Annotated in this window: 380 protein-coding genes, 9 tRNA genes, 2 rRNA genes, 2 other RNA genes, 7 pseudogenes and 1 riboswitch (1 of these 401 only partly in view); of the genes and pseudogenes, 171 read left to right on the plus strand and 229 right to left on the minus strand. The window is 41.4% G+C overall.

Translation table 11 applies throughout. The features are described 5' to 3' along the window. On the minus strand, positions 1–652 hold the 5' portion of the coding sequence (xseA, locus tag F909_RS10375; RefSeq protein WP_005150591.1) for an exodeoxyribonuclease VII large subunit. Its footprint begins 626 nt before the window's first position; 652 of the gene's 1278 nt are visible here — the first part of the coding sequence; the start codon lies at positions 650–652; its stop codon lies beyond the left edge, outside the window. 154 nt (positions 653–806) lie between these two features. Beyond that, on the minus strand, positions 807–2165 hold the full coding sequence (locus F909_RS10370; RefSeq protein WP_081401912.1) for an amino acid permease: 1359 nt from the start codon (positions 2163–2165) through the stop codon (positions 807–809). A gap of 78 nt (positions 2166–2243) precedes the next feature. On the opposite strand from F909_RS10370, the pseudogene F909_RS0120280 reads away from it, so the two are divergent. Then, positions 2244–3835 (plus strand): annotated as a pseudogene (locus tag F909_RS0120280) (DUF637 domain-containing protein); the annotation flags it as partial. Between the two features lie 356 nt (positions 3836–4191). Then, on the plus strand, positions 4192–4623 hold the full coding sequence (locus tag F909_RS10365; RefSeq protein WP_005150601.1) for a hypothetical protein: 432 nt from the start codon (positions 4192–4194) through the stop codon (positions 4621–4623). A 257-nt stretch (positions 4624–4880) separates the two neighbouring features. Here F909_RS10365 and F909_RS21150 read toward each other — a convergent pair whose 3' ends face one another. Continuing rightward, positions 4881–5057 carry a hypothetical protein gene (locus F909_RS21150; protein WP_005150603.1) on the minus strand — a complete coding sequence of 59 codons (177 nt, stop codon included), beginning with the start codon at positions 5055–5057 and terminating at the stop codon, positions 4881–4883. On the opposite strand from F909_RS21150, the gene F909_RS21415 reads away from it, so the two are divergent. The 6 genes from F909_RS21415 (at position 5042) to F909_RS10340 (ending at position 9344) form a co-directional block, all read left to right on the plus strand. Beyond that, a complete protein-coding gene (locus tag F909_RS21415; RefSeq protein ID WP_212749615.1) occupies positions 5042–5230 on the plus strand; it encodes a hypothetical protein in 189 nt (62 codons plus the stop codon). The two genes, F909_RS21150 and F909_RS21415, sit on opposite strands and share 16 nt — an antisense overlap. A gap of 245 nt (positions 5231–5475) precedes the next feature. After that, the gene (locus tag F909_RS10360; protein WP_032877956.1) at positions 5476–6135 is read left to right on the plus strand and encodes an amino acid ABC transporter permease; all 660 of its coding nucleotides are present in this window, start codon (positions 5476–5478) and stop codon (positions 6133–6135) included. Next, entirely contained in the window at positions 6125–6796 is a 672-nt protein-coding gene (locus F909_RS10355; RefSeq protein ID WP_005150607.1) for an amino acid ABC transporter permease, read from the plus strand. Before F909_RS10360 ends, F909_RS10355 begins: the two co-directional genes overlap by 11 nt. Continuing rightward, the gene (locus F909_RS10350; RefSeq protein ID WP_005150609.1) at positions 6793–7524 is read left to right on the plus strand and encodes an amino acid ABC transporter ATP-binding protein; all 732 of its coding nucleotides are present in this window, start codon (positions 6793–6795) and stop codon (positions 7522–7524) included. Before F909_RS10355 ends, F909_RS10350 begins: the two co-directional genes overlap by 4 nt. An 18-nt stretch (positions 7525–7542) precedes the next feature. Beyond that, the gene (locus F909_RS10345; RefSeq protein WP_005150613.1) at positions 7543–8445 is read left to right on the plus strand and encodes a transporter substrate-binding domain-containing protein; all 903 of its coding nucleotides are present in this window, start codon (positions 7543–7545) and stop codon (positions 8443–8445) included. Positions 8446–8477: 32 nt separating this feature from the next. After that, positions 8478–9344: a cysteine ABC transporter substrate-binding protein gene (locus F909_RS10340; RefSeq protein WP_005150615.1), complete on the plus strand. Its 867-nt coding sequence runs from the start codon at positions 8478–8480 to the stop codon at positions 9342–9344. Positions 9345–9460: 116 nt separating this feature from the next. On the opposite strand, the gene F909_RS10335 is transcribed toward F909_RS10340, so the two are convergent. Then, positions 9461–10240, minus strand: a complete 780-nt coding sequence (locus tag F909_RS10335) for a TorF family putative porin (RefSeq protein ID WP_005150616.1) — start codon at positions 10238–10240, stop codon at positions 9461–9463. 118 nt (positions 10241–10358) lie between these two features. Further along, positions 10359–10817: a winged helix-turn-helix transcriptional regulator gene (locus F909_RS10330; protein WP_005150618.1), complete on the minus strand. Its 459-nt coding sequence runs from the start codon at positions 10815–10817 to the stop codon at positions 10359–10361. A gap of 96 nt (positions 10818–10913) precedes the next feature. On the opposite strand from F909_RS10330, the gene F909_RS10325 reads away from it, so the two are divergent. After that, positions 10914–12164, plus strand: coding sequence for an MFS transporter (locus tag F909_RS10325; protein ID WP_005150619.1), 1251 nt, complete (start codon positions 10914–10916; stop codon positions 12162–12164). A gap of 60 nt (positions 12165–12224) precedes the next feature. On the opposite strand, the gene F909_RS10320 is transcribed toward F909_RS10325, so the two are convergent. From F909_RS10320 to F909_RS10305, 4 genes are all read right to left on the minus strand, one after another. After that, positions 12225–13106 carry a copper resistance D family protein gene (locus F909_RS10320; protein ID WP_005150622.1) on the minus strand — a complete coding sequence of 294 codons (882 nt, stop codon included), beginning with the start codon at positions 13104–13106 and terminating at the stop codon, positions 12225–12227. A gap of 75 nt (positions 13107–13181) precedes the next feature. Next, complete coding sequence (locus tag F909_RS10315) at positions 13182–13553, minus strand: copper resistance CopC family protein (protein WP_005150623.1); 372 nt, start codon at positions 13551–13553, stop codon at positions 13182–13184. 125 nt (positions 13554–13678) lie between these two features. Further along, complete coding sequence (locus tag F909_RS10310; protein WP_005150624.1) at positions 13679–14860, minus strand: TCR/Tet family MFS transporter; 1182 nt, start codon at positions 14858–14860, stop codon at positions 13679–13681. Positions 14861–15183: 323 nt separating this feature from the next. After that, entirely contained in the window at positions 15184–16407 is a 1224-nt protein-coding gene (locus F909_RS10305) for an MFS transporter (protein ID WP_005150631.1), read from the minus strand. Positions 16408–16557: 150 nt separating this feature from the next. Between F909_RS10305 and F909_RS10300 the strand changes: the two genes are divergently transcribed. After that, a complete protein-coding gene (locus F909_RS10300) occupies positions 16558–17334 on the plus strand; it encodes an AraC family transcriptional regulator (RefSeq protein ID WP_005150635.1) in 777 nt (258 codons plus the stop codon). A gap of 90 nt (positions 17335–17424) precedes the next feature. After that, the gene (locus F909_RS10295; RefSeq protein ID WP_005150637.1) at positions 17425–18570 is read left to right on the plus strand and encodes a winged helix-turn-helix domain-containing protein; all 1146 of its coding nucleotides are present in this window, start codon (positions 17425–17427) and stop codon (positions 18568–18570) included. A gap of 55 nt (positions 18571–18625) precedes the next feature. On the opposite strand, the gene F909_RS10290 is transcribed toward F909_RS10295, so the two are convergent. Further along, positions 18626–22093: an indolepyruvate ferredoxin oxidoreductase family protein gene (locus F909_RS10290; protein ID WP_005150640.1), complete on the minus strand. Its 3468-nt coding sequence runs from the start codon at positions 22091–22093 to the stop codon at positions 18626–18628. A gap of 203 nt (positions 22094–22296) precedes the next feature. On the opposite strand from F909_RS10290, the gene F909_RS10285 reads away from it, so the two are divergent. Then, on the plus strand, positions 22297–23235 hold the full coding sequence (locus F909_RS10285) for a LysR family transcriptional regulator (RefSeq protein ID WP_032877958.1): 939 nt from the start codon (positions 22297–22299) through the stop codon (positions 23233–23235). A 221-nt stretch (positions 23236–23456) separates the two neighbouring features. Here the strand turns inward: F909_RS10285 and F909_RS10280 are convergent, their stop codons facing one another. The 5 genes from F909_RS10280 to F909_RS10260 are packed head-to-tail and all read right to left on the minus strand — an operon-like array spanning position 23457 to position 29970. Next, a complete protein-coding gene (locus F909_RS10280; RefSeq protein WP_005150644.1) occupies positions 23457–24359 on the minus strand; it encodes a hydroxymethylglutaryl-CoA lyase in 903 nt (300 codons plus the stop codon). Continuing rightward, positions 24356–26347 carry an acetyl/propionyl/methylcrotonyl-CoA carboxylase subunit alpha gene (locus F909_RS10275; RefSeq protein WP_005150654.1) on the minus strand — a complete coding sequence of 664 codons (1992 nt, stop codon included), beginning with the start codon at positions 26345–26347 and terminating at the stop codon, positions 24356–24358. Before F909_RS10275 ends, F909_RS10280 begins: the two co-directional genes overlap by 4 nt. An 11-nt stretch (positions 26348–26358) precedes the next feature. Continuing rightward, complete coding sequence (locus tag F909_RS10270; protein WP_005150656.1) at positions 26359–27162, minus strand: enoyl-CoA hydratase/isomerase family protein; 804 nt, start codon at positions 27160–27162, stop codon at positions 26359–26361. A 9-nt stretch (positions 27163–27171) separates the two neighbouring features. Beyond that, a complete protein-coding gene (locus F909_RS10265; protein WP_005150658.1) occupies positions 27172–28773 on the minus strand; it encodes a carboxyl transferase domain-containing protein in 1602 nt (533 codons plus the stop codon). Positions 28774–28797: 24 nt separating this feature from the next. After that, complete coding sequence (locus F909_RS10260) at positions 28798–29970, minus strand: isovaleryl-CoA dehydrogenase (protein ID WP_005150659.1); 1173 nt, start codon at positions 29968–29970, stop codon at positions 28798–28800. A gap of 148 nt (positions 29971–30118) precedes the next feature. On the opposite strand from F909_RS10260, the gene F909_RS10255 reads away from it, so the two are divergent. The 6 genes and pseudogenes from F909_RS10255 (at position 30119) to F909_RS10235 (ending at position 36695) form a co-directional block, all read left to right on the plus strand. After that, positions 30119–30736, plus strand: a complete 618-nt coding sequence (locus F909_RS10255) for a TetR/AcrR family transcriptional regulator (protein ID WP_005150661.1) — start codon at positions 30119–30121, stop codon at positions 30734–30736. A gap of 112 nt (positions 30737–30848) precedes the next feature. Next, entirely contained in the window at positions 30849–32543 is a 1695-nt protein-coding gene (locus F909_RS10250) for an AMP-binding protein (RefSeq protein ID WP_005150663.1), read from the plus strand. A gap of 170 nt (positions 32544–32713) precedes the next feature. Beyond that, positions 32714–32940 (plus strand): annotated as a pseudogene (locus F909_RS21545) (biotin synthase); the annotation flags it as partial. Positions 32941–32964: 24 nt separating this feature from the next. Beyond that, a complete protein-coding gene (locus F909_RS10245; RefSeq protein WP_005150665.1) occupies positions 32965–33705 on the plus strand; it encodes a class I SAM-dependent methyltransferase in 741 nt (246 codons plus the stop codon). Positions 33706–33956: 251 nt separating this feature from the next. Beyond that, positions 33957–35243 (plus strand): DcaP family trimeric outer membrane transporter, encoded by a 1287-nt coding sequence (locus F909_RS10240; protein WP_005150667.1) that lies wholly within the window; start codon positions 33957–33959, stop codon positions 35241–35243. An 84-nt stretch (positions 35244–35327) separates the two neighbouring features. After that, positions 35328–36695, plus strand: a complete 1368-nt coding sequence (locus F909_RS10235; RefSeq protein WP_005150669.1) for an MFS transporter — start codon at positions 35328–35330, stop codon at positions 36693–36695. 40 nt (positions 36696–36735) lie between these two features. On the opposite strand, the gene F909_RS10230 is transcribed toward F909_RS10235, so the two are convergent. Further along, positions 36736–37683: a LysR family transcriptional regulator gene (locus F909_RS10230; RefSeq protein ID WP_005150674.1), complete on the minus strand. Its 948-nt coding sequence runs from the start codon at positions 37681–37683 to the stop codon at positions 36736–36738. 96 nt (positions 37684–37779) lie between these two features. Between F909_RS10230 and F909_RS10225 the strand changes: the two genes are divergently transcribed. The 4 genes and pseudogenes from F909_RS10225 to F909_RS10210 form a co-directional block, all read left to right on the plus strand. Then, positions 37780–39162, plus strand: a complete 1383-nt coding sequence (locus tag F909_RS10225) for an omega-aminotransferase AptA (protein WP_171067288.1) — start codon at positions 37780–37782, stop codon at positions 39160–39162. A 59-nt stretch (positions 39163–39221) separates the two neighbouring features. Next, positions 39222–40787 carry a CoA-acylating methylmalonate-semialdehyde dehydrogenase gene (locus F909_RS10220; RefSeq protein ID WP_005150678.1) on the plus strand — a complete coding sequence of 522 codons (1566 nt, stop codon included), beginning with the start codon at positions 39222–39224 and terminating at the stop codon, positions 40785–40787. Between the two features lie 97 nt (positions 40788–40884). Continuing rightward, on the plus strand, positions 40885–42276 hold the full coding sequence (locus tag F909_RS10215; protein WP_005150679.1) for an amino acid permease: 1392 nt from the start codon (positions 40885–40887) through the stop codon (positions 42274–42276). Positions 42277–42386: 110 nt separating this feature from the next. Continuing rightward, positions 42387–42623: pseudogene (locus F909_RS10210) on the plus strand (Lrp/AsnC ligand binding domain-containing protein); the annotation flags it as partial. Between the two features lie 70 nt (positions 42624–42693). Here the strand turns inward: F909_RS10210 and F909_RS10205 are convergent. Next, entirely contained in the window at positions 42694–44202 is a 1509-nt protein-coding gene (locus F909_RS10205; RefSeq protein ID WP_005150685.1) for a MocR-like pyridoxine biosynthesis transcription factor PdxR, read from the minus strand. 163 nt (positions 44203–44365) lie between these two features. Between F909_RS10205 and F909_RS10200 the strand changes: the two genes are divergently transcribed. From F909_RS10200 to F909_RS10180, 5 genes are all read left to right on the plus strand, one after another. Continuing rightward, complete coding sequence (locus F909_RS10200; RefSeq protein WP_005150687.1) at positions 44366–45676, plus strand: 4-aminobutyrate--2-oxoglutarate transaminase; 1311 nt, start codon at positions 44366–44368, stop codon at positions 45674–45676. Beyond that, the gene (locus tag F909_RS10195; protein ID WP_005150688.1) at positions 45673–47121 is read left to right on the plus strand and encodes an NAD-dependent succinate-semialdehyde dehydrogenase; all 1449 of its coding nucleotides are present in this window, start codon (positions 45673–45675) and stop codon (positions 47119–47121) included. Before F909_RS10200 ends, F909_RS10195 begins: the two co-directional genes overlap by 4 nt. Before the next feature lie 581 nt (positions 47122–47702). Continuing rightward, positions 47703–47975, plus strand: a complete 273-nt coding sequence (locus F909_RS10190; RefSeq protein WP_005150689.1) for a hypothetical protein — start codon at positions 47703–47705, stop codon at positions 47973–47975. Between the two features lie 243 nt (positions 47976–48218). Beyond that, on the plus strand, positions 48219–48674 hold the full coding sequence (locus F909_RS10185) for an SRPBCC family protein (protein WP_005150690.1): 456 nt from the start codon (positions 48219–48221) through the stop codon (positions 48672–48674). Positions 48675–48786: 112 nt separating this feature from the next. Continuing rightward, on the plus strand, positions 48787–49596 hold the full coding sequence (locus F909_RS10180) for an SDR family NAD(P)-dependent oxidoreductase (protein ID WP_005150692.1): 810 nt from the start codon (positions 48787–48789) through the stop codon (positions 49594–49596). A gap of 55 nt (positions 49597–49651) precedes the next feature. Here the strand turns inward: F909_RS10180 and F909_RS10175 are convergent, their stop codons facing one another. Continuing rightward, a complete protein-coding gene (locus tag F909_RS10175) occupies positions 49652–50464 on the minus strand; it encodes an IclR family transcriptional regulator (protein WP_005150696.1) in 813 nt (270 codons plus the stop codon). Between the two features lie 267 nt (positions 50465–50731). Between F909_RS10175 and F909_RS10170 the strand changes: the two genes are divergently transcribed. From F909_RS10170 to F909_RS10105, 14 genes are all read left to right on the plus strand, one after another. Then, on the plus strand, positions 50732–51037 hold the full coding sequence (locus F909_RS10170; RefSeq protein WP_005150698.1) for a non-heme iron oxygenase ferredoxin subunit: 306 nt from the start codon (positions 50732–50734) through the stop codon (positions 51035–51037). Positions 51038–51062: 25 nt separating this feature from the next. After that, the gene (locus F909_RS10165) at positions 51063–51362 is read left to right on the plus strand and encodes a recombinase-like helix-turn-helix domain-containing protein (protein WP_005150701.1); all 300 of its coding nucleotides are present in this window, start codon (positions 51063–51065) and stop codon (positions 51360–51362) included. Between the two features lie 17 nt (positions 51363–51379). Continuing rightward, entirely contained in the window at positions 51380–52447 is a 1068-nt protein-coding gene (locus F909_RS10160; RefSeq protein ID WP_005150703.1) for an aromatic ring-hydroxylating oxygenase subunit alpha, read from the plus strand. Further along, the gene (locus tag F909_RS10155; RefSeq protein ID WP_005150705.1) at positions 52440–53204 is read left to right on the plus strand and encodes an SDR family oxidoreductase; all 765 of its coding nucleotides are present in this window, start codon (positions 52440–52442) and stop codon (positions 53202–53204) included. The genes F909_RS10160 and F909_RS10155 overlap by 8 nt, the downstream gene beginning before the upstream one ends. 11 nt (positions 53205–53215) lie before the next feature. After that, positions 53216–54148, plus strand: coding sequence for a VOC family protein (locus tag F909_RS10150; RefSeq protein WP_005150707.1), 933 nt, complete (start codon positions 53216–53218; stop codon positions 54146–54148). 27 nt (positions 54149–54175) lie between these two features. Then, entirely contained in the window at positions 54176–55387 is a 1212-nt protein-coding gene (locus F909_RS10145; RefSeq protein WP_005150709.1) for an NAD(P)/FAD-dependent oxidoreductase, read from the plus strand. A 40-nt stretch (positions 55388–55427) separates the two neighbouring features. Then, positions 55428–56651, plus strand: a complete 1224-nt coding sequence (locus F909_RS10140) for an MFS transporter (RefSeq protein ID WP_005150710.1) — start codon at positions 55428–55430, stop codon at positions 56649–56651. A gap of 33 nt (positions 56652–56684) precedes the next feature. Next, positions 56685–57206 carry a cupin domain-containing protein gene (locus F909_RS10135; RefSeq protein ID WP_004652930.1) on the plus strand — a complete coding sequence of 174 codons (522 nt, stop codon included), beginning with the start codon at positions 56685–56687 and terminating at the stop codon, positions 57204–57206. A gap of 33 nt (positions 57207–57239) precedes the next feature. Further along, complete coding sequence (locus F909_RS10130) at positions 57240–58055, plus strand: alpha/beta fold hydrolase (protein ID WP_005150711.1); 816 nt, start codon at positions 57240–57242, stop codon at positions 58053–58055. 22 nt (positions 58056–58077) lie between these two features. After that, positions 58078–58872 carry an SDR family oxidoreductase gene (locus tag F909_RS10125; RefSeq protein WP_005150726.1) on the plus strand — a complete coding sequence of 265 codons (795 nt, stop codon included), beginning with the start codon at positions 58078–58080 and terminating at the stop codon, positions 58870–58872. Between the two features lie 9 nt (positions 58873–58881). After that, entirely contained in the window at positions 58882–59673 is a 792-nt protein-coding gene (locus F909_RS10120; RefSeq protein WP_005150729.1) for an aspartate dehydrogenase, read from the plus strand. 12 nt (positions 59674–59685) lie between these two features. Beyond that, complete coding sequence (locus F909_RS10115; protein ID WP_005150732.1) at positions 59686–61152, plus strand: aldehyde dehydrogenase; 1467 nt, start codon at positions 59686–59688, stop codon at positions 61150–61152. Between the two features lie 38 nt (positions 61153–61190). Then, on the plus strand, positions 61191–62831 hold the full coding sequence (locus tag F909_RS10110) for a thiamine pyrophosphate-binding protein (protein WP_005150739.1): 1641 nt from the start codon (positions 61191–61193) through the stop codon (positions 62829–62831). A 147-nt stretch (positions 62832–62978) separates the two neighbouring features. Next, positions 62979–64172: a hypothetical protein gene (locus F909_RS10105; protein WP_005150741.1), complete on the plus strand. Its 1194-nt coding sequence runs from the start codon at positions 62979–62981 to the stop codon at positions 64170–64172. A 70-nt stretch (positions 64173–64242) separates the two neighbouring features. Here the strand turns inward: F909_RS10105 and F909_RS10100 are convergent, their stop codons facing one another. The 4 genes from F909_RS10100 to F909_RS10085 form a co-directional block, all read right to left on the minus strand. Next, positions 64243–65238 (minus strand): AraC family transcriptional regulator, encoded by a 996-nt coding sequence (locus F909_RS10100; protein ID WP_005150744.1) that lies wholly within the window; start codon positions 65236–65238, stop codon positions 64243–64245. A 456-nt stretch (positions 65239–65694) separates the two neighbouring features. Next, complete coding sequence (locus F909_RS10095) at positions 65695–66624, minus strand: metal-dependent hydrolase (RefSeq protein ID WP_005150763.1); 930 nt, start codon at positions 66622–66624, stop codon at positions 65695–65697. Positions 66625–66635: 11 nt separating this feature from the next. Next, positions 66636–67478 carry an alpha/beta fold hydrolase gene (locus tag F909_RS10090; RefSeq protein ID WP_005150765.1) on the minus strand — a complete coding sequence of 281 codons (843 nt, stop codon included), beginning with the start codon at positions 67476–67478 and terminating at the stop codon, positions 66636–66638. Between the two features lie 195 nt (positions 67479–67673). Then, positions 67674–68531 (minus strand): LysR family transcriptional regulator, encoded by an 858-nt coding sequence (locus F909_RS10085; protein WP_005150767.1) that lies wholly within the window; start codon positions 68529–68531, stop codon positions 67674–67676. A gap of 159 nt (positions 68532–68690) precedes the next feature. Here F909_RS10085 and F909_RS10080 point away from each other — a divergent pair, with 159 nt between their 5' ends. The 4 genes from F909_RS10080 (at position 68691) to F909_RS10065 (ending at position 72529) form a co-directional block, all read left to right on the plus strand. Continuing rightward, a complete protein-coding gene (locus F909_RS10080) occupies positions 68691–69377 on the plus strand; it encodes an ankyrin repeat domain-containing protein (RefSeq protein ID WP_005150769.1) in 687 nt (228 codons plus the stop codon). Position 69378: 1 nt separating this feature from the next. Further along, on the plus strand, positions 69379–69840 hold the full coding sequence (locus F909_RS10075; RefSeq protein ID WP_005150770.1) for a nucleoside deaminase: 462 nt from the start codon (positions 69379–69381) through the stop codon (positions 69838–69840). Positions 69841–69864: 24 nt separating this feature from the next. Next, the gene (locus F909_RS10070; RefSeq protein ID WP_005150773.1) at positions 69865–71043 is read left to right on the plus strand and encodes a cyanate transporter; all 1179 of its coding nucleotides are present in this window, start codon (positions 69865–69867) and stop codon (positions 71041–71043) included. Between the two features lie 301 nt (positions 71044–71344). Then, positions 71345–72529, plus strand: coding sequence for a hypothetical protein (locus F909_RS10065; RefSeq protein WP_005150774.1), 1185 nt, complete (start codon positions 71345–71347; stop codon positions 72527–72529). 51 nt (positions 72530–72580) lie between these two features. On the opposite strand, the gene F909_RS10060 is transcribed toward F909_RS10065, so the two are convergent. After that, the gene (locus F909_RS10060; RefSeq protein ID WP_005150775.1) at positions 72581–73414 is read right to left on the minus strand and encodes a DMT family transporter; all 834 of its coding nucleotides are present in this window, start codon (positions 73412–73414) and stop codon (positions 72581–72583) included. Between the two features lie 75 nt (positions 73415–73489). Then, positions 73490–74470, minus strand: coding sequence for a LysR family transcriptional regulator (locus F909_RS10055; RefSeq protein WP_005150776.1), 981 nt, complete (start codon positions 74468–74470; stop codon positions 73490–73492). Positions 74471–74570: 100 nt separating this feature from the next. Here F909_RS10055 and F909_RS10050 point away from each other — a divergent pair, with 100 nt between their 5' ends. The 6 genes from F909_RS10050 to cntB all read left to right on the plus strand — a co-directional run bounded on the left by F909_RS10050 (position 74571) and on the right by cntB (position 82094). Beyond that, positions 74571–75683, plus strand: a complete 1113-nt coding sequence (locus tag F909_RS10050; protein ID WP_005150778.1) for a tartrate dehydrogenase — start codon at positions 74571–74573, stop codon at positions 75681–75683. A 39-nt stretch (positions 75684–75722) separates the two neighbouring features. Then, the gene (locus tag F909_RS10045; RefSeq protein ID WP_171067302.1) at positions 75723–77378 is read left to right on the plus strand and encodes a BCCT family transporter; all 1656 of its coding nucleotides are present in this window, start codon (positions 75723–75725) and stop codon (positions 77376–77378) included. Further along, on the plus strand, positions 77375–78328 hold the full coding sequence (locus F909_RS10040; protein ID WP_005150782.1) for an alpha/beta hydrolase: 954 nt from the start codon (positions 77375–77377) through the stop codon (positions 78326–78328). The genes F909_RS10045 and F909_RS10040 overlap by 4 nt, the downstream gene beginning before the upstream one ends. A gap of 63 nt (positions 78329–78391) precedes the next feature. After that, entirely contained in the window at positions 78392–79507 is a 1116-nt protein-coding gene (gene cntA / locus F909_RS10035; RefSeq protein ID WP_005150788.1) for a carnitine monooxygenase subunit alpha, read from the plus strand. Positions 79508–79580: 73 nt separating this feature from the next. Beyond that, positions 79581–81032: an NAD-dependent succinate-semialdehyde dehydrogenase gene (locus F909_RS10030; RefSeq protein WP_005150790.1), complete on the plus strand. Its 1452-nt coding sequence runs from the start codon at positions 79581–79583 to the stop codon at positions 81030–81032. A 105-nt stretch (positions 81033–81137) separates the two neighbouring features. Further along, positions 81138–82094: a carnitine monooxygenase, reductase subunit CntB gene (gene cntB / locus F909_RS10025; protein WP_005150792.1), complete on the plus strand. Its 957-nt coding sequence runs from the start codon at positions 81138–81140 to the stop codon at positions 82092–82094. Between the two features lie 76 nt (positions 82095–82170). Here cntB and F909_RS10020 read toward each other — a convergent pair whose 3' ends face one another. From F909_RS10020 to pcaU, 3 genes are all read right to left on the minus strand, one after another. Next, positions 82171–83772 carry a bifunctional aspartate transaminase/aspartate 4-decarboxylase gene (locus F909_RS10020; protein ID WP_005150793.1) on the minus strand — a complete coding sequence of 534 codons (1602 nt, stop codon included), beginning with the start codon at positions 83770–83772 and terminating at the stop codon, positions 82171–82173. Positions 83773–83826: 54 nt separating this feature from the next. Continuing rightward, positions 83827–85512: an aspartate-alanine antiporter gene (gene aspT, locus F909_RS10015; protein WP_005150797.1), complete on the minus strand. Its 1686-nt coding sequence runs from the start codon at positions 85510–85512 to the stop codon at positions 83827–83829. 560 nt (positions 85513–86072) lie between these two features. Beyond that, positions 86073–86897 (minus strand): IclR family transcriptional regulator PcaU, encoded by an 825-nt coding sequence (gene pcaU / locus F909_RS10010; RefSeq protein WP_005150798.1) that lies wholly within the window; start codon positions 86895–86897, stop codon positions 86073–86075. A 250-nt stretch (positions 86898–87147) separates the two neighbouring features. On the opposite strand from pcaU, the gene F909_RS10005 reads away from it, so the two are divergent. From F909_RS10005 to F909_RS09975, 7 genes are all read left to right on the plus strand, one after another. After that, on the plus strand, positions 87148–87831 hold the full coding sequence (locus F909_RS10005) for a 3-oxoacid CoA-transferase subunit A (RefSeq protein WP_005150799.1): 684 nt from the start codon (positions 87148–87150) through the stop codon (positions 87829–87831). A 2-nt stretch (positions 87832–87833) separates the two neighbouring features. Continuing rightward, entirely contained in the window at positions 87834–88487 is a 654-nt protein-coding gene (locus tag F909_RS10000) for a 3-oxoacid CoA-transferase subunit B (RefSeq protein WP_005150802.1), read from the plus strand. Between the two features lie 115 nt (positions 88488–88602). Further along, positions 88603–89817, plus strand: a complete 1215-nt coding sequence (gene pcaF / locus F909_RS09995; protein ID WP_005150803.1) for a 3-oxoadipyl-CoA thiolase — start codon at positions 88603–88605, stop codon at positions 89815–89817. A 10-nt stretch (positions 89818–89827) separates the two neighbouring features. Next, positions 89828–90610 (plus strand): 3-oxoadipate enol-lactonase, encoded by a 783-nt coding sequence (gene pcaD, locus F909_RS09990; protein ID WP_005150805.1) that lies wholly within the window; start codon positions 89828–89830, stop codon positions 90608–90610. A gap of 182 nt (positions 90611–90792) precedes the next feature. After that, the gene (locus tag F909_RS09985; protein ID WP_005150806.1) at positions 90793–92202 is read left to right on the plus strand and encodes an MFS transporter; all 1410 of its coding nucleotides are present in this window, start codon (positions 90793–90795) and stop codon (positions 92200–92202) included. A 238-nt stretch (positions 92203–92440) separates the two neighbouring features. Continuing rightward, positions 92441–94630, plus strand: coding sequence for a TonB-dependent receptor (locus F909_RS09980; protein WP_005150807.1), 2190 nt, complete (start codon positions 92441–92443; stop codon positions 94628–94630). Between the two features lie 305 nt (positions 94631–94935). Then, positions 94936–97383 (plus strand): penicillin acylase family protein, encoded by a 2448-nt coding sequence (locus F909_RS09975; RefSeq protein WP_032877961.1) that lies wholly within the window; start codon positions 94936–94938, stop codon positions 97381–97383. Between the two features lie 82 nt (positions 97384–97465). Here F909_RS09975 and F909_RS09970 read toward each other — a convergent pair whose 3' ends face one another. From F909_RS09970 to F909_RS09915, 12 genes are all read right to left on the minus strand, one after another. Continuing rightward, positions 97466–98401 (minus strand): SphA family protein, encoded by a 936-nt coding sequence (locus F909_RS09970; protein ID WP_005150810.1) that lies wholly within the window; start codon positions 98399–98401, stop codon positions 97466–97468. A gap of 87 nt (positions 98402–98488) precedes the next feature. Then, a complete protein-coding gene (locus F909_RS09965; RefSeq protein WP_005150811.1) occupies positions 98489–99976 on the minus strand; it encodes an aldehyde dehydrogenase family protein in 1488 nt (495 codons plus the stop codon). A gap of 39 nt (positions 99977–100015) precedes the next feature. Next, positions 100016–101620 carry a GMC family oxidoreductase gene (locus F909_RS09960; protein WP_005150812.1) on the minus strand — a complete coding sequence of 535 codons (1605 nt, stop codon included), beginning with the start codon at positions 101618–101620 and terminating at the stop codon, positions 100016–100018. Positions 101621–101746: 126 nt separating this feature from the next. Next, a complete protein-coding gene (feaR, locus tag F909_RS09955) occupies positions 101747–102655 on the minus strand; it encodes a transcriptional regulator FeaR (RefSeq protein ID WP_005150813.1) in 909 nt (302 codons plus the stop codon). A gap of 185 nt (positions 102656–102840) precedes the next feature. After that, positions 102841–103800: a p-hydroxyphenylacetate 3-hydroxylase reductase component gene (locus tag F909_RS09950; RefSeq protein ID WP_171067303.1), complete on the minus strand. Its 960-nt coding sequence runs from the start codon at positions 103798–103800 to the stop codon at positions 102841–102843. Between the two features lie 66 nt (positions 103801–103866). Further along, the gene (locus F909_RS09945) at positions 103867–104820 is read right to left on the minus strand and encodes a PDR/VanB family oxidoreductase (RefSeq protein WP_005150822.1); all 954 of its coding nucleotides are present in this window, start codon (positions 104818–104820) and stop codon (positions 103867–103869) included. Positions 104821–104853: 33 nt separating this feature from the next. After that, positions 104854–105591, minus strand: a complete 738-nt coding sequence (locus tag F909_RS09940; protein WP_005150823.1) for an SDR family NAD(P)-dependent oxidoreductase — start codon at positions 105589–105591, stop codon at positions 104854–104856. A gap of 10 nt (positions 105592–105601) precedes the next feature. Then, positions 105602–106087 carry an aromatic-ring-hydroxylating dioxygenase subunit beta gene (locus F909_RS09935; protein WP_005150824.1) on the minus strand — a complete coding sequence of 162 codons (486 nt, stop codon included), beginning with the start codon at positions 106085–106087 and terminating at the stop codon, positions 105602–105604. A 10-nt stretch (positions 106088–106097) separates the two neighbouring features. After that, the gene (locus tag F909_RS09930) at positions 106098–107375 is read right to left on the minus strand and encodes an aromatic ring-hydroxylating oxygenase subunit alpha (protein ID WP_005150825.1); all 1278 of its coding nucleotides are present in this window, start codon (positions 107373–107375) and stop codon (positions 106098–106100) included. Positions 107376–107406: 31 nt separating this feature from the next. Then, positions 107407–107934: a nuclear transport factor 2 family protein gene (locus F909_RS09925; RefSeq protein WP_005150826.1), complete on the minus strand. Its 528-nt coding sequence runs from the start codon at positions 107932–107934 to the stop codon at positions 107407–107409. A 46-nt stretch (positions 107935–107980) separates the two neighbouring features. After that, positions 107981–109147: an acyl-CoA dehydrogenase family protein gene (locus F909_RS09920; RefSeq protein ID WP_005150827.1), complete on the minus strand. Its 1167-nt coding sequence runs from the start codon at positions 109145–109147 to the stop codon at positions 107981–107983. A gap of 18 nt (positions 109148–109165) precedes the next feature. After that, positions 109166–110278 carry an amidase gene (locus F909_RS09915; RefSeq protein ID WP_005150828.1) on the minus strand — a complete coding sequence of 371 codons (1113 nt, stop codon included), beginning with the start codon at positions 110276–110278 and terminating at the stop codon, positions 109166–109168. A gap of 147 nt (positions 110279–110425) precedes the next feature. On the opposite strand from F909_RS09915, the gene F909_RS09910 reads away from it, so the two are divergent. Next, positions 110426–110893, plus strand: coding sequence for a MarR family winged helix-turn-helix transcriptional regulator (locus F909_RS09910; protein WP_005150829.1), 468 nt, complete (start codon positions 110426–110428; stop codon positions 110891–110893). A 59-nt stretch (positions 110894–110952) separates the two neighbouring features. Here F909_RS09910 and F909_RS09905 read toward each other — a convergent pair whose 3' ends face one another. The 4 genes from F909_RS09905 to F909_RS09890 form a co-directional block, all read right to left on the minus strand. Beyond that, positions 110953–111942 carry a 3-hydroxybutyryl-CoA dehydrogenase gene (locus tag F909_RS09905; protein WP_005150831.1) on the minus strand — a complete coding sequence of 330 codons (990 nt, stop codon included), beginning with the start codon at positions 111940–111942 and terminating at the stop codon, positions 110953–110955. 1 nt (position 111943) lies between these two features. Next, on the minus strand, positions 111944–113050 hold the full coding sequence (locus F909_RS09900) for an NAD/NADP-dependent octopine/nopaline dehydrogenase family protein (protein ID WP_005150833.1): 1107 nt from the start codon (positions 113048–113050) through the stop codon (positions 111944–111946). Between the two features lie 83 nt (positions 113051–113133). Further along, on the minus strand, positions 113134–114144 hold the full coding sequence (locus tag F909_RS09895) for an AraC family transcriptional regulator (RefSeq protein ID WP_005150835.1): 1011 nt from the start codon (positions 114142–114144) through the stop codon (positions 113134–113136). A 92-nt stretch (positions 114145–114236) separates the two neighbouring features. Continuing rightward, complete coding sequence (locus tag F909_RS09890; RefSeq protein ID WP_005150837.1) at positions 114237–115580, minus strand: spinster family MFS transporter; 1344 nt, start codon at positions 115578–115580, stop codon at positions 114237–114239. A gap of 390 nt (positions 115581–115970) precedes the next feature. On the opposite strand from F909_RS09890, the gene F909_RS09885 reads away from it, so the two are divergent. Then, positions 115971–116363: a hypothetical protein gene (locus tag F909_RS09885; protein ID WP_005150840.1), complete on the plus strand. Its 393-nt coding sequence runs from the start codon at positions 115971–115973 to the stop codon at positions 116361–116363. A gap of 373 nt (positions 116364–116736) precedes the next feature. Beyond that, positions 116737–117096, plus strand: coding sequence for a hypothetical protein (locus F909_RS09880; protein WP_005150841.1), 360 nt, complete (start codon positions 116737–116739; stop codon positions 117094–117096). A 401-nt stretch (positions 117097–117497) separates the two neighbouring features. On the opposite strand, the gene F909_RS09875 is transcribed toward F909_RS09880, so the two are convergent. Further along, positions 117498–118844, minus strand: coding sequence for a PQQ-dependent sugar dehydrogenase (locus F909_RS09875; RefSeq protein ID WP_005150842.1), 1347 nt, complete (start codon positions 118842–118844; stop codon positions 117498–117500). 174 nt (positions 118845–119018) lie between these two features. Here F909_RS09875 and F909_RS0120290 point away from each other — a divergent pair, with 174 nt between their 5' ends. Next, positions 119019–119543: a GNAT family N-acetyltransferase gene (locus tag F909_RS0120290; protein ID WP_032877893.1), complete on the plus strand. Its 525-nt coding sequence runs from the start codon at positions 119019–119021 to the stop codon at positions 119541–119543. Positions 119544–119595: 52 nt separating this feature from the next. Here the strand turns inward: F909_RS0120290 and F909_RS09870 are convergent, their stop codons facing one another. Continuing rightward, positions 119596–120627 (minus strand): LysR family transcriptional regulator, encoded by a 1032-nt coding sequence (locus tag F909_RS09870; protein WP_005150845.1) that lies wholly within the window; start codon positions 120625–120627, stop codon positions 119596–119598. A 195-nt stretch (positions 120628–120822) separates the two neighbouring features. On the opposite strand from F909_RS09870, the gene F909_RS09865 reads away from it, so the two are divergent. Genes F909_RS09865 through F909_RS09855 form a run of 3 tightly spaced genes read left to right on the plus strand, consistent with a single transcriptional unit; the run spans position 120823 to position 126714 of the window. After that, entirely contained in the window at positions 120823–122046 is a 1224-nt protein-coding gene (locus F909_RS09865) for an efflux RND transporter periplasmic adaptor subunit (RefSeq protein ID WP_005150846.1), read from the plus strand. A gap of 5 nt (positions 122047–122051) precedes the next feature. Further along, entirely contained in the window at positions 122052–125231 is a 3180-nt protein-coding gene (gene adeG / locus F909_RS09860) for a multidrug efflux RND transporter permease subunit AdeG (RefSeq protein ID WP_005150848.1), read from the plus strand. A gap of 10 nt (positions 125232–125241) precedes the next feature. Next, positions 125242–126714 carry an efflux transporter outer membrane subunit gene (locus F909_RS09855; protein ID WP_005150849.1) on the plus strand — a complete coding sequence of 491 codons (1473 nt, stop codon included), beginning with the start codon at positions 125242–125244 and terminating at the stop codon, positions 126712–126714. Positions 126715–126789: 75 nt separating this feature from the next. On the opposite strand, the gene F909_RS09850 is transcribed toward F909_RS09855, so the two are convergent. After that, a complete protein-coding gene (locus F909_RS09850) occupies positions 126790–127767 on the minus strand; it encodes a hypothetical protein (protein ID WP_005150850.1) in 978 nt (325 codons plus the stop codon). Between the two features lie 75 nt (positions 127768–127842). Continuing rightward, positions 127843–127998 (minus strand): annotated as a pseudogene (locus F909_RS21550) (GAD-like protein); the annotation flags it as partial. 65 nt (positions 127999–128063) lie between these two features. On the opposite strand from F909_RS21550, the gene F909_RS09840 reads away from it, so the two are divergent. Beyond that, a protein-coding gene (locus tag F909_RS09840; protein ID WP_085940844.1) for an IS3-like element ISAba22 family transposase occupies positions 128064–129229 on the plus strand; the annotation gives its coding sequence in 2 pieces (ribosomal slippage) (positions 128064–128322 and positions 128322–129229; 1167 coding nt in all). Between the two features lie 29 nt (positions 129230–129258). On the opposite strand, the gene F909_RS09835 is transcribed toward F909_RS09840, so the two are convergent. From F909_RS09835 to F909_RS09795, 9 genes are all read right to left on the minus strand, one after another. Beyond that, positions 129259–129888, minus strand: coding sequence for a GAD-like domain-containing protein (locus F909_RS09835; protein WP_005150851.1), 630 nt, complete (start codon positions 129886–129888; stop codon positions 129259–129261). 217 nt (positions 129889–130105) lie between these two features. Next, entirely contained in the window at positions 130106–131173 is a 1068-nt protein-coding gene (locus F909_RS09830) for a PoNe immunity protein domain-containing protein (protein ID WP_005150852.1), read from the minus strand. Positions 131174–131176: 3 nt separating this feature from the next. Further along, on the minus strand, positions 131177–132643 hold the full coding sequence (locus tag F909_RS09825; protein ID WP_005150853.1) for a hypothetical protein: 1467 nt from the start codon (positions 132641–132643) through the stop codon (positions 131177–131179). Then, positions 132640–135708: a type VI secretion system Vgr family protein gene (locus F909_RS09820; protein ID WP_005150856.1), complete on the minus strand. Its 3069-nt coding sequence runs from the start codon at positions 135706–135708 to the stop codon at positions 132640–132642. Before F909_RS09820 ends, F909_RS09825 begins: the two co-directional genes overlap by 4 nt. 365 nt (positions 135709–136073) lie before the next feature. Next, positions 136074–138314: a TonB-dependent siderophore receptor gene (locus F909_RS09815; RefSeq protein WP_005150857.1), complete on the minus strand. Its 2241-nt coding sequence runs from the start codon at positions 138312–138314 to the stop codon at positions 136074–136076. A gap of 285 nt (positions 138315–138599) precedes the next feature. Continuing rightward, a complete protein-coding gene (soxR, locus tag F909_RS09810) occupies positions 138600–139076 on the minus strand; it encodes a redox-sensitive transcriptional activator SoxR (protein ID WP_005150858.1) in 477 nt (158 codons plus the stop codon). 438 nt (positions 139077–139514) lie between these two features. Then, positions 139515–140444 (minus strand): alpha/beta hydrolase, encoded by a 930-nt coding sequence (locus F909_RS09805; RefSeq protein WP_005150867.1) that lies wholly within the window; start codon positions 140442–140444, stop codon positions 139515–139517. 36 nt (positions 140445–140480) lie between these two features. Then, positions 140481–141968: a flavin-containing monooxygenase gene (locus tag F909_RS09800; protein WP_005150873.1), complete on the minus strand. Its 1488-nt coding sequence runs from the start codon at positions 141966–141968 to the stop codon at positions 140481–140483. A gap of 12 nt (positions 141969–141980) precedes the next feature. Next, positions 141981–142820: an SDR family oxidoreductase gene (locus F909_RS09795; RefSeq protein WP_005150874.1), complete on the minus strand. Its 840-nt coding sequence runs from the start codon at positions 142818–142820 to the stop codon at positions 141981–141983. Between the two features lie 127 nt (positions 142821–142947). Here F909_RS09795 and F909_RS09790 point away from each other — a divergent pair, with 127 nt between their 5' ends. Continuing rightward, entirely contained in the window at positions 142948–143574 is a 627-nt protein-coding gene (locus F909_RS09790; RefSeq protein ID WP_005150875.1) for a TetR/AcrR family transcriptional regulator, read from the plus strand. Positions 143575–143593: 19 nt separating this feature from the next. On the opposite strand, the pseudogene F909_RS0120295 reads toward F909_RS09790, so the two are convergent. The 3 genes and pseudogenes from F909_RS0120295 to F909_RS09780 all read right to left on the minus strand — a co-directional run. Next, positions 143594–144130, minus strand: a pseudogene (locus tag F909_RS0120295) (metal-dependent hydrolase); the annotation flags it as partial. A gap of 49 nt (positions 144131–144179) precedes the next feature. Beyond that, positions 144180–145061: a dihydrodipicolinate synthase family protein gene (locus tag F909_RS09785; protein ID WP_005150877.1), complete on the minus strand. Its 882-nt coding sequence runs from the start codon at positions 145059–145061 to the stop codon at positions 144180–144182. Positions 145062–145066: 5 nt separating this feature from the next. Further along, on the minus strand, positions 145067–145846 hold the full coding sequence (locus F909_RS09780; protein WP_005150878.1) for an aldolase: 780 nt from the start codon (positions 145844–145846) through the stop codon (positions 145067–145069). A gap of 38 nt (positions 145847–145884) precedes the next feature. On the opposite strand from F909_RS09780, the gene F909_RS09775 reads away from it, so the two are divergent. Next, positions 145885–147390, plus strand: a complete 1506-nt coding sequence (locus tag F909_RS09775) for a MocR-like pyridoxine biosynthesis transcription factor PdxR (protein ID WP_005150880.1) — start codon at positions 145885–145887, stop codon at positions 147388–147390. Positions 147391–147402: 12 nt separating this feature from the next. Here the strand turns inward: F909_RS09775 and F909_RS09770 are convergent, their stop codons facing one another. The 4 genes from F909_RS09770 to F909_RS09755 form a co-directional block, all read right to left on the minus strand. After that, positions 147403–148092, minus strand: coding sequence for a Rossmann-fold NAD(P)-binding domain-containing protein (locus tag F909_RS09770; RefSeq protein WP_005150882.1), 690 nt, complete (start codon positions 148090–148092; stop codon positions 147403–147405). Position 148093: 1 nt separating this feature from the next. Then, positions 148094–148861 (minus strand): SDR family NAD(P)-dependent oxidoreductase, encoded by a 768-nt coding sequence (locus F909_RS09765; protein WP_005150884.1) that lies wholly within the window; start codon positions 148859–148861, stop codon positions 148094–148096. Then, positions 148858–149538, minus strand: coding sequence for a glutathione S-transferase family protein (locus F909_RS09760; protein ID WP_005150886.1), 681 nt, complete (start codon positions 149536–149538; stop codon positions 148858–148860). The genes F909_RS09765 and F909_RS09760 overlap by 4 nt, the downstream gene beginning before the upstream one ends. Before the next feature lie 141 nt (positions 149539–149679). Further along, the gene (locus F909_RS09755) at positions 149680–150546 is read right to left on the minus strand and encodes a metal-dependent hydrolase (RefSeq protein ID WP_005150887.1); all 867 of its coding nucleotides are present in this window, start codon (positions 150544–150546) and stop codon (positions 149680–149682) included. A gap of 163 nt (positions 150547–150709) precedes the next feature. Between F909_RS09755 and F909_RS09750 the strand changes: the two genes are divergently transcribed. Then, complete coding sequence (locus tag F909_RS09750) at positions 150710–151174, plus strand: winged helix-turn-helix transcriptional regulator (protein WP_005150888.1); 465 nt, start codon at positions 150710–150712, stop codon at positions 151172–151174. Positions 151175–151374: 200 nt separating this feature from the next. Here the strand turns inward: F909_RS09750 and F909_RS09745 are convergent. The 9 genes from F909_RS09745 to F909_RS09700 all read right to left on the minus strand — a co-directional run bounded on the left by F909_RS09745 (position 151375) and on the right by F909_RS09700 (position 167409). Next, a protein-coding gene (locus tag F909_RS09745) for an IS3-like element ISAba22 family transposase (protein WP_085940844.1) occupies positions 151375–152540 on the minus strand; the annotation gives its coding sequence in 2 pieces (ribosomal slippage) (positions 151375–152282 and positions 152282–152540; 1167 coding nt in all). Positions 152541–152603: 63 nt separating this feature from the next. Beyond that, the gene (locus F909_RS09735) at positions 152604–158063 is read right to left on the minus strand and encodes a calcium-binding protein (RefSeq protein WP_005150890.1); all 5460 of its coding nucleotides are present in this window, start codon (positions 158061–158063) and stop codon (positions 152604–152606) included. 54 nt (positions 158064–158117) lie between these two features. Further along, positions 158118–159283, minus strand: a protein-coding gene (locus tag F909_RS09730; protein ID WP_085940844.1) for an IS3-like element ISAba22 family transposase whose coding sequence is annotated in 2 segments (ribosomal slippage) — positions 158118–159025 and positions 159025–159283 — 1167 coding nt in all. Because the reading frame shifts where the segments join, the coding sequence is not laid out codon by codon here. A 53-nt stretch (positions 159284–159336) separates the two neighbouring features. Next, positions 159337–160311 (minus strand): hypothetical protein, encoded by a 975-nt coding sequence (locus F909_RS09720; RefSeq protein WP_005150894.1) that lies wholly within the window; start codon positions 160309–160311, stop codon positions 159337–159339. A gap of 280 nt (positions 160312–160591) precedes the next feature. Continuing rightward, positions 160592–161728, minus strand: coding sequence for a tyrosine-type recombinase/integrase (locus F909_RS09715; protein WP_032877966.1), 1137 nt, complete (start codon positions 161726–161728; stop codon positions 160592–160594). Positions 161729–161909: 181 nt separating this feature from the next. Further along, positions 161910–162268: a transfer-messenger RNA gene (gene ssrA / locus F909_RS20845) on the minus strand. A gap of 156 nt (positions 162269–162424) precedes the next feature. Beyond that, positions 162425–164419, minus strand: coding sequence for a gamma-glutamyltransferase (gene ggt, locus F909_RS09710; RefSeq protein WP_005150897.1), 1995 nt, complete (start codon positions 164417–164419; stop codon positions 162425–162427). A 308-nt stretch (positions 164420–164727) separates the two neighbouring features. Continuing rightward, a complete protein-coding gene (locus tag F909_RS09705; RefSeq protein ID WP_005150902.1) occupies positions 164728–166254 on the minus strand; it encodes a DHA2 family efflux MFS transporter permease subunit in 1527 nt (508 codons plus the stop codon). Positions 166255–166260: 6 nt separating this feature from the next. Further along, complete coding sequence (locus tag F909_RS09700) at positions 166261–167409, minus strand: HlyD family efflux transporter periplasmic adaptor subunit (protein ID WP_005150904.1); 1149 nt, start codon at positions 167407–167409, stop codon at positions 166261–166263. A gap of 471 nt (positions 167410–167880) precedes the next feature. Here F909_RS09700 and F909_RS09695 point away from each other — a divergent pair, with 471 nt between their 5' ends. After that, on the plus strand, positions 167881–168876 hold the full coding sequence (locus F909_RS09695) for an AraC family transcriptional regulator (RefSeq protein ID WP_032877968.1): 996 nt from the start codon (positions 167881–167883) through the stop codon (positions 168874–168876). 51 nt (positions 168877–168927) lie between these two features. Here the strand turns inward: F909_RS09695 and F909_RS09690 are convergent, their stop codons facing one another. From F909_RS09690 to F909_RS09670, 5 genes are all read right to left on the minus strand, one after another. Further along, positions 168928–170262, minus strand: coding sequence for an MFS transporter (locus F909_RS09690; RefSeq protein WP_005150909.1), 1335 nt, complete (start codon positions 170260–170262; stop codon positions 168928–168930). 135 nt (positions 170263–170397) lie between these two features. After that, positions 170398–171435: an anthranilate 1,2-dioxygenase electron transfer component AntC gene (gene antC, locus F909_RS09685; protein ID WP_171067305.1), complete on the minus strand. Its 1038-nt coding sequence runs from the start codon at positions 171433–171435 to the stop codon at positions 170398–170400. A gap of 6 nt (positions 171436–171441) precedes the next feature. Further along, positions 171442–171933 carry an anthranilate 1,2-dioxygenase small subunit gene (gene antB, locus F909_RS09680; protein WP_005150914.1) on the minus strand — a complete coding sequence of 164 codons (492 nt, stop codon included), beginning with the start codon at positions 171931–171933 and terminating at the stop codon, positions 171442–171444. Positions 171934–171936: 3 nt separating this feature from the next. Next, positions 171937–173352, minus strand: coding sequence for an anthranilate 1,2-dioxygenase large subunit (gene antA, locus F909_RS09675; protein ID WP_005150915.1), 1416 nt, complete (start codon positions 173350–173352; stop codon positions 171937–171939). Positions 173353–173609: 257 nt separating this feature from the next. Continuing rightward, a complete protein-coding gene (locus tag F909_RS09670) occupies positions 173610–174107 on the minus strand; it encodes a thioesterase family protein (RefSeq protein ID WP_004805214.1) in 498 nt (165 codons plus the stop codon). Between the two features lie 170 nt (positions 174108–174277). On the opposite strand from F909_RS09670, the gene hemB reads away from it, so the two are divergent. Together hemB and thiO are read left to right on the plus strand one after the other, a co-directional pair. Beyond that, positions 174278–175291, plus strand: coding sequence for a porphobilinogen synthase (hemB, locus tag F909_RS09665; protein WP_005150918.1), 1014 nt, complete (start codon positions 174278–174280; stop codon positions 175289–175291). Between the two features lie 58 nt (positions 175292–175349). Then, positions 175350–176471 carry a glycine oxidase ThiO gene (thiO, locus tag F909_RS09660; protein ID WP_005150925.1) on the plus strand — a complete coding sequence of 374 codons (1122 nt, stop codon included), beginning with the start codon at positions 175350–175352 and terminating at the stop codon, positions 176469–176471. Here thiO and F909_RS09655 read toward each other — a convergent pair. The 3 genes from F909_RS09655 to F909_RS09645 form a co-directional block, all read right to left on the minus strand. Continuing rightward, positions 176457–177362 (minus strand): TIGR01777 family oxidoreductase, encoded by a 906-nt coding sequence (locus F909_RS09655; protein WP_032877970.1) that lies wholly within the window; start codon positions 177360–177362, stop codon positions 176457–176459. The two genes, thiO and F909_RS09655, sit on opposite strands and share 15 nt — an antisense overlap. Before the next feature lie 84 nt (positions 177363–177446). Then, entirely contained in the window at positions 177447–177893 is a 447-nt protein-coding gene (locus tag F909_RS09650) for an ABZJ_00895 family protein (RefSeq protein WP_005150930.1), read from the minus strand. A gap of 286 nt (positions 177894–178179) precedes the next feature. Next, on the minus strand, positions 178180–178632 hold the full coding sequence (locus F909_RS09645; RefSeq protein WP_005150932.1) for a GNAT family N-acetyltransferase: 453 nt from the start codon (positions 178630–178632) through the stop codon (positions 178180–178182). Between the two features lie 157 nt (positions 178633–178789). Between F909_RS09645 and F909_RS09640 the strand changes: the two genes are divergently transcribed. Continuing rightward, positions 178790–179167 carry a VOC family protein gene (locus F909_RS09640; RefSeq protein WP_005150935.1) on the plus strand — a complete coding sequence of 126 codons (378 nt, stop codon included), beginning with the start codon at positions 178790–178792 and terminating at the stop codon, positions 179165–179167. 30 nt (positions 179168–179197) lie between these two features. On the opposite strand, the gene F909_RS09635 is transcribed toward F909_RS09640, so the two are convergent. Further along, positions 179198–179980 carry a crotonase/enoyl-CoA hydratase family protein gene (locus tag F909_RS09635; RefSeq protein WP_005150937.1) on the minus strand — a complete coding sequence of 261 codons (783 nt, stop codon included), beginning with the start codon at positions 179978–179980 and terminating at the stop codon, positions 179198–179200. Positions 179981–180143: 163 nt separating this feature from the next. Between F909_RS09635 and F909_RS09630 the strand changes: the two genes are divergently transcribed. The 4 genes from F909_RS09630 to F909_RS09615 all read left to right on the plus strand — a co-directional run bounded on the left by F909_RS09630 (position 180144) and on the right by F909_RS09615 (position 186038). Beyond that, positions 180144–181394: an exonuclease SbcCD subunit D gene (locus tag F909_RS09630; protein ID WP_005150939.1), complete on the plus strand. Its 1251-nt coding sequence runs from the start codon at positions 180144–180146 to the stop codon at positions 181392–181394. A gap of 9 nt (positions 181395–181403) precedes the next feature. Further along, positions 181404–185000, plus strand: a complete 3597-nt coding sequence (locus F909_RS09625; RefSeq protein WP_005150940.1) for an AAA family ATPase — start codon at positions 181404–181406, stop codon at positions 184998–185000. A 28-nt stretch (positions 185001–185028) separates the two neighbouring features. Next, positions 185029–185301, plus strand: a complete 273-nt coding sequence (locus F909_RS09620; RefSeq protein ID WP_005150943.1) for a hypothetical protein — start codon at positions 185029–185031, stop codon at positions 185299–185301. A 71-nt stretch (positions 185302–185372) separates the two neighbouring features. Continuing rightward, entirely contained in the window at positions 185373–186038 is a 666-nt protein-coding gene (locus F909_RS09615; RefSeq protein ID WP_005150945.1) for an HAD family hydrolase, read from the plus strand. 36 nt (positions 186039–186074) lie between these two features. Here the strand turns inward: F909_RS09615 and F909_RS09610 are convergent, their stop codons facing one another. Further along, positions 186075–186767 carry a YggS family pyridoxal phosphate-dependent enzyme gene (locus tag F909_RS09610; protein ID WP_005150947.1) on the minus strand — a complete coding sequence of 231 codons (693 nt, stop codon included), beginning with the start codon at positions 186765–186767 and terminating at the stop codon, positions 186075–186077. Positions 186768–186892: 125 nt separating this feature from the next. Here F909_RS09610 and F909_RS09605 point away from each other — a divergent pair, with 125 nt between their 5' ends. Further along, the gene (locus F909_RS09605; RefSeq protein WP_004770978.1) at positions 186893–187930 is read left to right on the plus strand and encodes a type IV pilus twitching motility protein PilT; all 1038 of its coding nucleotides are present in this window, start codon (positions 186893–186895) and stop codon (positions 187928–187930) included. A 24-nt stretch (positions 187931–187954) separates the two neighbouring features. After that, entirely contained in the window at positions 187955–189073 is a 1119-nt protein-coding gene (locus F909_RS09600) for a PilT/PilU family type 4a pilus ATPase (RefSeq protein ID WP_005150953.1), read from the plus strand. A 96-nt stretch (positions 189074–189169) separates the two neighbouring features. Here F909_RS09600 and fur read toward each other — a convergent pair whose 3' ends face one another. Beyond that, positions 189170–189607, minus strand: coding sequence for a ferric iron uptake transcriptional regulator (gene fur / locus F909_RS09595; protein WP_005150955.1), 438 nt, complete (start codon positions 189605–189607; stop codon positions 189170–189172). Between the two features lie 111 nt (positions 189608–189718). Here fur and F909_RS09590 point away from each other — a divergent pair, with 111 nt between their 5' ends. Then, positions 189719–190117, plus strand: a complete 399-nt coding sequence (locus F909_RS09590) for an outer membrane protein assembly factor BamE (RefSeq protein ID WP_004805189.1) — start codon at positions 189719–189721, stop codon at positions 190115–190117. 62 nt (positions 190118–190179) lie between these two features. Here the strand turns inward: F909_RS09590 and F909_RS09585 are convergent, their stop codons facing one another. The 10 genes from F909_RS09585 to F909_RS09540 form a co-directional block, all read right to left on the minus strand. Then, positions 190180–190494: an RnfH family protein gene (locus F909_RS09585; protein ID WP_005150958.1), complete on the minus strand. Its 315-nt coding sequence runs from the start codon at positions 190492–190494 to the stop codon at positions 190180–190182. Beyond that, positions 190494–191576: an SLC5/6 family protein gene (locus F909_RS09580; RefSeq protein WP_005150959.1), complete on the minus strand. Its 1083-nt coding sequence runs from the start codon at positions 191574–191576 to the stop codon at positions 190494–190496. The genes F909_RS09585 and F909_RS09580 overlap by 1 nt, the downstream gene beginning before the upstream one ends. Positions 191577–191821: 245 nt before the next feature. Next, positions 191822–192277 (minus strand): bacteriohemerythrin, encoded by a 456-nt coding sequence (locus F909_RS09575; protein ID WP_005150962.1) that lies wholly within the window; start codon positions 192275–192277, stop codon positions 191822–191824. A gap of 282 nt (positions 192278–192559) precedes the next feature. Beyond that, on the minus strand, positions 192560–193408 hold the full coding sequence (locus F909_RS09570) for a class II glutamine amidotransferase (protein WP_032877901.1): 849 nt from the start codon (positions 193406–193408) through the stop codon (positions 192560–192562). A 99-nt stretch (positions 193409–193507) separates the two neighbouring features. Then, positions 193508–194284 carry a GNAT family N-acetyltransferase gene (locus tag F909_RS09565; RefSeq protein ID WP_005150965.1) on the minus strand — a complete coding sequence of 259 codons (777 nt, stop codon included), beginning with the start codon at positions 194282–194284 and terminating at the stop codon, positions 193508–193510. Between the two features lie 122 nt (positions 194285–194406). Continuing rightward, on the minus strand, positions 194407–195306 hold the full coding sequence (gene argB, locus F909_RS09560; RefSeq protein WP_005150967.1) for an acetylglutamate kinase: 900 nt from the start codon (positions 195304–195306) through the stop codon (positions 194407–194409). Between the two features lie 16 nt (positions 195307–195322). Further along, a complete protein-coding gene (locus F909_RS09555) occupies positions 195323–196744 on the minus strand; it encodes a phosphomannomutase/phosphoglucomutase (protein ID WP_005150969.1) in 1422 nt (473 codons plus the stop codon). 194 nt (positions 196745–196938) lie between these two features. Then, the gene (gene dut / locus F909_RS09550; RefSeq protein ID WP_005150972.1) at positions 196939–197391 is read right to left on the minus strand and encodes a dUTP diphosphatase; all 453 of its coding nucleotides are present in this window, start codon (positions 197389–197391) and stop codon (positions 196939–196941) included. 22 nt (positions 197392–197413) lie between these two features. Beyond that, positions 197414–199453, minus strand: a complete 2040-nt coding sequence (locus F909_RS09545) for a UvrD-helicase domain-containing protein (RefSeq protein WP_005150974.1) — start codon at positions 199451–199453, stop codon at positions 197414–197416. Between the two features lie 197 nt (positions 199454–199650). Beyond that, positions 199651–200304, minus strand: coding sequence for a YiaD family glycine zipper/OmpA-like lipoprotein (locus F909_RS09540; RefSeq protein WP_005150975.1), 654 nt, complete (start codon positions 200302–200304; stop codon positions 199651–199653). A 389-nt stretch (positions 200305–200693) separates the two neighbouring features. Here F909_RS09540 and F909_RS09535 point away from each other — a divergent pair, with 389 nt between their 5' ends. The 6 genes from F909_RS09535 (at position 200694) to F909_RS09510 (ending at position 205101) form a co-directional block, all read left to right on the plus strand. Continuing rightward, a complete protein-coding gene (locus F909_RS09535) occupies positions 200694–201608 on the plus strand; it encodes an acyltransferase (RefSeq protein WP_005150976.1) in 915 nt (304 codons plus the stop codon). Between the two features lie 27 nt (positions 201609–201635). Further along, complete coding sequence (locus F909_RS09530) at positions 201636–202694, plus strand: hypothetical protein (protein ID WP_005150977.1); 1059 nt, start codon at positions 201636–201638, stop codon at positions 202692–202694. A gap of 116 nt (positions 202695–202810) precedes the next feature. After that, positions 202811–203530 carry a septum site-determining protein MinC gene (minC, locus tag F909_RS09525; protein WP_005150978.1) on the plus strand — a complete coding sequence of 240 codons (720 nt, stop codon included), beginning with the start codon at positions 202811–202813 and terminating at the stop codon, positions 203528–203530. A gap of 73 nt (positions 203531–203603) precedes the next feature. Next, complete coding sequence (minD, locus tag F909_RS09520; RefSeq protein WP_004805162.1) at positions 203604–204416, plus strand: septum site-determining protein MinD; 813 nt, start codon at positions 203604–203606, stop codon at positions 204414–204416. Between the two features lie 2 nt (positions 204417–204418). Continuing rightward, positions 204419–204691: a cell division topological specificity factor MinE gene (gene minE / locus F909_RS09515; protein WP_004655180.1), complete on the plus strand. Its 273-nt coding sequence runs from the start codon at positions 204419–204421 to the stop codon at positions 204689–204691. Between the two features lie 122 nt (positions 204692–204813). Next, on the plus strand, positions 204814–205101 hold the full coding sequence (locus tag F909_RS09510; RefSeq protein ID WP_005150979.1) for a PA4642 family protein: 288 nt from the start codon (positions 204814–204816) through the stop codon (positions 205099–205101). 76 nt (positions 205102–205177) lie between these two features. Here the strand turns inward: F909_RS09510 and F909_RS09505 are convergent, their stop codons facing one another. Beyond that, entirely contained in the window at positions 205178–208261 is a 3084-nt protein-coding gene (locus F909_RS09505) for a DNA translocase FtsK (protein WP_005150980.1), read from the minus strand. Between the two features lie 252 nt (positions 208262–208513). Between F909_RS09505 and trxB the strand changes: the two genes are divergently transcribed. The 4 genes from trxB (at position 208514) to F909_RS09485 (ending at position 212801) form a co-directional block, all read left to right on the plus strand. Continuing rightward, positions 208514–209464, plus strand: a complete 951-nt coding sequence (gene trxB / locus F909_RS09500; protein ID WP_005150981.1) for a thioredoxin-disulfide reductase — start codon at positions 208514–208516, stop codon at positions 209462–209464. A 118-nt stretch (positions 209465–209582) separates the two neighbouring features. Next, positions 209583–211139 (plus strand): methyltransferase regulatory domain-containing protein, encoded by a 1557-nt coding sequence (locus tag F909_RS09495; protein WP_005150982.1) that lies wholly within the window; start codon positions 209583–209585, stop codon positions 211137–211139. A gap of 86 nt (positions 211140–211225) precedes the next feature. Further along, positions 211226–211957 (plus strand): leucyl/phenylalanyl-tRNA--protein transferase, encoded by a 732-nt coding sequence (aat, locus tag F909_RS09490; RefSeq protein WP_005150983.1) that lies wholly within the window; start codon positions 211226–211228, stop codon positions 211955–211957. A gap of 28 nt (positions 211958–211985) precedes the next feature. Beyond that, on the plus strand, positions 211986–212801 hold the full coding sequence (locus F909_RS09485; protein ID WP_005150985.1) for an arginyltransferase: 816 nt from the start codon (positions 211986–211988) through the stop codon (positions 212799–212801). On the opposite strand, the gene rimI is transcribed toward F909_RS09485, so the two are convergent. The 8 genes from rimI to F909_RS09445 all read right to left on the minus strand — a co-directional run bounded on the left by rimI (position 212787) and on the right by F909_RS09445 (position 221628). Then, positions 212787–213248: a ribosomal protein S18-alanine N-acetyltransferase gene (rimI, locus tag F909_RS09480; protein WP_212749612.1), complete on the minus strand. Its 462-nt coding sequence runs from the start codon at positions 213246–213248 to the stop codon at positions 212787–212789. The two genes, F909_RS09485 and rimI, sit on opposite strands and share 15 nt — an antisense overlap. Positions 213249–213340: 92 nt before the next feature. After that, positions 213341–214225 carry a metal-dependent hydrolase gene (locus tag F909_RS09475; protein ID WP_005150989.1) on the minus strand — a complete coding sequence of 295 codons (885 nt, stop codon included), beginning with the start codon at positions 214223–214225 and terminating at the stop codon, positions 213341–213343. A gap of 216 nt (positions 214226–214441) precedes the next feature. Further along, on the minus strand, positions 214442–215323 hold the full coding sequence (locus F909_RS09470) for a metal-dependent hydrolase (protein ID WP_005150990.1): 882 nt from the start codon (positions 215321–215323) through the stop codon (positions 214442–214444). Between the two features lie 198 nt (positions 215324–215521). Next, positions 215522–216712, minus strand: a complete 1191-nt coding sequence (gene tuf / locus F909_RS09465; RefSeq protein WP_004802222.1) for an elongation factor Tu — start codon at positions 216710–216712, stop codon at positions 215522–215524. A gap of 92 nt (positions 216713–216804) precedes the next feature. Next, complete coding sequence (fusA, locus tag F909_RS09460) at positions 216805–218943, minus strand: elongation factor G (protein ID WP_005150993.1); 2139 nt, start codon at positions 218941–218943, stop codon at positions 216805–216807. A gap of 177 nt (positions 218944–219120) precedes the next feature. Then, on the minus strand, positions 219121–219591 hold the full coding sequence (rpsG, locus tag F909_RS09455; protein ID WP_003653285.1) for a 30S ribosomal protein S7: 471 nt from the start codon (positions 219589–219591) through the stop codon (positions 219121–219123). A 159-nt stretch (positions 219592–219750) separates the two neighbouring features. Next, positions 219751–220125: a 30S ribosomal protein S12 gene (gene rpsL / locus F909_RS09450; protein WP_004648013.1), complete on the minus strand. Its 375-nt coding sequence runs from the start codon at positions 220123–220125 to the stop codon at positions 219751–219753. A 159-nt stretch (positions 220126–220284) separates the two neighbouring features. Beyond that, the gene (locus tag F909_RS09445; RefSeq protein WP_005150995.1) at positions 220285–221628 is read right to left on the minus strand and encodes an EcsC family protein; all 1344 of its coding nucleotides are present in this window, start codon (positions 221626–221628) and stop codon (positions 220285–220287) included. Between the two features lie 291 nt (positions 221629–221919). Between F909_RS09445 and F909_RS09440 the strand changes: the two genes are divergently transcribed. The 3 genes from F909_RS09440 to F909_RS09430 all read left to right on the plus strand — a co-directional run bounded on the left by F909_RS09440 (position 221920) and on the right by F909_RS09430 (position 224209). Further along, positions 221920–223149: a beta-ketoacyl-ACP synthase II gene (locus F909_RS09440; RefSeq protein ID WP_005150997.1), complete on the plus strand. Its 1230-nt coding sequence runs from the start codon at positions 221920–221922 to the stop codon at positions 223147–223149. Positions 223150–223170: 21 nt separating this feature from the next. After that, positions 223171–223623, plus strand: coding sequence for a protoporphyrinogen oxidase HemJ (hemJ, locus tag F909_RS09435; RefSeq protein ID WP_005150999.1), 453 nt, complete (start codon positions 223171–223173; stop codon positions 223621–223623). A 61-nt stretch (positions 223624–223684) separates the two neighbouring features. Then, complete coding sequence (locus F909_RS09430; protein ID WP_005151002.1) at positions 223685–224209, plus strand: hypothetical protein; 525 nt, start codon at positions 223685–223687, stop codon at positions 224207–224209. 57 nt (positions 224210–224266) lie between these two features. Here the strand turns inward: F909_RS09430 and F909_RS21265 are convergent, their stop codons facing one another. Then, positions 224267–224428 carry a hypothetical protein gene (locus F909_RS21265; protein WP_005151004.1) on the minus strand — a complete coding sequence of 54 codons (162 nt, stop codon included), beginning with the start codon at positions 224426–224428 and terminating at the stop codon, positions 224267–224269. A gap of 722 nt (positions 224429–225150) precedes the next feature. Between F909_RS21265 and F909_RS09425 the strand changes: the two genes are divergently transcribed. Together F909_RS09425 and F909_RS09420 are read left to right on the plus strand one after the other, a co-directional pair. Then, on the plus strand, positions 225151–226776 hold the full coding sequence (locus F909_RS09425; RefSeq protein ID WP_005151006.1) for an NAD+ synthase: 1626 nt from the start codon (positions 225151–225153) through the stop codon (positions 226774–226776). Continuing rightward, positions 226769–227800 (plus strand): hypothetical protein, encoded by a 1032-nt coding sequence (locus F909_RS09420; protein ID WP_005151008.1) that lies wholly within the window; start codon positions 226769–226771, stop codon positions 227798–227800. The genes F909_RS09425 and F909_RS09420 overlap by 8 nt, the downstream gene beginning before the upstream one ends. A gap of 112 nt (positions 227801–227912) precedes the next feature. Here the strand turns inward: F909_RS09420 and F909_RS09415 are convergent. The 5 genes from F909_RS09415 to coaD all read right to left on the minus strand — a co-directional run bounded on the left by F909_RS09415 (position 227913) and on the right by coaD (position 229562). After that, positions 227913–227989 (minus strand) — tRNA-Met (locus F909_RS09415). 261 nt (positions 227990–228250) lie between these two features. Beyond that, a tRNA-Met gene (locus tag F909_RS09410) sits at positions 228251–228327 on the minus strand. A gap of 61 nt (positions 228328–228388) precedes the next feature. Further along, positions 228389–228779, minus strand: an RNA gene (gene rnpB / locus F909_RS20530) — RNase P RNA component class A. 26 nt (positions 228780–228805) lie between these two features. Beyond that, positions 228806–229069, minus strand: a complete 264-nt coding sequence (locus F909_RS09405) for a YfhL family 4Fe-4S dicluster ferredoxin (RefSeq protein ID WP_005151009.1) — start codon at positions 229067–229069, stop codon at positions 228806–228808. Between the two features lies 1 nt (position 229070). Next, positions 229071–229562, minus strand: a complete 492-nt coding sequence (gene coaD / locus F909_RS09400) for a pantetheine-phosphate adenylyltransferase (protein WP_004805114.1) — start codon at positions 229560–229562, stop codon at positions 229071–229073. 129 nt (positions 229563–229691) lie between these two features. Here coaD and smpB point away from each other — a divergent pair, with 129 nt between their 5' ends. Then, complete coding sequence (gene smpB, locus F909_RS09395) at positions 229692–230168, plus strand: SsrA-binding protein SmpB (RefSeq protein ID WP_005151010.1); 477 nt, start codon at positions 229692–229694, stop codon at positions 230166–230168. A 39-nt stretch (positions 230169–230207) separates the two neighbouring features. Here smpB and F909_RS09390 read toward each other — a convergent pair whose 3' ends face one another. The 3 genes from F909_RS09390 to rluD form a co-directional block, all read right to left on the minus strand. Continuing rightward, entirely contained in the window at positions 230208–230780 is a 573-nt protein-coding gene (locus F909_RS09390; protein ID WP_005151011.1) for a flavodoxin family protein, read from the minus strand. Positions 230781–230863: 83 nt separating this feature from the next. After that, positions 230864–231604, minus strand: a complete 741-nt coding sequence (pgeF, locus tag F909_RS09385; RefSeq protein ID WP_005151012.1) for a peptidoglycan editing factor PgeF — start codon at positions 231602–231604, stop codon at positions 230864–230866. Between the two features lie 133 nt (positions 231605–231737). Further along, positions 231738–232787 (minus strand): 23S rRNA pseudouridine(1911/1915/1917) synthase RluD, encoded by a 1050-nt coding sequence (gene rluD / locus F909_RS09380; RefSeq protein WP_032877972.1) that lies wholly within the window; start codon positions 232785–232787, stop codon positions 231738–231740. 71 nt (positions 232788–232858) lie between these two features. On the opposite strand from rluD, the gene F909_RS09375 reads away from it, so the two are divergent. After that, entirely contained in the window at positions 232859–233950 is a 1092-nt protein-coding gene (locus tag F909_RS09375) for an outer membrane protein assembly factor BamD (protein ID WP_005151015.1), read from the plus strand. Positions 233951–234078: 128 nt separating this feature from the next. After that, a complete protein-coding gene (locus F909_RS09370; protein WP_005151017.1) occupies positions 234079–235965 on the plus strand; it encodes a DNA primase in 1887 nt (628 codons plus the stop codon). A 3-nt stretch (positions 235966–235968) separates the two neighbouring features. Here the strand turns inward: F909_RS09370 and hemA are convergent, their stop codons facing one another. Then, the gene (gene hemA, locus F909_RS09365) at positions 235969–237252 is read right to left on the minus strand and encodes a glutamyl-tRNA reductase (RefSeq protein ID WP_005151020.1); all 1284 of its coding nucleotides are present in this window, start codon (positions 237250–237252) and stop codon (positions 235969–235971) included. 79 nt (positions 237253–237331) lie between these two features. Between hemA and F909_RS09360 the strand changes: the two genes are divergently transcribed. The 11 genes from F909_RS09360 (at position 237332) to F909_RS09310 (ending at position 245334) form a co-directional block, all read left to right on the plus strand. After that, the gene (locus F909_RS09360) at positions 237332–239050 is read left to right on the plus strand and encodes a tetratricopeptide repeat protein (RefSeq protein WP_005151021.1); all 1719 of its coding nucleotides are present in this window, start codon (positions 237332–237334) and stop codon (positions 239048–239050) included. 6 nt (positions 239051–239056) lie between these two features. Continuing rightward, positions 239057–239638, plus strand: a complete 582-nt coding sequence (gene lolB, locus F909_RS09355; RefSeq protein ID WP_005151023.1) for a lipoprotein insertase outer membrane protein LolB — start codon at positions 239057–239059, stop codon at positions 239636–239638. A gap of 14 nt (positions 239639–239652) precedes the next feature. Next, positions 239653–240486 carry a 4-(cytidine 5'-diphospho)-2-C-methyl-D-erythritol kinase gene (ispE, locus tag F909_RS09350; protein ID WP_005151025.1) on the plus strand — a complete coding sequence of 278 codons (834 nt, stop codon included), beginning with the start codon at positions 239653–239655 and terminating at the stop codon, positions 240484–240486. Continuing rightward, positions 240485–240559 (plus strand) — tRNA-Gln (locus tag F909_RS09345). The genes ispE and F909_RS09345 overlap by 2 nt, the downstream gene beginning before the upstream one ends. Positions 240560–240588: 29 nt before the next feature. Next, positions 240589–240663 (plus strand) — tRNA-Gln (locus F909_RS09340). 85 nt (positions 240664–240748) lie between these two features. Next, a tRNA-Gln gene (locus F909_RS09335) sits at positions 240749–240823 on the plus strand. A 37-nt stretch (positions 240824–240860) separates the two neighbouring features. Next, the gene (locus F909_RS09330) at positions 240861–241814 is read left to right on the plus strand and encodes a ribose-phosphate pyrophosphokinase (RefSeq protein ID WP_005151027.1); all 954 of its coding nucleotides are present in this window, start codon (positions 240861–240863) and stop codon (positions 241812–241814) included. A 99-nt stretch (positions 241815–241913) separates the two neighbouring features. Further along, a complete protein-coding gene (rplY, locus tag F909_RS09325) occupies positions 241914–242210 on the plus strand; it encodes a 50S ribosomal protein L25 (RefSeq protein ID WP_004663523.1) in 297 nt (98 codons plus the stop codon). A gap of 19 nt (positions 242211–242229) precedes the next feature. After that, on the plus strand, positions 242230–242811 hold the full coding sequence (gene pth, locus F909_RS09320) for an aminoacyl-tRNA hydrolase (RefSeq protein WP_005151029.1): 582 nt from the start codon (positions 242230–242232) through the stop codon (positions 242809–242811). A 144-nt stretch (positions 242812–242955) separates the two neighbouring features. Then, positions 242956–243336, plus strand: a complete 381-nt coding sequence (gene panD, locus F909_RS09315) for an aspartate 1-decarboxylase (protein ID WP_004655255.1) — start codon at positions 242956–242958, stop codon at positions 243334–243336. 207 nt (positions 243337–243543) lie between these two features. Beyond that, positions 243544–245334 (plus strand): patatin-like phospholipase family protein, encoded by a 1791-nt coding sequence (locus tag F909_RS09310; RefSeq protein ID WP_005151031.1) that lies wholly within the window; start codon positions 243544–243546, stop codon positions 245332–245334. 10 nt (positions 245335–245344) lie between these two features. Here F909_RS09310 and F909_RS09305 read toward each other — a convergent pair whose 3' ends face one another. Both F909_RS09305 and F909_RS09300 read right to left on the minus strand, forming a co-directional pair. Further along, positions 245345–246526 (minus strand): hypothetical protein, encoded by a 1182-nt coding sequence (locus tag F909_RS09305; RefSeq protein WP_005151033.1) that lies wholly within the window; start codon positions 246524–246526, stop codon positions 245345–245347. 14 nt (positions 246527–246540) lie between these two features. Further along, positions 246541–246753, minus strand: coding sequence for a hypothetical protein (locus F909_RS09300; RefSeq protein WP_005151034.1), 213 nt, complete (start codon positions 246751–246753; stop codon positions 246541–246543). A 187-nt stretch (positions 246754–246940) separates the two neighbouring features. Next, a riboswitch (FMN riboswitch) is annotated at positions 246941–247097 on the plus strand. A 95-nt stretch (positions 247098–247192) separates the two neighbouring features. On the opposite strand from F909_RS09300, the gene ribB reads away from it, so the two are divergent. Next, a complete protein-coding gene (ribB, locus tag F909_RS09295) occupies positions 247193–247852 on the plus strand; it encodes a 3,4-dihydroxy-2-butanone-4-phosphate synthase (protein WP_005151036.1) in 660 nt (219 codons plus the stop codon). A 50-nt stretch (positions 247853–247902) separates the two neighbouring features. Here ribB and F909_RS09290 read toward each other — a convergent pair whose 3' ends face one another. After that, positions 247903–248577: an HAD-IA family hydrolase gene (locus tag F909_RS09290; RefSeq protein WP_005151038.1), complete on the minus strand. Its 675-nt coding sequence runs from the start codon at positions 248575–248577 to the stop codon at positions 247903–247905. Positions 248578–248670: 93 nt separating this feature from the next. On the opposite strand from F909_RS09290, the gene F909_RS09285 reads away from it, so the two are divergent. After that, positions 248671–249438: a hydroxymethylpyrimidine/phosphomethylpyrimidine kinase gene (locus F909_RS09285; protein ID WP_005151040.1), complete on the plus strand. Its 768-nt coding sequence runs from the start codon at positions 248671–248673 to the stop codon at positions 249436–249438. Between the two features lie 78 nt (positions 249439–249516). Here F909_RS09285 and lysM read toward each other — a convergent pair whose 3' ends face one another. The 6 genes from lysM to F909_RS09255 all read right to left on the minus strand — a co-directional run bounded on the left by lysM (position 249517) and on the right by F909_RS09255 (position 253255). After that, positions 249517–249990, minus strand: coding sequence for a peptidoglycan-binding protein LysM (gene lysM, locus F909_RS09280; protein WP_005151042.1), 474 nt, complete (start codon positions 249988–249990; stop codon positions 249517–249519). 206 nt (positions 249991–250196) lie between these two features. After that, positions 250197–250433 carry an acyl carrier protein gene (acpP, locus tag F909_RS09275; RefSeq protein WP_004655272.1) on the minus strand — a complete coding sequence of 79 codons (237 nt, stop codon included), beginning with the start codon at positions 250431–250433 and terminating at the stop codon, positions 250197–250199. Between the two features lie 86 nt (positions 250434–250519). Beyond that, a complete protein-coding gene (gene fabG / locus F909_RS09270; RefSeq protein WP_005151045.1) occupies positions 250520–251254 on the minus strand; it encodes a 3-oxoacyl-ACP reductase FabG in 735 nt (244 codons plus the stop codon). Next, the gene (fabD, locus tag F909_RS09265) at positions 251251–252237 is read right to left on the minus strand and encodes an ACP S-malonyltransferase (protein ID WP_005151047.1); all 987 of its coding nucleotides are present in this window, start codon (positions 252235–252237) and stop codon (positions 251251–251253) included. The genes fabG and fabD overlap by 4 nt, the downstream gene beginning before the upstream one ends. 197 nt (positions 252238–252434) lie before the next feature. Further along, entirely contained in the window at positions 252435–252620 is a 186-nt protein-coding gene (rpmF, locus tag F909_RS09260) for a 50S ribosomal protein L32 (protein WP_005151049.1), read from the minus strand. Positions 252621–252694: 74 nt separating this feature from the next. Then, positions 252695–253255: a YceD family protein gene (locus F909_RS09255; RefSeq protein WP_005151051.1), complete on the minus strand. Its 561-nt coding sequence runs from the start codon at positions 253253–253255 to the stop codon at positions 252695–252697. A gap of 96 nt (positions 253256–253351) precedes the next feature. On the opposite strand from F909_RS09255, the gene F909_RS09250 reads away from it, so the two are divergent. After that, positions 253352–254014 (plus strand): elongation factor P hydroxylase, encoded by a 663-nt coding sequence (locus F909_RS09250; protein ID WP_005151053.1) that lies wholly within the window; start codon positions 253352–253354, stop codon positions 254012–254014. An 88-nt stretch (positions 254015–254102) separates the two neighbouring features. Continuing rightward, the gene (locus F909_RS09245; RefSeq protein WP_005151055.1) at positions 254103–254720 is read left to right on the plus strand and encodes an L-threonylcarbamoyladenylate synthase; all 618 of its coding nucleotides are present in this window, start codon (positions 254103–254105) and stop codon (positions 254718–254720) included. 17 nt (positions 254721–254737) lie between these two features. Here F909_RS09245 and F909_RS09240 read toward each other — a convergent pair whose 3' ends face one another. Together F909_RS09240 and F909_RS09235 are read right to left on the minus strand one after the other, a co-directional pair. After that, a complete protein-coding gene (locus F909_RS09240; protein ID WP_005151057.1) occupies positions 254738–255199 on the minus strand; it encodes a hypothetical protein in 462 nt (153 codons plus the stop codon). Between the two features lie 65 nt (positions 255200–255264). After that, on the minus strand, positions 255265–255978 hold the full coding sequence (locus F909_RS09235) for a GNAT family N-acetyltransferase (protein ID WP_005151059.1): 714 nt from the start codon (positions 255976–255978) through the stop codon (positions 255265–255267). A gap of 246 nt (positions 255979–256224) precedes the next feature. On the opposite strand from F909_RS09235, the gene F909_RS09230 reads away from it, so the two are divergent. Genes F909_RS09230 through rluB form a run of 3 tightly spaced genes read left to right on the plus strand, consistent with a single transcriptional unit; the run spans position 256225 to position 258608 of the window. After that, positions 256225–257022: a segregation and condensation protein A gene (locus F909_RS09230; RefSeq protein ID WP_005151062.1), complete on the plus strand. Its 798-nt coding sequence runs from the start codon at positions 256225–256227 to the stop codon at positions 257020–257022. Then, positions 257019–257618 carry an SMC-Scp complex subunit ScpB gene (gene scpB / locus F909_RS09225; RefSeq protein WP_005151063.1) on the plus strand — a complete coding sequence of 200 codons (600 nt, stop codon included), beginning with the start codon at positions 257019–257021 and terminating at the stop codon, positions 257616–257618. The genes F909_RS09230 and scpB overlap by 4 nt, the downstream gene beginning before the upstream one ends. A gap of 42 nt (positions 257619–257660) precedes the next feature. Further along, entirely contained in the window at positions 257661–258608 is a 948-nt protein-coding gene (gene rluB / locus F909_RS09220; protein ID WP_005151069.1) for a 23S rRNA pseudouridine(2605) synthase RluB, read from the plus strand. A gap of 57 nt (positions 258609–258665) precedes the next feature. Here the strand turns inward: rluB and F909_RS09215 are convergent, their stop codons facing one another. From F909_RS09215 to F909_RS09190, 6 genes are read right to left on the minus strand one after another with little or no spacing between them, the layout of a single operon-like run. Further along, positions 258666–260399: an ABC transporter ATP-binding protein gene (locus F909_RS09215; RefSeq protein WP_005151074.1), complete on the minus strand. Its 1734-nt coding sequence runs from the start codon at positions 260397–260399 to the stop codon at positions 258666–258668. Between the two features lie 13 nt (positions 260400–260412). Continuing rightward, entirely contained in the window at positions 260413–261555 is a 1143-nt protein-coding gene (locus tag F909_RS09210) for an ABC transporter permease (protein ID WP_005151076.1), read from the minus strand. Between the two features lie 10 nt (positions 261556–261565). Continuing rightward, the gene (locus F909_RS09205) at positions 261566–262504 is read right to left on the minus strand and encodes an ABC transporter permease (protein WP_005151078.1); all 939 of its coding nucleotides are present in this window, start codon (positions 262502–262504) and stop codon (positions 261566–261568) included. Between the two features lie 12 nt (positions 262505–262516). Next, positions 262517–264538 (minus strand): M3 family metallopeptidase, encoded by a 2022-nt coding sequence (locus tag F909_RS09200; protein ID WP_005151080.1) that lies wholly within the window; start codon positions 264536–264538, stop codon positions 262517–262519. A gap of 26 nt (positions 264539–264564) precedes the next feature. Next, positions 264565–266379, minus strand: coding sequence for an ABC transporter substrate-binding protein (locus F909_RS09195; protein WP_032877974.1), 1815 nt, complete (start codon positions 266377–266379; stop codon positions 264565–264567). 14 nt (positions 266380–266393) lie between these two features. Continuing rightward, on the minus strand, positions 266394–268178 hold the full coding sequence (locus F909_RS09190; protein ID WP_005151085.1) for an ABC transporter substrate-binding protein: 1785 nt from the start codon (positions 268176–268178) through the stop codon (positions 266394–266396). Positions 268179–268835: 657 nt separating this feature from the next. Between F909_RS09190 and F909_RS09185 the strand changes: the two genes are divergently transcribed. The 5 genes from F909_RS09185 to F909_RS09165 all read left to right on the plus strand — a co-directional run bounded on the left by F909_RS09185 (position 268836) and on the right by F909_RS09165 (position 274214). Beyond that, a complete protein-coding gene (locus tag F909_RS09185; protein WP_005151090.1) occupies positions 268836–271559 on the plus strand; it encodes a TonB-dependent receptor in 2724 nt (907 codons plus the stop codon). Between the two features lie 153 nt (positions 271560–271712). Further along, positions 271713–272420 carry a TonB family protein gene (locus F909_RS09180; RefSeq protein ID WP_005151093.1) on the plus strand — a complete coding sequence of 236 codons (708 nt, stop codon included), beginning with the start codon at positions 271713–271715 and terminating at the stop codon, positions 272418–272420. Positions 272421–272460: 40 nt separating this feature from the next. Then, positions 272461–273339, plus strand: coding sequence for a MotA/TolQ/ExbB proton channel family protein (locus F909_RS09175; protein ID WP_005151094.1), 879 nt, complete (start codon positions 272461–272463; stop codon positions 273337–273339). 11 nt (positions 273340–273350) lie between these two features. Further along, positions 273351–273779 (plus strand): ExbD/TolR family protein, encoded by a 429-nt coding sequence (locus F909_RS09170; RefSeq protein WP_005151095.1) that lies wholly within the window; start codon positions 273351–273353, stop codon positions 273777–273779. Between the two features lie 15 nt (positions 273780–273794). Continuing rightward, positions 273795–274214 (plus strand): ExbD/TolR family protein, encoded by a 420-nt coding sequence (locus F909_RS09165; RefSeq protein WP_005151098.1) that lies wholly within the window; start codon positions 273795–273797, stop codon positions 274212–274214. A gap of 75 nt (positions 274215–274289) precedes the next feature. Here F909_RS09165 and F909_RS09160 read toward each other — a convergent pair whose 3' ends face one another. The 7 genes from F909_RS09160 to F909_RS09130 form a co-directional block, all read right to left on the minus strand. Next, positions 274290–274955: a hypothetical protein gene (locus F909_RS09160; protein ID WP_005151100.1), complete on the minus strand. Its 666-nt coding sequence runs from the start codon at positions 274953–274955 to the stop codon at positions 274290–274292. Between the two features lie 234 nt (positions 274956–275189). Continuing rightward, entirely contained in the window at positions 275190–275831 is a 642-nt protein-coding gene (bioD, locus tag F909_RS09155) for a dethiobiotin synthase (protein ID WP_005151103.1), read from the minus strand. After that, positions 275828–276580: a malonyl-ACP O-methyltransferase BioC gene (bioC, locus tag F909_RS09150; RefSeq protein ID WP_005151104.1), complete on the minus strand. Its 753-nt coding sequence runs from the start codon at positions 276578–276580 to the stop codon at positions 275828–275830. The genes bioD and bioC overlap by 4 nt, the downstream gene beginning before the upstream one ends. Further along, positions 276577–277731: an 8-amino-7-oxononanoate synthase gene (locus tag F909_RS09145; RefSeq protein WP_005151105.1), complete on the minus strand. Its 1155-nt coding sequence runs from the start codon at positions 277729–277731 to the stop codon at positions 276577–276579. The genes bioC and F909_RS09145 overlap by 4 nt, the downstream gene beginning before the upstream one ends. Next, positions 277718–279013: an adenosylmethionine--8-amino-7-oxononanoate transaminase gene (gene bioA / locus F909_RS09140; protein ID WP_005151106.1), complete on the minus strand. Its 1296-nt coding sequence runs from the start codon at positions 279011–279013 to the stop codon at positions 277718–277720. Before bioA ends, F909_RS09145 begins: the two co-directional genes overlap by 14 nt. Before the next feature lie 327 nt (positions 279014–279340). Continuing rightward, positions 279341–280063, minus strand: a complete 723-nt coding sequence (locus tag F909_RS09135; RefSeq protein WP_005151107.1) for an alpha/beta hydrolase family protein — start codon at positions 280061–280063, stop codon at positions 279341–279343. 16 nt (positions 280064–280079) lie between these two features. After that, entirely contained in the window at positions 280080–280436 is a 357-nt protein-coding gene (locus tag F909_RS09130; RefSeq protein WP_005151108.1) for a DUF6176 family protein, read from the minus strand. A 134-nt stretch (positions 280437–280570) separates the two neighbouring features. Between F909_RS09130 and F909_RS09125 the strand changes: the two genes are divergently transcribed. Beyond that, complete coding sequence (locus tag F909_RS09125; protein ID WP_005151109.1) at positions 280571–281146, plus strand: peroxiredoxin; 576 nt, start codon at positions 280571–280573, stop codon at positions 281144–281146. A gap of 82 nt (positions 281147–281228) precedes the next feature. Here the strand turns inward: F909_RS09125 and F909_RS09120 are convergent, their stop codons facing one another. Next, a complete protein-coding gene (locus tag F909_RS09120; protein ID WP_005151112.1) occupies positions 281229–282188 on the minus strand; it encodes a LysR family transcriptional regulator in 960 nt (319 codons plus the stop codon). A gap of 248 nt (positions 282189–282436) precedes the next feature. On the opposite strand from F909_RS09120, the gene benA reads away from it, so the two are divergent. The 7 genes from benA (at position 282437) to F909_RS09085 (ending at position 290567) form a co-directional block, all read left to right on the plus strand. Further along, the gene (benA, locus tag F909_RS09115; RefSeq protein ID WP_005151114.1) at positions 282437–283819 is read left to right on the plus strand and encodes a benzoate 1,2-dioxygenase large subunit; all 1383 of its coding nucleotides are present in this window, start codon (positions 282437–282439) and stop codon (positions 283817–283819) included. Beyond that, positions 283816–284316 carry a benzoate 1,2-dioxygenase small subunit gene (gene benB / locus F909_RS09110; RefSeq protein WP_005151115.1) on the plus strand — a complete coding sequence of 167 codons (501 nt, stop codon included), beginning with the start codon at positions 283816–283818 and terminating at the stop codon, positions 284314–284316. The genes benA and benB overlap by 4 nt, the downstream gene beginning before the upstream one ends. A gap of 72 nt (positions 284317–284388) precedes the next feature. Next, a complete protein-coding gene (benC, locus tag F909_RS09105) occupies positions 284389–285405 on the plus strand; it encodes a benzoate 1,2-dioxygenase electron transfer component BenC (protein WP_005151117.1) in 1017 nt (338 codons plus the stop codon). Positions 285406–285425: 20 nt separating this feature from the next. Beyond that, on the plus strand, positions 285426–286211 hold the full coding sequence (gene benD / locus F909_RS09100; protein ID WP_005151119.1) for a benzoate diol dehydrogenase BenD: 786 nt from the start codon (positions 285426–285428) through the stop codon (positions 286209–286211). A gap of 44 nt (positions 286212–286255) precedes the next feature. Then, the gene (benE, locus tag F909_RS09095; RefSeq protein WP_005151121.1) at positions 286256–287461 is read left to right on the plus strand and encodes a benzoate/H(+) symporter BenE; all 1206 of its coding nucleotides are present in this window, start codon (positions 286256–286258) and stop codon (positions 287459–287461) included. 433 nt (positions 287462–287894) lie between these two features. Beyond that, positions 287895–289253, plus strand: a complete 1359-nt coding sequence (locus F909_RS09090; protein ID WP_005151122.1) for an aromatic acid/H+ symport family MFS transporter — start codon at positions 287895–287897, stop codon at positions 289251–289253. A 102-nt stretch (positions 289254–289355) separates the two neighbouring features. Beyond that, positions 289356–290567 (plus strand): OprD family outer membrane porin, encoded by a 1212-nt coding sequence (locus F909_RS09085; protein ID WP_085940853.1) that lies wholly within the window; start codon positions 289356–289358, stop codon positions 290565–290567. 98 nt (positions 290568–290665) lie between these two features. Here F909_RS09085 and ftn read toward each other — a convergent pair whose 3' ends face one another. After that, positions 290666–291130, minus strand: coding sequence for a heteropolymeric bacterioferritin subunit Ftn (ftn, locus tag F909_RS09080; RefSeq protein ID WP_005151125.1), 465 nt, complete (start codon positions 291128–291130; stop codon positions 290666–290668). A 353-nt stretch (positions 291131–291483) separates the two neighbouring features. On the opposite strand from ftn, the gene F909_RS09075 reads away from it, so the two are divergent. Further along, entirely contained in the window at positions 291484–292539 is a 1056-nt protein-coding gene (locus F909_RS09075; RefSeq protein ID WP_005151127.1) for an SDR family oxidoreductase, read from the plus strand. A 70-nt stretch (positions 292540–292609) separates the two neighbouring features. On the opposite strand, the gene ligA is transcribed toward F909_RS09075, so the two are convergent. The 4 genes from ligA to F909_RS09055 form a co-directional block, all read right to left on the minus strand. Beyond that, positions 292610–294637, minus strand: coding sequence for an NAD-dependent DNA ligase LigA (gene ligA / locus F909_RS09070; protein ID WP_005151129.1), 2028 nt, complete (start codon positions 294635–294637; stop codon positions 292610–292612). Positions 294638–295065: 428 nt separating this feature from the next. Then, on the minus strand, positions 295066–296058 hold the full coding sequence (locus tag F909_RS09065; RefSeq protein WP_005151130.1) for a cell division protein ZipA C-terminal FtsZ-binding domain-containing protein: 993 nt from the start codon (positions 296056–296058) through the stop codon (positions 295066–295068). Position 296059: 1 nt separating this feature from the next. Beyond that, on the minus strand, positions 296060–299509 hold the full coding sequence (gene smc / locus F909_RS09060; protein ID WP_005151132.1) for a chromosome segregation protein SMC: 3450 nt from the start codon (positions 299507–299509) through the stop codon (positions 296060–296062). 10 nt (positions 299510–299519) lie between these two features. Beyond that, complete coding sequence (locus F909_RS09055; RefSeq protein WP_005151133.1) at positions 299520–300215, minus strand: GntR family transcriptional regulator; 696 nt, start codon at positions 300213–300215, stop codon at positions 299520–299522. Positions 300216–300566: 351 nt separating this feature from the next. Between F909_RS09055 and F909_RS09050 the strand changes: the two genes are divergently transcribed. After that, positions 300567–301532 (plus strand): hypothetical protein, encoded by a 966-nt coding sequence (locus tag F909_RS09050; protein ID WP_005151136.1) that lies wholly within the window; start codon positions 300567–300569, stop codon positions 301530–301532. Positions 301533–301546: 14 nt separating this feature from the next. After that, on the plus strand, positions 301547–302089 hold the full coding sequence (locus tag F909_RS09045; protein ID WP_005151138.1) for a GTP-binding protein: 543 nt from the start codon (positions 301547–301549) through the stop codon (positions 302087–302089). Positions 302090–302095: 6 nt separating this feature from the next. On the opposite strand, the gene F909_RS09040 is transcribed toward F909_RS09045, so the two are convergent. Continuing rightward, positions 302096–302896: a sulfite exporter TauE/SafE family protein gene (locus F909_RS09040; protein ID WP_005151140.1), complete on the minus strand. Its 801-nt coding sequence runs from the start codon at positions 302894–302896 to the stop codon at positions 302096–302098. Between the two features lie 6 nt (positions 302897–302902). Here F909_RS09040 and F909_RS09035 point away from each other — a divergent pair, with 6 nt between their 5' ends. Both F909_RS09035 and F909_RS09030 read left to right on the plus strand, forming a co-directional pair. Beyond that, complete coding sequence (locus tag F909_RS09035; protein ID WP_005151141.1) at positions 302903–303679, plus strand: biotin--[acetyl-CoA-carboxylase] ligase; 777 nt, start codon at positions 302903–302905, stop codon at positions 303677–303679. 15 nt (positions 303680–303694) lie between these two features. Beyond that, the gene (locus F909_RS09030; protein ID WP_005151144.1) at positions 303695–304438 is read left to right on the plus strand and encodes a pantothenate kinase; all 744 of its coding nucleotides are present in this window, start codon (positions 303695–303697) and stop codon (positions 304436–304438) included. Here the strand turns inward: F909_RS09030 and F909_RS09025 are convergent. Further along, positions 304408–304995: an RBBP9/YdeN family alpha/beta hydrolase gene (locus tag F909_RS09025; protein ID WP_005151145.1), complete on the minus strand. Its 588-nt coding sequence runs from the start codon at positions 304993–304995 to the stop codon at positions 304408–304410. The genes F909_RS09030 and F909_RS09025 overlap by 31 nt on opposite strands. A gap of 160 nt (positions 304996–305155) precedes the next feature. Then, positions 305156–306568 carry a signal recognition particle protein gene (ffh, locus tag F909_RS09020; RefSeq protein WP_005151147.1) on the minus strand — a complete coding sequence of 471 codons (1413 nt, stop codon included), beginning with the start codon at positions 306566–306568 and terminating at the stop codon, positions 305156–305158. A 147-nt stretch (positions 306569–306715) separates the two neighbouring features. On the opposite strand from ffh, the gene F909_RS09015 reads away from it, so the two are divergent. Then, positions 306716–307525: a cytochrome C assembly family protein gene (locus tag F909_RS09015; RefSeq protein WP_005151149.1), complete on the plus strand. Its 810-nt coding sequence runs from the start codon at positions 306716–306718 to the stop codon at positions 307523–307525. A gap of 80 nt (positions 307526–307605) precedes the next feature. Next, positions 307606–308535, plus strand: coding sequence for a tRNA dihydrouridine synthase (locus tag F909_RS09010; RefSeq protein ID WP_005151151.1), 930 nt, complete (start codon positions 307606–307608; stop codon positions 308533–308535). 81 nt (positions 308536–308616) lie between these two features. Here the strand turns inward: F909_RS09010 and F909_RS09005 are convergent, their stop codons facing one another. From F909_RS09005 to F909_RS08980, 6 genes and pseudogenes are all read right to left on the minus strand, one after another. Next, positions 308617–309636, minus strand: a complete 1020-nt coding sequence (locus tag F909_RS09005) for a DUF6160 family protein (RefSeq protein ID WP_005151154.1) — start codon at positions 309634–309636, stop codon at positions 308617–308619. A 122-nt stretch (positions 309637–309758) separates the two neighbouring features. Then, positions 309759–312182: a DUF6160 family protein gene (locus tag F909_RS09000; protein WP_005151156.1), complete on the minus strand. Its 2424-nt coding sequence runs from the start codon at positions 312180–312182 to the stop codon at positions 309759–309761. A 30-nt stretch (positions 312183–312212) separates the two neighbouring features. Continuing rightward, positions 312213–312965: a hypothetical protein gene (locus F909_RS08995; RefSeq protein ID WP_005151157.1), complete on the minus strand. Its 753-nt coding sequence runs from the start codon at positions 312963–312965 to the stop codon at positions 312213–312215. Next, positions 312962–314545: a hypothetical protein gene (locus F909_RS08990; RefSeq protein ID WP_005151159.1), complete on the minus strand. Its 1584-nt coding sequence runs from the start codon at positions 314543–314545 to the stop codon at positions 312962–312964. Before F909_RS08990 ends, F909_RS08995 begins: the two co-directional genes overlap by 4 nt. Positions 314546–314764: 219 nt before the next feature. Beyond that, entirely contained in the window at positions 314765–316060 is a 1296-nt protein-coding gene (locus F909_RS08985) for a hypothetical protein (protein WP_228129398.1), read from the minus strand. A gap of 320 nt (positions 316061–316380) precedes the next feature. Further along, positions 316381–316842, minus strand: a pseudogene (locus F909_RS08980) (hypothetical protein); the annotation flags it as partial. 64 nt (positions 316843–316906) lie between these two features. On the opposite strand from F909_RS08980, the gene F909_RS08970 reads away from it, so the two are divergent. Next, a protein-coding gene (locus F909_RS08970) for an IS3-like element ISAba22 family transposase (RefSeq protein WP_085940844.1) occupies positions 316907–318072 on the plus strand; the annotation gives its coding sequence in 2 pieces (ribosomal slippage) (positions 316907–317165 and positions 317165–318072; 1167 coding nt in all). Between the two features lie 85 nt (positions 318073–318157). Here the strand turns inward: F909_RS08970 and F909_RS08965 are convergent. The 3 genes and pseudogenes from F909_RS08965 to F909_RS08955 all read right to left on the minus strand — a co-directional run. After that, a pseudogene (locus F909_RS08965) lies at positions 318158–318835 on the minus strand (hypothetical protein); the annotation flags it as partial. A gap of 263 nt (positions 318836–319098) precedes the next feature. After that, on the minus strand, positions 319099–319668 hold the full coding sequence (gene dcd, locus F909_RS08960; RefSeq protein ID WP_003653416.1) for a dCTP deaminase: 570 nt from the start codon (positions 319666–319668) through the stop codon (positions 319099–319101). Positions 319669–319774: 106 nt separating this feature from the next. After that, a complete protein-coding gene (locus F909_RS08955; protein WP_005151170.1) occupies positions 319775–320368 on the minus strand; it encodes a LysE family translocator in 594 nt (197 codons plus the stop codon). Between the two features lie 316 nt (positions 320369–320684). On the opposite strand from F909_RS08955, the gene F909_RS08950 reads away from it, so the two are divergent. Then, positions 320685–321242, plus strand: a complete 558-nt coding sequence (locus tag F909_RS08950; RefSeq protein WP_032877912.1) for a DUF2062 domain-containing protein — start codon at positions 320685–320687, stop codon at positions 321240–321242. A gap of 24 nt (positions 321243–321266) precedes the next feature. On the opposite strand, the gene F909_RS08945 is transcribed toward F909_RS08950, so the two are convergent. The 4 genes from F909_RS08945 to F909_RS08930 form a co-directional block, all read right to left on the minus strand. Further along, positions 321267–322145: a 5'-methylthioadenosine/S-adenosylhomocysteine nucleosidase gene (locus tag F909_RS08945; RefSeq protein WP_005151175.1), complete on the minus strand. Its 879-nt coding sequence runs from the start codon at positions 322143–322145 to the stop codon at positions 321267–321269. A gap of 146 nt (positions 322146–322291) precedes the next feature. Beyond that, on the minus strand, positions 322292–323521 hold the full coding sequence (gene apbC / locus F909_RS08940) for an iron-sulfur cluster carrier protein ApbC (RefSeq protein WP_005151177.1): 1230 nt from the start codon (positions 323519–323521) through the stop codon (positions 322292–322294). 156 nt (positions 323522–323677) lie between these two features. Next, positions 323678–324127 carry a hypothetical protein gene (locus F909_RS08935; RefSeq protein ID WP_005151183.1) on the minus strand — a complete coding sequence of 150 codons (450 nt, stop codon included), beginning with the start codon at positions 324125–324127 and terminating at the stop codon, positions 323678–323680. A 186-nt stretch (positions 324128–324313) separates the two neighbouring features. Then, entirely contained in the window at positions 324314–324853 is a 540-nt protein-coding gene (locus F909_RS08930) for a GNAT family N-acetyltransferase (protein ID WP_005151184.1), read from the minus strand. 109 nt (positions 324854–324962) lie between these two features. On the opposite strand from F909_RS08930, the gene F909_RS08925 reads away from it, so the two are divergent. Continuing rightward, entirely contained in the window at positions 324963–325460 is a 498-nt protein-coding gene (locus F909_RS08925; RefSeq protein WP_005151185.1) for a hypothetical protein, read from the plus strand. Between the two features lie 25 nt (positions 325461–325485). On the opposite strand, the gene F909_RS08920 is transcribed toward F909_RS08925, so the two are convergent. After that, positions 325486–325953: a hypothetical protein gene (locus F909_RS08920; RefSeq protein WP_005151186.1), complete on the minus strand. Its 468-nt coding sequence runs from the start codon at positions 325951–325953 to the stop codon at positions 325486–325488. Between the two features lie 202 nt (positions 325954–326155). Here F909_RS08920 and metG point away from each other — a divergent pair, with 202 nt between their 5' ends. The 3 genes from metG (at position 326156) to F909_RS08905 (ending at position 329876) form a co-directional block, all read left to right on the plus strand. Beyond that, the gene (gene metG, locus F909_RS08915; RefSeq protein WP_005151187.1) at positions 326156–328204 is read left to right on the plus strand and encodes a methionine--tRNA ligase; all 2049 of its coding nucleotides are present in this window, start codon (positions 326156–326158) and stop codon (positions 328202–328204) included. Positions 328205–328291: 87 nt separating this feature from the next. Continuing rightward, complete coding sequence (locus F909_RS08910) at positions 328292–328720, plus strand: hypothetical protein (RefSeq protein ID WP_005151190.1); 429 nt, start codon at positions 328292–328294, stop codon at positions 328718–328720. Between the two features lie 178 nt (positions 328721–328898). Next, positions 328899–329876, plus strand: coding sequence for an MBL fold metallo-hydrolase (locus F909_RS08905; RefSeq protein WP_005151191.1), 978 nt, complete (start codon positions 328899–328901; stop codon positions 329874–329876). A 61-nt stretch (positions 329877–329937) separates the two neighbouring features. Here the strand turns inward: F909_RS08905 and F909_RS08900 are convergent, their stop codons facing one another. From F909_RS08900 to F909_RS08890, 3 genes are all read right to left on the minus strand, one after another. Further along, positions 329938–330564, minus strand: a complete 627-nt coding sequence (locus F909_RS08900; protein ID WP_212749614.1) for a LysE family translocator — start codon at positions 330562–330564, stop codon at positions 329938–329940. Positions 330565–330707: 143 nt separating this feature from the next. Further along, on the minus strand, positions 330708–331469 hold the full coding sequence (locus F909_RS08895; RefSeq protein WP_005151195.1) for a class I SAM-dependent methyltransferase: 762 nt from the start codon (positions 331467–331469) through the stop codon (positions 330708–330710). 96 nt (positions 331470–331565) lie between these two features. Continuing rightward, complete coding sequence (locus tag F909_RS08890; protein ID WP_005151196.1) at positions 331566–332246, minus strand: DUF1345 domain-containing protein; 681 nt, start codon at positions 332244–332246, stop codon at positions 331566–331568. Positions 332247–332431: 185 nt separating this feature from the next. Between F909_RS08890 and F909_RS08885 the strand changes: the two genes are divergently transcribed. The 5 genes from F909_RS08885 (at position 332432) to F909_RS08865 (ending at position 338021) form a co-directional block, all read left to right on the plus strand. Beyond that, positions 332432–332980 carry a TetR/AcrR family transcriptional regulator gene (locus F909_RS08885; RefSeq protein ID WP_005151198.1) on the plus strand — a complete coding sequence of 183 codons (549 nt, stop codon included), beginning with the start codon at positions 332432–332434 and terminating at the stop codon, positions 332978–332980. Positions 332981–332993: 13 nt separating this feature from the next. Beyond that, positions 332994–334640, plus strand: a complete 1647-nt coding sequence (locus F909_RS08880; protein WP_005151200.1) for an MFS transporter — start codon at positions 332994–332996, stop codon at positions 334638–334640. 122 nt (positions 334641–334762) lie between these two features. Then, positions 334763–335830 (plus strand): HlyD family secretion protein, encoded by a 1068-nt coding sequence (locus tag F909_RS08875; protein WP_228129400.1) that lies wholly within the window; start codon positions 334763–334765, stop codon positions 335828–335830. 66 nt (positions 335831–335896) lie between these two features. Continuing rightward, positions 335897–336769 carry a 1-aminocyclopropane-1-carboxylate deaminase/D-cysteine desulfhydrase gene (locus tag F909_RS08870; RefSeq protein ID WP_005151206.1) on the plus strand — a complete coding sequence of 291 codons (873 nt, stop codon included), beginning with the start codon at positions 335897–335899 and terminating at the stop codon, positions 336767–336769. Between the two features lie 55 nt (positions 336770–336824). Next, positions 336825–338021, plus strand: coding sequence for a BaiN/RdsA family NAD(P)/FAD-dependent oxidoreductase (locus F909_RS08865; protein ID WP_005151208.1), 1197 nt, complete (start codon positions 336825–336827; stop codon positions 338019–338021). Positions 338022–338077: 56 nt separating this feature from the next. On the opposite strand, the gene F909_RS08860 is transcribed toward F909_RS08865, so the two are convergent. The 3 genes from F909_RS08860 to F909_RS08850 form a co-directional block, all read right to left on the minus strand. Beyond that, on the minus strand, positions 338078–338257 hold the full coding sequence (locus F909_RS08860; protein ID WP_005151217.1) for a hypothetical protein: 180 nt from the start codon (positions 338255–338257) through the stop codon (positions 338078–338080). 211 nt (positions 338258–338468) lie between these two features. Next, the gene (locus F909_RS08855) at positions 338469–340064 is read right to left on the minus strand and encodes a mechanosensitive ion channel (protein ID WP_005151219.1); all 1596 of its coding nucleotides are present in this window, start codon (positions 340062–340064) and stop codon (positions 338469–338471) included. Between the two features lie 229 nt (positions 340065–340293). Further along, positions 340294–340494: a hypothetical protein gene (locus tag F909_RS08850; protein WP_005151222.1), complete on the minus strand. Its 201-nt coding sequence runs from the start codon at positions 340492–340494 to the stop codon at positions 340294–340296. 204 nt (positions 340495–340698) lie between these two features. On the opposite strand from F909_RS08850, the gene F909_RS08845 reads away from it, so the two are divergent. Further along, a complete protein-coding gene (locus F909_RS08845) occupies positions 340699–341121 on the plus strand; it encodes a hypothetical protein (RefSeq protein ID WP_005151225.1) in 423 nt (140 codons plus the stop codon). 55 nt (positions 341122–341176) lie between these two features. Here the strand turns inward: F909_RS08845 and F909_RS08840 are convergent, their stop codons facing one another. Continuing rightward, entirely contained in the window at positions 341177–341938 is a 762-nt protein-coding gene (locus F909_RS08840) for a ferredoxin--NADP reductase (RefSeq protein WP_005151228.1), read from the minus strand. Between the two features lie 84 nt (positions 341939–342022). On the opposite strand from F909_RS08840, the gene gigC reads away from it, so the two are divergent. Continuing rightward, positions 342023–342907, plus strand: coding sequence for a LysR family transcriptional regulator GigC (gene gigC, locus F909_RS08835; RefSeq protein ID WP_005151231.1), 885 nt, complete (start codon positions 342023–342025; stop codon positions 342905–342907). A gap of 55 nt (positions 342908–342962) precedes the next feature. On the opposite strand, the gene F909_RS08830 is transcribed toward gigC, so the two are convergent. The 16 genes from F909_RS08830 to ndhC form a co-directional block, all read right to left on the minus strand. After that, a complete protein-coding gene (locus F909_RS08830; protein WP_005151233.1) occupies positions 342963–345023 on the minus strand; it encodes a TonB-dependent receptor in 2061 nt (686 codons plus the stop codon). A gap of 350 nt (positions 345024–345373) precedes the next feature. After that, a complete protein-coding gene (locus F909_RS08825) occupies positions 345374–345664 on the minus strand; it encodes a cold shock domain-containing protein (protein ID WP_004804787.1) in 291 nt (96 codons plus the stop codon). Between the two features lie 123 nt (positions 345665–345787). Beyond that, a complete protein-coding gene (gene upp, locus F909_RS08820) occupies positions 345788–346423 on the minus strand; it encodes a uracil phosphoribosyltransferase (RefSeq protein ID WP_017402053.1) in 636 nt (211 codons plus the stop codon). 106 nt (positions 346424–346529) lie between these two features. Then, positions 346530–348026, minus strand: coding sequence for an NADH-quinone oxidoreductase subunit NuoN (nuoN, locus tag F909_RS08815; RefSeq protein ID WP_005151235.1), 1497 nt, complete (start codon positions 348024–348026; stop codon positions 346530–346532). 3 nt (positions 348027–348029) lie between these two features. Beyond that, complete coding sequence (gene nuoM / locus F909_RS08810) at positions 348030–349628, minus strand: NADH-quinone oxidoreductase subunit M (protein ID WP_005151238.1); 1599 nt, start codon at positions 349626–349628, stop codon at positions 348030–348032. Position 349629: 1 nt separating this feature from the next. Beyond that, positions 349630–351525 (minus strand): NADH-quinone oxidoreductase subunit L, encoded by a 1896-nt coding sequence (gene nuoL, locus F909_RS08805; RefSeq protein WP_005151239.1) that lies wholly within the window; start codon positions 351523–351525, stop codon positions 349630–349632. Beyond that, positions 351522–351830 (minus strand): NADH-quinone oxidoreductase subunit NuoK, encoded by a 309-nt coding sequence (gene nuoK / locus F909_RS08800; RefSeq protein WP_004638057.1) that lies wholly within the window; start codon positions 351828–351830, stop codon positions 351522–351524. Before nuoK ends, nuoL begins: the two co-directional genes overlap by 4 nt. After that, a complete protein-coding gene (gene nuoJ, locus F909_RS08795; protein ID WP_171061079.1) occupies positions 351830–352348 on the minus strand; it encodes an NADH-quinone oxidoreductase subunit J in 519 nt (172 codons plus the stop codon). The genes nuoK and nuoJ overlap by 1 nt, the downstream gene beginning before the upstream one ends. Next, positions 352348–352890, minus strand: a complete 543-nt coding sequence (nuoI, locus tag F909_RS08790) for an NADH-quinone oxidoreductase subunit NuoI (RefSeq protein WP_004655439.1) — start codon at positions 352888–352890, stop codon at positions 352348–352350. Before nuoI ends, nuoJ begins: the two co-directional genes overlap by 1 nt. Before the next feature lie 18 nt (positions 352891–352908). Then, positions 352909–353925 carry an NADH-quinone oxidoreductase subunit NuoH gene (gene nuoH / locus F909_RS08785; protein WP_005151242.1) on the minus strand — a complete coding sequence of 339 codons (1017 nt, stop codon included), beginning with the start codon at positions 353923–353925 and terminating at the stop codon, positions 352909–352911. A 3-nt stretch (positions 353926–353928) separates the two neighbouring features. Beyond that, positions 353929–356613, minus strand: coding sequence for an NADH-quinone oxidoreductase subunit NuoG (nuoG, locus tag F909_RS08780; protein ID WP_005151244.1), 2685 nt, complete (start codon positions 356611–356613; stop codon positions 353929–353931). Between the two features lie 11 nt (positions 356614–356624). After that, a complete protein-coding gene (gene nuoF, locus F909_RS08775; protein ID WP_005151246.1) occupies positions 356625–357950 on the minus strand; it encodes an NADH-quinone oxidoreductase subunit NuoF in 1326 nt (441 codons plus the stop codon). After that, the gene (gene nuoE, locus F909_RS08770; protein WP_005151248.1) at positions 357947–358456 is read right to left on the minus strand and encodes an NADH-quinone oxidoreductase subunit NuoE; all 510 of its coding nucleotides are present in this window, start codon (positions 358454–358456) and stop codon (positions 357947–357949) included. Before nuoE ends, nuoF begins: the two co-directional genes overlap by 4 nt. Before the next feature lie 12 nt (positions 358457–358468). After that, positions 358469–360256: an NADH-quinone oxidoreductase subunit C/D gene (gene nuoC, locus F909_RS08765; RefSeq protein ID WP_004804769.1), complete on the minus strand. Its 1788-nt coding sequence runs from the start codon at positions 360254–360256 to the stop codon at positions 358469–358471. An 88-nt stretch (positions 360257–360344) separates the two neighbouring features. Further along, positions 360345–361022 carry a NuoB/complex I 20 kDa subunit family protein gene (locus F909_RS08760; RefSeq protein WP_004655450.1) on the minus strand — a complete coding sequence of 226 codons (678 nt, stop codon included), beginning with the start codon at positions 361020–361022 and terminating at the stop codon, positions 360345–360347. Between the two features lie 6 nt (positions 361023–361028). Next, positions 361029–361580 carry an NADH-quinone oxidoreductase subunit A gene (gene ndhC, locus F909_RS08755; protein WP_005151251.1) on the minus strand — a complete coding sequence of 184 codons (552 nt, stop codon included), beginning with the start codon at positions 361578–361580 and terminating at the stop codon, positions 361029–361031. Between the two features lie 397 nt (positions 361581–361977). Here ndhC and F909_RS08750 point away from each other — a divergent pair, with 397 nt between their 5' ends. The 4 genes from F909_RS08750 to F909_RS08735 all read left to right on the plus strand — a co-directional run bounded on the left by F909_RS08750 (position 361978) and on the right by F909_RS08735 (position 365718). After that, positions 361978–363396, plus strand: coding sequence for a GGDEF domain-containing protein (locus tag F909_RS08750; RefSeq protein WP_005151253.1), 1419 nt, complete (start codon positions 361978–361980; stop codon positions 363394–363396). Positions 363397–363488: 92 nt separating this feature from the next. Next, a complete protein-coding gene (locus tag F909_RS08745) occupies positions 363489–363845 on the plus strand; it encodes a hypothetical protein (protein WP_005151255.1) in 357 nt (118 codons plus the stop codon). Between the two features lie 162 nt (positions 363846–364007). Further along, complete coding sequence (locus F909_RS08740) at positions 364008–364997, plus strand: hypothetical protein (RefSeq protein WP_005151257.1); 990 nt, start codon at positions 364008–364010, stop codon at positions 364995–364997. A 19-nt stretch (positions 364998–365016) separates the two neighbouring features. Continuing rightward, on the plus strand, positions 365017–365718 hold the full coding sequence (locus F909_RS08735; RefSeq protein ID WP_005151259.1) for a glutathione S-transferase family protein: 702 nt from the start codon (positions 365017–365019) through the stop codon (positions 365716–365718). A gap of 94 nt (positions 365719–365812) precedes the next feature. On the opposite strand, the gene bfmS is transcribed toward F909_RS08735, so the two are convergent. Further along, the gene (gene bfmS, locus F909_RS08730; protein WP_005151261.1) at positions 365813–367453 is read right to left on the minus strand and encodes a sensor histidine kinase BfmS; all 1641 of its coding nucleotides are present in this window, start codon (positions 367451–367453) and stop codon (positions 365813–365815) included. 106 nt (positions 367454–367559) lie between these two features. Beyond that, entirely contained in the window at positions 367560–368276 is a 717-nt protein-coding gene (gene bfmR, locus F909_RS08725; RefSeq protein ID WP_004655457.1) for a response regulator transcription factor BfmR, read from the minus strand. Positions 368277–368820: 544 nt separating this feature from the next. On the opposite strand from bfmR, the gene F909_RS08720 reads away from it, so the two are divergent. From F909_RS08720 to F909_RS08715, 3 genes are all read left to right on the plus strand, one after another. Further along, a complete protein-coding gene (locus F909_RS08720; protein WP_005151264.1) occupies positions 368821–371658 on the plus strand; it encodes a ribonucleoside-diphosphate reductase subunit alpha in 2838 nt (945 codons plus the stop codon). Between the two features lie 79 nt (positions 371659–371737). Continuing rightward, a complete protein-coding gene (locus F909_RS20855; RefSeq protein WP_004804753.1) occupies positions 371738–371869 on the plus strand; it encodes a hypothetical protein in 132 nt (43 codons plus the stop codon). Positions 371870–372012: 143 nt separating this feature from the next. Further along, a complete protein-coding gene (locus tag F909_RS08715; RefSeq protein WP_005151266.1) occupies positions 372013–373296 on the plus strand; it encodes a ribonucleotide-diphosphate reductase subunit beta in 1284 nt (427 codons plus the stop codon). A 72-nt stretch (positions 373297–373368) separates the two neighbouring features. Here F909_RS08715 and F909_RS21555 read toward each other — a convergent pair whose 3' ends face one another. The 5 genes from F909_RS21555 to F909_RS08695 form a co-directional block, all read right to left on the minus strand. Then, positions 373369–373638, minus strand: a complete 270-nt coding sequence (locus tag F909_RS21555; protein WP_005151268.1) for a hypothetical protein — start codon at positions 373636–373638, stop codon at positions 373369–373371. An 89-nt stretch (positions 373639–373727) separates the two neighbouring features. Then, positions 373728–374282: a TetR/AcrR family transcriptional regulator gene (locus tag F909_RS08710; protein ID WP_005151270.1), complete on the minus strand. Its 555-nt coding sequence runs from the start codon at positions 374280–374282 to the stop codon at positions 373728–373730. 608 nt (positions 374283–374890) lie between these two features. Then, entirely contained in the window at positions 374891–375382 is a 492-nt protein-coding gene (locus F909_RS08705) for a flavin reductase (RefSeq protein WP_005151271.1), read from the minus strand. An 87-nt stretch (positions 375383–375469) separates the two neighbouring features. Further along, a complete protein-coding gene (locus tag F909_RS08700) occupies positions 375470–376495 on the minus strand; it encodes a methionine synthase (RefSeq protein WP_032877919.1) in 1026 nt (341 codons plus the stop codon). A gap of 27 nt (positions 376496–376522) precedes the next feature. Continuing rightward, a complete protein-coding gene (locus tag F909_RS08695; protein ID WP_005151284.1) occupies positions 376523–377536 on the minus strand; it encodes a DUF1852 domain-containing protein in 1014 nt (337 codons plus the stop codon). Positions 377537–378153: 617 nt separating this feature from the next. On the opposite strand from F909_RS08695, the gene mqo reads away from it, so the two are divergent. The 3 genes from mqo to F909_RS08680 all read left to right on the plus strand — a co-directional run bounded on the left by mqo (position 378154) and on the right by F909_RS08680 (position 381613). Beyond that, a complete protein-coding gene (gene mqo, locus F909_RS08690; protein ID WP_005151285.1) occupies positions 378154–379794 on the plus strand; it encodes a malate dehydrogenase (quinone) in 1641 nt (546 codons plus the stop codon). Between the two features lie 79 nt (positions 379795–379873). Further along, entirely contained in the window at positions 379874–381115 is a 1242-nt protein-coding gene (locus F909_RS08685) for an MFS transporter (RefSeq protein ID WP_005151286.1), read from the plus strand. A 42-nt stretch (positions 381116–381157) separates the two neighbouring features. Further along, complete coding sequence (locus F909_RS08680) at positions 381158–381613, plus strand: hypothetical protein (RefSeq protein WP_005151287.1); 456 nt, start codon at positions 381158–381160, stop codon at positions 381611–381613. Between the two features lie 52 nt (positions 381614–381665). Here F909_RS08680 and F909_RS08675 read toward each other — a convergent pair whose 3' ends face one another. After that, a complete protein-coding gene (locus F909_RS08675) occupies positions 381666–383726 on the minus strand; it encodes a choline transporter (RefSeq protein WP_005151288.1) in 2061 nt (686 codons plus the stop codon). 116 nt (positions 383727–383842) lie between these two features. Next, complete coding sequence (locus tag F909_RS08670) at positions 383843–385453, minus strand: BCCT family transporter (RefSeq protein WP_005151289.1); 1611 nt, start codon at positions 385451–385453, stop codon at positions 383843–383845. A gap of 265 nt (positions 385454–385718) precedes the next feature. Between F909_RS08670 and betI the strand changes: the two genes are divergently transcribed. From betI to F909_RS08650, 4 genes are all read left to right on the plus strand, one after another. Further along, complete coding sequence (gene betI / locus F909_RS08665; protein WP_005151290.1) at positions 385719–386345, plus strand: transcriptional regulator BetI; 627 nt, start codon at positions 385719–385721, stop codon at positions 386343–386345. After that, entirely contained in the window at positions 386338–387810 is a 1473-nt protein-coding gene (betB, locus tag F909_RS08660; protein WP_005151291.1) for a betaine-aldehyde dehydrogenase, read from the plus strand. The genes betI and betB overlap by 8 nt, the downstream gene beginning before the upstream one ends. A gap of 90 nt (positions 387811–387900) precedes the next feature. Beyond that, the gene (gene betA, locus F909_RS08655; RefSeq protein WP_005151292.1) at positions 387901–389595 is read left to right on the plus strand and encodes a choline dehydrogenase; all 1695 of its coding nucleotides are present in this window, start codon (positions 387901–387903) and stop codon (positions 389593–389595) included. A gap of 66 nt (positions 389596–389661) precedes the next feature. Next, positions 389662–390441 (plus strand): TorF family putative porin, encoded by a 780-nt coding sequence (locus F909_RS08650; RefSeq protein ID WP_005151296.1) that lies wholly within the window; start codon positions 389662–389664, stop codon positions 390439–390441. A 73-nt stretch (positions 390442–390514) separates the two neighbouring features. Here F909_RS08650 and F909_RS08645 read toward each other — a convergent pair whose 3' ends face one another. Further along, positions 390515–391690, minus strand: a complete 1176-nt coding sequence (locus F909_RS08645; protein WP_005151298.1) for a zinc-binding dehydrogenase — start codon at positions 391688–391690, stop codon at positions 390515–390517. Between the two features lie 359 nt (positions 391691–392049). Between F909_RS08645 and F909_RS08640 the strand changes: the two genes are divergently transcribed. The 3 genes from F909_RS08640 to F909_RS08630 all read left to right on the plus strand — a co-directional run bounded on the left by F909_RS08640 (position 392050) and on the right by F909_RS08630 (position 395384). Beyond that, on the plus strand, positions 392050–392928 hold the full coding sequence (locus F909_RS08640; RefSeq protein WP_005151299.1) for a phosphoribosyltransferase family protein: 879 nt from the start codon (positions 392050–392052) through the stop codon (positions 392926–392928). A 24-nt stretch (positions 392929–392952) separates the two neighbouring features. After that, positions 392953–394440 (plus strand): nicotinate phosphoribosyltransferase, encoded by a 1488-nt coding sequence (locus F909_RS08635; protein ID WP_005151300.1) that lies wholly within the window; start codon positions 392953–392955, stop codon positions 394438–394440. 188 nt (positions 394441–394628) lie between these two features. Then, positions 394629–395384: an ADPR responsive transcriptional repressor NtrR gene (locus F909_RS08630; RefSeq protein WP_005151302.1), complete on the plus strand. Its 756-nt coding sequence runs from the start codon at positions 394629–394631 to the stop codon at positions 395382–395384. Positions 395385–395408: 24 nt separating this feature from the next. Here F909_RS08630 and F909_RS08625 read toward each other — a convergent pair whose 3' ends face one another. From F909_RS08625 to rpe, 15 genes are all read right to left on the minus strand, one after another. Then, entirely contained in the window at positions 395409–397013 is a 1605-nt protein-coding gene (locus tag F909_RS08625) for a GMC family oxidoreductase (protein WP_005151303.1), read from the minus strand. Between the two features lie 447 nt (positions 397014–397460). Continuing rightward, positions 397461–397537 (minus strand) — tRNA-Pro (locus tag F909_RS08620). A 4-nt stretch (positions 397538–397541) separates the two neighbouring features. Continuing rightward, positions 397542–397617, minus strand: a tRNA-His gene (locus F909_RS08615). Between the two features lie 35 nt (positions 397618–397652). Next, positions 397653–397729, minus strand: a tRNA-Arg gene (locus F909_RS08610). A 68-nt stretch (positions 397730–397797) separates the two neighbouring features. Next, positions 397798–397874: transfer RNA gene (locus F909_RS08605), tRNA-Pro, on the minus strand. A 133-nt stretch (positions 397875–398007) separates the two neighbouring features. Next, the gene (gene nadA, locus F909_RS08600; protein WP_005151304.1) at positions 398008–399072 is read right to left on the minus strand and encodes a quinolinate synthase NadA; all 1065 of its coding nucleotides are present in this window, start codon (positions 399070–399072) and stop codon (positions 398008–398010) included. A 143-nt stretch (positions 399073–399215) separates the two neighbouring features. Further along, complete coding sequence (argJ, locus tag F909_RS08595; RefSeq protein WP_005151305.1) at positions 399216–400436, minus strand: bifunctional glutamate N-acetyltransferase/amino-acid acetyltransferase ArgJ; 1221 nt, start codon at positions 400434–400436, stop codon at positions 399216–399218. A 343-nt stretch (positions 400437–400779) separates the two neighbouring features. Then, on the minus strand, positions 400780–401268 hold the full coding sequence (locus F909_RS08590; protein WP_005151306.1) for a methylated-DNA--[protein]-cysteine S-methyltransferase: 489 nt from the start codon (positions 401266–401268) through the stop codon (positions 400780–400782). 17 nt (positions 401269–401285) lie between these two features. Continuing rightward, a complete protein-coding gene (locus F909_RS08585) occupies positions 401286–401603 on the minus strand; it encodes a DMT family transporter (RefSeq protein WP_005151308.1) in 318 nt (105 codons plus the stop codon). Between the two features lie 167 nt (positions 401604–401770). Next, complete coding sequence (locus F909_RS08580; RefSeq protein WP_005151310.1) at positions 401771–402316, minus strand: hypothetical protein; 546 nt, start codon at positions 402314–402316, stop codon at positions 401771–401773. 1 nt (position 402317) lies between these two features. Continuing rightward, positions 402318–402818, minus strand: a complete 501-nt coding sequence (locus F909_RS08575; protein ID WP_005151312.1) for a hypothetical protein — start codon at positions 402816–402818, stop codon at positions 402318–402320. An 82-nt stretch (positions 402819–402900) separates the two neighbouring features. Continuing rightward, entirely contained in the window at positions 402901–403797 is an 897-nt protein-coding gene (locus F909_RS08570) for a copper resistance protein B (RefSeq protein WP_005151315.1), read from the minus strand. After that, positions 403784–405724: a multicopper oxidase domain-containing protein gene (locus tag F909_RS08565; protein ID WP_005151317.1), complete on the minus strand. Its 1941-nt coding sequence runs from the start codon at positions 405722–405724 to the stop codon at positions 403784–403786. The genes F909_RS08570 and F909_RS08565 overlap by 14 nt, the downstream gene beginning before the upstream one ends. 75 nt (positions 405725–405799) lie before the next feature. Beyond that, on the minus strand, positions 405800–406219 hold the full coding sequence (locus F909_RS08560; protein ID WP_005151319.1) for a hypothetical protein: 420 nt from the start codon (positions 406217–406219) through the stop codon (positions 405800–405802). A 369-nt stretch (positions 406220–406588) separates the two neighbouring features. Beyond that, positions 406589–407275: a ribulose-phosphate 3-epimerase gene (rpe, locus tag F909_RS08555; protein ID WP_005151321.1), complete on the minus strand. Its 687-nt coding sequence runs from the start codon at positions 407273–407275 to the stop codon at positions 406589–406591. Positions 407276–407455: 180 nt separating this feature from the next. Between rpe and F909_RS08550 the strand changes: the two genes are divergently transcribed. After that, positions 407456–407734, plus strand: coding sequence for a DUF2218 domain-containing protein (locus F909_RS08550; RefSeq protein WP_005151323.1), 279 nt, complete (start codon positions 407456–407458; stop codon positions 407732–407734). Positions 407735–407759: 25 nt separating this feature from the next. Here F909_RS08550 and fghA read toward each other — a convergent pair whose 3' ends face one another. The 7 genes from fghA to F909_RS08515 form a co-directional block, all read right to left on the minus strand. After that, positions 407760–408605, minus strand: a complete 846-nt coding sequence (gene fghA / locus F909_RS08545; protein ID WP_005151325.1) for an S-formylglutathione hydrolase — start codon at positions 408603–408605, stop codon at positions 407760–407762. Further along, complete coding sequence (locus tag F909_RS08540; RefSeq protein ID WP_005151327.1) at positions 408574–410019, minus strand: C13 family peptidase; 1446 nt, start codon at positions 410017–410019, stop codon at positions 408574–408576. The genes fghA and F909_RS08540 overlap by 32 nt, the downstream gene beginning before the upstream one ends. A gap of 203 nt (positions 410020–410222) precedes the next feature. Continuing rightward, positions 410223–411032, minus strand: coding sequence for a class I SAM-dependent methyltransferase (locus F909_RS08535; protein WP_005151328.1), 810 nt, complete (start codon positions 411030–411032; stop codon positions 410223–410225). Then, on the minus strand, positions 411032–411853 hold the full coding sequence (locus F909_RS08530) for an undecaprenyl-diphosphate phosphatase (RefSeq protein ID WP_005151329.1): 822 nt from the start codon (positions 411851–411853) through the stop codon (positions 411032–411034). Before F909_RS08530 ends, F909_RS08535 begins: the two co-directional genes overlap by 1 nt. Before the next feature lie 8 nt (positions 411854–411861). Further along, positions 411862–412545 (minus strand): tRNA (adenosine(37)-N6)-threonylcarbamoyltransferase complex dimerization subunit type 1 TsaB, encoded by a 684-nt coding sequence (gene tsaB, locus F909_RS08525; RefSeq protein WP_005151330.1) that lies wholly within the window; start codon positions 412543–412545, stop codon positions 411862–411864. A gap of 131 nt (positions 412546–412676) precedes the next feature. After that, complete coding sequence (locus tag F909_RS08520; RefSeq protein ID WP_171067312.1) at positions 412677–413204, minus strand: gamma carbonic anhydrase family protein; 528 nt, start codon at positions 413202–413204, stop codon at positions 412677–412679. 23 nt (positions 413205–413227) lie between these two features. Then, a complete protein-coding gene (locus F909_RS08515; protein ID WP_171067290.1) occupies positions 413228–413842 on the minus strand; it encodes a CoA pyrophosphatase in 615 nt (204 codons plus the stop codon). A gap of 122 nt (positions 413843–413964) precedes the next feature. Between F909_RS08515 and F909_RS08510 the strand changes: the two genes are divergently transcribed. After that, complete coding sequence (locus tag F909_RS08510; protein ID WP_005151342.1) at positions 413965–414513, plus strand: NUDIX hydrolase; 549 nt, start codon at positions 413965–413967, stop codon at positions 414511–414513. A 40-nt stretch (positions 414514–414553) separates the two neighbouring features. Here the strand turns inward: F909_RS08510 and F909_RS08505 are convergent, their stop codons facing one another. The 6 genes from F909_RS08505 to F909_RS08480 all read right to left on the minus strand — a co-directional run bounded on the left by F909_RS08505 (position 414554) and on the right by F909_RS08480 (position 422938). Continuing rightward, positions 414554–416512 carry a putative pilus system protein FilF gene (locus tag F909_RS08505; RefSeq protein WP_005151345.1) on the minus strand — a complete coding sequence of 653 codons (1959 nt, stop codon included), beginning with the start codon at positions 416510–416512 and terminating at the stop codon, positions 414554–414556. 23 nt (positions 416513–416535) lie between these two features. Continuing rightward, positions 416536–417819, minus strand: coding sequence for a putative pilus assembly protein FilE (gene filE / locus F909_RS08500; protein ID WP_005151347.1), 1284 nt, complete (start codon positions 417817–417819; stop codon positions 416536–416538). Further along, positions 417819–419483, minus strand: a complete 1665-nt coding sequence (locus F909_RS08495; RefSeq protein WP_171067313.1) for a putative pilus system OmpP1/FadL family transporter FilD — start codon at positions 419481–419483, stop codon at positions 417819–417821. Before F909_RS08495 ends, filE begins: the two co-directional genes overlap by 1 nt. Positions 419484–419498: 15 nt before the next feature. Further along, positions 419499–420644, minus strand: coding sequence for a putative pilus system protein FilC (locus F909_RS08490; RefSeq protein ID WP_005151351.1), 1146 nt, complete (start codon positions 420642–420644; stop codon positions 419499–419501). 45 nt (positions 420645–420689) lie between these two features. Further along, on the minus strand, positions 420690–421523 hold the full coding sequence (locus F909_RS08485) for a putative pilus system C39 family peptidase FilB (RefSeq protein WP_005151353.1): 834 nt from the start codon (positions 421521–421523) through the stop codon (positions 420690–420692). Positions 421524–421933: 410 nt separating this feature from the next. Then, positions 421934–422938 carry a putative pilus system protein FilA gene (locus F909_RS08480; RefSeq protein ID WP_005151354.1) on the minus strand — a complete coding sequence of 335 codons (1005 nt, stop codon included), beginning with the start codon at positions 422936–422938 and terminating at the stop codon, positions 421934–421936. A gap of 508 nt (positions 422939–423446) precedes the next feature. On the opposite strand from F909_RS08480, the gene F909_RS08475 reads away from it, so the two are divergent. Beyond that, on the plus strand, positions 423447–424796 hold the full coding sequence (locus tag F909_RS08475) for an anthranilate synthase component I family protein (RefSeq protein ID WP_005151356.1): 1350 nt from the start codon (positions 423447–423449) through the stop codon (positions 424794–424796). 14 nt (positions 424797–424810) lie between these two features. On the opposite strand, the gene hisC is transcribed toward F909_RS08475, so the two are convergent. Both hisC and hisD read right to left on the minus strand, forming a co-directional pair. Next, positions 424811–425896 carry a histidinol-phosphate transaminase gene (gene hisC, locus F909_RS08470; RefSeq protein ID WP_005151366.1) on the minus strand — a complete coding sequence of 362 codons (1086 nt, stop codon included), beginning with the start codon at positions 425894–425896 and terminating at the stop codon, positions 424811–424813. A 61-nt stretch (positions 425897–425957) separates the two neighbouring features. Further along, the gene (gene hisD, locus F909_RS08465) at positions 425958–427247 is read right to left on the minus strand and encodes a histidinol dehydrogenase (protein ID WP_005151370.1); all 1290 of its coding nucleotides are present in this window, start codon (positions 427245–427247) and stop codon (positions 425958–425960) included. 257 nt (positions 427248–427504) lie between these two features. Between hisD and F909_RS08460 the strand changes: the two genes are divergently transcribed. Both F909_RS08460 and F909_RS08455 read left to right on the plus strand, forming a co-directional pair. Next, complete coding sequence (locus F909_RS08460; protein WP_005151372.1) at positions 427505–427936, plus strand: carboxymuconolactone decarboxylase family protein; 432 nt, start codon at positions 427505–427507, stop codon at positions 427934–427936. A 5-nt stretch (positions 427937–427941) separates the two neighbouring features. Then, on the plus strand, positions 427942–428814 hold the full coding sequence (locus F909_RS08455) for a sigma-70 family RNA polymerase sigma factor (protein WP_005151373.1): 873 nt from the start codon (positions 427942–427944) through the stop codon (positions 428812–428814). A 45-nt stretch (positions 428815–428859) separates the two neighbouring features. On the opposite strand, the gene hisG is transcribed toward F909_RS08455, so the two are convergent. From hisG to F909_RS08420, 7 genes are all read right to left on the minus strand, one after another. After that, the gene (gene hisG, locus F909_RS08450; RefSeq protein WP_005151374.1) at positions 428860–429549 is read right to left on the minus strand and encodes an ATP phosphoribosyltransferase; all 690 of its coding nucleotides are present in this window, start codon (positions 429547–429549) and stop codon (positions 428860–428862) included. After that, positions 429546–430805: a UDP-N-acetylglucosamine 1-carboxyvinyltransferase gene (murA, locus tag F909_RS08445; protein WP_005151376.1), complete on the minus strand. Its 1260-nt coding sequence runs from the start codon at positions 430803–430805 to the stop codon at positions 429546–429548. Before murA ends, hisG begins: the two co-directional genes overlap by 4 nt. Positions 430806–430811: 6 nt before the next feature. Then, entirely contained in the window at positions 430812–431063 is a 252-nt protein-coding gene (ibaG, locus tag F909_RS08440) for a BolA family iron metabolism protein IbaG (protein WP_005151378.1), read from the minus strand. Positions 431064–431200: 137 nt separating this feature from the next. Then, on the minus strand, positions 431201–431542 hold the full coding sequence (gene hpf, locus F909_RS08435) for a ribosome hibernation-promoting factor, HPF/YfiA family (protein WP_004655596.1): 342 nt from the start codon (positions 431540–431542) through the stop codon (positions 431201–431203). A gap of 172 nt (positions 431543–431714) precedes the next feature. Continuing rightward, positions 431715–433163, minus strand: a complete 1449-nt coding sequence (locus tag F909_RS08430) for an RNA polymerase factor sigma-54 (protein WP_005151380.1) — start codon at positions 433161–433163, stop codon at positions 431715–431717. A 293-nt stretch (positions 433164–433456) separates the two neighbouring features. Beyond that, positions 433457–433571, minus strand: a 5S ribosomal RNA gene (gene rrf / locus F909_RS08425). Between the two features lie 205 nt (positions 433572–433776). After that, positions 433777–436669 (minus strand): 23S ribosomal RNA (locus F909_RS08420). Positions 436670–436922: the final 253 nt, after the last annotated feature.

Consider the following 436922-nt stretch of genomic DNA (forward strand, 5'->3'; position numbering starts at 1 on the left):
CGGGTGGAGTGGCATAGTCTGCTGCCCATTGACGTAGCCCTATGCTTAGAGATTCCATAATGCTGTGTGCAGCTGTATTTCCCTGAAAAGTCGCGTTGTGATAGACAAAATGACAGACACCTGCTTGATGTAATGCATCGGCATCTTTCTTAAAGTCACCTAATCCAGCCGCATTTTCAGGCGCAATCACCAACACATGCTCAATATCAAAAGGTGTGGGCAGGGCTTTGTTCAGTGGAAGCAAACTCTCATTGCTGAGTCGTGCAAGGATCTGCTGATAGCGTTTAGCAATATCACCGAGGGTAAAACTAGAATCGATATCTTCAATATTGACAGAGAAGCCATATTGAGGATCGAAGCGGGCCTTAATTTTAATCAGTACATTTAAGTCTTTGGACAGTTCAATTCCACTTTCACGTTCAAATTTGAACACGATTTTTGCGGCAGAGAATTTCCAGATCGTGGCTTTACAGCTCGCAATGACTTTGTCTGTGTCTTGTTCTTTTTCAGCCAGTTCAAGGTAGTAATGCCCACCTTTGATACTCAGATTTCGAATCTCGGCTTTCACCCAAACAGGTTCGTCAAAGCTCAGGCGAATAATTTCCTGTACCGTTGCTAGATAATCGCTGAGAGAGAGTTGCGGTTCAGACATTAGATCAGACGATGAATAGGATAGGGCTATAGTAGCAAATGGATTAACCTGATAACAAATAAGGCCTATATTGTTTTTATTTATTTTTGTTGAGCGATAACGCATCTACAGTTTATTTTTACAGATTGCTGTAGATGCGTGTTGTAGGCAGATATTAGAGAGATTTATTCCATTTCAAAAATTTAAATAATCCGAACATAAACATGATCCAGACCGGAATTAAAATCACGGATTCCCTAAAGCCTTGCGTCCACATGATGTATAAGATCATCACGATAAACGCCAAAACCAGATAATTGCTATATGGTGAAAATAAGGCAGGGAATTTGACCATTGTACCTTGTTGTTGAACGGCACGTTTAAATTTTAAATGGGTAAAGCTAATAATCGCCCAGTTTAAAACCAAAGCAGCAACGGCCATATACATCAAATGACTTAAGGCTTGTTCTGGTACAAAATAATTCAGTAACACACAGCCAAAAATTAAAATCGAAGAAAAGATCACCGCAGGCATCGGTACACCTTGCTGACTGACTTTTGCAAAAACTTTTGGGGCATTGCCTTGTACTGCTAACCCGTACAACATACGACTATTGGCATACATACCGCTGTTATACACAGACAGTGCCGCCGTTAGAATAATAAAATTGAGTAAATGTGCAGCCCAATCAATCCCGAGTTGGCGAAAAATCATCACAAATGGGCTTTTATCCAGACCTCCCAAATCCAGTTGGTTCCATGGAATGAGTGACATGATGATTGCAAGCGAAGCCACGTAGAAAATCAAAATCCGAAAGATCACCTGATTAATGGCTTGCGGAATGCTTTTCTCAGGATTTTCTGCCTCAGCAGCCGTCATACCGATTAATTCAATGCCGCCAAAAGCAAACATTAAAAAGGCAAGCATATAAAATAGGCCTGAGAAACCATGCGGAAAAAATCCGCCGTGTTGCCAAAGGTTTGCGAAGCTAGCTGTTGATTCTGTACCTGCTGTGAGCAAAAGATACAAACCAAATAAAATCATTGAAATGACAGCAACAACTTTAATGATGGCCAACCAGAATTCTGATTCACCATAAAACTTCACATTACCTAGATTTAAGCAGGTCACAACAATGAAGAAAAATAAAGTCGAGATCCACGCAGGAATATGTGGCCACCAATAATGGATATATTTGGCAATCGCTGTCAGCTCAGTCATTGCCACCAAAATATAAACCACCCAATAATTCCAGCCTGATAAAAAGCCAGCAAATCTGCCCCAATATTTTTGTGAAAAATAACTAAAAGAGCCTGCAACAGGTTCTTCTACGATCATTTCACCCATTTGTCGCATGATCAGAAATGCGATCAGACCAACGATGGCATAGCCCAAAATAATCGAAGGGCCAGCAGACTGGATTACTTGAGCAGAACCTAAAAATAGTCCAGTACCCACCGCACCGCCCATGGCGATCAAATGGATATGTCGATTTTTAAGCCCACGTTTTAATTGGGGAGAGGAAGTACTCAAAATAAGATGCGCTGAACAAAAAAGAAGTGATTGTAATGGATTGTGAGTGGGGCGACTAGTTTGAAAGCGAGAATATGGGCCTATTGGGGGCTTAAATATAATGATACGAAAACCAATAATAGCTATAAAGAGTTAACTCAAGTTCCTGTAAAAGCGAAAGCTGACTACATTAATGCTCGTGCTGACTATGACATGCTCATTCAAGGTGCAGAGTTTAATTATTTAAAAGGGGCATCCATTCAAGCAGGAGGGACCATTACGCTTATCCCTGCAACTACATTGGTTGAAACAACTTCAAGTAAGACCAGCAACAGTGTTGTTTGGCAATCCTTGCAAGACAAAGGTTCAATTACAGAGACAGCAAAGTTACCAAGTTTTAATGGACCAGTTGCACCAACGTTTATTGCGAAAGGTGGACTAACTGTTCAGGTGCCTGTTGTTTCTGGTCAGAATAATGATGTGCGCGCAGAAGTGATCAAGCTGTCTAATCAACCTGGTAATGAATATCTAAAAGGTCTTATTGCCCGAAAAGATGTGAATTGGGAAGCGGTAAAACTTGCACAAGAGAACTGGGATTATAAACAGCAAGGATTGACAGGAGCTGGTGCTGCGATCATTGCAATTATTGTGGTAGCTGCGCTGGGGCTGGGGCTACAGCAGTAGGAGCGTTAGGTGGTACAGCATCAACTTTGGGTGGTTCAGCTGTTGCAATGACTCAGGCGGCAATTACGACTTTAGCAACACAAGCGAGTGTCAGCCTGATTAATAATGGTGGGGATATTACTAAGACTTTAAATGAGCTAGGTAGTAATGAATCAGTAAGAGGTTTAGCGACAAGTATTGTAACAGCAGGTTTATTGAGTCTAGTAGGTACAGCCTTAAATCTAAAGCCTGATAGTACGTATTTTCCTGATCGTTTAATGAATAATTTTACAAGTTCTATTGGCTCAACTTTAGTACAGACAGCGATTAATGGTGGAAACTTACAGGATAATCTCGAAAAAGCATTATTGGCGGGACTGGCAGGTGTATTACAAGGTGAATTAGCGAGTCAAATTGGTAATAATTTAGATAAAGTTGATCCTAATACATTTGAATATGTTCTTCATAAAGTTGCTCATGCTGCTGCTGGGTGTGCAGCAGCAGCTGCAACTAAAGCGAGTTGTGAGGCTGGAGCAATAGGTGCGGGTGTTGGTGAAATCGTTGCAGAGCTTATGATCCCCGCAGGAAAAACAGCACTTGATTTAACGGATGCTGAAAGAACACGTATTAAAGATACGAGTAAGATTATTGCTGGAGCGACTGCAGCATTTGCGGGTTATGATGTAAATACGGCAGCAAATAGTGCAAATGTAGCTGTTGAAAACAATGCATTGGGTAAAGTAGTCACAACAGCGGGGAAGGCAGCGTATAAAGTTGCTAGAAAAATATCAGATATGCCAGCAGCAGCAAGAGCTAATTTGAAACCTTCTGAAATTGCGGAAATGTTAAGGAAAGAAGGGGTCCAAGGTGTAATTGATATTGGTGATAATCTCATTACATTAGTTAGTCCTACTTCTACGTTAGGCGATAGAGCATTTGCCTTAATTGATCTAGCAATTGGAGTTGATTTAAAAGCAGGGAAAAATGTTGATGTTTTGAAAGTTGATCGGAAAATTATTGAGAAAAATGTGCAAGGAGTGCCAAATTTAGGTGGAGCTAAAGGTCTCGTTGGTGTTGATTTTGAATTATATTTAAAGAATTTATATGGTGGTAAAGGTTCCTTTAAACTAGGTGGGCGTGAGTTCGATGGTGCTTTGGGGAATAGGTGGTATGAGGCGAAATCAGGAAATTATTGGAATGATGTTATTGGGAAAGAAGATGGTTTAGTTAAATTCAGATCTGATATGGGATCAAGGTTAGCCATTGCCAAAGCTAATAATGCAACTTATGAGTTACATTCAAATACGCCAATTCCTCAGAATATAAAAGATTGGTTAACACAGAAAGGTATAAAATTTTATGAACATTAATGGAGGTTTTTAATATGTCTGTATCTTCAGGTTTATACATTAAAATAGTCGGTGTGGGCTATAATCCAATAAGAGTTTTAGAAATTTTTCATAAAGCTGGTTGGAATTTTGATGATCATGGATTAAAGGCTTATTTACCTGTACATGATAATGGTAATTTTGATTGGTTTTTTGATAGTATTTCAGTAGAAGAGCTTTTTCTTATTCTTAATGAAAAAAACTCATTGAAAGAGTTGATAGGCGTTGTATTAACCTGGGAAGATTCAAATATTGGTGGTGAATTTTTACTGGATTCTGAGGGGAAGGTAACTGTAAGTTTGAGTATTAATCGATGTATGTTGTCGAGTGGAATAACTGATGTAAATTGGTATTTAGAAAAGATTATTCCATTCATTCAGTTTGATAATTTGAAAGTTGAAAATATTAAGTTTGAAGAGCAATTTTAGATTGGTGTGTGACCTTAATTAATATTTATCATATGAAAGTCGTGGATTTATATTTTACTGAAATATTAAGAATTTGTATTGAATAAAATTGAGGACATGATACGAAAAGCTGAGATGTTCTAAAAAATATGGTATGAGTTATTATATCTCACCGGATATACCAAAACTTCTACCTTAAGTGGTAGAAGTTTTGTTTTAGTACCATTTATTTTTTATGCACCACAAAACGCAGCCCAATCAGCCATCAACCCTTTACGTTATTCAAAATAAGCTCCGCGTAAGTATGCAGCTTCGACTTCATCAGGTAATTTATGGGCAAGAACACGCTCACAGACTTCTCTAGGGTAATTGGTTTTATCAGCTGACCAATCACGGAAAGTAGATATAAAGCCATGTGTTGTAATCACCCGATTTTGTTTTGGATCAATTAACATATTCACCAGAAGAACAACTTGTCTTACTTAAAGAAGAGTGGGTTAGTAAAGCAGAAATGGATAAAGAAAATAGCTACCTAGGGTGGTACTTTTTAATATTTTGTCCTTATTCATTAGCTCATAAAATATATGATGAAAATGGCAATTTTTTAAAATGGTGTCATGCCGAATGAATTTTATAATTTTATTGAATTTTCTTGTTTAAATATGATTTTTTATTTAAGAATGACGGCATTTAATCTAAAACATCATCACTTTTTTATTTTAATAATTCAGTTAAAACCCATCATCTAAATTTCAGCAAAGCTTAGCAAATAATAATATTTTATGTGAATTTTCAACCACATTAGACTCATCCAAAGATAAATAACAACAACGTATTTATCAAAAGAATCAATTTTTTATTCGGATGTTTTCTTTGGATTGGCTGTATATACACAGTGTGCTGCCGCAGTTCTATGCGGCCACGCTTATGACCTTAAAAATCTCCAGTATTGGTATCGTACTCTCTATTCTGCTTGGACTCATCTGTAGTGTGATCAGTACCTATCAGGTTCGCATACTCAATAAAATCGTCAAAATCTATATTGAGGTTTCCCGCAATACCCCCTTGCTCATTCAGCTCTTTTTTCTTTACTACGGTTTACCCAAGATCGGGATCAAACTGGATGGTTTTACCTGTGGTGTGATTGGTCTGACTTTTCTCGGCGGCAGCTATATGGCAGAAGCTTTCCGTGCAGGTTTGCAGTCCGTTGCCCAAGGGCAGATTGATTCGGCCCGAAGTGTAGGACTCAACGCCGTGCAAGTCTTTCAATATGTGGTCTTTCCTCAAGCGTTATCACTGTCTATTCCTGCGATTGGCGCAAACTGCTTATTTTTGATTAAAGAGAGTTCGGTCTTGAGTGCAATAGCAGTAGTGGAGTTGTTGTTTGTCACTAAAGACCTGATTGGGATGGACTACAAAACTACAGAAGCTTTATTTCTATTAATCGTGGCTTATCTGATGATCTTGTTACCCGTTTCAGCACTGACCAGTTATCTGGAATATCGCAGTCGGAAGGTGAGCCATGGAACTTGAGTATTTATTTCAACCGAGCCATGTCGAACGTTTGTTATATGGCTTGTTGCAAACCATTGAAATTGCTTTTCTTTCGGTGTTTCTATCTGCCATTTTGGGGACGATTTTTGGGGTGATCATGACCTCAAAAAATATTCTGATTAAAATTCTATGCCGCTTCTATCTGGAAACTATTCGGATTGTGCCCATCCTGGTCCTATTGTTTGTTTTCTATTTTGGCTTGGCGACGTGGTTTAACTGGCAGTTGTCATCGTTTTGGGTCTGTATTTTTGTATTTACCTTATGGGGAACTGCAGAAATGGGTGATCTGGTTCGTGCCTCAATTACTTCGATCGATCAGCATCAACGAGATTCTGCTTATGCGGTTGGTTTAAATCATGTGCAGGCTTTGATTTACGTGATTTTTCCACAAAGCTTGAAACGCGTCACCCCGGGCGCACTGAATCTGTTTACCCGTATGATTAAAACCAGTTCTTTAGCCGTACTGATCGGGATGGTGGAAGTCGTTAAAGTGGGGCAGCAGATTATTGAAAATTCATTATTGACTGTGCCGAGCGCATCATTATGGATTTACGGTTTCATCTTTATTCTTTATTTCCTGATTTGTTATCCATTATCGCTTTTAGCAGCGCATTTAGAAAAAGTGTGGGAGAACGCATGACTTTGTTATCGATACAGCATTTACACAAGTTTTATAAACAAAGTCATATTTTGCATGGCGTTGATCTGGATGTGCAACAAGGTGAAGTGGTGGTGATTTTAGGGCCATCGGGTTGTGGCAAAAGTACCTTGTTGCGCTGTATTAATGGGTTGGAACCAATTCAGGAGGGTGAGATTCACCTGAAAGATGTGGGGGTATTGGGGCAGGACTTGCCGTGGGATAACGTGCGCCAACAGGTCGGGATGGTGTTCCAGAACTATGAGTTATTCAAGCATATGAATGTGATTGATAACATTTTGCTTGGTCCTCTAAAAGCACAAAAACGGCAGCGTGTAGAAGTGGAACAATTGGCAGATCAGTTATTACAGCGGGTGGGATTGCTTGATCGTAAATATGATTATCCCTCCAATTTATCGGGTGGGCAAAAGCAGCGAATTGCGATTGTCCGCGCATTGGTCATGAAACCGAAAGTGATTTTACTGGATGAAATTACCGCAGCCTTAGATCCTGAAATGGTACGGGAAGTGCTGGATGTGGTGCTGAAATTGGCACAGGAAGGCATGACCATGTTGATTGTTACCCATGAAATGGGTTTTGCACGAAAAGTAGCAGACCGCATTATTTTTATGGATAAGGGCAAAATCATTGAGCAAAGCTCACCTGAAGTATTTTTCCAGCATCCACAAACAGAACGGGCGAAGACCTTTCTAAATATTTTAAATTATTAAAAGCAAAAAGAGGACTTTATGCGATTGAATTTAGCAGCTGGGCAACATCACTCTCCTTCAAAGACAAAAATGTTTGCTTTGGGCATCACTTGTGTACTGATGGCAGGTGTATTGACGGGTTGTAATCAGCCAACTTCATCAGAGGCCAAAAGCGCAGGACAGGATACATCGTTGGAACAGATTCGGAAAAATGGTGTCCTACGCGTAGGTGTATTTGCGGACAATCCACCTTTTGGTTATGTCGATAGTGCAGGTAAAAATCAAGGCTTTGATGTGGCCTTGGCAAAGCGTGTAACTCAAGACTTACTGGGTGATGAAAATAAAATCCAGTTTGTGATTGCGGAAGCTGCCAATCGGGTTGAGTTTTTAAAGTCAGATAAAGTTGATGTGGTTTTTGCCAGCTTTTCTGTGACGCCAGAACGGCAACAGGTGGTTGATTTTTCCGAGCCTTATTTAAAAGCATCCTTAGGTATCGTCTCACCAAAAGCCAAAGCCATTACCGATGTTAAAAGTCTCGAAGGCAAGACTTTAATTGTGAATAAGGGCTCAAGCTCGGAGATCTATTTTAGTAAAAACTATCCCAAAATTAATTTATTGAAATTTGGACAAAATACCGATGCTTTCAATGCGCTGATTGATGGTCGGGGTGATGCCATTTCCCAAGACAGTACTTATGCACTGGCATGGGCAGCCAAGAATCCGAATTATGTGGCAGGTATTCCTCAAATTGGTAATCAAGATTTTATTGCAGCAGGTGTGAAGAAGGGCAATACCCAATTACTGCATTGGCTCAATAATGAAATCAAACAGCTCAGAGCGACGGGTGAAGTTCAGAATATTTATGACCAGACCTTGAAGCCGATTTATGGTGAAAAAGTGAACCCCAATATCTTTTTAGATGTTGATAGCACGAAGCAATAACAGATTTTTAAAACATGAAAAAAGGTGAACTTATGCAAACAATAACATTTTCAAATATTCAAAAATTACTGCTGGCTTCTGTATTTAGTTTAGGGCTGACGGCTTGTAATAAAAATCCACAGTCGACTGAAAAGGCCGCAGATACTTCAGCGCAGGTTTCCAGTATTGAACAGATCAAGAAAAATGGTGTGGTTCGTATTGGTGTATTTAGTGATAAGCCGCCGTTTGGTTATCTGGTTGCACAAGGTAAAAATCAGGGCTTTGATGTTGAAATTGCAAAACATGTGGCCAAAGATTTATTGGGTGATGAAAATAAAGTTCAGTTTGTTCTGACCGAAGCTGCCAATCGAGTCGAATATCTGAAAGCCAATAAAGTCGATATTATTTTTGCCAATTTCACAGTAACGCCTGAACGTGAACAAGTGGTGGATTTTGCCAAACCTTACTTAAAAGTTGCCTTAGGTGTGGTGTCGCCTAAAGACAAGCCGATTACCGATATTGCCCAATTAAAGGGTCAAACGCTATTGGTGAATAAGGGCACTACAGCGGACTCTTTCTTTAGTAAGCAACATCCTGAAATTAAGCTGCAAAAATATGAGCAAAACACGGAAACTTTTGATGCTTTAAAAGATGGTCGAGGTGTAGCTTTGGCACATGACAATCTTTTAGTCTTAGCTTGGGCGAAAGAAAATCCAAATTACACTGTCGGCATTACCAATTTGGGTGAGCAAGATTTAATTGCACCTGCTGTTCAGAAAGGTAATAAGGAGTTGCTGGATTGGTTAAATCAAGATTTAGAAAAATTGGCCAAAGAAGGGGTTATCCATCAAGCCTATGAAAAAACCTTAAAACCTGTTTATGGTGATGGTATTCCTGCCAAAGACTTAATCATTGAATAATCATTTTCAATTGATCTAACAGCCAAGCAAGGTTAAATCTAGCTTGGCTTTTTTTATGACTAGCATTCATATTTGTTTATGTTTGCCTAATACAGCTTATATAAAAAATTGTTATTTTAAAAAGACTTGCTCAGTGTAAAGACCGCAGCAGTTTTCACCCCTTTCTTGGATGTATCAGTAAACCCATGGGTATCAAGATTCGTTCCAATTGCTGCCAGTTCTGCATTCAAGTTCATCGGTTTGTAATTATAATTCGCTGCAATTTTCCAGTCGATAAAGTGATCTTCAGCATTTCCTCCATACATTGCTTGGCTTGCTTTGGAATAGCCTAAGCTTGCAATAGCACCAAAGTGGGTATGGGCTATTGGCGTGGTATATAAAAGATTAAAATACCAATTCTTGACGTCTTCACCAATGCTTTGGCGCGTTGCTTTTCCGCCATATTGTGGGGTATAACTAATACTTGGGCTAAAGCTATCACTATCGCTCAAAGCATTGTTTATGATCATTTTTAGATAGTATTCATTGTAATTTAAATTGCTTTTCCCTACATAATTATAACGAAGAATGCCAAGGTCAATTGTCGGTTGAAATTTCCCTAAAATAATTGGAGTTGCGTAGCCAAAAGAAGGATCGAGTTCCAAGTGTGCTTCATCACCGAAATCGACGTTTGAAGCAAATGATGCTAGATAAAATCCAGAAGAGTGGTTTAAAAGAAAATTTCCTTGAAAAGTAGCATCATTCTTGGTCTGAGTTTGTCCACGCCAACGATATTCGCTGGCGAGTGATACATTTCCAGAAAGATTGAAATTCGAAGTAGATGGCTGATCTGATGCAAAAGCATAATTTGAAGATAAAACTGTCGCTAAAATCAATATCCGATAAAAACCTTTCATAACATCCTCAGTATATGAGTTAAATTTGATGAGATGTATATTAGGTTTTAATTTATTGATAAATAATAAAATTACCGTAAATTATGCGTAAAGAAAGCATAAATTTTTAAGGTCTATTTTATGGGTCTTGCGGGCTCACTTTTAAGACCTCTGTGGTCAAGCTATTTAAGACTTTTCCATCATCGGACATTAGTGCCATTATTGGCACAGGTTGCTTTGTGGCTTTTTCAATCAAAACCGAATGTGGTTCATTTTTTTCAAATAGAAACTGTTCGCCCCATTGGCGTAGTGCAACCACAATCGGGAATAGTTTTTCTCCTTGATTTGTCAAAATGTACTCTTGATAGGCTGTCCCATCAGACGCGGCCCGTGTTTCTAAAATCTCGGCAGCAATTAATTTATGCAGTCTGTCCGAAAGAATGTTGCGGGCGACATTCAGGTTTCGTTGTAAGTCACCAAAGCGATGGATGCCGTCCATGATATCTCGCACAATCAGCAGTGACCAACGATCACCAATCACATCGACACAACGTGCAACAGGGCAAAACTCTGTAGTTGAAATTTTATTGTTTAGCATCGCATTCTCAGTAGATTTGGATTGATCTAGTTGCATTTTAAAACTAGATGGTTTAGGGTTCAACTAGTTTTATTTTGAAACTAGTTTGGGTGCGCTATGAATAGTCGCTGTACATCGGCATTATCTAAAAAAGAAAATCATCTTTTCATACAACCACCAAAATTGCCCACCAGCTTGATTTGGCTGTTTGCAATCGCGAGTGGTTTAAGTGTTGCCAATGTTTATTATGCACAGCCTTTGCTGGACGCAATTGCTCAGGATTTGACAATTCGCTATGCCACGGTTGGGAGTGTGATTTTGGTGACCCAAATCGGGTGTGCTGTTGCTTTATTATTATTGGTGCCGTTGGGTGATCGGATGGATCGCCGTCGGCTTATGCAATTACAGCTCTTGGCACTTGTTGCTGCGTTGATTACTGTCAGTATTACAAAAACTGCATTTGGCTTATTTGCTGCGATGTTTGCGGTGGGTATGTTAGGGACAGCCATGACACAGGGATTAATTGCTTATGCTGCTAGTATTGCTGAACCTCATGAGCGAGGCTATGTGGTGGGTACAGCACAAAGTGGCGTATTTATTGGGTTATTATTGGCTCGCGTCTTTGCTGGAGCAATCAGCGATCTTGCGGGTTGGCGTAGTGTCTATTTTTGTGCAGCACTGCTGATGTTGATGATTGCCTTGCCACTTTGGAAATCTCTGCCGATGGTCGCCAATACAAATCAACAGCTGAGTTATCCGCGTTTGATTTTGTCCATGCTGACCTTGGTTTCCAAAAATAAATTATTACAGATACGGGGAATATTGGCACTGTTGATGTTTGCGGTATTCAATATTTTTTGGAGTGCATTGGCTCTATTACTTAGTTCGCCTCCATATCACTATTCACATACTGCAATTGGTGCATTGGGCTTGGTTGGAGTATTGGGTGCCTTGATGGCAAGCAAAGCAGGGCAATGGGCAGATCAAGGTTTTGCGCAAAGAACCAGTTGCTTTGCATTGTTGCTGATATTGTTGTCTTGGATCGCTTTCGCTCAAATTGAGTATTCAATTGCGGCATTGATCTTGGGGATATTATTACTCGATTTAGGAGGGCAAGCCTTACACGTCACCAATCAAAGCATGATTTTGCAAACACAACAGGATAATCAAAGCCGTTTAGTCGGGCTGTATATGCTGTTTTATGCCGCAGGTAGTGGTCTAGGTGCAATCAGTACAACCATGACCTACGCCAAAGCAGGATGGCTAGGTGTATGTTTGTTAGGCGGCTGCATGAGTATGATTGCCTTATCCTTTTGGTGGATGACACGAAATGTTCAACATGACATCAAGCTGATTCATGGCAATTGAGTGAATTTGCGTTTAAGTCCAATTGCCATGAAATCTATTCAACGATGTATCAATGTGATTTTATTCAATCCCGATGACGGTGGTAATGTAGGCAGTTGTGAGTAAGATCATCAAACCAAGGGACATTTCAAATAAAATGGCATAGCTTAATTGCTGTGCAAATTTTGGCTCTTGAAGGCGAGGGGTAAAATACCATTTGTTAAATGCGGCCAACAGTAAAATACTCACAACAAATAAAAGCTTAATGATAAAACCAGCCCCATAAGGTGTATTGATTAAAGCATTAAAATCTTTAAATAAAAGTACAGCAACACTGGCACCACATAGGATTAAAATTGCAACTACAAACGCCGCGATACGTCCGAATAAATGCATGCGCTCTTTTAACGCGAAGCCATTTATTGCCCGACTGGTTTTCCAGAGCGGGTATAAGGCGCCCATCCATAAAGACATGACCAGTACATGGATGGATAATAAAAATTGGGCGAACAAGGATAAATTAGTGACATGACCCAGCTGAGAAAAGCTATAGACAATCAGCAGTACGGGAAGTGTAAAGATTATCTTTTCAAACGCATTGGTTGCGGTATTTTTTTGATTCAGTTTGAAGATCAGCAATGCGAGTATCATTGCAAAACTGAGGATACGAATCAGATGGGCATGTCCAGTCGCAGTGTTGATCAGAATATTGATGTAGTTCCAATCAAACATACCGAGCAAGCCTGTATTGGCAAAGCTTCCAATTAAAAACAAGAATCCTAAGGTACTTGAGATCAAACCCAGAGCTGCGCCAATGCTCATGTAATTGACAATATTTGCTTTGATTTCAGCATAGCGCCCGAGCAGGAAATAGCTGAATGCGCCACCAACCACAAAAGCAATACTCAGATAGAGGCCAATTTTTGTTATCCACGTTGCGAATATCCAATATTCAGACATCATTATTTATTCCTAGGAATGAATAAGTTACCAATGTGGTATTGGTAACTTATTCAGGCTGCTGCAATTTTATCTGGATTATTTGAGTGTGAAGCTATATTCACCATTCATGTTGTGCCCATCTTTGCCCATCGTGCCCCAAAGCACGGTATATTTGCCTTTTTTTAGGCTTGGCAGGGCAACATCAAATGATTTCTTCAAATCATGGCTGACTTTATAATTAAGCGGCAGTTCTTTGCGTTGTTCATCAACAACTTTAATATTCATCAACATCACTTCTTCACCAAAATTAAGGGTTAAGTTTTTAGGTTGCGTTGAGACAATGGTATTTGCAGCAGGTGTTGCACTGATCAGGGTGACATGGGCAAATGCACTGTTGGTGGCAGCAACCAATGTCGCACCCAGCAAAATATTTCGTAGCGCGGTTGTTCTGTTTGAAAATAAACGCATTTTTTATCCTCTTCTGATGCATGAATATGAGGTAATGACTCATTGAGAGCCATCACTTTTCATCTCCGATTATGAAATATGCAGAGCTACATCTACGCGACATGAAAATTACTTTTCTGTCATTTTTAGGTTGAAAGACTTGGTTTCATGCTACAAAGAACGATGGGTAGCGACAGGATGTAAATGAGGACGACACTCAGCCAAATCGCACCGGGCCATGCAGATTGAAACTGAAAATACAGGCTTGAGAACAATAAGGGCGCAAACATCGAAGCCAGACTGATGGTTGAAGCAATGATGCCTTGAAACTGGCCTTGCTGTTCAGGTGAAACTTTTTGTGAGGCCAAGGCCTGTAAAGATGGCGTTCCAATACTGCCTAAAGCAAAAATTGGCATTATTGCAAAAATAACCCAGCCCTGTTGGGCAAAAGCCATGATGGATAAGGCAATACAAGAGCAAGCGATTCCGATCAAAACCGTGTTTCGATCTCCAAATCGTTTGGATGCATGTTGAGGGATAAAGGCTTGTACCAACATTTGGCATAAACCAAAAGTAGCTAAAGATAGTCCCACCCCAAAACCATTCCATTGAAAAGTAGCATGTCCCCACAGAGCCCAACACACCGCATAAGCTTCACCAGTCGCACTAAAAATAAAGAAAGTAGCGATAAGCGGAAATACGCCAGATATGGATCGAAGCGAGCTAAATACTTTGAATGGATTGAGTGAAGTCGCTGAATCTTTTGGAGGAATCGAGGCTTTTGACTCTGGTAATGCCAAATAGGCAACAACAAAGTTCAGTCCTGCAAGTAGTGCTGCAATGATAAATGGCAATCTCAGCCAATATTCACCTAATATACCTCCAAGTATCGGGCCAATGATAAAGCCTGCGCCAAACACGGCACTCATCAAACCGAAGTATTTTGCTCGTTGATCTGGTTTTGAAATATCCACCAGATAAGCAGAAGCAACTGACATATTGGCACTGGTCATTCCAGCGATGACACGTCCAATCAATAACAGGAGCAGACTATGTGAATAGGCTAAAAATAAGTAGTTAAGTGTTGAACCCGCTAAAGAGAGTAGCAGGATGGGGCGGCGTCCAAATTTGTCGCTTAAGGTCCCAAGGAGAGGTGAAAAGATAAATTGCATGGCCGCATAAAGACTACTCAATATCCCAATGTACATGGCGATATGAGTACTATGGGTAATGTCTTGCAGCAGTGAAGGTAAGATTGGAAAAATAAGACCAATGCCGATTGCATCCAAAGCAATGGTCGAAAAAATAATAAATAAAGGTCGATTCATAAAGCATCCTATCGAAATAGCAGGCACAGAAATACTGTGAAAACCTGTTAACGATGCCTGATAACAACTCAAGCCCTGATGAACGCTGACCGAACCTTTGAAAGATAAGGATATGTGTCGATGCGATATTTTTCTTTCACTAGAAAATGTATCTACATCAATTTTTCGCGGTTTTTTTATCGTAACAATGAAAACGAATGAACTTATTCCGTTCTATCGTCTGTTGAAAATTTTAGCATTAAAAATAAGCAAGAAACAATATGGCCTCAAGTGAAAGCAGATGTGCCATGTCATTCAACATCACACATCTAAGCAGAGCGTCATTATTTTTTGGTATTCGGCAACAACGCTGTCATAAAACCTAACAGAGGTAAGAAAGAGCAGAGTTTATAGACCCAGACAATGCCCTGTGTATCAGCCAAATGGCCTAAACCTGCTGCACCAATTCCACCAATCCCGAACATCAGTCCAAACATTAAGCCTGCAACCATACCAACTCGACCTGGAACAGCCTCTTGGGCATAAACCACAAGCGCAGAGAAGGCTGAAGACATGACTAAACCAATAATAATGACCAGAATAGCTGTCCCCATTAATCCCACATAAGGCAGCATCAGGGCAAATGGAGCAATACCCAAGAAGGATACCCAAACCACGGCTTTACGCCCAATACGATCACCGACTGGGCCTCCTGCAAAAGTACCCAATGCCACAGCGCCTAAAAACATGAATAGGTATAACTGTGATGTCTGGATTGAAACATCAAAGCGTTCAATGAGATAGAAGGTAAAGTAATTGGTAATGGCAGCGATATAGATAAATTTAGCAAATAGCAAAATACAGATGACAGCCATTGCTTGAATCACCTGTTTACGCGTCAAAGTTGAAATGGCGCGTTGACTAGCGAGACGATGTGTAGGTGCTTGTTTAACCAGCCATTTGGTTACGCGTAATAAAACGAAAATAGCCAAAGCAGCAACTAGAACAAATAAGCCAATTGCACCTTGTCCGTTGGGGATAATCACGGCTGCGGCAACTAAGGGGCCCAGTGCTGAACCTGTATTTCCACCCACCTGAAACATGGATTGCGCCGTACCAAAACGTCCACCCGATGCAGTACGAGCAATACGTGACGCTTCAGGATGAAAAGTGGATGAACCTATACCAATCAGTGCTGCTGCAAAAAGTAAGCTGTGATAACTTCCTGCAATCGCCATTAACCCAATGCCGATCAGTGTGGCGAACATACCCACAGGTAATAAATATGGCTTTGGATGTTTGTCGGTATAGAGTCCAATCCACGGTTGTAATAATGACGCGGTAATTTGATACACCAACGCAATCCAGCCAATTTGGGCAAAGCTTAGAGAAAACTCTGCTTTGAGCATGGGATAGCTTGCAGTCACGACCGCCTGAATAGAGTCATTTAACAAATGAGCAAAGGCGACTGCACCGACCACACGTAACACGAATTTTTGCGGTTGATCTTGAGGTGGAAATTGCTCTTGTGGAAAGGTGTTCTCGAGAGTCCCTGTATTCGTTGCCATACATGCTCCAACGGGTTGTATCAGCTTAAATTGTGATATTGAAGAAGGTTTGTTTTTCAGCGTTTTTATCCTAAACTGAACTGAAAGCGGCCCACAATCATATTTGGGACATATAATGTCGAGTTCAGGCCATTTTGAGAGACAAAGGCAATGCGTAATATTCAGGTCAATGATTTTGAGGATGTGGCCCGTAATGTGATGGCAACAGGCAATGATTACGAAGATGGTCAAATTCTGGCAAGCCATCGTCATGCCAGAGGGCAATGTTTGTATGCGATAACAGGAGTATTAACGGTAACCACCAATACAGGCAGTTGGGTGGTACCACCGAAACGTGCGTTATGGATTCCAGCAGGGATTGATCATGAAGTGCATATGGGCGGTATTACCAAAACCCGTAGTGCCTATATTCTTCCAGAAATCGCGCGCAAAGCAGGTTTGGCTTGTTATTGTGCGGTTATCAACGTCTCGCCGTTATTGCATGAATTACTCTCGACAGCGGTTGATCTGCCTGTCGAATATGAATTGGGTGGACGCGATGATTATTTGATGCAATTGATTATTGCCGAAATCGCTTTGATGCCTGAATTACCATTGAATGCACCTTTACCACAAGAGCCACGCTTGGCTGCATTATGTTTGCAATTATTAAAAGCACCGACTTTAGACCATGATTTAGATCAGATTGCTGATCAGGTTGGGATGAGCCGTCGCAATTTTACCCGAATTTTTCGGCTACAGACCGGCATGAGTTTTAGTCATTGGCGGCAACAGGCCTGTCTACTGAATGCATTGACCAGAATGGAATTAGGACAGCCGATTACCCGTGTGGCGATGGAGCTTGGGTATAGCAGTAGTAGTGCATTTACTGCTGCCTTTAAACGTTCTTTAGGTGTGGCACCACGTTTTTATTTACAAGGAAAATGATTCGGTGAATGTGATAATGTGAGATGAAATCAATTCACTCACTTCACGACCATTTGCATGGTTTGAGAACATAAGATCAACGATAAATTTATGCTGTCATTATTAAAAGGTTTGGCCTTGTCCCATCAAGGTCTGGAAAAAAATAACACATTTGGTGAAGGATTATCTGGAACCCTGAACGCGATTGAGCATCTGGGTTATGTACAAATAGATACCATTTCCGTGGTTGAGCGTGCGCATCATCATGTTTTGTGGAGTCGGGTGCCAGATTATCAGTTGAGCCATTTAAATCAGTTAGTGAAAGATCAGCTAATTTTCGAGCATTGGGCCCACGCAGCCTCTTATCTGCCGATGCGGGATTATCGTTATGCCATGCCCTTGATGAATGCGATACGAAATGGTGAAAGTCGCTATTTCAAAAGTGATCCACGTTTGATGAAGGAAATTCTGGCTCAGGTTAAAGCAGAAGGTCAAATTCAACTGAGAAATATGCAGAAGGAGAAGCGGGAAGGTCCCGCAGGTTGGTGGAATGCAGGTCCAAGTCGTAAGGCACTTGAGCAGTTATTTATGCAAGGTGACTTGATGATCTGTGAGCGTAATGGCATGGAGAAAGTCTTTGATCTGACTGAACGCTGTTTGCCACAAGGGATTGATCTCAGCACACCGACATTGCATGAATATGCGCATTATTTATTGAACATGAACATACGCGCACACGGTGTATTTACATGGAAGCAGTTATTGCATTTAAAAGGAAAAGCGTTACGTGAGGTGATGCGTACCATATTGGATGAACATATCGATGCAGGGTTAGTAAAGTTCCTGAAACTCGAAAATGGACAAACGATTTATGCAGCCAGTGCGGTCTTGCAACATGAACCCGTTATTCAGGCAAAACTCAAAATATTGTCTCCTTTCGATAATCTGGTGATTCATCGAGAGCGCCTGAGTAGCTTATTTGACTTTGATTACCGTATTGAATGTTATGTGCCAGCTGCGAAAAGACAATATGGTTATTTTTGCTTACCCTTGTTGTATGCAGATCGGTTTGTTGGCCGTATTGATTGTAAAGTGCATCGTCGCGAAAAAAGATTAGAGGTAATTCGTCTGCATTTAGAAGATCCGAAGATGCAGGATCGAGAGGCTTTTATTAAAGCATTAGAAATAGAATTACAACATTTTGCTGTGTTTAATCAGTGTGCAAGTGTTGATTTAGGGAAGAATAGCTTAAGCTGAGAAATCGGGCATGATCTTGAAAATATTAATCATGCCCAATCATGAGCTATTTACTTTAGGCTTTGTTATTTAGCTGAGTCGATAGCTCATCCCAACGTTGATTTGCGCTTTGCATCGCTTGCATTTTGATATGACCAAAGCCACGTACTTCCGCAGGAAGCTCGGCAATTTGTGTAGCCACTGTCAAATTGTACTGTTGTGGTGCTGCAATAAGTTCTTTTACAAATCCAATGTAGCGATCACGCCATGCGTGCTCATGTCGGCGTTCTTGTTGACGTGCAAATGGATCAAGAAAAGTTTCACGCAGCCATTGTAAGCGGGCAAGTAGCATCATCGGGAAACGCATCCAGTAACCAAAAATACGTTTGCGGACATTAGTGCCAAGTGTCGGTGGGGCAAGATGGTAGGATAAACGTACACCACGACCAAATTGCGACTCAATGGATTTCTTAAAGCTTGCACCTGTTAGTAGACGTGCCACTTCATACTCATCTTTATATGCCATCACACGATAAAGTTGTATTGCTATGGTTTTTGCCAATGCTTCAGGCAGTAATTTAGCAACCTGTTCTAACAACATACGATATTGATTGGCATAGGCTTCATTCCAATAGTCTTGCAAGCGTGAAGTCCGATCATGAATCAGTTCAGCTAGTGTCTGTGGTGCATTGGTTTTTGGCAAGCTGTCGAGTAGATGGGTGATTAGGCTCGAATCACTAGCAAGGTGGCATCCAATACGGAAAGCTTCCAGATTCTTTTCAACTGCTGTGCCATTGAGTTGAATCGCTTTTTCAATACTTTCACGCAGTAATGGAATTTGACCTGATTGCCATGCCATCCCAAGCAAGAGCTGATTGGCAAAAATGGCATCACCTAAGACTTGTGTGGCAATCCTTGCAGCAGGTAAGGAGACCAGTTTTCCTTGCTTGACATGACCACGAAGACGATTGATCAAGTCCGTAACTGGGGCAAACCAGTCACGCTTATTGATAAAGTCAGATGTAGGGGCACTATCTTCATTGACGAGTACCATCGCATCTTGTTTTAAGCGTGATAGCGCTGCATGACTGCCTGCCACAATTGCATCAGCACCAATCAATAGGTCACATTGATGTTCAGGAATTTTGGTAGAGGAAATTTGGCTATCGTCAGTCGCAACTTGAATATAGGAATAAACCGTACCGCCTTTTTGTGCTAATCCTGCCATATCCATGACACGGGTCGCTTTTCCTTCTAGATGAGCTGCCATACCCAGTAAAGCCCCGACAGTGACCACACCCGTTCCACCCACACCGCCGACCATAATTCGGCTTGGTATATCGCCAAGTTGTGGAATTATTGGTCGTTCAGGCCAACCCGTAGCAAAACCTTCAAACTTGGCTGGACGTTTCATATCCCGTGTATGCACAGTGACAAAGCTTGGGCAGAAACCTTCTACACAGGTGAAATCTTTATTACAACTGCTTTGGTTAATTTGACGCTTGGTGCCCAATGTCGTTTCTAAGGGTTCAATCGACAGACAATTTGATTTTTTTGAACAATCGCCACAACCTTCACAGATATCGCTGTTGATATACAAACGTTCAGCAGGATCTGGATACATATCGCGTTTACGACGGCGACGCTTTTCGCTGGCACAGGTTTGAACATAAATTAAAGCGGTAACACCTGAAATATCACGCAATTCACGTTGCACGGTGTCTAAATCATTTCTATGGCGGATTTCTACATTCGGTGCAAGATGCTCTTCAGCATGAATCAATTCAGGTTCATCGGTCACAATGACCTGTTTTTTAATCCCTTCTGCATCAAGCTGACGGGTTAGTTGCGCCACACTCAAATGTCCATCCACATGCTGACCACCTGTCATGGCAACTGCATCGTTGTACAGAATTTTATAGGTGATATTGATATTGGCTGCGATGGCTTGTCGAATTGCGAGATAACCTGAATGGAAGTAGGTTCCGTCACCGAGATTGGCAAAAATATGTTTTTCATTGGTAAAGTGCGATGCACCCGCCCAACTCACACCTTCACCGCCCATTTGCGAGAAAGTTTCGGTGCCGCGATCCAGTGATACCGCAATATAGTGGCAACCGATGCCGCCGAGAGCGCGGCTGCCTTCTGGCACCACGGTGGAGGTATTATGCGGACAACCACTACAGAAATAAGGTTTGCGGTCTGCCAGATCCAGCACACGGCGTGATTCTTGTTCTGCTTTTTGCAGTAAATCGATGCGATTTTGAATTTGTTGTCTTAAATTCTCTGGTAAATCGAGTTGCAAAAAACGTACAGCCAGCATTTTGGCAATCGGTTCGGGTTGGAACTCATAATGACCAATCAGCGGTGCTTCCTCGATGGAGGTACTCCATTCACCTTTACCATGAGTGGCTTTGCCGATGACATGTGGACGTTGCTCATCAGGTAGGGAATACAGTTCATCCTTGATTTGTGATTCAAGAATAGGGCGTTTCTCTTCAACCACAATCAGCTCTTTTAATCCTTCGGCAAATTCACGAATACCTTGAGGTTCTAAAGGCCAGATCAAGCCAACTTGGTAAACACGTAGCCCAAGCTGTTGCGCCGTTTCATTCTCAATGCCTAAAATGCGTAAAGCTTCAATGGTATCGAGATAGCCTTTACCGCTGGCAACAATCCCGATGCGGGCATGTTCACATGGCCAAGTGGTCTGATTGAGTTGATTGGCGCGCGCATAGGCCAATACCGCAGGTAATCGGTATTGATACAGGCGTTGTTCTTGTTGGATACCATGATCAGGCCAACGGATGTGTAAACCATCGGTAGGTAAATCAACTTCGGGCAAAACAGGCGTGACACGATCTAGATCAACATTGACTGAAGCCGAGGTTTCAACAATTTCACTGACCAGTTTCATTGAGGTCCAAACACCAGCAAAACGTGACATGGCAACCGCATGTACACCAAGATCTAGGATGTGCTGCACCGAAGTGGGATAGAAAATTGGAATACCACAACCCATCATCACATGTTCGGACTGATGTGGAACAGTCGAAGATTTACAGGAATGGTCATCACCAAATAAAGCGACCACACCGCCATGTTCAGCAGTTCCGGCAAGATTGGCATGACGCAATACATCGCCTGAACGATCTACACCAGGACCTTTACCATACCACCATGCAGTGACACCATCATATTTTCCCTGACCTGCAAGGTTCGCTTGCTGCGTGCCCCAAATGGCTGTTGCCGCGAGGTCTTCATTAATACCGGGTTGAAACACGACATTGTGATCTTTAAGTATCCCTCCAATTTGCCAAAGGAAATTATCATAGTTACCCACAGGCGAACCACGATAGCCTGATATAAAACCAGCGGTATGATACCCATTCAACTCATCACGGCGTGTTTGTGCTAGAGGTAACCGAACCAGTGCCTGAATACCACTCATATAGGCTGAACCGTCATCACTGATATATTTGTCGTCCAGTGATACATCCTTAGTAGCGATCATTTTTGGAGTAACTTTTGTCGCTATATTCATTTATGTCTCCTTAGAATTGTGTGTAGTTTTGACTACTTTCTTTTTTCAACATCCGGTTGAATATTTGGAGTAAGTACATATCGATAAAAAGATTGAGTGGCTGCATGACTAAAAAAAAGCTGCTCAATGTATGTACATATTTGTCATTGTGGTTGATCCAGACTGGTGCAACAATGCGTAATTTAGAAAAAGATATTTACGTTATGCGCAAAAATCTTGATGGTGGACTCTTGCATGCAATGAATGCCTTCCTGAAAGTGATTGATAGCGGGAGCTTCACAGCTGCCGCTGAGCAGATGGAACTGACAACAGCGCAAGTTTCACGATTAATTAGCGAATTAGAAGGGCGGTTAGGTACAAAACTACTACAACGCTCGACCCGACAGCATGCCTTGACCGAAATTGGTGCAAACTATGCCGAACAGTGTCGTCAGGTGCTGGCAATGGTAGAGGAATCCGAAGCACAAGCCACGGGTATGGCTGCCAGACCGCAGGGGCGGTTGAGGGTGTTGAGTATGGCCAGTTTTGGCCATCATTATCTGGCACCGATGATGGCGGAATTTTGTCAAACCTATCCTGAGCTTACGGTTGAATACCGAACCTCGCAAAATGTACCTGACCTTTTAGGTAAAGGCATTGATGTGAGTCTCTATTTGACTGAATCTCTGGCGGATTCGAGATTTGTGGCCCGTCGCATTGGTACGATTTTTTCGGTGTTATGTGCTTCACCTGCTTATCTGGAAAAGCATGGCGAACCTCAATCGCTGGATGATTTGCAGAAGCATGCCTGTTTACGCTTGGTCAATCCATCCATTACTCCGCAATGGCATCTGACCAGTGAAAATAGCTGTTCGTATCAGATTGATATCAATGGCCCACTCATTGCCGATACGCCTGAGTTGTTATTGGATGTAGTTCAACAAGATATGGGTATTGCCTTATTGCCAACTTTTTCATCGATTGATGCAATCCGCACAGGGCGATTACGCCGTATTTTACCAGCGTGGCGTTCTCCTGATATCGGGGTGTATACCTTATTGCCTTCAAGGGATTTTGTGGATGTAAAAACGCGGACATGGCTGGAGTGGGTCGAGCAACATATTTCTCCGAAAATACAGCAAGATACGGATTATTTTCTATAAATTGTTTGAGGAGTGGTAGAAAAAGAATAATAAGGATTAAAATTAAAAAAATGCTTCTTTAGAAAGAAGCATTTCATACCGATATAAATAATAGATTTAAAAAAATTACATGAAGGATTTAGTCCCAATTCTTGAGCAGAATGAGAGAAAGTTGAGCTCTGATCAAGCTTAATTGATTAAGCATGTTGCCTGACAGTAAGAGAATACAAATCTATATATGGCTAAGCGCATTTCGTTTGCCAATAGGCATTGGCATAATTCGACAAGCTTTTTCGGTTGAGTACATCACTAATATTTTGGCTGGCTTGCATCAGTTTTTCTAGGTCGATGCCAGTTTCAAAGCCCATATGTGATAGCAAATAGAACAGATCTTCGGTGGCGACATTGCCTGAAGCACCTTTGGCATAAGGGCATCCACCCAAACCAGCCAGCGAAGAATCAAACACACGGATGCCTTGTTGTAAAGATTGATGAATATTGGCAATCGCCATGCCATAAGTATTATGAAAATGTCCTGCCAAAACCTTACTGTCGAGTTCAGCCAGACAAGCTTGCCAGACTTTTGCGACACGATCTGGTGTGGCGGTGCCAATGGTTTCACCTAAAGACACTTCATAGCAGCCCATGTTATAGAGTCGTTTAACAACTTTTACGACTTGCTCCGGTGCGATTGCACCTTCATAAGGACAATCGACAATACAAGAGACATAACCACGTACACGGATATTATGTGCTTTGGCTGCACTCATCACATCGGTAAATTTCTCAAAACTCTCATCAATCGAACAATTAATATTTTTACGGGTAAAGCTTTCAGAAGCTGCGGTAAACACCGCAACCTCTTTGCATCCTAAAGCTTGCGCCGTTTCAAAACCTTTGATGTTTGGCGTGAGCAGACTAAATTGAACATCGCTTGTTTGTGGTAATTGCTTAAATAGCTCGTCACTCTGCGCCATTTGCGGTACCCATTTTGCCGAAACACAGGAACCGACTTCAATTGATTTCAAACCAGCATCAATCAAATTGTGAATAAAGTTTAAGCGTTGTTCAACAGTTAAAGCCTGCTTTTCATTTTGCAGGCCGTCTCTAGGACCGACCTCCACGATTTTGACAAAATCACTCATGCAATTTCCTCCTGAGCAGGCTGAAATTCCACAAGTTCATCGCCAGCTTTGACCTGATCACCGACTTGGAAATAGGAGTCTACAATCATGCCGTCTTTAGGGGCACGAATGGTATATTCCATTTTCATGGCTTCAAGCGTCATTAAAATATCGTCTTTCTTCACGCTATGATTGGTGCTCACCAGCACTTGCGTGACCACACCCGGCATTGGTGCTTTTAGGTGGCCTTCATCGGCTTGGTGATCTGTCTGATTAAAGTCTCGGCGAATATAAGCAAACTTGTAGCTTTGTCCATTTTGGAACAAGGTAATGCCTTGCTGACTTTGGTTAAAAGATAACTTTTGCTGAGTCTCCCCAATTTGAACAGAGGCAGTATGTGTATCAAGCAATTGGCCCGAAATCAGGTAGCTTTGTCCGTTATATTCTGCGGTGAAGCCTTGTTCATTTGAGGCAAATTTAATTTTAATGCTCTGATCTAAATAGTTCAGTTTAATACTGTGCTGATAGGCAATATTTAAACGCCATAGGGGTTGAGCCTGCCAAAGCTGTTTTTGGCTTGAGCGATTGTTATTAAGTTTACTGAGAAATTCAGTAAATGCCGCTGCCACCACAAGTTCAGGTTTGATCTCTTCAGGACTAAACAAGAAGTTTTGTTCACGTTGAATTAGGTTGGTATCAAGCTTGGCTTGTTTAAACGATTGACTGCGTACAATTTTTTCAAGAAAAGCGATGTTATTACCTAAGCCATCTACATGGAATTGGCTTAACGCGTGTTGCATTTGAATAAGTGCAGCTTCACGGTTTTTACCCCATACGATCAGTTTAGCAATCATTGGGTCGTAATAGGTCGTGATTTCATCGCCTTCAACGATACCACTGTCGACACGGACGAATTGGTTTTGAGCTGGGTAATGCAAATAGTCAATTTTGCCAATGGCAGGTAAAAAGCCTTTTTCTGGTTCTTCAGCGTAGATCCGTGCTTCTAGCGCATGTCCGTGAATCTGCAATTGGTTTTGTAGTTTAGGCAAAGGTTCGCCATAAGCGACGCGAAGTTGCCATTCAACCAAGTCTTCACCGGTAATCATCTCAGTAACAGGGTGCTCGACTTGTAGACGAGTATTCATTTCCATGAAATACGCAGTTCCGTCTTGCTCCACAATAAACTCAACCGTACCTGCGCCAACATAATTTACCGCACGGGCGGCATCGATTGCCGCTTGGCGCATAGCATCGAGTTTTTCGCTTGGCATTTGTGGCGCAGGGGCTTCTTCTAGCACTTTTTGGTGGCGGCGTTGTACAGAACAATCACGTTCAAACAAATGTACGTAGTTGCCATGTGTATCACCAAACACTTGCACTTCAATATGACGTGGTTGAATCACATAGCGTTCAATCAGTACATCATCATTACCAAAGCTCGATTTGGCTTCACGTTTACATGAGGCTAAGGCATGCAGGAAATCCTCACTGCGCTCAACCAGACTCATACCTTTACCACCACCGCCAGCACTGGCTTTAATTAAAACAGGATAGCCAATTGCATCGGCTTGCTGTTTTAAAAACTCAGCATCTTGATTGGTTCCGTGATAACCCGGTGTTAAAGGAACACCTGCTTTTTCCATTAACGCTTTCGAGGTCGCTTTCAAGCCCATCGCCAAAATGGCATCCACTGGTGGACCAATAAAGCAAATATTGTGTTGTTGGCAAGCGAGTGCAAACTGGTCATTTTCTGAAAGGAAGCCGTAACCTGGATGCACCGCTTGGCTGCCTGTATCAATGGCAGCTTGAATAATACGGTCAACCTGTAAATAACTTTGCGTTGCAGGGGACTGACCAATATAAATCGCTTCATCTGCAAGTTTGACATGTTGTGCATTTGCATCGGCATCGGAGTAAACGGCAACCGTTGCAATCCCTAATTTTTTAGCGGTACGAATCACGCGGCACGCAATCTCGCCACGGTTCGCAATTAAAATCTTTTCAAACATAATGATCGTCCTTAATTGTTGTTATTCGAGTCAGAAACCCAGACAGGCTGTTGTTTATTTAAAAAGGCATTTAGTCCTTCTTTGGCTTCGCGGCCCTGACGAACTTGAGCAATGTGTTGTGCCGTCTGTTGCAGCAAGTCATTGCTCTGGGGATGGTTGCTCACCATTTGAATCAGTTGTTTGGATGCCGCTTGAGCCTGTGGGCCGCCAAGTAACAAGGCATCAATAATTTCTTGAACTTTTTTATCTAAGTCTTCAGCATCTGCCACTTCATGCGCCAAGCCAATTTGTTTAGCTTCACGCGCAGAAATCCGTTCTGCAGTTAAGAAGTAACGTGAAGCTTGTCGTGCTCCAATCGCACCAATCACATAGGGACTGATGGTTGAAGGGGCAAGACCTAAACGAACCTCAGAGGTTGCAAATTTAGCATCGGTACTGGCAATGCAAATATCACAGGCCGATGCCAAACCCATGCCACCGCCAAAGGCAATGCCATGCACACGAGCAAGCGTCGGTTGCTTTAAGGTCGCGAGTGCATTTAGCATCTGTGCAAGTTTTAAAGCATCGGCTTGATTTTCTGCTGACGAAGCTTGACCTGCCTGTTTCATCCAGTTCAGATCAGCACCTGCCGAGAAGCTTTTGCCTCGTCCAGCCAAAACCACCACACGGATATCATCACGCGTATTTAAGCTGTTAAAGCAAGTATGTAATTCTTCAATCACCGTGGTATTAAAGGCATTGTGCAGTTCTGGGCGATTCAGCCAAACATATGCCACTTGGTCGTGTTGTTCCAGTTGTAAAAATTGATAGTTCATAGACACCTCTTACATGCGGAACACGCCAAATTTGGTTGGTTGAATTGGTGCATTGAGCGCCGCAGCAAGGCTCAGACCAAGCACATGACGGGTTTGAGCAGGGTCAATGACACCGTCATCCCAAAGACGGGAAGAGGCATAATATGGATGACCTTGATGTTCATATTGTTCACGAATCGGTTGTTTAAATTGATCTTCTTCCTGTGCCGACCACTGTGCACCTTTTTGCTCAATCTGATCACGTTTTAAAGTTGAGAGTACACTGGCAGCTTGTTCACCACCCATCACCGAAATACGAGAGTTTGGCCATGTCCATAAAAAGCGTGGCGAGTAAGCGCGGCCACACATACCATAGTTACCTGCACCAAATGAACCACCAATAATCAGGGTCAGTTTTGGTACATTGGCTGTGGCAACCGCCATCACCAATTTGGCACCATTTTTTGCAATACCTTCATTTTCATATTGACGACCCACCATAAAGCCAGTGATATTTTGAATAAACAACAATGGAATATTGCGTTGGGTACATAGCTCAATAAAATGTGCACCTTTTTGTGCAGACTCGGAAAAGAGAATCCCGTTATTGGCAATGATGCCGACGGGCATACCATAAAGCGAAGCAAAACCAGTAATGAGGGTCGAGCCAAAGCGAGCTTTAAACTCATCAAAGCGTGAACCATCGACAATACGCGCAATGACTTCACGCACATCGAAAGGTTTACGTGCATCACTCGGGACAACGCCATAAAGTTCCGATGCATCAAATAGCGGCTCATCTATTTGCTTATTTAATTCGGTTGGTTTTTTATTCAGATTGGCAACGATATTACGTGCAATCGCTAACGCATGTTCATCATTTTCAGCTAAATGATCCGCAACCCCTGATAGACGGGTATGAACATCACCCCCCCCTAAATCTTCACTGGTCACCACTTCGCCAGTGGCTGCTTTTACCAATGGAGGACCGCCGAGAAAAATCGTACCTTGATTACGTACAATAATGGTTTCATCAGACATGGCTGGGACATAGGCACCGCCAGCGGTACAACTACCCATCACCACCGCAATTTGGGCAATGCCTTGGCTCGACATCCGCGCCTGATTATAGAAAATACGCCCGAAATGATCACGATCAGGGAAGACTTCATCTTGCATCGGTAAAAAAGCACCCCCTGAATCCACCAGATAAATACACGGCAAATGGTTTTGCTCGGCAATTTCCTGCGCACGTAAATGCTTTTTCACTGTAAGTGGATAATAGGTGCCACCTTTGACGGTTGCATCATTGGCGACGATCATGCAGGTCACACCATTGACTTGTCCAATACCCGCAATTACACCTGCAGCAGGAATATCATCTTGATAAACTTTATAAGCAGCCAATTGACCAATTTCTAAAAAAGCTGTGCCGACATCAATCAGTTGATCAATACGATCGCGTGGTAAAAGTTTGCCTCGAGCCAAATGTTTTTGGCGCGCATTTTCGCCACCACCGAGTGCTACTTTTTGTGCCACTTGTTTCAGATCGTTGACCAATGTTTGCATGGCGTGTTGATTGGTTTTGAAGTCTTCACTTCGCACATTAATTTTGCTGTGTAATTGGTTCATACGCTGCATCCTGATTTATGGTTATTATTTGGTTTCATTAAACAGTTCGCGGCCAATCAGCATGCGGCGAATTTCTGAAGTTCCTGCACCAATTTCATAAAGTTTGGCATCACGCCATAAGCGACCTGCCGAAAATTCATTGATATAACCATTACCACCGAGGGTTTGAATGGTTTCACCTGCCATCCATGTGGCTTTTTCTGCTGCATATAAAATGGCACTGGCTGCATCTTTACGTAAGCTACGGTCGTGGTCGGCTTTGTCACAGGCTGCGCCAACCGCATAGACCAATGCTTTACAAGCGAGCCAAGTGGAATACATATCCGCCAGTTTGCCTTGCATCAATTGGAATTCACCCAAGGCCTGACCGAATTGTTCACGTTCATGTAAGTAGGGAATCACGACATCTAAACAGGCATCCATAATACCCAGAGGGCCTGCACTTAAGACCGCGCGTTCATAGTCCAGACCACTCATCAGTACTTTAGCGCCGTTGCCAACACCACCGAGTACGTTTTCAGCAGGTACTTCGACATTGTCAAAAAATAGCGGATAAGTGTTGGAACCACGCATACCGAGCTTGTCTAAATGTTTGCCGTGACTAAAGCCTGGCATACCTTTTTCAATCAGGAAGGCCGTCATGCCTTTGGCACCTGCATGTGGATCAGTCTTGGCATAAACCACCAATACATCCGCATCACCACCGTTGGTGATCCACATTTTTGAACCATTGAGAACAAAATGATCGCCTTTTTGTTCAGCACGCAGTTTCATGCTGACTACATCCGATCCTGCATTCGGTTCAGACATCGCCAAAGCGCCAACAAAGTCGCCTGAAATCAGCTTGGGTAAATACTTCTGTTTCTGTTGTTCGCTACCGTTGCGGTTAATCTGATTAATACACAAATTGGAATGCGCACCGTAAGAAAGACCAATAGAAGCGGATGCACGCGAAATTTCCTGCAACACAAGGATATGTGCCAAGTAGCCGAGATTGGTGCCGCCATATTCTTCAGAAACAGTTAAGCCCATGAGTCCCATGTCTCCAAATTTCTTCCAGAGATGGGCTGGGAATTTATTGTCTTGATCAACTTGCTGAGCAATTGGTGCAATTTCTTTAGCACAAAATGCAGCAACTGAATCTTGTAGAGCAATTAACGTTTCATCCAGACCAAAATTCAAGCTACGTAGGTTCATTGTGTTGTCATCCCATTGGTTATATTTGTTGTTCCATTAAGCGTTGTTGTATGTGCTTATGAACTACCTTACAATGAATTTTTAAAAAAGTGAATAGAGATTCATAAAATGATTTACAATTCACTTTATTTGTTGGAGAATAAAATTTATGAGCTATAAACGATCAACTTTAATGCAGGAGCGGATGGAGCAAAATCGTAAATCGATTTTGAGTTCAGCCAGAAAATTAATTTCAGAGGGGGGATTCAAAGACGCACAGATACAAACCATTGCTGAGCAAGCAGGGGTCTCAAGTGGTCTGGTTTATCGCTATTTTGACAATAAGAGTCAGGTACTGATTGAAGTTTTGTCTGAAGCCATCAATACCGAGTTGTTGGTGATTGATGCCATCACAGAAAGTGATCTGACCGCACAACAGAAATTGCATAAAGCAGTTGCGACCTTTGTCAAACGGGCACTCAATAGTCCTCAGCTGGCATATTCACTCATGTTTGAACCGGTGGATTCAACCGTTGAACATGAGCGTTTTCGGGTAAAGCAGTTGATTAAACAAAGTATTAAAAAAATCCTTGCAGATGGAAATGCAAGTGGTGAGTTTGTTCTGGATGACTTAAATACAACAGCCATGTGTGTGGTCGGGGCAATGACCTATGTGGTGGTTGAACCTTTAGATCCAGCTCAAAATACCAAGTTTGATCAGACGCACAAAGACTATTTTTCCAAACAGATTGCTGACTTTTGTGTGGATGCAGTACAGAAAAAGTAGGGCAGACAGAATGGTTTAACATCACAACAACAGGCAGTTTGAAGAGTAGTTGCAGTAACAACAATTAGATCAGGTAAGAACAGAATTAAAAAGAATCAAGGAGAATGATTCAATGCAACACGTACGGTTAAGCTATGCCTCTGGAACCAGCTCGCAGCCCCTGTTGGGGATGACGATTGGAGATAAATTTGATCAGGCCTGCCAACTCTATGCAGAGCAAGAGGCCATTGTCAGTTCGCATCAGAACCGACGCCTCAGTTATAAAGAACTACAACATGAGGTGAATGCTTTTGCCTGTAGTTTGCTCCAGCTCGGTTTGAAAAAAGGGGACCGATTGGCGATCTGGTCGCCCAACTGTGTGGAATGGACGGTGACCCAATTTGCTGCGTTCAAAGCGGGTATTATTTTGGTGAATCTGAATACCGCCTATAAAAGTCATGAACTGGAATATGTACTCAATAAAGTCTCCTGCAAAGGCTTGATCATCGCCTCACAGTTCAAGACCACCGATTATCAAGAATTATTGAGCAAGATTGCACCTGAGCTGACATCTAGCTCCGATAAAGTGCTCCATTCAGCCCGTTTACCACATTTAAAATATGTGATCAAAATTGATGAGCAGCAACATACAGGTATATATCGTTTTGTTGATTTACTTGAGACTCCAAATCAATCTCAGCTCGATGAGTTGCAGCGCTTAGCCAAGCAGTTGCAGTTTGATGAGACCATCAATATTCAATTTACCTCAGGAACGACTGGCAATCCGAAAGGAACCATGTTGACGCACCATAATATTCTGAATAATGGTTATTTTGTTGGAGAAGGTATTGGTTTAAGCCCACAGGATCGAGTCTGTATCTCGGTGCCTTTATTCCATTGTTTTGGCATGGTGATGGGTAATCTAGCCTGTATCACACACGGTGCAACCATGGTTTATCCTGCTTCGGTGTTTAATCCATTAGAAACCTTAAAAACTATTGAACAGGAAAAATGTACGGCGGCCTATGGCGTGCCAACGATGTTTATTGCCATTTTGGAACATGAGCAATTCACTGAATTTGATTTGAGCCGTTTGCGTACTGGCATTATGGCAGGCAGTCCATGTCCAAGAGAAATTATGCAGCGTGTGATTGACCGTATGCATATGTCGGAAATTACCATCTGTTATGGTATGACTGAAACTTCCCCTGTCAGCGTACAAAGCTATATCGATGATTCAATTGATAAACGGGTCAGTACTGTAGGACATGTTCATCCCCATTTAGAAGTTAAAATTGTTGATTTAGAAGGTGAAATCGTTCCGCAAGGCGTACTCGGTGAGCTCTGTGTCCGAGGTTATTCGGTCATGGCAGGGTATTGGGATGAGCCTGAAAAAACCAAAGAAGTCATCGATGCAGCGGGTTGGATGCATACTGGTGATATTGCTGAAATGGACAGTGAAGGCTTTGTCAAAATCAAAGGCCGCATTAAAGATGTGGTGATTCGCGGGGGTGAAAACCTGTTTCCAAAAGAAATCGAAGACTTTTTATATACCCATCCAGATGTTTGCGATGTGCAGGTCATTGGTTTGCCTGACATGCGCTATGGTGAAGAGCTCTGTGCCTGCATCATTTTGCACGAGCATCATCAAAGCAATGAAGACAGTATCCGTCGTTTCTGCAAAGAGCATATTTCACATAATAAAGTGCCACGTTACGTTAAATTTTTTGATGAGTTCCCGATGACGGCATCAGGCAAAGCACAAAAATTTAAATTGCAGGAAATCATGCGGGTGGAGCTGAATTTGACTGCTGAAATTTTTGATTAAAATGGTGTTCCTCCTTTGTGTACATAGACAATGGAGGAAAATTTGATGCTGCGGGTTTTATTTAAACACATGATGTCAGGATCAAAAAATGAAGATCAGAAAGGATTGGTCATGTACTGAAATACAGGCTTTATGTGAGCTGTCTTTGTTGGATTTACGCTTTTAGGCACAACAGTTACATTCGACTCTCGGCTGAGCGTGAAGCATTAACGGATTCCGATCAAGCCTTGGCATTTATGGCAGCTGCTAATTCTTTTTTTCTGGTGAAAATTTATTAATTACTGCCAATATGGGTGAAAGTCATGATCAAGCCTGATTTCAAAAACTAAGCTTACAAATAGAAGCGAGCAAACCTTCTGTTAGCCAGTTATCAGTCGATGCGATGCTGACCGTTTAAGACTTTTAACCAAGAGAGGGTCAAATGGCCAAAGATTTTAACAGTCAGAAAGTGGTGGAACGCTATGATGATCATATCCGCCGACTGATTCCAGGTTATGAGCTGATGCATCAACAAGTCGATGCTCTTTTACAGTCGGCTCTAAGTTCTAATGCACAGATTTTAATTGTCGGTTGTGGCACAGGCTATGAACTTGAATATTTATTGAATAGGCATCCGACTTGGACTTTTACGGCTGTTGATCCTTCTTTGGGTATGTTGCAGAAAGCACAAGCACTGATTCAGGCACTGGGTCAGTCAGATCGGGTGCAATTTGTTCATGGTGAAACAGCTTCATTAACTCAGCAACAAAGTTTTGATGCAGCACTGTCGATCTTGGTTGCGCATTTTGTTCCACACGAGCTGAAATCAGATTTTTTTGCTGAGATTTCAAAGCGCTTAAAAGCCGAAGGACTTCTAATCACTTACGATTTAATGACAGTTGAAGGCCCTCTACAATTTCAAGCATTGCCACTGCTATGTCAAAGCAATGGTTTAAGTTTAGAACAGAGCCAAGCCATGATGGAGCGTTTGGGACAAGACTTTTTTACACTCTCTTTTGACGCTTATCAGCAACTTCTTTGCGGCACGGGGTTTAGACAGGTGCATTGTTTTAGCCAAGTTTTAACCTATCAGGGACTGATTGCCCAGAAAAAACAGGACGATATCTTGATCTCGGAACATTCTGGCAAGGCTGTTATCACTCAACAAGGAATTCAACATTAGAACAGCAACTTAATTTTTAGCTTTTAACTGAAGTTTTTAACAGTGGCTGCAATTGCCGCTGCTAGGCTCTGCTGTTTTTAAAAAAAGTGGCTATTTATTGAAATAGGAGGTGAAAATTAGATAAATCAATAGGTTGAAGTTTTAAGAATAAAAAATGTGATGTGGTACTTCTGTACGACAAAGGATAAAACACAAACGAAGAATGATCTTAAAACGGGTTTTAAGGTCAGTTGAAAAGGAAATTGATTTCAATGCAAAATTTTATTTTAACGGTACAAAAAAGCATTTTGGCTATTGCAGTGTTAAGCGCGATGTCCTCTGCTTATTCAGGGACTGAAAGTGCTGAAATTGCCCAGCTCCGACAGGAGGTTCAAGAGTTGCGAGTGATGCTGCAACAGTATGTAAAACAGCCTGTTCCGACCCAGTCGATGGCTCCAGTCACCGTTGCTGCTACGCCGCAAGTGGCTGAAACACAGGCGCCAAAACTAAATATCAGCAAAGGCGGGGCTGAAGTCAATTTATATGGTTATATCCGTGCTGATGCTTCTTATCAGGCCAAAGGAGCATCAACCATGTATAACAATATCAGTGGCGTACCACTGGAACATACTGCCGAGGAAGCTCAACAAAAAGATCGTTTGCATTCAACGGTCAATGTCACCCGTTTAGGTTTGAATTTTAAAACGCCGACCGCCGCAGGTGATGTCGGTGGCAAGTTGGAAATGGATTTTTTTGGTGGCAGCACACGTGATCAATTCCGTATTCGCCATGCTTATTTAACTTTTGATAAATGGTTGATTGGTCAGACGTGGTCAACTTTTATTGCCCCTGAATATTATCCAGAAACGATTGATGCAGGGACTTATGTCGGTGGTGCATTACAACGCTCTCCGTTGGTTCGTTATAGCGACAATCTATCAGCCAATACCAGTTTTGCTGTAGCGATAGAGGATCCAAAATATAACGCAACTTCTGACCCTGATAATGAAATGCGTTTGCCTGCTTTGGTAGGGCGATTGAATCATAAATTTGAGAATGGTTCCTTAGTGTCTGGCCGAACCTTTATGGCTGAGAAAAAAACCAGTAATGACGAAGAATGGGCATGGGGTGTGGGGCTAGGAGGCAAATACCATTTAACGCCAAAAACCTTCTTAAAAGCGGATTATTACCACGTCAAAGGCGATGGTCGTTTTCTGTTATGGACCAATAACAGTTATGTGATTGATGACAAAAATCATATTCAGAGCAATGAATTCGATACCATTTCAGCAGGTTTAACTCATCAATTTACTTCACAGCTTCGTTCAACCTTGGGTTATGGCTATATGAAAGCCAAGGATGACAGCACCTTTGCCAAAATCCAGAAAACCAACCTGACTCAAAATAAAGAACTTTGGCAAGGTTGGATCAATGCCATGTATAACCCGTATAAACCAATCACTTTGGGGGTGGAATACGTCTATGGCGAGCGTGAAACTTTTGAGGGGCGTAAAGGAATTGATAACCGCTTCAATATGATGGCGAGTTACGATTTTTAATCAAGGCCTTGAATAATCTGTTTTTTCTTTAGGGTGCAGTATGTCGTTTTAAACAAGAATTTATCTCATAGAGGAGATGATTAAATGGCAACATCGACGTTGAATGTTAATGCAATTATTGACCAAGCAAAATTTACCCCTTTTCACTGGAGCATTCTGCTTTGGTGCTTACTCATTATTATTTTTGACGGTTATGATCTGGTCATTTACGGTGTGGTTTTACCCGTATTGATGCAGGAGTGGTCACTCACAGCAGTACAGGCGGGTATGCTGGCCAGTACGGCCTTATGTGGCATGATGTTTGGTGCAATGCTATTCGGGGCTTTGGCAGATAAAATTGGTCGCAAAAATGTAATCTTGATTTGTGTGACTTTCTTTAGTGGTTTTACCTTTTGGGGCGCATTTGCATCCACTCCGTTTGAGTTTGGGATGTTACGCTTTTTAGCCGGTTTGGGGATAGGGGGCGTCATGCCAAACCTAGTGGCTTTAACCACTGAATATGCACCAAAGCGGATGCGCAGTACTTTGGTCGGGAGTATGTTTAGCGGTTATGCCATTGGCGGAATTATTTCAGCGCTGTTAGGAAGCTATCTGGTAGAAAGCCAAGGCTGGCAAATCATGTTTTTGATTGCTGGTATTCCATTATTACTATTACCGATTTTATGGAAATTTTTGCCTGAGTCACTGACCTTTTTAGTAAAAAGTGGCAAGACTGAACAAGCCTATGCCATTATCCAAAAAATCGCACCAGATCAGGCATTAAGTACTGATACACGCTTATGTTTGAATAAGGATAATCTGGGCACAGGCAGTTCAGCAAAAGCCTTATTTCAGCATGGCCGTGCTTTAAGTACCTTGATGTTTTGGCTATTATTCTTTATGTGTTTGCTGATGGTTTATGCATTGAGTAGTTGGTTGCCAAAACTGATGCTGGCAGCAGGTTATTCATTGGGTAAAAGTATCCTATTCCTGTTGGCGTTGAATGTCGGTGCCATGATCGGGGCAATCTTAGGTGGAATACTCTCTGATAGATTCCATTTAAAACCAGTCATTTTAACCATGTTTGTGGCAGGGGTATTTGCACTGGTTGGACTTGGCTATAACTCTCCAGCCTATATTTTATATGGCTTGGTAACGATTGCAGGGGCTGCAACCATTGGGACTTCAATTCTGCTGTATAGTTATGTAGCACAATATTATCCCTTAAGCGTACGCTCGACAGGGATCGGCTGTGCTTCTGCGGTTGGGCGGATTGGCGCTATCGTCGGGCCGATTCTAACAGGCATGTTACTGACTTTAGGTTTACCGCATAAGCTGAACTTTGTGATGATCGTTATACCATCCATCATTGCAATTTTTGCTGTACTGATGTTGAAACAGCATGAATCCGATAGCGGCAGTAAAAGTGCAGTGAATGCAGCATCGAATATTGCTGAGACTGGTGAAGCATAGTCGTCATTCTTATTTATACAAGAAAGTCGATGGGCTCAGTTCATCGACTTTGTATTCCTTTGCTTGGCGAAGTCAACGGCATGATTCTGGTTTTTAAAATGTTCATAAAGGTTTTTAGAATCATATTGTAGTTTTTGCCTTTATGGGTGATCAGGCAGATCGGAGTACTGTAATGCATCACATCCTGTAAAATGGGTTGCATAAAACCATCTTCCACCCATTTCCTCGCATAATGATCGGGTAAAAAACCAAGAAATTTTCCTGTTAAGATCAGAAAGGCAATACCTTCACGGTCAGTTGCGGTGGCTGAACAGTCTAGTAACTGGTGTAATTGGGTTGCTTCAGCAGTAATCGCATAGTTAGGCAAAACAGCCTGCCAGTTTTTTAAATCCGCTGTATTGATTTCACCTAAATGTTGAAATAGAGGATGGTTTTTGCCGCAATAAAGAAAAGATTTTTCATGATATAAATCAAAATAATCCAGTCCAGATAGAGGCGTAACCAAAGGAATCGCACCTGCATGTAAGCGATTGTCTAAAACACGACATTCAATATCAGACAAGGTGCTCATGCTGATATTAATCATAACTTCTTTGTTTTCTTCGGCCAATACAGCAAGGGTATTGGTAATATAGGCACTGGGCATAGTCACCAAATTGTTGATAATCCCAATATTAAACTCACCTTTGAGCTGATTGTGCATTTGATTGATTTTGGCACGGAAGTCTTCAATCGAAGCGCTAAGCACTTCGATATATTCCAGAATTTCCCGCCCCTCATCTGTCAAAGCAAAGCCTGCTCGCCCTCGTTGGCACAGTCGGATACCAAGCCGATTTTCCAGATCACTCATATGCAGACTAATCGCAGAGCGACTAATGCCAAGGATACTTTCAGCAGAGCTAAAGCTGTGGCAATCACATACCGTTTTAAATATTTTGAGAAGTTTTATATCAAAATCAGTCACTTGATTTAATTTTTTCGGTTTCATTTAGTTTTGCTTTTTTATATCTAAACTCAAGACAATTTGAATTTATCAAAACTATATCGCTCTGTACACTCCAAGCATAACCCCAAAACAAGAAGAGTGATTATGTTTGATATCGATACCTCAAATGACCGAGATGAGGCAATGGAAGCGAGTCCGTCAGATATTCAAATGAGCTTAAATTATCAAGCGCATTGGATGCCATTTTCTGCCAATCGTAATTTTCACAAAGACCCACGCATCATCGTAGCTGCAAAAGGAGCGCACTTAGTTGATACTGCTGGGCGTGAGATTTATGACTCTTTGTCAGGTTTATGGACCTGTGGAGCAGGGCATACCTTGTCTGAAATTCAAAAAGCAGTCAGTTCACAATTGGCAAAACTGGATTATTCACCCGCATTTCAGTTTGGACATCCTTTGGTTTTTCAGTTGGCTGAAAAAATTGTGCAGCACATGCCAGAAAAACTACAGCATGTTTTCTTTACGGATTCGGGTTCTGAGTCAGCAGATACTGCCGTTAAAATGGCACGAGCTTATTGGCGTATTAAAGGCCAACCGAGTAAAACCAAGCTGATTGGACGCGCTCGCGGCTATCATGGCGTCAACGTAGCAGGCACAAGCCTAGGCGGGATTGGTGGTAATCGTAAAATGTTCGGTCAATTGATGGATGTTGATCATTTACCGCATACCTTGCAACCGCATCTAAGCTTTACCAAAGGCTGTGCCGAAACGGGAGGCATTGAGCTGGCCGATGAAATGCTCAAACTGATTGAGTTACATGATGCATCGAATATTGCCGCTGTGATTGTTGAGCCTGTTTCAGGCTCAGCAGGGTGTATTGTGCCACCCACAGGTTATTTAAAACGCTTGAGAGAAATTTGCGATCAACATAATATTCTGCTGATTTTTGACGAAGTGATTACTGGCTTTGGCCGTATGGGCACATGGACAGCGGCTGAATATTTCGATGTAACGCCTGATCTGCTGACCTTCGCCAAACAAATTACCAATGGTGCCATTCCATTAGGCGGCGTTGTTGCAAGCCACGAAATCTATGATGCCTTTATGCAACAAGACTTGCCTGAACATGCGGTTGAATTTACCCATGGTTATACCTATTCAGGGCACCCCGTTGCCTGCGCGGCCGCTTTAGCCACTTTAGATGTACTGGAAAAACAGAACTTGATTACTCAATCTGCGGCCTTAGCGCCAAGTTTTGAAAAGCTGCTGCATGAGTTAAAAGGTACACCAAATGTGATTGATATTCGCAATTGTGGCTTGATTGGTGCCTTACAACTGGCACCACGAGATGGCGATGCCACCATTCGTGGATTTGAAATTGGTATGACGTTGTGGAAAGCAGGTTTCTATGTACGCTTTGGCGGAGACACTATTCAGTTTGGCCCAATGTTTAATAGTACTGAAGCTCAATTATCACGGTTGATGAATGCTGTGGGTGAGACCCTATATCAAGTGAAATAAGTTTTAGCTGTAACACAGTTCGAAGTACATGGAAAATAATACAGAGAGAAGGAATACAAATGAATAATTTAGAACATTTCAATCAAGATCAGTTCAGCAATCCAGATTCAGGTCAAACATCATCAGTAACTCAAATGGCTAGGCATTTCATTCAAGGTGCTTTGGTCACGACGTCCGATAGAAAACAAGCGGTCTATAATCCTGCAACCGGTGAAATTAGCAAACAAGTTGCCCTAGCAGATATGCAATTGGTCAATCAGGTGGTAAAGATTGCAGAGCAGGCGTTCCCTGCATGGCGTGATACGCCTGTGATTAAACGTGCACGGGTAATGTTTAAGTTTAAACAATTACTGGAAGAAAATGCTGAGAAGCTGTGTGAGCTGATCGGACAGGAACACGGCAAGATTTGTCACGATGCCCAAGGTGAATTACAGCGTGGCATTGAAAATGTGGAATATGCCTGTGGTGCACCAGAGTTTTTAAAGGGTGAATATTCAAAAAATGTTGGACCAGATATTGATTCTTGGAGTGAATTTCAGCCTTTAGGGGTAGTTGCAGGAATTACACCTTTTAATTTCCCAGCGATGGTGCCGTTGTGGATGTTCCCGATGGCAATTGTTTGCGGTAATTGCTTTATTTTAAAACCATCTGAAAAGGCCCCTTCAGCCGCATTATATCTAGCTGAATTGCTTCAGCAGGCAGGATTACCTGATGGCGTATTCAACGTGGTGAACGGCGACAAAGAAGCGGTAGATGCTTTATTACATCATCCAAAGATTCAAGCGATTAGTTTTGTCGGTTCAACGCCGATTGCCGAATATATCTATCGTACGGCGACTTCGACTGGGAAACGCTGTCAGGCGCTGGGGGGTGCAAAAAATCACGCCATTATCATGCCTGATGCTGATATTGATAATGTAGTGACCTCATTACTGGGTGCCGCCTTTGGTTCATCGGGTGAACGTTGTATGGCGTTATCTGTTGCCGTCGCTATTGGTGATGAAGTTGCCGATGTAGTGATCGCAAAGCTCAAGCAAGAAATGCAGCAATTGAAGTTTGGACATTATGCTGATGCCAGTAACGACTTTGGCCCGCTCATTACGCAAGCACATAAAGATAAAGTACAAGCTTATATTCAAAGTGCAGAGCAACAAGGTGCTAAAATTGTGGTCGATGGCCGTGATGCCAAACCTGTTGGTTATGAAAACGGTTTTTTTGTTGGGCCGACTTTGATTGATCAAATTTCACCAGAAATGACCAGTTATCAGCAAGAAATTTTTGGACCTGTATTACAAGTGATTCGTGTTGAAACCATGCAAGAAGCTATGCAACTGATCAATGAGCATGAATATGGTAATGGTACCTGTATTTATACCCGTGATGGTGAAGCAGCACGTTATTTTAGCAACAATATTCAAGTGGGAATGGTCGGTATAAATGTGCCGCTGCCAGTTCCTGTTGCTTATCACAGTTTTGGTGGCTGGAAACGTTCATTATTCGGTGATTTATATGCCTACGGTCCAGATGGGGTACGTTTTTATACGCGCCGTAAAACGATTACACAACGTTGGCCATCGGCACAAATTCGTGAGGCAAAACAATTTGCCATGCCAACTTTAAATTAATTTGCACTTAGGGAAAACAACCAGTTTTCCTTTTTTATTTTTGTAGGACTTGAAAAATGTAATTAACGGTTTGATACGTATTTTTAAGGAATAAAATATGAATAGTGATAAAACAACAAAATTAGGTGAAGGACTTTCCAACCGCCATATCACGATGATCAGTATTGGTGGAGTTATTGGTGCAGGTTTATTTGTCGGTTCATCTGCTGCAATTGCCAAAGCAGGGCCCGCTGCGGTATTGGCTTATATCATTACCAGTATTCTGGTTTTTCTGGTCATGCGTATGCTTGGTGAAATGGCCGTTGCACAACCAGATACAGGTTCATTTTCCACCTATGCACGTAAAGCAATTGGCCCTTGGGCTGGTTTTAGTATTGGATGGTTATATTGGTGGTTTTGGGTTTTAGTCATCCCAATCGAAGCGATTGCGGGTGCTGAAATTCTACATGCCTGGTTTCCACAGGTTTCCAGTGCAATTTATGCTTTCGCATTTATTATTCTGCTGAGTTTGGCGAATTTCTTTAGCACCAAAAGTTTTGGTGAGTTTGAATTCTGGTTTGCTTTAATCAAAGTGATTGCAATTATTGTATTTATTTTGATTGGTTTAACAGCAGTTTTTGGATTTTGGCCTCTAGCCAAAGATGTTCGTGGTGTTGGTCATCTATTTTCAAATGGTGGCTTTATGCCACATGGGATGGGTGGGGTTTTATCAGCCATCTTAATTTCTGCATTTTCATTCTTTGGGATTGAAATTTTGTCGATTGCGGCAGCAGAATCTAAAAATCCAGAAGAAAAGATTAAACGAGCCACCAATTTGGTGCTTTATCGTATTATTTTATTCTTTGTGGTGTCTATTTTTCTTGCCGTTGCCTTGGTCGATTGGCGTTCGCCAGACTTACAGAAATTAGGGACATTTCAGTATGTGTTGGTCAGTCTCAATGTTCCACAAACCAAGCTGATTATGGATACCGTGGTATTTATTGCTGTTGCAAGTTGTATGAATGCAGCTGTATATACCTCTTCCCGAATGTTGTTTGCATTGGGTGCACGTCATGAAGCACCCAAACTCGTTACTAAAATTAATGGAGCAGGTGTACCCACGATTGCTGTATTTGCATCGACTTTTGTTGGTGTCATCTGCTGCGCTGTCAATTATCTGTTTCCAGGTCAAGTCTTTGGTTTCTTGCTCTCAACCACGGGTTCAATTGCACTATTGGTTTATCTGGTGATCGCATTTTCTCAGTTACGATTAAGAAGCAAGTTAGAAAAAGAGGGGGCAACTGTTCCTTTTAAAATGTGGCTATTTCCTTGGCTGACATGGTTTGTGATTATCGTGATTATGAGCGTGTTGGGATATATGTTCTTATCACCGCAATATAGTCATGAAACAACATTGTCCTTGAGTGTAACCATAGGTGTCGTGATCTGCGGTCTGATTGTGACGCGTAAGCAGAAAAGTAATAGGCCAGTCGCAGTACCTGTAGACTAATTCAAATTTAAAAAAGCATCAGGTCTTTGTTTAAATGCTGAGGCCTGATTTTTTATAAAAGAAATATGAGCAACTTGCACAAGCGGTCATAACAATCGTAATACCAATAATCTGAAGATTGTTCAGTGGTTATGGATCGGGCAAAGCAGTATTTAGCGGCAGTCGATGAAATTCAACAATGCTATTTCGTTAATGGCGGTGTTTCTTTTATCATTGTGATTTCCAGTAACTTATCGAATTTTGAAACTTTGGTGAGAAGGCATTTGGCAGAGAATAATGACGTTAATATCTATCGACCCTTAATCATTTTAGATCGCGTCAAAGTCAGTTTGGATTGCTGCTTTTAAATTGGATGATTGGTTAGGCTTGACTTGGTTTAGTTGCTATCGTTCCTTAACCAAGCCCGATTTTGTGTGATCAACGGCTCTCTGGAAAAAGTTCAATGCCATTTTCGATTAAACATTGACGCAAGATACTAAAAGCAAACGTCATATCCTGTTCCTGAACACAGGCAAATCCAAGCAATAAACCGGGTTGAATTGGCGTATCTGTACCAGAGTAATATTGAGAGAGTGGACGAACATTGACGCCACGAGAAAGTGCCAGTGCTGAGACTTCAATATCATTGGCATGTTCTGGTAACTTCAGCACTAAATGCAAGCCAGCATCATGATTAAATTCGTGTAAAAATACATCACCCAGATAGCGGTGAATCAATTCAATCAAGAACTTACGTCGTTTGCTGTAGAGCAAACGCATTCGTCTGATATGTGCTGCATAGTGTCCTTCACGAATGAATTCGGCCAAGGCCCGTTGAGTCAATAGATGACCACCACGATATAGCTCAGCCGAAATGGTGCGTAGAGGTTGTACCAATTGTTTGGGCACAACCATATAACCAATACGTAAGGCGGGATAAATCGTTTTACTAAAAGTACCAATATAGATCACGGGTGGATTGTCTTCCAATCCCTGTAAAGATGGATAGGGCTGACCCGAAAAACGGAATTCACTATCGTAATCATCTTCAATGATCCAACTGTTATGTTTTTTAGCCAGATCAAGCAATTTCCTACGTCTAGGTAAACTAAGGTGCGAACCCAAAGGATACTGATGTGAGGGGGTGACAAAAATCAGACGGGGGGGAGTTGACGGTTGCTCTTCAGGTATAATTCCTTCCACATCAACTTGCATAGGAATAATATTTAAGCCATTGATACGCAGAATATTCTTGGCACCCCAATAGCCGGGGTTTTCAATCCAGACATGATCATCTAAATCACACAAAGCACGCGATACTAGATCAACCGCCTGATGGATGCCTTCAGTAATAATGATCTGGTCAGTTTCACAATTGACTGAGCGGGCAATCCGCAGATAGTCCGCCAGTGCCTGACGTAATTCAGTACATCCTCCAGCATTGCTATAAATTAAATTAACAATTTCAGGCTGGCGGCTTAGACGGGACTTAATTCGATTAAATTCAGTATGCGGAAATTCTGTGACATCAGGTGCACCAGGCACAAAAGCTCCCCATTGATAAGGGGAGGCTGCTGCATGTTGAAGTAAATTTGTGCCACGTTTGGAGAGTGTGCCATTTGGATCGATTTTAGTTGTTGCAGGATGAATGGGGGCTGTACCAACTTGAGTATAGCTTTCAGGCAGGTTTTCTGAAACCCAAGTGCCTCGACCTGTATGTGCCTGAATATAACCTTCAGCCCGTAACTGTTCATAGGCATTGAGTATGGTATTACGTGAAACATGTAGCTCATTGGCCAAATCACGGGAAGCAGGCAGACGAGTATTGGGTGCAAGAATCCCTTCTAAAATGGCATCTCTTAAACAGTGAAAAACCCGAGCAGGTAAGGTTCCTTCACTGATCTGTTGTAAGTGCTGTAACAGGTAGTCGCCCAACAAGGTACGCAATTGGCTCTCTCCTTTAGTCCTAAAATGGCTCTCGTCTATTCCCTACAAAAGGTACACATTAGGTACCTATAGCGCATTTTAACGTTGTTTCAGCAAGTTTCTTTTTCGATGAAGCCGTTTAAATGCCCCAAAAGATTATTGTTTAGTCGTGTAGAGGTAAAAAATGGATGCAAAGCATATTGCAATAAATGCTCGTAAACAGCAAGCAACACCACGTGGTGTTGGAGTCATGTGCCAATGGTATGCTGAACGCGCGAGCAATGCGACTTTATGGGATATGGAAGGCGATGAATATATCGATTTTGCGGGTGGAATTGCCGTTTTAAATACAGGACATTGTCATCCGAAAGTGATTGCTGCTGTAGCTGAGCAATTGAATAAATTTACGCATACGGCTTACCAGATTGTACCTTATGAAAGTTATGTAGCACTGGCTGAGCGTATCAATGTACGAGCACCTATTGAGGGTCCTGCAAAAACAGCATTTTTTACCACGGGTGCAGAAGCGGTTGAAAATGCAGTGAAAATTGCACGTGCTGCGACAGGTCGTCACGGTATTATTACATTTGGCGGCGGTTTTCATGGTCGTACTTTTATGACCATGGCCATGACGGGGAAAACAGCACCCTATAAACGTGACTTTGGTGTGATGACGGCAGGGGTATTTCATGCACGTTATCCTGTTGCTTCTAAAGGTATTACGGTTAAAGATGCCTTGATTAGTTTAGAAGAAATTTTTAGTGAGGATATTGCAGCACATGATGTCGCAGCCATCGTGCTCGAACCTGTACAAGGTGAAGGTGGTTTTAATGTCGCACCTGTAGAATTCATGCAGCAATTACGCAAGATTTGTGATGAACACGGTATTCTGTTAATTGCCGATGAGGTCCAAACGGGTTTTGCACGAACGGGTCAATTGTTTGCTATGCAGCATTATCCCGTCAAAGCTGATTTGATTACGATGGCAAAAAGCTTAGGTGGCGGTTTTCCACTGTCGGGTGTTGTCGGTCGTGCCGAAGTGATGGATGCACCAAACCCAGGTGGTTTAGGTGGTACTTATGCAGGCAATCCACTGGCGATTGCAGCAGCCCATGCCGTGATTGACGTGATTGAAGATGAACAACTATGTCAGCGTGCCAATACTTTAGGCGCAGAATTAGTGGCTATGCTCACAGCAGCCCAGAAACATGCCAAAGATATCATTGATATTCGTGCTTTGGGTTCGATGGTTGCGGTTGAGTTTGGTGATCATGCAACGGGTCAACCGAAACCAGAAGTGGCTAAAGCCATTCAGCAATATGCAATGGAGCAGGGCTTATTGCTTTTAACCTGCGGTAAGCATGGCAATGTGATTCGTTTCTTGTATCCATTGACCATTCCTGAAGTTCAGTTCAATCAAGCATTGGTGATTATTCAAGATGGTATTGCTGCACAACAACCTGCATCGCAAAAGCGTGCTGGAGCTGAAGCATGATTGATTTTGGCTTACAGGCTTTATTAAAGCATCCAGATATTCGCTTTGATGCAGCTTCGACAGAAAAGCACTTTGTCGTTGATGATGCTGCTACAGGGCAGGCTTTGGCTTGGGTTAAAATATCAGATCAAGCTGATGTGGAAGCCGCTATTGCTCGTTCAGCCATTGCACAAGCACAATGGCAGCAGCAAACGGCTTTGGTCCGCGCTGACATTCTATTGGCTTGGTATCAGTTGATTTTACAACATCGTGAAGCTTTGGCGCAGATTCTGACGGCAGAGCAAGGCAAATCGTTAGCCGAAGCACGTGGCGAAATTGGTTATGCTGCTTCATTTATTCGCTGGTTTGCGGAACAGGCGCGCCGTGTTGATGGTTCTGTGTTAACCCCAGTTCAATCTCAACAGCGTTTGATTGTACTTAAGCAAGCGATTGGGGTGACCGCAGCAATTACCCCGTGGAATTTTCCAGCAGCCATGATCACCCGAAAAATTGCACCGGCTTTGGCTGTTGGCTGTTCGATGTTGGTTAAACCCGCAGAACAAACGCCATTAACTGCGTATGCGTTAGCCGTTCTTGCTGAGCAAGCGGGTTTACCTACGGATTTATTTATCCTGATTAGTGGTGATGCGGTAGCAGTCGGACAAACCCTGTGTGAAAGTGATACGGTACGTAAACTCAGTTTTACAGGCTCAACCGATGTTGGTCGTATCTTAATGAAACAATGTGCGCCAACTATTAAAAAACTTTCACTAGAACTGGGCGGCAATGCACCTGTCATTATTTTTGATGATGCGGATGTCGAGCGTGCAGTGCAAGGCATTATGGTTAGCAAGTTCCGTAACAGTGGACAGACTTGCGTTTGTGCCAACCGTATTTATGTTCAAGCGGGGATTTATGAGGCGATTTGTGAACGCTTGAAAGTTTCGGTTGAACAGCAACTTCGTGTTGGTGACGGGCGGGAAGATGGTACGACCCAAGGCCCGTTAATTGACCAAGACGCAGTCGAAAAAGTGCAATTACATATTGCCGATGCATGTAGTAAAGGAGCTTCAATTGTTGTCGGTGGTCAACCACATGCATTGGGTAAAACCTTCTTTGAACCGACTATCTTAAGAGACGTAACACAGGAGATGAAGGTTGCTAAGGAAGAAACCTTTGGCCCATTGGCTCCTTTATTCCGTTTCAATGAAGAAGCTGAGGCTATAGCAATGGCCAATGATACCGAGTTCGGCTTAGCCAGTTATATCTTCACCAAAGATGTAGCACGTCAATGGCGTGTAGGTGAAGCCCTGCAATATGGGATGGTTGGTGTGAACACTGGACTGATTTCAAATGAAGTTGCGCCTTTTGGTGGAATTAAACAATCAGGTCTAGGCCGTGAAGGCTCTCAATTCGGCATTGAGGAATATCTCGAACTGAAATATATGTGCGTTGATATTTCATAAATAACAGAAGTTAAAGACCTAAATGTGCAGAATCTGCGCTTTAGGTCTTTTTTATGATTAAAATCGATACGCTGTGAATAAGAATAGAAGTGTTGTAATTTTTTTCTATTCTATAATTAATACAATTTAAGTGAATTAAATAATTTTTTAACTTCATATCTATATTCGTTATTATTTAAATTTTTCAAAAAAATAGCTCGTATTTGAGCTAATATTTTGATTTTTACTTATAATAAAATCCGTGGGTGAAATATTTCTCTGCTACATAATAGTTTATTTTTTTTGCTGAGAAAGATATTTTAATCGTTTTACGATAAGTATAGATATATTCTAAATTTAAGACATAAAATTAATCTCTATACTTTTATTATCTGATTATAGTTTTATTTGTGGGAGAGTTGTTGTTTGTTTGGGATTTTGTCCCAATCTGTTTTTGTTTTATGTCTCATATGTGTTTATATTTTTTAATGCTTTCTTGTGTGCAGAAAAAAGATCTTGGTGTTAATTTTTAGTGTTTTTAATGTTGGTTCATCTTTCTTTATTTTTAATATGATGACTCTTTTATCTTTTGAGATTTGATAGTGAAGAAATGGATTTGCAAGAATTGTGGTTTGTACAAAAAGATTATTCCAAGTCATATTAAATCAGGTCGAAAAGTTTTTTTTATACAAAATGTCGATAATATAAACAAGACAATAAAGAAAGGTGCTGTTGTTAGCCGAAATAAAGATCTGCTTATTGTGCTGAGTGGTAGTATTTTATATATGGTTAAAGATATTGATGTTTACCCCGAAGATGCACCTGTGTATTTTGTATACAATATGTTTGGTGCATGCGAGTGTACAACCAAGTAAGGCCATACTTTTTATATTTTATAGGTTGAAAATGGCACGCAAAGTCAAAAAATTAAGCAAAGTGTCAAGTTATATCAGGCAAGGGCTTTATACTTAAAAAATTAAATAGTTCCAAAATTTAGATGTAAAAATCCATGGTTAAACTTGAATTGATAAGTTTTATCCAATACTAAGGGGGCATTACATCAATTTCATGGTTAAAGAAACCGTGTATGGAGCATGTTTTGAAAAGGAATAGATCCGATGCCTAGATGTGTAGTCATGAAGCAAACTTTTAATGCACCTATCGACTTTATTTTTCTACTTTTTTCTAAACACCGAACATTCAATACAGTGTTGTGGCCGCTGCAATCCGTAGTGATAAAAACTTCTAACGATGCTCATAATACTGATGGGATCGGTTCAATTCGAAAAATGGGAATAGGTCCTTTAAAACCGATCCAAGAAGAAATTACCCAAAGCATGTCAAATCAATTGATTGAATATAAAATGTTAAAAAATAGTCTGTTTTCTTATCATTTAGGCCGATTGGAATTTGAGCAGGTTGGTGAATGTACAAATTTAACCTATAGCATTTGGTTGGATAGCAAGATTCCTTTCGTTACAAACATTGCACTTATACAGCTTAAGTCTTCGGCTACATATGTTTTGAAAAAAATTGCAACTCAAATGAATCAATTTAAGATTAAAGCGCTATAACTTTTTACGACATGGCATTTTAACAAAAAAAATGGACAAAAATTAATCTGAAATTACTGCTATTCGATATTCTGCATCAGAATTTCAGCAATATTGTATTTAAGGACACATCATGAATTTAAGCAAAAAGACGATCATTATTACGGGTGCTTCAAGTGGAATTGGCGCAGAGGCAGCGATTCAACTTGCTCAAGCAGGAGCAACGGTTTGTCTTATTGCGCGTCGTGCTGATGAATTACAAAAGATTCAGGCTACGATTCAAGCTCAAGCGGGGCAAGTCTCTATTTATCCAGCAGATATCACTGATGCTGAGCAGCTCAAAGCATGTTTAGATAAAATATTGTCTGAACATCAAAAGATTGATGTGTTAGTGAATAATGCAGCTCGCTCTATTAGACGTCCAATCTTGGAATCGCTTGATCGCTTACATGATTATGAACGCACCATGCAGATCAATTATTTTGCAGCAGTGAATATGACACTGCATTTATTACCTCATTTTCTAGCCAATGCTTCGGGTCATATCGTTAATATTTCAACCATGTCAACGCAAGTTCCCATTCCTTTATTTTCAGCCTATCTGGCCAGTAAATCGGCACTTGAGTCTTTTTCTCGTTCACTTTCGATGGAACTCAAAGGCAAAGGAATTGATGTCAGTATTGTTTATTTTCCAATGGTCAGAACACCAATGTCATCTAAAACGGCTATTTATAAACATATGAAAATGCTAGATACACCTGCCGCAGCGGGGTGGATTGTAAAAGCCATAGAAGAAAAATCTTATCGTGTCAGCAGCAAAACGGGCCTTGTTGCAAATGCCTTATTAAATACAGCACCGACATGGATGATGAATCTGTCCCGACCGCTTTTTCAGTTAATGGATAAGCGCTTAAAAAGTAAATTGAAGACAGATCAATTGTGATGATTGAAGTATGAAAATTTGAAAAAAGCAGCTAAAGCTGCTTTTTTCTTATCCTTTAATAGATAAATTTAGAAATCTTATCTGCACTCTGAATCACTGTATCGGCAATTTCATTTCTAAAATAATGTTCATTATAGCTGCCTAAAGGACAACTGACTGAGAGTACCGCCGCCATTTTATGAGTGGATTGTTTAAAAATCGGTGCAGCACAAGCCGCCATATCGTGATTGTAATGTCCCCAACTGACCATAGAACGTTGAGTTTTGACAAAACTGAGGCGTTGTAACAACTCCTTTAGATTTTTTGGTGTGAGTTCTGAGAATGTATCCCATTGATTAAAGTTTTTATAACGATCACGAATTTCCGTTTCGCTGAGATCTGCCAACATCATTTGCCCAATCACGGTGGCATGTGCAGGCCAGCGAGTGCCTAACCCAATGTTGCTAGTAAAGGTGCCATTGGATTGAATGTTATTAATAAATACAATATGTGTGCCTTCCAAAATGGATAAATGCACAGCCAGCTGTGTTTGATCACGCAGTTCTTTCATCAATGGTGTGGCTAAATCTAATAAGGATTGTCTAGATAGACTATTAAAGCCAAGCTCCATAACTTTTGAATCTAGTGCATAGGTTTTTTGCGATGCCTTTCTTAGAAAACCACAAGATTCCAAGGTATAGATCAGTCGAAATGCACTGGAACGGTTTACATCTAAAATCTCGGCAATTTCTGTGATGGTCATTTCTTGGGTTTGTTGATTAAAAGCTTGCAAAATTGCTAAGCCACGCACTAAGCCAGGGACTAAATAGCGATCATCATTTTTTGTGAGTTCAGATTCTTGAGAGTCTGTTTCAATACTTGAATTCATCAGTTTAATTTTCCTACAAAAAAACGCAAATCATAAAAATTTAATTTTCTTAGGATTCTATTCTAACGGTAAAGCATAACTAAAAGATAGTTTTATATATGAAACATAATTTTCTAAACAAAACGTAAAATAATGTGTAATAAATATCAAATTAATGATTTTTAAAGATTTATATTATTTGACATAAAAAACAGCATAGGAGTATTCTTAATTAAAGTTTGTTATATCAAATAATGTTTTATATATAAAACAAATGAGGATGCAAGGATGAGTTGGATCTCAGTTTGTCAGCAAGACGACATTACCGAAGACGAGCCGAAAGCCATTGAAGTCGACGGTAAGAAAATTGGCGTATTTTTCATCGATGACAATTACTATGCCATCGAGAATGTTTGCCCACATGCCTTTGCCTTGTTAACAGAAGGCTTTATCGAAGATCAAACAGTGGAATGCCCATTGCATGAGGCGATCTTTGATATCCAGACAGGTGAATTGAAGAGTGGACCAGGATGCCGTGATTTGTGCACTTATCCTGTACGTGTTGAAGGGCAGGACGTTCAAATTCAACTATAAGTTTTATTTTAAAGGATGGAATCTCATGAAAACTTTTAATGAGAAGCTAGCGAACTGGATTGATGCCACGCCAGCGACCGAAGCAGGGATTAACAATATTCAAATACCGGGACAGGCAGAGTTACTGGTTTGGCAAACACGTTATAAAGAGCCAACGGTCTATGAACAGGATTTTGTTCAACATCTCATCAAAGCCTTTTCTACAGGCGTCACTGAACTCACTGATTTAGTCCAGTCTTTAAACCAGCAAGGTTTTCGCTGTGAATCTGGTGAGCTTTGGACTTCTGAAAAGTTTTCGGAAGAAATGCAACGTTTAGGTTATTAATTCAAGGAAGAATAGTGATGAACGCAGCAGTATCAGTTACTCCAAGTGTAGAAGAGTATTTAGATTTAGGTTTACGTGATCAGTGGCATCCTGTGTTAGCAAGCTGGGAAGTGGCTGCAAATCCAGTCGGTATTACCCGTTTAGGTGAAAATATCGTGGTTTGGCGTGATGCCGAAGGTCAGGTTCATGCTTTGGAAGATCGCTGTCCGCATCGTGGCGCCCGTCTTTCTTTAGGCAGGAATCTGGGCAATCGTGTGGCTTGCTGGTATCACGGTGTTGAAGTTCGCCATGATGGTGTGGTGGAAGATGTGCCTGCGGTACATGATTGTCCAATGAAAGGTACCTCATGTGTGAAAAGCTATCCTGTGATCGAACAGCATGGTGCAATTTTCATGTGGTTCGGTATTGATGCCAATGAAGCACCTAAGCCGCTAGATTTTCCTGAACAACTGGCAAGTGAAGAATGGAGTTCATTCTTGTGTCAGGCGGACTGGAAAGTAAATCATCAGTATGCGATTGATAATGTGATGGACCCGATGCATGGGAGTTATTTGCATTGCACGTCACACTCAATGGCAGAGGGCGACCGTACTGCGGAAATGAAACACCGTTCAACGCCAAATGGTTTTGTTTTTGAGAAAGAAGGCCAAATTGGGGTGAATTTTGACTGGGTTGAATATGCCAATACCGGTGCAAGCTGGTTACGCCTCTCAATTCCGTATCGCAAAGACTTTGGCCCAGGCGGCGAGTTTTGGATTGTGGGTTATGCAACGCCAATTGATGCCAACAATACCCGTGTATTTTTCTGGCGCTGTCGTAAAGTCAGTGGCTGGCAACGTAATGTCTGGCGTTTCCTTTACCGTAATCATTTAGAAAAATTGCATTGGGATGTATTGGAGCAGGATCGCATTATTTTAGAGAATCTTGCACCGAATGCACGTCAACACGAATTCCTTTATCAACATGATGTTGGTCTCTCTCGTTTACGCCGTTTAATGAAAAAAGAAGCGGAAAAACAGTTAAAGAAAATTGCCGCATTGCATAGCTCAAATCGTATTGGAATGCAGGAAGAAGTTCATGGTTAATGTCGCATTGTTACAGGACAAAAAAGTCCTTGTCACAGGTGCGGCAAGAGGCTTGGGTCGAGACTTTGCACAGGCGATTGCGGAAGCAGGCGCTCAAGTGGTCATGGCTGATATCTTGACTGATCTGGTACAAGAAGAAGCCGTCGCTTTGCAAGCACAAGGTTTAAAGGTTGATGCAGTGAGCATTGACTTGGCAAATGTCGATTCGATCCAGCAAGCAGTTCAGCAAGTAGCTGAGCGCATGGACGGAATGGATGGATTGGTGAATTGTGCCGCCCTTGCAACCAATGTTGGCGGTAAAAGCATGATGGATTATGACGCAGATCTTTGGGATCGGGTCATGAACATTAATGTGAAAGGCACTTGGTTAGTGACCAAGGCTGCGGTGCCTTATCTCAAACAGTCCAGTGCAGGCAAGATCATTAATGTGGCTTCGGATACCGCGTTGTGGGGTGCTCCCAACCTCATGGCCTATGTCGCCAGCAAAGGTGCCTTGACTGCAATGACACGTTCCATGGCCAGAGAACTTGGGCCATTCAATATCTGTATCAATACGCTTTCACCAGGATTGACTTTGGTTGAAGCAACCGCCTATGTGCCGCAAGAACGTCATGATTTATATGTGAATGGTCGTGCGATTCAACGTCAGCAATTACCGCAGGATTTGAACGGAACAGCCCTTTATTTGCTATCAGATTTGTCCTCGTTTGTGACAGGACAGAATATTCCAGTAAATGGCGGTTTTGTCTTTAATTAAGGAGTCATCTCATGATTACAGGGATTGAGATTTTAAAGTTTGGCGTTGAGGACAGAGCTGCTTCAAATAAATTTTTGGCAGATTTCGGTCTCAAGCAAAGTCAGTCAGATATTGAAGGGACGGATCATTACCAGACACAAAATGGCAGCAAGATTTACTTATTTGATTGTGATGATCATCGTTTACCAAAAGCCATTGAGTCAGGTTCAACTTTACGTGAAGTGACATGGGGGCTAGATGATGCGGCACAGGATTTGGCAAATTTAGCACTTCGCTTAAATGATATAGACGGTTATCAAGCCAGTGCGGATATGGTGCAGTGTACAGATCCGAATGGCATGACGATTCGCTTTCAGAAAAGCTTTACCCAAGATCTACCTGCATTAAAAACAGAAGGCATTAACCAGTACGGCAATGTACAACGTGTCAATGCAGCAAGTCCTGTCTATGACAAAGGACAACCTGTTGCGATTGGTCATGTGGTGTTTTTCACGCCTGATTTAGTAAAGACGGAACAGTTCTATATTGAAAAACTCGGTTTCTTCTTGTCGGATGCTTATCGCAATCGTGGTGCATTCTTACGCTGTCGTGGTAAAGGTTTCCACCATGACCTGTTCTTGCTTTCAGTGCCCAATAAACCTGCTGGACTCAATCACGTGGCATTCGTGGTCCGTGATATTCATGAGGTGATTGGTGGTGGGTTGCACATGAACCGTTCTGATTGGTCGACTTTCATTGGTCCGGGACGTCATCCGATTTCCTCAGCTTACTTCTGGTATGTCAATTCACCGCTCGGTGGCGCATTCGAGTATTACACCAATGATGACTACCTGACCGAAGAATGGCAACCACGCATCGAAGAACATCGTCTGGAACTCTTTACAGAATGGGCGATTGAAGGCGGTCTGGATGATCATACCCGTCGTCAGGTTAAACCTGCATAAGTACAGATCAGGCAGGGAGAACAAGCTATGGAAAGAATCGTAATTGTGGGTGCAGGACAAGCCGCGGGTTGGGCAGTCAGTACTTTGCGCCAGAATGGATATTCAGGTGAAATTCATGTGGTCTCAAATGAAGACCGTGTGTTTTACGAACGCCCACCATTGTCAAAACAGGTACTTTCAAAAGAAGCCACTTATGAAAGCTTGCATCTGTTTTCTCCAGAGCAGGTGCAGGACTTTAACATTCAGTGGCATAAGCCAGCGCTTGCTACGCAGGTGGATCGCCAGCAGAAGCAGGTGGTTCTGGAAAGTGGTCAGGTTTTACCGTATGACAAATTGCTGATTGCTACAGGTAGTCGTGCGCGTGTTCCTGTTAATACATGGCAGTTTATTCCCAATGTGGTGACTTTACGTAATGTTCAGGATTGTGAGCGTTTAGCCGAAATCTTGCAGCATTCACAAAAGTTAGCCGTGATTGGTGGTGGCTGGATTGGTTTGGAAATTGCAGCGACCGCACGTAAACAAGGCAAAGAGGTTCATATTTTTGAATATGGCGATCGTCTGTGTGCACGTAGTGTTAGCCCTGATGTCTCTGAGTTCCTGAAAAACATGCATGAGCAGCAGGGTACCCAGATTCATTTAGACAGTAAAAATCTGCATTTGATTGAAGCGGGACAGCAAAAAGTTGAAGTGGTGAATCATCCAAATGTAAGTGAACTGTTTGATTGTGTGGTTGTGGGGGCAGGTGCAGATATTGCCAAAGAGCTTGGTGTCAATGCGGGCTTGGACGTGAAAGATGGCATTGTGGTGAATTGTTTTGGGCAAACCTCTGACCAAGATATTTATGCCGCAGGTGATGTTGCGATTCATCCGGGGCTTGGGTATTGCATCCAGTCATGGGCCAATGCACAGAATCAGGCGATTGCCGCAGCAAAGTCAATGTTAGGCATTGAAACCGAATATAGCGATATTCCATGGTTATGGTCAGATCAGTATCACTTCAATATTCAGATTTTAGGTACGTATCAACCTGAAAAAACAGGGCAGATTGTGGTTCGAAAAAGCGCAGATGATCAATGCAGTTATTTATATCTGGATGAGCAAAACCGTTTACTCAACATGATCGCAATCAATGATTCAAAACTGGTCAAGCTGGCAAAGCGTTGGATGCAGTCCAATACCGAGTTAGACCCAAAATTATTAGCAGACCCTGAATTTAATGTCATGAAATTAAAACCATAAACATTAGATCCGGTTCATGACTCAATCGAAGGAATGAAGTATGAGTAATGAAGAGAAAAGTGGATTAAAGCATTGGGTTCCTGCTTTTGTCCTGATGGTATGTGTCGTTCTGGCATTTTTCGACAAAATCAGTATTGCGGTCTTGTTTGCTGACCCGCACTTCCAAGGTGCGATGGGGATTGCTCAAGATAAGGCAAAACTCGGATGGCTCATGACCAGCTTCTTGTTGGCTTATGGCTTCTCCTCTGTCTTTTTGAGTTTCCTCGGCGATATTTTTAATCCGAAGAAAATGCTGTTCTGGAGCGTCGCATCGTGGGGCATTTTAATGTTCTGTATGGGATTTACCACCAACTATACCGGTATGTTGATCCTACGCGTTTTGCTCGGTTTGGCTGAGGGACCTTTATTTGCACTAGCTTACGCCATCGTGAAGCAAACTTATACCGATCGCCAGCAAGCACGTGCTTCGACCATGTTCTTATTAGGAACACCGATTGGTGCATTCTTGGGTTTTCCAATTACTGCTGCGGTCTTAGCAAAGCATGATTGGCACACCACATTCTTTGTAATGGCAGGTTTGACCGTAATTGCATTGCTTGCGATTGCTTTTGGCTTGCGTAATTTACAACTCAAGAAAACCATTGAACTGGAATCGACCAGCAAACGTCTGAATTTCAAAGGTCATATTCATAACACCAAAGTGCTATTACAGAATCGTGCGTTCTGGCTGGTGTGTATTTTCAATATTGCATTGATGACTTATCTCTGGGGCTTAAATAGCTGGGTGCCTTCTTATCTGATTCAGGACAAGGGCTTTAATCTCAAAGAGTTTGGTTTTTATTCAAGCCTTCCATTTATTGCCATGCTGATTGGTGAAGTGATGGGTGCTTTCCTTTCTGACAAGTTAGGCCGCCGTACTGTTCAGGTTTTCAGTGGCCTGTTGGTGGCAGGCATCTTTATGTATGTCATGGTCATTATGACTGATCCGATTCTCGTGATCGCAGCAATGTCTTTAAGCGCAATGGCTTGGGGCTTTGGTGTCGCAGCAGTATTCGCGTTACTTGCTCGTGTAACAACTGCCGATGTTGGTGCAACTGCGGGTGGGATTTTCAACGGAATGGGTAATTTTGCTAGCGCAATTGCACCTGTTCTGATCGGTTACATCGTGATGCAAACACACAGTTTTAATTTAGGAATTACCTTCCTGGCAGCCGTCGCTGTGATCGGATCGTTCTTCTTAGTTCCTTTATTGAAACGTTATTAATCAAACTATTGAACAAAACCTAGGAGTTAAAACATGACTACTCAACAATTCGAATCATGGACACAACCTGAAGGTACAAATTTACAAGATTGGTTGAATACGCGTATCGCACGCTTTGAAACACGTAAATATGATTTTGATGCCTTGAAGTTCCAAGCGGACTACGACCCGAAATATCGCCGTGCACAAATGCGTTATATGGGTACTGGTGCAACAGGTGTGGTCAATGATGGCAATACCGTTCCAGCTGAAAACTTTACCTTTTCAACCATGGTTTTACCTGCGCAATGTGAAGGGCCCTTGCATATTCATCACGATGTTGAAGAAGTATTTTTCATGTTGCGTGGCGAAATTGACCTGTTCATTGAACATAACGGGGAAAAATTTGAGACCCGACTGAAAGAACGTGACCTGATTTCAATTCCACCGGGTATTTATCGCGGTCTGTTCAATCCGGGTCAGGAAGATGCCTTGATGTGTGTGATGTTGGGTGCGGGTAAACCCACCATTCCGAACTACCCACCTGAGCATCCATTGTCTCAAATCAAACGTTAATCCGATTGATCTTATAAACGTTGAAGGAATGACATGATGACCCTGATTGAGCGTTTAACTCACTATCCAGTCAAAACCGTTGCCGTAAATGGTGCTATGCAAGCTTATCGTGAAGCAGGCCAAGGCCAGCCGCTGATTTTGCTGCATGGGATTAGCTCGGGTTCAGCTTCTTGGATCAATCAGCTGGAGACACTCAGTCAGCATTTTCATGTCATTGCCTGGGATGCACCAGGCTATGGCTTATCGGATGGTTTAAACACAGATCAACCGAATGCAGCCGATTATGCGGAGCGAATATTGGGTTTGATGGATGCATTGAACATTCCAAAAGCCGTTGTAATTGGACATTCATTGGGTGCATTACAGGCTAGTGCTTTTGCCCATCTTTATCCTGAACGGGTACAGACTTTAGTGATTGCCAATGCGGCACAAGGCTATCAACGTTCCGATGAAGAAACCAAAGCACAGGTCTATCAAAAACGCCCGAATATGCTAAAAACCTTGGGCAATGCAGGCATGGCTGCCAGCCGTGGACTGCATTTGATTTATAAACAAGACCCTCAGGCACTGGCTTTGGTCAGTGAGGTGATGGGGCAACTGACATTAGATGGTTTTACCCGAGCATCTTATTTGCTGGCGTATGACGAAATTCGAAATTATTTAACCAAACTTAGCGTTCCTTGTGTGGTGATTGCGGGAGACAAGGATGGAATTACGCCTGCACAGGCAATCAAGGAACTTGCAGTAGAAATGCAATTGAGCCGATGTCATCTCATTACAGATGCAGGTCATCTGAGTTATGTCGATCAACCTGAACAGTTTAACGACATTGTTTTATCGGCACATTAAGACTTAAACGAGAGATATGGATATGAGCTTCCAAGTTGAAGGAAAAGTAGCAGTTGTAACGGGTGGCTCGTCAGGCATTGGTTTGGCTGTAGTCGAAATTTTAGTTGCAGAAGGTGCCAAGGTGGCGTGGTGCGGTCGAGATGAGCAGCGTTTGGCGGCATCAAAACTATATATTTTAGAAAAATATCCGCATGCCAACATCTTCACCAGTATTTGCAATGTCTTGGATAAAGAAGATGTAAAACGCTTTGCACAACAGGTCAATCAGAATCTGGGCAATGTTGACATGTTGATCAATAACGCAGGTCAGGGACGTGTCTCTAATTTTGAAAATACCCAAGACGAAGATTGGATGAAAGAAATTGAACTGAAGTATTTCAGTGTATTACATCCAGTACGTGCTTTCTTAAATGATTTAAAACATTCGGCATACGGGTCGATTACCAATGTGAATTCTTTGCTGGCACTTCAACCTGAACCGCACATGATTGCAACGTCATCTGCGCGTGCCGCATTGCTGAATCTGACCCATTCACTGGCGCATGAATTTACCCAGTACGGTGTTCGTGTCAATTCTATTCTTTTGGGCATGGTGGAATCCGCACAGTGGAAACGCCGTTTTGAAACCCGTTCTGATCCAAATGCAACATGGGAACAGTGGACAGGCAACATTGCCAAAAACCGTGGTATTCCAATGCAACGTTTAGGCAAGCCAGAAGAGCCAGCCCGTGCCTTGGTGTTCTTGGCATCACCTTTAGCATCGTATACCACAGGTTCCACACTCGATGTCTCTGGTGGATTTAACAAACATTTATAAGGTGTTCACATGAAACAGTTGATGATGATTGGTTTTGGAGCGATGGCGGCAGAAGTGTATGCCCACATGCCACAAGACCTGCAACTTAAATGGATTGTGGTCCCTGCACGCAGTATCGAAAAAGTACAGGCGCAGGTTGCTGCCGATGTACAGGTCATTTCTTCAATCGATCAATGTCAGGGGACACCTGATTATGTGATTGAAGTGGCAGGACAGGCTGCGGTGAAAGAACACGCGCAAAAAGTATTGGAAAAAGGCTGGACCATTGGCCTGATTTCAGTGGGTACTTTGGCAGATAACGAATTTTTAATTCAACTGAAAACAACCGCTGAACAACATGATGCGCACCTACATTTATTGGCAGGTGCCATTGCTGGGATCGATGGTATTTCTGCGGCCAAAGAAGGTGGTTTGGAAAAGGTCACCTATAAGGGCTGTAAAAGTCCGAAAAGCTGGCGCGGTAGCTATGCGGAACAATTGGTAGACCTCGATCAGGTTAGCGAAGCAACGGTTTTTTTCCGTGGTACAGCCAGAGAAGCAGCCTTGAGGTTTCCAGCCAATGCCAATGTGGCCGCCACGATTGCACTGGCAGGGCTGGGCATGGATGACACCATGGTTGAGCTAACGGTTGATCCGAGCATTAACAAAAACAAGCACACCATCGTGGCAGAAGGGGTATTCGGTGAAATGACCATTGAATTAGTGGGTGTACCGTTGGCGAGTAATCCAAAAACCTCAACCTTAGCCGCACTCAGTGTGATTCGCGCTTGCCGCAATAGTGTTGAAGCAATTCAGATTTAAAAGGATTTGATCATGGTAAAGGAAATTTATATCGCAGGTGAATGGCGATTAGGTAAAGGAGCTACGATTCAAAGTGTATTTCCAGCAGATCAATCGGTGAATGCTGAAATTTCAACGGCGAGTTTAGAGGATGTCAATGAAGCCATCGAAAAGGCAGATGCGGCTTGGCGTAAAGCCGAGTGGCGCAACAGCATGCCGCATGAACGTGCCCGCATTTTATATAAAGTGGCTGACATTATTGAAGCGCGTGTCGATGAGCTTTCAAAGTTGCAGACCCGTGATAATGGTAAACCGTTGGCTGAAACCCGTGCCTTGACCCTAAGTGCGGCAGCAACAGCACGTTATGTAGCAGCAGCCTGCGAAACCTTGAATGATGAGCTGACCACGCAACGTGCCGCAGATTTTATGACCATGAGTGTACATGAACCTGTGGGCGTGGTCGCTGCAATTACCCCATGGAATTCACCCATTGCCAGTGAAGTACAGAAATTGGCACCAGCGCTTGCGGGCGGTAATGCAGTGATTCTAAAACCAGCAGAAGTGACTTCTTTGATTGCGTTGGAACTGGCAAAAATCTTTGAAGAAGCGGGTTTACCGAAAGGTTTGCTCAGTGTATTGGTCGGACGCGGTTCTGTGATTGGTGATGCAATTGTAAAGCATCCTTTGGTGCGTAAGATTTCATTTACCGGTGGGACCACTACGGGTCGTCATCTGGCACATTTAGCAGCCGATAAACTAATCACAACCTCTTTAGAGTTGGGTGGAAAATCGCCAACGATTGTATTGCCAGATGCCGATATTGAACTGGCAGCCAAAGGTGTAGCTTACGGTATTTTCAGTTCAGCTGGACAAGCTTGTATTGCGGGTTCGCGTCTGTTTGTACACATCAGTATCTATGATCAATTCCTCAGTCGTCTGGTTGAAATCACCAAAGGCTTGCGCGTTGGGCATCCTGAAACCGCAGGTGTACATCTCGGCTCTTTGATTAACCCGAAGCATTTGGCTTCTGTCGATGACTATGTACAGCTCGCGAAACAAGAAGGTGGACAAGTCCTTGTGGGTGGTCATGCCTTAACCGAAGGTGAATTTGCCAAAGGTAGCTATTACTTACCAACCATTATCACTGGTTTAAGCAATTCAGCACAAACCTGTCAGGAAGAGATTTTTGGCCCTGTGCTGGTGGTGATGAAATATGACGATCAACAAGATTTGCTTGCACAAGCCAATGACAGTTGTTTTGGCCTTGCCGCAGGCATCTGGACTGAAAACTATCGTAAGGCATGGCAAATTGCCCGTGCTTTAGAAGTCGGGACGGTCTGGATTAATACCTATAAGAAATTCTCGATTTCTGCGCCATTTGGTGGCTTTAAAGAAAGTGGTATCGGGCGTGAAAAAGGTCGTTTAGGCATTTTGTCTTACATGCAACAAAAAAGCATCTATATGGGATTAAGCGAGCAGCCAAATCCTTGGGCGAATTAATACATTCATGGAATGAACAGTTTTTGAGGAATATACCAATGACAGAACGTGTAAATGTTGGCGAAGCCATCGCCCGTGTTTTAGAAGCACACCAAGTAGACAGTATTTATGGGGTGATCTCGATCCATAACTTGCCGATTGCCGATGCAGTTGGTCGCCGTGAAAAAATCCGTTTTGTGGCAGCTCGAGGTGAAGCAGGCGCGGTCACGATGGCAGATGGTCACTCCCGTTTTAAAGGGCTCGGTGTGGCGCTCACCAGTACGGGCGCGGGTGCAGGTAATGCAGTCGGTTCACTGATTGAAGCAATGAATGCAGGCAGTCCAGTATTGCATTTAACAGGGCAAGTTGAACGTGAATATCTGGATCGTGATGCCAGCTTTATTCATGAAACCAAAGATCAGCTGACTTTCTTAGGTGCATCAAGCAAAGCTGCTTTCCGTATCACTAGTCCTGACAATGCAGTGGGCGTGATTCGTGAAGCGATTCGTGTAGCCACGACAGTACCGATGGGGCCAGTGAGTGTTGAGTTACCGATTGATGTACAAGCAGCAGAAATTGATTTACCGCTAAACTTAGGCCCAGTAAAAGCCCTTGAATTGCCACAGGCTGAACAGGTCGAAGTCGACTTAATCGTTGAAGAACTGAAAAAAGCCAAACGCCCAGTGTTCTGGATCGGTGGTGGTACCTTGAATAGCGTTGCGGAAGTTAAAGCGATTGCTGATCTCGGGATTCCTGTGGTGTCATCAACACATGCGCGTGGCGTATTGGCCGATGATCACCCGCGTAGCCTAGGCGCATTCCATAACTCGGCTGGGGTTGAACAGTTACTTAAAGATGCTGATTTATTGGTAGTGGTGGGTTCACGTTTACGTAGTAATGAAACCAAAACCTATTCAGTGCAATTCCCTGACAATACTATCCAGATTGATGCCAATCCTGTCGCGCAGCAGCGTAATTACAAAGTTCGTAACTTCATTTGTGGCGATGCCAAAGATGTGTTGCAACGGGTATTGACGGGCTTGCAAGGTATTTCAAAAGTCGATGCAGATTATGATGCAGCAGTGGTGAAGGCAAAACAGGCGGCAATCGATGCGCTACGTACTCAGTTAGATCAGTACGCTTTAATCTGTGATCACTTACGTGCTGCATTACCGCAAGATGGCATTTTTGTACGTGACATCACCATGTCAGGCAGTACTTGGGGCAGTCGTTTATTCCCAGTGCAAGCACCGAATCAGAACATTCACTCTTTAGCTGGGGCAATTGGTCTAGGTCTGGCAACGGCAATTGGTGCGTCGATTGCCAATCCTGATAAAAAAGTCATTGGTTTGGTTGGTGATGGTGGCTTGATGTTAGGGATTGGCGAAATCGCAACCATGGCGCAAGAAAATACCAATATGGTACTGATGATTATGAATGATGGTGGTTATGGCGTGATGCGCGGTATCCAGAAAAATTACTTCGGTGGTCGTCAGTATTTCAATGAATTGCATACCCCAGACTATAAAGTTCTAGGTGAAGCCATGGGTGTGAAGAGCTGGAAAGTGAGTAGTGCGGATGAATTCAAAACCGTGATTCAGGAAGCGGTTGAATTCAAAGGCCCAAGCGTGATTGAACTGGATATGAATTCAATTGGACCATTGAACTTTGCAGGTCCTCCACAGAAAAAATTGTACTAATCCCACTGAGCATTGGCAGTCCGTGCTGATGTGAATTACGCTTTGCAGGTAAAATTTTTTGCCTGCAAATCGATAAAAACTATGTTTTATAGGTAAAACAAAAACAAGACCAACAGGATCGTTGGGACGAAAGCAAAGGAAGTAGATATGAAAAAGACATCAATGGTCGCGATGCTTGCTGCATTTTATTTGGGTATGACATCCCATGCTTTTGCGCAAAGCTCAGCCCTCGAATGGAAAAGTGAAGACGGTACGGATTCAGTACAAGTTGGCGGTGTGGTACGACTCAATCAGCGTTATGAAAATTGGGAAGGGCCGAATGGTGGATTCGGTAAGCTGTATTTCGATATTTTTCGGGTGGATTTAAAGGGCAAATTTGATGATGCCTATTTCAATGCCAGTTATTTATTTCAAGATCAAGAGAAACGTTCGATTGAGAAAGCCTATGTTGGCTATAATCTCAATGAAAATAATAGTATAGAAGCTGGTTTTGTCTATAAGCCATTCACCATTTATCCTTATCCGCAAAATGGCTGGACTTATCATATTCCTTTTTTCTTGGGCTATGGCAATAACATTGCACCCGGTTTGAACTGGAATTTTCACAACAAGGACTGGGATGTAAAATTCGGCTATTATCCGCAAATGTTGGATACTAGCCTACGTTACTCGCCTGAAAGTGCCACTTATGATGATCTTTCAGAAAATGCTTTTCCAACCCAAAAAGCCTATCAAAATGAAAAGCGCCATCAATTTAACACCCGTATTGTCCGTAAGTTAGAAACTGAGTTTGGCAAGCAAGAATTTGGTGTATCAGGTGCAATCGCGCAATTGCATAATACAACCACTGATAAAAATGGTCAGTATTATGCGGTCGGTTTACATACCGATAATAATTACAAACGCTTTAATTTACAAAGCTCTGTGATTCATTATCAATATGATGCCAAAAATCCGGATGGAGTTAATAACGACATGACTTTGATGGGTAACAATGGTTTTACCCCTGCATATTTCATTGCTTCGGAAGCTACCGTAGCCAGTTTAAATTTGGCTTATACCTTACCTGTGCAGGATATGGGTAAACTCAAAGCCATTCGTTTCTATAATGACTATAGTTACATGGACAAGAAACGTGATGATTGGTCAGCTTCACAAATGAATACCACAGGGATGATGTTTATTGCTTCGCCATTTATGGTCTGGGCAGATTACACTTGGGGTAAAAACGCTAATATTATTGGAGGGGCATCGAATGCAACGGGGTTTACCTCAACGGTGTCTCCATATAGCGATCAATGGTTATACCGCATCAATTTAAATATTGGATTTAGTTTTTAAATGTCCGACTAGTACTTTTTCGAAGGAGTGAGTCATGTCTATGATTCGCTCTTTTTGTTTTGAGAGATTTTTAGCTGAGATGACTTTTTCGATATTCTGATGGTGTCAGCTTTTCCCACTGTTTGAAGGCGCGGCTAAATGCACTTTGTTCGGCATAACCCAGTAACAGCGCAATTTCAGTCAGTGACAGCTCTGATTTGATTAAATAGCTTTTTGCCAATTCTAAACGAATACTTTTTACGAGATCACTATACTGCAGGTTATAACCACTCAACTTGCGATAAAAACTTCTTAAAGAGAGATGCATCTGTTTGGCAATATTCTCCGCAGAGGGTTCACCAATCTTGAGCATATTGACGATCATTAGCTGTAAATCTTTTAAAAAAGTATCAGGATTTGGAATGCTCTTGAGTAATGCCTCAGCTTGTTGATCCAACAGTTTTTTAAGATGTGGATCACTACTTGGGATAGGTAAATGCAGGATTTCTAGCGGGAGCCATAATTTTAAAACATCAGCATCAAAACTGACCGGGCAGCCATAGATCTGTGGGTAGGGTGTGGTATCGGCAGGGGCGACAGCAGAGAACTCAATCTTTAAAGGACGAATATCTGGTCGGTGTAAAATCTTTCGGATGGTACTCAATACTCCTGAAAGCAGTACTTCATTTGAAAGCTGAGAATTTTTATGCACGACAGGTGTCCAACACATACAAAAACGATCTTCTTTCTGCACAATCGAAAATGAAGCAGAGTTTTGCAAAAGGGGTTGGAAATTCTTAAAACAATTCAAAAAGCTGAGCAGATTGGGGCTAGATAATGCCAAGTAACCTAAAATATGAATATGGTGAGGTTCCGATAGTTCACCAATATAATGTCCCAAAACAGGTGTCGGGTGTTGATGGTAGATTTCTTCAAGCAGATTCCACCATTTATGTAATGGTACTCTTGGTTGATTGGCATACTGTTGCATAAGTTCATTGAGTTGACTATTCGAAATATTTTGTTGCTGTAGATATTTGTCGATGAGTTCTAACAGAACGGATGGAATACTTGGAATTTCAGTCATAATTGCTCTGCTCGTTTTGAAGTCAAATCCTTTCACCCAATTATAGATAAATCATCGCAGGTATAACGTTGTTGATTTACCATTTTATCTTAGCCGATCCATTTCAAAGTTTTTATATCATCAAGGGACAGAATCATGAGCTTTGATTTTAAAATCTCTCATTAATAATCAATAAAATAAGACATAATTTAAGCGTAGTTCATTCATTTGCCTTTGGTTATTTCACGGTGGTATTCAAGGTCAAGTCTTTAGCGCTGAATCTTATTATTTTCGACAGATAAGTCTTTCAATTCATTTAAAAAGAGTTAGGAGATTCTACTGATAGGTGTATACCTTTCTCAAGTAGTTGATATTGGAAAGACTTTATATTGATATAAGGTCTTTTTTTATATTTTTAGTCGAAATAATAGGCACTGAATCAGTGCCTAAAAAGAGGAAAGTTTCTAATTTAAAGGATTAGCAGGCATGAAGTTTGGTCAGGGCTTTCACAGCAGGAGAATGGTTTAATACCTGTAGTGCTTTGTTGGTATCTCCCTCATAATAAGGGTGATAGCTCAGTTTAACCCAGTGTCTTAAGCTAGAAATCATCGCGAAAAAACTCGGCACTTGTTTACTGCGCGCATTTTCAATCGCTGTGTATCTTAATGCCCGAATCAGTCCGTAGTTTTTATAAGGATCTGCACGCTCGTCTTGTTGCGCCAGTTTTTTAAAGCAGTGAAAAATGGCGAAAGTGAATAGAGGAGCAACAGCCAACATAATCGTTTGGCGTTGCAGGTAGGCAAAGGCTTTGTTATTTTCGCCGCATAAATGCATATATAAATCGAAAGCCACACTGCGATGTTCAACTTCTTCAGCTAAATGCCATGTCATTAAGTCAGACATCATTTCATCAGCAGTTTTATTTTGCCATGGTTGATCATCGAGACACCATGTTCCTAGCATCGTCGTAAAATGTTCAACTGCAGCGGCAATACCTACGCGAATTGTGAGCCAACGATATTCTAAGGGGCTGGATAGGGTTAAGCCAAAAGGTGCTGTATTGATTTGCTTAAAGATGTTGTCTAAAGATGCAAGAAATCCATCAATATCATAGTCATAATGACGTAAATATTCTTGGGCAACCTTGTGTGCAGAGGCATGATGCGCCTCCTGATACACAAAGCCTTTCACATCGGCGCGAAGCTTTTCATCTTTGACATAGGGAAGTGCTTCATTAAACGAGCGACACATCCATAATTCACCTACGGGCAAAATTAAATGAACGGCATTAATTAAATGAGTGGCAAAAGGGTTGTCATAGATCCAATGTTCAGGCGTATTGCTAAAATCGAATTGAACGCGACGTTGGTGCAGATAATGATTTTCTAGTCGTTGTTGGGGATGCATAACACTTCTCCTTAGTTCACGGCATTCATAAAATAATGACTGAGTTGTTCAGCATTTTGGGCAGGAATCCAATGCGTTGCATTCATATGCACTTCTTGGTATTGGCCCGTAAAAAACTGTTTATTCAGTTCTGCGCTTTTCTTGCCAATGGCGATATCTTTATTTCCCCAAATAAATAGGGTGGGTACTTTTACTTTTTTAAAGCTGGAGCGAATAGGTGCCAAAGGCATACTCCGATACCAGTTAATGGCTGTGCCAATACGGTTTTCCTGAATGAAATGTTGGTTGAAGTCACTGATTTGCTCAGCACTCATGCCTGAATTTTTTAACAACAAATGACGGAGCGATTTCGCTCGCTTAAATAACAATTCAGGAATAAAAGGCAGTTGGAAAAATCCGATATAGTAAGAGCTCAAGATTTGTGTGCTGCTGAGCATCGATTTTAAAAATGCACCTGTATGCGGAACAGAAACGAGAGTGAGGTGCTTCACTAATTCTGGATATTGCAATGACAATTTACAGGCAACGATCGAACCCCAGTCATGACCAATCACATAAACGGGCTGTCCTAATAAATCGATGAAGGCTTTGACATCTGCAACCAGCGCATCAATTGAATATTGAAAACGTCCTTTTGGAGAAGCAGTCAAGCTATAGCCACGTTGTTCAATTGCAAAGGTGCGAAAGCTGTGCTGATTAAGGATTTTACTGGTGGCTTGCCAGCTTTGTGCTGTTTCAGGAAAACCATGTAAAAGAATAACGGGTTTTCCATCGATTGGACCCGAATCAATCACGTTGAATAACAAATCATTGCGACGATATTCGGTATATCTCATCGGTGTGTCATATGTCATGTTTATCTACTTATGAAATAAGCCTATTTCATTGAATCTTAATCAGCAGATACAGAGATGTCTTGACAGTGGATAAGGGGATTTAACTTCTTGTGCCATGCGAGGTGCTTTTGGCACATCCAGCATGTTGCTTGGCATTTAAAGATAGTTATGCACTGTTTAATTTGTATGGGTTTGAGCGCTTACCCATTTTAGTTAATCAACTTTTGATCGATCAAAACGTAGTTGAAGTACTCTAGTCATACGTTGCAGTAATTTTGAGATGAGGCCATCTTTGTCCCATGCATAGATTGAAACAGTCATGTGATGTGCCTTACCTAAAGCACGGTATTCACGCACCCGATGACCTTTTGTTGTTGCGACAGGCAATAGGGATAAACCTAAACCCGTTTCTACACCAACCAGTACACTCGCCAAGCTATTGCTGGTAAAAGCGATATACCAATGTTTGCGTTCACGCTCAATACGTTCAAACATTTCCTCACGGTAGAGTCCGCCTTGAGGGAAGGTCACCAATGGCATCGGATCCGTCCATTCTTTGCTGTGATCAATACTTTCAAACCATGCGATTTGTTCTGGAAATGTTGCATGATGATCGGAACTTGCAGCCATTTCTTTAACCACAACAATATCAAACTGTCCGCTGCGATAGCGCTCCATCAGATCACGGCTTAGTCCAGCTGTCACATCTAGTCGAATTGTACGATGTTCCTTGCTAAATGTACTCAATGCCAAAGCCATGTCGGTATTCATAATATCTTCTGGCAAGCCGATTCGAATTGGGATGGTACCTGCCGGATCACCAAGAATATTTTGGGCCTCTTGTTGTAAGGCTAAAATCCGCCGTGCGTAACTAATTAAATATTCACCTGAGCTTGTCAGTTGTAAGGGGCGTGCATTTCGATCAATCAATTGTTTACCCACAGACTCTTCCAATCTGGCGAGTTGTTGACTGACTGTAGATTGAGTCATGTGCAAGCGTTCAGCAGCTAAGGTAAAGCTGCCTGCTTCAAAAATAGTAACGAAGGCTCGAAGTAAGCGCGGATCAAACATATAGATCAGCCATTGAATACAATTATGTTAAGTGGTTTGAATTATCTAGCTATTCAATATCTTAATACATTTGATTAAATAATTTAATTTTTAAATATCAATAAATCTAATTATCCTAGGCACAATTATTCATTCAGGTGAATCCTTGGAGGTGCTTGGATGCACAAGTCATTGATGTCCGCGGTATTTACGCTTGCAGTGACAGCATGTAGTCACGCAACTTCAGGAGACCCTATTCAAGAAGATGCGTTACATATTGCGGCTGCCCGAAACGACGTGGCGCAAATTGAACGATTACTCTCACATCAGATTCAGATTGATGCCCGTGATGCATCTGGTGCAACAGCCTTAATGGTCGCAACGCGTGCAAACAATGTCTATGCTGCGCAATTCCTGATAGATGCGGGTGCAGATGTGAATGCCAAAGACCAGATTCAAGATAGCCCTTATCTTTATGCAGGGGCGCGTGGGTATTTAAAAATATTGAGTATGACCCTGACGCATGGTGCAGATCTGAAAAGTACCAATCGTTATGGAGGAACGGCACTGATTCCTGCGGCTGAACGTGGGCATGTAGATACCGTACGTACGCTAATTGCTGCTGGTGTAGATGTGGATCACATCAATAATTTAGGTTGGACTGCGTTATTGGAAGCCATCATATTAGGGAATGGCAGCAAACCTTATCAACAAATTGTTGATTTACTGATCAAAGCGGGTGCTGATGTCAATATTGCAGATGGTGATGGCATAACGCCACTTGAGCATGCACATGCTCGTGGCTATATATCTATTGAGAAAGCCTTGTTAGATGCTGGTGCGAAAAAAAAATTTAAGGAGTATTAAGGTGGCAGAAACAACAGATTTTCTACGTCAAGCAATTGAATTGGCTTATCAAAACTGTGAACAAGGCGGCCGTCCTTTTGCTGCCGTGGTGGTAAAAGAGGGAAAAGTGATTGCCACAGGCGTCAATGAAATTTTAAAAAGCAATGACCCAACAGCACATGCCGAGTTATTGGCAATACGTGCTGCAAGTCAATATTTAGGTACAGCCAATCTTGACGGTTGTACTGTGTTTGCAAGTGGACATCCTTGTCCAATGTGTATGGCAGCGATGCGTTTAGCTGGAATTCAGGCTGTGAGCTATGCACATTCCAATGAAGATGGTGCACCATTCGGTTTATCAACAGCAGCGATCTATGCTGACCTTGCTCAACCCTTTGCAGAACAATCAATGAATATTCGTTATGTTCCTGTCCGAATAGAAGAAAAACCAGATTTATATGCTTACTGGAAATCGATGACCTGAACAGTGTGATGGGAAAAGATGAACATGCAAAATAACCGAATGCTTTTGGTGGCAACAGTGGCATTGGTCGGCTTGAACCTTCGGCCATTTATGACCAGCATTGGGCCTGTGGCAAATCAGATTCGAACAACAACTGGACTGAGCTTACAAGGTATTGCACTTTTAACGCTTGTGCCGATGTTGCTGATGGGACTGATCGCGTTTGTGGGCCCCTTCATACTCAATGCGATTGGTGAGCGTCGAGCTATTCTTAGTGCTTTGGGAATGATTTTCTTAGGCTGTGGATTGCGTTTCATTGTACCCAATGGATGGACTTTAATATTCACCGCCGCCATCATTGGTTTTGGCGTGGCAGTGGTGCAAGCGATTTTCCCAAGTTTGATCAAAAGAGAGTTTAGGAATCATCTCAGTCCAATGATGGGAGTCTATTCAGCGATGTTGATGGGTGGTGGGGCGCTCGGTGCTGTGATTGCGCCTGTTGTTTCAAATAACAGTGGTAGCTGGAAAATAGGCTTATCCATTTTTGCTGTTCCAGCATTATTTGCCATCGTCTTTGCATCTTGTTTTTTGAAGAGAGTGCCGCATCAATCAAGAAAAATCCCCGCTGTAATGATGCTGTTAAAACAACCACGAACCTGGCTGCTCATTTTTTGTTTTGGATTAATTAATGGGGGCTATAGTTCGATTGTTGCGTGGCTTGCACCCGCATACCAAGCGCAGGGTTGGACTGCTACCGCCAGTGGAAATTTGATGGCTGTGTTAACGCTCAGTCAAGCGGGGGCGGCATTATTGTTACCTTATTTGTCGCGTAGAAACAAAGATCGTCGAGTGTGGGTTGGATTAACGCTTATCTTGCAACTGATTGGCTTTGCAGGATTGGCTTTCATGTCTGATACCTTGCCGTATGTATGGGCAATAACCGTCGGTATGGGCTTGGGTGGCTGTTTTGCTTTATTGATGATTGTGGTGCTAGATCATTTATCTGATCCAGCACATGCAGGACAGCTTTCTGCCTTAATGCAAGGTGGCGGTTTTCTGCTTGCAGCCATCGCACCTTGGTTAGTGGCTGTATTGCATGACATGACTGGAACGTATGCAGCCGGCTGGATTTGGCACTTGAGTATGGTATTGATCGTGGCAATACTCATGACTCGGCTTGATCCAATCCATTATGCAAAAGTAATACGGATTTCCAAGCACTGAGACATGTTCCAATTCCACAGCGGATTGGAAAGGAATAAACAGGGCTTGATTGTTATTTATCGGATTGCTGAATATCTATAGCTTTTTTTATCGTTCTTATTCTTTTTAACTTTAATTTAAAATTTCATCTATCTCGATGTTATTTCAAAAGTTAAAAAAGGAAAATAGATATTACTTACTTATTAAGCTTTAATCGATCAGCATTAAACACATTCCGTAAAGACCGACTTTATAGTTTAGCCGTTGTTTGTCACCTTGAATTTCTTCATTTTCTTATGAGGTTAAACAAGGACGTACAACAATGAAAAAAGCACTGCTTCTCTTAGGTTCGATGGGTATTTTGGCAAATACGCCAATTTTAGCTGCTGATTTAAGTATCGGTGACCCGAAAACACAATCGGGTGAACTGAAACTCACAGGCGCAATCCGTACCCGTTATATTCATAAAGATTATATTGTTGAGGCCAATCAAGGTTCCAAGAATGATGACTGGCGACTCGCGGATATCAAGGCGGTATTGAGTTATGAAAATCCGAATTGGATTGCCTCAATGGATGTGCGTTGCTACCAATATGACCGCTTATGTGATGCTTTATTCCTAAAAGATGCTTGGGCAGGCTATAAAATCTCAGATCAGCAACGCGTGACAGTCGGTTTGCAATCGGTTGATTTTGGCTTTGGGCGACTGTGGGGCAATAGCTATTATGAAACTTTGCTCAATACCGTTGGACTGGAAGATATTCAAAACCTTGGGGTGAAGTACCAGTTTAAGGACAATCTGTACAATTTCATTCTCGGTTTTTATCCAACCGATGGCGGAAATTACAAAGGTACATCCAAGGATTCCAGTCGTTATAGCGGTAACTTTGTTCGAGCCGATGATTTGACCCAAGGTACTGATATTGATGAAAAGAACATGTGGGTGACGCGCTTATCCAGAAAGTTCGATATCGATCAATCGCAGAATTTGTCGACTGAAATTGGTGGCTCTTACTGGTATTCAGAATTGGAAAATAATCGAACCAATCGAAATGGACATCGTAGTACCTGGAGTGTTTTTAGCACGACCAATTATCAGGCATGGCAATGGTTGTTCTTGGCAGGTGAGCAGGACGTTAAAAATGCAGATGATCTTTTACCGAAAAGTTCGACGATTGGGGCATTTGATTATCCCTATCAGGTGGCCAACAAAGGTAAATATATGGCCAATGAAATTAACTACACCTTTGCCAAGCCTTTCCATCAGTTAGAAAATATTAAACCTTATGTGTCTTATAGCCGCTTTTATAAAGATGAATCAGGCTATCAAGATTCAGATCGCTTAATCGCAGGTCTATATTTTAACTATAAAAAAATAGGCATACAGGGCGAATATATCTGGAGTCGCAATGACCCGATGACAGGCAGTGGTGCAGATGGCCTTGCACAAGGTGACAGCAATCAATGGAATAAATTGTTCTATTTATCGCTGGGTTATTACTTCTAAATTCAGCGTTGAAAATGAGCCAGTCTGTTTAGGATAGACTGGCTTTTTCGTTTAGACAGTTCTTAAGATCAGTGCCCCGATTAAAATAATACATGAGGAGATAATCCGTATCGCATTGATGCACTCTTTTAGAATAAAGATCGAGATCAGCGTGGCAAATAAAATTGAGGTTTCACGTAGCGCGGCAACAATCGCAACAGGTGCAAGCGTCATCGCCCAAAGTGCCAAGCCATAAGAGAAAAATGAACCAATTCCACCAATTAAGCCTAAATGCCAATTATGTCGAAAATACTCACCCATCTGATGATATTGTATTTTCAGCGCGAAGATAAAAAAGATCAGACCTGAGAGTACAAAACTCCATAGAATATAGGCAATTGTTGATCCTGCAAGGCGAACGCCATGACCATCCAGCAAAGTATAACCTGCAATCAGCACTGCATTCAGTAGGGCCAGACCAATGCCTTTACGTCCCGTTTGGGGAGCAGCTAGAATCATGGATAAAATGCCGACGGAAATGGTGATAATGCCAATCCACGCATTAAACTCCAGTTGTTCATGCAGCAAAAACGTACCGAATACTGCCACAATCAGTGGTGCTGTGCCACGCATTAAGGGATAGGTCAGGCCCATATCGGCAATACGATAAATTTTGGCCACCAGTCCAAAATAAAGAATCTGGATAACAGTTGAAGCCAGAATATAAGGCCAGCTATCGCGATGCGGCATTGGAAAGAAAGGCAATAATAGCGCTGCTAAAACTGCTGCGGATGCCGTAACCAATACGGTGGTTAAAAACTTATTTGTACCCGCTTTTACAATAGCATTCCATGTGGCGTGACATGTCGCTGCAAGTAAAATAAGGCCAAATATTGCCGTGCTCATAAGCTGCCTGTTATTTCATGATCTCGTTAATGTGCATGATGTAGTTGAAAAAAGAAAGCAGGCAGCTTAGTGCGATTATAGAAATACTTTTTCAGTATTGGGATTGATTGGTTCAATCGGTTGAATCAGTGCACCACGCGTTAAATTCTGAATATGCTGTAAACGGTTGATCAGTTCATTCTGAATAAACAGGATACAGGTCTGTAATTTTGATGAACTTTTTAAGCGCGAAGGATACACCGCCCAGACATCGGCATCTTGCCAGTATTCAGGCAAGATATGCTGCAACTCACCGCTAATCAGTTCATCGGCGACGTCCCAGATGGAACGTAAGATAATGCCATGTCCTTCAATTGCCAGTTGATGAATAATCTCGCCATTATTGGAAATGAAACGCGGTGTCACATGTACGGACATATCTTCTGAAATATGACGTAATTTCCACAACACTGAGGACTGATCGCGTTCACTGATGGTCAGGCAATCGTGGTTACGTAAATCCTCAAGATTTTCAGGCATGCCATGTTTTAGCAAATAACTGGGTGCTGCACAAAAAATCCGAAAATTTGAAACCAGTTTTTTGGCAATCATATTCGGTGCAATGTCATTACCAATCCGAATATCCAGATCAATGCTGTGCTGAATCAGATCTTTGGTGTTGTCGATAGTATCGAATTGGATCTCAAGTTTTGGATACATGGTCAACAGTTTGGACAGAATAGGCGCGACATGTTTACGGCCGAAACCAAAGCTGCTGACGATGTCGAGATGACCCGTTGGCGTGCTTAACGGGTTATTGACCAGTTCACTGATTTCATCGAATTCATCCAGAATATTCGAGACCCGATCTAGAATCAGTTTGCCATCTTCGGTCAAACTGACATGACGAGTGCTGCGATGGAATAGTTTGCAGTTCAGGTTGGTTTCTAAAATGTTGATGCGTTTACTGATAAATGCAGGTGAAGCACCTAGCTCCTCAGCTGAATCGACAAAACTCTTGCGTTTGGCGACTGTGCAAAAAACCTTTAAATCCGATAGGTTAGGTAGATTATTCACGATCCGTGTCCATTGGGGTGATAGTTTTCTTATTGATCATTGTTGCTGAAAACAGCATGTTTACAGCTAAGGATATTAACCAAAGGTGTAAGGGAGCGTTATGGCAAAAAAGTATAAAGTTGCCACGATTGCGGGTGATGGGATTGGTTTAGAAGTTCTACCAGAAGGCATCAAGGTTGTAAAGGCAGCAGCAGACAAATATGGTATTCAACTTCAAATGGATAGCTTTGATTGGGCCAGCTGTGATTATTACCTTGAACACAGCAAAATGATGCCAGATAACTGGTTTGAAGTCTTACAGGAATATGATGCAATCTTCTTTGGTGCAGTGGGTTGGCCTGAAAAGGTACCTGATCACATTTCACTGTGGGGATCGTTGCTCCAGTTCCGCCGTCGTTTTGATCAGTATGTGAATTTACGTCCTGTTCGGTTAATGCCTGGGGTGAAATGTCCATTGGCTGGCAAGCAACCTGGTGATATCGATTTTTATGTGGTTCGTGAAAACAGTGAAGGTGAGTACTCTGCGATTGGTGGAAAAGCATTCGAAGGCACAGATCGTGAGTTTGTCTTGCAGGAAGCAGTTTTTACCCGTCATGGTGTCGATCGCATTTTAAAATATGCGTTTGAATTTGCTGATCAGCGTGAGGCTAAAAAAATCACGGCTGCAACCAAATCTAACGGCATTGCGGTGAGTATGCCGTACTGGGACGAACGTGTTGATGAAATGGCAAAACATTATCCACAAATCAAGGCAGATAAACAGCATGTCGATATTTTAGCGGCACGTTTTGTATTACAACCCGAGCGTTTTGATGTGGTGGTGGCATCGAATTTATTTGGTGACATTTTGTCGGATTTAGGACCTGCATGTACGGGCACGATTGGATTGGCGGCTTCGGCAAACTTAAACCCCGAACGTAAGTTTCCATCATTGTTTGAACCTGTACATGGTTCCGCACCAGATATTTACGGACAACAAATTGCCAATCCGATTGCTGCAATTTGGTCGGGTGCGATGATGCTAGATTTTTTGGCAGACGGTGATGAACAGGTGATTCAAGCGGGGCAGGAAATTATGCAGGCGATTGAGCATGTTTTGGTTCATGGTCCAAAAACACCTGATGTGGGTGGAACTGCAAAAACCTACGAGGTGGGTGATGCGATTGCATCCTGCGTGACTGAGCAAAAAATGGATTTATTCGCGATGGAGTAAATACCCCTTAGGGAATAGTCACTATCCAAGATGGATTGAATAGATATGGATAATCAAATTACAAAACCTTATACAGATAAGACGCTTGCGATCACCAGTCTTGCCGTTGTATTTACATCGGTGGCTGGGCTGGCAATCTACTCCTCTGAATCAATACAACTGGCTGCAAAATGGATGCAGTGGACCACGTCAGTGTTTACCACGCCAGTTCTGTTATTTGCTTTTTTATCAATTATTTTTACCTTTGGTTTGGCCTTCAGTAAATACGGAAAAATCAAGCTTGGTGAGGGGAAGCCCCAATACAGCACCATGTCATGGATTTTCATGTTCATTTTATCGGGGATTGGATCTTCCACCTTGTACTGGGGCTTTTTGGACTGGGCTTATTATTACCAAACCCCAGGTTTAAATTTAGTACCAGAGTCGGCAGATGCACTGAAATACAGTGTGGCTTATTCGTTCTTTCACTCGGGTTTGAGTGCATGGTCGATCTATGCCTTGGCATCGATTTCATTGTGCTACAGCTATCATGTCAGAAAGAATAAAGGCTTGAGTTTGGCATCCGTGATTGAAGCAGTGACAGGCTTTAAAGCAACAGGTCCAGTTGGACGTGTGGTCGATCTGATGTTTTTGTTGTGTATGTTTGGTGCCTTGACCATTTCACTGGTTTTGACTGCTGTCACCTTTACCAACATTCTGTCGCAACTAACCGGTATTCCAAATACCTTCATGACCAAAGTAATCATCATTCTAGCGGTATCCATCTTATTCGCACTGAGCTCTTATGTAGGGATGGATAAAGGCATGCAGCGTTTAAGCCATATGGTGTGCTTGGGTGTGGTGCTGTTTGCGATCTACGTGCTGTGCTTTGGCCCAACCCAGTTCATTATGAATAATTCATTGATGAGTTTTGGCCTGATGGCGACCAACTTTGTGGATATGAGCCTGTTTACCGACCCGATGGGTGATGGAAAATTCACCCGTGAATGGACTGTATTCTATTGGTTATGGTGGATTTCATATGCACCAGGTGTCGCGTTATTCGTAACACGTGTCTCAAAAGGCCGCACCATTAAAGAAGTGATTCTTGCCATGGTCATCGGCGGTAGCGTTGGTTTATGGTTCATCTTCGGTGTGTTTGAGAACTACAGTGTCTATAGCTTTATTCACGGTATGGTCAATGTTCCGCAAATATTGAGCCAGCAAGGTGGTGAAGTGGCGATTAGTCAACTGTTGGGGTTGTTGCCTGCAGGCAAGCTGATGATGTGGTTATTCCTTGGCATCATGGTGATTTTCCTTGCAGCACATATGGATGCAGTAGGCTATGCCGTTTCTGCAACCTGTACCCGCGGTCTGCGTGAAGGACAGGATCCATCACCGAATGCACGTTTATTCTGGTGTGTGATGTTAACACTGGTTCCGATTGCGATGATTTTCTCGAAGGCGCCGTTAGACACCATGAAAACTGCGACGATTGTGACTGCCTTGCCGTTTATTGTGATTATTCTGGTGCAGACTTATGGTTTGGTGAAGTGGTTGATTGAGGATTATTCCAAAGTGCCATCGCATTTGATCGAGCAGAGTAGCTTTAGTGAGCTGGAAGCCCTTGAGCATACTGATTCAAATCGACAGATGCAGATTGATATTGCGGCAACACCACGTGCACATAAAAGCAGTCAAAAGGAATTGTTATGACACAGCAACCGAACACGCGCTATGAGTTAAGCGAAGAAATGCAAAGTCTGGTGTATTGGAGCAGCATTTATTCAGCAGCGGATAACGATATTGATTCAATTCGTGCAGCCTATGATGCCATGTGTCTGCATTATACCTTGCCACGTGATGGTACGGTCAATATTGAAGATAAAACTGTTGCGCATGCCACTCATCCCGTCAATGTTCGGCTGTATTCACCACTGGGCGCGGCACCTGAAGCGGGTTGGCCTTGTATTCTGTTTATCCATGGTGGCGGCTGGATGTTAGGTAATCTGGATTCACATGAGTTTATCACCCGCTATTTATGTCGTGATCTGAATGTTGCGGTCCTGAGTGTCGATTATCGTTTGGTACCAGAACATCATTTTCCAGCTGCTTATAACGATTGTGAAACGGTTTATCAGTGGCTACGCGGGCATGGCGCAGATTGGAACATTAACCCGGCGCAGATTGTGTTAGCAGGCGACAGTGCAGGCGGCAATTTAGCCGCGGCACTGGCGGTTCAGTTGCAGCATACAGGGAGTCAGGCCTGTGGTTTGGCTTTGATCTATCCATGTTTGTGGAGCAGTTTTGATACAGCGTCTTGCCTGCAGCATGCCCATGCGCCGTTACTGACGCTAGAAGAAATGCATTATTACCTGAAACAATATGCACCGAATGAAAGTGACTGGAAAGATACACGTTTAGCACCACTGAATGCACAGGATTTTTCTGCCATGCCGCGCAGTTTTGTTGCGGTTGCTGAATACGATCCACTGAGTGACGACGGGCGTATTTTCGTGGACAAGTTAAAACAAGCCAATATTGCTGCCGAGTTTTATCTCGGCAAAGGATTACTGCATGGCAGTTTACGTTTAGTGCGGGACTGTCCTGTGGTACAGGATTTATATCAGCACATACTGAGTTCGTTAAAGCAAATGTTCAAGTGATTTGAACATCGCCAATTTTGATAAAACGGTCGTTAGGACAAAAGAGTTTAATGGAGTAAAACCATGAATGCAGTTGAAAAATTACCAGAAGATTTCTGTTCAAACCCAGATGTGGCATGGACATTCCCCAAAGTGTTTTACACATCTTCTCAGGTGTTTGAACGTGAAAAAGAAGAAATTTTTGCGAAAAGCTGGATTTGCGTGGCACATGGCAGTGAAGTTGCACAAGCCAATGACTATATTACCCGTAAAGTGATTGGTGAAAATATCATCGTGATTCGTGGCAAAGACAGCGTATTGCGTGCATTTTATAATGTCTGCCCGCATCGTGGTCATGAGTTGTTAAGTGGCAGCGGCAAAGCCAAGAATGTGATTACCTGTCCGTATCATGCATGGACCTTTAAGCTAGATGGTAGTTTGGCGTTGGCGCGTAACTGTGATCATGTCGAGTCTTTCGACAAGCAAAACTCCAGCATGGTGCCGTTAAAAGTTGAAGAATACGGTGGTTTTGTCTTTATCAATATGGATGAAAATGCCACTTGTGTTGAAGATCAATTGCCTGAATTTGCACAGAAACTGAATGAAGCCTGTGCAGTAATCAAAGACTTGAAACTGGCGGCACGTTTTGTAACGGAAACACCTGCAAACTGGAAAGTGATCGTGGATAACTATTTAGAATGTTATCACTGTGGCCCAGCGCACCCTGGTTTTGCCGATTCGGTACAGGTTGATAAATACTGGCACACCACGCATCAAAACTGGACGCTGCAATATGGTTATGCACGTTCTTCAGAAAAGTCATTCAAGCTTGATCCATCAGTCAAAGATCCGACTTTTAGCGGTTTCTGGACGTGGCCTTGCACCATGTTTAACGTGCCACCAGGTGCAAACTTCATGACCGTGATCTATGAGTTTCCGATGGATGCGGAAACCACTTTGCAACACTACGATATTTTCTTTACCAATGAAGAGTTGACTCAAGATCAGAAAGATTTGATTGAATGGTACCGCAATGTCTTCCGTCCTGAAGACCTTGAACTGGTTGAAAGTGTACAACGTGGCTTGAAATCACGGGGTTATCGCGGTCAGGGCCGTATCATGACCGATAAGCAACGTTCAGGCATCAGTGAGCATGGTATCGCGTATTTCCAGAATCTTGTTGCGCAGTACCACAAGTAATTTTGTCTCAGGCTCATTCAAGGGTACGGTGAAAATAAGACCGTACCTTGCTTTCAATCGATAGGATCATGACATGTCAAGTTTGCAAGGAAGTCAATTATTTCAACAACGCGGATTGATTAATGGCCAATGGGTCAATGCGCAAAGCAAGGCAACCCTTCCTGTGACCAATCCAGCGACGGGTGAAGAAATCGGTCTGATTCCGAATATGGGTGCTGCGGAAGCCACTGAAGCGGTTGAAGTGGCTTATCAGGCTTTAGCAGCGTGGAAAGGATTAACGGCACAAAAACGTGCCGACCTGTTATTGGCTTGGCATCAACTGGTTTTGAGTCATGCTGATCAACTGGCACGGATCATGACCATTGAGCAGGGTAAACCTTTAGCCGAAGCTTTGGGTGAAGTGAAATATGCAGCTTCATTTATTCAATGGTTTGCGGAAGAGGGTAAACGCGTTTATGGCGATGTGATTCCAACCACCAATAGCCAGCAGCGTTTTATTGTCACCAAAGAACCTGTCGGCGTGGTTGCTGCGATTACGCCGTGGAATTTCCCGATCGCGATGATTACCCGCAAAGCTGCGCCTGCTTTGGCTGCGGGCTGTACCATCGTGATTAAACCTGCCAATGAAACCCCATATTGTGCACTTGCGATTGCTAAACTGGCTGAAATGGCAGGTATTCCAGCAGGTGTCATTAATGTGGTGACAGGCAAATCGCAAGAAATTGGTTCGGTATTTACCAGCCATGAAAAAGTCAAAAAACTGACTTTTACTGGTTCTACACCTGTCGGACGTTTATTGATGCAGCAATGTTCAGATACCATCAAAAAACTGGCACTTGAACTGGGTGGCAACGCACCACTCATCATCTTTGATGATGCCGATCTGGATAAAGCGGTTCAAGGCGCGATCTTTGCCAAGTTCCGTAATGCAGGGCAAACCTGTGTCTGTGCCAATCGAATTTATGTCCATGACAAGATTTATCAGGCATTTACCGAGAAGTTTGTACAAGAAGTACAGAAATTCAAAATTGGTAATGGTTTGGAACAGAATGTACAGATTGGCCCGTTAATCAATGAAAAGGCCGTGCTTAAAGCCCGACAGTTAATTGATGATGCCTGTGGCAAAGGTGCCCATGTGGCGTGCGGTGGTAAACAACATGCACTTGGACAAACCTTCTTTCAACCCACTGTTTTAACCGATGTTTCGCGTGACATGAACATTGTTCAGGAAGAAATTTTTGGTCCTGTAGCACCTTTGATTCGCTTCACTGATGAGGCTGATGTGGTCGCGCAAGCCAATGATACGATTTTTGGTTTAGCGGCCTACGTCTATAGCGAAAACATTTCACGCATCTGGCGTGTTGCTGAACAGCTGGAATATGGCATGGTCGGGATGAATTCAACCGCTATTTCCAATGAAGTCGTGCCATTTGGTGGTGTTAAGCAATCAGGTGTTGGCCGTGAAGGTTCAAAATACGGTTTAGAAGAGTTTATGACCATTAAATATATGTGTTTGGGATTATAGGAACAATGCCTGTTAGGACGATCAGAATTGACGGTTCAACAAGCAATATGCAGTTAAAATTAGAAAATGCTTAGATGAGCAGCATGCGGTAAAGAGGATTTAGACATGGCTAGTCATTATGAAATGTTCCCATCAGTGGTCACTCGTGTAGAGCAACTGACCCCACTGATTAAACGGTTCACATTTAAACGTCAGGATGGACAAAATTTCCCTCAATTTAATGGTGGCAGTCATATCATTGTCAAAATGAATGACCAACTGTCGAATGCCTATTCACTGATGAGCTGTGCTCAAGATCTTTCGATTTACCAAGTCTGTGTACGTAAGGATATCGAAGGTAAGGGTGGCTCTGTCTATATGCATGATCAGTGCAATGAAGGCTGTGAAATTCTGATTTCTGAACCAAAGAATTTATTTCCGTTGGCGGAAGAAGGTGAGAAACATATTTTAATTGCGGGGGGAATTGGTATTACCCCGTTTGTACCACAAATGGATGAGCTGGCAGCGCGTGGTGCAAACTTTGAATTGCATTATGCATACCGTTCGCCAGAACATGCTGCGTTGTTAGAAGAACTCAAGCAAAAGCATGGTGAACATATTGTTAGCTATGTTGATTCAGATGGAAAATGTCTTGATCTGGATCAATTGATTGGGTCTCAACCCAAAGGGACGCATGTCTATGTGTGTGGGCCTAAACCGATGATTGATGCAGTGATTGATCGTTGTAATTACTATCGCTACCGCGATGAATATATCCATTGGGAGCAATTTGCGTCTACCGTACCAGAAGAGGGTGAAGCATTTACGGTGATATTGGCAAAATCCAATCAGCAAGTCGAAGTGCAAGGCAATCAAACGATTTTACAAGCGATTGAACTCCTCAATCTTGATGTGGAATGCTTATGTCGTGAAGGAGTCTGTGGCACGTGTGAAACCATGATTCTAGAAGGGGAAGCCGAACATTTTGATCAATATCTGAGTGATGATGAAAAAGCCTCACAGCAGTCGATGATGATCTGTGTATCTCGTGCTAAGGGTAAAAAGCTGATACTCGATCTTTAAATGTTCAGTTATGATTTTAAAACCATGAAAAAGCAGCCGAAGCTGCTTTTTTAATTATGGAAAATTTAATTCAGATTTATTTCTTAGTTTTCTTGGTTTTTAAATACTCTTGATAGGCTTCTTCGGCAAAACGTCTTAATGAATCTCCAATGGCCGCATATTGGTATTCATTTAGGTTTGCTAATGATGCACGGGCAGAAGGATGTTGCACACCAAAACCAGAACCTGGTAAGAGCACTACACCTGTTTCATCGGCTACACGGAATAGAAGTTCGGTTGGATTCTTGTTTTTCATCACCCAGTTGGCAAAATCATCTCCGTACAATGTTCGAGAGGTATTTTCCAAATTAACCAATGTATAGTAATCGACAGAGTTCGGATCAGAAGGGACTTCGACCCCTAATTGACGGTACAGTGCCGCATCACGCTCACGTACCACGGATTTGACCGCCTTCTTATAGTTCTGCTGAGAATCCATCATATTGAACAGCGCAAACAGTACCATTTGCACTTGCTGCGGTGTAGAAAGGCCTGCGGTATGATTCAGTGCAACATTACGACTATCCGCGACCAGACGGTCAATGAATTTAATTTTGGCTGGGTCGGTGGTTAAAGAAGAATAACGTTCTTCAAGTTCCTTCTTGTCTTTTTTCGATAATGCAGCCAACTTTTGATCAAGAATATTATTATTCGAAAGGGCGATAACTCCCAGTCTCCAACCCGTTGCTCCAAAATATTTCGAGAATGAATACACCAAAATGGTATTGTCTGGGCAGATCGCAAACAGTGATTTGAAATTGTCTGCGAAAGTACCGTAAACATCATCGGTTAAGATAATCAGGTCAGGTCGTTTTTTAACGATATTAGCCAAGATCGCCAAGCCTTCATCACTTAGTTTTACTGAAGGGGGGTTACTTGGATTGACAAGGAAGAAGGCTTTAATTGATGGATCTTCAAGTTTCCGCAATTCAGATTCAGGATACTGCCAACCGAGTTTTGGATCTGCTTCAATCAAAACTTCTTCGAGCTGATAGTCATTCAGTTTCGGGATTTCTAAATAGGGCGTGAAAATTGGGCTACCAATTGCAATTCGATCGCCATTGGCAATAATTTTATTTTCTTTTAATGAATTAAAAATATAGGCCATTGCCGCTGTGCCACCTTCGACAGCAAATAAGTCCAAGCCTTCCTTAGGCATGCCTTGTACGCCCATTTCACGAAGAATGTATTCTTTGATAATTGATTCGCTAATACGTAGCATTCGATCTGGAACAGGGTAGTTACAGCCTAAAATCCCTTCAACCATTTCCAGTAAAAATGCATCGGGATCTAAACCAAGCTGATCTCTCACATAGGAAATGGCTTTACCGAGGAATACTACACCTGGTTTATCCCGATTGTGCATAATGAAATTATCGAAGCGAGATTGCAGACCGACAGGGCGAGGAAAACCGCCCAGACCTTCTGGCATATACGAAAAAGAAAATTCTGACTCTGTGGTAGAAAACAGCCCCAATTGGAAGAATGCTCGACGCGGAACCGTGGCTAAAAAGTTCGGATTCCCACGTCCTGCATTGAGCATCAGCCTGTCTGTTTTACTTTGGGCAAGCTCGATTAAGTTGTCTTTTAGTTCGAATGGGCTAAGTTTTGAGTATTTTGAATAATCAACGTTCCCCATGGGAAGTCTCCTTAATTATAGTTGAAGCAATAAGCGATTGAATACACATTGTCTTTAGGCAAGGCCAACGATCAGTGGGCCAAGCAAGGTCAAGAATACGTTTGCCAGTGCATAAGTAATGGCGAAAGGAACGGTCGGAATCGAATTTCCTGCTTTATCTAAGATGGCACCAAAAGCAGGGTTGGCACTGCGTGAGCCTGATAGCGCACCGGCCATCACTGCAACGTTGTCATAACGGAGCACATAACGTGCAAAAAGCATGGAAAGAATCAGAGGAACTAAGGTCACCACAACCCCGATCATAAATAGGGACAGACCGCTGTCTTTAATGGTTTGAATCGCCTGTAGACCAGATTGTAAGCCAACCGCAGCGACGAATCCTGCAAGACCGAGATCTTTCAGCAGTTGCGATGCTGCTAAAGGCATATTGCCATGGACTTGATTACGACTACGCAACCAACCAAATAAAAGACCTGAGAGTAGGGCACCACCGCCAGCACCCAGAGTCAATGGAACATCACCTAAACGGATGACAAAAAGACCAATCAGCAAACCGACTACAAGGCCTGCACCGTGGAATATCCAGTCGGTTTTTAAGCTTTCTGGTAGTGCTGCACCTGCTTCTTTGACTAAACGATCAAGATCGCTTTTAGTCCCATAGACGGTAATGACATCGCCTTGTTGCAGCACGGTATCATCACTCAAACTTTGGGCTTCATCATTCCGTTTAATCCCCAGTACGTAAATCCCATGTTTTAGATAGGCAGGGGTATTGGTTTTGATATCGCCTAAACTACGATTGATATATTTGGAATTTCTTAGGATCACATCTGTGGTATCCATAATCATTTCCATGCCTTGTGAGGACTGTAACTCAGTACCAATTTGGTCTGAAACAGCGACGACACTGGCACGACGTCCAACGATTAATATCACATCATCTGTTTCTAAAGTCAGTTCTGGTGACACATCAATTAATTGATCTTTACGCTTGATTCGCTCGATGGTAATGCTGGCTTCTCGAGCTTCTAATTCCGCAACCGTTTGTCGATTGGCTTGTTTAACTCTATAAATTCGACCAACAATTTCGGGCATGGCAAGTTCTTGCCCTGGGGCTAATTCAAAAGCACCTTTAAGACGTTCAGACTGTGCTTTTAAAGCATCATCGTGAATTTCTTTACCCATAAACTTAGGCAAAATATTCACACAGACAATAATGGCACCCAATGAACCGAAAATATAAGTCACGGCATAACCGATTGCGACATTGGCTTGAAGTTTTTGAATCTCAGTCAAAGGGAGGTCGAGTCGGGAAATCGCATCCCCAGCCGTACCAATAATTGCAGATTGAGTCATACCACCGGCAGCCAATCCAGCCGCCAAGCCTTTATCGAGGTGGAAAAGTTTGGCCATGACTAAAACGGTAATTAAACCACTGACGGCCATAAAGATGGCTAACAGGATTTCTTTTATCGATTGAGGACCAAGTGATTTAAAGAATTGGGGACCACTTTCAAAACCAACCGCATAAATGAATAATGCAAACAAAATGGCTTTGACCCCATTGTCGACGGGCACACCGATAAGACTTAGCACTACTGCAACAAGGAGGGAACCTGCCACACCGCCAAACTGAAATTTTCCGAATTGAAATTGACCGATCCAGAAACCGATTGCCAATGAGAGGAACAATAAGATTTCTGGGCTATGTTTTAATTCGCCTTGTAACCATTCAATCATTTTTCGATCTCACTTTTATTATTCGATCTATCTTTAGGTTTGAAATTTATTTATTTTTCATGTGTTTTTTAAAATACTATGCTTCTGTAGCGAATACAAATGAGTTGTATTTTAAGAACTTGTTTTTTATAAAATATTTATTTATCAACAGGTTGTTTTTAAATCTAATTGGATAGATAAACAGCAAACGTGAAATTTAAGCTGTTTATTACAATATGTTATTTTTCTATACAAAAAATAACACTTTAGCCTATCTCTTATATTTTGTGAGATAAATATCAGATTTAATCAATAGTGTTAAATTTTCATTGAGTCTAGGCCTTTTTATAGAAAAAGTATTGAATTTAAAATGTTGTGGCACTTAATTTTTGAATTTAATATTTTGCTTACATCAATGTGTATTGAAAAATTGAAACTTCTATTGGCGGGTAAAAATATAATGAATTTTCACTAAATTAATGTTCATTTAAGCAAAGGCGATTAATTTAAAGATACGGACATAAGCCGTAGCAGCAATACACCTTTTGCCACATTTCCAGATGTGGCTTTTTTTTGTCCGATTAAATCACTTGACGTAAGTCACGAGCCGTTTCTTGTAGTAAAGGTAAAATATGGGCAATTAAATAATCCTGAGTGGTGCGCATGGTCGGAGACACGATATTTAAGGCAGCAACGACGGTTGCATTGGAATCGTATATAGGCACAGCTACAGCATGTACTCCCAGTTCGTGTTCTTCACAGGAATAGCACCAGTCTTGTTCTTTGATTTCATGTAGTAACTCTAAAAATAGATCACTTTCGGTATGGGTATATTTAGTTAGACGTTTTAACGGATATTTTTCTAACCATCGTTTTTGCTGTTCAGGCGTTAAGTGTGCAAGTAAAATCTTTCCAGCAGAAGTTGCATGAGCAGGGAGTCTATTGCCTAGATGTAAGCCATAAGGATTGACCCGATCGGTTTGTTGGTGAGCCGCACTACGGGCAATGGTAATCGCTTCATAACCATCTAAAACCATCACGGAGTAAATCAACGAGGTTTGATTGGTTAAAAGATTTAATAAGGGCTGACATATTTTAGGAAGTGTAGATCCATCAAGATAAGCACCCGAAAACTTAAGAATCTTGGGCGATAGATAATAATAATGTCCATCAAAATCTAAATAGCCTAAGTATTCCAAAGTGAGTAAGTGGCGTCGAGCAGCAGCACGAGTCATACCCGTTTTTTCTGCAGCAGTACTCATATTTAAGCGATGCCGTTCGGGGCCGAAGCATTCCAAAATTGCCAAGCCTTTTGCGATTCCCGCAATAAAGTCTTCATGCCGAATTATTTTTTTGTTTTCATTATGGTGAATCAAACGTGGATTCTTTTCCTGTTCATTTTCCATGATTTAGACATCCTTGCTAAAACGATTTCTTTAATAAAAACATTCTAAGCGAAAGATGACTATTTTACTTGGATAATGTTCGATGATCGAACATAAAAAATAATAATCGAACAAAATGCGTTTCTAAGCCTAGAAGTGAAAGCAGAATTTATCAAGAATGAATAGAAGAAATCCGAACAAAGCACTCGACTTAATTTCATCGGTTTTCAGGATGAAAATACGAGTGATGCATCGTACAGGAAGTAGTCAGATGATTGATAAAAGCACGCTCTCACTAACCGAGGCGCTATCACAAATCAAAGATGGAGCAACCATCATGATTGGTGGTTTCGGCACTGCAGGACAACCCGCTGAACTGATAGATGGATTGATCGAACTTGGTATCAAAGATTTGGTCATCGTCAATAACAATGCTGGCAATGGGGATTATGGATTGGCCAAACTGCTTAAAACAGGTGCGGTTCGCAAGATTATCTGTTCTTTCCCACGTCAATCAGACTCTTGGGTCTTCGATGAACTCTATCATGCCGGTAAGATTGAACTGGAACTGGTGCCACAAGGCAATCTGGCTTGTCGTATTCAAGCTGCGGGTATGGGCTTAGGCGCAGTCTTCACTCCAACTGGCTTTGGTACTTTACTGGCAGAAGGCAAGGAAACCCGTCATATTGATGGCAAAGACTATGTACTTGAATATCCGATCAAAGCTGACTTTGCTCTAATCAAAGCGCACAAGGGCGATCGTTGGGGCAATCTGGTCTATAACAAATCTGCACGTAACTTTGGTCCGATCATGGCCATGGCTGCCGATGTCACTATTGCCCAGGTCTCTGAACTGGCTGAACTCGGTCAGCTTGATCCTGAACACATCATTACCCCAGGGATTTTTGTCCAGCATGTGGTCGCTGTTGAGGCGACGACTGGCGCAGGAGCATAAACATGAGCTATCAAAAATTAAGCCGTGACCAGATTGCTGAACGTGTCGCACAAGATATTCCCGATGGTGCTTATGTCAACCTCGGCATTGGCCTTCCCACCAAGATTTCAAACTATCTTCCAGCAGACAAAGATGTATTCCTACATTCTGAAAATGGCTTACTGGCATTCGGACCACCACCTGCCGAAGGTGAAGAAGACCCTGAACTGATCAATGCAGGCAAAGAATACGTCACCATGCTGACGGGTGGCAGCTTTTTCCATCATGGCGATTCCTTTGCCATGATGCGCGGCGGACATCTGGATATTGCGGTACTCGGTGCTTTTCAGGTGGCAGCCAATGGTGATCTAGCCAACTGGCATACTGGTGCAGCGGATGCGATTCCTGCGGTGGGTGGTGCAATGGATCTGGCGGTGGGTGCCAAGAAAGTATTTATCACCACCGATCACACCACCAAGCAAGGTGAACCTAAGATTGTTGAAGCGCTTTCATATCCAGCAACAGGCTTGAAATGTGTTGATCGGATTTATACCGATCTGTGTGTGATTGACGTGACTACAGAAGGTCTAAAAGTGATTGAGAAAGTGGATGGTCTGAGCTTTGAGGAGTTACAGGCGTTGACAGGTGCTCAGTTGATTGATGCGACTCAAGCTTAAGGATTGAAATCCCCCTGAATCCCTCTTTGTTAAGGGGGACTTCATCTAAACAATAGAGAGAAGTCTCCCTCCTTTTTAAAGGAGGGATTAAGGGAGGATGAAAAGGAAAAAACACATGAAAAACGCTTATATCATTGATGCCATCCGTACCCCATTTGGTCGTTATGCTGGCGGTCTTGCACCAGTACGTCCAGATGATTTGGGAGCTATTCCCATTCAGGCCTTAATGCAACGTAACCCAAGTGTCGATTGGCAACAAGTCGATGATGTTATCTATGGCTGTGCCAATCAGGCAGGTGAAGACAATCGTAATGTCGGACGTATGTCAGCCTTATTGGCAGGTTTGCCTTATCAGGTGCCAGCAACCACAGTAAACCGTTTATGTGGTTCATCCCTAGATGCGATTGCCATGGCTGCCCGTGCCATTAAAGCCAACGAAGCTGACCTGATTATTGCAGGTGGTGTGGAAAGCATGAGCCGTGCCCCTTACGTGATGGGCAAATCGGACAGTGCCTTTGGCCGTAGTCAAAAGATTGAAGACACCACCATGGGCTGGCGTTTTATCAATCCAAAACTCAAAGCAATGTATGGCGTGGACAGCATGCCGCAAACCGCAGAAAACGTGGCGGAACAATTCAATATCAACCGTGCTGATCAAGATCAGTTTGCTTTAACCAGCCAACAACGTACTGCCACTGCACAAGCCAAAGGCTTCTTCTCTAACGAAATCGTGCCTGTGACGATTCCACAGCGTAAGGGCGATGCCATTGTGGTGGATAGTGATGAGCATCCACGTGCATCAACCACGTTAGAAGCTTTAACCAAACTCAAAGGCGTGGTCAAAGCCGAAGGTACAGTCACCGCAGGCAATGCGTCTGGGATTAATGATGGTGCAGCAGCGTTGTTGATAGCGTCGGACCAAGCAGTGGAAAAATATCAACTCAAACCGCGTGCCAAAATTATTGCAGCAACCACAGTTGGGGTTGAACCAAGGATTATGGGTTTTGCGCCTGCACCTGCGATCAAGAAATTACTTAAGCAAGCCAATCTCTCTTTAGCGCAGATGGATGTGATTGAGTTAAACGAAGCCTTTGCGGCACAAGCCCTAGCTGTGACCCGTGATTTAGGTTTGAGCGACGACGATGCACGAATTAACCCGAATGGTGGTGCAATTGCTTTGGGTCATCCACTCGGTGCATCAGGGGCACGTCTGGTGACCACCGCTTTAAACCAGCTTGAACAGATCAAAGGTGAATATGCCTTGTGTTCGATGTGTATTGGTGTCGGTCAGGGGATTGCTCTGATTATTCAACGTGTTGATCAAAATTAAGGAATAGCGAATGTTAGTTTTTCAATCTGGCGATGCACAGATCAATTATCAAACTTTTGGTGATTCCTCATCCCCTGCTCTGGTATTTTCCAACTCCTTAGGGACCAACTATGGAATGTGGCAAAAGCAGTTCAATTATTTTAAACAACATTTTTATGTAATTTGTTATGACACTCGTGGTCATGGTTCATCATCAACCCCAACAGGTCCTTATACGCTCAAACAACTGGGTGAAGATGTCATCCGCTTACTTGATCATCTAAACATTGAAAAAGCAAATTTTTGCGGTATTTCCATGGGTGGTTTAACTGGTCAATGGCTTGCAATTCATTACCCACAAAGATTTAGCCACGTCATCGTCGCCAATACTGCGGCAAAAATTGGTCAAGAGCAGGCATGGCTGGATCGTGCAATATTAGTCCGTGAACAAGGTTTACAACCCATCGCAGCCACTGCCGCATCACGATGGTTTACAGATCCCTTTATCCAAAGCCAAACGGCGATTGTAAATAATCTATGTAACGACTTAAGTGCTGGCAGCGCTATAGGCTATGCCTATTGTTGTGAAGCTTTGGCTAAGGCGGATGTGCGTGATCAGCTTTTCGAAATCCACATCCCCGTTTTAATTATTGCAGGCACACAAGACCCTGTGACCACAGTGGCAGATGGACAATTTATGCAACAGCAGATTCCAAATGCCCAACTGGTAGAAATCAATGCCTCACATATTTCGAATATTGAACAGGTAAATGCATTTAACCAAGCATTATTCAGTTTTATTAAAAAAACCTAAGTCAAAACAAAGCGCTGTCTCATGAGGCAGCGCAATAATCCGATAGAACTAGAAAAGAGATTAACCCAGTCCAATACAGTTTGGGCTTAACCCATGGATATCTATATTTGATTTTTAAATGGATTTAGCGCCTATTGAATATTTGATCTAAGTTCAATGGCTCTCAGCATAAGGATGATGCAATGCATATCAACCCAGCTCAGAACAATACAGTTTCAAACCCGTTATTTACGCCTAAAAATATGAAACGGGCATGGTTAATTACTGCGCTTTTAGTGCTGTTTCAGATGATTAATTTTGCTGATAAAGCAGTTTTAGGTCTTGTTGCCGAACCAGTCATGGCGGAATTAGGACTCACGGCAACCCAGTTTGGTTTTATCGGCAGTGCCTTTTTTTTCTTGTTCGCAATCTCTGGAATTGCCGTTGGCTTTATTGCAGAAAAAGTTCAAACACGCTGGTTGCTTTTGATCATGGGTTTAAGTTGGGCGCTGTTACAGTTCCCCATGCTTTTAGGCAGTGGCCTCACTACATTATTGGTCACCCGTATTGTACTCGGTGCAGCAGAAGGCCCTGCTTCATCAATCTCATTAACCCATGTTCAAGGTTGGTTTGAACCCAGTGCTCGCGGTTTTCCGAGTAGTCTCGTTGCTTCGGGAACCATGCTTGGCCCAATTATTGCTGCACCCATTTTGGCCTACATTATTGCCCATCCGAATTGGGGCTGGCGTTGGGCGTTTGGTTTTCTCGGTGTTGTAGGTATCCTCTGGAGCCTGTTATGGCTCTTAATCTGCAAAGAAGGTCCTTATAGTCATTTTCATAAAGTTCAAAATTCAGCAACTCCTGTAATTACCGAAACCAAAGAGGATGAGCGCAAAAATCAAAGTATTATCTCTTTTGTTGATCATTTAAAACCTGTCCCTATTTTCAAGATTTTTTTCTCACAAATGTTTATCTCAGCTTTTCTGGCTGGCTTAGGTTGTTTTTGGTCCTTAGGTTTTTTAACCACATGGGCTGTAAAATATATTGCCTCGACTCACCAATTCTCTCCAGAAATCATTGCCTTTATTTCCAGTTTCCCTTGGATTCTGGGGGCCATCACCTTGGCGATTGCAGGCTATATTTCTAAACTACTGTTGCAAAAAGGGCGAAGCGTTCATGTCGCTTTTGGCGTGGTCTTTGGCTTACTTTTATTATTTTCAGGTTTTGCCTTTTATCTGCTACCTCTTTCAACAGGACACCTCAATCTACTCCTCATCACAGTTGCAGCTGGATTTTCCATGTGTTTTCCACTGGCGACAATGACAGTCAGTTATAGCGTTTGCCCTCAACAACGTGCCGCCGTTATGGCAACCTTAGTCGCAACAGCATCCATTGGTGGAATAATTTCACCAACAATGGTGGGATATTTGATGGATCATGCAGGTTATATCAGCCCAGCCAAAGGTGTCCCACTCACAGCACAAATGCTAGAAAACCTGACTACAGGAATGAACCAAGGTTTTCATTCTATTGGCCTCTACTTGGTGATCGTTGGTTTAATCAATATTCTCTTTCTCAATCCAGACCGTTTGGCTAAAAAACTGATGCGTTAATGGTCTAATCCATGAATAAACGATTAAAACCAGAAAATGGTACTAAAGAGGACAATATTTCTTACACTTTTTAAGGAAAGCTATGCCAGCTATAGCTTCCCTTAAATCAAAAATAATAATCATTAGCATTAAAATCAAATCACATATTATCCTGCTTTAAGTTTAGTCAATGCCAAAGCATCATTGTTAATTTGATCAAGGCAAAAGGACATTTCTCTAGATTTAACAGGACATCAGCATGTTGTTACCCCCATCAAAAGCTAGCAACAAAAAAACAATCAGTATCTTTCAACTGATCATGATGATCTTACTTTGTAACTCTTCAACGACTGCTGTGGCTGAGGATCATTCCATACCAATGAATCCGGCGTCTTCAAAAGTTGCCAAATCGACGCTTCCGACGATTAAGGTAGTTGCTGAGCAGGTTACGCCTACAATTTATGCGGGCGGACAAATATCTCGAACTGGGCAAATTGGAATTTTGGGCAATAAGGATTATATGGACACGCCTTATAGTCAGGTAAGTTATAGCTCAGATACCATTCGCCACCAGCAAGCACTTAGTATTGCTGAAACACTGACTACAGCTGATGCTTCTGTTCGTACAACCACGGGAAGCACCAATCGTTACGATGCCCTCACCATCCGTGGCTTTCGGATTGAAAATGATGACATGGCTTTAAATGGATTGTTTGGTCTGGTTCCTGCTTATCGTGTTGGTGTTGATCCCGTTGAACGTATTGAACTCATTCGTGGTGCCAGTGCTTTTTTATATGGCATGTCTCCATTCGGCGGTATTGGTGGCAATGTGAATGTCGTCACAAAGCGAGCGGATAAGCAGCCGCTCACCCAAGTGACAACTGAATATAGTTCTGATCAACACTTCGGTATCCATGCTGACCTAGGACGACGTTTCGGAGAAAATCAAGAGTTTGGTTTACGACTGAACACAGCATATCGTGATGGTGATACCAGTATTGACCATCAAAATTCAAGAAATAGTTCACACTCTTTAGGAATAGACTACCAAGTAGATCGTTTCAATCTTTCCACAGATATCATTTATCAAAAAGATATGATGAGCCGAGCGATACGCGGTTTAACGCCTATCACAGGAATTCGCATCCCCAAGGCTCCCGACCCCAACATTAACTTATCCGCTTTATTTGATTACTCTAATGCTAACAGCTTAACTTTTTTGACCCGTGGCGAATATCAACTCAATGATACCTTCAATATATATGGTGCAGTTGGCCATAATCGCTTTGAATATGACAAACAAGAAGCACCAGGGCTAACAATATTGAATAGTGAAGGCGATACACGTTCGACCTCAAACTTCCAGCAGGGCCATAATACAACTGTCTCAGCTGAGCTTGGCACTAGAGCTACAGTATCTACAGGACCTCTTCAACATCAATTGGTTTTAGCTGCAAATACCTTTCGCCAACAAGGATGGTTTGAACAAACCCAATATGGTAATTACCTCACCAATATTTATCATCCAACTTATCCAGATAGCCCAGGAGAGCCCATTTCTATTACACCAAAGTCAAAAAGTAATGAAACCATTTTAAAAAGTATCGTCTTAGCAGACACATTATCTTCGCCCCAAGAGCAAGTTCAATTCACAATTGGCCTACGTCACCAGCAGGTTGAAACCAGTAACTTTTCAGCTAATGGTGAAAAAACCAATCTTTATCATGAAAGTGCGACAACCCCTTCATTTGCTTTGGTATATAAACCCTTTAAACAGCTTTCTTTTTATACCAACTACATAGAGGCCCTAACCGCAGGTGCAAAACCTCCAGCCGATGCTGCAAATTTTAATCAGGTCTTCGCCCCTTATAAATCTAAGCAATATGAGATTGGGAGTAAATTTGACCTAGGTGCTTTTGGTGGTACATTCGCACTTTTTCAAATCCGTATGCCTACAGGCATTGTCGACCCAGAAACCAACATTTATAGCCTGAAAGGTGAACAACAAAACCGAGGTGTTGAGTTAAATGGTTTTGGAAATATTAGTCCTACACTGCATTTTCTAGGTGGTATGACTTATTTAGATGGGAGATTACGCCGGACACAAAATCGTGAACATGACCATAATCATGCGATTGCTACACCACAGTTCCTTGCCAATTTAGGTCTGGAATGGGATACCTCTTTTGCTCCTCAACTGGTACTAACAAGTCGTATCATACATAACGCAAAAGCCTACGTAAGCGCAGATAACAGCCAATCTGTGCCAAACTGGTCACGCTTTGATTTAGGTGCTCGATATCATACCCAAATTGGTCATACACCTATTACCTTTCAGGCCAACTTAAATAATGTTTTTAATAAAGCCTATTGGGAAGCCAATCCTAGTAGCTATATGACGGTAAGTACACCAAGAACGCTGTTACTCTCGACGACTTTCAATTTTTAAAGTTATCAACCTAGCGTCCTTCATTAAAGTCTTGCGAATACAAGACTTTTTTAATTTCCAATAGAATAAAAATATTAAAGCTCTCTCATTTAATAGATTAAAACGCTCATAAAGTATAAAGATATACCCACAAGGTAATGGAAAATTACATAGATAAATCACCATAATTTTACTCAATAAACAAGGCATGTTCATCCGTGAATCATTTCAGCATCAGAAATAAGATCTTCAAATTATTCACACTTAAATCATAGCGAAATAAGGATATCTAAAAATTGAAAAATCATGAACCTACTTATCAGTCAATCTTTCAACATGCTCTGTTTAGAAATGGAGTTTTAGCGCTAGGTTGTGCCACTCTAATAGGATGTAATTCATCTTCAAATTTAGAAATACCTCCTACGTCAAAACAGATCACCATCAAACGAGATAGCTTTGGTACACCACATGTCTATGCAAATGACACCTACGGTCTTTTTTTTGGCTATGGTTATGCAGTGGCAACCGATCGCTTATTTCAAATGGAGATGTCAAAACGTACTGGGCAAGGTACGGTCGCTGAAGTACTCGGACCCGACTATTTGCAATACGACATTGCAACACACAGCCGTTTTGATCCAGAAAATATCAAACAGCAACTTGCCCAACTTTCCCCAGAAGACCGTGCCATTTTTGATGGTTATGCAGCAGGTTTTAATAAACGGGTTAAAGAAGTCCTAGCCAACCCAGCACTTATGCCAAAAGAGTTCATTGATTATGATTTCAAACCCTCTACATGGCAGTCAGAAGATATTGCACTGGTGTGGGTCGGCTTAATTTTAAACCGCTTTTTCTCGGCGAGTTCAGAAGTCGCAAATTTAGATCTGCTCACACAATTACAAAAGGAAAAAGGTCAAGAGCAAGGCTTAAAAGTGTATCAACAGTTGCGTTGGTTAGATGATCCAACCGCCCCCACCATCATCCAATCTGACCAGAAACCACAATTTTCAGCCCGCCAACAGGCAAAGACTAAACAGATTTTACCGATCTCAAACTCAGCCGCTGCACGTTATTTAGCTCAAGCACGTATTGCCATGGGTAAAAGCGTGGTTGATGGCGTACCTACTGCAAGTAATGCTTGGGTTTTAACAGGTAACAAAACGGTAGAAGGACAAACGGTTTTATATAATGGCCCACAACAAGGATGGTATACCCCTGCAATTACCTATGGGATTGGTTTACACGGCGCTGGCTATAATTTAACAGGCATTACCCCTGTGGGCTTACCTGCTATTTTATTTGGAACCAACGGCAAAATTGCATGGGGTTCAACAGTTGGATCACTGGACACCAATGATGTCTATCAACTCAATGTCAACCCAAGTAATGCCAAGCAATACCTGTATAAAGGCGACTATATTCCCTTTGAGCATAGACAAGTCAAGATTAAGGTCCGCAGCCAAGCCGATTATGTACTAAATGTCTATAAAAGCAAACAAGGTTTTGTCAGTGCGTGGGATGAAAAAAATCATACCGCGTATGCACAAAAACGTAGCTGGGAAGGTGTCGAAGTTGAAACATTATTGGGTTGGGCCAATGCTGCGAAAGCGACCAGTTGGGAGGAGTTTCTCAATCAAGCCAAACGTGTTGCAGCATCAATCACCTGGTTCTATGCCGATACCAAAAACAATATTGGTGTCGCTGCATTAGGACGTTTACCGATCCGTCCAGAAAACCAGCACATTCAGCTACCTGCACAAGGTGATGGCTCAATGGAATGGCAAGGCTTCTACGATTTCTCACATAATCCCAAACAATATAATCCTGAAAAAGGCTATATCAGCAGCTGGAATAATAAAGCGTATGCAGGTTTACGTTCTGATTCTTCCAATTTTTCGCATGTCGATCGCGTCAATGAACTGATTGAACCTTTGGAAAGCAAACAGAAATTAAGCCAACAGGACATTTGGGATATTAATAAAACAGGCGCGTGGTCAGATCTAAATGCGCGCTATTTTATTCCATACATGATCAAAGCAGCTCAAAGCGAAAAAGCATCCCCTTTGGCTAAAAAAATTGCGCCTTTATTAGCAAATTGGGATCTAAAATTACGCCCAGACAGTGAAGCTAAATATTATCAAGGTGCGGCACCTGCCATCATGCGCGCATGGCTGAATCAAATGATCATATCGGTATTAAAACCAAACTTATCTGAAAGTATTTACCAGCGTTATACTGATACCCTTTACCCTGTCAATAATGATCCTCGCAGTGCTCAACCAGCCAGCGCATCAAAATTGATCTGGAATACCCTTCAAGGCAAACAGGCAAGTGTTCCACAACATGTTGATTTCTTAAAAGGTCAAACTGCAGACGAGGTTGTGTTCACTGCACTGGAAAATGCTTTAAATGAGCTCTCCAAGCAATACCAGTCGGCTGAACCAAGTGACTGGAAAATTCCTGTTGCGACGATGGGTTTTTCCGCCAAAAATTCAGTGGGTATTCCATGGGCTGATCTTGCACATCAACAAAAGCTGAGCACATATGGCAATACAGGCAGTGCAACCTTTAGAGTGGTGCTCAATCCGAATCATGTCAGTATGTGTTCAATCTTAGCCCCAGGCCAAAGTGGTTTCATTGATCAGCATGGTAGACCTGATGCCCATTTTGCAGACCAATTGTCATTATTTGAAAATTATACATGTAAGGATGATGCTGTTGATCAGAAGCAAATTGAGCAATCTAGTCAACAAAGTATAACCTTAGACTATTAAAAGACTCAGCTGACATTTAAGCTTCTGTTAAAGCAGCAAAATATTCTCAAGATATTTTGCTGCTGAGATTGTATTTACATGATTATTTATGGAAATGATGCACAAATCTTAAAATCACACTGGTTCCTTGTGGCCGATTTTCGGCATCTTGCTCGAAATAAGCATTAGCCACCAAATGATCATGTTGTGAAAAGCTATACATTGCTCCGGGACCAATTGCCCAAACTTGCTCACGCCGACCTTTCACTTTTTCGCCATCGACTTCTGTATCAGTGATTTGTTTTAACCAATACCCATTTACCCCCAAACGGAGTTGCGGATTCACTGCGTAACTGGTTTCAAAGTTTGCATGAAAAGCTTGCCCTGCCTGCATGTCATCAGCATTGCCAAAACTATAATTTGGATCATCATTTTTAAAGTTATACAGATAATGTAATCGCGTTGATACCGTCCATTGAGGATTTAACCAATAAGTCGCAGCCCAATACGGATCTAAAGACACGGCATTTGCACTTGGGTTAATGTCTTTGTTGCGATCATAGCGTCCAGTGGGCAAATTCATTTGGAATTCAAAACGATGAGAAAATTTCGGTCCATTTTCTCCCATAATCGGATCAAACTGAATAAATGGCCCAATCAGCAAATCACCTAATCCTCGTTGCGCCTTGATTGCCTGATTATTTAAGCCATCATCCACATCAATATGCCCAAGGATAGGTACTAGCATATTTAAACCGATATTTCCGCCAGCCACTTTAATATCAGACATATAGCTGATTTGCTGGACGATCGCCTGATAATCAATTTCTGATCGAGGCAGTGGAATTTTGTTGCCTTGTGCATCTCGAATACTATCGGCACTATAATTTTGAAAATAGGTTTGTGCATACCAACCTGTCCCTGCAGGAACAGCACCATCGACAAAGCTCGACATACCTAAATTAATGGTGGGTAGATCACTGGCATAAAGCGCACCAGAACTGCACAACAAAGTTAAAGCGATTGATTGTTTTTTCATTTTAATATCCTTATTTTACGCAAAAATATCCTCAAGGAGATGTCGAATGCCGACATCTCCTAGTTTTGCTGTTTAGAATGAATTGATTTAGTAGCGAATCATGACCGATTTCAATTCGGTATAGTCCTCAATAAATGCATCCGAGAATTCACGTCCTATCCCTGATGCTTTTACCCCGCCAAAAGGCACTGCTGGATCAAGGAAGGTATGCATATTCACCCAGATAGAACCTGCTTCCACCCGAGGAATTAATCGTAATGCTTTCGACAAATCATTGGTCCATAAGCTTGCGGTTAAACCAAAGCGTGAATGATTCATCATTTCAATTAACTCATCATCACTGTCAAATGGCGTTACAGAAATCACAGGTCCAAAAGTTTCCTCCAAAAATAAAGGATCATTGATATCCTTCACCGCAAGCAAAGTTGGTTCGACAAAATAACCCGTTTGCTCCAGTACCTTTCCACCTGAAATGATCTGCTGATTTTGCTGAGCCAGATCAAGATAATGTTTTACTTTTTCAAGATGTGGTTTATTCGATAAAGGCCCAAGCATGCTTGATTCATCCAGCGGTGAACCAATTTTCAGTTGTTGAATTGCAGCGGCTGCCTTTTGTACTAGCTCATCATATTTAGAACGGTGTACCAAGAAACGCTCAGGTGCTGCGCAGACTTGCCCTTGATGTACATAAGTTGCTTGTAACAAGGTAGGTAAAATTTCATCGATATTGGCATCCGCTAAAATTGCCGCTGCATTTTTGCCACCGAGCTCTAAACTGATATGTTTTAAATCATTGCCAGTTGCCTGCTTACCAATCGCAATTCCTGTTGGCACAGAACCTGTGAAGGAAACTTTTTTGACTAACTTCGAGTCGATCAAGTGCTGACCTGTTTGTCCTGCACCTGTTACGACGTTAATCACACCCGCTGGAATTCCTGCTTCAATCGCAAGCTCTGCCAAACGTAATAAAGAAAGTGTAGTGAACTCACTCGGCTTCACAACAATAGTACAACCTGTAGAGAGCGCTGAACCAATCTTCCAGATTCCAATCATCAATGAAAAATTCCATGGCACAATACCTGCGACCACACCAACAGGTTGACGTATGGTATACGCAGTGTATTTTTCACCATTTGCGGATGGAATCGAAGGTTGCATAGTTTGACCATGAATTTTGGTCGCCCAACCCGCAAAATAACGTAAGAAGATAACAGTATTGGCCACTTCCAGATGTCTAGCCAAATTAATTAACTTACCTGTAGTCAAGGTTTCCAACTGTGCTAATTCTTCAGCATGCGCTTCAACCAAATCTGCCAATTTATTCAGTTTGATGCCACGTTCGTAGGGCGAGGTATTGGCCCAAGCATTGGTAAATGCGATATGTGCGCTCTGTACTGCTTTTTCGACATCACCCTGACTACCCACAGCAATGGTTGAAACAACCTGTTCTGTTGCAGGGTTAATTAATTCTATGCGTTGCGGATTGTCAGCATTAACCCATTTACCATCAATAAAATGACCATGTTGACGCTGAATAAATTGCTGAACACTCGCTAAAACGTGTACTTCACTCATCTTTCTATCCTCGTTTTAATACAATCAGAGATAAAACCATCAAGCGTTATTGACGATAAAATCAGCACCGCGCTCACCAATCATGATTGCGATGGCATTGGTGTTGCCACTTGGAACTTGTGGACATATTGAGCAGTCGATGACTCTTAAATTTTGGAAACCATGAACTTTTAAGTTTTGGCCCGTGACGGAATCCTGTGCAGAATTCCCCATTTTGCAACTGCCTGCTGGGTGATAAACAGTTTTGATATTTTGACGCATCCATTTATCAATTCCTGCTATATCATCTGGATCAATATTCGCAGGCTCGATGACCTGTTTCACAATCGCTTTGAGTGCAGGTTGCTGTAATAGACGCAGACCCGCTTGTACTGCTCGAATATTGGCATCAATATCGTCTTGATGGCCCAAATAATTTGGATCAATAATCGGAAATGCCTGAGGGTCCTTACTGCTTAAACGTAAAGTTCCCCTTGCTTTAGGTTGTACATGTCCAACCTTAATCGTGAGCCCGTGTTCTAATGCCTCTGCTTTTTCTCCTGGAGTATTATCAAAATTATCCAGCACAGGTAAGAAATGGAATTGGACATCTGGTCGGCCATTGTTATTGGTGTCGATAAATCCACCACCTTCCAAAATATTTGAAGTTAACAACCCTGAACGTGTAAAACGCCATTGTAGAAAATGTCGTACTGCTTTTAGACCTTGGTCTTCACCCAATAGGCTATTATTCGTCGTTACTGTTGCATTGACTGACATATGTAAATGGTCATGAAAATTTTCGCCTACAGGTAAATCCTGAATACACTCAATTCCTAATTCGTCTAAATGCGCTTTTGGGCCTATACCTGAGAGTAAAAGAACTTTAGGACTCCCAATTGCCCCAGCACTTACCACAACCTCTTTACGAGCCTGTGCTGTCACAGGTGTCTTTCCTGCAACGCTGTATGTAACACCCGTTGCTTTATTACCTTGCGTTTCAATTTTGTGGACCAATGCATCGGTAATTACGGTAAGTGCAGGATTATTTTCAACTGATTTCAAATAGGTTTTTGACGTACTGGCTCGCTCACCATTTTTGGTCGTGGTTTGGTAGAACCCAACACCAGCCTGATCCCAGCCATTTATATCGTTGACATATTTCATGCCCATTTCTTGACCAGCGCGAATACAGGCCAAAGTCAATGGATGACGATAACGGTTTTCACTCACAGGCAAGATGCCATCTTGTCCATGATATTGGTCACCCAAACTTTCATTCTGTTCAGCTTTTTTGAAAAAGGGTAAAACATCCTGATAGGACCATTGATTACAACCCCATTCTGAAGCCCATAGGTCATAATCCTGACGTTGCCCACGGCAATAAACCATCCCATTAACCGAGCTGCCACCACCAAGCACTTTGCCTTGTGCAAGAATCATTTCACGATGATTACAATGCTGTTGTGGTACTGTCATATACGGCCATGATTTTTGCTGAAACACTTTAATCACTGTGGCAGGGATCGTATGGAACATACTGCTGTCTTTGCTCCCTGCTTCCAAAACCAACACCCGCCCAGCTTTTGCTTCAAGTAATCTTGCTGCAACGACACAACCTGCCGAACCTGCACCTATGATGATGTAGTCATATTCTGTCTTCATTCTGCTTCCCTATGAATTAAATTCCTTTAGTAGAATTTGACATTTATTGGGTAGCTTGTTCTTGTCAAAATGCGACGGAGATAGGGTAAAAAAGTGACATCTAGACTATAAATAACAATAATAAGCTTATGTTTTTGCTCTAAACGCTTTAGGAGAGATTCCCACAGTTTTTCTAAACAATTTTGAAAAATGTGCACTGTCTCCAAAACCACATTTCATCGCCATTTCTGTAATAGATAAGTTCTTATTTTTATTGTCTTTAAGATCATATTGAACTTTTTCTAGCCTGCGCATTTGAATATATTTATGGATTGAGGTTTCTTCGTTCTTGAATAAACGATATAGCTGTCTGAGAGAAATATTCAAATGATCTGCAATCATTTGAGCATTCAAATTAGGATGGACTAAGTTTTCTAAAATAAATCGTTCTGCTTTCAACCTGTGATGGTCAATCATTTCAATATTTTTGTAATTAATGGTCGGTTTAATTAAAGCAATTAAGGCATCTTCAAAAGCATTGCCATCTTCTTTTGCATACCAAAGTTCAATATTTGCAGCTGATAAACTTTGCAACAAACATTTAAGTAGATGGCCACTCATATTTGAGGTAATTAATTTGCCAAAATAATCGGTTGTAATACCTTGCTTGAATAGTTTTTCACGAGAGAGGTGTACAGAAATATGAGTAAATAGCCCTTGAGGATACATTTCAATCGTTTCATTGGGGTCCAGTAGAACAATATCGCCTTCCTTTAAACTAATATCCTGATTCTTATAGCCAATACGCATTTTCCCTGTATGTTGCAATACAAGAAAACAGAAACGATCGTTGACTCGATCCGCCATTCCTTTTTTTCTTAAAAAGTAAATCGCATTACTTTTAATAAAGACAATCTCGGTTTCACCCAATAAAAAAGACTGCACTTCACCAATGAACAAATCAGGTTGCTTATCAAAACTGGTTTTAAAATCACCACAAACATTTTGAATATTTTCAGACCACTGTGTCATTTCACTTTTTTTATGCTTATCCATCCTTGTTTCCCTCGAATAGATCGATGAAATCAGTTTTAAGGTATCCAGCCTCTAATTAAAACATTTGGCCTATACAGTTAAAGAAAGAAGAAAAACCTGAGATTAGGCCTAACTATCTTTATCTAAAATCAATGCTCAATTAAAAAAACCGACAAGAACGTTTATTCCTGTCGGTTTCCAGCATGTTATGCAATTCCTGCAATATCTTTCAGAATCTTAATGAAAATCTCTTTTTCATCATCTGGATATTTTGCAAACACCTCATTTTGATGGCTATCTGCAATATCAAACAGATAGTGGGCAGTTTTCTTGCCTTTTTCTGTCAATTTAAAAAAGCCATCGCTTTCAAGTAACAAACCATCTTTTTTCAGGATTGCCGCAGCTTGCTCGACTTCACGCATTGGCATGGCGATATCACGTGGTAAATCTGCTTTGTTTGAAGCAGTACCACTGCCTAGAACCAATAATAAACGTGCCTCACTGGTACGGAATCCCGTCACTAATTGCTTTGGGATATAGTCCGTTTGATAAAACTTAAATGCGCGGCTCATCAAATAGCAGACATTGCCATATAAATGGCCCTGATACATTTCGCCGACATCCTCATCTTCCCCTGTCTCTTTCAACTGCAATAACGGATGTGGAATGACACCAGAATATGCACCTTGGTGATAAACCAAAGGACTACGCCCTTGATCATGGAAATTCACCACTTTGCCAACGATAATCCAGTGATCACCACCTTCAATAATCTGATGGCGTTCACACTCAAAAACCGCTGAACAATTCTCCAGCATTGGTGCAGAACCAGCACCTTCCCGATAGTTTGTACCTTCGTACTTATCAATATTACGGCGTGAAAATTTATTAGACAGGTCAATTTGTGAGCCTGACAAAATGTTTACGGCAAAATGTGACGCCTGCTCAAACACGGGGAAACTGGATGAGTTTTTATCAATACTCCATAAAATCAGTGGTGGGTCCAAAGACACTGAGTTAAAACTATTGGCAGTCACGCCCACTTTTTCACCTTGTTCATTTTGCGCGGTCATGATGGTGACACCTGTTGCAAAATTACCTAAGGCACGTCTGAACTTCATTGGATCTATTGTGATTTCATCCATTGTTTTTAATGAGTTCATTATTCTCTCCTGAATCCTTTATCCTATTTTCGGCCTGTATCTGATATGGATTTATCCTGCATAAATCCATTAAATATCAAGAACCAACCGTGCTGACTTAGAGCGGGAACAACACACCAATATTTGCTCATTGCTGGCTTTTTCTTCATCGGTAAAATATACATCGCGGTGGTCTGGTTCACCTTCAATCACATCGCACATGCAAGTACCGCAAACGCCTTGCTCGCATGACATCTCAATTTCAATGCCTTCACGAGCCAAGGCTTGCAAAATGGTTTCTTCAGAATTGACCAAAATGATTTTGCCACTGCGTTCGGCCACCACTTCAAAAGCCTCACCACCTGTTTCCACTTCAACCTGAAAATATTCTTTATGAATTTGCTGTTCTGGAAAGCTTTGAGTAACGGCCAAATTAATCACCCAGTCCATGAAGCCATTCGGGCCACAGGTATAGATATGACTTGCAGCATCAATACCCTTGATTGCAGACTGGAAAAATTCACGATGGCTGGCACCCTCAGATTTAAAATGAAAGGTGGTGAAAGGTGCTAATGCGCCTGTTTTAATTTCATCCACAAAGGCGCAGCGTTCAGGGCTAGCGCCACAATAATGCAATTCAAAAGATGCACCTTCTTGCGCCAATTGATAGGCCATGGTGATTAATGGGGTGATACCAATACCACCACCAATCAGCACTGAATGTTTGGCTTTCACCAGAGGGAAAAGATTTTTAGGCTCACTGACCTGAATCTGCATGCCATTTTTCAATTCATCAAATGCTGAAATTGAACCACCACGAGATTCTGGATCACGTAAAATCCCTAAACGGAATTTTCCTAAGTCATTCGGATTTTGGCAAAGTGAATATTGACGTACCATACCGTTGGGCAAATGCACATCAATATGGGCACCAGCCTCAACTTTTGGCAAAGCTGTCGATGTTGCAGATTCAAACTCCATGACTGCAACATTTTCACCTTCAACATGTCGGTTTTTGACAACAACATTATAAAGTGTAGTCATGATTAATCTCCTTTTACGTGTTAAACCAATGGCTTAACGCATAAATAATCCACCGTTAATATCCCATGTCGCACCCGTTACAAAGGCTGCACTTGGGCTTGCCAATAAAGCACAGGTTTCAGCAATAAACTCCATGCTACCCAATGCTTTGACAGGTATATTTTGAATAAACTGTGACATTTTCTCGTCAGATACAACACTGTGTACGATTGGTGATTCCATAGGTCCAGGTGCAATCGCATTCACCGTAACGCCCTTGGCTGCAAACTCTTTGGCAAAGATTTTTGTCAATGTCACAATGGCACCTTTAGTTGCTGCATAGTGCGCACCTGTTGCCGTCCCACCATTTTGACCAGCTAAAGAAGCCATATTGACAATGCGACCATAGCCTTGATCTGCCATATATTTGCCAATGATCTGACAGGCTTGAAAAGTACCACGTTGGTTGACTTGCGTAATCCAATCAAAATCAGCGGCAGTGATGTCCAAAACAGGCGTTGCTTTGGTGACCGTGGCATTGTTAATCAGCACATCAAGCTTGGAAAACTTTTGCGTAATCCACTGCACAGCTGCATGAAAATCAGCTTCAACTGAAATATCTAATTTCAGTGGGAACAGATTTTCGGCATGTGGACTACGAACTTTGGCAGCTTCAGCCTTTTCCAAGGTACTTGCAGAAAGAATGACCTGATGCCCCTGACTGGCAAAATATTCTGCAATGACATTACCCAAACCAGAAGCGGCGCCAGTCACTAAAACAACCTGTTTCATTTTTGTTCTCCTAGAGAATGTAACTGATACCCGCTAAAGTATCGGTAGAGTTAACTAAATTGATAATTTTACGATTGATTTTAAAGCCCTGATCGGTATCACGAGCTAAATGAAAAGTCACATCAGCAGTGTAGTGTTTCAAACTTTCCTTACGGAACTCGCGTAAATTTTGTGCACAACGCAAGATAATTTCACCATCTTCATCTTTGATGATACGAACACGTGACACACTACGCACTGTATTGGCCTTTGGAGATGCTGAAATCGCCTCACCATTTTCTAAACGGGCAACACGTAATTTGCGCATATGATGATCATCATAGGCATAGTTCAAATTATTTTCGTAATCGGTCAAACTCGAGTCGATTGGAATGATATAAACACCCTTTTCATTCCATAGATTAAGCCACGCATCATGTTCAGAATGATCCAGCATATCGGCTTCAGCCCAGATAAAAGCGGTCACTTCATTCAATAAATTTAAATCAATTTTCATCGCGCTCTCCTTAAGCTGTCATCAACTTTTTCCACTGCTGATATGCAGCACGCATGCCTGTTTCAGCACTCACATCACTTTTTAAACCGTCTTCAGTTTTAACTTCGCCGGGTAGACCGCGATTTAACATGATCCATAAATCATTACCTGCGTTAGCGCCGTGCTGTACGCGCTCCCAAGCCTCTGAATCATCTGGCGTACCGAAACCAAATGGACCTTGGAAATGTTCATGCAAACGTAAACGATATTGGTTGGCAATTTGTGGACCACCATCCATGGTAATCACAGAATGGTGAATTTCAGTTTCATGTGCAGAAATTGGTTGCATCACACGGAAGAACGCCATTGAACAAGCAATATTCGGGAACAAGTTCAAGTTGAATCCAGAACCACCGACTGCACGAACAATGCGGCGAACTTCAAGTTCAGCATGACCTTCATCACGTAGTGCTTGTGCCAAATCTTCGAAACGCTCCTGAATCGGACGTTCCATCAATTCTTCATCTAAATCGACTAACTCTGGAATCATCACCATGACACTGTGACCATTACCTAAGTCTTCGACATAACCAGGTTGATTTTCAAAGTTAAATAATTCTTCTGTCTTTTCATCCACAGAACTTAAGAATGACTTGTGTACCAATGGGAAATGGTAAGCATCCGTGGTATTTTCCAGCTGAATTTTCCAGTTGCCAGGGAAACGGAAACGATGTTCACCCAAGACTTTAATTGGATAACCTGCCCCTTGTTTCATAAACAGATCAATCCATTTTTTCGCAGCACCCAAAAAATCTTCTAACGGCTCGATGTCCTGTTTAAAGGTCGCGAAAATCATGCCGTTGTATTCTTCAACGCGAAGGCTGATCAATGGAAATTCTGATTTATCTAGGCATTCCCCATAGCTTTCTGGAGAAGGTACACCACGTAATGAACCATCAAGTGCATAACTCCAGCCATGATATGGGCAGACAAAACTATTGGTTTTACCTTTTTTATGTTCACAGACCGTTGCAGCACGGTGACGACAGCGGTTGAGTAAGACATGCACTTTTTTCTTACGATCACGCACCACAACAACAGGCTGCTTACCAATATTGATGGTTTTGTAGCTACCACCTTCTGGAATCTCGCTGGCATGTGCCACCCAAACCCAAGTACTGTAATAAATTTTTTGCATCTCATCTTCAAAGATCTTTTCATCTTTATAAAGGGAGGTATGCGCGCGATCACTTTGCACTAAGCTACTGTAATCGATATCAATATTTTGCATTGGGATAATCTGATTCATGTCAATGATCCTTTTCAATTTGTCCTTTGCCTTAACGCTGGTCTGGTACTGGCAATTCAGCTGTACTGTTCCAATGCGCGACTGGGCGACTAAAAATATTTTCCGTCTGGAAATGTTTGATCTTCCAACGACCATCATTTTGCTGTTTAAATTTCACGCTGAGCTTGGCAGCATTTAAATGGCTACGACCATCTCTAAAGCTTGAAGTTTGCAACATCAGCCATGTTGCATTGGCTTGATCCTGCTCAATGTAAATTTGTTCAGAACTGACAAAGTGAGCATTCATAACGAAATGAGACTGCTTTTGGGTATAATTTTTAAACATGCTGTAAATTGCGTGCCATGAGTCATATCGACCAAAAGATTTGGCATATTTCTCGCCAATGCCTTCCCAAATACTGTCGGCATCAAACAAGTCCATCAGCTCATCTAGATCAGTATTGGCATCTAGCGCATCACAAATTTCCATATAGCGATTGATACAGTTCCGAATCGCATTTTGTGCTTCAAGTAGCGCCAAGCGTTGTAGCACTGTGCTCAAATCTATGTGCTCATTCATCCTCTGATCTCACATCCGTTTTCTATCTCGATTTATAAAGCTTGGTTTATAAATAGCCTGGTGCTGGTTTTAAACCAAAGCTGACAAGACCTGCATTTTGTAAAGTGGCATCGCCCATAAATGCATGTTGGGTCACCACATTGGTGTCATTCACAAAACGACTAAACACGTTATTGCTATAAATCGCAGTCATACCTGCCAACATTTGCATCTTGCGTGCTACACGAGCACATACACGCGCTGCATGTGTACAGGCCAAACGCATATCACTCACTTGCTCAACACTCGGTGTACGACCTGCAACCACTTCTTTCCAGACAATATCCATCGTGTCGTAGAACCAGTTACGCGCTGCTTTGAACTCAGCATCTGACTGAGCAAACTCATATTGCGTTACAGGACGATTAGCAATTTCAGCACCACCTGTAATCGAAGCCTTACCTGGTGCAAGTTGTTTAAATTCGTCTAGCGCTGCAGCTGCCACACCAATACCAACAACAGTCAATACTTGGGTAGCAAGTGATAAAGACGGATATTTAAAAAAGGGTTCAGGCAACTTTGAGGGTTCACCTCGGACAAAGGTCCACTCTTTACTGACCAAAACATTATCCACCACCAAATCATGGCTTCCTGTTCCCTTTAAACCAACCGTGTCCCAAGTCATATCAACTTTAGCTTGATTGGCTGGCATCACTGCCATGCGTGGTAAACCCTGTGCCTCATTGTCTTTTTGTGGCGAAATCCCGACACCGACAATATCTGCACCCATACAGCCACTCGAAAATTTCCAGCGACCGCGGACGACAACGCCCTCATCGGTAATTTCGGCAGGTTGCGGTGGGAAAATGCCGCCAGCGAATACGATGTCAGGACTGTCTTTGTATAAAGTCTTCAAGGTGTCTTCTGGCAAGCTGCCTAAATAAGCGGGACTCATGCCAAAACTTGCCACCCATCCCACTGATCCATCCGCTTTAGACAATTGCTCAATCAGTTCACAAAATTGTTTTGGCGACCATTCATTGCCACCAAAACGCTTCGGTACGAGTGCACGATAGACACCGAGTTTTTTTAATTTATCGATAATGTCCTGACTGACATAGGCTTGATCATCAAACTCGCCAGTACAGGCACGTTCACGGATTTCCTGACACAAAGCTGCCAATTCGGTGGCATTGGTATCAGCAACAAATTCCTGCATAGATAAATTATTCATCACCTAACTCCTTGTTATTTATAACACCGCCGCCTTGATATATTTCGCAATTGCACACAACTGCGCATCGGCATTGGTTTTCCCTACAACCTGTAAACCCACAGGTAATCCTTCGCTTGTTTGCAGTGGTATTGAAATCGCAGGGTGTCCCGAAAGATTAAAGGGACGAACCAAACCTGTTAGATTCAACAGCGCAACTGTGTTTTCCGCATCCACCACTTGGGGTGGAATCTGCGGTAATGTCGGTAAAATCAGCGCATCGTATTGCTCAAGCAAATGATCGATTTCAGCAGTGAATGTCACTTTGACCTGCTCAGCTTGTTTGACTTGTGCCAATGTTGTCTCGGCAGCCTTGAGTAAACGCCCATTCACATCGGTACCCACCAAACCTGTTTGGGTTAAGTCGCCGTAGGCCTGCCAGTTTTCATAATTAATAATTTGCATACCTGCATGAAACGCAGCGTCAAAAGAAGACGCTTCAACGGTGGTAGGTTGTAAATGAAGCTGCGCCAAATATTGTTCAATCGTAGCGATGACTTGTGGATCCGCATCCACGTTTAACCAAGCAAGTTTGGGCGCTCGCGACAATGCGTCAGCCACTTTAAAAGTCGGATCGATGATCTGCATTGCTGTTTCAATCATCTCGACTGATTTTGCAAAAGGGCCTACACAATCCAGTGAACTGCGTGCTGGATGTACACCTTTACGGCTAACACGCCCAAAGGTCGGTTTTAATCCAAAAACACCACAACATGCCGCAGGCATACGGATCGAGCCACCAGTATCCGTTCCTAACGTAAAATCTGCCAAACCTGCTGCAACCGCTGCCGCAGAACCACTGGATGAACCACCTGGAATAAGCGCTGGATATTTAGGATTAATAGCTGTACCAAAGGTATGGTTAATGCCAGTGATACCAAATGCCAGTTCATGCAAATTGGTTTTTGCCGTAATTTGGCAGTCTGCTGCCAAAATACGATTAACGACGTCTGCATTTTCGATTGCAGGTTGGCTTTGCATCAGGGCTTTGCTACCTGCCATCGTCTTCATACCTTGAATATCAATGGAATCTTTCACCATGACCTTTAAGGTACCCATTCCTTTTTGTACGTCTTGTACAATAATATTCATTCACTTTTCCATGTATTTTTATCCTTAATACAAATATCGGAAAAAGTAATGTAATTGTCAAGTATTTTTCATGATTAAGAACAAAGAAAATGTTTCTAATTTTTGTATAATAGGTCACATCCATTTTTATAAAGTTATCACTTTGCTATGCTTACTCATTTAGAACAATTTCTACCCAATAATGAACCTAGCAGTTTACAAAGCTATCCATTTTTCTGGATCTCTCAAGTAAATGGAAAGTACACACAACTTATTGAAAAATCTATAAAAAAACTAGGGATAGACAATACTCGTCGTAAAATTATTTTAAGTACCAATGCTCTGCAACAAGCGAGTATTACTGAGATTGCAAACTTGTCTACGCTTAAATTAACCACAGCAACCAAAGCCGTTTATCGGTTGGTAGAGGATGATATTGTTCAGGTTTTTTCTTCAGAATCAGATGAACGTATTTCGATGGTGAAATTGACAGAAAAAGGCAAAGAGCTGGTCGAACAAATCAATCAAATCAGTCAGGTCACTTTATCTGGCATCCTGAATGCTTTTGATGATGAGGAGCTGCATCAGCTCAATGCACAATTGAAGAAGGTGTTTGATCTGATGCCATCCAGCTAAAATCTAAATAATAAAGCCCATCACAATATGTATGGGCTTTTATTAAAGCTGAGCGGTCATCAAGCTTGTGCTACATTGAATTTTGGTTTCAGGTCATTTTTTTCAATTCGGTCAGAGAATGTACGCAATACCTGTAATTTATATTGCATCACATCAATGTCGTGATAATTATAAAAACCCTGCTTTTCTCTCAAGCCATTACGTTGCCTACGCATATTTTCAGCAATAATGTCAGGTGTACGATAACGGTCACCCAACTCCTTTTCTAAATATTGGGAAGCGTAATACAGAATATCCCCACCACCCCAATCGATAAACTCCAATAGCCCTAGAACTGAAAAACGTAGACCAAAGCCCGTACGAATGGCGATATCAATATCTTCTGCGGAAGCAACACCTTCTTCAACCATCCGAGCAGCTTCATTCATGGCTAAAGCCTGAATCCGAGGCACGATATAGCCAGCTTTAGCATTACAGACCACTGGAACTTTGCCAATTGCGTGCAAGAAGCTTTTCAAGGTATTTACGGCCTCATTTGAGGTTTGTTCAGAGCGACTTAACTCAACCAGCGGAATCAGATAGGCAGGGTTTAACCAGTGCGCATTGACCACCCGTTCTGGATGAGAAATCATTTGCGCAATGTCGGTGACCAAAAAGGTCGATGTGGTCGATGCGACAATACACGCTGGCGCAATATATTGATCCAGCCAAGCAAAAATCTCTTGTTTGGCTTGCCTAACCTCAGGCACACCTTCCAAAACCAGATCGCAGTTTGCCAAAGTAGGTATAGAACCGACTTTACTTAAAATCTCAATCTGCTCCAGAATAAAAGTCGTTTGTTCAGATTGAATAAACTGGATATTTTCCAGTAACTCTAACTCTTGCTTTAAGTCCGCTTGAATCTGCGCCTGATATTGATCAAACTCAGCCTCTGTACGTTGTCGAGCGTCAATTAAAGCTACTTTCAGCCCCGCATAGGCAAAGGCAATTGCAATTGCCTTTCCCATACGACCCGCGCCCAGTACGGCAACCTGTTGAATCGTTGTCATATCAGACTCCTTGCTGTAAGGTCGCTTGTAGTTCAGCTTTGGTTTTTTGCGCAAGACCTAAACTTTCTAACGTCCGGCCTTCTTGATATAAATCTTTGCCTGTGACGGCAGAGGCAAGGTTTAATAGACCTTCTGCAACAGGGGTTGCAACACCAGCCCAGCGACCTACAGAAACCAAGAACGACAGTCCCAAACGCGTATCTTCAAGCATATAGCGATGCGACTGTAGATCGATATCCTCACGCCAATCAGCACTATCCGTTAATTTGCCATGTGCCCCGCGCCCATACATCCATTCGTCACCTTCCCCATCTTTATTGTAATGGTCTGCCAATGGAAAATGTGGTGCAGAATAACCCAACACTTCCCTGACACGCATCCGTTCTGCATCAAGCTGATTGGTGACACGGCGAATTGAAGGTTGCGTGCCTTCATTATGAATATCCCATGCCTCAAAATGCTCTAATGGTCCTGCATTCATCAAAATCAAAGGTGGATGGATAATCGGTCCCGCATTCATTAAAGCACCGCTTAAACTGTCTTCAATCGGTTCAACGCTTGGATAGGCCTGCTTTAACAGCTCAAATGCATGTGCGGAAAGCGCACTTGGAAATACACCTGTAGGTAAACGGGTAGCATACCCACTCACTACAATTTGATTCACACCATGTTTACGGACCAGATAAGGTAAGGTGCCAGTTTCCGCAAAGGCGACTGGTGCTGTGTTGCCTACCTCTTGCATAGCTTTGGCAAAGATAAAAGTTCCGAAAGTTGCAGGTGGTAAATACACCACTTGGTCTGCTTTAAAAAAAGGTGCTGCTTGGCGAGCCAAATCAACATGTGTGGTTGCAGGTAAAGGGATAATAATCAACTGGGCATGTTGAATGGCTTTTTCTAAATTATCTGATAGATTAATCTGCGAATCCGAAAAACCGACGGTGATACTGCGATCACCCCGATAATCTCTAATATTCAAAACCCCAGTTGCAGCCAGTTGCTCCAGTGCCTGCGTATCTCGACGCCATAACACCACATCATGTCCTTTTTCTGCCATTTCTGCCGCAGCTGCATAACATCCGTGACCACCACCCAATACTGTAATTTTCATGCTACATCCTCCTGATTGATTTCATCTCATCATAGAAGACCAGCACGCTTCAGGCTTATCCAAATACGCAAGCATAATTCAATTTACGAAACCATCTCGGCAATTTGCACAGGATTCATTTTTAGGGTGTGTGAAGGCAGGCAACCATAACGCTTCTTGTAGAACGTGGAAAAATGCCCAAAGCTTTGAATGCCATGACGTAATAAGATTTCGGTCACGGTTTCATTGCCATGACAATTTTGCAATGCGGCATGCACCCGCTCAATTCGTTGGTCGCGAATATATTCCACAGGCGTTTGTTGTAAATACTGACTAAAGCCTTTTTGCAAAGTTCGTACAGAGACATCACAGCACTGACTTAATAACGATAGAGAAATTGGGTCTTGCAGATGATCCTGAATATATTGTTGTGCTTTTTTGATGTAACCAGGCAAAACCTGCTGTCTTTTTGCATTGAGCAAGGCACTAAAGTTATTGGGAATTTTAAGTAGAATTAATTCAATCAGATATTCAGTGAAGCTCGCTGAAATAAAACTCCAGTTCTGAATATTATAATAGGCATGACACAGATAATTGAGTGTTTCGACAATCGAACGTATCCCTTCTGCCGTACAAGACAATCCTGTATCAAACAAAATCGCATCATGGCTGGTATGACCCAACATCTTGAACAATTGTGTTTCCACATCTTGTCGAGCCAGTTTTAAAATAATATTTCGACAGTGTTGATTGGTCACAATTTGCTGTCGAGTATTCGGATGTGTGATCGACATAATGCCAGGCGACTGTAGCAGCTGTTCATTTTCCAGCCCGACCTTACATTGCCCTTCCAGGGTGATACGAAATAAATAAAAGTTGGAGGCTTCATCAATCGTGATCATCACAGGCGCACTATATTTCAGGTCATACAATGCCGAATTGCCAAAACTAAAACCATTCAACCGCGTATTTAACGGTTCAACAGTTTCCACATCAAATTGATGCGGACAAAGGTAATGGCTGATTTGATCTTTAATGACTTTATAATCATCTGATTTGAATAATAAAAACTCATCCAGATAATGCAGATGATCTAAATTGAAAGATGGTCCCATCACTTCACTCCATTGCGATTGATTACGCAGAGAAAAAGCCAAAGCCCACTACAATCGAATGGGCTTGGGTATTACATCAGCTACTGATCCAATCAAGATCCATGTTCCAATTGCATACTGGCACTAAATGCTTTGCAACCCTTTTTCAGTAAGAAGAATGCCAAGACACATGAGATTGAACCGACAATCGAGAGTGACATACCGACCATGAGTGGATTCTCAAAAATCTTATCGGTAATTAATGCCACCAAAGTAGTACCAATTCCAACGGCAACCAGATTGCTAATCAACAAAAAGATCGCTGAAATTTGTGCACGCAATTGATTCGGTGCCAACATTTGCATTGCAGTGGTTGAAATTGGCATCGGAAAAGAAGCAAAAAACATGGCAGGAACCAGAAATACCACTGAAAGCCATAATTCATTCACTTGGGTAAAGATCATAATTGGTAGAATAAGACCAACAATACCAATGACACCCGTAATCATCGGTGCATCCTTACGTCCTTTTTGAATAAACCAGTCATTGAGCCAACCTGCACAAAGTACACCGAGAATATTTGCAACCAGTAACACTGTCCCAAGCATATAGCCTGCTTCAGTTGGGGTTAAACCATACTTACGCATATAAAATGCGGGTGTCCAACTGATCAGACAATACAATGCCATTGCATAGAAGGTAAAACCCAAATAATGACAACGAAAAGTCTGACTATGCTTTTTGATAAATCTGAAAGCATCTTTTATGCTGGTTTTTTCAACTTGCCCCTGTGCATCTAGACGCTGACCTTTACGTTGTGGCTCTCTTACGGTAAGTAAAACCAGTAATCCAATAAATACGCCTGGTAAACCTACAATAATAAATGCTGCCTGCCATGCCTTTAATGCACCAAAGACAGGAAATACGATAGCATCCATATTTTTAAGTAAACCAATGACATAACCACCGACTAAAAAGGCAATTCCGCCACCGACAAAGGAACCAATCGAATAAACGGCAACAGCACGCCCTAATTTATCCTTACTGAACATATCGCTAAACATTGAATATGCGGCTGGTGAAAGAGCCGCTTCTCCGACACCGACGCCCATACGACTCAAGAACAGTTGGATAAAGTTCTTACTCAAACCACAAAATGCAGTTGCGATACTCCAAAACACCACACCGACTGCAATAATTTTTGGACGAGAAAAGCGATCCGCCAAGTATGCCAAGGGCAGTCCCATAAAGGCATAGAACAGAGAAAAGGCTAAACCATGTAATAAACTGAATTGTGTATCTGAAATGCCGAGATCGGCCTTAATTGGCTCAATCATGAGTGCAAGTATTTGCCGATCAATAAATGAGAAAATATAGGCCAACATACATAGCAGGACTACATACCAAGCATATATATTTGATTGAGCACGTGCTGGCTCAGTTGAATGAGTATCCATGTTTCTTCCTTGTGTCCATGCCATTTTTCTAATGTCTTCTTATTACAAGATGAAATGATCAGAACACAGCTCCTTTTCTAATCCATCCTGAATAAGGTAAATCATCCCTCTCTATATTTATTATTTTTACATGGAATTTTCCACAATATTTCAGGTATAAAGTTATACCTTTTTTGCGATCTTTACGACTTAAAAATTTGGATAAATGACCAACAAGCTCATTTTAATAGTTTAAATAACTGATATGATAAATTTTTTAAAATATTAGATCAAAATTTTCTAAGTTAGCTAAAATAAAAACTGATAAATTTATTTTAAAATTATATTGAATTTTACATTTATTTTTGTTTTAAAATAAAGCGAGATAATTAGTTTTCAATGGAAAAGGATATGGCACTTATCAAAGAGCAGGCAATCGAAAGCATTCATACTATGCATGTTTTGATTGAGAAAATTTTTAATGGAAAACACGCTGAACAAGACCTTCCCCTTCTGATTGATTATTTTGCTGATCATTTTGAGATGGTCGGTGCTGCGGGCAAACGTTTTTCACTTGAAGACGTCAAAGGATTGTTTACTAATAATCAAGGAAAAATGCCTGATATCCAAATTGAAATCTATGACGAACAAGTCTTAATGCAAAAAGAAGATGCAATTGTTTTGACCTATACGGAAAAACATACCAAAGAATCAGGTATCTTAATTCGACGTTCATGCGCTTTGATTGAAGAAATTAATGGCAAAATGGTCTGGAGCTATTTGCAAGAAACATTCCTAGCTTAAATAAAAGTATGTAAAAACTCTTTTGTAAGCAAGAGTTTTTACATATCAAACATCGTTCAAATCAACGATAACAATACGCCCATCCTCTGGTTTTCTATCCATTTCAAGCCAACCAGAAAATCTCAAATCAGGCGGGTAGCAAAAGCCTCTCTACTCTGAATCTCCTCATTTCGATGTCTGGATAATTATTAAAGTACAAGTATTTACATGAACGATAAATATTTATGGCATTGTTCAGCTAAAATCAGAGCCAATAAGTGGGGTCTCTCACGTTGCTGAGTAGATGACATATCTTCGTGCTCAACGTGGTTAAACATGCTTCTGATTCAGCAAAATAAATTTGCTCCTCAATAAACAAAGACAGGATAGTTTTATGGACAAACCTATACTATGCCCTAAATGCGGTTCTACAGAAATTGAAACACGCAATCATGACAAGTTACTCAGAACCACAGGTGGTGTTTTACTGATGGCGGCTGGAACAACTGCGGGGACAGTCGGTGGTGCAGCAAGCGGGGCTTCTGTTGGTGCAGCAATTGGGACTGTGGCTGGGCCTCTCGGTGTCATTGTCGGTGGAACGGTAGGCACTTTTGTTGGTGCAATCAGTGCAGGCGTTACAGGTGGCGTCATTGGTAATATTTTTGGAAAAAAAGCAGGCGTAATGGTCGATAAAAATATTTTTCAGGATTACCGCTGCTTAAAGTGCAAATATCGTTTTAAACAAAAGAAATAAGACGTCATTGAATTCAAATCAATGTGGGGAACAGATTTTAAGTCAGTTCTCCAAACACCTCTCGTTAGCTCCCGATCTGAATAAATAATACCCCTCCCTCCCTATTCGATAAGCCCGATCAGTCGTTTTTACAACGTCTACTTTTTACCCAAATCGTTGATCGGTATTTTTTAAATAAAAAAAATCTCAAACTCTTGGGGAAGAGAATGAGATTACGATAATAGACATTCCACAGAGAAGCTCATCGCGAATACGATATTTATATCACACAAGTATCTTATAATTAGATATTTGTCACATAATAAATACATAACTGTCTATCTAAACATTCCAACAGAGAGACAAAAAATTTTAACGTTAATTCAATAAGTTTAAATATTGGTGATGATTAAGCCTCCTGCTTACTCTCGCATTGGCGTTTCATAAGTGGTTTGAGCGACAGGTGATACGCGCCAAATCACATCACCCACATCGTCAGCCACTAAAAGTGCACCTGAAAAATCAATCGCAACACCGACAGGTCTTCCAAATGCCTCACCTTTGTCACTTAAAAAGCCAGTCAATACATCTTGTGGTGGTCCAGAGGGTTGACCACTTCTAAACGGAACAAAAATCACTTTATAACCACTATGTGGTTTACGGTTCCATGAGCCGTGCTGTCCAATGAAGGCCCCACCACGATACTGTGGCATCAATTCAGTCGCATAAAATGCTAAACCTAAAGATGCGGTATGATTGCCCAATGCATAGTCGGGTTTAATCGCACGCTTGACCATTTCAGGTTGTTGTGGTTTTACTCGAGTGTCCACGTGCTGACCGTAATAGCTATAGGGCCAGCCATAAAATGCCCCTTCTTTGACTGAGGTCATATAATCAGGAACCAAATCATTACCCAGTTCATCACGTTCATTCACCACGGCCCATAATTGACCGCCCTGCGGCTGCCATCCCATCCCATTCGGATTACGTAGTCCAGTTGCAAATGGTTTCGCTTTACCTGTAGCGATATCAAACTCTAAAATTTGAGCTCGACCTTGCTCTTGCTCAATGCCATTTTCAGCCACGTTGCTGTTCGAACCAACCGAAATATACAACTTCGTGCCTGCTGGGTTAGCAATCACATTTTTGGTCCAATGATGATTGAGTTTTCCTGCGGGTAAATCCAAGACCTTGGTACCAGGTGCAGTAATTTTTGTTGCACCCTCCTGATAAGGAAAACGCATCAGTGCATCGGTATTGGCGACATAAAGTGTTTCTCCGACCAAGGTTATACCGAACGGAGAATTTAGGTTTTCGAGAAAAATTGTATTTTTATCGGCAATACCATCACCATTGATATCACGAAGCAAACGAATACGATTCGCGCTGGGAAATGAAGACCCCGCACGCTGCATCACCATTTTTGCGATTTTTCCGCGAATCCCTTTACTATCATCAGGTTTAACTGGCGCATCCGTTTCAGCCACCAAGACATCTCCATTGGGTAAGACATAGAGCCATCTTGGATGATCTAGTCCTTGAGCATATGCCTGAACTTTTAAACCTTCTGCTGGCCTAGGCATCACCCCTTTCGGCCAGCCTTTGGCAGGAGCAATATTGACTGTAGGCACTAAACTGGTTTGAGGTTTTGGTAATACGGGTTGTGAACCATAACTTGCTGTACTTGGCTCCTGAGATGATGCGGTACACCCCGAGAAAATCAACACAAGACTTGAAGCTAAAACAGAATGGATAAACCGAGTCAACATGATGGATCTCCTTTTATTTTTCTCACTACCACAAGGATAATTCGATGTATGATTGAGAAATAGTTGATTTGCTTAACACAGTGTCACTCATGTAAAGCAATCATTTTAAAATGCGCTTGCTCAAGCCCCTATTGCCCCATTCGCCTATAGCCTGTAAAGGAAAACAGCATCAATATTATTTTAAGGCCACTGCAATATTCAGAAATTGATCTTATCTGGCAACAGATTAGTCGGCGTGAGCTGATTACCCAAAACTATGTCAAGCAATCCTTGCAACTAGAGGACTGCTTCTATGACGTACAGCAATGGGATGATGACCATCTACAGCATGATCCGCCAAAATTAAAACAGCTTTATCTACAACAGGCTGAGATGATTGGCGCGTTCAATCCAAAGGGAACATTGCTTGGCGTATCCGTCGTGTCCAATCAATTGATTCAGGATTATCCTGAGGCTAAACTTTTACAGTACTTTTATGTCGATGCCGATCATCAAGGGCAAGGAATCGGTGCATTGTTAATGCAAAGCGCAACACATTCTGCACATAAGCTCGGCGCTAAACATCTTTATATTTCAGCCACACCGAGCAAAAAAACTGTCGATTTTTACATGAAGCATGGTGCTAAACTACTCGATCATCCAGACCCACAATTGTGGCAGTTAGAACCTGAAGATATTCATCTGCTGTGTGAAGTGTAATCGCCAAAGCGTCGATCATAGAGATATGGATTGATCGACGCTGGTCATTTACTCAGGTCTTTAACGCTCGTGCCTCAGCAATATTATGCTGCTCAACCAAAGTACGAATGGTATATTCATGATTGGTTTTCTGGTCACAAGCAAATTCACATTTTTGATCCAACGGCAACGCACTACCGCCAAGCAATGGACAACCAGCAAACAGCTCCGCTACCCAATCAACAAAGACTCTGACTTTGTGTGATAAATGCCGACTCTGTAAATAAACCACCGAAATTGGCATCGGTGCAGGTGTCCATTGAGGCAAGACTTCTTTTAGGGTCCCCGCCTCAAAATGGTTGGTCAACATATAGCGTGGGCCTTGAATCAGACCAAAGCCTTGCAAGGCCAAATCAATATAAGCGTCGCCATCATTAACAGACACATGTCCATTGACACTGACACTTTGGATTAAGTCATCCACTACAAAATCCCAGTCAAAATTACGTCCTGTGCGGCTGGAAAAGAAATGAATGGCTTGGTGATTTTTTTGCAGATCATGAAGTGTTTTAGGTTCGCCATATTTTTCTAAGTAGCATGCGGATGCCGCTGTTGCACACTGAAAAGTTCCGATACGGCGCGCAATCAGACTCGAGTCCTGTAATTCTCCCACCCGAATTGCACAATCTACGGCTTCGCCCACCAAGTCCACAGGCCGATCATTCATCCCGATCACCAAATCAATATCGGGATAGCGGTTATGAAATTCTCTCAATCGAGGAATTAGAATCAAACGACCAATCGACACAGGCACATCAATACGCAATCGTCCTCGTGGGCCTCGTTCTTCATCATGGAAAGATGCTTCAATATCTTCGACATCCGCCAAAATTCTAAGCGTACGGTCATAGTACACTGCACCATCGGGTGTGAGGCTCAGTTTACGTGTGGTTCGATTCAATAAGCGAACTTGTAAATGTTTTTCTAAAGCCTGAATCGTGGTCGTGACCGATGCGCGTGGTAGTCCAAGACTATCCGCAGCCAAACTAAAGCTGTTGGTTTCAACCACTTTATTAAAGACTTTCATTGCATGAAATAGATCCACTGGCCCACTCCCATTGATGCATTTTTGGCTGTCACACATCAATTATTATAAAAATACGAATAGTGTTATCAAATTTAGTATATTTATTCGTAATTGACAAACTTTTATGCTCCTTTCAATCCATAAACCTGTTTCTCCCATACAGACCAAAACAAAAAGTCTGAAAACAGGGATTCAAATAACCAGGAGCATCCCATGTCACTTTCTCGCAAACAGCTGACGCTGTCTGCTGTCATTATTGCCCTTTTAGCAACAGGTGGCAGTTTTATTCTCTTCCAAGAAAATGCAGATGCGAAAGCTACTCCAACAGCAAGTTCTCCACCTGCCGCAACCGTAGATGTTGCCAGTGTACTCAGTAAAACCATTACTGACTGGCAAGAGTATTCGGGACGTCTCGAAGCAATTGATCAAGTTGATGTTCGTCCCCAAGTTTCAGGCAAGCTCATTGCAGTCCACTTTAAAGATGGCAGTTTAGTGAATAAGGGCGACTTATTGTTCACCATTGATCCACGTCCTTTTGAAGCAGAATTGAATCGAGCCAAAGCACAACTGGCTTCAGCACAAGCGCAAGTCACCTATAGCTCAGCAAACTTAGGCCGAAACCAGCGTTTAATCCAAAGTAATGCGATTGCCCATCAAGAACTCGATCAAGCAGAAAATGAAGCGCGTTCAGCCAATGCCAACTTGCAGGCCGCCAAAGCTGCAGTCGAAACTGCCCAATTAAATCTGGAATACACCCGTATTACGGCCCCTGTCAGTGGGCGCATTTCCCGTGCCGAAGTTACGGTGGGTAACGTTGTTTCCGCAGGCAATGGCGCACAGGTGCTGACCAGTTTGGTTTCGGTGTCACGTCTGTATGCTTCTTTCGATGTCGATGAACAGACTTATTTAAGATACATCAGCAATCAACGCAATTCAGCCCAAGTTCCTGTCTATTTAGGTCTCGCGAATGAGTCTGGTTTTAGCCGTAAAGGTTATATCAGTTCGATCGACAATAATTTAAATACCACTTCAGGTACGATCCGTGTACGTGCGACGTTTGATAATCCCAAAGGCGTGATGCTCCCAGGACTCTATGCCCGTATTCGCTTGGGTGGTGGACAACCTCGCGCAGCCATTCTGATTAGCCCAACGGCGATTGGTGTTGATCAGGACAAACGCTTTGTGGTCGTCGTCGATGCGAAAAACCAAACCGCTTATCGCGAAGTTAAATTGGGTGCTCAGCAAGATGGCTTGCAAATCATAAATAGCGGCCTACAAGTGGGTGACCGCATTGTTGTGAATGGTTTACAACGCATTCGACCGGGTGATCCTGTCAAACCTCACCTCATTGCTATGCCAAATCCTCAAATCACTGCCGATAACACTGCACAACAACCTCAGCCTACAGATAAAACCTCAACTTCGGCAAAAGGTTAATCCTCATGAATATTTCTAAATTTTTTATTGATCGTCCGATCTTTGCCGGGGTGTTGTCCGTCCTGATTCTATTGGCGGGCTTACTCTCTGTTTTTCAATTGCCGATTTCTGAATATCCAGAAGTGGTGCCGCCCTCAGTCGTGGTGCGTGCACAATATCCGGGTGCCAACCCCAAAGTGATCGCTGAAACTGTTGCTTCTCCGTTGGAAGAATCCATTAACGGCGTAGAAAACATGCTGTATATGCAGTCTCAAGCCAATAGCGATGGTAACTTAACCATTACTGTCAATTTCAAGCTCGGCATTGATCCCGATAAAGCACAACAACTGGTACAGAATCGGGTCTCTCAGGCTTTGCCTCGTTTGCCCGAAGATGTACAACGCCTAGGTGTAACCACGATAAAAAGTTCACCCACCTTGACGATGGTGGTGCATCTCACTTCACCCGACAATCGCTATGACATGACCTACTTGCGGAACTATGCCGTACTCAATGTCAAAGACCGTCTGGCACGCTTACAAGGTGTGGGTGAAGTCGGCCTGTTTGGTTCGGGTGATTACGCCATGCGCGTATGGTTGGACCCACAAAAAGTGGCGCAACGTAACCTCACTGCCACTGAAATTGTCAATGCCATCCGTGAACAGAATATTCAGGTTGCCGCAGGTACTATCGGTGCTGCGCCAAACAATTCACCGTTACAACTATCAGTGAATGCACAAGGTCGTTTAAGTACCGAACAGGAATTTGCCGATATTGTTTTAAAAACAGCTGTGGATGGTGCAGTGACTCGACTCGGTGATGTCGCGCGTGTTGAACTTGCCGCTTCGCAATATGGTTTGCGTTCATTGCTGGACAATAAACAAGCCGTTGCGATTCCAATTTTCCAAGCACCGGGTGCCAATGCCTTACAAGTCTCTGACCAAGTGCGCAGCACCATGGCGGAACTGTCCAAAGATTTTCCATCTTCGATTAAATACGACATCGTTTACGACCCAACCCAATTCGTACGCTCAAGTATCAAAGCGGTGATTAATACCCTGCTTGAAGCGATTGCATTGGTGGTTGTGGTGGTGATTCTGTTCTTACAAACATGGCGTGCCTCAATCATTCCATTACTCGCAGTACCTGTTTCAATCATTGGTACCTTCGCCTTGATGCTGGCCTTTGGTTATTCCATCAATGCATTGTCACTGTTCGGAATGGTACTCGCCATCGGAATTGTGGTCGATGATGCCATCGTGGTGGTGGAAAATGTCGAGCGGAATATTGAAGCAGGTCTGAGTCCAAGGGATGCCACCTATCGTGCCATGCGTGAAGTCAGTGGGCCGATTATTGCCATCGCGCTAACATTGGTTGCCGTGTTTGTCCCCCTCGCCTTTATGACTGGATTAACAGGGCAATTCTATAAGCAATTCGCCATGACCATTGCCATCTCTACCGTGATTTCTGCATTTAACTCACTCACCCTATCTCCTGCTTTGGCAGCCATGTTACTCAAAGGGCATGATGCTAAACCTGACTTTTTGACCCGTGTGATGAACCGTGTCTTCGGACGCTTCTTCGCCCTGTTTAACTGGGTGTTCTCACGCGCCTCTGATCAATATGGTCGAGGAGTGAATCGGGTCATTTCCCATAAAGCCTCAGCGATGGGTGTTTATGCAGCCCTGCTTGGCCTGACCATTGGTATTTCTTATATCGTTCCGGGTGGTTTTGTCCCAGCACAAGATAAACAATACCTGATCAGCTTTGCCCAATTACCGAATGGCGCCTCTCTGGATCGAACCGAAAATGTGATTCGTAAAATGAGTGATGCTGCGCTGAAACAACCCGGCGTAGAAAGTGCGGTGGCTTTCCCTGGTTTATCCATTAATGGTTTTACCAACAGTTCCAGTGCAGGGATTGTCTTTGTCACCTTAAAACCTTTCGCTGAACGCAAAGCAGCTGATCTTTCTGCCAATGCCATTGCAGGTGCCTTAAATCAGAAATATTCAGCGATTCAAGATGCGTATATTGCAGTATTCCCACCACCACCGGTGATGGGTCTCGGTACCATGGGCGGCTTTAAACTCCAGCTCGAAGATCGTGGTGCTTTGGGTTATGCCGAGTTAAATAATGCAGCACAATCCTTTATGAAGGCGGCACAATCTGCACCTGAGTTGGGACCAATGTTCTCTAGCTATCAAATCAATGTGCCCCAACTGAATGTTGATCTGGATCGGGTCAAAGCCAAACAACAAGGCGTTGCCGTGACCGATGTATTTAGCACCATGCAGATTTATCTCGGTTCACAATATGTGAATGACTTTAACCGCTTTGGTCGTGTCTATCAGGTACGTGCTCAGGCCGATGCACCGTTCCGCGCCAAGCCTGAAGATATTTTACAGCTTAAAACCCGTAACAATGCTGGACAAATGGTACCGCTGTCTTCTCTGGTCAATGTGACTCAAACCTATGGCCCGGAAATGGTGGTGCGCTATAACGGCTATACTGCTGCCGATATTAACGGCGGTCCCGCACCGGGCTATTCATCCAGCCAAGCTGAAGCTGCGGTTGAGCGCATTGCCGCTGAAACCTTGCCACGCGGGGTGAAATTTGAATGGACTGACTTAACTTATCAAAAGATCTTGGCAGGTAATGCCGGATTGTGGGTGTTCCCGATCAGTGTGCTGTTGGTGTTCTTGGTTTTGGCGGCGCAATATGAAAGTCTCACCTTACCATTGGCTGTGATTCTGATTGTCCCAATGGGTATTCTAGCGGCACTGACAGGGGTTTGGCTCACAGGCGGTGATAACAACATCTTTACCCAAATCGGCTTGATGGTACTGGTCGGGCTGGCCTGTAAGAATGCCATTTTGATTGTCGAATTTGCCCGAGAACTGGAAATGCAAGGCGCGACCGCATTCAATGCTGCGGTAGAAGCTAGCCGTTTACGTTTGCGTCCAATCCTGATGACTTCAATCGCCTTCATTATGGGTGTAGTTCCACTGGTCACATCAACAGGCGCAGGTGCTGAAATGCGCCATGCCATGGGTGTTGCCGTATTCTTTGGCATGATTGGGGTTACCTTCTTTGGTTTGTTCCTGACGCCTGCCTTCTATGTGTTGATTCGCACCTTGAACAGCAAACATAAACTGCATTCGGCAGCTGTGCATGAAGCACCATTGCACAGTTCACATGATCACTAAGGAGCAGGACATGACTGGATTCAAACCCCACTGGATACTCTCCTCACTCATGGGAAGTCTGCTGCTTGCGGGCTGCTCATTGGCACCAGAATATCAGCCTGCCAATGTGGTTATTCCACTGCAATTTAAGGAAGCAGATGCCAAACTGGATGATCCTAACTGGAGCATTGCCCAACCCGCTGATGCACAGTCTCGTGGTGAATGGTGGCTGATTTTTAATGATCCACAGCTGAATGATCTGCAACAGCAGGCCATTGCTGGCAACCAGAACCTAAAAGCGGCAGCAGCCAATATTCAGGCATCACGTGCCTTGAGGTCTGCTGCACAAGCTGAACGCTTACCTAGCATCAGTGCAGGTTTTGGGCCAACCCGCCAAAAACCCTCACCTGCGTCTTTAGGACTTGATTCGGATGCATCTACATCTGCACGTACCTTATGGCGGGCACAAGCCAATGTCTCTTATGAACTGGATCTATTTGGACGAATTGCCAGTAGTGTCAATGCAGCAACGGCTGATGTACAGCAACAGGAAGCCTTGTATCATTCCGCATTGTTAGCACTGCAAGCCGATGTTGCTCAGGCTTATTTTCTGATTCGGCAATTCGATGCCGAACAAGCCATCTATGCACAAAATATCAAACTGCTCACGGAAACACGCAATTTGATTCAAACACGCTATCGCAATGGCTTGGTTAGTGATCTGGACGTTTCTCGCGCACAAACTGAACTTTCTACCGCACAGACCAATGCACTCAGCATTGCACGGAGTCGAGCCAATACCGAACACGCATTGGCGGTATTACTTGGTAAACCCCCTGCTGATTTCAGCTTAGCGATTCAGCCCTTGTCGGCCGCTGCAATTCGCCTGCCAGCGGGTTTACCGTCGACGCTGCTTGAACGTCGTCCTGACATTGCGGCCGCAGAACGCGCGATGGCAGCCGATAACGCGCGAATCGGTATTGCCCGTGCTGCCTTTTTCCCAAAACTTGATCTTACAGGTGCACTGGGTTATGAATCTGCAAGTCTAGGAGATTTGGGCAAATGGTCGAGTCGGACTTTTTTACTCGGCCCCATTGCTGGCACAATTTTGTCTTTACCGTTATTTGACGGTGGGCAACGTAAGGCAGGTGTTGCACAGGCACGAGCAGGCTATGAACAAAGTGTGGCTAATTATCGACAGACCGTGCTGAATGCTTTCCGTGAAGTTGAAAATGGTTTGTCTGATCAACGTATTCTGGATCAGCAAATACAGGCTCAGAGCCAAGCACTTGCTTCATCTCGACATGCTAATCAGCTTTCACATTTGCGTTATCGTGAAGGTAGGATCAGCTATCTGGACGTGATTGATTCTGACCGAAGTATCTTGCAACAAGAGCAATTGGCTGCGCAGCTTCATGGCAGCCGGATGATTGCCAGTGTGGATCTGATTCGTGCTTTAGGTGGGGGTTGGCATACTGGGCAAGTGGAGTTGGTACGGCAATAACGTACATTTAGAATAGATTAAAGCCCCATCATATATGGGGCTTTTTTAAACTTAAAATTTAATCTTGTTCATTTATTATCTTTCATCATTATCTGGATGACGAATTCTATCCCATGTTTTTCCATCAAACCGAATCAAGTGCTTATAGCTCAGTACCCAAAGAACTCCATCCTTCTCCTCAACAGATATAATCCCATGTATATCACTTAGCTCAGGAACGATGGAATAATCAGAATCTGCATATACATATAGTCCCTGTTCTGAAGCTATATATATAGCATCTTGATAAAAAGCTGCATTATAAAAAGTCGAATTTATACTTCTATTTTTTAGAATTTTAAATCCATCATCTATATTCCCTTTCAGAAGTGTGCCATCTTGCCCAGTAATTAAAATATTTTTCCCATCTGGACATAACGCAATCCCATACAATGCAGAGGTCGCAATTCGATTAACCTCTATCCAATTATTACCATTAAAGAAGGCCATAAACCCATCTTCTTTTTTTACCCCACATACATATAAAGCATTGTTATTAAATCCATTTATATCATAGAAACATTTATTAAAAGCTAAGTCATTTTCATATTTTAAAAAGGATAAATCTTGATTTTTCAATTCAATAGGGTCTTCTTCCAATCCAATTCCAATAGATTTCCATTCATTCTGGTTATTCTTATAAACTTGACTTCCATCTCCACAAGCATAAAGATCACCATTAATTACACGGACATGATTAAATTGCCCATAAATTTTTTCCTCTAATTTATATCTAATTTCTTGATGTTCATTATTATTTTGTTGAAATATCCCAACATCTCCTTCTTGATCGAGTGAAATAATGGAAGGTTCACCCTCTCTACTTTGGTAAGCAACTGAAATAACTTTCCATCCTTCCAAATCCAAACATGACCAGTTTTGCTGTTCTAAATGTTTATAAATTATTGTTTTACTAAAGCAATCCCATGTATCCAATCCATCAACATTTGCTGATAAACAGAAACTATGGGCGCTAATAGCGCATCCTGAAGTAAATGTAATAGAATTTTTCATATATTTGATCTAATAAATATAACCATATCATTTTTTAAAAATATAAAATGACATAAAAAAAAGCCCTTTCGGGTTTTAATCATCTTTTCCTAGACCTTGCTCGTCCACAAATTTCCCTATATCTAACATCATTCTTAGTGTATCTAAAGATGCTAAGAATTTTAGATGTGAAATAATTGGCAGCTTGCGCACACTTTCTAGTTTAGCCTCCCCATCTAGAATCAAAGCGGTGATGTGTGCTGAAAAAACAGGAGGTTTTAACTTGGTAAACTAAACACACTCATCAGGAGTTTACCATGAGCAAGAAACACAAGACTTACACCACAGAATTTAAAGCTGAAGCCATCAAATTAATTGAAGCCAATCAAGGCAATGTCTCGGAAACAGCTAGACAACTTAGCATTTCAATGCAAACTCTTTCAAATTGGAATACCAAAGCAAAGGCTGGAACTTTAGCAGGTACAAAACAGTATTCACCTGATCTAAACGCTCTACTCGAAGAAAATAAAAAACTCAAACAACAGCTCAAAATAGCTGAAATGGAACGTGAATTTTTAAAAAAGGCAGCAGCGTACTTTGCCAAAGAAAGTCAGTAAGGTACGCCTATATGAAACAAAAAAGATATTCTTTTCCAATTACCTTAATGGCTCGATTACTTCATGTTTCAGTTTCATGTTTTTATGATTGGCTCAAGAGAGGCGTGAGCAAAAGAACGATTCAACGAAATCAACAGACGATATTGGTGAAAATAGCCCATGAGGAGACAAGGCAGAGCTATGGTTATATTCGATTAACCAAATACTTACAAGCTCAGGGTATAAAAATGAGTATGTACGCTGTACGTCAGATAAAAGCGCTGAACCACCTGTATTGTAAGCGACACAAGCGTTTTAAAAGGACTACGAATAGTGACCATAATCGAGCGATCTATGAAAACCTGCTGGAGCAACAATTCTCAATGACTAGACCAAATCAAGCATGGTCAAGTGATATTACGTACATATGGACTGTTGAAGGATGGCTGTATTTAGCAGCGGTAAAAGACCTTTACACGAAGCAAGTGGTTGGCTATAGCTTAAATGAGCGCATGACAACACAGCTTGTTTGTAATGCGCTAAATATGGCTATTCACAATCAAAAACCAACCAAAGAACTGATTGTGCATTCAGACAGAGGAAGTCAATATTGCAGCCATGAATATCGAAATATACTTGAGCAATATGGTTTTCAAGGTTCAATGAGCAAGCGCGGAGACTGTTACGATAATGCACCGATTGAAAGCTTTTGGGGAATATTGAAAAATGAGTTAGTTCATCATTACAACTATCAAACTAGAGAAGAAGCCAAAGCAGATATTATAAAATACATTGAGTTATTTTATAATCATCGAAGAATTCAAAAGGGTTTGGGTTTTAAGACACCAAATCAAATGGCCGAAGACTTTTATAAGTTGGCTGCCTAGAATCTCCCAAGGGAAAGTCTCCTGATAATTCAGCGTATATCAAAGCTTCTCATTCTGAGTGGAGTTACCTGCTTTAATAATTTCATATGGACTGGTAAATTAACTTTTGCCAAATGGCTTAAGGACTCTTCACCTCCTAAAGCAAGTGCAGGCTCAAAAGCATACATTTCATCTGCTTTTAAAACACCAAGTTTTTTCACCGCACGATCAAATAGCTTTTTACCGTTTTTATCGGTGTAATCCATATAAGTTTTTTTAGCAAGAAAGAAAAAGTCACTGCCATAAAATTCAGCGCTTTCTAACTGTTCTCCATTGTCATGTAGAATGCCTTCCATTGTTTTAATATAATATCTACCATAATTACGCTCACCCCAAATTAACAGCTCACCAAATGCGGTACGCGCTAAAACATGATAAACATCATCATCAGGCAATAGTGTCTCTTCCAGCCAATCATAAATTACTTTAGCGTAATCATCTGGATTGGTAATCCAGTACAAACCATTTAAATAGCCTGCAAAACCAAACAATCGCCATTGCTCTAAAATACTTTCAGGCAATTTACCACGATATTTTTTTATTATGCTCTCTGTAGCTTCGACTTTATCAATTGGCTGACCATATTTTTCGTAAAAGTAATCAATATCTTCTTGGTTCATCTTACTACTCTCCATTACTTACAACGCTTCAATTCAACATCCATCGCATCTTTCCCCATCCCCTTAGCCTGAGCTGCCGCAGTATCCATACTAGCTAGACGCTTCTTTGCTGCCATTTGAGAACCAATTGAACGGTTTTGTCTTTACTTAATTATTTGAAGCTTTAATAAATGCAAAAAACCATCCAAAAGAGGATGGCTTTTCTCAAATGATTAAATTATTTTTCACCATCCCAATACCAATATACCTCCCCCCAATCTAGCTCGATAAGTGCGGGAACAATCTCACCTTGTTTAAAGTATTGTCGTGAATCTGGTTGTGCTGGTGTTCTCCAATAACCTGTTTTAATACAGGCTTCTCCGCCCTTAACTTTCATTCGCTCTAGTTGTTGATCATCTAGAACTACTTTTGACTGTGTTCGAGCAAAATCAACCAAATCTTTTGGATAAAACTGATGTTCACGATATGACGTATCATCTATATCCAGCAACCACGTTACCGCTGCTGCTTCCCATGACCAATAGCCATAGTAACCTCTTCCTGATCTTAAATCAGTTTGAGGATGTTGATCATAATAGGGCTCTCGTCGGCTCGCCTCATACCAGTCTTCTAGGTATTGCAGCATTAAAGCTGGACGCTGTTCAGGTGAAGCATTAAACACTTTAATGAGCTTACGATAAGGTAAATGTCGTCTAGCCTCATCTGGTGGAGTTCCACGATCTGCAACAAAAGGAGCAACTAAACGTTCAATTAATCCATCTTTTTCCTGTCCTTCAGGTGTTGCTTCTACATAGTCAATGATTGGCATAATCCGATCCATCTGATCTGCATAACCAGTCAACAGTCCAAAACAAATCAGACGTAAAGCAATATACCAATAGTCTTCTGTTCCCAAACTGATATGCCAAACATACCGTCCATCTGCCTCAGGACTTAAATTATATAAATGGCTTGCTTCTGCGTACTCTTCTGTCCAGTGAAGTAGATATGGATATATTTCTTTTAAAAATTCAAGGCGTCCACCTGCCGAATATTGTAAGGAAATCAAATCTAAAACATCTATTATTCTTCTTCGACCAGCTGCAATATAACCACCATATTTTTTTTCATTTTTATAATTACTAAAACCATCCGTTACAGAATATATTCCATTCACAAATGTATCAAATCTTTTACTATACATTTTTTGTTCAAGCAAATTATCTCTAAACAAAGCTGTGTCTTTTATTTCTAAACTTAACCACTTTTGCCAATCTATTCTCTGCTCATTTATTTGTACGGACATTTATTAACGCTCCAGCATGTCATTCGGTAAAACAAATTCTAATTTAATTCCATGGGCGGTTACCGTACGTGTGCACTTCGGTTTATCAAGCCCCTTACATTTTTGATGATGATCAAATTTATCTCCAGTAATAGTCACTAAACTTCGATCATAAGGACATCTAATCGCTACAGTTTTACCTAATTTTTTTTCAGCTGAAGCCTTAAACTGCACTCTTTCCCATGCATCTATATCATCAATTAAATTATCGTGCGCAGGAACAATCGCTGCACTGCCAATTTTTCTAGAAATCCACAGATGTGACATTTGTACACCATCACTTACAGTAGTACCAACTGAGCGTGTTACTTTATCATCTTCATCTGAAGCCATATAAACATCTAAGCCCATTCTCAAAGCCATCATTGCAGCTTTTGGGGTCATCAATGATCTATGACTTAAAGCATTGGTCGCCTTACTGTCGGTTATTCGGTATTTATGTCCTAATCTTGCACTATGCCATACATGATCAATCCCATTGTGACCTTTATCATAATATTCATAAAGCACACCATTAAAATTGATTTTAGTTCTACTTTTCATGCGCTTAACATAGTAGTAATCCGTTATATGTTCACCACCAGAGCCTAACTCTTGATTTGAACGTCGTCTTCTCTTTCTTTGCTTTCTTTTGGTTGAATTATTTTGTGTACCAGCATTCGCCGCATTTCCACCAGTATTTTTAGGTACACTACCATTTGGCGGTGTGTGAGGCGCAGGTTGTTGATTCGGTTGTCTAGGAGTCTTTGCTGCTGGTGTTGAGGGTGCTCTCGTCGTCACAACTGGAGCTCGTGCTGTTGTATTAGGGTAAGGTGTACCCAATGCTTTTCGATGCGCAGCTTGTAATTCTTTCATCACCATATCAATTTTTTGATTGGCAACTTTTTTCATTTGCTTCAACTGAGTAACCAAAGTTTTTAGTCTAGCTTGCCCTAATACAGCTCTAGTTAACCAGCTATCAAAAACATCAGTTAAACCATCAATAATCTTATTACAAGTCGTTTGCAGCTCTTTGGTATAAGTATTCCAGTTTACGTTTCTAAACCACTTATCAACATTGCCTCGCATGGTTTTACTTGGAATCGCATCTAAAATAGCCCCCATCGCTTTACCTGAGCGTAATTGCTTAAAGACAATTTTTAACCCATCTCCAGCTACAGGAATAAATGCCACAAGATTAAAAACCAAATCAAACCAGTTATCTTTTTCTTCTGGTTTTTCAGCTATCTTCACTACAGAAACAATGACATTCCCAACGTCTACCCCTTGACCGACAAAAGGAATACAACCAATCACAACAGCAACAATAATCTGTGCTGGGCTTGATCCACTCCCATCAAGTACCCCTTTAATCCATTGAGCTGCCGACTCCTCACCTTTCTGAGTGACTCTCATTGTTTGAGATGTTGTTCTTGCTACAGCTGTATTCATTGTTTATCTCCTAGCCCTAACCCAGAAGTTGAATCCTCGCTGCTTAATAGAATTTCTTCTGCATCATCCTCCAGTACATCTTCTGCATTATTTTCTGATGCAATTAAATGTTCTTCATAATCGCTAATATGATCATCATATTCGATATCATCTCCTTTGATCATATCTTCAATCTCATCAGGAAAATATTCATCTAATAAGGTTGCTAATTCTTGTTGATTATATTGTTCGATTAGCTGTTCTGCTTCTGTGACACTCATAACTTTCCTATCTTTAAAAGGATTAGCTACTTTATCTTTATCAGGCTTTGCCTCTACATGACTAAATCCATAATAAACTTTGGATTGTGTTTTATCTCCAGGAATAGATACCTTAGCATAGCCATTTGCATCAAGAATTCCTTCCTGAGAGGTACCATCTGAAAATATTAGTTTATAAGGTGCTTGGATTACAGGCTTTAAATCATCGTAGACATACTTTAACTCAAGTTCTTTTGGCAATAGATTTAGAGCTGGCAATGCTGGCAAATTAGGTGAAACACTCGCCCCATCCATAAACAAATGCTGCCCTGCCTTCACCTCAAACTTGCCACCCGTAGTCGGAAAAATCCCTAAGCCATTCAGCTTGATTTGAGAGCCGCCTGCGGTAATCACAATTTCTTTAGGGCTGGTGATCTCAATGCGGTCTTCAGTCGAAATAATTTGAATCCCTTGCTTGGCAAGTAAGTCCATCCCATCCGATTGAGCATGCACTTCGAACTTGCCTTTGGCAGCCACTTGTTTAATCCCATGCTGTGCTGCAAACAGGCTAATCCTGTTCTGGACATGGGCAACCAGATTTTTTTGTGTGCTTAGGTTAATGCTATCGCCCGCAATCTGATTGATCTGTCCATCCGCAGATAAATGAATATCTTCACTGGTACTCAGACCAATTCCCGCAGGTGAATTCAATAGCAATAACGCTTTTTCAAATTTTGCAATCTTGTCCTGAATCTGATCAGCAAAGTCTTTTAACTGTTCTAATGATTCAATTTCATCCGTTTGCTGATTCTTGGCAACTTCACTTAATGCTTTGGCATTGCTCTGGTTGCCTTCAAGCTGTTGCTTGGCTGGCTTTGCATCTAAATGCTCACCTTGGGCTTGATCCTGCTTTTGTGTGCTAACAAGTAAGCCTTGTCCTGCACGCACCGCCCCCCATTGGTCAGTACGCAGTTCAAAGCCTTCACCACGATCTTCACTTTCAGCTTTATCTTTTGGGTGGCTGAGTTTACCCAGATTCAGTTGGCTAGTAGCATGACTACTTTGTAGTTGCGCACTGATCTGACCCGTGGTGTCATCAAAACGCAGCTGGTTAAAGCCTTCGCCTTGGTACTCTTTAGATTTAATCCCTGCCAGTTTCTTGGTATCAGGCAGCTTACCTGCATTATCGAATTTAGTTGGACTACGTTGTGCTTCATGAATCCGTCCAACCACATAAGGACGATCAATATTGCCATCAAAGAAGTTGATCACCACGATCTCACCAATACGTGGCAAGAAACGTGCGCCGTAGCCTTCACCTGCCCACGGCGTCAGTACATCGATCCATGCAGAATCGGTATCGTTGTCATTGGCACCTGCACCACCATCATGACTGTGATCATCGGCTCGGGTAAACAGGAATCGAACTTTAATCTGTCCCCATTCATCCACATGAATTTCCTCACCGCTTGGTCCTACGACTTTAGCGCGTTGTGGATGGGTTGCAGGTCGATGCTGTAGCGGGTTGTATTCAGGTACCAGACCAATATTTCTGCGTTGCAGTATTAATTGATTGGCTTGGCGTTCATCAGATTCAGCATGTTGAAAAGGGTTACTTTGCCAATGACTTTGTTGAAGCAAAGCCGCGACTTGATCATTTAAATCTTTGGGTAAATTATTCTGGTTATAAAAGATTTTCGAGCTGATCAAAAATTCTTTATCTGCTCCTGCATGCTGATCAATCTCAGGATGTTCATTCAATTCAAACCAGTAGCCGACATGGGTATCGCGAACAGTCGATGTCGCAACAAATTGTTTGGCCTGCGAATCATAATATTGGCTTAGGTTTTGATTCAGTTTCTCAATTTGAGCATTACCTGCTTTGGTCGTACCATCCTCACCGTTTAAATCTTGAATCCATGCAGGTGAAAAATGCCATGCCTGCTCTAAAGCAAGTTGTTGGTTATCGTGCTGATCACTATGGCTATGTTTACTTTGAACACTCCCTGCACCTTCATCTTGTTCTAAAGCATCAGCTTGCCAACGTTGCACGTGTACCGCACTCGGTTGTAGTGAGCGCTGTGCCACAAATGCGGTGATGCTATCCTGTGTTTCAGTCGCACTACTGCGATGAAAGCGAATGTTACGGCGTTCTAAGGCTTTATATTGATTGTTGTCATCGATTAATCGGAGTTTCTGTGGTTGAATCTGTTCACTTGAACTGGATACCTTAAGTTGAGATTCATCAATCAGCCAGTTTATGCCTTCACTTCGCAGCAAACGTGTCAGAAAATCATAATCGGTTTCATTACTCTGCATGATAAATGGGCGAACATCGTAATCCTTGCTTAAACCAGTTAAATCTAAGCTTAAACTAGCAGCAAATAATGGACTTTTGTTCTGCCATTCTTGAAAAATGGTTTGGATGATATCGACCACTGATTTCGCCATAAAAACACGGCTGTTACGACGATGTTTCCATAATGCGGTCGGGTCTTGAACGCCTAAGCGATATATCGTCAGTGAACCATCACTTGCACCAAAATCCGCTTGAGTAATAATACCTGTAATACGTGTAAGTTCAGCTTTATCGGTCACAATATCAATCGCAACCTGACTACCGATAAAACTTTTTAAAGGAATGTCCGCACTGGTTGAAAGGCAAAGTAATTGTAGATCAATACCATGATTCAGTTGATGCAGACCATCAATACGTTGCAAGAAAACTTGGCTATTCAAAGATGAATTTGAAAACTGGGCATGAATCGCACGTTTCTGTGCTGTAAGCCCTAAACTCTCTAAAGCCTGAAATATATTATTCGACATCTTTTTATAGATTATCTGCTTAAATTTAGCGAATTTTAATCAAAATATTGATTTCATTCCATACAGAACCGTCTATTTATGACAATTTACGTCACTTTTTTGTTGGGTTTATTTTACCGACTTGGGCCAAATTAACCTATGTTTTTGAATTAAAACGTTTTTTATGAATGCTCAAATGGAATAGTTTTAAGCTTGTTTCATTTTTTTCAGTTGATGCTATTTTTTTATAAGGGGATGAATAAGGTAGTGAATAAGCAAATAATATTTCAGTTCAGCTAAATCCATCTTATTTTGAAATAAAGGCATATCGTTATGGATACACCTTTATTTTTAATTAATCGCTAAAATTTTATATTTCCCATTTTTTAGAATTTTGCACGTAGCGATAACGTCACATTACGTGGCTCGCCCCAATAAACACCATTATAGAAACCCACCTGCTGATAATATTTTTCATCAAACAAATTATTCACTTGTAGATTTGCACTGAATGATTCGTTAAAAGTATAGCCCATATTGGCATTCGCCAAGAAATATGCATCTTGTCGCACATAGCCATCAGAGTTTTTAGGCGCACTCGTCGACTTACTCACTACCTCACTTTGCCAATTTACCCCAAAACCAATATTAAATTTATTGGCACCGTCCCAGAGTTGTTCAGGCAGTTTAAAGTTTGTGTAGATTTTGACTAAGTTCTGAGGAAGGGTCGTTGAAGCCTTCACAGTCTCTGAACTAATACTGTTCACATAGGTATAACCCGCAGTAATGTTCCATGTTGGTGTAATACGCCCAATCGCTTCCAGTTCAAAACCTTCAATTTTTAGGCCCTCACCCGAAGCCTTCATTGGATCACCACCATCATTGGTTTTTATACCTGCAGCAATTGCTTCTTCATCACGAATTGCGACATTTTCCTTTTTCGACCAAAAGGCAGCGGCTGTCGCCAAAAGTTGATCATCCAACAAACTGGCTTTTAAGCCCGCCTCATAGCTTTTACCCGTTTCAGGATCTAAGAAACTGTTATTACGGTCTTTCTGGCTGCTTGGATTAAACATATCAGTATAGCTTGCATAAGCAGTCACAATATCGTTAATCGCGTAAGTTGTACCAAAGTAAGGCGTAAATGCATCGGTTTTCACATCACTTTTCGTACCATTGGTAGCAGAATAATCACTATAACGCCCCCCAACAATCAATTTGAGATCATCGCTAAGGTTTAGCTTTAGTGTGCTGTACACCCCAAAATTTTGTTGTTTATCATCTTTATTTATCGCAGTGATTTTATAACCAGGTTTAACTGTCGCATTACCATCCCATGTACGCCAATCATTAATAATACAAGTATCACCAATATTATTAGAAGGTACCGTTACCCCGTTCACTTTCTTGGTACAAGTCAATTGATGACTGGCGATACCATCGAGTGCACCACTAATGCTTTCCGAGGAACGATCAAAACCATTACCACCAATGACCAGTTCATGTTCACGATTGAATAATTTAAATGGACCACTTGCAAACAACTCTAAGCTGGTCTTTTTGGATTCTACAGTCGGATAACTGGCCGACCATACCCCAACACCCGTTCCATCATTTTGGTTAGGAAAACCAGAACCACCATAAGACATTAACCAGAAACTTTTGGACAAGGAATGTGAGGCAGCTGCCTTAATGATCCAGTTGTTATCAAATTTATAAGTCAAATCAGCAAATACGGTTTTGTCACTTTGGCTAATGGTATTCCAGCGATTTGCCAAGCTGAAATTGCGCGGTAAATTGGCCAGTGAACCATCCTGATTCCAGTACGGTACAGTTCCCCATGTTGAGCCCCGTGGTTGGTTGTCTTGATATTGGAAGCCAATACTGCCTGTTAGTTTGTCTGTGATATCTGCTTCAACCATCGCCATCGCCGCCAAGGTTTCCAGAGAGTAATAATCCATATAAGATTCTCCCTCCCGACGTGCGGCCATAACACGGCTCCGCACACTTCCATCAGCTGTCAAAGGGATAGAAACATCAGCTTCATTGCGAATGGTATTCCAGCGGCTAAATGATGTGGCAATCGATCCAGTCAATTCTTTTGCAGGACGTTTACGAATCATATTAATCGTTGCAGAAGGGTTCCCCGTAGATCCTGTTAACCCTGTTGCCCCCTTCACCACTTCAATACGGTCAAAGAAGAAACTATCAACCCGTGGACTATTCTCTCCAATTGGCATGCCATCAATTTGACGATTACTGATCCCATAACCTCGTGCAGAATAGTTAGACCGTTCACTATCATTTTTGGTCACGGTTACACCTGGCGTTGCCGCAAGCACATCATCAATAATATTGAGATTTCGTTGCTCAATTTGTTCACGTGTAATCACACTGACTGATTGTGGTGTTTCTTTTAAAGAAAGTTTTAACTTGGATGATGTTCGAGATGATTTCGCTTGAAAACTTTCACTACCTTCCGTTTTTTCATCATCGGCTGCAACTTTAATGGTTGGGAGTACGCTTGTACCCTGTTCTTGCGCAAAAGCGTGGTGTGATAAAGCCCCGAAAATAAGAATCGATTTTATCGCAATATTTAAAGCAGATTGTCTAAGCTGATTGTTCATAATGCTACAATTTAATAAATAAGAATCATTATTATTATCAATATCAGTACAAAAATAAATGCAGAATTCACAATTTATTAATATTTATTTGATTTTTTAGGCCAAAAGAAAGAGAAGCATTAATAGATTAATATAGTAATTACGCCCATTAAATCATCAATCTACACTGATTTAGGACTGGGGCTCAGTTAAAGTGAATATTTTCCACTCACATTTTTTGTAATTGATCTAAGCATATTTTTAATTAAATTAAAAAATTAATTGTTATTTTACAATAATTTAAAATCAAACCATTGTGTCTGACTCGCGCTCTAGAATACGAGGGCCTGAGCCATCCTCACCCAAAATATCTTCGGGATTGCGCAAACGGCATTGTTCTAAAGACAAACATCCACAACCAATGCACCAGTCCATTTCATCTCTTAAACGGGTGAGTTTTTGAATGCGCTCATCCAAATCCTTGCGCCAACAAGTTGATAATTCTGCCCACTGTTCAGCCGTTAACTTACTACCTATCGGGTAAACACTGAGTGCTTTTTTAATTTCTTCCAATGAAATTCCAACTTTTTGGGCAACCTTAATAATTCCGATATAGCGCAGCACAGACAAAGGATAACGACGTTGGTTACCGTTGGTTCGAATACTTTTAATCAGCCCTTTAGACTCATAAAAATGCAAAGTTGAAACGGCGACACCACTGCGTTTGGCGACTTCCCCAACCGTTAGCATCCGAGTCATATCAATTTTTCGTTCTAGAGTCATGGCCCAATATCTCAAGATTAGTTTAGGTTTTATAATTTATGGCCAAGCGATTTGTCAATTTAACTCTAAGTTGGACGATTCAAAAATAAATTTAGCCCCTCTTTCCTTAGCATCCATTTAACAAAACTAGTTATTGCGACAACAGGAACGGCTCAACAATCAGATTCAGCTATATAAACTATTGGGTAAAGGCTTAACACAATAGTTATCACAACTGGTTTTAGGATTGGCTGTGGCTGTTCTTAAAACATCATCCAACCAAATGAACATGAGCTTGGCGAATAACCAAAACCCAAAAGAGCAGCATATAAACTAGCTGAACCAATGTAGTATTTCTCATATGTGCATAACATAAAATTTTTATTATAAATAAACTATTTATATTGAATATATGTTAAAAAATTAAAATGAACCGTTTAAAAGTCTAGTGTGTGATCCTTATTTCGTTGTCTTTGCCAATGTTGATTGAATAAAAACACCAATCTCATCTAATGCCTGTTCTGATTTTTGCACAAAGCGATTAAACATCTGAAAGTTATGCCACATATTTTCATAAACATGTAGATGAACCTGTACGCCTGATTGCTGGGCACGCGCTGCTAGATTAATCGCATCATCCACTAAAATCTCTTCACTACCTGCTTGAATCAACATCGGAGGAAGAGCACTTAAATCAGCAAAAATTGGAGAAATCAGTGGATTACGCGCTGCTAACTGCCCTCGATATCCATCGCCACCACGTTTCAAGGCATAGCTTTTAATCATCGGATCACGTTTGGCATTTTTCAATACTGAAGCTGAACTTAAGGTGATATCCACATACGGCGAGATCATCACAATGCCAGCAGGTAAAGCATGTCCTACCGATCTCAGTTCAACTGCGAAAGCTAAGGCCAAGGCACATCCACCTGAATCTCCGCCCAAAATAATTTGCTCAGGCTTCCAGCCATCACTCAATAAATGTTGATAGAGCGATTTAACATCATTTAATGCGGCAGGATATGGGTGTTCTGGGGCTCGACGATAATCCAGCATATACACTTTTACCTTGCCCCGTGCTGCGAACTCAGTCGATAAAGCGCGATGTGTCCTAGACGAACCTGCAAAGAATGCCCCACCATGACAGTGTAATAATACTCCACGAGTTCCATCTTCAGGCGTTGCAACTTCAGCATGCACAATACCTTGGTCGAGTGAGTCTCTCAATTTAATCTGTTTAACCCAAACATCGGCTCTTGGTTTAAAAATAGTTGAGCCTATTTCCATTGCAGTACGCAAGACAGGAAACGGCAAAGCCAGACCACTGGCCAGCTTAAAACTCAGTCGCAAACCTATTTTCAGGCCCGTTTCAATTAGTTTTTGCTGCATTCATCCCTCCTAAACATGATCTCAAACAGTTTTGAATTAACTGGCTTTTTTCTTGGTTTCCGCATTCGTAAAACCAAGTACGTAGTCTTTGAGATCACATTGCGCCAATCGGGATCGCATTTCAAAAGTCGTCCACGGCCATAAAGTACTGTTACGTCCATTACGATCGATAAAATAACTACTGCACCCACCCGTATTCCAGACTGTATTTTTTAATGCTGCTTGGATTTCATCATTATACTGCTGCAATACTTCCGTACGTATTTCAACGGTTTCAATCTCCTGTGCCTGTACCTTCTTCAACATATCCAAGATATACGCCAATTGCGCCTCAATGATGATCAGTGCTGATGAACTCACGGCAATATTAGGGCCAAACATCACAAAAGCATTTGGACAGCCTTCAACTACAGTACCAAGATAACCTTTGGCACTGCCCTGCCACACCTCATCCATGGTTTTGCCATGCTTATTACGAATCTGTTTGGCAATCGGTGGATTACTCACTTCAAAGCCTGTACCAAAGATAATGGCATCAACTTCATGTTCCGATCCATCACTGGCAATCACGGTATTGCCGCGAACTTCTGTTATCCCACTACGTAGGACCTCCACATTCGATTGTGCCAATGCGGGGTACCATTGATTCGATTGCAACACCCGTTTACAGCCAATGGTAAAATCAGGCAAAAGTTTTGCTCTTAATGCGGGGTCTTTTACCCCTAGACGGATATTCCACTTGGCTAAACGCTCAATCTGACCAACCAATTTCGGATGATGCATGCTTGAATTTAATGATTCAAATACCCCATATACGCCATAGCGAGTTAGACGCTGTGTAATCGGCAATACTTTAAACAATGCCTGCGCAAGCTTGGGTAGACTCTGATCCATTTTTGGCAGTACCCATTGCGGAGTCCGTTGAAATAAAGTCAGTTTTGCCACTTTGGCTTGAATTTCAGGAACAAATTGAATTGCCGAAGCACCTGCCCCGACAACGGCAACTTTATTACCCGCTAAATCAAAATCATGATTCCATTCTGCTGAGTGGAACTGGGCCCCTTTAAATGTCTCTAAGCCTTTAATTTTCGGCAACACAGGCTCATGCATTGGCCCACCCGCCATAATTGCAAAGCGGGCATGAATTAAACCTTGATTGGTTTTAACGACCCAATGTTTGGCCTGATCATCCCAAGCACTTTCCTGCATTTCATAACCAAATCGTACATATTTTTCGACATCAAATTGTCTGGCTACAGTCTGAATATAGCTCTTAATCTCTTGCTGCGGTGCAAAGACCCGACTCCATTGTGGATTCGGTGCAAAAGAATAGGAATATAGTGCTGATGGAACATCGCAAGCACAGCCTGGGTAGGTATTGGCACGCCAAACACCGCCAATTTCATCGGCTTTTTCCAAGATCACGATATCGGTGAAACCTGCTTGTTGTAACTTAATCGCTGCGCCAATCCCAGCAAAACCAGCACCGATAATCACCACATGAAATTTTTCTATTTGAGCCATAAGTGCTTATCCTTATTTTGATTGCGCCAATTGGTTTAAACGCTGGGTATAGGATTTTCGATCATTCTGATCGAGACCTTTTAAAATGCGATCATCCCCAATGAATTTACGGAACCCTGTATTCAACCAGTGCGGTACCAATCCATAAGCTTTCGGGGTATGGGTTAAATAATTCGGCACCGCAATTTCAGCCAGATTATGCGCTACTGCTTTGATAATCGCATTCGCTACATCTTGCGGTTCTACGGTCGGAATCGGCAAACTGTCTCCTGTTCCAGAGGACAATTCGGTTAAGACCTTGGATGGTAAAACAGCGGATACACCTATCGGCGTGTCTCTTAATTCCTGTTGCATTGAAGCAGTGAGTCCTACCACTGCAAATTTCGTTGCGCAATAAATACTGGCACCTGGAATCGGATATTTACCAGCGAGAGAAGCCACATTGACGATATGACCCGTTTGGCGTTGCAGCATTTTAGGCAGTACCGCTTTCATGCCATGAATCACACCGCGTAAATTAATATCAATTTGCGCATCAGTAATCGCAGGGCTTTCATCAATCATTGCACCCATCGGCATAATGCCTGCGTTGTTCACCAAGATATCTACTGGCCCAATTGCTTTTTCAATTTGTTCAATGAATTCATGAAATGAGTTTTGTACCCGCACATCCAAATAGCCACCAAAACCTTGCACTTTAATGGCCGCTTGTTGCGCCAGTTCCAGATCTATATCACCGATTGCCACTTTAGCACCAAGTTTTCGGAATGCGATTGCTGTGGCTAAACCGATCCCTCGCCCACCACCTGTGATGAGTACAACTTTGTTTAAAAAACTGAGTTTATTCCCCATTTTAAACATCCTTTATTGAGTTAAAAACCACCAATTCGGAACATAATGTCACTAACGGAATAGTGTGTCAATTTTCTTAAATTTTGTTTTATCGTATTTCCGATAAAGTTCTGATAAAATTTTTGGCATGAATGATCAAACAACTCTCTCGCGTGCTGAGCGCCAACGTATTCAATTACAAGCAGAAATTATTGAAGCTGCTTTTTTGGAATTTTCTGAACGTGGTTATCATCAAACTGCGATCTCTGACATTGCCAAAAGACTAGGTATCGGTCATGGCACTTTCTATCGTCATTTTGAGAACAAGCGGGATATTCTAGACAAAGTCATTGTCGATACCATGTTTAAAATCACAGCTTTGTTGGCCGATGAAAATGCGCCAGATGCAGTATCGACCTTAGACGCTTATCGAACGCAATGTGAAAGGATTTCCAGTAAATTTCAGGAATTTGCCAAAGATAATCCACGCGCTGTGCGCTTAATTCTGCTCGAAGCCACTTCAATTGATAAAGAAATGACAGCACAGGTGCATAACCTGCTACACCTCGGTGGCTTACTTACCGCAGACTATTTAAAAAATGGCGTTAAGTGCGGTTATTTAAAAGCGGATCTGGATACCGAAATGACTGGGCATGCCATCGTCGGTATGATTATCGCAGGTGCCTTTAAGTTCTTATCTACACCTACAGATTCCGACGTGCTCAAAAAATATAGCGATGCTGCGATTCAAATGATGATGGCAGGCATCGCTTAAGACCAAATAAATATATTGTCTAAGTCAGTTTAAACTCAGGCATATTGTTTAGATACGCCAAGGCTTGTGCTGTTGAGCCTTCATTTAATGGACTATGCTTGGGATGGAAGTAGCGTAAACAGGCACCTGCAATATAGCTTGCTCATGGCACGCGATCCTGTCTCGCTGCACGGAAATAATCTTTATAGCGAAAACGATGTGGCAATTGAGGGTCTTTAGCCACCAAAGTTTCAACGGCGATATAAGCCAATACAATAAATAGAGGGAAAGTAAAAACAGCTGCGCCTGTTCGTAATACAAGATTATTGCTCAAATGCCGAAACATCGCATCCGCCACTTCACGATGCTCTACTTCTTCTGCACCATGCCATAGCAATAAACGCAGCATTTGTTCATCGACAGGTGCTTGCTGTAGTCCCTCAGCATTGAGCACCCAATGTCCCAGCACGCCGGTTAAATGCTCCGCAGCTACTACCATGGCAAGGCGTGTGTTTAACCACGTGGATTTTAACCGAATGTGCTTTAATGCATAACCCAATGGTTTTGGGCCAACAAGTGAAGTCAGGCCGATTGCGATCACACATCGACCTAACTTCAAAGCAGTTTTAGTTTACCGCAGCCTGTATCAAACCTTTTAATTGCTCGATTTCAGCAGCTGTCGCACTTTGTAAGGGCTGTCTTGGTGAACCAACTGAAAAGCCCAATAGATTGAGCCCCGATTTCACTGTTTTCGGTAAGCCCCCTTTGACAATGAAACTCAGCACAGGGAGTTGCTTATAAAATAGAGCCTGTGCCTTTGACAAATCCCCCTGCTGAATCGCTTGATACAATTGCTTCGGCAGGTCACCGAGTAAATTCGGTGCAGCAGTACACCAACCTGTCGCCCCTGCACAAAAAGCTTCCAATGCTAAGGGATTAGAACCGTTATAAAATGGCAACTGACCCTGCGTTAAAGCATGAAATTTATGCATACGCTGAATATCACCGGTGCTGTCTTTGACCATGCAAATACTGTCGATCTCGTTAAACATCTTCACGATTAATTCAGGTGGCATATCAATCCCACTGGTAGCTGGATTGTTATAGACCATAATCGGCAACTTTACAGATGCAGCAATCTGCTGATAATAATCATAAATTTCTTGATCAGTGAGTTTCCAATAAGACACTGGAATCACCATAATCACATCTGCACCCAATTCCTCTGCTTTCTTGGCTTTTTGAATCGCCATGGCAGTGGTCAGTTCAGAAATTCCAAGAATTACGGGAACACGCTGATTCACCACTTCAATTGTGGTTTGCGCCACCTGTTGCCACTCTTGCCACGACAAATAAGCACTTTCACCTGCACTGCCCAAAGGTGCAATCGCATCACATTGCGATTGCAATAGTGCATTCAAACTCATGCTCAAGGCTTCAAGATCAAGTTCTTGGCCACCTGCTTTAAATGGTGTCACCGGATAAGCAATAATGCCTTCAATTTTCATGTGGTTCATTCCTCGATACAATCTTGATGATTTTTCAACGCCTTACGCGCGTAATAGGCAAAATTGACTTTGTTTCGCTTATCAGTAGACAACCAGTCATGTGCTTCTTTTGCCAGTTCATGTGGAATCGGCTGGATTTGCCCTGCTGACATCGCCAACAATTGCAAACGTGCTGCACGCTCAATCAACAATGCTAAATTACAAGCTTCTTCAATAGTCTTGCCTGCCACCAACTGACCGTGATGAGACAACAATACCGCCCGATTTTTTCCCAAGGCTTCGGAAATAAAAATGCCTTCTTCATTACCGACTGGCACCCCCGGCCATTCACCGACAAAAGAGCAATCTTCATAGAGGGCACAGGTATCCATTTGCGAAATAGCCAGTGGCACACGTAACATCGACAAGGCCGCAATATGGGTGGGATGGGTATGGATAATGCAATTCACTTCTGGATGCTGCTGGTAAATCCATGTATGGAAACGATTGGCAGGGTTGGCCATACCTTGCTGATCTAAAGGTTTGAGGTCTTGATCGACCACCAATAAATTGGCTGCGGTAATTTCGTCAAAGCCCAGACCAAAACGTTGTGTGATAAAGGTATTTTCATGTTCGGCACGACAAGTAATTTGCCCGGCCAACCCTGCATCGTGGCCATGATCAAATAAAATACGACAGGTCAACGCCAATTTCTGTCGATCCGTGTAATTGACCTCTTGGATCAAATTCATGTTCTGCTGTGCGCTTTGCATCAATTGCTGTTTGCTGAGTAATGCGGTTTGCATAAGACCACCTCGCTACGGTTGATTTGTGGATGGGACAGATGCAGAATACGAAGTCAGTGGATGAGTTAAAATATCCAGTTTATAAAACTTATATGGTCCAGACCCGCATGCAGCAGCCATGGAAGATCCGTCTTCATCTTGAAGATCGAGAAGAAAAAACCATCTTTCTTAAGTTAGCCAATCAAATTATCGAAGACATTTTGTCTGGACGGTTAAGCTCAGGTTCGCGTCTGTCAGGCTCACGCTCGCTTGCGGATGAATTAAAGATTAATCGTAAAACCGTACAGTCGGTTTATGAGGATTTAGAAGCGCAAGGTTGGTTGATCTCCAAGCCAAGACAAGGCACCTTTGTGGCAGAGAATTTGCCTGAGTTAAAACATAAAAAAATGGATGCTGCGCTAGGACTCGCGCCTTCACTCAGCACAGTAAATCCTATACCCATCAAAAATGATGGCATTCCAGATACGCGTCTGATTCCTTATGAACTATTTTCCCGTGCTTATCGGCATGCTTTGATTCAAGTAACCCGTTCTCAGATCATGGGTTATGGTGATCCACAAGGCAGTATTGAATTACGTCAGGCATTGCTACAAATGCTGTCAATGGAACGCTTTATCAAAACCAGCATGGACAATATCTGTGTGGTCCGCGGCAGCCAAATGGGGATTTTTTTAGCAGCTCGTGTACTGGCTGCGCGTTCTGCTCAACGTAAAGTGATTGTGGTGGAACAATGGTCTTATCCACCTGCAATTGAAACCTTTTTATCACATCATTATCACATCGTTCCGGTTCGGCTGGATCAGCACGGTCTTGATATTGAGCATCTTGAAGAACTATTAGAAAATCATGCTGTGGCTGCGATTTACACTACACCGCACCATCAATATCCAACCACCGTGACCATGGCAATGGATCGGCGCTTAAAACTGTTGGAACTATCGAAAGCTTTTGATTTTTATATTATTGAAGATGACTATGATCATGAATTTCATTATGACAGTCGCCCGATTCCGCCACTCATTAGCTTGCCGCACGCAGAAAAAGTCATTCATATTGGATCACTGTCTAAAGTCTTTGCCCCAAGTTTAAGAATTGGTTATGTGGTCGCCAATCTAGATATCATCCAAGCCATGAATCAGGATATATTATTGATTGATAAACAAGGCAATATCATCACTGAGTTGGCGATTGCTGAACTAATGCAACAAGGTGAAATTAAGCGCCATATCCGTAAGATGCGCAAAATTTACCAACAACGGCGTGATTTTGCAGTGAATCGCTTCCAAGCTGTATTTAATGATCGAGTAGACATTAACCCTCCGTTGGGAGGGATGGCGCTATGGATCAAATTCAAATTCCCCTATCGCGCTGAATATAATGAGCTTCTAAATCAGTTGCATATTGATGCTGAAGCGCATTTTGCGGCTGAAAGCCAAGCATCAAATCAGCATTTTCATATCCGTTTTGGCTATGCCGCCATCAATGAAACTGAAATTTCAAACATCATCAGCCTGCTCTATACGGCATTTCAGCCTAAAGCTTGAATACGCATGATTTTATAATCCTAAGCGTAACTCCTGACTCCATGTCGATTTGGGTTGTTGATACAGATGCCAACAGGTCTGTTGCAGTGATTGCATCAACGCATAGTTGGCACTTTGCCAATGTGACAGCGCACAATAGACTACGTGAATTCCCTTCGGCTGAAACTCTCGGGCTAAGGACTGTGCTAAGGCTCGAATACTGGCAGATAGGCTTTGACTGAATAAATCCTGCTCCGACTCGACTGGCTTTTGAGTCCCTAAAAAAATCAAGGTCCCTTGTTGTTTGGACAGCATCTGTCGAATGACAGCTTGAGCTATACTCACCGCGGTTAAGCCCGTGTTTTGCCAATCGGACTCAAGCTGTGCAGCGGACAATGCATGGCTATTTTCAGGAAATACAAAGTCAGGTTGGAAAATACATAAATCGACAAAACAACCTGCTTTCTGAATATGTTGCATGTAATTTTTCAGCACAGCAGCATCCAGTAAATTCAGTCGTACACTGATCAGCCCCTGAGCTTGAACTTCAATCTGTAGCTGTGTTTGGGTTACATCATGCTGGAGTTGATAAACAGGCATATCATCATATTGAGCTTGCTCAGCAAAAAGTTGACTCAACGCTTGCACCTCATTGCCCACGATCACCACACAGCCCTGCGCTTTATGTTTGGATTTAAACCATTGTGGCAGCAACTTACTCATCTTAGAATTTCTCCTGATAAGGACGTAGATCCAGTTCATGCGTCCATAAGTCAATATTTTGCTGATACAGCATCCAGTAATTTTCAGCAATCGCCTCAATATTCAAACCACCCGTGCCACGGGTTAAACGTGCCAGCCGTCCCAAGCCCCATAAGGCTTTATTGACACGATCACCATCGACCATACCATCCACCACCACATGCGCCACATGGATGTTGTGCGGACGATACAGCGCTGCTAAATTCAAGGCATAACTCCTCAACGCAGATTTGCCCATGGTAAATGCAGCAAAAAACGGTTTACCTCGCAATGAGGCACTGGCACCGGTAAAAATCAATGTGCCCTGCTGTTGTTTTTCAAAAATGGTTAAACTACGCTGCGCCACCAACACAGCAGACAAAAAGGTGGAACGCCACATTTGGCTAAAAAACTTCAGACTGCTTTGTAAAAAGATAGAAGGTATATTACCGCCAACATTATGAATCACCGCTGCCAATGATTCTGGCTGATCGTTTAAATGATCAAATAAGGTCTGCACCTGCTGCTCATTTTCAGCATCCAGCGCATAGGCAACAGCCTGTCCACCTTGGCGATTAATCGCTGCAGCAACCTTTTCGACCTTATTTAACGTTCGCCCCACCACATAGACTTTGAATTTTTCCTGAGCAAAACGGCGGCAGACAGCTGCACCAATCCCTTGCTCCGCACCCACGCCAACTACCGCAACAATAGCAGTTGGCTGCGTTATCTCTTGATTCGACCGATTCATAATTGTTGTATCCAATGCTGAATATGTGGATAGCTGTTAATTTTTGGTCCCCAAATTTTACTGGTCCGAACCACTTCTAACAGTTGAGAGCCCACTGCAATATCAGCAATGGTTTTAGTCTCACCGACCAACCAACCCGTTTGATCTAGTACCAGTTCAATCCGTTCTAAGTGACGTGTAAATTCTGCTTCGATATCCGCCTTTGCCATTCGTCCCGTGCCTTGCATCTTCACTTGCATATTCAAAGCAGCTTTGAGCAAAGGTTTCATCAATACAATCTCATGCTTCGGACGACCTTCAGCACTAATGGCTACTGCATGATTCAAAGCATCAGCATCGCTCACCCGAAAATACACTTCATAGAAATATAACAACTCGTCAGACCAGTCTTCCCACAATTCAACATAGGCTTTTTGCAACGGATCTGTAGGATATAAAAGTGGCAAGTCTGGATAAGCTTCATCCAAATAACGGGCAATTTTGGTACTGTCCTGAATCCGTTGTCCATTGATATCCAGTACAGGAACTTTGCCGACTTTACTCAGCATTGGCACTTTGGCCCCCAATACGCCGTTATAATTCACGGTTTCAAATGAAATGCCTTTAAACTGCAACATCCGCGCGACTTTTTTGCAGAATGGTGAAATTTCCCATTGATGTAAAACCACTGTGCTCATTGTTATATTTCCATCTTTTTATTGAATTGATCTGAATGACAAACGAGCAGCGCAATGCTGGCTCAACTTATCTTACAGATATTTACTCACTTGGCGATGTGTAAACGAGGGTATTTTTCTCGCTGATTAATGAATAGCTGATTAGTGAATAAAAGTCGATTGTTCAGGCGATAAACCAATTTTGATTTTGGTTTTTGCTACGATTTCAGATTCATCAGTATCATTCGGATGGAAATCACGACGATAATAAGAGAAAAATTGCGGCACCAGTTTACGATAGGCCTGCACAGTGAAGCCTGCAAACTTAGCCCACGATTTCAGATTGAATAATTGCTTGTCTCTGGACATTAACACCACTTGGTAGACATTCGACAAGGTTGTGATGAGGACCAAGCTCAAACTAAAAATTGCTACGCGTGGAATATAGGCATCCAAACCTTTGCCATAGAGATATTCATACATATCATAGGCAACCGCTTTGTGTTCAGTTTCCTCAACACTATGCCACAGCCATAAATTACGGATCGTGGTATCAGTCATTAATTCGTTGACGTTTTTCATCATTTCCACCACCAGTACTGCGGTGTAATGTTCCAGTCCAACCGTAACCAATAGATTCCACTTTTTCGGAAAAGTGCGTTCAATGGCTTTAAGGATAATACCTGTCACTTTTTCCAATGATTCAGGATCTAATCCATATTGTTGTGCACTGACATGAAAAGCGTGATGTTCTTTGGAATGCATCGCCTCCTGACCAATAAACGCACCAATATCACGATCCAATTGTGGGTTACTTTTGACTTGATCACGTAAAGCCCTGACCGAACGGACAAAGTAAGACTCTCCTTCTGGAAACAGCGTGGAAAGGCCTGTGAAATAATGGGTAAACGTCGGTTCATCATTACACCAATATTTGGGCATATCCTGAAATTCATAATCCATACGGCGGACTGGAAATGATGCAGGTATCTTTTGCTTTGATTTTTCTTTTAACGCTGACGCAGACATAATTCACCTCAAGAATAGATCTCAAAATATTAAGTTCCAAAAAAGAACTTAATTGAAAAATATAGGTGGCTTGATAAGTTGTCAATAAAGCGGATATCTTAATCGTTCAAGTTGTCCTAAAATGACAGCCTGCTTCCTGTAAAGACATATAGATGGTATTGCGATGAAATGGCATGAACTCGGTGAAATGAATTGTCCAATTGCACGGACTTTGTCGATTTTTGGCGACCGTTGGACACTGCTGATTATTCGTAATGCCTTTATGAAAACCCGTCGTTTTGATGATTTTCAAAAACAGTTGGGCATCACCCGTCATTTGCTGACCGAACGTATTAACCGCTTGGTGGAGCACAAGATTTTTGAGAAAGTGCTATATCACGAAGCCCCAAAACGTTATGAGTATAAGCTGACTGAAAAGGGTCTAGCCCTGTACCCGATTATTGTCACCATGAGTACATGGGGCAATATTTGGCAGAATGAAAATAAGCAATTCCCCGAATTGCGTTATCTGCATAAAAGCTGTGGGCATGTGACCAGCCCAAGCCTAACTTGCGATTGTTGCAAGCAGCCTCTTGATGCCAGACAGATGTCACCTGTTTATGTAGCGGGTGAGGACGTTGAAGAGTAAGAGGCTGCCCTTTATTCGGCAACTATGATTATATAATTTCTTGATGTTAATACTCATGAAACAATGAACATGAATAACTAAACTGTCAATCACTCATCAACTTTCCGAACTCTCTCTACCGTAATGTATTCATTCGGAATTACGACCTGCTTCTCTATTGATATACGCTGAATTATCAGGAGACTTTCCCTTGGGAGATTCTAGGCAGCCAACTTATAAAAGTCTTCGGCCATTTGATTTGGTGTCTTAAAACCCAAACCCTTTTGAATTCTTCGATGATTATAAAATAACTCAATGTATTTTATAATATCTGCTTTGGCTTCTTCTCTAGTTTGATAGTTGTAATGATGAACTAACTCATTTTTCAATATTCCCCAAAAGCTTTCAATCGGTGCATTATCGTAACAGTCTCCGCGCTTGCTCATTGAACCTTGAAAACCATATTGCTCAAGTATATTTCGATATTCATGGCTGCAATATTGACTTCCTCTGTCTGAATGCACAATCAGTTCTTTGGTTGGTTTTTGATTGTGAATAGCCATATTTAGCGCATTACAAACAAGCTGTGTTGTCATGCGCTCATTTAAGCTATAGCCAACCACTTGCTTCGTGTAAAGGTCTTTTACCGCTGCTAAATACAGCCATCCTTCAACAGTCCATATGTACGTAATATCACTTGACCATGCTTGATTTGGTCTAGTCATTGAGAATTGTTGCTCCAGCAGGTTTTCATAGATCGCTCGATTATGGTCACTATTCGTAGTCCTTTTAAAACGCTTGTGTCGCTTACAATACAGGTGGTTCAGCGCTTTTATCTGACGTACAGCGTACATACTCATTTTTATACCCTGAGCTTGTAAGTATTTGGTTAATCGAATATAACCATAGCTCTGCCTTGTCTCCTCATGGGCTATTTTCACCAATATCGTCTGTTGATTTCGTTGAATCGTTCTTTTGCTCACGCCTCTCTTGAGCCAATCATAAAAACATGAAACTGAAACATGAAGTAATCGAGCCATTAAGGTAATTGGAAAAGAATATCTTTTTTGTTTCATATAGGCGTACCTTACTGACTTTCTTTGGCAAAGTACGCTGCTGCCTTTTTTAAAAATTCACGTTCCATTTCAGCTATTTTGAGCTGTTGTTTGAGTTTTTTATTTTCTTCGAGTAGAGCGTTTAGATCAGGTGAATACTGTTTTGTACCTGCTAAAGTTCCAGCCTTTGCTTTGGTATTCCAATTTGAAAGAGTTTGCATTGAAATGCTAAGTTGTCTAGCTGTTTCCGAGACATTGCCTTGATTGGCTTCAATTAATTTGATGGCTTCAGCTTTAAATTCTGTGGTGTAAGTCTTGTGTTTCTTGCTCATGGTAAACTCCTGATGAGTGTGTTTAGTTTACCAAGTTAAAACCTCCTGTTTTTTCAGCACACATCAAGTGATCACATGTTGGGTTTCACGAATTGTAATTTTAATATCGTATAAACCAGATTGCGTAAAGAATACATCTGTTAAAGTAAGATCTGTGAATCTTAATACATCATTACTTCCATAGCCTTCAATCCTGTCATTACCATCATTTTTTGAATAAAGGTATTCATCGTTCCCCTCCGTTAAAATCAGGACATCATCACCGAGCCCTCCCTTAATTTCATCTTGGGTATATGCACCGTTAATCACCTCATTTGCATCCGTTCCAATCACGTGGACTTTAATCTTAGAATCATCCACTAAACCAAGATCAGCAAATTGGAATTTATTGCGCAACATGTAGTAATACGGATAATACGAGGAGGAATAACTAACTTTCACTAGACCATTCTTAATCAGAATGCTTTCACCAGTGTCTTGAATAACCGCCTTTAAATCCATGCCAATTTGATAGAAAGTTACCTCAGCAAAGTTAACCCCATCAAAACGGATTAAGCATTGCTTATTGCTAGAATCATAAACCGTATCATGTCCAGAACCACGACTAAACACGATCGTGTCATAACCTAAACCAGGAGTGAGTGAGTCATCACCAGCCCCGCCTATCAATAAGTCATCACCAGCACCTCCATCTAAAACATCATTGCCTGCACCCCCAACAATAATATCTTGCCCAATACCTCCATCTATGTTGTCATTCCCTGCACCCGCGAAAATCAAATCATTAGAAGTTGTACCATATAGCGTATCGCTTCCTTCACTACCAGATACCAATGTTAAGCTAGCCATTGATTTGATGCTTTGAGCTGGCAATGATGTTCCATCACTAAATACAAAATGATCAATCAAGTTTTGGCCACTATTTCCAAATTGCTCTTGAATAACCAGTTGATCTGGACTATTTTTTATTTTAATAGTTAATGTGCCATTTTCTGTTTGAGCAAACACCACATCATTTAATGTTACTTTATCCAAAATAACAGTACGATAATCACTTGTTAGTTTAGTTGAAAGTGTATCTACCAATTGAACTGAACCTGAACCAACTTTGAAAATCAAACGATCCTGACCATGTCCAAACTTAATTGTATCTTGGCCACCACCACCTTCTAAAATGTTGTTTGCATCATTCCCGATAATGACATTGTTTAAAGCATTCCCTGTACCGTATTTTGCAGCGCCTGTAAGCACTAAGTTTTCGATATTATTTTGTAATACAGTATCTACACTAGATTGAACTGTATCTATACCTTCATTCTCATTTTCTTGTGTAGTATCTAAATGATCGTCAACAATATATAGATCATCCCCCAGACCACCGATCAATAGATCAGCTCCAGCCCTACCATCCAATGTATTGGAAGCGCTATTCCCTTTAATAATATTATTTAAGTTGTTACCAGTCGCTGTTAATGCATCACTTCCAATTAAAGTTAGATTTTCAATATTTTCAGCTAAACTAGGCAGTGATACGCTGGTTTCAATCGTATCTATACCTTCCGTTGATTTTTCAATCACTCGATCATTGATTGAATCCAGCACATATATATCATCACCAATTCCTCCAATAAGGGTATCTACCCCTTGACCACCGTCTAAAATATTATTACCACTATTCCCAATAAGCAGGTTATCTAGCGAATTTCCATACGCATTAGTGTTATCCTGCCCAAGTAATTCTGCATCTCGCTGAGAAGGACCAAGAATAATATTTTCTGTTGAAGAAACGCCTACGCTAAAAATATGGTCTAGCTCTTGTGTCGTATAAGAGACATTAGCAATGATCCACGTTGCTACTTTACTAGAGTCAATTACAATTTGATCTCCATTTGAACCATAATGCAGAATACCATTTAAATAATGGATATCTTGAACAGTAACCCCATCCAAACGAACAGTATTATTTACATCATCTTCAATGATTTGATCCTTTCCATCCCCCAATGTGAAGTGATAAATATCTGTTCCAGTACCACCCTCTAATCTATCATCACCTTTACCACCGAGAAGTAGATCTGAACCAGCCCCCCCAGATAAGTGATTATTGAGTTGATTTCCTATAAGCTGGTCATCTCCCACGCCAGCAATTGCATTTTCAATCTCGGTACCATAACCAATAAAGGCCTGACCTACAGCTGTTAAATAATTTGCTTTCTGCTCAACATAAATCCATGTCGTTGCCTGAAGATTAATATATACATTTTTTGTTTCTGTAGATGCGTCAAAAGTATCAATACCATTACCATCCCAAATGTATTTATCGGCAAAGGTATATGTATCATTCCCAGCACGTGCAGCTGAATTGACGCCATGTAAATAATGCAATGCTGCTAAATCAAATATTTTTAATTCAGTGTCATTATTATCATTTGAGGTATATGACATGACTGTATTATCTTGATTATTCTCTATTTCAGGTAATACAGGAGCTTCAAAAGGATGTTCCAGCCCAAAAGCATGTCCAATTTCATGCAGTAATACTTCAAAGCCATACTGTCCCGGATTCAGTGAATCGGCAGTTTCAAATAACAATGAATTAATATGTATTTCACCTGTTTGAGCACTTGCATAACCTGCTGCTGCGCCAGCATCCGCTGAGGTTAAATCATCTAAATAAAATTTAAGGTCTCCTGCACCAGTATGTGATTGGACAAAACTGACATTAAGCACTTGAGCAAATTTATTCAGTGCTTGCTCTATCGCTAAAACCTGTTCTTGAGAATAAGCCTTAGTGCCAGGCAATTCATTTGCAGGAAATGAATAACTTATTACTTTTTTTCCAAGCAGAGCAATAGACTCACGTGTTGCAAGGGCATCAATAAAGTAGGCAATGCCACTTAATGGTTCTAAAGGTAATTCATTAATTTCTGGTGGTGGTGCCATCTGCATAATTTTTGCAGTATCCCAAACCGTACCATCTTCGAAGCGGATTTCTGATATTTCAATTTGTTCAAATAGTTCTTGGTTTTCTAAATAGCTATGGTTACTGATATTTCTAACTTTATAATAGTCTTTAACTGTTACTTGATCATCTGTCCCATATTTAACAATTAGGTCGAATCCAGCTCGACTAATACCTCGCATTTGGCTTGGATCAAAGGTGAAATAAATAAAGTTTTGATAGTTCAATGAGGCTAAATCTGTGACTTCCTCTTTAATTATGTCTTGTCCATCGCCAACTGAAAATACGTATAAATCGGATCCTTGCCCGCCAACTAACTTATCATTTCCAGCCCCCCCAAATAAGATGTCATCTCCTGCTTCACCAAACAATGCATCTTTTCCTGCACCGCCATAAATGATGTCATTATTGGCCCCACCAAAAAGGAAGATGTCATTGCCATCACCGCCAAAAAGAATGTCATCTCCATCTTCACCTTTAAGTGAATCATCATTCTCATCACCAAACAGAATATCGTTATTTGCTCCTCCGACTAATGAATCATTGCCATTTCCACCAAATAGGAAATCATCACCATCGCCACCGAGAATTTGATCATTATCATCTCCACCATAAAGAATATCATTCCCCCCATTTCCCCAAATTGTATCTTGGCCTACCCCTCCATAAATGAGGTCATCGCCATATCGAGTTGGATCTGCTGATTCAGGCGGAGCACTAGTGCCGTAAAGGTTTTGTAAATCCCCAGTAATAAAATCGTCACCTTGCCCTCCAAAAATGATGTCAGCTTCATATCCACCTACCAAACGATCGCTATTGTCTCCTCCGCTTAAATAGTCACGACCAGCGCCGCCATAGATAATATCTTCGCCCTGTTCTCCATAAACATAATCATCGCCACCACGTCCATAAAGATGATCATCATCCTGACCGCCATACAATCGATCAACACTTCCAGACCCAATAATAAAGTCTAGTCCTTGCCCACCGTATACTGTATCTTGATCATTTTCCTCACTACTCATAATATCTTGTTCTAAAAATAGAGAGGAGAATAGTTCGACCTTTTTACCTTCAATCAAGATATAAGTTTCGATATTAGGCATTATGGTTGCATTACCACCAATATAAACACTATAACTTTGAGTTTCTTGATGTAGAATTTTTCTATATTTAAAATCAATATCAAAATCAAATAAATAGTTACTTACAGAGTAACCATCTTTTAAATTATTATTAAAAAAACCTGGATTAAGTCCACTATGCGCTACTGTAGTAAAAATTAGATCATCACCCATTCCACCGTAAATTGTGTCATCACCATATCCAGCTAAAATAATATCATTATCTTTTCCACCAACAATAAGATCATTCCCACCACCAGTATCAATCCAATTATTCCCATCTCCACCATCAACAACATCATCAGTATTAGTTGTTGATATATAATCGTTACCAGCACCAGCATTTACCTTATTTTGATTATAAGCAATATTATTACTACCATTTAGAATGGGTAGTCCATCTGTAGATGGGATATTTTCTGGTGGCAATGCAGGAAATCCCTGTTCCCAACCATCAAGATAGATTGTATTTTTTTCATCACCAACTTTATGAATGCTTATTATTGTTTTATCTGTATCTTCACCCAATTTTCGGATGATGTATTCACCATCCTGACTTCTCCATGCCCGAATTGTTGGGTCATAGTCACCAAGTTGTAATACCTTATGGTCTATCAGAATAGTCCCATCATTATCTTTAATAAGTGTGGTACCAAAGCCATCTAGACCTATGGCCGAAGTAAAAAACCTATATGTATCTACTCCGCCTTTACCTACTAAAATATTTGTACCTGATCCGCCCTCAAGAGTATCAACACCATTACCAGCGTAAATAAGATCATTATCAGCCCCACCTTTCAGTTCATTCTTATCATTACCACCATATAACAAATCATTTCCATCACCTCCTTCTATTTTATTTTCACCATCATAGCCATAGATAATATCATTACCTTTACCACCTTTTAATTCATCGGGTAGTGCTAGATTTGAAGTATTGGTTTTATCAGCATAAATAATATCATTGTCGTCACCACCATCAGCATTTAGGCGTCCCTTCCCACCAACTAGAATATCATTACCAATACCGCCATCAAGATAATCATTATCTAAACTACCATTTAAATAATCATTTCCTGTACCACCATAGAGTTGGTCATCTCCACTACCACCTAACAGTAGATCATTATCTCCCTCACCATAAAGAATATCATTACCACCCCCACCTTCTAAATAATCTGTTCCATCACCAGCTGTTAGTTTATCATTTCCTCCTCCACCAAATAAATTATCAGAAAGTTTTCCACCATTAATAATTTCATCTTTACCTGAGCCAAAAATATGATAATGACTAGCTAGTGTCAGTGGGTTAATTCCATCAATATCTAAAGTTAAATCTAAATTTAAGTCTTTATAAATATGATCTCCTTTAACTGGTAAAGGCAACAACCCACCTAACTGATTAAAACGTTCTTTAAAATCAACACCTTGCTTCATGAATTCGAGCTTTGATATACGCTGAATTATCAGGAGACTTTCCCTTGGGAGATTCTAGGCAGCCAACTTATAAAAGTCTTCGGCCATTTGATTTGGTGTCTTAAAACCCAAACCCTTTTGAATTCTTCGATGATTATAAAATAACTCAATGTATTTTATAATATCTGCTTTGGCTTCTTCTCTAGTTTGATAGTTGTAATGATGAACTAACTCATTTTTCAATATTCCCCAAAAGCTTTCAATCGGTGCATTATCGTAACAGTCTCCGCGCTTGCTCATTGAACCTTGAAAACCATATTGCTCAAGTATATTTCGATATTCATGGCTGCAATATTGACTTCCTCTGTCTGAATGCACAATCAGTTCTTTGGTTGGTTTTTGATTGTGAATAGCCATATTTAGCGCATTACAAACAAGCTGTGTTGTCATGCGCTCATTTAAGCTATAGCCAACCACTTGCTTCGTGTAAAGGTCTTTTACCGCTGCTAAATACAGCCATCCTTCAACAGTCCATATGTACGTAATATCACTTGACCATGCTTGATTTGGTCTAGTCATTGAGAATTGTTGCTCCAGCAGGTTTTCATAGATCGCTCGATTATGGTCACTATTCGTAGTCCTTTTAAAACGCTTGTGTCGCTTACAATACAGGTGGTTCAGCGCTTTTATCTGACGTACAGCGTACATACTCATTTTTATACCCTGAGCTTGTAAGTATTTGGTTAATCGAATATAACCATAGCTCTGCCTTGTCTCCTCATGGGCTATTTTCACCAATATCGTCTGTTGATTTCGTTGAATCGTTCTTTTGCTCACGCCTCTCTTGAGCCAATCATAAAAACATGAAACTGAAACATGAAGTAATCGAGCCATTAAGGTAATTGGAAAAGAATATCTTTTTTGTTTCATATAGGCGTACCTTACTGACTTTCTTTGGCAAAGTACGCTGCTGCCTTTTTTAAAAATTCACGTTCCATTTCAGCTATTTTGAGCTGTTGTTTGAGTTTTTTATTTTCTTCGAGTAGAGCGTTTAGATCAGGTGAATACTGTTTTGTACCTGCTAAAGTTCCAGCCTTTGCTTTGGTATTCCAATTTGAAAGAGTTTGCATTGAAATGCTAAGTTGTCTAGCTGTTTCCGAGACATTGCCTTGATTGGCTTCAATTAATTTGATGGCTTCAGCTTTAAATTCTGTGGTGTAAGTCTTGTGTTTCTTGCTCATGGTAAACTCCTGATGAGTGTGTTTAGTTTACCAAGTTAAAACCTCCTGTTTTTTCAGCACACATCAAACTCTCGATATTTATCCTCTTGAACTCCTTGAGTTGAATACTTTTTCCCATCGTAAAAGCGAGTGTTTAGTTTATAAAGTTCGAGATTGAGGTATGTCTTTTCCCATATTCTTTCTACTTCGTTCTTTATACTATCCATAGATTCTGTTTTTTGGTTTTTGAAGACAAATATGCCAAATACAGAAAAATCATAGTGTGAACCAAAATCAAGTTTTAAAAAACTCGTAAGTATTCGTTCATTAATTTTAACCTCGTTTCTAAAAAAGTTTATATGACGAAGGGTCCTATCTTTAGCCCATTCTAGTTGCACATCACATATTCTTATTGGATCTATTGGAGGGACTAAACGATAACCAAGTTTTAAACATAAAACCTTTACTTTATTCGATTCGTTGTAGGATTGATCAAATCTTTCCTTTAAGCACTCAAGATTCCCATACATTTCCAGCCAAGTATTATCCTGCATCGCTGGAAAATTATGGAGCCATTCCCTAATTGATAGCTCCTCACTCCCATCAAAAGCATGTCTGTGAAACCAAAACCTTGATAAGTTTTGTACAAGAACATTGAAATAAATCCGCCAATTCGGGGGTAAAAGAATAAGCGCATTAACTTGAGGATAGCGTGTACTAAATGGATGAAATCCGAAGATTGAATTATTTGCTATAGATGGATTTGTCGAAAGCATTTTTTGATAATATTGCTCAATATAATCCAATTGAGCAAAATCATTACGTTCTGGATCAAATAATTTTTTAATAAAATCTATTAAATGTTTTTGTCTTTTATCTGATATTTCCTCACCAAACTGTAGGCGAAAGGCAAGTTCATAAAATGCTTCCAATGCATAAATAACCTCAGAATTTACTTCCCTCCCATGTAGATGAAGGAAGATTCTCAAAACCTCAGAAATATCTCTGACTCTTCTATCCACGTCAATTTTAGTAAGTTCCATATCCATAAATCAGCCATTTTTATTCTATAATCTATATACTACATAAATCCTGGTTATAAAAAACATACCTATTTTCACTTAGTCAAAATTTTAAGAAAAAAAGGGTGCTTTGAGGTTATATCAGAGTACAAAAAAATAAAATAATAATAATCATTAACAAATAAAAATAATTCACTAAACTAAGGCCGAGAAATTTTAGACAAAAAAAGGCCTAAACAGAAAATTAGAGAAGATTTTTTGTTTAGGCCTTTTTTTAAAAAAAATTATTACATTATTCACATATTTTTTAAGCTAACCAATTTTTTACCTGCTCTCCATACCACTCCATTATCTTCACACGCTCATCCCAGTATTGGGCACGGTTATAAGCAGAACGAATTCGATTTTGTGGCACATGAGCAAGCTGACGTTCAATTGCATCAGGATTGAATAAATTAGACTCATTCACTACTGTACTAAATAAAGACCTAAAACCATGTGTTGTCATTCGTCCTGTATAGCCAGAACGTTTAATTACAGCTAAGATTGACTCGCTGCGCATAGGTTGCTTGTTGTTTAATCGGTGTGGAAATAACAGATCCTGATTATGTGTCAGACGCAATGCCTGAAGCTCATCGATCATCATTTCTGTTAAGGGTACACGATGGGGTAAACTGTTCTTCATACGCTCAGCAGGGATATCCCATTTACGCTCATCTAGATCAAATTCGTCCCAACGCGCTTGCAGTAATTCACTTACTCGAACACCAGTTAGCATGATCAGAATAATTGCATGATGGGTTTTAGCATCAGCTGGATAGGTTTTGATCCGTCTAAGGAATTCAGGCATTTCGCTTTCTGATAATGAAGCTAAGTTCTTCACTTTTTTATTCTTGAGTGCATAGACCAAATCACTTGCTGGATTATCGTATCTATAGCCATGAGCTATGGCATATTTCATTACCATACCACAACGTGACAAGGTGCGCTTAGCAATCTCAAGTGAACCTCTTGCTTCTATTTTTTTAATGATCTGTAAAATTTCGGGAGCTTGGATTTGATTAATTCGCTTGCTGGCAAGTCCAATATTTAATTCATCTAATGATGCTTGGACATTACTAATATGCTTTGTAGACCATGTTTCTTTTTGATTTTCAAACCACTCTTCTGCTACCTCTTTAAAAAGTGGTTTTAACTCATCAACCGCCTCTACACGAGAAAACTTATATTTTATCTCTAAAGCAATTTCACGAGCTTTTTTCAAACTTAGATCAGGATACTGCCCTAGTGCTTTAGATTTTCTTTGCCCATCAACCGTAAGTCGAAGCGCCCAATATTTCCCCCCTTTGGGATCAATGATGAGTGACAATCCATTAGAATCTGATAATCGATATTGCTTTTCTTTAGGTAATGCCTTTTTGCATTCCACATCAGTTAGTGCCATTTTTCCTGCCCCACTCATTTTGAATCTTGTGGGTCAAATTGTCCCAATTTTGACCCTTAAAAGGCAAAAATAAGGTCAAATCATATCAGATGGTATCGGACAAACAGGCAAATAAAAAAGCCTTTAAGTATTGAACTTAAAGGCTTTTTTATATCGGATAGAACAATCCCGAATAATATTTTGGTGGAGATGGCGGGAGTCGAACCCGCGTCCGCCAGCATTACGCTCGAGAATACTACATGCTTAGATATCGTCTACTGTTTTAACTCTTTGTGACCCGACGAACAGGGTACAAATCGCGATCCTCTAAGTTTAGTACAAAGCCCCGAGGCTTGGCTTTATACGGACTTGTGTGCGTGCGCTTCAGTCGGACTCTCTAACCACAAGTATTCAGAGAGGCGGACAAGCTGCCCTTAGGCAGCTAGAGCGTATGATTCGTCGTTTGCGACTAAAAAATGCAAATTTGATTTACGAGAGGAAATGCGCTCTCGGCATGCATCTATGAGTTTCATCACCAGCGTCGAAGCCAGGAACATCCCCAAAGTACAGCGCAATCATAGCATAGATAGTTAAAATTTAAATCTCAATTTCTAACCAATCAGCAAAATATACGCTTATTCCTCAATATTGTGTCTCAACTTGTTTTTTCAAGTCCCAAATAGAAAAGCTGCCGCAATGACAGCTTTTAAATGTGAACTATAGTGCCCCATTGCCTAGAACAATGCCTTCACGTCGAGGATCTACCCCACCCGCGTATTTACTTTGATCATCAATTTTGACTTTCATAATCGTCGCAATACCGCTGGTTTGTGCAGTGTTGGAAATCCCATGCCCTTTTGCTTTCAAAGCCTCAATCAGTTCAACTAAAGATAACTGATCATTTGAGCTATCGATATTGGTATTTGGACTATTGGTTGCACCAAAATTCACCAATGAAGTCGCCTGCTGTGCATTCAAGTTCCAGTCCAATGCCCCAATCAAAGTTTTGACCACATATTGAATGATGGTCCCACCACCCGGTGAGCCCGTTGCCATGTAAAACTCATCCGCTGTCGTGCCTTTAAACACTAAAGTTGGTGCCATGGTACTACGCGGACGTTTGCCACCTTCGACCCGATTCGCCAGCAATGCACCAGTTTGGTCAACAGGATTCGCACTAAAGTCAGTTAACTGATTGGATAACAAGAAACCATCGACCATATGGAATGAGCCCATGCTGGATTCAACAGTCGAGGTCATTGAAACCACATTCCCATAAGCATCAACGATCGTAAATTGAGTGGTTCCATGCTCAACAGTCTTATCGATGCCAGCATTTGAGTCGAATTGACCTGCTTGTGCCACGCCCATACTTTGATTCGGATTGATCAATGCGGCGCGTTGTTTTAAATAATTTTTGTCAATCAGACTGGCAATTCCTTTGGCAGGTAAAGGCACGAAATCTGTGTCTGCTACATATTTATCGCGGTCTGCATAAGCCAGTCGTTCCGTTTCAGAAACTAAATGTACACCCATGACATCAGGTATCCCACCTTCATTCTCTGCATTTTTAGGTGGATATTGACTCATCTCAAAGTTTTCTAAAATGCCCAGTGTTTGTGCAACCGCGATCCCACCTGATGATGGCGGTGGCATAGTACAGACATAATAACGGTCTCGGTAAGTGGTACAGATTGGCGTCCGTTTTTTAACTTGATAATTGGATAAGTCCTGTAAAGTCATTAAGCTCGGCGTAATGGGTGTACGGGCTGCATCATCCCCGACAGTTTGCCCTGCCTTAGCCACAATATTTTTCGCCATCGGCCCGTTGTACATGGCTTGCGCACCTTGGGTTGCAAGTGTTTCCAGCGTTTTGGCATACGCTTTGTTGGTCATGGTCTCACCGACTTTACGAGGTGTACCATCTGGATAGAAATAGGTTGCTACCGCATTTGCATCGAGTGCCAAATGGCCTGCATTACTGGCAATCGCATCAGCCAAACGTCCAGGAATACGGAAGCCATGATCTGCCAAATCAATCGCTTGATTAAAAAGCTGATCCCATTTCAGTTTGCCATGTTCCTGCTGCGCCTGTTCCAGCAAGCGCATTACCCCAGGTACACCAATAGAACGGCCACTGCGACGGGTACTCGGCACAGGAGCTGGAGATTCTGGATCATATATATCCTGTCGAACTAGATAGTATTCATTGGCCGCAGCAGGTGCAGTTTCCCTTCCATCATATGCTGTGACAGTTTTACTTTTCGCATCGTAATACATCATAAAACCGCTACCTGCGATGGTACTGGATTGCGGCTCAACCAAACCCAATACCGCTTGTACAGCTACGGCGGCATCCACTGCGCTTCCACCCGCTTTTAAAATTTCACAGCCCGCCTTTACAGCCAATGGCGTGTTCGCCACCACCATGTATTTATCGGCATATTTGACTGTATTGTTTAAACGATAACCCGATGCATCTTCAGGCGCGGCTGGATCACCATTCTGATTGGAACCTACGACAACACTGGAACCATCCTGTGCCAATTTGCTGCAACTGCTTGGGTCTTGATCAATGATCAAATTGGGCTTGGAAGGATGATCTGTATTTGAATCTTTACTTGATTGATCTGATGAGGAGTCATTTCCACATCCCTGCAATACACCAACAGCCAATAAACTGCTGAAAAAAAATGAATATCTATAATTCACGTGATAACTCCATTTTATATACCTGCCTATCCATGCAATTGTCATGCTAGTTTCTTTGTTTTCAGGTATAAGGGTTTTAATATTTGATAAAAATTAACTTCTAATAATATTGAATTATTTTGGCCTTTATCTCCTGACCCCAGTAATGCTCCTCCTTGTTATTGCATTGCTATCCTTATTGCCTTCAAGTGGATTCTGGCATGCTTTCTCCGCAAAAAAACAGGCAAAATCTATCAATTCCAAGTTAAAACACCATTTTTATACATAAAAAAAGCACCTCCTAAGAGATGCTTTCCAATTCAGAATTTCTAGTGGGTCGGCATGCCACCCGTATTGCCTTTCGGTTTTGGACTCAGCCAGATCAAGGCACTGGCAAATACAAACACAATCGCCAACAGCATAAACACATGGTTGGCCGACATGGTAATCGCTTCTTTATCCACCAAATTAGCAATCACACCTAGCGTTGCATCGGGTGAGAATCCATTCTGAAGCAGACTATTTTGGACTTCTTGCGGATGCAGATTATTGACCATTTCGCTACGTGCCACTTTGGCATGATCATCCCAAATGGTGACTGCAATTGAAGCACCAATCGCACCTGCCATAGTTCTGAGAAAGTTCATTAGACCAGCGGCTGATGCCATTTCTTGTGGTAATACTGAGCCCATTGCAATATTCGACAATGGAATAAAGAAAAATGGCACTGCAAAACCTTGCAAGATTTGTGGCCACGCCAAGGCCATAAAGTCAGCATCCGTTACCCAAAATGCACGCATTAAAGTCACGACACCCAGTAAAGCCAGACCAAAACTGGCCAACGCCCGAGGGTCATATTTGGTCGATAATTTAGCCACAATCGGTGACATGGTGAGACTGCCCAACCCCATTGTCGCGGTCAGATAGCCAGCCCAGGTTGCGGTGTAGCCCAAATTGATCTGTAACCATTGCGGGATCAACACAATACTGCCAAAAAAGGAGCCGAAGCCAAAGGCCAGTGCCAACACCGAAACAGCGAAGCCCCGATGCCTAAATACATATAGATTGACCACGGGATGCTTCTCGGTCAGCTCCCAGATCATAAACACAATAAAGCCGACCACCGCAATCAAAGCCAGCATAATAATACTGCTGCTATTAAACCAATCGCGTTCATGTCCTAGATCCAGCATCAATTGCAATGCGCCAATCCACAACACCAATAAACCCAGACCAATGGCATCGATGCGCATTTTTTCAGTTTTGGTTTCAGCCACAGACAATAATCGAATAGAGGCTAGAACACAGAAAATCCCAACTGGAATATTAATAAAGAAGATCCAGTGCCAAGACAGATTGTCACTAATCAGCCCACCAAGGATCGGCCCTAGAATTGGCCCAATCACCGTGGTCATTGCCCAAAGTCCCATCGCCTGAGCATGTTTTTCAGGTGGGAAAATCCGCATCAATAAAGTTTGGCTGAGCGGCATCAGTGGGCCGCCACACAAGCCTTGTCCAATTCGGAAAAATACCAGCATTTCTAAGGAGGTCGCCAAACCACATAAGAATGAAAAGACAGTAAAACCAATCAATCCGAAGACAAATACCCGAACCGTACCAAAGCGTCCTGCAAGCCAACCTGTTAAAGGGACACAAATCGCTTCCGCAACGGCATAAGAAGTAATCACCCATGTCCCTTGAGAACTGGACACAGCGAGGTTTCCTGTAATATGTGGCACAGAAACATTGGCAATTGTGGTATCTAGTACCACCATAAAATTTGAGAGTGCGATCACGAAAGCTGCAAGCAGTAATCGCCCGCCACTGAGTTCTGCAAAAGGGTTTTGCGTTTTCATGGCTGATTACTTCGATACGAGATCAATATCCGCTTGCATCGACAGCCCCACACGTAATGGATGTTCTGCAAGTTCTTTCGGATCAAGGCTAATACGTACAGGTAGACGCTGTACCACTTTAATCCAGTTCCCTGTGGCATTTTGTGCAGGAATCAAGGCAAATGCTGCACCAGTACCACCCGAGAAACCTTGCACAGTACCGTGATAAACCACATCATCACCATACAAATCAGAACGAAGTGTTACCTTCTGCCCTGCTTTCACCTTGGCGAGCTGGCTTTCTTTATAGTTTGCATCGACATACAGTGCTGAAATAGGGACAACCGACATCATCGCTGTACCTGGTGCAACACGTTGCCCAATCTGAATATTACGACGCGCTACCACACCATCGACTGGTGCACGAATCACTGTCCGCTCTAAATCCAGTGCAGCCTGTTCTACATGTGCTTTAGCCACCAATACATCTGGTGTTGATGCTTCATTCACCCCTTGAATCAAGGCTTCATTAGCGGCAAAAGTACTTTCAGCCGCTTTACGGCTTGATGTTGCTTGCGCCAAACCTGCTTGAGTCAGCTCTAAACTGGCTTTGGCTGTAGACACAGCACTTTGCGCCTTACTCAATTCTTCTTTAGAAATGGCACCTGTCGCAGCAAGTTCATTACGGCGTTTCAGCTCCAATACCGCACGATCATAATCGGCTTGAGCTTTGGTCACTTGTGCTTGTGCACTGCTGATTTCATCATTACGCACTACAACTTGAGAGTTTAAAGAGCTACTATTTGCTTGGCTTTGTTTATATTGACGTTGCGCCTTGGCTAACTCAGCTTGTGCCTGTGCCAGTTGAATCTTGGCATCACGCTCATCAATACGGACCAGTACATCACCCTGTTTGACCTGTTGTGTGTCTTTCACCAACACTTCAGCCACTTGCCCACTGACCATTGACGTGATTTGTGCAGTTTCTGCACCCACATAGGCATTGTCTGTACTGACGGAATGATTAAAGAATAACGCCCAAATACCATACAAAATTGCAGCGAGAATGAGAATGAGCACGAAAAAGCCGAGGAATTTTTTACGTTTTGCTTTCATTGCATCATCTGATGCCGAATCTGAAGCAGCATCCTGTAGATTGGCTTGGGCGTCAGTCATAGGTTATTCCTGAAATTAAAGAGATTTTTAACTTTTGGTTTAATCAGCCGGCCAGTTTAATTTTAAAAACTTAACTGAATGTTAAAAAACCAAAAATGTAAAATAAGAGAAAAAACTATTTCGCATTTTAACGGTAAAAAATCATATGACGAGATTAAAAAAAATAACTGATGCGTTCAATTCTTATAAATTGATATTTTAATGATTATAAAAAACTTAAAGTTTGGATTCTAAACGAGTGATGTTCGCAATGCCTACTGATACAACAATACTTAGCATACCTATAAAGCATAAAGATATATGTGGTGTAGGCTTGTGTATTTTGCTGGATTTGCTCTAATGAACTTAGGTAGAAGAATGATTTTTGTATAGTGTCCTATTCTTCCACGCGAGAAAAACACGGTCATTTATGGATCAGAATGGCATTTTTCTTGCAAATAAAACAACAAACATTCGCTAGGTGAAAGGATGATGACATCACTCAGCCAAAACATGGATCTTATCCACCATTCGCATCAAGCTGACTTTGCTCAAGATCTGATGTCAATGATCTGTGGTGAACACCGCTTGGACACCCTTTGTCGAGAAACACTCGACTTTCATTATGACGGGATTCGTTTACCACATAAAAAAATGGCGATCGGGACCATCCGTTATGGAGCCAATGTTGCCATCAATATTGCCAATCTAAAAGCCTATAGCATCAGCCTGCCGTTTCATGGCAAGCAAACACTCAGCATCCGTGGTGCCAAGTATCAATCTGATGCAGATACAGGCCTTATCGTTTCTAATCAAGATTTGCAGGATTTGGTCATTAATCAGGATTGTCAAAAATTTCAGGTGGTGATTCCTGAAAAAAGTCTGCATATGGTGCTATCAGAGCTCCTGAATCAACCACTGGAACAAGCATTGGTGTTTAACCCTGAAATCTCTCTCGGCATGACGGGTTTAATGAAAGCCTGGTGGAATAACATCGAAAATTTTTTACAACTCAAATCACATTATGCTGACTTTTCTGGCTTACCGATGTTTTCTGAGGATTATGAAAATTTTGTGATTAAAGCGCTACTGCTGTCACAGGAAAGTAATTATTCTGCGGCATTGCATGAACGCTGCAATCAAATGGAACCCGCGTATATCCGCAAAGTGAAGAATTTTATTGTGCAACATGCACAGGAATCCTTCGATGCAGAGAGTTTACAACGTTTAGCAGGTGTTTCTAAATCCAAACTCTATGAGGAGTTCCAGCAATATTATGGACTCAGTCCGATGGCCTATTTACGCAAATATCGACTGCAGCAAATCTATAACATATTGAGTCATACTGCTAAACATCAAAAAATTTCAATCTCCAAACTGGCCTATGATTGGGGCTTTAATCACCTCAGCCGTTTTGCGCAAGAATATAAAGATGAATTTGGCGAAAAACCGAGTGAAACCCGTAATAAAACGAATGAAATATCATAAAAAAACAAAAGCCCAGTGTCTGAAAGCACTGGGTTTTTTCTTAGGCGTAGGTTAATTGATACTTAAGACAGCATTGGCTTTATTGTTTTGACGCATCGCTTTCAAACTCAATGCAATAAAAGCAATAAAGGTCGGCAAAGCCAATAAATAGAAAATACCACCGAGACTAATTTCATAGGTAAAGATATAAGAACCGAAGAATGCCCCAAAAATTGCACCAACGCGTCCAATGCCATGCATCCATGACACGCCAACTGCACGACATTGTGACGGGTAGAATAATGCAGCCAATGGTAACAATGATGATTGTGCACCAGTGAGCAAAGCACCTATCAGGAAAATAGAGATCCCAAGCAACAAAATGCTTGAGCTGACAAAACCGGCAACGATAAATAGAATGAATGCCATTAAATACGCATATTTAATCACGATGGTTGGATTGAGTTTATCCATATACCAACCCATGATGACAGCGCCAATCACCCCACCAAATGGGAAAATTGCAGCAATGAGACTAAACTGCTGGGTACTAAAACCTGCTGTTTTTAAAATCGTTGGCATCCAGCTGGTCAGTAAATAGAACACCAATAGACTCATGAAACAGCACAGCCATAACATGACTGAACCCCATAGATATTTACTTAAAACCATTTTGACTGGACTTTCAGCATGATTGACACCCACTTGAGGGAGTTCAATCTTGACCTTGTCAATAAACAAGTGGCCTTGAATTTTTTCAAGAATACTTTGGGCTCTATTTTGCTGCTCTGTTTTAATTAAATACGGTACTGATTCTGGCAATTTCAGCAACAAAGCCAGCACGAGGAACAAAGGAATGATGCCACCTAAAATCACCACCTTGGCCCAGCCTAAGTTTTCCAGTAAATACGCAGACAGTAAACCACCACAGGAAATCCCCAGCATAAAACCACAACCCGCCAAACCCGTCAGAAAAGCTTTACGTTTTGCGGGCATATACTCTGAAACAATGGTACTGATATTTGGCATCGCAGCACCCAACCCAACACCGGTAATAAAACGGTAAATCATCAAATCTTGTGTGGAAGAAGCAAAGCCACATAAGATGGTAAATACGGAAAATAATAAAGTCGTGGACACAATCACGCCTTTACGGCCAAACCGATCTGCCAATGGCCCAGAAATAATCGCACCAATCGACATCCCCACTAGCGCCGCGCTCAGCACTGGCGCCAATTCAGGCTTGCTAATGCCCCAATCATCCAATAAGGCTGGCGCAATAAAACCGATAATCCCGGTATCTAAACCATCACAGAAAAACACCAGAAAGCCCAATGCAAAAACCAGCCATTGTAAGGGCGACAGCCGATCTCGATTAATCACATGATTCACATCAATTGTCTTCATTTTTATTCCCTTAAAAGTAGATGTTTCAACGTATGCTCACGTTGAGATTTTTAATTTTTCAAACTGCTTAATTATCTTAAACAGAGGGATTTCCCCTCCCTCTGTTTTGCGTCAATCATCTGGCAACGCAGCCGATCAATTACGAGCCGTATTACTCTGTAAAAACTTTTCGCTATATAGGCGATAGTTCTTTAAAGCATGTTGATCCAACCAACTTTTGACGGCTTCTATCATCGGTGGCGGACCACATAAATACATATCAAATGCCTGTTCCGCGAGTTGATCTCGATTCAGGTGCTCATGGATATAACCTGTTTTACCTGTCCACACATCCGATGCTTGGGTTACGACGGGTTGATATTTGAAATTTGGCAGACGTTCAGCATAAGTCTGCAATCGAGATTGTTCACATAAATCAGCTTCTTGATTGACCCCGTAATACAATTGAATTGCAGGTGGGTTCGCCTGTTCTGCAATATTGTCGAGCATGCCTAAAAAAGCCGACAGCCCCGTTCCTCCGGCAATAAATACCAAAGGACGCTCAACTTCACGAAGATAAAAACTACCGAGAGGTGCTTCCATCATCATGGTTTGACCCACTTGGCAGCGATCACGTAAATAATTACTCATTACCCCATCGGGTAATAGGCGAATTAAAAACTGCAACTGATTGCTCTGATTCGGACGATTGGCAAAAGAATAAGAACGCCAGTCATCAGTCTCAGGGATCTGCAAACGTGCATATTGGCCTGGTAAAAACTCTAATTGCTTAGTAGATGAACTGGCATCAACGTGTAAAATCGCGGTTGTCTCGGACACCAGTTCAACCTGAGTCACTTGCGTTGCAATTTTCAGTGTCTCGCCAGCGTTACAGATTTCAGAATTATGATCGAAATAGAATGCAGCATTGGATTTGACTCGCGTTTGACAAGCCAACATTTTACGCTCGGCCAAATCACGCTCACTTAAAGCATCTTCATCCACATATTCTTGTTCATAAATGCCTGTTTCACACTGTCCCTGACAGGTTCCGCACACGCCTTCACGGCAATCCAAAGGTAAGTTAATGCCTTGACGAATAGCAGCATTAAGTAACAGTTCATCCTCCTGTACCGAAATAAAGAAGGTTTTCCCATCGGCAAAATTAAGTGCAACTGAATGTCCCATCATGATGCTCCCTTAAACATGATAAAAATCCAACACCGAATCAATTTTGTCATTTAGCAAAATCGTGTGCTGACGGCGAATACGGAATCCTTCAGCCGTTTGTCTTAACACGTAAGTGGCATGTCCATAGAAACAACCTTCTAAGCCTTGACGGTTATATAAGGTGCTCCATCCGACTCTGGCTTCAATCAAACCATCTTGCAGGTTTTTAACCTGTACATTTTGAATACTGTGCTGGGTACGGGGTAAGGGGGTCGCCGATGCTGCTTTTCCAGTACGGATACGGAATACGCGGTCTTCTAGACCCGATCGATCTGCATAATAGATATAAGACAGACCCTGATTCGGATCTTCGACATATTGATGATCGTCAATCCATTGCGGAATGTGATATTCACTATCTTCATCATATAGTTCCAGATAGGCATCCCAGTCATAACGGTCGCATAACTCTGATTTTTGATAAAGGAATTGTGAAACAGCAAAATGTAGTTCAGCAGTCATGACTTATACCTCTTCCGTTGCTGTATCAAGTTGATAAGTAATATCCTGCATTTTTAAAGCTTTGCGATTTAAGCCATCCAGCATCAAACGTTGCCATTGACCATGTTGATTGACATACAAACCTTCATGCGTCAGTTCACGTCCCGTAATCACGGGTCGGATTCCGAGATCTTGTGCATTTGGGGTTATGTCATAACACCAAGTATGATGACCACGAGAAATATCACTCCAACGTTCCAGACGCGCCTGAAATCCTTTTTGCTGTTCCCGAAACTCCACCAAATCATCTGGCGTACCTAAGCCCGAGACATTGAAAAAGTCTTCAAACTGGCGAATACGGTTACGACGCGCTTCGGTTGACTCCCCTTTTACCGCGAGACATTGGCTAATCACTTCGGTTTTATTCCATGCCACTGGACGCACAATCCTTAGCTGTGAACTGATCTGATCCATAAAAAATAAACTTGGATACAGGTTTAAATTTCTTAGGCGGTGCATGGCCCATTCCGCACGCTTCGTACCATATTTTTCCACTAGATAAGGCATGACGGTGTCATAGCCTGGACGCACTGCGGGATTTGGCATCTCACTGAATAAAACGCTGTGACCATTTTTAAAACTGAACCAGCCATCATCAGTCTGGTTATCGCCTGCACCTAATTTGCTGTAGTCCAAAGTATCCAGATCATCGCCTTTGGCTGCATTGACTTGCTGGCGATGTTGCACAGTGGAGACATAGTTATAGTGCACGGTACTGACGTGATAGCCATCCAGTCCATTTTCATTTTGCAGCTTCCAATTTCCTGCAAAAGTATAGGCCGACTTGCCTTGCAGGACTTCTAACTCGCCAGTCGGTGACTGCTCTACCATTAAATCGAGGAATACTTTGGCATCCCCCAAGAAGTCTTCAAGGCTATCCGTTGCCTGTGTATCCAGACTGACAAAAACAAAACCACGATAACTGGCAATACGTCCTTGTTTGAGACCACGACTGGACTTATCAAAATCTTCACAATATTCAGCAGGCGCTTTGACTTTGACCAGACGACCATCAGATTTATAGCACCATGCATGAAACGGACAGGTAAACGTGGATTGATTGCCTTTGGTAACACGAGTCAAGGTCGCACCACGATGCTCACAGGCATTGACCATGGCATGTAATTGGCCTTGGCCATCACGGCTAATAATTAAGGGTTGTCGTCCAATCTGAACCGTTAGAAAATCATGATTGTTGGGAATTTCACTTTCGTGGCAGGCATAAATCCAGACTTTTTCAAAAATGAATTCCATTTCCAAATCGAAAAGTTCAGCCTCTGTGAACATATCACGTGCGATACGAAACACCCCATCCTTAGGGCGAAAGTCGAGACATCCTGTAATAAAATTCTGCCATCCAGCAATATTACGTGTTGTCATTTTTATGTCCTCCAATCAATAAAAACCTTTTCTTGATTGAAGCGTGATTTAGTCGTGGGCTCTATCCAGTTTTTCCAGATCTCTATCCAGATTGTGAATAATTTTAAATAAGCTCAGCAGGAGAATGTTGAATCATGAACAAAACATGATTTGCAGATACGGCAAAGAATTGTGCAGGACAATAATGATAGGCTTTGAAATTAAATAAGCCCCTCAGGCTATAAATGAGAGGCGCTCAATATTTTTATTTTAAGAAATTAATATGCATACGAGGCAATTGCGGTTGCAATCGCTTTACCTTCATCATTGACCATAGTCATACGCATGGTGCAACCTTTACGACCTAGACGTAAGGTTTCAGCACGAGCAATAAAATGTTTGCCACGTCCTGGTGCCAGATAATCGACCCGCATATCTACAGTAGCTAAACGCGATACTTTCTTAATGGTATCAGGTAAATCTTCTGGCGTGGCACGGCGATAAAGCTGCTCCATCGCAACCACCCCACCAATACTGTCCAGAATCGTTGCTGCGACACCCCCATGTAAAATCTGAAATGCAACATTCCCGACTAACTCTGGCTGCATCTCAAAATACGCTTCAATCTGATCATCAACCACTCGCATGACCATGCCACTGTATTTAAAAAAAGGACAGGCATTGAATGCCTTACACAGCTGTTTTAAAACCACTTGGTGGTCTGCCTTGGCACCTAGCTGAATATTCCCAGTCCAGTTTCTCTTTACATCATTCATACGCGGCCTACACTCAATGGAAAGAAGAACTTTCCATTATTTTGCACAAATCTAAAAATATGGGGCTACAATAGCGGGGTTCTGTAATTGAGCAACAGCGCTAAGCTCTCCCTAGCGTGACTTAATACCTCAATTATTTCTATAGTGTAATACTGAACATCGAGATTGTTATGACTTATACGTTCAATCGTCCAGCTTTTCCTGCGACTCGCATGCGCCGTATCCGTAAAAATGACCAACTTCGTGCCATGGTCAGTGAAACTCATTTAACTGCGAATCATTTGATTTATCCAGTGTTTGTATTACCAGGACAGCAACAAACCCAAGACATTCCGAGCATGCCAAATGTACAACGTCTGTCGGCTGATTTACTGCTCAAAAAAGCAGAAACCTTGCTTGAACTCGGGGTTTCAAAACTTGCCTTATTCCCTGTGACACCACAACAAGATAAAAGTTTAACGGCAGAAGCCGCTTGGGATGAAAACGGTTTAGTTCAAACCACCTGTCGCCTACTTAAAAAAGAATTACCAGAAATGGTACTGATTACTGATGGTGCACTTGATCCTTATACCACTCATGGTCAAGACGGCATTATTGATGACACGGGTTATGTACTTAATGATGAAACCGTTGAATGCCTAGTAAAACAAGCACTCAGTCATGCTGCGGCTGGTGCTGATGTGATTGCGCCAAGTGACATGATGGATGGTCGTATCGGTGCGATTCGTCAAGCATTAGAACAAAACGATTTTATCTACACCAACATCATGGCTTATTCAGCAAAATATGCCTCAAGCTTCTATGGTCCTTTCCGCGATGCAGTCGGTTCTGCCAGCAATCTGAAAGGTGGCAATAAATACAATTATCAGATGGATATTGGCAACCGTGCCGAAGCACTGCATGAAATCGCACTAGACCTCCAAGAGGGCGCGGATATGGTGATTGTCAAACCAGGTATGCCTTATCTGGATGTGGTTCGTGAAGTCAAAGATACTTTTGGCGTTCCAACCTTTATCTATCAAGTCAGCGGCGAATACGCCATGCTTGCAGGTGCGATTCAAAATGGTTGGTTATCTGACAGCGTTATTCTGGAATCTTTGATGTGTTGCCGTCGTGCAGGTGCAGATGGGATCTGGACGTATTTTGCTGAAGATGCAGCACGTAAATTAAAAGAGATGAGATAGATCTCCCCTAACCCCTCTTTGATAAAGAGGGGAATCTTTAAACTGGTTTAACTTTATCATGCATATTGCCATCATTGGTGCGGGTATTAGCGGCTTAATGTCAGCATTGGAACTTGCTGAACAAGGTTGTTCTGTCGATATTTTTGACCAACAACAAGCAGGTCAAGCAGCCTCGTGGGCGGGTGGCGGTATCCTCTCACCCATGTATCCTTGGCGTTATGCGCCCGAAGTAAATCAGCTGGCAAAACACGGAAAATCTCTCTATCAAACATGGAATGAGAAATTACGTCCCATCACTGGCATTGATTTTCAAATTCACGATACGGGTATGCTGATTTTCGATCAGGAAGATTTCGAGATCGGCTTGAATTATGCCAATCGATATCAGGAACCGATGCAGCAATGCGAACTGCTCGATCGTCCTCAACTTCAACAAGTAAATCCCCACGTTTCAGCACAATTCCAACAAGCAATTTATTTCCCACAACTGTCGAGTGTTCGTAATCCACGCTTATTACAATCGTTAATTTACTATTTAAAACAACACCCTGCCGTACGTTTTTTTGAACAGTGCCCTGTTGGAAAACTGGTGATTCAAAATAAAAAAGTTCACGGGATTGAGACCGAAGATGGTCAGAAATTTACGGCAAATCATGTCGTGATTAGTTCTGGTGCATGGAGCCAGCTATGGCAACAACAAATTCAACGCAATATCCCCGTACATCCCGTACAAGGGCAAATGCTGTTATTTAAAACGCCAGCAAACTGGCTACCAACCATGTGTATGAATCGGGTGATGTATTTGATTCCACGTCAAGATGGTCACATTGTCTGTGGTTCAAGCATGGCAGATACGGGCTTTAGTACAGCAATCGATAGTCAAACCCAACGGGATATTCTCAACGCCTGTTTAAAAATAGTGCCTGAATTAGCGCAATTCCCGATTGTAAAACGTTGGGCAGGTTTACGTCCAAGTTCTCCAGAGGGCATTCCCTATATCGGCGCAATGCCTGAACTGGAAAATCTTTGGGCTAATTTTGGGCATTTCCGTAATGGTTTATGTATGGGCTCTGGTTCTGCACGTCTGCTACGCCAACTGATTTTGGGACAAGATACACTGATTGATCCCCAGGCCTATTCACCGCAACGTTTGAAACAGCATAATTTAATGTCTTGCTAGAATTTCGGTTAAAGCCCCATTCAAATCTGGATATTGAAATCTGAAGCCCTGTTCGAGCAAAGCCTGAGGAATCACATATTGCCCATTTAAAATAAGCTGTGCTTGCTCGCCAAGCATCGATGTAAATACACACTTAGGCATTCGCATAAAAGGTTTGCGTTTTAAAATGTGGGCGGCAATTTGAGCGAACTGCTGTTGATTGATTTGTTCAGGTGCTACAAGGTTATACACCTTTTGACTGTGATTGGATTGCAACAGAAAAACAATGGCATTCAGTACATCTTGGATATGAATCCACACCACTGGTTGCTGCCCCGAGCCAATTTTTGCAACAGCATTCAATCGAATCGGTAACAGCATCTGCGGCAAAATCCCACCCTGTCCAAAAACCACACCTAAACGAATGATCTTGGTATTTTGTTGGCTATACTTTAAAGCAGTTTGTTCCCACTTTTGGCAAAGTTCAGACATAAAAATCTCTTGCGGTGGTGTATTTTCATCACAAATAAGCTTCCATTTTTCTTGTGGATCAATACCGTAATAACCAATCGCAGACCCAGAAATAATGCATTTCGGAAAAATTTGCCGTTGTTCCAGCCATTGATACAGTTGTTCTGTCACCGCAACACGGCTGTGTATTAATTGTTGCTTACGTTGTTCAGTCCAACGTTTTGCGCCAATATTTTCACCAGCCAGATTAATCACATAATCAATCTGTTGCGTTTCAATTTGATCAAGATCACTCACCCAACGTAGCGCTGAATGCTGAGAAACTCGATTTGGCTGTCGGGTCAGTGCAAGGATTTGATATTGTTGTTCTAATAAAAAAGGCAACAAATGTGAGCCAATAAAGCCACTTGCGCCTGTGATTAAAACCGTCTGTTTTTGCATCGCACCTTCATCCTGCATAAAATTGATCAGCTCTATATCTAAGTCTTAGCAGAATGAAAGTGAATTACAAGTGAACTTTTTCAACTAGTTGAACATTTTATTGGCCATTCTCTGTGCTTGCGGTCCATAAAACCAATAGGTAATCAAGAACAGCGGTACGGCTATCACAAACCACATTGCTAAAATACTAAGCAAAAATGCAGGTTGTTTCAGATATAACAAGAAGTTTTGCCAAACTTCCGGATCTTTACGTGCAAAAACAAATAGCCCGAACAATAAGCCACAGACGTTGTATCCCCAAAAGATCAGACTAAAGCCAATACTTAGGCGTTTCCGTTCCTGTGGCGTCGGTGCGCGGCGTTGTTGCTTCAAAAATTTAAATAAAATAATAATGATCGCGATTAAATAAGGAATGGCAGTCAATACGCCACCAATACTATTTGGTAAAATAGCTGCTAGTACACCTGCCAACAACGTCGCAGTAAAACAAATTATAAAAAACCAGATATAGTACAAACGCAATGAAATCATAAAGATAAACCTAATTAGACTGGCTTTAGAAAATAATTATAAAATTTTTTCACTTTTTTTTCATTTATATGTCAACCAATCCTCAACCAGCAGCGTTATATAGGGTACAAGGTCGCAGCAACCGATTGTACATTGCACGGCATCCGCAATGTTTTCGGTGACCTTTCATTATGACTCTCCATCTTTAACAATGGTTGTGTTAGCAGCCAGAACCATTGAAAAAGATTTTGACCGACGATTTATCATCACTCGAATCGTCGGTTTTTATTTGCCTGAAATTTGTATTTTAAAGCGTATCGGCAACATACATTTTGATCAGCTGACCTTCGTCCTCTGTCACCTTGGTTAAAAATGTCCAGCCACACTTTTCGTAAAAATCATCTTGGTCAGTCACCAGATAAAGCTTTTCAAATCCTAAATTTTTCATTTCTACTCGAACAAAATCCAGCAGTTGCTTGGCGATATTCCGCTTTCGATAAGTTTCCTCAACAAACAAAGCACATAAGTTTGGGCTGAGATCTTTGCGCTCATGGAAGTCATTGTCGATTACACCTGCACCAGCAATGATTTGCTGCTGTTCATTTAGAATTACATACCACTGCGGAATTCCTTGTGGCTGCTCAATCGAAGTTTGTATGCTGTCTCGATAAGCCTCAACAGGAATTTCCCATTGATCTGAAAACCACATTACAGCCTGTTCTCGCAATTCAGGATGATTCGCCAATTTAATAATCTTCATCAATACAGGATTAACCTCTTATATCTTACTCAATTATATTCAACGCGATTTTATGATTAAAGACCAAAATGCACACCTGCTTACATAAATCTCTCGTCTTTCAATTCCATATCTCTTTAAAATAATTCTACGACTATAAAAATTAAGGATAGATTGGATGAACAGCATTATTTATTTTGAAATTCAGTCATCAGATCCACAACGTGACATTCACTTTTATCAATCTGTATTTGGCTGGAAATTTGAAAAAGTAGAAGGCCTACCGATTGAATATTATCGTATCGCAACAACAGGAATTCATGGCGGTTTATTACAACGTCCTGTAGCAACACCACCAACAGGATGTGGAACCAATGCCTTTACCTGTAGTATAGAGGTGGCAAATTTCGATGAAACTGCAGCTAAAATTCTAAGTTTAGGTGGGATTATCGCCATGGATAAGTTTGCGATCCCGAACCGCTGCTGGCAAGGCTATTTTCTTGATCTCGACCATAATACCTTTGGGATTTGTGAAATCGATGAACAGGCACAATAACTAGCTAAATTCAAGTTAAATTAAAAATGATTACCGCCCCTTAAACTGCGGTGGGCGTTTTTCTAACATGGCGCGAACACCTTCTTGAGCATCCTCAGATACAAACAGCGGCATCAAATAATTGTTCATTTTTTCAAATGCAACCGTTTGCCCTTCCACGACTGCATCGGTTGCAGAGGCCAATAAAGCCTGTACTGCAAGCGGTGCAGCACTACAAATCTCTTTGGCAATTTCCAAGGCACGTTCAAGTTGTTGCCCATTTTCTACAATCTCAGAAATCAGGTTCAACTGATCTGCCGTTTTAGCATCAAAAGTTTTACCTGTTAATAAATAAGGCATCGCTTTTTGCCAACCGGCAGCTTGTACAAAGCGTACCGTTGCCCCACCAAAAGGCATAATCCCTCGTTGAACTTCGAGCTGACCAAATACTGTATTTTCACTGGCAATCACCACATCAGCATTCAGCATTAATTCAACTCCTGCGGTATAACAAATCCCCTGTACAGCCACCACTACAGGTTTGGTTCGATGCCGCCCACCCGTTCCCCACGGATTAATCTGCTCAGGCTCAAAATTAAAAATACCTTGTGAAATTTTGGACTGTAACTCAACCAGATCTAAGCCCGCAGTAAAGTGATCACCATGCGCAAAAATCACGGCACAGCGCAGTTCAGAGTGATTTTCATATTCGGTTAAGGCTTGAGATAAGTCATGAATCATATGGCTATCAAAAGCATTACGTTTTTCCACTCGATCCAGACCAATCAACATGATCTGATCCATGATTTCACGGCTTACTTTACCTAAGCTCATTTTATCTTCCTCATGGTTAAAATAATGGTATTCAGATCAAACTAGAGGATCGTTGAAAAATGATCAAGGCACATCTTGTAGTGCTTTTCTGCTCATGAAGGCTCTCCCTTCTACCTGAATACGTGCTACCTTATTCGGGTTTATTTTATTTTTAGATTCATTTATGACCGTGCGTTTTTTTCATACGTCTGACTGGCATTTGGGGCAGTTTTTTTATAATCATTCCCGCCACTACGAACATGAACAATTTCTGGCATGGTTACTTGAGCAGATCAAGGCAAAACAACCGCATGCCTTATTGATTGCGGGTGATATCTTTGATGTCATCAATCCAAGTTCACAGGCACAAAAACAACTCTACCAATTCCTTGCCGATGCACATGAGCTTGCCCCGCACATGCAAACCCTAATGATTGCTGGCAATCACGATTCAGGCTATCGAATTGAACAAGTCGAGCCCTTATTAGAAAAATACAATGCCAAAACCGTCGGTGTAATTCGCTGGAATCCAGATAAAAGCCTCGATCTAGAACGTTTAATTTTGCCGATTTATGATGAGCAAAAACAGATTGTGGCGTGGTGTATTGCCCTGCCATTCTTACGATCAGCCGAAATTACAGGCTTTAATGAACACACCACCAATAGCCAAAATGCGATTGCTTATTTACATCAGCAACTGATTGCTGAAGCTAAACGCCGTAAAACTGATGATCAGGCTTTAATTCTGATGTCACATGCGCATATGCAAGGTGGTGAAACCTCGGATTCAGAACGCCCGATTATCATTGGCAATGAAGAAGCGCTTTCCACCAGCCTGTTTGATGACAGTATTGATTATGTGGCACTGGGACATTTGCATAAACCGCAAAAAGTACAGCATCCGCATATTCGTTATAGCGGTTCACCGATTCCACTGTCATTTAGTGAAATCAACTATAAGCACCAGGTGGTTGAAGTCACGAGTGATCCTAAAAAAAGTGAAGACTCATTGAGCTTTGAAGCTTTGTCTATACCAAGAAGTATTCAACTGCATAAAATTAAAGATGAACTCACCGTAGTCATGCAACGCCTTCGCAATCTGCCAAATGAACCGATCGAAAATCTCGAGCATCGCGAATATGTCGATATCGAATATCACACCACGACGCCACCACAACCGAATCTACGACAACAATTTGAAGATGCCTTGCCCAAAGATCGTTATCGACTGGTGCGCATTTCCAGACAATATCTATCCAATGAAAGCAATGCAGAGAACAAACAAACTATCAGCTTAGAACCACCGACACCTGAAAAACTATTTCAGCAAATTTGGGAGAAAAAGGGCTATTACGCCGATAATGAAGTCACTCAAGACTTTATGAGTTTAGTCGCAGAGGCGCAAAAGCAACTTGAAGATGATCAGACTGTTTAAGGACCTGCCATGAAAATTTTATCAATTCGACTGAAAAATTTGGCATCTTTGGCAGATGAGCATTTTATTGACTTTGAAACTGAGCCTTTGGCCAGTGCGGGACTGATCGCCATTGTCGGAAAAACGGGTGCTGGAAAATCTACCATTTTAGATGCTATGTGTCTGGCCTTATTTAATAAAATTCCACGCCTCAAGGAAAGTGACGGTAAGCTGTTAGATGTGGATGGTTCTGAACTGCTGACCAACTCCCCACTTACTGTTTTACGTCGCGGCACAGGACATGGTTTTGCCGAACTGTGTTTTGTGGCACAAGATCAAAAGCATTACCTCGCACGTTGGGAAATTAAACGTGCCCGTGAAAATGCCAGTGGCAAACTGCAAAGTGTGCAACGCTCACTGAAATGCCTGACCGACGGTGTGGTGATTGCAGATAAAACCAAAGCGGTTGAAGCCCATATTCAACAGATTACCCAACTCAGTTTTGAGCAATTTACCCGTGCCGTCTTACTCGCACAGTCTGAGGTCACCGCATTTTTAAAAGCACGTGATAATGAACGTGGTGAACTATTGGAATATCTGACCAATTCCAGCATTTTTGCCAAAATTGGACAATTGGCTTATCAAAAGACCAAAGAAATAGCTGATCAACGTAAGCAATTAGAAAATGTTTTAGGTCATATCGAAATCCGCTCAGATGAAGATGTCTCAGCATTACAACTACATTTTCAACATGCACAGCAACAGGTTCAACAACTCGAAACTGAGAAAACTCAACTCCATCAGCAACTACAATGGTTTGAGCAGCAGCAAAAGCTCAATCATGAAATTGGACTAAAACAACAACAATATGATCTTCAGCTCAGAACCTATGATGCATTGGCAGTTGAACGTACCCAATTGACTCAACTCGAAAGCTTCTCAGGTATTCGTCCTATTGTCTTTCAGCAGCAACATCTTCAAAAAAACATTCTGCAACTCGAGCCACAAATTCAGCAAAAGCAAAATAGCTTTACGACTTTAATCACTCAATTTGAGCAAGAAAAAAGTCGTTATACTCAAGCTGAAACAGCATTGCATCAATTTCAAAGCTTTGAGCAGACTCATCAAAATGAACTCACACAAGTCCGTAAATATGTACAGGAACGTGAATACATCGCAGATGAATACAAAAAAACCAAGAATCGTTTAAACCAGATTGAAAGCCAGCAACGACCTTTACAGGAACAACAACAACAGTTTGAACAAAGCCATCACAGTCTCTCAACACAACATCAAATCAATCTTGAGCAACTGCATCAAAGTATCCAATTTACAGCGTTGGACAATGGTCTGAATGCCCATATTCAACAACTCAATCAATTTATTCAGCAATACCAAAAAGTCGAACAAAATTTAGGTTCAATTCAACAAGCGCAGTCCAAACTTAAACAAGACAAAGTCATTTTGGATGATCTCATCCAACAGTTTGGTACGACTCAGCAGATCGAATCTCAACTTGAACAAAAACAAAATTTGAGAGAACAACAGCAAACGCGACTCAATCAATTGGAGCTGATTCAGCAGAAGTTACAGCATTACTTTGAAGTCATGAATCATAGGACTGAGCTCCATCAAAAACTGGACACAGCACATCAGCAACAGCTACAACTTGAGCAACAACTGCAAAAAGTCGAAACAGAATTCCAATCTGCCAAGACCGAACGTGAGAAATTACAGCAGATTTTGCAGCAGCAACGTTTACTGCACGCAGAAAATATTGAACATTTACGCGCAGAATTAAAACCAGGCGAAGCATGCTTAGTCTGCGGCAGTATAGAACACCCCTATCGTGATGACACCAGTCAGCTCTCCAAAGCCTTGTATGAGCTACAGCAACAACAAGAACAACAAGCCATCCAGCATGAACAACAATGTTTTCAACGTTGGCAAAACTCTCAGCAACAATTCACTCAAATTCGAGCTGAGCATACGCAATTACAATCTGCGATGCAGCAAAGCCAAGACAAATTCAACATTCAACAGCATGAATTAATTAGTCAAGCAGCACAGTTTGCGGTCGTGCTCGATTTGACCCAATCACAAGTGCAAATCACAACAGCTCATCAACAATGGCTTGCTGATACGCTACAAAGTAAGCAACAAGCAGAATTGGATTTACAACGACTCGGACAAGCCCGCAAAGACCAATATCATCTCAACCAAGCCATTCAAAATATTAGCTATCAGCTTGAGAACGTACAACAGTTACAACATCAAGTTCAGCATATTGTCGATTGTCTGGATGCAAATGAAAAAAAACTGTGGCAACAACACCCCGTTTCCTGCTCACAACAGGTCTTGCATCGCTTACAGCAACGCGCACAGCAGCTCGAGCAAACTGAAAACTTAAATAAGCAACAACAACATCTACAACAGCAGCTTAATTTATTAAAATCGAATTTGGCTGGATTAACAACCCAACACACCGAGCTGAGTCAGCAGCTTAAAGATATTGAAGTTAAAGGTAAACAAAATACAGATTCAGCACATCAGTTGATTGTTGCCATGACAGGTTTGACAGAACTTAAAGCCAATGAATGGTTGAATCAACATGATCAACAACGTCAACAATTACAGAGCCAATATCAGCAAATTAAACAGAATTTCGAGCATGCCCGCCAAAACTTTGAGCAACAAAAAAGTGAACTGGAACAGCTCAAAACGCAACAGCAGCAGCATCAATCTAGATTGGCAGAATGTAAAACTGAAATAGGCATATGGTTAGCACAACATACTGATTTTAATGAAAGTCAGTTGCTTGATTTACTTGTAATTTCATCAGAACAAGAACAACAAATACGCCTATCCCTACAAAATGCGGAACGCTTCCGTAATGAGGCAGCATCTGCGCTGAAAACCCTACAAGAGCAGTTACATGCACATCAGCAACAGCAACCTGAAATCGAGTGCGAGCAGCTCACAGAGAACATCCGTCTCAATCTTGAAAGCTTGCAACAGCAGGTGGAGCTGCGTGATCAACACAAACTAAAACTGGAAGTACATCAGCAGAACGTCACCAAACAGAAACAGTTTGCCGAGCAGATTCAACAAATTCAGCAACAAGAACATCGCTGGAATAAGATTTCGAGCTTGATTGGGGATTCAAAAGGAAAAGATTTCCGTGACTTTGCACAACAATATAATTTAGACATTTTGCTGGAATACGCCAATCAACAGTTGGCGATGCTATCACAGCGTTATACCTTGAAGCGTTTAGATAACTCACTCAGCTTGGCAATTATCGACCATGATATGGATGGTGAAATCCGTTCGGTTGCTTCACTCTCAGGTGGTGAATCTTTTCTCACTGCCCTCGCGATTTCTTTGGCGATTGCCAATATGGCATCTGGTTCCATGAAAATCGAATCACTATTTATTGATGAAGGTTTTGGTACCTTAGATGCCTCGTCATTACATATGGTAATGAATGCGCTGGATCAGTTGCAAAGCCAAGGTCGTAAAGTGATTTTAATTTCTCATATTCAGGAAATGCATGAGCGGATTCCTGTACAGATTCAGGTACAACCTGTTGGATCAGGTTCGAGTCGGGTTGAGGTGGTTGGATAGATCTAATAATTCTTATGGAAATCAAAAGATGGAACAAAACAATTCGTTTCAATTAATACCAATATTCAAGCGTATTTCGAAGCAACAAATTGCGGAATACGTTTGCTTATACAGCTTAGAAACACAAGAGTATGCTGTTCTATGCACTAACTTTTACGGCCCCTCTTCCTCAAATGAAGATCATGCTTATTTCAAGAAACTGACCATTGAGTTATTACTAGAAGAATCTCCTCAGGTTCGTTGTAAATGGTTCTCTTCAATTGAAGAAGCCATTGATCAACACGATTTAGAGTTTAGTTAGTTACTATTTCAGATTGAAATCATTCATGAGTAAATTTTATGATGCTTGAATAACCACAATACCGAGCTCTAATGAATCTGAAGAAAGCCGTTATCTTTGATCTTGATCAAACCATACTGGATAGAACAGCCTCCCTAATAAAATTCTTAAGTTGGCAGATCAATTTTTTTCAATTCGTTCCTGCAATCAAAAAGGAGCTATTCATTCAACGCTTTCTTGAGTTAGACGATAATGGCAAAGTTTGGAAAGATCGTGTTTATGAAAACCTGATTCATGAATTCTCGATTAGCCATGTTTCAAAAGATACTCTTTTAGCAAGTTATATCAATGATTTTAATAAATTTTCATGTTGCTTTGAACATGTAGAAAAAACGATGATCCAATTAAAACGGCAAGGATATTTAATTGGCTTAATTTCTAATGGTAGAACACCTTTTCAAGAACATAATTTTTATGCCCTAGGTCTGACGGAGTTCTTTTCTAGCATTATTGTTTCTGAGGCGGTTGGACTCAGAAAACCAGATCCTGCAATTTTTCTATTATCTTGTCAGCAACTAGGTGTTACGCCACAAGATTGTATCTTTGTAGGGGATAATGAATTAGCAGATATACAAGGTGCAAAGGCGGTAGGAATGAAAACGATTTTCTTTCATTCTGATCCATCGATTTATTCATCAATCGCTGATGCAAATTTACGCGACTACGCAACATTCATAGAAACTATTGAAAACCTCTAACAATACCTTCAAACGAATATCAAAAAAACAAAGCGTTTATTTGTTTGTTGAATAATCCCTTGCACCGAACAATGCTGTCCCGACTCTGACCATGGTTGAACCTGCCGCAATCGCAGCTTCCAGATCAGCAGACATACCCATACTTAAGGTATCCCAATCTTGAGGCTGAGCATGTTGAGATTTCACTTGATCAAATAACGCTTTAGCATCTGCAAATGCAGCATGATTTTCAGGCGTAGGAATGACCATCAAACCACGTAAACAGATATTAGGAAGCTGACTGATGTGCTGAACCAGTTCAGCGACTTCTTCTGGCTGACAACCATCTTTAGAATCTTGTCCATCAATATTCACTTGCAGACAGATGTTCAGTGGCTGTTGAGATTCTAAACGCTGGCTAGATAACCGCTCGGCAATAATCAAACGGTCAACTCCATGTACCCAATCAAACTTCTCAGCCAGATGCTTGGTTTTATTACGTTGCACATGACCAATAAAATGCCACTCAATCTCCAGCTCTTTGAGTTCTTCAATTTTTTCCAGCGCTTCCTGTAAATAGTTTTCACCAAACCAGCGCTGCCCGACTGCATACATTTCACGTAGGCTAGAACTTGGATGTGTCTTTGAAACAGCCAACAATTGCACCGTTGCAGGATCACGTTGAACTTGCTGACAGGCTTGTTCTATTTGATTTAAAACAGATAGGCGGGATTGTTGCGATTGATTCATTGACACAGTTCTCATTTACGAAATCTTTTTTTGCTTTCCATTCTTTAAGGTGTTGGTAAGCCCGAATGAAAGCCTTATATTATTCTACAAAATAATGAGACATTTTAGCTTGTTTCGGGGAAATTATGGATATTACAGAACTACTCGCCTTTTCGGTCAAAAACGGTGCTTCAGATTTACACCTTTCAGCGGGTATGCCTCCTATGATTCGTGTGGATGGTGAAGTTCGCCGTATTAACTTACCAGCACTTGAACATAAAGATGTACATCGTTTGGTGTACGACATTATGAATGATAAACAACGTCGTGACTTTGAAGAAGATTTAGAAACTGACTTTTCATTTGAAGTGCCTAATATTGCTCGTTTCCGTGTCAACGCTTTTAACCAAAACCGTGGTGCAGGTGCGGTATTCCGTACCATTCCATCTAAAGTTTTGACTATGGAAGATTTAGGACTCGGCACAATTTTTAAAGAAATTTGTGATTATCCACGCGGGATTGTGCTTGTAACAGGTCCAACGGGTTCGGGTAAGTCAACCACATTAGCAGCCATGATCGACTATATTAACGAAAACCGTTATGACCATATTTTAACGGTAGAAGATCCAATTGAATTTGTACACCAGTCGAAGAAATGCCTGATCAACCAGCGTGAAGTACACCGTGATACACATGGCTTTAATGCCGCGCTTCGTTCTGCTCTGCGTGAAGACCCTGACATTATTCTGGTCGGTGAGATGCGTGACCTTGAAACCATTCGCTTGGCATTGACAGCCGCAGAAACAGGTCACTTGGTGTTTGGTACCCTGCATACGACTTCTGCCGCAAAAACCATTGACCGTGTGATCGATGTATTCCCTGCTGAAGAAAAAGACATGGTTCGTGCCATGTTGTCTGAATCTTTACAAGCAGTCATCTCTCAAACACTTTTGAAAAAAAATGGCGGTGGACGTGTGGCCGCACATGAAATCATGATCGGGATTCCTGCAATTCGTAACTTAGTGCGTGAAAATAAAGTCGCGCAAATGTATTCTGCGATTCAAACGGGTGCCAACTATGGCATGACCACATTGGATCAAAGTCTAAAAACATTGGTTTCAAAGGGTTTAATTAGCCCACAAACTGCACGAACTGTTGCAAAACAACCTGAGTCATTCCTATAAAAATAAATGGATTAGAGAAATATCATGGACTTTAATGATTTACTCAATTTGATGATTCAGCAAAACGCATCTGACTTATTTGTCACTGCGGATGTTGAACCTTCAATGAAAATTAACGGGCAGATTGTGCCTGTTTCCAAATCAAAACTTTCAGGGGAAATTGTCGGTCAATTGGTACAATCCATTATGACGGACAAACAACGTAAAGAATTCGCAGAAACCCGTGAATGCAACTTCGCGATCATGAATCGTGAAAAGACGGCACGTTTCCGTGTCAGTGCTTTTCAGCAACGTGATATGCCAGGCATGGTACTGCGTAAGATCGAAACCCATATCCCTACCATGGATGATCTAAAACTGCCTGAAGTACTCAAAGAATTGGCAATGACCAAACGTGGCATCATCATTTTTGTAGGTGCAACAGGTACAGGTAAATCAACCTCTCTTGCTTCGATGATTGGTTTCCGTAATCAAAACTCCAAAGGTCACATCATTACTATTGAGGACCCGATTGAGTTTGTACACCAGCACGGTGGCTGTATCGTGACTCAACGTGAAGTCGGAATTGATACCGACTCATTTGAAATTGCACTGAAAAATACGCTACGTCAGGCACCTGACGTGATCTTGATTGGTGAGATCCGTTCACGTGAAACCATGGACTATGCCATCGCTTTCGCAGAAACAGGTCACTTGGTACTTGCCACCCTGCACGCCAACAATGCCAACCAAGCATTAGATCGTATTATTCACTTCTTTGAAGCTGACCGTCACAGCCAGCTCTATATGGACTTGTCACTCAACTTAAAAGCATTGGTTGCGCAGCAGTTAATTCCGACGCCTGATGGTAATTCACGTCGTGCAGCGATTGAAATTTTGATTAATACCCCACTTCTGGCCGACTATATCCGTAAAGGTGAAATTCATGAGATCAAAGATCTAATGAAACGTTCGCGCGAATTGGGCATGCAAACCTTTGACCAAGCCTTATTTGATCTTTATAAAGCGGGACAAATCACCTATAAAGATGCGTTAAAGCATGCAGATTCACCAAACGACTTACGCCTCACCATCAAACTTTCCGAAGAAGGTGCAGACCAGTTATTAAGTGCCAGCCGAAATATTACGTTTGATGGACAATAATTCAAACTAAGCCATTAAAAAAGGGAAGGTTTTTGTAACCTTCCCTTTTTTATTTGTTCAATTTTCGTGAACACTTAAATTTTTACTCAATACGGCTTATTTTTTACGATAAGCCTCTTGGCATTCTGCATCACTACAGTAGCCATATAAATTTAACGAATGTCCAGTTAAAGCAAATTGATGTTTATCTGCAACTGAATGCTGCTCTTTCTCGATAATATCATTAGTAAATTCAACAACTTTGTTGCAATTCAAGCATACTAAATGATCGTGGTGATCTTCTTGCATGATTTCAAAAACTGAATGATTGTTTTCAAAATGGTGACGCTGAATAATACCCGCAGCTTCGAATTGTGTTAACACACGGTAAACCGTTGCTAAACCAACATCTTCACCTTGCTCAAGCAAAGTTTTATAAATATCTTCAGCACTCAAATGATGTTGTTTTGAATTTTCTAATAATTCCAAAATCTTAATACGAGGAAGGGTAACTTTAAGTCCAGCTTTGCGTAAGTCTTGATTAGAAATCGGCATAAAAAAAGGTCTCTCAACAAATCTTAAGTTGGAATAGGCAATAGAGTTTAGATGCAGTATGATCTATCCTTGAATCAAATGCATCATCATTTATCAGGATAGTGTAGCAAAATGCAAAAAATCATGCTGGCGTTGTTCGTCACTACAGTACTTAGCGGTTGTTCAGTCTTTGGTGTTTATAAAGTTGATATTCCACAAGGAACACCATTAACCAAAGCACAAGCTTCTCAAGTACAAGTGGGCATGAGCTTTCAGCAAGTCCGTTTCTTGCTTGGTAGTCCAACAGTGACCGATCCACTAAATCCACAACGTTGGGACTACATCTACAACTATATTCCAGGCACTTATGCGAAAAAAGCAAAAATACCTGCGGCACACGGTCAACATTTAAAAGTTTATTTTGATGCGAATGGTAACGTAGAACGCTTAGAAGGTTTAGATACGATTCCAGAATCACAACCTGGTTTACCGGCATCAAAAGAAGCTATTTTGACTGCGCCACCACTATAACGGCTTTCGAGCAAAAAGAAACCCCTCATCGAGTCAATCATGAGGGGTTTTACTTATCAGCTTTATGCCTTAAAGCGATTACCTTTCATAAATCGTCCAACTGGGTTCTTAGCCGCACGCTTACGACGGATGTCATTCGGGTTAATAGTGAGTGCTCGATAGATTTCAACACGGTCGCCTGCTTGCAGGACTGTATCTCCTTCGACCCTGCTACCAAATACACCTAACTGTAGAACCTCTGGTAGGACCGTCTGCGCTGCAATCCCACTGGCATCGATTGCCTGTTGGGCCGTCATTCCCTCACTAAAACTGACCGCAATATGGAATTGCTGTTCAGGGCTTGAGTAAGCGACCCAAACTTGTTTCGCCTGTTCCATTAGACCACTTGTCCAATCACAGCAACGATTGCCACAACAATTGAAAGTGGTAAAACGATGCGAATCGCAATACGCCAGATGTTATAAAACAATTCATTGCTAAAGCCCATTGCTTTACGCAAATGACTAATCTTCATAATCCAGCCAGCAAATACGGCATAAATCAAACAAATCACCAGTCCCCAAAGCATGAGTACGGTATTAAAGATTTGTTCCACTTGTGGTATAGCCCAAACGGCGATAGCAGCAAGCAAAATCACCCATTGAACCACGATCGCAAGCTGACGCTGTGCCAACTGTTCTTTTGCAAATTGAATCAAAAGTGCTGCTGACATAATGGCCGCAAATACCCATGCCAATGCAGGTAACTGTGCTTGGACAGAGAAAAAACCAAAGGCGATCACGGCAAGTAATTGCGCTACCCAAATGGGCAAGGCTGTCGTTGTAGCTGCTTCCTGCTTTTTCACTGCTGCTAAACTTGTCTGCCAATACAAACCAAGCCCTAGACCGCTTGCAACCAAAGCAAGAACCGTAGCATTGCCCCATTCTTTAAACTCGACTCCTGTCCAATGCCAAGCCGCGAGATGTGTTCCGATTATATTGGCAAGAATAAATGCGGCAATCACACCAATCGTTGTCAAAGCAATTAAAAATTGACGCGGAATGAAAGAAAGTCCAAGCGCAACAACGGCGAGGATTGCAAAAACAACCTGCTCTGATACAGCAAGCGTAAACGGCTGATTCACGACATGTGTCGTCGCAGTCATTACACTGCCTGCAAAAAAAGGAACAAATATAACAGCCAACCAGCCCACAAGACGCCATCTCGGTGAAGCATCTGCATCACGTGTTAAGGTTGAAAGTGCTTGTAATGCTGTGGTCTGCGAACGCTTTGCTAAAGCAATTTCAAGATAACCGATGGGTAATGCCAACAGAATCATGGTCCCTAACCAAAGCAGCCAGAAATCGAATTGACGATCAATCTGGATTCCAACAGTCGGTGCCAATGTCGTAATCATGACAAAAGATAGGCAAAACGCCATCACTGGTGCAAGCCAGCGTGACAGAGTTGTGTCCTGCATAATGCATTCCTTGAAAAATCTTTGAACTCATTGCACTTTATGGAGTTTGCAATGAAATATTCAATCTATTTTGCCTTTCTCAAGCCTGAAAATCAAAACAAAAGATTTCGAAAGAAAGAAGCAAATCACCCTCCGGTGATTTGCTGCGCACGAATTATTATATTATTAAGTAGATCCCTTATGTATCACTCATACCACACCTTATTATTATTTATCATAAGGGATCTTTTATTATTATCTTATTATTACGAGAAGAATCGAGAAAACCAGTTTTTCCCTTTTTTCTTTTCATTTTCTTTAATGATTCCAAGCATATTTTCTTTTACTGCTCCAACATAATCAGCATCATCATGCCGAATATGGTTAATCAACCATTTTGAGAGTGCTTCATGCAGCTCGCTATCAATTTCTTGACCTAGCTCAAAACGTTGACGATAGGTCTCTATCTTTTTGATAAATAAGTCATGTACACGTTTGTGAGGTACACGGTATTTATAGTTTGCTTCTTCTTGTAAGCTTTCTTCAAAGGTAAAGTGTGACTGAGTATAATCGATAATATTATCTAGAATACCTTTTAACTTTGATCGATCATCACTATCTTTTAATTCATAAATTTCATTAATATAATCTAGAATACGACGATGCTGATCATCGATCACCTCTATTCCTGTATTATATTCGACAGACCATTTCATACCCATATCGAACCCCAAACCATATTTGATTTATTGAATAAGAATATAATATCGGCAAATGAATTAAATAAAAACACAGCATTTTTGTCAGAATTTAAATATTTTCAAAGAAATAAATTAACCTATTGTTTTCTATTTATTTTAATATTTATACCAATCAAAACACTCAAGTATTTTTTAACCAATAAGAAAAATTATCTATCTAATTTTATTGATATAACTAGAAAAACAACACTCAGATTTCGTCAAAAAATCTACTAAATATATATTCTAGTTATATCTTATATATTAATACTGATCGGCTTTAGTTACTCGTTTTAATGCTGGATTTTCTGCTTCTCGAATTAAGCGTTCTACACGCGTAAGCACATGCTGAATCGGTTTACCGTGCTGGAATAAAATCATTTCCCCTGCTTGGTATGCCTTCCATGCTTCATTATGCGTTAAAGGCTCTGTAGTGATTACTGCAACGCGATCTTCTGGTGTGGTAACCTGACTAAAATCGACTTCAACATCAAGATCAATTAAATGCGCAGGTTGAAATGGATATTCACGCACTAACCAATGCAACTTAGTGGTCGCATAGCTAAATAATGCTTTGCCATTGGACAAACAGAAATTGAATGTACCGTGCTCTGCAATTTGTGGTGAGATGCGTTCTAATAGTGAAAATATCTCTTCTAAACTTGGTTCAACATAGCCAAATTCTTCAACAAATTGGTCCAATAAATAGCAAAATGCTAGTTCACTATCCGTATTACCGACAGGTTCAAATCGTCCACTCAGTGTAGGGTTAAACTCGTGCAAATCACCATTATGGGCAAAAATCCAATGTCTGCCCCAAAGTTCACGCAAGAAAGGATGTGAATTTTCAAGATTAATTTTACCTTGTGTCGCTTTACGGATATGTGCAATCACATTGCGAGACTTGATCGGATAATTACGAATTAGATCGGCAATTGGGGATTCAACCGCAGATTGATTGTCAACAAACAAACGGCAAGCTTTATCTTCAAAAAAAGCGATTCCAAAACCATCACAATGATCAGACGTCACCCCTGCTCGTTGGGAGAACCCACGAAAGGAAAAAGTGATATCTGTCGGGGTAGCGCAATTCATTCCTAATAGCTGGCACATATCTTTTAACTATCTAACATCTATGCCTATTGTGCATGAGGTGCAGATGCCTTGTAAATCTTAATATGTGCTCACTATTAGATTAAGAATGATAAGGCTCTAACGTTGCACCATTTTGTTCATCACAAAAGAAGTGGCGATTTTATTCACTTCAAGGAAAACAAAATAATCCAAGCATTTAAAATCCTCATCATAAAATGCCTGTTTCGATAGTTTCGACTGCATCCCTAAATAGGTCTGAAACAGTTTTGGCATGCGTTCATCTTGTGGAAAGCTATAGTCAGGGCGCTCTGGCTCAAAGCTACGTTTAGAACGGATATCAATGGTCTGATGATCACCCAATTGTTGAATCTGACGATGGGTATAATAAGCACGTGCCAAGTTATCATCCAAATGGATACTAACACAGCCCATTAAGTATTTAGCACGCATTGACCAAAGTACTTTAGGGGTCAAGTTCAACCATAGCATTGAGAGTGCTTTACCCGAACGGAATTTAGGGTGCACACAAGTGCGTCCAATTTCTAAGACACTGGGCAAATGCGATAAGTGTGGAACAATTTCAAATTCTTGAGCACTGTAACTTTGCCCGATTTCATAGCCTTGGAACAATTTAAGACGGGTATAAGCGACAATTTCGCCTGTCCATTTTTCACGTAATACCGCATGCTCACAACCAAAATCATAAAGGTCTTGATCTAGACCGTCTTCAAAGTTCATACCAAATTGATGACTAAATTGTGTTGCTCTAAAGCGTTGTACTTCTTGTAATTCTTTTAAATTATCCACCCATTCAAAACGGAATTGATTTTGAGCTGGCTTGTGGCGTAAAGGTAAAGTCAATGTCTGGCGATATTGATTTAGTTTTTCTAGCATAATGAAAGCTCCTTATGACTAGACCTACCTTAAATTGCTTAAATGACATTGCGATGACTAAAACATGAACAGGTCATGACAAAAAAGAGACCTGCTTGAGGTCTCTTTTAAAACAAATAAAATTAATGTTTCGCGCGATTGGTAATCAGTGTACCCACACCATGATCGGTAAAGATTTCCAGCAAGCTCGCATGTGGCACACGACCATCAACAATATGCGCACTGACCACACCGCCTTTAACCGCATCTAAGGCACAGCCAACTTTTGGAATCATACCGCCATAAATCACACCCGTTTCGATCAAACGATCAACTTCTTGCGTACTTAAGCCTGTGAGCAGGTTCTTATTTTCGTCTAACACACCAGTAATATTGGTCAATAAAATCAACTTCTCGGCACCCAAAGCTTCGGCAACTTTACCAGCCACGAGATCTGCATTGATATTATAGGTGTTGCCTTCTTCATCAACACCCAATGGTGCAATAACAGGAATGAAATCGCTTTGAGTAAACATTTCAAGTACATCGGTTTTCACACCCATGACTTCACCGACCATACCCAAATCAATTTGCGAAATAGAACCATCCGCTTCATGTTTTTCCATCAGCAGTTTACGTGCACGCAGTAAATTACCATCCTTACCAGTCAAACCAATCGCACGACCACCATGTTGGTTAATCAAGTTAACGATCGATTTATTGACACTACCACCGAGTACCATTTCAACCACTTCCATGGTCGCTTCATCGGTCACGCGCATGCCATCAATACGATCAGACTCTTGTCCTAAGCGTTTTAATAATGAATCGACTTGTGGACCACCACCATGCACAACGATTGGGTTCAAACCCACTGTTTTTAACAATACAATGTCACGGGCGAATGAACTTTCCAACTCAGGATCAGTCATCGCATTACCACCATATTTCACAACCAGCGTTTTTCCAGCAAAACGTTGGATATACGGCAAAGCTTCGATCAAAATTTTTGCTTTATCAATGCCGATATGCTCGTGTGGCATGCGTCTTCTCTCCTGTTTAGGCTTGCGCGAGTTCTTGTGCGATCTGTGGATATTGATCTTGCAACATAGAAACAAACTTCTGCCGAATTTCAATTAATCGGTTCTGATTATCAGCATCAAACCGGACGGTAAAATATTCACCAGTATTTGATGCTCGAATAATGCCAAATCCATCGTCAAAATCAAGTCTTACACCATCAATTTTACTTAAACGAGCCCCTAAATGATGGCTTAAAATTTCAATATCATTTAAAACCCGCTTAGGATCAGCATCATGTGTCCCAATATAGGTATCTTCTGTGCAAAACCGTTCTGGATACGCTGCCAATAACCCAGACAGGCTGGTTGCCTCAGATTGGATCAAATATTCCATCACGCGTAGCGCAGCATACAACCCATCGTCATAGCCAAAGCCACGCCCATCATTAAAGACATAGTGACCTGCATATTCACCACCAAACACTGCACTTCCTTTCGATTGAGACAAATAAGCTCGCAGGAAGCTACTGCCTGTGCGAATCATTTTAGCTTGTCCATCCAAACGCTGCACGGTATCAGCGACCATACGAGAACACTTCACATCAAATACAATTTCTTTATGTGGATGTTGCTGCAAACACATCTGAGCAAATAGTGAAAGTAAACGGTCAGGACTAATAATATGCGCGTGTTCATCCAACAAAACCACACGATCCCCATCACCATCCAGTGCAATACCGAGATCGGCCTTTTGGGCAACAATCGCAGCTTGTAGCTTCAATAAATGTCCTGCATGAGAAGGGTCTGGTGCATGATCAGGAAAATGTCCATTGGCTTCGCAGCGTAAAGCAATCACCTCACAACCCAGTTTTTCTAAAACCAGTTTGGCGCAACGCCCTGCCGAACCATGTAATCCATCTAGAACGACTTTTAATGGTCGTGTTAACTGAATGTCACTGATCAATGCATCCTGATATTGCAAACAATATTGGGGAACAATTTCATGTTCAGTATTTTTTAAATGCAGAATATGTTCAAGATTGGGTATAGAAACTTGTGCGAACTGCCCCACCTGTTGGATGGTTTCTGGTGTTGGGGGCTCACCTTTTAAAATCCATTTAATTCCATTATCAGATTTCGGATTATGGCTTGCTGTCACCATCACACCATTCCCCCCAAAATCACGGGCAATGTAATACATCATTGGGGATGAACAACAACCAATATTGGTCACCTGTAGACCCTGTTGTTCAAAAATATGTTGAAGGATATGAGCATAGGTTGGACTGGTTAAACGTGCGTCATAACCAATCACAACATGGGTTTGCTCAGCATTTTTATATTGTGATGCTAAAGCATAGGCGATAGAACAAATAATATTCGGTGTTAAATTACTCAACTTCCCGCGAATATCGTAGGCGCGGAAAATGTTCAGAGGAAATGTATGTTTTATATTCACTGTAAGCCCCTATTTTTATAATCTTTTGATCCATAAAAAAAGCAGAAACTATTAAGAAATTAACTAACCCTTATTCAGAAAAATTAAAATAATCAGTCAGCTGCTTTGTAATATATATCGAGGCAACAATCAATATGAAAAATGCAACGTTTTTCAGCAAAACATTGCATTTAAAGTGATAATTATAGAAAAACTTATTGTTTCCCAGTGTGGCCAAAACCGCCTGCACCACGTTCAGTCGCAACAAATTCGTCTACTTGTTCGAATTCTGCCTGTACCACTGGAACCAGTACATATTGTGCTAAACGCTCACCTGGCTCTAAACGGAAGGTGTTTTGTCCACGGTTCCAAACCGACACCATCAGCTCACCTTGATAATCTGAATCAATCAAACCTACCAAGTTGCCTAATACGATACCGTGTTTATGGCCTAGGCCTGAACGCGGTAAAATTAAACCAGCAAAGTTTGGATCTTCAATATAGATCGCCAAACCTGTTTTTACTAAAACCGTCTCACCTGCAGCAATATCGATCGCTTCATCTAAACATGCACGTAAATCCAAACCTGCTGAACCTGTCGTCGCATAAGAAGGCAACGCCCACTCTTGACCTAAACGTGCATCTAATACTTTAACTTGAACTTTCATTAAATTTCCTACTTACAATTTTTTAACGTTTCAACAATGCTTTTAAATTAGCGAGATACTGCTGAGCCTGTTCTTTTGGATCAACATTGGGTGCCAGTTTCTTTTTACGGCCATGCCATTCCAAATCATCTTGTGGCATCTCGTCCAGGAAGCGACTTGGGGTCATTTGACGCATTTGTCCACCATTCTTACGCTGCTCCGCGAGGGTCAGTGTTAAACCTTGACGCGCACGAGTAATGCCCACATACATCAAACGACGTTCTTCTTCGACAGTTTCAGATGCGATCGAGTTTTTATGCGGTAATAACTCTTCTTCCAAACCAATCATATACACATAAGGGAATTCCAAACCTTTCGCCGCATGCAGCGTCAACAAATTCACCTTATCCGTATCTTCTTCTTCTTGTTGCTGCTCAAGCATATCCAGCAGCACCAATTTACGAATCACGCTTTCAATATTCTTCTCATCGACATCATCAGTACGATTCAATAAATTTTGAATGCTGCTATAAAGGCTTTCGATACTGTCGAGCTTGGTTTTTTCCTGAGCAGGCGTCGCTGCCTGTTCACGGATATAATCGATATAACCGGCTTCGTTGATCATCTGACGAACCTTTGGCATTGGCTCATCATCATCGAGTAATTCACGTGTAAATGTCGCGATAAATTCAGCAAACTCATGTAATTGAGTTGATGCCTTCTTCGGCAAGACCATTGCCAAACGCTGATCTGAAGATGCTGTCAGCAAAGACAAGGTATTCTCTTGTGCGAATAAACCGAGTTTTTCTAAGGTCACAGGACCAATCGCACGTTTTGGCGTATTAATAATACGTAAGAATGCACTATCATCTTCAGGATTAATGATGAGACGTAAATAGCTCATCACATCCTTAATCTCCGCGCGTGCGAAGAAGGATTGACCACCCGATAATTTATAAGGAATCTGCATTTGACGCAGTTGCGTTTCAATCACACGCGCTTGGAAGTTTCCGCGATACAGCACCGCATAATCTTTCCAGTTTTTACCATTCATCAACTTATGCGTGATCAAATCTTTCACCACGCGTTCAGCTTCATCATCATCGTTTAAACAAGTGATGACACGAATGGTTTCACCGTGACCTTTATCACTCCACAATTTCTTATCAAAGATATGCGGGTTATTCTCAATCACGGCATTGGCTGCTTTTAAGATACGACTGGTCGAGCGATAATTTTGCTCTAGTTTAATGACTTTTAGATTATGGAAATCATCTTTCAACAAGGCCATATTTTCAGGCTTTGCGCCACGCCAAGCGTAAATGGACTGGTCATCGTCACCTACAGCGGTAAACTGCCCCATCACCCCCACGAGCAGCTTAACAAGCGTATATTGCGCAGTGTTGGTATCTTGATATTCATCCACCAATAAATAACGAACGCGGTTCTGCCATTTATCACGCACTTCGGCATTTTCCTGAAGTAAACGCGTTGGCATTACGATCAAATCATCAAAATCAACTGCGTTATAGGCACGTAAATTTCGCTCATAGAGCTGATAAAGATGAGCAAATTGGACGTCTTCAACCGTTTCACAGGTCGAATGTGCTTGTTCTGGTACGATCAGATCGTTTTTCCAGTCTGAAATTTTCTTCATTGCCTTGGCAAGCAGCTCTTTGCTCTCTGCCCCTGACAAATTATCGCGCTGCATCAAATCCATCAGGATTCGCTTACAGTCGTCTGCATCTAAAATCGAGAAGTTATTTTTAAGCGGCAGATGTTTTAATTCTAAACGTAATAAGTTTAAACCAAAGGTATGGAAGGTTGAAACTGAAAGACCTTTTGCTTCTTCACGTGAAAGCAGCTTTCCAACACGTTCTTTCATTTCACGTGCGGCCTTATTGGTAAAGGTCATTGCCGTAATACGATAGGCTGGAATACCACACTGCTGCACCAAAAAGGCAACTTTTCGGGTAATTACAGAGGTTTTACCAGAACCTGCACCTGCAAGTACCAGCAATGGCCCCTGAACATATTTCATGGCTTCAAGTTGCTTGTCATTGAGTTGACTGGCAGATGACATGGGACGTACCTCTCTCGTTTCCGAGCCTGTTTTTTCGAGCACAATTATAGACATCTCTGTTTTAGAATCCCAATAGTAAATCTAGGGATATGTATAAATTATGATGCCTTACACAAATACCACGCCATAGCTTGTCGTCTATATTTATATGCAATAAAAAAAACCACCCGAAGGTGGCTTTTTGAAATCAGTAAAAATTACTGTTTAGCATAAATGCTGATTTCTACACGGCGGTTTTGCTCTTTACCAGAAGCAGTCGTGTTTGAAGCGATTGGGTTCGCTGAACCTAAACCTTGCGCATCAATACGGCTACCCGCAATACCTTGACCAGCTAAGTAGTTTTTAACTGATTGAGCACGTGCTTGAGATAATGGGATATTGATTGAGTCATTACCCGTGTTATCTGTATAACCTGTTACAAGGATCGCACTCTTGTTATCTTCACCTAAAGTTTGCGCTACTTTATTCAAAGTACCGTAGAAGTTAGGTTTGATGTTTGATTTGTTTGTATCAAACGTAATGCTACCTGGCATGATCAATTGTACAGAACCATCTGGATTACGGCCTACTTCTACACCAGTACCCGCCATTTGTTCACGTAATTTTTTCTCTTTGTTGTCGAGGTATAAACCACCTGCACCACCGAGAATCGCACCAATTGCCGCAGCACGGTTGTTTTGCTTACTTGAGTTTGCGTTACCCTTAGATACACCATAACCCGCAGCTGCACCAATTAATGCACCTAAAGCAGATTTGTCATACTCAACGCCGCCAATGTTATTACCTGTTGTTTGGCAACCAGAAAGTACCAATCCAGCCCCTACGAGTGTTGAAATTACTAATGCACGCATCGCGTAGCTCCTGTCTATGTATTTTGTTGTCTGGACAAATAATGAATGAGAAAATTAAGCTAGACCATTGATATTTTGTTAATAATAAACACTTTATTTATATTTTTGTAATATTTTGATGCATTTTACTTGAACAGGGCCACACAATCCCTTCATTGTTGCCATTATTAACACAAAAAACAATTTTAGAGACATGAGTCACAAAAATAAATACGACGAGTTTTGGTTATTCAACAGAGAAACATTGGCAACTTTAATTGAAAAAACAACTTAAACCACCTAAATATATAAAATTTATCACATCAGTCAAATATACAGTTGTATTTCAACCTCTGTTGTTTATAGTTGAACCATCTCTTTTCCAAATATCTGCACTCAAGGTTTGATTTATGTCTACCGCAAATAAAAAAGCATCCTTATTGCAAAAGACCAGTAAAGGATTAGCCGTTAGCTCAGTAATTACAGGCAGTACTTTTTTTCATGGCCCTCCTGTTCTGGCTTTAGGTCTTACGAAATTATTCAAAAAATCAGCGAAAATAGATGAAACTAATATTCAACTCGCCAACAGTTGGATTAAGGTCAATAACCAACTGATTGAACATATACTACCCAACTTAAAATGGGACATTAGTATTGATGAAAAACTCGATCTCAATTTACAAGGTCGATATCTCATGATGTGTAATCATCAAAGTTGGGTGGATACCACGGTGAATCAATATTTTGGTTTAACCCGTATGCCGCTCACCCGATTTTTTACCAAATGGGAACTTATTTTTATTCCTTTCGTTGGACAAGCATTCAAAATTTTGGGCTTCCCGATGATGAAGCGCCATACCAAAGAACAAATTGCAAAGAATCCAGAGCTAAAATCACGTGATATGCTGGAAGCGCGTAAAGCATGTGAACAGTTACTCAGCCAACCTTTTACTTTATTGAATTATTTAGAAGGCACACGTTTTACTCCGGAAAAGCATGCACAACAGCAATCGCCCTATCAAAACCTACTCAAACCGAAAGCAGGTGGTTTAGCTTTGTCACTGAATATTCTTGGCAATCAAATTGATGCATTTGTGGATATGACCATTGTTTATCCTGATGGAGCACCAGGTTATGGTGAATTTTGGTTGGGAGATGTCTCACGTATTGCCGTCGATTTACGTAAAATAGATATTCCAGATTGGGCACGTAGTGGTAATTATGAAGATGATCCCGTTTATCGTGAACGTTTCCAAAAATGGGTGGATCAGATCTGGACTGAAAAAGATCTGTTAATTACCCAAATGAAATCCAAGTATCATTAATAATCTCATCAGGGATTGAGCACAAACATGACCCAGCAGGACTCAGGAAAAAACTCTAAATATAGCTATGTCAATCCGAGCAGCAAGTTCTTCAAGCTGTTCCTTGTCTATGACATTTTCATGGTGTTTATTATTGTTTTTAATTTGTTCTGCTTAGGCATGAACTTTTTCTTGATGAGTAATATTGGTGCATGGTTTTTTAATACCATTCACCTCGCAAATGTACTTGATTTCTATCGTAGTTATTTACATCCCTGGGTGATTACCACCGAAGCTTGGTTTATCATTTTTTTGATTGCTGAATTGTCGATTCGCTGGTTTCTCTCTATTGTACAAAAGCATCATGCGCGCTGGTGGTTCTTTCCTTTTATTCATTGGTACGAAATCATTGCGATTATTCCGCATTTCCGTTTTTTACGTTTATTTCGCGCGGGAATTATCGCCTACCGACTGCATGAACTGGGCTATAAAGTGGTCCCGGATGGAATTCGGGTCAAAACCCTTTTCTACTATCGTGTGGTGATGGAAGAGCTATCTGATCGTGTTGTCATTACGGTCATTGATGGGATCCGGCATGAGCTGCAAACCAGTTCCAGTCATAAAAAAATTATCCATGACCTTGTTGACCACCATCGACAATTGTTTACTGTGACGCTGTCATCCATGTTGCAAGAATCTTTGGCAACTGCTTTACAGCAACAACAACCGCTGATTACTCAAAAAGTAGGTGTCATTGTCAATCAAGCGATTGAAGATACGCCTGAACTGACGCAATTATTGCGTTTGATTCCAATTGTGGGTAGCCGAATCGAGCAGCAAATCCAAAGTATTGGACAACGCTTAGGCGAAAATATTAGTGCAGGTTTAATTGAACCATTTACGTCGGGCTCAGCTCAAAGACCAAATGAAAATTATCAGTTCATTGCAGAGAAAGTCAGTGAGCTGAATATCGATAATCAGTATTTAGAGGAATTGGTTGAATCAGTGGTATTTGAAAGCCTTGAAGCGATAAGAAAACAAGTAAAAGTAAAGCAATGGCAGCAGATTTTACAAGAATCTGATCAATTGGATAAAAAAGCAGAATGATTACAAGAAAAATTACCAATCAAGCTAGAGAATTCGTGTAATTTGTTCTAGCATTTGCTTTTATTTACAACTGCTTTAACACAATAGAGCGCTTAAAAAGCCCTGAAGGATAAATTATGGCTGATATACGGATTACGGGCAGAATGGTGAATTTTAGTCGACTGACTTTCGACACAAATGACCATAATGCAATCCGACAGCAACTTACCAGCACGTTGAACGAAGGTTCTTATCTCGGAACGTTGGTCATTCTAGACAGTACCGTTGAGCAAGAGCTGATCGCATTAATTCAGCTCTTAATCGATTTAGGTTTACAGCCCATGGCCGTTATTGATGGCATTTTGGGTGATGAGGCTCGTGCCATCCAATTCCCTGTTCTTCCTACAGATCAACCGTTACAACGGATTAAAGCATCAAAAGAACAAGTGGTTGAGCATGCTCCTGCTAAATCAGCCGATCACTCAGCAATACAAACACCACAAAAAAATACATCGAATGCATATATCACCTCTTATCATGATGAGATTTTGCGTACAGGCCAATGTTTGGTACAAGATCAAGGCGATATTATCCTAAATGCTGGCATGAATAGTGGATCAGAAGTGATTGCATCTGGAAATATTCACATTTACGGCAATGCTCGTGGTAGAGTCATTGCAGGTGCAGGTGGACAAGCTGCAGCACGTATTTTCTGCCATTCGCTCGAAGCAGAATTAATCTCTATTGCAGGGACGTATTGTGTAGCAGATGATATTCCTAAAGATATGATCAAAAAGCCTGTACATATTTATTTAAATAACAAGCAAGAACTTGAATTTGAAGCCTTGCAGTTTTAATTTAACAAATGAAGTTTTAAAAGCACCAATAAGCCCTTTTAGGGGCGTATGACCATAAATAGGAGTGGATTCGGTGGCCAAAATTGTTGTCGTAACGTCAGGCAAAGGTGGTGTAGGTAAAACTACAACAAGTGCATCTTTTGCAACAGGTTTAGCCCTACGTGGTCATAAAACTGTTGTGATTGATTTCGATGTGGGTTTACGTAATCTTGATTTGATCATGGGCTGCGAACGCCGCGTAGTGTATGACTTTGTCAATGTCATTAATAATGAAGCACGCCTACAACAAGCACTTATTCGTGATAAAGAGATTGAGAACTTATACATTCTCCCTGCATCACAAACACGTGATAAAGATGCATTGAGCGATGAAGGTGTTGCACGTGTGATTGATGAACTTTCTCAAGAGTTCGATTACATCATCTGTGACTCCCCTGCGGGTATCGAGCGTGGTGCGATTTTAGCAATGTATCATGCAGATGAAGCGATCATTGTAACAAACCCTGAAATCTCATCAGTACGTGACTCGGACCGTATTATTGGTATGCTTGACAGCAAGACCAAAAAAGTGGAACAAAACGAAGGCCGTATTCGTAAGCACCTATGTATTACACGTTTTAACCCAGAGCGTGCGGATAAACAAGAAATGCTGACGATCGATGATATTTCGAAAGATATTTTACGTGTGCCAACTTTGGGTGTCATCCCTGAGTGCCCGAGCGTACTTCAAGCATCAAACGAAGGTAAACCAGTGATTCTCTATACAGAAGAAAAAGCTGGACAAGCCTATGATGACTTAGTGGCTCGCTTCCTTGGCGAAGACCGTCCTTATCGACACATTGCAGTACAGCCAAAAGGTTGGTTAGCTAGACTATTTGGAGCGTAATTATGGCAGGATTCTGGAGTAAACTTTTTAGCAGTGATGAAAAACCATCAAGTGCACAAACTGCCAAAGATCGTTTAAAGGTAATTGTTGCCTCTGAACAAGGTTTAGGTCGTCGCCTAGGCCAAGACAAAATCGACCAGATGAAAAAAGAAATCATGCAGGTTGTGAGTCGTTATGTTCGTGGTGTGGATGAACAGCATATTCAAATGCAAGTTCGTTCAGAAGCAAATATCGAAATGTTAGAAATGAATATCAATTTACCTGAAGATCGATAGAAGTTTTTTCATTAGCGATTTTTCGCAAATAAAGGCAGAATACGTGGGTGGATTTGGAAAGTAGGACTTTCCCCACTACAAGTATTTTGCCTTTATTATTTTATAAGACTGAGGAGATTGTCATGGCATTATCACAGCCAGCAACTTTCAATGAAGAATGGTCAGATGAGCGTGTGTTTGCCTATCTTAACCAACTTCCTCCAACTGGCGTAAATGCTGACTTTCATGTGCTCTACCATGCATTCAAACATATGCGTCCGAATGATTATGAACGCTTGATTACCCAGTTTTTGGCTGATGGTCGTGATCTCAATGCAACCAATCCTGAAGGACAGCGCATTCATGATGTGATTGCACAGTTCCCACGCCAAAAAGATGGTTTCTTGGAAGTTTTGGCAAAGTTTGCTTAAATACTAAAAAATAAAACCATATCGCAGCAATAAAAAAGCCTCTATCACTAGAGGCTTTTTTATTAGGCTTTTCAGATTAAACTAGAATATCGCGCTTACCATTTGCGCCCATCGAGCTCACGATTCCGTTCTCTTCCATTTGGTCGATAATTCGTGCTGCACGGTTATAGCCCAAGCTAAATTTACGCTGTAACGATGAGGTTGATGCTTTACGTGTTTCTAATACGAAGGATACACATTGGTCATAAAGTGCATCACGACTTGGATCACCATCACCATCTTCAAAACCACGTGATGTCGGTTCTTCATCAAATGGAGTCAGAATTTCATCCACATAGTCTGGTTCACCACGTTCACGCCAAGCATCACAAATGCGGTTGACTTCATCATCACTAATGAAGGCCCCGTGTACACGCTCAGGCTCAATTTTACCAGGGCCAAGAAACAGCATATCACCATGACCGAGCAAGTCTTCTGCCCCGCCCGCATCCAGAATGGTACGTGAGTCAATCTTACTGTTCACACGTAATGCGACACGGGTTGGGATATTGGCTTTGATCAAACCTGTAATCACATCTACCGATGGACGCTGAGTTGCAAGTAAAAGGTGAATACCTGCGGCACGAGATTTCTGTGCCAGACGAGTAATCATTTCTTCAGCTTTTTTACCCACTTGCATGATCATGTCAGCAAATTCATCTGCAACAATTACAATCGACGGTAAAGGCGCTAAACGTGGTGCCCGCTCACCTACAACTGAATCGCTGGCTTTCCATGTCGGATCAATCAGATCCTCTCCATTAGCAATTGCTTCTTCAACTTTACGGTTATAGTCGCTCAATTTACGAATTTTTAGGAATGACATGAGTTTATAACGACGTTCCATTTCATTGACACACCAATTGAGCGCACTGACCGCATCTTTCATATCAGTTACAACAGGTGTTAACAAATGTGGAATATCATTATAGTTGGCTAATTCAAGCTGCTTTGGATCGATCAGAATCAAACGTAACTGGTCGGGTGTGTATTTCAATAACATCGAAAGAATCATCGAGTTGACTGCAACTGATTTACCTGAACCTGTCGTTCCCGCAACCAACATATGCGGTGCTTTGCCGAGGTCAGTAATTACTGGATTGCCTGAAATATCTTTACCCATCGCCATAGAGAGCAAACCCGCAGGGTCTTCAAAAGCAGGCGTTTTCAATAACTCAATCAAACGTACCATTTCACGAGCACTGTTTGGTACTTCAATCCCGATATACGGTTTACCCGGAATAACTTCAACCACACGGACAGAAGCCATCGACATAGAACGTGCTAAATCGCGGGAAATATTGGTGACTTTAGACGCTTTCACACCAGGCGCAAGATCCAGTTCAAAACGCGTAACAACAGGACCCGGCTGAGCTTCTACCACCTGTGCTTTTACGTTAAATTCTTGCAACTTGATCTCAAGCAATTCAGAAAGTCGTGACAATTGCTCGGCTGTAAAGTTCACTTTCTTATTTGGATCAACTTCATCCAATAGCTCTAAACCTGGCAAAGTTGGTAAATCACGGCGTTTTTGTGCGACTTGCATTGAACGTGACATTGGACGGCCAAATGCATCTGTCAATGGTGCATCCAAATCAAAGTCATCTTCAATTTCTAAATCAGACTCAGGCTCGGCTTTACCCGCGGTTTCTTGCCAAGCTTCAATGAAAGCTTCTTTAGATAAAGTCTCTTTGGCTACTGAATTCACTTCAATCGGTGCCTTCACGAAAGCAGATGATTGCGCATAGCTGGTGCTTCGAGGACTGCTATTTTCAGGTTCATCATCCACCAGAAGATCATTAAAATCGTCTCGTTCTTCTCGAATACGATTGTGGGTTTCATCTTGAGCTGACGTTTGAATTGGAGAAGAATATGATTGCTGTGTTATTTCTGTCGATCGTGCAGACTCGGTAATTAAAGCTTCGATATCTGCTTCAAACTCAGCTTCAGGTACATGATGATTTGCAGTTGCGACAGGCTCTTGTGTAAATGGGGTGTGCAAATCTGTCGCAGTCTTACTATTCGGTACAGCAGCCAACAATTCATCAAAGATTTGATCATCATTCCAATCTAAGTTGCTGGTATTTGCGTGTTGTGCTGACAAATCTGTACGTGCCGAAGGCGCGTAATTCGTAGCAGCATTGGCCGAATCATCAGCAGCTCTTAATAATGCATCAATCTCCTGCTTATGGCTGGCATCATCATGTTGTAATGCACGCCATACTTCACCCGTTTGCACCAGACGTTGACTTTCTGTTTCAAACTGATGAGCGCGCTGTAAGGTCTGTTCAAAATCTTCGACCTGTTCTACAACTTGAGCTTGAGAACTGTGCTGTTGCTCTTTGGCTACAACATCGGCAAATAATTTTTCAGCCATCAATTGATGATGTGAATCATCAATTTTAATCAGTTTTGCCTGAACTTGAGCTGTCTTATCTTGAACAGGACTTTGTTCTGGATCTAGCTGAACCTGTTCTTTATTTTTAATAACTGGTGTTTCAGCTGTTACCAATTGCTCAGTGAGATCATAAGCAGACTCGTGCTGCGGCACATTTTTATAAAATAAATCTTGTAAATATGCAGGCGTATTTTTCAGAGTGATCCAAGTCTTATTCCACTGGATCCCAAAGGCTAAGGTGAGCAATAGAATGCTGAATGCCAGCAAGAACAGGGTCGCACCGTAAATCGTTAATAATCGAGATAAACTCTGCCCCAACTCATAACCAATAATGCCGCCTGCTGCATTGTCCAATGTATCCGCTGGTGTATTCCAATGCAGATACAATAAACTGGAAATTGAAAGAATTAAGAAGAACTGGGCAGCATAACGAAATGGACGGTTTAAAAAGCTTCTTGGCCACCAGACCTGAATGGCCTCGATAAACAGGAACAGCGGAATAAGCAAGCTTGCCCAGCCCAAAAATCCAAACAGTAAATCTGCGATCCAAGCACCTGCTACACCACTTGCGTTTGAGACCTGTTGGGTATCACTGGAAATATGCATCCAACCCGGATCAAACGGTGTATAAGTCACAGTGGCAAGAAATAAATAAATGCCAAAAGAAATCAAAAATAATGTCATTAAAAAGCGTTGTGCATAAACACTTGACACCGCAGTCATATACAGTCCTGTAACCCAATTCGTTATTTGTTAGTATCTTTTAAGGTCTAAATTACCTTAATCAATAAGTTTTATATTATGCACTCGTTCTTACAAAAAAGATGCACGATTGTTTACTGTTGTTGTTAACATCCTGCTCGGATATAGCTCAATTCGATTGAGTTAATCAGTATTATCCCGATGGATTTAGCCCACTCCCCTTCGGATTCACGTATAATTTTAGCAGTTTTAATATAAAAAGGATGTTCTTTAATGAGCGCTCGTCACTCACGGTTAATTATTTTGGGTTCTGGCCCTGCAGGTTACAGTGCAGCAGTGTATGCAGCACGTGCGAACCTCAAGCCAACACTGATTGCGGGTTTACAATTAGGTGGTCAATTAACAACGACCACTGAAGTTGATAACTGGCCAGGTGACCCAGAAGGATTAACTGGTCCTGTACTCATGGAGCGTATGCAAGCTCATGCAGAACGTTTTGGTACAGAGATTGTCTACGATCATATTAATGAAGTAGATCTTCAAACCCGTCCATTCGTATTGAAAGGCGATATGGAAGAGTACACATGTGATGCGTTGATTATTGCAACAGGTGCAACTGCACAATACCTAGGTCTAGAATCTGAAGCTGCCTTTATGGGGCAAGGTGTGAGCGCATGTGCAACATGTGATGGTTTCTTCTACAAAAACCAAAATGTCATGGTTGTTGGTGGTGGTAACACTGCGGTTGAAGAAGCGCTGTATTTATCGAATATCGCAGCGCACGTAACACTGGTTCACCGTCGTGACAGCTTACGTTCTGAAAAGATCTTGCAAGACCATCTTTTTGCCAAAGAAAAAGAAGGCAAAATCAGCATTATCTGGAACCATCAAGTAGATGAGGTTTTGGGTGACAAGACTGGTGTAACCGCTGTTCGTATTCAATCAACTCAAGATGCAAGCACGCAAGATGTTCAAGTTCAAGGCTTGTTTGTTGCAATCGGACATAAGCCAAATACAGGTATGTTTGATGGCCAGCTTAACTTACGTGATGGCTATATCCAAGTACATAGCGGTACTGCGGGCAATGCAACAGCTGCATCGATTGAAGGTGTATTTGCTGCGGGTGACGTTGCAGATAGCATCTATCGTCAAGCGATTACTTCTGCGGGTTCAGGCTGTATGGCAGCGTTGGATGCAGAGAAATATCTCGATAATTTAAACTAATCAGGCCAAAATTCAAGAACCACCAGACTTTGGTGGTTTTTTTATGCCTGCGTCCCTACAATCAAAAAAATGATGACTTTTTAAATCTACATTTTTAGATAATTGATAGGGTAAATAAATGACAACAACATGGACGAACGGCTATCAAACTGAGGTGAACTATACTTATGGCTATTATCGTGACCTCAGTCCGAATTTTCAAAAGTTTTGCTTATTGTTAAATGGTATTGATAGCCCCGACTTTCAGGAAAACCAAAGCCATTGCGAACTTGGTTTTGGTCAAGGTGTCAGCATTAATATTCATGCAACTTGCAACGAAGCAAAGTTTTACGGTACAGATTTTAACCCTGCCCATGCAGCGCATGCGAATCAACTGGCTGAACAAAGTAAGACTGAACATTATTTTTATGATGATAGCTTTGAAGAATTGCTCAATCGCCAAGACTTACCGATGTTTGACTCAATCAGTTTGCATGGGATCTGGAGTTGGATTAGCTATGAAAACCAGCACATTATTTTAAAATTTATCCGTAAATTTTTAAAACCGAATGGTATTGTCTATATCAGCTATAACTGCGTGACTGGTTGGGCTGCCAATATGCCGATCCGAGAGCTGTTCCATAGCCACTTCAAATTCAATAGCAAAAGTACCAATCCCTTACAAAAGGTCAGTGAAGCCCTCAGCTTCAGCGAAGACCTACTTAAACAGAACCCTATTTTTGCACAACGCAATCCCAATACCGTACAAAAAGTCGCTGATTTAAAACAGCAAAATCCGAATTATTTGATTCATGAATATTTAAATCAAGATTGGCAATGTTTTTCTTTCCAGCAAATTGTGAGGATTTTAGATGAAATCAAGCTATCTTATGCAGGTTCAACCGATCTAAGTACTCACTTAGATAACATCAATTTTTCAGAACAACACCAAGCATTTTTAAACGCCATTGAACACCCAGTTTTCAAAGAACAATGCCGAGATTATTTTGCCAACACGCAATTTAGACGTGACCTGTTTATTCGCGGTAAAAACAATTTAACCCCATTACAGGTACAAGAGCGACTGCGTAACACAGCTTTTGTATTGCTAACGGCTAAGGAACAACTACCAAACAACATCAATGGCTTATTAGGCACCTTTAATTTAATCGAGGAAATCTACACGCCAATTGGTGATAAATTCGCACAGGAAAACTATCGACCTTTGACCATTGCGGAATTAGAGCAAAGTTTCCCACAGTTAAATTATGCAAAAATTCTCAACGCCTTGGTAATTTTATCACACCTCGGTTTGGCCCAACCTTGTCAAACATTGGAACCAAAACAAGAAACGTTGCAACAGTGTCATCGTTTAAATCACTATTTACTCAAGCAAGCCAACTTTCATCAAAACTATAGTGTCTTAATCAGCCCATTAACGGGTATTGGCATCCCAACTGAGCATTTCTATCAATTGTTCTACCGTGCACATTTTATTGATGGCTTAGCGTCAGCGAGTGACTTTGCACATTATGTTCAGGATGTCATCAGTCAACTGAATTGGTTGGTCTTGGACAGTGACGGAAAAACCGTTAGTGATCGAGAAAAAAGTCTCGAAATTATTCAAGCCAAAGCGCAGCTTTTCTTGGATAGTAACAAACTACAAATTGCTAAACAGCTATGCTTATTTAATTAAACTCGCAAGGGGAATGACAATGCCAAAGATTGCCATTCCCTACAACTTCAGTTAGCTTAGAATCAGTCTCATTAATTTTTCCTTCTATGCAACAGCTTCCACCCTCGCAATATATATTCCCTAATCCAATTGAAGCAGATCCAGAAGGTCAAGGATTTATCTGCATCGGCGCAGACCTGTCCCCCTCGACTTTATTTGAAGCCTATACGCATGGCCTATTTCCTTGGTTTAATGAAGACGAGCCAATTTGCTGGTGGAGTCCTGAACCACGTTGCATTATCGAGCCACATGTTTACAAACCAAGTAAATCTTTAATTCGAAATATGAAAAAGCATGATTATCGAATTACCATTAACCATGCTTTTGAAGACGTGATTCGTTCTTGTTCGTTGCCTCGGAGCTATGCCAATGAAACATGGATTAGTAAAGATATCATTGCAGGCTATTGCGCCTTGTTCGAAGCAGGATATGCGTACAGTGTTGAAGTCTGGCAGCAGGATAACTTGGTTGGCGGACTCTATGGTGTCAGTATTGGTAAAGGCTGTTTCGGTGAATCGATGTTTAGCACTGAAACTGATGTTTCTAAAATGGCATTCTATACGCTGATGCTGATTGGACAGGAAAATCAACTGCCTTGGATTGACTGCCAATTGGTCAATGATCACCTTTTAAGCCTCGGCGCGAGTACACTTTCTCGCCAAGACTATCTTAAATCGTTACAAGATGTAATTATTGCCCCCTCTATCAATTGGAAAAGTTATCAAGAACGTGTATTTTCAAGTAAAACAATAGCAGTTTTTGCAAAATTAGACGGTTAACGGATTAACACCTTGGAGGGACAGATTAATGAAATCATATCAACCCAAGTCCCTTTTAAATGACTTACAGTATTACATTACGCCACCACATGACTGCAGTTATCTTGATAACAAATCAGCGCGAATGGTGTTCCTAGACCCAATTCACCGTATCGATGTGGTGACTTTGTCAGAACTTTCTCGTGTTGGTTTTCGTCGCAGTGGCGATTTTGTCTACCGTCCAGAATGTCATTTATGTCGCCAATGTTTATCCTGCCGCGTTCCCGTTCAAGAGTTTAAAATGAACAGCAGCCAAAAAAAGGCATGGAAACGCAATCAAGATTTACAAATGAGTATTTTGCCGACCTCGCAGGCCACTCAACAACACTACGACCTATATGAACGTTATATCAATGAACGTCACTCGGATGGCGACATGTATCCTGCCAGTCTGGATCAATTTGAAAAATTTTTGGTGCATAGCTGCACAGAGAGTTTCTTTATAGAGCTTTGGAAAGACCAAAAGCTAATTGGTGTTTCAACCTGTGATTTAATGGATGATGGGCTGTCAGCCGTTTATACCTTCTTCGATCCAGATGAACAACGTCGCTCTTTAGGTGTTTTTGCGATCCTCAAACAAATCGAATATGTACGCACATTAAACCTAGACTATTTATATCTAGGGTACTGGGTGCCGCATTCATCTAAAATGAATTATAAATCTCAATATACACCACTGGAATTATTACTGGATGGTCAATGGCGTCGACTCAATCGCCCACTCTCAGACAATGAAATCCATCAGCTTGGAAATTCATTAATGAGTACACTGCCTTCCGAGTGGAATAATTTAATTATTAAATAAAGCCGCAAAATCATCAGTGCATGTTTTGACCATAATCACAGCATGCTCTCTGGAGCCATCAGTATTTGGGTAATAATTTTTGCGTAAATCAATTTGATGAAAACCTGACTTTTCATACAAACCAATTGCTGCAGTATTACTCTGACGCACTTCTAAAAAAATCTGAATCGGATTATTCTTTAACTGCTGGATAGAATCATCTAATAAAGCATAACCAAGTCCTTTGCCCTGCTGACTTGGATGAATTGCCATAAGTAACAGGTTTGCCTCATCGACAACAGGTTGCAAAATACAAAACCCCACCACCTGATTGGCTTGCTCATACACAGTACATTGATACGAAGCTAAAGATTCCTGAAACTGTTGCTTGCTCCATGGATGTGTTTGTACTAAGCGTTCAATAGCTGCCACACTTTCCAGATCACGCTCCTGCATCAATCGAATCACAATCTTTCACTCTATAAAATACTGATGCAGATTATCGACAATTTCAGCCGAAAATTGAATAAAAAAATGGGCAGTTTTACTGCCCGTTAAAGTTAATTGAGATTAAAGCCCAATTCGGCCCGCCATTTATTGAGTAGTTCAGTCGTATCATCATCATTTGGATGAAACTTCGGTCTCAAGAAAGCGAGTAAAGCTGGAATCTGACGTGTCATAAAACCCTTATAACCATACATAAATTTCAGCATGTATCTGGTATCTCGCCATGTTAACTTGCCATCGACTTTCAATAGTTTTGCGGTGAAATAAGATTGGGTAATAAAGATCAAGCCCATCGCGATGACCAACGCCAATGACCGCATAAAATAGGCCTTAGCACCCTGTCCATACATAGATTCATACACATCAAAGGCCACAGCTTTATGCTCATTTTCCTCAACCGCGTGCCACATCCATAAATGGTACATGGTCTCATCCATAAACATGGCTTGAATGTCTGGATTACTCAATAATTCTTCAGCAATGGTCGAGGTAAAGTGTTCTAAAGCACAAGTACCAGTTAAACTGATCATTTCTTTGGTGAAGCCAAAAGGTTTCAAGAGTTTAGACGTTATGCCGATGGTTCGATTAATCAGACGCCCCGTTTGCTCTTCCATCTCACGAACATCATAACCGTTAGCTTGAGCTGAAGCATTAAAGGCCAAATGCTCTTTAGAATGCATGGCTTCTTGACCAATAAAGGCACTGATCTCTTTCTGCAGTCGCGGATCTGCCAATTTAGGGTCATTACGTACTGCACGCGTACTATTCACAAAAAATTGTTCACCTTCTGGAAATAGTGCTGAAAGCGCAGTCATAAAATGTGTTAAAGCAGCATCTCCATTTGCCCAATAACGTGGCACTTCAGCAAATTCAAAATCCATTCGGCGTACAGGAAAACTGGCACCAGCTCGGTTTGAAATATTGACTTTAGCATTCATACCCTTTTCTCCTATCCGTGAATATTCTTCATTAACCCTGTTTGATACTTCTTTTATACGCCCTTTACAGTGCATGGAATAAGTGCAGATAAGGTCAGAAAAGCATCATCTTAGGACATGTCATCACACTGAAAATCATGTATCAAATGAAAGAGTAAAAAAGAAAAAGGGCAATTAAAATTGCCCTTTCAAATCAATTTATTTGAAGATGAAAAATTAGAAACCGAGTTTCGCTTTCCAATCTTTGAGTAATTGTACCGTATCTAAATCATTTGGATGGAAACCTGGTTTAAAGTAAGCTAGCATTTCGCCCGCCATACCTGTGATAATCCCTTTTGAAGGACTATAGCCATACTTATAAATCATGCCAAGTTCTTTCAAGTTCAGTCTCTTATCCTGTTGAAGCAAACGTAAAGTGAAATAAGACTGTAGAATAAAGATCAAAGCCATTGCAAATACTAGTGCTGACGTACGCAAAGTATATGCTTTTAAGCCTTTACCAAAAACAGCCTCATAAACATCATAAGCAACAGCTTTGTGCTCATTTTCCTCTACTGCATGCCAGAACCACATATACGACATGGTTTCATCGGTCATTAAGTCTTGAATATGCTGATTACGTAATAATTCAGAGGCAATGGTTGCCGTAAAATGCTCTAAGGCAGTTGTTGCGGTGAGATTTACCATTTCTCTGGTCATACCAAACGGTTTAACCACTTTAGAAAAGTTATTTAAGGCAAATTGAATATAACGTCCAGTGATTCGTTCTAAAGCTCTTACATCATGACCATATTTTTGTGCAGAAGCATTAAAATTAACATGCTCTTGCGTATGCATAGCTTCTTGACCAATAAACGCACTGATCTCTTTTTGGAGTTCTTCGTTGTCTTTAATCGCTGGGTAATAACGGACTGCACGTACAGCATCTATAAATAATTTTTCACCATCTGGGAATAGTGCAGATAGACCAGTCATGAAATGGGTTAAACCTGCTGAACCATCCATCCAGTATTCTGGGACTTGATCAAAATCAAAATTCATACGACGTACTGGGAAACTTGCACCTGCACGATTTGAAATATTTACTTTAGCATTCATGCTGCCTACTCCTTTTCAGTGGAGTATTTCCACTGAGCACTTTTGTTCGTTTTCTTGAGTTTTATATTACGGTTTTATCTGAATCAATTAAGTGCAGTTTAGGACAGCGAGGTATCAGTTAAGGACACTCTTGTAAAAAGATTGTCGAACAATAGACGAAAAAAAACACCCCAAAGGGGTGTTTTTCACTCTAAGCGATTATGCAGTTACTTTAGCAACAACACCAGCACCTACAGTACGACCACCTTCACGGATCGCAAAACGTAGACCTGGGTCCATTGCGATCGGGTGAATTAATTCTACTGACATCTCTACGTTGTCACCAGGCATTACCATTTCTACGCCATCTTGTAATTTGATCGCGCCAGTTACGTCAGTTGTACGGAAGTAGAACTGTGGACGGTAACCGTTAAGGAATGGAGTATGACGACCACCTTCTTCTTTAGAAAGTACGTATACTTCTGCATCGAATTTAGTGTGCGGCTTGATTGTACCTGGTTTAGCAAGTACTTGACCACGTTGTACATCTTCACGCTTAGTACCACGAAGAAGAACACCACAGTTCTCGCCTGCACGACCTTCGTCAAGCAATTTACGGAACATTTCTACGCCAGTTACAGTTGTCTTAACCGTATCTTTGATACCTACGATTTCAACTTCTTCACCAACTTTTACGATACCAGCTTCTACACGACCAGTTACTACTGTACCACGGCCTGAGATAGAGAATACGTCTTCGATTGGCATCAAGAATGCTTTATCGATAGCACGTTCTGGCTCTGGAATGTAAGAATCAAGTGCAGCAACTAAATCGATTACAGCTTTCTCGCCATAAGGACCGTCGTTACCGTTTAATGCTTGAAGAGCTGAACCACGGATGATTGGAGTATCATCACCTGGGAAGTCATAAGTAGAAAGAAGTTCACGAACTTCCATTTCTACTAATTCAAGTAATTCTTCATCATCAACAAGGTCACACTTGTTCAAGAATACGATGATGTAAGGTACACCAACCTGACGTGAAAGAAGGATGTGTTCACGAGTTTGTGGCATTGGACCATCAGTCGCAGCACATACAAGGATCGCGCCGTCCATCTGAGCAGCACCAGTAATCATGTTTTTAACATAATCGGCGTGGCCCGGGCAGTCTACGTGAGCGTAGTGACGGATTGGAGAATCGTATTCTACGTGTGAAGTATTAATTGTAATACCACGTGCTTTTTCTTCAGGAGCTGAGTCGATTTGTGAGTAATCTTTCGCTTCACCGCCGTAAGTTTTTGCACAGATCGTTGCAATTGCAGCAGTTAAAGTTGTTTTACCATGGTCAACGTGACCAATTGTACCCACGTTTACGTGTGGTTTATTACGTTCAAACTTGGCTTTAGCCATGATGATCTTCCTTTATAAACTGCTCATGAGGGTCGCCCATGAGCACTTGGTTTTTTAACTAAATTTAGTTGGGTAATATAGTAATCGAAAGATTACTCGTCGTCACCTTTTTTACCGCCAGCTTGGAACTTAGCGATGATGCCTTCAGCCACGTTACGTGGTGTTTCAGCGTATTTAGCGAATTCCATAGAATAAGTCGCACGACCTTGAGACATAGAACGCATTTGAGTCGCGTAACCAAACATCTCAGCCAATGGAACTTCTGCTTTAATTGCTTTTGTTCCACCAGGAAGATCATCCATACCTTGAACCATACCACGACGACGGTTTAAGTCACCCATGATATCGCCCATGTAGTCTTCTGGAGTTTCTACTTCAACTTTCATGATTGGTTCAAGAAGGATAGGATCCGCTTTCATGAAACCGTCACGGAAAGCGTATGAACCTGCCATTTTGAACGACAATTCATCAGAGTCGACATCGTGGTAAGAACCATCAAATAATGTCGCTTTGATACCCACAACAGGGTAACCAGCCAATACACCATTTTTCATACGTTCTTGAATACCTTTATCAACCGCACCAAAGAATTCTTTAGGTACTGTACCGCCGACAACTTCTTCAGCGAATTGGTATTCTTTACCAGCTTCTTCAACATCCATAGGCTCTAAACGAACATATACATGACCGAATTTACCTTTACCACCTGTTTGACGAACAAACTTACCTTCTTGCTCAACAGACTTTTTGATCGTTTCACGGTAAGCAACCATTGGTTTACCAATGTTCGCTTCAACACCGAATTCACGCTTCATACGGTCAACGATGATGTCAAGGTGAAGCTCACCCATACCAGCAATAATTGTTTGACCAGATTCTTCATCTGTACGAACGCGGAACGATGGATCTTCTTTAGCCAAACGACCTAAAGCAATTGACATTTTTTCTTGGTCAGCTTTAGTTTTTGGTTCAACAGCCAATGAAATTACTGGCTCTGGGAATTCCATACGCTCAAGTGTAATGATGTTTTTCTCATCACATAATGTATCACCCGTAGTAACGTCTTTAAGACCTACACACGCTGCGATATCACCTGCACGGATTTCATCAAGATCTTGACGTTCGTTCGCATGCATTTGCACGATACGACCGATACGTTCACGTTTAGATTTAACTGGGTTATAAACTGGATCACCCTGTTTAAGAACACCAGAATAAACACGTACGAATGTTAAGTTACCTACGAACTTATCGTTCATAATTTTGAACGCAAGTGCAGAGAACGGAGCTTCGTCAGATGCTTCACGAGATGCTTTAGTTTCATCTTTATCGTCAAGAATACCTTCAATTGCTTTAACTTCTGTTGGAGAAGGTAAGAATTGAATTACAGCATCCAACATACGTTGAACACCTTTGTTCTTGAACGCTGAACCACAAAGCATAACTTGGATTTCAGACGCCAAAGTACGAGTACGTAAACCAGCGATGATTTCTTCTTTAGAAAGATCGCCTTCTTCTAGGTACTTGTCCATTAACTCTTCAGATGCTTCAGCCGCAGCTTCAACCATCTTAGTACGCCATTCGTTAGCTGTATCAACGAGGTCAGCAGGAATATCACCGTATTCGAACTTCATACCTTGAGATGCTTCATCCCAGATAATCGCTTTCATTTCGATGAGGTCAACAACACCTGCAAACGTATCTTCTGCACCAATTGGCACAACGATAGGAACAGGATTACCGCCTAGACGAGTTTTAACTTGCTCAACAGCACGGAAGAAGTTTGCACCAGTACGGTCCATCTTGTTCACGAATGCTAAACGAGGCACTTTATATTTGTTCGCTTGACGCCATACAGTTTCAGACTGAGGTTGTACGCCACCAACTGCACAGTAAACCATGCACGCACCATCAAGAACACGCATAGAACGTTCAACTTCGATTGTGAAGTCTACGTGTCCCGGTGTATCGATTACGTTGATACGGTGTTGTGGGAATTGGCTACTCATACCTGACCAGAAACAAGTTGTTGCAGCAGAGGTAATTGTAATACCACGCTCTTGCTCTTGTTCCATCCAGTCCATTGTTGCTGCACCATCGTGTACTTCACCAATTTTGTGAGATACACCTGTGTAGAACAAAATACGTTCTGTTGTAGTTGTTTTACCTGCGTCGATGTGCGCAGAAATACCGATGTTACGGTAATTACTAATCGGGGTTTGGCGAGCCATGATGTCTACATTCCTAAATGTTATTTTTAAAACAGGACGCATCAATTAAATTGATGCGCACGAATATCCAAGCAGGCAACTTAAATACCCGCAAAGCCCCCACTTTGATAGAGAGCGATGTTGAATCGAGCTGCAGTACGCATGAATATTCTCCTGATTAGGGACTGTTTTATCCGCTTAGAAACGGTAGTGAGAGAAGGCTTTGTTGGCTTCAGCCATACGATGCACGTCTTCACGTTTTTTGATCGCAGAACCTTTACCTTCAGCTGCATCAAGCAACTCACCAGCAAGACGTAAAGCCATCGTTTTTTCAGAACGCTTAGCAGCAGCATCTACTAACCAACGCATTGCTAAGGCAGTACGACGGGATGGGCGCACTTCCATAGGTACTTGATAAGTAGCACCACCAACACGGCGTGCTTTTACTTCAACCATAGGACGAACTTTTTCAAGAGTAGTCTCGAAAAATTCAACTGGGTCTACTTTATTTTTTTCTTGAACACGTTCTAAAGCACCGTAAACGATACCTTCAGCAACAGATTTTTTACCATCTTGCATTACGTGGTTCATGAATTTAGCGATTGTTTGGCTGCTAAATTTTGGATCTGGAAGGATCTCACGAGCAGCGACTACGCGACGTCTTGGCATTTTAATACACCTAATAATATGACACTTCAGGATAATCCAGCAGTTTGTACGAGTGTCATGTACTTTCGCTGGCCTTACTATACGTCGCTTGAATTACAAAACTATGAAGAATTCAAACAAGCGAAACGCTAAAGGGTTTTTTGGACTAGTTTCCTAGAATTACTTCTTAGGACGCTTAGTACCATATTTAGAACGTGACTGGTTACGATCTTTAACGCCAGCACAGTCTAAAGAACCACGAACGGTATGGTAACGTACACCTGGTAAGTCTTTAACACGACCACCACGGATAAGAACAACACTGTGCTCTTGTAGGTTATGACCTTCACCACCGATATAGCTAGAAACTTCAAAACCTGAAGTTAAGCGAACACGGCAAACCTTACGCATTGCTGAGTTAGGTTTTTTAGGTGTAGTAGTATAAACACGTGTACATACACCACGACGTTGTGGACAAGCCTTCAACGCAGGAACTTTAGATTTTTCAATCAAAGTTGTACGACCCTTACGGATCAACTGATTTGTTGTTGCCATTTGGCAATTCTCCCGTTATTAAACAACCTTAAAAAAGAAAAGAACCTCTTTTTAAGGGCACATAATTGTAAGCTAAGAAGTAAAAATGGTCAACATTTCAAGTGTCGACCATTTCTGAAGTTTGTTGTGTTCTTAATACCTAAAACATCACACACCAATTTAGCTATGTTTTGTTGAGGCGGGCTCTATATCAATTGATTTTTGCTCAGCCGTAATTTCGGCTTCAGCATCCTCAAAAGTCTCATCTTGCTGCACCTTTAATGCAGGCTGTTGCTCTGCATGAGGATGCTCAACTACATGCTGTTCAGCAAGTTGTTGAATTCCAGCTTCAACCTTGTCATCTATAGCGACTGTTGGCGTTGTACTGTCTTTGGTTTTAACGGTTACACTGGTAATCACATCATTTGTTTCTTCTGATGTGGTCTTATTATTTTCAACTGTTGTAGAACTTAATAACCGTGGACTCGCCTTTTTCAATAAGGCTTCTGCTTTAAAATATGCTTCTAGCGGCGAAATCTTTTCATTCGGATACTCATTCATATAAAAGCGTGCCGCACCAAAAATCGATTGCGATTTATGTCCAACATCTTCTAGTAATCTCCAACTATAGAAACCACCCAGTGCTGCGCCTGCAATTGGGGTCAGTTTACCAATCACCGAAGCTTGAGGAATACGATTGAGCCAGTTCCATTTAAACTGACCATTTTCATCTACCAACCACTTCTTCACCAATTCGATATCATTATTTGAACCTAACAATTGCTGGAACTGTTGCAAATCATGTGTTTCCAACATGGATTTCAATGCTTTTAACGCAACTAATAAGGTTTGTTTTTCCGCAACCAAACTCAAATCAATTTCTTTAAAGATGAAGGCAACGATTTCTTGGTCTGCATCTTCAGATAAATCAAAGCCATGTGAACGGCCCGTTTGATAAATCGTTCTCAAGGTCAAAACAATAGATGCTGGAATATCAATTGCAGCACCCCAGACACCTGTTGCACCTGTAATTGCCCCTTGCGCGGCAGCTAATAATTTATTTTGTTCAATCAATGCCTGACTTAAACGCTGTGAACGCCCTGTATCTGTCGTCAGTTCCATAATGTCTTTCACCCCTGCTTCCTCAAGGATTTTTTCCGTCAAAGAACTATTTGAACTAAACTCATTTAACCATTGAAATAAATAGTCTGAAACCTTATCGCCTAAATCTGGGGATACAAAAGAAGCCACACTATTCACTCGATTATAATGACGGCCTAATAATTGATGCGATAGTTTTGGGAATTGTTGACGCAACATTTGTTGAGGATTTTCATATTTTTCCACCTCAAATGGACTTTTAAAACGCGCTTTTCCTTCAACAATATTGGATGAATTTGCAATTTCTGCACCCGATGTGGTTGGGGCAACTTGAAATTTCTGTAATTCTGAACTGAGCTTTTTAGCCACTCCAAAGGCTTGTGCAAATAAACCTGAAGATTGCTTGTTTTTAGATTTTGTCATCAAGTACCTCTGTTGTGTAATCTGTGCATTTCTAGGTAAATACTAGGTTGAATGCAGATTTATCTCAACTTTTATCTGTGTTCTTTCTTTACGTTTCGTCACAACATCACGCATATTTACGAATATTTACACAACTGGAAATAGGCATAAGATTTGCCATAAGAAATAAAAAACCTTTCTGCTATCATGGTGTCATTCACTCATAAGCCATTTTAATCGTTATTTTTCTCCTGATTTGTATTCATAGCGAGATGCACAGGGCTTAAGTATTACCATAAAAGGGATCTGTAAATGAAACGTGTTGTAATCACTGGTATGGGCATTAACTCATGTATCGGTAACTCTTTAGAAGAGGTCACTCATTCTTTAAAAAATGGAATCTCAGGCACACGTTTAAACTCAACTTATGCAGAGCTGAATTTCAAAAGCCATGTCAGCGCTGCAGCTGAACAGGATTTTGATGGTATTGATCGCAAACTGAAACGCTTTATGGGCGTCTGTGCGATGTATGCATATAACGCAGCTGTCGCAGCAGTTGAACATGCTGGACTGAAACAAGAAGATTTGGCAAACAATCCACGTTACGGTATCGCTGGTGGTTCGGGTGGTAACTCAACTGCATCTGTTGCAGAAATGATCAAACTATTAGAGGAGAAAGGCGCACGTAAAATCGGTCCTTTCTTCGTCCCGCGTAACATGTCAAACACCATTACTGCAAACGTAGGCGTTGCATTTAAACTTCAAGGCGTTGCGCACTCGATTACTAGTGCATGTGCAACGTCTGCAGATGCAATTGGTTATGCTTATAACCTGATTCAATTAGGTAAACAAGATTTAATGCTTGCTGGCGGTGGTGAAGAAGATCACTGGTCACAAAGCTTATTGTTTGATGCTATGGGTGCGTTGTGTTCAAAATATAATGACACACCTGAAACTGCTTCACGTCCATATTCAAAAGACCGTGACGGTTTCGTGATTGCAGGCGGTGGTGGTTTCGTTGTGCTTGAGTCACTTGAACATGCACAAGCGCGTGGTGCGAATATTCTAGCAGAAGTGATTGGCTATGCTGCAAACAGTGATGGTGCTGACATGGTTGCGCCAAGTGGTGAAGGTGCAACACGTTGTATCATCATGGCATTGGATGAAGCAAAACAGCATGGTGTAGAGCAAATTGACTATGTCAACACACACGGTACTTCAACACCAGCGGGTGACGTGACCGAGCTTAAAGCAATGGAACGTGCATTTGGTGAAGGACAAGTTCCGCCACTCAGCTCGACCAAATCTATGACGGGTCATAGCTTAGGTGCTGCGGGTGTTCAGGAAGCGATTTACTCTGTCTTGATGATGCAAAATGACTTTATTGCACCAAACATTAATGTGACTGAGTTGGATGAAGGTGCACAAGGTTTCGATATTGTACTTGAAAAACGTGATGCAAAACTGAATACTGTCATGAGTAACAGTTTTGGCTTTGGCGGTGTAAACGCCTGCCTTATTTTCAAGAAGTGGGATGCATAATCCCGCTTAGTAGGATTATCGATGGATGCACCTTCTGATGCTTTCTTGTGGGTAAAAGCATTACATATTATAGCCGTGGTTTGCTGGTTCGCCGCATTGTTCTACTTACCACGCCTTTATGTCTACCATGCCATGAGTGAAGATGCTGTTAGTCATCAACGCTTTGAAGTTATGGAACGTAAGTTGTATCGCGGTATCATGTGGCCGTCTATGATTGCCACACTCATTACCGCTCACTTTCTGGTTGATTGGGGCGATGCAAGCCGACATTACCATGAAGCTTTATGGTTCTATCTAAAAGTCGGTCTAGTAGGTTTACTGGTGATTTACCATTTTGTTTGTGGTTATTACCGTAAAAAGCTGATTGGCAATGCTCACTATAAATCACATAAGTTCTGGCGATTCTTTAATGAAATGCCGACCTTGATCCTGTTTGCGGTAGTGATTTTAGTTGTGGTAAAACCTCAGTTTTAACTGAGGTTTTTTTATTCTAGAATAAAAAAATAATTTATGTTTTTTCACGCTTGAATTTCAGATGAACAAACCATTTCAGCAATCTATACAAAGATTAAAAGCTCGATTTATTTCCAGCTTAATCTTTTATCTCAAAATGAATCAATTTCAATATCGGGGATTGACGTCTGGCGAAATCAAAATGGCGCGTCCTGTCTTTGGCGATCTTATCGATTATGCACAAATAAAGATTTTTAATATTCCCTACTTACCTTGGCAGCCTGCTAATATTTTTATGGCACCAAATGGCAACTTATTTGTTCATCAGAAATATTTTCGTCCTGATTATTCAATATGCCCAATGTCCCTACAAGGAATTTTTATTCACGAACTGGCGCATATTTTACAGTTTCAGCTCGGAATCAACGTCGTTGTTCAAGGTGCAATCCTTCAGGCTGGCTATTACCTCAGTTTTAAGCAATACAATCCCTATCGGTATCAATTTATAAAAAATAAATCCTTCTCAAGTTATAACATTGAACAACAAGGTGATATTGCACGAGATGTCTTCTTTAATAAAATCCCTAACATCATTCTAGAAAAATAAAAAAGCCCTGTAAGTTTTAACTACAGAGCTTCTTAAGTAAGCAGTGTGCAAGAAAAATTATGCAGCAGTGCCTTTTTGATTTTCAGTTTTAAGTTCATGACTATCATCCATATCAGTCGTAAAATCTACACGCATCGCATCCTTAACAATGGTACCAATACGCCCGACACCAATAGCTAAAACCAAGGCGATTACAGGCAATAAAATTGTCGAAGTCATGATTTCGTACCTCTTTATTTCAATGACTATTTAATAAATTAGGTTAGGCTTGCTGATCTTGTTCGCGAAACATTACTGTTCCAATACGACCAACAACCACAGCTAAACCAAAAGCAATTACAGGAAATAATAAAACTGACATTGTTGTTACCTCTTCATTTTACGTGCTTGGATACACTTGATGAGCATCAAAGTGCATATCCGTTCACATTAATTGGGATAATATCAGTACACAAATGTACACTCAAGTGTCGCAAAGATATTCCCGATAAACGGTATAAAAAATACACAAAAAACAATCAAGCCATTGAAATTAATTGCTTTATAAAAAAGTACAACTGTTTTATTATTTCAAATGGTGTGCGTCACAAACTAAAAGTCATTCTTTTTACTAAAATTTTTATTGTTTTTGCATGCTGTAATTGATGTGTCATAGCAAAATGCGAAAATGACATGAAAAAAACTTTATTTGACTCTATTATATTTATTCACATTCATGCACCATAATCACGCAAACATTGAGAAATGTTGCTGTTTTATACAGAAAAACTTGTTATTTTTACGCAGAAAAATGTGCATTTAGTATATATTAGTAAACTTGTAATTTTTGTTTAAGATATAAAATGTTTGGCGCCATGATATACACCTGTTTTTAACAACTATACTTATATAAATCAAAAACTTGTATATCATAACTTGTTAAGACTTAGGATTAGGTTTGAATGAAAAATTTTAAAGTTGCCCTTGCTCAATTCTCTCCGCATATTGGCAATATTGATGCAAACACTCAAAAGATGGTTGAGCAAGCAAATTTAGCGAAACAACAACAGGCTGATTTGATCATCTTCCCTGAACTTTCTACATTAGGTTACCCTGCTGAAGACCTAATACTTCGACCAAACCTACAAAAACGCACTCAAAAAGCGTTTGCTCAGTTAAGCGAAGTAAAAGATATTTTAATGGTATTCGGTTTTGTGCACCAAACTGAGGATGGTCATCGCTATAACTCTGCTGCGGTGATGAAAGATGGGCAGGTATTAGGTGTTTATAACAAACATAACTTACCGAATTACGGTGTGTTTGATGAAAAGCGCTACTTCCAAGAAGGTCATCAACATCTGGTTTTTGAATATTTAGGGCACAAGTTTGGTGTCTTAATTTGTGAAGATGTATGGTCACTGAATACTGTTAAGCAACTCAGCCAACTGAATGTTGAAACGGTACTGGTCTTAAATGCTTCACCTTATGAAGTAGGTAAACCACAACACCGTATTCAAACCTTAAATGAGCTTGCTAAACAATTAAGTCTAAATATTGTTTATGTCAACCAAGTCGGTGGACAAGATGACCTGATTTTTGATGGTTCAAGTTTTATTAGCAGCAATCATGGGCAACTGGTACTACAGATACCAAGTTTCCAAGAGTCTATTGCAATTGCTGAATATGATGCTGAACAAAAACAATTTAAAACCGCAGATGCAACACCTGCTTTAGAAACCTTTGCTGAAATTTACCAAGCTTTGGTGATGGCAACCCGTGACTATGTACAGCGTTCAGGCTTTCCAGGGGTAATTTTAGGATTATCAGGCGGGATCGATTCTGCGTTGACAATGGCGATTGCAGTTGATGCTGTTGGTGCCGATAAAGTCCAAGCCGTGATGATGCCATATACCTATACCTCACAAATGAGTGTAGAAGATGCAACTGAACAAGCACGTCGTATGGGGGTTACATTTGGTATTGCCGAGATTCATCCAATTGTAAATAGCTTCATGCAGACCTTATTCCCGTTCTTTGGCAACACACCAGCAGATGCAACGGAAGAAAACTTACAAGCGCGTACACGTGGTACCCTGCTCATGGGCTTATCCAATAAATTTGGTAACCTCGTACTCTCTACAGGTAACAAGTCTGAGATTTCTGTTGGTTATTGTACCCTTTACGGTGACATGGTTGGCGGCTTCTCAGTCCTCAAAGATGTCTATAAAACCATTGTGTTTGAGTTAGCGAAATACCGTAATACATTAGATGGAACTCCTGTGATTCCTGAGCGTGTCATTACTCGTCCACCATCAGCAGAGCTCCGTCCTGATCAAAAAGACCAAGACTCACTCCCTGCTTATGATGTACTGGATGCTATCTTATATGCTTATATTGAAGAAGATCTCAGCCAAGCAGACATCATCGGCAAAGGCTATGAAGCCGCAGTCGTCGAAAAAGTGATTCGTTTGGTTGATCGCAATGAATACAAGCGTCGTCAGGGCGCGATTGGACCACGTATTAGTTCACGTGCCTTCAGTCGTGAGCGACGCTACCCGATCGTCAACGGATGGACCGCGAATGACTGAAAAAATTGTTTCTGAAAAGTCACAATTACTTGCTCAAGCACTTATGCTTGAGCAAGTTGCATTTTATAAAAACCAACTCACAACCCAACTTTCTGCTGATTTCTTCCAGCAATTTATTCAACTTTTTCTCCAACATGCACCCAACATCCAACTCAAAGAAGTGGTGGAATTAGAGCAAATCCAAGCCGTAGTAAAACGCTATGCTTTTGAAATGCAGCTTGGTGCAGGTCTATTAGAATTTATTGGAGAAATTGCACAAAGACTGCATGTATTCTCGCTGCAATCATCTGCTCAGTTACAAGATATATTTTCAGACCACCAATTTGAAATGTGGCTATCCAAATTTTTGGAACTTGAAAATATTCGCCATTACTTGAATCAATTTTTAAAAGAAAGCCCTTCGATTCAACAATTGTGCCAATACATTGCAACCACAACTTTGCAAAATAAACTACCAAAACTATTTACTCAGTCTGATGAAGAACGAATTTCTGAAAGTAGATATGAATGGCAACACAAATTAAAAAGCTTTTCTCATCGCCAGCAACAACGCATTGAGCAGAAAATTGAAGAGAGTATTGCCCGCTTCATACAGGAGCAATTGGTCGACCTCAGTTTGCTTTCAAATGATGATTTAGAGAGCCTAGCTCGCAATATTTGGGATGATAACAAAGCCAAACCGTTATCTGAATATACCAAACAAGTCACGCCACTAGATGTAGAAGAATTCTTTGTGATGATCTATGAGTATTGGAAAGAATTGCGTCAATCCTCTTTCATACAAGATTTGATCTTATACGGCGTCAAAGTCTTTTATGACTTCTATAAAGATGAAAGTCTGGAAGATGTTTTTGCTGCAATCGGTATAGAAGAAACAGATTTACTCAATGAAGCAGTACGTTTTTATCCAAAAGCCGTCATCGCATTAGATGAGCATGATGTACTCGAACCGATCATCACTTTAATTTTAAAACCCTTCTATGAAAGTACTCAAACGCTAGCCGCAATCGAAAAACATCTATAAAAAATAAAGCCTGTAAATAATTCATTTATTTACAGGCTTTTGCACATCTGACACATTATTTTTACATATCACGTAGATAAAAAGAAACCACGCAGGAGCGTGGTTTTTAAAATGGTGGCTATGACGAGACTTGAACTTGTGACCCCCGCATTATGAGTGCGGTGCTCTAACCAACTGAGCTACATAGCCGTAAACTGTGTGCGCATTATCTAGTGTTCGGCATTACGGGTCAAGTCTATGATCTTGAAAATATAGAACATATGAACAGTTTTTATGCTATCAATCATCAATTGATCAAATTTCAACAGTTCTAGGTAGCTATGATAAAATTTGGTAGCGATAAACCTTTTTGTAAAACGAAAATAGAAAATATTAAGTCAAAAGATTGTTTTTTGAGTGTTATAAAAACTGTAGACAAAAAGAGACCACGCAGGAGCGTGGTCTATAAAATGGTGGCTATGACGAGACTTGAACTTGTGACCCCCGCATTATGAGTGCGGTGCTCTAACCAACTGAGCTACATAGCCGAAAACTGTGGGCGCATTATCTTAACTTTCAATACACACGTCAAGCACAATTTTAAAAAATTTGAGAAGTGGGCCTATAAGCCGGGTTCTGTCGAGGACGATCATTCCTCTAGGCGTACAATCACTCATACGCTCAAGCGACCTACCCGAATCCAGCACGGGCCGTGCCTCAGGATTCCTATTTGGTCTTGCTTCTGGTGGGGTTTACCTTGCCGTGAACTGTTACCAGACACGCGGTGCGCTCTTACCGCACCCTTTCACCCTTACCTATCCTACCTAGCCTCCCTTTATTAAAGGGAGGAACGGAGGGATTGGCGGTCTACTCTCTGCTGCACTTGCCGTCGACTTTCGCCGCCCAGGCGTTACCTGGCACCTTGCCCTATGAAGCCCGGACTTTCCTCCCCTGTTTCAGTCACGGAGACCTCCACAGCAGCGACCGTCCAGCCCACTTCGTGGCGCATCTTATCAAAGATCGAGGTTAATTGCTCGCATTTTTTTGCCCAGTTAACTTTTTGTATTTCGCCATCAATTCATCATGTGATTCGACATGTTGCGGATCGAGCGGAATACAATCAACGGGGCAAAACAACTGACACTGTGGCTGATCATGATGACCGATGCATTCTGTACACAATGCAGGATCAATCTCATAAATCAGCTCACCCATATAAATGGCTTCATTCGGACATACGGGTTCACAGACATCGCAGTTAATGCATTCATCTGTAATATATAAAGACACTCTACCAACCTTGTTGATGTTTACGTTCAAAGGCCTCAACCACAATCGCAGGCACAAATTTGGTCACATCACCTTTTAAACGAGCAATTTCTCTTACCAATGTCGATGAGATAAATGAATATTGCTCAGAGGGAGTTAAAAATACAGATTCAAAATGTGGGTCAAGTTGACGGTTCATATTCGCCAGTTGAAACTCATATTCAAAATCAGAAATTGCTCTTAAACCACGTAGTACTGCTGTTGCACGCTGTTCACGGAAGAAGTTAACCAGCAAACCATCAAAACCAACAAACTCAACATTGGTCAAATGACTCAATGATGCTTTGGCTAATTCAACACGCTCTTCTAAACTAAACACAGGATTTTTATGATGACCAATCGCAATTGCAACCACAACTTCATCAAACATTTTTGATGCTCTTGCAACCAAATCAACATGTCCATTGGTAATTGGATCGAAAGTCCCCGGATAAATCACACGTGTTTTAGACATGCGTTGTACTCTAGTTAATGAGATAAGACGCGTATTTTAACAAATGTTCGGCCTAAACGCGAAATTCCTAAATATTGGAAAAAGGTTGCGTTTTACGGCACAATAGCTGTAATTGTGGAAGTTTAGATTATGGCGCAAGCAAAAGTTGTAAAAAAACATAATGGTGGCACGATTGCTCAAAATAAAAGAGCGCGTCACGATTACTTTATCGAAGAAAAATTTGAAGCAGGCATGTCTTTACAAGGCTGGGAAGTAAAGTCTCTACGTGCGGGACGTATGACGCTCACAGAAAGCTATGTGGTTTTTAAAAATGGCGAAGCTTTTTTATTGGGCTCACAAATTCAGCCTTTATTGTCTGCATCAACCCATGTGGTTCCAGAAGCAACACGTACGCGTAAGTTGCTGCTCTCTCGTCGTGAGTTAGAAAAGCTTTTGGGTGCAGTCAATCAAAAAGGTTATTCATGTGTACCGTTGGCTTGTTACTGGAAAGGCCGTTTGGCTAAGTTAGAAATTGCACTGGTGAAAGGTAAGCAATTACATGACAAACGTGCTACAGAAAAAGACCGTGACTGGCAACGTGATAAATCTCGTCTGCTGTACAAATAAAAAAAACCTCCAGTGATTGGAGGTTTTTTTTATTCAAGATTAAACGGGGACATGTATTAATCTTAATTCTGCTAAATATTTTCCGAACTTACGTGCGGTTTCCAAATCACCTTCTGGTGGGGTAATTTCAACACTGGCATTATCGGACTGGGTCATTAAGCCTAAAAAGCTCGACATACGGTTAATATCTAAAGAGCTTCTTCCCGTCGGCATAAATGGCAAACCAGCCCATAGCATGCCATGTTGCATCGCAAATAAGTTAATTTGCTGCAATACAGCTAACTTGTCTCCACTGAGACCACCACCATTGGTAAAACCAGCAGCCAGTTTGCCTTGCCATGCACGAGCTAACCAACGTTTAGACGAGTCTTCCATAAACTGTTTCAATGCAGCTGTGAGACTCCCCATATACGTTGGGCAACCGATCACAATCACATCTGCTTGATCTAATAAGTCCCATTGTGGCGCAGCCACAGAAATGAGATGCACTTCTGCACCTGCCTGCTCGGCACCTTGAGTAATATATTGTGCAACTTTGGCCGTATGCCCATAAGGACTATGATAAACCACACAAACTTTAACTTGAGGAGTAATTTGCTCAATAACAGACATGGAGAATTTTAAAAACCAATGAATTAGATCAAGTTTAACATTTTCACTACGACATGGCGAATCAACAACACAAGGGATGCAATTTATTGCATGAATACAAAAGTTGCCATTCGTCCTGTTTTTGCATCACGACGGTAAGAAAAATAATCTTCAGCTTGTTGATAAGAGCACTGATCTCCGCCTAAAACATTTTCCACGCCCAAACGGTTTAAAATAAAGCGAGCAATCGCATAAAGGTCCGCATGATATTTACCCACCACTTGGCCAGCAACAAAAGCAGTTTCGAGCTCAGGATATTTTTCACAAAATATTGCTCTGACTTCTGCTCCAACCTCAAAACACGGTTGACTAATCGCAGCACCCAACCATGCCCAAGTAGGCTGAGATTTCATCTCAGCAACTGTATTTTCAATGATCCCATTGGCCAAGCCGCGCCAACCAGCGTGCAAGTTAGCGACTTCAGTTCCATCATAATTACCTAATACCACAGGTAGGCAGTCTGCTGTCATCATCATTAAGGCATGGTTAGCACGTTGCGTCACCAAACCATCGCCTTCAAGAGCAATAAATGGAATTTGTTCATTCACGGTATGGCAAATGGTGCTATGAGTTTGTGTCATCCATGTAATCTTATCTACACCAAATGCAGATAACTGATTCAACAAGACCATACGATGCTGCTGAACACGTTGTGCATCATCATTGACATGCAAAGCCAGATTAAACCCAGACAGATTTTCATTTGCTGTTGCAATGGTTTGAGGATGTTCAATTCGTGTTTGCCCAACATAAACACCTTTAGGCAGACCTTGTACAAATTCCATAAATATCTCCTGAGCTATATTCTCTACCTTCAACCTCTCCTAAAAAGAGAGGTAATTTAAAGCACTGTAAGACACTGAATTCACGAAAATCCCTCCTTAAAGGAGGGAGATTTAGAGGGAGGTAGAGCTTTACTTAATAGGCTTCATTTTCACTACGTAGGACTTCAAGCAACTGAGTAAAATCCTCAGGCCAAGGTGCTTCAAACATCATTTCTTCACCCGTACGTGGATGTACCAAACCCAGTTTGGCTGCATGCAAAGCTTGACGCTTAAAGCTACGTAACTTATCAGTTAATGTTTCTGATGCGCCTGCTGGAAAACGCACACGATTGACATAAACAGGATCGCCAACCAAACCATGCCCAAGATAGCTGAAGTGCACACGGATTTGATGCGTACGGCCGGTTTCTAGCTGCGCCTGAATACGGGTAAAGTCACGGAAGCGTTCTTTCACATTATAATGTGTTACCGCATCACGTCCGCCCGGTAAAATCGCCATTTTGACACGATCAACAGGATGACGCTTAATCGGCTCATCAATCGTGCCACCCGCAATCACATTGCCATAGACAACTAAATCATAAACGCGATAAACGCTTTTCTTGGCTAACTGCTTGCTCAGAGAAAATTGAGCTTCTAGATTTTTTGCAACCACCAATAAACCACTGGTGTCTTTATCAATACGATGAACTAAACCTGCACGAGACAGTTCTGCCAACTTTGGGGCATGATAAAGTAAGGCATTCACCAAGGTTCCAGTTGGGTTACCTGCACCAGGATGAACGACCATCCCCACTTCTTTGTTGATCACAATAATATCGTCATCTTCATAGACAATATTTAAAGGAATATTTTCTGGCTGGCTTGAGGTTTGTACTTCAAGTTCAACTTCAAGCGTAAGAAGCTCATTGCCTTCACAACGGTACTTCGGTTTAACAATGTTACCATTTACCAACAGATGTCCGTCTTTCATCCATTGCTTGAGTTTTTCACGAGAAAACTCGCTCCAAACCAATGCGGCAACCTGATCAATACGTTGACCTAAATAGTTTTCATCAAGTTGAATTTGCAACGATAAACGTGTTGCAGTTGAGTCAGAATTATGATTATCTGCATCGACAGAATCTTCGAGTAAGAAATCTGTTTCAGAGATGTTTGAATTGGAAGATTGTGCTGAAGTCATTTGATGATCGGTACAAAAATGGTTTAATAGCACCATTGTAGCTCATTGCCCAGAATAACAGAGGAGTTTTTATGTCGCTACCACGTTATAAAATTACGGTGCTTGCACTTTCTTTAGGTGTAGCATCTGCATTTGTGGGCTGTAGCAGCAATCCAAGTAAGAAAGAAGTGGTGGATAAAGGACCACAATCAAGTGAACAGGTTTATTTCGAAAAAGCACAAAAATCGCTTGATCGTAATCAATATACTGATGCAGTAAAGTCACTTGAAGCTTTAGATACTTACTATCCGACTGGGCAATACACACAACAAGCTCAATTAGAGCTTCTTTACGCGAAATTCAAACAAAAAGATTATGAAGGCACAATTGCGCTTGCAGATCGTTTCATTCGTTTAAATCCGCAGCATCCAAATGTAGATTACGCTTACTATGTTCGTGGCGTAGCAAACATGGAAATGAATTATGACAGCTTAATTCGTTATACATCTTTACAGCAATCACACCGTGATGTGAGCTATGTAAAAGTCGCATATCAAAATTTTGTTGATCTGATTCGTCGTTTCCCAAGTAGCCAGTATTCAGTGGATGCGGCACAACGCATGAAGTTTATTGGTCAAGAACTTGCTGAAAGTGAGATGAATGCAGCACGTTTCAACATTCAGCGTAAAGCATGGCTTGCTGCCGCAGAACGTGCACAATGGGTGATTGAACATTATCCACAGACACCGCAAACGCCTGAGGCATTAGCCACTTTGGCTTATAGCTATCAACAGCTTGGTGACAAAGCGACCTCGCAACAATATATTGATATTTTAAAACTGAACTATCCAAACTTGGTCAAATCGAATGGCGAAGTAAATTTACGTGCAGCACGTAAAGAAGGAAGTTGGGTGAACCGTGCAACGCTAGGCTTACTTGGTCGTGAATCAAAAACCAATCAAGTTAAAGATGAAGCGAAAAGCGATACCGAACAACGTAGCTTAACCAATCGTTTAAGTTTTGGTTTGTTGGATAAACCTGAAACTGAACAAGCAACACCTGCGCCAGTCGCAGCACCTGTAGCGACAACAGAAAATAAACCAAGTTGGAAAAACCGTTTAAGCTTTGGTCTGTTAGATAAACCAGAAGCTGAAAAAACAGCTGAGGATGATGCTGCAAACTAATTTGCAATCTTCTGATACACCAAACAGGCAAGTATTCCCTTGCCTGTTTTTCATTTTATGCAACAATGATTTCTGACATTTTTGCCAAGCAAAAATGTTCTCCCCCTGTTTGAGATGGTTAAACACGCATGGCAATTCCACAACATACGATTGATCAAATCTTAGATCGAACCGACATTGTCGATTTGATCGGTCAACGTGTGAAGTTAAAAAAGACTGGGCGAACCTATTCCGGCTGTTGCCCTTTCCATCAGGAAAAGTCACCCTCATTCCATGTGTATCGAGATAAGCAGTACTATCATTGTTTCGGCTGCCAAGCCAATGGTAATGCCATTCGCTTTTTGATGGACATTGATAGTCGTAACTTTGTCGACGTGATGAAAGATTTGTCTAATCAGACAGGCATCGAATTACCAAAAGATAATCACGACAATAAAAAACTTTCTTATAAGCGCAGTCCACAACAGACTGTAACTCCGCAAACAACACCACCAAAACAAGAACAACCAACCGCACCTGCCCAATCTATTCATGAAGCACTGGACGATCATTTTGTCGATATGGATCGCTTTATGGATGATCCTTTTGCACAATTTGATCCTTCATTTAACTTTGAAGAACAGGTACAAGAAGGAAACCTTTATGACCTATTGGAAAATGTTGCCCAGTTTTATGAACGTCAATTACCCAATAGCCAGAAAGCGCAACACTATTTCAAACAACGTGGTTTATCTGCACAAACGATTCAATTTTGGCGGTTAGGTTACGCACCTGAAGATTGGCAACACTTAGAAAAAGCCTTTCCCCAAGATATTGAAGGTTTAAAACAAATTGGTCTTATTCGTTCTAGCGATAGCGGCCGAGATTTTGACTTATTGCGTGAGCGCGTGATCTTTCCAATCCGTGATCATAAAGGTCGTGTGGTTGGCTTTGGTGGTCGTGCCTTAAACGATGAAATCAAGCCCAAATATATCAACTCACCAGACTCCGAAGTCTTCCATAAAAATCAATTGCTCTATGGCCTATATGAAGGTCGTAAACTCAAGGCCAATGACTGGTTCATGGTTGAAGGTTATATGGATGTGATTGCCTTACAACAATATGGCATCAATGGTGCAGTCGCGACACTCGGAACAGCCAGTAACGCAGATCATTTAACGACGCTATTTAAACAAAATTCTCGTATCACAATTGCATTTGATGGTGATGCTGCGGGGCAAAAAGCAGCACGACGTACTTTAGAAATTGCACTTCCACTACTTAATGATGGCCGTGAGTTAAAATTCTTTGTACTCCCCAATGAACATGATCCAGACTCGCTGATCCGTCGTGAAGGCTTAGAAAATTTCCAAAAACTATTACAGCAAGCACCGTTATTATCTGACTTTGTGTTCGCACATTTAACGGGACAACATGATATTAGTTCACCTGAAGGCAAAAGCTTGGTGATGGGCGAACTACGTGAATTGACGGAATTGCTCCCCAAGCATGGCTCATTTCGTTATCTACTCACGCAATCTTTTCGCGAAAAACTTGGTCTCGGAAAACGCTTTACCCCTCAGATCAGCCATGATGCGTCTTTGTCTTTTAACATCCATACTAAAGATGAAGATTTTGCGGTAGCAATTTTGATGCATCACCCGTTCCTGTATATTCATTTTGAAGAATTACGTGCAGTGATAGATCAAAATGAATTATTGGCGAAGATTTTAGCTGCACTGAATATTGTATTTGATGATTTACCTGATGATCAGGAACTGGCGACCTACTATGTACTCGGTGCATGTAGCAGTTATAGCCATGAGTTGGCTGATATTATGCAACGTACTAATATCCAATCTTTAACACAAGCACCTGAAATTGCAGATAAACTTGCCAAAGAATATGCTTTAGGGTTACAAGAAAAATATTTACGCTTAAAGCTGAAATCGCCTATTTCTCTGATTGAATCGCGCAATTTACGCCAACAACTGAATGAATTAACCAAACAAATTAGTTTACGCTTATTGTCTTAAAAATTACTGTCTCGGCTTACGCTCATGCTCAAACACATCTTGAAGATGTTGTTGCAGCCATTCAAAGTAATCTGGATTTTCAGCTTTTGCAGCTTCTCTGAGTAAAATCGAGGTTGGATGCATCAGTTTTTGTGTTAAACGATGTGCAAATTCTTGCAGTACCTGTTCAGCAGAATTTCCGTGCTGCAAAGACTCAAGCGCATGCGACAACTCTTTTTGACTCACTTCTTCACTATGCTGGCGATAAGCCTGAATCGTACCACTCGCCTCTTTTACTTTTTGTTGCGTCATCAATTGGGTGGCTAATTGGTTGACCATGATTTCAGCTTCAACCGCAGCCTGACGACGTTGTGCTAAATTTTCATCAATCACACTTTGTAAGTCGTCAACACCATACAAATAAACGTTATCCAGTGATTCAACTTTCGGATCAATATCACGTGGAACCGCTAAATCGACCAACAACATCTGTTGGTAACGGCGTTTCTTTAAAGCGAGTTTAACATCAGCATATCCGATCACTTGATGCAAACTGCCTGTACAACTGGAAACAACATCAGCTCTATGCAAATTTTGAGCAAGCTCTGCAAATGGAATAATTTCCACATCGACTTGATGGGCAATTTCTTGTGCAAGAAGATCTGCCCGCTCACGACTACGATTACAAATCATGATTTTGGCAACACCCATTTCTGCTAGATGTTTGGCAACAAGACTATTCATTTCACCAGCTGCAACCACCATGACGGTTAACTTTTCAGGCCGGCTAAAAACTTGCAATGCAAGCTGAGCAACGGCATAACCCATTGAAACAGCATGACTGCCAACAGATGTCTCAGAGCGAACCCGTTTTGCAGCATAAAATGCATATTCAAAGACACTATTCAATTCAGGCGAAACAGTTTCTGCATCTTTAGACAGCGCTAATGCGCTTTTAACTTGCCCTAAAATTTGTGGCTCACCCAACATCAATGAGTCTAAACCACTGGCAACACGCATTAAATGTGTAACAGCTTGGGCATTCTCGTAACGATAAACATGATGAATTAACTGTTTTACATCAATATTATTCACTTGGGCCAGCCAATTCAAAACGCTATCTGCATCCTCAGTCATGGCATACACTTCGGTGCGATTGCAGGTCGACACAACCACCAAATCATTTAGTGATGAGCGTTGGTTTTGTTCAAGCAATAGCGCAGCTAATCGCTCTGTATTGAAAGCAATTTGTTCACGAAGTTCAACAGAAGCTGTTTGATGGTTGACGCCCAATGCAAAGAAAGACATATCAGATCATCATTTCGCTAAATTTATGTTATTGTGCAACATCGGTGTCATAAAAAGCATTACTTTGGATCAATAAAAATTGCGTCAGCTATATCGCCGTAACCTTTTTAGCGGCAAGACGATTAGACGGTATTCTACCACAATCTTGTTGTTAGGTAGCATGAGCTCTTATGTCTCTGCACAAGCAATACACGACATGTATGCAGATAACAGCTTTGAGCATGCACTTCAACAGAGCATGATTGCCGAATTTTCTCTTGCTTATGATGATATTGCAACCGCACTACACAACTATACTGTACTTGCGATTCGAAGCAACTCAACCACAATTAAGCAACGTGCTCTGGATATCGCTTTAGAATATAATGACTTACAGTCTGCTTTGGATATTGCAACCCATTGGGTTGAGCAAGAACCTAAAGATGTTCCCGCTTTATTTTATTTGTCGCATATTGCACTAAAAACACATGAGTATGAACTCGCAGCAAAGACCCTAGATAAAATTTTAAATATTGATCCCACTGCCGATCTTGAAGAAATTTTAGCGGGGATCGCGCCAGAACAAGCACAAGATCGTGAAATTCTACTCAATGCACTTCGAGCAAGTGCAGAAAGTAACAATCCTTCCATTTTAGCCCTGATTGCAGGTTTAGAAGCACAAGATGGTTTGTACGAACAGGCGCTGAATAATATTAATCGTGCATTACGTAAACGCTCAAAATCAACCAGCTTTATTTTAATGAAAGCCAATCTGTTAATGGCTTTACGTAATGATGAAGAAACTAAAAAGTGGTTTGAAAAAGCCAGTCGGAAAAATAAAAATAATATCGATGTACGAATGGCTGAAGCGCGTTATTACATTCAAATCAATCAGCAACAAGAAGCCTTAGATAAGTTAGAAGACATCATTAAAGATCACCCTAAAGCCGAAGAGGCCCTGTTTATTGCAGGTTTAACCAGTATCGATTTGAAGCAATATGAAAAAGCTGAACAATATCTGGTTGAATTGCGTTCATCTGCAAAATACCAAAATGAGGCTTACTATTACCTTGCGATCAATGCACAACGTAAACAGCATTATGAAACCGCAAAAGCCTATTATCGTTTGGTCGATGGCAGTTTATATATTGTTTCCCGCCGTAATATGATTGCGATTTTTGAGAAACAGGGACAGTTGAATGATGGCTTACGTTTTTTAACGCAAGAACGAGTCAACTATCCGCAACATGCGAGTTTCCTATATCAAGCGCAGGCTGACATTTTAAAGAAAATGGACAACAAAAAGGCAGCTTTGACCTTGCTGGATGAAGCCATTAAGAATTTGCCTGATGACCCTGAATTGATTTATGCAGAAGTATTATTGCTTGATCCTTATACAGATAGAGATAAATTAGACAAAACCTTAAAACAACTTTTAACGATTGAGCCGAATAGTCCGACCTATCTGAATGCGTATGCCTACACCTTGGCACTGCAAAACCGTCGCCTTAAAGAGGCACGTAAATACGCAGAATTGGCACTGGATTTCGCACCTGAACAAGCATCCATTTTAGATACATTGGGCTATATCGCCTTTTTACAAAATGACTTTGATACTGCGTCTAAAGTTTTAGGTCAGGCTTATTCCATTAGTGGCAATGTCAATATTGGTATCCGTTATGCTAAAGCATTGTATATGCAAGGAGCGCTCACGCAATTTAGCGAGGTGTTACAGCAATTGAAACAAAAACATGCCAATGCCCCACAATTACAACAACTTGATAGCTTAATCTTACCCATCACTGTAAAAAAGAGTTAAAAGAACATGCGCTTGTTTTCAAAATTTTGCGTCTCGGTATGTAGCAGTAGCGTTCTATTGTTAACTGGCTGCCAACATTTAAGCCAACCCAATAAAGTGATTGCTTCACCCCAAATCCAAGATGAAAATAATTTTAGCTTACAGGGCAAAATTGGTGTCCGTACTCCGCAGCAATCTGGTAGTGCTTTTTTTACATGGGTACAGCAACAAGAGCAGTTTGATATTGAACTGACTGGAATTTTGGGTGTCGGAAAAACCCAGATTGAAGGTAAACCTGGTCAAGTCACCTTAAACAGTGCAAAAACAGGTCTGATTACGGCAGCTACGCCTGAAGAATTACTGGAAAAAGCCACGGGTTGGCAGGCACCGATTATGCACCTTGCCTACTGGGTACAAGCCAAGCCTGCGACGCAAAATGCACAAGCGAGCAAAGACGAACAAAATCGCTTGAAACAGCTGATTGAAGATGGCTGGACGGTTGATTTCAGCTATAACGATGGCCAAACCTTGCCCAATAAACTTTTGTTGAAGCAAGCACTTGCCGACGACAAAGAAAACCGTATTACAATGGTGATTCAAAACCGATAATTTAGATTATTTTTATGATTAGAGTGCCTTCTCCTGCCAAATTGAACTTGTTTCTGCATATCACAGGTCGTCGTGAAAATGGTTATCATGAATTACAGACTATCTTTCAACTCATTGATTTATATGACTGGATGACTTTTGAGCCGCATACAGAAGAAACCATTCAAATAGCAGGCTTAAGCGAAGTCAAATTCGAACAGAATTTAATTTATCGTGCAGCACAATTATTGCGCCCACATGCAAAAAAACCATGTGGGCTCAGCATAAAGATTGAAAAAAATATTCCAATGGGTGCCGGTCTTGGCGGTGGTTCATCTAATGCGGCAACCACACTGATTGTACTCAATCAACTGTGGCAATGTGGCTTAGATGAACAACAATTGGCCGATTATGGCGTACAACTTGGTGCAGATGTTCCGATCTTTGTTTTAGGTCGTAATGCATGGGCCGAAGGCATCGGTGAACATTTATCATTCATAGACTTAGCTCAAAAAAAATTCATAATTTTAAAACCTGACTGTTTTATCAGCACTCAACAGCTTTTTTCTCAAAAAACATTGACAAGAGATTCTAAGATCACTACATTTTGCGCCTATCAGTTAGAACCTTCTAATTTTGGAAATAACTTTGAACCTCTGGCTCGACAGTTATACCCTGAAGTAGAAGAAGCAATGCAATATTTAGATCAGTTTGGTCTAGCAAAGCTTACAGGTACAGGTGCTTGTGTTTTTATTGAAGTAACCGATGAAATGGATATAAAGCAAATTTTGCAAAACTCGCCTTGTAAAGCTTACTTGGTTAACAGTCTAGCAGAATCACCTTTAAGACATTTTTCAGTTACCTGTTAGGGGCGTCGCCAAGTGGTAAGGCACCGGGTTTTGATCTCGGCATCCGTTGGTTCGAATCCAGCCGCCCCTGCCAATTTCCATCTGTAGATATATGTAATATTTAGGGGCGTCGCCAAGTGGTAAGGCACCGGGTTTTGATCTCGGCATCCGTTGGTTCGAATCCAGCCGCCCCTGCCATATATTAAGACAGACTTGTTTTATATTGATATTTGATCAAATATATTGACATTATCATCTAAAACCTTTAAAGTTCTGCCGCATTAGGGGCGTCGCCAAGTGGTAAGGCACCGGGTTTTGATCTCGGCATCCGTTGGTTCGAATCCAGCCGCCCCTGCCATCCAAATTCATTATAAGCCAACCGCCAAGGGTGCTTCATGCCCAATCTTGTCGTTTTTAGTGGAAGTGCTCATCCACATTTCGCTCAAAAAGTCGTAAGCCATTTACATATTCCTTTAGGTGCTGCTTCTGTTAGCAAGTTCTCTGATGGTGAAATTTCAGTTGAAATTACTGAGAATGTTCGTGGTAAAGACGTTTTTATCGTCCAGTCTACCTGTGCGCCTACCAATGATAACCTGATGGAAATCTTGGTTATGGCTGATGCTTTGCGTCGTGCAAGTGCTGGTCGTATCACTGCTGTCATTCCTTATTTCGGTTATGCACGCCAAGATCGTCGTCCACGTTCTGCTCGTGTCCCAATTACAGCGAAAGTTGTTGCAGACATGCTAACAACCGTTGGAATTGACCGTGTGGTAATGATTGACTTACACGCAGACCAAATTCAAGGTTTCTTCGATATCCCTGTTGACAACATTTACGGTACGCCAGCGTTACTCGCTGACTTACGTCAACAACAACATCACAACCTCGTGGTGGTTTCACCTGACGTAGGTGGTGTTGTTCGTGCCCGTGCTGTTGCGAAACAAATGGGTGATATCGACTTAGCTATCATCGATAAACGTCGCCAAAAAGCAAATGAATCACAAGTGATGCATTTGATTGGTGATGTAAATGATCGTGACTGTGTCATTGTTGATGACATGGTAGATACAGCAGGAACGCTTTGCAAAGCCGCGGATGCACTGAAACAGTTTGGTGCACGCCGTGTGGTTGCTTATGCAACTCACCCTGTTTTATCTGGCAAAGCCATTGAGAACCTTCGTAACTCTGTGATTGATGAATTGGTTGTTACAGACACCATTCCTCTTTCAGATGAAGCATTGAGCTTAGGCAAAATTCGCCAAGTTTCTGTTGCTAGCATGGTTGCTGAAACAATTCGTCGTATCAATAACGAAGAATCTATTAGCGCAATGTTCGATAGTTATCTATAATAGCCCAGCTTTTTTTCTTAAACCCTAGCTCGCTAGGGTTTTTCTATCACTAAACTGGTCGCAAGTTTAGTCACTTTAAATCTCAATGAGGATATGCCCATGGCAAACTTCGTATTAAATGCTCAAGCACGTGAAGTAGCACAACAAGGGAAAGGTTCGAGCCGCCGCCTTCGTCACGCTGCTCAAATCCCAGCAATCATCTACGGTGGTAGCGCTGAGCCTGTAGCAGTTACTTTAGAGCTTCGTGAAATTGTTAAAGCTTTAGAAAACAACGCTTTCTTCGAAGAAGTTATCGAAATCAAAATCGGTGACAAAGTTGAGAACGTTAAAATCCAAGCGTTACAACGTCACCCTGCTAAAAACACACCTATGCACGCTGACTTCAAACGCGCATAAGTGTTAAAGGCGTAAATTAGTGTCAAATATTTCGCTAATTGTTGGTTTGGGTAATCCTGGAAAGGAGTATGCCCAAACCCGCCATAATGCAGGTTTCTGGTTCGTAGAACAGCTTGCAGATCGTTATGGCATTTCTCTAAAAGCTGATCCAAAATTTCATGGATACAGTGGTCGTGGCCAAGTTGAAGGTCATGATGTACGCTTATTACTCCCTACCACTTTCATGAACCGTTCTGGTCAAAGTGTTGTTCCTTTCTCTAAATTCTATCAAGTTGCACCTGAAGCAATCCTAATTGCGCATGATGAACTGGATATGGATCCCGGTGTTATTCGTTTGAAAACAGGTGGCGGACACGGTGGACACAATGGTCTTCGTGATATCGTTCCTCATATCGGCGCTAACTTTCACCGTTTAAGAATTGGAATTGGGCACCCTGGTGCTAAAGAGCGCGTTTCGGGTCATGTACTCGGCAAAGCGCCTAGCAGTGAACAAGCTTTAATGGACGCAGCAATTGATCATGCCCTCTCTAAAGTGAAAATGCTTGTTGATGGACAAGTGTCACAGGCCATGAATCAAATTAACGCTTATAAGCCCGCTTAACTTAAACTGAATTGTTGATCAATCCCGCTTGCCATATTGCATTTTTAAGCGCAAAATGCGCATCAAACCGCCTATAGCCCGCGGAAAACGTGACAAGTCACCCATAAGATATTCATCTTAGGTCTTACTCAGGAGACGCTAGCCATGCTATCTCGTTTATTAAAATGTAAAATTCACCGTGCAGTTGTGACTCATGCAGAACTTCATTATGAAGGCTCTTGTGCAATTGATGGCGTATTAATGGACTTAGCAGGGATTCGTGAATACGAAGAAATCCACGTATGGAACGTAACCAACGGCAAACGCTTCACAACTTATGCAATTCGTGGTGAAGATGATTCAGGTATTATTTCAGTCAATGGTGGCGCTGCACATCAAGCTGATGTAGGCGATTTAGTGATTATTGCGACTTTTGGTGACTTTACTGAAGTTGAAGCAAACCTCCACAAACCACGCCTTGTCTATGCAAATCCAGACAATACAGTCAACCACACAGCAAACTGTATTCCTGTACAAATTGCATAAGCAATAAAACAGATTCCGAAAAAAGCCAGTCCCTTGCGCCGCTTCAGTCGCGGCTCATGGTTTTTTTTATTGTGAAAAATTCCAAAATCTGCCATTTCTTAAAAATACAAAAACACTGAAAAATAAGGCCGAGTTTTACCTAACCCAACTTGTAAAACAGTGCTAGCCCTTATTCAATAAATAGACAATAACGATAATTTGAAAAATATGGATATTCTGAATATTCTCAGCAAAGTCAGCCTCTTTGCAGAATTAGATCACGCGACGCTGGAAAGCTTGGTTTCCTCTTGCCATATTCGTCATCTGCAAACAGGGCAACAACTGTATTGTGCGCATGATATTGCTGATCATGTCTATATTGTTGCCTATGGCAGAGTAAAGCTCAGCAGCTCAGCAGGTTTACTCTGCTATTACGGTCGAAACGAAATTGTCGGTGAAACGGGTGTCATTTCCAACCAACCGCATCACTGTACAGTCAATGCCATTCGAGATACTGCCTTACTGGGTATTCCTCAGCAACAGTTTTTAGATTTCATCCATGAATATCCCAAAGTTTTGTTTGCACTGTCTCGTTTGATTATTCATCGCTCTCAACCTGAACAGCAACTCACCCATGCCATGGGACATAGTCGTACCCTTTCTGTCATTCCTGTCTCGACACATATTCCAGCCACTCATCTAGCAGAGAAACTGACAGAACATTTACAACGCTGGCCTCATGCACGGTTAGTCACCGCAGCACATGTTGATGCGCTGTTTGGTTCTGGATTTAGCCAAACCCCTTTGGATTACAGTAGCGAAGATTTACAACTGCGCCAATGGCTGGCCAGTCTAGAAGAAAAGCATTGCTATGTGCTATATGCCGCCAATAGCAGTGACGATGAATGGTCAAAACGCTGTCTACATCAAGCAGATCGAATCCTCATATTGGCTGAAGCAAATCAAACACCGACACAAACCCCGTTATCACATGTGCTTAATCAACATGAATGGCAAAGTCCGATCGAATTGGTTCTGTTACGCTCCGAAGGTGACCCTTCCCCACATACACTGATTTGGAAGCAGTTATACCATGCCCGCGCGCATTACTTTATTCATCCTTGGGCTCAAGCTGATATCTGTGCGGTTGCCCGCCAAATTTCCAGTCAGGGCGTTGGTTTAGTGCTGGGTGGCGGTGGTGCACGAGGGTTTGCCCATATCGGTTTGATTCGGGCGCTAGAACAATTACATATCCCGATTGATATTGTCGGTGGTACCAGTATGGGGGCTTTTGTCGCAGCCTTGGTTGCCTGCGGTTTTGATAGTGTTGAAATGACCCATATCGCCTATGAAACCTTCGTGGCACGGAACTATCTCAATGACTACACCATGCCACGCGTTTCACTGATTCGAGGACAACGTTTCCATACTCGCCTGCATGCTATTTTTGGACATCGTCGAATTGAGGAACTCAGACAGACCTATTACTGTATTTCAACCAACCTTACTACAGGTCAGGCCGTGATTCATGATCAAGGTGAACTTGCCACTTGGGTCGGAACCAGTATGAGCGTGCCTGGTGTTGCGCCTCCAGTGGCTTGGCATGAAAACTTGCTCTGTGATGGAGGCGTCATTAACAACCTCCCTACTGATGTGATGCAGAATCTGGAAAGAGGTACCATTATTGCCAGTAATGTCAGTCTGCATGACGATATCCGAGTCCCAGGCATCGGTTTAGATGAACCTGATCAAAGTGCCTTACTGAATTGGAATAAAATCATTAAAGATAAATTGCTACATGCACCACGACTGGCAGAAATCTTAATGCGGACAGCGACCCTCGCCAGCGATACCATGATTCAGACCGCTGCAATTGAACGGGCCAATTTACATATTCGCATGCCTATCGAAGGGATTGGCATGTTTGACTGGCATAAATTAGATACATTGGTAGAGCGCGGTTATGAGCATGCTTTAGAAACACTGCTCCCGATTCGTGAGACTTTACCGAACGCTTAATCTAGCCATGTCATGACGTCAACGAAGATTGAATGTGGTAGCGATCTAATAAACTATCCAAATATTGATAGGTTTCAGGGTCTAATTGCTGCATATAACCATCAAGAATACGATGGCATTGTTGCTGCTTTTCAACTGGCATACGTCGCATAATGTCAAAGGTCACTTCCCATTGTGAACGTAGCAATGAGGCATAGGCAATATGATGTAATACATCCTCATCGATCTGGGCAATTGCTGTAGCCACCGTCTGTCTTGCTTCATCTTGCATATAATTCACGATTACCAGCATATCTGCCCATAAATCACAACGATCAGCAGCTTCAACAATACTTTGAATAATTTCAACTTGTCTTAAAGCAGGTAGATTTGCCACAAAATTTTGTGCTTGTGGAGATAAACAGGCCACTACGGGCAACATATCCTCCCAAAGTTGATCTTCCTGTGTGGCTTGAATAATCGCATTCACCACCGATTCACCTTGCTGAACTGCCAGATCACCCAACTCCTGTTTCAATCCATAACTGATATAACTCATTAAAGCCAAAACTTTGGGCCATACCAACCGTTGTGTCGGATCACCCACAATCAATAACGCTTGCTCGATACGTTCTTTTGGCAATACATGCACCAAATGATCAATCTGCTCCCGAGATTCAATATAAAATGCAATTTCCAGCAGGTCACTTTCACTTTCGACAATCTGTGCAACATCTAATAAAACCGTGTCAGATAGCATACTGACAAAGCGACCTATGGTTACAAAATCACGCTGCGCCAACAGAACTTGGGTAATATCGGTAATTTGATGTGTGGTCAGATAACCCAATAACTCTCTTGCTAATCTTGGATCTAAATACACCGAGACTGCAGCTACAGTTTTAGCAGGCAAATGCTTGGCAATTCGATAGGAACTTTCCGTAGGCAAATACACTGCAATTTGCGCCACGATAAAAGGGTCCAAAAAATGCTTGACCATAAAAACACTGATCCAATGTGGTAGCCAATTGACCCATGTCGCTAAATAACGGAAACGCTTTTTTTGCTGCTTCTGTAACCGTTCTAAGATCGCAAAACGAAATTGTCTTAAGCTCTCAGGGGCCAAAGGCTGCATAAAGGCCAATTGCTGCTCTGTGACCTTCAAGATGCGAGAGAGCTTGATAATTTCTGCCTGTACTGCAAGTCGAGTCATGCTATCCCATCCTTTTATTTATCTCGAAATAGCCAACGCAGGAAAAAAGGCGTTTGGTACAGACTTTGATTCAGTTTCTTGTCTTCATTTTCTATGGTTTGTTGTAATTGTTGATTAAGCCAAATCAAATCTGGATTGGATAATTGTGAAAATGCTTGAAGACTCATCACTGGCCGATGTAACTGTTGTGCCAATTGTTCTAACTCTGTTTTATCCGCTTTCTCCATTGGGGTGATCCTTCCGCTTTATTGTTGTTTTATCTTTTGAGTCTATGCTCAATTTAAATGTATTACCAGTTTCACTGAGCAGTTAAAAAAGTTGATCCAATTCTCAGCAATTTTTTGAATTTTTATAGAACGATTCATTCTATAAAAAGCTCACTTTTCACTTAAAAAACTGGCTATAATCAAAGGACATCGCTTCAGGGCGGGGTGAAATTCCCCACCGGTGGTAAGTTAGGCATTGTACTCAAATGGCCTAATCAGCCCACGAGCCTGTATATATTTTATATACTCGCAGATTTGGTGAGAGACCAAAGCCGACGGTATAGTCCGGATGAAAGAAGACGAAACCTCCAAAACAACTTTTGGTTTGTTTTGGTGTCCGCTTATTTTTACATCAGTCCTGAAATGTTCAACCGTATCCAATTTACGAGAGCGTTTCATTATGTCTAGTTTAATCCAACCCGAACTTTTCTTTTCAGCCCTTTCCCCTGCTGAACAACGTATTCAACAAGCTTTAGAAGATATCCGCCAAGGCAAACCTGTATTGGTGATGGACGATTTTGATCGTGAAAACGAAGCTGACCTGATTATTGCTGCTGAAACCTTAACTGTCGAAAACATGGCACAAATGATTCGTGATGGTTCAGGTATTGTTTGCTTATGCTTAACAGAAGCCTTAGCTGATCATTTAGAACTCCCACCTATGGTCGTTGATAACTCAAGCCAGTTTAAAACTGCATTTACCGTGACCATTGAAGCTGCTCAAGGCGTAACGACTGGCGTGTCAGCAAAAGATCGTGTGACTACTGTTCTTGCTGCAACCCAAGACGGTGCCGTTGCCAGTGATTTGAGCCGCCCAGGCCATGTTTTTCCGCTACGTGCACGTGAAGGTGGTGTCTTAAGCCGTCGCGGTCATACCGAAGGTACGGTTGATCTAGCGCGTCTGGCGGGTTTAAGGCCATCCGGGGTCCTATGCGAATTGACCAATCCAGATGGTTCAATGGCTTCAGGCATTCAAGTTTTGGCGTATGCGCAAACACATGGCTTGACCGTGATTAGTATTGAAGAACTGGTGCAATACCGTTTAAAACACAATGTCTGATTAGACATAAAAAAAGCCTCGAATCATCGAGGCTTTTTATTGCATAATTTTTAAGAGACTTTTCGTTCTGCATTCAGTTCATTAATAGATTCAATTAATGCGCTAAATTGCGAAATTTGAGTCACTGGTTGTGCTTGAGCCAACTCTTCTGCTGTACCATAACCATAATTCACTGCAATAGTTTCAATCGCATTGGCACGCGCACCCATAACGTCATATTGACGATCACCCACCATAATACACTGCTGTGCATCTAACTGTTCTTGTTCAAGAATATAAGCAATTAAATCTGCTTTGTTGGTTCGTTCGCCTGTAAGTTCACTGCCGTACATTTCGATAAAATACTGGTCTAGATTAAAATGAATCAAGATTTGTTTGGCATAAATTGTAGGCTTTGCTGTCGCCAAAAACAAAGCATAGCCTTGTGATTGCAATTGTTGCAAAGTCTCAGCGACGGATGGATACACTTCATTTTCAAATAAGCCAGTCACCGAGAAACGCTCACGATAAGCAAGCAAGGCCTGCTCAGCCAGATCATCATCTTGAGTATTTAGTAATTTTGCGAGAGATGCCTTCAATGGCGGACCAATGGTCCAGTCCAGATTAACGTCGTCGGCCAAAGGTTGGCCTAACTTTTCCAAAGCAAAACGAATTGAACCATGAATCCCTGTTTTAGGATCAGTTAAAGTCCCATCTAAATCGATTAGAATATTTTTGATCGTCATTCGCTCAATCTCTTGCAGTCTTACACAACACAGTCGAGAGTTTCTCGAAACTTCCCTATACTACCGTAGATTGCAGAATAAAAGGAAATTGCAGTGCGTCCTACCGTACTTTGTTTTTCAGGGCTAGATCCATCTGGGGGTGCTGGCTTACAAGCAGATATTGAAGCAATTGGACAAAGTGGTGCGCATGCTGCAATTGCATGTACCGCTTTAACCATTCAAAACTCGCAGCAAGTGTTTGGTTTTGAAGCAACTCCAAAAGAATTGTTACTCGCGCAAGCAAATGCAGTGGTGGGTGATTTACCGATTAAATGTGTAAAGTCAGGCATGTTAGGCACGACCGAAAATATTGCTGCATTGGCCGAATTCTTACGCGAACATCCCGATTATCTCTATGTGCTCGATCCAGTTTTAGTGGCAAATAGCGGTGGTTCACTGGGTGATCAGGCCACACTGGTAAAAGCCTTTGTCGAGTTAATCCCTTTAGCGACTGTGATTACCCCTAATACGGTTGAGTTAAGAGCGTTAACAGGGATTGAGGATATTGAACAGGCTACAAAAAAGCTGTTCGAAATGGGTGCCAAAGCTATTTTAGTCAAAGGCGGTCATGAAGATACTCCTGATCATATCCGCAATGTTCTTTATGCCGATGGTAAAATGATTGCGGAAAGCCGCTGCCCTCGTTTAGAAGGCCAATACCATGGTTCAGGCTGCTCTTTGGCAAGCTTTATCGCGGGTCGTTTGGCACTCGGTGATTCATTAAAAATTGCCGTTCAACATGCGGAAACGTGGCTATTTGGCGTATTAAAATATGCCGAAACACCTGTACCCAATGGGCAAAAGATTCCAAAACGCTTTTAAGTTACTTTGAAAGTCATAAATTTTCTGGAAATGATCAAATAAAAAGGCGCATTTAGCGCCTTTTTTAATGTCCACATATTATTGTGGAATACGTAAGACTTGACCAGGGAAAATGTCATCTGCATTTTTGAGTAATGGACGGTTCGCCTCAAAAATTTTATTGTACTGGTTTGGATCACCATAATATTCTTTTGAAATCTTAGATAAATTGTCACCTGATTTCACGGTATAGAATTTACTTTCTGGCTCAGGAGTTTCAACACTGAGTTGATCATCAACTTGCGCTACATGATCAATATTTCCGACAGCAAGCACAATCTTTTCTTTATCTGCTTGGGTTTTAACCTGCCCTTTAATCGTTGCTGTATCAGTATTACCATTATATGTGACCGACAAACCATCAACTGGAAGGCCTAAACTTTTAATCAAACCTAATAATTTATTCGCAATCTCTTGAGCTGATGGTTCAGCTGGCGTTGCTGGTGCAGCTTGTGGCTCTGCTGGTGCTGTATTCTTCTTACCAATACCTTTAACAAAATCAAAAAGACCCATTGTTATTTCCTCTGTAATTATTAATCGCATATAGTCAAAATAGACCTACATCTAGTTATACAGAAAAAATAAATGGCTCAAGTTTCAATTTAGCGCGGTCTTGTAAATATATGTATATAAGTTAGAACTCGATGAAAAACATTCTGTTGCAAAACATATTGGGACAAAAAAGCCACCTTTCGGTGGCTTTTGATCATGCAAGATGATTAACCAAGTTTCTTAGTTACGTAATCGATTGCAGATTGAACAGTTGTGATTTCATTTGAATCTTCATCTGGAATCGTGATGTCAAAATCATTTTCAAAAGACATTACAAGTTCAACCAAATCTAAAGAGTCAGCACCTAAGTCATCCATGAAAGATGCTTCGTTTTTAATCTCTTCAGCACGCATACCTAATTGTTCAGCTACTGCTTGTTTGATGCGTTGTTCGATATCGCTCACAGGAATTCTCCTCATTGCTTGTGGCGTTTTAATTTGCCACTAGTTTAATTGAATATAAGATTTTTTAAAAGTTTATACATCACCACTTAGGCCATGTATAGACCACCATTTACGTGTAAAACTGTACCAGTAATGTAACTAGCCTTATCGCTCGCCAAGAAACTCACTGCATTTGCAATATCTTGAGGTTCACCTAGACGATTTAAAGCTACTTGATCAGTCATTTTTTTACGAATATCTTCGCTTAACTGATCAGTCATTTCAGTGGCAATGAAACCAGGTGCAACACTGTTCACTGTAATCTGACGGCTACCCATCTCTTTCGCTAAGCTACGACTGAATGCTTCAATCCCTGCTTTTGCAGCTGAGTAGTTCGCTTGCCCAGGGTTCGCAAAATGTGCGACCACTGAACTAATATTAATAATGCGGCCAAAACGTGCCTTGGTCATGCCTTTCAATACTCGCTTAGACAAACGGTAAACCGCTTTCAAATGAATATTGAGAATGTCATCCCAATCATCTTCAGACATACGAAGCAGCAAATTGTCTTTGGTAATACCTGCATTGTTGACCAATACCAGCACCGAACCATATTTTTGCTCGATGTCTGAAACCAGTGCATCAATCGCTTCGCCATTGCGAACATCAAGTACAGCACCTGTCCCATGTTCAGCAAAGCTTTCTGTCAGCTTTTGCGCGCCTGCTTCAGAAGTTGCGGTACCCACCACAAAAAAACCGTCCTGAATGAGTTGCTGTGCAATCGCTGCGCCAATGCCTCGGCTTGCTCCTGTCACTAACGCAACTTTTCGTTGTTGTGTCATGCAATTTTTCCTTCTGCCACTAACACTGCGTTTAGGGCATCTTCCATACGTGCTTTGCTATCAAGGGCAAATGCTTTTTCTATGTTCGGTAATCGCTTAGCAAGATTACTCAGCACCGTACCTGGTCCACATTCAACCATGTACTGAATACCTTGATCTTGCAGATATTGCATCGTACGCGTCCACTGTACTGATTGGTACAATTGAGCCGTTAACGCCTGACGTAATTGAGCAACATCTGTCGCGATTTCCGCGTTGACATTTTGTATTACAGGAAGGCATGGTAGCTCAATGGCAGTTTGTTCCAAAGCTTCAGCAAACTTTTCTGCCGCTGGTTTCATTAAAGTGCAATGAGATGGTACAGAAACAGGCAATGCGATCGCTTTACCTGATTGTTCTTTTGCTTCTGCCATGACCTGCTGAACCAATGCGGTACTACCAGCAATTACAACTTGGCCTTGTGCATTATAATTTGCAGCTTCAACTGAACCTTGACCCGCAGCAGATGCATTTTGACAAAGCTCAACCACTTTCTCATCCGCCAAACCGAGAATTGCAGCCATTGCACCTTCACCAGAAGGGACAGCATTCTGCATCAGTTTGCCACGCAAATGGACCAGTTTAACGGCATCAGCCAAGCTCATTGCTTCCGCAGCAACAAGTGCACTGTATTCTCCCAAAGAGTGACCAGCCAAGTATTTCGGCACAATACCACCCAGCTCTAACCACACACGCCATAGCGCAATACTTGCGGTCAGTAACACAGGTTGTGTATTTTCAGTTTGGTCCAAGCCTTCACCCGTTTGGGCAATCTGCCAAAGGTCAAAACCAAGCGCAGCCGATGCCTCAGCAAATGTATCTTGAACGACACCAAACTGCTCTGCAAGTTCAGCCAGCATACCTGCTTTTTGAGAACCCTGACCCGGAAAAACAAATGCTGTTTTTGTTGCTTGAGCAGCCTGCTCAAGTCGTTTAGTCGACATATAAAAATCCTTAAATTAGTCTACCGCCAATTTTATCAACACTCATAATTCTACATGAGAATGACAATAGACTCTTTAGCGATGCGGCAATTTAACACTGATTAATTCTTTTTATAATTGCGAAAAACAACAAAAAAGGGAGCTTTCGCTCCCATTTTTTCTATACTTTAAGCTAACGCTTAATGCATATAGTTCAATTATTCAGCATCAGCTGCTTTAGCGAATAATTGACGACCACGGTAAATACCGTCTTTAGTCACGTGGTGACGACGATGAATTTCACCAGTAGTTTGGTCTACAGATAATGCATTCTCGGTTAAAGCGTCATGTGAACGGCGCATGTCACGGCGAGAGCGACTTTTACGGTTTTGCTGAACGGCCATGATGGCTCCTTACAAAGATCGAAAAAATGGATCAGAACAAATTCAGTTGTCTTAACTCAACATTATAACATAAATTATGAGTTAAGTTTACCCTTCAGACCTGCCAAAACATCAAACGGGTTATCCCGTTTCTCTTCGACAACATCTGGAGTGGCAGGTTGATGCTTATGCTCACAAGCATCATGCTTAGGAGATAAAGGCACCAACAATAACAGCTCATCTTCTAGTAATGCGAGTAAATCTATCACTGCAGGTGCATCATAATCACCTTTTTTTGAAGATTCACTTTCACCTAGAACGATGAAATCAGCATCCTCATCCAATCGCTCTATCAGTGACTCATCATCAATCAAAGCTAAATGAAAGTCTGAAACCAATTCAATTTCAACGGCTTCCAAACAACGTTGGCAGACCATTGGAACTTTGGCTTCAGTGTGTCCATCTAACCATACAATACGATGATAGATATCCATTGATAGCTTACAGTCTATGTTGATCAATTGATCATCAATTGAACCAACAGCTTCTCGAGCAATACGAGCAAAGCGAGACAATGGCAGTGTTCCTGACCATGTAAAGCCCTGTTCAGCCCATTTAAATGGCTCGATTTGGCTTGGAAAAGTATTTGCTGACATAATTAAGGCGGCAATTCTACAAATTCATCGGTACTCTGTCAAAGATTAAGATACAATTTTGTACTTCTTTAGACAGAACTCGGGGTAAATTAAGCAATGTACCTGTTGCAGCCGCAACTTGAAGTAACATCTTCATTACTTGGAAGCACCCATTCAACCTCTGTTCCTGTGTTAACGCTAGATCAAGTGCAACGTTCATCTTGGCAAAAGCTAACAACAGAACCAGAACAGGTCGATTGGCTTATTTTACACTTTAATCACTGGTTTTCCCACCATAATGTCACACTAGTTAAAGGTGATTTTGAACCAGAATATTTCCCAGCCACTTCTGAGCAGCCTGCAAAGATCCAATTTGCCCATGGTTTTTTCAATAGTGCCCTGCATGAAATCAGCCATTGGAGCATTGCGGGCGAGCAACGCCGCCGACTTTCCGACCTGGGCTATTGGTATGCACCTGATGGACGAAGTTCAGAACAACAGGCACTGTTTGAGCAAGTTGAAATTAAACCTCAAGCCATAGAATGGTTATTTGCGACCGCCTTTGGTCGAAAATTTCGTGTGTCACTGGATAACTTAACGGGCGATGGTGGTAATGGCGATCAGTTTAAAGATCATGTTTTTGCGCAAGTACAACGTTATTTTTCTGGCGAAGCAAAATTACCACGTGATGCAGCACATTTCATTCATTACATCTGCGTGTCTACCCGCAATGGAACACCATTACAACTCGATGAATTTAAACGTGAACACCTTGATTAGATGACAAAATTATCACATCTAAGACTTGCAACATGCCCCTAACAAGTTTCATACTGAATTTAGCCGTATAAATCAGGGAGTTAAAATAATGTTGCATTTACATATTCATCCTGAAAATCCACAGGCTCGCTTAATCACACAAGCAGTAGACCGTATCCGTGCGGGTGATGTTGTGGTCTATCCAACAGATGCTGCATACGCAATCGGCTGCCAGATCGGAAATAAAAATGCAATGGAACGGATTGCACAAATTCGTGGTTTGGGGCCCAAGCACCAATACGCCATCATGTGTTGTGATTTATCCGATATTGCGACCTATGCCAAAGTCGATAACGCGATGTATCGTTTGTTAAAAAATAATACGCCAGCGGTTACGACTTTTATTTTGCCCGCGACCAGTGAAGTACCTAAACGTTTAATGCATCCAAAGAAAAAAACCATTGGTCTACGTATTCCAAGTAATCCCGTGGCTCAGGCGCTATTAAAAGAACTCGGTGAACCACTGTTAACCAGTACCCTCATTTTACCTGATCATAAAGATCCGCTGGATGATCCCTTTGATATTGAAAATCAGTTGGGTAAACGTATTGATGTGTTTATTGATAGTGGCTTCGGTACGTTATCCACCACCAGTATCGTGGATTTATCTGGAGAAAATCCTGAAGTTGTCCGTCGTGGTGTCGGGGATGTCAGTGCTTTTGAATAAGAGCTGACATAGGTGAATCAGAACCAAGAACTAGACTTTGGAAAATTAGAGCATTCAGATAAAATTTGGCTCCTATTCTCAATTTCTTTGTCAAAGTGATTAAAAATCTCGACTTGATACATCACCTGATCTTCTTGTAAAAGATTATAGATTCTTTGGCGTTTAGCTTGATCTTTTACACTTTCAAAGGTTCTTACATGCTCGCATAACTGCTGTTTGGTTGAGCCTTCTATTCTATCCCCAAAGAACTTATGAATCTTCATCTTGATGACAATTTTAGGGTATTCATTCACTGCCAGATAAGTTACCCCTAACTTATCTGCTTCAGGCTGAACACGGTGATTAAGTCCTTTTACAATTTCCTGTGAAACAAACTGCCTTAATTGTTGTTTTTTCTTTATTTTATATTGAAAAATGATGAAAGATCCGATCGCGACCAAACCAACAAGCAGTAAACTAACAATAACTTTGAGTTTCATTAAAATATTTTCTCCAGTCTTGATAAATTAAAAGATGCGATGCAATGTCAATTCGAGTTGATCAATTAATAAAAATCAGACAACCGCTGTTTCTGAAAACCTTGTGCATCAAAATTATCAGGGCTTAACCACTGTTGATAGATTTTTTTTAATGCGGGCCATTCTTCGTCAATAATCGAAAACCATGCCGTATTGCGGTTATGCCCTTTAGTAATTCGATCTTGACGGAATAAACCTTCATATTGAAACCCGAAACGTAAGGCTGCCGCTTTAGACGGTTCATTACAATCATCACATTTCCATTCCACTCGTCGAAAACCATGGGCAAAACATTGTTCTAAGAGTAAGAAAATCACTTCGGTTGAAGCTTTGGATTTTTTCATTTTATAGGAAAAATAGACATTGCCAATTTCAATAGCACCCTGCTCTAGCCTCGGATTTAATAGTGCAATCCAGCCTTGTATCTCACCATCCACCTCAATCAAAAAATGAGTTGAGCCTTTAAAACCAAATAGATTTTGTAATTTGTCTTTTAAGATATCTCGGTTCTGCGGTGCGGAATAAGGTAAATAGGTCCAACATGCTGCATTCGGTTCTGTGGATACTGCTTCCCAAATCTGACTTGCTGCTTGATCAGAAATTTCATCGGCAATATGAATCAGTTTGACGTATTGACCCACCAGATCTTCGTTGATCGCTTGGCTGGGCATATCACGTTCGACCAAGAAACCGATACTTTGTCCAAACTGATTCTGTTCTGTTTTTAAATATTTTTTCATCGCAATTTAGAATTTAATAAAAAATAATGATTTCGTTGTTAATTTAAGCATAAGTTTTTTATATACCCTAGCTCATCGTATATAAATAAAGAAAATACCCTGAGAAGTTTAAGGTTTTTGTAAGCTAGTAATTTATTAAATTTGGGATTTCGATTAGAATAGGCGTGCTCTCGGTAGCATGTGCCCTTTTTGCACACAAAATTATATCTTTCATGCTTTTGAAAATTCGCGTGGCTCATAACGGTAATGAATCAAATTCTCCCTTCAACAACTTTGGAGCTAACACCTTCCATTCGTGTCCTTGACGAGTGGCAAGAGGTCATACCCGAAGATTTATATATACCGCCTGCTGCGTTTGAAATTTTACTCGAACAATTTGAAGGTCCTCTAGACTTTCTGATCTATTTGATTCAAAAAAACGGCTTTAACTTATTGCAGCTCGATATTTCACCGATTGCCACGCAATACTTATCCTATATGGATAGCATGAAATCGCTCAATATCGAACTAACGGCTGATTATATGGTGATGGCAGCATTACTCGCAGATTTGAAATCGCGGTTACTACTCCCAAAACCTGCGGCTGTTGATCAATTTGAAAAAGATCCAAAGCAAGAACTGATTGATCGTTTAGAAACCTATTTACGTATTAAGCAAGCGGCTGAAAGATTAGGGCAAATGCCAATCTTTGAGCGCGATACGTTTAGCACCAACGTGAGTATTGGACATATTGCACCCATTTATGAAGGTTATGATGTCGATGCCTTACGTGATGCTCTATTCTGCGTATTCAACCGCCCTGAACCGATTACCCATGTCGTGGCTCAGGAACCCGTCTTGTTAGAAGAACGAATTGCTTTTATTGAAAGCCAACTTGCATCAGGCGAGGCTTTAAGTTTTATCGAATTATTAAATCCCCAACAAGGTCGTATGGGTATGGTGGTGACCTTTATGGCGGTACTTGAGTTAACACGTCAGCAAAAGATTCAGATTATTCATAGTGGAATTGAAGCTCCTTTGACCATTCAAGGAGTTGCAGCATGAGTTTAGAGCAACTTGATCAAACTGAAGGTATGTCACTCGAAGACATTCATCATGACGTTTTATTGCAAATTGAAGCAATCTTGTTCGCCAGTGACTCACCAGTTTCACTTGCGCGACTAAAAGAAGCGTTTCAAAACCAATATAATAAACAGCAATTACGCTTTTTTTTACAGCAGTTAGCGATGTTACAACATGGTCGCTCAATTGAACTAATTGAAACTGCACAAGGTTTTCGTTTTCAGGTGCGTGCAAAGTATAGAAATATCATTGCACAAGTTTGGCCAGAGCGTCCGACTAAACTATCACCTTCACTACTCGAAACAGTCGCAGTAATTGCATATCATCAGCCCGTAACTCGTGCTGATATCGAACAAATCCGTGGTGTATCCAACAATAGCCAAATCTTGAGAAATCTTTTTGACTGGAACTGGATTAAAGAAGCTGGTTTCAGAGATTTGCCTGGAAGACCTGCGTTGTTAGTCACAACGCCCCAATTTTTAAATGCATTTGGTTTAGCATCGCTAGGTCAATTGCCTCCCCTGCAGAACGCCAAGGAAGCATTCATGACACTCGACGCACATGCGCCGAAGTCCTGAGAAAGGTGAACTGTTGATCATTATGTCTAAGGTTGTGCTGTCATGAGTGAAAAATTACAAAAGGTTTTAGCGAGAGTCGGGTTAGGCTCGCGTCGCTATATGGAAGAAGTCATTGCTGCTGGTCGTGTCAGCATCAATGGTCGTATTGCCCAAGTCGGTGAGCGTATCGAACCCACAGATGAACTCCGTATCGATGGTCGTAAAGTACAGTTCCAAATTGAAGACGAAATTCGTCGTCGCGTTTTAATTTACTATAAGCCAGAAGGTGAAATTTGCTCACGCAATGACCCTGAAAAACGTCCAACGGTATTTGATCATTTACCACAAATTGCCAATGACCGTTGGGTAATGGTAGGCCGTCTAGATATTAACAGTACCGGTTTATTATTATTCACAAACGATGGTGAACTTGCGAACCGCTTGATGCATCCATCAAATGAAGTTGAACGTGAATATGCTGTACGTGTCATGGGTGAAGTCACACCACAAATTCGCAACACCATGCTCAAAGGTGTTGAACTTGAAGATGGTCCAGCCAAGTTTGAATCATTCTCTGAAATTGGTGGTGATGGTATCAACCGTTGGTATCAAGTTGTGGTTAAAGAAGGCCGTAATCGCGAAGTACGTCGTATCTTTGAATCTCAAAGTTTGAAAGTAAGCCGCTTATTACGTACCCGTTATGGCACGGTGATTCTACCACGCGAGTTACGTACAGGCCGTTGGATGGAATTGGATAAAACAGATATCGACAATTTAGCGAAATCAGTTGAATTAAAACCACGTCAAGGTACTGGCTTGTTTGGTATGGCAAAACGTCGTACTGAAAAAATGGCAGAAAAACCATTGGCTGCACGTCGTGGTGGTTATTTACGTCAGCAACGTCGTGATGATGAACAAGATCAATCACAGCAACAGCGTCCAAGCGGTAATGGCAACAATAACAATGGTCGTAAAACCATTGGTTTTAATAAAGGCTTTAAGAAGTTCTAATTCTTGGCTTTAAAATAAAAAAACGCTCTGATTAGAGCGTTTTTTTATGCTTGAATTTTAATGATGATGGCTTACACCCTGCGGAATGGCATTCAGCAGTTTCTTGGTATATTCATGTTGTGGATGTAAATACAACTCATCCGAATTGGCAATTTCAACCAATTCACCATGATTCATCACCATCACTTGGTCTGAAATATATTTCACTACAGATAAATCATGCGAAATAAAGATATAACTCAAACCAAATTCATCCTGTAGATCCTGCAATAAATTCAATACTTGTGCCTGCACCGAAACATCCAATGCAGAAACGGATTCATCACAGATTAGAATCTCGGGTTTTAAAGTCAGACAGCGTGCGATGGCAATCCGTTGTCGCTGACCACCTGAAAACTCATGTGGATAACGATCATAAGCTTGTAGTGGTAAGCTCACCCTTTCCAATAGCTCGAGTGCAATTTTCTTGCGTTCAGCATCATTTTGTCCAATACCATGAATTCGCATCGGCTCCAATAAAATCTGCCCGATGGTAAAGCGTGGATTGAGTGAAGCATATGGATTCTGAAAAATGATTTGAATCTTACGCTGATACTGCGAAAACTCTTTCTCGGTCATGGCAAGAATATCTTTGCCACCAATCAAAGCCTGTCCACCTGTTGCCTCATGCAAACGCATTAACAATAAGCCAATGGTGGTTTTCCCAGAACCAGACTCTCCAACCAAACCTAAGGTCTTGCCTTTAGCCAGTTGGAAGGACACACCTTTTACGGCCTGAAATTCATCACGGCCCCATAGTCCTTTACGGCTATAAAACGATTTTTTCAGATCTTTGACTTCTAAAACAATGGCTTCTTCACCAGTGAGTCCTCGCGACCGTTGTTTCAAATTTAATTCAGACAAATTGGTTGCTTCAATCAGTTGTCCATTTTCGTCCTGCTTCATAAAATCACTGGTCACAGGTAAACGGTATGGACGTGTTGAAAGTTGCGGACGGCAATGTAATAAGGCACGGGTATACACATCTTTCGGTTGTTCCAACACCTGCTCAACAGCACCAAATTCACGGATTTCACCATGGCGCATCACAATCACTTCATCAGCAATTTCGCCAACCAGCGCTAAATCATGGGTAATGAACAGCATCGACATTTCATGGCGTTGTCGTAGTGATTCCAACAAATCAATGATTTGCTTTTGAATGGTGACATCTAAAGCCGTGGTTGGTTCATCCGCAATCAATAATTTGGGTTCGCAGGCGATTGCCATCGCAATCATGACCCGTTGCTGCTGACCACCAGAAAGCTGACTTGGATAAGCATCTATTTTTGTTTCAGGTGCAGGAATACCGACTTCTCGAAGTAACTCAAGCACTCGTACTCTGGCCTGCTTACGTCCCATGCCCAAATGAATGCACAGCACCTCAGCAATCTGATCACCCACAGTAAATACAGGATTCAGTGAAGACATCGGCTCTTGGAAAATCATGGCAATTTCCTTACCACAGATTTTCCGAATCTCTTTTGCAGATAAATTCAGTAAATCCTTACCCTCAAACGTAATACGACTTTGCGTTGCAATTTGACTTTGTCCTTTCGGTAATAAACCCATCACCGCCAAGGAAGTGACAGATTTACCACTGCCTGACTCACCGACCAAAGCCACGGTTTTATTTTTAGGAATTGAAAATGAAATCCCTTTAACCGTTTCGATCCATTGTTTATTTTCGCCTTTAAAGCTGACCCGAAGATCGTCTACCTGTAATAGCGGTGTTTCATTTTGAGGTTGCATATTTTTGTCTCCGCTATTTCAACTTAGGATCTAAGGCATCACGCAATGCATCGGTAAACATGGAGAATGCTGTGACCAGAATAGCCATTGCAATCGAAGCCGCAGCCAGTTGCCACCATTTGCCCAAAATCAATTCACTTTGTGCCTCATTCAGCATACTTCCCCATGACACCACCCCCACAGGAACACCAAAACCAAGGAAGCTCAGAATCACCTCTGATTTGATAAATGACACCACCAGAATCGAAATTTGAACCAATGCGATATGACTGACATTCGGAAAAATATGCACAAACATACGGCGTAAATGGCTAACACCAATCGCTTTTGCGGCAAGCACATATTCACGCGATTTATGCTTCATATATTCGGCACGAATCAAACGGAATACCCCCGTCCAACCCGTTAGACCTAAAATCAGAACAATCGATAGAATCCCCTTTTGTTGGAGCACCGCAGCAATGGCCAATACCAACAATAGATAAGGAATCGAAGTAAAAATGTTGTAGAACCAGTTCAGTACATCATCGACCCAACCACCGAAATAGCCTGCAATTGCACCTAAGAAAGTACCGATGACCACAGCCAATAATGCGGATAACAAACCCACCAGAATCGAGGTTTCAGCACCTTTAATGGTTTTGAGCAGGATATCTTGCCCCCACTTATCTGCGCCAAAAGGCAACGTGGTTTTTAACTCTTGTTTTTGATCCAGTAGATGCCCACCAAGCTGTTGATCAATTTGCTGCATATCCTCTGCTAAAGGATCAACCACACCATAATTATCAATGACTGAGCCACCTTGTTGTTCAGCCTGAATTTCGGTATTGAGCTGTTGAATCACATCTTTCAATGGATCAACTGGATTTTCAGGTAATGCCTCTATCTTCTGGCTACTGTCTTTAATTTGATCTGACTCAGTATCCGCCCCTAAAAATGTCGGTGGTGCGTAGCTGACTGCGACTTCTTTATTCCAGTTGGAAGCAATCACGCCTGTCATTGATAACGCGAGCAGGATGAAATAAAACAGCACCACCAAGAAAGAAATCACGGCGATTCGATCTGATTTCAATCGATTCAATGCCAGCTGCCATAATCCTGTTGAAGCAGATGACTCATTTGAAGATGTTTTGCCTTTAAAAATTGTACTTAGCATCGTCATCCCCCTACTTCAACTGTACGCGAGGATCGAGGAGCTTATAAATCAGATCAGCGATCAAGTTAAAAATCATGGTCACAGCAGCGATATATACCGTGATGGCCTTAATTACAGGGAAATCACTACGCTCAACCGCAATAATAATTTCACGCCCGATGCCTGGGATACCAAAGAATCGCTCAATCAAAAATGCCCCAATCAACAAAGCAGGTAAGCTGGCCATAACTTCGGTCACAATTGGAATCGAGGCATTACGCAAGACATGCACCCCGAGTACCCGAGACTCACCTACACCTTTGGCACGGGCAGTTCTGACATAATCCTGATTAATTTCATCTAGCACAAAACTACGATACAAACGTAAAGTTGGGGCAATACTCACCACCAACATGATTAAGATCGGCAGCAATGCATAATGGAATAAATTTTGGCTAAAACTATCACTCCAGCCCTGTACGGGGAACCAACTGAGTTGGTATGCCAATACATACTGGAACACGATGATATAAACTAAAATACTGATCGACATGCCAATGGTACATAACATCATCACCATACGATCTGTCAGTGATCCACGAACTGAAGCAACGGCTAAAGCGAGGATAATTGAAATCACCGTTTGTAAAATCGTGAGCGGAATCAATAAAGTCAATGAAGGCCCTAAACGGGTCAGGATAATCTGTGATACAGGTTCTCCCGTACTCCAACTTGCGCCATAATCAAAAGTCAGAATCTGCTTGATAAAAATCCACAACTGCACATAGTAGGGTTGATCAACACCCAACTGTTTACGGATGTTATCAATTTGCTCTGGGTTCGACATTTTACCTGCCAAAATATATGCAGGATCTCCCCCCACCCAGTTAAAAAGAAAGAAAATGAGCAAAATGACACCCAACATGGTCGGGATCATTTGCCATAGTCTGCGTACGACATAAGCGAGCATAATGGCAAATCCTTATTTGACCCGTTGACCTGTGATTTCATTAAAGAATGCTTTGTTATCAGGTTCTCGACCTAAAAAGTCTTTCACCAGTTGAGCTGCATCTTTTTGACTGCCTTGTGAAAGAATGGCTTGACGATAACGCTGCCCAACTTCTGGATTATTCAAGTTATCGCCAAAAGCAGACAACATATCAAGCGCCAAAACTTCCGACCACATATAGCCATAATAACCCGCTTGATAACCCATCAAATGCCCAAACTGACCAGGGAATTCTGTATTCGGCACATAGCCCAGAGCAGTTGCCGATTCCATTTTTTTCCAAACATTCAGTGGCTGTACTTTGAGTGCGTCTGCCCCATGTAATGCCATGTCGTATTGTGCATAAAGGGTTTGACGTGCATAGCGCATACCGCGTCCATAATTGTGTACCGACTTCAAACGAGCAATGAGCGCATCATCTATCCGAGGACAAGCTGGATCACAATAATCAGCAACTTTAGATAATGTTTCTTTACGGCGTGCCCATTCTTCATACATTTGTGATGGTGCTTCAACGAAGTCACGCTCTACAGATGTACCCGACTGACCTGAATAACGGGTCTTCGATAAAATGCCATGTAGCGCATGACCAAACTCATGCACAAATGTTTCTAACTCATCGCTATTTAAACCTTTACGGTTAAAGTTAGTGACCAAGACTGAAATTGGCTTACGCTTGCTTAAAGTGCTACCGCCATATACGCCCCACACGGCCGCATGACCATATTTACCTTCACGTGGAAATTTATCCATGTACAGGCCACCTAGCACTTCACCTGTTTTTTTATCCGTAACATCATAATATTCAACTTCGTCTTGCCATGTATCGACTTTGGCAGGCTTGAACTCAATACCATATAAGTCAGAAGAAATTGCAAATAACCACTTTTGTGCAGCAAGCGTCGGGAAATAATCGCGGAGTTTTTCTTGGTCAATCTGATATTTATCTTTACGTAGTTTTTCGCTCCAATACCCCACATTCCAACGATTAATTTCAGCTTTATCCAAAGAGGTATTTAAGGTTTTTGCTTTAAATGCACGTAACTCATCGACCTCTTTTTGCTCTAAAGGTGCCACGACTTTATGCACATCAGCCAAAAAGTTATTGACTGTTTTTGGCGTTTTCGCCATACGTTTCTTTAATGCCCAGTCGGCATAACTTGGCTGACCAAATAACTGTGCCAATTCATAACGTAAATCGATGATTTGCTTGAGCAAGACCAGATTCTTTTCAGTCCCCCGACGCGTAAATGCGGTCTGATAACGTTTTCGAGCATCATCACTGTCCGCCAACTCCATAAACGGTTGGTATTCAGGATATTCAAATCCTAATAAATAATTGCCTTTTTCATTTTTCTTTAAACCTGAAATATAACTGTCAGGCAAGCCCTTCAGCTCAGCAGGTGTAAACTCTAACTTTTCTGGATTATCACGGATATTGCGAGAGAATTCTTGCGAGAGTTTAGTTAACTCATCAAAAATAGTTTTGACACGGGTTCTTTTTTCGGGCGGAAGTTGCACCCCTGTATCTTCAAACGCATCGAGAATATCCTGACGATATTTACGATCAATCGGATCAATTGCTTTGGTATTTTTAAATCGCTGGTACAGTTTCGGATTTTGATAAATTTCGGTTTGTAACTGATTCAATTTTACTTCACAGTCTTCAGCTGCCTTACGTAAGCTGGCATCAGGATCAACATTGCTATATAAGCTAATCGGTCCAGCAAAATCCTCAACTGTTGCCATCAACCGATCCCACTCTGCCAATACAGGTGCCGCATCGGACTGAGCTTTAATACTTTGCTTTTCCAGTTGAGCAATACTTTGTTTTAACGTCTGTATATTGGCATCACACCACTGCGCACTAGCGCTGGTTTTTAAAATGGGTAATGTGGTTCGTGTATTTTCAGCAGCCCATGCACCTTGGCTGATCGCTGTTACAGCCATCGATAACAAACCAAGGGTTGATAATTTCAACATTTTTTTCGCCATGCTTTTTCTCCAATTTAATTTGTTTGTTATTTCTTATCTTGAATATCGATGTACATCCACTCTGCAGGCAGCACTGGATGCTTTTTATAGCCAATGACACGTGGTTGTACGACGACCGTACGGTAACGGGTAGACATAAATTGTACTGGCGAATAAAACTCTAAAAGACGTGACATTTTGCGATACAGCGCATCCCGCTCAGGTCCATCATCGAGTTTCTGAGATTGCTCATATAAGCGATCATATTCAGGTAATTTAAAACAGGTATGGTTGGTTGCATGAATATTGTTGCCATAGAACAACTGTACAAAATTGTCCGCATCAGGATAGTCTGCAATCCAAGCAGAGGCCTTAAACATAGTCTTACATTGCTTTTCTGCCTTTAAGCCTTCAGCAAATGGGACTGGTTTCGATACCATATTGATCTTGATATTGGTGAGATCTTTTTTCAGCAATTCTGCCATTTGCATACTACGGGCACTGCTGGTTGAAGGCATAAACTCAATCACCAACGGCTTACCATCAGGTAGAGTCCGCCAACCATCCTTGCCGACTTTATAATTGTAGCGATCCAATAAAAGATTGGCTGCCTTGACCGAATAAGGAATGCTGCTCTTATAATTTGGATCGTGTCCTGCTACACCAAACGGGATTGGAGATTCTAATTTTTGGGCATTACCTTTGGCCAAAATCGTAATAAATTTTTCTTTGGAAATGGCCATAGACATTGCACGGCGTAGTGCAATTTTGTCTTTACTGCGGCCACCGACTACGGGGTTTTGGATATTCCAATACAGATAATCAATCGATGGATCTAGGATTCGAGACAGTTGGATGCCCTTCTTGGCGAGTTCAGGTTTTAATGAACCATCCGCTTGCAATGCCTGTACTGGCAATTCCCCATCCAAGGTAAATAAGTCTAAGCCATCTTTTTGAAAAGATAGCCAACCCGATTGCGATTCCTCGATCACCTGAATATCGACCACACCCACCTGTGGCATTTTTTTGCCTTGCATCTGCTGCACGATTTTTTGGTCTTCTGGATTGCTGGCCTTAAAGTCCCATGTAAAACCACGATAATCTGGATTTGCTTTCAGAATAATGCGTGAACCTGGTGTCCAATGCGCAAGTACGTAAGGCCCTGTTCCAACTGGACGTCCCATTACATAACCGGCTTTATCTCGATAATGCTCAATCACTTCTCTTGCGACAGCACCAGTGGGTTGATGCGCCAAAAGCATTGGAAAATTATGATTCGGCTCTCTTAAACGAATCACCAAAGTATAGCGATCGGGTGTTTGTATGCCTGCAATTGGCTGATCGTAATTAAATTTCCCTGTTTTACCCGCCTGTTGAATCAATGGTTCAATCCCTACCAGCTTATCTTCAAATAACCAACTATTTGGTGAATGTAGATTGGGATCGATGAGACGTTTAAATGAATAAGCATAATCTGCTGCGGTGAGTTCTCTTGGCTTGCCCTTAAACACTGGATCAGGGGTGAAATAAATCCCTTTCTTGACCCGAATGGTATACGTCAAACCATCCGCACTGACTTCAGGTAAAGCAACGGCTGTTTTCGGAACCAGTTTTGCAGGTGAGGCCAAATAGTCATAGGTATAAAGTGTTTCAAAAATAGAATACAGCACATGTGCTGAATATAGATCTTGTGTGGCAACAGGATCAAAACCCGTTTCTGCCACAGGAAAAGCATAACGCAGCACTTTTTTCGGATCTGCTGGACTTTTCGCCTCTGCAACAGAGACTCCAAAACTTGTGGTTGCCCCCAGTAACAATGCCAAACCGTAAGGTGATATCGAAAATTTAAAATTTTGTTTCATCATACATGTATCACTTATTTTTCACTTGGTGAAACAATATCTAAGTATTGCCAATTGGTATTCATAATTGGATGTGCTTTAAAACCCTGAACTTCTGGTTGGATCAACCAGTTACGAATCCGTGTATCTTGCAAAATCCACGTTCCATCTGCTTCAATTTGGCGGCTCATTTTTTCATAGAAAGGTGTACGTTTTTCAGGTGGTTGCTGCATCGCCTGTTTATATAAATTGTCATAAGCAGCTGACTGATAACAGGATTGATTACCACGTCCAACATTCGGGCCATAGAGTAATTGCGTGAAGTTCTCACCCTCTGGATAATCCGCATGCCACGCACCGCTCCACATCATGTATTGACATTGCGTCGCTGCTTTTAAGTTATCGGCAAAATTACTGATTTTAAAATCAGCCCGAATGCCTATCGCATCCAAGCTTTTTTTCCAAAGCTCTGAAGATATCACCTTCGCAGAGCCTGTTTCTGTATTGATTTTTAAAGTTAGAGGCTTGCCATTTGGTAGATTGCGATAGCCATCCACTCCTTTTTTATACCCAAAATGATCGAGTAATTTGTTGGCTAAAACTGGATTGTAACCAATACTGCTACGATAATTCGGATTATGTCCACTGATACCATCTGGCACCAGCATTTCAGCTTTAACTGCCTGTCCTTTTCTTAAAATACGAATATACTCATTGACATTAAAAGACATTGCGATTGCGCGTCTTAACGCAATTTTATCCAGACTATTACCACCAACGACAGGATCACGCATATTCAACATGGAATAGGTAATCTCCGCCTCTTTATTGGCGTAGAGTCGTATGCCCTGCTTTTGCATCGCTGCTTTTAACTGGTTATTTGGGTCGAGCACTTTAGGAATTGCATTATCTGTCACTTTGTCAAAATCAAGCTGTTTAGACTGAAAAGCGAGCCAACGTGATTGTTCTTCTTCAATAATGCTGATATTGACCTTGCCAATTTGTGGCATTTGCTTGCCACTCATTTCTTTGACGAGTTGATTATCCCACGCAGTGCCTGTCGATTTAAAATTCCAGACAAAACCACGATAATCAGGATTGGCAACCAGTTCGATCTTACTGCGGGGTACATATTTACTCAGCATGTATGGCCCTGTACCCACAGGATGCATCGCTAAACGATCTTTATAGTATTCAACTACTTCTCGCGCTGTCGCACCAAAAGTACTGTACGCCAAAATATAGGAAAAATTGTAATCAGGTTGTGTCAGCGTAAATTGAATTGTATATTTATCCAATGCCTTGATTCCTGCAATCTGGGCATCGTAGTTAAAGGTTCCTGTTTTTTTGGCTTGATCAACCAGTGCATTTGCACCCACAATTTTATTATCAATAAAAGAAAATGATGACGCATGATTTTTAGGGTCTAATATTCGCTTAATGGAATAAACATAATCCTCTGCAACCAATTCTCTGCGCTTGCCTTTAAAAGCAGGATCATCGGTAAAATAAATACCTGGCTTTATTTTAAATATATAAACCTGCCCATTTTTCTCAATCACAGGAAGGCTTTCTGCTGTCGATGGAACCAATTTTACTGGGTTAGCGAGATAATCATATTGAAGTAATCTTTCAAAAATCACATCGGCTACATTCCCGCTGTAAAAATTAAAAGTTTTAACCATATCAAAACCATCATCTGGAGCTTCAAAAGCAACATGGAGTACTTTATTTGCCTGAGCAGGCGTTTTTGCATACCCCATCGGCATAAATGCAATAACGGTTGATAATACAGTGACCGTAAAAAAAGTTGACTTCAAATCAATGCTCACATTATCGTTTTTTAATAAATACTAGACTTTCGCATAGCATTCAACACTACAACCGTTTCCCTTTCAGCGTTACTTATTCCAATTTTTTATCAAAAAATCATTTATTTAATGATGTTTTACCAGTTGGAAAAATTAAGTCAAAAGAAAAACCCCTTAAATACCGAAAATTACCTAGCGAATTTCATGCCACTTTTCAAATAAAAAAATTAGTCTATTTTTTGATCAAAAAATATTTCAAGCAGACTAAATTTTCACGCATCTTAAATAAAAGTAACTTTATGCCAAATCATATTTTTATATATTATTTTCTATTTCAATGAAATAAAAATAACAAACCTAATGTTTTATAGCAGTAAAAGACTTTATGCACCATAAAAAAGCAAAAATAAAACTTTATGATTCATTTTAATGCACTGCAAAACAATGCATTATTTGGAACTTTATGGTAACCAACAAAAATTTAAAATTATTTCATTTTTTTAATATTTAGTAAAAATATGAAAAGCTTATATATAAAAACTAAAACACTTTTACATAATTTAATCTACATTAAGCGAAATCTAAAAATAGGGTTTGGCACAGCTCTTGCTAAAACGGATTTATTGAATTTTTAGAGTGGCAATCCATTTAGGGGTTAAATAATCAATGAAAAAAGCCAACTTCGCTCAACCAACTGCTCTGCCAAAAGCGGGCAAAACCATACTCAAACTCAGTACGCTTAGTTTAAGTATGTTGTGTTTAACCATGGCTCACGCTGCTGAGGCCGAGTCACCATCAGAGGAAAAAGCAGCCAAAGTCGTAAAAGTTGCAGTTACAGGTTCTTCCATTAAAGGCGTTGCGGCCCAGAGTGCCTCACCCATTACCATTGTCAAAGTAGACGAAATTCTGAAACAAGGGATCACAACCACAGAAGAAGCACTAACTAAAATTACTGCTAACCAAGCTGGATTTACCACTTCTCAGAATGTTGGTCGAGGTAACACTTCCGGTGCAACAGCAAATTTACGTGGTGTTGGCGAAAATAAAACATTGATTCTACTCAATGGACGTCGTTTGGCAGCCAATGCATTTGATAGTGGTGTGACCAACTTAAATATTATTCCACTTGCCATGCTGGAACGTATTGAGATTGTCCGCGATGGCGCATCTGCAATTTACGGTACTGATGCCATCGGTGGTGTTATCAATTTTATTACTAAAAAACAATTCACAGGACTGAATATTAGTGGTGGATTAACCCAGCCTGAGCAAAAAGGGGGGGATACTCAAGATGTGAGTATTTTCGGTGGTTATGGTGATCTAGAAGACAATGGTTTTAATGTTTTCGGTGTTATCGATTACCGTCGTTCCAACGATATTATGGCCAAAGACCGCAAACTGAGTGCCAAAGGAAGTTTAATTCCTGAGATTGGCTTAGATGCACGTAGTACAGGTTCATTCCCTGCTAACTTCTATGATCCAACCAGTAAAATTGGCGGCAATCCTTATGCTGCTTCCAATTGTGGAGGCTATGAAGGTACCTCTTCTGAAGATGGCGTATGCTTATTAAACACTCAACGTTTAATTGGTATTGTTCCTGAAACTGAAGATATTTCAGCGATGGGACGTCTTACTTATAAATTGAATGATAGCTTCAATGCGATTGGTGAATATGTCTACGCAAAAAATAAAGTAACGTCTGCAATTGCTCCCGATGTCTATAATGGCAATAACAAAGTAACTATCAGCAACACTAGTAAATATTATCCAGGTAAAGGCATTGTCCCAAATGTCACAGGTATTAGCGGAGACCCATTACAACTCTCTTTGCGTTCTCAAGCAGGTAATCGAATCAGTGAATCGGAAAATGAATCACATCGTTTATTTGCTGGAATTGAAGGTGAAGCGGCAGGTTGGGACATTAATGCAGGTATTACTTATGCACAAAGTAAAGCATCAGATAGCGCATTAGGCGGTTATTTAGATAAAGCAGCTGTACAATCTGCTTTAGATAATGGCAAATTAAATCCATTTGGGCCTCAAGCAGCTGGAGATGACCCTGAGATTTGGAATAAACTCTCTCTTTCAGGTAAATACAATACTGCTAAATTAGAATCAACAACTGCAGATTTCACTGTAAGTCGTCCAATCTATACTCTCCCTGCTGGTGATGTTGGTTTTGCCTTTGGTGGTAGTTTCCGTCATGACAAATGGAATTCAGACGTAAATTCAGAACTTGCCGAACGACTTCCAAGCGTTGGTGCAGATCCAGATAATCCTAGCCAAGAAGGCAAACGTGATATTAGCTCAGCATTTACAGAGTTCCATATCCCACTACATAAAACTTTAGAAGCACAAATTGCCGCTCGTTATGATAACTATAGTGATGTAGGTAGCACCGTTAATCCTAAAATTGCTTTACGTTGGGAACCGATTAAACAATTAATGTTCCGAACCTCTTACAGTACAGGCTTCCGCGCTCCAACACTTTATGAAATTAATAAAAGTAATAGTAGAACACTCGCACCTGTCAGCGATGATCCTGTGCTATGCCCAAATGGGGTACCAAATGCACAATTAGGTGGAGTAAAAGCTCGGGACTGTGGTCAACAATTTGATCGTATGCAAGGGGGGAATAAAAGCTTAGAACCAGAAAAATCAACTTCTATTACAGCTGGTTTCGTATTAGAACCAATCAAGAATCTTGTGTTTTCTCTAGATTACTACAATGTTGAAATCAGAAATCAAATTTCTGCACTTGATTCTGCTGCCATTTTTGCTGATCCAAACAAGTACCAAGACAAATTCGTACGTAAGACAGATGGTTCAATCGACTATGTCATCACAACCATGCAAAACATGGGAAATATTAAAACAGAAGGTATTGACCTTGGTTTGAATTATCTAACTCCTGTAACCTCTACTGGTCGATTTGGTTTTGGTATTGATGGAACCTATATCACGAAATACGATTACCAAACCGAGAAAGATGGTGAATGGTTTAGCAACCTAGGGGCGTATAAAGATAATAGCCCGATCAGTAATGGTGGGCCAACGATTCGCTGGAAGCATGTTGCAAACCTAAATTGGTACTACGAAAATTGGTCTCTGAACTTCCAGCAACAATTCACAAGTGGGTACAAAGATCAAAACTCTGACAATCTCGCCGATGGCTATAAGAATCATCGCGTAAGTGACTATACCGTTTATAACGTTTCTGGGACTTACAAAGGTTTTAAAAACCTAGATTTAACACTTGGTATTAAAAACCTGTTTGATGAAGATCCAACGGTTTCCAATACAGTCACTAACTTCCAGTATGGTTATGACCCTCGCTTCAGCGATCCAACTGGTCGTACCTACTTCGCCCGCGGTACTTATAAATTTTAATGTGTTTCGCCACTACGACATGATGTTCCTTCTGTCGTAGTGGTTTACCGTAATCTTCTGATTCATCAAAAATTAAAGCGGTCAGGATCAATTTTAAATTGGTTCCATCCTCCAAACGACGATGAATCCATGATTACAATTTCAGGAGTAATTATGGGCATACCCTTTTCTGAGAATGAAAATCAACCTGCCAAACGCCTTGTCGGTATTGGTCTGGTGTTATTTCTACATCTCATTATCGCCTATATTCTGATGACAAGTTTAGCGACTGACTTTACCAAGCCTGTCGATAAGCCTGTAGAACTACAGATTATTCAGGACATCAAACCACCACCGCCTCCAAAGCCTGAGGAACCTAAAGAAAAGCCGCTAGAGCCACCGAAAATGGTCGAAAAAGTAGCCAAGATGCCTGACCCACCTAAACAGGTGGAGAAAGTCACACCTGTGCAAAAACCAGCACCTGCTCAACCCACCAAAACAGCAGTTGCAACGCCGACACCTACCCCGGCAGCAGCAAGCCCGAGTCCCGTTGCTGCTCCAACAGCGCCTGCCGCACCTGCGGCTCCAGCTAAACCAGCAGGAATTTCACGCGGTGTTTCAGAAGGTGAGGCAGGTTGTCAAAAACCTGAATATCCACGTGAAGCCTTGATGAATGAAGAAGAAGGCACTGTGCGTATTCGTGTACTGGTTGATGGTTCAGGCAAAGTCATTGACTCAAAAGTTAAAAAATCGAGTGGCAGTAAAAGCTTAGATAAAGCAGCGATTAAAGCTTATAGCCTGTGTACTTTTAAAGCAGCGATGAAAGACGGTGTACCACAACAAGAATGGTACGAAATCGAATATCCATTCACGATTTCCTAAATAAATGCATTGAACAAACAAATTTTTGGAGAATTTAAAGATGACAAACACAGCAAAACGTATTTCTCGAATCGCAGCAATTGGCCTCATCGCAGGTAGTACCTTACTTCCAGTTGCAACAGTCTGGGCAGATGAAACCACGCAAACCACAGCAGTAACGACTGTAGCGACTGATGCCGCAGCAGCACAAGCAGCACCAACCCCGCCACCATTACCTGCAACAGTTGAAAAAGTACACAACCCTTATGGTTTAGAAGCGCTCTGGCGTGAAGGTGATTTAGTTGCAAAATCAACCCTATTTATCTTAGTGCTAATGTCGATTGGCACTTGGTACATCATTCTGTCTAAAGTCTTTCAGCAAAGTAAAATCAAACGTCATGCCACTGAAGCGGAACGTAATTTCTGGGAAGCGGAATCTTTAAATAGTGCAGCCGACAGCTTAAATGCAAACAGTAGCTATCGTTATATTGCAGAAAAAGGCATTCGCTCAACCAAACACCATGATGGCACTTTACTAGAACGTATTGATTTCAATACATGGGTGACCATTTCAATTCAACGTGCCATTGAAAAAGTACAAAGTCATCTCAGTAATGGCCTAGCCTTCCTTGCAACAGTCGGTTCAACAGCACCATTTGTTGGCTTATTCGGAACGGTTTGGGGAATTTATCATGCCCTTACTGCAATTGGTATTTCAGGCCAAGCGTCAATTGATAAAGTGGCTGGCCCTGTGGGTGAAGCCTTGATTATGACAGCGATTGGTCTTGCGGTCGCAGTACCTGCTGTATTGGGCTATAACTGGTTAACTCGACGGAATAAAGCCGTGATGGACAATGTTCGTTCATTTGGTTCAGATCTACACGCAGTCTTACTCAGCGGTGACTTAAACGGCAACCACCCAAACCGTGATTCTAAATAAGGAACATCATTATGGGCATGATGATTAATTCAGATCAAAGTGATGATGATGTCATTGGGACGATTAACACGACACCGTTAGTCGACATCATGCTGGTACTGCTGATTATCTTTTTAATCACAGTTCCAGTGGTCACGCATACGGTTCCCGTAAAACTACCTGAAGAAAAAAATACACCTTATGCCACGACACCACAGAATATTCAGCTCTCTGTGAATAAAACAGGCGATATTTTCTGGAATGAACAACATGTTGCAAATAAAGAAACTTTACTTGCTCGTTTACAAGCTGAAGCGCAAAAACGTCCGCAGCCTGAAGTTCATATTCGTGGCGATCAACTGACTCATTATGAAGCGATTGATCAAGTGATTAGTACAACTCAGCAAGCGGGTATTGGCAAAATTGCATTTGTCACCACTCCGCCTGCGACTTCGCCATAACAGGAGGAATCACACATGGGTATGAATGTGGGTTCAAAAAATGATGAAGAAGATGTGATGCTCGACGTCAACATGACACCACTGATTGACGTCATGCTGGTGTTGTTGATTATGTTCATTATCACTATCCCGATTCCGAATAATGCCATTAACATCAACTTACCGAATGGCGCGCCACCGCCACCAACTGATCAGAAACCACCAGAAACGATCAACCTGCGTGTCGATGCACAAGGACATATTTTCTGGAATGATCAAGCCGTTGCAGACCGTCAGGCACTCAAAGTTTTATTCGAATCTGTAGCTCAAAAAGCTGATCAAGATCAAATTAAATTTAAGCCTGATGCACAAGCGGAGTATAAAAATATCGCGATGGTCATGGCGCTGGCTCAACAAACCAATGTCACTAAAATCGGCATTGTCAGTAATAACTAAAAAACGAGAACAATAAATTAAATCCAATAACAACTAACTTACTCCTGCGCTAACAAGTTCGCTTGTTAGCTTTTTTTATTTTATTTCAGTGATCACTATAGGAATCAACTTGCTGCTTACTTTATAGCCTTGGGGTTTATTATTACAGGCATTCCCTGTGACTGTAGTCTGAACAACATAAGGGGCATAAGGCATGACATTTAAATAGCCCGAATTATCACGACCCGTTCGGCAATCCTCTGCACCTAATTTGTCATCATAGCGCCCTTCATAGGAAGATTCTTCGACCTCTGCAATCAGCTTACTCGTCCATTGATTTAAATAAACCAGACTTTTACTCGACTCAACAGTCCCCTGTCCTGAACCTGCACTTTCAATTTCTACCAGTTGAATCGGTTTACCTTTATAAACAGTGGAATGTACTGTGAAGCTATTCGATTGACCGCCAAACTCTTTTAAGATTCGCGCCTGCTTTAATTTTGGCCGGGTTAGCACATAACCAGCCCAAAAGTTACGTCCCGCATTTTCAAAACTTACACCCGATAGATAAGCTTCCTCTCCCGAGATCAGCTTTACTGCTTCGGTAGAATCGATCTGAATGGCTTGAGGTGGACTGGCATTTGAATCTTGAAAGTTAGTAATCCAACTCATAATGGTCTTATCGCTAGGTGTGACAGCATGAGTTGGCGAGACTAGACCTGACAGGCAGAGGGTTATAAAAATAAAATTCTTTTTATTCATTGTTAGTCACCTTAAATTTATTAGTTAAATCGCTTCCAAAATCTATTCGCTATCGTGACGGCGGCATGGATGCTACCCGTAGGGATGCGTTATAAGGATATACCGTCAACCCTACAAAGGATTTTTGTTACTTTTCATCCCTGAAAAGTAAGATCATGTGGTATTCATTAGAGAAACTCGGGAAGACACTGCGGTTCCTCTTATTGAATAAGATTCTAAACTTAATGAATTAAATTAGAATTTTTCCAATTCAATCCATTGCGCATCAGGAAAATGCTTTGCTAAATAAGCTTTTAAATAATCAGCCGTATCTTTTGAAATAAGTGGGTCTTTCGACTCATCCTTTAAGTTATACACCAAAGCATGCAAACTCAAACCACGCTGTTTTAAAGCCTCTAAACTCAATAAAGTATGATTAATACTACCCAAACGTCCAGAAGTCACTAAAATCACAGGAAATTGATGCTGCACAATATAATCAATGGTCAATAGTTCAGTGGTCAAAGGCACCATCAAACCACCCGCACCTTCCAAAAGTACCACATCAAAACGCTGGGCAAGTTGTTTAGTCGCAGCTTCAATCTTGGCAAAATCTAAATCTCGCCCATCCAGACGCGTTGCTAAATGGGGTGAGGCTGGATATGTAAAAATTTCAGGCATAGTCAGTTTGTCATGGTCTTCCTGAAACCAGCCACTGCCCATAATTTCACGATGCTTTTCAATATCTTCTGAGATATCTACATTCCCTGTTTGCACCAACTTCTGGGTAATCACACATTGACCTTGTTCGGTCCAAAGCTTGGCAAGATAACCTGTGGCATAAGTTTTACCAATCTCAGTATCAATACCACTGACAAAATAAATTGCTGCACTCATGCTGCTGTCCTCGCGATCACATAAATCGGATGATAAGTCAGACGAAAACCCTGCTCATCATGAAACTGTTCATAATCTGCATAAAACCGTTGTAAAGATTGCTTAGTCCAACGGTGTGACTTTGCAGTTGCCGTCACGCCAGTCGCCTTTAAATGCTGCAATATCAATTTCGGATGATCAAAATAACGCTGCTTATGATCTTGGTGTATGAACAGCACTTCAAAACCTTGTTGTTCAAGCTGCTGTTGCAAACTATCCAAATCGACATAATTTAACCCCTGTCCTGTTAACTGCTTAATTTCGGTTAAATTGTCAGGACCAAAGCTAGAAAAACAAAAATAGGCATTTGGTTTTAACGCAAAATGAATCCGTTGTAATAAAGCAGGCAAATCAATCATCCACTGTAATGCTGAACTTGAGATCACCGCATCTAATCCACTAGGTAATTCAAGCTGTTCAATATCACCGATCAACCAATTGATCTTGTCGACGCTTAAAAAATGCTGCTCTACATCTGCATATAAATCATTTAAAAATAGTTGCTCAACTTGAAAATGAGACTGAAACAGATGGGTTAAATTGCCTGAACCGCAGCCAATCTCAAGCACAGAGGCTAAGGATTGTGGACAATAGACTTTGATATATTCAAATAGCTGTACACTAATCTGCTTTTGTATGACCGCATGCTCAACATAGCTTTGCCCTGCTTTGGCGAAACGCTGCGCAACCAGTGCTTTATTAATGCTCACAAACACTCCACCAATTGTTCCAATTCATTTTTTTGCACCATAGATGTCAACGAGATACGTAAGCGTGAACTATTCTGTGGCACGGTTGGTGGACGTACGGGCATAGCATAAAAACCCTGTTGCTGTACAAAGCGTGCTTTTTCAATTGCTGTTTGGCTTTCCCCAAGAATAATCGGAATAATATGACTACTCGACGGGCTTGAAAAACCTTTTGCAATCACCGCCTGCTGTAAATACTGACTCATTTCAGCCAAATACTGGCGCTGTTGTTGCATATTCAAAACTTTGTTAAAGATAAAATCAGACCATGCCATCGAAATTGGGGGCAATGCAGTACTGAAAATCAATGGTCGCATTTTATTGATGAGATAATCACGGATGATTGAATCACAAATAATATAGCCACCCACAGACGCAATCGCCTTACCAAAGGTTCCAACCAAGAAATCGATCTGATCCAGCACCCCATATTGCTCGGCACAACCCAGACCTTGCTCTCCTCTTACGCCAATGGCATGCGCTTCATCAACATACAACATGGTTTTGGAAAAGCGTTGTTTTAGCTGAGCCAATGCAGCTAAATCTGTCTCATCGCCATCCATACTAAAAATACTTTCAGTCACCACAATAATGCGTTCAATTTGCTCATCTTGATGATACTTCTGCAATATTTGTTCCAGATGCTGCAAATCATTATGTCGATAACGCACATATTGAGCGGTTGATAACCGAATCCCATCAATCATACTGGCATGTACCAATTTATCAGCCAGAATCACAGTTTTACTATCCGCCAAAGCAGGTAAGATGCCGATATTCATGTGGTAACCGCTATTAAAAAGTAAGGCAGCACGACCAAATGATTTACTTAGGCTATTTTCAAATTGTTCATATTCTGCAAAATTACCAGTCAGTAAGCGCGATGACGATGAACTAAACAATACACGTTCGATTTTCAATGTATCGAGAAATTCTTCTCTTAAACTTAAATCAGCGGCTAAGCCCAAATAATCATTGGATGCCAAATTCAACATGGTCCGATCTTGGATCGTAATCCATTTTCCCTGCTGTTGATTTGAAGTAAATTGACGAAAATTCCCTTGTTGTTTGAGCTGGTCAAGTTGCTCGGCATAATGATCAAGCAAGGACATTGGCATTGACTCCCTGCATGCTTTTCACTACTTCAATCAGCTGTGTTAATAAATAGTTCAATTCATCGTCGCTAATCACATACGGCGGCATCACATAGACCAATTTTCCAAATGGCCGTACCCAGATCCCGCGTTCCACAAACTGCTGTTGTAAGGTTTTCATATCAACATTTGTGGTTAATTCAACTACACCAATTGCCCCTAAAACCCGTACATCAGCGACATGATCAAGCTGAGCTAAATCTATTAATTGTTCAATCAGAATCTTTTCAATCCGTTGAATATTGGCTTGCCAGTCTTGCTCAACCAATAATTGGGTACTTCTCAAGGCAACCGCACAAGCCAATGGATTCGCCATAAAGGTTGGGCCGTGCATAAATACACCTGCTTCGCCACGACTAATGGTTTCAGCCACTTGTTTGGTAGTTAATGTCGCAGACAAAGTCATATAACCACCTGTTAAACCTTTACCGATACACATAATATCGGGTTCAACTTGTGCATGTTCCCAAGCAAACATTTTACCTGTACGCCCAAAACCTGTTGCGATCTCATCAAAGATCAACAATAGATTATATTGCTCACACAAAACTTTGGCTTGACGTAAATATTCAGGATGATAAAAACGCATGCCGCCCGCACCCTGTACAATCGGCTCAATAATCAGTGCAGCAATACTGTGATGATGCTGTTCAATCTGTTGCTTGAGTTCCTGAATATCTTGAGGGTTCCACTCGCCATCAAAACGGCTTTGGGGCGCGGGAACAAAAAATCGATTTGGTAAACTCGTGCCAAAAATCTGATGCATCCCCGTGACTGGATCGCACACAGACATCGCATTCCAGGTATCCCCATGATAACCAGAACGAGTAGTAATAAAATTGGTTTTCTCTGGTTGATTCAATGCAACCCAATATTGCACTGCCATTTTTAAGGCCACTTCTACTGAAACAGAGCCTGAATCTGCGTAAAAAATCTTATCTAAACTTGGTGGTGTTATTTTTAATAATAATTTGCCTAATTCAATCGCAGGTTCATGGGTCAAACCACCGAACATGATATGCGCCATGTTCTGTAATTGATTTGAAACCGCTTGGTTCAGTTCAGGATGGTTATAGCCATGAATTGCACACCACCATGACGACATACCATCAACTAAAGTTCGCCCATCTTCCAGTTCGATGGTCGCACCATAGGCACGTTTGACTTTAAAGGTTGGCAGAGGATTTAACATCGAAGTATAAGGATGCCATAGATGTTCTAAATCAAATAAATCGGTCATCCTTTACCTCATTTGTTGCTATTTCAAAATTTACCATTGGCCTGATCACACTTTTCGATACTCGGAAATGTCATCTGCGACCTGCGTGGTATAAATAAAATACAAGGCTTCGTACACTTGATCAAAAGAAAAAAATGAAAGAAGTGAACAGGTTTTGCAGATGACAAATGGTTTTGCCTACTTTTCCCGAAAGAAAAGTAGGTCGCCGAAGGCATATCCTGAAAATGGATGAGAACTCGGCACGATTCCGTTAGATCTATAAAATAGGTTTATCTTAAACTTGTCAAAATCTAAAATAAATTGCGAGAACTCTCAATTCAAGCAAGATTAAACCCTCTCACACAGAAAATCCTCAATTATTTGCACAGTCTGCTCAACCATAAAGCACGGAAAACCATGTGAAGCACCTTCAACGGAAACGATAGATAAATTCTTTGCAGATAAATCCTGAATATTCTGCATAACTTGGTAAGGAACTAGAGCATCATGCTCCGCAAACACATGTAATTGTCCACCCTGATAATTCTTATACATCTCAACCAAGTTTAATTGTTCTAACAACTGTAAACCTTGCTTTAATAGTGCAATCGGTTGCGGGCGAATCAATTGTTGCATGGCTAAGAAATCTTTTTTTGCCGAACTTGCACCTTGACATACCAGTAAGCCAAATCGTTTTAGCGTAGTAATCGCATCCTGTTCAAATGACTGCTTAAACTGCATAAAGGTTTCTACAGACATTGCTGTCGACCAATCCGATTGAACAACAAAACAGGGATTTGAAGCGAAAGTGATTAAAACTTTCTGTTGAGCATATTGTTGTTGTATTTGATTGACCAAAATTGTTGCCAGTTGTCCACCAAGCGACCATCCGATAATCACATCAAACTTCACTGCACGTTCAACATACTGTTGTAAAACGTCATCATCCAACGCATTAAAAATATCAATCCGCTCAACAACATGTCCTTGTTGTTCTAAAGCCTCATGCAGCGGTTTTAATAATTGAGCACCACCGCCCCATCCCGTAATCAGTAAAATCTTATGTTCCACGCTTTTACCTAATTATTCACACTTGCCCCGAAGTATAACCTGTTTCTTTCTCATCATTATTTTCCAAATCAATCAATAATTTTGCTGGAATTATTTGTTCCCAATGCTGCTTAAACTGTTGGTGAACTTTATCAATTTCAAAGGAACTATTTCTTGCCATCTGTTTTGCCTGAGCAATATCTTTAGCGCGCGTATAAGCAAGCAAATAATTTTCATCATTCAATTCAAGTTGAAACCAAGATTCCACTTTCACACCTTCAGCTTGAAGCGTTTGAATTGCTTCCGCTTTACGTCGCTCAATTTCTTGCTGCCAAGCCTCGACCTCAGTCTGCCTATTTGTTTTTAATTTAATGAGAACCGCGCCAACATCCATTGATTTACCTTTTCTTTTTTTAAATCACTCTTCAATTTAAATATATAAAGCAGATCAAAATTCTGTAAAGAATTTTCTAACACATTCAATTTCTAAATTTGCTAAAGTATGTGGTATTACACTTTGAGATCAACATGATGAATACGATAATGTCCAAAGTTCTCGTGGTATGTAGTTCACTTTTTTTACTTGGCGCACCCAGCCTAAGTACAGCGCAAAGTACCTTATTTTCTAAGCAAGATAACGCTCAAAAAGAATGGGTTGGACAATCAGCACCAGATTTTAAACTGCAAGATCAAAGTGGCAAATGGCATACCTTGAATCAATATAAAGGCAAATGGGTTGTCTTGTATTTTTATCCTAAAGATAACACTGCAGGCTGTACCCAAGAGGCCAATCAGTTTAAATCACTGTATCCTCAATTTACCAAATCAAATGCGGTGGTACTTGGTGTCAGTCTGGATGATGTTGCATCACATCAAAAATTCTCAGAAAAACTTGGTTTACCGTTCCCAATTCTTGCAGATGATAAAGGCGAACTTGCAACTAAATTTGGCATTGTCCGAAATTTAGGCATTGCTAAAATTGCCAAGCGGGAAAGCTTTTTAATCAATCCTCAAGGCGCAGTGATGTATCATTATACCAGTGTGAATACACAGACTCACGCAGATCAAGTATTGAAAGATTTGAAAATATTACAAACCAAATAATCTTTTCAAATACTGTTAAATCAATCTATTCATCAATAGCCTAGTTCAGATTTCTGACCTTAGGCTTTTTTATGGACATACTTTAAAAATCAATCCCAACCGAGTCATCAATCGGGTTTTGATCGAGTGTAAATACAGTCCGTTGATATGGAATACCTTCCAGATCATAAACTTGATAGACACAATCAAATAACAACTGCAAGTCTTCACTACGATCCATTGCCCGTGCAGTCAGAAAAATTGGACTGACTGCACCATTGTCCAGAATCGGAATATAATTCAAATGGGGAAAACGAATGGTATCGGCACTGGCAGGAATCACACACAATCCTTCGCCCGCTGCGACCAAGCCTAAGGCCAATTGGATTTCTCGCACTTCATGCATATTTTTGGGTACTAAACTATGCTCGGCAAAGATATTCAGGAGTTGAGTCGAAAAATTAGGCTTCGGAGAGGTAGGATACATAAACATCTTTTCATCAATTAGATCAGCCAGATAGACCCCTTCTGTACGTTGCGCAATCGGATGACTGGTATGTGCCGCCACAACCAAGCGCTCTTTACGCAACAAAATCCGCCTTACCGCTGGATCACTAATCCGCAAACGCCCAAAACCTACATCAATACGTCCTTCTTTTAAAGCCTGCAACTGCTCCGTAGTACTCATTTCCACCAGTTGAATATTTAAATGCGGTTGCTGTTGCCGAAATAAATAAATGATTCGAGGTAACAATCCATACAGTAACGACCCCACAAAACCAATCGTGACACTGCGTTCGATCAGTCCAATGCGTTTGGCCATACTCTTGATTTCTTCAGCATTAGACAAAAGTTTAATCGCATGCTGATAAAAGAAATGCCCAGCAGGTGTGGTCTGTAATGGCCGGCTTCCTCGCTCAAACAATTGAATTCCAAGCTCGCCTTCCAAGTTTTGAATCTGCCGACTCAAAGGTGGTTGAGCAATAAATAGTTTTTCTGCTGCCTTGGTAAAGCTTTGTTCTTCAACAACCGCAACAAAATACCGTAAATGACGTAGTTCCATGAGGTTTCCATACCTTTAAGATATATAAAAATATAAATTCGGTCTTAGACACAGTTTACTCATTCTTTTAAGGTATAGACAAGAGATAAACCGATGAAATATGAATCGCCCCGCTGAGATTGCTGCCTGTATTCATCATTATCGGTTCAAGTGAAAAGACTCGCACAGAATTTAACCCTTTAGGATATCGAGATACTTTCGAAAGCATCTCGATGACTTCCACAGATTTGGAAAGTCGGAGAACGGACATGCCACGTATTCCTGTAATCAATACCAGTCACCTTGATCGTATTGATGACCTACTTGTAGATAATATCGACACCGGTGAATTTAAACTTCATCGCTCAGTGTTTACCGATCAAGCCTTATTTGATCTTGAAATGAAATACATTTTCGAAGGTAATTGGGTTTATCTTGCGCACGAAAGTCAGATTCCCAATAACAACGATTTCTACACCGCACATATTGGTCGTCAACCGATCATTATTGCCCGTAACCGTAATGGCGAACTGAATGCCATGATCAATGCCTGTTCACACCGCGGCGCACAATTGTGTCGTCATAAACGCGGTAACAAGGCAACCTATACTTGTCCTTTCCACGGCTGGACATTTAACAATTCGGGCAAATTGCTCAAAGTCAAAGATCCAAGTGAAGCGGGCTACTCAGATTGCTTTAATCAGGAGGGTTCGCATGACCTGAAAAAAGTTGCGCGTTTTGAGAATTACAAAGGCTTCTTATTTGGTAGCCTCAATCCAGATGTACCTTCGCTTGAAGAATTCTTAGGTGAAACCAGCAAAATCATCGACATGATTGTTGATCAATCTGAACATGGCCTAGAAGTTCTGCGTGGTACATCGTCTTATACCTATGAAGGTAACTGGAAACTGACCGCTGAAAACGGTGCTGATGGTTACCACGTTTCAGCTGTGCACTGGAACTATGCTGCAACCACACAACACCGCAAAGAAACCCAAGCTGCCGATAATATTCGTGCCATGAGTGCTGGGTCTTGGGGTAAGCAAGGCGGCGGTTCTTATGGTTTTGAAAATGGTCATATGCTGCTTTGGACACAATGGGCCAATCCTGAAGATCGTCCGAACTTTCCGAAGGCAGAAGAATATACCGAGAAATACGGCTCTGCCATGTCGAAATGGATGATCGAACGCTCGCGCAACTTATGCCTCTATCCAAACGTCTATTTGATGGATCAGTTCGGTTCGCAAATTCGTGTATTGCGTCCTATTTCAGTCGATCGCACTGAAGTCACGATTTACTGTATTGCACCGAAAGGTGAAGCCCCGGAAGCACGTGCACGTCGTATTCGCCAATACGAAGATTTCTTTAATGCTTCTGGCATGGCCACGCCTGATGATCTGGAAGAATTCCGTGCCTGTCAGGCAGGTTATGCAGGCATTGCGCTGGAATGGAATGACATGTGCCGTGGTTCAAAACACTGGATTTATGGCCCAGATGATGCGGCCAATGAAATTGGTCTCAAGCCGATGCTGAGCGGGATCAAAACTGAAGATGAAGGGCTGTATCTGGCACAACATCAATATTGGCTGCATACCATGAAACACGCCATTGTCGCAGAGAAGGAAATCGCGGCTCAAGGAGAAAACGCATGAATATTCAAGACAAAACCAGCTTGGAAAATATTGCCCAGTTTCTCTATCGTGAAGCACGCTTTTTAGATGATGAACAATGGGATGACTGGCTCAATTGTTATGCCCCAGAAGCCAGTTTCTGGATGCCAGCTTGGGATGACAATGATCAACTCACTGAAGATCCACAATCTGAAATTTCACTGATTTACTACCCAGATCGCCAAGGTTTGGAAGACCGTGTATTCCGAATCAAGACCGAACGCTCCTCTGCCACCATGCCTGATACCCGTACTTGCCACAATATTGCCAATATTGAAATCGTAGAGCACGACGGAGATAAACTCATAGTTCGCTTTAACTGGAATACCTTGAGCTTCCGCTATAAAACCACCTATAGCTACTTTGGCATGTCACGCTATGTGATTGATTGTTCTGGTGATGAACCAAAAATCCTCAGCAAGTATGTGGTGCTTAAAAATGATTACATCAATCAAGTGATTGATATTTACCACCTCTAAAAATAGGTCTCCTCAGTCAAACGGACTGTTGGTTGAGGTCCCAAATTAAAATTATTTTGTAGGATACGTCTCATGTCAAACCACAATGTAGCACTTCAATTTGAAGATGGTGTGACACGTTTTATTAGTGTCGCTCAAGGTGAAACCCTATCCGATGCAGCTTATCGCCAAAAAATTAATATTCCTCTGGACTGTCGTGACGGTGCCTGCGGTACCTGCCGTGCCTTCTGTGAATCTGGCAGTTATGACATGCCAGAAGAAACGTATATTGAAGATGCCTTAACACCTGAAGAAGCGGAACAAGGTTATATTCTGGCATGCCAATGTCGTCCAAGCTCAGATGCAGTGTTTCAGATTCAGGCGTCATCAGATGTCTGTAAAACTGAAATTCATAGTTTTCAAGGGACTTTAGCCCGCGTTGAAAACCTCTCTGATTCCACCATTACCTTTGATATTCAACTGGATGAAGGTCAACCCGATATCCATTTTCTTGCGGGGCAATATGTCAATGTTGGTATTCCGACAACGGGTGAAACACGTTCATATTCCTTTAGTTCCAAGCCTGGCAATCGTTTAACAGGCTTTGTGGTTCGTAATGTCCCAAACGGCAAAATGAGCGACTTCTTGAGTAAAACCGCACAAGCTGGCGACAAGATGACCTTTACCGGACCATTCGGTAGCTTCTATCTGCGTAATGTGACGCGTCCTGTACTGATGCTCGCAGGCGGTACGGGCATCGCTCCGTTTATGTCGATGCTGCACGTATTGGAAGAAAAAGGCTCAACCCAACCAATTCGTTTAGTGTTTGGCGTAACCAACGATTTTGATCTAGTCGCTTTGGAAAAATTAGCTGAATTACAAGCTAAATTCTCTTGGTTTGAATATCGAACTGTCGTTGCACATCCTGACAGTCAACATGAACGTAAAGGCTATGTCACAGCACATATTGATAATGATTGGCTGAACAAAGGCGATGTTGATATTTATCTGTGTGGTCCTGTTCCGATGGTCGAAGCAGTCCGTGGTTGGTTAGATGCTAAACAAATCAAACCTGCCAATTTCCTGTTCGAAAAGTTCTCTGCGAATTGATGATTACTGGAGAATTATGTATGTCTCAAGCACAAAGATTTAAGCATAAAGTGGTGATTGTGACTGGCAGTGCCCAAGGCATTGGTCGTGGCGTTGCGCTACAACTGGCTGCCGAAGGTGCGCAACTGATTCTGGCCGATCGTTCTGATTATGTCGAAGAGGTGTTAATCGAAGTCAAAGCATTGGGTGCTGATGCCATTACCATCCAAACCGATCTGGAAAGCTTTGCGGGTGCACAAGTGGTTGTTACAAAAGCGATTCAACAATTTGGTCGAGTCGATATTCTAATCAATAATGTCGGCGGTGCGATCTGGATGAAACCTTTTCAGGAATTTTCTGAAGAAGAAATTATCAAGGAAGTGAATCGCTCGCTGTTTCCAACATTATGGTGTTGTCGAGCCGTATTGCCCGAAATGATCAAGCAACAAGCCGGTGTGATTGTAAATGTTTCCTCAATTGCGACTCGCGGGATTAACCGTATTCCCTACTCAGCAGCCAAAGGTGGAGTTAATGCACTAACGGCATCGCTGGCATTTGAACATGCCCAAGACGGGATTCGTGTCAATGCCATTGCCACAGGTGGAACTGAAGCACCGCCTCGCAAAGTGCCTCGCAATAGCAATCCACTGAGTCAGGATGAAAAAGACTGGATGCAACAGGTCGTCGACCAAACTATAGATCGTACATTTATGGGCCGTTATGGCAGTATTGAGGAACAGGTCAAAGCCATTGTTTTTCTTGCATCTGATGATGCATCTTATATCACTGGCAGCGTCATCCCAGTGGGAGGTGGAGATCAGGGTTAGTCCTGATCTTTTTCGTTTCAGATGTGCAAGGAGGCCATCATCGAATGACAACTTTACTCAAAACATTAAAACAAGATTGGTCTATTTCAGCTACGGTTGCAGGCTTTCTTGCCGTGCTAATTTCCTATTCTGGTCCACTGATCATTTTCTTTCAGGCAGCGCAACGCGCCAATGTTTCTACAGACATGATGGTGTCATGGATTTGGGGCATTTCCATCGGTGCGGCAGTTGCGGGGATTTATCTCTCCATTAAATATAAAACACCCGTTATTACCGCTTGGTCTGCACCGGGGACGGCGTTATTAGTCACGTTATTTCCTGACATTTCATTGAATGAAGCAGTCGCGGCCTATATCACTTCTGCAATTGTGATTTTTCTGATTGGGATTACAGGCTGTTTCGACAAACTCCTAAAGTGGATTCCTCAAGATGTTGCTGCGGGGATGATGGCAGGTATCCTGTTCCAGTTCGGAATCAATCTGTTTACTGCTTCAGATAGTATGCCTTTGATTGTGTTTAGCATGCTGATGGTATTTCTGATTGCAAAACGGCTGATGCCTCGCTATACCATGATCTGGGTATTGGCAGCTGGAATCTTACTCAGTTTATTTTTGGGAAAAATGAATCCTGTTGAAGTGAGTTTTAATCTGGCAGTTCCACAATGGATCAGTCCAGAATGGTCATGGAACTCCACCTTAAATCTGGCACTCCCCTTGATTCTGGTCAGCCTGACAGGTCAGTTTTTACCGGGTATGGCGATCATGAAACTGAGTGGTTATGACACGCCAGCCAAACCAATTATCAGCGCAACCAGTATTGCCTCTTTAGCGGTTGCCTGTGTTGGCGGTATTACCATCGTCCTCGCCTCGATTACCGCGGCATTATGCATGGGTAAAGATGCACATGAACTAAAAGAAAAGCGTTATATTGCTGGGATTGCCAACGGGATTTTTTATATTCTCGGCGGACTGTTTGCTGGCAGTATTGTCATGCTGTTTAGTTTATTGCCAAAAGAACTGGTTGCGGCTTTGGCAGGCTTAGCCTTACTGGGAGCGATTGCAACCAATATCACTGCTGCGATGCAAAATTCTCAACACCGTGATGCTGCACTGATTACCTTTCTCGCCACTGCTTCTGGTATGCATTTTCTAGGCTTAAGTTCGGTATTTTGGGGGATCTGTATAGGGATCATTGCTCATCTTATTCTCTCTCAATCGTCTCCAGTACAATCAACCAAAAGCAACTCATAGCGACTTGCTGGCGAATAAAAGGCCTTTGATCATGAAGTTAAACTTTTAAGCGTCAGCAATCCATTTCAAAAAACTCGCCTTTAAATATAAAATCTTTCCCCTAAATAAAATTTTCTGTATTTTTATCTCAACAACTAAATAAAAATATGTCCTTATTTAAAAGCAGAGAGTTTATTTACCTAGTGATTTCCCAATTTAAAAATCAGCTAAAAAGCCATAAAAAATCATCTAAATTCTCACTATTTAATATTTAATTCAATTTTAACACCCAATCAAAAAATTAAATTTAAACAATAATTATCAATAATTTATATTAAAAAAATCACAATACTTTAATGACATAAAGATATATCAATTAGGTTTTTGACTCCGACCCAATAACAAAATAGCTTAATAAAAAATAACCTGTACTTCACAAATCGGAGGTGAAGCAATGGACACAAACAAGGTCAATATTAATGACATTATTGATAAAGCCCGTTTCGCAGCTTTTCATTGGAAAGTCTTAATTTGGTGTTTAATCATTATTATTTTTGATGGATACGATCTGGTGATTTATGGTGTGGTGCTGCCCTTACTGATGCAACAATGGTCACTGACTGCAGTGCAAGCTGGATTGCTTGCCAGTGCAGCACTCTTTGGCATGATGTTTGGTGCCATGATTTTTGGCACGCTCTCAGACAAACTGGGCCGTAAGAAAACCATTCTGATCTGTGTCACCTTATTCAGCGGATTTACCTTTCTCGGTGCTTTTGCCAGCAATCCAATTGAATTTGCAATTTTACGTTTTATTGCAGGCTTAGGTATCGGTGGTGTGATGCCGAATGTGGTGGCCCTGATGACCGAATATGCGCCTAAAAAAATACGTAGTACCTTAGTTGCATTAATGTTTAGCGGTTATGCCATTGGTGGTATGAGTTCAGCCTTACTTGGAGCGTGGCTGGTCAAAGATATGGGCTGGCAAATCATGTTTTTAATTGCAGGTATTCCCCTCTTACTGTTGCCTGTGATCTGGAAATTCCTGCCTGAATCTCTGGCATTTTTAGTGAAATCCAATCATCACAATCAAGCCAAAATGATCGTCACTAAAATTGCACCTGAAACTCAATTAAGCAGCAATACACAGCTCATTCTAAATGAAAGTACCACCACCGAGGCACCTGTCCGTGCACTGTTCCAACAAGGTCGTACGTTTAGTACTTTCATGTTTTGGGTTGCCTTCTTTATGTGTTTATTGATGGTTTATGCATTGGGAAGCTGGTTACCAAAACTGATGTTACAGGCAGGCTATTCTTTGGGTGCCAGCATGTTATTCCTATTCGCACTGAATATTGGGGGCATGGTGGGCGCAATTGGTGGTGGTGCACTGGCAGATAAATTCCATTTAAAACCTGTAATTACCAGTATGTTCGTGATTGGCGCGGCTGCGCTGATCTTGCTGGGTTTTAATAGTCCACAATTTATTTTATATAGCTTGATTGCGGTCGCAGGTGCAGCAACCATTGGCTCACAAATTCTACTCTATACTTTTGTCGCTCAATTCTACCCGACGGCATTACGCTCAACAGGCATGGGCTGGGCTTCAGGCATTGGACGAATTGGTGCCATCATTGGCCCTGTCTTAACGGGTGCTTTACTGACCTTTGAACTGCCTCACCAAATGAACTTCCTTGCGATTGCCATCCCAGGCATTATCGCAGCCTTTGCCATCTTTATGGTCAATTTAAAAGCTTCCGTTGCAGCACAATCTGCACCGAACTTTAATACACAAGCTTCACTGACTCAGCAATAACACGAGGTGCGTCGAGGACTGGCGCATCATATTTGGATATGGATTATGACATCATTACAACGCCTGAGCCCACATTGCTTAACGGTCTCTACACTGCTTTTAATGGGGAGCTTTTACAGCCCGCTACTCGCTGCCGCAGAATCGACTCAAACTGTTCAAGATGAATGGAAGTTTACCCTGAAGAATGCTTATATCAATCGAGACTTTGATAATCCTAATCTCAAAGATACAGGCAGTTGGTCACAAGCAGCATCCTTATTTTATAAATCCAAGATGCAGGAAACACCGCTGCATATCGCAGATAAGCCAATCACCATTGGTGTAGATGCTTCGGTGCAATATGCAGTGCGTTTGAGTCAAGATAAACATGTGGCTGATACTGTCCTGCCCTTTGACACCCAAACACAGTCACAAGCATCTGACTATTTAAAATATGGTGCCACTTTAAAATTAGGCTATGACAAAACGTTATTGAGTGTGGGTGAACTCTGGTTGGATTTACCCGTGACAGCGGTGGATAGCAGCCGTCAGTTACTCACCTCTTATTGGGGGACAAATTTAAAGTCACAAATTTCTGATCAGCTATATGCCGAAATAGGAAGAATCGACAAAGTCTCTCCACGGAATGAAGAAGATTTTAAAAAGTTTTCCTTTACCTCGAATGGGAAAACCATTTACTCAGATGGTCTAAATTATCTGGATCTGCGCTATCAGCTCACGCCATCATTGAAGGCTGAATATTATTTTGGCAATTTAGAAGACTTATACAACAAGCATTATGTGGGATTAGACCACCAGTGGAAACAGCCTAATTTTAGTCTTAATTCCAGATTTAAATATTTTAATACCAAGAATGATGGTTCCAACTTCGATATCGATGCTCAAAATATTGGTTTGCTTGAAATGCTCAAGGTGAAAAATCAGTCCTTTGGTTTAGGTTATCAGCAAATTATCGGCGAGTCGGCTTATCCCTTGCCTGACGGTTTCTTGCCTGAGACCTATTTTATTAACTGGAATGCAACCGGCTTCTTCAAAAAGAACGAAAAGTCTTATCACATGATGTATGGCTATGATTTCAATAACTATGTTCCAGGTTTGAATGCTGTGGTGAAATATGTCTATGGTCATGATTTCAAAGCAGCCAATGGTGAAAAAAATCATGAATCTGAATCCAATGTTATTCTCAACTATGCATTCCAACAGCCTTCTCTCAAAGGTTTTTCGCTACAGTACATCCGGATTGACTATAACGTGAAACATGGCAATGATTTTAGTGAAGATCGCTTATTTGTGAACTACAGTAAAAAATTCTAAGCCTTCATTTCAGCTTCTTATTCTTTCATCATTTTGAATACAAAATAAAAAAAGGAACTTCATTTGAAGTTCCTTTTTTTATTCATCACGCTAATCGATTAGATTTGTGATTGAATATAATTTTGCAGACCAATTAATTCAATTAAACGTAATTGTTTTTCTAACCAATACGTATGATCTTCTTCTGTGTCAGAAAGCTGCTGACGCAACATGTCACGACTAATAAAATCGCCTTTTTTTTCACACAATTTGATACCCACAGCCAATTTTTCACGGACATGATATTCAAGTGCTAAATCTGCTTTTAAGCAGCTCACAACATCCGAACCTACATTGATATCTTCACGATTCATATTCGGTTGAGCACCGAGGAACAACACACGACGAATGATTGCGTCAGCATGAGATGCTTCTTCCTGCATTTCATGGTCAATACGCTCATAGATTTTGCTCAAGCCCCAATCTTCGTACATTCTTGAATGAATTAAATATTGATCACGAGCAGCCAATTCACCGCCAATGAGCATATTTAAATAGTCGATGACTTCTGGATTGCCACGCATAATACTTACTCCTATCGAATGAGAATAGTATGGCCAAGTTACAATAGAATTGCAAAAACAAAAGTGTGTAAGTTCATGATTTTTATAAAATTAAAATGAGAAACATACGCATTTACAATTCGAATTGACTAAATTTATCTAAATAAAATAAGCCTTTGCATATCATTTATGACTTTAAAAAGTGATAATCCTATTGAAAATCATTTGTTTGATTTTTTGTAACCATTAGCAATGCTTCTTATTCCGCTGATGTTTTGATCAAAAAATCATAAAAAATGACTGCTCAGCTGTTGTTTGTTTGAGCGAAATTCGGTAAATAACAGCAATCACAAAAACATAATGTGGAAACCACAATGGATAAAAGCAAACCAATTTTGGTCACTGGCGCGACGGGTTATATAGCAGGCTGGATTATCGAACGTCTGTTGAATCAAGGTTATACAGTTCATGCGACTGTACGTGACCCATCAAAGAAAAATAAGATCCAGCATTTGTATGATCTGGCTGAACAATCAACTGGGCAGATCCAGTTTTTCAAAGCAGATTTGCTTGAATCTGGTTCATTTGATGAAGCGATGAAAGATTGCGAGATCGTGATTCATACTGCATCACCTTTTGTGGTTACCAATTATAAAGATGCAGTCAAAGACATCATTGAGCCTGCGGTAAAAGGCACAGAAAATGTTTTGAACAGTGTTAATCGTGCAGAATCGGTAAAACGTGTGGTACTGACCTCAAGTATTGCATCGACTTATGGCGATGCGGTTGAGATTCAAGACACTGCCAATAATGAATTTGATGAAAGTCACTGGAACAATACCAGTAGCGAAACACATCAGCCCTATCCTTATTCAAAAGTCGCGGCAGAACGCAAAGCATGGGAAATGGCCGAGCAACAGAACCGTTGGGATCTGGTATGTATTAATCCAGCTTTAGTGATGGGACCATCCCTGACCGATGCGAGCCAGTCGGGTAGCATTGAAGTATTACAACAGTTCGGTAACGGTACGACCTTATTCGGTGTTCCGCCAATGTGGAACGGGATTGTCGATGTTCGTGACGTTGCGGATGCACATGTCGCTGCGGCATTAAATCCACAAGCACAGGGCCGCTATATCATTTGTGGTGGAACACTCAGTTTATTGGACATGGGTAAGGCACTTACTCAGAAGTTTGGCTATAAATTTCCATTCCCGCACTTTACTGTGCCAAAAACAGCCTTTTCTTTTGTTGCACCGATCCTCGGCCATTCACGTGAATTTGTGCGTTTAAATATGGGTTATCCCATCTATTTTAATGCACAGCGTAGTAAGAAAGATTTAGGGATTCAATATCGCGATATTCGTGAAAGTGTCTGTGAGCATTTCCAACAATTGTTGGATGACGGCATTGTGAAAAAATATATTTAATACAATGAAAGGCGGCATAAATGCCGCCTTTTTTTATCCCTTCGCACTGACTCAAAATTTAAATAAAGAATCAGACATCATACTGCTTCAAAAACGCTAAAAACTCTTGCTCATTCAACACACGAATTTCTAATTTCTGCGCTTTATCCAATTTACTGCCTGCTTTCTCACCGGCAACCACACATTTGGTTTTGCTAGAAACACTGCCACTGACACGTGCACCTAAGGCTTGAAGCTTTTGTGTTGCCTCATCACGCCCCATGGTTTCCAGCGTTCCAGTCACCACCCAGCTCTCACCATTCAACGGTTGTCGTGTTGGTGCAGTCGGTGCATCCCAATGAATGCCCGCAGCCATTAAACGATCCAATACCTCAAGGTTATGCGGCGCCTGGAAGAAATCAGCAATCCATTCGGCTGTAATATCACCAACATCAGGCGTTTTCTTGAGTGCATCTATATCCGCAGCTTTAAGTGCCTCCAGAGTCTGGAAAGTATTCGCCAGCATACGTGCTGTGGTCTCACCTACCCCACGAATTCCCAAGGCATAAATAAAACGTGCCAAAGTCGTTTTCTTGCTGGCTTCAATCGCATCAATCAGGTTCTGAACCGATTTCTCGCCCATTTTCTCGATGGTCAACAAGGTCGCACGATGTTCATGTAAATGATAAATATCAGCCACATCTTTGAGTAAGTCGAGATGCAGAAGTGACTCCACCCAACGATCACCTAAGCCTTCAATATCCAAGGCTTTACGTGAAACAAAGTGACGAATGGCCTCAATACGCTGTGCTGCACAATACAAACCACCTGAACAACGTGCCAATGCTTCACCTTCTGGCATGACCACAGGCGAATCACAGACTGGACAATTCGTTGGAAGATGCACCATCTCGGCATCCACAGGACGGAACTCCACCCAAACTTTCTCGACCTTTGGAATCACATCACCCGTGCGGTAGACACTAACGGTATCCCCGACACGCACATCTAAACGATGAATTTCACCAATGTTATGTAGCGTCACATTGGACACTGTCACTCCACCAACAAAAACAGGTGCTAAACGTGCCACAGGTGTCAGTGTTCCGGTACGTCCCACTTGCCAGTCAATATTTTCGACTTTGGTGAGTGCAGCCTGTGCTGGGAATTTATAGGCCGTTGCCCAACGCGGTTCACGACTCAGGAAGCCGAGTTGTTGCTGCTGTTTAAGGCTGTCTACCTTAATCACCATGCCATCAATTTCAACATTGAGATCTGGACGTTCTTGTTGAATCTGTTCATAGCGTTGTTGGACTTCCTCAATCGAAGCACAGAGGAATTGACGTTCTGCAATTTCAAAACCAAACTTGGTCAGCCAATGCAAACTATCATGCATGGTCTCAAGTCCATGATTCGGTACACACTGTGCAATTCCATAGGCATAGAACGCCAATGGGCGTGAGGCTGCAATATTTGGATCAAGCTGTCTTAGACTACCTGCCGCCGCATTACGAGGATTGGCAAAGGTTTTATCGCCTTTGGCTTCCTGATCAGCATTAAGTTTTTCAAAGCCTTGTTTCGGCATCAACACTTCGCCACGTACTTCCAAGAACTCAGGAATCGCTTGATGCTGACTCGACAATACTTTTGGCAAGTTGCGAATGGTTTTGACATTTTGAGTAATATCTTCACCAGTCTCCCCATCCCCACGGGTGACTCCACGGACCAATACACCATTTTCATACCACAATGAAATCGCTAAACCATCCAGTTTCAGTTCGACATCATATTGGATCTTCTGGTTCGGTAAACGCTCGTCAATACGGCGCGCAAAGGCAAACAGGTCTTCCTGATTAAAAACATTCCCCAATGACAACATTGGCACCGCATGAGTGACACTTTCAAATTTTGATAAGGCTTGTCCACCGACTTTATTGGTCGGGGTATCTGCCTGAATACACTCTGGATATTGTTGTTCTAAGGCTTTCAGTTGATGAAATAAATGGTCATATTCACTATCAGAAATGGAGGGTTGATCCATCACATAGTAAGCATGATTATGTTTTGCAATCAGTTGAATCAACTGACGCATTTGCTCAATAACTGAGTTGTGTTCCATTTAAATTTCACCATATAAAAGGGCGGAAAAACCGCCCTATAATTTTTACTAAATTTAGTATATCGAACCTGAGTTAGACATGAAATATGATACTCAGAAATGTCATCTGCAACCTGAACAGGCCAAAGCATTTAAAGCTTTGAGACGTGCAAGACAAACGAGGTCCGTAGTTTATTATTTAAACAAAACTTTCATCTTGTAGGGAACTGCTTTAGCAGTGCAAGACGTTTTGCTCTTACGGAGCTTTCACTCCTCATATCGAAACAAAAGTAAGTCGAACATGAACAAACCAAAGTGTTTAAAGCTTTGGTGTAGTGCAAGACGTAGTGGTTTAACCTAAAATAGGATAAGAACCTAACATGACTCCGTTAAGTTCTTTATTTTTCAAATTTAAAAACATGTTAGTCAGTTTATGAAAAAGCAACTAATTAAACCGTCGCCTGATTTGGACGATAATCAATCACATGATGACGCCAATGTTCTTTCAACTGTGGGGTAAATTCCAGATTATTTTCATCATAGACCTTACCATCGACTTCACGTGCGATTAAACCTGCGATACTAGTCATCATGTCATAACCCGTAACGGCTTTGCTATTTGGTAAAGCCAAGAAAAATGCGAGACCTTGCACTTGTTCTCCTGATAAAGTTTCTAAATCAAAACCTGCTGGGCCATTATCAGTCATACGCAACACAGAGAACATCAAGGCACTTGGCTCATCGGTATTTTCATAACGATGGAAGCAAGACATTTCACCAAAACGCAGGCCGTATTTTAATAATACTTTGAGCGCTTTATCGCCTGATAAGGCACGACGTGGATTCGGATAAACATTCAAGGCAATAATCTGTTCTGCAGTTGCTAAGGCACTTTCATCATCGTAACGCTGCTGCTCATGTAAATGCACATCCAGAATATTACTTTCACCGTCGAATTCTTCAATTACAACTGTTTCAATATTTGGATTTAAGCTCATCTCTGCTTCAGTTTTACTTTCCTCAATCTTGTCTGTAACTACATCTTCAGACCCAACTTCAGTTTCAGACGCAGCGATTACAGTTTGCTCTTTTTGTACAGCTTCCACCTCTACCATAGATTCAACAATTGCAGTTGATGTTGTTGTCTGTTTGGTTTCCGCTTCAACGTTCGAGGTATCAGTAGCTTTTTCTGCTTGAGGCTCTGCTGGAATCGATTCAGTATTTAAACTTGGCTCAACACGCTCAGTTGTGGTCACCACTTCATTTTGTAAAAGCTGATCACGTACATGACGTGGAATCACAGGTTGCTGACTCTCTGGGTTAATATGTAAATCTGCTTCTAATGATGGCTCAACTGGCTTTGGTTTTCTTAAAATCATGATTAAACCAACGAGCATAATCGCAACGGCGGCAACAATGCCTATTATTGTATTCATTTCCATACTAAGACTCCGCAACTAACCCGTATTCTTTTGCCTGTTCTAAATCGACAGTCACTAATTTTGATGTACCTGGCTCTGGCATGGTGACTCCAAGTAAATCAGTTGCCATTGTCATCGCCAATTTATTATGTGTAATGTAAATGAATTGCACTTGTTCAGAAAGCTCTTTTACCAAATTACAATACCGTTGTACATTGGCATCATCAAGCGGTGCATCAACTTCATCCAATACGCAAAACGGTGCAGGATTCAATCTAAAGATTGCAAACACCAAGGCCAAAGCGGTTAAGGTCTTTTCACCACCTGACAGTAAAGCCAAGGAACTGTTACGTTTGCCTGGTGGACGTGCCATCAATTTAACACCAGATTGCCAATCATCTTCAAGGCTTAAGGTCGCTTCACCACCACCAAAGACCTTTGGAAACAGCAGTTGCAACTCTTGATTGACCTGATCAAAAGTGGTCATAAACAGTTTACGTGTTTCCTGATCAATACTTTTCATCGCGTCTTTGAGCTGATCAACAGTATTTTGCAGATCCTGCATCTGATGGCTGAGTTCATCAAAACGTTGCGACACTTCCTCATATTCTAGTGACGCTGCCAAATTCACCGCACCGATTTTCTCAAATTGCTGCTGAGCCTTTTCCAGTTTTTGTTGATGGTCTTTAATTTCAATCGATAGATCAGCTAAAACTTCTGCGTTCAACTCCTTGAGTTGTTCCAGATAATGCTCACGATCTGATTTCGCAGCCTGCCACGCTAAACGCTTTTGTTCCAACTGCTCACGCACCTGCTCGTCTTTCTGCTGAGCTTGATGACGCTGTTCAGTGAGTTGCTGTTGCTTCTCTTGGACTTGATTGAGTTCAAGCTGCCATTCATTCCACGTTTTTTGCAGCTTTTCTGTTTGTTGAAATTGCTCGTTGAATTGCGACTCTAAGTTCGGTAGTTCAAGCTGAATTGGGTCAACAAATTTCTTAGCCTGCTCAATTTGTTCAATAATTTGACGATACTGCGTTTTCAGGAACGAGATATCTTTCTCTAACAATTCAATTTGCTGATTGGCCTGAGATGTTTGACGACGCAGATTTTCACGTTGTTGTAATTGTTGACTGAGCTGTTGTTGTTGCTCATCCAATTGCTCATTCAAATTTTCAACCTGAAATTGCAGAGTCTTATAATTCGGCAATACACCTTCTAACTTGATCGCTAATGCATGTAGATCAATTTCCAGATCATCACGCTGCATCGCATCTTCTTCAAGCTGCGCATCAAGCTGTTTCAACTGATCGGCCAATTGCTGTTGTTGTAACACAAAGGCTTGTGCTGTACTTTCCAGTTTAGCAATTTGTAGGTCGAACTGTTGTAGCTCTTTTTGCTTTTGCTTCAGACTTTGTTGTTGTTGCTGTAAATTCTGTTGCTGCTGTTGCAAAGCCAGTAGTTGCTGAGAAAATTGATTTTCTAAATCAAGCAACTGTGGTTGTTTCTGTGCCAGCTGCTGTTCAATTTCCTCTAAGCGGACTTGATGACTGAGCATGCCCTGCGCAGTTTGACTGTCTTCATCATAGTGCAGCGCAATCACCCAATCGGCACCAACATGATAACCATCCAGCGTCAGAATAGATTGTGCTTGCTTGAGATCCGCCCGATGTTCCAATGCAGCAGCTAAAGTGTCAGCCACAGCAACATTTGCCCATAATGATGATTGGGGTGCTTCAATCCAATCACTTAAGCCAGTTAAATGCTGAATTTTAATATTTTGTTGCGTAGTGATTTTTAACTGTCTCGCCACACCTTCCTGAAATGACTGTTCACCTTCCAATAAATGCGCTTGCAACCACTTGGCTAGGAATTTTTCAATCATCGTCGCGTGGCTTTTACCTTGAACTGTCAAACGCAAACCCTGCATCAGCCGAGTCACATTTTGATTCTGTTTCGGACTTTGCTTTGCAACGAGTTGATTCAAATTCTTTTGTTCAGCCAATAAAACTTGAATCTCAGTTTTCAAGCTTTGCAGATCCGTTTTGTTCGACTGTTGTTGATCTTGCTGTGTTTGAACATCCTGCTGTAATTGCTCAATCGCAGTTTCTAACGCAATAATTTCCTGTTGCAGTTGTTGCTGCAATTGTTCTAACTGCGCTTGCTCATCATCTTGAACTTGCGCACGAATTTGGCTGCTTTGGGCTTGTAAGGTCTGCTTTTGCTGTTCAATTCGCAGCACATTTTTACCGAGCTGTTCAATTTGCGCAGCCATTTGCAACTTTTGCTGTTGTTGCTGATCGACCTGTGTTTTAAGTTGCTCAAATTGCTGTTGTGCTTGCTTTTGTTGCGCCTGAATATCAGTAAAATTATGTTCTGCAGTTTGTGTTTGCAGTTCTAACGCCAACAGTGCTTCATTCTGCTCATCAAATTGAGTCGTTAAAGTTTCGATCTGTAACTCAGATAATTGCAAACGCTCTTTAGTTTGGACTTTCTGCTGTTCAAGCTGAACCAGACTCGTGCTATTTTGTTGAAACAGACTCTGTTTCTGCTCCAGCGTCATTTTCAACTCAGCCAGCTTTTTTTCTGCCTTTTGCCATTCTTGCTGCAAAGGTGAAGATTGCTGAATCAGGCGTTGAAATAAAGCACTGGTCGCTTCCAAATCATGTTCAATGGTCTGTGACTCAGAACGAACCAGTTTAAAGTTTTCACCCAGTGCCGTCATTTCAACGGTATATTCTTGCTGTAGCTTCTGACTTTGATTGGCTTGGAAGGACAAAATCTCGATTTTTAAAGTACGGATCTGACCTTCTAAAGTTTTATATTGAATCGCAGCTTCAGATTGACGTTTCAAACTTCTAAGCTGTGATTTCAGCTCCGCGGCGATATCATCCAATCGCGCCAGATTTTGTTCAGTGTGTTCTAAGTGCTGTAAAGTCTCTCGACGGCGCGCTTGATAACGCGACACCCCAGCAGCCTCTTCAATAAACACGCGCATTTCTTCTGGCTTGGCATCAACCAGACGGTTAATCATGCCCTGCTCAATGACAGCGTAAGAACGCGGTCCCAGACCGGTGCCCAAGAAAATATCAGTGATGTCACGACGGCGGCAACGAGTACCATTCAAGAAATATTCAGACTTACCTTCACGCGTGACTTGGCGGCGCACCGCAAGCTCACTATAGGCGTTATAAGCACCACCTAGTTTGCCATAGGTATTATCAAAACGAAGTTCTACACTGGCAACACCAACAGGTTTACGTTTGGCTGTACCGGTAAAGATGACATCCTGCATACTACCGCCACGCAATTGACGTGCGTTGGACTCGCCCATAACCCAGCGAATCGCATCAATAACATTCGATTTACCACAACCGTTCGGCCCAACCACCGCAGTACGGTTTGCCTTAAAATGTAATGTTGTACTATCGGCAAAAGATTTAAAGCCTGAAAGTTTTAAACTGCTTAAACGCATACTGCCCTAACTAGCGGCGTGAGCGTCTAGCCCAAGCCAATTCAATCTGTTTCATACGTGTCAGAGATTCCAACACAAGGTTGCGCAAGTGTCGACAAAAATCTTCCATAAATAAAGCAGCTTGTTGTGATTTTCGGATCAAAATAGCATCAATCACAAGTTTAAATAGGGTAAATGACTCTTGTAGCTCACGACGTGAGGTATTCAAGGTTAAAAAATAACTGCGACGCAATGAAGGCAATAGTTCTTTATAGAACTGCATCAAGTAGGGATTTGCCACCATATCGTGTTGTTCAGCCAAATATTTAAAAATCGCATCGTAAAATTTTTCGATATCCCCTGCACGAACAAACTCGACCAGTTGATCCAATAATGCTTGTAATTGCTCCGCTTCATTCACACGCCAGGTTTCGCTAATGCGTTGCACAATATGTCCCAACACCATCACATTGGTGTCAAATAATGCTTTAACTTGTTGTGCTGACATCTCAGAGACAATCGCCCCACGTCTCGGAAAAATTTCAATTAAATAGGTACGTTCTAGTAACAACAATGCCTCACGAACTGAGCCACGACTGACATCCAATTCTTTCGCAATGCGCAGCTCTTGAATACGTTCGCCTTCAACCAGCTCACCGCTAATAATTTGTTCACTAATATATTTTGCAATCTGTTCAGAAAGACTATCAGCCTCTTCGAGATTCATGAGCCCCTCGCTATCATTGTTATACGCATTGTCCAATGCGCTTTGCGCTTTTTTGTTTTAACTGATCTGGCCCCATAAATTCTATATCATTGTCTGACAATTTTATTGCTTTTTAAGCCAATCGTTATAAAAATTTAGAAAAAATTCTCAGTTCTTATAAAATAATAAAGATTTTATCTTCAAAATATCAATAGATTATCTAATTGAGTCTCCCTTCAACCATATATCTGAAACATCTTCTTTTATCGCTTTTTAATTGATACAAATCACAAAAAATAATATTTTCATAAAAAATATCACAGTTTAAATTCTCTGCTGAATGACTCAGTGGGCATATAGATGAGTAAAAGCATGGGTGTTCATCAAGCCATTAATATTGCAATTTTTGGGCTCAGTCTCAGAACATTAAATGAGTTAAAACAGCAAGTTCAAACGGCTGTTCCTCATCATGTGCAAATTAATTGGAGTAATATTGCCGAACCGCAACTTGATATCTTAATGATCAACCATGTGTTTTTTGACTCTCCTAATATCAAAAGCCTGCTGCAAAATAACAGAATCAATGTCCTCAAAATCGCCAATGATGTAGATAAAAATAGTGCCATTGAAAATGACACCCTGTTCCTACCGCTGAATCATCTTCATTCCTTACATCATTGGCTTAGCCTTCGGCTGAATACTGCTTTAGACCAAAATCAGCTCATACTTGAAGAAAATTCGTCTCCTCTATTCCACCGCAAACAAATTAAAGAGATATTGCAAGAAATCCAAAATCCTAAAAATGGCAAGATACAGCTTTTTGATAGCCAAGGTTTACTTGCGATTGCAGATCCACGCAATGAATGGCTTTGGCAAAATCCTGAATTTCAGTCTTTCCAAACTGATCCAAGTTTGAATTACACCTATGCCACTCAAAATGATCAGCATTGGATTGCCGATGCACCGCAACAAGATTTAAAACAATGGCTATGGCATCTCTTGTGGACATCCATGGACTTTGAAGAATTGTGTCCCCCCTCTGCTTCCAGTTTTTATCTGGATGTCTGGCCACAACCAAAGCATAAAAGGGATCGTCAAGACATCCTGCGTATGTCAGCGTGCTTTGCGCAAGGTGCACAAATCAGCATCGTTGCCAGTCAATTGAATCTACCTGAACAAAAAATACGGCACTTCGTTGCAGCTTGTTTAGGTGCAAACTGTGGAAAACTGATTAAAGACCCTGAAGCGAAATATCATCCTCAAAATCAGCAGAACGAGACAGAACAACATTTTATGAAAAAACTGTTTGGTCGACTCCGTCATCGTTTAGGCTTTTAATCAAGGTTACAGATATGATCTTACATCAATATAAAATTGTCTTTGGCGGCACGATGGGCTCGGGTAAGTCCACGGCAATCAAAGCTTTATCAGAAATTGAGGTGCTGAGTACGGAGGCACTGAATACCGATACCGAATCACATGAAAAACTGCTCACAACTGTTGGCATTGATTATGGTGAGCTGACCTTGGAGGATGGGGTTAAGGTCGGTTTATATGGCACACCAGGCCAAGACCGCTTTGATTTTATCTGGTCGGTCATTTGCAAAGGTGCAATCGGTACGATTGTGATGATTGATCATGCTGCTGAAAATCCGCTGCTTGATTTAGCGCAATATATTCAAGCATTCCAGCCCTTTGGCAATAATATCGTAATTGCAGTGACTCATATTGATCGTATGCCTGAACGCACACGATCAATTTATCGAGCATGGCAAGCAGAGCAAGGGCTAAATTATCCCTTGTTTTTTATCGATGCACGCCAGCAAGATGATGTACTTCTTTTGGTCGAAACCTTGATTGCAAGCATTGAAGTACATTATGGACTAACCCATTAAAACAAATTAGATCAAGCCTTTATAGATAAAATAACTACCGACAACCACCAATAGGCCTGCAAAACATTTTTTCAGCATGGCTGGCGATAAACGATGTGCAACTTTGGCACCAAATTTTGCAGTGATAAAACTCATCACACTAATGCCCAAGAACGCATAGATATGTATATAGCCAATGGTATTCGGTACATCAATCTGCTCTTTCGCGCCAAACCACATAAAACCGAGTGCACCTGCAACCGCGATCGGTAAACCACACGCTGCTGAGGTTGCAACTGCTTTTTGCATCACCACACCATGACGATTGAGATAAGGCACGGTTAAGCTGCCACCACCAATCCCAAAAATCGCTGATGCCACACCAATCCCCCCACCGGCAGCAAGCTGTAGAGGTGCTGACGGTAAATGACGATTTGGGTCAACAACAGCATTCGCGCCCCTAAACATCTTATACGCCATCCAGACAGCGAAGACCCCAATCACTAACTGCAAATGCTGTCCCGACATTAAATCAGCAATACCTGCGCCAAGGAATGAACCGAGTACCAAGCCAGGTGCTAAATTACGGAATACTGGCCAAAGTACCGCTCCTTTTTTATGATGCGCCATCACCGAACTGATCGACGTCACAATAATGGTCGCTAACGATGTTCCAACTGCAATATGCATAATGACATTGGGGTCATAATTCATTTGAGTAAAAACAATATATAAAATTGGCACAATAATTAGGCCACCACCCACACCAAATAGCCCCGCAGCAAATCCAGCAATTGCGCCAATCAGCAAATATATGATTAACTCCATAAACACATGACCACTCTACTTGTAAAAATGATGGATGATTTCGCAACCCGCCAGCTTCAACAATTATTGAACGCAAAAAATCAGTTTCCAGAAGTGGTGCTACTCAAAACAACCACAACCTCAACCAATGATGATATACGTGAAATTGCACAAAAAGGCATTACAACAGGATTGGTATGCAGTGCACAACAAACACAAGGTCGCGGTCAACACCAACGACAATGGGCCTCTCCTGAGGGCAATATTTATTTAAGCACACTGATTCAAACCAAGACAGCACTGGATGGTCGTCTTGCGCTTGAAGTTGCGTTGAATATTCTACAGATGCCGAGCTTGCGTGGTTTGACCTTACAAGTCAAATGGCCAAATGATTTATACAGTCCCCAAGGTAAATGGGGCGGGATTTTGGTTGAACCTATTTCCCCTCATCAAGCAATTGTCGGGGTTGGGATTAATTTAAATACTCCACCCGTTGAAAATGCAGATCAACCAATTACCTCATTAGCGATGCTCGGTTTAGCTCAAATTGATCGTTTAACGCTAATTGCTGAACTCTACACTGCAATTCAACAAGCAGCACAATGGTTTGAACATGGTAGCTATAATTTAGCAGAACGCTTTAACCATCACGCGATTTGGCTCAACCAAAACGTTGAATTTGAGCATACCCAAGGCAAAATTCAGGGACTGTTTCAAGGAATCAACAATGAAGGTGCGGTGCTGATCAAAACTGATCAGACTCAACAATTCTATCAAGGCCGTTTGCGTCTCGCTTCGATTTGAGGAAATGATGATTCTATGAAAAGTTTATGGCTGGACATTGGTAATACCCGCTTAAAGTACTGGATCACCGCACATGATCAAGTGATTGAACACGCTGCCGAGTTACATCTACAGTCACCTGCCGATTTATTGCTCGGTTTGATTCAGCACTTTCGTCATCAAAATTTAAGTCGTGTTGGCATTTCTTCCGTTTTAGATTCGGAAAATAATCAACGTATTCACATGATTCTCGACATTCTGGATATTCCGATTATTTTTGCCAAAGTTCAGGCGGAATATGCAGGGCTGCACTGTGGCTATGATGTACCAAGCCAGCTCGGGATTGACCGTTGGTTGCAAGTTTTGGCGATGGCGAAGCCTAACGAAAACTTTTGTGTGATTGGTTGTGGTACGGCACTGACCATTGATCTGGTCGAAGGTTTACAGCATTTAGGTGGTTATATTTTGCCAAATTTATACCTGCAACGGGACTCCCTGATCCAGAATACCAAAGGCATCAAGATTCCTGATTCGGCTTTTGACAATTTAAAACCTGGTCATAACACCGTCGACGCAGTACATCACGGTATTTTGCTTGGCCTAATCAGTACCATCGATCAAATTATGCAGCAATCGCCTAAAAAGCTAATCTTAACAGGTGGCGATGCAAGCTTATTTTCTAAATTCCTCAGCCATTATCAGCCTCAAGTTGAATCTGACTTGTTGCTTAAAGGCTTAAGATACTATGTTCAACTCAATTCTGCTTTCACTAAAGTTTGAATTGCCTGCAATAACTGTGGAAACTCATTAACACCATCTTCTCGACGAAAATGCCCAGCTTGAGCCACCTCAATCAACTGGGCATTCAGTAAGTTGGAAAATTTAAACGTTAAAGGAACAGGTACAATTGGATTATTGCTGGAAAAGAAAACCAGTCGTCGTTTGATATTGGCACGCAAGATACCACTCTCAAAATGTGAATGCTCAATTAAGGCATTGAACTCTGGATGGTTCGCTATTACATCATTAAACCCCGCAATAAAAATCCCTGCTTTCAATGTCATTTGCTGTAACTTTTTTGCTAAAAACCGAGCAACAGCCACACAAGACGAACCATGTGCGACCACGATGCTGTGCTCGTTCAAACCCTTTAACTGTGCTTCCAAGCATGTTTGCCAAATCTCAGCTTCAGGATGGTTGGCATCAGCAAGAAAAATACGTTCAACCCCAACCGTTTCACTTTTCAATTGCTGTTCTAGCCAAAGATACCAGTGCTGTTCTGGATCGGCATTCTCACAATGCAAGATAAATACATTATTTTTTGAATTATGTGACATAATTAACACTACTTTTCAATATAAAACATAGGTTTACTTTTAATTTTCTTCTTTTTAAAGCACCTTGAATGTTGATATTTTGTATTAAATTTATACAAAACACCTCATTTCAATCAATAAAAAAAGGCGCATTAAGCGCCTTTTAGGAAGTCAATAGAACTTACTTTTTCTGGTCATTGTTGCCAAATAAAGGGCCCATATTCCCGCCTCCACCACCAAATTGTTTTTGCATATTGCCTAATGATTTCAGCATTTTGCTCATTCCAGATGGATTGGCAAATTTCTTCATCATCTTCGCCATTTGCGCTTGTTGCTTGATCAGCTTATTGACTTCAGCCACATCCATACCACAACCTGCAGCAATACGCTTTTTACGGCTTGGATTCATCAAATCAGGATTACGACGCTCTTTGATCGTCATCGACTGAATAATGGCTTCCATACGCTTGACTTGCTTTTCAGGATTGGCTTTTTCAATCGCGTCCTGAATGCCCGCATTGCTCATACCAGGCAACTTATCCAAGAAGCCCATCATGCCGCCCATTTTGCTCATTTGCTCAAACTGCATCAGCATATCTTCAAAGTTGAAGGTTCCGCCTTTCTGCAATTTCTTCGCCATTTTTTCGGCTTTTTCTTTGTCGATCTTGCGTTCAACTTCTTCGACCAAAGAAAGGACGTCACCCATGCCCAAGATACGTTGTGCAACACGATCAGGATGGAATGGCTCAAGTGCATCTAGTTTTTCACCAATACCCAAGAACTTGATTGGCTTGCCAGTGATGGCACGGACAGAAAGTGCCGCACCACCGCGTGCATCACCATCAGTCTTAGTCAGAATTACACCGGTCAAAGCCAAAGCATCATTAAACGCTTTTGCTGTATTGGCAGCATCCTGACCTGTCATCGCATCAACGACAAATAAAGTCTCGGTTGGTTTCACCGCAGCATGTAATTCTTTAATCTCATCCATCATGTCTTCATCGACATGTAGACGGCCCGCAGTATCGACAATCAAGACATCCGCAAACTGGATTTTCGCTTGCTCAATGGCACGATTGACAATATCAATTGGCTTTTCAGATGCTTCTGATGGAATGAAACCCACGCCAACTTCATTCGATACTGTTTCTAACTGCTTGATTGCTGCTGGACGATACACGTCCGCAGAAACAGTCATGACTTTTTTCTTTTGGCGTTCTTTCAAGAAACGCGCTAATTTTGCTGCAGTTGTGGTTTTACCCGCACCTTGTAAACCAGCGAGTAATACCACTACAGGCGGTTTTGCGCTTAAATCTAAACTCTCATTTGCCTCACCCATCATCTTGGTGAGTTCATCATAGACAATCTTTACAAATGCCTGACCAGGAGAAAGCTGAGTCATCACTTCCTGCCCAAGCGCTTCGTCCTTAACCTTCGCGATAAATTCACGAGTTACAGGTAACGCCACATCGGCTTCAAGAAGTGCCATACGTACTTCACGTAGGGTATCTTTAATATTGTCTTCGGTCAGCTGCCCTGAGCCAGTAACATTTCTTAAACTCTGTGTGAGTCGTTCTGTTAAGGTATCAAACATTGCGAAATCCGCTTAAAATGGCTAGTTGCAAAAAAATCTTTCTTAAAATAGAAAATTTATGCGTAAGATGCTATAGGATACTGTAGTTCGAAGTGAATTTATATCTTATATGGTGAATATTATTCATCCTCCTACAAAAGGTTTGACATGATCAGTCTCCCCTTGGTTTACACAATTTTGGCACTTATCGCCTATACCAGTTCTTTTTGGTATTTGTTTATACGATTGATGTCAAAACGTAGTCCAAATCTTTGGTGTTATGGTCTTATGGTTGGATTAGGGCTGGTACTGCATAGTACCGTGCTCTATCAAGACATGATGACACCGATTGGGGTGAACTATGATGTCTTTAACTTGATGTCATTTACTTCAGGACTCATGTTGGCACTCAGTTTAATATTGAGTCTGATTCGCCCCATTCTTCCATTGAACCTGATCGGAACCCCTGTTGCCGCCTTTGGTTTAATGCTCGGCTTTGCCTTTAGCCAACCCAATCAGATTATTGAGCAACATAGCTTAGGCTTAGATTTACATATTATTCTGTCATTATCTGCCTATGCAGTTTTGCTCATGGCAACCATTCATGCTGTGTTGCTCTGGTTTCAAGATCGAGAATTGAAAAAGAAGCAAAAACGACGGATCTGGGTCAATTTATTACCTCCCTTCCAAGTGATGGAATCCTTACTGTTTGACCTGATTATTACAGGCTTTGGTTTATTGACCGCAGCATTGTTATTTGGTTTCTTTACCATTGATAATTTCTTTGCACAGCATCTGGCACATAAAACCGCGTTTAGTATCATTTCATGGTTCTTATACGGCGCGTTATTAATTGGACATTACAAATTTGGCTGGCGTGGTCGTAAAGCGATTCGTTTTACCATTACTGGTTTTGTCCTACTTGCCATTGGTTTTATGGGCAGTAAATTTGTTTTAGAAATGATTTTAGGGCGTTAGATTTTTAGCATTCTAATAAAAACTAGACAGCCTTTCTGAAAATGCGTATAACGCTGTTTTCGCTTAATTAGGTAAAAATCGTGAAACTTGTACTCGCTCCGATGGAAGGTCTAACTGATCCAATCATGCGTGATGTGCTCACTCATGTTGGCAGTTTTGATTGGTGCGTGACTGAGTTTATCCGTATTACCGATAGCATTCTGCCAGATCATATCTACGATAGTTTTTGTCCTGAACTTAAAAATGAAGGTAAAACTACCGCGGGTACACCTGTACACGTTCAATTTCTTGGCAATAATCCAGAGATGTTAGCCGCCAATGCCGCCAAAGTAGTTGGGCTAGGTGCACCTGCGATTGATCTTAATTTTGGTTGTCCAGCAAAAACTGTTAACCGTCATCGTGGTGGCTCTGTTCTACTGGATGAGCCTGAAACTGTGCATCAATTGGTGAAAGCCGTTCGAGATGCAGTGCCTGCACACATCCCTGTTTCAGCCAAAATGCGCCTTGGTTATCTTGATGAAAACCATACCTTAGATAACGCCCATGCCATTGAAGATGCAGGTGCAAGCTGGCTCACAGTACATGCACGTACTAAAGCAGATGGCTATACTCCACCTGCCTATTGGGAAAAAATCCAACCGATTACCGAAGCATTAAAAATTAATGTGATTGCCAATGGTGAAATCTGGAATAATGCAGATGCAAAAGCCTGCTTAGAGCAATCACACTGCCAAGATTTGATGATTGGCCGTGGTGCAGTGACTACACCTGATTTAACCCTATGTATCCGCCAGGATATGGATCATGCCCTACTATCGTGGCAGGACCTCGTTGTACTCCAACAACGTTTTTTAAGCGGTCAATACAAGACTGAAATTGGAATGATTGGCCGTTATAAGCAATGGTTAGGCATGATGACCAAAGCTTATCCAGAAGCGCAAGCATTATGGAGTTATGTAAAAAAAATCAAACAATTGGATGAAATTATTCAATATTTAGAGAAAAGTTAAATTTCAATAGTTATCATACAAAACCATAAAAAAAGCGGCCTAGGCCGCTTCAAAATTGATTTTATCATCTACGCGATGTAATTACATCCCGCTCACTTTCATTTGTAAATTTGTTATAGAAGCACCTGACATACCAATATTACCAATCGAAGCATTCGGCAAATTATTAAACGTACCTACCTTCTGAGAGCCACTGGTACCAAGTAATACATTATTTAGCTGAAGATCAAATTTATCCGTTGTGCCTGCATTTCCAAAAACAACTCCACCTTTATCCGTAACGCCTGCTGAACCATAAATGCCCGCATAAAAGCCTTTAAGCCCAAAAGGGTTACCATTATTTCCAGTTAGTTTGAAGTCAAAACTCGCACCAACAGGTGTTGTAGTCGAGTTTCCAGCAGCAGCGTAGTCTGACACTAATAGAATATTACAACCAGTGCCTGAACCACAGATTGACTCAATTGCTCCATCAAAAAGAACCATACGCCCTTGAGGCGCTGCTCCCATCTGAATATTCATGCTCGGTTTATTGGACCCAAAAACGATATCAATCCCACCCACACGTAATAGCTCTTTTACATCACTTTTCAGCAAAGTGCCTGAGCTAAAAATTGCGTTCCGTATATAAGTACCTCCACTCATATTCGAAAGTGAAGTTGGGCTAGCTGTATATATTGAAAATGGAGAAATTCGAAGACCCGTTATATTGCTATCAAAAGCTAAACCAATATTGGCAAATGCTCCACCTGTAGAAGCTGTTCCTGCATCAGTATCAATAGTGGCTTTAAAACCTAGTATTGTCTCTGTACTGCCATTTAGACCCGATACTTTCACAGGTGCTGTTGTCGATTGTCCAGCGACTCCCGCAATCACTAAACCAGCGCGATTGGCATATGATGGCGCCGTATAACCAGTATAGGATAGACCATCATTATCAATGATTGCCATTTGATTAAATTGAATGTTTGCCTGAACACCAATCGTTAAACCATCCTGCCCAGTGGTTGCAGAAAGACTTTGATCATCCATGGGTTGCATTGCCATTGTCAAAGGGCTTAGCAGCAATAATGACAAACATCCTAATTTCTTGTTTTTATTCATTGTCCTCATCCGTAGACAAATGTTTAAAATATGTACTATAGATTAGCATAATACATTCGAAGCACAATCATTTTCGCAATTAATAGATAGATGGAAAATGACAGTCTTCATAGCAATGTAACTTAGTTCCTAGGCATGATTGAAAGTTGGCTTGTCAAACGCCCTCCCGTAATCGCCATTTCGCCTAATCGTTGAGCCCCACCACTAGGTCCATAAAGGTTAATATCTTTGGTTCTAAATACACCGTCAGTAGTACGATTTGGGTTAAATGTTAGGGCAGTATTAAAACTCACTACGCCCTCTCCAGAACTATCTCGATTAATTTGAATTGCGTTATTAAATGCCAAATCACCTTGGATATTGTCTAAACCTAACGCCGAACCATCTACAGGGTCACTGATTTGAATTGTATTATTACTTGCTGCGTTAAGTTTAAGATCACCAACAATGTTCATCGCATTACCCGTACCATCCGTTCTATATTCATTGTTCGGGATCAGAGAAAGATTCATATCGCCCCCAACACGAAGTTTTAGACCAAATAAAACATCATTGCTTAATGCAAAGTTATTATTTGGCGCAACACCACCGGTATAAGAAGTACCTGGTAAATATCCTGCAGCGACCTCTGCAGCCATGACGATTAACATATCCTTCAATGTGGCATTCACACTACCATTTTCAAGGCCAATACTACCCGTCCCTTTCAATAACATATCAATGTTACGAAGACCCATATAATAGTTTTTTGCACCATCAATGACTAAAATTGAAGTGGTTTTATTTCCCAAAGCATTATAAGTGTTATCGCGATCCACGCCAGTTGTACTCATCCCTAACGAAAAACCTAATCGAGGGGTATCTCCACTGCTTGCAACATTACGCTTCACGCCAGCTTTATCAAAGTAAAAAGCTTCATTTGCATTAATTCTCGTACCGTACATCGCCATATTGGCATTGAGATTATAAAATGGTAATGCTAATCCCCAATTATTATCCGTATGCTCCGTAATCGCAGCATAGCCACTTTCAGGATTATTGGTTGCACTATTGGTAAAACGACCACGTCTGGAAATCGCTTGGAACTCTGCGCCACGAATTGCTACTAACAGGCTGTATGGATTAGTGGTACCTGTTTGCATATGAATACTTTGAATATAGTCAGAATCTTGAGTTAAGAAACTACCATTACCAAACTTGGAAGTTTGGAAAATATAATTTGCAGGTAAGTATGCAGATTTTGCATCAACTAAATTGATATAAACATTACCCGTATCAAATGAGCCTCGTGTACCCAACTGTAACCCAGTCAAGTTACCAAATTCAAAACCATAAGTATTTAGCCCTGCTCCACCAATTTCCAAAGTTGTTGCTTTACCATCACTTCCCAGCATGGAATCACTGTCTTTGGTGAATTCGGCCTTCATACGGAACGCAACTCCAGTCTCGCCCATGATTGCTTTACCATCACTGGTCTTACCTAAAATGTTGGTTCCATTAGGGTTGCCGTAATTTGTACCATAAACTGGATCAATAGCAGTATTGGCATTCAGACCACGTATTTGAAGAGAGCCGTTGACCATTCTCCCATTCGCGCCTACACGAATGAGCCCCTGTGCTTTATTATTTGGTGCCGCCTGTTGGTTCAATGGTGTATTTGTTGAATCAAGCGTATAGGGAGAACTCGGATTCACGTTTTTATTCAACATAAACTCAAGGTTTAGACCCGAATTGGTTGCAACCCCACCCTCTGAATAGGTACCTGCAGTTACAGCCCCAGTATCTTTAACACGGGTAAAATCGACATATCCATAATCCCCATTTGGCGTTTGGGTTAATGATGCATTAGCTGCATTTCCTGTAAGTAAAGCATTATTGGTCTGTAGCTTCATGCCTTCTGCTGAATCTACAAACATTACCCCTTTCCCAAGAAAGTTAAAATTAAAATTCTTTAAAATCAATTGATTTAGCTGACTATTTGAGGTCTGACCTAAATAAACTGTGGCATTTTTAAGCCCCAGCTCCAACGATGCCTGACTATTTTTACTAAATAAACCATCTGTTGTCTTAAATTTTAAATCTAATGGTGAAGTTGTTTGAATCGCCAAATTACCAATATCACTACTACATCTACTCGGATCACAAATCTGGAATGAACCAATTGTAATTAAGGATGGATTTGAAGATAACTCAATATTCAAGCCAGTTTTGGTACCATTACTTCCTGTATTTAACTTATAGCTTGTACCAAGCTGATCACCTAAAGCGTTTTTTTGTATTCTAAAATTATTCGCTACAGCTTTTAATGTCGTACCAACTGCATCTGAACTTCCTCGTCCGGCATTATCCTGCCAGTAAAACTGATCTACATTAATATTGTCATACGTCGTTTCAATATGAATGCCATCCTGAGCATTCACACTACGTAGAGCGCTATCATCTAATGCTTGTAATGCATAAGCAGAGTGACTAATAAAAAATATACTTGCAGCCAAAGTGTTGAGCGCAAAACTTATGTTCCTGTGATTTACATTTTTATTTTTCATCACTTCAATCCTTTGAAAAATTAAACTTAATTAACAACGTGGATGACTAGCATCACAAGAGAACATCATCATCTTCCCTTGTATTGCCAAGTTGCCATTCATGTTTAATCCCATAAATCCTGTTTCTCGGCCAGTATCATAATTGTTTGCTGTGGTTGCTCCGCTTGCCACTGTCCCTACTTTTTGTGCAACTGCAGTATAGGTTGGTGCTTTTAAATAACCATAGCCAGTTGTTGGTGCTGTTGCAGGGTTCGTTCCTTCAATTAATTTTCCTGTGGTAGTGTCATAATAGCTCGTAAAGTCATCTTTCTCGATTGAGAGCGCATTAAAACCAAGGTTTCTAATAAGAATTGGTAATGTTGCATCCAAACTAAACATCATCGCTGGCTTAACAATATCTTGACCACCATCATTTTTATAGGTCAAATCAAAACCATCTAAACCCAGTTTTTGCAGATTGACGGTTCCTTGTATACCTTTAAACACTAACCAAAGTTTATTTGCAGGATTGGTATTGGTAGGATCACTCACCGCATTATTACTTGCATCAACAAACCGCTTATTCACAGAAATTCCAAGATGACAATACGCCAAATTCTGGCATACGCCTCCAGCACCATTATCAAATTGAAACGTAGGTGTTTGGTTTAACGAAAGCTTCAACGACAGATCAGCACCAGCCTGCCCTTCAATTGCTCGCATTTCATTATTATCTAAAGTTTCCAAGCCAGCATGAGCTACTGTTGTAAAAAGCAAAAGTAGTAAAGTGATTGTTTTCATCATAGCCCCGCCGTCGTGATTTTCATATGCTGAATCAGTAAACCATCTATCACGGCTGATCCCATATTGGTAGCACCAGCAGTACCCGCTTTTCCAAATGAAATACCGACTGCTGAGGCTGATTTATCAGCGATAAGTAAATTATTAGTACCTTGAGTCACAGACCCAATACTAATACTACTATGTGTTGGTAATGTGGTATTTGCTGGCAAACTGCTACTGCCATAATCATTACGTGGCGAACCACCTTGATAGCCAGCTAACGTACTTGTACCACAGGTAAATACATTACAAGTTGATCCATAATATGTAACTGTTGAATCTCCGGTATCCCCTGCGTAGCGTGTATATATTCTGGAATATATCTCTACTTTATTCGGAATTCGGGCAATTTCTAGGCTAAAGTTTTTTCCATCAGAACCTAAAATTAAAGGTTGATATAGTGAACCTAGCACTAAATTTGTATTTAAATTATATATAAATAGACCTTCATCTGGAGAGAAGTTCGGTGCTGTTGTTGCTCCACTTCCACTGACACCTGGACTTGCTAACAGGCCTTGAGCTGTTCCAGTTGTACAACCATTTGGATTACCAGCACCGCATTCCCGAGTGCTTAAACGTAAAACGTCTGCATCAGATGCTGTTGTTCCTGTACCACTGTTAAAACGCAGAATCCCTGATAGTCCGAGCGTATTATTATAAAAAGAGCTCATACCATTGGCGTTCGTAGCGCCACCCAATGTTTGAAAAACTTGTAAATTACTACCATTGACACTAAAGCCATTCCAAACGCCTTGCAAACGTAATCGATTTGCACGCCCAGTTGTATTTTGCCCAAAGTTTTCACCTAGATTGAATTGATTTGCATCACCTTCAGCTTTACTTTGGTCTCTTACAAAAGCATCAGCCCATAACGCCATTTTCAAATTATAGGCATCTGCACCATTTGCAGCTAATGTCGGAACAGTAGTTTCATAAAGTGGGGCTTCAAGATTCAGATAAGTCACCTGACATTTGGTATCTGTGGCACCCCCACAAGTTGTCGCGCTAAAATTAGGTACATTTTTAGCAGTTGTTGTTTTAAATAACCATGGATTCGCCGCTGTTCCCCAAGATGTAATTGCAGCATTTGCAGTACCACCCGTCATTCCACTATCTAAACGACTATTACTATTATTACTGGCATTTTTAGATAGTGCTAAACCATATAAATACAGATCAGCTTTTCCTACAGAATGATCAACTGGTCTAACTGTACCGCCAATTGCCGTAGTTCCATCGGAGACATAACCATCTTTATTGGTATCTTGAACCGTGGAAGTAAGACCGCCGATGGGTAAATAATGGATATAACCTGTATCTTTGGTACGATCTGTCAAAAGGGCATTTAATGTTTCATTTGCACCAGCTTCCCGAAATACAAAAAAGCTATTCGTTGGTAAAATTGCAATCCCTTCACCAGTCGCTTCACTTAATCCTTGATCTGTCAATTCTTGTAATGCAAAAACAGATTGACTCAAACATAAGCCAATGAGACTTACCAACAATTTTTTTTGAAAAGATACCGTATGAAGTGTAGTCATCTTGACCTTCCTGTTAACGATGCTCCGCACCAACTTTATTTTTTTAATCCATTTGAGTGATCAATCTTTACTAACAAAGATGCGCATCCAAGCATCACTCAATTTCAGCTACTGTAGATTATTATGCCTAACAATTACACAAATGCAAAAAAAACAGGGGAAATGTTACATTTTTCCGATAAGCGAAACCAAAAGCAGCCAAAGCTGCTTTCAATTGTATTAGCAATATTTCAAACCACCATAACAGTTTGGAACAAAACTTTGAGCACTTAAGACCTGATTTACTAATGGGAAATCTACATAGGTTTGTGGAGTATTGGCTGGAGCACCATTACCTGGCCCCAAATAAATTTTAGGAACTTGTAATACTGTTCCAAATAAACACCCAGTAATACTACATCTAGGCATATTATTATAGAGAGCACCATTAATTGTAGTATTTCCCTGATCACCCGCCGGCCCTAACGCTTGGCGTAAACTGGAATCTGGGATATCTACATTATTGCTTGGACTAATATTACCAATATCAATCCCTCCACCAAATGCTAACCACCATCCCTGCTGTGCAATATTTGCAGCAGCTGCACCCGGCCATTGAATATTCTTGTTTTGAAGAGATAAAGAGAATGCATTTCCATTCACAGGAATTTTATGAATTAACCCTAAACTCTGATTTACGAGAACATTTGCTTTCAGATTAGAAATTGTCCCTGAAACCCCTTCTTTCAGAGGTAATCCCAATGCGGTAGCCGTCACACAGCTCGTTTCCTGACCAGTAGGGCACTTGAAGGTAATATCGCCAATATTTGCAATACCCGTAAGTTGAACAGCAGTTTGTCGCTTACCATTGACTACAGCTGGATTGGTGGTAAAACTCGCAGAAGCACTACTCAACTCAATATTATATGTAGATGCAGTATAATTAACTGGTGCCCAACCCCCCACACAGCTACCAAAGATCACTCCCCCAATACACATTTCCACTCGCCCCGTCATGTCTCCAATCGCTTGTGTCATATTTCTGGCATTTGTTACTGCTGTACCGCTTGCAGAGTTTAACTCCATATAACCACTCAGGCTATTAATACCATTGGGTATGCCAACCTTTCCGCTGGTTTGTGAGTTTTCTGTTCCAAACGTTAACATGCCTATAACACTTTCAGCACTAAGCCTAAGTCCTTCCACAGATCGAGTCGAAGCTGAATTAGGATTTTTAATTGCAAATTCGATAAAAGGGTTGTTCATGATTGCATCGGATTGCACCCGCGCTGCACGGTTGGCTGCAGTGTCTTGAGTATCTGTAGATGCGCCACTTAAACTAAAATTTTCAATATCGATGTCACAGCCACTAGCTCCATTCACACCACCACAACCTAATTGTAATCTTCTAATATTCGCATTAATTTCAACTTTAGCTTCAAAACCCAATTTATAGAAACCGATATTGGTATCACCACCAGTTCTTTTGGCTTCCAAATTCAATGCGTCACTAGGGGCTATATATGACAAACTCATTAATGCCTGCCCAGTTGTAGCAGACATTTCACTATCTGTCATACTTTGTAAAGTTGGAGAAGCGACCGATATTGAATTAATGAGGCACCCAGACAGCCCTGAAATAAACATACATAGATATCTACTTTTCATTATAAAAATCCTTTTTATATTTTAAAATCAGAGTAAATGCTCTTTTATTCTAATATAAACAATTTTTTATGCAAATTAGACATTATCCGACGAAAATGACCTATAAAGATAAATCAGGTTTTTAAATATAAATACTCATGTTTAAAACAAAAAAAGCAGCAAATGCTGCTTTTTTTTAAGAAATTAGATTAACAGAATTTTAAACCACCATAACAGTTAGGGGCAAAATCTTGATTTTTTAGTTGTAAATTTTGCAAGCCCATGCTCACTGGCGGGGAACTAGTTAGATTAACATTCCCCACATTAATGGTACTACCCACTAAACAGTTTAATAAGAGAATACCGCAATTTACAGGGTTATCATAAAGATAGTCACTTACCTGTCCCAATGTTTCAACAATCGTTCCCAAAGCAATATCCACATTTTTTGTTGGTGTAATATCCCCAATATCAATTGGATTTGAAAACTCTAGCCACCAACCTTGTTGGGCTACAGATTTAGTGCCTGGCCAACGTATATCAGCAGACTGTAATGACAGTGACGCGGGTGTTCCGTTCAGATTAGCTTTATGAAAATATCCTAAATCTTCATCAATACTCACATTCACTTTTAAATTATTAACCGTTCCTGCCAAATCTCGATTTAGATGATGTGTGCTGAAAAAACAGGAGGTTTTAACTTGGTAAACTAAACACACTCATCAGGAGTTTACCATGAGCAAGAAACACAAGACTTACACCACAGAATTTAAAGCTGAAGCCATCAAATTAATTGAAGCCAATCAAGGCAATGTCTCGGAAACAGCTAGACAACTTAGCATTTCAATGCAAACTCTTTCAAATTGGAATACCAAAGCAAAGGCTGGAACTTTAGCAGGTACAAAACAGTATTCACCTGATCTAAACGCTCTACTCGAAGAAAATAAAAAACTCAAACAACAGCTCAAAATAGCTGAAATGGAACGTGAATTTTTAAAAAAGGCAGCAGCGTACTTTGCCAAAGAAAGTCAGTAAGGTACGCCTATATGAAACAAAAAAGATATTCTTTTCCAATTACCTTAATGGCTCGATTACTTCATGTTTCAGTTTCATGTTTTTATGATTGGCTCAAGAGAGGCGTGAGCAAAAGAACGATTCAACGAAATCAACAGACGATATTGGTGAAAATAGCCCATGAGGAGACAAGGCAGAGCTATGGTTATATTCGATTAACCAAATACTTACAAGCTCAGGGTATAAAAATGAGTATGTACGCTGTACGTCAGATAAAAGCGCTGAACCACCTGTATTGTAAGCGACACAAGCGTTTTAAAAGGACTACGAATAGTGACCATAATCGAGCGATCTATGAAAACCTGCTGGAGCAACAATTCTCAATGACTAGACCAAATCAAGCATGGTCAAGTGATATTACGTACATATGGACTGTTGAAGGATGGCTGTATTTAGCAGCGGTAAAAGACCTTTACACGAAGCAAGTGGTTGGCTATAGCTTAAATGAGCGCATGACAACACAGCTTGTTTGTAATGCGCTAAATATGGCTATTCACAATCAAAAACCAACCAAAGAACTGATTGTGCATTCAGACAGAGGAAGTCAATATTGCAGCCATGAATATCGAAATATACTTGAGCAATATGGTTTTCAAGGTTCAATGAGCAAGCGCGGAGACTGTTACGATAATGCACCGATTGAAAGCTTTTGGGGAATATTGAAAAATGAGTTAGTTCATCATTACAACTATCAAACTAGAGAAGAAGCCAAAGCAGATATTATAAAATACATTGAGTTATTTTATAATCATCGAAGAATTCAAAAGGGTTTGGGTTTTAAGACACCAAATCAAATGGCCGAAGACTTTTATAAGTTGGCTGCCTAGAATCTCCCAAGGGAAAGTCTCCTGATAATTCAGCGTATATCATTGTATAAGTTGTCCGTACAGCACCACATCCTACAATGGGATATGGACCACTACATGCTTTACCGCTTAAAGCAATACCAGTTGGATTACTCTCCCCATTTTGGGTAATCGAGATCGGATTAACCGTTGCAGTACCACTTTGTGCTGCAATCTCCATGTAACCGCTAAAGTGATTAATGCCACTTTTAATACCATTGTTATTAGCATCTTTGCCATTTTCAAGACCAAATGTTAACAATCCTTCTGCATTTTCAGAACTCACTCTCAAGCCTGTTACTTCACGTGTTGATGCTGAATTTGAATTTTTAATTGCGAACTCGATAAATGGATTCGTTAATTTTGCACTCGAACTTGCTCGTCCCTCTCTCGTATCTGAAATTCCACTCAAACTCAGATAATCAATATCAATATCACATTCACCTAAACCATTTATGCCACCACAACCTAATTGTAGTTTTTTAATATTAGTATTAAGTTCTAACTCTGCCTCCATACCCAAGCGATAAAAACCAAGATTTTGATCCCCGCCTGAACGCTGACTCTCCAAATTTTTAGCATCATTCGGTGCAATATAAGACAAACTCATTAAAGCCTGCGCCGTAGTAGCTGACATTTCACGATCAGATAAAAGATGCAATGTTTCAGAAGTTGCATAAGCAGAATTTAAGAAAAAGCTACCTAAGGCCAACATTGCAAAATGAAGGGATTTAAAGCGTCGCATAACCGACCTCCGTGTTTTTACCACATCCATATTTGTTTATTTTTATAATGTTTTTATATCACCAACGACAAAGATCCCATCTTGCAGACTCGATGGTGTTATACAAAAACAAATCATTTTATAAATTATATATTATTTTTACTAAAATACTAGTTTTGTTTTTCTAAACAAAATAGGACAGAAAAATCAACAATAAATTCAGTCTAAATAAAAAAGCTCACTATACTTTCATATAATGAGCTTTTTTATAATCAAAATATTTATCAAGTCTTTGGCAATGTCACACCTGTTTGACCTTGGTATTTACCACCACGATCTTTGTATGAAGTTTCACACACTTCATCACTTTCAAAGAACAACATTTGTGCAACACCCTCACCTGCATAAATACGCGCTGGCAAATTGGTTGTATTTGAGAATTCAAGGGTAACGTGACCTTCCCATTCAGGTTCTAACGGCGTGACGTTAACGATAATTCCACAACGCGCATAAGTCGATTTACCTAAGCAAACGGTCAAAACATTACGCGGGATACGGAAATATTCAATGGTACGCGCTAAAGCAAATGAGTTTGGTGGAATAATACAAACATCAGATTCGATATCAATAAAGCTTTTATCATCGAAGTTTTTCGGATCAACAATCGCTGAGTGGACGTTAGTAAATACCTTAAACTCACGTGCACAACGGACATCGTAGCCATAGCTCGATACCCCATAAGAAATCAACTTTTCTCCGTTCTCATCGAAACGAACTTGATTCTCTGCATAAGGTTCAATCATGCCGTGTTTTTCGCTCATTTCACGAATCCAACGATCAGATTTTATTGCCATGACTTTTATCCATAGACTAAGTTAATAATTGGCGAGTACTTTAACGTAAAATGGTATCAATGAAAACAATAGTGCTGCCCTGTTGTTCAGGATAGCACTGTGAAAGTTATAAATTGATGAGAGCTGAATAGCTAATCGGAATGGCAAAAGCCATAAGAACAACAGACGCTGTACGTTGTAGTTTAGATTGAGACAACCATTTGACTTTATTGGTTGCTAGCATAGCTCCCACAGAAATCCAAAATAAAGCAATCGGTAGAATCATTCCGACAAAGCTGCTCATATGTACCACATAAATCTCTTGGCTTTTCCATGCTGTAACAGGAAAAATCGCTGAGGCAAATAACAGTGCTTTAGGATTCAATAAAGTTGCACATAGCAACTCTCGTGGTCGAATGGTCGGCTGATTTAAGGCAACTTCTTGGTTCGCTGTGCGCCACAATTTAATTGCCAAGAAAATAATATAACCCGCACTCAATAATTTTAGAAAAATAGGTAGAGCAGGTAGAGTGGCAGACACTTTTCCAATCAGCATGCCCCAAGCACTAATGGCAAGGATGTAGCCCACTGCTTCTGCCGGAATCAATAATAAAGATTTGCGTAATCCAACCTGAATACCAGAAGATGCCAATAAGGTATTGGTTGGACCAGGAGTCAACAAAATGGTAATGACTAAACCAATAAAAAACCATGAAATCATTGAATGACCTCACTAGAAGATAGATTTAGATTAATCCAATTGACAAGCTATAGCAAAAAAATAACTGTAAACAGTTATGACTAAATACAACCTAAATAAATGTTTTATTTATATTTTATAGTTTTCAAGCACATTCTACTCAAGAGTCACACCATAAAAATCGCATGTTTTAAATACAATAAATGTAAAGTACTGACAAAAGTGCTATTTTACGAACGCTTATGTTTGTGTTTGTTTTAAGTTTTCACTAAGTAAATAATGTTATTTTATATACAATCACAAACTTCTTTGTCCTATCGAGTCTATTTCCGCATTTATGCCTAAGCAATTCTTTCACAAGTGGCTACCTTCATCAGAGAAAGTCGCGAGCTTAAAGCTGATGAAAATTTTTGGTGATCGAGCCTTAAATCCTTTGCTTTGGTATGTGAATCGTCGTTCGATTGCGAAAGCCATGTTTATAGGCACCTTTTGGGGGATTTTACCCGTACCTTTCCATAGTCTATTTATTATTCTGACTGTGTTGTTTTTTGAAGTGAATTTACCGATTGGCTTATGTATGGCTTGGTTGACCAATCCTTTCACTGTGGTACCGATTCTTTATCTAGGTTTTTGGTTTGGTACTAAAATTTATCACGTCAATATGATCAATAAAGAAATGCTACTTGGCGTTCTGCATCAAATTTTAAACTGGATTAAAAACTTTGGGCATGGCCATATTGATTTTAGTTTAGCCAAGATCTTGATCTCGGGTCTCGTGATTGAAGCTATTTTATTTGCTGTTTTATTTTATCTGACCACGCACCTACTCTGGCGTTGGATTGTCATTAGAAGCTGGAAAAATCGTTATAAACACAGAAAAGAAGAAACCACCTAAACGGTTTCTTCTTGATAAAACAGATTATTTTATTTCCGCTTTGACCTTCATATATTGTTCAGCAACATCAAGTGCATAGTCCTGACAAGCTTCACCTGTTGCAGGGTTATAGGCCCCATTATTGGTAATATTATTTGATAATATGCGAATTCCGAGGAATGGCACTTCAAATTGATGTGCAATTTGAGCAACCGATGCTGCTTCCATTTCCTCTACCGAGGTGCCGTAAGTCGTATGGAACTGTTTGATGCGATCAAGCTCATTATTCCAAGTATCAGCTGAACCAATTGTTCCCTCTACTACTTGTCCTTTGGTGTAGTTCACTTTAGCTTTGTAAGCCGCAACTAAAAGTTCCTTATCCCCCTCAAATTTACGAATTGCAATCGGTTCTGGATTAGACTCATCATCGGGTAATACATCAAATGCTTCATTCCACTCAAGTGCATTTGAACCACCGCCAATCGGTTTGTTTGGTGTTTTAAATGCACCAATATTGGTGGTGTATTTTCCTAAAACGATATCAAATACATGTAAGTCTGGATCATGACCGCCCGATGTGCCCTGATTGATAATCGCAATCGGTTGATAATGCTGAATGGCAATGGCTGTCGCTGCAGCTGAATTGCTCATGCCCATACGAGTTTTAGAGATGACCATTGGATAACCTTTATAGGTGCCCTTCCAGAATTTCCAGCCGCCGATGGTTTCTACACTGACATTGTCTAATTTTGAGGCCATTCGTTCTGATTCAACAGGCAATGCACCTTGGATCACAATCGGTTGTAACTTGGGCTTTGCTTGTACCTGATTATTACTATTTGAAGAACTATCTCCATTACAAGCACTTAAAACTAAAGCCGCACAAACACTGACAATACCCATCAGGCTTTTAAATTGCATCATTGATCTATACTCAGAAATCAAAACAAGTGATAAGCAAGCAACATACCATTTTTAATTTTTTTAATTTATTTTTAAAGCGTAAAAATAAAAGTTTATTTTAATCAAACAGTAAAAACCCAGCAGGATGTGCTGGGTTTTTATTCATTTTAGAAGATACGCTTATCGTCTTTCTGACGTTTTGGTAACTTCTCCATTTGTTGCAACACAGCTTGTGCAATATTGAGATAGCTGTCTGCGGCTGCATCTTTTGCGATCACACTTGGGGTGCCTTTATCTGCGTGTTCACGAATTTTGGCATCTAAAGGTAAATGACCAAGCAAAGGAATATGATATTGCTCAGATAGCTGATCACCACCGCCTGTACCAAAAATTTGCTCTTCATGACCACAATTCGAGCAAATATGCGTCGACATATTTTCAATCACACCGAGAACTGGAATATTCACCTTATTGAATAGTTCAATTCCTTTGGTTGCATCCATCAATGCAACATTTTGTGGTGTCGTTACAATCACTGCACCCGTTACAGGAATACGCTGTGCCAAAGTCAACTGAATATCACCTGTACCGGGTGGCATATCAATTACCAATACATCTAAATCAGGCCACAAGGTTTGATTAAACAGTTGCATAAGTGCGCCTGTTGCCTTCGGACCACGCCAAGCCACAGGTGTATTGTGTGCACCAATTAAATGCCCAATCGACAATACCGCCATGCCATACGCATCTAAAGGTACAAAATGTTCATTTTCAATCTGTGGGGTTCTCCCTGCATTTCCCAACATGGTCGGAATACTTGGTCCGTAAATATCGGCATCCAATACACCCACTTTTAAACCCAATTGCTGTAGCGCGAGTGCAAGGTTGACTGTCGTGGTTGATTTGCCCACACCACCTTTCCCTGAAGATACCAAAATCACATTTTGAATCCGTGGATGTGCGGCCACATCACGTTGTTGTGGTGCAGCTTTTTGAATCGGTGGATTATTCGGATCAGCTTCTGCTTTAGCAGAGGCATCCATCACAGGGGGTAAATTACTATTTTCTGCTTTTGGCTTGGATGAACAGCTATGACCAGCTTCACCATGCACTGCATGTTTCTGTTGAATAATGTGCAAGTTTAATTCTTGAATACCACACTTTTCCAAAGCTTCAGCCAACTCATCGTGGATCTGCTGTAAATGATCTTTTTCTTCAGGAAAAGTATTCACCGTAAGTTGCAGAATTCGACCTTGTACATTCACTTGGCTGATTCGATCTTTCAGGCTGTTTTCAGAATGCGGCAATACATAATTTTGTAGAACTGTTTGAATCTCGTCTTCCTTCACTTCTTGCGATGGTGAAAAAACAGATTTTAAGGAAGAAAGCCACGACATTTTTTTACTCCAAAAACAGTTCAACATATCACTGAGTTTGGCTAGTTTAGCAGTATTGAAGAATAGACGCTCATATCAAAGAAGATAATTGCTCATTTTTATAGCCGATTTTCTTCTCTCGATATGAGCATCAATTATTTAGCGTTAACTCAATGATTAACCTTTAAATTTATTGATGGTATCCGTTGCTGCTTTCTTTAAATCATCCAGTTTGTGGCTAGCTTGAGTTTTCAGATCATCAAACTTTGCAGCAGCTTCATCTTTTAACTCAGAAGCTTTTGCCTTTGCATCATCCAGTTTATGACTGGCCTCTTCTTTAAAGTGCTCAAATTTGTCTTGAACCGCATGTTGGGTGTCTTCAAGCTTGGCTTTGATATCATCGACTTTATTCGAAACCGCTTCTTTACCTTCAGCATTTTGCTCAGAAACATCTTTCTTTAAATCATCCAGTGCTTTCTCGCCTTTTAACTTCAATTCCTCTGCGGAATGTTTTAAGTCATCGACTGCTTTTTCACCTTGTAGCTGAGCTTCTTTCGCTTTGTATTTTAAATCATTACCCAATTCTGCCGCTTGGTTTTTTAAGTCATCAATTTTTTCATTTGTCATGGTATTTCCTCACTATATAGGTAAAAACATATTGTTTGGAGCAATCTTAGTTATACCGTGTTTAGCGGACATTTTTGTGCAACGCTGCAAATTGAAACAAATGGGATACAGGAATATTCAAATCATTGCAGATTGATAAAGCTTTGTATTTTTTAGATATAAAAATCATATAAAGGAATAACACCCTCATTGTTTAATAAAATCAGTACTTAGTATTTCATACAGCACATGCCAGCTCAATGGATGATCTATGGCTAAAGCTGGATGCTGAAATTCAGAAACTTTCTTCATCTGTAATTTTTGCATTACGGCTTGTGACTTCATATTTTCCAAAGTGGTAAATGCCACTACTTTTTCTAGCTTTAATTGATCAAAAGCAAATGCTAGAGCAGCTTGAGCAGCCTCGGGTGCGTAGCCCTGCCCCCAATATGCGTGATCCAGCCGCCAACCGATTTCTACACAGGGCGAAAATGAAAATTGAGTGGGTTGATCATGTAAACCAACGAAGCCAATAAACTGTTGACTGTGCTTTAACTCAACGGCCCAAAGACCCCAGCCTTGGGTCTCGATAATCGATTTCATTTTATCAATCATGGCGTCGCTTTCCGCTTGCGTGAGTAATTTTGGGAAATATTCCATCACTTGAAGATGACTCCCCATTGCAGCAAAAGGCGTATAATCTTCTGTTCGCCATTGTCTTAAGCGTAGCCGTGCAGTTTCGATCATTTTTAGAACCAATAAATACGTATTAAAAACTATTAACAATATAAGGAGATAGTTCGGATATACTTCCGAGATATCTCAATCATAGACCTTGTCGTCGCAATTGCCTAATATGAATGAAAATGAACTTTTAGAAATTCAGCAGGAACTTCAAGCCCAAGAAAAGCGTTTGAAGTACATTCTTTCCAGTAAAAGAAGAATCCAGAACATGATTCTTTCGTTTGAAAAAGATCTGGCTGAACAATTAATTCCTGTGATTCATCGACAAAGTGATGATAAAGCACCTGTTGAAAGTAGCTTAGCCCTCACCATTTGCTGGAAATTTTCTAAAGCTGAATTTCCAAAAACCGAACATTGGTGCAGCGAACTCAGTATCACTGAGCTTGAATTCAAAGATGAATTTACGGTGGCGCTAAAAGCACAGGCGTGGTTAGGTACTTTAGGTAGTGATGAGCTTTGGCAAACACCGATGTTTGCTGAAATTACGCTTGATCCAAAAACGGACGGCTTAAAGAGCTATCACATCCATTTCCTGTCTAAAGGAAAAGTTATTTCTTTAAGAAAGAACTCTAAACATAACGTAACTGTCAAACAAATGCAGAGTATGTAATCCCTCGGGATACATACTCTTCCCTCTAAATTCGTCTAGGTTTACCAAAGCCTCTATCATTCTTTTTGCACATCAAAAAATAACAAATATTGGCACTGATACAGCCCACTGCAAATACAGGCAGAACGGCAACAAAAATGAAAAGACTCATGGCAAATGTTTCAACATCAAAGGTATTGACCTGATCTTCAAATAAAATCATCAGCACTAGGCATATCCACCCCGTAAAAAATACCAGACTGATTTTTAGAAACTGTCGCACATCAAAAATTTTGCTGGGTAATTTCAATACCGATAAAACAATGACATAGAAAAGAAAAGCAAGCACAATCAAAAATGGAATCAAATACAGCATCACTTGCATCGCGTTACTGACCACATGCAATAAATGGTTCTGCTGAAAATTTAAAAACAAACAATATGGAAGAATAAAGCTAAAAACTGATCCCAAACTTGCACTCAAAGATGCGCCTAGTAAATACCAAGACCTCATTGTTATTTCCTTTATCTATCTAGCATGCGGCCATTATCAGTAAAGGAAATGGGTTTTGATTGAAGTGTAAGTGAAGCTTTGATGAAGTTCGAAATTTGATAAAAATATGGGTTGAAAAGATTTCACTGAATCCCTTGTGCAAGTCAGGGCCAAGTCATGTAAAATCATCTGCCTTGCAAATACGAATGAGAGAACAATATCCGTGCGTAAAATCTTAGTCACCAATGCCCTACCTTATGCCAATGGTCCTATCCATATGGGTCACTTACTCGGTTATATCCAAGCAGATATTTGGGTTCGTGCGATGCGTGCAATGGGCCATGATGTGACTTATGTATGTGCGGATGATGCTCACGGTACAGCAATCATGCTACGTGCTGAAGCAAATGGCATCAGTCCGGAACAGCAAATTGCCAATGTTCAGAAAGAACATATTCGTGACTTTGATGGTTTTGGCGTACATTTCGATCATTATGATTCAACCAATAGTGATGAAAACAAAGCGCGTTCAGAAGAAATCTATATCAAAAACCGTGAAGCAGGTAATATTGCGATTCGCCCTGTTACCCAATTATTTGATCCAGAAAAAGGCATGTTCTTATCTGACCGCTTTATTAAAGGCACATGCCCGAAATGTAAGGCCGAAGATCAATACGGCGATGCCTGTGAAGTGTGCGGTACAACTTATAATGCGACCGAATTAGAAAATCCTCGCTCAACTTTGAGCGGTGCAACGCCTATCGAAAAATCATCGGATCATTATTTCTTTAAACTTCCGAATTTCTCTGAATACTTACAGAAATGGACGCGTGATCAAGGTCGTCTGCCAGTTTCAATTGCCAACAAATTAGATGAATGGTTTGAAGCAGGTTTATCGGATTGGGATATTTCGCGTGATGCACCTTATTTTGGTTTTGAAATTCCAGATGCACCAAACAAATATTTCTACGTTTGGGTTGATGCACCAATTGGCTATATGTCGAGTTTTGAAAACTACATCAAAACTAAACGTCCAGATTTAAGCTTTGATGATTTCTGGAAAAAAGACAGCGATAAAGAAGTTTATCACTTCATCGGTAAAGACATTGTTTATTTCCATGCGCTGTTCTGGCCTGCAATGCTTGAAGGTGCCAACTACCGTACCCCATCAGGTTTATTCGTGAATGGTTTCTTGACGGTCAATGGTCAGAAGATGTCGAAATCTCGCGGTACCTTCATCAAAGCTGAAACTTATTTAGAACATTTAAATCCTGAATATTTACGTTATTACTTTGCATCTAAACTTTCAGACAAAGTTGAAGATTCAGATTTGAACCTAGATGACTTCGTTCAGAAAGTGAATTCTGACCTTGTCGGTAAAGTGGTGAATATTGCTAGCCGTTGTGCAAAATTCATTAACACCAACTTCAATAATACCTTGTCGAACACATGTGCTGAGTCTGAACTGGTTCAAAGCTTTATTGATGCAGGTGATTCAATTGCACAAGCTTATGAAGCACGTGAATTCTCAGCCGCAATCCGAGAAATCATGGCTTTGGCTGACCGTGCGAATCAGTACATCGATGAGAAAAAACCATGGGCACTTGCCAAGCAAGAAGGTCAGGAACAACAAGTTCATGATGTGTGTTCAGTCGGTATTAACCTGTTCCGTCAGCTTGCGATTTACTTAGCTCCAGTCTTACCAACGCTTGCGGCACAAGTTCAAGCCTTCTTACAACTTGAAAGCTTCGACTTTGCATCACGTCAGCAGATCTTGGTTGGTCATGCAATTGCGCAATTCCAGCCGTTAATGCAACGTGTTGATGCCAAAGCTGTTGCTGCAATGGTGGATGCATCTAAAGATTCTTTAGCTGCTGCGCCAAAAGCAGAGAAGAAAAAAGAAAAGAAAGCCGAGAAAAAGCCTGAGCCAAAAGTAGGCGAAGCTGAAATCATTGGTATTGAAGATTTTATGAAAATTGATCTTCGTGTAGCAAAAGTATTGGAAGCTACAACAGTTGAAGGTTCTGATAAATTGCTGCAATTGACTTTGGATGTAGGCGAAGCTGAACCGCGTAATGTGTTTAGTGGTATTCGTGAGTTCTATCAACCAGAAGATTTAAAAGACAAATTGGTGGTGATGGTCGCCAACCTTGCACCGCGTAAAATGCGTTTTGGTATTTCTAACGGGATGGTACTTGCCGCAGGTAATGGCGAAGGTGTTTGGGTGATTTCACCTGAATCTGGCGCTAAACCGGGTGATAAAGTGTCTTAATCAATAAAAATATAAAGGGCTTCTTCGGAAGCCCTTTATATTTTTAAATAAATTAAACAAATTTTCAAAAGCAATAAAAATAAATTTGTGACAACCACATTTACACGCTATGGACCAATTATTGGAACCCTCATCATTGTGATCAGTTTCCATATCTTGATTTATTTACACCATCCAGCACGTTTTTTACAAAGTCTAATCACTCCAAGTGTGGTTATACCGATGTGTGTCCTAATGCTGATCGCGATTATTGTTGGCTACATTCCTGCCTATATCACAGGTGAGTTATTTTTACATATATTCAAAGATAAGTTAGTAAATGCAAATCTATGCCAAGCCATCGCTTACGGTTGTTTTACTAGTTTATTATGGGCACCACTTTTATTGCTACTTTCACAATTTGCTCACGAATGGTTGCTGACTTTTTATATCTACAATTTGTTTTCATACTGCCAATTACTACAATTTGTGCCGTTATTGAATGGAAAAAATCAAAATAATAGTCAATACTTTTAATCAAATAAACTCTCTCAAGCTAAATATAGTTTGTAGCTTTCTTCCAGTCCAAGCGGATCTACAAACAATAAAGCAATAGGAGATTATAGTGTTTCTTCGATAAAGATTATTTCCTTTTAAAGAATAGATATCCATGCTAAAAAGTAGACAATTCAACTAAATTCGAGAATATTTATAAATGAAAAAAACTGCCCTCCTCCTTTCCATCTCATTCTTGAGCAGCTTCCCTTTACTCAGCCATGCAGAAACAAACAAAATCCTGCCGATCATTGAACAACAAAAACAGGTTGCTGGCTTTTACCAACACCAAACGGGTGATGTGCAAATTACCGCCCTGCTGGATGGTACTAACTTTATGTCGCCAAGCTTATTTAAAGATATTTCACCGCAACAAGTACAACAAATCCTGAAAAAGTACTACGCAGATCAAGAGAAAGGGGTACAGACTTCTATCAATGCTTTCCTCGTCAATACAGGAAAATCACTGGTTTTAGTGGATAGCGGTGCAGCCAGTTGTTTTGGCCCACATTTAGGTTCAATCCTAAAGAATCTGGTCGCTTCTGGCTACAAACCTGAACAGGTGGATACCATTTTACTCACCCATTTACACCCAGACCATGTTTGCGGCATCAGCAAAGATGGGGTTGCAAATTTCCCCAATGCAACTGTGTATGTCTCGAGTGACGAAGCCAATTACTGGCTAGACCCGAAACAGGCTGCCAAGCTTCCAAAAGACAAACAAGCGGGTTATGAAGGAACGGTTAAGCACATTAAGCAAGCGATTGCGCCTTACCAAGCCAAGCAAAGCTTTAAAACTTATAAACTCGGTGATGAAATTCAAGGCTTTAAAGTCATTAACACGGTGGGACACACTCCTGGTCACTTTAGCTATGAATTAAAAACCAAAGGTGAAAGTGTGGTCTTTATTGGGGATATTGTGCATTCACATACTGTGCAATTTGATAAACCAGAAACTGCGATTGAATACGATAATGACCCGAAAAAAGCAGTGGCAACCCGCTTAAAACAGTTCGCTGATTTCGCCAAAAATGGACAAACCATTGCTGCACCACATTTACCATTCCCGGGGATTGGACATATTTATTCAGCAGATGGTAAAAGCTATCAATGGATACCTGTACATTTCAAAGATTAAACTAAATAAGCGAATTTTAGACAATAAAAAAGCGACCGTCTTGGTCGCTTTTTCTGCTGCATCATTTCATTCCAAAGATCAGCTTTAATCCGAGTAGTGTCATCACGCCACCCGCGATACGATCAAACACGGATTTGGATTTTAAATAGACTTTGCGTGGCCCTTCTGCTGACAATGCAACAGCCACTAACGAATACCAACCTGCATCAATAAAGAAGCACAGCATTGGTAACACCACATAGTAATAACTTGGGATTTCTTTCGGTAATAATGCAGTAAAAATACTGGCAAGAATAATGGCAATTTTCGGGTTACTGAGCTGGGTAATCAGCCCTAAACGAAAGGCCTGTGCATAGCTCATGCGATTCACAGTGCCATTGACTGCTTCCATTGGCTCTTTGGCATGTTTAATAATTTTATACGCCAGCCAAAGTAAGTACAAACCACCAAATATTTTTAGCGCGATATAAGCAGATGGCACCGCCAATAAAATGGCCTGTAAACCCATAACAGCAAGCAAACCAAACAACGCTGCGCCCGTGCCTGTACCCAATGCGGTAAATAAACCGTGTTTACGTGAAATCGCAATAGAGTTCTTTGCCACATAAATAAATGTAGGACCCGGGCTAATTGCACCCAACATCAGTGCCAAAGCAATGGAGCCTAAAATCAATAACGATTCCAAGATGGACCTCTAGATTAGAATAATTTTCAAATATTAATTTTACTTAAATCGGGATTGAGGAGATACATAAATTTTGAGTTGCCATCGCATTTTTTTGTATCTCTATCCTATCATGTACTATTGTGACACGTTCTTCGACCAATAATTTATGGTCGCGTGAGCACTAAATAAGCGACTTCACTTCGAAATGAACCATCCGTTTGAATTTGATAATATTGGCGTGTCTGATCAGAGGCTTTGCGTTGTAAATCCCGTATGGTCTGAACCGCATATTCAGGTGTTTGCATTCGTTCAGTCCAACTTTGAAACTCTAAATCCAAATGCTGTTTTTCAATAGTATCGACCGTAAAACCTGCATATTCTGCAAAACCTGCCCATTCTCCTAAACTATAATTACGCACATGACTCGGATCACGAATCGTTTCAATGGTCTGAAAAAATGTATCCATCACAGGATTTGAATTTCCCAAGATATCAACAATAATCACTTTGCCCTGCTGTGCCAAAACTCGATAAATCTCAGCCATAGCTTGTGCAACATTATGCCAATGGTGCGCTGAATAGCGGCTAATAATGCAATCAAAACTTTGATCTGCAAAAGGCAAAAGTTCGGCTGCACCTTGCTGAGCAGCGATATTACCCAAACCTTTTTGTTTGGCTTGTTCAGCAACCAGTTCCACCATAGACGGCGTTAAGTCGTAGGCAATCACCTGCTCTACAAAGGGTGCAACGTGGTAGCTGACATGCCCACCGCCACAGCCCAAATCCAACACTTTTTTAAATTGATGCGACTGAATCAGTTGTTGCATTTTCTGAAATTCAATCCCCTGCGCATGTACTTTACTGGTTAAATAGGCCTGAGATTTATCTTGATATTGCTGTTGATTGACCTGATGCTGGGTGCTCATATTCTTATCCTTGCTGTGCCTGTCTCTATTTAAAATAACCAAGCTTAACCAAAAATAAAAATGATCAATTTTAATAAAATTAATAAAAAATAGTTATCAATTTAATCCAATCAAACTGGCTGCAACATTGATTGCGACCGCCAAAATGACGGTATTGAAAATGAATGCCAGTACACAATGAAAGATATTCAAATGTCTGAGCGAAGAGCTGGTAATCGATACATCTGCTGTTTGGGCAGAGGTGCCAATGATATAGCTGAAATAAATAAAATCGAGATAATCGGGTTGATCAGTTTTTGGAAATTCTAAACCCGCTTCTTCGTGCCGACTTTTGGCGAGATAAAAATCATGGGCGTAATGAATGGCAAATAAGGTGTGCAATAACAGCCACGTTGAAAAAATCGTACCCATGGTCAGCAGAATCAGCACACCTTTTAAAATAGGAAGATCTTTCGGCACATGACTCAGTTGTACTACAATCGAAATAAAACACACCACGATTGCAATCAACACCACAATCAGGATCATCCATTTCCCTTCATCCTGTTGCTGGGCACGTTTTAAAATATGTGTTGCATCCAGATGCCACATCATTTTTAAGGTCAGAAATAAATACAACCAGATGGCAATATTCCAGCCCAGCTGTAAGCAGGTCGCCCACTGCCATCGGGTAAATATATGCAATAACCCATAGATCACGAGACCTAAAGCAAAAGTTGCAGATAAATATGGACGGTGTTTTATCTCTCTCGCCAACCGTTGTAAAAATCTCTGCATTGTTCACCTGTTTATATTTTTAGTCATGACTAATTTACGCTTATTTTTTAGCATTGTATTGTCTTTACCACAGTGCTGATTGCAGCTATTTTACTTAAATTAAACAAAATAAAGATTCGGAGGATATTTACTTCGGACAAAAATGTCCGTTTAATTCACCTTAGGACTTCTTCGAACTTTTAGTCATGATCAAACGTCAACAATTAGCAGCCCATAATCGGGATGAACTTCTTAATGCTGCGGAGGAAATCTTTCGTAAGCAAGGGGTTCATGTACCTTTGCAAGCGATAATTGATCATGCGGGTGTTGGTCGAGCCACCTTCTATCGTAATTTTGCTGATCGCAAAGCACTAATTGCTGCCCTATTAGAACGGGCGATCAGTCGTTTGGAACAACGTGCTCTCGCACTGCAAAGCTTCAACGATGGCTTTATTCGTTTGATAGAAGGTCATATTGAACAACTTCCACACCTAGTTGTACTGATTGATTACTGGCGCATTATTGATCGGCAAGACCCAATCATGCTAAACATTTACGAAAGACGCGATAAAGCATTGCAACCGCTGATTGATCAAGCCATACAACACAAATTATGCCGTGCAGATTTAACGCCACAAGATTTCGGCATGATTACCGCGATTTTAGGTTCTTCATTTCAAGGACATCAGGCTTCAGATCAAGTTCGGTTAGCTCAACGTGCAATAGAATTATTATTAAACGGCATTAAAGTTTAGTTCGAGGAATAACATGGATAAAAGCCCTCGCTATCTTGAGACTCCTCCAGATTGGTCTGCTGATGAGCGCCCAACCCTGCCTGGCTCGCCCGCTGCAATTGCACATGCCCGACCAAAACGCTTTGCCTACTTCTTTATTGGATTGTTCATTTGTATTGCAGCCAGCTTAAGTAATGGCTTTATCGTTGCCAATTTACCGATTTTCCAAGGGGAATATGGCTTAACACCCTCTCAAGCGGCATGGCTCCCTGCTGCTTATGTGATGGCGAATGTCAGCTCAAACCTGATCTTGTTCAAAGCACGTCAACAGTATGGCTTACGCCTGTTTTCAGAAATAGGACTGCTGGTCTTTATTGGCGTCTTAATCCTACATACCTTTGTCAAAACCTATGAAATGGCGCTATTTGTCCGTTTCATTGCAGGTCTAGCCGCCGCCCCACTCAGTTCGTTGGGGATGTATTACACCATGCAGGCGTTTGGCAAAGCGGATATGGCCAAAGGGATTTATCTAGCCTTCGGCTTTCAACAGTTAGGATTGCCATTGGCTTGGATTATTTCGCCTTTTCTACTCAGTGCCAATCAATGGGATGTGATTTATACCTTTGAATTGGGTCTGGCCATTTGTTGTTTCGCGATGGTGGTGTCACTTAAACTACCGCGCAGCTTACGAATGGAAGTATTTGAAAAGCAAGACTTCTTTACCTTTGCCTTACTGGCTCCCGGCTTTGCCTGTCTGTGTATTGTGCTGACACAAGGGCCTATTCTGTGGTGGTTTGATAGCCCGTGGCTGGCTTATACCTTGATCGTAGGCTTCTGTTTGATTGTATTGGGTTTAACCTACGAACACTATCGGACCAATCCGTTGATTATGACCCGTTGGTTAGCGGCTGGTGATTTACTCAGTTTCGTGGTCAGTGCTTTTGCACTACGTCTGCTCATGTCGGAACAAAGTTATGCTGCGGTGAATTTCTTGAAAACCATGGGCATGGGACCCGATCAATTTGTGCCGCTGTATGTGGTGATTTTCTGTGGAACGATTGCAGGTTCGGTATTTAGTGCATTGACCTTCCATCGTGAACGGCTGATTTTAAATTTATTTCTGGCTGAGATCTTAATTTTAGTTGCCTGCGCATTAGACTATCACCTCACCAGTGATGTTCGCCCTGCCAACTTCTATCGCAGTCAGTTCTTAGTAAGCTTTGCAGGTGGTGTCTTTATTGGACCCTTGTTGTTAATGGGCTTTATGCGAACCTTGCAACGTGGGCCACAATATGTCGTGACCTTTATTGTATTGTTTTCTGCGACTCAAAATTTTGGTGGTCTGGTCGGTTCATCATTTTTTAATACTTATCAACAACGCCATACTTATGATTACAAAGTTGAGATCAACAGTAATCTTGACCCAACCGATCCCTTGGTCGCACAGCGTCTACAAACCTATCAACATAGTGCCATGATCAGCAGTAATGACCCTGTTTTACAAAATAATCAGGCCTTGCAGAATCTGAATAAAGTGGTGACCCGTGAAGCTCAAGTACGTGCCTATAACGATGTCATCGTATTGAACGGCATTTTTGCAGTCGTGTTGCTGCTCTGGGGACTCTTTAAATATGTACGGGATAAATATAAGACCCGAAAAAATCTGCAAGCAGCCAGTTAACATTTATGGTATTTGATTGAGAAAACATTATGTCTGAACAAGATAAATCCGAAAATACAGCTCCCGATACCGAGCAGAAACAAACACCCGAAGCGGTAAAGGCAACAGAGACTGTCGTGCAAATGCCACCGCCACCTCCGCCGCCAACCAGTAAGTTGATCAAGACCAAGCGCTCAACTTTGTGGTGGATGCTGCTGGTTTTAATTGTCGGGATTACCATTATTTTATGGGCATGGCGCATTGGCCCGTTTCATACAGCCATTGAGCAGACGGACAATAGTTATGTGAAAGGCAAAACCACGATCCTGTCATCACAGATCAATGGCTATATCAAAGATGTATTGGTCAAAGACTTTGATCAAGTCAAACAAGGTCAAGTGCTGATGCATATCGATGCAACCACTTATGACCAAAAAGTGACGCAAGCCGTTTCTGGTGTCGAGCAGGCCGAAAATAGTCTTGCCAATCAGACCCAAGCGATTGCGCAACGTCAAGCAGATGTCACAGCAGCACAAGCAAAACTGGATCAAGTCAAAGCACAATATGATTTATCTGTGGCACAACTAAAACGCTATCAGCAACTTGGCGATAGTGGTGCAGCTTCAAAATCCGAACAGGACAAAGCCGCGGCTGATGCACAGAATAATCACGCGTTACTGAAACAAGCTGAAGCCAATATTCTAGTCGCTCAAGAAGCTTTAAAAACAGCTCAAGTGGCGCAATCAGGTTTAAAAGCGCAAGTGAATAGCGCACAAGCACAACTTGATCAGGCCAATACCACCAAGGATTACAGTACCATTGTTGCTCCGCTGGATGGCCAGTTGGGTGAAGTCAATCCACGGGTGGGTCAATACGTTGCTGCGGGTACCCAGCTGCTTTACTTGATCCCGAAACAAACATGGGTGATTGCCAACTTTAAAGAAACCCAAATCGCCAATATGAAAATTGGGCAAAAAGCCTCTTTCACGGTTGATGCCATGAATCATCAAAAATTTACAGGGCACGTTGAGCAGATTTCTCCAGCGGCAGGTTCAGAGTTTAGTGTACTCAAACCTGACAATGCGACAGGCAACTTCACCAAAGTGGTACAACGTATTTCAGTCCGTATTGCGATAGATCCAAACCAAAAAGGCATCGAGAACTTACGCCCAGGCATGTCAGTGGTCACATCTGTAAACACGGACTCTTAAGGCAATACTGACATTCTCAATCAAATACATTTACAATGTGATCAAATTCATTTCTCATTTTTTAAAATGTTTGATCACATTGCTTTTTCTATCCCTTATCAAACATTAGAACTTTCTACTTCGGTTCAATTGACGATCAAACGACTTGACCTGATTCATCCACAAATTTCAGGCAATAAATTTTTTAAGCTGAAATACAACCTACTCGCGGCTCAGCAACAGGGCTTTACTCAAGTTCTGACCTTTGGTGGAGCTTTCTCAAATCATATTGCCGCGACGGCATATGCAGCTCAGCGATTTGGTTTTCAAAGCATAGGCATTATTCGTGGCGAAGAACTTCATTCACAAACGCTAAATGCCACCCTACAAACCGCACAAGATTTCGGCATGCAACTGCATTTTGTCAGCCGAGGCGAATATCGACTACGCCATGAAACCGCGTATTTGCAGCAATTACAACAGCGATATCCACAAGCTTTTATTATTCCTGAAGGTGGCAGCAATGCACTTGCACTACAAGGTACTCAGGAAATTTTAAGCCAACATGATCGAGAACATTATGATGTGATTTGCTGTGCCGTCGGTACAGGTGGAACCATTGCAGGGCTGATTGAAAGCAGCACAGATCAACAACATGTAATTGGCTTTTCAGCACTAAAAGGTGACTTTTTACAAAAAGATATTCAGCACTGGACTGATAAAAAAAATTGGTCTTTATCGGATAAATATTGCTGTGGTGGCTACGCTAAAACCAATCCAGAATTACTGCAATTTATGCAACAATTTGAACAGCAATACGCAATTCCTTTAGAACAAGTCTATACCGCCAAAATGATGCTGGGACTGTTCGATTTAATTCAACAAAACCACTTTCCAGCAAATACACGTATTTTGGCGATTCATACGGGTGGGCTACAAGGAAAGTTGAAAGCATACTAAAAGCCGCATAAATCTTTTATAATTGCCCGCTTTTCCTCTTTCGAGTATTTCTCCCATGGTTCATCAAGTTGATGTTGTTGTTTTAGGTGCTGGTGCATCAGGCTTGATGTTGGCTGCGGAGGCAGCTAAACGTGGGCGCTCGGTTGTCGTGTTGGAAAAAGCCAATAAAGTCGGTAAAAAGATTCTGATGTCAGGTGGTGGTAAATGTAACTTTACCAATCTCGATGTTGAACCTTCTAATTACCTTTCTGAAAATCCACATTTTGTGATTTCTGCCCTCACCCGCTATACCAACTGGGACTTTATCGGCTTAGTTTGTGAATACGGAATCGAATATGAAGAACGTAAACATGGTCAATTGTTTACCTTAAAAGGTGCTAAGGAAATTCTTGAACTGTTGCTCTCCGAATGCAGCAAGGCCAAACGGGTCGAGATTCAAACCCATTGTGAAGTACAGCAAGTCAAAGCCCAAGCGGACTCAAGTTTTATCGTCGAAACTAACCAAGGGACTTATCACTGTGAATCGCTTGTCGTGGCAACAGGTGGCTTGTCTATTCCGACATTAGGTGGTTCAGGCTTTGGTTATGAACTTGCACAACAGTTCGGACATCATGTTTACCCTACACGTGCAGGCTTGGTTCCCTTCACCTTCTCAGATCAATTTAAAGCAGTCACGACACGATTAAGTGGCAATGCCTTAGACGCAACATTGGTCAATGATCGTCATCAATTTACTGAGGCCTTGTTGTTTACCCATCGTGGTTTGAGTGGTCCAAGTTCATTACAGCTTTCCAACTACTGGCATATCGGAGAAAGCTTTAAAATTGATTTCTTTCCAGCTCAGGAGCTGAATCAATTTTTTAAGGACAAGAAAAAATCACAACCTAAAGTGCTGCTTCGCACGCTACTGAGTGAATTTACGGCGAAAAGCATCGTACTGGAACTACAACAATTAATTTGGGCAGAACAAAGCGAAACAGCGATTGGTAATCTCAGTGACATACAGCTTGAGCATATTGCAACACAACTGCACGCATTCACGGTCAAACCTTCAGGAACCGAGGGTTATCGCACCGCAGAAGTCACCCTTGGCGGTGTCGACACCAGTGAAGTATCTTCCAAGACCATGGAAAGCAAAAAACAGAAAGGCTTATATTTTATTGGTGAAGTGCTCGATGTCACAGGACATTTAGGCGGCTATAACTTCCAATGGGCATGGTCTTCTGCACAAGCCGCGGCTCAATTTGTTTGATACAGTCTCATCCATCACAACATTCGGGCATCAGACGATAGACTGTGACGTTTGCTTTAGTTGTGTTCATCGGAAGAATTGGCTGCTTCTGAGGTCGAGATTTGCTGACTACTTTCAAGCGGTTTCTCTTTAGAAGAGTTTGATTTCGTAATCACAAACTTATAAGCACTCGCTAAAAATCCGACAGTAATACCTGCAATAATAATCGGTGCAAATACTCGATTTGGCCTCTTCATTTCATTCTCCTATAGACTTTTTATTTAGAGACTAGTGATACTTTATCGATAAATGAATTGCTTTTTAGGTCAAATTTTTGATTTAAGCCGTATAAGGCTGCTCAAAATGCCGATTACACTCCTCGATAAAGCTCAATAGCGCTTATACAAACAAAACGACCACCCTGCCTAGAGTGGTCGAATTGATTGAAAAAATCAAAGATTATTTTTACTATTCATCCGAATACGGTGGTGTAGGTGGAACTGGATTCACCGGATCAGTTGACGTTGGTGCAGTTGTACTGACAGGGTTTGTCGGCGTCACCTCTTCCTTGTGCAAAGGATTCGGCTGTTTTGCTTCAGTTTTTGCTTTATCTAAAAGATCGGTCAGCAACCGTTCCGCAGGTTGACGTCCTCCCAAACCAAAAGCCAATGCAAATGCCACCGCAACTGAGCCCAAGGTCAGACCAAATGCCAAATTCACAATCGAATCAGCAATCCCCATGGCTTTTAAGCCCATCGCAATCACCAAGCCCATAATTAAAACACGAACCAGATTACCTAACCAACGTGAGCTGTTATATTCACCACGCTGTACGATATTCGCAACAATATTGGCCAACCAGAAACCGATAACGAGAATCACCGCACCAAGCAAGATGCTCGCACCAAACTGGATAAACATCGCAATCAATACGCTGACTTGCTCCAATCCAAGTCGATTGGCTGCTTCTGAAACTGCAAACAACATGGTAAAGAAAACAATTAAATAGCCGATGATATCCGAAATACGGGTTTGCCCAAGGAAGCGCTGTAAATCAAGCTTCATTGGAATTTCATCAACACCTGCGCCAGAGATCAGCTCAGCCACTAAACGCCCCACAAAACGGGAGACGATATAAGCCACAATTAAAATCAAACCTGCTGCAATAATTTGTGGAATTGCATACATGATTTCATTCAGCATTGCGGTTGCTGGTTGAGAAATCGCTTGAATACCAAGAGCTTCAAAGGCCACAATTAAAGTGGTGATGATAATAATGGCAAACACAAATGAGCCTAAGAATTTAGACACATTGGAGTTTTTAAATAGGCCGACTTTCTCCGCTTGTGTTTGTAAACCCAGACTATTACTCAAGCCTTCAACAATGCCACGCACAATTTTCGCAAGAATATAGCCCACGAAAATAATCACACCTGTAATAAACAGATTCGGTAGATAAGCAATCGCTTCATTCACCATATTCTGTACAGGAATTAACAGACCCGTTAAGCCTAAAATTGATAGCACAATCGGTAAGAACAGTAATAGAACCAACCAGTAAAAAATCTCACCGATATTACTACTGAGAGAACTCACACCCACTTCGCCACTTAATTTTTCATCTAACTCAGTTCTGGAAAGTACATTGGTTAGGCCTGCACGAACCAAACGTGCAACAATCCAGCCAATGAAGCCCACAGCAACAGCAGCCAGCAAGTTTGGTATATACGCCAGTACACGCCCCACCATATTGCTAAATGGGTCGCTCACACCACTAATATTTAAAACATTTAAAGCACCGACCACAGCAAGGATCATCACAAACCAAAACACCAGTTTGGACACTAGATTCTCAATATTTGGCGTACGACCCGTTGCTGTAGACAACTTGTGATTGGTATCAAGCTTTTGCAATAATTTCTTTACGCCTGCTGCAATCACTAAAGCAACAATCCAACCAACAAGCAGGATGACAACAGCAGCAAAGATAGGATGAAATTGATCCCAGTAATACATTGCATCAAACCCTCCGCGATTGGAGGGGTCACTAAAAAATTCATTCATGTTGTTATCCTTATATTGTGTTTTTAAATCTTGTTAAAAATCCATTGATAAATGCTCTAGCATTAAGAACATGATTTATGGATACTTCCACCATAGTTTTTGTCTATTTTCCAATCAATCAATGGCAGCACTAATACAACAAAAAGGTCTCATAATTTTGCAAAAAAGCTCATTGATTCACATCAATGAGCTTTGTTTATGAATTAGTTTGGTCTAAAGATACGCTTGCTTAAGCATTCAGAATAGCCAACTGCATATGTGACATGATCACTTGAGCAGTTGGATTGGCTGAATGATCGGCAACCATATATACAAGTAATGCAATCAGGAAGATTCCCACTAAAATCAGAATATAAACAGGCAATCTTCTCTTTTTGGTAATTTCTTCTTTGCTCGCCACATGAGGTTGTGGCTTACTAAAATCATGCATGATAGCAGCCCTCATCCTTGTTACTTTTCAAGTTTTATATTAACAATACCCTATGTAGCATTGTGTGAAGAAGCTTCGGACTATCGTTGCCGCAGTTGCAGAATTCTACTTTTATTATTTTATTTTCTGTTTAAAATATAGGCGGTTTTAGAATGCGTTAAAATAAGCTATAATACGCGCCTTCTTTCTCAGCCGTTCTGCTTTATGTCCTATAGCCAACAAAGTGTTTCTCTTGATTTAGACACTGATGTCACACATCAATGTTTTTTACATCACACACGCGATGAACATTTGATTGGAATTATTGAGTTTAATAAGCCAAGCTATATCCTGAAATGGGGTGATTTAGAGTACTTCCGTCGTCGTACAGAAGAATTTTCAGTGATGCCATTACCAGATTGCATCAATGCGATGATTGTCGACATTCGTAATGTACAACCCTTTTTAGACAATGAAGTTCCGATCCTACCTTGGCGTTTACTTGAAGAAGATTGTCCAGTGCGTCTGGTGGTGCCTCAAGATCGGTTGGAACATTATATTGGGCTGTTTGAACCAACGTGGTTGACCACAGATGTGGATAGCGCAATTCAAGAAATTCGTGAATTTATGGATATGTTTGTTCATTAAAACATATCCTCTCACCCTCTGCTTTAAGCTATCCTCATCAAGGCAAAGCTGCTCATTACCAATAATTCTCTACCGCAATATTGCCTTCGCCACGGCGATTCATGATTAAACCACGTCGCTTCAGCGCCTCTTTGGTATCTTCCACCATTTGCGGATTACCACATAGCATCACATGACTACTATCTTGATTAAAAGGCAGACCCACTGCTTTTTCTAATTCACCATTGGCAATTAAAACTGGTAAACGGTCATGTAGGGCTGCTTTTGGATCGCGTGTGATAATCGGTATAAATTTAAACCCTGAATGACCCTCGCCAAACAGCGCCGCAATTTCTTGAATCCGCTCCACATAAGCCAGCTCAGATTGAGTACGTACGCTATATATCAAATTGATCTGCTGATATTTGCTCCATGTTTCAAAGTCTTGCAGCATCGATAAAAATGGCGCTAACCCTGTACCAGTACCCAATAACCATAAATCCTGCGGCAAAGGCTGCTGATAACGTGCCAACGTTAAATATCCATAAGAGATTTTTTCAAGATAAAGCTCATCACCTACTTTTAGATGCTGCAGATTTGAGGTAAATGCCCCATCTGGAACAACAATTGAAAAGAATTCTAAAGTTTCATCAAAGGGTGAAGATACAACTGAATAAGCACGAACAATCAGTTCCCCTTCAACCATTAAACCAATACGCGCGAACTGGCCTGCGGTAAATTTAAAATGAGCTGGTCGGGTCATCGTAAAACTAAACAAATTATGAGTCCAACGGTGTACAGACAAAACCTTTTCTAAGCTAAATTTTTCAATTGACATGATTTGAACGTGGCACGAAACAGTAGGCTCATGTTAGCATGATCGAATAATTGATGGATACTCAAAACATTAAGGCTATTTAACATGCGCATGACATTACGCCAGTTGGCTGTTTTCGTGGCGGTCGCTCAAGAAGGAACTGTTACCAAAGCGAGCGATGCTGTCCGACTTACACAAAGTGCGGCAAGTATGGCTTTAGCAGATTTAGAAGATGGTCTAGGCGCACCACTTTTTGATCGTTTGGGTAAACGATTACAACTCAATGATTTGGGACGTTTTTTACTCCCTCAAGCTTTAGAAATTTTGGGTCGTTGTGATTCTTTTGAACAAGCAGCCAAGGGTGAATTACAAAGTATAGACCTACGTTTAGGTGCAACGCTCACTATCAGTGATTATTTAATGCCTGATTTGATGGCTGACTTTTTACAACGTCACCCCAAAGCCCATTTACAATTACAAGTCGGCAATACCCGCCAAATGATTGAAGCCGTTAATCAATTTCAACTGGATTTAGCTTTAATTGAAGGCTCTTGCCACTTACCCCAATTGCAATGCATCCATTGGCGTGATGATGAGTTAGCTGTTTGTTGCGCACCTGATCATCCCTTAGCGCAGTTGAACCGCCCAATCAGCCCGACTGATTTTAATGATGTTGAATGGATTTTGCGTGAAGAAGGTTCAGGTACTCGTGAAGTGTTTGACAATGCCATTTTACAGGACCTTCCTGATGCTAATATCCGTTTGACCTTAGGTCATAATGAAGCAATCTTAAAAATTGTCGCGGGTGGTTTAGGCATGTCTTGTGTTTCTAGACTCGCAATTGAACCGCTACAAGAAAAAGGTCAGTTGGTGATTATCGATACCCCTTTCTGGGAATTAACTCGCCCACTATACATGCTCGTACATCGTCAGAAGTATCAAGGACCTGGGCTAAAAGCCTTTTTGCAGTTCTGCGAAGATCAAGTTTAATTTATTGAAAAATAAAAACGCTTCTGATTGGAAGCGTTTTCTTATTTATTTCAATTTAGTAATCGAAACTCACACCAAACTTATACGTACGACCTGCACCAATAATGGCGTAATCATTATTAAATACACCAGCCCAATGCTTTTTGTCAGCAACATTATCAACATTTGCTCTAAAAGTTGTGTCTACGCCACCAATTCTAGATTTGTACTTCGCGCCTAAATCAAAAATAGTGTAATCAGGTAATTCTAAAGTATTGGTATTATTTAAATACTGTTTGCTCACATAGGTCACACGCGTATTTACGCTTAAACCATTCACTTGAGGAATCTTATAATCTAAGGCCAAACCAACAGTGAAATCTGGTACGCCATAAATTGTTTTTCCTTCAAGAGTTGGTGTTCCAGATTTAATATATGCAGCATCGATATAAGCGAGATTACCAAGCAAGCTTAAATCCTCAGTAATATCGCCTGAGAATGACCACTCGATCCCACGTGAACGAGTTTCAGCATCATCTTTAACGATTGACGTAACACTGTCTAAATAAGCTTCTGGTTTTTCAATTTGATACAGTGATAAAGTATTTAACCAAGAGCCCATTTGATGCTTCGCACCAATTTCATATTGTTTAGTCTGGTAAGGTGCTAAAGTTACACCTTTATTTTTCGCGGTTGGATAACTGATATCAGAAACTGTTATGCCTTCAGATAAGCCTTCAACATAGCTCGCGTAAAAAGAAAGATTTTCAGCAAAAGGCTTAATAACGATACCTATACTTGGTGAAACCTTATCAGCGGAGTAATCCGTTTTTCTGAATAAGTTTTTGGTATCAATATCTTGATAGCGCACACCTAAAATCAACTGTAACTTATCATCCAACATTGAAACTTGATCAGTCAAAGTATAGCTTACATACTTGTTGTCCCCATAAGGTACTATTTTAGGATAGCTAGTTGGCATTGCTCCAGTGTTTAATGGATCATATAAATTAGTATCAAAAGCAGACACTGTTGCTGCGCCATGCTGCCAATATTTTCGCGTTAAATAATCTGCTCGAACACCAACAGTATGTTTGATACTTCCTGTTTCAAACTTTGCTTCAAGACCCGTGTTTGCAGCAACATTGTGTTCCTGAGTCCCTACTCGATAATATTGAGATTTTGCAGCACCTGTTTCAGCATTTTGCACAATCATGCGCGTACCAAAAAGATGACCTGAATATTCTTTTTCAGTATATCCACCCCCTGCAAACACTTTTAAATCTGGACTGAACTTGTATTCTCCAGAGAGCCCAGCATATTGGCTATTCTGCTTTCCTTCAATTTTTGGAAAATAGTTATTATTGCCATCTGGAGCTGCAATTACTTGCTTGATTGTTCCCATTGAGACCATTGCCGGTGAACCACCTTCACGATCATCTCGCATCGCATATGCATCAAAGTTTAGCTTTAATGTGTCTGTGGTATAGTCAAGTGCAAGCACACCTGTTGCATTGGTATCATCCATTCCATCAATAAGATGTTCACCTGTGCCATAAGAACCACTTGCTCGAATACCAAATTTATTATTTGCGCCCAAGCGACGGGATACATCAAAACCTGACTTATAATACCCTCCATCTTCGTAAATTGCTGACACCTGAGTCAGCTCTCTGTTAGCTCGTTTAGTCTGAGCCATTACAATGCCACCCACACTACCTGCTGGTGCCATCCCAGCAACTAAAGCATTTGGGCCTTTTAATAAAGTGACTGACTCAAGAATATCTGTAGGAATACGCCCAGTCGGTGCCATTCCAAACAAGCCATTTAGGTTATAGTCTTCAAATCCAACGCTAAAACCACGAATCTGAACATTTTCATTTAAATGTCCAGCATTGGTTGTTTCACGAATACTTGGATCATTTCTTAATACTTCTGAAACAGTCGCGGCTTGCTGATCTTGAATCAACTCATCCGAATAAGTCGTGACAGAAAATGGGGTATCAATACTAGATTTATTACCCAAGCTACCCAAATTTGAGTTTTTCTTAAGCTTACCAGCAGCATAACGATCTTGTTGATCAGCTTTTACCGTAATCGTTGGTAAAACTGTATTGTCTTCAGCAACAGCACACATTGGTAAAGCAATAAGAGATAAACATAATATATTCTTTTTCAAGTGACCAAACCCCGATAAAAATTTGACCACAGTATATAAGACAAATTATCAAATGATAATAAAAATCATTAACAAAATAACACCCATTTATTCAATGAATATAAAAATCTTATGCCGCGAATTTACATAATTTATTTTTAGCTCAATTACCGATGAAATACTTTTTGCCTCTTAAACTTCATTCAATGGTTGATTCGCCACAATAGACCAGTCAGGAGGTGATCGTATAAGATCTTAAATAAAAAAAAGAGGCTCAACGCCTCTTTTCTCTTGAACTTTAAAAACGAGTTCAAATCAAACCAGAAAAATTAGCGTCTGAAGTTAGATAACAACTCTGATGTGATCGAATTATTGTGCGTCGCTATTTTAGTTTTTCTGGTTTTCGCTGGATTCGGATCAACAAGCTCAATCTTTGTGGCTTTGTACTTCCCGTCATTTTCAACAACCACAAATTTCACTTTTTCATTTCTTTTCGGCTCACCGCCAGCGGGATATTCTGAAATATGAAAAAACACATCCCCTTCAGAGGTCCCGATAAAGCCAAAGCCTTTGTCTGGATTATATTGTTTAATTTTTCCCTGATAGAACTCTTGCTTCATGACATTTATCCTACTTCGTAAATCTGATTATCACAGTATATAAAAATAAAAAAGAGACTTTCAATCTACCCTCAAAACAGCTTCAGGATGAGATCAAGTCTCTTTTTATGAATGTTTCAAAAATCAGTCTTTTTGAACACTACCAAAAATCTTGTCGCCAGCATCACCTAGACCTGGAACAATGTAACCTTCCTCATTCAGACCTTGGTCAATCGATGCGGTATAGATCAAAACATCAGGATGTGCAGCTTCTACTTTCGCAACACCTTCTGGTGCAGCAACCAAAACCATAACACGAATATCTTTACAACCACTTGCTTTCAATACATCAATTGCAGCAATTAAAGAGTTACCTGTTGCAAGCATCGGATCAATAATCATGGCCAAGCGATTTGCAACATCAGGGACTAACTTTTTATAGTAAGTACGCACTTCTAAAGTTGCTTCATCACGCTCTAAACCTAAGACACTCACTTTTGCACTTGGAATCAGACTAAGCACACCTTCAAGCATCCCAATACCAGCACGCAAGATCGGAACAATGGTGATTTTCTTCCCTGCGATACGCTGAGTTGAGACTTTCCCTGCCCACCCATCAATTTCATGATCAACAACAGGAAGATCCTTTGTTGCTTCATAAGTCAGTAACATCGTGACTTCTTGCGCTAATTCACGAAAATTCTTGGTACTAATATCTGAACGACGTAATAAACCAAGTTTATGGCGAATAAGCGGATGACGGATTTCTTGAATCGACACGAATGAGTACCTAGGTAATATTAATCTCGTTCTATTATAAAGTGTTTTTTTACTCATCAATAAAAAAGCCTCCAACTTTGGAGGCTTTTTTGTACAAATCCGACGATTACTGTTGTTGAGACAACATAAAATGCAATGGAGAAAGGATCTCTGCCTTCAATGCCAAGTTAATCATTGGATCTGGATAAACACCCATCACCAACACTAATAACGCAGCAGCAAGCACCATAAGACCACCGACTTTACTACCCCAATGCGCATCCGCATCAATACGTGGTACATCTGGTGGAGTCATATACATTACGACCATCACACGTAAATAGTAGTATAAACCGATACCACTACCCACCACGATCATTGCAGCCAAGAACCAGTGTTGCGTTGTCACTGCAGCCATCACCACCAAGAACTTACCAATAAAGCCTGCTGTTAATGGAATACCTGCTAAAGACAACATCATCACAGTCAATGTTGCAGTCAAGATCGGACGACGCCAGAACAAACCACGGTAGTCTGCAAGACTTTGTGCTTCATCGACGTTGTTATACGGACTCGACATTAATGCAACTGCACCGAAGGCACCGATTGTTGTAAGTACATAAGTAATCACATAAACAGTAACGCTACCCAGACTTGCATAAGTCATGCTAATTAAAGCAATCAACAAATAACCGAAGTGTGCAATCGATGAATAACCCAAAATACGCTTCAAGTTAACTTGACGAACTGCAAGTAAGTTACCCACGACAATCGACAGTACCGCAATGATGGTAATCACTGTAACTAATGATTCAACCAAGATTGCACCAGAAGTCAGTAAATAACGTACAAATAAACCAATCGTTGCAACTTTCGCAGCCGTTGCCAAGAAGGTCGCCATAGGCGCTGGCGCACCTGCATACACATCTGGCGTCCATTTATGAAATGGTGCAAGTGAAAGTTTGAATGCAACAGCAAAGGTAATTAAACCTAAGCCCAGTAACACCATTGGTTGTTTGATTGCAGTAAACAATGCCTGAACAGAGTCATAGAATGACAATGAACCTGTGTATGCATAGATATAAGCCATACCCATGAGCAACATTGCAGAAGCAGTCGCAGAAAGTACGAGGTATTTAATCCCCGCTTCCAAAGACTGGCTACGTTGATAGGTATACGCCAACATGCCGTATACAGGAATCGACATCAACTCTAAGCTGATGAAGAATGCGGCATAGTGTGAGCTTGAAACCAATAACATTGCGCCAGTGACTGAGCACAGTAGCAAGATATACAACTCTTCGCGGTTGTCCTTATAGGTCTCAATATAAGCATGAGATAAAGTACAGCACGCTAAGGCAGCAATCAAAATCAGGAATTGATAGAGCATGGTAAATGGATCAACCATAAACATGCCCATCACGTTTACTGGTGCAAAGTGCCCACTAAACATGGTGTATGCAATATAAATCGCAGCTAGGTTTAAACCGATAACCGACGTTGTCGCAATCAGATTGTGATTACGCTTAATCGCAGTCAGTAACATCACGACGATTGCGGTCAAAGCCACAATCATCACGGGAGCAAGGGGCATTAGCTCAGAAAAAGAAATTGTGAAGTTCATGATTTATTGCATCTCCACATGTTCAAGTTGAGTTGCTGCCTGTTGAACAGTTTCGACAACTTCTTGTACTGGCATATAACTATTTACTAACCATTGCATGCTTGAATGAGACATATCCAAGAATGTTTGCGGGTAAATACCTAACCAAACCAAACCGATTGCACAGATCATCAAAATGCTGACTTCACGTGCAGATAGATCTTTAAGCGGACTGGTATAGTGCTGTTTTTGCTCTGGGTTTGGTTCACCAAACAATGCCTTGTGAATCAAGATCAGACCATAAAGACCAGCAAATACCAAGCTCACTGCTGCGATGATGGTGAAAGCCGGATAAGATTTGAATGAACCCATCAAAATCAGGAATTCACCAATAAAGTTACCTAGACCTGGTACACCAACCAATGCTGCAACGAAGAACATCAAGAAGAATGGCAAGTATTGCAGCTGACCACGAAGACCACCCATCAAACGTAAATCACGTGTATGTAAACGCTCATACACTTGACCCGACATAATGAACAATGCAGCAGATGACAAGCCATGCGCCAACATCATGATCATCAAGCCTTGGAACGTCAGGATGTTACCTGCATAAATTGCAAGTAAGATGAAACCCATGTGCGAAATAGAGGTATACGCAAGCAGGCGTTTCATATCTGTTTGTTGATACGCTAAGAATGCACCGTAGAAAATACCAATCAGACCCAAAATAATGGCGATATCAGCAAATTGTGCTGATGCTGCCGGGAAGAATGGAATTACGAAACGAAGCAAACCGTAGGCAGCTGTTTTAATCAAGATACCAGCCAAGTCTACAGAACCCGCTGTTGGTGCTTGCGCATGCGCATCAGGCAACCAGCCGTGTAAAGGGAATACTGGTAATTTCACCGCAAAACCGATGAAGAAACACAGCATAAATGCATAAGCAACTTCAGGTGGTAAATGGTTCGCAACAGCCAATAGATAGTTGTAATCGAAACCGATCATGCCTGTCATCATGTATCCATAGACCACAAGGCCCAAGATACCGATCAACATGATCAAACCAGCGATCTGAGTATATAAGAAGAATTTGGTTGCAGCATAAACACGCGAACGACCATTCGACCCAGAGTGTCCCCATAACGCAATCAAGAAGTAGATTGGTACGAGCATCATCTCCCAGAAGAAGAAGAACAAGAATAAGTCAATCGCCAAGAATACACCGATGACCCCACCTAAACTCCAAAGTAAGTTTAAATGGAAGAAACCAACGTTCTTTTGAATCTCACCCCATGAACAGCCAACTGCAAGTACACCCAGCAATGCAGTCAACAACACCATGAGTAAAGATAAACCATCCACTGCTAAGTGAATGCTAATCCCTAAAGTCTGAATCCATGGAAGATGGAATTCAGCTGCCCAAGTCGGGACTTTACCGCCCAACTCGTAGCTAAATGTACCACTTTGCCACAATGCAATGCCCAAACCGAAGGTAATCAACATACCAATCAAGGCAATCCAGCGCGGCAAATGTTGGTCGTATTTATCGACTAACCAACAAATAAAACCAGCAATGAAAGGAACTAAAATCAGTGCGGGTAAAATTAAATTGTTTTCCATTTTATTTCCCCACAACCTGAATCACGATCAAGATCATCAATAACACCACTACACCGAGTGACATGCTTGAAGCGTATTCACGTAATGAACCTGTTTGACGCGAACTTGTAAAGCTATTACCACCCTTCACAATTGCAGGGAGTACTAACCATAAACCGTCAACTGGATCACGACCTAAAATTTTCGCAATCAATAAATAAGGTTTTACAAATACGATGTCATACAAAGCATCGAAACCAAATGCTGTACGGCAAATGTGCGCTAAACCTGAACCCAAAGATGTTTGAGCAAAAGCTTTTACTGCACCGTATGCAAAAGCAAACAAGAAAATACCCACAGCTAAACCAGCGAGGGCAACACCACTTGCTAAATGTTCAGCATGTGCAACAGCTGCTTCTAAGCTCTCAGGAACAACAAAACTTGGAATGCTTGCAGCAGTCAATAATTTCGCAACTGGCGCTTGCAGGAAGTAGCCGATACCTGTTGATAACGCAGCCAGAATCGCAAGCGGACCCCAGTAAGTGACGCCATGAATCGCATGTGCATGGGTTTTCTCTTCGCCGAAGAATACCACCCAGATTAAACGGAAAGTATAGATAGACGTTAAGAATGCACCCGCAACACCAACCCAGTATAAAGTATGGTAAAGCGGAAGATTTGCAATGGTCGATTGAGCATATACTGCACCCAAGATCGCATCTTTAGAGAAGAAGCCAACAGTCACGATTGGAAGTGCTGCCAATGCGCCACCACCGATCACGAAACACCAGAATACGAATGGAATCTTGTGACGTAATCCACCCATTTTGAAAATGTTTTGTTCGTGATGACATGCAAGAATTACAGCACCTGAAGAAAGGAACAATAATGCTTTAAAGAATGCGTGAGCCAACATGTGGAATAAACCAGCTTGGTATGCTTCAGCACCCACTGCCATAAACATATAACCCAACTGACTCATGGTTGAGTAAGCCAAGATACGTTTAATATCGGTTTGCACCAATGCGGCAAAACCAGCTACAAGTAAGGTTACTGCACCTGTAATCGAGATGAACTGCATTACTTCTGGTGCCATTTCCATCACAGAGAACATACGGCAGCATAAGTACACACCCGCTGTTACCATTGTTGCAGCATGGATCAATGCAGATACTGGTGTAGGACCAGCCATCGCATCAGCTAACCAAGTTTGTAATGGAATTTGCGCTGATTTACCCGCCGCACCCAAGAACAACATCAATGCTGTCCAGATTGACAATGATGAGCTTTGCGTCATCACAGTCGCTGCATTTTCAACAATGTACTGAATATTCAAAGTACCAAATTGTTGATAAAGCAAGAACAATGCGATGAGTAAGAATACGTCACCCACACGTGTTACAGTGAATGCCTTGATTGCAGCCCAGCCATTTGCAGGGTTTGAGTAGTAGAAACCAATCAATAAGTATGAGCACAGACCTACGCCTTCCCAACCCAAGAACAATAACGCCAAGTTATCGCCCAAGACCAACAACAACATGCTGGCAACGAATAGGTTGAAATAAGAGAAGAAACGCGCATAATCTTCTTCACCACGCATATACCATGATGCGAAGATGTGAATCAGGAAACCAACACCAGTCACCATACCGGTCATCAATAATGACAAGCCATCAAGGTGCAAGCTGATACCTGGCTCAAAACCGCCCACACTGAACCATGTCCATAAGTGTTGAACAAAAACGGTTTGACCACTGCTGGTAAATGCAAGACCCGCAATTAAAGCAAATAACGCAGATAAACCAACTGAACCGACGCCAATAATGGCAGCTACATTTTCAGAAAGTTTGTCACGTCCTGCCGCTAAAAGGATAAAACCAATGAGCGGAAATAAAACGGTTAAATATAATGTACTCATCCGCGCATCTCACTAGCAGCATCCACATCCAAGTGATGGAAGCGATGATAAAACTGAAGGACGATCGCAAGACCAATACAGGCCTCTGCTGCAGCAAGCGTCAGGATCAAAATGAACATGACTTGTCCATCTGGCTGAGCCCAAACACTACCTGCCAAGACGAATGCTAATGCAGCAGCATTCATCATCACCTCAAGGCTCATTAGCATAAATAAAAGGTTGCGTCGCACCATTACACCGTAAAAGCCCAGTGCAAAAAGGATGGTTGCAACGATCAAACCATGTTCTAAAGGGATGTGTCCCATTATTCTTTATCCTCTTCTGCACCTGGTTCACGTTTGCCTAAGTGGAATGCTGCAACAAGTGCTGCAAGCAATAACATCGCGGCAACTTCTACCAATAATAGATAGTGAGTAAATAGTGCTTGACCGACTGCTTTAGGTCCAACGACTTCTGTACCCATTGGCGCAGAAATCGTGGTGTATTCACCACCGAGCATCCACACCAAGATTAAGCCCAATAAAAAGCTCATCAGTGCAGGAAAAGCCCAAGCATCTGAAGTCAACCATTTGCTTTCTTGTTCAATGGTATCTTGTCCAAGGTTCAACATCATGACAACGAAGACGAACAAGACCATGATCGCACCTGCATAAACGATAATCTCGAGTGCAGCCGCAAACGGCGCACCCACGATCATGAAAATGCCAGCAACCGCAAGTAGAGAAACGATCAAGCTAAGTAATGCATGCACAGGATTGGTGTTGGTCACCACACGTACTGTCGAAACAATGGCCACAAGTGCCATCAAATAAAATGGCCACATCATGGTAATAAGCTCCGTACATCTACTGGTGCACTTTCTTTTTGTGCTTGACCTTTTTCTTTACCGCTCACAGCCATACCAGTAACACGATAGAAGTTGTAGTCAGGATATTTACCAGGTCCAGAAATGAGTAAGTTTTCTTTCTCATACACCAAGTCTTGACGTACATATTCACCAAGTTCGAAATCTGGTGTCATCTGAATCGCTGTCGTTGGACATGCTTCTTCACACATACCGCAGAAAATGCAGCGTGAGAAGTTAATGCGGAAAAATTCTGGATACCAACGTCCATCTTCTTTTTCCGCTTTTTGCAATGAAATACAGCCTACTGGACATGCAACCGCACACAGGTTACATGCCACACAACGCTCTTCACCATCTGGATCACGCGTTAATACGATACGACCGCGATAGCGTGGAGGCGCAATTTGTTCACCTGGTACTTCTGGATATAAGATCGTGTCTCGTTTACGCGTTACATGGCTGAATACCATCCATAACGAACGTACAATCGATCCAAAGCCAGCTAGAATTTTATACATTTTGTACTCCCTGCTGTCCTAGGCCTGATTCATCAGAATCACAGCACCAGTCACTAACAAGTTGACCAACGCCAATGGCAAACAAACTTTCCAACCAAAGTTCATCACTTGGTCATAACGTGGACGCATTAACGAACCACGCGCCAAGACAAACATCATTACAAAGAATGCTGTTTTAATCACGAACCAGAATAATGGTGGAACAAATGGAATTTCTAAGTTAAATGGTGCAAGCCATCCGCCGAAGAATAAAGTCACGATCAATGCAGAGATTAAAACCACGTTGACGTATTCCGCAACGAAAAACATCCCCCACTTCATACCACCATATTCAACATGGTAACCTTCCGCCAATTCTTGTTCAGCTTCTGGTTGGTCAAATGGATGACGATGCGTTACTGCAACACCTGCAACCACAAAGATCAAGAAACCTAAGAACTGCGGAATGATGAACCACATATCACGTTGTGCTTCAACAATTTCACGAAGGTTGAATGAGCCTGCAATCGCAACTACACCCATCAACGAGATACCCAAGAACACTTCATAAGAAATCGTTTGAGCAGCAGAACGCAGACCACCGAGTAATGAGTATTTGTTGTTAGACGCCCAACCACCAAATAACACGGCATAAACCGCAATACCCGCCATTGCCATAAAGAACAATAGACCGATACTCATATCCGCAACGCCCAGCGTAGGGCTTACTGGAATCACCATGAATGAAAGTACCGCAGTTGCCATTGCAACTGCTGGTGCTAAACGAAAAGTCAGTTTGTCAGCAAACTTTGGTGTCCAGTCTTCTTTGAACATGATCTTGAGCATGTCGGCAACGATCTGGAACATTCCCCCAGGACCAACACGGTTTGGACCGTAACGGTCTTGCCATAATGCCAAGAGACGACGCTCAATAAATGACATTAACGCAGCAACCAAAACCACCACTAGCAAGATCACAACAGCTTGAATCACTGAATAAGCGATTGGCCAGTTCTCAGCCCAAAGTGGCGTTTGACGTATAATTTCTTGATTCATGAATTACACTCCTACCGCCACAGAAACAGGCTCTGCCAATGAAACTGTTGGTGCTAAACCAATTGGGTAACCAATATAACCTGTTGGTAAATATTCGATCACTTGTACTGGCAAGCTAATACTCGTCTCACCCGCTTTCACGGTAATACGTTGACCATCTTGAACATTTAAACGTGTCGCATCTTGCTCACCCACCGCAAACATCGCTTCAGGAATACGAGACTCCATCGCAGGTGTTTTAATGGTGAATTCGCCAGAACCAAAGATATGGTGCATTGGCACAAGACGGAAGCTTTCAGGATTCACAACAACAACTGACGGTGCTACATAGCTACGTGCAGGACGTTTTGCTAAACGATCGAATAAACGTACACCCGAATCACCACCTTTTAAGTGACCACCCACTTCATCTTGGTATTTGTTCCAAGCTTGTGGTGAGTTCCAACCCGCAGACCATGCGAAAGGTACCAGTGACGATGCGGTCTGATTCCCGACATAACCTTCCATAGAGAACGTTAATGCAGAGTCAGGATCAGTCGGTTGTTTCGGTTCGTGAACCGATAACGGTGCACGCATTGCGGTACGACCTGAGTAACGACGTGGTTCACGTGCAATTTTCAAACCGTGGATACGATAGCCAGCATCTGGTGCAACGTCTTCAATTGCAGCAAGCACAGGAACATTCTTCACGATGTCATCAATCACATCATCAAGCAAGGTCCAATCCACTGCTTTGCCTTTAAGACCCGTCTCAATGGCATGTAACCAGCGCCAAGATTCTTTGATCGCATATTCAGGTTTGTAGTAGCTTGGGTCATACACTTGATAGAAACGTTGTGCACGGCCTTCTTGGCTCACGACAGTACCATCCCCCTCAGCAAAGCTTGCTGCTGAAAGTACGATATCCGCAAGTTTCAAGGTTTCAGTTTCACTATGATCGAGTACGATCACCGTCTCTGCCTTGTCCAATGCAGCTTTCACTTGTGCCACTGGTAAACGACGAGTTAAGTCATTTTCAATGACAACCACTGCATCATAATCTTGTGCAAATGCTTGTTCTAGACTTAAGCCACCAAATAGAGCCAAGCCCATTGAGTTCACTTCAGGAACTGTCAATGACAAGCCAGCATGTTCACCTAAGTTTTGTGCAACTTGAGCTGCAGCTTCCATGATTGCAGTATCTTGTAAGCTGGTACCAGAGATAATCAATGGCTTTTTCGCAGCTTTCAAGGTATCCGCAATGGTTTGCGCAAATGCTTTTGCATCATCCGCTAAACCAGAAAGTGCTTCGCCTTTAACAGCAGCAGCAACCGCAAAACCTAAACGTGCGATGTCATTTGGAGATGCCACCACTTCACCTGTTGCGACATCCGCTAAACGGGTTTGCGTCGCAGCAAGGATATAGATTGGTGATTTTGCATCTTGACCAATACGTTGAACAGGTTCAGCTAACCAGTCTGGTGTACGGGTTGCAGCAGCCATTTCTTTGGCTTTATTTTTCGCAGCTTGGCGAACAGATAAAGCCATACGTGGCGCAGTTTGAGTTAAGTCTTCACCCAAGATCAACACCGCATCATAGCTTTCAATTTCACGCATGTTCGGGTTATAGATCCCCTGTGTTTGCATGATAGATGCAGCCAATTCAACCAGATTCTGATCTTTTTGAGACATACCTGTTGAATAGTTGTCTTGTCCAACTAGTTCGCGAAGTGCATAGTTTGATTCCAAGCTTGCGCGTGGTGAACCAATACCTAACACTTTCCTACCTTGAAGTTGAGTGATCACCTGATCAAGTGCCTGATCCACACTCACAGTCGCAACAGTTTCGCCATTGCGGAACTGCGGTTGACGCGGACGATCTTCACGGTTCACATAACCTGTACCAAAACGGCCTTTATCACAAAGGAAGTACTGGTTAACTGAACCATTAAAACGGTTTTCAACACGACGGATTTCGCCATAACGCTCACCCGGAGAGATGTTACAACCAGAAGAACAGCCGAAACATACGCTTGGCGCATATTGCATGTCCCATTTACGGTTATAACGTGCTGAATGCGTCTTGTCGGTGAATACACCCGTTGGGCAGACTTCAGTTAAGTTACCAGAGAATTCAGATTCTAAAGTGCCTGATTCTGGACGACCGAAATACACGCGTGAAGCATTCGCATAGACACCAAAGTCTGTACCGCCCGCATAATCTTTGTAGTAACGCACACAGCGATAACATGCGATACAACGGTTCATCTCATGCGCAATAAACGAACCCAGCTCTTGGTTGTGATGCGTACGTTTAGTAAAACGATAGCGACGACGGTCATGTTGCGTCATGACGGTCATATCTTGTAAATGACAGTGACCACCTTCTTCACAGACTGGACAGTCGTGTGGGTGGTTGGTCATTAAGAATTCAACAATCGACGCACGGAAATCCGTTGCTTCTTTGTCTTCAATCGAAATATAGGTATTGTCGGCAGCAGGTGTCATACATGACATCACCAAGCGTCCACGTGTGTCCTCAGGATTTGCGTACTGAGTCACCGCACATTGACGACAAGAACCAACAGAACCTAAGGATGGGTGCCAACAAAAATACGGGATGTCGATGCCAAGGCTTAAACATGCTTGTAGCAAGTTTTCAGTACCGTTGACTTCATACGATTTTCCATCGACATGAATTGTAGCCATAGTCGAATTCCTTAAGCTTGTTCTACGTCTAGAGCAGGAGCATGGGTTTTAACCTTTGCTTCAAACTCGCCACGGAAATATTTAAGTGCGCCCATAAGCGGCTCCATCGCACCTGGTGCGTGAGCACAGAAAGTTTTACCAATCCACAATTTACGAGTAAGTTCTTGTAAGTGATCGATATCTTCTTTCTTACCTTCGCCTGCTTCGAGTGCTTTAAGCGCTTTAACTGCCCAAGGTAAACCATCACGGCATGGTGTACAGAAACCACATGATTCACGCGCAAAGAATTCTTCTAAATTACGTGTTGCAGAAACCATACATTGAGTTTCATCCACAACCATCAACAAACAGGTTCCTAAACGTGAACCCGCTTTCATGATTGTTTCAGAATCCATTGGAAGATCAATGTGCTCAGCTGCTAAAAAGTCAGTCGAAGCACCACCTGGTAACCATGCTTTCAGAGTGAGACCATCACGCATACCACCCGCATGTTCTTCAATCACTTCACGCGCGGTTGTACCGAATGGAAGTTCCCAAAGACCAGGGAATTTAACTTTGCCTGATGCACCATAGATCTTGGTACCAGGATCTTTCGACTTACCAGCAGAAAGATTGATGTACCACTCAGGACCACGCAACATGATCGCTGGCAGGTTGTTATAGGTCTCAACGTTATTAACAATCGTTGGACGGCCCCATGCCCCTGCAACTTGCGGGAATGGTGGCTTAGTACGCGGATTGGCACGACGACCTTCAAGCGAGTTAATCAATGCGGTTTCTTCACCACAGATATAACGCCCTGCGCCTGTATGCACATACAACTCAAAGTTCCAGCCTGTACCCAAGATATTTTCACCGAGGTAACCTTTGGCACGAACTTGCTCTAACGCTTCATTTAAGTATTGAGCAGCTTCGATATATTCACCACGGATGAAGATATAACCGTGGGTTGCCTCAAGGGTATAACCAGCGATCAGCATGCCTTCGATCAATTGATGAGGAAGTTTTTCCATCAACAAACGGTCTTTAAAGGTACCTGGTTCCATTTCATCGGCATTACAGATCAAATAGCGAGGACCGCCATCATTTGGTGCCATCAATGACCATTTGATCCCTGCTGGGAAACCTGCACCACCACGGCCTTTAACCGTTGCAGCTTTAATCACTTCAAGCACATCTTTTGGCGGCATGCTAAGCGCTTTTTTGAAGCCTGCATAACCTTCGAGTGCTTCGTAATCATCAGCCACACGAACGTGTTCTTGCTTACTCAAACGCCAAGTGAGTGGATGCGTTTCTGGGTTACCGTCGCCATAAATTGGTTTTGGTTCAGTATTCATACATACTTCTCCAATAACTGTTTGACTGATGATACTTCCACTAAACCGTGAGTATCTTCATCAATCATTAAAGTTGGACCTTTATCACAGTTGCCTAAACAGCAAATTGGGAGCAAGGTAAAACGACCATCTGCTGTGGTTTGTCCGTACTGAATCCCCAACTCGCGCTGAAATGCTTCGGCTAAAGTTTCTGAACCCATCAAGAAGCACGCAATTGAGTCACATAATAAAATCACGTGACGACCCACAGGTTGGCGATAGATTCGGTTATAGAACGTCGCTACGCCTTCTAAATCCGCCACACTAATCGTCAGCAATTGTGCAATTGCATTCATTTGCGCATCATCTACCCAACCATTACGGCCTTGTACACACTTCAACGCATCAAGCGACGCTGCACGTGGGTACGGATAGTGACCAATGTGATGTTCAATTTCATGGATTTCTTCAGCAGTCAAAATCCCTTCAACATTCACACGAGGTTTTTTATCAGTCAAAATCATCATAATCGTTTCCCCCTAGCGATCCACGTCAGCCATAACCACGTCAATGGTCGCCAAATAAATGATCAAGTCAGAAACCAAACTGCCGTTAATCACTGATGGCATTTGCTGTAGGTGAGTGAATGTCGGAGTACGAATACGGGTACGGTAACTCATGGTTGACTTATCAGAGGTCAAATAATAAGTACTCGCACCTTTCACAACTTCCGTCATAAATGATGACTCACCCGCAGGCATCACTGGACCCCAAGAAACGCTCAGGAAGTGCGTAATCAAGGTTTCAATATCTTGTAATGTTTTATCTTTCGGTGGTGGAACAGCCAATGGATGATCCGCTTTATATGGACCAGATGGCATGTTGTCCAAGCACTGTTGAATAATTTTCAACGACTCCGTAATTTCACGGAAGTGAACCAAGACACGTGCATATGCATCGCCTTCATATTCCACTGGAATATCAAAGTCGAAGTTTTCATAACCACTGTATGGACGATATTTACGAACGTCAAAGTCAATACCTGTCGCACGTAAACCCGTACCCGTTACACCCCAAGCCAACGCAGATTTAGCATCGTATTGCGCAACATTGCGGGTACGACCAATAAATACTGAGTTTTTAAGCGCAGCAGTGTAGTACTCGTTCAAACGCTTCGGCATCCACTCTAGCAATTCTTTAACAAGTTTTTGCCAGTTGTTTGGAAGGTCGTGTGCCGTACCACCGATACGGAACCATGCTGGGTGCATACGGTAGCCGGTAATCGCTTCAACAATGTCATAGACTTTTTGACGGTCTGCGAACATATAGAATACAGGGGTCATACCGCCCGCATCCTGAATCGCTGTACCACAGAACAACAAGTGGTTATTGATACGGAATAATTCGTTCAGCATCACACGAATGACTTGTGCACGCTCAGGTACTTTAATACCAGCAAGCTGCTCAACCGCCATCACGTATGGCATGTTTTGCGCACAACCACCGAGGTAGTCAACACGATCCGTATAAGGAATGAATGAATGCCATGTTTGACGTTCAGCCATCTTTTCCACACCACGGTGGTGATAACCGATATCAGGTACACAGTCTTTCACTTCTTCACCGTCCAACTGTAACACCACACGGAAAGCACCGTGTGCAGATGGATGGTTAGGTCCCAAGTTCAGGAACATGAAGTCTTCGTCGTCATTACCGCGTTTTAGACCCCAGTCTTCTGGTACAAAGCGTAAGTGTTCTTGTTCGAAATCTTGCTTTGCTTGGTCTTGCATATACGGCGTATATTCTGTCGCACGCGCTGAATATTCTTTACGTAATGGGTGACCTTCCCAATAGGTTGGTAACAAGATACGACGGAGCATTGGATGCCCTGCGAAATCGATACCGAACATATCGTAAGCTTCACGTTCGTACCAGTTGGCATTTGGCCAAATGTTGGTTGCTGTTGGAATGCTTAAATCATTTTCATTCAACGCAACTTTAATACGAATATCACTATTACGCTCAAGCGATAACAAGTGATAGAACACAGTGAAGTCAGATGCTGGCAAACCATCACGGTGAACACGTAAACGCTCATCTACCGCTGATAAGTCAAACAACATCACATAAGGACGTTCCACTTTACGGAGGAACATAAGGACTTCTTGCACGCGTGCGCGCTCAACCCAGACTGTTGGAAACTCTTCAAAAGTCGTCTGCACGTAGAAGTTCTCACCAAATTTGGTTTTGAGCTCTTCTACAATTGCAAATGCAGGGCGGGAATCAACTGGTGTTGATTCTGGCATAGCAATGTCAGTTTCAGCCATTGGCTTGGCTTCCTATTTAATACAAATTCTGGCAATTTTTCCGATGACCATACCCATCACGGGACATGTCAAAAACTCATCGTCAAAATTATTTAATATCATCCATAGAGCGTAGGTTTTTCACCGCAATACGTTCAGCATTTTTACGGTCACGTTCTGGCATCATCTTTGGCTTATACACAGGCTGAAGATCATCACCAATAACCGCTGAAAGTGGACGGCGCTCTAGTTGAATTTGGTCTTGAAGTAACATCAATGCTTGAATCAATGCTTCTGGACGAGGCGGGCAACCTGGGATGTACACATCAACAGGAATAATTTTATCGACACCTTGAACCACAGAGTAGATGTCATACATACCGCCAGAGTTCGCACAAGCACCCATTGAGATCACCCATTTAGGCTCAAGCATCTGTTCATACAAACGTTGAATTACAGGTGCCATTTTGACAAAGCAGGTCCCTGCAACAATCATCAAGTCCGCTTGACGTGGTGAAGCACGAATAACCTCAGCACCAAAACGCGACAAGTCATGTACACCAGTTAAAGTCGTTGCATATTCAACGTAGCAGCATGACGTACCAAAGTTAAATGGCCACAAAGAGTTTTTACGCCCCCAGTTCACCGCTGTATGCAACACATCTTCAAGACGCGTCATCATTACGCTTTTATTCACTTCTTCTTCAAGTGGATCAGTAACGATTTGACGATCTTGTAATGGATATTGATCTGCATCCGGATTCGCACGGGTTAAAGTATATTTCATCCCGACTTACTCCTGTTCAAATGATGATGTAGTCGGTGTTTTTGATTTAACACGACCAGAAGACTGTGCTGGAATATGACCAGTAGGATCAATTACTAACTCTTCAATGTTATTGAATCGCGTAATGTCAGCAATGTTCATATTTGGCGAACCAATTTTGGTTTTAATTCCAGCCGCTTTACGACGATCTGAAGGTGCCCAGTTCAGCGCGCCTGTAGAAAGTTCGTAAATTAAACCGATCAATAAAACTAAAATAAAGACTGCAGCCGTCGCAAAGCCAACCCAACCAACTTCACGAACTGAAGTTGCCCAAGCATAAAGATAGAGGGCTTCTAAATCGAAAACCACAAAGAAGATTGCAACTAAATAGAACTTGGCTGACAAGCGGATACGAGCACCGCCCGCACCAACTACACCTGATTCAAACTGCTCTTGCTTTGCACGTCCCCATGCTTTACCCCCTAGGAGTAAGGGAACAGTGAGCATAAAAACGCAAAGAAATGTAACGCCGATCACGAAGGCGATAATCGCCCATTCGTATGGAGTAATGGCACTCATGCGGGGATAACTCCTGGCAGGCCTATTTTTAACAAAGAATGTATGTATTGGCCTTCAAATACACCAAACACAAAATTAATCCCGCCAATTGTACCTGATTTCTAATTTCTCATGCTAGTTGATGCGCTTTAGTCTTTCGGATGATTTTGTCCTTAAATTTACAGATATATCCAAGATCATGGTTAATTCACCCCTAAAAATCGAATTATCTAATCAAGAAAACAATATTGATCATTTTTTTCTTTTTTCTACGTCGTGAAAAATCTAAATTTTGAGTGCCCCGCCTCAATATATTGCAGCACGAACTAAATCATTGCATTGATACAAATTTATGATGAAAATTTAAACAAAATTTATATAATAGCGCGACCTTTGCTCCCCATAGAAACGCGTCAGAATGCCTATAGCTCTTACAGCATTAAAACCACGCTCACTGTTACAATTATTTCTACTCTTTAGCGGGGTGATTTTACTGTGCTGCCTACTCGGTATTGCGACCAGACATTTAACTTTTCTCGCTTCTTTTTGGCCAGCCAACTCTGTTCTGCTTGGTTTACTGATTCGCTTTCCACAAACACGCAATCCGATCAGTTTCATCGGGGCAATTGTGGGTTATCTACTCGCAGATACTTCCCAAGATACACCTTTTTTACTCAATATTTGCCTCACCTCTGCAAACTTGCTGTATGTCATCACGACATTGGCCCTATATATCAAATTTAATGCATTCATCCGTTCAATGCATCATGGCTATTTTTATTTATTTCTATTTAGTTTCTGCTGTATTGGCGGATTGGCCAGTTCTTCTTTTGCTGCAATCACCCTTCCTCTATTCAATACTAAATTTGCTTTAGGTTCGTTCTGGATCGACTTTGGTTATTGGTTTACTGCAGAAATTCAAAATGCGCTGCTGCTGTTACCGGCCATCATTAGCGCACCATATTGGAGTGAATTCAAACAACAACTGAAAGAGTTTAAAACACAGACCGTTCAACAAAGCTTACCGCTATTTGCTGTTATTTTCTCAATCGCGATTGGCTACTATGATGCAGGCCCTGGTTCCTTGCTTTATCCAATTGCGGCACTGATCTGGTGTGCCTTGAGTTATCGCCATTTTTCTGTGGCGATCATTACCTCGATCAGCTGTGCTTTTGTGATCTATCATGTCTCGCAAAACTATCTACTGCTTTACCCAGAGCAATTTTTAAATAATGCCATTTCGATCCGCCTTGGGCTGATTATGATGACGATTGCTCCACTCACCGTTTCCAGCATTAATATGGTGAGATCAAAACTGATTCAGGAGCTACAGCACACCATTGCGCATGATGAGCTCACCTCAAGCCTAACCCGACGTCAATTCCTACAATCGGTACAACTCCTCCAGCAACAGGCAACTCAATCAGGTCACACCACAGCTTTCCTGATGCTCGACATTGATCATTTTAAACAGGTCAATGATAACTATGGTCATCAAATGGGAGATCGCGCTTTACAAAGCTGCGTGCAAACCATTCAAAGCCTGCTCAGACCACAAGACTTACTCGGACGTTTAGGCGGTGAAGAATTCGCTATCTTTATGACCAACACCCATGCTGACACGGCTTATCTTTGTGCTGAAAAAATTCGCCTACAGATCAGCCAAACACCCATTGAACATGAACAACAGCAAAGTTTCTTCATCCAAATCAGCATTGGAGTTTGTATCTGCACACCTGAAAATCAACACAGCATCGAGCAATTATTTAAACAAGCCGATGACGCCCTTTATCAAGCCAAAAGACAAGGTCGAAACCAAGTTATCATTTCGACATAATATGTTGCAATTCAGCTAAATACTTTAATTATCTTTATACACAGCAACGCGAATAGATGAGTATTCTAGAATGAGCACAAAAGGAGAAAAATATGCATCTAGAATACACTCACGCTTCGGATTATTTCTTTTTTTCACAACTACTCATGCGTCATATAGAAAGTTATGTTCGAAAACATCCAGATGCTGATAATGCGATTTTTGATTTAAGAGACATATACGAAGTATTTAGAGAGGATTTTGCGGCAACGACGACCAATTTAGAAAGTATTCTGAATATTGCTGATACCTATAAAGTCGAAACCTTAAATGGAGATCAAGCACTCATCCAAGGTTATAAAATCGATATTAAGAATAATGCCTTGCTCATTGATTTTAATGCTGAAGCACTGACCAGCTTACGTAGTGGCAAAACATTAATCACGCCAGATGCGACATTGCATGAGTAAAACTTATTCATTTCGTGCCAATAAATCGTCAGCACTTTAGATTATTGCCATTCTTCACTATATTGATAAAAAGCAGCAACAATGCTGCTTTTTTATTGCCAATAACTCAATAAATGGCAAAAGACAATCTAAGAAATGACAATATAATCTTCAGGAGTGATGATGCAAATCAAACAACTAAATCAAAGTATCACGATCATTTTATTACTGAGCTTATCGACGATCACCTCAGCAAAAACGTTGGAACTAGCATTTACAACAGAACAAATGCAGCAACTCACCCAACTATTGAAGCAACAGAATTTACTGGATCATAATAATCAACTGGTAGATGTCATTTCTACCTACGGCGACAATCAGCCGGTTGGATTGTTTTCGTCTTTATACCAATATGTTTATAACATCATCAAAGATTCTAGTCGCGTCGATCAAAATACTAAATTCTGGTTTAGTCAGGCAGCTGCGATCAACGCTGCAAATACCAGTGTTCCCGCCAGTAACTATATCCGTGGTACAACACAGTATGGTCTGCAATATCGAGGCACTATCCAATCCAACATGCCGCAATATCAAATCAATCAGCAACTACAAAAAACATCAAACCTGATTGGGCAAAATGTCATCAATGACATTTTAAACACCAAGGGGATCCCTGTTTTCTCAGCAATGATTAGCAACGATATTAGCGCAGCAATTGGCAATTACCGCTTGGGTCGTTTTCAGCAAACCCCTGGAGGTTGGGGTGGTTCTTTTTACTACTGGAATGCGCCCTTAAATTATGGGCAAATCGGGCAAAATAATATCAGTGTAGGTCAATCGATTTTATACGGGGCCACCGTGTATATAAACGGCTCCAATCAATCCTTTGACCGCAGTAAAGCAGAATTCTTATATGCCAATAGCCAAGCTGTCACCGACTTTATTCTCGCCAGTAAGAGCAGTACGGTCATTTTACAAAGCTTGCAAAACCCGACTGCCATCAATACGCTGGTAGATAATGCGATTAATTCAATCATGACTGGACTGAATGCCCAAGCACCACAGAGCATCAAAGCTCAATTGGCATCACAAGTCATTGCCAACTTGGGTATACGTGCTGCGACACGCAATTGGACACCAGGACCACACTCCCCAGCTGGCGGGCACTATTAACTAGAACCGATTAAAATCCATGTTAAAACTTTACCATCTCAGCAACTCTCGCTCGCAGCGTATCGTGTGGCTACTTGAAGTCTTACAACTCGACTATGAGCTTATTTTTTGTGAGCGCACTCGCAACGGCGAAGCGCCTGAGTGGCTGAAAGACATTCACCCTTTAGGTAAGGTGCCCATTCTGGTAGATGACACATCTACTCCCCCCCAAGTTTTAGCAGAGACATCCGCTATATTAGAGAGTCTGCTAGCAAATGGATTGCCTCATCAGCTCCAACCAATAGATTCAGTAAATAAACAGCACTATTTTTATTGGAAAAATTTTGCAGACGCAACGTTGATGCCGAATTTAGCACTCAAGCAGATTTTCTCTCGAATGGTAGATCGGTCGCCTTTTTTTGCGCGACCTTTAATCAAAATCATAAAGCGAGCTTTTGATCGACAATTCCTCAACCCCACCCTTTATAATCAGATGACATTCATAGAACAGCATCTGGCTACACATGCATGGTTTGCAGGAGAAAACTTCTCTGCTGCCGATATCATGATGGTGTTTTTAGTAGAAGCTCTACTGGACTTAATCCCAAACAGTCAACAGTTCTCTGCAACAGTAAACTATATGCAGCGCGTCCAGAAATTAGACTCTTTTCAAGCTGCACAAGTCAAAGGTCATTGGAATAGCCATGAACATCAAGTTTACTGGTCAAAAACATGGGCTTAAATTGCGAATCCCCAACAAGCCCTGCTGTTTAGAGTGCTCCGTTTCGCAATAACTAAAAAAGGAATGATTTGCATCATTCCTTCTTTACTCTTTTTTATTTTTTAATCACTTGTTTATATCGCTTCGCAGGCCACGTCATAATAAAACGTGCACCGCCTAAGTTTGGACTCTGATCCACCTGAATCGTGCCACCGAACCAATAAGCAATACGGCTGACAATCGACAAACCAAGACCATAGCCACCCGAAGCACGGGTACGACTATCATCCAAACGGGCAAAAGCTTCAAAGATTCGTGCACGCTCTTGCTCTGGAATCCCAGGACCATCATCTTCTACACAAACATAAGCATTACCATCAGCACGAATACCACCGCTAATCCGCACCTTGTTATCGCAATAACGGACTGCATTACCTACCAAGTTTTGTACTACGCGATGTAGATAGCGACGTTCAGCATCAACTTTCAAGGCCAATGGTGGTGCAATCAACTCAATTTCTTTTTGCGTCTTCAATGCTTCGGTTTCCATTGCCACTTGGTCAAGCACTTCAACCAGTACAATGTCCTCGAAATCTAAAGATGGCGTACCCTGTTCCAATTTGGCATAGGTCATGATCTCATCAATCAAGGTATTGAGTGCTTCAATATCTTTATCAATCATGTCCACTTGCTGAATTCGGTAATTATAATCATCTTCTTCCGCCAGCATCTCCATCCCAAAACGAATCCGCGCCACAGGTGTTCTTAACTCATGCGATACCGCACGCATCAATTCACGCTGCGCTTCAATCAAACGCTGAATATGATCTGACATATTGTTATAACTTGATGCCAAGTTTGCCATTTCATCAGTACCTTCAATTGGTACACGTAATGACAAATCACCCGACTTCATCTTGTTCAACGCATAACGTACCTGACGGATTTTACGCTCAAGCGGTAAAATCAGGCCATAAACACCCAAGCTCAACAAGAACAAACTAAATAAGGTAATCCCTGCAGAAAGCTGGAACGGCATCCAATTGAACATTGGCACAGGCCCAAGAATCAGGACTTGCGCAGGATGGTTTGGCATTGGAGAAACAATGGAAATTGTGGTGCCACGCATGGTTGCACTGTCTTTATACAGCAACACGCTTTGATCTTGGCGTAAACGACCAATCTGCTCTGAATCCAGATTGATATCTTTAATATCTTTTATTTCAATTGAATAATAGAAATGCTTTTTAATTTTGTCTAAGTACTCACGCTCCTGTCCTGGATAGAAAATCAAATAATCCAGTACAAAAATCGGAAGCGCTTTCATTTGGCGTTCGCCAATTTTATCGACTTTGATATAAAGAAAATGCTTAGGGTCATCTTTCAGGCCAATAATAATATAGCCAATCCCATTATTTGCATCATAACGAACCACTGACTTTTGCTCAGCGACTCTTTTCTTCTCTGTACGGGATAATTCTACCCGTTCAGCATCGACATAGTAGATAGGAAGTTCCAGCAAGTCAGATGCATCGGAAATCCAGTCGAGTTTTTGTTGTTTTTCTGGCTGACGAGATACCCCTTCACTAATGACATAGGAAATGCCATCTGTGAGAGACTCGCGATATTCTTGCGCCCGTTGATAGTTAATAATTTGGACCAGCAAATAACAAAATGCGGCAACCACTACAACTAAAACCACCAACCCAGCATAAATACGCAAGAATATGCTGTTTTTCAGTACTCGACTCACCATAAGGTAAATTATTCCAAGCTATTAAAATCCCACTTATGCAGCCACGCTACACAAGTCCTTTGCAGAAAGGAAAGAATCCCCCTTTTTCAAGGAGGATTCGAGGGATTTAGATCCCGTTGGTTTCTTTAACAAACAAGTAACCTTTACTACGCACAGTTTTAATGCGTTTCGGGTTTTCTGGATCATCACCAATTTTTGGACGGATACGTGAAATACGTACATCGATTGAACGATCTTGGCCATCATATTCAATACCACGAAGACGCTCAAAAATATCTTCACGAGACAAGATACGGCCAGCGTTTGAAGCCAACAACCATAACAAGTCATATTCAGCGCTGGTGAAATCGACCAACTCACCATTTAAAGTCACTGAACGACCACCGTTATCAATGACAAGATCATCAAACTCAATACGTTGAGCCACTTCATCTTCAACCGTCTTATCCGTACGGCGTAATAAAGCACGGATACGAGCCAGCAATACGCGTGGTTGAACAGGTTTCGCAACGTAATCGTCTGCACCCATTTCTAAGCCAAGTACCTGATCCATATCTTCTGTACGTGCAGTAAGCATCAGAATTGGTTGGTGGTAATGTGGACGCACTTCACGACAAACGGTTAAACCATCTGCGCCAGGTAACATCACATCGAGAACCACTAAATCTGGTTGCTCGCTGATAATGCGACGGATTGCACGATTACCATCAGTTTCGACTCCAACTTCTAAACCGTTACGAATCAAATACTCTTGTGTTAAACGTGCTAAGCGTTCGTCATCTTCTACGATCAAAATCTTCGGTAACTTTTCTTCTTGGCTCATTTGTTTGCCCCTAAAATCTGAGTGAATCTATCTATGAAATCTGACAGATACATTGGTTTATGTTTTGCAATATACACACGTTTACATTGTAAACAAGTAGGCGTTCACCAAACTGATACACGCTTACCCAGTTTTGTTATCTTTTTATTAAAATTATGAATTTTAATATATTTTTCAGAAATATATGCATTTTCCGATAGGATGAATATTTAGTATAAATTTTGTGCCAATGTTAAACAATTTGTTTCTTTCTTGACCCAAAATAATTTAAGTGTTTGTTTTTTGAGTTATCCACAGAGTTATCTATAAGCCTTTTTCAATGGCTTTGATATGCTATGTGACTGTGATTTCAGCAGTTAAGACATGAAAAAAAAATTAGTAAAATGTCAAGGATTGATCTACTCCAAAAAATCCCGTATCTTGTGTTGAAAATAAACTTTAACCACTAAGTATTGTGTTTATCCCTCAAACATCGTGGCATACTTTTTGCTCGATTCAAACGGTCCATGAACATAAAAATAGATGATAATGGAGCTATGCTGACATGAGCATCATCACTTCTACTCCTGGCCAACTTCAGGTCATTAAGCGCACCGGTGAGATTGCGACATTTAATGCCGAGAAAATTTCTGTTGCGATTGGGAAAGCATTTTTAGCTGTTGAAGGTCAACAAGGTACTGACTCAAGTCGTATCCATGACCGTATCACTCAACTGACTGAAATGGTAATGAACACATTTAATCGTCGTTTGCCTTCTGGCGGTACGATTCATATCGAAGAAATTCAAGACCAAGTTGAATTGGCCCTGATGCGTACAGGCGAGCAAAAAGTTGCACGCGCCTATGTCATTTATCGTGACCAACGCGCAAGTGCTCGTCAGCAAACTGGTGCGAACCATCACCCTACCCTTCAAATTACAGATGCCAATGGTCAGCTCCAACCATTAGATTTGGATGCGCTTACAGCAACCATTCAAACTGCAAGTGAAGGTCTAGAAGGAATTGATGTTCAAGCCATTCTTGATGAAACGGTTAAGAACTTATATAACGGCGTAAAAGAAAGCGATATCGCGACCACCATGATGATGGCAACGCGTACCCGTATCGAACAAGAGCCAAACTATACTTATGTGACTGCGCGTTTACTTAGTAGCGAATTGGTCAGCACAGGTTTAGAGTTCCTCGGTCTACCGACAGACACCTTAGAAGGTGATGCTTTAGAAACCTTCTTGAAGAAAGGTATTGAGCTTGATCTTCTTTCTAAAGACTTGCTTGAATTTGACCTTGCAAAATTGGCTGCTGCGATCAAACCAGAACGCTCAAACCAATTCACATATTTAGGTCTACAAACTTTATTTGACCGTTACTTCATCCATTCAAATGGTGTGCGTTTTGAATTACCACAATTATTCTTTATGCGTGTGTCGATGGGTCTTTCGCTCAATGAAGAAAATAGAGAAGACCGTGCAATCGAGTTCTATGACTTATTGTCTAGCTTCGACTACATGGCTTCTACACCAACGCTATTTAACTCAGGTACATTACGTCCGCAATTATCGAGCTGTTACTTAACAACAATCGGTGATGACCTGTATGACATTTATGGTGCAATGCGTGACAACGCAATGCTGTCAAAATGGGCTGGTGGTTTAGGCAATGACTGGACACCTGTACGTGCATTGAACTCTTATATCAAAGGCACTAACGGTAAATCTCAAGGTGTTGTACCTTTCCTTAAAGTTGCGAATGATACAGCCGTTGCGGTGAACCAAGGTGGTAAGCGTAAAGGTGCAGTTTGTGCATACCTTGAAACTTGGCACTTGGATGTTGAAGAATTCCTAGAGCTACGTAAAAACACAGGTGATGACCGTCGTCGTACCCACGACATGAACACAGCGAACTGGGTTCCTGACTTGTTCATGCAACGTGTGTTTGAAGATGCTGAATGGACACTGTTCACGCCGTCTGAAACACCAGACTTGCATGACTTAACAGGCGCAGAATTCGCTGAGCGTTATGCACACTACGAAGCGGTAGCAAAAGAACAAAACATGCTACACAAGAAAGTACGTGCGAAAGATTTATGGCGCAAAATGCTTTCGATGTTGTTCGAAACTGGTCATCCATGGATTACATTCAAAGACGTATGTAACTTACGTTCCCCACAACAACATGTTGGCGTGGTTCACTCATCTAACTTGTGTACAGAAATCACTTTAAACACAAACCAAGATGAAATCGCGGTCTGTAACTTAGGTTCGATCAACCTTGTACAACACGTTCAAGGTGGCGTATTAGATCGTGAAAAGCTTGCGCGTACAGTGAAAACTGCGGTGCGTATGCTCGATAACGTGATCGACATTAACTACTATGCAGTTCCACAAGCGAAAACGTCGAACTTGAAACACCGCCCTGTGGGTATGGGTATCATGGGCTTCCAAGATGCATTGTATGAAATGAATCTTGCGTATGGTTCAGATGAAGCGGTTGATTTCGCTGATGAATCGATGGAAGTGATCAGCTACTACGCAATCGAAACATCAAGTAACCTTGCAATCGAACGTGGTGCTTACTCAACATTCAAAGGTTCATTGTGGGATCAAGGTATCTTGCCAATCGACTCTTTAGAAATCGTTGCGAAATCTCGTCCAGAGCGCATGTTCGAAGTGGATCGTACGCAACGTTTAGACTGGGACACGTTACGTGCCAAAGTTCAAAAAGACGGTATGCGTAACTCAAATGTGATGGCGATTGCACCGACTGCAACCATCTCTAACATTTGTGGCGTATCTCAATCGATTGAGCCAACATTCCAGAACTTGTATGTGAAATCTAACCTTTCTGGTGAGTTCACTGTGATCAACCCTTACCTTGTTCGTGCATTAAAAGAACGTGGTCTTTGGGATACAGTGATGGTAAACGACCTGAAACACTTTGAAGGTTCGGTTCAAAAGATTGCACGTATTCCTGAAGAATTAAAAGCAATCTTCGCGACTGCATTTGAAGTGGATACTCGCTGGATCGTAGATGCTGCGTCACGTCGTCAAAAATGGATCGACCAAGCACAGTCATTGAACCTTTACATCGCTGGCGCGAATGGTAAGAAACTTGACATCACGTATAAGATGGCATGGTTACGTGGTCTTAAAACCACGTATTACCTCCGAGCTTTAGGTGCAACATCGGCTGAAAAATCAACCATCAATACGGGTGCACTGAATGCAGTGAAACCAGCATCGGTTGAAGCGCCTGTGGTTGCAGCACAAGCAGCGGTTGTTGCAGAAAAAGCTGAAGTGCAAACTGAAGATGATGGTTTCTCAACCGCAGCGCCAGTGCCATTGGCGTGTTCAATCGACAACCCAGACTGCGAAGCTTGTCAGTAATTTCACACCTCTCTCCATAAATTCCCTCTCCTTCTAGGAGGGAGAGGGTTAGAGAAAGGTTTCTATAGAGGCATAGCGCATGTTCCATCTCAGTCATAATTATCAATTTGGTGTGATAGTCCTGATCTGTGCCTTTCTAGTGTTTTATATTCCAATGGTTTACGCATTTTTTAAAATACGTAAGCAACAGCGTAAGCAAAATAAGTTTTAGGGATTGTCAGTGTCCATTGGTCACTTTTTAAAATTTCAGTCAATAAAACTTAATTTTGCTTACACAAATTGAGCGTATAGTAGGACATCTCCTTGCTTGAGATGTCTAAATAAAAGATATAAAGCAACGAAGAGAGAATGAATATGTCTATCCTTAGTTGGGACGATTTTGAAGATGATTCGCAAAAACCGACTGCACCTGAACACAAGTCTGCGCCCATCGACACGCAAAAAACGGTTAATACGCAAGTGGTATCTGATTCAGAGCAATCATCGCCGCGCGTGGCAGCTGCACAACCCGCTGGAACCAATTCCGTGCGATCAACAAATCCCACCGATTCGTTGGCACGAGCATCTGCTGCCTTAGAACACCTAGATGCTGCACCGGGCTTGGAAGAGCTTGAAATGGGTGCACAGCGTGTACAGGTTGATGATAAAGCGATGATCAACTGTCGCGCAGACTTAAACCAGCTTGTTCCGTTTAAATACGAGTGGGCTTGGCAAAAGTATCTTGACGGGTGTGCAAACCACTGGATGCCGCAAGAAGTCAACATGAACCATGATATCGCGCTTTGGAAGTCTGAAAATGGCTTAACTGAAGATGAGCGTACCATCATCATGCGTTCTTTGGGTTTCTTCTCGACTGCGGACTCATTGGTTGCAAACAACTTGGTGTTGGCGATCTACCGTCATATTACCAACCCTGAATGCCGTCAGTACATCTTGCGTCAAGCATTTGAAGAAGCGATTCACACGCATGCTTATCAATACTGTATCGAATCTTTGGGTATGGACGAAGGCGAAGTCTTCAACATGTACCGTGAGATTCCAAGTGTTGCGCGTAAAGCATCATGGGGCTTGAAGTACACTCAATCTTTGAGTGATCCGACGTTCAACACAGGTACACCTGAAAACGACCAACGTTTATTGCGTAATTTGATCGCTTTCTATTGTGTACTTGAAGGGATCTTCTTCTACTGTGGCTTTACTCAAATCTTGAGTATGGGTCGTCGTAACAAGATGAACGGTGTTGCTGAGCAGTTCCAGTACATCTTGCGTGATGAATCTATGCACTTGAACTTCGGTATCGACATGATCAACCAGATCAAGATCGAGAACCCGCACTTGTGGACGGCTGAGTTCCAAGAAGAAGTGATTCAAATGATTCTTGAAGGCACGATGCTTGAGATCGAATATGCGCGTGACACCATGCCACGTGGTGTATTGGGTATGAATGCAAGCATGATGGAAGAATACTTGAAGTTCATCTGTAACCGTCGTTTAGCGCAACTTGGTTTACCTGAGCAGTTTGCTGGTGTAACCAACCCGTTTGCGTGGATGTCTGAGATGATGGACTTGCGTAAAGAGAAAAACTTCTTTGAAACGCGTGTAACGGATTACCAAACTGGCGGTGCGTTAAGCTGGTAAGTTGAATTAACAGCTAATAAAAACCGCCGTAAATGGCGGTTTTTATTTTTCTATATAATATTTCAAGAGAAATTATTTAAACCTAGAAATTTCAAAATTCAATCTATAGGTCAAAAAATTTATTAAACAGGCTTCTCGAATTCTTTTTTTGAATAGGCTTTGAAAATAAGGATTAGTTAGAAAAACACTTAAAGCTACTATGAAATATATAATAAGTTGGCTTTCAAGCTGAAGTAATTTTAAAAGCTCAGTAAAAAACTCATCTATCAAACTAAAATAAGTTGATGTGATTAGAGAATAAAATAAATAGGAAAAAATACCGTAGAAATTAAATTCAATCATAGTTCCTCCCTCTCCCTAAACAAAGATGACCAGCAAAGAATTAAAATTATCCTAATAATTTTTATACACTTTTAAAGTTAAATTTACAACTATCTTCTTAACCCCACCAACCATCCTTCCAACAACTTCCCTTTATCCACCTCATTACCACTCAACAACTGCACCATTGCCCCATCCACTACAAACAAGAACATATGCGCATCCTTTTCAGAGGCGTTTGCAGAGTTTGTTAAAAGCAATTTATAAATTTGATTGAGCAACCATTTCCGATAATTCACAACAATCTTATAAGCTTTGGGATAACGCTTTTCAATTTCAAAAATCGCCTTAAATGGCAAATGATACAAACCTTCTAAATTGACATGAAGAACATAAATACGATTAAGCTTTTCATACACGGTGAGCCCATTGTTTCGATGAATAATCGAAAATACCTCTTCTTTGAGCGCGTCTGTTTGAAATCCCAGACTCATTTCAATCAATTGTTCTTTAGACTGAAAGTATTTATAAAAACTGGCTTTGGCGATTTGAGAAGACTCAATAATGCGGTCCACCCCGACACTATGAAAACCATGGCAGTTAAATAGATTTCGGGCAGTATCGAGCACTCTTAAAGCACGAAATGAAACCTCTAAATTCGGCATATATTTTCCCTATAAAATAATTTTCTATCTCAATGAGATAAAGCCGTGGTCGGCTTCGTTCTAAGCAAAAAAGGCATGCAAAAGCCCCTAAAGATGGCTTTAGCGCATCTCAAGTTTTATTGTTAATTTGATTTTTTAGTCGTGACGAAGCACTGTCTGAATTGCGAAACGCATTCAAACCATGTCAGAAACTAATAAAGAAGTATGAGAATACAGTGCATGGCCAACTCCTGAATAATTCGGAACGCTGCCAAGACATAAAGCTTTATGGTGGCAGGACGAAAGAAGGTTGACAGACTGGTTCGACCCCAGCACACCCGAAGGTGTCCCTCTCCCGTCCTACCGCAACGGGAGGAGACGAGGAGTTTACATGCAAAACTATTCCTCAGAGGGAATAATTCTGATGCAGTCGAAAACGGTCTGTCAAAACCGACTGGCGATGTAGGCCAGCGCTTAAAGAATAATATTGGAGTTAGAGAGTGTCAATCTCGGATTTTGCACAAAAATACTGTTTATTATTATTTTTCAATGTATTATGTTTTGTATTATTTTTAAACTATTTTATAAGAATATTTTCACAATAAACAGGTCGCTTAAAGCACAACGCTTTAAGCAAGTTCAGTCTGCCCCACTTGGTGATAGGCACGGTTAAAATAAACCAAGCTTTGATCATGTCCACTTTGTTGAACTGCCACAATACGACAAATAAAAATTGTATGCGTTCCAACTTCCTGAATTTGATCAATCTCGCAATCGAAATTTACCAAGGCATCATCCAAAACAGGCGCACCCGTTTCCAACGCTGACCAAGCACCGTGTTTAAAACGCTCTTCGGGACTCAATTTAGACGAAAAGGCTTTAGAAATATGTTGATGATCTGCGCTTAACACATTCACGCTTAAGATTTTATTGTCTACGAAATGCACATGCGAACTCGATGCCCGATTCATGCAGACCAATAAAGTCGGAGGCGTATCTGTGACGCTACATACAGCAGATGCAGTAAAGCCATAACGACCAGACATGCCTGTGGTGGTAATCACACTGACTGCACTGGTGAGTAAAGACATTGCATCTCTAAAATCTGTTGCTTCAACCATCACTTTATTCCTAAATTAAACTCGATCTGTTTTAAATATGCTCAGGGCTACTCTGCGCAGCCCTGAAGCCATCAAGAGATCGGTAAATTAAGCCAGTTCTTTACGAACAATTTCCGCACCTGCACTTAATGCATTCAACTTGCCACGTGCAACATCACGCGCCAAAGGTGCCATACCACAATTGGTTGAGGGATAGAGCTTATCTGCATCGACAAACTGAAGTGCTTTACGTAAGGTATCGGCAACTTCTTCTGGCGTTTCAACCGTGTTGCTCGCCACGTCAATCGCACCCACCATCACCTTTTTACCGCGAATCAATTCAATCAGATCCATCGGCACACGCGAGTTGTGACATTCGAGCGAGATGATATCAAGTTTTGATTGTTGCAGCTTAGGAAAAGCCTCTTCATATTGGCGCCATTCAGAACCGAGGGTCTTTTTCCAGTCAGTATTGGCTTTGATGCCGTAACCATAGCAAATATGCACCGCGGTTTCACACTTCAATCCTTCAAGCGCACGCTCTAAAGTCGCTACACCCCAATCATTCACTTCATCAAAGAACACATTAAATGCAGGCTCATCGAACTGGATAATATCCACACCCGCCGCTTCTAATTCTCTCGCTTCTTCATTCAATATTTTGGCAAATTCCCACGCCAATTTTTCACGGCTTTTATAATGCGCATCATATAGCGTATCAATCATGGTCATTGGACCAGGCAACGCCCATTTAATCGGTTGATTGGTTTGCTGACGTAAAAACTTAGCATCTTCAACAAAAACAGGCTTTTGACGAGATACCGCACCCACAACCGTTGGAACACTGGCATCATAACGATTACGGATTCGAACAGTCTCGCGTTTCTCAAAATCAACACCCGTAAGATGCTCAATAAAGGTTGTGACAAAGTGCTGACGGGTTTGCTCACCATCGCTGACAATATCAATGCCTGCCACCTGCTGTTCATGCAAAGACAAACGTAAAGCATCCTGTTTGCCTTCAATCAGACCCTGCTCTTGCAGTTTCCACGGCGACCAAAGCGTTTCAGGCTCTGCCAGCCAAGACGGTTTCGGTAAGCTACCCGCAGTCGACGTTGGTAATAATCTTTTCATCATCAATAACCTTATATTTTCAATAAATTAGTGCGCGTAACTTTTTTGCGAGTTGCTTTGTGCTGCATAACTAGTAGACCACTGCTCCAGAACCGCTTGGTAAGGCTTGATAAATTGCTCTTCAACAAATTTGCCCTGTTCAATCGCCAAACGGCTACGTTCTTCTCGGTCATATACAATACGAGTCAGTGAATAATCTTGGTTATTCAAACTTGGTTGATAAGACTTTCCTGCTGAAGAGTTCGCATTGTAAATTTCAGGTCGGTAAATCTTTTGGAACGTTTCCATGGTGCTGATAGTGCTGATCAATTCAAGATTGGTGTAATCTGCCAGCAAATCACCAGAGAAATAGAAAGCCAACGGCGCAACACTATTTGGCGGCATGAAATAACGCACTTTTAAGCCCATTTTTTGGAAATATTCATCTGTTAATGAATATTCATCTTGCAGGTACTCTACACCCAACACAGGATGCTGATTTTCAGTACGTTGATACACCTTGCTGCTTGAAACACTGAGACAGATCACAGGTGGCTTTTTAAAGTTTGCCTTGTAGGTTTCTGACTCAATAAAGCTTTTAAACAAGTTGCCGTGTAAATCACCAAAGTTCTCTGGCGTGCTAAATCCAGACTGATTTTTATTATGATCAAGCAATAGCACACTGAAATCATAGTCACGGACATAAGAAGAGAAATTGTTCCCCACAATACCTTCAATACGTTCATTGGTTTTTTGATCAACAATATTGGTTTTCAAAATTTCAATTAAAGGAAGCGCATTGGCATTGCTTGCAGCATCGACCTTCATTTCAACCGAAATGATTTCCAGCTCAACTTTATAACGATCAGCCAAAGGATTATCCCAATGCGCCAAAGCATTAAAGCGGTTGTCAATCATCTTTAAGGTGTTTTGCAGATTCTGTTGACGACTTTCGCCTCTTGCCAAATTCGCAAAGTTGGTTGTGATACGTGTATTTTCTGATGGCGTGTAGTTCTCATCAAAATCAATACGCTTAATCGTAAATGCAAACTCTTTACTCATTTTAATCTGCCACCCTAATTTCCGAGATAAATCTAAACTTCTTTATAGAGTGATTTATACCGCAATCATTAGCTGAATAAAAATGATTTAATCTAACCTCAAAATGAATGAAATTCATGTTGGGAAATTTGCTTAGATGAAAATGGCTCAACATCATCAGTTCAAGGTATATTCACAGATTGGTTCAGCTCAAGAAGTTTAAGGCTGATATAGATAAAGTATAGGGTGCATACAAATCACACAAAGAAGTATTGTTCTTTCATCAAGAGGAACATTCAATGAATGCTTAACGGTGTATTTTATTATGTACATCATCCTATCTGGTCAAAATGTGACTGATCTCTCTAAACTATAAGTCTAAGATTTACTAGAACTTTCTACAACTTTCACACAATAAATCATCAAAGTCAGCTTGATTTGTACATTTTGAAACATTAGTTCAACTAAAATACCGTCTAAATTAAAGTAAAATTCATGAACTAACTCCTTCAACATCAGTGTTAAGGCGATCCCTTGCCGTACTGATGTGCCTTTATTGCGCCTGTATCATCATTTAAATTCTTTCTCTCTATATCGCTTGTCATATAGAGCGTCATTTAATTTTTAAGGTAAATTGAATGAAAAAATTTTGGAAATATTTATTAGTACTACTCGTCGTACTAATTATTATTGCAATTGCCTTTCTTTTTAGACCAGTTGCGTCTAAGGCAATTAAAACCACCAATAACGAACCAACTGTCGATGTTGTACTCATCGGCGGTGGGATCATGAGTGCCACTTTAGGTACTTATCTCAACGAATTACAGCCTGACTGGAATATCCGTATGTACGAACGTCTTGATGCTGTTGCACAAGAAAGTTCAAACGGTTTTAACAACGCAGGTACAGGCCACTCAGGCTTTATGGAAATGAACTATACCGAAGAAAAAGACGGTAAAATGGACATTTCTAAAGCTGTAAACGTGGCTGGTCAGTTCGAAATTGCCAAACAGTTCTGGGCATACCAAGTGAAGCAAGGTGTACTCGAAACACCAACTACCTTCATTAACCCAGTACCACACATTGCTTTCGTATGGGGCGATAACGTGAACTTCATGGAAAAGCGTTATGCTGCCATGGTTCAAAATCCGTTATTCGCTGGCATGAAGTTGAGCGAAGACAAAGCTGAAATTCAACAATGGGCACCATTGGTGATGGACGGTCGCGATCCTCAACAAAAAGTCGCTGCAACTCGTATGGACGTTGGTTCTGACGTGAACTACGGTGCAATCACAAAGCAGTTGATTGGCAACCTTGAAAAGAGTCCAAACTTCAAACTCAGCACTTCAACAGAAGTAACTGGCATTAGCAAAAACGATGACAACACTTGGTCTGTGGCTTTCAAAGATTTGAAATCTGGCAAAGTTGATCATGTGAAAACACGTTTTGTGTTTATTGGTGCAGGCGGTGCTGCAATTAAATTATTGCAAATGACTGGCTTACCAGAAGCGCAACAATATGCTGGCTTCCCTGTAGGCGGTGAGTTCCTTGTAACTGACAACCCAGCAGTAACAGCAAAACACACAGCTAAAGTCTATGGTCGTGCTGATCTTGGTGCGCCTCCGATGTCTGTTCCACATATTGATACACGTTATATCGACGGTAAAAAATATGTGTTGTTTGGTCCATTCGCAACCTATTCAAACAAGTTCCTGAAAAATGGTTCACAACTTGATTTGCTTGCGTCAACCAACAAAAATAACGTGTTACCTATGGCTGCCATTGGCCTACAAAATGCTGACCTTGTTCAGTATCTCGTAAGCCAAGTATTGATGTCTGATGCAGATCGTTTCAATGAGTTGAAAAAATACTATCCTGAAGCTGATCCAAAAGACTGGCATTTACAACAAGGTGGTCAACGCGTTCAGATCATCAAGAAAGAGCCAGGCAAACCTGCTAAATTGCAATTCGGTACAGAAATCTTTGCATCTAAAGACAAGTCTGTAACGGCATTGTTAGGTGCTTCTCCGGGTGCGTCTACATCACCTTACATCATGCTCAACTTGCTTGAAAAAGCATTCCCAGAGCAAACCAAAGGTGTATGGAATGACAAATTGCATGAGATCGTACGTTCTTATGGAAAAGACCTTTCAACAGATCCAGCGTTGTTAGATCAAATCCGTCAGTACTCAAGTTCAACTTTAGGCTTGAACTATACGACACCTGCAAACTTAGTTCCTGCGAAGAAAGTGGTTAAAGCTGAAGCTGTTGCTCAATAAGCAACGCTAAGCAGATTAAAAAGGGAGGAGTTTCAACTCTTCCCTTTTTCTTTATTTGTATGTTTTAAATCTACGTATTATGTCTTCTGCTGTCCCTCATTCTGCTTTCGCTGCATTTGCCAGTCGTGACTTTACGTTATTGACTGTTAATCAATGCTGCCTGACCTTTGCGGTGCTGATTCAAGAAGTACTGATCGCGTATTATCTGTATCAAATTACCAAGAATCCACTTATCCTCGGCTTGGTCGGGATGATGGATTTTTTACCCTTTCTCATCCTTTCTTTATGGGGTGGTTATATTGCTGACCGTTTTAATCGTCAGCGTATTTTGCAGATCAGCTTTAGCTTTGCCATCCCATTATCGATTGCTTTGTGGATCAGTTTTGATCTTTTCCACACTCAAACCATCAGTGCAAATTTATTATTAATCTCATCATTCAGTATTTTATTTTTGTTTGGCTGTATTCGCGGTATATATAGTCCCTGCTTTAATTCTTTACGTCCATTTGTCGTACCTGAGCATTTGTATACCAATGCAGCCACATGGACCAGTATGTGCTGGCAAGCCAGTGGTATCCTTGCACCCGTCATTGGTGGCTTCCTACTCGCTCATCTCGATTTAGACATTACTTTTAGCGTCATCGTGGTACTGTTTTTAGGCGGCAGTATTGCCCTGTGGTGTTTGCAGAAACGAGATTTTCCTCAAATCCAAACCGAGTCGATAACTCAAAGCTTAAAAGAGGCACTGCAATTTATTTTTAAAACTAAAATTATCTTTTGGGCCATGTTTCTCGATCTGAGCTCAGTTTTTTTTGGCGGCATCATCGCGCTATTGCCAATTTTTGCCCAAGACATTTTACATATCGGTGCAGATGGTTTTGGCCTATTACGTGCAGCACCTGCGTTTGGCGCATTGATTATGATGATCATTTTAATTCGTTATCCACCTAAATCCAGACCTTGGCAGATCATGCTACTTGCCGTGACAGGTTTTGGTCTGTGTACTTTATTGTTTGCTGTTACCAGACAACTGTATTTTTCTGTCGCAGTTCTCATTATTATGGGTGCATGTGACAGCATCAACATTGTCATTCGTCAAACGATTCTTCAGCTCATTCCACCCAAGGACATGCTTGGACGTGTAGCTGCCATTAATGGCATCTTTGTAACGTCGAGTAATGAGCTTGGTGCGTTGCAGTCGAGCGTGATGACGCGCTTTTTCAGCGTGATTCCTGCGATGTTGATTGGTGGTTCACTGTCTTTGCTCTGCATTGTTTTAACAAAGATCAAGACCAAAGATTTATTTAATTTCCGTTTTTAATTGTCCTACTAAACAAACAGTTATTTTAAAATTCAATGTAATATGAAACATACTTTGCCCGCGTCTTCAGGCCTCTCTAAATTTATTATTTTTTCCGTTTTTGTATGGCTGGTTCTACTGTGGCTGCAATCGACCTATATTGTCATTATCGGTGGACATGCTTATCTATTCTGGACCTCATTCGGCCTTTTGGTATTGAATATCCTGAGCTTACGTCCGACGATTTTAAAAAATCGAATTGCTTTTGTGATTACCGCTGCCTTGCTGATTTATTTGGTGTTTAACTCGCTGTTTTGCACTTATTTGATAATTGCCTTTTATTGTATTTTCTACCTCTATTCAGACGAATATAAGAATAAACGGGCAATTAAATTGATTAGCCTATTTTTGATCATGATTATCTTTGCGATCTACCAGATCCAATCTCTGCATGAACTCAAAAGCCATTATGAAACCTATGAAACGGGTGAAACATGGCAAAAATATGGGGCCTTATAATCAGGCCAATAAAAAACCTCACTTAACGTGAGGTTTTTTATTATTCAAAAGACTAATCTTGAGAGTCTGGATACAAAGGACGATTTCCGGGACTAATACGATTGATATGCAAGAAAGTCATATGACGTTCGTACTTATCAAGAATGTCATTAATCACCTGTTCTTTGGTGTATCCAACCAGATCATTGTCCTGTGAACCCTCATACAAGAAGGTTTCCAGACGGTAGTAGAACTGCTTACCACGTTTACCACGCTCACTGAAGTTTGGCGCGATATAACGTACAGGCCAGATTTGATAAACGAAGTTGTGCTCTTCTTCCAAATAGATGGTTAAATCTAAATGATAGAGTGCATCGTTGTCTTCCAATGCTGTTTGGGTGACATCGACATGCATACCACGTTTAACCAGTTCATCGGCAACTGTGCGTACTGCTGGTTCACAGACACTATCAAGCATCCGTTGGGTTTCACTGGTTCCAGGGTGATGCATCACACGAGCTAAACGCTTCTTCCAGTTCAGAATATCTACATTCCCAACCACTGGCGCAGCATTCATACTACGACTCGCCTTACGATAATCTTCCAGACGCAAAGATTTATATAGACCAGCCATAACCAACAGCATCACAAAGCTAAATGGCAAGCCCATGATCACGGTCGCACTTTGCAGTGCAGTAATCCCGTTTGCCATCAGCATTGCCAACGTAAGCAAACCAATTGCCGTTGCCCAAAATACTCGCAACCAACGGGGTGCATCATTATCAACATTGGAAAATTTAGTGGTGAAATTCCCTAAGACCAACGCGCCAGAATCGGCAGACGTTACATAGAACAACAGACCTGTAATCGTTGCCACACCAGCAATAAATGCAAACCAAGGATATTGCGCCAATAAGTCATAAAAACCATGCGCAGGATCCGTCAGAACAGTTTGAGCCAGTGCCGTATTGCCTTCAAAAATGACGTTATATAACGCACTGTTTCCGAAAATGGACAACCATGTGATGGTAAACAACAATGGAATAATTAAGGTCCCGCAAACAAATTCACGAATGGTACGACCACGGGAAATCCGCGCCAAGAATAGACCAACAAAAGGCGACCAAGCCACCCACCATGCCCAGAAGAACAAAGTCCAACTGTTCATCCACTCTTTCGGCTGATCAAAGGCAAAACTTTCTAATGCCAAACTTGGGAATCGACTGATATAGTCACCAAAGTTTTGTACCAACGCATTAAGCAAAAATCCAGTATTGCCCAAAAACAGTACAAACAACATTAAGCCAATTGCGGCAAAAATATTGATTTCGGATAAAACCTTAATACCTTTATTGACACCAGCGGTTACCGAAATAATGGTGACGATCACGGCAACCAAAATCAGTGCCGACTGAATCAACAAATTTTCAGGCCAGCCAAATAAGACATGTAAACCATAATTGATCTGAACGACGGCAATACCACAGGTGGTGGCAATACCAAAAATCGTCCCGATGACCGCTGCAATATCTACACTATGTCCAATTGGACCATCAATTTTTTTACCAAAAATTGGATAGAGCGCGGAACGAATCGTAAGTGGCAAGTTATAACGATAACTAAAGTAGCCCAAAGCCATCCCGACCAAGGCATACATGCCCCAACCTGTTAAGCCATAGTGGAACAGGGTCCAGACCATACCCTGACGCGCAGCTTCATAGGTTTGGCCTTCACCCACAGGCGGATTCATATAATGAGATAAAGGTTCTGCAACAGAGAAGAACATTAAATCTGTTCCGATCCCCGCAGCAAACAACATTGCCGACCAACTCAGTAAGCTGAACTCTGGTTTGGAGTGCTTCGGACCAAGTTTGATATCGCCATAACGTGAGCAAGCAATAAAAATCACAAAGATTAAATACAATGTTGCAGCTAATAAATAATACCAGCTGAATTTATCACTAACCCAAGCCAACACCACATTCAGTAAATGGTTGGCAAAGTCGTTAAATAAAATCGTAACAAGTGCAAATGTTAAAATAAGTAGAGCTGAAACATAGAAGACCACACGATTTAAATGGTCTTTATTCGCTAATGTAGCATCATCAACCGCTCTTGGATTATCTGTCGCCATACAATCCTCAGGGAGTTAGAGAAGAAAAAGAAAATATTCATCCACGTCTTTTCACCGCTAAATCAATGAAAAGACATATCTGAATAGAAAATGAAAAACAAAAGTTTTTACCCGAATCACAATGTTTCTGATTTTTCAGTTATGTGATGTGATGACTGAGTTACCTGCGTTATCACTTGCGGTGGTGTAGGACTAAATTGATCCTGTTTAAGTGCTTTGGCAAGGCCAAACATATACAGCAAAATAATAACTGAGAATGGCAAACCACACAGCACTACCGCACTTTGCATAGAGTGAAAACTCCCTGCCAACAGCAGCCCGATACTGACAATGGTAATCACCACAGACCAGAAAATTCGCAACCAAATCGGTGAATCACTTTCATTGCTACCCCCTTTCGAGGACAGATTTGCGATCATGAGTGTACCAGAACCCACAGGGGTCAAAAACAATACGAAACAAATCACAACAACAATCCCAGCAACATAAGGATTGAACGGTAAAAATTCGAGTAGCTTAAACAAGGACAAAGCAGGATCGGTTAATACCAGATCACCTAAGATTTTTTGCTTTTGTTCCAAAATAAAATAGATTGCAGTATTGCCAAAAATAGAGATCCAAGCCAAGGTAAAACCCAGTGGAATCAGGCATACACCGAGTACAACTTCACGAATGGTACGCCCTTTGGAAATACGCGCAATAAACATCCCTACAAATGGTGCCCATGCAATCCACCATGCCCAATAGAACACCGTCCACGAACCTAACCATTCACTTGCTTTAGCATTGTAGAGATACATATCAAAACTTTTCGCGAGGAAATGATCAAGATAATCACCCACGTTCTGCACTAAACCATTGAGCAAGTGGTTCGTTGGCCCAGTGAGGAATACAAACAACAAGAGCGCATAAAGCAAACGCAAGTTGATACGAGATAACCAAGCCAAGCCCTTTTCAATCCCGACTACGGTGGTCATGGTGGCCACTGACATCATCAGCAGCACTACCGTAATCAGTGTGGTTTGGTTATTTGGAATCTCAGGCAAGAGATAATGCACCCCTGAAACCAATACCAAAGCACCGATACCGAGATTAGTCACCAAAGAAATGACCGTTGCTAAAATCCCAAAACCATCAACAAAATCACCGATCAAGCCATGAATACGCTCGCCAAAGATTGGATACAGTGCAGAACGCAACGCCAATGGCAAGTTCTGACGAAAAGCAAAATAACCGAGTGTCACACCCAATAAGGCATACAATACCCAACCATGAATCCCCCAATGTAAAAAGCTATACATCATGGCATCACGTGCGGCTTGAATGGTTCCACCCTCGCCTTCTGGTGGGCGAATAAAATGGTCAACGGGTTCAGCCACACCGTAATACAATAGTGCAATCCCGATTCCTGCCGAAAACAGCATCGACACCCAAGCCAGATAACCAAACTCAGGTTTATCGTCATCTTTACCTAATGGAATCCGCCCAACCTGAGAAAAAGCCAGCCATGCTACAAATCCTAAACAAACCACAATGACCAGCATGTAGTACCAGCCAAACAACTGGTTCGCCTGCCCTTGTATATAGGTCAACCAGAACTGACTGCGCTCTGGAAACAACACAAACAATAGGCCAAAAATGCCGATACTGATTGCGGAGCTCCAAAAAACAAACAAATTTAAACGTATAGGTTCAGATGGGGACCCTTCATTACTTTCTGACACCATGATCTTGCTCCTTGCAATAGGTGTATTTTTCTTAAAAAATAATGTGATAAGTGTTCATTTATGCTTATCGCCTTATCCATAAGAATCTTTGATTTATTACGCAACATCTATTCTGAACAATCAAAAATTCATTGATTTTTACAGATTATACTTTTTATTGATTGAACGTTCAATCAATAAAAAGTATGATAAAAAAATGTTATGATGCTCTACATCGAGAAATGTTGAATAAAAAGCACCTTGGCAGGGCTTTAAATGGATAAGCATGACAAAGCGTAGAGTAAAACCAGAGCATGTGCGACGTGAAGAGATTATTAGCGCCGCATTTTATGTAATTTCTGAAGTGGGGTTATCCAATACCACCATTGCACAAATTGCAAAAAAGGCCGAACTATCGACCGGTATTGTGAGTCACTATTTCGGTGACAAACAGGGATTAATCAATACCTGTATGCAAGAAATGCTCAACGTTTTGCGTCAAAAGACTGACCAATACAAAACCGAAGCAGATGCGCATCCAGAAAGCCAGATTAAGGCCATTATTGATTCCAACTTCGATATCAGTCAGGTCAACAAACAAGCCATGCGGGTCTGGTTAGACTTTTGGTCTGCCAGTATGCACCTTCCCGAACTTGGACGTTTACAACGAATTAATGATCAACGCCTGTATTCCAACTTGAAACATTATTTTCTGATGTTGGTCGATGATAAACAACAGGCAAGCATTGCCGCTCGCGGATTAGCGGCTTTGATTGACGGATTATGGTTACGCGGCAGTTTAAGCAGTCACGATGAGTTTGACAGCCAGCTGGCACGTTCCATTGCTTATGATTATGTAAAAACGCAAATCCAATTTGCGAACAAGCCTTTGCAGGAGAAACAGAATGAGTGATGCACAAATTCATCAATTGTATATCCACGGACGTTATGTCGCAGCGACCAGTGGCAAAACATTTAACAGTATCAATCCTGCCAACGGTGAAGTGATCGCAACACTTCAACAAGCCTCACAACAAGACATTGAAGCGGCTGTTCAAAGCGCACAACAAGGCCAGAAAATCTGGGCAGCCATGACCGCAATGGAGCGTTCACGCATTTTACGTCGTGCAGTTGATATCTTACGCGAACGTAACGATGAACTTGCCCAACTCGAAACACTCGATACAGGTAAAGCCTATAGCGAAACATCGACTGTTGATATCGTGACAGGCGCAGATGTACTCGAATACTACGCGGGTCTTGCAACCGCGATTCAAGGCGAGCAACTGCCGCTACGCGAATCAAGCTTCTTCTATACCCGTCGTGAACCCCTCGGTGTGGTCGCTGGTATCGGTGCTTGGAACTATCCAATTCAAATTGCAATGTGGAAATCAGCGCCTGCCCTAGCAGCAGGAAATGCCATGATTTTCAAACCAAGCGAAACTACGCCACTGACCGCCTTTAAACTTGCTGAAATCTATACTGAAGCGGGCCTACCAGACGGCGTATTTAACGTGGTACAAGGTGCGGGTCGTGACATTGGTCAATGGCTCACTGAACATCCAGTGATTGAAAAAATCTCGTTCACTGGTGGCGTCGAAACCGGCAAAAAAGTAATGGCTAGTGCTGCGGGTTCAACTTTGAAAGAAGTGACCATGGAGCTGGGTGGTAAATCCCCGCTCATCATTTGTGATGACGCCAACCTTGACCGTGCTGCGGATATTGCAGTCATGGCAAACTTCTTTAGCTCTGGTCAGGTGTGTACCAACGGTACCCGTGTCTTTGTACCTAAAGCCATGCTTGCTGATTTTGAAGCGGCCGTTGTAGAACGTGTGAAACGTATCCGTATCGGTGATCCAATGGCTGAGCAAACCAATTTTGGTCCACTCACCAGCTTCCCGCATATGGAAAAAGTATTGTCATTCATTGAGTCTGGCAAACAGCAAGGTGCAAAAGTACTGATCGGTGGTGGCCGTGCCACTGAAGGTGATCTTGCCAAGGGTGCTTATGTACTACCGACTGTATTCAGCAATTGCCAAGATGACATGACCATTGTGCAAGAAGAAATCTTCGGTCCAGTCATGAGCATTCTCAGCTATGAAACTGAGGAAGAAGTGATCCGTCGTGCCAATGATACCGACTTCGGCTTGGCTGCGGGTGTCGTCACCCAAGATATTACTAAAGCACATCGTATTATCCACCAACTTGAAGCAGGTATTTGCTGGATTAATACCTGGGGCGAATCTCCTGCCGAAATGCCAGTGGGTGGCTATAAACAATCAGGTGTAGGCCGAGAAAATGGCTTAACTACTTTGGGTCATTACACCCGCATTAAATCTATTCAAGTTGAGTTAGGTGAGTATCACAGCATTTTCTAATGCGCTCACCTTTCACCCTCAAAATTAATCCGATGTTCCATGCCATCTCCTGATTGCACTGGCACTCTCTAGAATACAAAAGGGATAACAATGAATACTCAAGCATATGACTACATTATCATTGGCGCAGGATCAGCCGGAAATGTACTCGCAACACGTCTGACTGAAGATAAAGACGTGACTGTTTTATTATTGGAAGCTGGTGGCCCAGACTACCGTTTAGATTTCCGCACCCAAATGCCAGCCGCATTAGCATTCCCGTTACAAGGTCGTCGCTACAACTGGGCTTATGAAACCGATCCTGAGCCACACATGAACAATCGCCGTATGGAATGCGGTCGTGGTAAAGGCCTAGGTGGTTCTTCACTGATTAATGGGATGTGTTACATCCGTGGTAATGCCATGGATCTAGACCAATGGGCGACCATGAAAGGTCTAGAAGACTGGACTTATGCAGACTGTTTACCTTATTACAAAAAAGCCGAAACGCGGGATATTGGTGGCAATGACTATCATGGCGATAAAGGCCCTGTTTCAGTGGCAACGCCTAAAAATGGCAATAATGTGCTGTTCCACGCCATGGTTGAAGCAGGCGTACAGGCAGGTTACCCACGTACAGACGACTTAAACGGTTATCAACAGGAAGGTTTCGGTCCAATGGATCGTACCGTCACCCCAAATGGTCGTCGTTCAAGTACAGCTCGTGGTTATCTCGATATGGCTAAAGGCCGTCCAAATTTAACCATCATCACGCATGCCACCACCAACCGCATCCTGTTCAATCAAAAACAGGCTGTGGGTGTGGAATATATTATTGGTGCAGACAAAGCCAATATGAAACAGGCACAGGCCAAACGTGAAGTCTTGCTTTGTGCAGGTGCAATTGCATCACCACAAATCCTGCAACGTTCAGGCGTGGGTGAAAGTAATTTCCTGAAATCAATGGACATTGATGTGGTTCATGATTTACCGGGTGTCGGTGAAAACCTGCAAGACCATTTAGAAATGTATTTGCAATATCAATGTAAGCAACCCGTTTCACTTTACCCTGCATTGCAATGGTATAACCAACCTGCGATCGGTGCGGAATGGTTATTCAACGGTACTGGCGTTGGCGCAAGTAACCAGTTCGAAGCGGGTGGTTTTATCCGTAGTTCGGAAGAATTTGACTGGCCGAATATCCAGTACCACTTCCTACCTGTCGCGATTAACTACAACGGTAGTAATGCGGTGAAAGAACACGGTTTCCAAGCCCATGTCGGTTCAATGCGTTCACCATCACGCGGTCGCATCAAGCTGAAATCAAAAGATCCGTTTGAGCATCCAAGTATTCTGTTCAACTACATGTCAACCGAACAGGACTGGCGTGAGTTCCGTGATGCCATCCGTATCACCCGTGAGATCATGGCGCAGCCTGCACTTGATCCGTATCGTGGGGAAGAAATCAGCCCAGGTAAACATATCCAGACTGATGCTGAACTGGATGAATTCGTCCGTACACATGCCGAAACAGCCTTCCACCCATCATGTAGCTGTAAGATGGGTGAAGATGATATGGCAGTGGTCGATGGTCAAGGTCGAGTCCATGGCGTACAAGGCTTACGTGTGGTCGATGCCTCAATCATGCCCCTCATCATTACAGGTAACTTGAATGCCACCACCATTATGATCGCAGAAAAAATTGCCGATCAAATCCGTGGACAAAAGCTGCCACGTTCTGAAGCAGGTTATTACAAAGCGGGTACAGCACCTGTACGACAAGCTCCCCTTCGTCCAATACTGTAAAGCGCACGATGTACATGTGACAGCTGAAGTTTAGCTTCGGCTGTCACTTTGCTCAGGGAATATAGAATGAAAAAATTATTATTGATCGCACCTTTAGCTTTTTATTTTCAAAGCACTCACGCGACCGAAACCACCTCCCCCTACTCGGCCAATGTTACCGCTGCCAGCCAATACGTTTCACGCGGTTTTCAACAAACCTGGGGTAAACCTGCCTTACAAGGTGGGTTGGATTATAACCACAGCAGCGGTTTTTATGCCGGCACATGGGCATCGACGGTGAGTGATCATTTTATTCGTGACGCTTCTGTGGAATGGGATGTGTATACAGGCTATAGCCGTAGTTTTGGTGATTGGACTGTCGGTACCAAAGTGGCCTATTACTTTTATCCAGGTGCAAAAACCACCGCTGACACAGGCAACACCCGTTTTGATTATGGTGAAATTATCCCAGAAATCAGTTACGGTCCGTTAAGCGTTAAATATGCCATTACTTATACCCAAGACTATTTTGGCAATAATTCCGATACTCTAGGCATGGGAAATAACAAACATTCTCGCGGCTCAGGTTATCTGGATGTGAACTGGTATCAACCGATCACACAAGGCTGGTCAGTCAATGCACACTATGGCAATCAGCGCATCAAAAACTTTTCAGCAGCCAGTTTTCAAGATGCCAGTTTTTCGGTCAATAAAGAGCTGCCATATAACTTATCGAGTAGCTTGACCTATAGCAAAGCATGGGATAAAGACGGTTTTTATCAACAATACAGCAATGGCAATCCCAACGCCAAAGTCTCTAATCCAATTGATTCAACCCTCACTTTTTCACTGACCAAAACCTTTTAATCAGATCAATGTACATCGAATTCCAATAAAAAAAGCCGCTTTGGATAGAAGCGGCTTTTTAATATTTTAGAATTTAGGACTTAATCAGTTCAATGCTAGAGCCTGCACGTTTTGGATCAATCAAAATTTTGGCATGTTGCTCTGGATCACGCAAAGCATCAAAAGCATTATTCACGCCTTCCAAACCAACTACACCCGTGATCAATGGCGAACAGTCCACTTTACCTTCTGCAATCATATGTAGGGTGTCACGGAATTCAAGCGGTGTATACCCCAATACATATTGGATTTCCAATTCCTTATTAATCGCCAATGCAGGTTCGATCTTGTCACTTTGCATGCAAACACCAACCCCCACAATACGTGAGAACAACGGTGCACCTTCCAAAATCTGCTGCATGATACCTGCCACACCCACGCACTCAAAAATCACTGGACGTTTTGGCAATAACCCGAGTTTATCCCCGACACGCATGGCATTGACCCACGGTAATGAGTAGGTTTGAACCTTATCAAAAAGCCCCATTCCCATATTAATGGCTTCAGAGACATTGCCCAGTAAGCCCAGCTCTTTCCAGTTGCTAAATGGAGATTGCTGTTTAGGATCAATCAATATATCTGCACCACATTGTTCAGCTAAGCGACGGCGGTTTGGTGAAAAATCACTGGCAACTACAGTTTTAACCCCCGCTGCTTTGAGCATAATAATCACGCCCAAACCAACTGGGCCACATCCAATCACGATTGCAGGCTCATTTTTCTTGATTCTGCTACGACGTACTGCATGTAAAGCAACAGCCATTGGCTCAGTCAACGCTGCACTATCTGCGTCTAAACCATTCGGCACTTCAAACATTAGGCTGGATTGCACCAAGACTTGTTCTGCATAGCCTCCTGAAGCACTGGGTGACAGTCCTGTTGGCGCATAGCCTTGAGATTCAACATTTAATAATGGCATGGCACAAACTAAAGTATCTGCTTTCAATTTACGGCGTGTTTTTGGACCATAATCTAAGACTTTGCCACAGAACTCATGGCCGAAAACTAATTTATCAGAGGATTTGGCAACCCCATTAAACCCGACTCGTGCTGCCAGATCATGCATATGATCACAGTGATGCTGCATATGTAAATCTGAACCACAAATCCCGCAACGTACGACTTCAAGTAATACTTGTCCTTTTGCAGGAATCAATTGAAGACTATCTTCCAGTTTCAACTCAGCGTTCTGACAAACCAGTGCTTTCATAGGAGCATTCCTTTTTTGTTTTATTCAAATTGTTCACTCTCAGCACTTTTATCAGCTGGAATATCAAGTAAACAACACATGACTCAATCCTGACAAGGATAATTGTCAAAAACTATGACCTAAACATCAATATATCGAAGTAATAAAGTCAGCAGATGATGTCCCCCTCTTTAAGATAGCCCAACTGATTCAAAAAAGTTTAAAAATTATTCTTTTTGAACATCAAATAGATGAATTAATTTCTCTGAAATACAGCGCTGTTTTTATCAAAATGATTATTTTTAATACTTGCATTTAATAGTGGCATTATGACAATATATATTTAATGGCTTTATGCCACTATAAGAGAAAAGTAAAACATGACGATTCAGCTTACAACAACTCAAGCGAATGTTCCCATCGAGTTTTTGCAGTTTTCAGGTGGTGAACGTCATATTCAACTGCAACCTGAGTTATTGAATCAATTAGCAGCTAGCACCAAGGTCAAAGCCTCACTACATAACAGTGCAGATGTAATGGATTATCTCTTACTGGAAAATGTGTTACTGGAACAAGGCACTCACCTCTCGGTAGAAATCCCTTATTTTCCATATGCACGTCAAGACCGTATCTGTGCGCCTGGTCAGGCCTTCTCACTGGATCTGATGACCAAATTATTGAATAGCAATACCGAGAAATTTGCAGGTCAACGTCAAAAAATTGTGGTGTGGGATTGTCATAGTCCAATAACCCTTGAACTGTTAGCTAAAAATACGTGCTTCCAAGAAGTAATTAATATTGAACCGATCGAGATTATCAAGCAAAGCACAGCACTGATGCAGATTTTAACTGCTGACAATACAGTGTTGATCTGCCCCGATGTAGGTGCAACACAACGTACCCAAGCAATTGCCAATGGTATTAATCAGCAACGCCAACAGGCCATTGAAGTGATTCACTGTGAAAAAAAACGTGATCCAAGCACTGGAAAAATTAGAACAGCAGCAGTGGATAGCCCTGATTTAACAGGAAAAACAGCAGTGATCACCGATGATATTTGTGACGGTGGTGCAACCTTTATTGGCATTGCCAAGCAACTGCGCAGCCTAAACTGCCAAAACATTATTTTGTACGTCACGCATGGCATTTTTAGCAAAGGTCTAGCCGTATTTGATGGACTAGTCGATCAGCTTTTTACCAGCAATAGCCTGCCACAAGCAACACCAACAAAACTTAATATCATCAATTTTCAAAATTAAGATTTAAAACAGGAGGCTTATAAAATGAGTATTAAAATCAACCCACTCAATGCAATTGATTTCTACAAAGCAGACCACCGTCGCCAGTATCCAATGGGAACCGAGTACGTCTACGCCAACTTTACGCCTCGCTCATCACGTTTAGCCAAAATGTTACCTGATTTTGATGACAAGATTGTATTTTTTGGTTTGCAGGGCTTTATTAAGCACTTTCTGATTGAAACATGGAATGAAGGCTTTTTTAAACAACCCAAAGCCAAAATGGTCGCAGCCTATAAACGTCGTATGGACAATGCTTTGGGTGAAGGTGCAGTGCCTATCGAGCACATCGAAGCCTTACATGATTTGGGTTATCTCCCTTTAAAAATTAAAGCCTTAGAAGAAGGTAGCCGAGTTAATATCAAAGTACCAGTATTGACTATTATCAATACTGATCCGAATTTCTTTTGGTTAACTAACTATATCGAAACTGTGCTCAGTGCTGAATTGTGGAAAAGTTGTACCACTGCAAGCATTGCATATGAATACAAACGCTTATTGACACAATATGCAGAAAAAACAGGTGCGCCTTTAGACTTTATTCCCGTTCAAGGCCATGATTTTAGTAGCCGTGGTATGAGTGGCATCTATGATGCAGCCCAATCGGGCGTAGGTCACTTAACCAGTTTTATTGGTACAGATTCAGTCGCTTCAATCGACTATGCAGAAGACTATTACAATGCCACAGGTGTAGTTGGCGTTTCAGTACCAGCAACAGAGCACAGTGTGATGTGTATGGGCAGTGAAGAAAGTGAAATCGAGACTTTTAGACGCCTGATCTGCGAACTGTATCCTGCAGGTGTAGTCAGTATCGTGTCCGATACTTGGGATTTCTGGCGTGTCATCACCGAGTTTAGTGTGGAATTAAAAGCGCAGATTCTAAAACGCCAACCAAATGCGCTCGGACTTGCCAAAGTGGTGTTCCGTCCCGACTCAGGTGATCCTGTCAAAATTATCTGCGGTGATCCTGATGCAGCGATCGATAGCCCTGCTTATAAAGGTGCAGTGCAATGTTTATGGGAGATTTTTGGTGGTACAGAAACAACTCAAGGCTATAAAATACTAAATGAACGGGTCGGTTTGATCTATGGTGACTCGATTACCCTAGAACGCGCCCAAAACATCTTAAAAGGTTTGGAAGCCAAAGGCTTTGCCTCTAATAATTTGGTCTTTGGAATCGGTAGTTATACGTATAACTATTTGACTCGTGATAGCTTTGGTTTTGCAGTGAAAGCAACGTGGGGACAGGTCAATGGTGTAGGCCGTGAGCTGTTTAAAGACCCTGCAACAGATTCAGGCATTAAAAAATCAGCTAAAGGTCTATTACGGGTAGAGCAAACTGAGAATGGCTTCGAACTATTTGATCAACAAAGCTTTGAACAGGAGAAAATGGGCGCACTGCAAACTGTATTTGAAAATGGTCAATTGTTAAGAGAATGCTCGCTTGATCAAATTCGGGAGAGATTGGTCTAAAACGACATTAAGGTCACTCATTTCAAATTTGAAGTTTATCTAATTTACAGCATAACATGCGGCATGGATGCCGCTGATTTAACGGTTATGCCGAAAAAAGATAAACTCGTTTGTCCGCTTATAAACAGTTCATTCAAATATATAAAAAATCTTTATACTTGATTCACTCATCCATGAGATAACTCCAAATGACCTATACTTCCGAACAGGAATATCTTGCTCACTATCAAAAAACAGACTATGACTCCCCACTGTTTACTGTTGATATGGCCATTTTTTCTGTGGCAAAAAGTCAATTACAGGTCTTAATGATTCAACGCTCCAACTTTCCCGAAAAAGGCAAATGGGCACTCCCTGGTGGCTTTGTCGATTTAAAGACTGATCCAAACTTAATGGCAACAGCGCACCGTAAACTGCTTGAAAAAACAGGGATTCACTCACCTTACTTAGAGCAAGTCGAAACCATCGGTGGTCAGCATCGTGATCCACGCGGCTGGTCAATTACGGCCTTATATTTTGCCCTAATTGATTTTGACAAATTTGAAATTCAAACCAGTAACACCACTGAACACAGTCAATGGCTTCCTATCGATCAAGCATTACAACTGGATTTAGCCTTTGATCATAAACAGCTACTACAAGTGGCTTTTGAGCGTCTTGGCAATAAAACTCGCTATACTGCCTTACCTGCCAGCCTTATGCCTGAGCTTTTTACCCTGACTGAATTACAAACGATTTATGAAATTATTTTAGGCCATACATTAGAAAAAAAATCATTTAGACGGCGTATACAGGAAGCAGGTGCAGTTGAAGAAACAGGACAGCAAAAAATTGTGGGCAAGCGCCCTGCTCAATTATTCCGCTATGCCCTCAAAGATTATAATTTTACCTTCCCTCGCATGCTCGAAACGCCACGCAATATAGCTAAAAATGAAAAGAGCTAAGGCAAATACCTTAGCTCTAATAACTTATTTCCAAGTTTGGCGAATCATATCCACGGCTTTTTCAGCAATCATAATCGCAGGCGCATTGGTATTACCATTAACAACTGTTGGCATAATCGACGCATCCACCACTCGCAGCCCCTCCACACCATAGACTTTCAGTTCTGGATCGACTACGGCCATCTCATCCACACCCATTTTACAACTACCCACTGGATGATAAACCGTATCGACACGTTGACGTAAAATCTCACGAATTTCATCATCAGATTGAACATTAGCAGTAAACATGTCCTCTTTAATCTTTTCACTTAAAGCAGGCGCCTGCATCAATTTTTGTGTGACTTTATAACCATCAACCATATCTTGAAGATCTTGCTCATCCTCAAGGAATTTAAAGTCGATTAATAATGGGTCCGTCGGATTTTTACCACTTAACTTCACTGAACCACGCGCACGCGGATTCAACAGACAAACATGACATGAAATACCATGACCGACATGCATGGTTCGAGCATGATTGTCTACCACAGCGATCACAAAGTGTAATTGTAGGTTAGGTTTATCCAACTCTGGGCGACTTTTTAAGAAACCACCACATTCTGCATAATTGGTCGTAATCAAACCACGACGCTCTTTACGATAACGTCCAATTTGCTTCACTAAATCGAAGCTCCCTCCCACTGAAACCCCAAAAGTTCCATCCATCTGCTTGGTCTTGTAAGCAAAAATAAAGTCAGGATGGTCATGCAGGTTCTCACCAACGCCCGTTAAATCTTTAACGACAGGAATGTCATGTTTCTCTAATTCTTGGCGAGGTCCAATCCCTGACAGCATCAACACTTGTGGAGACTGGAAAGCACCAGCAGATAAAAGCACTTCTTTATTGGCACGAATAATCGTTGTCTGACCTTTATGCTTATATTCGACTCCAACAGCACGGCCATTTTCAATCACAATACGAGAAACCATTGCCTGCGTGATGACATGTAGATTCGAACGAGTTCCTAAATATGGGAATAAATAACCTCGTGCAGCACTCCATCGCTCACCATTTTTTTGAGTAACCTGATAAACCCCAAGCCCCTCTTGTTCAACCCCATTAAAATCATCATTTAGTGGATAACCGACTTGCTTTGCCGCCTCAATAAAGGTCTTTTGATAAGGATTATCCGAACGCAACTCTCCAACATTTAGTGGCCCATGCTGACCATGATATTCATTGCGAATACGTTCGTTATGCTCAGATTTTATGAAATAGGGCAATACATCTTGATAAGACCAACCTGTATTTCCCAATGCTGCCCAATGGTCATAGTCACTCTGGTGACCACGGATATAGACCATCGCATTAACAGCAGAGCTTCCCCCTAAACATTTGCCACGCGGTTGATAACCCTTACGGCCATTTAAGCCTTTTTGTGGAATAGTTTCTAAAGCCCAGTTGTTAATTTTAGTTGGGATACTGATCACTGCCGCAGCTGGGGTATTAACCAACCAACTGTTCCCATCACCACCTGCTTCTAATAAACATACGGAAATATTTGGATTTTCAGATAATCGCCCAGCCAGTACCGAACCTGCCGAACCACCACCAATAATTACAAAATCAAAAGCTGTTTCTGTCATCTCTATACTCTGTTTTTTCTTTTTAAAAAGTGGAAGCATTATGCCGAACACCACGTTTAGATACTGTTGTAATTGTCTAACCAATTCATATCAATAAAAGCAACTTAACGGGATCATCATCAAAGCGCAATAGCCAAATCAAGCAAGCTAATTGCGATAAATCATCAATTTCATTGAAACTTAACAGCTAGCTTTTTCTTCTAATTTCTTAGTTTTAGATATTTGATTGGTAGTTAATCCGTTTTGTACCAGGAAAATAATTTTAAACAGATGAAAACCATAAATATAATCGTGATAAATAGGCATTAGCAGAAGCATTGTCCAAACATTTATAATTTTTGAAATTTTAAATCTAACGCTTTATAAATATCATGTTAATTGAATATAAAAATCCAGACGTAAAAAAACCGCTAATCTAGCGGTTTCTTATCTCATCTTTTAAGATGATGGTCGGAGCAGTAGGATTCGAACCTACGACCCCCTGGTCCCAAACCAGGTGCACTACCAGGCTGTGCTATGCTCCGAAATTGGGGTGAATGACGGGATTCGAACCCGCGACAACCGGAATCACAATCCGGGGCTCTACCAACTGAGCTACATCCACCATCAAACTTTGATTCTATATACCAAGCTGCCAAATGGCGCGCCTGACAGGATTCGAACCTGTGACCATCCGCTTAGAAGGCGGATGCTCTATCCAACTGAGCTACAGGCGCATAACGATGATAATACTATCACGATACTTCGCCGATATTTAAAACTATGTTTTTCAACACATTTTAAATGGTCGGAGCAGTAGGATTCGAACCTACGACCCCCTGGTCCCAAACCAGGTGCACTACCAGGCTGTGCTATGCTCCGATTTCTTTTCAGCTTTTAGTGTATCGCACATCGTGCGGTACGGTGTGCATTCTAGGCTTGACGTTGCATCACGTCAACACCTAGTTTAAAAAAAAATGACTTTTCCTTATCAAATGTATATTTAACAAGCACTTTAGCGCTTTAGCGAGGCACTAAAGTTCAACATTCGATCTAAAGGTAATTTCGCTCGTTCAGCTAGTGCAGGGTCAACGTGTATTTCTTGATCGGCATGTTGCAATACATGCAAAATTCCATCAAGTTCGTTCATTGCCATCCACGGACAATGTGCACATGAACGACATGTTGCTCCCTCGCCTGCAGTTGGTGCTTCAAATAATTCTTTATCTGGGGCTGCTTGCTGCATTTTATAGAAAATGCCACGATCGGTTGCCACGATCATTTGCTTATGCGGTAAAGTTTGTGCTGCTTTAATCAATTGCGAAGTACTACCAACAGCATCGGCAATATCCACTACCGATTCAGGTGATTCAGGATGTACCAAAACGGCTGCATCTGGATAAAGTGCTTTCATCTGCGCAATACCGCGGGCGCGGAACTCTTCATGAACGATACATGCACCATCCCACAACAGCATTTCAGCACCTGTCTTCTTTTGAATATAACGGCCTAAATGCTGGTCTGGTGCCCAAATAATTTTTTCACCCAAACTGTCTAAGTGCTCAATGATTTCCACCGCACAGCTTGACGTTACCACCCAATCAGCACGTGCTTTCACCGCAGCAGAAGTATTGGCGTAGACCACCACGGTATGATCTGGATGTTGATCGCAGAATGCACTGAACTCATCCACTGGACAGCCCAAGTCAAGCGAACAGGTTGCTTCCAATGTTGGCATCAATACTGTTTTTTCAGGTGATAAGATTTTTGAGGTCTCCCCCATAAACTTCACACCAGCCACTACCAATGTCGTTGCAGGATGATCTCGACCAAAACGCGCCATTTCCAATGAATCAGAAACACAACCACCTGTCAGTTCAGCAAGCTCTTGCACGTCAGGATCACAGTAATAGTGCGCTACAAGCACAGCATTGCGTTTTTTCAGCTCTGCTGCAATTTGGGCGAACTTCTCTTGTTTCACTTCTGGGCTAAGACTGTTGTCCTTAGGCTCACCCAAACGATCTAAATGCGTCTGCACAATATTTTTGGCTTCGTTCGCAATTAAATTCGCATTATTCATAAAACGTCTTCTCTATCCTGCGTGCTTGCATCACTGCAAACTTTTAACGTGGGTAAGGGGGTGATCATTTGAGATAAATCACCTCGTCCACAAACCAGCTTATAAAAAAAGCCCCACTGTGGAGGCTTTATTATAACGCAAATTTATGAGCGATAATCGGCATTAATTTTGACATAGTCGTAAGAAAAATCACAGGTATAAACCGTGTCTTTTGCCGTACCGCGACCAAGGTCAATACGAATGGTAATTTCCTTCTCTGCCATCACTGCTGCACCTGCTTCTTCGGTATAGTCAGGGTTTGCACCACCATCCAAGCAGATTTGTACAGCACCGAGCCAGACTTGAACCTTGCTACTATCTAGTTTTGGTACACCCGCCTTGCCAATCGCCATCACAATACGCCCCCAATTTGGATCAGAAGCAAATAATGCGGTTTTAATGAGTGGCGACTCAGCAACACTATAGGCAACATCACAACATTCTTGCGTATTTGCCCCACCCTCAACCTGTACAGTAATGAATTTAGTAGCACCTTCACCATCACGTACAATCAATTGCGCCAGATGATTCATAATGCGAGCAAGGACATCAAGCACTTGCTGATAACGTACATCATCTTGGCTCTGGATTTCAGCACCACCCGCTAAGCCTGTCGCCACAAAGATACAAGAGTCATTGGTCGATGTATCACCATCAATGGTGATGCGGTTAAAGGAATGCTCAACTGTAGTTTGCAATAGCTGTTGCACCAGTTCGCGGCTAATCGGTGCATCAGTTGCAACGAAGCTGAGCATGGTCGCCATGTTCGGGCGAATCATACCTGCACCTTTACTAATACCTGTCATGGTATAAGTTACACCATCCAGCTCAAACTGTTCAGAAGCACCTTTCGGGGTCGTGTCTGTGGTCATGATTCCTGATGCTGCATCCGCCCAACGATCAGTATTTAAATCATTTAATGCGGGTTGAATGCCTTGCAATAAACGTTCAATCGGCAATTGTTCACCAATCACGCCGGTTGAAAATGGCAAAATCTGATTGGCTTGTACACCCGCTAACTCTGCTAACTTTGCACAGGTACTTTCTGCATTTTTATAACCAACTGTACCTGTTGCAGCATTGGCATTACCAGTATTGATGATCAGGTAACGAGGGGTATTTTCTGCTAAATGCTTTTTACTCAATTGAACAGGCGCAGCCGCAAAAGCGCTTTGGGTAAATACCCCAGCAACCTTTGATCCTTCAGCAAATTCAAAAATGACTAGATCTCGTCGATTTGGATAACGTACATACGCCTCAGTTGAGCCAATTTTTACACCCTGCACCACATGCATAAGTGGCATTGTTACGTCACCAACAGCCATTTTTAAACTTCCATTCAATTTGTTATGAAAAAGAAAATGAATACTATATATGAGACTCGGAAAGGTCAGCTACAACCTGCGTGGTATTTGTAATATCCCGTTTCTGCGATAGATAAAACAAATGCAACAAGTGAACAGGTTTTGTAGATGACAATGCCTTTGGTTACTTTGGGCGAAACCAAAGTAACTCGAACCGAAGGTTATTCCTAATATTGGATTACACTAAGCAAGACACCGCCTCGCGAATAACTGAGTTAAGGTTCAAGTCATAAAATATGTCGATTCATATCTGTTAAGTAGCTTATTCCAAAAAGAAATGAAAATCGAGTATTAACACTACGGATTATGGAATTTGGCTTTGCTCTAAACTGAGTAAAATCTGCTTCTTATCCAGCCCCCCCGCAAAACCCACCAGCGCCCCACTCGACCCAATCACCCGATGACACGGCGCAATAATCGAAATCGGATTCTTACCATTGGCTGCCCCAACTGCACGTACCGCTTTTTCATTACCTAGCTGTACTGCAATCTCTTTATAACTGCGTGTTTCCCCATAAGGAATAGTCAATAATGCTTGCCAGACTTGTTGTTGAAATGCAGTGCCTTGAAAATCAAGTGGTAAATCGAATTGCTGACGTTGTCCTGCAAAATATTGTTCTAATTGTTGTTTGACTTGATGCAGCATTGGATGCTGACGATCTTCGACTAATTCAGAGAGTCGTACCCGTTTATGGTCTTCATTGTCCCACATCACGGCAACAAGTGCCTGATCATGAGCAACCAGTTTTAATGTACCTACAGGGGAGCCCATATACATATATACCAGTTGCATCATTCTCTCCTCAATCCTTAATTTGATGATAGCTTCATCAATACAAGACCTGAAACAATTAATACGGCTGCAATCATTCGCATAGCCGTCATCGGTTCATTTAAGATCAAAATACCAATAACAAATGATCCAATTGCCCCAATTCCAGTCCAAATCGTATATGCCGTTCCCAGTGGTAAAGTCCGCATCGATATCGAAAGTAATACCACACTTAAAATCATGAAAACAATGGTCACGATACTTGGCGTTAACTTGGTAAATCCGTCGGACAACTTCATTGAATATGCCCAAATAACTTCAAAAATACCTGCCAAAATTAAAATTGCCCATGCCATTTTATTACGCTCAACTTTATCGAGTGTCGGGTCGTCCCAACGTGATTCTTTCGAGGGAGGTCGTCCTCCTAGGTGCAGTAGTGTACTGTGGAATTTTAAAAAATGTGATGTGTTCTGTATCTAAATTGACTCAGCTTTTGAAAAAAGAAATTCTTTATTTGGGTCCGCTACTGCCAGATAATCTGATCCACTCGCATCAACTCACAGGCTCCATTGCCTGTATCTTCTCGAGATAAAGAGCTTTTCCAACGCCAACCATCTTTGGCCTGAATTTCAATCAAAGTGCCTTTTAAATAGACGAGATCATCTGTTTTAATTTTCTTCATTTGTGCTGCGATTGTTGTATTTGCAGGAACGAGATGCATATTTGCACTCTGCGTTGCAATCTGTCGAAGTGGGATCGGTGGTTCATGGTCGATAGACCAATGATACCAACGGTTACTTTGAGAAATATCAATCTGCTTGTAGATTTGAGGGTTGGCCATTTCGCCCCAACCGACCGCAATATCCATAGGCGAAAATTCAGCTTCACGCCCTAAGTTATAGTCTTCTCTTGAAAGTACCCGAAATGAGCCTTCGTAGTTTTCCAGTGCCACCACCTGTATTCCCTGCTGCGTGGTTAGCTGAGTAATGTCTGGTGCAGGCTTAATGATTTTAGTCCACAGCAACCACCCTACTGCAATCACCAGCAAGCCATACATCCATCTTGGCATGTTACTTATCCTGTTTATTTTGTACGGCTTTTATCCATTGCCTAAATCGCGCTAAAGCAGCTGAAAAAAACTGCTGAATCAGGCTGAATATATTTTCATTCTGCTGCTGATATTTGCTTTGAGGTGCTTCTTGTTGCACTGTTGCAAGTTCCAAAGGTTCATAATGAGGCATGGTTTGCTGTAATTCCGCACCAAGATTCAAACGCTGTAATGCTGCCGTGACTTCGGAAACAGGCTCTTGATGATAGAGTGCTAAATGTCGTGCCTCTAAATCAATACAGTGCTCAATCAATAGGTCTGAGAAAGGGAGTAAGGCTTTTCTAACACGCTGCGCTTCTACAGAGCTGCTCATATGTGGAATATAATAAAAACTTACATGCATACTGCCATCAGCAGGAATCAGTTCAAGTTGCGATAATGATGATCTCTGCGTTTTTTCTTTCAGATGGGCGTGCGAATTTGTTTTATCTGTTATTGGGTTCTGTTGTTGTTCTAAAGCCATTTATGCACCATGAATGACTCAAAAAAGATACTGTTAGTATAAACCAACAGTATCTCGAAAAAATGACATTTTAAACAAAATATCAGAACTTTAGCGAAAGACCTGCGCCATAGACCCAACCCGTTTTGGAGTCACTGGCAGTTTGCCAATTGGTCTCTTTACGCCCTTTACTATAGCCATAACCAACATCTATAAAAGGCATGACTCGATTCTTGACGATTTCATAGCGCGTTTTAATCCCTACTTCTGCATCGGCAAGACCTGTTTTGGCGGCATACTTCGATTCATCTCGAATCACCCACTCCATTTCCAGATAAGGCTGCATGATCAACTTTTGAGTGAGTAATAAATCCCTTTCAGTTTCCAGAACAAAACGCCATTGCTGATCTTGACCGAAATAAACATGTGCATCTGTCTCAAAGAAATAAGGTGCCATGCCATGTAAACCGACAACCCCTTCAACTTGTTCCTTATCTAACTCACGCTCAGCGTTATAACGGTAATTTACACCTGCCTGTACATCCCAAAAGTCAGCGATATTACGGCTATAAAGTGCCGCAAGACTCTGTTCAGATTTTTCTGATTCAGCCTTGGCATAATCCGCGATGATAAATAACTTATTCTCATCCGTTCCGACCCAAGTTTTCAATTTGGATTTGAGCGTGCCTTGCCCATCTTCATCCAACGACCATTGTGTATCTAGCTGAGTCGCCTGATAGATCTGCCCACCGTGCTCCTTGTAATGGTCAGCATGTTCATCTTTATTTTGCATCTGCGAGGAAACCGTTGGACTTTGATGTTGCGAATGATCCATAGCGGCATTCATCGACATACTGGTCTGGGCTGGCATATTCATTTGCATGCTCTGGTCATGCCCTTCATGTGCATAAGTGACTGCACTGAAAGAAGAGACCATGCCACCAATCGCCAATAATTGTGTATATCGTTTCATCTTAGAAGATTGCTTAGTGATGTGCATGGCTCGCTCCTTGAGATGATTGAACAGGTGTTTGTTTGGGTGCTTTTGAATCATCAACATTTGCGACAATCAGCTTACTCATCATGCCCGCGCTCATGTGATACAACAGATGGCAATGTATCGCCCATTCGCCAATCTCATCTGCTGTCAATAATGCAGTGACCGTCTTGCCAGGTGGAACAATCAAAGTATGTTTATTTGGCATGTCCTGTGGTGCCTGACCATTTTCCAACTGCATAAACATGCCATGTAAATGCATTGGATGCGCCATCATACTGTCATTGACAAATTTAAGACGGATACGTTCACCATAACGTACGGTTAAAGGCTTAAAGTCTGGATCACTAAATTTCTTACCATCAATCGTCCAAATATAACGCTCCATGGTTCCACCCAAACGAATCACTACTTCACGCTCTGCTGGGCGACTATAGCGCTCAGGTTGTGGCTCTAAGGATTGCAAATCGGCATAACTTAAAGCTTTTTGGCCTAATGGCGTTGCTGCGTTGGCCCACCCCTGAACAGTATCTGAAGTTGTTTTTTCAGAAGATACCGCCATCTGGTGTTGGCTATGATCTGACGGCGTTGCTGAAGCTGACATCTCCATCTGACCATGTGCACTATGATCCATACCCGCCATGTTCATTTGTCCATTCGAACTATGATCCATTTTCGACATGTCCATTTTTCCATGTGAACGATGATCCATCGCTGTTTCTTGCATCGGTGCAACTGGTGCTTTACCTTGAGGCATCTGATGCTGACTGTGATCCATATTGGCCATATTCATTGACTGATCTGAACCATGATCCATCTTGCTCATATCCATCTGACCATGCGAACCATGATCCATGCCCATATCTTCCATCGTCAATAATGCACGTGGGCGTGCTTTAGGGATCTGAACCTTTTGCGTATTCGGTGTCATGCTATTGTGCAATGAAGCAATTGCAAAACCAGAACGGTCGATTGATTCAGCTTCAATTTGATAATGTGCCTGCTTAGGTTCCACTAACACATCATAAGTTTCTGCTGTGCCAATACGAAACTCATCCACTGGAACAGGTTTCACTGGCTGACCATCTGCACTGACGACCGTCATTTTTAAGTTTGGAATACGTACATCAAAGAAAGACATTGCTGATGCATTGATAAAGCGCAAACGAACCTTCTCACCTGCATTAAAAGCACCCGTCCAATTCTGCTGTGGTGTCTGACCATTGACTAAATAGGTATAGCCCGTGACATCAGCTAAATCGGTTTTTGCCATTCGCATCTGATTCCACATCGAACGGTCTTGCCAAGTTGCTTTTAAGCCTTGCTGCTTCACCTGTCTCCACACATTGCCCACTGTTTCACGCTGGTCCTGATAGTGCTCAGCAGACTTCTTCAGATTTGCCATAATCTTGTCACTTTCCGTTTCATGGAAATCTGACAACATCACCACATAATCACGCTCAGCCTTTTCATGAGCCGCGACAGGTTGTTTACCTTTCGGATAAATCACCAAAGCACCATACAAACCGTCTTGTTCTTGTCCTTTGCTATGTGCGTGATACCAATAAGTTCCGTTTTGACGAACTTTGAACCGATATTCGAAACTACCATTTGGTTTAATGCCTTTAAAACCATTAAAACCAGGCACGCCATCCATCAAACCAGGTAACAATAATCCATGCCAATGCAGTGAAGTATCTTGATCTTTCAACTGGTTATGCACATGAATAACCGCTTCATCACCTTCTTCGAACTCTAAAAGTGGGGCAATAAATTTACCATTGACCGTGATGCGTTTAACCGGCTTTCCCGTCACATTCACTGTGCCTTGGTTAATATTCAGGTGATATTCTTTAATTGCAGCCAAGCTATAAGGTGCAAACAATAGGCTTAAGCTAGCAATGACACCAGCATATATTTTTGAGGACATGATATTTTTCCTAATCTGTTAACTTTTCAAATTGCGCGTTTCGCTGTGATGTAGAAAACGGCTTGTAAAGACAGATCAGGTTCTAGGAGGGCGTAGAATCTCTTGCCAATAACCAGCAAGATGTCGAGCTTGATAGTCCGTATTAATATGCGTACTGAGCTCTAGAAATGGCGAAGAAGATAAACTTGGTGTCTGTTGGTCTAACGCAAAATTTACTGTTTGGCAATGCGAAGAACTATTACAGTCCTGACAGTGCAAATTATCTTGCATCATTCCTTCATGACATTTCACAAAATTACCCGAATGGGCATGTGGCATTTGATGATGTTGATCCATCATTTGCTGGTCATGACAAGACATCGCTTGAGTTGTTGTAGAAGTCGTTTGATCAGATTGAAGGGTTTGAACTGCTGCAACGACCACACTGCTTCCCCCGATGAAAAATATCATCAGGAATACAAACCACAGATGTTTGTATTGTTTGCGGAGTTGCACTTAATGTTCCTTGTTTCAACAATCAAAAATGAATTGAGTGTGCTTAGCATAATTTCTTTTATGCTTATGCACAATCATCTTTGCATTTGAATTTCGATAATTTCATCTTAACACCGCTCAAAACTGTTGTTTTATCAAGCGAATCAACACTTCAATGATCATGAGCAAAAATAAAGCAAAATGAATAAGTTAATGCACAAAAAAAGGACAAAAACTTGTCCTTTTTTCACCAATTTGTTGTGAATATAAACAACTGAAATCATTTTGTTTATTTTAACAACATCTTATCCACCTGCTTATCAACACGGTTATCCACCCAGTTATAAACAAAGTTATCCACAGACTTATGTGAAAAATAGGATGAAAACACTAAACTTCTGTCGCACCAACTTTTGCCAACTCTGCACGCATCTGGTCAATCACAGTTTTATAGTCAGGTTGACCAAAAATTGCTGAACCAGCAACAAACATATCGGCACCAGCTTCCGCAATTTCACGAATATTGGCTGGACCTACCCCACCATCTACTTCTAAACGGATGTCACGACCACTCGCATCAATAATTTTACGTGCCTGACGAAGCTTTTCCAACGTCATAGGAATAAATTTCTGTCCACCAAAACCAGGGTTTACGCTCATTAATAAAATTTGATCTACTTTATCTAAAACATAGTCAAGATGATGTAATGGTGTTGCCGGGTTGAAAACCAAACCTGCTTTGGCACCGCCAGACTTGATCAACTGCAAAGAACGATCAATATGATCTGTTGCTTCAGGATGGAAGGTAATAATGTCTGCACCTGCTTCCAAGAAATCACCAATCATACGATCGACTGGTGAAACCATGAGATGCACGTCAATCGGGGCTTTGATGCCGTAGTTTTTCAGCGCCTTACAGATACCAGCACCAAAGGTTAAATTCGGCACATAGTGGTTATCCATCACATCAAAATGCACAACGTCTGCACCTGCAGCTAAAACTTTTTCTACATCTTCACCTAAACGTGCAAAATCAGCAGATAAAATCGAAGGTGCAATTAAATAAGGCTTGGACATGGATGACCTGGCAAACTCTGAGAAAATAATGCCTTGATTATAACAAACTTAGACCACGTAAGTCTGTTACAAAGTCATTATTACGGCATTGCAAACTTGCAACACCACGTTGCATCTAGGCTATTTTTATCTATTGCAAGCTTTGCTATGTTAATAATTGGAACAAAAGGATGACTTTGAATGACCAATAGCAGCACTAAAATCACGACAAATGAAGGAAAACGTATTAGTAAACGTTTAGTGAATCACTGGAAGCATAAATTTGAAGTATCAGAGACTGAGCTGCATTCAAAAATTTTCATGCCGACAGCCACCGTTACGCTTACACCACATGAACAACACCTAGATGTACTGATTGAAAATCAGCAAGAAGACGTTGCTCGTCTAGAACAAGTGGTTATTGATCATTTAAATCGTATGGCACAACAAGAATTTATTGTTGAATGGCAGCACCATTAAAAAGAAGCTCATATGAGCTTCTTTTTTATCCTGCAACTTTTTCCAGTTGAATGGCATGGAACTGTAAGTGATCATCAATAAAACTTTGAATAAAGTAATAACCATGATCATAGCCCTTATGTAAACGCAAGGTCAGATGTTGACCTGCATCCAAGCAAGCTTGCTTAAACTTTTCAGGATTCAATTGATCATAAAACTGATCATCAACACCTTGATCAATCAAAATTTCATCGAAAATTCGACCCTTTTGTTGAACCAATGCTGTGGCATCATGCGCTAACCATTGTTGCTGCTCAGTACCTAAATATTGGCTGAATGCCTTTTCTCCCCAAGGACAGATACTCGGTGCACAAATCGGAGCAAAAGCAGAAACTGACTTAAATTGTTCAGGATATTTAAATGCCAAGGTCAAAGCACCATGCCCACCCATCGAATGTCCAAATATACCGACTTGGCTTTCGATGATCGGGAACTCGTGTAAAACATGCGCATATAATTCATCGACCAAATAAGATTCCATTTGGTAATGTTCAGCCCAAGGCTGCTGGGTCGCATTGATATAAAAACCTGCGCCTTGCCCAATATCCCAATGATCTCCCTGCGCTACCCCCTCACCACGTGGAGAAGTATCTGGCGTAATCAGAATCAGACTTAACCGAGCTGCCATTCGTTGTGCATGTGCTTTAATGGCGAAAGTATCTTCAGTACAAGTTAATCCTGCAAGATAGAACAACGCTGAACATGCTTTTCCTTCCAAGGCCGCAGGTGGCAGGTATACGCCCACCTTGCTATTCCCTTTCAGATGCTGAGATTCAAGCTGATAAATTCGTTGTACACCCTCAAAACAACGATTTTTTTGCAGTAGCTGCATGTTCATCATCCTGTGTTTTTGTAATGTCTGTGGTTGCCATATTCTGTGCTGGGAACAGATACGGCTCAAGTTGTGGCAGCATGAGTTCCATATTGCGCCCCATTGACCATTGTGGTTCAGAAGGCTCAACACCTTGTGCCACTTCCCACTTAGTCACGGTTTGTTTGGCCTGCTCAAACGCTTTTTTCATTGAATATTGTTCGCGCATTGCCAAATCAAAGAATGCTCGACCAAAATAAGTATAGTCCGCTTCATTATTACAGCCAAACGATGTTTTATCCGCCGCAGACGCGGTAATAATTAAGGTATCAGGTGATTGTAATGCTGGAATAAAACTACCTGAATAACAGGCTGAAATCACGATTACACGCCAACGAATCCCCGATTTATCCAGTGTTTCTCTTAACCATTTTGGATCAACTTGATCTAAATCCAAGGGCGCATTTTCAATTTCAAAATGATTACGTTCACCATGTGAAGTCATATACAGAAATAGCACATCACTGTCACGATTCATTTGCTGACCAATACGGCGTAAAGCCAACTCCATGCTGGTCTTTGAAGCAATTGGTACTTCTAAACGCGTCGCTGGATTATTAATCAGCATAATAGAGCGACCAAAGGTTCCAAACCGCGTATCAAACTGTTCTCTTATGCGTTCAATTTCGGATTTAAATACATCCACATAGCTATCGCCTGCCACGCCCATAAAATACCAATGGCTTTTGGCAATATCACCGTATTGAATTTGATCGAGTGCTTTATCCAGTAAATGACTTTGTGCATAGAATGCATCTTCGGCAAAACTTGGCGGAGTTTGTTCCACTTTCCAAATTGGCTGATCTTTAACTGAAAGTTGCCAAACCACCATGGTGGCAATGGTTGCCACGAAAACCAAGGCACGTTCCCACCACGGCCAGTTCAAAGCGCGAGAAAATACCCAAATCACAGCCAGACTTTGCCAGACAAATAATCCAACAAATAATGGCGGTAAAAAACCGTTATAGATACTGTCTGGAATAAAATTGAGATAGCCGTTTGAGCCAAGATATTGAATGATGCATTGCAAAAGCAAAATATTGGTATCAAGTACAAGCCACAACAATGCAGGCACCAACATCAAACGCGGCTGGTTCATACGTTGCGACAGGAAAATACCCACAATCAGAGCAATAAAAGGCCAAAGTGCGTAACCAATCAAGCCTTGGGAGTTAAATTCACCTACTTGCCCTGAAACTAACCAACTATACAGCGAGTTGGTACACCCCCCGAGAATCCCCCAAATAATGAGCTGGGTAATTGAAGGGTGCACTATCTGTAAGGAACGACGAGACCCCAGGAACAACCACATTCCAGCAATTTGGTTACTTTTAAAATCATGCCAGATATTAATGGAAGGTTTAAGGTCAATCATAAAATTCTTCGGGAGTTTCTCTTTTCAAGCCTAAACTGAAAATATGCCATTCTAATAATTGAATGTGCAGTACTTTTCCTAAAAGACGCGATGCGTGACTGTAGTGTAAGCTCGACAAGAATTTTTTAGCAATCATGCTTTTGCACTATATCACAAATCTTTACTGAGCATTGACGCAAGCCAAACAATCAATGCATTCTGATTTAAATTTGACCTTTTGGAAAATATGCATCAAAACGGCATGCATCACCTAACCATTGATGATCAGGCGTTTGATCTGCCAAATAAACAGCATGTCTAGGACGTTTTACAATCACACGCTTGGCAATCTGTTGAGCCAAATGCAGTAACTGATCACCTAAATCTATTTCCCCATCTTCAGGTAACAGCATATGTAATAACTGCATTTGCTTTTTGACTTGCGCCTGTTTCTTTATCGCCTGCTGATTCTGATCACGCTGTGGGAACATGGGATCCAAATACACCACATCCACCTGCTCACCATGTTGACTCAATTGCCGTAAATAAGCATTTGAATCGGCAAAGATCAACTGAATCCGCTGCATAAATACTTGTAGGAAAGGATCCTGCTCAGCTTGAGCTTTGCTGTATTCCAGTAACACAAACAAAATTGGGTGACGTTCTACAAGACGAACATCAGCCCCAAGGTAGGCCATGAGTAAACTGTCATGACCCAAACCCGCAGTCGCATCAATCAGACGGGGTTTCTCACCCAGTTGACAGGCTCGGGCAATCATTTCAGATTTTAAACTGGCTCTTTTTAAACGAGAAATTTCAGCGTGCCAATCTGGCTGCATTTTCATTCCATTGGCAGCGAGACTAAGCCCATCTTCATCCAAAACCAACGCCATTTCAGGATTTAAACGCAGAAAACGGGCATTGATCTTTTCAACCAATTGCCCTGTAAGCTGTACATTCAATTCAGCCAGACGTGTTTGCAAGCGCTGAAACTGCTGTTCACATTCCGCTGGATACCAACATCGCATTTGCATTACCAATGCACCCAGCCTGTCCACCAGGTTGCCAAGATAAATAGGCCAAATACAATACGATAGTACGCAAATGCAGTGAAATCATGCTTTGACACATAACGAATCAAGGCACGAATCACAACCAAAGCTGAAACAAATGCAACAATAATTCCCACTGCCAACACGACCATATCATTGCTATGCAACTCATGGCGCATCTTGTACATATCCAGTAAACCTGCACCCATCAACACAGGAATACCTAAGAAGAAGGAAAACTCCGCAGCAGCTTTACGTGATACACCTAAAAATAAAGATCCAATAATGGTCGAACCAGAACGAGAAGTCCCAGGAATTAACGCCAAACACTGAATCAAGCCAATTAAAGTGGCTTGTTTAAAACTCAGATCATCAACCTCTTGAGTCACAATCTGATGGGGGCGACGCTCTGCCCATAAAATAATAAAGCCACCTACAATTAAAGCGATCGCGACGGTAATGGCATTAAATAGATAAGCTTTAACCACATCACCAAAGGTCAAGCCAATAATCACAATCGGAATAGAAGCAATAATCAGGTTCAGACTCAGACGGCGGCCTTGTTCCTGCCCTGTCAGCGCACCAATCAGTGCCCCCCATAGTTTGCCCCAATATTCATAAATGACTGCTGCAATCGCACCAATTTGTACAGCTACGGCAAACATATCTCTTTTTTCAATGGTCCAAAAGTCCAGTAATTGACCCGTTAAAATAAGATGCCCTGTACTTGAGATCGGTAGAAACTCGGTAATTCCCTCTACCAAGCCCATAATCGCTGCTTTAAATAGCAATAAAAGATCCATAATTAACCTTAATTCGCTTTACCTTGTTCTGGAATTTTTTTCCATGCATCATCACGTAAATACACAGGCAGCGCATGTTCAGCATCCACCCATTTTTGCTGTGCCGCGTACACTCTGGCAATTATTGCAATATCCTGCGCAGTTGCCATAATCGTTACATTGGAAGCCTCGGCTGAGTCTATTTGACTAGGCTTAATTAATTCTGAACCTGAACCAATTGCAGTAAATTTACAATATGCAGATGCTTGCTCATAATTTAATAATTTTTCGTCATCCATCGCCTGCATAATGCCCTGCTCATCCACACTGAAATTGGCAATATAGACTTCTTGCATACGTGCATCGAGTACAGCCGAAACTTGTTGCAAACCAGTTAAACGATAAGCCGCTTGCGCCAAGGCTTGTAAACTGGAAACTGGAATCACGGGTAAGTCTTGAGACCATGCAAGTGCCTGTGTGACAGCCGCATTGATACGAACACCGCTAAATGAACCCGGTCCACGACTAAATGCAATTGCAGTTAAATCTGCCAATTGAGTTTTTGTTTGCAATAAGGCTTGTTCAGTCAAAGGCAGAATCGTTTGAGTTTGTGCTTTAGGCCGCTCGTCCAACTGAAAATACAACTCTTGAGTATCATCAATTAATGAAACCGAACACTGCTCATTTGCAGTTTCCAATGCAAGCAACTTCATGCAAAAACCTTAACGAAAAAGAAATAAAAAACGTGGCCCATCATACTCCACTCAAACACTATAGGCGAGTTATTGGCTTTTATTGGTATAAAAACTTGCTAAACCTAACCATTCAACTTAAAGACAATTCATTAAAAGCTAAATTCCTTCAGCTCCAAAAAGTTTTTATAATGTTCTGCATAATGTAAAGCACTTAAACGCAACCGTGCAGCACCCTGCTCATCCAGTATTTTCACCACTTTACCTGGTGATCCCATTACCACGGAATTATCAGGAATAACTTTTCCTTCAGGAATCAATGCATTTGCACCAATAATGCAGTTCTTGCCAATCACCGCATTGTTCAAAATCACGGCATTCATTCCAATTAATGAGTTATCGCCAATGCTACAGCCATGCAACATCACTTTATGTCCAATCGTGACATATTCACCAATATTCAATTCAATACCAGCATCGGTATGTAGTACCGCATTTTCCTGAATATTCGAAAAATTACCAATTCGTATCACGCAATTATCCGCACGAACCACAGCGCCAAACCAAATACTGACCTGACGGCCCAATTCTGCTTGACCAATCACAGTCGCTGTTGGCGCCACCCAGCCATCCCAAGGTTCATGTAAAGCTTTTGGACTCAATCCCTGATAGGTATACATCATGATAAATAACTCTTAATAGATTAGAACTTAGATAAACCAAAATGAGGTGGATTAACCAAGAATGGCCAATTTTTTTGATAGCCTAATCCATATTGAAATAAAGAAATCAGCATACGAGCCGTAAGTCCCCACACAATTTCACTTTCCACCTGCATACTTGGAAAATAAAGCGACTGTCGAGCCAGACGCACCTCATAAGGCAAAGGCGGTGCATCCATCAACTCTTGTAATGGGGCAAAGAAAATTCGATCAATTTCGGTAGGCTGGGCAATTAAATCAACTTGGGCCGGTATTAACCCAACAATCGGTTTGACAGATAAACCACTACGCGCACGCTGTATCGGTAAATCTCCCAAAAGTTTGACATCAAATGGATTGAGTGCTGTTTCTTCTTGAGCTTCACGCAAAGCGACCACAATATTACTGGTATCACTTGGATCGCGTTTCCCACCTGGAAAAGACACTTCTCCCGCATGTTGGGACAATTGCATCGAACGGCGTGTCAGTAACACTTTTGGTTGCATCTCTTGGGTAATTGCAATCAATACAGCAGCATCCGCCTGCTGGATTCGTTTGGAAAAACGCAACCGTTGTTGTAAAAGCTGTATTAACGATGGTTCTTCCATATGACTCATCTCTTTTTTTCTCTTGTTCCTTAATTAACATCATAGCTGAAATTTTCAGTGCAATCATAGATCATGATGCGAAGTCATTAAAATTCAGTTATGCTGAGCTATCTCTACGGCTGATGATAATTATGAGCTTTTGCGTTGCGTGTGGACATGAAACTGAAGCAAAAATTCCAATAGGTGATCATAAATCACGACTTGTCTGCACTCACTGTGGCAACATTCACTATGAAAACCCCAAGGTCATTTGTGGCGCATTGGCACTGTGGGACGATAAAGTGTTGCTGTGTCGTCGCGCAATCGAACCTCGTTATGGCTTGTGGACTTTACCTGCTGGCTATATGGAATTGTTTGAAACCATGGAGCAAGGTGCCGCAAGAGAAACCCGTGAAGAAGCCGAAGCTGAAGTTGAGATTGAACAACTCTACTGTATGTACAATATCCCACGTATTGGTCAAATTTATGTCTTATTCAAAGCACAATTAAAGCAAGGATTATTTGGTGCTGGTGAAGAAAGTATCGAATGCCGTTTGTTTGAAGAACATGAAATTCCTTGGACAGAACTGGCTTTTCCAAGTGTAGAACAAACCCTTAGACATTATTTTGCTGATCGTAAAAGTGGATTATTTCCAACACATTTAGAGACTTTGGGCACCCGACTAGACCATACGGGTTAAATAAAAAAGACCGCAGAAGCGGTCTTTTTTATTAATTTGATTAAACTTTGGTTTTAATTGCATTACATGCTGGGATCTTTTGATCTGCCACTTTTATCGTCACCGTACCAGAATATCTTTTAGCAAGCTCTCTTTCGTCATCTGTTGGAGCGATATAACCAGTTTTGTCTGTTAGTTTATCATATGCACTATTATAAATTGACTGTTGAATAGCGTAGGTATTAGACCAAACAACTGTATTATTCTGGAAATTTGTTAAATTAATACCAGACGGTTGACCGGCTAATAAATTATGAACATTAATCTTTGCACCTGTCCCTTCACTTAGATTTAAACCAAATAATACGCCATCAGCCAAACCAAATGTAGGATTCGATAAAATCATTCGTACCGTAATTGATTTATCCGCTGTACTAAACTCAGTTGCTGCTGTAGTACCAATGCGATATTGAATCTGGTTATTACTATCGGTAATAGTCCCATCTGTGTTAATTGACTTCACAGTACCACAAATACCGGACTTGTCTGTAGCCGTCGCACTTGCTTTTATATCTGTACGGATATCTCCATGTTCATCAATCACGATGCCAATATCAACTGGTTCAAATTTAGCATCTGCAAATTTAACAGTTAATGTTGCATATAATGGGAAGATATATTTCTGTTGTATATCTACATTTTGTTCTGTTTTAAAAATATCTTTTGATAAATAACTTGCTGGACTAAACCTAAGTATATCGATTCTCCCCTTATAAAGTTGGTTATCAATTCTTTGTTCCCACATCCCTAAAAGGGCATCATCAACTGTATCAGTTTCTTTTAACCCCATAACCGATCTATATAAACCTGCAGTACCAGCAATTGTATTACCATTGATAATTTTGCCTTGTTTAATCGATAAATTTTCAGCTGAATTACCACTCAAACTAAGATTTATTTTTTGATCCGTATTAATTGCCTGTATAATAGGATTAAACCAATTACTTTGAGCATTCAATTGCATTTTCCGAGGTTTAACTTTAGTAGTTAATACATATGGCTCACGAACTATATTATTTACTATTGTAGCTGGCCCTCTCCATTGTTGGCCATAACCAAAAATATATCCCTGACGATCAGATAACAGATAAAAATTTCCCATAGAATGCAACAGATTAGTTTTGTCTGTTACACATGTAAAATAATCTTCTTTATTACAACCAAAAAAACCATCAGGTAAAGCAACATTGATGTTTCCTAACCCGCTTCCGCCTGGTTTTAAAACAGGTAGCTCTGCTTGCCAAACACCCGTATTTGATAAATTTATGGACTGTATCAGTAGTCGAAATGCTGTTTCATCAGTTATTTGGTTTAAATCAAGCCATGGTTTTAAAATATTAATATATTCACCAGAAATAAACTCAGTTGACCCGACATTTTTTGTAATATCCTTCAATTGATCTCGTTTTTCTTTTGTTATCTCTGTGGGTTGAATATCCCCAATGAAATTCGAATTTTGTTCAACGCCTATAGCTTGGAAAATTTTAACCAATCCCATCGCAACTTTGATCGTGTCATCATTCATGCTCAATGAGGCTGGTGCTTTTCCTGTTGCCCCCATCGCAATATCAAGTAAGCGAATAAATGGTGGCGTCGCCATTTTTAATTTAGCAATACTGTCAAGTTTTACAGCTCCAAGGCTAATTTTTTTTGCGCTTTCGCCCTGAATATAGAATGAGACTGTGTCACCTATTTTACATGCACCTGATACAGAGTTACTGTCTACCTTGGTCACAAAGTGATTGACCGTATCACTACTACAATCAAAATTTAGTCCAGCGACTGGATAATCCATCACAAACAGTAAACAGTCAGAAGCTTTGATATCACAACTTGTGCTTGATGTAACACCAATTCCACGTGATGGGTCCTCTTTAATTTTTGAACTCTCACCACCACAGCCATTTAAAATGAGTGTTAATGCAGAAAGTGTAAACGGCAATAATATTTTTTTATCCATGCTTAACTAGTCCTAAATTTTCATTACTGTAAAACCGAAAGTTTTATCTGTCCTTGATTCGAAAGCTCTTGTTCAGGCACATCAACTGCGGAGGCTAATGGTGTCATCATCATATATCGTGCATCTTCAGGTACTTTAAGCACCCCTTGAAGTGCCGCATGTTGCAACACTGTTGCTGTAGTGTTTTTATTCTTAAAACCACTGACACCTTCTGCTATACAACCTTTTTCATCCAAAAATACAACCAGAGGCCAGTAATAAACGGGTTTATCATTAGTCGATGCATATGAATCCATTTGCATATATTGAATTGCTGTATCTAGCTTCACAATCTCATATTCAAATTTTTCTTTAAGTGGTTTTCTTGGCCATAAACCAACGTCCTTATTCAAGGATAGTGTTTTGATATTTTTTTTATAATCACTTAAAAAACAACGATCATTTTCAAATGCTGATTTCAAATCTTCACTAGATAAACGCACATAAGTTCCCGACAGTGCAATCGGAGCCGTTGACTGTTGTGAGCGATTGAACAATTTATCTATGACCGAGCGGCTAACACCTTTTTTCCGTTCTACAGTTTCCATCCGCCCATTGCCATCTGGCATAGTATAAAACCGTTTCTTACCTTCTAAATTAAACTCTTGGTTTTCTAAATACTCATTATTGACATAGCTCACACCATCAACCTGGCTAAATCCAGCCAATGTTTGGGCTTCTTCTCGAGGAGGAGGAGCTATATCTGTTGGCGGCACTGGAGACTTCGCTGTAACAACAGCAGCAGGTTTTTTTTCTACAATTGATTTTTCTACCGCCAATGTACTAGTAGAGGCTTGAGTTATAACTGGTCTTTCAATTTTTGCTGCTAGGGGCTTTTCTAAAACCTCACTAATCTCCACCTTTCTTTTAGACGAAATATTTGGTTGCTCAACAACTTTAGGTACTACAATCTGTTGTGATCCCACAGGTTCTACAATTTCAATTTTTTTGATTGTATTGAGTTGCTTTTGTTGAGATTCTAACTGTTTGAGATCATCTGCTTTTTGCTGAGGAGGTGGTACTGAAACCTTCTTCTCAGCATTATTAGTTTGGATAACAGATTGTGTATGTTTTTCACTATTCACTTGTTGCGTATGCTTATTAGGCTCTGGTTCTTTTTTTGCAACTTTCATAGGCACAACCATTGGGCGACCATCTGGCCCAATAATCGTATAGAAACCATCTGCATAAACAGTCGAAACACTTGATACCATTAAAAAGAATAATGAAATAGCAAGTGTCGATTTTTGAGTCCTTTTCTTTTGCATTACCATCTTGTTCTGTAGTTAATCCCAAGTAAAGTTACTTTCGTATTTGTTTTCACATTCAAGCCCGCATAAGGGTTTAATAAAATATTATTTACCCCTGTTTGGTTTGACAAACTACTTGTATTGGCTGGAATATCATCACGACTGCGTAAAAACCCCAGTGACAAATCTAAATCGGTATCCTGATCAAAACGATAACCAATACCTAAACCAAATAATTGCGCATTATTAATTGGTACCATGGTATTACGTTTATCATCAGGAATTGAACTCGTACGCGGTTCATATCCCATACGCAATTTTAATCGATCTGTTGCAGAATACTCTAAACCAATCCCCCAACGCCAAGATGATTGAAATTTTAAGGGTAGGGAAAGTGAACGATCTGTCACGTCTGAAGATAATAATTTAGCCACTTTTAATAATGAGATTTGTCGATCAAACTCAAACTTAAACTTATCCCATGCCGAGAAGTCCGTCCAACCTAAGTCAAAGTTTACCTGTAAATCTGGTAAAATCTTATACTTAATACCGGCTTTAAAATGCTGAGGATACTTAAAATCCATTGCCAATAAACCAGATTCTGTCGCGGGAGCATAACCAGGAAAACCAAGAATTGCGGCAAGAATCTGCCCTGTTGCTGATGAGTTTAGACCCGCAATTAATTCACGCGGTGCATTAGCAACATTAATTAAGTATTTACCATGTAAGCGCATCTTCGCTTCACTTTGATATACCATCCCGAAGCTAAAATCATCAGTAGGTTCCCAAAGTAAGCCTAAGTTATAACTTGGGCTGAGCGATTGCTCGAGTGAAACATCTAAAGCACCCACTTTACTAAAAGGATTCATTCCCTCTTTGGCATTACACATACCGAAAAGTAAAAGATCCGTAATAATGTCGCCATTTTCCTTAAATGGCCCACAAACGACTTCATCCACCATACGTAGCACCCCAATGAGTTCATTTGGGAAACGTAAATCTGTTTTCATGGCAATCGCTTGATAAGACATGCCAAATGAAGCACCTAAATATAAGTGATCGTTCACCTGATAGCCAAATGATGGTGACAAATAGGTAATACGCTCTAAAGCTACTTGTTGCCCCATGTAGTTACTTGGATTACCATCTTCCGCACCAAAACCTGCAACAAGTGGCGCATATATTGCCGTTGCATAGGTTACTTTTGAACCTGGTGGTTTATAAGAAATACCCGCTGTTGGTGCGACTAATGGGGAGTTCGGGCCTAAATCTACAATTTTCTTTAAAACAGGTACATAAATACTGGCATATTCAACATCACCATGTACTGTTCCTTTGTAATCTGTACAAATATTCGCATCGATTTCAGGCCCATCATTACAAACCAATGGGTCATCAGAATAACCAAATACGTTATAGCCCGCTGGTGCCGAGTAATCTCTTTTAATTGCAAAATTAGCGAGAATCCCCTGCACATCTGTTTGCAACCCATCTAATTTAGCAAGTGCTGCTGGGTTAAAGTGAACCGCACTGATACCTGGTGGATCAGCAGTGACTGCATTTCCTAAGGCCAAAGAACGCAGATCTACCGATAAGTCTTGTCCGAGTTGTGCATGAGTCGCACTCGATAGCCCAGCAAAAAAAATTGCTATCGTTAATGGACATAATTTAAGGTTTCTCACCATTATTACATCTCCTTAACGAATTTTTTTGCCAAAACCTATGATATCAAGTGGGAAAGACAAGCCCAGTGATACATCTGGCGCGTCTTCGGTTAAACCAATTCCCACAGTACCATTTACGATTGTTTCAGGAGAGACTCGCACCCCCAAAGCAAATGACAACATCGCACTACTTTGGTCCGCAGATTTATAACTTTCGTCATTGCTGAAATAGAATTTTGCCCCAGTATTAAAACTTTGCTGATATGACATGGTCAAAGACACATCATAGTTAAAGGAATAAGCGAATCCGAAAGAGAATCCACCACTTAGACCTGGGTCAAAACTTTCTAGAACTCGGCTACCACGTAATTGATTAAGTCCGGACTCTTTCAAACCATAACTCGTTGAAACAGAAGCAAATAAAACAACAGGGTCAATATATTTACGTGTACTTGCCCCAGCACCTACCGAGTAATAGCCTTTACCAGTTGATAACTCATCTACCCCAACCTCATAAGGGCTATCGCCTGTTTTAGTCGATAAGCTACCAAATAGAACCAAGGGTAAGCGCCCCTGTTTTAATGGGAATGGTTCCCAACGCGCACCAAAGTTAATATCACCCAATCCTGCTGTCGTTGTATCTTTCAATAACTCTTTTTTCGCGACAAAAGGTAATGAAGCAGATAAGGTTACATTGTCCAATAAACCATACTGAACTGTAAAAGTGTTGGTTAAAGTATGGTTTGCATCTTCTTCAACACGTAATCTAGACAATGAGCTATTGCTATCATTTAGTGCCAAATCAAGGCGACTATCTCTGTAGTAGGTATAATCCAAATCATAATAAGATGAAAAAATACCTTTCTTAATTAATGAATACTGACGCTCATTTGAAGTAAACACTTCTTGTAAATTCGTTTCTTGCGTAGCATCACTTTCTTTTTTTTGCAAAGCCGTAGCTGCTTGATCCGCTTGGCTATTCTCAGCAACAACAGTAGCCTCAGTGCTTGCACCTGCTGAACTGTCAGCTGCTGTATTCCCCTGTACCTTAACTGCTACCTTATCCGTTTCAGACGATGCTGTCTCGACAGATGGTTGTTGTTCTGCTGCGTAAAGTGTTGATGTGATGGCGCTTAGACTTAACGCTAACACACTCATATTCATCCATGTACGATTCATTTTACTTTGCATCCTATTACATTAATTTTACTGTTTTTTCTAAACTTACTTCCGCTTGTAATATAAGCGCATATAGGTCGTTATTGGTTGGTTATAAGTCGCTGAGTTAGTATCTGCATCTAATACCCGACGCATTGTTGAAGCTTTATCTGCAAGACGTTCAAATTTCTGTGTTGGGAATTGAATTTCTGCAAGGGCATATTTGTTTACTGTTGCATCTTCAACGTGACGCATATCTGAATCTTGAAGTGCTAATAAGCTTTTCTGATACTGCTGTGGAATATCAACGATAAATAAAGTGTTATTATCCCAAATCTCTTTGAATCGAATTTCATCAAAACTAATATTACCTAGCGCAGGATCAGCAACATAAACTCGCCCATCTTTATATGCTTTATATACAACAAAATGTTTAAAGCCCGCATAAGTAATAGGTACAATTGCGGGTTGCTTTAATGCGGTAAGATCTGAAAACTCCCCACGATAGCCGCCGCTATTAATCCCTAAAGCAGAGACAAAGCGTTTCATATCTAACAATGAAAAACTACGGCGCTCAATGATGCGTTGATACTCACCGTATTGCAGAAGACCGCTCATTGTTTGTTGTTCTGTTAATTTTAATCCACCGTAGCCATTTAACAGTGTAGTCAATGCTGCTGAACCACAGCTATAGTCATACGCTTGGCGTACAATCCCCCTAAACTGATCTTCTACCGCTGGTTTGATCACCACTGCTTCACGATGATTTCGCGTAAAAGAGGGATAACGAGAATCCAAAGTTTCTGTATAATAAACAGAACCTTCAGGTTTTTTTTCTATTTCAAAGGCTTGCGTTGTAAAGTAATACATCAATGCCGAGCCTAAAGCGATCTCTAACATAAGTCTCTTTTTCTAACAATGGCAACACTTGCCTTATTCGTTTTATTTTTAGTGTCTATGACACTCCATCCCTGCCTGTTGAAGATAACGTTTTTTATAAGAAAAAACACCTTTTTTTTAGTTATTTTTGACAGAATGTTATTTTTTTTATTATTACACCTACAAATTGACAAAAAACACTTCTAAGCACACACTTTTATAACAATAATTTATTTTATTATTTTTAAAGTTTGATGAATTTTCATGTCATTTTTATAAAAGTATTTATATTGCTGGCATAATATAACATTGGTAAAACACCATAATTAGCATCACTTAAAACTAAAGTTTTTCTCCGACTTTGCGATTAAACAGAGCATGTAAAAAAACAAAAAAAGCGCATAAAGCGCTTTTTTTGTTTTGGTAACTGATTAGTGACCAGAAATCGTGATTGCAGCACCTTTGACATCACCACCCGCTGTATGCGTTGGGTTGTAATAGGTTTGTAATCCTTGAACTTCTACGTCGCCAATTGCGTTCGTACCACGAGTAGTTGCTGAACCACCATTTTTACTACCTAAATATACACCATTGATATAGATATCTTGTGCAGTTTTACCACCAACAATTTGTAAGTAGCCAGCAGTTGCATTGGTTGCACCTGATTTACCGACAACACTGATATCAGCATCAACAGTTAAGTTTTGATTAGTCGCATCAGCAACTTTGATACTATCAATGTGAATTTCACCAGCAGCACGGTTTGCAGCTGAAGAACCATCTTTAGTACCTAATGCAGTTGAGTTATCAAGAATACCTAGATTTTTAATTTCTAAACCGCCAGTCATTATTGTATTCAACTTGATCATTGCACCTTGTGGCGCTGCACCAAGTTGAATATTCGCAGTCATTGTACCAGTTTTTAAGCTTAAACCAGATAGAATCGCATTTTCACTACCCGCTACAGCACCACGACGGATACTTGTTGCGCTTGTAGTACCTGACTTAGCTACGCTAATTTTACCAATATTAATATTTAAACCAGAAACATTAGCCGCTACATTTAGGAAAGCACCATTTGCGCCTGTACCCGCATCAGTATCGATTACAAGGTCAGCCAAATTTCCAGTAGGTAAAAGCGCAGCTGTATTTGCACTAATTACAATACCTTGTGTTTCGTTCACATCACCAGTAACACCGTTACCAGAGATAACAATCGCACCAGCTGTAGCTGTACCACCTGATGTTGTAGCCAAACCATCATTATCGTGAATTAAAACTTTTTCGATCTCAACTTTAGAGATACCAAGACCAATATTAATACCGTCTTGACCTGTTGCAGCGCTTAGTGCAGCATCATCCATTGACTGCATAGCCATTGCATTTGCGCTAATCGCCATTGAAGAAACTAAAGCTAGTTTAGTAAACATTTTCATTGAGCACTCTCCCAAGAGCATTTATTTTTTGACTTACACTACTCTAAACTGTCCACGGTCGTTTTATTCTTAAATGACAACTTGAACTTCCAATCCTTGAGTAGTTCGCTTAGCAATTACTAAATTACCTGTTTGTTATTTTATGTTCAACTCCTGTTAACTGCTTTTTGACTACAAACCGACAAACGGCATATAAAACACTCAACACTATTCTTTATAAAAAAACACTACAAAAACTTGTAATCATTGAGTATTTTTTAAAGACTTTTTTTACACTAAATTCAAATTTGAATAGTTTTACCATTCATCACATCAAAATTCTGATAAGAAGCGTTAACAAAAACGCTTTTTTATTTTTTTATTTGATAAATACATCATTTATTTTATCTAAGTAATGCTGCCCAAATTTCATCCACTTTCAGCATAAGCTTTGATAAAAAACAGCCCGAACTTTTTGGATGTAGTACAATTCCTTTCTCCAAATGTAGATATCAGTCTTTCCGTTTATATGTCCTATTTTGAGCAAAAACTTAATACGCCACTCACTTCTGCATTTGACCTTCTTGCTCGCCTTTATGATTTAACAGGATTGGTGTATTTATATGATCAAAATACGCCAACCATTGCCTTTTTACCCCAAGAACTCTTAGTTTCTCAAAACTCTAAACTGCAACAAGTTCAACAAATACACTTCAATCAATATCACATAAAATCAGACGCAGCTTCACTTTTAGAGTTCTGCAAATTCCATCAATCCTCTAATACCACCAATACTAAGGGCTTTCATGGGGGATATATTGGCTTCTTTAGCTATGACTATAGTGCCAACCAATTTATTAAAATTGATGCTCATCCACAGCCAAATTTTTTCTTAGGACGATACTCAAGTTTTTTAAAATTTGAAGAAGATGCTTGGTACTTTTATAGTTATAGTGATGAAGAGCAAGCTGAGTATATTTATCAAGAGATTTTGGCTCGGATCAATCACCCCAAACAAATTCCAGCACTTTCTTTAGACCAGCAATGCCGCCCTCGTTGGTCCAAACCAGAATATTTAAATGCTTTTCATCAGGTACAGGAATACATCAAAGCGGGTGATTGCTATCAAATTAACTTGACTCAAGAATTTACAGCACAGGCACAAGGTTCACTTTTGAGCCGTGCTGATGAGTTATGGAAACTGACCCACGCACCTTATGCAGGTTATCTTAAATTAGCTGATTTTGAACTGTTAAGTTGTTCACCTGAACTATTTATTGAATTTCAGACCAATCGACAAATAAAAACACGTCCAATCAAAGGCACGATGCCGCGTTTTGATGACCCACAACAAGATCAGATTTCAAAAGACAAACTCAGTCATTCTGAAAAAGATCAGGCTGAGAATGTCATGATTGTAGATCTGCTCCGCAATGACTTGAGTGTCTATGCTGAAATAGGCTCTGTCAAAGCCACCAAACTATTTGAAATAGAAAGTTTCAATCAAGTTCATCACATGGTCAGTGAAATCACGGCAAGCTTGAAACCTGAAATCAATCCAATGCAGATGCTCTTATCTGCCCTGCCAGGTGGTTCAATCACAGGTGCACCGAAGATTCGTGCCATGCAAATTATTGAAGAACTCGAAGGTGCACCGCGTGGTGCTTATTGTGGCAGCTTAGGTTATTTTAATTTCGATGGTACAGGCAGTTGGAATATCTTGATTCGCAGTATTCAAAAGTATCAGGACCAATTATCAATGTGGGCAGGTGGTGGCATCACCATCGCTTCTGATGCGGAAGCCGAATATCAGGAATGCTTTGATAAAATTTCAGCCATGCTTGATTTGCTCAATACATGGCAGACTTCTAAACAGTAAACTTCAATACAGATTTATAAAATTTGCGTTTTAAGTGTATCCACTAGACGTTGATTTTGTTCATTTGTACCAATCGTGATACGTAAAAATTGATTAATTCGCGGCTTATTAAAATAACGCACAATAATCCCCTGTTCACGCAATTGTTGAGACAACTGAGCAGCGTCGTGTTGAGGATGCGTAGCAAAAATAAAATTAGCTTTCGATGGCAAGACATCAAAGCCTAAAGCCGTGAGATCACCTACCAGTTTTTCTCGGCTGTCAATCACTTTGGCACATTGCGCCTCAAAATAAGCTTGATCTTCAAATGAAGCCACCGCTGCTGCAATCGCAAAACGATCGATTGGGTACGAATTAAAGCTATTTTTGACTGCTTCAAGTGCCGCAATCAAATGCGCTTGCGCAATCGCAAAACCAACACGTAAGCCAGCAAGCGAACGTGACTTCGATGTTGTTTGGCAAACGACTAAATTATCATATCGATTGATCAGTCGTACCGCGGACTCAGCGCCAAAATCAACATAAGCTTCATCAATCACAACGACGCGATCTGGATTTGCCTTCAGCACCTGTTCAATCTCATCTAAACCAAGCGCAATACTGGTTGGTGCATTTGGATTGGTGATGATAATGCCACCATTTTCCTGTTCATAATCTGATACATCAATTTCGAATTTTTCATTCAAAGGAATCTGTTTCGTTTGTGTCGCAAAGAATTGGCTATAAACAGGATAAAAACTATAGGTAATATCTGGATAAAGAATCGGCTCTTTCTGGATAAAAAAAGCTTTAAAAATATGTGCTAAAACTTCGTCAGAACCATTGCCGACGAACACTTGAGTCACATCAACCTGCTGCTGCTTGGCAATCGCCTGTTTTAAAGCAGTCGCATCAGGATCTGGATATAAACGCAAAGCATCAGCTTGATCAGTTAAAACCGCCTGTACAGCTTCCACCACTTTTGCAGATGGTGGATATGGATTCTCATTGGTATTGAGTTTGAGTAAGTTCTGAATCTTAGGCTGCTCACCAGGTACATAAGGCTCTAATTCACGTACCTCTGGACTCCAAAAACGCATTTGTTCTGCTGTAAACGTCATTGTTCTACTCTCATGTATCCTAAAAAAGGGGCTAACCAGCCCCTATCAATCTTTGAATCGGTTATTGGTAACGATAACGGGCTGAACGCGCATGGGCATCAAGATTTTCTTGCACTGCCAACACATCGGCTGCTTTTGCCAAGCTTTTCACACCCTCTTCAGAGCACATGATCAAGCTAGAGCGCTTTTGAAAATCATACACACCAAGTGGCGAAGAAAAACGTGCTGTCCCCGATGTCGGCAAGACATGGTTTGGCCCCGCGCAATAATCACCGATGGCTTCTGGCGTATAACGTCCCATAAAGATTGCCCCTGCATGACGAATGTCCTGACTCATCAACTCGGCCTCATCAAGACAGAGTTCCAAATGCTCTGGTGCCACCTGATTAATCAGTTCAATCGCTTCTGCACGATCTTTTACCAACACCAATGCACCACGATTTTGAATCGACGTTTTGGCAATTTCTGCTTTTGGCAATTCGCTTAAGTGTTTTTCAATCGCGGCTTCAACTGCATTTAACAGCATTTCATCTGGAGTAATGAAAATGGCTTGGGCAACAGTGTCATGCTCTGCTTGAGACAATACATCCATGGCTAACCATTCAGCATTATTTTCACCTTCGGCGTACACCAAAATTTCCGAAGGCCCCGCTATCATATCAATACCGACTTGGCCAAAGACCGCACGTTTTGCGGCTGCTACAAATCGATTACCAGGCCCAGTAATTTTATCTACTGCAGGAATGGTTCGTGTTCCATAAGCCAATGCAGCCACCGCTTGCGCTCCACCAATGGTAAACACACGGCTCACTCCTGCCAAATAGGCAGCAGCTAATACCAATGGATTCAACTCACCATTTGGTGCAGGTACCACCATGATAATTTCTGGGACACCGGCGACATGTGCCGGCAAAGCATTCATGAGTACAGATGATGGATAAGAGGCTAATCCACCCGGTACATAAATTCCAACACGATCCAGTGGGGTGACTTTCTGGCCCAAGGTATTCCCCAGATCATCGACATAAGTCCAACCTTCCTGCTTTTGTGCCTGATGGAAAGAACGAATGCGTTTTGCAGCAAGTTCTAATGCTTCACGAATTTCAACACTTAAACCATCAAATGCGGTTTTAAGCTGTGCTTGAGTCAGTTCTAAATCAGAGAATTGATGCGCTGGATGTCGATCGAACTGTTGCGTTAATTTAAGCACATGATCATCACCATGCTGACGCACATCAGCAATAATTTGATCTACAGTTTGTATTAATTGAGGATCATTAACCGTTTCAAATGCTAAAAGTTCAGCAAATGTCTGTTTAAAATTTTGATCCTGAGTCGATAAACGTCGCATCAATTTACCCACAAGGCGAAAAAGAGAACGCTAAGTTTACTCTTTTTCAATACGCTTGTGGGCACAATGTAGGCTAAAAAAATCAATGGGGAGGAATGAGTTCTTCGATCAACCTATCATTCTGCTTTTATTTGCTTACTCAAAATATTTAAGCAACAAGAACAAAAAGTTAAAAATTATTTTACTTCCCGTGTCACAAAGCAAAAGGCTGACTCGTCAAATAAGTACCTATATTGATTTTAATCAGGAATATTACAATGACGATGCTCAATATTCATCCTAAAAAACATTTACCAGAATCAATCCATTATCTCTATCAGGTTCATCAAAATATTCTCGACTTGGACCTGATTGATCGCTCACTTTATCATCTTGTTCTATTACGCGCCTCACAAATCAATGGCTGTGCTTTTTGTGTGAAGATGCATATTGCGGAGGCCTTGGCAGATGGTGAAGTACAATCACGCTTGGACCGCTTGGTGGTATGGCGACATTGCAATGATTATACAGATCAGGAAAAAGCCGCCTTTGCTTGGGTTGAAGCACTCACGACTTTGCACGCGCTCACTGATTATGAGCCGTTACGTATAACACTATTAAAATATTTCAGTGAGCCACAAATTTCAGCTTTAACTTTACTGATTGGCATGATTAATTTGTGGAATCGAATTGCAATTTCCCAACATTAACATCTATGAAAGCATCAGGCACGATTAGCCAACATGATTTAACGATTTTCGAGACAAGCCGAACATTTCTGTTCGGTCTTGCTTATCGACTGCTGGGAACAACAAGTGATGCTGAAGATGTCTTACAGGATATTTTTATAAAATGGCAGCAGCAACCTAGGCAAGATATTATCAATCCTCAAGCTTGGCTGACCTCTGTATGTACACGCCATTGTATTGACTTACTGCGTGCTCACCACAGATCTAGAACTGAATATACTGGAACATGGTTACCTGAACCCTATCATCATACAGAAACATTCTCGGTCGAATCCGACTATACGCTCTCTACCGCCTTCCTTTTGGTTCTTGAAAAACTTTCAGCTAAAGAACGAGCGGCATATTTACTGCATGACATCTTCAATCTTGATTATATTGAAATTTCAGAAATCCTTCGGGAACAACAAAGTAATTGTCGACAATTGGTGGCCCGTAGTAGAAAACATATTGCAGATGAACCTAACGTTCTCTCGAATCATCCTACTCAGCAGCAAATCAAACTACTCAATGCATTCAAGGTCGCCATTCATTCACATGACCTGAATCAACTCACACAATTACTTAGTGACGATATCCAATTTGCAGCGGATGGCGGTGGTAAAGTCTCAGCGATTCGGCAGCCTTTCATTGGCCAACCGCCTATATTACGTTTCTTTGAACGCCTGCTTTTTCAGGCGTGGACTGAACTCTCTTGGGAAATGTGCCATCTCAATGGCAGTGTCGGTTTTAAGCTCTATGACTCAAACTATTGCTGTGTCATGGTACTTACTTTTGCTTTCAATGATCAGCAACAACTGCAAAGCATTTATTCTTTACGTAATCCAGATAAACTCAAATAAAAAGGCCAACCGAAGCTGACCTTTTTATTCAATTCAATCTAAAATTTAGTTTTGACGTGCTTTAATGGCTTGTTCAAGTTGCGTTAAAATCGGATTCAAAACCGCTTGCTTACGCTTAAAACTCGCCTTATTGACGATTAAACGTGAAGACACTTTGCAAATTTCTTCTAAAGGCTCCAAGCCATTGGCACGTAAAGTATTCCCCGTATCAACCACATCGACAATGTAATCACCCAAACCAACCAAAGGTGCAAGTTCCATTGATCCGTATAGCTTAATGACATCAACCTGCTCACCGAGGCTTGCATAATATTGACGGGTCAAGTTGACATATTTGGTTGCGATCTTTAAACGGCCTTTTGGTCGTTCCATGCCGACTTTACCTGCAGTCATCAACTTACAATTGGCAATTTTCAGGTCAAGCAACTCATAAACATGTTGTGCACCATGTTCCATCAAGACATCTTTGCCTGCTACACCAAAGTCTGCCGCACCATTTTCAACATAAGTCGGTACATCAGAAGCACGTAAAATCAAAATACGAACTTTTTTGTGTGTCGTTGGGAAAATCAATTTGCGTGATTTATCTGGATCTTCAAGTAAATTGATACCCGCCTTTTCAAGCAAGGGTAATGTTTCCTTTAAGATACGGCCTTTGCTGAGTGCTAAAGTTAAACCATGATCAAAATTGCCCATTACGTCAAAATTTGGATCATCGTTTCTTAAGTCATTCATCCTTTTACTCGCTTAATCTGAGCACCTAAACTTTGCAATTTTTCTTCCACATGTTCGTAGCCACGGTCAATGTGATAGATACGGTCAACCAGTGTTTCACCTTCAGCCACCAAAGCAGCTAAAACAAGTGAAAATGAAGCACGTAAATCAGTTGCCATGACAGGTGCAGCCTGAAGTGTTTCCACACCTGTAACAACCGCATCATGCCCTTCAACTTGGATGTTAGCACCCATACGTGAAAGTTCTGGGACATGCATAAAACGATTTTCGAAAATCGTTTCAGAAATCGTTGCAAAACCACGCCCAATCACATTGACTGCCATAATTTGCGCTTGCATATCGGTTGGGAATTCGGGATGCGGCAATGTTCTAAAGCTCACGGCTTTAGGACGTTTGCCTTGCATATCCAACTCAATCCAGTCATCACCACGAGTGACTTCCGCACCCATTTCTTCAAACTTATCCAATACTGCTTCTAATAGTGAAGGATCGGTATGTGTAGTCTTCACTCGACCACCAGTAATAGCAGCCGCAGCCAGATATGAACCCGTTTCAATACGGTCAGCAACAACGGCATATTCACAGCCATGCAAGCTTTCAACACCCGTTACGACAAGCGTATCTGTATCCAGACCTTCAATTTTAGCACCCATCTTAATCAGCATTTGCGCAAGATCGGTGATTTCTGGTTCACGAGCAGCATTACGAATTGTAGTCACACCATCAGCCAGTGCAGCAGCCATCAAGATATTTTCGGTACCACCAACGGTCACCATATCAAAAACGACTTCACCACCTTTTAAGCGACCATCAACTGAAGCATGGACATAGCCATTTTCAACTTCAATCTGTGCACCTAACGCTTCTAAAGCTTTTAAGTGTTGATCAACTGGACGTGAACCAATCGCACAGCCGCCTGGTAATGATACTTTTGCATTACCATAGCGTGCTAACAAAGGACCAAGCACTAAAATAGATGCACGCATGGTTCGTACAAGTTCATACGGTGCAAACTGGTTGTCTAATGTCGAAGCATCAGCACGAACTGTTTCACCTTCATAACTCATGGTCACACCAAGACCAGCAATCAACTTAACCAATGTATTTACATCTTTTAAATTGGGTACATTGGTGAGCGTAATCGGAGAGTCAGCAAGGATCATTGCTGCAAGTAAAGGTAAAGCTGCATTTTTAGCACCAGAAATGCGTACTTCACCTTCGAGCTTAACACCGCCCGTAATTAAAAATTTATCCATTAATATTTAAGCTCCGAAAAGGCTTGCTTTACGCCATTCGTCTTTTGTCATTGCGCGAATCGTAACAGCATGAACTGCACCACTCGCAATATAAGAATTTAGAGGTGCATAAACGGCTTGTTGACGAGCAACGGTACGTTTACCTTCAAACTGATCATCCACAATACGAAGGTCAAATTTTCCAGCTTGACCGCTCACTGCTACTTCTGCTTCAGGAAAAGCTTCTTTTAAAATTTGCGTGAGCTGCTCACTATTCATTACAAGGCCTCTTATACAACCATTGGTGTAAAACCAGCTATTTTACTATAACTTTTTCACATAATTCAGTAAGCAGTTTCTTTTTTTATCAATAAAAAAAGAGGCTTCACAAAAAGCCTCTTATATAAAATAAAAAATTAACTCAAAAGTGCCAGTTCATGCTGATACGAACATTGAATTTTTCGATGTTTCGCCAGCTGGCGTTTTAATTTATCTGTCAGTTTTCGAATCGAAGTATACATATCATCGGCTGTCGCCTGTGCAAACAGTTCTACCCCCGGCAAACGTATAATCGCTTCAGCGATATGATTTGCACTACCTTTGTGTGAACGTTTGTCAATTTGATGATCTTTAGCCAGTTTGATTTGCATACTATTGACCTGATCTAGATGTTTGGTCATTTGACTAAACTTTTCTTTTATATTTTCTTCAATGGCTGGTGTAATGGTTAAATGGTGCCCACGAATCGTTATTTGCATAATTCTATCCCTCACCTTTTTCTCAGGATACAAGAAAATCGCTTCAGCAAATTTAATGCACATTATTAGTGGTTCAACATCCATTAAATCATTTCAGCGATTCCTCTAGTGATCATTAAAAAAATTCATTATTCCGTAATAATGAACACCTAGAATAGTCACACCTTGAAATTTAGATCAAGACTTTTCTTTCAGAAGATGAGGCAATATGTAACGATTCACGATATTTTGCTACCGTGCGTCGAGCGACCTCAATCCCTTCATCCTTCAGCATTTCAGCAATTGCATTATCCGACAAAGGCTTACGCGGATTTTCACTCGAAACGAGTTTTTTAATCATTGCACGGATTGCTGTCGATGAAGCCTCACCACCCGTTGTTGTTCCCACATGACTAGAAAAGAAATATTTCAATTCGAATAAACCACGTGGTGTCAGCATGTATTTATTGGTTGTCACACGAGAAACCGTTGATTCATGTAATTCAACTTCCTCTGCTACATCACGAAGCACCAAAGGTTTCATTGCTTCAGGACCCTGCTCCAAAAAAGCTCTCTGATGTTCAACAATACAGGTCGCTACTTTCAACAAAGTCTTATGGCGCTCATCAATGCTCTTGATAAAATTCTTCGCTTCCAGCATTTGATTGCGCAAATAGACGTTATCATCACTTTGGTCAGCTCGACGAATCATCCCTGAATAAAAAGAATTAATTCGCAATTTAGGCAACACATCTGGATTGAGCTGAACTTGCCAATGTTGATCTTTCTTCGACACCACAACATCAGGGACTTGGTATTCTGATTCTTGTTGATTGAATTCCAGCCCAGGATATGGCTTTAAATTTTTCAACAAATCAACGGCACTTTTTAATTGCTCTTTAGATAGCCCCGTTTGCTTTAACAACTTATTCAGGTCATTCGAAATCAATAACTCGTAATATTTCAATAAGTTTCTAGCCTCAGCTAGATAGGGAACTTTTTCATTAAAAGTTTCCAGTTGAATTTTCAAACATTCTGCTAAATTTCTTGAGCCTACACCAATAGGATCGAGGCGTTGAATATGCTTTAAAACAACAATAATTTCATCATGTTCAACCTCTTCCTCACTCTCCATTTCCTGTAATAAGCGGGAAACTGCAAGCAAAATATCATCCAAATCTGCATCGAGGAATCCTTTATCATCAAGAGAGTCTACGATGCAATATGCAATCAATTTGTCTACCGTTGAAAAATGCAAGAGATTGACTTGATCTAAAATATGCTCTTTGAGACTCAGTTGTACTTGCCGATTGTCTTCTCTTTCTTCATATTCTGGGGAGGCCAACGCTGTGGATTGATGGGTATAAATATCATCCCACTCAGTATCGACAGGTAAATCATTTGGCAGATGATCCGCATTTAGTTCAGTGGTTAAGTCCCCGTTCTCTTTTTCTTCTAAGGAGGAAAGACTCTCCGTTGTTCCCATATCTTCAATTTTTTCAAGCAAGGGATTACTATCTAACTGGATTTGTATTTCTTGTTCGAGCTCTAAACTGGATAACTGTAAAAGACGTATCGCCTGCTGTAACTGAGGAGTTAACGATAAGCTGTTCGCAACTTTCAATCCAACAGATAATTTCATAGTCTTTCCTTTTATTAAGATAAGCAAAAAACATGCCTATAAAAATATTTATAACATAAAGCAATGTTTCCGCATACAAGGAAAAACCTTTTCAACTGACTTATCTGTTCAAAAAACTAGCATATGTCTAATCTTTTATAATAATTATCAAAAATTGTCAGAAAGGACTTTTCTTTACCCCGTCAGTGAAAGCCCTAACTCAGATTTTTCGATTAATTATCCCCACTATTTCTTTTCTTCCGCGCAATAAAAAACCCCCCTCCGCTAACGCGGAGGGGGTGTTTAAATTTAAAAGCTGGCGATGACTTACTCTCACATGGCAAGTGCCACACTACCATCAGCGCTAAGAGGTTTCACTTCTGAGTTCGGGAAGGGATCAGGTGGTTCACTCTTGCTATTGTCGCCAGCAAACTGTTGTGGTGCTTTCGGGTCTTATTTGTAGTGTATTCACCACATGCCTTACTTACGATCCAAAGAGTTATTAACGGATTAGATTATTGAGTCGAAGTTTATTGTTTAGCAATCACTAAATCAAGTTCTTTGTTCAAGATCAGCTTCAACTGATCTTTTATGAATCGATTATCAGCTTTACATACAACTGCTTGGGTGTTGTATAGTCAAGCCTCACGAGCAATTAGTATTGGTCAGCTTCACACGTCACCGTGCTTCCACACCCAACCTATCAACGTCCTAGTCTCGAACGGCTCTTTAGAGGAATAAATTCCTAGGGAAATCTTATCTTGAGGTAGGCTTCCCGCTTAGATGCTTTCAGCGGTTATCCCTTCCGAACATAGCTACCCGGCGATGCGACTGGCGTCACAACCGGTACACCAGAGGTTCGTCCACTCTGGTCCTCTCGTACTAGGAGCAGATCCTCTCAAATTTCCAGCGCCCACGGTAGATAGGGACCGAACTGTCTCACGACGTTCTAAACCCAGCTCGCGTACCTCTTTAAATGGCGAACAGCCATACCCTTGGGACCTGCTTCAGCCCCAGGATGAGATGAGCCGACATCGAGGTGCCAAACACCGCCGTCGATATGAACTCTTGGGCGGTATCAGCCTGTTATCCCCAGAGTACCTTTTATCCGTTGAGCGATGGCCCTTCCATACAGAACCACCGGATCACTAAGACCTACTTTCGTACCTGCTCGACTTGTGGGTCTCGCAGTTAAGCGCGCTTTTGCCTTTATACTCTACGCGTGATTTCCGACCACGCTGAGCGCACCTTCGTACTCCTCCGTTACTCTTTAGGAGGAGACCGCCCCAGTCAAACTACCCACCAGACATGGTCCTCGCCCCGGATTACGGGGCAGAGTTAGAACCTCAACATTACCAGGGTGGTATTTCAAGGACGGCTCCATTAGAACTAGCGTTCTAACTTCAAAGCCTCCCACCTATCCTACACAAGTAAGGTCAAAGTTCAATGTCAAGCTGCAGTAAAGGTTCACGGGGTCTTTCCGTCTAGCCGCGGGTACACCGCATCTTCACGGCGAATTCGATTTCACTGAGCCTCTGCTGGAGACAGCGCCGCCATCATTATGCCATTCGTGCAGGTCGGAACTTACCCGACAAGGAATTTCGCTACCTTAGGACCGTTATAGTTACGGCCGCCGTTTACTGGGGCTTCGATCAAGAGCTTCGCTTACGCTAACCCCATCAATTAACCTTCCAGCACCGGGCAGGCATCACACCCTATACGTCCACTTTCGTGTTTGCAGAGTGCTATGTTTTTAATAAACAGTTGCAGCGGCCTGGTTTCTGTGGCTGCCAATAGCTCAGGGAGCAAGTCCCATCACCGTCAGCAGCGTACCTTCTCCCGAAGTTACGGTACCATTTTGCCTAGTTCCTTCAGCAGAGTTCTCTCAAGCGCTTTGGTCTACTCGACCTGACCACCTGTGTCGGTTTCGGGTACGATTCCTGTGTAACTGAAGCTTAGAGACTTTTCCTGGAAGCATGGTATCAGCCACTTCACTGTACAAGTACAGCTTGCTATCAGCTCTCAGCATAGAGCACCCCGGATTTGCCTAAGATGCATGCCTACAGCCTTCCACCTGGACAACCAACGCCAGGCTGACTTAACCTTCTCCGTCCTCTCATCGCATTACACAGAAGTATTGGAATATTAACCAATTTCCCATCGACTACGCCTCTCGGCCTCGCCTTAGGGGTCGACTCACCCAGCCCCGATTAACGTTGGACTGGAACCCTTGGTCTTTCAGCGAACGGGTTTTTCACCCGTTTTGTCGTTACTCACGTCAGCATTCGCACTTCTGATACCTCCAGCATACTTCTCAATACACCTTCATCGGCTTACAGAACGCTCCCCTACCACTTACGCTAATGCGTAAATCCGCAGCTTCGGCACATAGTTTTAGCCCCGTTACATCTTCCGCGCAGGCCGACTCGACTAGTGAGCTATTACGCTTTCTTTAAAGGGTGGCTGCTTCTAAGCCAACCTCCTAGCTGTCTATGCCTTCCCACATCGTTTCCCACTTAACTATGATTTTGGGGCCTTAGCTGGCGGTCTGGATTGTTTTCCTCTTGACTACGGACGTTAGCACCCGCAGTCTGTCTCCCGGATAGTACTCATTGGTATTCGGAGTTTGCATCGGTTTGGTAAGTCGGGATGACCCCCTAGCCGAAACAGTGCTCTACCCCCAATGGTATTCGTCCGAGGCGCTACCTAAATAGCTTTCGGGGAGAACCAGCTATCACCAGGCTTGATTAGCCTTTCACCCCTATCCACAAGTCATCCCCTGGCTTTTCAACGACAGTGGGTTCGGTCCTCCAGTTAGTGTTACCCAACCTTCAACCTGCTCATGGATAGATCGCCTGGTTTCGGGTCTATACCCAGCAACTAAACGCCCTATTAAGACTCGATTTCTCTACGGCTCCCCTATTCGGTTAACCTCGCTACTGAATATAAGTCGCTGACCCATTATACAAAAGGTACGCAGTCACCGAACAAGTCGGCTCCCACTGCTTGTATGCATGCGGTTTCAGGATCTATTTCACTCCCCTCACAGGGGTTCTTTTCGCCTTTCCCTCACGGTACTGGTTCACTATCGGTCAGTCAGGAGTATTTAGCCTTGGAGGATGGTCCCCCCATATTCAGACAAGGTTTCACGTGCCTCGCCCTACTCGTCATCATTGTGTGTGCCCTTTCGTGTACGGGAATATCACCCTCTACGTTCGCACTTCCCAGAGCGTTCCACTAGAACACACACAACTTAATGGGCTGCTCCCCGTTCGCTCGCCGCTACTAAGGGAATCTCAATTGATTTCTTTTCCTAAGGGTACTGAGATGTTTCACTTCCCCTCGTTCGCTTCATAAGCCTATGTATTCAGCTTATGATACCCGCCTTATAGCGGGTGGGTTCCCCCATTCAGAAATCTCCGGATCAAAGGATATTTGCCGCCTCCCCGGAGCTTATCGCAGGCTATTACGTCTTTCATCGCCTCTGACTGCCAAGGCATCCACCACATGCACTTAATTACTTGACTATACAACCCCAAACAGTCGTTAACACATACAAGTGAGTGTTATCGTTGCAAACTTAATTGCTACTATCTGTTGTCCTGTGAATTTAATCACCGTACAGCTTCAATCTAATTCATATACCAAAACGCTTGATTCAGTTAATTTGCTAGTTCTCGGATTAAATATCTTCTTAACAATTGCTTGTTAAGCTTATATCTAATCGAGTTTGAACAATTTATTTCAGACTCAATTTTCTAATCTGTTAATGATTAACTA

The organism is Acinetobacter sp. ANC 3929 (assembly GCF_000369405.1).
In the GTDB taxonomy this organism is placed as follows: domain Bacteria; phylum Pseudomonadota; class Gammaproteobacteria; order Pseudomonadales; family Moraxellaceae; genus Acinetobacter.

Bases quoted from the DNA above. Each gene is read 5' to 3' on its own strand.
- F909_RS09235 (WP_005151059.1), bottom strand. From the start codon at position 255,978: ATGAAAAAATATTTAAAAACAGAACAGAATCAGTTTGGACAAAGTATC.
- F909_RS08460 (WP_005151372.1), top strand. From the start codon at position 427,505: ATGACGATGCTCAATATTCATCCTAAAAAACATTTACCAGAATCAATC.
- F909_RS09375 (WP_005151015.1), top strand. From the start codon at position 232,859: ATGTCGCTACCACGTTATAAAATTACGGTGCTTGCACTTTCTTTAGGT.
- F909_RS08530 (WP_005151329.1), bottom strand. From the start codon at position 411,853: ATGGATCTTTTATTGCTATTTAAAGCAGCGATTATGGGCTTGGTAGAG.
- F909_RS09905 (WP_005150831.1), bottom strand. From the start codon at position 111,942: ATGACAACGATTCAACAGGTTGCCGTACTGGGCGCGGGTCGTATGGGA.
- F909_RS10175 (WP_005150696.1), bottom strand. From the start codon at position 50,464: ATGAATTCAAGTATTGAAACAGACTCTCAAGAATCTGAACTCACAAAA.
- F909_RS09475 (WP_005150989.1), bottom strand. From the start codon at position 214,225: ATGAATGCTAAAGTCAATATTTCAAACCGAGCTGGTGCCAGTTTTCCT.
- F909_RS10285 (WP_032877958.1), top strand. From the start codon at position 22,297: ATGCGCAAAAATCTTGATGGTGGACTCTTGCATGCAATGAATGCCTTC.
- F909_RS08540 (WP_005151327.1), bottom strand. From the start codon at position 410,019: ATGATTGACCTTAAACCTTCCATTAATATCTGGCATGATTTTAAAAGT.
- pgeF (WP_005151012.1), bottom strand. From the start codon at position 231,604: ATGGAATTTGTACAAGGTCTGCCTAAAGGTGTTTATGTTGGGCAAACA.
- rplY (WP_004663523.1), top strand. From the start codon at position 241,914: ATGGCAAACTTCGTATTAAATGCTCAAGCACGTGAAGTAGCACAACAA.
- F909_RS10270 (WP_005150656.1), bottom strand. From the start codon at position 27,162: ATGAACTATCAATTTTTACAACTGGAACAACACGACCAAGTGGCATAT.
- F909_RS10305 (WP_005150631.1), bottom strand. From the start codon at position 16,407: ATGGCAACGAATACAGGGACTCTCGAGAACACCTTTCCACAAGAGCAA.
- F909_RS10335 (WP_005150616.1), bottom strand. From the start codon at position 10,240: ATGAAAGGTTTTTATCGGATATTGATTTTAGCGACAGTTTTATCTTCA.
- antB (WP_005150914.1), bottom strand. From the start codon at position 171,933: ATGACTGCTGAACTACATTTTGCTGTTTCACAATTCCTTTATCAAAAA.
- F909_RS09045 (WP_005151138.1), top strand. From the start codon at position 301,547: ATGATCTTACATCAATATAAAATTGTCTTTGGCGGCACGATGGGCTCG.
- F909_RS09165 (WP_005151098.1), top strand. From the start codon at position 273,795: ATGGGTATGAATGTGGGTTCAAAAAATGATGAAGAAGATGTGATGCTC.
- betB (WP_005151291.1), top strand. From the start codon at position 386,338: ATGAGTGATGCACAAATTCATCAATTGTATATCCACGGACGTTATGTC.
- F909_RS10080 (WP_005150769.1), top strand. From the start codon at position 68,691: ATGCACAAGTCATTGATGTCCGCGGTATTTACGCTTGCAGTGACAGCA.
- F909_RS08990 (WP_005151159.1), bottom strand. From the start codon at position 314,545: ATGACTACACTTCATACGGTATCTTTTCAAAAAAAATTGTTGGTAAGT.
- rpsG (WP_003653285.1), bottom strand. From the start codon at position 219,591: ATGCCAAGACGTCGCGTAGTCGCTGCTCGTGAGATCCTTCCAGATCCA.
- ispE (WP_005151025.1), top strand. From the start codon at position 239,653: ATGATTAGAGTGCCTTCTCCTGCCAAATTGAACTTGTTTCTGCATATC.
- F909_RS10130 (WP_005150711.1), top strand. From the start codon at position 57,240: ATGATGACCCTGATTGAGCGTTTAACTCACTATCCAGTCAAAACCGTT.
- nuoH (WP_005151242.1), bottom strand. From the start codon at position 353,925: ATGAATCAAGAAATTATACGTCAAACGCCACTTTGGGCTGAGAACTGG.
- F909_RS09825 (WP_005150853.1), bottom strand. From the start codon at position 132,643: ATGAATACAGCTGTAGCAAGAACAACATCTCAAACAATGAGAGTCACT.
- F909_RS08905 (WP_005151191.1), top strand. From the start codon at position 328,899: ATGAAAAAAACTGCCCTCCTCCTTTCCATCTCATTCTTGAGCAGCTTC.
- F909_RS09425 (WP_005151006.1), top strand. From the start codon at position 225,151: ATGAAAAATTTTAAAGTTGCCCTTGCTCAATTCTCTCCGCATATTGGC.
- F909_RS09875 (WP_005150842.1), bottom strand. From the start codon at position 118,844: ATGTTGACTCGGTTTATCCATTCTGTTTTAGCTTCAAGTCTTGTGTTG.
- nuoJ (WP_171061079.1), bottom strand. From the start codon at position 352,348: ATGTGGCCATTTTATTTGATGGCACTTGTGGCCATTGTTTCGACAGTA.
- F909_RS08920 (WP_005151186.1), bottom strand. From the start codon at position 325,953: ATGAGGTCTTGGTATTTACTAGGCGCATCTTTGAGTGCAAGTTTGGGA.
- fghA (WP_005151325.1), bottom strand. From the start codon at position 408,605: ATGCAGCTACTGCAAAAAAATCGTTGTTTTGAGGGTGTACAACGAATT.
- F909_RS09785 (WP_005150877.1), bottom strand. From the start codon at position 145,061: ATGAAAATTGAAGGCATTATTGCTTATCCGGTGACACCATTTAAAGCA.
- bfmR (WP_004655457.1), bottom strand. From the start codon at position 368,276: ATGAGCCAAGAAGAAAAGTTACCGAAGATTTTGATCGTAGAAGATGAC.
- aat (WP_005150983.1), top strand. From the start codon at position 211,226: ATGCAACAGCTTCCACCCTCGCAATATATATTCCCTAATCCAATTGAA.
- F909_RS10355 (WP_005150607.1), top strand. From the start codon at position 6,125: ATGGAACTTGAGTATTTATTTCAACCGAGCCATGTCGAACGTTTGTTA.
- F909_RS08985 (WP_228129398.1), bottom strand. From the start codon at position 316,060: ATGAGTTTGTCATATATAGCCCCTAGTGACGCATTGAATTTGGAAGCC.
- pcaF (WP_005150803.1), top strand. From the start codon at position 88,603: ATGAAAAACGCTTATATCATTGATGCCATCCGTACCCCATTTGGTCGT.
- F909_RS09470 (WP_005150990.1), bottom strand. From the start codon at position 215,323: ATGAATGCTAAAGTAAATATTTCAAATCGTGCAGGTGCAAGTTTCCCA.
- F909_RS09775 (WP_005150880.1), top strand. From the start codon at position 145,885: ATGCAGAATACGAAGTCAGTGGATGAGTTAAAATATCCAGTTTATAAA.
- rluD (WP_032877972.1), bottom strand. From the start codon at position 232,787: ATGACTTCAGCACAATCTTCCAATTCAAACATCTCTGAAACAGATTTC.
- nuoN (WP_005151235.1), bottom strand. From the start codon at position 348,026: ATGAACTTCACAATTTCTTTTTCTGAGCTAATGCCCCTTGCTCCCGTG.
- F909_RS09075 (WP_005151127.1), top strand. From the start codon at position 291,484: ATGGATAAAAGCAAACCAATTTTGGTCACTGGCGCGACGGGTTATATA.
- F909_RS10290 (WP_005150640.1), bottom strand. From the start codon at position 22,093: ATGAATATAGCGACAAAAGTTACTCCAAAAATGATCGCTACTAAGGAT.
- argB (WP_005150967.1), bottom strand. From the start codon at position 195,306: ATGCCACACGAGCATATCGGCATTGATAAAGCAAAAATTTTGATCGAA.
- F909_RS09585 (WP_005150958.1), bottom strand. From the start codon at position 190,494: ATGGAACAGGCGAAACAAGTTTGGGTCGCTTACTCAAGCCCTGAACAG.
- F909_RS08475 (WP_005151356.1), top strand. From the start codon at position 423,447: ATGTCCTATTTTGAGCAAAAACTTAATACGCCACTCACTTCTGCATTT.
- F909_RS10235 (WP_005150669.1), top strand. From the start codon at position 35,328: ATGGCAACATCGACGTTGAATGTTAATGCAATTATTGACCAAGCAAAA.
- hemA (WP_005151020.1), bottom strand. From the start codon at position 237,252: ATGTCTTTCTTTGCATTGGGCGTCAACCATCAAACAGCTTCTGTTGAA.
- F909_RS09565 (WP_005150965.1), bottom strand. From the start codon at position 194,284: ATGCTAGAAAAACTAAATCAATATCGCCAGACATTGACTTTACCTTTA.
- F909_RS10060 (WP_005150775.1), bottom strand. From the start codon at position 73,414: ATGAGCACGGCAATATTTGGCCTTATTTTACTTGCAGCGACATGTCAC.
- F909_RS08535 (WP_005151328.1), bottom strand. From the start codon at position 411,032: ATGCAAATGCGATGTTGGTATCCAGCGGAATGTGAACAGCAGTTTCAG.
- F909_RS08650 (WP_005151296.1), top strand. From the start codon at position 389,662: ATGAAAAAATTATTATTGATCGCACCTTTAGCTTTTTATTTTCAAAGC.
- F909_RS10255 (WP_005150661.1), top strand. From the start codon at position 30,119: ATGAGCTATAAACGATCAACTTTAATGCAGGAGCGGATGGAGCAAAAT.
- F909_RS09090 (WP_005151122.1), top strand. From the start codon at position 287,895: ATGGACACAAACAAGGTCAATATTAATGACATTATTGATAAAGCCCGT.
- rluB (WP_005151069.1), top strand. From the start codon at position 257,661: ATGAGTGAAAAATTACAAAAGGTTTTAGCGAGAGTCGGGTTAGGCTCG.
- F909_RS09040 (WP_005151140.1), bottom strand. From the start codon at position 302,896: ATGGAGTTAATCATATATTTGCTGATTGGCGCAATTGCTGGATTTGCT.
- F909_RS09580 (WP_005150959.1), bottom strand. From the start codon at position 191,576: ATGCAGGACACAACTCTGTCACGCTGGCTTGCACCAGTGATGGCGTTT.
- F909_RS09800 (WP_005150873.1), bottom strand. From the start codon at position 141,968: ATGGCTCAAATAGAAAAATTTCATGTGGTGATTATCGGTGCTGGTTTT.
- F909_RS09855 (WP_005150849.1), top strand. From the start codon at position 125,242: ATGACTGGATTCAAACCCCACTGGATACTCTCCTCACTCATGGGAAGT.
- F909_RS10115 (WP_005150732.1), top strand. From the start codon at position 59,686: ATGGTAAAGGAAATTTATATCGCAGGTGAATGGCGATTAGGTAAAGGA.
- F909_RS09780 (WP_005150878.1), bottom strand. From the start codon at position 145,846: ATGCAAACCGCATTACTCAGCAAACAGCAATTGATGCAAAGCGCACAG.
- F909_RS10220 (WP_005150678.1), top strand. From the start codon at position 39,222: ATGAATAATTTAGAACATTTCAATCAAGATCAGTTCAGCAATCCAGAT.
- F909_RS09250 (WP_005151053.1), top strand. From the start codon at position 253,352: ATGTACCTGTTGCAGCCGCAACTTGAAGTAACATCTTCATTACTTGGA.
- cntB (WP_005150792.1), top strand. From the start codon at position 81,138: ATGGCTAGTCATTATGAAATGTTCCCATCAGTGGTCACTCGTGTAGAG.
- soxR (WP_005150858.1), bottom strand. From the start codon at position 139,076: ATGACTCTAGAACGAAAAATTGATATGACTCGGATGCTAACGGTTGGG.
- F909_RS10280 (WP_005150644.1), bottom strand. From the start codon at position 24,359: ATGAGTGATTTTGTCAAAATCGTGGAGGTCGGTCCTAGAGACGGCCTG.
- F909_RS10330 (WP_005150618.1), bottom strand. From the start codon at position 10,817: ATGCTAAACAATAAAATTTCAACTACAGAGTTTTGCCCTGTTGCACGT.
- F909_RS10320 (WP_005150622.1), bottom strand. From the start codon at position 13,106: ATGATGTCTGAATATTGGATATTCGCAACGTGGATAACAAAAATTGGC.
- F909_RS09230 (WP_005151062.1), top strand. From the start codon at position 256,225: ATGAATCAAATTCTCCCTTCAACAACTTTGGAGCTAACACCTTCCATT.
- fusA (WP_005150993.1), bottom strand. From the start codon at position 218,943: ATGGCTCGCCAAACCCCGATTAGTAATTACCGTAACATCGGTATTTCT.
- F909_RS09635 (WP_005150937.1), bottom strand. From the start codon at position 179,980: ATGAGCTTAGGTAAAGTAAGCCGTGAAATCATGGATCAGATCATGTTG.
- F909_RS10195 (WP_005150688.1), top strand. From the start codon at position 45,673: ATGATTGATTTTGGCTTACAGGCTTTATTAAAGCATCCAGATATTCGC.
- fabG (WP_005151045.1), bottom strand. From the start codon at position 251,254: ATGACACAACAACGAAAAGTTGCGTTAGTGACAGGAGCAAGCCGAGGC.
- F909_RS09885 (WP_005150840.1), top strand. From the start codon at position 115,971: ATGGCACTTATCAAAGAGCAGGCAATCGAAAGCATTCATACTATGCAT.
- F909_RS10085 (WP_005150767.1), bottom strand. From the start codon at position 68,531: ATGTTTGATCCGCGCTTACTTCGAGCCTTCGTTACTATTTTTGAAGCA.
- F909_RS08715 (WP_005151266.1), top strand. From the start codon at position 372,013: ATGTCTATCCTTAGTTGGGACGATTTTGAAGATGATTCGCAAAAACCG.
- tuf (WP_004802222.1), bottom strand. From the start codon at position 216,712: ATGGCTAAAGCCAAGTTTGAACGTAATAAACCACACGTAAACGTGGGT.
- F909_RS09440 (WP_005150997.1), top strand. From the start codon at position 221,920: ATGAAACGTGTTGTAATCACTGGTATGGGCATTAACTCATGTATCGGT.
- F909_RS09735 (WP_005150890.1), bottom strand. From the start codon at position 158,063: ATGAAGCAAGGTGTTGATTTTAAAGAACGTTTTAATCAGTTAGGTGGG.
- F909_RS09445 (WP_005150995.1), bottom strand. From the start codon at position 221,628: ATGACAAAATCTAAAAACAAGCAATCTTCAGGTTTATTTGCACAAGCC.
- F909_RS09160 (WP_005151100.1), bottom strand. From the start codon at position 274,955: ATGAATAAAAAGAATTTTATTTTTATAACCCTCTGCCTGTCAGGTCTA.
- F909_RS09305 (WP_005151033.1), bottom strand. From the start codon at position 246,526: ATGACTCGACTTGCAGTACAGGCAGAAATTATCAAGCTCTCTCGCATC.
- F909_RS09055 (WP_005151133.1), bottom strand. From the start codon at position 300,215: ATGAATCTCGAAGAGGCTGATAGTCTTTCTGAACAGATTGCAAAATAT.
- F909_RS10050 (WP_005150778.1), top strand. From the start codon at position 74,571: ATGGCAAAAAAGTATAAAGTTGCCACGATTGCGGGTGATGGGATTGGT.
- F909_RS09575 (WP_005150962.1), bottom strand. From the start codon at position 192,277: ATGGGTATGAAATGGTCTGTCGAATATAATACAGGAATAGAGGTGATC.
- F909_RS08625 (WP_005151303.1), bottom strand. From the start codon at position 397,013: ATGACAGAAACAGCTTTTGATTTTGTAATTATTGGTGGTGGTTCGGCA.
- murA (WP_005151376.1), bottom strand. From the start codon at position 430,805: ATGGATAAATTTTTAATTACGGGCGGTGTTAAGCTCGAAGGTGAAGTA.
- fur (WP_005150955.1), bottom strand. From the start codon at position 189,607: ATGCCGATTTCTAATCAAGACTTACGCAAAGCTGGACTTAAAGTTACC.
- ndhC (WP_005151251.1), bottom strand. From the start codon at position 361,580: ATGAGTGCCATTACTCCATACGAATGGGCGATTATCGCCTTCGTGATC.
- F909_RS09910 (WP_005150829.1), top strand. From the start codon at position 110,426: ATGCTTACTCATTTAGAACAATTTCTACCCAATAATGAACCTAGCAGT.
- F909_RS09920 (WP_005150827.1), bottom strand. From the start codon at position 109,147: ATGAATAATTTATCTATGCAGGAATTTGTTGCTGATACCAATGCCACC.
- F909_RS09700 (WP_005150904.1), bottom strand. From the start codon at position 167,409: ATGACTGACGCCCAAGCCAATCTACAGGATGCTGCTTCAGATTCGGCA.
- F909_RS08760 (WP_004655450.1), bottom strand. From the start codon at position 361,022: ATGAAATATACTTTAACCCGTGCGAATCCGGATGCAGATCAATATCCA.
- F909_RS08515 (WP_171067290.1), bottom strand. From the start codon at position 413,842: ATGAGTCATATGGAAGAACCATCGTTAATACAGCTTTTACAACAACGG.
- F909_RS09985 (WP_005150806.1), top strand. From the start codon at position 90,793: ATGCATATCAACCCAGCTCAGAACAATACAGTTTCAAACCCGTTATTT.
- F909_RS09630 (WP_005150939.1), top strand. From the start codon at position 180,144: ATGACCGTGCGTTTTTTTCATACGTCTGACTGGCATTTGGGGCAGTTT.
- F909_RS10165 (WP_005150701.1), top strand. From the start codon at position 51,063: ATGAAAACTTTTAATGAGAAGCTAGCGAACTGGATTGATGCCACGCCA.
- F909_RS08830 (WP_005151233.1), bottom strand. From the start codon at position 345,023: ATGTGTGCTGTTGCTGAAGACAATACAGTTTTACCAACGATTACGGTA.
- tsaB (WP_005151330.1), bottom strand. From the start codon at position 412,545: ATGAAGTTGCTTGCATTGGAAACTGCAAATGAGCAGTGTTCGGTTTCA.
- F909_RS08720 (WP_005151264.1), top strand. From the start codon at position 368,821: ATGAGCATCATCACTTCTACTCCTGGCCAACTTCAGGTCATTAAGCGC.
- F909_RS09510 (WP_005150979.1), top strand. From the start codon at position 204,814: ATGGCATTATCACAGCCAGCAACTTTCAATGAAGAATGGTCAGATGAG.
- F909_RS09640 (WP_005150935.1), top strand. From the start codon at position 178,790: ATGAACAGCATTATTTATTTTGAAATTCAGTCATCAGATCCACAACGT.
- F909_RS09720 (WP_005150894.1), bottom strand. From the start codon at position 160,311: ATGGATATGGAACTTACTAAAATTGACGTGGATAGAAGAGTCAGAGAT.
- F909_RS08710 (WP_005151270.1), bottom strand. From the start codon at position 374,282: ATGCCGAATTTAGAGGTTTCATTTCGTGCTTTAAGAGTGCTCGATACT.
- hemB (WP_005150918.1), top strand. From the start codon at position 174,278: ATGACTTATACGTTCAATCGTCCAGCTTTTCCTGCGACTCGCATGCGC.
- F909_RS09210 (WP_005151076.1), bottom strand. From the start codon at position 261,555: ATGCTAAGTACAATTTTTAAAGGCAAAACATCTTCAAATGAGTCATCT.
- hisD (WP_005151370.1), bottom strand. From the start codon at position 427,247: ATGCGACGTTTATCGACTCAGGATCAAAATTTTAAACAGACATTTGCT.
- rpmF (WP_005151049.1), bottom strand. From the start codon at position 252,620: ATGGCCGTTCAGCAAAACCGTAAAAGTCGCTCTCGCCGTGACATGCGC.
- F909_RS08565 (WP_005151317.1), bottom strand. From the start codon at position 405,724: ATGTCCTCAAAAATATATGCTGGTGTCATTGCTAGCTTAAGCCTATTG.
- F909_RS08945 (WP_005151175.1), bottom strand. From the start codon at position 322,145: ATGATGCAATTTAAAAGCCTGATGGGTATTGTCAGTGTTTGTGCGGCT.
- antA (WP_005150915.1), bottom strand. From the start codon at position 173,352: ATGACAACACGTAATATTGCTGGATGGCAGAATTTTATTACAGGATGT.
- F909_RS09590 (WP_004805189.1), top strand. From the start codon at position 189,719: ATGCAAAAAATCATGCTGGCGTTGTTCGTCACTACAGTACTTAGCGGT.
- lysM (WP_005151042.1), bottom strand. From the start codon at position 249,990: ATGGGTCTTTTTGATTTTGTTAAAGGTATTGGTAAGAAGAATACAGCA.
- F909_RS09300 (WP_005151034.1), bottom strand. From the start codon at position 246,753: ATGGAGAAAGCGGATAAAACAGAGTTAGAACAATTGGCACAACAGTTA.
- F909_RS10345 (WP_005150613.1), top strand. From the start codon at position 7,543: ATGCGATTGAATTTAGCAGCTGGGCAACATCACTCTCCTTCAAAGACA.
- F909_RS08570 (WP_005151315.1), bottom strand. From the start codon at position 403,797: ATGCACATCACTAAGCAATCTTCTAAGATGAAACGATATACACAATTA.
- F909_RS09835 (WP_005150851.1), bottom strand. From the start codon at position 129,888: ATGAACCAAGAAGATATTGATTACTTTTACGAAAAATATGGTCAGCCA.
- F909_RS10065 (WP_005150774.1), top strand. From the start codon at position 71,345: ATGAAAAAAGCACTGCTTCTCTTAGGTTCGATGGGTATTTTGGCAAAT.
- benD (WP_005151119.1), top strand. From the start codon at position 285,426: ATGTCTCAAGCACAAAGATTTAAGCATAAAGTGGTGATTGTGACTGGC.
- hisG (WP_005151374.1), bottom strand. From the start codon at position 429,549: ATGAATGACTTAAGAAACGATGATCCAAATTTTGACGTAATGGGCAAT.
- F909_RS08685 (WP_005151286.1), top strand. From the start codon at position 379,874: ATGTCTTCTGCTGTCCCTCATTCTGCTTTCGCTGCATTTGCCAGTCGT.
- F909_RS08630 (WP_005151302.1), top strand. From the start codon at position 394,629: ATGACCTATACTTCCGAACAGGAATATCTTGCTCACTATCAAAAAACA.
- F909_RS10260 (WP_005150659.1), bottom strand. From the start codon at position 29,970: ATGAACCTACGTAGCTTGAATTTTGGTCTGGATGAAACGTTAATTGCT.
- F909_RS09125 (WP_005151109.1), top strand. From the start codon at position 280,571: ATGATGAATACGATAATGTCCAAAGTTCTCGTGGTATGTAGTTCACTT.
- F909_RS09485 (WP_005150985.1), top strand. From the start codon at position 211,986: ATGAAATCATATCAACCCAAGTCCCTTTTAAATGACTTACAGTATTAC.
- F909_RS10230 (WP_005150674.1), bottom strand. From the start codon at position 37,683: ATGAAACCGAAAAAATTAAATCAAGTGACTGATTTTGATATAAAACTT.
- ftn (WP_005151125.1), bottom strand. From the start codon at position 291,130: ATGCGTGGCAATCCAGAAGTCATCGACTATTTAAATATGCTCATTGGC.
- F909_RS10170 (WP_005150698.1), top strand. From the start codon at position 50,732: ATGAGTTGGATCTCAGTTTGTCAGCAAGACGACATTACCGAAGACGAG.
- F909_RS21265 (WP_005151004.1), bottom strand. From the start codon at position 224,428: ATGACTTCGACAATTTTATTGCCTGTAATCGCCTTGGTTTTAGCTATT.
- F909_RS08750 (WP_005151253.1), top strand. From the start codon at position 361,978: ATGCCTATAGCTCTTACAGCATTAAAACCACGCTCACTGTTACAATTA.
- F909_RS10150 (WP_005150707.1), top strand. From the start codon at position 53,216: ATGATTACAGGGATTGAGATTTTAAAGTTTGGCGTTGAGGACAGAGCT.
- trxB (WP_005150981.1), top strand. From the start codon at position 208,514: ATGAGCGCTCGTCACTCACGGTTAATTATTTTGGGTTCTGGCCCTGCA.
- F909_RS09215 (WP_005151074.1), bottom strand. From the start codon at position 260,399: ATGCAACCTCAAAATGAAACACCGCTATTACAGGTAGACGATCTTCGG.
- F909_RS08860 (WP_005151217.1), bottom strand. From the start codon at position 338,257: ATGAAGAGGCCAAATCGAGTATTTGCACCGATTATTATTGCAGGTATT.
- F909_RS09645 (WP_005150932.1), bottom strand. From the start codon at position 178,632: ATGAAGATTATTAAATTGGCGAATCATCCTGAATTGCGAGAACAGGCT.
- F909_RS10070 (WP_005150773.1), top strand. From the start codon at position 69,865: ATGCAAAATAACCGAATGCTTTTGGTGGCAACAGTGGCATTGGTCGGC.
- F909_RS09240 (WP_005151057.1), bottom strand. From the start codon at position 255,199: ATGAAACTCAAAGTTATTGTTAGTTTACTGCTTGTTGGTTTGGTCGCG.
- F909_RS09195 (WP_032877974.1), bottom strand. From the start codon at position 266,379: ATGAAACAAAATTTTAAATTTTCGATATCACCTTACGGTTTGGCATTG.
- ffh (WP_005151147.1), bottom strand. From the start codon at position 306,568: ATGTTTGATACCTTAACAGAACGACTCACACAGAGTTTAAGAAATGTT.
- F909_RS09600 (WP_005150953.1), top strand. From the start codon at position 187,955: ATGGACTTTAATGATTTACTCAATTTGATGATTCAGCAAAACGCATCT.
- ibaG (WP_005151378.1), bottom strand. From the start codon at position 431,063: ATGAATAGTGAGCAGCTCACGCAAATTTTAAAAGAAGCTTTTCCTGAA.
- F909_RS09205 (WP_005151078.1), bottom strand. From the start codon at position 262,504: ATGCTCGCTTATGTCGTACGCAGACTATGGCAAATGATCCCGACCATG.
- F909_RS09185 (WP_005151090.1), top strand. From the start codon at position 268,836: ATGAAAAAAGCCAACTTCGCTCAACCAACTGCTCTGCCAAAAGCGGGC.
- F909_RS09145 (WP_005151105.1), bottom strand. From the start codon at position 277,731: ATGTCCTTGCTTGATCATTATGCCGAGCAACTTGACCAGCTCAAACAA.
- betA (WP_005151292.1), top strand. From the start codon at position 387,901: ATGAATACTCAAGCATATGACTACATTATCATTGGCGCAGGATCAGCC.
- F909_RS09670 (WP_004805214.1), bottom strand. From the start codon at position 174,107: ATGAATGATGTAAAGAGAAACTGGACTGGGAATATTCAGCTAGGTGCC.
- betI (WP_005151290.1), top strand. From the start codon at position 385,719: ATGACAAAGCGTAGAGTAAAACCAGAGCATGTGCGACGTGAAGAGATT.
- F909_RS09370 (WP_005151017.1), top strand. From the start codon at position 234,079: ATGGCAATTCCACAACATACGATTGATCAAATCTTAGATCGAACCGAC.
- F909_RS09925 (WP_005150826.1), bottom strand. From the start codon at position 107,934: ATGAATGAGCACATAGATTTGAGCACAGTGCTACAACGCTTGGCGCTA.
- F909_RS09025 (WP_005151145.1), bottom strand. From the start codon at position 304,995: ATGTCACATAATTCAAAAAATAATGTATTTATCTTGCATTGTGAGAAT.
- F909_RS10005 (WP_005150799.1), top strand. From the start codon at position 87,148: ATGATTGATAAAAGCACGCTCTCACTAACCGAGGCGCTATCACAAATC.
- F909_RS08680 (WP_005151287.1), top strand. From the start codon at position 381,158: ATGAAACATACTTTGCCCGCGTCTTCAGGCCTCTCTAAATTTATTATT.
- adeG (WP_005150848.1), top strand. From the start codon at position 122,052: ATGAATATTTCTAAATTTTTTATTGATCGTCCGATCTTTGCCGGGGTG.
- F909_RS21555 (WP_005151268.1), bottom strand. From the start codon at position 373,638: ATGATTGAATTTAATTTCTACGGTATTTTTTCCTATTTATTTTATTCT.
- F909_RS10095 (WP_005150763.1), bottom strand. From the start codon at position 66,624: ATGCATCCCCAACAACGACTAGAAAATCATTATCTGCACCAACGTCGC.
- F909_RS08590 (WP_005151306.1), bottom strand. From the start codon at position 401,268: ATGCAACTGGTATATATGTATATGGGCTCCCCTGTAGGTACATTAAAA.
- F909_RS09330 (WP_005151027.1), top strand. From the start codon at position 240,861: ATGCCCAATCTTGTCGTTTTTAGTGGAAGTGCTCATCCACATTTCGCT.
- thiO (WP_005150925.1), top strand. From the start codon at position 175,350: ATGCATATTGCCATCATTGGTGCGGGTATTAGCGGCTTAATGTCAGCA.
- F909_RS09420 (WP_005151008.1), top strand. From the start codon at position 226,769: ATGACTGAAAAAATTGTTTCTGAAAAGTCACAATTACTTGCTCAAGCA.
- lolB (WP_005151023.1), top strand. From the start codon at position 239,057: ATGCGCTTGTTTTCAAAATTTTGCGTCTCGGTATGTAGCAGTAGCGTT.
- F909_RS09120 (WP_005151112.1), bottom strand. From the start codon at position 282,188: ATGGAACTACGTCATTTACGGTATTTTGTTGCGGTTGTTGAAGAACAA.
- F909_RS10185 (WP_005150690.1), top strand. From the start codon at position 48,219: ATGCCTAGATGTGTAGTCATGAAGCAAACTTTTAATGCACCTATCGAC.
- F909_RS08510 (WP_005151342.1), top strand. From the start codon at position 413,965: ATGAGCTTTTGCGTTGCGTGTGGACATGAAACTGAAGCAAAAATTCCA.
- F909_RS08825 (WP_004804787.1), bottom strand. From the start codon at position 345,664: ATGAAGCAAGAGTTCTATCAGGGAAAAATTAAACAATATAATCCAGAC.
- F909_RS08645 (WP_005151298.1), bottom strand. From the start codon at position 391,690: ATGAAAGCACTGGTTTGTCAGAACGCTGAGTTGAAACTGGAAGATAGT.
- F909_RS10120 (WP_005150729.1), top strand. From the start codon at position 58,882: ATGAAACAGTTGATGATGATTGGTTTTGGAGCGATGGCGGCAGAAGTG.
- F909_RS09030 (WP_005151144.1), top strand. From the start codon at position 303,695: ATGAAAAGTTTATGGCTGGACATTGGTAATACCCGCTTAAAGTACTGG.
- F909_RS09545 (WP_005150974.1), bottom strand. From the start codon at position 199,453: ATGTCATCTGCCAGTCAACTCAATGACAAGCAACTTGAAGCCATGAAA.
- F909_RS09390 (WP_005151011.1), bottom strand. From the start codon at position 230,780: ATGTCTGTTATTGAGCAAATTACTCCTCAAGTTAAAGTTTGTGTGGTT.
- F909_RS10155 (WP_005150705.1), top strand. From the start codon at position 52,440: ATGGTTAATGTCGCATTGTTACAGGACAAAAAAGTCCTTGTCACAGGT.
- F909_RS08480 (WP_005151354.1), bottom strand. From the start codon at position 422,938: ATGAAAATGTTTACTAAACTAGCTTTAGTTTCTTCAATGGCGATTAGC.
- F909_RS09255 (WP_005151051.1), bottom strand. From the start codon at position 253,255: ATGTCAGCAAATACTTTTCCAAGCCAAATCGAGCCATTTAAATGGGCT.
- F909_RS08865 (WP_005151208.1), top strand. From the start codon at position 336,825: ATGGTTCATCAAGTTGATGTTGTTGTTTTAGGTGCTGGTGCATCAGGC.
- bioA (WP_005151106.1), bottom strand. From the start codon at position 279,013: ATGACCGATTTATTTGATTTAGAACATCTATGGCATCCTTATACTTCG.
- mqo (WP_005151285.1), top strand. From the start codon at position 378,154: ATGAAAAAATTTTGGAAATATTTATTAGTACTACTCGTCGTACTAATT.
- F909_RS08740 (WP_005151257.1), top strand. From the start codon at position 364,008: ATGCAAATCAAACAACTAAATCAAAGTATCACGATCATTTTATTACTG.
- F909_RS09970 (WP_005150810.1), bottom strand. From the start codon at position 98,401: ATGAAAAAACAATCAATCGCTTTAACTTTGTTGTGCAGTTCTGGTGCG.
- F909_RS08455 (WP_005151373.1), top strand. From the start codon at position 427,942: ATGAAAGCATCAGGCACGATTAGCCAACATGATTTAACGATTTTCGAG.
- F909_RS08930 (WP_005151184.1), bottom strand. From the start codon at position 324,853: ATGATCGAAACTGCACGGCTACGCTTAAGACAATGGCGAACAGAAGAT.
- F909_RS09915 (WP_005150828.1), bottom strand. From the start codon at position 110,278: ATGAATATTATTGTACAAGACGTACAAAAAGGAATGGGTACCTTAAAG.
- F909_RS10180 (WP_005150692.1), top strand. From the start codon at position 48,787: ATGAATTTAAGCAAAAAGACGATCATTATTACGGGTGCTTCAAGTGGA.
- F909_RS09200 (WP_005151080.1), bottom strand. From the start codon at position 264,538: ATGGCGAAAAAAATGTTGAAATTATCAACCCTTGGTTTGTTATCGATG.
- F909_RS08430 (WP_005151380.1), bottom strand. From the start codon at position 433,163: ATGAAATTATCTGTTGGATTGAAAGTTGCGAACAGCTTATCGTTAACT.
- F909_RS09310 (WP_005151031.1), top strand. From the start codon at position 243,544: ATGGATATTCTGAATATTCTCAGCAAAGTCAGCCTCTTTGCAGAATTA.
- F909_RS08890 (WP_005151196.1), bottom strand. From the start codon at position 332,246: ATGCAGAGATTTTTACAACGGTTGGCGAGAGAGATAAAACACCGTCCA.
- scpB (WP_005151063.1), top strand. From the start codon at position 257,019: ATGAGTTTAGAGCAACTTGATCAAACTGAAGGTATGTCACTCGAAGAC.
- F909_RS09175 (WP_005151094.1), top strand. From the start codon at position 272,461: ATGACAAACACAGCAAAACGTATTTCTCGAATCGCAGCAATTGGCCTC.
- panD (WP_004655255.1), top strand. From the start codon at position 242,956: ATGCTATCTCGTTTATTAAAATGTAAAATTCACCGTGCAGTTGTGACT.
- bfmS (WP_005151261.1), bottom strand. From the start codon at position 367,453: ATGGTGAGTCGAGTACTGAAAAACAGCATATTCTTGCGTATTTATGCT.
- nuoM (WP_005151238.1), bottom strand. From the start codon at position 349,628: ATGGAAAACAATTTAATTTTACCCGCACTGATTTTAGTTCCTTTCATT.
- F909_RS10100 (WP_005150744.1), bottom strand. From the start codon at position 65,238: ATGACTGAAATTCCAAGTATTCCATCCGTTCTGTTAGAACTCATCGAC.
- F909_RS08490 (WP_005151351.1), bottom strand. From the start codon at position 420,644: ATGAATCGTACATGGATGAATATGAGTGTGTTAGCGTTAAGTCTAAGC.
- apbC (WP_005151177.1), bottom strand. From the start codon at position 323,521: ATGTCGTGGCTTTCTTCCTTAAAATCTGTTTTTTCACCATCGCAAGAA.
- F909_RS09770 (WP_005150882.1), bottom strand. From the start codon at position 148,092: ATGAGTAAGTTGCTGCCACAATGGTTTAAATCCAAACATAAAGCGCAG.
- F909_RS09690 (WP_005150909.1), bottom strand. From the start codon at position 170,262: ATGAAGACAATTGATGTGAATCATGTGATTAATCGAGATCGGCTGTCG.
- F909_RS10110 (WP_005150739.1), top strand. From the start codon at position 61,191: ATGACAGAACGTGTAAATGTTGGCGAAGCCATCGCCCGTGTTTTAGAA.
- F909_RS10160 (WP_005150703.1), top strand. From the start codon at position 51,380: ATGAACGCAGCAGTATCAGTTACTCCAAGTGTAGAAGAGTATTTAGAT.
- F909_RS09755 (WP_005150887.1), bottom strand. From the start codon at position 150,546: ATGTCTGCGTCAGCGTTAAAAGAAAAATCAAAGCAAAAGATACCTGCA.
- nadA (WP_005151304.1), bottom strand. From the start codon at position 399,072: ATGAATAATGCGAATTTAATTGCGAACGAAGCCAAAAATATTGTGCAG.
- F909_RS08895 (WP_005151195.1), bottom strand. From the start codon at position 331,469: ATGAGCACCCAGCATCAGGTCAATCAACAGCAATATCAAGATAAATCT.
- F909_RS09815 (WP_005150857.1), bottom strand. From the start codon at position 138,314: ATGAACAATCAGCTTAGACAATCTGCTTTAAATATTGCGATAAAATCG.
- F909_RS10325 (WP_005150619.1), top strand. From the start codon at position 10,914: ATGAATAGTCGCTGTACATCGGCATTATCTAAAAAAGAAAATCATCTT.
- F909_RS08575 (WP_005151312.1), bottom strand. From the start codon at position 402,818: ATGGCTTTAGAACAACAACAGAACCCAATAACAGATAAAACAAATTCG.
- dut (WP_005150972.1), bottom strand. From the start codon at position 197,391: ATGAAAGTTCAAGTTAAAGTATTAGATGCACGTTTAGGTCAAGAGTGG.
- F909_RS10030 (WP_005150790.1), top strand. From the start codon at position 79,581: ATGTCAAGTTTGCAAGGAAGTCAATTATTTCAACAACGCGGATTGATT.
- hemJ (WP_005150999.1), top strand. From the start codon at position 223,171: ATGGATGCACCTTCTGATGCTTTCTTGTGGGTAAAAGCATTACATATT.
- F909_RS09290 (WP_005151038.1), bottom strand. From the start codon at position 248,577: ATGACGATCAAAAATATTCTAATCGATTTAGATGGGACTTTAACTGAT.
- F909_RS08745 (WP_005151255.1), top strand. From the start codon at position 363,489: ATGCATCTAGAATACACTCACGCTTCGGATTATTTCTTTTTTTCACAA.
- F909_RS21150 (WP_005150603.1), bottom strand. From the start codon at position 5,057: ATGTTAATTGATCCAAAACAAAATCGGGTGATTACAACACATGGCTTT.
- F909_RS10200 (WP_005150687.1), top strand. From the start codon at position 44,366: ATGGATGCAAAGCATATTGCAATAAATGCTCGTAAACAGCAAGCAACA.
- F909_RS09625 (WP_005150940.1), top strand. From the start codon at position 181,404: ATGAAAATTTTATCAATTCGACTGAAAAATTTGGCATCTTTGGCAGAT.
- argJ (WP_005151305.1), bottom strand. From the start codon at position 400,436: ATGGCTGTTGGTGACGTAACAATGCCACTTATGCATGTGGTGCAGGGT.
- F909_RS09610 (WP_005150947.1), bottom strand. From the start codon at position 186,767: ATGAATCAATCGCAACAATCCCGCCTATCTGTTTTAAATCAAATAGAA.
- F909_RS09760 (WP_005150886.1), bottom strand. From the start codon at position 149,538: ATGAGCACAGTGGTTTTACATCAATGGGAAATTTCACCATTCTGCAAA.
- F909_RS10340 (WP_005150615.1), top strand. From the start codon at position 8,478: ATGCAAACAATAACATTTTCAAATATTCAAAAATTACTGCTGGCTTCT.
- F909_RS08925 (WP_005151185.1), top strand. From the start codon at position 324,963: ATGAATGAAAATGAACTTTTAGAAATTCAGCAGGAACTTCAAGCCCAA.
- nuoI (WP_004655439.1), bottom strand. From the start codon at position 352,890: ATGTATAAAATTCTAGCTGGCTTTGGATCGATTGTACGTTCGTTATGG.
- F909_RS09960 (WP_005150812.1), bottom strand. From the start codon at position 101,620: ATGAAGACAGAATATGACTACATCATCATAGGTGCAGGTTCGGCAGGT.
- F909_RS09695 (WP_032877968.1), top strand. From the start codon at position 167,881: ATGACATCACTCAGCCAAAACATGGATCTTATCCACCATTCGCATCAA.
- F909_RS10300 (WP_005150635.1), top strand. From the start codon at position 16,558: ATGCGTAATATTCAGGTCAATGATTTTGAGGATGTGGCCCGTAATGTG.
- F909_RS08950 (WP_032877912.1), top strand. From the start codon at position 320,685: ATGCCTAAGCAATTCTTTCACAAGTGGCTACCTTCATCAGAGAAAGTC.
- F909_RS09850 (WP_005150850.1), bottom strand. From the start codon at position 127,767: ATGAAAAATTCTATTACATTTACTTCAGGATGCGCTATTAGCGCCCAT.
- F909_RS08580 (WP_005151310.1), bottom strand. From the start codon at position 402,316: ATGCCAAGATGGATGTATGGCTTGCTGGTGATTGCAGTAGGGTGGTTG.
- F909_RS10250 (WP_005150663.1), top strand. From the start codon at position 30,849: ATGCAACACGTACGGTTAAGCTATGCCTCTGGAACCAGCTCGCAGCCC.
- F909_RS08505 (WP_005151345.1), bottom strand. From the start codon at position 416,512: ATGGATAAAAAAATATTATTGCCGTTTACACTTTCTGCATTAACACTC.
- F909_RS08935 (WP_005151183.1), bottom strand. From the start codon at position 324,127: ATGACAAATGAAAAAATTGATGACTTAAAAAACCAAGCGGCAGAATTG.
- smpB (WP_005151010.1), top strand. From the start codon at position 229,692: ATGGCGCAAGCAAAAGTTGTAAAAAAACATAATGGTGGCACGATTGCT.
- F909_RS08955 (WP_005151170.1), bottom strand. From the start codon at position 320,368: ATGATTTCATGGTTTTTTATTGGTTTAGTCATTACCATTTTGTTGACT.
- F909_RS09430 (WP_005151002.1), top strand. From the start codon at position 223,685: ATGAACAAACCATTTCAGCAATCTATACAAAGATTAAAAGCTCGATTT.
- F909_RS09130 (WP_005151108.1), bottom strand. From the start codon at position 280,436: ATGGATGTTGGCGCGGTTCTCATTAAATTAAAAACAAATAGGCAGACT.
- F909_RS10315 (WP_005150623.1), bottom strand. From the start codon at position 13,553: ATGCGTTTATTTTCAAACAGAACAACCGCGCTACGAAATATTTTGCTG.
- F909_RS10310 (WP_005150624.1), bottom strand. From the start codon at position 14,860: ATGAATCGACCTTTATTTATTATTTTTTCGACCATTGCTTTGGATGCA.
- F909_RS08705 (WP_005151271.1), bottom strand. From the start codon at position 375,382: ATGGTTGAAGCAACAGATTTTAGAGATGCAATGTCTTTACTCACCAGT.
- F909_RS08995 (WP_005151157.1), bottom strand. From the start codon at position 312,965: ATGATGAAAACAATCACTTTACTACTTTTGCTTTTTACAACAGTAGCT.
- feaR (WP_005150813.1), bottom strand. From the start codon at position 102,655: ATGGATAAGCATAAAAAAAGTGAAATGACACAGTGGTCTGAAAATATT.
- F909_RS10265 (WP_005150658.1), bottom strand. From the start codon at position 28,773: ATGAACCAATTACACAGCAAAATTAATGTGCGAAGTGAAGACTTCAAA.
- pcaU (WP_005150798.1), bottom strand. From the start codon at position 86,897: ATGGAAAATGAACAGGAAAAGAATCCACGTTTGATTCACCATAATGAA.
- fabD (WP_005151047.1), bottom strand. From the start codon at position 252,237: ATGTCGACTAAACGACTTGAGCAGGCTGCTCAAGCAACAAAAACAGCA.
- F909_RS08870 (WP_005151206.1), top strand. From the start codon at position 335,897: ATGTTTGATCACATTGCTTTTTCTATCCCTTATCAAACATTAGAACTT.
- ligA (WP_005151129.1), bottom strand. From the start codon at position 294,637: ATGGAACACAACTCAGTTATTGAGCAAATGCGTCAGTTGATTCAACTG.
- F909_RS09245 (WP_005151055.1), top strand. From the start codon at position 254,103: ATGTTGCATTTACATATTCATCCTGAAAATCCACAGGCTCGCTTAATC.
- F909_RS09890 (WP_005150837.1), bottom strand. From the start codon at position 115,580: ATGGATACTCATTCAACTGAGCCAGCACGTGCTCAATCAAATATATAT.
- F909_RS08670 (WP_005151289.1), bottom strand. From the start codon at position 385,453: ATGGTGTCAGAAAGTAATGAAGGGTCCCCATCTGAACCTATACGTTTA.
- benB (WP_005151115.1), top strand. From the start codon at position 283,816: ATGAATATTCAAGACAAAACCAGCTTGGAAAATATTGCCCAGTTTCTC.
- minC (WP_005150978.1), top strand. From the start codon at position 202,811: ATGGCTGATATACGGATTACGGGCAGAATGGTGAATTTTAGTCGACTG.
- filE (WP_005151347.1), bottom strand. From the start codon at position 417,819: ATGCAAAAGAAAAGGACTCAAAAATCGACACTTGCTATTTCATTATTC.
- aspT (WP_005150797.1), bottom strand. From the start codon at position 85,512: ATGATTGAATGGTTACAAGGCGAATTAAAACATAGCCCAGAAATCTTA.
- nuoK (WP_004638057.1), bottom strand. From the start codon at position 351,830: ATGGGACACATCCCTTTAGAACATGGTTTGATCGTTGCAACCATCCTT.
- rpe (WP_005151321.1), bottom strand. From the start codon at position 407,275: ATGTCCAAGCCTTATTTAATTGCACCTTCGATTTTATCTGCTGATTTT.
- F909_RS10295 (WP_005150637.1), top strand. From the start codon at position 17,425: ATGCTGTCATTATTAAAAGGTTTGGCCTTGTCCCATCAAGGTCTGGAA.
- F909_RS09495 (WP_005150982.1), top strand. From the start codon at position 209,583: ATGACAACAACATGGACGAACGGCTATCAAACTGAGGTGAACTATACT.
- nuoF (WP_005151246.1), bottom strand. From the start codon at position 357,950: ATGAATACTGAACCAAAACCAATTTATGGCGACGGTAACCCAGAAACG.
- cntA (WP_005150788.1), top strand. From the start codon at position 78,392: ATGAATGCAGTTGAAAAATTACCAGAAGATTTCTGTTCAAACCCAGAT.
- F909_RS09795 (WP_005150874.1), bottom strand. From the start codon at position 142,820: ATGGGGAATAAACTCAGTTTTTTAAACAAAGTTGTACTCATCACAGGT.
- F909_RS09170 (WP_005151095.1), top strand. From the start codon at position 273,351: ATGGGCATGATGATTAATTCAGATCAAAGTGATGATGATGTCATTGGG.
- F909_RS09935 (WP_005150824.1), bottom strand. From the start codon at position 106,087: ATGAAAATTGATTTAAATTTATTGAATGAAGTGACCGCTTTTATCTGG.
- F909_RS08735 (WP_005151259.1), top strand. From the start codon at position 365,017: ATGTTAAAACTTTACCATCTCAGCAACTCTCGCTCGCAGCGTATCGTG.
- F909_RS10215 (WP_005150679.1), top strand. From the start codon at position 40,885: ATGAATAGTGATAAAACAACAAAATTAGGTGAAGGACTTTCCAACCGC.
- F909_RS09000 (WP_005151156.1), bottom strand. From the start codon at position 312,182: ATGAAAAATAAAAATGTAAATCACAGGAACATAAGTTTTGCGCTCAAC.
- F909_RS09505 (WP_005150980.1), bottom strand. From the start codon at position 208,261: ATGACTGCGGTGTCAAGTGTTTATGCACAACGCTTTTTAATGACATTA.
- F909_RS09180 (WP_005151093.1), top strand. From the start codon at position 271,713: ATGGGCATACCCTTTTCTGAGAATGAAAATCAACCTGCCAAACGCCTT.
- benA (WP_005151114.1), top strand. From the start codon at position 282,437: ATGCCACGTATTCCTGTAATCAATACCAGTCACCTTGATCGTATTGAT.
- F909_RS08840 (WP_005151228.1), bottom strand. From the start codon at position 341,938: ATGTCAATTGAAAAATTTAGCTTAGAAAAGGTTTTGTCTGTACACCGT.
- benC (WP_005151117.1), top strand. From the start codon at position 284,389: ATGTCAAACCACAATGTAGCACTTCAATTTGAAGATGGTGTGACACGT.
- F909_RS08550 (WP_005151323.1), top strand. From the start codon at position 407,456: ATGACCAATAGCAGCACTAAAATCACGACAAATGAAGGAAAACGTATT.
- F909_RS09050 (WP_005151136.1), top strand. From the start codon at position 300,567: ATGGGTGTTCATCAAGCCATTAATATTGCAATTTTTGGGCTCAGTCTC.
- F909_RS09035 (WP_005151141.1), top strand. From the start codon at position 302,903: ATGACCACTCTACTTGTAAAAATGATGGATGATTTCGCAACCCGCCAG.
- F909_RS09965 (WP_005150811.1), bottom strand. From the start codon at position 99,976: ATGAGTGAAGTACACGTTTTAGCGAGTGTTCAGCAATTTATTCAGCGT.
- hpf (WP_004655596.1), bottom strand. From the start codon at position 431,542: ATGCAAATAACGATTCGTGGGCACCATTTAACCATTACACCAGCCATT.
- F909_RS08640 (WP_005151299.1), top strand. From the start codon at position 392,050: ATGACGATTCAGCTTACAACAACTCAAGCGAATGTTCCCATCGAGTTT.
- F909_RS10000 (WP_005150802.1), top strand. From the start codon at position 87,834: ATGAGCTATCAAAAATTAAGCCGTGACCAGATTGCTGAACGTGTCGCA.
- F909_RS09820 (WP_005150856.1), bottom strand. From the start codon at position 135,708: ATGTCGAATAATATATTTCAGGCTTTAGAGAGTTTAGGGCTTACAGCA.
- F909_RS10145 (WP_005150709.1), top strand. From the start codon at position 54,176: ATGGAAAGAATCGTAATTGTGGGTGCAGGACAAGCCGCGGGTTGGGCA.
- nuoL (WP_005151239.1), bottom strand. From the start codon at position 351,525: ATGAGTACATTATATTTAACCGTTTTATTTCCGCTCATTGGTTTTATC.
- F909_RS09900 (WP_005150833.1), bottom strand. From the start codon at position 113,050: ATGAAAATTACAGTATTGGGTGGTGGTCACGGATGTTATGCAGCTGCG.
- ribB (WP_005151036.1), top strand. From the start codon at position 247,193: ATGTCTAGTTTAATCCAACCCGAACTTTTCTTTTCAGCCCTTTCCCCT.
- F909_RS20855 (WP_004804753.1), top strand. From the start codon at position 371,738: ATGTTCCATCTCAGTCATAATTATCAATTTGGTGTGATAGTCCTGATC.
- F909_RS08845 (WP_005151225.1), top strand. From the start codon at position 340,699: ATGTCCTATAGCCAACAAAGTGTTTCTCTTGATTTAGACACTGATGTC.
- F909_RS10240 (WP_005150667.1), top strand. From the start codon at position 33,957: ATGCAAAATTTTATTTTAACGGTACAAAAAAGCATTTTGGCTATTGCA.
- F909_RS09005 (WP_005151154.1), bottom strand. From the start codon at position 309,636: ATGAATAAAAACAAGAAATTAGGATGTTTGTCATTATTGCTGCTAAGC.
- F909_RS09620 (WP_005150943.1), top strand. From the start codon at position 185,029: ATGGAACAAAACAATTCGTTTCAATTAATACCAATATTCAAGCGTATT.
- F909_RS09605 (WP_004770978.1), top strand. From the start codon at position 186,893: ATGGATATTACAGAACTACTCGCCTTTTCGGTCAAAAACGGTGCTTCA.
- F909_RS08520 (WP_171067312.1), bottom strand. From the start codon at position 413,204: ATGTATACCTATCAGGGATTGAGTCCAAAAGCTTTACATGAACCTTGG.
- pcaD (WP_005150805.1), top strand. From the start codon at position 89,828: ATGTTAGTTTTTCAATCTGGCGATGCACAGATCAATTATCAAACTTTT.
- F909_RS10365 (WP_005150601.1), top strand. From the start codon at position 4,192: ATGTCTGTATCTTCAGGTTTATACATTAAAATAGTCGGTGTGGGCTAT.
- F909_RS09705 (WP_005150902.1), bottom strand. From the start codon at position 166,254: ATGAAAACGCAAAACCCTTTTGCAGAACTCAGTGGCGGGCGATTACTG.
- F909_RS09830 (WP_005150852.1), bottom strand. From the start codon at position 131,173: ATGTCCGTACAAATAAATGAGCAGAGAATAGATTGGCAAAAGTGGTTA.
- F909_RS08850 (WP_005151222.1), bottom strand. From the start codon at position 340,494: ATGCATGATTTTAGTAAGCCACAACCTCATGTGGCGAGCAAAGAAGAA.
- F909_RS09540 (WP_005150975.1), bottom strand. From the start codon at position 200,304: ATGCGTGCATTAGTAATTTCAACACTCGTAGGGGCTGGATTGGTACTT.
- F909_RS10020 (WP_005150793.1), bottom strand. From the start codon at position 83,772: ATGGGGAACGTTGATTATTCAAAATACTCAAAACTTAGCCCATTCGAA.
- F909_RS09015 (WP_005151149.1), top strand. From the start codon at position 306,716: ATGATCAGTCTCCCCTTGGTTTACACAATTTTGGCACTTATCGCCTAT.
- F909_RS08700 (WP_032877919.1), bottom strand. From the start codon at position 376,495: ATGAAAAGATTATTACCAACGTCGACTGCGGGTAGCTTACCGAAACCG.
- F909_RS09790 (WP_005150875.1), top strand. From the start codon at position 142,948: ATGAATGATCAAACAACTCTCTCGCGTGCTGAGCGCCAACGTATTCAA.
- rpsL (WP_004648013.1), bottom strand. From the start codon at position 220,125: ATGGCAACAACAAATCAGTTGATCCGTAAGGGTCGTACAACTTTGATT.
- F909_RS09930 (WP_005150825.1), bottom strand. From the start codon at position 107,375: ATGAATCAGATTATCCCAATGCAAAATATTGATATCGATTACAGTAGC.
- F909_RS08885 (WP_005151198.1), top strand. From the start codon at position 332,432: ATGATCAAACGTCAACAATTAGCAGCCCATAATCGGGATGAACTTCTT.
- F909_RS09750 (WP_005150888.1), top strand. From the start codon at position 150,710: ATGAAATGGCATGAACTCGGTGAAATGAATTGTCCAATTGCACGGACT.
- nuoE (WP_005151248.1), bottom strand. From the start codon at position 358,456: ATGATGATTTTGACTGATAAAAAACCTCGTGTGAATGTTGAAGGGATT.
- F909_RS10245 (WP_005150665.1), top strand. From the start codon at position 32,965: ATGGCCAAAGATTTTAACAGTCAGAAAGTGGTGGAACGCTATGATGAT.
- F909_RS08880 (WP_005151200.1), top strand. From the start codon at position 332,994: ATGGATAAAAGCCCTCGCTATCTTGAGACTCCTCCAGATTGGTCTGCT.
- F909_RS10040 (WP_005150782.1), top strand. From the start codon at position 77,375: ATGACACAGCAACCGAACACGCGCTATGAGTTAAGCGAAGAAATGCAA.
- F909_RS09805 (WP_005150867.1), bottom strand. From the start codon at position 140,444: ATGCAGCAAAAACTAATTGAAACGGGCCTGAAAATAGGTTTGCGACTG.
- F909_RS09945 (WP_005150822.1), bottom strand. From the start codon at position 104,820: ATGACTACACTTTATAATGTTGTTGTCAAAAACCGACATGTTGAAGGT.
- hisC (WP_005151366.1), bottom strand. From the start codon at position 425,896: ATGACGTTTACAGCAGAACAAATGCGTTTTTGGAGTCCAGAGGTACGT.
- F909_RS09715 (WP_032877966.1), bottom strand. From the start codon at position 161,728: ATGGCACTAACTGATGTGGAATGCAAAAAGGCATTACCTAAAGAAAAG.
- F909_RS08675 (WP_005151288.1), bottom strand. From the start codon at position 383,726: ATGGCGACAGATAATCCAAGAGCGGTTGATGATGCTACATTAGCGAAT.
- F909_RS10105 (WP_005150741.1), top strand. From the start codon at position 62,979: ATGAAAAAGACATCAATGGTCGCGATGCTTGCTGCATTTTATTTGGGT.
- F909_RS09530 (WP_005150977.1), top strand. From the start codon at position 201,636: ATGACCCAGCAGGACTCAGGAAAAAACTCTAAATATAGCTATGTCAAT.
- F909_RS08485 (WP_005151353.1), bottom strand. From the start codon at position 421,523: ATGTTAGAGATCGCTTTAGGCTCGGCATTGATGTATTACTTTACAACG.
- F909_RS10125 (WP_005150726.1), top strand. From the start codon at position 58,078: ATGAGCTTCCAAGTTGAAGGAAAAGTAGCAGTTGTAACGGGTGGCTCG.
- F909_RS08585 (WP_005151308.1), bottom strand. From the start codon at position 401,603: ATGGCATGGGCAATTTTAATTTTGGCAGGTATTTTTGAAGTTATTTGG.
- F909_RS10090 (WP_005150765.1), bottom strand. From the start codon at position 67,478: ATGACATATGACACACCGATGAGATATACCGAATATCGTCGCAATGAT.
- F909_RS09535 (WP_005150976.1), top strand. From the start codon at position 200,694: ATGTCTACCGCAAATAAAAAAGCATCCTTATTGCAAAAGACCAGTAAA.
- F909_RS09650 (WP_005150930.1), bottom strand. From the start codon at position 177,893: ATGATTTCATTGCGTTTGTACTATATCTGGTTTTTTATAATTTGTTTT.
- nuoC (WP_004804769.1), bottom strand. From the start codon at position 360,256: ATGGCTGAAACTGACATTGCTATGCCAGAATCAACACCAGTTGATTCC.
- F909_RS09895 (WP_005150835.1), bottom strand. From the start codon at position 114,144: ATGGGACCATCTTTCAATTTAGATCATCTGCATTATCTGGATGAGTTT.
- F909_RS09615 (WP_005150945.1), top strand. From the start codon at position 185,373: ATGAATCTGAAGAAAGCCGTTATCTTTGATCTTGATCAAACCATACTG.
- F909_RS09980 (WP_005150807.1), top strand. From the start codon at position 92,441: ATGTTGTTACCCCCATCAAAAGCTAGCAACAAAAAAACAATCAGTATC.
- bioD (WP_005151103.1), bottom strand. From the start codon at position 275,831: ATGAGTGCAGCAATTTATTTTGTCAGTGGTATTGATACTGAGATTGGT.
- F909_RS09765 (WP_005150884.1), bottom strand. From the start codon at position 148,861: ATGAATCGGTCGAATCAAGAGATAACGCAGCCAACTGCTATTGTTGCG.
- F909_RS10350 (WP_005150609.1), top strand. From the start codon at position 6,793: ATGACTTTGTTATCGATACAGCATTTACACAAGTTTTATAAACAAAGT.
- dcd (WP_003653416.1), bottom strand. From the start codon at position 319,668: ATGGCAATAAAATCTGATCGTTGGATTCGTGAAATGAGCGAAAAACAC.
- benE (WP_005151121.1), top strand. From the start codon at position 286,256: ATGACAACTTTACTCAAAACATTAAAACAAGATTGGTCTATTTCAGCT.
- minE (WP_004655180.1), top strand. From the start codon at position 204,419: ATGGCAGGATTCTGGAGTAAACTTTTTAGCAGTGATGAAAAACCATCA.
- F909_RS09880 (WP_005150841.1), top strand. From the start codon at position 116,737: ATGGACAAACCTATACTATGCCCTAAATGCGGTTCTACAGAAATTGAA.
- F909_RS09940 (WP_005150823.1), bottom strand. From the start codon at position 105,591: ATGAAACAGGTTGTTTTAGTGACTGGCGCCGCTTCTGGTTTGGGTAAT.
- coaD (WP_004805114.1), bottom strand. From the start codon at position 229,562: ATGTCTAAAACACGTGTGATTTATCCGGGGACTTTCGATCCAATTACC.
- F909_RS08855 (WP_005151219.1), bottom strand. From the start codon at position 340,064: ATGAATGAATTTTTTAGTGACCCCTCCAATCGCGGAGGGTTTGATGCA.
- smc (WP_005151132.1), bottom strand. From the start codon at position 299,509: ATGCGTTTAAGCAGTTTAAAACTTTCAGGCTTTAAATCTTTTGCCGAT.
- gigC (WP_005151231.1), top strand. From the start codon at position 342,023: ATGCGCATGACATTACGCCAGTTGGCTGTTTTCGTGGCGGTCGCTCAA.
- F909_RS09065 (WP_005151130.1), bottom strand. From the start codon at position 296,058: ATGGAAATGAATACAATAATAGGCATTGTTGCCGCCGTTGCGATTATG.
- F909_RS09570 (WP_032877901.1), bottom strand. From the start codon at position 193,408: ATGTGCCAGCTATTAGGAATGAATTGCGCTACCCCGACAGATATCACT.
- F909_RS08695 (WP_005151284.1), bottom strand. From the start codon at position 377,536: ATGAGTAAAGAGTTTGCATTTACGATTAAGCGTATTGATTTTGATGAG.
- F909_RS09865 (WP_005150846.1), top strand. From the start codon at position 120,823: ATGTCACTTTCTCGCAAACAGCTGACGCTGTCTGCTGTCATTATTGCC.
- F909_RS10275 (WP_005150654.1), bottom strand. From the start codon at position 26,347: ATGTTTGAAAAGATTTTAATTGCGAACCGTGGCGAGATTGCGTGCCGC.
- F909_RS09085 (WP_085940853.1), top strand. From the start codon at position 289,356: ATGGGGAGCTTTTACAGCCCGCTACTCGCTGCCGCAGAATCGACTCAA.
- nuoG (WP_005151244.1), bottom strand. From the start codon at position 356,613: ATGGCTACAATTCATGTCGATGGAAAATCGTATGAAGTCAACGGTACT.
- F909_RS10135 (WP_004652930.1), top strand. From the start codon at position 56,685: ATGACTACTCAACAATTCGAATCATGGACACAACCTGAAGGTACAAAT.
- F909_RS10140 (WP_005150710.1), top strand. From the start codon at position 55,428: ATGAGTAATGAAGAGAAAAGTGGATTAAAGCATTGGGTTCCTGCTTTT.
- F909_RS09655 (WP_032877970.1), bottom strand. From the start codon at position 177,362: ATGCAAAAACAGACGGTTTTAATCACAGGCGCAAGTGGCTTTATTGGC.
- F909_RS08635 (WP_005151300.1), top strand. From the start codon at position 392,953: ATGAGTATTAAAATCAACCCACTCAATGCAATTGATTTCTACAAAGCA.
- F909_RS08875 (WP_228129400.1), top strand. From the start codon at position 334,763: ATGCCACCGCCACCTCCGCCGCCAACCAGTAAGTTGATCAAGACCAAG.